The sequence below is a fragment of the Brevibacillus antibioticus genome (assembly GCF_005217615.1).
Lineage (GTDB): Bacteria > Bacillota > Bacilli > Brevibacillales > Brevibacillaceae > Brevibacillus > Brevibacillus antibioticus.
Window position 1 is genome coordinate 2185700 of record NZ_SZNK01000001.1, and the last position, 461373, is coordinate 2647072.

Annotated in this window: 483 protein-coding genes, 4 tRNA genes, 1 other RNA gene, 1 pseudogene, 3 riboswitches and 4 other annotated features (2 of these 496 only partly in view); of the genes and pseudogenes, 111 read left to right on the forward strand and 378 right to left on the reverse strand. The window is 47.2% G+C overall.

Going from position 1 to position 461373, the window contains the following annotated elements; genetic code table 11:
• The 3 genes from E8L90_RS09765 to E8L90_RS09775 form a co-directional block, all read left to right on the forward strand.
• Positions 1-516, forward strand: the end of a protein-coding gene (locus E8L90_RS09765; protein ID WP_137029221.1) for an acyl-CoA thioesterase/bile acid-CoA:amino acid N-acyltransferase family protein. The gene continues 774 nt to the left of window position 1, outside the view; the window shows 516 of its 1290 coding nt (coding positions 775-1290); its start codon lies beyond the left edge, outside the window; the stop codon is at positions 514-516.
• A gap of 73 nt (positions 517-589) precedes the next feature.
• Positions 590-928, forward strand: a complete 339-nt coding sequence (locus tag E8L90_RS09770; RefSeq protein ID WP_007727375.1) for a histidine triad nucleotide-binding protein — start codon at positions 590-592, stop codon at positions 926-928.
• 51 nt (positions 929-979) lie between these two features.
• On the forward strand, positions 980-1561 hold the full coding sequence (locus E8L90_RS09775) for a hypothetical protein (protein ID WP_162309074.1): 582 nt from the start codon (positions 980-982) through the stop codon (positions 1559-1561).
• A gap of 146 nt (positions 1562-1707) precedes the next feature.
• Here E8L90_RS09775 and E8L90_RS09780 read toward each other — a convergent pair whose 3' ends face one another.
• Entirely contained in the window at positions 1708-2685 is a 978-nt protein-coding gene (locus E8L90_RS09780) for a YpdA family putative bacillithiol disulfide reductase (RefSeq protein ID WP_137029223.1), read from the reverse strand.
• A gap of 149 nt (positions 2686-2834) precedes the next feature.
• Between E8L90_RS09780 and E8L90_RS09785 the strand changes: the two genes are divergently transcribed.
• The 3 genes from E8L90_RS09785 (at position 2835) to E8L90_RS09795 (ending at position 5716) form a co-directional block, all read left to right on the forward strand.
• Positions 2835-4436, forward strand: a complete 1602-nt coding sequence (locus E8L90_RS09785; RefSeq protein WP_244297196.1) for an S-layer homology domain-containing protein — start codon at positions 2835-2837, stop codon at positions 4434-4436.
• Between the two features lie 211 nt (positions 4437-4647).
• Positions 4648-5016, forward strand: a complete 369-nt coding sequence (locus E8L90_RS09790) for a hypothetical protein (protein ID WP_137029225.1) — start codon at positions 4648-4650, stop codon at positions 5014-5016.
• Between the two features lie 145 nt (positions 5017-5161).
• Complete coding sequence (locus tag E8L90_RS09795) at positions 5162-5716, forward strand: spore coat protein (RefSeq protein WP_137029226.1); 555 nt, start codon at positions 5162-5164, stop codon at positions 5714-5716.
• A 92-nt stretch (positions 5717-5808) separates the two neighbouring features.
• Here the strand turns inward: E8L90_RS09795 and E8L90_RS30255 are convergent, their stop codons facing one another.
• From E8L90_RS30255 to E8L90_RS09810, 4 genes are all read right to left on the reverse strand, one after another.
• Positions 5809-5967 carry a hypothetical protein gene (locus E8L90_RS30255; RefSeq protein ID WP_167497594.1) on the reverse strand — a complete coding sequence of 53 codons (159 nt, stop codon included), beginning with the start codon at positions 5965-5967 and terminating at the stop codon, positions 5809-5811.
• Positions 5968-6121: 154 nt separating this feature from the next.
• Positions 6122-7084, reverse strand: a complete 963-nt coding sequence (locus tag E8L90_RS09800; RefSeq protein WP_137029227.1) for an L-threonine 3-dehydrogenase — start codon at positions 7082-7084, stop codon at positions 6122-6124.
• A complete protein-coding gene (locus tag E8L90_RS09805) occupies positions 7081-8274 on the reverse strand; it encodes a glycine C-acetyltransferase (RefSeq protein WP_137029228.1) in 1194 nt (397 codons plus the stop codon). Before E8L90_RS09805 ends, E8L90_RS09800 begins: the two co-directional genes overlap by 4 nt.
• A 301-nt stretch (positions 8275-8575) precedes the next feature.
• Positions 8576-8953, reverse strand: coding sequence for a (2Fe-2S) ferredoxin domain-containing protein (locus E8L90_RS09810; RefSeq protein ID WP_137033378.1), 378 nt, complete (start codon positions 8951-8953; stop codon positions 8576-8578).
• 146 nt (positions 8954-9099) lie between these two features.
• On the opposite strand from E8L90_RS09810, the gene xerS reads away from it, so the two are divergent.
• A complete protein-coding gene (xerS, locus tag E8L90_RS09815; RefSeq protein ID WP_137029229.1) occupies positions 9100-10212 on the forward strand; it encodes a tyrosine recombinase XerS in 1113 nt (370 codons plus the stop codon).
• 103 nt (positions 10213-10315) lie between these two features.
• Here the strand turns inward: xerS and E8L90_RS09820 are convergent, their stop codons facing one another.
• From E8L90_RS09820 to E8L90_RS09910, 19 genes are all read right to left on the reverse strand, one after another.
• Positions 10316-11131 (reverse strand): transglycosylase domain-containing protein, encoded by an 816-nt coding sequence (locus E8L90_RS09820; RefSeq protein WP_137029230.1) that lies wholly within the window; start codon positions 11129-11131, stop codon positions 10316-10318.
• A 109-nt stretch (positions 11132-11240) separates the two neighbouring features.
• Positions 11241-12824, reverse strand: coding sequence for an acetate--CoA ligase (locus E8L90_RS09825; RefSeq protein WP_137029231.1), 1584 nt, complete (start codon positions 12822-12824; stop codon positions 11241-11243).
• A gap of 138 nt (positions 12825-12962) precedes the next feature.
• Entirely contained in the window at positions 12963-13919 is a 957-nt protein-coding gene (locus tag E8L90_RS09830; protein WP_167497638.1) for a branched-chain amino acid ABC transporter permease, read from the reverse strand.
• Positions 13920-13968: 49 nt separating this feature from the next.
• Entirely contained in the window at positions 13969-14829 is an 861-nt protein-coding gene (locus E8L90_RS09835) for a branched-chain amino acid ABC transporter permease (protein WP_137029233.1), read from the reverse strand.
• Positions 14830-14856: 27 nt separating this feature from the next.
• On the reverse strand, positions 14857-15558 hold the full coding sequence (locus E8L90_RS09840) for an ABC transporter ATP-binding protein (RefSeq protein WP_137029234.1): 702 nt from the start codon (positions 15556-15558) through the stop codon (positions 14857-14859).
• Positions 15542-16312 carry an ABC transporter ATP-binding protein gene (locus E8L90_RS09845; RefSeq protein WP_137029235.1) on the reverse strand — a complete coding sequence of 257 codons (771 nt, stop codon included), beginning with the start codon at positions 16310-16312 and terminating at the stop codon, positions 15542-15544. Before E8L90_RS09845 ends, E8L90_RS09840 begins: the two co-directional genes overlap by 17 nt.
• Before the next feature lie 12 nt (positions 16313-16324).
• Positions 16325-17494, reverse strand: a complete 1170-nt coding sequence (locus E8L90_RS09850) for a substrate-binding domain-containing protein (protein WP_425267128.1) — start codon at positions 17492-17494, stop codon at positions 16325-16327.
• A 67-nt stretch (positions 17495-17561) separates the two neighbouring features.
• Complete coding sequence (locus tag E8L90_RS09855; protein ID WP_137029236.1) at positions 17562-18608, reverse strand: 3-oxoacyl-ACP synthase; 1047 nt, start codon at positions 18606-18608, stop codon at positions 17562-17564.
• Positions 18605-19021: a MaoC family dehydratase gene (locus E8L90_RS09860; protein ID WP_137029237.1), complete on the reverse strand. Its 417-nt coding sequence runs from the start codon at positions 19019-19021 to the stop codon at positions 18605-18607. Before E8L90_RS09860 ends, E8L90_RS09855 begins: the two co-directional genes overlap by 4 nt.
• A gap of 9 nt (positions 19022-19030) precedes the next feature.
• Positions 19031-20557: an o-succinylbenzoate--CoA ligase gene (locus tag E8L90_RS09865; protein WP_137029238.1), complete on the reverse strand. Its 1527-nt coding sequence runs from the start codon at positions 20555-20557 to the stop codon at positions 19031-19033.
• 33 nt (positions 20558-20590) lie between these two features.
• On the reverse strand, positions 20591-21196 hold the full coding sequence (locus E8L90_RS09870) for a TetR/AcrR family transcriptional regulator (RefSeq protein WP_137029239.1): 606 nt from the start codon (positions 21194-21196) through the stop codon (positions 20591-20593).
• Between the two features lie 201 nt (positions 21197-21397).
• The gene (locus tag E8L90_RS09875) at positions 21398-22300 is read right to left on the reverse strand and encodes a C40 family peptidase (protein ID WP_137029240.1); all 903 of its coding nucleotides are present in this window, start codon (positions 22298-22300) and stop codon (positions 21398-21400) included.
• Between the two features lie 301 nt (positions 22301-22601).
• The gene (locus E8L90_RS09880) at positions 22602-23228 is read right to left on the reverse strand and encodes a fumarylacetoacetate hydrolase family protein (protein WP_137029241.1); all 627 of its coding nucleotides are present in this window, start codon (positions 23226-23228) and stop codon (positions 22602-22604) included.
• 58 nt (positions 23229-23286) lie between these two features.
• Positions 23287-23832 (reverse strand): hypothetical protein, encoded by a 546-nt coding sequence (locus E8L90_RS09885; RefSeq protein WP_137029242.1) that lies wholly within the window; start codon positions 23830-23832, stop codon positions 23287-23289.
• A gap of 133 nt (positions 23833-23965) precedes the next feature.
• Positions 23966-24583: a VanW family protein gene (locus tag E8L90_RS09890; RefSeq protein ID WP_137029243.1), complete on the reverse strand. Its 618-nt coding sequence runs from the start codon at positions 24581-24583 to the stop codon at positions 23966-23968.
• A gap of 158 nt (positions 24584-24741) precedes the next feature.
• A complete protein-coding gene (locus tag E8L90_RS09895) occupies positions 24742-25788 on the reverse strand; it encodes an NAD(P)/FAD-dependent oxidoreductase (RefSeq protein ID WP_137029244.1) in 1047 nt (348 codons plus the stop codon).
• A 180-nt stretch (positions 25789-25968) separates the two neighbouring features.
• Positions 25969-26055, reverse strand: a tRNA-Leu gene (locus tag E8L90_RS09900).
• Between the two features lie 8 nt (positions 26056-26063).
• Positions 26064-26139: transfer RNA gene (locus E8L90_RS09905), tRNA-Thr, on the reverse strand.
• Positions 26140-26182: 43 nt separating this feature from the next.
• Positions 26183-26259 (reverse strand) — tRNA-Asp (locus E8L90_RS09910).
• A gap of 177 nt (positions 26260-26436) precedes the next feature.
• On the opposite strand from E8L90_RS09910, the gene E8L90_RS09915 reads away from it, so the two are divergent.
• A complete protein-coding gene (locus E8L90_RS09915) occupies positions 26437-27345 on the forward strand; it encodes a C40 family peptidase (protein WP_137029245.1) in 909 nt (302 codons plus the stop codon).
• 73 nt (positions 27346-27418) lie between these two features.
• Here the strand turns inward: E8L90_RS09915 and E8L90_RS09920 are convergent, their stop codons facing one another.
• The 15 genes and pseudogenes from E8L90_RS09920 to E8L90_RS09990 form a co-directional block, all read right to left on the reverse strand.
• A complete protein-coding gene (locus E8L90_RS09920) occupies positions 27419-27664 on the reverse strand; it encodes a hypothetical protein (RefSeq protein WP_137029246.1) in 246 nt (81 codons plus the stop codon).
• A gap of 120 nt (positions 27665-27784) precedes the next feature.
• Positions 27785-29572 carry a M3 family oligoendopeptidase gene (locus E8L90_RS09925; RefSeq protein WP_137029247.1) on the reverse strand — a complete coding sequence of 596 codons (1788 nt, stop codon included), beginning with the start codon at positions 29570-29572 and terminating at the stop codon, positions 27785-27787.
• Between the two features lie 97 nt (positions 29573-29669).
• Complete coding sequence (locus E8L90_RS09930) at positions 29670-30887, reverse strand: M20 family metallopeptidase (protein WP_137029248.1); 1218 nt, start codon at positions 30885-30887, stop codon at positions 29670-29672.
• A gap of 35 nt (positions 30888-30922) precedes the next feature.
• On the reverse strand, positions 30923-31885 hold the full coding sequence (locus E8L90_RS09935) for a P1 family peptidase (RefSeq protein WP_137029249.1): 963 nt from the start codon (positions 31883-31885) through the stop codon (positions 30923-30925).
• On the reverse strand, positions 31885-32442 hold the full coding sequence (locus E8L90_RS09940) for an ECF transporter S component (protein WP_137029250.1): 558 nt from the start codon (positions 32440-32442) through the stop codon (positions 31885-31887). The genes E8L90_RS09935 and E8L90_RS09940 overlap by 1 nt, the downstream gene beginning before the upstream one ends.
• Before the next feature lie 65 nt (positions 32443-32507).
• Positions 32508-33344 (reverse strand): energy-coupling factor transporter transmembrane component T family protein, encoded by an 837-nt coding sequence (locus E8L90_RS09945; protein WP_069845258.1) that lies wholly within the window; start codon positions 33342-33344, stop codon positions 32508-32510.
• A gap of 13 nt (positions 33345-33357) precedes the next feature.
• On the reverse strand, positions 33358-34218 hold the full coding sequence (locus E8L90_RS09950; RefSeq protein ID WP_137029251.1) for an energy-coupling factor transporter ATPase: 861 nt from the start codon (positions 34216-34218) through the stop codon (positions 33358-33360).
• Complete coding sequence (locus tag E8L90_RS09955; protein WP_137029252.1) at positions 34215-35084, reverse strand: energy-coupling factor transporter ATPase; 870 nt, start codon at positions 35082-35084, stop codon at positions 34215-34217. Before E8L90_RS09955 ends, E8L90_RS09950 begins: the two co-directional genes overlap by 4 nt.
• A gap of 162 nt (positions 35085-35246) precedes the next feature.
• Positions 35247-35345 carry a helix-turn-helix domain-containing protein gene (locus E8L90_RS31230; RefSeq protein WP_341870807.1) on the reverse strand — a complete coding sequence of 33 codons (99 nt, stop codon included), beginning with the start codon at positions 35343-35345 and terminating at the stop codon, positions 35247-35249.
• 172 nt (positions 35346-35517) lie between these two features.
• Positions 35518-35769: a hypothetical protein gene (locus E8L90_RS09965; RefSeq protein ID WP_244297197.1), complete on the reverse strand. Its 252-nt coding sequence runs from the start codon at positions 35767-35769 to the stop codon at positions 35518-35520.
• A 15-nt stretch (positions 35770-35784) separates the two neighbouring features.
• A complete protein-coding gene (locus E8L90_RS09970) occupies positions 35785-36120 on the reverse strand; it encodes a DUF4406 domain-containing protein (protein ID WP_137029253.1) in 336 nt (111 codons plus the stop codon).
• A gap of 120 nt (positions 36121-36240) precedes the next feature.
• On the reverse strand, positions 36241-36912 hold the full coding sequence (locus tag E8L90_RS09975) for a GNAT family N-acetyltransferase (protein WP_137029254.1): 672 nt from the start codon (positions 36910-36912) through the stop codon (positions 36241-36243).
• A 51-nt stretch (positions 36913-36963) separates the two neighbouring features.
• The gene (locus tag E8L90_RS09980) at positions 36964-37626 is read right to left on the reverse strand and encodes a GNAT family N-acetyltransferase (protein WP_137029255.1); all 663 of its coding nucleotides are present in this window, start codon (positions 37624-37626) and stop codon (positions 36964-36966) included.
• A 36-nt stretch (positions 37627-37662) separates the two neighbouring features.
• On the reverse strand, positions 37663-38520 hold the full coding sequence (locus E8L90_RS09985; RefSeq protein WP_017248204.1) for a carbon-nitrogen hydrolase family protein: 858 nt from the start codon (positions 38518-38520) through the stop codon (positions 37663-37665).
• A gap of 128 nt (positions 38521-38648) precedes the next feature.
• A pseudogene (locus tag E8L90_RS09990) lies at positions 38649-39907 on the reverse strand (M20 family metallo-hydrolase).
• 203 nt (positions 39908-40110) lie between these two features.
• Here E8L90_RS09990 and E8L90_RS09995 point away from each other — a divergent pair.
• Positions 40111-40296, forward strand: a complete 186-nt coding sequence (locus E8L90_RS09995; protein WP_137029256.1) for a hypothetical protein — start codon at positions 40111-40113, stop codon at positions 40294-40296.
• A 66-nt stretch (positions 40297-40362) separates the two neighbouring features.
• Here E8L90_RS09995 and E8L90_RS10000 read toward each other — a convergent pair whose 3' ends face one another.
• The 6 genes from E8L90_RS10000 to E8L90_RS10020 all read right to left on the reverse strand — a co-directional run bounded on the left by E8L90_RS10000 (position 40363) and on the right by E8L90_RS10020 (position 47708).
• Entirely contained in the window at positions 40363-41976 is a 1614-nt protein-coding gene (locus E8L90_RS10000; RefSeq protein WP_137033383.1) for an ABC-F family ATP-binding cassette domain-containing protein, read from the reverse strand.
• Positions 41977-42326: 350 nt separating this feature from the next.
• Complete coding sequence (locus E8L90_RS10005) at positions 42327-43448, reverse strand: sulfate/molybdate ABC transporter ATP-binding protein (protein ID WP_137029257.1); 1122 nt, start codon at positions 43446-43448, stop codon at positions 42327-42329.
• Positions 43445-44311, reverse strand: coding sequence for a sulfate ABC transporter permease subunit CysW (gene cysW, locus E8L90_RS30440; protein WP_208759423.1), 867 nt, complete (start codon positions 44309-44311; stop codon positions 43445-43447). The genes E8L90_RS10005 and cysW overlap by 4 nt, the downstream gene beginning before the upstream one ends.
• 12 nt (positions 44312-44323) lie before the next feature.
• Positions 44324-45160 carry a sulfate ABC transporter permease subunit CysT gene (gene cysT / locus E8L90_RS30445; RefSeq protein ID WP_208759424.1) on the reverse strand — a complete coding sequence of 279 codons (837 nt, stop codon included), beginning with the start codon at positions 45158-45160 and terminating at the stop codon, positions 44324-44326.
• A 30-nt stretch (positions 45161-45190) separates the two neighbouring features.
• Positions 45191-46195: a sulfate ABC transporter substrate-binding protein gene (locus tag E8L90_RS10015; protein ID WP_244297508.1), complete on the reverse strand. Its 1005-nt coding sequence runs from the start codon at positions 46193-46195 to the stop codon at positions 45191-45193.
• A 286-nt stretch (positions 46196-46481) separates the two neighbouring features.
• Positions 46482-47708 (reverse strand): NAD(P)/FAD-dependent oxidoreductase, encoded by a 1227-nt coding sequence (locus tag E8L90_RS10020; RefSeq protein ID WP_137029259.1) that lies wholly within the window; start codon positions 47706-47708, stop codon positions 46482-46484.
• A gap of 149 nt (positions 47709-47857) precedes the next feature.
• Here E8L90_RS10020 and E8L90_RS10025 point away from each other — a divergent pair, with 149 nt between their 5' ends.
• A complete protein-coding gene (locus E8L90_RS10025; RefSeq protein ID WP_137029260.1) occupies positions 47858-48160 on the forward strand; it encodes a DUF3846 domain-containing protein in 303 nt (100 codons plus the stop codon).
• A gap of 91 nt (positions 48161-48251) precedes the next feature.
• On the opposite strand, the gene dut is transcribed toward E8L90_RS10025, so the two are convergent.
• Complete coding sequence (gene dut, locus E8L90_RS10030) at positions 48252-48788, reverse strand: dUTP diphosphatase (RefSeq protein ID WP_137029261.1); 537 nt, start codon at positions 48786-48788, stop codon at positions 48252-48254.
• A gap of 195 nt (positions 48789-48983) precedes the next feature.
• Between dut and trhO the strand changes: the two genes are divergently transcribed.
• From trhO to E8L90_RS10045, 3 genes are all read left to right on the forward strand, one after another.
• Positions 48984-49928, forward strand: coding sequence for an oxygen-dependent tRNA uridine(34) hydroxylase TrhO (gene trhO, locus E8L90_RS10035; RefSeq protein ID WP_137029262.1), 945 nt, complete (start codon positions 48984-48986; stop codon positions 49926-49928).
• A 139-nt stretch (positions 49929-50067) separates the two neighbouring features.
• Positions 50068-51519, forward strand: coding sequence for an amidase family protein (locus E8L90_RS10040; protein WP_137029263.1), 1452 nt, complete (start codon positions 50068-50070; stop codon positions 51517-51519).
• A 12-nt stretch (positions 51520-51531) separates the two neighbouring features.
• Entirely contained in the window at positions 51532-52053 is a 522-nt protein-coding gene (locus E8L90_RS10045) for a hypothetical protein (RefSeq protein ID WP_137029264.1), read from the forward strand.
• 31 nt (positions 52054-52084) lie between these two features.
• On the opposite strand, the gene E8L90_RS10050 is transcribed toward E8L90_RS10045, so the two are convergent.
• Positions 52085-52534, reverse strand: coding sequence for a hypothetical protein (locus E8L90_RS10050; protein ID WP_137029265.1), 450 nt, complete (start codon positions 52532-52534; stop codon positions 52085-52087).
• A gap of 237 nt (positions 52535-52771) precedes the next feature.
• Here E8L90_RS10050 and E8L90_RS10055 point away from each other — a divergent pair, with 237 nt between their 5' ends.
• The 4 genes from E8L90_RS10055 (at position 52772) to E8L90_RS10070 (ending at position 55594) form a co-directional block, all read left to right on the forward strand.
• On the forward strand, positions 52772-53518 hold the full coding sequence (locus E8L90_RS10055) for a class I SAM-dependent methyltransferase (protein WP_137029266.1): 747 nt from the start codon (positions 52772-52774) through the stop codon (positions 53516-53518).
• Between the two features lie 228 nt (positions 53519-53746).
• Positions 53747-54238: an NUDIX hydrolase gene (locus E8L90_RS10060; RefSeq protein ID WP_137029267.1), complete on the forward strand. Its 492-nt coding sequence runs from the start codon at positions 53747-53749 to the stop codon at positions 54236-54238.
• Positions 54239-54256: 18 nt separating this feature from the next.
• On the forward strand, positions 54257-54709 hold the full coding sequence (locus E8L90_RS10065) for a GNAT family N-acetyltransferase (RefSeq protein WP_137029268.1): 453 nt from the start codon (positions 54257-54259) through the stop codon (positions 54707-54709).
• A gap of 84 nt (positions 54710-54793) precedes the next feature.
• Positions 54794-55594, forward strand: a complete 801-nt coding sequence (locus tag E8L90_RS10070) for a VOC family protein (RefSeq protein WP_137029269.1) — start codon at positions 54794-54796, stop codon at positions 55592-55594.
• Between the two features lie 63 nt (positions 55595-55657).
• On the opposite strand, the gene E8L90_RS10075 is transcribed toward E8L90_RS10070, so the two are convergent.
• From E8L90_RS10075 to E8L90_RS10085, 3 genes are read right to left on the reverse strand one after another with little or no spacing between them, the layout of a single operon-like run.
• Positions 55658-56776: a YheC/YheD family endospore coat-associated protein gene (locus tag E8L90_RS10075; RefSeq protein ID WP_137029270.1), complete on the reverse strand. Its 1119-nt coding sequence runs from the start codon at positions 56774-56776 to the stop codon at positions 55658-55660.
• Positions 56777-56835: 59 nt separating this feature from the next.
• Positions 56836-57744, reverse strand: coding sequence for an RluA family pseudouridine synthase (locus E8L90_RS10080; protein ID WP_137029271.1), 909 nt, complete (start codon positions 57742-57744; stop codon positions 56836-56838).
• A 33-nt stretch (positions 57745-57777) separates the two neighbouring features.
• Positions 57778-58125: a thioredoxin family protein gene (locus tag E8L90_RS10085; RefSeq protein ID WP_137029272.1), complete on the reverse strand. Its 348-nt coding sequence runs from the start codon at positions 58123-58125 to the stop codon at positions 57778-57780.
• 149 nt (positions 58126-58274) lie between these two features.
• Between E8L90_RS10085 and E8L90_RS10090 the strand changes: the two genes are divergently transcribed.
• A complete protein-coding gene (locus E8L90_RS10090; RefSeq protein ID WP_137029273.1) occupies positions 58275-58493 on the forward strand; it encodes a hypothetical protein in 219 nt (72 codons plus the stop codon).
• A gap of 31 nt (positions 58494-58524) precedes the next feature.
• Positions 58525-59214, forward strand: coding sequence for a class F sortase (locus E8L90_RS10095; protein WP_137029274.1), 690 nt, complete (start codon positions 58525-58527; stop codon positions 59212-59214).
• A 28-nt stretch (positions 59215-59242) separates the two neighbouring features.
• Here the strand turns inward: E8L90_RS10095 and E8L90_RS10100 are convergent, their stop codons facing one another.
• Positions 59243-60130: a LysR family transcriptional regulator gene (locus E8L90_RS10100; RefSeq protein ID WP_137029275.1), complete on the reverse strand. Its 888-nt coding sequence runs from the start codon at positions 60128-60130 to the stop codon at positions 59243-59245.
• Positions 60131-60243: 113 nt separating this feature from the next.
• Between E8L90_RS10100 and leuC the strand changes: the two genes are divergently transcribed.
• Both leuC and leuD read left to right on the forward strand, forming a co-directional pair.
• The gene (gene leuC / locus E8L90_RS10105) at positions 60244-61674 is read left to right on the forward strand and encodes a 3-isopropylmalate dehydratase large subunit (protein WP_137029276.1); all 1431 of its coding nucleotides are present in this window, start codon (positions 60244-60246) and stop codon (positions 61672-61674) included.
• Complete coding sequence (gene leuD, locus E8L90_RS10110) at positions 61671-62255, forward strand: 3-isopropylmalate dehydratase small subunit (protein WP_137029277.1); 585 nt, start codon at positions 61671-61673, stop codon at positions 62253-62255. The genes leuC and leuD overlap by 4 nt, the downstream gene beginning before the upstream one ends.
• Before the next feature lie 77 nt (positions 62256-62332).
• Here leuD and E8L90_RS10115 read toward each other — a convergent pair whose 3' ends face one another.
• The 22 genes from E8L90_RS10115 to E8L90_RS10220 form a co-directional block, all read right to left on the reverse strand.
• Positions 62333-62839: a GNAT family N-acetyltransferase gene (locus tag E8L90_RS10115; RefSeq protein ID WP_137029278.1), complete on the reverse strand. Its 507-nt coding sequence runs from the start codon at positions 62837-62839 to the stop codon at positions 62333-62335.
• A gap of 118 nt (positions 62840-62957) precedes the next feature.
• Positions 62958-64616 (reverse strand): AMP-binding protein, encoded by a 1659-nt coding sequence (locus tag E8L90_RS10120; protein WP_137029279.1) that lies wholly within the window; start codon positions 64614-64616, stop codon positions 62958-62960.
• A 135-nt stretch (positions 64617-64751) separates the two neighbouring features.
• Positions 64752-65228, reverse strand: a complete 477-nt coding sequence (locus E8L90_RS10125; RefSeq protein WP_137029280.1) for a hypothetical protein — start codon at positions 65226-65228, stop codon at positions 64752-64754.
• 92 nt (positions 65229-65320) lie between these two features.
• Entirely contained in the window at positions 65321-65812 is a 492-nt protein-coding gene (locus E8L90_RS10130) for a YajQ family cyclic di-GMP-binding protein (RefSeq protein ID WP_137029281.1), read from the reverse strand.
• A 20-nt stretch (positions 65813-65832) separates the two neighbouring features.
• Positions 65833-66621 carry an SDR family oxidoreductase gene (locus tag E8L90_RS10135; RefSeq protein WP_137029282.1) on the reverse strand — a complete coding sequence of 263 codons (789 nt, stop codon included), beginning with the start codon at positions 66619-66621 and terminating at the stop codon, positions 65833-65835.
• A gap of 122 nt (positions 66622-66743) precedes the next feature.
• Positions 66744-69827, reverse strand: coding sequence for an efflux RND transporter permease subunit (locus tag E8L90_RS10140; RefSeq protein WP_137029283.1), 3084 nt, complete (start codon positions 69825-69827; stop codon positions 66744-66746).
• Between the two features lie 4 nt (positions 69828-69831).
• Positions 69832-71055 carry an efflux RND transporter periplasmic adaptor subunit gene (locus E8L90_RS10145; protein WP_137029284.1) on the reverse strand — a complete coding sequence of 408 codons (1224 nt, stop codon included), beginning with the start codon at positions 71053-71055 and terminating at the stop codon, positions 69832-69834.
• Between the two features lie 284 nt (positions 71056-71339).
• Entirely contained in the window at positions 71340-73202 is a 1863-nt protein-coding gene (gene pepF / locus E8L90_RS10150; protein ID WP_137029285.1) for an oligoendopeptidase F, read from the reverse strand.
• A gap of 97 nt (positions 73203-73299) precedes the next feature.
• A complete protein-coding gene (locus E8L90_RS10155; RefSeq protein ID WP_137029286.1) occupies positions 73300-74586 on the reverse strand; it encodes a UDP-glucose dehydrogenase family protein in 1287 nt (428 codons plus the stop codon).
• A 12-nt stretch (positions 74587-74598) separates the two neighbouring features.
• Positions 74599-75672, reverse strand: coding sequence for a glycosyltransferase (locus E8L90_RS10160; RefSeq protein WP_137029287.1), 1074 nt, complete (start codon positions 75670-75672; stop codon positions 74599-74601).
• Between the two features lie 26 nt (positions 75673-75698).
• Positions 75699-76649, reverse strand: a complete 951-nt coding sequence (locus E8L90_RS10165; protein WP_137029288.1) for an NAD-dependent epimerase/dehydratase family protein — start codon at positions 76647-76649, stop codon at positions 75699-75701.
• A complete protein-coding gene (locus E8L90_RS10170; RefSeq protein ID WP_137029289.1) occupies positions 76646-77449 on the reverse strand; it encodes a glycosyltransferase family 2 protein in 804 nt (267 codons plus the stop codon). Before E8L90_RS10170 ends, E8L90_RS10165 begins: the two co-directional genes overlap by 4 nt.
• Positions 77446-78492 carry a glucose-1-phosphate thymidylyltransferase gene (locus E8L90_RS10175; protein WP_137029290.1) on the reverse strand — a complete coding sequence of 349 codons (1047 nt, stop codon included), beginning with the start codon at positions 78490-78492 and terminating at the stop codon, positions 77446-77448. The genes E8L90_RS10170 and E8L90_RS10175 overlap by 4 nt, the downstream gene beginning before the upstream one ends.
• A gap of 122 nt (positions 78493-78614) precedes the next feature.
• Positions 78615-79787: a glycosyltransferase family 4 protein gene (locus tag E8L90_RS10180; protein WP_137029291.1), complete on the reverse strand. Its 1173-nt coding sequence runs from the start codon at positions 79785-79787 to the stop codon at positions 78615-78617.
• A complete protein-coding gene (locus tag E8L90_RS10185) occupies positions 79768-80190 on the reverse strand; it encodes a hypothetical protein (RefSeq protein WP_137029292.1) in 423 nt (140 codons plus the stop codon). Before E8L90_RS10185 ends, E8L90_RS10180 begins: the two co-directional genes overlap by 20 nt.
• Before the next feature lie 105 nt (positions 80191-80295).
• Positions 80296-80979 (reverse strand): DnaD domain-containing protein, encoded by a 684-nt coding sequence (locus E8L90_RS10190; protein WP_137029293.1) that lies wholly within the window; start codon positions 80977-80979, stop codon positions 80296-80298.
• 123 nt (positions 80980-81102) lie between these two features.
• The gene (gene asnS, locus E8L90_RS10195; protein ID WP_137029294.1) at positions 81103-82392 is read right to left on the reverse strand and encodes an asparagine--tRNA ligase; all 1290 of its coding nucleotides are present in this window, start codon (positions 82390-82392) and stop codon (positions 81103-81105) included.
• A 216-nt stretch (positions 82393-82608) separates the two neighbouring features.
• Complete coding sequence (locus tag E8L90_RS10200) at positions 82609-85398, reverse strand: WIAG-tail domain (RefSeq protein WP_137029295.1); 2790 nt, start codon at positions 85396-85398, stop codon at positions 82609-82611.
• Between the two features lie 179 nt (positions 85399-85577).
• Positions 85578-87089, reverse strand: a complete 1512-nt coding sequence (locus tag E8L90_RS10205) for an AAA family ATPase (protein ID WP_137029296.1) — start codon at positions 87087-87089, stop codon at positions 85578-85580.
• Positions 87082-87609 carry a hypothetical protein gene (locus E8L90_RS10210; protein WP_137029297.1) on the reverse strand — a complete coding sequence of 176 codons (528 nt, stop codon included), beginning with the start codon at positions 87607-87609 and terminating at the stop codon, positions 87082-87084. The genes E8L90_RS10205 and E8L90_RS10210 overlap by 8 nt, the downstream gene beginning before the upstream one ends.
• A 152-nt stretch (positions 87610-87761) precedes the next feature.
• Positions 87762-88241, reverse strand: coding sequence for a cell wall elongation regulator TseB-like domain-containing protein (locus E8L90_RS10215; protein ID WP_137029298.1), 480 nt, complete (start codon positions 88239-88241; stop codon positions 87762-87764).
• 29 nt (positions 88242-88270) lie between these two features.
• Positions 88271-88975 carry a hypothetical protein gene (locus tag E8L90_RS10220; RefSeq protein ID WP_137029299.1) on the reverse strand — a complete coding sequence of 235 codons (705 nt, stop codon included), beginning with the start codon at positions 88973-88975 and terminating at the stop codon, positions 88271-88273.
• A gap of 133 nt (positions 88976-89108) precedes the next feature.
• Between E8L90_RS10220 and E8L90_RS10225 the strand changes: the two genes are divergently transcribed.
• Entirely contained in the window at positions 89109-89288 is a 180-nt protein-coding gene (locus E8L90_RS10225; protein WP_133257456.1) for a hypothetical protein, read from the forward strand.
• Positions 89289-89351: 63 nt separating this feature from the next.
• Here E8L90_RS10225 and E8L90_RS10230 read toward each other — a convergent pair whose 3' ends face one another.
• The 15 genes from E8L90_RS10230 to E8L90_RS10300 form a co-directional block, all read right to left on the reverse strand.
• The gene (locus E8L90_RS10230; protein ID WP_007723137.1) at positions 89352-90656 is read right to left on the reverse strand and encodes an amidohydrolase; all 1305 of its coding nucleotides are present in this window, start codon (positions 90654-90656) and stop codon (positions 89352-89354) included.
• Positions 90657-90672: 16 nt separating this feature from the next.
• Complete coding sequence (locus tag E8L90_RS10235; protein ID WP_137029300.1) at positions 90673-91296, reverse strand: redox-sensing transcriptional repressor Rex; 624 nt, start codon at positions 91294-91296, stop codon at positions 90673-90675.
• 15 nt (positions 91297-91311) lie between these two features.
• Entirely contained in the window at positions 91312-92217 is a 906-nt protein-coding gene (locus tag E8L90_RS10240; protein WP_137029301.1) for a ComEC/Rec2 family competence protein, read from the reverse strand.
• Positions 92218-92258: 41 nt separating this feature from the next.
• On the reverse strand, positions 92259-95162 hold the full coding sequence (dinG, locus tag E8L90_RS10245) for an ATP-dependent DNA helicase DinG (protein WP_137029302.1): 2904 nt from the start codon (positions 95160-95162) through the stop codon (positions 92259-92261).
• Between the two features lie 91 nt (positions 95163-95253).
• The gene (locus E8L90_RS10250; RefSeq protein ID WP_137029303.1) at positions 95254-96663 is read right to left on the reverse strand and encodes a tetratricopeptide repeat protein; all 1410 of its coding nucleotides are present in this window, start codon (positions 96661-96663) and stop codon (positions 95254-95256) included.
• A gap of 82 nt (positions 96664-96745) precedes the next feature.
• A complete protein-coding gene (gene panD, locus E8L90_RS10255; protein ID WP_007723146.1) occupies positions 96746-97129 on the reverse strand; it encodes an aspartate 1-decarboxylase in 384 nt (127 codons plus the stop codon).
• A gap of 20 nt (positions 97130-97149) precedes the next feature.
• A complete protein-coding gene (panC, locus tag E8L90_RS10260; RefSeq protein WP_137029304.1) occupies positions 97150-98016 on the reverse strand; it encodes a pantoate--beta-alanine ligase in 867 nt (288 codons plus the stop codon).
• Positions 98013-98876 carry a 3-methyl-2-oxobutanoate hydroxymethyltransferase gene (gene panB, locus E8L90_RS10265; protein WP_137029305.1) on the reverse strand — a complete coding sequence of 288 codons (864 nt, stop codon included), beginning with the start codon at positions 98874-98876 and terminating at the stop codon, positions 98013-98015. Before panB ends, panC begins: the two co-directional genes overlap by 4 nt.
• Positions 98877-99137: 261 nt before the next feature.
• Positions 99138-100121, reverse strand: coding sequence for a biotin--[acetyl-CoA-carboxylase] ligase (locus E8L90_RS10270; RefSeq protein WP_137029306.1), 984 nt, complete (start codon positions 100119-100121; stop codon positions 99138-99140).
• Positions 100111-101334 (reverse strand): CCA tRNA nucleotidyltransferase, encoded by a 1224-nt coding sequence (locus tag E8L90_RS10275; RefSeq protein ID WP_137029307.1) that lies wholly within the window; start codon positions 101332-101334, stop codon positions 100111-100113. Before E8L90_RS10275 ends, E8L90_RS10270 begins: the two co-directional genes overlap by 11 nt.
• A 142-nt stretch (positions 101335-101476) precedes the next feature.
• Positions 101477-102604 carry an N-acetyl-alpha-D-glucosaminyl L-malate synthase BshA gene (gene bshA, locus E8L90_RS10280; protein ID WP_137029308.1) on the reverse strand — a complete coding sequence of 376 codons (1128 nt, stop codon included), beginning with the start codon at positions 102602-102604 and terminating at the stop codon, positions 101477-101479.
• A gap of 16 nt (positions 102605-102620) precedes the next feature.
• Positions 102621-103316 carry a bacillithiol biosynthesis deacetylase BshB1 gene (bshB1, locus tag E8L90_RS10285; protein WP_137029309.1) on the reverse strand — a complete coding sequence of 232 codons (696 nt, stop codon included), beginning with the start codon at positions 103314-103316 and terminating at the stop codon, positions 102621-102623.
• On the reverse strand, positions 103313-103723 hold the full coding sequence (locus tag E8L90_RS10290; protein WP_056492842.1) for a methylglyoxal synthase: 411 nt from the start codon (positions 103721-103723) through the stop codon (positions 103313-103315). Before E8L90_RS10290 ends, bshB1 begins: the two co-directional genes overlap by 4 nt.
• A gap of 49 nt (positions 103724-103772) precedes the next feature.
• On the reverse strand, positions 103773-104525 hold the full coding sequence (gene dapB, locus E8L90_RS10295; RefSeq protein ID WP_087348317.1) for a 4-hydroxy-tetrahydrodipicolinate reductase: 753 nt from the start codon (positions 104523-104525) through the stop codon (positions 103773-103775).
• A 1-nt stretch (position 104526) separates the two neighbouring features.
• Positions 104527-104865 carry a nucleotide pyrophosphohydrolase gene (locus tag E8L90_RS10300; protein ID WP_137029310.1) on the reverse strand — a complete coding sequence of 113 codons (339 nt, stop codon included), beginning with the start codon at positions 104863-104865 and terminating at the stop codon, positions 104527-104529.
• A gap of 216 nt (positions 104866-105081) precedes the next feature.
• Here E8L90_RS10300 and E8L90_RS10305 point away from each other — a divergent pair, with 216 nt between their 5' ends.
• A complete protein-coding gene (locus tag E8L90_RS10305; RefSeq protein ID WP_137029311.1) occupies positions 105082-105939 on the forward strand; it encodes a YitT family protein in 858 nt (285 codons plus the stop codon).
• Between the two features lie 58 nt (positions 105940-105997).
• On the opposite strand, the gene E8L90_RS10310 is transcribed toward E8L90_RS10305, so the two are convergent.
• The 44 genes from E8L90_RS10310 to E8L90_RS10520 all read right to left on the reverse strand — a co-directional run bounded on the left by E8L90_RS10310 (position 105998) and on the right by E8L90_RS10520 (position 141725).
• Positions 105998-106813, reverse strand: coding sequence for a sporulation protein YpjB (locus tag E8L90_RS10310; protein WP_137029312.1), 816 nt, complete (start codon positions 106811-106813; stop codon positions 105998-106000).
• Between the two features lie 48 nt (positions 106814-106861).
• The gene (locus E8L90_RS10315) at positions 106862-107461 is read right to left on the reverse strand and encodes a DUF1405 domain-containing protein (RefSeq protein ID WP_137029313.1); all 600 of its coding nucleotides are present in this window, start codon (positions 107459-107461) and stop codon (positions 106862-106864) included.
• A 76-nt stretch (positions 107462-107537) separates the two neighbouring features.
• Entirely contained in the window at positions 107538-108329 is a 792-nt protein-coding gene (locus E8L90_RS10320; RefSeq protein WP_137029314.1) for a menaquinol-cytochrome c reductase cytochrome b/c subunit, read from the reverse strand.
• Between the two features lie 28 nt (positions 108330-108357).
• A complete protein-coding gene (qcrB, locus tag E8L90_RS10325) occupies positions 108358-109029 on the reverse strand; it encodes a menaquinol-cytochrome c reductase cytochrome b subunit (RefSeq protein ID WP_007716591.1) in 672 nt (223 codons plus the stop codon).
• A 1-nt stretch (position 109030) separates the two neighbouring features.
• Positions 109031-109549, reverse strand: a complete 519-nt coding sequence (locus E8L90_RS10330; protein WP_137029315.1) for a Rieske (2Fe-2S) protein — start codon at positions 109547-109549, stop codon at positions 109031-109033.
• Positions 109550-109800: 251 nt separating this feature from the next.
• A complete protein-coding gene (locus E8L90_RS10335) occupies positions 109801-110223 on the reverse strand; it encodes a DUF2487 family protein (protein ID WP_137029316.1) in 423 nt (140 codons plus the stop codon).
• 89 nt (positions 110224-110312) lie between these two features.
• Entirely contained in the window at positions 110313-110528 is a 216-nt protein-coding gene (locus E8L90_RS10340) for an IDEAL domain-containing protein (protein WP_007716588.1), read from the reverse strand.
• A gap of 9 nt (positions 110529-110537) precedes the next feature.
• Positions 110538-111656, reverse strand: coding sequence for a hypothetical protein (locus tag E8L90_RS10345; RefSeq protein WP_137029317.1), 1119 nt, complete (start codon positions 111654-111656; stop codon positions 110538-110540).
• A 104-nt stretch (positions 111657-111760) separates the two neighbouring features.
• Positions 111761-112708 (reverse strand): tetratricopeptide repeat protein, encoded by a 948-nt coding sequence (locus tag E8L90_RS10350; protein ID WP_137029318.1) that lies wholly within the window; start codon positions 112706-112708, stop codon positions 111761-111763.
• A 128-nt stretch (positions 112709-112836) separates the two neighbouring features.
• The gene (locus tag E8L90_RS10355) at positions 112837-113487 is read right to left on the reverse strand and encodes a zf-HC2 domain-containing protein (RefSeq protein ID WP_137029319.1); all 651 of its coding nucleotides are present in this window, start codon (positions 113485-113487) and stop codon (positions 112837-112839) included.
• A complete protein-coding gene (locus E8L90_RS10360) occupies positions 113484-114074 on the reverse strand; it encodes an RNA polymerase sigma factor (RefSeq protein ID WP_007716581.1) in 591 nt (196 codons plus the stop codon). Before E8L90_RS10360 ends, E8L90_RS10355 begins: the two co-directional genes overlap by 4 nt.
• Positions 114075-114221: 147 nt before the next feature.
• Positions 114222-115343 (reverse strand): amidohydrolase family protein, encoded by a 1122-nt coding sequence (locus E8L90_RS10365; protein ID WP_137029320.1) that lies wholly within the window; start codon positions 115341-115343, stop codon positions 114222-114224.
• A 320-nt stretch (positions 115344-115663) separates the two neighbouring features.
• Complete coding sequence (gene aroA / locus E8L90_RS10370; RefSeq protein WP_137029321.1) at positions 115664-116944, reverse strand: 3-phosphoshikimate 1-carboxyvinyltransferase; 1281 nt, start codon at positions 116942-116944, stop codon at positions 115664-115666.
• 91 nt (positions 116945-117035) lie between these two features.
• Positions 117036-118139, reverse strand: coding sequence for a prephenate dehydrogenase (locus E8L90_RS10375; protein WP_137033385.1), 1104 nt, complete (start codon positions 118137-118139; stop codon positions 117036-117038).
• Positions 118140-118210: 71 nt separating this feature from the next.
• Positions 118211-119305, reverse strand: coding sequence for a histidinol-phosphate transaminase (gene hisC / locus E8L90_RS10380; RefSeq protein ID WP_137029322.1), 1095 nt, complete (start codon positions 119303-119305; stop codon positions 118211-118213).
• Between the two features lie 29 nt (positions 119306-119334).
• Positions 119335-120153 (reverse strand): tryptophan synthase subunit alpha, encoded by an 819-nt coding sequence (gene trpA, locus E8L90_RS10385; protein ID WP_137029323.1) that lies wholly within the window; start codon positions 120151-120153, stop codon positions 119335-119337.
• A gap of 2 nt (positions 120154-120155) precedes the next feature.
• Positions 120156-121376 (reverse strand): tryptophan synthase subunit beta, encoded by a 1221-nt coding sequence (gene trpB, locus E8L90_RS10390; protein ID WP_137029324.1) that lies wholly within the window; start codon positions 121374-121376, stop codon positions 120156-120158.
• Positions 121339-122007 (reverse strand): phosphoribosylanthranilate isomerase, encoded by a 669-nt coding sequence (locus E8L90_RS10395; protein ID WP_137029325.1) that lies wholly within the window; start codon positions 122005-122007, stop codon positions 121339-121341. The genes trpB and E8L90_RS10395 overlap by 38 nt, the downstream gene beginning before the upstream one ends.
• The gene (gene trpC / locus E8L90_RS10400) at positions 122004-122804 is read right to left on the reverse strand and encodes an indole-3-glycerol phosphate synthase TrpC (protein WP_137029326.1); all 801 of its coding nucleotides are present in this window, start codon (positions 122802-122804) and stop codon (positions 122004-122006) included. The genes E8L90_RS10395 and trpC overlap by 4 nt, the downstream gene beginning before the upstream one ends.
• Positions 122794-123819, reverse strand: coding sequence for an anthranilate phosphoribosyltransferase (gene trpD / locus E8L90_RS10405; protein WP_137029327.1), 1026 nt, complete (start codon positions 123817-123819; stop codon positions 122794-122796). The genes trpC and trpD overlap by 11 nt, the downstream gene beginning before the upstream one ends.
• Positions 123813-125327, reverse strand: coding sequence for an anthranilate synthase component I (gene trpE, locus E8L90_RS10410; RefSeq protein ID WP_137029328.1), 1515 nt, complete (start codon positions 125325-125327; stop codon positions 123813-123815). Before trpE ends, trpD begins: the two co-directional genes overlap by 7 nt.
• Positions 125328-125616: 289 nt before the next feature.
• Complete coding sequence (gene aroH / locus E8L90_RS10415) at positions 125617-125994, reverse strand: chorismate mutase (protein ID WP_007716569.1); 378 nt, start codon at positions 125992-125994, stop codon at positions 125617-125619.
• Between the two features lie 2 nt (positions 125995-125996).
• Positions 125997-127097 (reverse strand): 3-dehydroquinate synthase, encoded by a 1101-nt coding sequence (aroB, locus tag E8L90_RS10420; protein ID WP_137029329.1) that lies wholly within the window; start codon positions 127095-127097, stop codon positions 125997-125999.
• Entirely contained in the window at positions 127097-128260 is a 1164-nt protein-coding gene (gene aroC, locus E8L90_RS10425; RefSeq protein WP_137029330.1) for a chorismate synthase, read from the reverse strand. Before aroC ends, aroB begins: the two co-directional genes overlap by 1 nt.
• A 337-nt stretch (positions 128261-128597) precedes the next feature.
• Positions 128598-128756 carry a hypothetical protein gene (locus E8L90_RS30260; RefSeq protein ID WP_007716564.1) on the reverse strand — a complete coding sequence of 53 codons (159 nt, stop codon included), beginning with the start codon at positions 128754-128756 and terminating at the stop codon, positions 128598-128600.
• 76 nt (positions 128757-128832) lie between these two features.
• Positions 128833-129606, reverse strand: coding sequence for a CheR family methyltransferase (locus E8L90_RS10430; RefSeq protein WP_137029331.1), 774 nt, complete (start codon positions 129604-129606; stop codon positions 128833-128835).
• A gap of 128 nt (positions 129607-129734) precedes the next feature.
• Positions 129735-130178: a nucleoside-diphosphate kinase gene (gene ndk, locus E8L90_RS10435; RefSeq protein WP_007716560.1), complete on the reverse strand. Its 444-nt coding sequence runs from the start codon at positions 130176-130178 to the stop codon at positions 129735-129737.
• A gap of 104 nt (positions 130179-130282) precedes the next feature.
• A complete protein-coding gene (locus E8L90_RS10440) occupies positions 130283-131248 on the reverse strand; it encodes a polyprenyl synthetase family protein (protein ID WP_137029332.1) in 966 nt (321 codons plus the stop codon).
• 9 nt (positions 131249-131257) lie between these two features.
• Positions 131258-132121: a menaquinone biosynthesis protein gene (locus E8L90_RS10445; RefSeq protein ID WP_137029333.1), complete on the reverse strand. Its 864-nt coding sequence runs from the start codon at positions 132119-132121 to the stop codon at positions 131258-131260.
• 4 nt (positions 132122-132125) lie between these two features.
• Positions 132126-132722: a UbiX family flavin prenyltransferase gene (locus E8L90_RS10450; protein WP_017248115.1), complete on the reverse strand. Its 597-nt coding sequence runs from the start codon at positions 132720-132722 to the stop codon at positions 132126-132128.
• Complete coding sequence (locus tag E8L90_RS10455) at positions 132719-133588, reverse strand: UbiA-like polyprenyltransferase (RefSeq protein ID WP_137029334.1); 870 nt, start codon at positions 133586-133588, stop codon at positions 132719-132721. The genes E8L90_RS10450 and E8L90_RS10455 overlap by 4 nt, the downstream gene beginning before the upstream one ends.
• A 47-nt stretch (positions 133589-133635) precedes the next feature.
• On the reverse strand, positions 133636-134355 hold the full coding sequence (locus tag E8L90_RS10460; RefSeq protein ID WP_137029335.1) for a demethylmenaquinone methyltransferase: 720 nt from the start codon (positions 134353-134355) through the stop codon (positions 133636-133638).
• Between the two features lie 4 nt (positions 134356-134359).
• Positions 134360-135196 carry a heptaprenyl diphosphate synthase component 1 gene (locus E8L90_RS10465; protein ID WP_137029336.1) on the reverse strand — a complete coding sequence of 279 codons (837 nt, stop codon included), beginning with the start codon at positions 135194-135196 and terminating at the stop codon, positions 134360-134362.
• A gap of 125 nt (positions 135197-135321) precedes the next feature.
• Positions 135322-135837 carry a hypothetical protein gene (locus E8L90_RS10470; protein WP_137029337.1) on the reverse strand — a complete coding sequence of 172 codons (516 nt, stop codon included), beginning with the start codon at positions 135835-135837 and terminating at the stop codon, positions 135322-135324.
• Between the two features lie 76 nt (positions 135838-135913).
• Positions 135914-136144 carry a trp RNA-binding attenuation protein MtrB gene (gene mtrB, locus E8L90_RS10475; protein WP_017248110.1) on the reverse strand — a complete coding sequence of 77 codons (231 nt, stop codon included), beginning with the start codon at positions 136142-136144 and terminating at the stop codon, positions 135914-135916.
• A 52-nt stretch (positions 136145-136196) separates the two neighbouring features.
• Positions 136197-136892: a lytic transglycosylase domain-containing protein gene (locus E8L90_RS10480; RefSeq protein ID WP_137029338.1), complete on the reverse strand. Its 696-nt coding sequence runs from the start codon at positions 136890-136892 to the stop codon at positions 136197-136199.
• Positions 136893-137003: 111 nt separating this feature from the next.
• Positions 137004-137080 (reverse strand) — tRNA-Pro (locus E8L90_RS10485).
• Between the two features lie 69 nt (positions 137081-137149).
• On the reverse strand, positions 137150-137713 hold the full coding sequence (gene folE / locus E8L90_RS10490; RefSeq protein ID WP_208759463.1) for a GTP cyclohydrolase I FolE: 564 nt from the start codon (positions 137711-137713) through the stop codon (positions 137150-137152).
• 236 nt (positions 137714-137949) lie between these two features.
• Entirely contained in the window at positions 137950-138222 is a 273-nt protein-coding gene (locus E8L90_RS10495) for an HU family DNA-binding protein (RefSeq protein WP_005831316.1), read from the reverse strand.
• Positions 138223-138459: 237 nt separating this feature from the next.
• Positions 138460-139938, reverse strand: coding sequence for a stage IV sporulation protein A (gene spoIVA, locus E8L90_RS10500; RefSeq protein ID WP_137029340.1), 1479 nt, complete (start codon positions 139936-139938; stop codon positions 138460-138462).
• A gap of 180 nt (positions 139939-140118) precedes the next feature.
• On the reverse strand, positions 140119-140847 hold the full coding sequence (locus E8L90_RS10505; RefSeq protein ID WP_137029341.1) for a hypothetical protein: 729 nt from the start codon (positions 140845-140847) through the stop codon (positions 140119-140121).
• Between the two features lie 16 nt (positions 140848-140863).
• Positions 140864-141211: a 2Fe-2S iron-sulfur cluster-binding protein gene (locus E8L90_RS10510; RefSeq protein WP_137029342.1), complete on the reverse strand. Its 348-nt coding sequence runs from the start codon at positions 141209-141211 to the stop codon at positions 140864-140866.
• A gap of 16 nt (positions 141212-141227) precedes the next feature.
• Entirely contained in the window at positions 141228-141524 is a 297-nt protein-coding gene (locus tag E8L90_RS10515; protein WP_137029343.1) for a 2Fe-2S iron-sulfur cluster-binding protein, read from the reverse strand.
• 12 nt (positions 141525-141536) lie between these two features.
• Positions 141537-141725, reverse strand: a complete 189-nt coding sequence (locus E8L90_RS10520) for a DUF2768 family protein (protein WP_137029344.1) — start codon at positions 141723-141725, stop codon at positions 141537-141539.
• Between the two features lie 134 nt (positions 141726-141859).
• On the opposite strand from E8L90_RS10520, the gene E8L90_RS10525 reads away from it, so the two are divergent.
• Positions 141860-142348: a hypothetical protein gene (locus tag E8L90_RS10525; RefSeq protein ID WP_137029345.1), complete on the forward strand. Its 489-nt coding sequence runs from the start codon at positions 141860-141862 to the stop codon at positions 142346-142348.
• 120 nt (positions 142349-142468) lie between these two features.
• On the opposite strand, the gene E8L90_RS10530 is transcribed toward E8L90_RS10525, so the two are convergent.
• The 17 genes from E8L90_RS10530 to prsW all read right to left on the reverse strand — a co-directional run bounded on the left by E8L90_RS10530 (position 142469) and on the right by prsW (position 155582).
• Entirely contained in the window at positions 142469-142735 is a 267-nt protein-coding gene (locus E8L90_RS10530) for a stage VI sporulation protein F (protein WP_007716506.1), read from the reverse strand.
• A gap of 78 nt (positions 142736-142813) precedes the next feature.
• Positions 142814-143866, reverse strand: coding sequence for an NAD(P)H-dependent glycerol-3-phosphate dehydrogenase (locus tag E8L90_RS10535; protein ID WP_137029346.1), 1053 nt, complete (start codon positions 143864-143866; stop codon positions 142814-142816).
• Between the two features lie 13 nt (positions 143867-143879).
• Positions 143880-144482 carry a glycerol-3-phosphate 1-O-acyltransferase PlsY gene (gene plsY / locus E8L90_RS10540; protein ID WP_137029347.1) on the reverse strand — a complete coding sequence of 201 codons (603 nt, stop codon included), beginning with the start codon at positions 144480-144482 and terminating at the stop codon, positions 143880-143882.
• 15 nt (positions 144483-144497) lie between these two features.
• The gene (der, locus tag E8L90_RS10545; protein ID WP_137033387.1) at positions 144498-145811 is read right to left on the reverse strand and encodes a ribosome biogenesis GTPase Der; all 1314 of its coding nucleotides are present in this window, start codon (positions 145809-145811) and stop codon (positions 144498-144500) included.
• A 54-nt stretch (positions 145812-145865) separates the two neighbouring features.
• Positions 145866-146048, reverse strand: coding sequence for a capping complex subunit for YIEGIA (locus tag E8L90_RS10550; RefSeq protein WP_137029348.1), 183 nt, complete (start codon positions 146046-146048; stop codon positions 145866-145868).
• 3 nt (positions 146049-146051) lie between these two features.
• Positions 146052-146957: a YIEGIA family protein gene (locus E8L90_RS10555; RefSeq protein ID WP_137029349.1), complete on the reverse strand. Its 906-nt coding sequence runs from the start codon at positions 146955-146957 to the stop codon at positions 146052-146054.
• A 7-nt stretch (positions 146958-146964) separates the two neighbouring features.
• Positions 146965-147600: a YphA family membrane protein gene (locus E8L90_RS10560; protein ID WP_137029350.1), complete on the reverse strand. Its 636-nt coding sequence runs from the start codon at positions 147598-147600 to the stop codon at positions 146965-146967.
• Between the two features lie 84 nt (positions 147601-147684).
• The gene (fni, locus tag E8L90_RS10565) at positions 147685-148737 is read right to left on the reverse strand and encodes a type 2 isopentenyl-diphosphate Delta-isomerase (protein ID WP_137029351.1); all 1053 of its coding nucleotides are present in this window, start codon (positions 148735-148737) and stop codon (positions 147685-147687) included.
• A 76-nt stretch (positions 148738-148813) separates the two neighbouring features.
• Positions 148814-149986, reverse strand: coding sequence for a 30S ribosomal protein S1 (gene rpsA, locus E8L90_RS10570; protein WP_137029352.1), 1173 nt, complete (start codon positions 149984-149986; stop codon positions 148814-148816).
• 180 nt (positions 149987-150166) lie between these two features.
• On the reverse strand, positions 150167-150760 hold the full coding sequence (locus E8L90_RS10575; protein ID WP_137029353.1) for a lysophospholipid acyltransferase family protein: 594 nt from the start codon (positions 150758-150760) through the stop codon (positions 150167-150169).
• The gene (cmk, locus tag E8L90_RS10580; protein WP_137029354.1) at positions 150757-151428 is read right to left on the reverse strand and encodes a (d)CMP kinase; all 672 of its coding nucleotides are present in this window, start codon (positions 151426-151428) and stop codon (positions 150757-150759) included. The genes E8L90_RS10575 and cmk overlap by 4 nt, the downstream gene beginning before the upstream one ends.
• A 207-nt stretch (positions 151429-151635) precedes the next feature.
• Positions 151636-151818 (reverse strand): hypothetical protein, encoded by a 183-nt coding sequence (locus E8L90_RS10585; RefSeq protein ID WP_137033389.1) that lies wholly within the window; start codon positions 151816-151818, stop codon positions 151636-151638.
• 25 nt (positions 151819-151843) lie between these two features.
• Complete coding sequence (locus E8L90_RS10590; RefSeq protein ID WP_137029355.1) at positions 151844-152527, reverse strand: flagellar brake protein; 684 nt, start codon at positions 152525-152527, stop codon at positions 151844-151846.
• Between the two features lie 115 nt (positions 152528-152642).
• A complete protein-coding gene (ypeB, locus tag E8L90_RS10595) occupies positions 152643-154010 on the reverse strand; it encodes a germination protein YpeB (RefSeq protein ID WP_137029356.1) in 1368 nt (455 codons plus the stop codon).
• A gap of 32 nt (positions 154011-154042) precedes the next feature.
• Entirely contained in the window at positions 154043-154702 is a 660-nt protein-coding gene (locus E8L90_RS10600; protein WP_137029357.1) for a cell wall hydrolase, read from the reverse strand.
• Between the two features lie 26 nt (positions 154703-154728).
• Positions 154729-154887, reverse strand: a complete 159-nt coding sequence (locus tag E8L90_RS30265) for a hypothetical protein (protein WP_007716480.1) — start codon at positions 154885-154887, stop codon at positions 154729-154731.
• 20 nt (positions 154888-154907) lie between these two features.
• Positions 154908-155582, reverse strand: a complete 675-nt coding sequence (gene prsW, locus E8L90_RS10605; protein WP_137029358.1) for a glutamic-type intramembrane protease PrsW — start codon at positions 155580-155582, stop codon at positions 154908-154910.
• Between the two features lie 82 nt (positions 155583-155664).
• Between prsW and E8L90_RS10610 the strand changes: the two genes are divergently transcribed.
• Together E8L90_RS10610 and E8L90_RS10615 are read left to right on the forward strand one after the other, a co-directional pair.
• Positions 155665-156636, forward strand: coding sequence for an asparaginase (locus E8L90_RS10610; RefSeq protein WP_137029359.1), 972 nt, complete (start codon positions 155665-155667; stop codon positions 156634-156636).
• 174 nt (positions 156637-156810) lie between these two features.
• A protein-coding gene (locus E8L90_RS10615) for an IS1182 family transposase (RefSeq protein ID WP_162309130.1) occupies positions 156811-158141 on the forward strand; the annotation gives its coding sequence in 2 pieces (ribosomal slippage) (positions 156811-157351 and positions 157351-158141; 1332 coding nt in all).
• Between the two features lie 711 nt (positions 158142-158852).
• On the opposite strand, the gene E8L90_RS10625 is transcribed toward E8L90_RS10615, so the two are convergent.
• A complete protein-coding gene (locus E8L90_RS10625) occupies positions 158853-160142 on the reverse strand; it encodes a Glu/Leu/Phe/Val family dehydrogenase (RefSeq protein ID WP_137029361.1) in 1290 nt (429 codons plus the stop codon).
• 310 nt (positions 160143-160452) lie between these two features.
• On the opposite strand from E8L90_RS10625, the gene E8L90_RS10630 reads away from it, so the two are divergent.
• The gene (locus E8L90_RS10630) at positions 160453-161196 is read left to right on the forward strand and encodes a PIG-L deacetylase family protein (RefSeq protein WP_137029362.1); all 744 of its coding nucleotides are present in this window, start codon (positions 160453-160455) and stop codon (positions 161194-161196) included.
• Between the two features lie 73 nt (positions 161197-161269).
• Here E8L90_RS10630 and E8L90_RS10635 read toward each other — a convergent pair whose 3' ends face one another.
• The 6 genes from E8L90_RS10635 to E8L90_RS10660 all read right to left on the reverse strand — a co-directional run bounded on the left by E8L90_RS10635 (position 161270) and on the right by E8L90_RS10660 (position 167116).
• Positions 161270-161869 carry a genetic competence negative regulator gene (locus E8L90_RS10635; protein ID WP_007723994.1) on the reverse strand — a complete coding sequence of 200 codons (600 nt, stop codon included), beginning with the start codon at positions 161867-161869 and terminating at the stop codon, positions 161270-161272.
• Positions 161870-162245: 376 nt separating this feature from the next.
• On the reverse strand, positions 162246-163160 hold the full coding sequence (locus E8L90_RS10640) for an NAD(P)/FAD-dependent oxidoreductase (RefSeq protein ID WP_137029363.1): 915 nt from the start codon (positions 163158-163160) through the stop codon (positions 162246-162248).
• A 50-nt stretch (positions 163161-163210) separates the two neighbouring features.
• Positions 163211-163900 (reverse strand): LysM peptidoglycan-binding domain-containing protein, encoded by a 690-nt coding sequence (locus E8L90_RS10645; protein WP_137029364.1) that lies wholly within the window; start codon positions 163898-163900, stop codon positions 163211-163213.
• Complete coding sequence (locus E8L90_RS10650) at positions 163897-164475, reverse strand: CPBP family intramembrane glutamic endopeptidase (RefSeq protein WP_137029365.1); 579 nt, start codon at positions 164473-164475, stop codon at positions 163897-163899. Before E8L90_RS10650 ends, E8L90_RS10645 begins: the two co-directional genes overlap by 4 nt.
• 17 nt (positions 164476-164492) lie before the next feature.
• The gene (locus E8L90_RS10655; protein WP_137029366.1) at positions 164493-166004 is read right to left on the reverse strand and encodes a RecQ family ATP-dependent DNA helicase; all 1512 of its coding nucleotides are present in this window, start codon (positions 166002-166004) and stop codon (positions 164493-164495) included.
• On the reverse strand, positions 166001-167116 hold the full coding sequence (locus E8L90_RS10660) for a YpbB family protein (RefSeq protein ID WP_137029367.1): 1116 nt from the start codon (positions 167114-167116) through the stop codon (positions 166001-166003). The genes E8L90_RS10655 and E8L90_RS10660 overlap by 4 nt, the downstream gene beginning before the upstream one ends.
• A gap of 80 nt (positions 167117-167196) precedes the next feature.
• Between E8L90_RS10660 and E8L90_RS10665 the strand changes: the two genes are divergently transcribed.
• From E8L90_RS10665 to E8L90_RS10690, 6 genes are all read left to right on the forward strand, one after another.
• Positions 167197-168108: a hypothetical protein gene (locus E8L90_RS10665; protein WP_137029368.1), complete on the forward strand. Its 912-nt coding sequence runs from the start codon at positions 167197-167199 to the stop codon at positions 168106-168108.
• Between the two features lie 103 nt (positions 168109-168211).
• Positions 168212-168418, forward strand: coding sequence for a ferredoxin (locus tag E8L90_RS10670; protein WP_007724004.1), 207 nt, complete (start codon positions 168212-168214; stop codon positions 168416-168418).
• 369 nt (positions 168419-168787) lie between these two features.
• Positions 168788-169035: a binding site (T-box leader), on the forward strand.
• Between the two features lie 70 nt (positions 169036-169105).
• Positions 169106-170260 carry a pyridoxal-phosphate-dependent aminotransferase family protein gene (locus E8L90_RS10675; RefSeq protein ID WP_137029369.1) on the forward strand — a complete coding sequence of 385 codons (1155 nt, stop codon included), beginning with the start codon at positions 169106-169108 and terminating at the stop codon, positions 170258-170260.
• Complete coding sequence (gene serA, locus E8L90_RS10680) at positions 170253-171836, forward strand: phosphoglycerate dehydrogenase (protein ID WP_137029370.1); 1584 nt, start codon at positions 170253-170255, stop codon at positions 171834-171836. The genes E8L90_RS10675 and serA overlap by 8 nt, the downstream gene beginning before the upstream one ends.
• 117 nt (positions 171837-171953) lie before the next feature.
• Positions 171954-173237, forward strand: coding sequence for an ArsB/NhaD family transporter (locus tag E8L90_RS10685; RefSeq protein WP_137029371.1), 1284 nt, complete (start codon positions 171954-171956; stop codon positions 173235-173237).
• 13 nt (positions 173238-173250) lie between these two features.
• The gene (locus tag E8L90_RS10690) at positions 173251-173526 is read left to right on the forward strand and encodes a hypothetical protein (RefSeq protein WP_244297198.1); all 276 of its coding nucleotides are present in this window, start codon (positions 173251-173253) and stop codon (positions 173524-173526) included.
• 39 nt (positions 173527-173565) lie between these two features.
• Here E8L90_RS10690 and E8L90_RS10695 read toward each other — a convergent pair whose 3' ends face one another.
• The 53 genes from E8L90_RS10695 to E8L90_RS10960 form a co-directional block, all read right to left on the reverse strand.
• The gene (locus E8L90_RS10695) at positions 173566-174696 is read right to left on the reverse strand and encodes an HAD family hydrolase (protein ID WP_137029373.1); all 1131 of its coding nucleotides are present in this window, start codon (positions 174694-174696) and stop codon (positions 173566-173568) included.
• A 14-nt stretch (positions 174697-174710) separates the two neighbouring features.
• Entirely contained in the window at positions 174711-176495 is a 1785-nt protein-coding gene (locus E8L90_RS10700) for an ATP-binding protein (protein ID WP_137029374.1), read from the reverse strand.
• 1 nt (position 176496) lies between these two features.
• Positions 176497-177213 carry a response regulator transcription factor gene (locus E8L90_RS10705; protein ID WP_012686105.1) on the reverse strand — a complete coding sequence of 239 codons (717 nt, stop codon included), beginning with the start codon at positions 177211-177213 and terminating at the stop codon, positions 176497-176499.
• Positions 177214-177301: 88 nt separating this feature from the next.
• Entirely contained in the window at positions 177302-178531 is a 1230-nt protein-coding gene (ccsB, locus tag E8L90_RS10710; RefSeq protein ID WP_137029375.1) for a c-type cytochrome biogenesis protein CcsB, read from the reverse strand.
• A 24-nt stretch (positions 178532-178555) separates the two neighbouring features.
• Complete coding sequence (gene resB / locus E8L90_RS10715; RefSeq protein WP_137029376.1) at positions 178556-180190, reverse strand: cytochrome c biogenesis protein ResB; 1635 nt, start codon at positions 180188-180190, stop codon at positions 178556-178558.
• A 13-nt stretch (positions 180191-180203) separates the two neighbouring features.
• Complete coding sequence (gene resA, locus E8L90_RS10720; RefSeq protein WP_137029377.1) at positions 180204-180728, reverse strand: thiol-disulfide oxidoreductase ResA; 525 nt, start codon at positions 180726-180728, stop codon at positions 180204-180206.
• Positions 180729-180836: 108 nt separating this feature from the next.
• Positions 180837-181586, reverse strand: coding sequence for a pseudouridine synthase (locus E8L90_RS10725; protein ID WP_137029378.1), 750 nt, complete (start codon positions 181584-181586; stop codon positions 180837-180839).
• A 115-nt stretch (positions 181587-181701) separates the two neighbouring features.
• Positions 181702-182235 (reverse strand): spore maturation protein, encoded by a 534-nt coding sequence (locus tag E8L90_RS10730; RefSeq protein WP_007724050.1) that lies wholly within the window; start codon positions 182233-182235, stop codon positions 181702-181704.
• An 11-nt stretch (positions 182236-182246) separates the two neighbouring features.
• Positions 182247-182837 (reverse strand): nucleoside recognition domain-containing protein, encoded by a 591-nt coding sequence (locus E8L90_RS10735; protein WP_137029379.1) that lies wholly within the window; start codon positions 182835-182837, stop codon positions 182247-182249.
• Positions 182830-183999 carry a D-alanyl-D-alanine carboxypeptidase family protein gene (locus E8L90_RS10740; protein ID WP_137029380.1) on the reverse strand — a complete coding sequence of 390 codons (1170 nt, stop codon included), beginning with the start codon at positions 183997-183999 and terminating at the stop codon, positions 182830-182832. The genes E8L90_RS10735 and E8L90_RS10740 overlap by 8 nt, the downstream gene beginning before the upstream one ends.
• A 144-nt stretch (positions 184000-184143) precedes the next feature.
• Positions 184144-184728, reverse strand: a complete 585-nt coding sequence (gene scpB / locus E8L90_RS10745) for an SMC-Scp complex subunit ScpB (protein WP_016739982.1) — start codon at positions 184726-184728, stop codon at positions 184144-184146.
• A complete protein-coding gene (locus E8L90_RS10750; protein ID WP_137029381.1) occupies positions 184718-185482 on the reverse strand; it encodes a segregation/condensation protein A in 765 nt (254 codons plus the stop codon). The genes scpB and E8L90_RS10750 overlap by 11 nt, the downstream gene beginning before the upstream one ends.
• Before the next feature lie 19 nt (positions 185483-185501).
• Positions 185502-186170 carry a site-2 protease family protein gene (locus tag E8L90_RS10755; RefSeq protein ID WP_137029382.1) on the reverse strand — a complete coding sequence of 223 codons (669 nt, stop codon included), beginning with the start codon at positions 186168-186170 and terminating at the stop codon, positions 185502-185504.
• Between the two features lie 179 nt (positions 186171-186349).
• Positions 186350-186781, reverse strand: a complete 432-nt coding sequence (locus E8L90_RS10760) for a peptidylprolyl isomerase (protein ID WP_137029383.1) — start codon at positions 186779-186781, stop codon at positions 186350-186352.
• Between the two features lie 67 nt (positions 186782-186848).
• Complete coding sequence (locus E8L90_RS10765) at positions 186849-189122, reverse strand: GGDEF domain-containing protein (RefSeq protein WP_137029384.1); 2274 nt, start codon at positions 189120-189122, stop codon at positions 186849-186851.
• 124 nt (positions 189123-189246) lie between these two features.
• The gene (gene lysA / locus E8L90_RS10770) at positions 189247-190569 is read right to left on the reverse strand and encodes a diaminopimelate decarboxylase (protein ID WP_137029385.1); all 1323 of its coding nucleotides are present in this window, start codon (positions 190567-190569) and stop codon (positions 189247-189249) included.
• 184 nt (positions 190570-190753) lie between these two features.
• The gene (locus tag E8L90_RS10775) at positions 190754-192223 is read right to left on the reverse strand and encodes a spore germination protein (protein ID WP_137029386.1); all 1470 of its coding nucleotides are present in this window, start codon (positions 192221-192223) and stop codon (positions 190754-190756) included.
• On the reverse strand, positions 192177-192791 hold the full coding sequence (gene spoVAEA / locus E8L90_RS10780) for a stage V sporulation protein SpoVABEA (protein WP_137029387.1): 615 nt from the start codon (positions 192789-192791) through the stop codon (positions 192177-192179). Before spoVAEA ends, E8L90_RS10775 begins: the two co-directional genes overlap by 47 nt.
• 29 nt (positions 192792-192820) lie before the next feature.
• Positions 192821-193171 carry a stage V sporulation protein AE gene (gene spoVAE / locus E8L90_RS10785; protein ID WP_137029388.1) on the reverse strand — a complete coding sequence of 117 codons (351 nt, stop codon included), beginning with the start codon at positions 193169-193171 and terminating at the stop codon, positions 192821-192823.
• Positions 193171-194196 carry a stage V sporulation protein AD gene (gene spoVAD, locus E8L90_RS10790; RefSeq protein WP_137029389.1) on the reverse strand — a complete coding sequence of 342 codons (1026 nt, stop codon included), beginning with the start codon at positions 194194-194196 and terminating at the stop codon, positions 193171-193173. The genes spoVAE and spoVAD overlap by 1 nt, the downstream gene beginning before the upstream one ends.
• A 13-nt stretch (positions 194197-194209) precedes the next feature.
• Positions 194210-194695 carry a stage V sporulation protein AC gene (spoVAC, locus tag E8L90_RS10795; RefSeq protein WP_137029390.1) on the reverse strand — a complete coding sequence of 162 codons (486 nt, stop codon included), beginning with the start codon at positions 194693-194695 and terminating at the stop codon, positions 194210-194212.
• Between the two features lie 81 nt (positions 194696-194776).
• Positions 194777-195196, reverse strand: coding sequence for a stage V sporulation protein AB (locus E8L90_RS10800; protein WP_137029391.1), 420 nt, complete (start codon positions 195194-195196; stop codon positions 194777-194779).
• Entirely contained in the window at positions 195193-195807 is a 615-nt protein-coding gene (locus E8L90_RS10805; protein ID WP_137029392.1) for a stage V sporulation protein AA, read from the reverse strand. Before E8L90_RS10805 ends, E8L90_RS10800 begins: the two co-directional genes overlap by 4 nt.
• A gap of 193 nt (positions 195808-196000) precedes the next feature.
• Positions 196001-196756, reverse strand: coding sequence for an RNA polymerase sporulation sigma factor SigF (sigF, locus tag E8L90_RS10810; RefSeq protein WP_137029393.1), 756 nt, complete (start codon positions 196754-196756; stop codon positions 196001-196003).
• An 11-nt stretch (positions 196757-196767) separates the two neighbouring features.
• Complete coding sequence (spoIIAB, locus tag E8L90_RS10815; protein WP_137029394.1) at positions 196768-197217, reverse strand: anti-sigma F factor; 450 nt, start codon at positions 197215-197217, stop codon at positions 196768-196770.
• Complete coding sequence (gene spoIIAA / locus E8L90_RS10820; protein WP_007724108.1) at positions 197217-197567, reverse strand: anti-sigma F factor antagonist; 351 nt, start codon at positions 197565-197567, stop codon at positions 197217-197219. The genes spoIIAB and spoIIAA overlap by 1 nt, the downstream gene beginning before the upstream one ends.
• A gap of 147 nt (positions 197568-197714) precedes the next feature.
• Positions 197715-198899 (reverse strand): D-alanyl-D-alanine carboxypeptidase family protein, encoded by a 1185-nt coding sequence (locus E8L90_RS10825; protein ID WP_137029395.1) that lies wholly within the window; start codon positions 198897-198899, stop codon positions 197715-197717.
• A gap of 144 nt (positions 198900-199043) precedes the next feature.
• Positions 199044-201116, reverse strand: a complete 2073-nt coding sequence (locus tag E8L90_RS10830; protein WP_137029396.1) for a methyl-accepting chemotaxis protein — start codon at positions 201114-201116, stop codon at positions 199044-199046.
• A gap of 180 nt (positions 201117-201296) precedes the next feature.
• Complete coding sequence (locus E8L90_RS10835; RefSeq protein ID WP_137029397.1) at positions 201297-202256, reverse strand: ABC transporter ATP-binding protein; 960 nt, start codon at positions 202254-202256, stop codon at positions 201297-201299.
• A gap of 14 nt (positions 202257-202270) precedes the next feature.
• Positions 202271-203260, reverse strand: coding sequence for an ABC transporter ATP-binding protein (locus E8L90_RS10840; RefSeq protein ID WP_137029398.1), 990 nt, complete (start codon positions 203258-203260; stop codon positions 202271-202273).
• A gap of 14 nt (positions 203261-203274) precedes the next feature.
• Entirely contained in the window at positions 203275-204192 is a 918-nt protein-coding gene (locus E8L90_RS10845) for an ABC transporter permease (protein WP_137029399.1), read from the reverse strand.
• 6 nt (positions 204193-204198) lie between these two features.
• Positions 204199-205131: an ABC transporter permease gene (locus E8L90_RS10850; RefSeq protein WP_137029400.1), complete on the reverse strand. Its 933-nt coding sequence runs from the start codon at positions 205129-205131 to the stop codon at positions 204199-204201.
• Positions 205132-205379: 248 nt separating this feature from the next.
• The gene (locus E8L90_RS10855; protein ID WP_137029401.1) at positions 205380-207032 is read right to left on the reverse strand and encodes a peptide ABC transporter substrate-binding protein; all 1653 of its coding nucleotides are present in this window, start codon (positions 207030-207032) and stop codon (positions 205380-205382) included.
• 114 nt (positions 207033-207146) lie between these two features.
• The gene (locus E8L90_RS10860) at positions 207147-207617 is read right to left on the reverse strand and encodes an Lrp/AsnC family transcriptional regulator (RefSeq protein ID WP_137029402.1); all 471 of its coding nucleotides are present in this window, start codon (positions 207615-207617) and stop codon (positions 207147-207149) included.
• Between the two features lie 332 nt (positions 207618-207949).
• Positions 207950-209257, reverse strand: a complete 1308-nt coding sequence (locus E8L90_RS10865; RefSeq protein WP_137029403.1) for a pyrimidine-nucleoside phosphorylase — start codon at positions 209255-209257, stop codon at positions 207950-207952.
• Positions 209258-209281: 24 nt separating this feature from the next.
• Positions 209282-210091 carry a purine-nucleoside phosphorylase gene (locus E8L90_RS10870; protein ID WP_137029404.1) on the reverse strand — a complete coding sequence of 270 codons (810 nt, stop codon included), beginning with the start codon at positions 210089-210091 and terminating at the stop codon, positions 209282-209284.
• A 61-nt stretch (positions 210092-210152) separates the two neighbouring features.
• Positions 210153-211325, reverse strand: a complete 1173-nt coding sequence (gene deoB, locus E8L90_RS10875) for a phosphopentomutase (RefSeq protein WP_137029405.1) — start codon at positions 211323-211325, stop codon at positions 210153-210155.
• 118 nt (positions 211326-211443) lie between these two features.
• Positions 211444-212331 (reverse strand): site-specific tyrosine recombinase XerD, encoded by an 888-nt coding sequence (xerD, locus tag E8L90_RS10880; protein WP_137029406.1) that lies wholly within the window; start codon positions 212329-212331, stop codon positions 211444-211446.
• Between the two features lie 92 nt (positions 212332-212423).
• Positions 212424-212663 (reverse strand): YqzK family protein, encoded by a 240-nt coding sequence (locus tag E8L90_RS10885; protein WP_007720735.1) that lies wholly within the window; start codon positions 212661-212663, stop codon positions 212424-212426.
• 156 nt (positions 212664-212819) lie between these two features.
• Complete coding sequence (gene fur / locus E8L90_RS10890) at positions 212820-213284, reverse strand: ferric iron uptake transcriptional regulator (RefSeq protein WP_007720739.1); 465 nt, start codon at positions 213282-213284, stop codon at positions 212820-212822.
• Positions 213285-213378: 94 nt separating this feature from the next.
• Positions 213379-214005, reverse strand: coding sequence for a stage II sporulation protein M (spoIIM, locus tag E8L90_RS10895; RefSeq protein WP_137029407.1), 627 nt, complete (start codon positions 214003-214005; stop codon positions 213379-213381).
• Between the two features lie 67 nt (positions 214006-214072).
• Positions 214073-215245: an endonuclease Q family protein gene (locus E8L90_RS10900; RefSeq protein WP_137033390.1), complete on the reverse strand. Its 1173-nt coding sequence runs from the start codon at positions 215243-215245 to the stop codon at positions 214073-214075.
• A gap of 4 nt (positions 215246-215249) precedes the next feature.
• Complete coding sequence (locus tag E8L90_RS10905) at positions 215250-215807, reverse strand: NUDIX domain-containing protein (protein ID WP_137029408.1); 558 nt, start codon at positions 215805-215807, stop codon at positions 215250-215252.
• Between the two features lie 159 nt (positions 215808-215966).
• Complete coding sequence (locus E8L90_RS10915; RefSeq protein WP_137029410.1) at positions 215967-217166, reverse strand: DUF3866 family protein; 1200 nt, start codon at positions 217164-217166, stop codon at positions 215967-215969.
• A 146-nt stretch (positions 217167-217312) separates the two neighbouring features.
• The gene (locus tag E8L90_RS10920; protein ID WP_137029411.1) at positions 217313-218434 is read right to left on the reverse strand and encodes a M20/M25/M40 family metallo-hydrolase; all 1122 of its coding nucleotides are present in this window, start codon (positions 218432-218434) and stop codon (positions 217313-217315) included.
• A gap of 91 nt (positions 218435-218525) precedes the next feature.
• Positions 218526-218942 (reverse strand): methylmalonyl-CoA epimerase, encoded by a 417-nt coding sequence (gene mce / locus E8L90_RS10925; RefSeq protein ID WP_137029412.1) that lies wholly within the window; start codon positions 218940-218942, stop codon positions 218526-218528.
• 330 nt (positions 218943-219272) lie between these two features.
• Entirely contained in the window at positions 219273-221408 is a 2136-nt protein-coding gene (locus tag E8L90_RS10930) for a copper amine oxidase N-terminal domain-containing protein (protein ID WP_137029413.1), read from the reverse strand.
• A gap of 236 nt (positions 221409-221644) precedes the next feature.
• Positions 221645-222982 (reverse strand): dihydrolipoamide acetyltransferase family protein, encoded by a 1338-nt coding sequence (locus E8L90_RS10935; protein ID WP_137029414.1) that lies wholly within the window; start codon positions 222980-222982, stop codon positions 221645-221647.
• A 20-nt stretch (positions 222983-223002) separates the two neighbouring features.
• The gene (locus E8L90_RS10940) at positions 223003-223986 is read right to left on the reverse strand and encodes an alpha-ketoacid dehydrogenase subunit beta (RefSeq protein WP_007720847.1); all 984 of its coding nucleotides are present in this window, start codon (positions 223984-223986) and stop codon (positions 223003-223005) included.
• 13 nt (positions 223987-223999) lie between these two features.
• Positions 224000-224992, reverse strand: a complete 993-nt coding sequence (locus E8L90_RS10945) for a thiamine pyrophosphate-dependent dehydrogenase E1 component subunit alpha (RefSeq protein WP_137029415.1) — start codon at positions 224990-224992, stop codon at positions 224000-224002.
• A gap of 17 nt (positions 224993-225009) precedes the next feature.
• The gene (lpdA, locus tag E8L90_RS10950) at positions 225010-226431 is read right to left on the reverse strand and encodes a dihydrolipoyl dehydrogenase (protein ID WP_137029416.1); all 1422 of its coding nucleotides are present in this window, start codon (positions 226429-226431) and stop codon (positions 225010-225012) included.
• Positions 226432-226571: 140 nt separating this feature from the next.
• The gene (locus E8L90_RS10955) at positions 226572-227663 is read right to left on the reverse strand and encodes a Glu/Leu/Phe/Val dehydrogenase dimerization domain-containing protein (RefSeq protein ID WP_137029417.1); all 1092 of its coding nucleotides are present in this window, start codon (positions 227661-227663) and stop codon (positions 226572-226574) included.
• A gap of 233 nt (positions 227664-227896) precedes the next feature.
• Positions 227897-229966, reverse strand: a complete 2070-nt coding sequence (locus E8L90_RS10960; protein WP_137029418.1) for a sigma 54-interacting transcriptional regulator — start codon at positions 229964-229966, stop codon at positions 227897-227899.
• A gap of 215 nt (positions 229967-230181) precedes the next feature.
• On the opposite strand from E8L90_RS10960, the gene E8L90_RS10965 reads away from it, so the two are divergent.
• Positions 230182-230442 (forward strand): DUF2627 domain-containing protein, encoded by a 261-nt coding sequence (locus E8L90_RS10965; protein ID WP_137029419.1) that lies wholly within the window; start codon positions 230182-230184, stop codon positions 230440-230442.
• Here the strand turns inward: E8L90_RS10965 and E8L90_RS10970 are convergent.
• The 5 genes from E8L90_RS10970 to E8L90_RS10990 all read right to left on the reverse strand — a co-directional run bounded on the left by E8L90_RS10970 (position 230439) and on the right by E8L90_RS10990 (position 234055).
• Positions 230439-231362 carry a UDP-N-acetylmuramyl pentapeptide phosphotransferase gene (locus tag E8L90_RS10970; protein WP_244297199.1) on the reverse strand — a complete coding sequence of 308 codons (924 nt, stop codon included), beginning with the start codon at positions 231360-231362 and terminating at the stop codon, positions 230439-230441. The genes E8L90_RS10965 and E8L90_RS10970 overlap by 4 nt on opposite strands.
• Positions 231344-232036: a glycosyltransferase family 2 protein gene (locus E8L90_RS10975; protein ID WP_137029421.1), complete on the reverse strand. Its 693-nt coding sequence runs from the start codon at positions 232034-232036 to the stop codon at positions 231344-231346. Before E8L90_RS10975 ends, E8L90_RS10970 begins: the two co-directional genes overlap by 19 nt.
• Entirely contained in the window at positions 232023-232577 is a 555-nt protein-coding gene (locus tag E8L90_RS10980; protein WP_137029422.1) for a copper transporter, read from the reverse strand. Before E8L90_RS10980 ends, E8L90_RS10975 begins: the two co-directional genes overlap by 14 nt.
• Before the next feature lie 24 nt (positions 232578-232601).
• On the reverse strand, positions 232602-233768 hold the full coding sequence (gene steA, locus E8L90_RS10985) for a putative cytokinetic ring protein SteA (protein WP_137029423.1): 1167 nt from the start codon (positions 233766-233768) through the stop codon (positions 232602-232604).
• 110 nt (positions 233769-233878) lie between these two features.
• Positions 233879-234055, reverse strand: coding sequence for a DUF2759 family protein (locus E8L90_RS10990; protein WP_088907150.1), 177 nt, complete (start codon positions 234053-234055; stop codon positions 233879-233881).
• Between the two features lie 826 nt (positions 234056-234881).
• Here E8L90_RS10990 and E8L90_RS10995 point away from each other — a divergent pair.
• From E8L90_RS10995 to E8L90_RS11005, 3 genes are read left to right on the forward strand one after another with little or no spacing between them, the layout of a single operon-like run.
• The gene (locus E8L90_RS10995; protein WP_279633709.1) at positions 234882-235265 is read left to right on the forward strand and encodes a sigma-70 family RNA polymerase sigma factor; all 384 of its coding nucleotides are present in this window, start codon (positions 234882-234884) and stop codon (positions 235263-235265) included.
• Complete coding sequence (locus E8L90_RS11000; protein WP_137029425.1) at positions 235249-235590, forward strand: hypothetical protein; 342 nt, start codon at positions 235249-235251, stop codon at positions 235588-235590. The genes E8L90_RS10995 and E8L90_RS11000 overlap by 17 nt, the downstream gene beginning before the upstream one ends.
• 21 nt (positions 235591-235611) lie before the next feature.
• Positions 235612-236211, forward strand: a complete 600-nt coding sequence (locus E8L90_RS11005; protein WP_137029426.1) for a hypothetical protein — start codon at positions 235612-235614, stop codon at positions 236209-236211.
• Between the two features lie 29 nt (positions 236212-236240).
• Here E8L90_RS11005 and E8L90_RS11010 read toward each other — a convergent pair whose 3' ends face one another.
• The 4 genes from E8L90_RS11010 to E8L90_RS11025 all read right to left on the reverse strand — a co-directional run bounded on the left by E8L90_RS11010 (position 236241) and on the right by E8L90_RS11025 (position 238912).
• Positions 236241-236882, reverse strand: a complete 642-nt coding sequence (locus E8L90_RS11010; RefSeq protein WP_137029427.1) for a hypothetical protein — start codon at positions 236880-236882, stop codon at positions 236241-236243.
• 91 nt (positions 236883-236973) lie between these two features.
• A complete protein-coding gene (locus E8L90_RS11015) occupies positions 236974-237168 on the reverse strand; it encodes a helix-turn-helix domain-containing protein (RefSeq protein ID WP_137029428.1) in 195 nt (64 codons plus the stop codon).
• A 367-nt stretch (positions 237169-237535) separates the two neighbouring features.
• On the reverse strand, positions 237536-237685 hold the full coding sequence (locus E8L90_RS31480) for a DNA-processing protein DprA (RefSeq protein ID WP_482758293.1): 150 nt from the start codon (positions 237683-237685) through the stop codon (positions 237536-237538).
• Positions 237686-237739: 54 nt separating this feature from the next.
• Complete coding sequence (locus E8L90_RS11025) at positions 237740-238912, reverse strand: methyltransferase domain-containing protein (RefSeq protein ID WP_341870808.1); 1173 nt, start codon at positions 238910-238912, stop codon at positions 237740-237742.
• A gap of 100 nt (positions 238913-239012) precedes the next feature.
• On the opposite strand from E8L90_RS11025, the gene E8L90_RS11030 reads away from it, so the two are divergent.
• Positions 239013-239879 carry a LysR family transcriptional regulator gene (locus tag E8L90_RS11030; RefSeq protein ID WP_137029429.1) on the forward strand — a complete coding sequence of 289 codons (867 nt, stop codon included), beginning with the start codon at positions 239013-239015 and terminating at the stop codon, positions 239877-239879.
• Between the two features lie 7 nt (positions 239880-239886).
• Here E8L90_RS11030 and E8L90_RS11035 read toward each other — a convergent pair whose 3' ends face one another.
• The 3 genes from E8L90_RS11035 to E8L90_RS11045 all read right to left on the reverse strand — a co-directional run bounded on the left by E8L90_RS11035 (position 239887) and on the right by E8L90_RS11045 (position 241902).
• Positions 239887-240768, reverse strand: coding sequence for a metallophosphoesterase (locus tag E8L90_RS11035; protein ID WP_137029430.1), 882 nt, complete (start codon positions 240766-240768; stop codon positions 239887-239889).
• Complete coding sequence (locus tag E8L90_RS11040; protein ID WP_167497640.1) at positions 240737-241315, reverse strand: beta-class carbonic anhydrase; 579 nt, start codon at positions 241313-241315, stop codon at positions 240737-240739. Before E8L90_RS11040 ends, E8L90_RS11035 begins: the two co-directional genes overlap by 32 nt.
• Positions 241316-241431: 116 nt before the next feature.
• On the reverse strand, positions 241432-241902 hold the full coding sequence (locus tag E8L90_RS11045) for a hypothetical protein (RefSeq protein ID WP_137029432.1): 471 nt from the start codon (positions 241900-241902) through the stop codon (positions 241432-241434).
• Positions 241903-242001: 99 nt separating this feature from the next.
• Between E8L90_RS11045 and E8L90_RS11050 the strand changes: the two genes are divergently transcribed.
• On the forward strand, positions 242002-242439 hold the full coding sequence (locus E8L90_RS11050; protein WP_137029433.1) for a hypothetical protein: 438 nt from the start codon (positions 242002-242004) through the stop codon (positions 242437-242439).
• A 94-nt stretch (positions 242440-242533) separates the two neighbouring features.
• On the opposite strand, the gene E8L90_RS11055 is transcribed toward E8L90_RS11050, so the two are convergent.
• The 15 genes from E8L90_RS11055 to dxs all read right to left on the reverse strand — a co-directional run bounded on the left by E8L90_RS11055 (position 242534) and on the right by dxs (position 256099).
• Entirely contained in the window at positions 242534-243220 is a 687-nt protein-coding gene (locus E8L90_RS11055) for a hypothetical protein (protein ID WP_137029434.1), read from the reverse strand.
• Between the two features lie 280 nt (positions 243221-243500).
• Entirely contained in the window at positions 243501-244169 is a 669-nt protein-coding gene (locus tag E8L90_RS11065; protein WP_137029436.1) for a hypothetical protein, read from the reverse strand.
• A gap of 35 nt (positions 244170-244204) precedes the next feature.
• Complete coding sequence (locus E8L90_RS11070) at positions 244205-244720, reverse strand: DUF3841 domain-containing protein (RefSeq protein WP_137029437.1); 516 nt, start codon at positions 244718-244720, stop codon at positions 244205-244207.
• A gap of 228 nt (positions 244721-244948) precedes the next feature.
• Positions 244949-245458: a hypothetical protein gene (locus tag E8L90_RS11075; RefSeq protein ID WP_137029438.1), complete on the reverse strand. Its 510-nt coding sequence runs from the start codon at positions 245456-245458 to the stop codon at positions 244949-244951.
• A gap of 89 nt (positions 245459-245547) precedes the next feature.
• Positions 245548-246015 (reverse strand): hypothetical protein, encoded by a 468-nt coding sequence (locus E8L90_RS11080; RefSeq protein ID WP_137029439.1) that lies wholly within the window; start codon positions 246013-246015, stop codon positions 245548-245550.
• A gap of 192 nt (positions 246016-246207) precedes the next feature.
• Positions 246208-246408 (reverse strand): hypothetical protein, encoded by a 201-nt coding sequence (locus tag E8L90_RS11085; RefSeq protein WP_137029440.1) that lies wholly within the window; start codon positions 246406-246408, stop codon positions 246208-246210.
• A gap of 77 nt (positions 246409-246485) precedes the next feature.
• On the reverse strand, positions 246486-246749 hold the full coding sequence (locus E8L90_RS11090; protein ID WP_137029441.1) for a hypothetical protein: 264 nt from the start codon (positions 246747-246749) through the stop codon (positions 246486-246488).
• Positions 246750-247116: 367 nt separating this feature from the next.
• A complete protein-coding gene (locus tag E8L90_RS11100) occupies positions 247117-247425 on the reverse strand; it encodes a hypothetical protein (protein WP_137029443.1) in 309 nt (102 codons plus the stop codon).
• Positions 247426-247590: 165 nt separating this feature from the next.
• Complete coding sequence (spo0A, locus tag E8L90_RS11105) at positions 247591-248379, reverse strand: sporulation transcription factor Spo0A (RefSeq protein ID WP_137029444.1); 789 nt, start codon at positions 248377-248379, stop codon at positions 247591-247593.
• Between the two features lie 259 nt (positions 248380-248638).
• A complete protein-coding gene (spoIVB, locus tag E8L90_RS11110; protein ID WP_137029445.1) occupies positions 248639-249973 on the reverse strand; it encodes a SpoIVB peptidase in 1335 nt (444 codons plus the stop codon).
• Positions 249974-250214: 241 nt separating this feature from the next.
• On the reverse strand, positions 250215-251939 hold the full coding sequence (recN, locus tag E8L90_RS11115; RefSeq protein WP_137029446.1) for a DNA repair protein RecN: 1725 nt from the start codon (positions 251937-251939) through the stop codon (positions 250215-250217).
• 16 nt (positions 251940-251955) lie between these two features.
• A complete protein-coding gene (gene ahrC, locus E8L90_RS11120; RefSeq protein ID WP_137029447.1) occupies positions 251956-252405 on the reverse strand; it encodes a transcriptional regulator AhrC/ArgR in 450 nt (149 codons plus the stop codon).
• A 5-nt stretch (positions 252406-252410) separates the two neighbouring features.
• On the reverse strand, positions 252411-253268 hold the full coding sequence (locus tag E8L90_RS11125; RefSeq protein ID WP_137029448.1) for an NAD(+)/NADH kinase: 858 nt from the start codon (positions 253266-253268) through the stop codon (positions 252411-252413).
• A gap of 129 nt (positions 253269-253397) precedes the next feature.
• Entirely contained in the window at positions 253398-254216 is an 819-nt protein-coding gene (locus tag E8L90_RS11130; protein WP_137029449.1) for a TlyA family RNA methyltransferase, read from the reverse strand.
• On the reverse strand, positions 254213-256099 hold the full coding sequence (gene dxs / locus E8L90_RS11135; RefSeq protein ID WP_137029450.1) for a 1-deoxy-D-xylulose-5-phosphate synthase: 1887 nt from the start codon (positions 256097-256099) through the stop codon (positions 254213-254215). The genes E8L90_RS11130 and dxs overlap by 4 nt, the downstream gene beginning before the upstream one ends.
• A 248-nt stretch (positions 256100-256347) precedes the next feature.
• Here dxs and E8L90_RS11140 point away from each other — a divergent pair, with 248 nt between their 5' ends.
• A complete protein-coding gene (locus E8L90_RS11140) occupies positions 256348-258042 on the forward strand; it encodes a M3 family oligoendopeptidase (protein WP_137029451.1) in 1695 nt (564 codons plus the stop codon).
• Positions 258043-258095: 53 nt separating this feature from the next.
• Here E8L90_RS11140 and E8L90_RS11145 read toward each other — a convergent pair whose 3' ends face one another.
• The 21 genes from E8L90_RS11145 to E8L90_RS11245 all read right to left on the reverse strand — a co-directional run bounded on the left by E8L90_RS11145 (position 258096) and on the right by E8L90_RS11245 (position 272955).
• Positions 258096-258998, reverse strand: coding sequence for a polyprenyl synthetase family protein (locus E8L90_RS11145; RefSeq protein ID WP_137029452.1), 903 nt, complete (start codon positions 258996-258998; stop codon positions 258096-258098).
• Positions 258995-259249, reverse strand: coding sequence for an exodeoxyribonuclease VII small subunit (xseB, locus tag E8L90_RS11150; protein WP_048032540.1), 255 nt, complete (start codon positions 259247-259249; stop codon positions 258995-258997). The genes E8L90_RS11145 and xseB overlap by 4 nt, the downstream gene beginning before the upstream one ends.
• Complete coding sequence (gene xseA / locus E8L90_RS11155; RefSeq protein ID WP_137029453.1) at positions 259218-260600, reverse strand: exodeoxyribonuclease VII large subunit; 1383 nt, start codon at positions 260598-260600, stop codon at positions 259218-259220. The genes xseB and xseA overlap by 32 nt, the downstream gene beginning before the upstream one ends.
• A gap of 112 nt (positions 260601-260712) precedes the next feature.
• Positions 260713-261567 (reverse strand): bifunctional methylenetetrahydrofolate dehydrogenase/methenyltetrahydrofolate cyclohydrolase FolD, encoded by an 855-nt coding sequence (folD, locus tag E8L90_RS11160; protein ID WP_137029454.1) that lies wholly within the window; start codon positions 261565-261567, stop codon positions 260713-260715.
• 88 nt (positions 261568-261655) lie between these two features.
• Complete coding sequence (locus E8L90_RS11165) at positions 261656-262618, reverse strand: tRNA (adenosine(37)-N6)-threonylcarbamoyltransferase complex transferase subunit TsaD (RefSeq protein WP_137029455.1); 963 nt, start codon at positions 262616-262618, stop codon at positions 261656-261658.
• 18 nt (positions 262619-262636) lie between these two features.
• Positions 262637-263041 (reverse strand): transcription antitermination factor NusB, encoded by a 405-nt coding sequence (gene nusB, locus E8L90_RS11170; protein WP_167497596.1) that lies wholly within the window; start codon positions 263039-263041, stop codon positions 262637-262639.
• A 47-nt stretch (positions 263042-263088) separates the two neighbouring features.
• Complete coding sequence (locus E8L90_RS11175; RefSeq protein WP_137029457.1) at positions 263089-263301, reverse strand: DUF2273 domain-containing protein; 213 nt, start codon at positions 263299-263301, stop codon at positions 263089-263091.
• A gap of 12 nt (positions 263302-263313) precedes the next feature.
• On the reverse strand, positions 263314-263871 hold the full coding sequence (amaP, locus tag E8L90_RS11180; RefSeq protein ID WP_137029458.1) for an alkaline shock response membrane anchor protein AmaP: 558 nt from the start codon (positions 263869-263871) through the stop codon (positions 263314-263316).
• Positions 263872-264023: 152 nt separating this feature from the next.
• Positions 264024-264440, reverse strand: a complete 417-nt coding sequence (locus tag E8L90_RS11185; RefSeq protein WP_137029459.1) for an Asp23/Gls24 family envelope stress response protein — start codon at positions 264438-264440, stop codon at positions 264024-264026.
• Positions 264441-264509: 69 nt separating this feature from the next.
• Positions 264510-265865: an acetyl-CoA carboxylase biotin carboxylase subunit gene (gene accC, locus E8L90_RS11190; protein WP_137029460.1), complete on the reverse strand. Its 1356-nt coding sequence runs from the start codon at positions 265863-265865 to the stop codon at positions 264510-264512.
• 16 nt (positions 265866-265881) lie between these two features.
• Positions 265882-266382, reverse strand: a complete 501-nt coding sequence (gene accB / locus E8L90_RS11195) for an acetyl-CoA carboxylase biotin carboxyl carrier protein (RefSeq protein ID WP_137029461.1) — start codon at positions 266380-266382, stop codon at positions 265882-265884.
• Between the two features lie 207 nt (positions 266383-266589).
• Positions 266590-267264 carry a SpoIIIAH-like family protein gene (locus tag E8L90_RS11200; protein WP_137029462.1) on the reverse strand — a complete coding sequence of 225 codons (675 nt, stop codon included), beginning with the start codon at positions 267262-267264 and terminating at the stop codon, positions 266590-266592.
• A 13-nt stretch (positions 267265-267277) separates the two neighbouring features.
• Positions 267278-267973 (reverse strand): stage III sporulation protein AG, encoded by a 696-nt coding sequence (gene spoIIIAG, locus E8L90_RS11205; protein WP_137029463.1) that lies wholly within the window; start codon positions 267971-267973, stop codon positions 267278-267280.
• A gap of 31 nt (positions 267974-268004) precedes the next feature.
• The gene (spoIIIAF, locus tag E8L90_RS11210; protein ID WP_137029464.1) at positions 268005-268682 is read right to left on the reverse strand and encodes a stage III sporulation protein AF; all 678 of its coding nucleotides are present in this window, start codon (positions 268680-268682) and stop codon (positions 268005-268007) included.
• An 8-nt stretch (positions 268683-268690) separates the two neighbouring features.
• A complete protein-coding gene (spoIIIAE, locus tag E8L90_RS11215) occupies positions 268691-269887 on the reverse strand; it encodes a stage III sporulation protein AE (RefSeq protein WP_137029465.1) in 1197 nt (398 codons plus the stop codon).
• Between the two features lie 16 nt (positions 269888-269903).
• Positions 269904-270293, reverse strand: a complete 390-nt coding sequence (gene spoIIIAD, locus E8L90_RS11220; protein ID WP_007725724.1) for a stage III sporulation protein AD — start codon at positions 270291-270293, stop codon at positions 269904-269906.
• 13 nt (positions 270294-270306) lie between these two features.
• Positions 270307-270510, reverse strand: coding sequence for a stage III sporulation protein AC (gene spoIIIAC, locus E8L90_RS11225; RefSeq protein WP_007725726.1), 204 nt, complete (start codon positions 270508-270510; stop codon positions 270307-270309).
• A 16-nt stretch (positions 270511-270526) separates the two neighbouring features.
• Positions 270527-271045 carry a stage III sporulation protein SpoIIIAB gene (gene spoIIIAB / locus E8L90_RS11230; RefSeq protein WP_137029466.1) on the reverse strand — a complete coding sequence of 173 codons (519 nt, stop codon included), beginning with the start codon at positions 271043-271045 and terminating at the stop codon, positions 270527-270529.
• On the reverse strand, positions 271033-271995 hold the full coding sequence (gene spoIIIAA / locus E8L90_RS11235) for a stage III sporulation protein AA (protein ID WP_137029467.1): 963 nt from the start codon (positions 271993-271995) through the stop codon (positions 271033-271035). Before spoIIIAA ends, spoIIIAB begins: the two co-directional genes overlap by 13 nt.
• Before the next feature lie 146 nt (positions 271996-272141).
• Complete coding sequence (locus E8L90_RS11240; RefSeq protein ID WP_137029468.1) at positions 272142-272612, reverse strand: CD1247 N-terminal domain-containing protein; 471 nt, start codon at positions 272610-272612, stop codon at positions 272142-272144.
• A gap of 79 nt (positions 272613-272691) precedes the next feature.
• Positions 272692-272955: a DUF2619 domain-containing protein gene (locus E8L90_RS11245; protein ID WP_137029469.1), complete on the reverse strand. Its 264-nt coding sequence runs from the start codon at positions 272953-272955 to the stop codon at positions 272692-272694.
• 148 nt (positions 272956-273103) lie between these two features.
• On the opposite strand from E8L90_RS11245, the gene comA reads away from it, so the two are divergent.
• Genes comA through E8L90_RS11260 form a run of 3 tightly spaced genes read left to right on the forward strand, consistent with a single transcriptional unit; the run spans position 273104 to position 275135 of the window.
• Complete coding sequence (gene comA, locus E8L90_RS11250) at positions 273104-273925, forward strand: phosphosulfolactate synthase (RefSeq protein WP_137029470.1); 822 nt, start codon at positions 273104-273106, stop codon at positions 273923-273925.
• Positions 273916-274632: a 2-phosphosulfolactate phosphatase gene (locus tag E8L90_RS11255; protein ID WP_137029471.1), complete on the forward strand. Its 717-nt coding sequence runs from the start codon at positions 273916-273918 to the stop codon at positions 274630-274632. Before comA ends, E8L90_RS11255 begins: the two co-directional genes overlap by 10 nt.
• A gap of 41 nt (positions 274633-274673) precedes the next feature.
• Positions 274674-275135: a DUF441 domain-containing protein gene (locus E8L90_RS11260; protein WP_137033394.1), complete on the forward strand. Its 462-nt coding sequence runs from the start codon at positions 274674-274676 to the stop codon at positions 275133-275135.
• A 53-nt stretch (positions 275136-275188) separates the two neighbouring features.
• On the opposite strand, the gene E8L90_RS11265 is transcribed toward E8L90_RS11260, so the two are convergent.
• From E8L90_RS11265 to E8L90_RS11300, 7 genes are all read right to left on the reverse strand, one after another.
• Positions 275189-276883, reverse strand: a complete 1695-nt coding sequence (locus E8L90_RS11265) for a DUF4179 domain-containing protein (RefSeq protein ID WP_137029472.1) — start codon at positions 276881-276883, stop codon at positions 275189-275191.
• On the reverse strand, positions 276864-277433 hold the full coding sequence (locus tag E8L90_RS11270; RefSeq protein ID WP_137029473.1) for an RNA polymerase sigma factor: 570 nt from the start codon (positions 277431-277433) through the stop codon (positions 276864-276866). The genes E8L90_RS11265 and E8L90_RS11270 overlap by 20 nt, the downstream gene beginning before the upstream one ends.
• A 422-nt stretch (positions 277434-277855) precedes the next feature.
• Positions 277856-278710, reverse strand: a complete 855-nt coding sequence (ant(6), locus tag E8L90_RS11280) for an aminoglycoside 6-adenylyltransferase (RefSeq protein WP_137033396.1) — start codon at positions 278708-278710, stop codon at positions 277856-277858.
• A gap of 143 nt (positions 278711-278853) precedes the next feature.
• Entirely contained in the window at positions 278854-279411 is a 558-nt protein-coding gene (gene efp / locus E8L90_RS11285; RefSeq protein ID WP_007725738.1) for an elongation factor P, read from the reverse strand.
• Positions 279412-279452: 41 nt separating this feature from the next.
• The gene (locus E8L90_RS11290; protein WP_137029474.1) at positions 279453-280523 is read right to left on the reverse strand and encodes a M24 family metallopeptidase; all 1071 of its coding nucleotides are present in this window, start codon (positions 280521-280523) and stop codon (positions 279453-279455) included.
• Positions 280524-280551: 28 nt separating this feature from the next.
• The gene (gene aroQ, locus E8L90_RS11295; RefSeq protein ID WP_137029475.1) at positions 280552-280992 is read right to left on the reverse strand and encodes a type II 3-dehydroquinate dehydratase; all 441 of its coding nucleotides are present in this window, start codon (positions 280990-280992) and stop codon (positions 280552-280554) included.
• A gap of 140 nt (positions 280993-281132) precedes the next feature.
• The gene (locus E8L90_RS11300) at positions 281133-281645 is read right to left on the reverse strand and encodes a YqhR family membrane protein (RefSeq protein WP_137029476.1); all 513 of its coding nucleotides are present in this window, start codon (positions 281643-281645) and stop codon (positions 281133-281135) included.
• A gap of 124 nt (positions 281646-281769) precedes the next feature.
• Between E8L90_RS11300 and E8L90_RS11305 the strand changes: the two genes are divergently transcribed.
• The gene (locus E8L90_RS11305) at positions 281770-282717 is read left to right on the forward strand and encodes a DUF1385 domain-containing protein (protein WP_137029477.1); all 948 of its coding nucleotides are present in this window, start codon (positions 281770-281772) and stop codon (positions 282715-282717) included.
• 36 nt (positions 282718-282753) lie between these two features.
• Complete coding sequence (locus tag E8L90_RS11310; RefSeq protein WP_137029478.1) at positions 282754-283113, forward strand: ABC transporter C family protein; 360 nt, start codon at positions 282754-282756, stop codon at positions 283111-283113.
• Between the two features lie 36 nt (positions 283114-283149).
• Here the strand turns inward: E8L90_RS11310 and E8L90_RS11315 are convergent, their stop codons facing one another.
• The 3 genes from E8L90_RS11315 to E8L90_RS11325 form a co-directional block, all read right to left on the reverse strand.
• Entirely contained in the window at positions 283150-284079 is a 930-nt protein-coding gene (locus E8L90_RS11315) for a patatin-like phospholipase family protein (protein ID WP_137029479.1), read from the reverse strand.
• A 120-nt stretch (positions 284080-284199) separates the two neighbouring features.
• On the reverse strand, positions 284200-284631 hold the full coding sequence (mntR, locus tag E8L90_RS11320) for a transcriptional regulator MntR (RefSeq protein WP_137029480.1): 432 nt from the start codon (positions 284629-284631) through the stop codon (positions 284200-284202).
• A gap of 99 nt (positions 284632-284730) precedes the next feature.
• Positions 284731-285294, reverse strand: coding sequence for an NADPH-dependent FMN reductase (locus tag E8L90_RS11325; RefSeq protein WP_137029481.1), 564 nt, complete (start codon positions 285292-285294; stop codon positions 284731-284733).
• Positions 285295-285450: 156 nt separating this feature from the next.
• Here E8L90_RS11325 and E8L90_RS11330 point away from each other — a divergent pair, with 156 nt between their 5' ends.
• Entirely contained in the window at positions 285451-286458 is a 1008-nt protein-coding gene (locus E8L90_RS11330) for a hypothetical protein (RefSeq protein ID WP_137029482.1), read from the forward strand.
• A gap of 212 nt (positions 286459-286670) precedes the next feature.
• On the opposite strand, the gene E8L90_RS11335 is transcribed toward E8L90_RS11330, so the two are convergent.
• The gene (locus E8L90_RS11335) at positions 286671-288008 is read right to left on the reverse strand and encodes a PA domain-containing protein (protein ID WP_137029483.1); all 1338 of its coding nucleotides are present in this window, start codon (positions 288006-288008) and stop codon (positions 286671-286673) included.
• Between the two features lie 317 nt (positions 288009-288325).
• Between E8L90_RS11335 and dat the strand changes: the two genes are divergently transcribed.
• Positions 288326-289177, forward strand: coding sequence for a D-amino-acid transaminase (dat, locus tag E8L90_RS11340; protein WP_137029484.1), 852 nt, complete (start codon positions 288326-288328; stop codon positions 289175-289177).
• A 54-nt stretch (positions 289178-289231) separates the two neighbouring features.
• Here the strand turns inward: dat and E8L90_RS11345 are convergent, their stop codons facing one another.
• The 5 genes from E8L90_RS11345 to gcvT form a co-directional block, all read right to left on the reverse strand.
• Complete coding sequence (locus E8L90_RS11345) at positions 289232-290062, reverse strand: lipoate--protein ligase family protein (RefSeq protein ID WP_137029485.1); 831 nt, start codon at positions 290060-290062, stop codon at positions 289232-289234.
• A 71-nt stretch (positions 290063-290133) separates the two neighbouring features.
• Positions 290134-291213, reverse strand: a complete 1080-nt coding sequence (locus E8L90_RS11350; RefSeq protein WP_137029486.1) for an undecaprenyldiphospho-muramoylpentapeptide beta-N-acetylglucosaminyltransferase — start codon at positions 291211-291213, stop codon at positions 290134-290136.
• Positions 291214-291312: 99 nt separating this feature from the next.
• A complete protein-coding gene (gene gcvPB / locus E8L90_RS11355) occupies positions 291313-292782 on the reverse strand; it encodes an aminomethyl-transferring glycine dehydrogenase subunit GcvPB (protein WP_137029487.1) in 1470 nt (489 codons plus the stop codon).
• A complete protein-coding gene (gcvPA, locus tag E8L90_RS11360) occupies positions 292775-294127 on the reverse strand; it encodes an aminomethyl-transferring glycine dehydrogenase subunit GcvPA (protein ID WP_137029488.1) in 1353 nt (450 codons plus the stop codon). Before gcvPA ends, gcvPB begins: the two co-directional genes overlap by 8 nt.
• A 41-nt stretch (positions 294128-294168) precedes the next feature.
• Entirely contained in the window at positions 294169-295272 is a 1104-nt protein-coding gene (gcvT, locus tag E8L90_RS11365; RefSeq protein WP_137029489.1) for a glycine cleavage system aminomethyltransferase GcvT, read from the reverse strand.
• A gap of 149 nt (positions 295273-295421) precedes the next feature.
• Positions 295422-295536: riboswitch (glycine riboswitch) on the reverse strand.
• Positions 295537-295634, reverse strand: a riboswitch (glycine riboswitch).
• Positions 295635-295854: 220 nt separating this feature from the next.
• On the opposite strand from gcvT, the gene E8L90_RS11370 reads away from it, so the two are divergent.
• From E8L90_RS11370 to E8L90_RS11380, 3 genes are all read left to right on the forward strand, one after another.
• On the forward strand, positions 295855-297561 hold the full coding sequence (locus tag E8L90_RS11370) for a DEAD/DEAH box helicase (RefSeq protein ID WP_137029490.1): 1707 nt from the start codon (positions 295855-295857) through the stop codon (positions 297559-297561).
• Positions 297562-297597: 36 nt separating this feature from the next.
• Positions 297598-298722: a YqhG family protein gene (locus E8L90_RS11375; RefSeq protein ID WP_137029491.1), complete on the forward strand. Its 1125-nt coding sequence runs from the start codon at positions 297598-297600 to the stop codon at positions 298720-298722.
• A gap of 110 nt (positions 298723-298832) precedes the next feature.
• Complete coding sequence (locus E8L90_RS11380; protein WP_137029492.1) at positions 298833-299690, forward strand: hypothetical protein; 858 nt, start codon at positions 298833-298835, stop codon at positions 299688-299690.
• A 33-nt stretch (positions 299691-299723) separates the two neighbouring features.
• Here E8L90_RS11380 and E8L90_RS11385 read toward each other — a convergent pair whose 3' ends face one another.
• The 5 genes from E8L90_RS11385 to E8L90_RS11405 form a co-directional block, all read right to left on the reverse strand.
• Positions 299724-299978, reverse strand: a complete 255-nt coding sequence (locus E8L90_RS11385; RefSeq protein ID WP_137029493.1) for a YkuS family protein — start codon at positions 299976-299978, stop codon at positions 299724-299726.
• A 38-nt stretch (positions 299979-300016) separates the two neighbouring features.
• On the reverse strand, positions 300017-300178 hold the full coding sequence (locus E8L90_RS11390) for a YqzE family protein (protein ID WP_137029494.1): 162 nt from the start codon (positions 300176-300178) through the stop codon (positions 300017-300019).
• Positions 300179-300235: 57 nt separating this feature from the next.
• Positions 300236-300757 (reverse strand): shikimate kinase, encoded by a 522-nt coding sequence (locus E8L90_RS11395; RefSeq protein WP_137029495.1) that lies wholly within the window; start codon positions 300755-300757, stop codon positions 300236-300238.
• Positions 300754-302622, reverse strand: a complete 1869-nt coding sequence (locus tag E8L90_RS11400; RefSeq protein WP_137029496.1) for a stalk domain-containing protein — start codon at positions 302620-302622, stop codon at positions 300754-300756. Before E8L90_RS11400 ends, E8L90_RS11395 begins: the two co-directional genes overlap by 4 nt.
• Before the next feature lie 193 nt (positions 302623-302815).
• Positions 302816-303775, reverse strand: a complete 960-nt coding sequence (locus E8L90_RS11405) for a helix-turn-helix transcriptional regulator (protein ID WP_137029497.1) — start codon at positions 303773-303775, stop codon at positions 302816-302818.
• Positions 303776-303916: 141 nt separating this feature from the next.
• Between E8L90_RS11405 and modA the strand changes: the two genes are divergently transcribed.
• The 3 genes from modA to E8L90_RS11420 are packed head-to-tail and all read left to right on the forward strand — an operon-like array spanning position 303917 to position 306117.
• On the forward strand, positions 303917-304714 hold the full coding sequence (modA, locus tag E8L90_RS11410; protein ID WP_137029498.1) for a molybdate ABC transporter substrate-binding protein: 798 nt from the start codon (positions 303917-303919) through the stop codon (positions 304712-304714).
• A 34-nt stretch (positions 304715-304748) separates the two neighbouring features.
• Positions 304749-305435, forward strand: coding sequence for a molybdate ABC transporter permease subunit (gene modB / locus E8L90_RS11415; protein WP_137029499.1), 687 nt, complete (start codon positions 304749-304751; stop codon positions 305433-305435).
• Between the two features lie 16 nt (positions 305436-305451).
• Positions 305452-306117, forward strand: coding sequence for an ABC transporter ATP-binding protein (locus E8L90_RS11420; RefSeq protein ID WP_137029500.1), 666 nt, complete (start codon positions 305452-305454; stop codon positions 306115-306117).
• Between the two features lie 29 nt (positions 306118-306146).
• On the opposite strand, the gene E8L90_RS11425 is transcribed toward E8L90_RS11420, so the two are convergent.
• Both E8L90_RS11425 and E8L90_RS11430 read right to left on the reverse strand, forming a co-directional pair.
• A complete protein-coding gene (locus tag E8L90_RS11425) occupies positions 306147-306911 on the reverse strand; it encodes a LamB/YcsF family protein (protein ID WP_137029501.1) in 765 nt (254 codons plus the stop codon).
• 143 nt (positions 306912-307054) lie between these two features.
• Positions 307055-307399, reverse strand: coding sequence for a YlbG family protein (locus E8L90_RS11430; RefSeq protein WP_007725782.1), 345 nt, complete (start codon positions 307397-307399; stop codon positions 307055-307057).
• Between the two features lie 74 nt (positions 307400-307473).
• Here E8L90_RS11430 and E8L90_RS11435 point away from each other — a divergent pair, with 74 nt between their 5' ends.
• Complete coding sequence (locus E8L90_RS11435; protein ID WP_137029502.1) at positions 307474-307803, forward strand: hypothetical protein; 330 nt, start codon at positions 307474-307476, stop codon at positions 307801-307803.
• Position 307804: 1 nt separating this feature from the next.
• On the opposite strand, the gene E8L90_RS11440 is transcribed toward E8L90_RS11435, so the two are convergent.
• Positions 307805-308260, reverse strand: a complete 456-nt coding sequence (locus E8L90_RS11440; protein ID WP_137029503.1) for a YlbF/YmcA family competence regulator — start codon at positions 308258-308260, stop codon at positions 307805-307807.
• A gap of 72 nt (positions 308261-308332) precedes the next feature.
• Positions 308333-310228 carry a hypothetical protein gene (locus E8L90_RS11445; RefSeq protein ID WP_137029504.1) on the reverse strand — a complete coding sequence of 632 codons (1896 nt, stop codon included), beginning with the start codon at positions 310226-310228 and terminating at the stop codon, positions 308333-308335.
• 61 nt (positions 310229-310289) lie between these two features.
• Between E8L90_RS11445 and E8L90_RS11450 the strand changes: the two genes are divergently transcribed.
• Positions 310290-310730, forward strand: coding sequence for a protease complex subunit PrcB family protein (locus E8L90_RS11450; RefSeq protein WP_137029505.1), 441 nt, complete (start codon positions 310290-310292; stop codon positions 310728-310730).
• A gap of 89 nt (positions 310731-310819) precedes the next feature.
• Here the strand turns inward: E8L90_RS11450 and E8L90_RS11455 are convergent, their stop codons facing one another.
• Positions 310820-311239 (reverse strand): thioredoxin domain-containing protein, encoded by a 420-nt coding sequence (locus E8L90_RS11455; RefSeq protein WP_137029506.1) that lies wholly within the window; start codon positions 311237-311239, stop codon positions 310820-310822.
• A 164-nt stretch (positions 311240-311403) separates the two neighbouring features.
• Here E8L90_RS11455 and E8L90_RS11460 point away from each other — a divergent pair, with 164 nt between their 5' ends.
• Entirely contained in the window at positions 311404-313071 is a 1668-nt protein-coding gene (locus tag E8L90_RS11460) for a ribonuclease J (RefSeq protein WP_137029507.1), read from the forward strand.
• Between the two features lie 199 nt (positions 313072-313270).
• Here the strand turns inward: E8L90_RS11460 and E8L90_RS11465 are convergent, their stop codons facing one another.
• The 10 genes from E8L90_RS11465 to E8L90_RS11510 all read right to left on the reverse strand — a co-directional run bounded on the left by E8L90_RS11465 (position 313271) and on the right by E8L90_RS11510 (position 325083).
• Positions 313271-313840, reverse strand: a complete 570-nt coding sequence (locus tag E8L90_RS11465; protein WP_137029508.1) for a manganese catalase family protein — start codon at positions 313838-313840, stop codon at positions 313271-313273.
• 21 nt (positions 313841-313861) lie between these two features.
• Positions 313862-314134 (reverse strand): spore coat protein CotJB, encoded by a 273-nt coding sequence (locus tag E8L90_RS11470; RefSeq protein WP_137029509.1) that lies wholly within the window; start codon positions 314132-314134, stop codon positions 313862-313864.
• Positions 314131-314358 (reverse strand): spore coat associated protein CotJA, encoded by a 228-nt coding sequence (locus E8L90_RS11475; RefSeq protein WP_137029510.1) that lies wholly within the window; start codon positions 314356-314358, stop codon positions 314131-314133. The genes E8L90_RS11470 and E8L90_RS11475 overlap by 4 nt, the downstream gene beginning before the upstream one ends.
• A gap of 190 nt (positions 314359-314548) precedes the next feature.
• Complete coding sequence (locus E8L90_RS11480; RefSeq protein ID WP_137029511.1) at positions 314549-315430, reverse strand: cupredoxin domain-containing protein; 882 nt, start codon at positions 315428-315430, stop codon at positions 314549-314551.
• A 128-nt stretch (positions 315431-315558) separates the two neighbouring features.
• Positions 315559-318009 (reverse strand): bifunctional diguanylate cyclase/phosphodiesterase, encoded by a 2451-nt coding sequence (locus tag E8L90_RS11485; protein WP_137033397.1) that lies wholly within the window; start codon positions 318007-318009, stop codon positions 315559-315561.
• A 43-nt stretch (positions 318010-318052) separates the two neighbouring features.
• Positions 318053-320500, reverse strand: a complete 2448-nt coding sequence (locus tag E8L90_RS11490; protein ID WP_137029512.1) for a bifunctional diguanylate cyclase/phosphodiesterase — start codon at positions 320498-320500, stop codon at positions 318053-318055.
• Between the two features lie 24 nt (positions 320501-320524).
• Positions 320525-322216 carry a methyl-accepting chemotaxis protein gene (locus E8L90_RS11495; RefSeq protein WP_137029513.1) on the reverse strand — a complete coding sequence of 564 codons (1692 nt, stop codon included), beginning with the start codon at positions 322214-322216 and terminating at the stop codon, positions 320525-320527.
• Between the two features lie 195 nt (positions 322217-322411).
• Positions 322412-323122: a thermonuclease family protein gene (locus tag E8L90_RS11500; protein ID WP_137029514.1), complete on the reverse strand. Its 711-nt coding sequence runs from the start codon at positions 323120-323122 to the stop codon at positions 322412-322414.
• Positions 323123-323489: 367 nt separating this feature from the next.
• Positions 323490-324524, reverse strand: a complete 1035-nt coding sequence (locus E8L90_RS11505; protein WP_137029515.1) for a MerR family transcriptional regulator — start codon at positions 324522-324524, stop codon at positions 323490-323492.
• Positions 324525-324642: 118 nt separating this feature from the next.
• Positions 324643-325083, reverse strand: a complete 441-nt coding sequence (locus E8L90_RS11510) for a CBS domain-containing protein (RefSeq protein WP_137029516.1) — start codon at positions 325081-325083, stop codon at positions 324643-324645.
• Between the two features lie 151 nt (positions 325084-325234).
• Between E8L90_RS11510 and E8L90_RS11515 the strand changes: the two genes are divergently transcribed.
• Positions 325235-325579, forward strand: a complete 345-nt coding sequence (locus E8L90_RS11515) for a YugN family protein (protein WP_137029517.1) — start codon at positions 325235-325237, stop codon at positions 325577-325579.
• Positions 325580-325645: 66 nt separating this feature from the next.
• Positions 325646-326815: a putative lipid II flippase FtsW gene (gene ftsW, locus E8L90_RS11520; RefSeq protein ID WP_137029518.1), complete on the forward strand. Its 1170-nt coding sequence runs from the start codon at positions 325646-325648 to the stop codon at positions 326813-326815.
• A 47-nt stretch (positions 326816-326862) separates the two neighbouring features.
• Here ftsW and E8L90_RS11525 read toward each other — a convergent pair whose 3' ends face one another.
• Together E8L90_RS11525 and E8L90_RS11530 are read right to left on the reverse strand one after the other, a co-directional pair.
• A complete protein-coding gene (locus tag E8L90_RS11525; protein ID WP_137029519.1) occupies positions 326863-327204 on the reverse strand; it encodes an Asp23/Gls24 family envelope stress response protein in 342 nt (113 codons plus the stop codon).
• 75 nt (positions 327205-327279) lie between these two features.
• Positions 327280-328908 carry a thiamine pyrophosphate-binding protein gene (locus tag E8L90_RS11530; protein ID WP_137029520.1) on the reverse strand — a complete coding sequence of 543 codons (1629 nt, stop codon included), beginning with the start codon at positions 328906-328908 and terminating at the stop codon, positions 327280-327282.
• A gap of 150 nt (positions 328909-329058) precedes the next feature.
• Between E8L90_RS11530 and sleB the strand changes: the two genes are divergently transcribed.
• Positions 329059-329826 carry a spore cortex-lytic enzyme gene (sleB, locus tag E8L90_RS11535; protein WP_137029521.1) on the forward strand — a complete coding sequence of 256 codons (768 nt, stop codon included), beginning with the start codon at positions 329059-329061 and terminating at the stop codon, positions 329824-329826.
• A 60-nt stretch (positions 329827-329886) separates the two neighbouring features.
• On the opposite strand, the gene E8L90_RS11540 is transcribed toward sleB, so the two are convergent.
• Positions 329887-330147, reverse strand: coding sequence for a hypothetical protein (locus E8L90_RS11540; protein WP_137029522.1), 261 nt, complete (start codon positions 330145-330147; stop codon positions 329887-329889).
• Positions 330148-330249: 102 nt separating this feature from the next.
• On the opposite strand from E8L90_RS11540, the gene cax reads away from it, so the two are divergent.
• Positions 330250-331293 (forward strand): calcium/proton exchanger, encoded by a 1044-nt coding sequence (gene cax, locus E8L90_RS11545; RefSeq protein WP_137029523.1) that lies wholly within the window; start codon positions 330250-330252, stop codon positions 331291-331293.
• A 56-nt stretch (positions 331294-331349) separates the two neighbouring features.
• Here the strand turns inward: cax and E8L90_RS11550 are convergent, their stop codons facing one another.
• The 5 genes from E8L90_RS11550 to E8L90_RS11570 all read right to left on the reverse strand — a co-directional run bounded on the left by E8L90_RS11550 (position 331350) and on the right by E8L90_RS11570 (position 337598).
• Positions 331350-332684 carry a sodium-dependent transporter gene (locus E8L90_RS11550; RefSeq protein WP_137029524.1) on the reverse strand — a complete coding sequence of 445 codons (1335 nt, stop codon included), beginning with the start codon at positions 332682-332684 and terminating at the stop codon, positions 331350-331352.
• A gap of 63 nt (positions 332685-332747) precedes the next feature.
• Positions 332748-332985: a binding site (T-box leader), on the reverse strand.
• Between the two features lie 50 nt (positions 332986-333035).
• Positions 333036-333276, reverse strand: a binding site (T-box leader).
• A gap of 108 nt (positions 333277-333384) precedes the next feature.
• On the reverse strand, positions 333385-333666 hold the full coding sequence (locus E8L90_RS11555; protein ID WP_007725848.1) for an Fpa/YlaN family protein: 282 nt from the start codon (positions 333664-333666) through the stop codon (positions 333385-333387).
• A 93-nt stretch (positions 333667-333759) separates the two neighbouring features.
• Positions 333760-334692: a glutaminase A gene (glsA, locus tag E8L90_RS11560; RefSeq protein ID WP_137029525.1), complete on the reverse strand. Its 933-nt coding sequence runs from the start codon at positions 334690-334692 to the stop codon at positions 333760-333762.
• 77 nt (positions 334693-334769) lie between these two features.
• The gene (locus E8L90_RS11565; RefSeq protein WP_137029526.1) at positions 334770-335939 is read right to left on the reverse strand and encodes a MalY/PatB family protein; all 1170 of its coding nucleotides are present in this window, start codon (positions 335937-335939) and stop codon (positions 334770-334772) included.
• Between the two features lie 132 nt (positions 335940-336071).
• Positions 336072-337598, reverse strand: a complete 1527-nt coding sequence (locus E8L90_RS11570) for an AbgT family transporter (protein WP_137029527.1) — start codon at positions 337596-337598, stop codon at positions 336072-336074.
• 215 nt (positions 337599-337813) lie between these two features.
• Between E8L90_RS11570 and E8L90_RS11575 the strand changes: the two genes are divergently transcribed.
• Complete coding sequence (locus tag E8L90_RS11575) at positions 337814-338323, forward strand: molybdopterin-binding protein (RefSeq protein ID WP_137029528.1); 510 nt, start codon at positions 337814-337816, stop codon at positions 338321-338323.
• Positions 338324-338397: 74 nt separating this feature from the next.
• Here E8L90_RS11575 and sda read toward each other — a convergent pair whose 3' ends face one another.
• Both sda and E8L90_RS11585 read right to left on the reverse strand, forming a co-directional pair.
• Positions 338398-338535, reverse strand: coding sequence for a sporulation histidine kinase inhibitor Sda (gene sda, locus E8L90_RS11580; RefSeq protein ID WP_137029529.1), 138 nt, complete (start codon positions 338533-338535; stop codon positions 338398-338400).
• Between the two features lie 278 nt (positions 338536-338813).
• Positions 338814-340025 (reverse strand): ornithine--oxo-acid transaminase, encoded by a 1212-nt coding sequence (locus E8L90_RS11585; protein WP_137029530.1) that lies wholly within the window; start codon positions 340023-340025, stop codon positions 338814-338816.
• 196 nt (positions 340026-340221) lie between these two features.
• Between E8L90_RS11585 and E8L90_RS11590 the strand changes: the two genes are divergently transcribed.
• Positions 340222-341640: a sigma-54 interaction domain-containing protein gene (locus tag E8L90_RS11590; protein ID WP_137029531.1), complete on the forward strand. Its 1419-nt coding sequence runs from the start codon at positions 340222-340224 to the stop codon at positions 341638-341640.
• A 546-nt stretch (positions 341641-342186) separates the two neighbouring features.
• The gene (locus tag E8L90_RS11600) at positions 342187-343575 is read left to right on the forward strand and encodes an amino acid permease (RefSeq protein WP_137029532.1); all 1389 of its coding nucleotides are present in this window, start codon (positions 342187-342189) and stop codon (positions 343573-343575) included.
• 280 nt (positions 343576-343855) lie between these two features.
• Here the strand turns inward: E8L90_RS11600 and E8L90_RS11605 are convergent, their stop codons facing one another.
• On the reverse strand, positions 343856-345073 hold the full coding sequence (locus E8L90_RS11605) for an MDR family MFS transporter (RefSeq protein ID WP_208759468.1): 1218 nt from the start codon (positions 345071-345073) through the stop codon (positions 343856-343858).
• A 133-nt stretch (positions 345074-345206) separates the two neighbouring features.
• Between E8L90_RS11605 and E8L90_RS11610 the strand changes: the two genes are divergently transcribed.
• Complete coding sequence (locus tag E8L90_RS11610; RefSeq protein WP_137029534.1) at positions 345207-346088, forward strand: LysR family transcriptional regulator; 882 nt, start codon at positions 345207-345209, stop codon at positions 346086-346088.
• Between the two features lie 8 nt (positions 346089-346096).
• On the opposite strand, the gene E8L90_RS11615 is transcribed toward E8L90_RS11610, so the two are convergent.
• Together E8L90_RS11615 and E8L90_RS11620 are read right to left on the reverse strand one after the other, a co-directional pair.
• The gene (locus tag E8L90_RS11615) at positions 346097-346765 is read right to left on the reverse strand and encodes a phosphatase PAP2 family protein (protein WP_137029535.1); all 669 of its coding nucleotides are present in this window, start codon (positions 346763-346765) and stop codon (positions 346097-346099) included.
• Complete coding sequence (locus tag E8L90_RS11620) at positions 346762-347214, reverse strand: YaiI/YqxD family protein (RefSeq protein ID WP_137029536.1); 453 nt, start codon at positions 347212-347214, stop codon at positions 346762-346764. Before E8L90_RS11620 ends, E8L90_RS11615 begins: the two co-directional genes overlap by 4 nt.
• Positions 347215-347283: 69 nt before the next feature.
• On the opposite strand from E8L90_RS11620, the gene E8L90_RS11625 reads away from it, so the two are divergent.
• Positions 347284-347610: a hypothetical protein gene (locus E8L90_RS11625; protein ID WP_137029537.1), complete on the forward strand. Its 327-nt coding sequence runs from the start codon at positions 347284-347286 to the stop codon at positions 347608-347610.
• A 68-nt stretch (positions 347611-347678) separates the two neighbouring features.
• Here E8L90_RS11625 and E8L90_RS11630 read toward each other — a convergent pair whose 3' ends face one another.
• The gene (locus E8L90_RS11630; protein ID WP_137029538.1) at positions 347679-348599 is read right to left on the reverse strand and encodes a S8 family peptidase; all 921 of its coding nucleotides are present in this window, start codon (positions 348597-348599) and stop codon (positions 347679-347681) included.
• A gap of 187 nt (positions 348600-348786) precedes the next feature.
• Here E8L90_RS11630 and E8L90_RS11635 point away from each other — a divergent pair, with 187 nt between their 5' ends.
• The gene (locus E8L90_RS11635; RefSeq protein WP_137029539.1) at positions 348787-349062 is read left to right on the forward strand and encodes a stage VI sporulation protein F; all 276 of its coding nucleotides are present in this window, start codon (positions 348787-348789) and stop codon (positions 349060-349062) included.
• A 115-nt stretch (positions 349063-349177) separates the two neighbouring features.
• On the opposite strand, the gene E8L90_RS11640 is transcribed toward E8L90_RS11635, so the two are convergent.
• The 4 genes from E8L90_RS11640 to rnz all read right to left on the reverse strand — a co-directional run bounded on the left by E8L90_RS11640 (position 349178) and on the right by rnz (position 351302).
• Positions 349178-349267: a YjcZ family sporulation protein gene (locus E8L90_RS11640; protein ID WP_100169674.1), complete on the reverse strand. Its 90-nt coding sequence runs from the start codon at positions 349265-349267 to the stop codon at positions 349178-349180.
• A gap of 127 nt (positions 349268-349394) precedes the next feature.
• The gene (locus tag E8L90_RS11645; RefSeq protein ID WP_137029540.1) at positions 349395-350051 is read right to left on the reverse strand and encodes a YczE/YyaS/YitT family protein; all 657 of its coding nucleotides are present in this window, start codon (positions 350049-350051) and stop codon (positions 349395-349397) included.
• A gap of 26 nt (positions 350052-350077) precedes the next feature.
• Positions 350078-350302 (reverse strand): hypothetical protein, encoded by a 225-nt coding sequence (locus tag E8L90_RS11650; protein WP_137029541.1) that lies wholly within the window; start codon positions 350300-350302, stop codon positions 350078-350080.
• 43 nt (positions 350303-350345) lie between these two features.
• Positions 350346-351302 carry a ribonuclease Z gene (gene rnz, locus E8L90_RS11655; RefSeq protein ID WP_137029542.1) on the reverse strand — a complete coding sequence of 319 codons (957 nt, stop codon included), beginning with the start codon at positions 351300-351302 and terminating at the stop codon, positions 350346-350348.
• 126 nt (positions 351303-351428) lie between these two features.
• On the opposite strand from rnz, the gene E8L90_RS11660 reads away from it, so the two are divergent.
• Genes E8L90_RS11660 through E8L90_RS11670 form a run of 3 tightly spaced genes read left to right on the forward strand, consistent with a single transcriptional unit; the run spans position 351429 to position 354018 of the window.
• Positions 351429-352421, forward strand: coding sequence for an ABC transporter substrate-binding protein (locus tag E8L90_RS11660; RefSeq protein ID WP_137029543.1), 993 nt, complete (start codon positions 351429-351431; stop codon positions 352419-352421).
• 6 nt (positions 352422-352427) lie between these two features.
• Positions 352428-353231, forward strand: coding sequence for an ABC transporter ATP-binding protein (locus tag E8L90_RS11665; RefSeq protein WP_137029544.1), 804 nt, complete (start codon positions 352428-352430; stop codon positions 353229-353231).
• Positions 353212-354018: an ABC transporter permease gene (locus tag E8L90_RS11670; protein WP_137029545.1), complete on the forward strand. Its 807-nt coding sequence runs from the start codon at positions 353212-353214 to the stop codon at positions 354016-354018. Before E8L90_RS11665 ends, E8L90_RS11670 begins: the two co-directional genes overlap by 20 nt.
• A gap of 80 nt (positions 354019-354098) precedes the next feature.
• On the opposite strand, the gene E8L90_RS11675 is transcribed toward E8L90_RS11670, so the two are convergent.
• From E8L90_RS11675 to E8L90_RS11685, 3 genes are all read right to left on the reverse strand, one after another.
• Positions 354099-354485 carry a VOC family protein gene (locus E8L90_RS11675; protein ID WP_137029546.1) on the reverse strand — a complete coding sequence of 129 codons (387 nt, stop codon included), beginning with the start codon at positions 354483-354485 and terminating at the stop codon, positions 354099-354101.
• Positions 354486-354549: 64 nt separating this feature from the next.
• On the reverse strand, positions 354550-355509 hold the full coding sequence (locus E8L90_RS11680; protein WP_137029547.1) for a tetratricopeptide repeat protein: 960 nt from the start codon (positions 355507-355509) through the stop codon (positions 354550-354552).
• A gap of 71 nt (positions 355510-355580) precedes the next feature.
• The gene (locus E8L90_RS11685) at positions 355581-355955 is read right to left on the reverse strand and encodes an ATPase (protein ID WP_137029548.1); all 375 of its coding nucleotides are present in this window, start codon (positions 355953-355955) and stop codon (positions 355581-355583) included.
• Between the two features lie 168 nt (positions 355956-356123).
• Here E8L90_RS11685 and E8L90_RS11690 point away from each other — a divergent pair, with 168 nt between their 5' ends.
• Both E8L90_RS11690 and E8L90_RS11695 read left to right on the forward strand, forming a co-directional pair.
• Entirely contained in the window at positions 356124-356567 is a 444-nt protein-coding gene (locus E8L90_RS11690; protein ID WP_137029549.1) for a DUF2621 domain-containing protein, read from the forward strand.
• 64 nt (positions 356568-356631) lie between these two features.
• Positions 356632-356874: a hypothetical protein gene (locus E8L90_RS11695; protein ID WP_137029550.1), complete on the forward strand. Its 243-nt coding sequence runs from the start codon at positions 356632-356634 to the stop codon at positions 356872-356874.
• A 161-nt stretch (positions 356875-357035) separates the two neighbouring features.
• Here the strand turns inward: E8L90_RS11695 and E8L90_RS11700 are convergent, their stop codons facing one another.
• Complete coding sequence (locus E8L90_RS11700; RefSeq protein ID WP_137029551.1) at positions 357036-357635, reverse strand: DUF502 domain-containing protein; 600 nt, start codon at positions 357633-357635, stop codon at positions 357036-357038.
• Positions 357636-357734: 99 nt separating this feature from the next.
• Between E8L90_RS11700 and E8L90_RS11705 the strand changes: the two genes are divergently transcribed.
• The 5 genes from E8L90_RS11705 to E8L90_RS11725 all read left to right on the forward strand — a co-directional run bounded on the left by E8L90_RS11705 (position 357735) and on the right by E8L90_RS11725 (position 362580).
• A complete protein-coding gene (locus tag E8L90_RS11705; protein ID WP_137029552.1) occupies positions 357735-358562 on the forward strand; it encodes a sulfurtransferase in 828 nt (275 codons plus the stop codon).
• Positions 358563-358710: 148 nt separating this feature from the next.
• A complete protein-coding gene (locus E8L90_RS11710; RefSeq protein WP_137029553.1) occupies positions 358711-359901 on the forward strand; it encodes a helix-turn-helix domain-containing protein in 1191 nt (396 codons plus the stop codon).
• 46 nt (positions 359902-359947) lie between these two features.
• Positions 359948-360949 carry an ABC transporter substrate-binding protein gene (locus E8L90_RS11715; RefSeq protein WP_137029554.1) on the forward strand — a complete coding sequence of 334 codons (1002 nt, stop codon included), beginning with the start codon at positions 359948-359950 and terminating at the stop codon, positions 360947-360949.
• Positions 360946-361749, forward strand: a complete 804-nt coding sequence (locus E8L90_RS11720; RefSeq protein WP_137029555.1) for an alpha/beta hydrolase — start codon at positions 360946-360948, stop codon at positions 361747-361749. Before E8L90_RS11715 ends, E8L90_RS11720 begins: the two co-directional genes overlap by 4 nt.
• Positions 361750-361788: 39 nt before the next feature.
• A complete protein-coding gene (locus tag E8L90_RS11725) occupies positions 361789-362580 on the forward strand; it encodes a DUF817 domain-containing protein (RefSeq protein ID WP_137029556.1) in 792 nt (263 codons plus the stop codon).
• Positions 362581-362636: 56 nt separating this feature from the next.
• On the opposite strand, the gene E8L90_RS11730 is transcribed toward E8L90_RS11725, so the two are convergent.
• Together E8L90_RS11730 and E8L90_RS11735 are read right to left on the reverse strand one after the other, a co-directional pair.
• A complete protein-coding gene (locus E8L90_RS11730; RefSeq protein WP_137029557.1) occupies positions 362637-363620 on the reverse strand; it encodes an ABC transporter substrate-binding protein in 984 nt (327 codons plus the stop codon).
• Between the two features lie 188 nt (positions 363621-363808).
• The gene (locus E8L90_RS11735) at positions 363809-364957 is read right to left on the reverse strand and encodes an MFS transporter (RefSeq protein WP_137029558.1); all 1149 of its coding nucleotides are present in this window, start codon (positions 364955-364957) and stop codon (positions 363809-363811) included.
• A gap of 171 nt (positions 364958-365128) precedes the next feature.
• Here E8L90_RS11735 and E8L90_RS11740 point away from each other — a divergent pair, with 171 nt between their 5' ends.
• The 3 genes from E8L90_RS11740 to E8L90_RS11750 are packed head-to-tail and all read left to right on the forward strand — an operon-like array spanning position 365129 to position 367357.
• Positions 365129-365680, forward strand: coding sequence for a helix-turn-helix domain-containing protein (locus tag E8L90_RS11740; protein ID WP_137029559.1), 552 nt, complete (start codon positions 365129-365131; stop codon positions 365678-365680).
• Positions 365681-365728: 48 nt separating this feature from the next.
• Entirely contained in the window at positions 365729-366817 is a 1089-nt protein-coding gene (locus tag E8L90_RS11745) for a M24 family metallopeptidase (protein WP_137029560.1), read from the forward strand.
• Positions 366818-367357, forward strand: coding sequence for a GNAT family N-acetyltransferase (locus tag E8L90_RS11750; protein ID WP_137029561.1), 540 nt, complete (start codon positions 366818-366820; stop codon positions 367355-367357).
• Here E8L90_RS11750 and E8L90_RS11755 read toward each other — a convergent pair.
• Both E8L90_RS11755 and E8L90_RS11760 read right to left on the reverse strand, forming a co-directional pair.
• On the reverse strand, positions 367354-367950 hold the full coding sequence (locus E8L90_RS11755; RefSeq protein ID WP_137029562.1) for a histidine phosphatase family protein: 597 nt from the start codon (positions 367948-367950) through the stop codon (positions 367354-367356). The two genes, E8L90_RS11750 and E8L90_RS11755, sit on opposite strands and share 4 nt — an antisense overlap.
• 70 nt (positions 367951-368020) lie before the next feature.
• Positions 368021-369619, reverse strand: coding sequence for a peptide chain release factor 3 (locus tag E8L90_RS11760; RefSeq protein WP_137029563.1), 1599 nt, complete (start codon positions 369617-369619; stop codon positions 368021-368023).
• Between the two features lie 274 nt (positions 369620-369893).
• Here E8L90_RS11760 and E8L90_RS11765 point away from each other — a divergent pair, with 274 nt between their 5' ends.
• The 5 genes from E8L90_RS11765 (at position 369894) to E8L90_RS11780 (ending at position 374430) form a co-directional block, all read left to right on the forward strand.
• Positions 369894-371414: a carboxypeptidase M32 gene (locus tag E8L90_RS11765; RefSeq protein ID WP_137029564.1), complete on the forward strand. Its 1521-nt coding sequence runs from the start codon at positions 369894-369896 to the stop codon at positions 371412-371414.
• Between the two features lie 177 nt (positions 371415-371591).
• Positions 371592-372311, forward strand: a complete 720-nt coding sequence (locus E8L90_RS11770; RefSeq protein ID WP_137029565.1) for a 3-ketoacyl-ACP reductase — start codon at positions 371592-371594, stop codon at positions 372309-372311.
• Positions 372312-372524: 213 nt separating this feature from the next.
• Positions 372525-372674: a hypothetical protein gene (locus E8L90_RS30275; protein WP_167497597.1), complete on the forward strand. Its 150-nt coding sequence runs from the start codon at positions 372525-372527 to the stop codon at positions 372672-372674.
• Between the two features lie 114 nt (positions 372675-372788).
• Complete coding sequence (locus tag E8L90_RS11775) at positions 372789-373367, forward strand: mismatch-specific DNA-glycosylase (protein WP_137029566.1); 579 nt, start codon at positions 372789-372791, stop codon at positions 373365-373367.
• Positions 373368-373440: 73 nt separating this feature from the next.
• Complete coding sequence (locus tag E8L90_RS11780) at positions 373441-374430, forward strand: phosphotransferase (protein WP_137029567.1); 990 nt, start codon at positions 373441-373443, stop codon at positions 374428-374430.
• 59 nt (positions 374431-374489) lie between these two features.
• Here E8L90_RS11780 and E8L90_RS11785 read toward each other — a convergent pair whose 3' ends face one another.
• Positions 374490-376355, reverse strand: coding sequence for a bifunctional homocysteine S-methyltransferase/methylenetetrahydrofolate reductase (locus E8L90_RS11785; protein ID WP_137029568.1), 1866 nt, complete (start codon positions 376353-376355; stop codon positions 374490-374492).
• A gap of 32 nt (positions 376356-376387) precedes the next feature.
• Complete coding sequence (gene metH, locus E8L90_RS11790; protein ID WP_137029569.1) at positions 376388-379834, reverse strand: methionine synthase; 3447 nt, start codon at positions 379832-379834, stop codon at positions 376388-376390.
• Between the two features lie 117 nt (positions 379835-379951).
• A riboswitch (SAM riboswitch) is annotated at positions 379952-380053 on the reverse strand.
• Between the two features lie 213 nt (positions 380054-380266).
• Here metH and E8L90_RS11795 point away from each other — a divergent pair.
• Positions 380267-380374, forward strand: coding sequence for a YjcZ family sporulation protein (locus E8L90_RS11795; RefSeq protein WP_007724452.1), 108 nt, complete (start codon positions 380267-380269; stop codon positions 380372-380374).
• A gap of 68 nt (positions 380375-380442) precedes the next feature.
• Here the strand turns inward: E8L90_RS11795 and E8L90_RS11800 are convergent, their stop codons facing one another.
• Together E8L90_RS11800 and E8L90_RS11805 are read right to left on the reverse strand one after the other, a co-directional pair.
• Positions 380443-382653 carry a YcdB/YcdC domain-containing protein gene (locus E8L90_RS11800; protein WP_137029570.1) on the reverse strand — a complete coding sequence of 737 codons (2211 nt, stop codon included), beginning with the start codon at positions 382651-382653 and terminating at the stop codon, positions 380443-380445.
• Entirely contained in the window at positions 382644-383216 is a 573-nt protein-coding gene (locus E8L90_RS11805) for a sigma-70 family RNA polymerase sigma factor (protein ID WP_137033399.1), read from the reverse strand. The genes E8L90_RS11800 and E8L90_RS11805 overlap by 10 nt, the downstream gene beginning before the upstream one ends.
• A gap of 199 nt (positions 383217-383415) precedes the next feature.
• Between E8L90_RS11805 and E8L90_RS11810 the strand changes: the two genes are divergently transcribed.
• From E8L90_RS11810 to E8L90_RS11825, 3 genes are all read left to right on the forward strand, one after another.
• The gene (locus tag E8L90_RS11810) at positions 383416-383904 is read left to right on the forward strand and encodes a hypothetical protein (RefSeq protein ID WP_137033401.1); all 489 of its coding nucleotides are present in this window, start codon (positions 383416-383418) and stop codon (positions 383902-383904) included.
• Between the two features lie 52 nt (positions 383905-383956).
• Positions 383957-384221, forward strand: a binding site (T-box leader).
• 44 nt (positions 384222-384265) lie between these two features.
• On the forward strand, positions 384266-385981 hold the full coding sequence (argS, locus tag E8L90_RS11820) for an arginine--tRNA ligase (RefSeq protein ID WP_137029571.1): 1716 nt from the start codon (positions 384266-384268) through the stop codon (positions 385979-385981).
• 125 nt (positions 385982-386106) lie between these two features.
• On the forward strand, positions 386107-386478 hold the full coding sequence (locus E8L90_RS11825) for a hypothetical protein (RefSeq protein WP_137029572.1): 372 nt from the start codon (positions 386107-386109) through the stop codon (positions 386476-386478).
• Between the two features lie 75 nt (positions 386479-386553).
• Here E8L90_RS11825 and E8L90_RS11830 read toward each other — a convergent pair whose 3' ends face one another.
• Genes E8L90_RS11830 through E8L90_RS11855 form a run of 6 tightly spaced genes read right to left on the reverse strand, consistent with a single transcriptional unit; the run spans position 386554 to position 391427 of the window.
• Positions 386554-387735 (reverse strand): thiolase family protein, encoded by a 1182-nt coding sequence (locus E8L90_RS11830; RefSeq protein WP_137029573.1) that lies wholly within the window; start codon positions 387733-387735, stop codon positions 386554-386556.
• Positions 387736-387763: 28 nt separating this feature from the next.
• Complete coding sequence (locus E8L90_RS11835; protein ID WP_137029574.1) at positions 387764-388504, reverse strand: amino acid ABC transporter ATP-binding protein; 741 nt, start codon at positions 388502-388504, stop codon at positions 387764-387766.
• A 17-nt stretch (positions 388505-388521) separates the two neighbouring features.
• Positions 388522-389187, reverse strand: a complete 666-nt coding sequence (locus E8L90_RS11840) for an amino acid ABC transporter permease (protein WP_137029575.1) — start codon at positions 389185-389187, stop codon at positions 388522-388524.
• Positions 389188-389236: 49 nt separating this feature from the next.
• The gene (locus E8L90_RS11845) at positions 389237-390055 is read right to left on the reverse strand and encodes an ABC transporter substrate-binding protein (RefSeq protein ID WP_137029576.1); all 819 of its coding nucleotides are present in this window, start codon (positions 390053-390055) and stop codon (positions 389237-389239) included.
• 44 nt (positions 390056-390099) lie between these two features.
• Positions 390100-390762, reverse strand: coding sequence for a 3-oxoacid CoA-transferase subunit B (locus E8L90_RS11850; RefSeq protein WP_137029577.1), 663 nt, complete (start codon positions 390760-390762; stop codon positions 390100-390102).
• Entirely contained in the window at positions 390762-391427 is a 666-nt protein-coding gene (locus E8L90_RS11855; RefSeq protein ID WP_137029578.1) for a CoA transferase subunit A, read from the reverse strand. Before E8L90_RS11855 ends, E8L90_RS11850 begins: the two co-directional genes overlap by 1 nt.
• A gap of 281 nt (positions 391428-391708) precedes the next feature.
• On the opposite strand from E8L90_RS11855, the gene E8L90_RS11860 reads away from it, so the two are divergent.
• Complete coding sequence (locus E8L90_RS11860) at positions 391709-393130, forward strand: sigma-54 interaction domain-containing protein (protein ID WP_137029579.1); 1422 nt, start codon at positions 391709-391711, stop codon at positions 393128-393130.
• A gap of 347 nt (positions 393131-393477) precedes the next feature.
• On the opposite strand, the gene E8L90_RS11865 is transcribed toward E8L90_RS11860, so the two are convergent.
• Entirely contained in the window at positions 393478-393879 is a 402-nt protein-coding gene (locus tag E8L90_RS11865; RefSeq protein ID WP_017247868.1) for a hypothetical protein, read from the reverse strand.
• A 51-nt stretch (positions 393880-393930) separates the two neighbouring features.
• A complete protein-coding gene (locus E8L90_RS11870) occupies positions 393931-394773 on the reverse strand; it encodes a deoxyribonuclease IV (protein WP_137029580.1) in 843 nt (280 codons plus the stop codon).
• 139 nt (positions 394774-394912) lie between these two features.
• On the opposite strand from E8L90_RS11870, the gene E8L90_RS11875 reads away from it, so the two are divergent.
• A complete protein-coding gene (locus tag E8L90_RS11875; protein WP_137029581.1) occupies positions 394913-395506 on the forward strand; it encodes a TetR/AcrR family transcriptional regulator in 594 nt (197 codons plus the stop codon).
• 64 nt (positions 395507-395570) lie between these two features.
• Complete coding sequence (locus E8L90_RS11880; protein WP_137029582.1) at positions 395571-396818, forward strand: MFS transporter; 1248 nt, start codon at positions 395571-395573, stop codon at positions 396816-396818.
• Between the two features lie 59 nt (positions 396819-396877).
• Here the strand turns inward: E8L90_RS11880 and E8L90_RS11885 are convergent, their stop codons facing one another.
• The 9 genes from E8L90_RS11885 to E8L90_RS11925 all read right to left on the reverse strand — a co-directional run bounded on the left by E8L90_RS11885 (position 396878) and on the right by E8L90_RS11925 (position 406559).
• The gene (locus E8L90_RS11885) at positions 396878-397744 is read right to left on the reverse strand and encodes a universal stress protein (RefSeq protein WP_137033403.1); all 867 of its coding nucleotides are present in this window, start codon (positions 397742-397744) and stop codon (positions 396878-396880) included.
• Between the two features lie 163 nt (positions 397745-397907).
• On the reverse strand, positions 397908-398969 hold the full coding sequence (locus tag E8L90_RS11890) for an HD-GYP domain-containing protein (protein WP_137029583.1): 1062 nt from the start codon (positions 398967-398969) through the stop codon (positions 397908-397910).
• 120 nt (positions 398970-399089) lie between these two features.
• Positions 399090-399947, reverse strand: a complete 858-nt coding sequence (locus E8L90_RS11895; RefSeq protein WP_137033405.1) for a patatin-like phospholipase family protein — start codon at positions 399945-399947, stop codon at positions 399090-399092.
• A 110-nt stretch (positions 399948-400057) separates the two neighbouring features.
• Complete coding sequence (locus tag E8L90_RS11900; RefSeq protein WP_137029584.1) at positions 400058-400369, reverse strand: hypothetical protein; 312 nt, start codon at positions 400367-400369, stop codon at positions 400058-400060.
• 45 nt (positions 400370-400414) lie between these two features.
• Positions 400415-401977 (reverse strand): solute symporter family protein, encoded by a 1563-nt coding sequence (locus E8L90_RS11905; RefSeq protein ID WP_425267105.1) that lies wholly within the window; start codon positions 401975-401977, stop codon positions 400415-400417.
• An 89-nt stretch (positions 401978-402066) separates the two neighbouring features.
• Complete coding sequence (locus tag E8L90_RS11910; RefSeq protein WP_137029586.1) at positions 402067-403593, reverse strand: solute symporter family protein; 1527 nt, start codon at positions 403591-403593, stop codon at positions 402067-402069.
• A complete protein-coding gene (locus E8L90_RS11915; RefSeq protein ID WP_137029587.1) occupies positions 403593-403940 on the reverse strand; it encodes a DUF485 domain-containing protein in 348 nt (115 codons plus the stop codon). The genes E8L90_RS11910 and E8L90_RS11915 overlap by 1 nt, the downstream gene beginning before the upstream one ends.
• A gap of 139 nt (positions 403941-404079) precedes the next feature.
• Complete coding sequence (locus E8L90_RS11920) at positions 404080-404808, reverse strand: LytR/AlgR family response regulator transcription factor (protein WP_137029588.1); 729 nt, start codon at positions 404806-404808, stop codon at positions 404080-404082.
• Positions 404808-406559, reverse strand: coding sequence for a LytS/YhcK type 5TM receptor domain-containing protein (locus E8L90_RS11925; protein WP_137029589.1), 1752 nt, complete (start codon positions 406557-406559; stop codon positions 404808-404810). The genes E8L90_RS11920 and E8L90_RS11925 overlap by 1 nt, the downstream gene beginning before the upstream one ends.
• 131 nt (positions 406560-406690) lie before the next feature.
• On the opposite strand from E8L90_RS11925, the gene asnB reads away from it, so the two are divergent.
• A complete protein-coding gene (asnB, locus tag E8L90_RS11930; RefSeq protein WP_137033407.1) occupies positions 406691-408538 on the forward strand; it encodes an asparagine synthase (glutamine-hydrolyzing) in 1848 nt (615 codons plus the stop codon).
• Between the two features lie 52 nt (positions 408539-408590).
• On the opposite strand, the gene E8L90_RS11935 is transcribed toward asnB, so the two are convergent.
• Positions 408591-409127, reverse strand: coding sequence for a hypothetical protein (locus tag E8L90_RS11935; protein ID WP_137033409.1), 537 nt, complete (start codon positions 409125-409127; stop codon positions 408591-408593).
• A 207-nt stretch (positions 409128-409334) separates the two neighbouring features.
• Here E8L90_RS11935 and E8L90_RS11940 point away from each other — a divergent pair, with 207 nt between their 5' ends.
• Positions 409335-410516, forward strand: coding sequence for a NupC/NupG family nucleoside CNT transporter (locus tag E8L90_RS11940; RefSeq protein WP_137029590.1), 1182 nt, complete (start codon positions 409335-409337; stop codon positions 410514-410516).
• A gap of 280 nt (positions 410517-410796) precedes the next feature.
• Here E8L90_RS11940 and E8L90_RS11945 read toward each other — a convergent pair whose 3' ends face one another.
• From E8L90_RS11945 to rnpB, 12 genes are all read right to left on the reverse strand, one after another.
• On the reverse strand, positions 410797-411537 hold the full coding sequence (locus E8L90_RS11945; protein ID WP_137033411.1) for a class I SAM-dependent DNA methyltransferase: 741 nt from the start codon (positions 411535-411537) through the stop codon (positions 410797-410799).
• Between the two features lie 256 nt (positions 411538-411793).
• Positions 411794-412105: a hypothetical protein gene (locus E8L90_RS11950; RefSeq protein ID WP_137029591.1), complete on the reverse strand. Its 312-nt coding sequence runs from the start codon at positions 412103-412105 to the stop codon at positions 411794-411796.
• A gap of 83 nt (positions 412106-412188) precedes the next feature.
• A complete protein-coding gene (locus tag E8L90_RS11955; protein WP_137029592.1) occupies positions 412189-414231 on the reverse strand; it encodes a molybdopterin-containing oxidoreductase family protein in 2043 nt (680 codons plus the stop codon).
• A 91-nt stretch (positions 414232-414322) separates the two neighbouring features.
• The gene (locus tag E8L90_RS11960) at positions 414323-415498 is read right to left on the reverse strand and encodes a DUF418 domain-containing protein (RefSeq protein ID WP_137029593.1); all 1176 of its coding nucleotides are present in this window, start codon (positions 415496-415498) and stop codon (positions 414323-414325) included.
• A gap of 44 nt (positions 415499-415542) precedes the next feature.
• Positions 415543-416136: a TetR/AcrR family transcriptional regulator gene (locus E8L90_RS11965; protein ID WP_137029594.1), complete on the reverse strand. Its 594-nt coding sequence runs from the start codon at positions 416134-416136 to the stop codon at positions 415543-415545.
• Positions 416137-416516: 380 nt separating this feature from the next.
• Positions 416517-416903 carry a hypothetical protein gene (locus E8L90_RS11970; RefSeq protein WP_244297203.1) on the reverse strand — a complete coding sequence of 129 codons (387 nt, stop codon included), beginning with the start codon at positions 416901-416903 and terminating at the stop codon, positions 416517-416519.
• Positions 416904-417034: 131 nt separating this feature from the next.
• A complete protein-coding gene (locus E8L90_RS11975; protein WP_137029596.1) occupies positions 417035-417661 on the reverse strand; it encodes a hypothetical protein in 627 nt (208 codons plus the stop codon).
• A 104-nt stretch (positions 417662-417765) separates the two neighbouring features.
• Positions 417766-417912: an aspartyl-phosphate phosphatase Spo0E family protein gene (locus tag E8L90_RS30755; protein WP_244297204.1), complete on the reverse strand. Its 147-nt coding sequence runs from the start codon at positions 417910-417912 to the stop codon at positions 417766-417768.
• Positions 417913-418693: 781 nt separating this feature from the next.
• Positions 418694-419179, reverse strand: a complete 486-nt coding sequence (locus tag E8L90_RS11985; RefSeq protein ID WP_137029598.1) for a MarR family transcriptional regulator — start codon at positions 419177-419179, stop codon at positions 418694-418696.
• Positions 419180-419267: 88 nt separating this feature from the next.
• A complete protein-coding gene (locus tag E8L90_RS11990) occupies positions 419268-420788 on the reverse strand; it encodes a monooxygenase (protein ID WP_137029599.1) in 1521 nt (506 codons plus the stop codon).
• Between the two features lie 162 nt (positions 420789-420950).
• Positions 420951-423287 (reverse strand): S-layer homology domain-containing protein, encoded by a 2337-nt coding sequence (locus E8L90_RS11995; RefSeq protein ID WP_137029600.1) that lies wholly within the window; start codon positions 423285-423287, stop codon positions 420951-420953.
• Between the two features lie 279 nt (positions 423288-423566).
• Positions 423567-423956, reverse strand: an RNA gene (gene rnpB, locus E8L90_RS12000) — RNase P RNA component class B.
• Between the two features lie 115 nt (positions 423957-424071).
• Here rnpB and E8L90_RS12005 point away from each other — a divergent pair.
• The gene (locus tag E8L90_RS12005; protein ID WP_137029601.1) at positions 424072-424380 is read left to right on the forward strand and encodes an iron-sulfur cluster biosynthesis family protein; all 309 of its coding nucleotides are present in this window, start codon (positions 424072-424074) and stop codon (positions 424378-424380) included.
• A gap of 13 nt (positions 424381-424393) precedes the next feature.
• Positions 424394-424927: a gamma carbonic anhydrase gene (locus E8L90_RS12010; protein WP_137029602.1), complete on the forward strand. Its 534-nt coding sequence runs from the start codon at positions 424394-424396 to the stop codon at positions 424925-424927.
• Positions 424928-425026: 99 nt separating this feature from the next.
• On the opposite strand, the gene E8L90_RS12015 is transcribed toward E8L90_RS12010, so the two are convergent.
• Positions 425027-425710 carry a DUF1385 domain-containing protein gene (locus E8L90_RS12015; RefSeq protein ID WP_137029603.1) on the reverse strand — a complete coding sequence of 228 codons (684 nt, stop codon included), beginning with the start codon at positions 425708-425710 and terminating at the stop codon, positions 425027-425029.
• A 77-nt stretch (positions 425711-425787) separates the two neighbouring features.
• Here E8L90_RS12015 and yfkAB point away from each other — a divergent pair, with 77 nt between their 5' ends.
• Positions 425788-426903 carry a radical SAM/CxCxxxxC motif protein YfkAB gene (yfkAB, locus tag E8L90_RS12020; protein ID WP_137029604.1) on the forward strand — a complete coding sequence of 372 codons (1116 nt, stop codon included), beginning with the start codon at positions 425788-425790 and terminating at the stop codon, positions 426901-426903.
• Positions 426904-426934: 31 nt separating this feature from the next.
• Positions 426935-427189, forward strand: a complete 255-nt coding sequence (locus E8L90_RS12025; RefSeq protein ID WP_137029605.1) for an alpha/beta-type small acid-soluble spore protein — start codon at positions 426935-426937, stop codon at positions 427187-427189.
• Positions 427190-427191: 2 nt separating this feature from the next.
• Here the strand turns inward: E8L90_RS12025 and E8L90_RS12030 are convergent, their stop codons facing one another.
• From E8L90_RS12030 to E8L90_RS12050, 5 genes are all read right to left on the reverse strand, one after another.
• Positions 427192-428601 carry an MDR family MFS transporter gene (locus E8L90_RS12030; RefSeq protein ID WP_137029606.1) on the reverse strand — a complete coding sequence of 470 codons (1410 nt, stop codon included), beginning with the start codon at positions 428599-428601 and terminating at the stop codon, positions 427192-427194.
• 182 nt (positions 428602-428783) lie between these two features.
• Positions 428784-428972 carry a hypothetical protein gene (locus E8L90_RS12035; RefSeq protein ID WP_007724315.1) on the reverse strand — a complete coding sequence of 63 codons (189 nt, stop codon included), beginning with the start codon at positions 428970-428972 and terminating at the stop codon, positions 428784-428786.
• A gap of 100 nt (positions 428973-429072) precedes the next feature.
• The gene (locus E8L90_RS12040) at positions 429073-429414 is read right to left on the reverse strand and encodes a LysM peptidoglycan-binding domain-containing protein (protein ID WP_137029607.1); all 342 of its coding nucleotides are present in this window, start codon (positions 429412-429414) and stop codon (positions 429073-429075) included.
• Positions 429415-429563: 149 nt separating this feature from the next.
• A complete protein-coding gene (locus tag E8L90_RS12045; protein WP_137029608.1) occupies positions 429564-430784 on the reverse strand; it encodes a metal-dependent hydrolase family protein in 1221 nt (406 codons plus the stop codon).
• 169 nt (positions 430785-430953) lie between these two features.
• Positions 430954-432489 (reverse strand): fumarate hydratase, encoded by a 1536-nt coding sequence (locus E8L90_RS12050; protein WP_016739747.1) that lies wholly within the window; start codon positions 432487-432489, stop codon positions 430954-430956.
• A 182-nt stretch (positions 432490-432671) separates the two neighbouring features.
• On the opposite strand from E8L90_RS12050, the gene E8L90_RS12055 reads away from it, so the two are divergent.
• The 3 genes from E8L90_RS12055 (at position 432672) to E8L90_RS12065 (ending at position 436153) form a co-directional block, all read left to right on the forward strand.
• Complete coding sequence (locus E8L90_RS12055; protein WP_137029609.1) at positions 432672-434633, forward strand: beta-propeller domain-containing protein; 1962 nt, start codon at positions 432672-432674, stop codon at positions 434631-434633.
• A gap of 80 nt (positions 434634-434713) precedes the next feature.
• Entirely contained in the window at positions 434714-435400 is a 687-nt protein-coding gene (locus E8L90_RS12060; RefSeq protein WP_137029610.1) for a tetratricopeptide repeat protein, read from the forward strand.
• 108 nt (positions 435401-435508) lie between these two features.
• A complete protein-coding gene (locus E8L90_RS12065; RefSeq protein ID WP_244297205.1) occupies positions 435509-436153 on the forward strand; it encodes a SurA N-terminal domain-containing protein in 645 nt (214 codons plus the stop codon).
• Between the two features lie 53 nt (positions 436154-436206).
• On the opposite strand, the gene E8L90_RS12070 is transcribed toward E8L90_RS12065, so the two are convergent.
• The 7 genes from E8L90_RS12070 to E8L90_RS12100 form a co-directional block, all read right to left on the reverse strand.
• Positions 436207-436896 (reverse strand): MBL fold metallo-hydrolase, encoded by a 690-nt coding sequence (locus tag E8L90_RS12070; protein WP_137029612.1) that lies wholly within the window; start codon positions 436894-436896, stop codon positions 436207-436209.
• 107 nt (positions 436897-437003) lie between these two features.
• Complete coding sequence (locus tag E8L90_RS12075; protein ID WP_137033412.1) at positions 437004-437792, reverse strand: ABC transporter ATP-binding protein; 789 nt, start codon at positions 437790-437792, stop codon at positions 437004-437006.
• 94 nt (positions 437793-437886) lie between these two features.
• Positions 437887-438324: a hypothetical protein gene (locus E8L90_RS12080; RefSeq protein ID WP_137029613.1), complete on the reverse strand. Its 438-nt coding sequence runs from the start codon at positions 438322-438324 to the stop codon at positions 437887-437889.
• Complete coding sequence (locus E8L90_RS12085; RefSeq protein ID WP_137029614.1) at positions 438321-439151, reverse strand: DUF3100 domain-containing protein; 831 nt, start codon at positions 439149-439151, stop codon at positions 438321-438323. Before E8L90_RS12085 ends, E8L90_RS12080 begins: the two co-directional genes overlap by 4 nt.
• A gap of 27 nt (positions 439152-439178) precedes the next feature.
• Positions 439179-440354 (reverse strand): amidohydrolase, encoded by a 1176-nt coding sequence (locus E8L90_RS12090; RefSeq protein ID WP_137029615.1) that lies wholly within the window; start codon positions 440352-440354, stop codon positions 439179-439181.
• Between the two features lie 276 nt (positions 440355-440630).
• Positions 440631-441092 carry a hypothetical protein gene (locus E8L90_RS12095; RefSeq protein ID WP_137029616.1) on the reverse strand — a complete coding sequence of 154 codons (462 nt, stop codon included), beginning with the start codon at positions 441090-441092 and terminating at the stop codon, positions 440631-440633.
• 304 nt (positions 441093-441396) lie between these two features.
• On the reverse strand, positions 441397-443658 hold the full coding sequence (locus E8L90_RS12100; RefSeq protein ID WP_244297206.1) for a bifunctional diguanylate cyclase/phosphodiesterase: 2262 nt from the start codon (positions 443656-443658) through the stop codon (positions 441397-441399).
• A 346-nt stretch (positions 443659-444004) separates the two neighbouring features.
• Here E8L90_RS12100 and uvsE point away from each other — a divergent pair, with 346 nt between their 5' ends.
• From uvsE to E8L90_RS12130, 6 genes are all read left to right on the forward strand, one after another.
• Positions 444005-444931 carry a UV DNA damage repair endonuclease UvsE gene (gene uvsE, locus E8L90_RS12105; protein ID WP_137029618.1) on the forward strand — a complete coding sequence of 309 codons (927 nt, stop codon included), beginning with the start codon at positions 444005-444007 and terminating at the stop codon, positions 444929-444931.
• Between the two features lie 237 nt (positions 444932-445168).
• Entirely contained in the window at positions 445169-445348 is a 180-nt protein-coding gene (locus E8L90_RS29905) for a hypothetical protein (protein WP_162309012.1), read from the forward strand.
• Positions 445349-445358: 10 nt separating this feature from the next.
• Positions 445359-445811, forward strand: coding sequence for a hypothetical protein (locus tag E8L90_RS12115; RefSeq protein ID WP_244297207.1), 453 nt, complete (start codon positions 445359-445361; stop codon positions 445809-445811).
• 6 nt (positions 445812-445817) lie between these two features.
• Positions 445818-446009 carry a hypothetical protein gene (locus E8L90_RS12120; RefSeq protein WP_106836660.1) on the forward strand — a complete coding sequence of 64 codons (192 nt, stop codon included), beginning with the start codon at positions 445818-445820 and terminating at the stop codon, positions 446007-446009.
• Between the two features lie 329 nt (positions 446010-446338).
• Positions 446339-447853, forward strand: a complete 1515-nt coding sequence (hutH, locus tag E8L90_RS12125) for a histidine ammonia-lyase (protein ID WP_137029620.1) — start codon at positions 446339-446341, stop codon at positions 447851-447853.
• 76 nt (positions 447854-447929) lie between these two features.
• Positions 447930-448370: a thiol-disulfide oxidoreductase DCC family protein gene (locus E8L90_RS12130; RefSeq protein WP_137029621.1), complete on the forward strand. Its 441-nt coding sequence runs from the start codon at positions 447930-447932 to the stop codon at positions 448368-448370.
• A 136-nt stretch (positions 448371-448506) separates the two neighbouring features.
• Here the strand turns inward: E8L90_RS12130 and E8L90_RS12135 are convergent, their stop codons facing one another.
• The 10 genes from E8L90_RS12135 to E8L90_RS12180 all read right to left on the reverse strand — a co-directional run bounded on the left by E8L90_RS12135 (position 448507) and on the right by E8L90_RS12180 (position 455509).
• Complete coding sequence (locus tag E8L90_RS12135) at positions 448507-449427, reverse strand: aldo/keto reductase (RefSeq protein WP_137029622.1); 921 nt, start codon at positions 449425-449427, stop codon at positions 448507-448509.
• 76 nt (positions 449428-449503) lie between these two features.
• Positions 449504-450013: an acyl-CoA thioesterase gene (locus E8L90_RS12140; RefSeq protein ID WP_137029623.1), complete on the reverse strand. Its 510-nt coding sequence runs from the start codon at positions 450011-450013 to the stop codon at positions 449504-449506.
• A gap of 56 nt (positions 450014-450069) precedes the next feature.
• A complete protein-coding gene (locus E8L90_RS12145) occupies positions 450070-450834 on the reverse strand; it encodes a DUF3109 family protein (RefSeq protein WP_137029624.1) in 765 nt (254 codons plus the stop codon).
• Positions 450831-451151, reverse strand: a complete 321-nt coding sequence (locus tag E8L90_RS12150; RefSeq protein WP_137029625.1) for a hypothetical protein — start codon at positions 451149-451151, stop codon at positions 450831-450833. Before E8L90_RS12150 ends, E8L90_RS12145 begins: the two co-directional genes overlap by 4 nt.
• Before the next feature lie 111 nt (positions 451152-451262).
• The gene (locus tag E8L90_RS12155) at positions 451263-451547 is read right to left on the reverse strand and encodes a 4a-hydroxytetrahydrobiopterin dehydratase (RefSeq protein ID WP_137029626.1); all 285 of its coding nucleotides are present in this window, start codon (positions 451545-451547) and stop codon (positions 451263-451265) included.
• A 76-nt stretch (positions 451548-451623) separates the two neighbouring features.
• On the reverse strand, positions 451624-452361 hold the full coding sequence (locus E8L90_RS12160) for a class I SAM-dependent methyltransferase (protein WP_137029627.1): 738 nt from the start codon (positions 452359-452361) through the stop codon (positions 451624-451626).
• Between the two features lie 242 nt (positions 452362-452603).
• On the reverse strand, positions 452604-453296 hold the full coding sequence (locus E8L90_RS12165) for a deoxynucleoside kinase (protein WP_137029628.1): 693 nt from the start codon (positions 453294-453296) through the stop codon (positions 452604-452606).
• A gap of 42 nt (positions 453297-453338) precedes the next feature.
• The gene (locus E8L90_RS12170; protein WP_137029629.1) at positions 453339-453980 is read right to left on the reverse strand and encodes a deoxynucleoside kinase; all 642 of its coding nucleotides are present in this window, start codon (positions 453978-453980) and stop codon (positions 453339-453341) included.
• Positions 453981-454134: 154 nt separating this feature from the next.
• A complete protein-coding gene (gene splB / locus E8L90_RS12175; protein ID WP_137029630.1) occupies positions 454135-455208 on the reverse strand; it encodes a spore photoproduct lyase in 1074 nt (357 codons plus the stop codon).
• Between the two features lie 73 nt (positions 455209-455281).
• Positions 455282-455509, reverse strand: a complete 228-nt coding sequence (locus E8L90_RS12180; protein WP_017247807.1) for a hypothetical protein — start codon at positions 455507-455509, stop codon at positions 455282-455284.
• 126 nt (positions 455510-455635) lie between these two features.
• Here E8L90_RS12180 and E8L90_RS12185 point away from each other — a divergent pair, with 126 nt between their 5' ends.
• The gene (locus tag E8L90_RS12185) at positions 455636-456160 is read left to right on the forward strand and encodes a sigma-70 family RNA polymerase sigma factor (protein WP_167497598.1); all 525 of its coding nucleotides are present in this window, start codon (positions 455636-455638) and stop codon (positions 456158-456160) included.
• 5 nt (positions 456161-456165) lie between these two features.
• Positions 456166-457497, forward strand: a complete 1332-nt coding sequence (locus E8L90_RS12190; RefSeq protein ID WP_137029632.1) for a DUF4179 domain-containing protein — start codon at positions 456166-456168, stop codon at positions 457495-457497.
• 66 nt (positions 457498-457563) lie between these two features.
• Here the strand turns inward: E8L90_RS12190 and thiD are convergent, their stop codons facing one another.
• A complete protein-coding gene (gene thiD, locus E8L90_RS12195; protein ID WP_137029633.1) occupies positions 457564-458358 on the reverse strand; it encodes a bifunctional hydroxymethylpyrimidine kinase/phosphomethylpyrimidine kinase in 795 nt (264 codons plus the stop codon).
• A 108-nt stretch (positions 458359-458466) separates the two neighbouring features.
• Between thiD and E8L90_RS12200 the strand changes: the two genes are divergently transcribed.
• The 3 genes from E8L90_RS12200 (at position 458467) to E8L90_RS12210 (ending at position 460403) form a co-directional block, all read left to right on the forward strand.
• Positions 458467-459270 carry a sensor histidine kinase gene (locus E8L90_RS12200; RefSeq protein WP_137029634.1) on the forward strand — a complete coding sequence of 268 codons (804 nt, stop codon included), beginning with the start codon at positions 458467-458469 and terminating at the stop codon, positions 459268-459270.
• The gene (locus E8L90_RS12205; RefSeq protein ID WP_137029635.1) at positions 459270-459917 is read left to right on the forward strand and encodes a response regulator; all 648 of its coding nucleotides are present in this window, start codon (positions 459270-459272) and stop codon (positions 459915-459917) included. Before E8L90_RS12200 ends, E8L90_RS12205 begins: the two co-directional genes overlap by 1 nt.
• Positions 459918-459998: 81 nt before the next feature.
• Complete coding sequence (locus E8L90_RS12210; RefSeq protein ID WP_137029636.1) at positions 459999-460403, forward strand: SET domain-containing protein; 405 nt, start codon at positions 459999-460001, stop codon at positions 460401-460403.
• A gap of 87 nt (positions 460404-460490) precedes the next feature.
• On the opposite strand, the gene E8L90_RS12215 is transcribed toward E8L90_RS12210, so the two are convergent.
• Positions 460491-461373, reverse strand: the 3' portion of a protein-coding gene (locus E8L90_RS12215; RefSeq protein ID WP_244297208.1) for a M1 family metallopeptidase. 572 nt of this gene lie beyond the right edge of the window; the window shows 883 of its 1455 coding nt (coding positions 573-1455); the start codon falls outside the window, past its right edge; its stop codon occupies positions 460491-460493.

The following is a 461373-nucleotide window of genomic DNA, read 5'->3' on the forward strand; positions in this document are numbered from 1 at the left end:
TCGAGTCCCTGCTCTACAGTTACTATCGGTACAGATAAGGCATTCGCTGGATCAGACACGTTCTCCCCGCAGTCCTCTTGGTCGTTTCAAGGAGAGCCTCTTCCATTCGTACCATGGACCGAGGAGCAGACAAAAGTCTCGCAAGAGCGGCTCGAAGCAGGTCAACGGATTGATCACATCCATGCTGAAGCGTGGGCTGCTTGTGAATGGTTAGAAGATGCCGAGATCCCGGTGGAAAAAATCAATGGCCCGATCCTCTTCCTCTCCTCGGATGACGATCACTGGTGGCCAGCAGCCCGGCATTGCGAGCAAATGGTCGAGCGGTTAAAGGATCATCAGTTTGCTCATTCGGTGGTGCATTTGCGTTACGCGGATACAGGACATGGGATCCGCTTTCCTTACATACCAACTACCCGCACACGACTCAATGGTGGCACGCCCAAAAACAACGCCTACGCATCCGAGCACTCTTGGCGTGAGGTTCTTCGGTTTTTAGAGCGGACTTTTCCAGAGTAAAAAACAGGGAAAGCCTACTCGCATGACGAAATAGGCTTTACGATCTATCATTTTGGAAAGGATGTATTGCCCTATGGACTGCCTATTTTGCAAGATTGTAAACGGAGACATTCCATCTAAAAAAGTGTATGAGGACGAGCATGTATTGGCTTTTCACGACATTAATCCTGTTGCCCCTGTTCACGTTCTGATGATTCCGAAAAAGCATATTCAATCCGTTCTGGCTATCGAGCCTGAGGACAAGGAGCTGATCGGTCACCTCCATCTGTCACTGCAAAAAGTCGCAGAAACAATGGGCGTGAACGAGGATGGCTTCCGTATCGTGACCAACATTGGCAAACACGGACAACAAACCGTCTTCCATCTGCACTACCACCTCATCGGAGGCAGACAATTGGAGTGGCAGTTCTAATCGCTAGTAAAGCGATCCTGAAATGAATACCGTCGGGTGGAGCGAGCCCGCATGCTTCTTCACTATGCCGACGGCCTCAGTATACCGAAAATTGCAGAGATACTCAGTACTACCGTCCCAAAGGTGAATCGTTGTGTCGATAAAGCACTGGAACTCGGGTCAGAGGCTGCCTTCATCTCACTTGCCTGTCAGAAACCCAAAGAGTTGGGTTACTCGTATGAAGTTTGGCCCCAACGTCTCCTGGCTCAACATGTACGAAATCATGCAGTATCAGCTGGCCATGAGTGCCTTTCTCGTATGTCGCCCAGCAGTGTCTACCGGTTGCTGAATGCTCATGACTTGCAGCCTCACAAGGTCTGCTATTATTTGGAGCGCCGCGATCCTGAATTTGACACGAAACGTGCTGAAGTGCTGTGCGTGTATCAGCAAGTCGAATACATTTGGGAAAACGAAGAACTAAAGCGGATTGCTGCTGGGGCGACAGTCGTTAATCCAATGGCGGATCAATTCTACGGTGACCGAGCGGGAAGTGTGAAGGATCCGTTCGGACATTATTGGATGATCTCAACCACAATTGAAATTGTAGAACCTGAGGAAATACAGAAGCGATTCCTCGCCTTGTATGTAAATTAAGCACAAAAGGATATCCCGTTAATGCTCATATGAGGCATTTCGGGATATCCTTTTTTTCTACAGTATGCCAATCCTGTTCCTTTCCGTTGGAAGTATGGCTTGGAGAGCTGATCGTGAACGTTATCTCAGGATCGTTCTACTAGTAATCACTGTGCTCTATGAGAGGCAATGTGGCGGGCGATACCCTCACCGTGAAACCTTCCATTTTCAATAAAAATGGCGTTTGCGTGATGGCCCGCCGCAATAACTCCCGCTATATAGAGACCTGGGATGTTCGTCGACATCGTCTCTGGATGATGCGCTGGAATTCCCGTTTCCTCGTCAATCATAACCCCTAACGAATGAAGGAAGGTACGATCCGGACGATATCCAATCAAAGAAAACACGTGGTCATTGGCAAGCGTAATGACTTCCTCGCCCATCCTCACCCTGATAGAACACTCCTCAATGCTCTCAACTGTTGCACCGAACAGCATGTGGATGCGTCCTTTTTTGATCAGACTCTCAAAAACAGGCCTTGTCCATGCCTTGACCTTGTCGGAAAGATCCGTTCGACGGCAAATCACCGTTACTTCTGCTCCTGCCCGCTCCAGCTCCATCGCCGCGTCAACGGCAGAGTTGTTCCCCCCTACTACCGCTACTGCAAGCCCTGTATACGGATGTGCTTCCTTGTAAAAGGACGAAACCTTCGGCAACTCCTCGCCTGGTACATGTAGTCGATTCGGATTGTCAAAGTAACCTGTGGCGATCACCAAGTTTTTCGCTTCGTACGTATGCGTTTTGGCGAATCGGTCTGTCGTCGTAACCTGGAAGCCTTCTGGTGTTTTCTTCGCTTCCGTCACCGTCTCATATACGTTCACGCGCAATTTTTCTCGCGCTGCTACCAGTCGATAGTAATTGAGTGCCTCCTGTCTGGTCGGCTTGTCGTTCGCCGTTGCGAAAGGTACGCCCCCGATTTCCAGTAAATCAGGTGTGCTATGAAAAATCATATAGGTCGGGTAGCGATAAATCGAATGAACAAGCGACCCTTTTTCAATAATGATGGGATCAAGTCCAGCTCGCTTGCAGGCAATTGCCGCTGCCAGTCCACAAGGCCCACCGCCTACAATCAGTACGTCTTCCATTTCTCTCCGCCTCACTTCATTCTCTCTATTCTTATTCCTTCATCATATCATATCGCATTTCCAATAAAAGAGTTCGGGCACCCCTGCAAGGTTTCTACCAAAATCTGACCAATGAAAGCTTGGTTCTCTCTCCTTATACTGGATGTATGATGAAAAAACAAAACATACATATCTGGTTAGTCTCCTTTGCTTTTTTGGTGTACGCCCTCTCTTTTGCCATAGGAGTCCCAGCATCCACAGCCTCGACGAAAAATTTAAAAGATATCGCAAACAGCTATGCGAAAGAGCAAATCCGTTCGCTACAGGCAGCAGGTGTCATCTCCGGCGATGAAAACGGGTACTTTCACCCAACTCGTCCAGTGACGCGTGCTGAGTTTCTCGCGATGCTCACACGAACGCTCGGTATGAAACCGGTGGTCAGCAACGTCGCAGCCTACTCGGATGTTCCGAAAAACTCATGGGCATACGGGTACGTACAAGCTGCTGCTGGACTTCGCATCGCGAATGGCATCGGTCCTACTTCTTTTGCTCCGAACCAGACGATTTCTCGCGAAGAGGCCGCTGCATTTCTCGTACGCGCACTGGAACAAAGCATTTCGTCTTCTTACCAGTTGTCCGTGAAGGATGCCAATGCGATTTCGAGCTGGGCACGCCCCTCAGTCAGCCACGCCATACAAAAAAATTGGTTGGTTGGCTACAATGGCTACTTCCGCCCGACTCAAGCACTATCGAGAGAAGAAACCGCTGTTATTTTGTATCGAATTCAGGAGAATCTGAAGAAGCAAAACGTTACAGCAAAGTCGCTTGTCTCTCTCGGATGGCAATACCAATCCACGACAGAGGAGTTCATCGCACAAGTCAAGAATAGCGGAGTCAATACACTATCTCCACGTTGGTACTTCCTGCAAAAAGACGGAACGATTAGCGACTCTACGGATACTTCCCTTGTCCAATGGGCACATGCAAATGGCAAGCAGGTGTGGCCGCTATTCGGGAATAAATTTGATCCTGATGCTACTCACGCCATGCTGTCCGATCCCAATAAACGAAAAGCAGCCGTGCAAAAGCTTTCTTCGTTCATTGATCAATACCACCTAAATGGGATTAACATCGATTTTGAAGGGTTCTCCCCTGCGGATCGCAACAACTTCACCTTGTTTATTCAGGAGCTCGCGACTGCTCTTCACACAAAAGGTACTGTCCTATCTGTAGATATTCCGCCTGATGGTGATTCAGACTGGAGCGACCCTTTCGATTTTGCCAAATTAGCAAAGTATGCGGATTATTTGGTAGTCATGGCCTATGAAGAGCATTGGGTAGGTGGGTCACAAGCAGGCTCCGTTGCATCCTTGCCTTGGTTTACGAAAGTCATTACCGATCTGCTTGACGAGGTTCCGACCCAAAAGCTCATCGTCGGAATGCCTCTTTACACGCGCGACTGGTACCAATCGAATGGAACATTGAAGTCAACAGATATTAGCATCCCTGAGTCTTACCAGTTGCTCTCACAATACAGAGCAAAAACAGTATGGGACGATAAAGTTGGACAATACCGTTCGACGTATCAAAAGCAAGGCATCACGCACACAATTTGGCTGGAAGAAAGCCGTTCGATTGGGCTCAAGGCACAAGCTAGTCTGCAATGGCAAGTGGGTGGCCTGGCGTACTGGTACGTTGGCTCTGAATCAACGGATATGTGGACAGCCATTGCCAATTCGATCACCCTTAAACATGCACGTGAAAAACTGTAAGAATCATGAAAAGAAGCGCCCGCGTCCGGCTATAGCCGTGGCAGTGGCGCTTCTTTTTGTTGTGCTAGGCAATTCAGTCAATGTGATCCCTCCCGAATGCAAGTTAGCAGTAGTTTGTCTCTTTTTAATGATTATTAGACAATCATTGGTATTCTGCATGGGAATGCCCTCCTTTCTTCATACTGAAAAGGAGCAGAAGGAGGAAAGGTTCTTGCCGGATATTTTAATGAGCCCTGAATTAAAAAGAAAAACAGAAGAAGCTATCCAAGGTCTCACATTCACGAAAAATTTCCGTTCTGCAACAGCCGAGGAATGGTATCTGTTTTTGCCGGGATATCGAGATCCGCAGACAGAAGGGGCTTGCGGGAAAGTATTCATTCATTACGACCTGTTTGGAAATCGGGATGTGTTCATCAACACCACCGTGATTTTCGATGACCCAAAACTGCATGACCCTATTCTGCATCCGCTAGTCTACGCAGTGGTCGATGAGACCGTCAATCGTTTGGTTGGCTATGCAAATACGTTACTTTCGGTACATGCGGGCTTCAATTCGTACTCAGCGGAATACGTGAGTTAGCACCACTTTGCCTAATGTCCATTGGATTATCTGGCAACTTCAGGACGGAACACCCCTTTTTTTCATTTTTTCCTGAATATCCAACGATTCTATACAAACACTATCAAAGGTTGACAGTAACCCAATTCGATTTCAGGAGGCCATTATGCAACGATTTGCCGCTCATGAGTTTTTGGAAACACAAGAAGCACTCCGTTCCAAGCACGCCGCGATTGAAATGCACGGAGTACTTGCCGAGATGGCACAAGACCCTCAATTAACTGGCATCATTAATAGACATCAGCAATTGATCATGAACGCATACCAGCAGGGGATTAGCCTTTTGCAGGGAAAAGGCTTCAACATTGCACCAGCTCCTATTCAATTGCGTGTAGCACAACCTACAGCAGTAGGTCTTAATCACCCGCAGATGGCTGCTCCCAACCCACACCCAACCCGCTTGTCAGATATGACAATTGCTACCCTGATGCTGAATTGGCATAAAGCGGGTTCGGCAATTGGCATGCTCTGGGCGGCTGAGTGCGTAGATCCAGGTATCCGGCAATATCATGTAAATGGCGCAAATGCTTGCCAGCAAATGGCTTATGAAACCTGGCAATACCTGAATGCCAAAGGCTACTACCAAGCTCCGCAGCTTGCCGATCACACAATGAACACGATGATTAACGCCTATCAGCCTCAACAACAAATGCTCCTGTAAGCCTCAATAACCGTCCTTGTTTGGACGGTTTTCCCTTTGTGTGTACGAGAAAAACCTCCCGGATTCCAGAAGGTTTTGTTTGTTACATGGTGTTAGCTCTCTCGAACCGTCTCGGTATTATTCGACCAGCCCCAGCTTTCTATTGGTCGTTCCTCATTACTACTGCCTTTCGTGTCCTGTATATTTGGGATGACTTGTCCTTCTTCGTCGTGCTTCGAATGGTTATCCTGCAAGTTTCTTCGTAAATCCATGATTTTCCCCCTCTCTTTTCATAATGTGCCCGTAGAACAGGAAAGGCATTCAAAAGTCTGATAACGTGCATGTGAACGGACAAACAAAAAAATGGCCACCTCTCTCGCATCACGGCACAAGAAGAAGTGGCACATTTTCCTTTTCCCTATTCGTTTATCCGACTTGCTGAAGCAACTTTCCCCGCAGTTTTGCGAGCATGTCCTCAGTCATTTTGTCCAGGTCGTATTCCGCTTTGAAGCCCCACTCTTGCATGGCAGCCGTAGCATCAATGGAGTTCGGCCAGCTGTCTGCTATTGACTGACGCACAGGGTCGACTTCATAAGAGAGCGTAAACTCAGGAATGTGTTTACGGATTGCTGCTGCTACATCCTCTGGCTCAATGCTCATTGCAGTCACGTTGAACGCGTTGCGGTGGATGAGCTTGGAGGCATCTGCTTCCATCAGGGAAACAATCGCATTCAGCGCATCAGGCATATACATCATATCCATGTAAGTACCTTTGCCGATGTAGGACGTATACGCACCCTGCTGGATCGCCTTGTAGTAAATGTCTACTGCATAGTCAGTCGTACCGCCACCCGGAGGCGCTACATACGAGATCAGACCTGGGAAGCGTACGCCGCGCGTATCTACCCCAAATTTTTGATAATAGTAATCGCAGAGCAACTCACCGGATACTTTATTTACACCATACATGGTCGTAGGGCGTTGAATTGTGTCCTGCGGCGTGTTGTCCTTCGGTGTAGTCGGACCAAATGCACCAATCGAGCTCGGCGTAAAGAACTGGCAGTTCAACTCACGTGCAGCTTCCAGAGCGTTTACCAGCCCGCCCATGTTCAAGTTCCATGCTAAGAGAGGCTTTGCTTCCGCTGTTGCAGACAACAGGGCAGCCAAATGCATGATCGTATCCACGCCATGTTTCTTCGCCAACTCAAACATCCGGTTCCCGTCGGTGACATCAAGAACTTCGAATGGACCCGATTGCACGACAGGATCGTCTTCGTTTTTCCGGATATCTGTAGCGACGACTTGATCCGCTCCGTAAATATCGCGTAATTTCATGATGAGCTCGGAACCAATTTGTCCTAGCGCCCCGGTTACCAGAATTTTTTTCATTTCAGGATCCCCATTTCTTTCCCAACTTTTTCGTAGATGCTAAGGGCACGATCCAGCATTTCCTTGCTATGTGCCGCTGTTGGCATATTCCGTACACGGCCGGTTCCTTTTGGGACAGTAGGGAACACGATCGCTTTCGCGTACACGCCCTCTTCATACAGTCGCTTGCTGAACTCCTGGGTCTGCTGTTCGTCTCCGATAATGCAAGGAGTGATAGGCGTTTCGCTCTCCCCGATATTGAAGCCGAGTTCTTTCAAGCCTTTTTTGAGGTAGTGTCCGTTATCCCACAGCTTGTCGTGCAGTTCGGTGCTTTCCATCAAAATATCAATAGCTGCAATGGAGGCTGCCACATCCGCTGGCGTCAACGAAGTTGAGAACAAGAACGGTCTGCTACGTACTTTGAGCCAGTCGATCAGCTCTTGACGTCCCGCTACATAACCGCCGACTACCCCAATTGCTTTGGAAAGCGTGCCGATTTGGAAGTCGATTTTATCAGACAAGCCAAAGTGCTTAACCGTTCCTGCCCCTTTGCCGAGTACACCAGAGCCGTGGGCATCGTCTACATACGTAATCAAGTCATATTCTTCGGCTACCTCTACGATTTCCGGCAGCTTGGCAACATCGCCATCCATCGAAAATACGCCGTCAGTAATGACCATCAGCTTTTTATATTTACCGGATTCTTTCGCTTCCTTCGCTTTCGCACGCAGGTCATCAATATCAGAGTGGTTCACACGGATGATTTGCGCACGAGACAGGCGGCATCCATCAATAATGGAGGCGTGGTTCAGCTCGTCAGAAAGAATCGCATCGTCCTTGTCCATGACAGCAGAGATCGCCGCCATGTTGCAGTTAAAGCCAGATTGGTAAGCGATTGCAGCTTCCGTGTGCTTGAAGGCAGCTAGCTTTTCTTCCAGCTTCACATGCAGGTCCAAGGTTCCGTTAATGGTGCGTACAGCCCCTGCCCCTACGCCGTATTTGCTAGCTGCTGCAATCGCAGCGTCCACAAGGCGTTGATCAGTAGCCAAGCCCAGATAGTTATTGGAGGAGAGGTTGATCAATTCTTTCCCTGCAATCGTAATAACAGGACCGTTCGCGCTTTGCAAAGGATCAATGACATTGTACAATCCCTTGCCCTTCAAATCTGCCAGATTTTCATGTAAAAAATGTTCAAGTGTTTTGCTCGCCAACGAGAATCCCTCCATTATTCAGCCATCGATTAGTAAGTTCCACAAAAACAACTGTTCACACTGTATGGACATATCATTTTGATAAAATTCGCATAAAATCAACTTAATCTAGAGTCATTTTACCACCATTTACTTAAAACGTCCACATCACAAAGACATATTGTTAGCGCTTTCAATATTTTTCCTCATGTTCCCCATCATATTATCATCTCTCCTACTTTCTCCTTTTGTCACAATGCTTAGACTCCTAATAAAGAAAAAACCACTCTCCTGCTTCATACGAGCGGAGCGTGGCTGATTCTTATTTTTTTGCCTTTTGAGATTTTAAGATACCTGGCTTGGTGTCGATTGTGCGAACAAAGCCGTTCGTTTCGAAGCGATGCGTCATCAAGGACTCTACTGGTCTGCCGTTTTGAAAATGCTCTTCCACTAATAGCTGTGCATCTTCTGGCGTCACGTTTTCATACCAGATTCCCTCGGGGTACACGATCATCACGCAAGCGTCCTCACAGCGCCCGTTGCAACGCGTGCGGGTTGTATGTACAAAGTCATCCAAGCCTGCGTTGGTAATCGCTTCGCGTATCGCAACGGTAACCTCTTCGCCACCCTTGCGCATACAGCTTCCACCGTTACAGATCAGCACATGATGTCTCGTCTGAGATAAATCCCATGTTGCCACTACAAATCCACTCCGTTCTTGTCCAACATCCATCCACACTCCCCATCATGACGGTTTCCTGTTCAATTTGCAATTCCCAGAACGTTTTGTTTTTGATAGAATATATGTTCGTATACAATTTACAAAAAGATGTTGGTGGTGAAAGCATGTCCGTTACGAAACAGCGCGATGCCTTGCAGCTTTTGCAAACAGTGGGCTCCTACCCATGGTATGTCGAAAAGTTTATTGAGCATAAAAAAGCAAAAAAGAATTCACCCTCCACCTTGCTTGGCTACCTTCGCGATTTCTCTTTTTTCTTTCGCTGGATGATGACAGAAGGATTGAGTACCGCGACGGATATGAAGGATATTCCGTTAAGCGATTTGAATGACTTAAAGAAGGAAACGGTAGAGAGCTACATATTATACTTGCAGGAATCGCATCTGTACGAGCGATCTGTATTGCTCTCGAACCCTACCAAAAGCGCGAAGAAAGAGTACAGCGACCGCACCATCAGCAGAAAAATATCGAGCCTGAAATCGCTTTTTCATTATTTGTCTGCCCTCGCTGAGGATGAAAATGGAGAATCGTATTTGACGCGGAATGTACTCGCCAAAATCGAGCTGGAGATTACGGAGCTGACTCCCCTCGCACGTGCCCACGCCATTCGGGCAAAAATCCTGATTGACGACGAAATCTATCAGTTCGTCGATTTTGTCTACAACGGGTATTTGGCCCATTGTGATACGGAAAAAAAGAAGCAATATCACATGCAAAACCGCGACCGAGATACTGCCTTGATCGCGATGATTCTCTCTGGTGGCTTCCGTGTGTCAGAGATCGTCAGTCTCGATCTATCCGACATTATTATGGAAAAAAACCAGTTGAAATTGATCCGCAAAGGAAAGAAAGAGGACGCTCCTTTTTTCAGTGACTGGGGCAAGGAGCACTTAGCCAAATACTTGCAGCTGCGTGATAAATACAAGCCCGAACCACAAGAGGACGCTGTCTTTCTCGCTGTTTCCCCTGCCAATCCGAATGGGCATCGCATCGAAGTGCGGTCTGTCCAAAAGCTGGTCAAAAAGTACGCGAAAGCATTCGGCATCCCCGATTTGTCTGTCCATAAGCTTCGTCACAGCTTTGCTACACAGTTTCTCCGCTTGAATCCAGACCCCCATCAGCTCCAAGCACAACTGGGGCACTCCAAAATCGAAACGACCATGCAGTATGCTCACGTATTAGAAGATGCGCTGGGCAAGGCTGTGAACCGAACAACGTAAGGATGCCTCAACAAGAACAAGTGACCAATCTGCAAACCACTGCGGACTGATCACTTGTTTTGTGTTTTTTCCACTTCCAAATACGGGATTCCATCACAATCGTTTATTTCGCTGCGCGTTTGGCAGTAGGAACAACGGTTATCTGCTCGTTCTTTGCCAATGTACTTTCGCTTTGATCAATCACTGCCAATTCGTTCATCCGATTCAGCACAACCGCCTGCCGTTGTTTGGCTCGGTCCCAGTTCTTTACCGGTGAGTACCGCTCTGGTCCTTTCGGTAAAGAAGCCAGCATGGCCGCTTCTCCCAGTGTTACCGCTCGATCTCCTGTTTCTGTTGCTTTTTTTCCGAAGTAAAAGGGAACAGCCTCGCCAATCCCGTATTTTCCGTGCCCGAAATAAATGACGTTGAGGTACATTTCGAGCAGTTCTTTTTTGCTGTATCGCTGTTCTAATTGCAAAGCGATCGCGATTTCCTTCACTTTTCTGGTCATCGTTTTGTCATTCGTCAGAAACAAGTTTCGCGCCAACTGCATGGTGATTGTACTTCCACCCTGTACGTAGGCACCTTCCTTGATATCCAACCAGATCGCTCGGCTCAATCCAATCGGGTCCACTCCTGGATGCTGCATAAACCGATGATCCTCTATCGCAACGAACGACTTCCACACATAATCAGGCATTTCGTCCAGCTTTGCATAGCTGTTGGATTGCTGTACAGCAGCTAGCTTTTTCTCATCTATCCATATATTCCCTGTCCACGCAAGCACGATCGGCGCCAAGATGGCTACCATCATGATCACGAAAAAACTGATACGCAGTCGTTTTTTCCAACGAACACCGAGTTTTTTAATGCTCTTGGGTATACTCGCCGCTTCATACAAGTCGGTGTTTCTTCCTAATGGGATTGGAAGGTGGTTCATGCTACATTCCCCCTTGCCTTGCTTCTACTCACATTGTAGGGGATGCGCGTATTTCGTCCCATCGAATCCACTTACAGCAAACTTACAAATTCGTAAGACAAACCATTCACTACGAATGCTGATTTTGCTGTGCCTCCTGCTGCCGCAGCTCGATCCGTCTGATTTTACCAGAGGTCGTCTTTGGCAGCTCCTGTACAAATTCGATTTTGCGCGGGTATTTATATGGAGCAGTTAATTGCTTGACATGGTTTTGCAATTCCAAAATCATCTCTTCGGATGGCTCATTCCCTTTTTTCAGGATGACAAAGGCTTTTACCACATGCCCACGCTCTGGATCAGGACTGGCAACCGCTGCACATTCTGCTACTGCCGCATGCTTCACCAACGCATCCTCGACCTCAAACGGACCAATTGTATATCCACCTGAGATAATAATGTCGTCTGAGCGTCCTTCGAACCAGATGTAGCCATCTTCGTCCATGCGACCTTGATCACCCGTCACGTACCAGTCCCCGCGAAACGCTCTGGCAGTTCGCTGGGGATCATCCAGATAGCCTTTGAACAGCGCCACCATATGGCGATCAATGGCAATATCGCCCACCTTGCCTATTGGCAACTCCGATCCTTCTTCGTCAATAATGGCGATCCTCACAACTGGCGATGGCTTGCCCATTGAACCTGGTCTGGGCTCCATGCCGACAAAGGTACCCACTAGCAAAGTATTCTCTGTCTGTCCGTATCCATCTCGCACGGTCAACTGGAATACGCGGCGGAATGTGTCGATCACTTCCCGATTGAGCGGTTCACCGGCCGAACATGCGCTGCGTAAGGCAGACAGCTTGTATTGTCCTAAATCCGTTACTTTTGCCATGATTCTGTATTCGGTTGGCGTCGCACACAAGACAGAAACCGGATAATTTTGCAGAATCGTCAAATAATTTTCCGCAGAAAACTTTCCTTTATAGACAAACGCGGTCGCTCCAAGCCCTAACGTAGAGACGAACGGGCTCCAGATCCACTTCGCCCAACCAGGTCCAGCCGTTGCCCAAACCACGTCGCCTTCGCGAACGTCCAGCCACTGTGTAGCGGCCACAGCCAAATGCGCAAACGGCCAGCCGTGAACGTGCATAACCCCTTTTGGTCCCCCAGTCGTTCCTGATGTATAAGACAGGAAGGCGAGCTCGTCTGACTTCGTGTTTACGACCTCAAACTCTGTGTCCTGCCCCTGGAGCAACCCCTCAAGGGAAATCCACCCTTCTTTCTCTTCGCCCGTCGTGATGTAGTGTTGCAGGGTAGAACAGTTGCCTCTCGTCAGATCAACCTCACTCATTGCTCCCGCAAAGCTGATCACAGCCTTGACTTTTGCATGATTGATTCGGTACTCGATATCTTTGTAGCGCAGCATCTCAGACCCTGGCAAAATCACTGCCCCCAGCTTCAATAGAGCCAAATAGAGTCCATAGGCCAATGTCCCTCGGGAAACCAGGACAAGCACTCGATCCCCATGCTCGATTCCGATGGACCCTAAGCCGCTTGCTATTTTATTTGAATATTTGCGCAAATCCTCGTACGTAAGGATATGTTCCTGGCCTTGTTCATCTATCTCCCAAACTGCTCTTCTCTCTGGATGTTTTTCCGCCCATTCGTCCACCCGGGCAGCGAAGTTGTAATTTTCCGGAAATTTCAGCTGCATAGACACATCTCCACCTTTTCAGATTATGATGAATATTTATTCGACATAAGTATAAATCTAACCTTTTTCTTTCGACAAAAAATGAGACAAAAAAAGGCCAACCTTTTGCGTTAGTTGACCTCCTTTCTTCCATGCCTGTTACTCTACTTGCTCCGTAATCGTTGCAGCTTGCATGGATCGCTGTTTTCTTTTTTCCCTCCACTCTTGAACGCTGCCGACGATTCCGCTCGGGAAGCAGAGCACGACCAAAATATAGAGCAAGCCTAGGAAGATGACCCATCTTTCGAAAATCGGATGAAGCTTCGCCAACTCTGTCAGCCCGTGATGCGCCAGCTCCACGATCCCTGATCCCAAAATGGAGCCAAAAAGCGTTCCCAGCCCACCGATCATACTCATCAGGAGTGCATCCAGTGTCGTTTCAATCGAAAACACTTGAGTGTTCACGAAGCGCAGCATGACCGCGTACAAGCCGCCACTAATCGCAGCAACCACTCCTGCGACGATGCTAACGATCACCTTATAATGAAGAATTTGATAGCCTAACGCTTCCGCACGTTGTTCATTTTGACCGATGGCTTTCAAGACCTTACCGAGTGGAGAGTGCGTAAACGCCCGCAAGATGACGAATAGGATGACCATTAGGATCAGGCATACATAGTAAAAGGACAAACGATCACGAAACAGCTCAGGCACTGGAAAGGTAAAGCCGTCCCCACCCATTGTCATTGAGCGCCATTTTTCTGCCAATACGAATAGCAGCTGGGAAATCGCCAAGGTCAGCATTGCATAAAAATGACTTTTCAATCGCAAGGACAGCATCCCGATCAAATAGCTGAGAATACCAGAGAGCACGATGGCAACGAGTACGCCAAGCAAGAAATAACTGATCGTCGCGTCAAAGTTCTTCAGGAATAAAGACACGGAGTACGCACCTATTCCGAAAAACATACAGTGTCCGAATGAGACGATCCCCGTATACCCGAGCAACAAATCAAAGCTCATCGCAAAAATCGCAAAGATAAAGATTTGGGTGAACATGATGTACATGCTTCGCGAGTCTGAAAGAAACGGCAAAACCGCCAAGGACAAAAACACAAAAAGAATAAATCGATGGTTCAACAATCCGGATATAGTCAACGCATGATCACCCCTTCGCTCCAAACAGGCCGGATGGTTTGATTAGCAGCACTGCTAGCATCAGCAGCATGTTCACTGCCAGTGAAAGCTCTGGAACGAAGTAAGCCATAAACGAGCCAAGCACGCCTACTAAAAGCGCCGCAATCATAGAGCCTTGAACGCTTCCCATCCCACCGACAATGACGACGATGAATGCCAGAATCGCATACTGCATACCCATTTCCGCAAAAATAACCCCTGAATACGGTGCCAGCAGACTTCCTCCGAGCGCGGCCATGCCTGCCCCCAGCAAAAAAACGAAAGTAAACACTTGTTTAATATTGATGCCGAGTGCCTGCACCATTTCCTTATCGATGACGCCCGCTCGGACGATCAAGCCTAGTCTCGTTCGCGTCAACAGCAGGTGCAACCCAACGTACACAACTATTCCCACTGCAATGACAAACAAGCGATAAGTTATCAGGATGATGTCGCCAAGCTCGATGCTCCCTTGCAAATAATCTGGTAATACGGCCCGAATGGGATTGGGACTCCAAAACACCTTGAGCAATTCACTTATCACGAGCATCCCGCCCAATGTCACGAGCAGTTGCTGAATATGATCACCGTACACGGGACGGATCAGCACGCGCTCTAACACAAAACCGAGCAGCATCCCGATGACGACAGCACCTACGATGGCCAGAAAAAAGCTATCCGTCAATCCGAAAAGCCATACACCAGCAAAGGCTCCCCAGGCAAACAATCCACCGTGGGCAAAGTTCAACACACTCATTAAGCCAAAGATCAACGTGAGCCCGGACGCGAGCAAGAAAATGAGTGTGCCTGTCGCCAGTCCATTTACAAGCAAATTAGTTGCGACATCCATTTCATCCTCCCCCTCCCTGTTATACGCTCAGGCAATACCCAAATATTTTTGTCGCGTATCTGCATCATCCTTCAACTCCTGCATCGCGCCACCGCGGACAATTTTCCCTTCATCCATCAAGTAGTACTGCTCGCCAATCATGCTCGCCATCATAAAGTTTTGCTCGACTAAAAGCACGGTCGTTTTCTGCTTCATCGATTCGATGTGAAACATGAGCTTTTCAACCATGATGGGCGCCAGTCCCTTGCTCGGCTCGTCAATTAACAAGAGTCCGTTGCTATTCACATAAGCTCGTGCAATCGCCAGCATTTGCTTTTGACCTCCGCTTAAGTACCCGCTTTTCTTTTTCCAGTAATGACGCAGGTCAGGGAATAGATCCAGCATCCACGCGAGCTTTTCTTTTTGTTCGTCGTCATTTTTTTGCATAGCGAGCCGGAACGTCTCTTCTACCGTAAAATCATGAAAAATCCCTTGATTCTCGGGCACATAGCCAATCCCCTTACGCGCGATGGAATAGGTCGGCAGATGTCCGATTTCTTCTCCTACATAGCGAATTTGACCATGACGGATCGGGGCAAGCCCCATGATGGAACGAAGCGTCGTTGTTTTGCCCGCGCCGTTTCGTCCAAACAGGACAGTAATACTGCCTGCTTGCACGGATAGCGAGACTCCCTGCAAGATGTGAAACTGGTCGAGGTACGTTTCAATCTGATCAAGTTGCAACATCATGCTTATACAACCCTCCCAAGTAGGCAGACTGCACCTGCTCATTTCTCATCATGTCAGTCGGTGTCCCCTCAGCCAATAGCTCTCCATGAAATAGTACGATCATGTGATCGGAGAGTGATTTGACCATGTCCATCTTGTGTTCAATTAGGATAATCGTGCACGAATTGCTTTCCTTAATCGATTCGATCACCTTCAATACAGCTGGGACTTCCTCCAACGAAATCCCCGCCGTCGGTTCGTCGAGTAAAAGAACATCCGGACGCAGTCCAAGGAGCATGGCTAGCTCCAGCTTTCGTTTCTCCCCATGCGCCAGCAGGCTTGCCAGCACATCCGCCTTTTTCTCCAGCAACACCAGATGCAGCAATCGCCCAACTTCCTCAGCCTGTCGCATCTGAGCTGCCTCGGAAATCCATAAACGAAACCGAACTCCCTGTGCGGCTTGCACGGCCAATCGAATATTTTCCCGCACCGTTAGCTTGGGAAATAAGTTTGTCAATTGAAACGATCGTCCAATACCCAATCTCGTTCGTGCTGCTGGGGGCAAGTGTGTAATATCTTGCCCCTTGTACTTGATCGTTCCTTGCGATGGAGTAAGCTGCCCGCTTAACAAGTTAAACAACGTCGTCTTTCCGGCTCCATTGGGTCCGATGATCGAAGTAAATCGCTGCTGTGGTATGCGTAGCGATACCTTGTTTATGACTTTTTGCTCCCCGAATGCTACGCTTACGTCAACCGTTTCTAACAAGTAACTCATCACACACCTCCTCTACTTCTGGTTCCTGACAGGTGGTGCTGTTTCTTCCATCGTCATCTCCCGAATGAGTACAGGGACAGGATGATCGACTCCATCTTTTTTCTCTAGCTTGATCGCGTACAACGTTTGCAGTGCCTGATGATCCTCGACCCGGAACTGCATCGTGCCCTTTGGCGTATCAAAGGTCATCCCTTCCATTGCAGTAATCAACTTCTCCGAATCTGTATCGGCGTTCGTCTTTTTCAGTGCTTCCACAATCGATACAGCTGCCGTCATCCCGCCTGCCGTGAATAAATCTGGAATCTCGCCATGAAAACGCTTTTTGTGCTCATCGAGGAGCCATTCGTTCATTTTCGTTTTCGGGAGCGAATGGTAATATACCGAGAAACCTTCCATTCCGATCATGGCCTCCATCGTTTTCAAGGCAGCGATATCGGGTGCTCCCGTAGACACCTTGATGCCTTTTTGCTGGACCTGCATATCTTGAAGCTGTTTCCACGGGGAGTTCGAGCCTGCCCACGTGATGAACACATATTCTGGTTTGGCGCTAATGATTTTCTGGATGTTGGCTGTAAAATCAGTCGTGTTCGTGTCCACGTATTGTTCTTCGATAATGACAGCCCCTAATTTTTCCGCTGCGGTCTTAAAGGCTTTAATCCCTTCTCGACCGTAGGCGCTGTCTTGGGCCATCGTCGCGATCTTCGTTCCTGTGGAAGCAATCGCCGCAGCGCCAGCAACTGCGTCCTGCGAAGAATTTCGACCTGTGCGGAAAATATATTTGTTCCAGTTTTTCCCGGTGATACTATCTGCTACAGCCGGTTCTACGACCATGATTTTTTTGTACTCTTCTGCCAGGGGAAGGACAGCTAGCGTATCGCCTGAACTCGAGGAGCCTACGAGAAAATCTACCTTGTCGGTCTCCAGGAGCTTCGTCGCTTTTTGGACAGCGACATCCGGCTTCGTCTCCGTATCCTCAACGACAAACTCGATCTTTTTGCCAGCGATCTCTCGCTTGCCCTCTGTTGCATAATCGAGTCCGAGCTCAAAACCTCTTACCGTCTGTTTGCCGTAGCTCTCCAATGGCCCCGTGAGCGAAGCGAGTACGCCTACCTTGATCGTATGACTGCCACTGGATGAAGCGCTTTCATTTTGGCTGCAACCAACAGCAAGCACGACAGACATCGCTAGTGGGAGCAACATTTTCCATCCTCTTTTTTTCACGCCCGTTCCTCCTCGAAAGTCAAAATGTTCATTGCGATTCGGCTAACCATTCCAGTACGGTTGCCGCCCACGTATATCCAGTTCCAGCACTGACAGCAACGACAATATCCCCAGGGGCAAGACGTCCCTCTTGCTGTGCGACATGCAGTCCAATACACGGATCGAGTGCAGACAAATGCCCGTAATGATCGAGATAGACGGCCTGCTCCTCACTAAGTTGCAAACGTTCCAACAGCTCTAAGAACATCGAACGCTTTGTATGCAAAGGAAGCAGCAGCTTCAAATCACGTAGGGAACGATTACTTTTTGCCAATGCCTGCTCTACCACATGAACAAAGTTTGGTATCGAGATGGGATCAAGTCGTTCCTTCATATCGCTCGGATTCGGCACATCGATGTAATGAAGTCTGTTTTCCACCGTTTCACGACTAGGTTGGTGCCTCGAGCCGCCTGCTGGTACCCTTATATCATCATGAAAAGAACCATCGGTGATGACACAGCTGTGGAGAATTCTGCTTTTTGTAGCACCACGCTTTACGAGAGCTGCTGTCCCGCCATCTGCAAAATTAAACATGAAGCGTGAGCGAGGATTGTCGTAATCGACGATTTGTGATTCTTTACAGCCAGCAACCAGCAAGATGTTTTCAATGGATGCGTCTGCCGTCAGCATATCTTTGGCAACCTTCAAGGCGATTGGAAAACAAGAACTGACGTTCATCATCTCGAAACCGTATGCGTTTGTTGCTTTTAGTTCGTATGTAATCTTCGGTGCGCTGGACCATACATAGTAATCTTTGTGCGGACTGCCGAAGTAAATAATCACGTCAATTTCAGACGGATCGATCACTGAGTCGGTCAGCTGTTGGGCAGCAAGCACAGCGAGGTCTGATGCATGAAGGGTGTCATCTGCGACATGCTTTTGATATAGACCGAATTTTTCAATAATGACTTGCGCGGGGATTCCGGTCTTTTCAGCTAATCGCTCAGCTGTTTCTACTCCCTCCGGAAAAAATACGGACGTCGCTTCCACTCCGATAGTCTGCTCGTGGATCGTATTCGCTTCAAGATGATTCATACTTTCGCTCCTTCCCTCGGTACGAGCATCGTCGCTGTTCCAGTTAGGACTACTTTTCCATGCTGATTCGTGCATTCCGTAAGCAATCGGATGATGCCTCGCTCTTCTTGATACTCCAGAACAGTGGCAGTCGCGGTGATCGTGTCTCCGATTAATACCGGAGCCGTAAACGAAATGGTCTGGTCTTTGTAAATGGAACCGATACCAGGCAGCTGCATCCCGAGCAATCTGGACAACATGCTCGCCGTCAACAATCCATGTGAGATACGCTGGCCGAATCGCGTGTCCTTTGCGTACTGTTGGTCAATGTGCACCGGATTATAATCCCCACTCATTCCCGCAAATAGAACGATATCTGTTTCCGTAATCGTTCTGCTAAAATATGCTTGCTCCCCTATTGCAAATCTCGCCATGGGATCACCTCATTGTGTAATGGAATCGCTCTTCAATCTGGTCAATGCTTGTTTGACGATTTTCCCTGTTGCATTGCGTGGCAGCTCGCTCAGAAACACAAATGACTTCGGGATTTTATACTTCGCCAGTCTTTGCTCACAGTGCGCTATAATAGATGCTTCCGTGATGACTGCACCTGATTTGGGCACGATAAACGCCTTTGCGACCTCTCCCCATCTTTCATCGGGTACACCGACGACGGCGGCTTCCTGAACGTCATCCAGCTCGCCAATGACCTGCTCCAGCTCCAGTGGATAAATGTTCTCCCCGCCTGAGATAATCATTTCTTTGCGCCTTCCTACGATATAGGCGAATCCTTCTTCATCAAAACGTGCCAAATCCCCTGTGTACAGCCATCCATCCCGGATGGCCTTGGCTGTTTCTACTGGTTTGTTCCAGTATTCCTTCATCACATTCGGACCTTTGACGAGCAGTTCGCCGATATCGCCATGACCCACGTCTTTTCCGTCATCCGAGATCAAGCGGACTTCACAAAACATGACGGGCTTGCCGATGGAGCCGGCTTTTCTTTTTGCATCTTCCTTCGCAATCATAAACACGGTGGGGGATGTTTCTGTTAGGCCGTATCCTTGTCCAAAAGGGAGGCCTCGCTCCTGAAAATGCTGGATGAGTTCCATGGGGCATGGAGCGCCGCCGTTGTAAAACCAACGGACGGAATCGAATGATGTGGTAGCAAATAAGGGACTTTGGCGAATGGCTTCATGGATGGCGGGTACACCCATCACGATGGTGACTTGGTGTGTTTCGATTAATTGAATCGCTTTATCAGGGTCGAACTTCCCGGCGACAACGACGCGCCCGCCAGCAAGCCATGTAGGGAAGGCAAACAGTCCAATTCCCCCGATATGAAAGAGTGGCAATAAGACAATCGAGCAGTCTTCTGAGGTGAGATCAAGCGCGGCTACATTGTGTACGGAGTTCCAAAACATATTTTCTTGGGTGAGTACTGCTCCTTTAGGCTTTCCTGTCGTTCCTGATGTATAGCAAATGATGTATGGGTCTTCTCCACTGCCGTCATCTGCCTCCGTCCTACTGTGCTGGAAGAACTCACGTGGGCCATCCTGCCTCCAAGGGAGTTCTCCCGGTTCCAGCCATATCATGTGCGCAACACTGGCCTTTGCCTTAATCAACTCAATGGTGGTAGCGAACTGGGGCTGGGCACATAACACGCGGATACCACTATCTTCAAACTGATACTCTAATTCTGCAGGGGTCAAGCGGATATTAAAGGGGACGGCAATCGCACCGATTTTGGCGATGGCAAACAGCAGAAGCACATACTCCAAACTGTTTTGGGACAAAATGCCGATCCTGTCCCCTTTTTTGACCTGTAGCTCATGTCGTAAATAGTTGGCAAGACATTGCATCTGCTCATTCATTTGTTGATACGTAAGGGATTGATCGTTGGCAATCACTGCGATCCGCGTCGGAGTGATTCGGGCTCGCTTTTCAATCCAATAAGCAATTCCGTGCATGAACTCTACTCCTTTGCCTATAAAATGGATCGGTTACGGCTTGGCAGCAATCCCTTTCATAATCATCGACATGGCCGTTTCTAACACCGCTTCCGGTACGTCTTCATTTTCCCAGTAAACCCAACGCATCCCGATAAATTGTCCGATCGACATGAGACAATAAGCCAGCGTCTCATGATCCATCTCTCGAAACGCACCTTCGTTCATGGCGTTCTTCAGACTTCGTACGTACCCCGCTGCCAGTTTGGCGTAATACCAGCGATACAGCTCCTGATCGACGAGCGCAGCCTGTTGAATGATGCTGTACATGTTGCGATGATGCTTGATCCAACGAAAAAAGGCCAGAAATCCTAGGCGCAAATTTTCTTCTTGTGTGGTTGCTCCCATGATCGCTACCTTGATCGCCGAACGAAGCTCTCTGCTCAGCTGCCTGATCAACTCATCGTAAATCGCTTTCTTCGACTCGAAATAGTTGTAAAACGTTCCTTGGGACACCTGTGCATGTTGTGTGATCAAGACAATAGATGCATCATAGTAACCCAGCTCGCCAAACACATGCTCTGCGGCATCCAGTATTTTTTTGCGGGTTTCCTGTCCTTTTTTGGTCAAAACAGGGGTAGGTAGACTATTTTCTGACACCTGAATCACCTCTCAGTTTTTATTATATGTATAATTCAGAATATTACAACATGTATTTTCCAAACTCATTCAAGAGATACTCAGTTGGCAATAATTGACGCGAAACAAACAAAGGGAAGCAGCGTCTTAATATACAAAAGCATATAAAAAAGCTCCCGTACGAATGTACGAGAGCAGAGTAAACACTTTGCAGTTGTATGATTAGATTACACGCTTGATTTGCACTGTGCGCTTCTCCCAGTTGGTTCCATCGTACTTGGAATAAGTCACACCAGGACTACCGTAAGTGTGCAAGATTTTCCCATTCCCTGCGTAAATAGCCACGTGTGTAATCCGATCAGAAGAACTGTTTACCGATGCCTTCATGAAGATCAGATCACCCTTTTGCAGGTTGCTCTTAGAAACGGATTTCCCTACAGTCGATTGCTGACGGGAATCTCGCGGCAATGTAATGCCCGCTTCTTTAAACACACGCTGTGTAAAGGATGAGCAATCGAATGTTTTGGTCGTACTGCTGCTTGACCCGTATTTGTAATTGGTGCCCAAATACTTTTCGCCATTTTTAATGACCTGGTCGGCCGTTTTGTTCACTGGCTGTTCTGGCTTGCTAGGCGTATTCCCTGAAGAATTGCTATCAATAACACGACGAGCCCCTACAAATTTGTCACTGTACTTCGAGTATGTTTTTACAACTACCTCGTCCTCCCCTTTCGAAGAATAGACGAATTGATCACTGCCTATGTATATTCCCATAAAAGTTGGGCTTCCGCTTCCGCTGGAGGCGAAGAACACCAAATCTCCTGGCGCCACGCTTTTTTCGGATACTTTCGTCCCAGTCTTGTACAGGCTAGAGATTGTGCTCCCGATGGAAATCCCTACTTGTTTGTACGCATACGTAGCCAGCTCGGCAGATCCGAATTGCTTCGGTCCCTTTGCTTTGTACTCGTAATCCTTCCCGATCAGAGAAGTAGTAATATTTACAACCTCTGATTGTTTTGAATCTTGTGTCTTAGCGGCCACTTCTCCAACTTGACCACCCATTAACAGGGACGTACTCAGCATGACTGCTACTGTTGACTTCATTACCCAATCTCGTTTCGTCACTTTCTTTTCCTCCTTGTCATGTTGTGGCACCCGTCTTGGGTACATGGACAGAATAGCGCAGGAGGAAACGGTAGGATAAGACCGTAAAATTTTCCAATGATGGAATTGGTAGCATGGGACTAGTCAGAAAACGGTGTGCAAAGTAGGCGGTTGTTACTTCTTAGTTCCATAGAACCATAAAGGTTACAAAACGGTATCAAAGATGATTTTCGTCGCAAAAACCCGCTCTATTGCTGGCCCGAGCGCCAAGCAAAAACCATCTTCTGCTTGTTTCTGTCAGAAGATGGTTCTCCATTTGTCCCTATTTCATTTTCGCCGTAAACTGCCCCCACGTCTCTTCTCCCCACTTGAGAGTGAGGACGTCTCCATCCGTAACAGGTCCTACCCCCGCTGGCGTACCTGTGTAAATGATATCCCCTTGATCCAGACCTAGATGTTCGGAAATATAGGCAATAATGGTTTCCAAATCAAAAATCACATCACGGAGATTGCCGCGTTGCACTTCCTCTCCATTTTTCAACAAGGCGAAATCGGTTTGGTGCAGCTCATGGATACCAGGGAAAGGATGAAACGACGTCAAAATAGCTGAATTTTTAAACCCTTTTGCCAACAACCATGGATGCCCTGCTTTCTTTAGCTCGCTCTGGACATCCCGCAAAGTAAAGTCAATACCGAGTGCTATTTTGTCAATCATTTCGTCAAGTGTAATGCCAGCTTCATACGGTCTCGCGATGTGAATCACAAGCTCCGCCTCATAATGAAGCTCTCCACGAGATGCCGGAAGCTCAATGGCATCGCCATTTGCCATTGCAAGCGCATGTGTTGGCTTATCAAAGATCATCGGCTTGGTTGGCACATCGTTGCCCAACTCCGCAGCATGCAAACGATAGTTGCGACCGATACAGTAAATATTTTTGACTGACTCCATTTTGTCCTCTCCTTTGGTGGCTGTCTCTATTTTCACTATATCATGGCTGTATGGCGTATTACAGTTTGTCTTGTTCGTCCTCTTCCATGCAGTTTCCATAGCCAGGCCAAAGACGAGCATTTCCTCGTGCTTCAACTTCAATCACTGTATCACAAATAGATTCCAACGCACTCTCTAGATCCAGCTCTTGCTCAGAGCTCCAAGAAAATTCGTAATGGAAAATCACCTGCTGCTCTGTCGCTTCGGAGAGGACAAAGGCAAACTGCTGCTGTTGTTCCACGACCTGCTTTCTGGCTTCAACCGTCGCTTCTACCGAGAACAAACCGTCCCATTCAGCAACCCTATATGTAGAAGTAACATCAATCCACAGGGAGGGAGTATCACTCGTCCGCCGAAAAATAACAGAATCTTCCCGATAAAACCCGTAGCCAGAGGGCAGCGCACCTGAGAGCTTGAATGGGATTCCTACCGGCAAATCATGTGGCTTCAATGCGTGGACAAGTCTCCCAGGTAAAAGATAACAACCTTCCTGCTGGCGATCTAACCGTTCCCCCATGACGAGAACCTCTTGATTGTCTGAATCACCTGTCACCTGAACGAACATCACGGCACCTCCCTCTAAAAACAGTATGGTCAGGAACGCATGCTCAAAACCAAATCACTATCCATTTTTTTCCTTATAAAATACCGAAAAAAACAGGGTTCATCCATAGGATGCCCCCTTTATTCCTTCTAAGCTACGCACGTATAATCGCAATCACAACATGTTCGTCATCGTATGATTTTGCTTTGATTTTCACAGGGAAATCGTACAAGTTGGTAAATTTAAAATCCATATGGCCATACGCGACTGTGGCATCTTGACCCTGTGGCACGTATCTCACTGATTTGCTGTGGTTATGCCGTTCCACTATGATCATCCCCGCTTCAGCAGCTGCATTGTAAAGCGTGCTAGAAACCTGACAAATCCCGCCTCCATAATCATCAGCGAGCTGGCCATTCTGAATAACCCCAGCCTTTTGCCAACCATCCTCTGGCAAATTCGAATTTCCCACTATTTCGTTGAAAGAAAACACCTGTTGCGGCTTGATTTTTTCATTATGAAGCTTGCTCAATGCTTGCTTGATGTTATGTTTACGTGCATCTGTGCTGTTTTTCATTGATGAGTAATAAAAGCCGAGGACCTCCTCTTCCTTGAGATCCATCTTCTTCATATACTTTTCCTGCAACTCGATCACAGGAGATAATGGGTCTACTTGTAACGCCATTGCATGCTCAGGCGCGTAGTTCATACCAAGCGAGAACACAAGGGCCATTGTCGCCATGGTGATCAGCCAATGCCGAACTTTCTTCATTTCTACTTCCTCTCCCACATTTGTTGATCGATTTACTGACGCGAAGTTCCCGATTTATATCGTCTGACCTTGTTTTTATACCTTGCCTCTTACAATGTAACGTATGGGAAAAGCGACAATCAACCTGCAAATGTTGGGCTTATTGTCCTACATCAGCTCTACTCGTCGTCCTCATCGATAACCCCAAGGGCTTTGTTCTTTTCTTTAAAGCGCTGGTTATGAGAAGAAACGTATGCCATCCGATCTGCTACCGGGTCAATGTGCAATTTGGCACTGTTTACGGCTACAGCCGCATCGGTGAATGCTCCCGCGATCAGCGTAATCTTGCTGTCAAAGCTCGCAAAATCGCCCGCCGCAAAAATCCCTGGTAGATTCGTTGCCAGACGAGGGCTGACAAATACGTTCCATTCATCCATGTCCAAGCCCCACTCTTTAATCCCGGTGAAATCGGCCTTCAATCCGTGATTGACGATGATGGCATCGACATCCATTTGCTCTGTCTCTTCTGTGTCCAGATGACGTATCGTCACTTTATCAATCGTTTCTTTGTCCGAGCTTTGCAATTGCGTGACCGCATATGGCGTGCGAACGACCACAGTTGACTCTTTCATGCGCTTTACATTCCGTTCATGTCCACCAAATACATCACGGCGATGCACGACCGTTACGGACGCAGCAATCTGCACCAGTTCGTTTGCCCAATCGACCGCGGAGTCCCCACCACCTGAGATAAGGACATGCTTGCCACGGAATGGCTCCAGTTCCTGCACGGTATAATGAAGATTTGTCACCTCGTAGCGCTCTGCGCCTTCGATCTCCAGCTTTGCCATTTTCAAAATACCTCGGCCTAAAGCCAATATGATCGTGCGGGTCCAATGCCGTCTCCCTGATTTTGCAACGAGTATGTACGTGCCATCTTCTTGTGGCTCCAGGCCAATGATCGCCTCACCTAGGACGATGGTGGGATCAAATGTCTTGGCTTGCTCCACCAGATTGGCAACCAGCTTTTCGCATAGTTGTGGTGGTACACCCCCTACATCCCAGATCATTTTTTCTGGATAGATCAACATTCGTCCACCGAGCTCTTCTTTCGCTTCAATGAGTTTCGTCTTCATATCGCGCATTCCACTATAAAAGGCAGCGTACATCCCCGCAGGGCCTCCGCCGATAATGGTTACATCAAACAGCTCCAACTGTTCTCCCACAACTACCCCTCCACTGTCTTTCTTGTTTGTCTATGAATCATCAAGAGCCATACTGAAAATGAGATTCATTATCATAATGTGATTGTAATGGAAAATGGAGGAGGATTCAACATTCCAGAAAAAATAAAAAGGCTCGTAATTAGCTTCATCAGCTAATTTACGAACCTGTTGTTTGCCATATGGTGCGGTCGAGAGGACTTGAACCTCCACGGTGTTGCCACCACTAAAACCTGAATCTAGCGCGTCTGCCAATTCCGCCACGACCGCATAAAAAATGGTGCCGGCAATAGGACTTGAACCCACAACCCCCTGATTACAAGTCAGGTGCTCTACCAATTGAGCTATACCGGCACATTACGAGAAACTATGAAATTCGCACATTCTAGTAAAAGAATGGCGGAGCTGACGGGACTCGAACCCGCGACCTCCGGTGTGACAGACCGGCGTGAACTCCAACTTCACCACAGCTCCATGTGATTTTTGTCTCTGTCTTGCAGCGACTTCTGTAATATAGCACGATTCTATCTCCAAATGCAATAGTTTTTAAAAAAATATTGAGAGATTCATTTTTTCATAGATTTACCAAGCAAAATCCGATAAAATTTTAGCTAGATACGTAGATTTTAGTAGATTGGTGGAGACGATGACATGAAAAAGACTTCGAGGCTACTCACCCTCCTCGCCCTCTTCACTCTGCTGCCTACTGCTGCCCATGCTTCCTCATCGGCATATGTGGTATCAGCAGGTGATACGCTGAGCAAAATCGCTCGTGAGCATCAAGTAACAGTGGATCAACTCATTCAATGGAACCAACTGAATGATGATAGATTGTCCATTGGACAAACTTTGTCCATTCATGGTGCAAACTTTTCTGGCTCCATTGCAAATGACGTGCCTTCCGATGTAGCTATCAAACAGAATGATAACGCTACCACCGAGTCTAAAGAACTAACCGCTGGTGAAAAAGCCCGCGTCACTGGCGACGTGCTGAATGTGCGTAAAAAGCCATCGACTGACGCAAAAGTGTTAGGCAAGCTGAGATCTGGTTCCATTGTAGAAGTCGTAGAAACAGGCAGTGAATGGACAAAAATCGAATTCGAAGATCGTGAAGCATACGTTGCTACAGAGTTCCTAAGTCCAAACCTCACTTCTACCGTTCCGCTTCCTACCGAGGTAAATGCAGAAGATCTAGGCCGATTGAAGGAGATTTTCGAGCCATTGCTCAATACACCATACGTCCTAGGCGGAACTACACCGAATGGCTTTGATTGTAGTGGCTTTACTTCCTACGTTTTTGAACAGCTTGGGGTTACACTTCCGCGCACTTCTGAAGATCAATTCCGTGGCGGTCAAGAAGTATCACTGGATCAAGCACAGCCTGGTGACCTCTTGTTTTACGATTCGCTTGGAAAAGGACGCGTGTCTCACGTAGCGATTTATTTGGGCAATGGAGCAATCGTGCATGCGAATGGCGAAGATGTTCGCTATGGCAAAGTCGAATACATGCACAAGCTCTACCCGTTTTACGGAGTGAAGCGTTACGCTAATTTCCAGTAAGCATACCTGCACGTAAAAGCAAACAGCCCTATCTGCCTTTGCAGAAGTTCGAGGGCTGTTTGTTTTTTTGTGCTTAATGTATTTCGTTATTATGTCCCTGCTGCTGTTGTTGTTGTTGTTGCCCTCCGATTTCGATTTTGCCCAACGCTTGCTTCATTTTGTCGAGCTGAAGTTGATAATCACGAACGACTACAGTAAGAACACTGACAGACTCCTTGAAATCCGGCTCGCTGCTTACCCTGTCGATGGCTCTATGTAAATGCAGCATCTTGTTCTCCGTTTCCCGTAATAGGTCGAGTAACTGCAATCCATTTACCACGTAATCACCTCATCTGTTTTTTCTTACTTTCTCCTTCCCCTCTGTTCCCTATGCGCACAAAAACGCTTAGCAGCATAAATAAAAAACGCCCGCTAGTGGCACAGCGGACGTTCTTCCTATTTAGTTCAGACGAGCAGACGCGAGCTCAACGAATTTGTCGATATCTTTTGCAACCAAAGAGAGTGAATTCCGCCAGAAATCGACGGAGCGCACATCAACATCCATGATGGCTGCTACATCCGCAACGCTCATTTTGCCCGTTACAGACAAGAGCTTGTCGTACTGCTCAACAAAAGCTTCCCCACGCTTGAGATACTCTGCGTACAAGCCTTTCGCGAACAGAAGCCCAAAAGCATACGGGAAGTTGTAGAAATTGTAATCCGCGCTATAATAGTGCGGTTTGCATACCCACATGTACGGGTGTAGAGCTGCCGGATCCAAACCATCTCCGTACGCGTCCTTTTGGGCTTGCAGCATCAGCTCGTTCAAAGTGGAAACAGACAAGGCACCTTCTGTTCTGCGCTCAAATAGAGCAGTCTCGAATAAGTAACGGCTATAAATATCGACGATCACCTGACTAGCTCCGCTGATATCATTTTCCAAAATCGCAAATGCTTCCTCGGAGGTCGCTTGTTCAAGCGCTGCATTGGCAATAATGGTTTCGCACAAAATGGAAGCCGTTTCGGCGATTGGCATCGGGTATTCGCTATTCAAGAATGCTTCGTCTACGAGACATTCTCCGTGATAGCCATGTCCTAATTCATGTGCCATTGTGCTCACATCGTTGTAGCTGCCTGTGTAGTTGGACATAATTCTGCTCTCCCCTACGATGTGCAGGTTATAGCAGAATGCCCCTCCACGCTTGCCTTCGCGAATCTCTGCATCTATCCACTGATTGTCATAAGCTCTTGCTGCATAGTTGGCGAGCTTTTCGCTAAAGCTACCAAAATGCTTCACGATGAAATCGCGGGATTCCTCATAAGAGAACCGCATGTCTGCCTCGCCCACTGGCGCAAACAAATCATAAAACGGCAACTGAGCGCTCTCATGACCGAGCAGCTTCGCCTTTGTACGGAAATATTGATGGAAGGATGGCAGGCTCTCACGCATCGCCTGAAGCATTGCTTCGAGCGTCTCGCGATCCATGCGGGAGTCTTGCAACGTCTTATCCAGCGGCGATTCATAGCCTCTGAGCTTCGCAACCGTAATAACCTCGCCTTTAATTCCATTCAAGCTGGCAGCAGCAGCTCCATCGATTTTTTTGTAAGCGGCAAGTTCCGCCTCGTAGGCTGTTTTGCGAAGCTGCGGATCTTTTTCGTTCGCCATGTTCCGCACCACTGGCAATGGAAGTTGTTTGTGCTCCCCATTGACTGTAATGTCTACCAGTAAAGTGGAAGTCAGCATTTCATGGAGTTTTGTCCATGCATTTGACCCTGTATTTTTCATTTTTGCCAGAACAATTTCTTCTTTTTCGCTCAGCATATATTTGCTATTGTCTGACATTTCTGTCAACATAAAGCGATGTATCTCTAACAGCTCCGATCGGCTAATCAATTCGTCCAAGTTGTTCAATGATCCTAGCCATTTTTGGAATTGTACACCTGGTTCAACCAATTCAACAGCCTGATTCTGTACTTTTTCAATCGCGAGCAGTGCTGTTTCATTCTTGGCATCGACGCTGGCAGTCAGCTCTCCGTAGGCGTACAAACGGAATTGCGTTTGCAGGACGGAGGTCATCATCGTGATGTAATTCTCCATCTTCGCTACTGCATCTTCTGAAGATTGCAAGTTTTGCGCTGCCCAGCTTTTGATCTCTTCTGTTTCACGTACGAACTTCTCCCAATCTTGTTTCCATTCTGGTGCATCAAACGAGGAATACAAGACATCCAAATTCCAGCGCATATTCATGGGCACGCGTCTCCTTTTCGCTTATGTAACAAGCCTATTGTAAAAAAAATTAGATGGATTCTGCAAGTTTTTACTAAGAAAACTTCTTTTATAATGATCAAGCTCGCACTGGCTGCGTCAAAAACGTCAATGCGGACAAGGCAAAAAGCTGGGTGGATTCCACCAATTGGTCAATGGCTACATACTCGTCTGCATGGTGAGGAATATGGCGATCGCCTGCGCCTGTCGTCAAAATCGGAATGCCGGCCTTGTGCAGGAAGGTTCCATCTGTCGCACCTGGGACGCCATTATATACGGGTTCTTTTTTGGTGATTTCCCGATAGGCGCTCGCTACAGCTGTCACGACTGCTTCATTCATGCCAGTCAACGTCCAAGGACGCTCTTCGATTACTTCCAGAGTGGCTTTGAACTTGTCATCTTCTTTGCTTAATGCTTCTAATATGGCACTGATTTCTTTGTACAGCTCTTGGTGGTCCTGCCCGGGAACCGTGCGAATATCGAGAGTCGTCATGCATTGATCAGGAACGACGTTGATTTGGGGGTCTCCTTTGACTGGTGCCTGCAAAATCGTCGGCGTGATACTCGGCCACCCCAACATCGGATGCTCTTTCAGACGAGCCATTTCCTTGCGCTCCAGCTCCTCTAATGCTACGATGGCCCGTGCCATCCTTGTGTTTGGATTGATTCCTGTCAATGGCATGGCACCATGCGCCATCTTGCCAAACGTACGAAGAATCGCTCTCATGGCTCCTTTTTGCGTGATGCATAGTTGATTTTCTTCCGGTTCGCAGATGATCGCCGCATCAACGTTGTTGGCCCAACCGCGACGGATGAAATCTTTGACCCCGATCATCATGCTCTCCTCATCGCAAGGGATGCACAGGAGGATTTTGCCTGTAAAAGACTGTTTGGATCGTTGGATAGCTTTGACGGCACATATCGCGGCAGCCAGATTTCCTTTTGTGTCACAGGAGCCACGCCCGTAGATTCGCCCACCAGATATTGTTCCGCCAAAAGGGTCGTAGCTCCAAGCATCCCGATCCCCTTCTGTTACGACATCTGTATGGGCTTCGAACAAAAGCGTTTTGCCAGGCCTGCCCGAATCGTAAAAAGCGATGACATTCGGTCTGCCTGGGACAACCTCTTCATAGAAGACCTGCAAACCCATATTGCGAAGATAATCGGCGACAAACAGCGCGACCCGCTCTTCATTCGCTCCTGCTTGATCGTGACGAAACACACTTGGAATTCTAACCAACTCCTGCGTTAGGCGCACAACTTCCTGCTCGTCAACAAAGGATATCACCTGATTCATCCCAATCCTCTCCTCTGCATCCCATTATGTTACACCTATTCCTGGAAGTAACTACGATAAGATGGCAGTCCCCCTGCTTCCTCTGCGTGCTTAACTGCTTGGATGACGGCTTCTGCGAGAACATCTGCGGACAACGTGCCCACCAAGTCTACACTCGCCTCTACTTCACTTGTTGCTACAGCAAAGATCGTATCGCCATCGTACATGGTGTGAATCGGACGGATCGTACGGGCAAGCCCGTCGTGAGCCATTTGTGCTACTTTGTTTGCTTCTGCTTTGGACAAGCGGGCATTGCTCGCGACTACGGCAATCGTCGTGTTCGTACCTGGAGGGATCGGGGCAAAAGCTTGCTGGCGCAGTATCTCCACGCTATCCCGAATGATTCCCTGTTCATCTCTCGGTCCGGCTATGATCGTCCCTACCTGCGGATCTACGACATGACCGACCGCATTTACAGCGACGATTGCGCCTATGACGAGTCCATTGGGTATAATCACGGAAGCTGTGCCCAACCCGCTCTTCATCGAATTCCCAAATCCATTCAGCTTGCCTACTGTCGCACCTGTACCCGCACCGACGTTTCCTTGTGGTACTGTCTCACGGCTTGCTGCCTGTACTGCCTCATAGCCCATTTGACGATCCGGACGAACCCGATAGTCGCCTACTGCCAGGTCAAACAAGACTGCTGCTGGAACGATCGGAACGACGCCATAGCCAACATCCAGTCCGATGCCTTGTTCCTCCAAATACTGCATGACACCTGTAGCAGCATCCAACCCGTATGCACTGCCACCCGAAAGGCAAATCGCATGGACGACACTAACTAGATTGACAGGGTCCAAGAGGTCCGTCTCGCGAGTGCCCGGGGCTGAACCCCGGACATCCACGCCGCAAACAGACGGCTTTTCCAGCAGAATCACACTGCATCCCGTTAAGGTTTCTTCGTTTTGTGCATGCCCGACGAGAACGCCTGGTACGTCAACAATCGTTCCGGTCATTAAAAGTCACCTGAAATTTTTGATTTTTGCCTACCTGATGATCCTAATTTCTTCCAAGCTGCAACGACAGCCAATGTCACAATGACTGAAACAATTGCTTCTGGCAAACCGTTCGTGATGGCGACTGTGGTCGCTACACCGAGCGTCATATATCCTCGAATGACGGCCATGCCCAGTACTAGGATCGTATTTGTCATTGCCCCAATAAAGCCAGCGGCACCAATCGCCAAATACTGATTGACGTTTTTCAAACCGACATAGGTCAAGTAAGCAGTCACACCGAGAAACAAACGTGGAAGGATGGCTACAAGAGGGTCTTTAAAAAGCGGAACCGTGGCATTTAAGAAAGAAGAGACTCCAAATATAAGGCCAATGATCATACCAACGCCCCAGCCCTCCATTATGCCCCCGATAATAGCCGGGATGTGCATAATAGTGGCATTGCCCGCTGCTGTTGGAACCGGAATGTAGCCGAGACGTGTCACCCCGAGCAAAATTGCTATCGCGCCCAAAACGCCTGCAATGACAATCTTGCGAACGGTCAAGCCTTTTTCCATGCATACTCCTCCTTTTACGAGTTTTATCTGGAATGCCCTATTCGGGCGAATTCCCGCTCACTCCCTTACCAAGGTATGGCGAGCATGACGGCTGAAATGACAATGCTCACGATCAGCGCGACGTAATCTTTGCCTACTGCCTTGTATTGGGTGTATCTGGTCCGTGCCGCACCTGGTGTGTAACATCTGGCTTCCATTGCCAAAATCAAATCCTCTGCTCTGGAGAGCGCCACATTAAACAGTGGGATGATGATGGGAAACATGTCTTTTGTTCTCTGGATGATGCGCCACCATTCTCCTGTACCGAAGTCTGCACCTCGGGATGCTTGTGCTTTCATCATTTTTTCCATTTCCATCGCGAAGGTAGGTACAAAGCGCACAGCAATCGTGATGATCAATGCAAAGGCATGAACCGGAAACTTTACTTTTTCCAACGGGCCTAGCAGTCGCTCCATTCCGTGCGTGAGTTCCGTCGTAGATGTGCTGAGCGTGAGAACACTCGATAAGAAGATCACTTCTACAAAACGTATGGCAGACACAATGACGAGGCGTACACTCTCACTCGTGATCGTGATGAAGCCATATTTCAAATAAACCGTTCCGCCATTGACAACCTCCCCGTAAAAAAGCAACTGCATGATCGCCAAAATAATGATAAAGGGAATAGCGGGCTTGATCCCGGATATGCCGTAATGCAGGGGGATTTTCGAGATTTGAAACATCCAGATACAAATAGCTAAAGCAAACAGGTTACCCACATATGTATCGCAGATGGCAATCGCTAAGATCAGGATGACGAAAGCACCAAGCTTGAAACGAGGATCGAGACGATGAACGACCGAAGCAGTGGGTAAATATTGACCGATGGTAATATTGCGCGTCAATTCAAATTCTGCTGACATGTAGACCCCCTCCTCAGCGGTTCATTAGTTTTAAAATTTCCATCGCTGTCTCTTCGGGTAAAAAAGCACTAGGATCGATGCTGTAGCCCTGCTCACGGAGTCTGTATAAAATATCAACCGATTCCGGTGTACCGATATGATGCTGCCGCAGCAATTCCTGATTGCCAAAAATTTGTCGTGGTGTCCCTTCGCAGACTGATTGGCCGTTTGCCATGACGTAGACTCGATCAGCAAGCCTGGCGACCTCTTCCATATTGTGTGAGACGAAAATAACCGTTAGCTTTTCTTCCCGATTGAGACGACGGATGCGATCCAATAGCTCGTGACGAGATCGCGGGTCCAACCCTGCTGTTGGCTCGTCAAGTACAAGAACCTTGGGTTGCAAGGAAAGGACGCCAGCCAATGCCACCTTGCGCTTCTGTCCGCCACTTAAGGCAAAAGTCGGCCGGTCTTTCATCTCCTGAAACGAGAGGCCCACCAAGTCCATCGCCCACTGTACGCGTCGCCGCACTTCCTCTAAAGGCAGCCCCATCCGAAAAGGACCGAAGGCTACGTCATCACCGACCAGTTTTTCAAACAGTTGATCCTCCGGATTTTGAAAAACGAGCCCAACTTGTCTGCGCAACGTACGAATATCGATCTTCGGTGAAGATACGTCCATACCATTGATGATGACCGTACCGGATTGCGGGCGAATCAGGCCGTTAAAATGCTGGATCAACGTCGATTTTCCCGACCCGGTATGACCGATAATCGCCAAGCATTCGCCCTCTGCCACCTGAATGCTTACTTGGTCGAGAGCCCGATGTTCGAGAGGCGTTCCCTGCATGTAGACATGAGAAAGATTTTCTACGTTTACGATCGGTTGCGTCATGAACCACTCGCCTCCGCTTGTCTGACGTATAGACGATTAACCTCCGCAACAACTTCCTCATTGTGGATGAGATCGGGTGTAAATTCGCTATATTCGGAGTGAACGAGATGAGCAATCCGGCTCGCGTCCGGAACATCCAGATGCAGCTTGCGAAGTCTTTCCTGATGGGAAAATACTTCTCGCGGAGTGCCCTGCAATACGATCTTGCCTCCCTCCATCACGATGACGCGATCCGCTTCTGCTACTTCTGACATGTGATGGGTCACGGTGACAATCGTCATTCCTTCGCGATGCAGCTTGCGAACGACTGCCAAAATATCCTGTCTACCATAGCTGTCTAACATACTCGTCGCTTCGTCCATGACGAGGCATTGTGGCTTCATCGCCAATATCCCCGCAATGGCGATCCGCTGCTTTTGTCCGCCAGACAAATGATGGGGAGGTCGATGGCGAAATGCAGTCATCCCTACTGCCTCTAAGGCAAAATCAACTCGTGTTTTCATTTCTTCCGCAGATGTCCCGATGTTCTCCAATCCGAAAGCCACATCGTCCTCTACAATCGTCGCGACAATTTGATTGTCCGGATGCTGAAAAACCATCCCGACACGGCTCCTCACTTCATGAACTCGCTGTTTTTCACGCGTGTTGATTCCGTTAACGATAACATCGCCTTCCTTTGGAGTCAGAATCCCATTGAGATGCTTAGACAGCGTTGACTTACCGGACCCATTATGACCGATGATGGCGACATACTCTCCTGGAAACACTTCTAGAGAGACATTTTGCAGGACAGGAATATGTTGATCTTGGTTAACCTGATAGGCAAACGAGACATTTTCTACACGTATAATCGGTTGTAATGTCATGCTCTCCCCTCGCCTCTTCGTAAAAGTCGTATGTGTTGCGTCTCCCATATATAAGCAACTACTATGCCAAATAAATATGTTTTTAATTTTCTGCAAATTAAGCAAATAACGGTATCACTCTGTTGCAAATATGCATCGCTGATGTTGCAATTGCATCAATTTTTACGACCTTTCGTAGCGCTTCATTTTTCTCCATAGGGTGGAACGATCCATTCCCAAAATTTTCGCCGCCGCTCCCTTTTTTCCCTTTGTCTCCGCCAAAGCCTTTCGGATGACTTCTTCTTCTCTCTCTTCTTGAGCTCGGTAGGACTGTCACTGATACAGCTTCTTGGAAAAAAAGCCGCGTCCCCCTTGCCAAGCAGCACCATTCGTTCGAACGCGATGATGGCGTCATGGGAAACGTCCAGAATCGACTGCATGTGGAAGTCATGAATCATTTGCCTGGCTCTCCTTCCTCGGCTTGCTCAAGCATGACTGCTACTTCTGGTGCTGGCCTTCTTGCCCGACGCTTTTTTCGTTTCTTTTTCCGTAAAATGAAAATGGAAATGAGCATCAGCGCGAGGATGGCGAGCTGGATTGGTTGTGCCAGCTTGGTAGAAGTCCAGCCACTCATGTCCAGCAAGTGAAAGATGACGGCTATGTAAAGGAAGATCGATGCTAGATTTTGAGCATTCACCTGTTTCACCTCTGTATTTTCCCCTTAGTGAAAAAATGCGGCAATCACTTTATCGTTGATCCCACTCTTGGAGTAATAATGAACCGACTTTCCTTGTTCTTTTGCATACGCAATTTCCTTGCTTGTACTGCTTCCGATATAGCCTTCTACATCGATGACAAAAATCTCGTCGGACAAATCGATTTTTCGAAAGTGAATGTCCGTGAGTAGATCTGCTTGCTCCTGTGATATCGTTAAGCCCTCACTCTGTTCGAAAAAGGCAACACTCATCACGATGTTTCCTTGGAGCGTCAAATACGTATTCGCCTGCTCAAATTCCTTTTTGAATTTGGTAGACCCGCATAGGGTGATGATTTTCATTTTGAATCCCCCTTCCTATGGCTTGTCCTTTTCGTAATAATCTGACTAGACTACTACGAAAAACTCCCATGGAGCCGAGAACATAGCTCCACAGGAGAATTGGTTCTTGTTGTCTTGCGATTAGATAGGAAGTAGCTCCACCGTTTCTTTGCTCTCCAGGTCTTCCACCATGTCGAGCCATGCTTGTGGCTTTTGTGGAAGAACAGCGTAATAACGTTTTAAGAACGTGACGATCAGATCCGCTTCGAGGGTTGTTTGCTCTTCGTTTGTCGGCATGAAGCCCAAATCGAGTCCGGATACCGCTTCTCCGTCATTTTGCCAGGACGGATGTACATAAGTAAAGTTCGTACGTTTGTATCCCAGATGAGAGAGCACTTCACGACGTACAAATGGGTCCATTGGCTTGATGCCGCCAAAGCTGTGTTCTTCTACACGGTACGGGTCGTAGATTTCTGCAAACATCCCGTACAGCTCCTTGCCGTTTTCAGCAGCCAGAGCGAGCAGGTCCTTTTGACGCTCTCTGGCGAGGAATCGTCCCACTCCGAGACCTTCTCGACCAATGATCGTGAAGTCTGTCATGGCTATGTTCATGTCTGTGTAATAACGGTATTCGGTAGCGCCCACAACGTCTCCTTCGTGTACAGCTACAAATACACGAATGCCCGGATCTTCCAGCGGTTCTTTCCACAGATCGTACTCCAATACTTCCTCAGGCGGGAAAACCTCTTGCATCAAACGGTGCATTTTCGCGAAAAGCGGGTTATCAATATGTTGAATGCGTACAAATTCCATCAGTCAAATCCCCTCTCGATCGATTATGTCAGAAAAACGCCCTTACAGTTGCTACTGAAATGGATTTTTCCATTCCATGAGTGTCGCGTAGTTGCGAGATTCCACATCTTCCAAATAGTTCGCCACGATCTGAACAGGTGTGCGACCGCAGCGCATGAGAAATGTAATCACCGGGTCTCTTACTTCCCCTGTCAGAACACGCTCCACATACTGCTCAGGTGTCCATTGGTCTGCATAACGTCCATAGCCTGGCATGCGACCTCCGCCGAGCAATCTGCGCAGTCCTTTTTGTACCACCAGCTCATACATCGCTTGCATCATCTGTTGACCCAGTCCTAGCTTGCGGAAGCTCGGACGAATGCAAATGTCTACGATGTACAGCGTATCCCCTTGCGGATCGTGCGTACGGATATAACCGCTATCCGTGACATCCTCCCACTTATGTTCGGGATGGGCCGGATCAAACTTCACGAGCAGTCCTGTCATCGAACCTGCCAAAACGCCGTCTACTTCCACACAAATGGCACCTTCCGGGAACAGCGTAATATGGTTCGTCAGCTGCTCCTGGTTCCACCATAGCTCAGACGGGAACGGCGGTGGAAAGCTCTCCGCCTGTATTTGGATCAATTCGAAAAAGTCTGCATGATTGTAGTTGCGTATGATGGCTTTGCGTGGCTTGTTCCCTTCAAATACATACAGCTCTTTTCTGTACATATGCGTCCTCCTGCTGTCCTGATCACGATGGAATACTTACTTCCAGTCTGTATACAAATCGGTGCGGCGGTCGCGCCACGTTGTGACGGAGCCTTTTTCCCGCACGTCGTATAGCAATTGGATATCCAGGTCAGCGGTTACCATCATGTCGTGGTTGATTTCCCCTTCAGCAAGAATGCCTCGCGGCGGGAACGGAACATCGTTTGGTGTCAAGATCGCCGCTTGTCCAAAGTTCGCTCGCATGAAATCAACTGTTGGTAGCGAGCCTACGGTTCCAGTCAGCACGACATACACCTGGTTTTCAATCGTCCGGGCATGACTGGTATAACGTACGCGGTGGAAAGCGTGGCGATCATCCGTGCAGGATGGGCAGAAAATAACGTCTGCGCCCCGTGCTTTGGCGATGCGCACCCACTCAGGGAACTCGATGTCGTAGCAAATAATCATCGCGACCTTCCCTTTGTCGGTCTCAAAGATTTGCAACGAGTCGCCAGCCCCCATGTTCCAGCCTTTTACTTCCCATGGCGTGATATGAATTTTTTTCTGCTGCCCTACACGTCCATCCGGGTAAAACAGAAAAGCTGTATTATAAAGCTTGCCGTTTTCCTCGATGATGTGCGTTCCGCCAATCAGATACATCTCGTATTTGGCAGCGAGGGAACGAAACAGCTCGACATATCGGTCCGTGAATGATGGCAATGCGGTAATCGGCAGCGCATTGCCCTGCTCGTCTCCGATTGACATGAGTTGAGTCGTAAACAGCTCCGGGAAAAGGAGAAATTCTGTGTCGTACTCTTGGGCGTTTTTCACGTAGTGCTCAACTTGATTGGCGAAGTCTTCAAAGCTATGTATGGTATGCAGATGATACTGCACAGCGGAAACACGCATTTTCATGCCATTCTTCCTTCCTCAGACGTGATAAGAACCTCTCAGACTAAAATATACCAAAAACAGTCTGTAAAGTCTCGTCATTGGCTGTATGAAAAAAGTCGCCTATCCGTTTAGACGGGCGACTCTCTTTATTATTGGTTGGTGCTCATCCGCAATACGGTTTTGTAGAGCAGCTCTGTTCCCAGTGCCACGTCTTCATAGGCTGCGTATTCTTGCGGATTATGACTGATACCGTCCTTGCAGCGGACAAAAATCATCCCGTAATCACAAACGTAGGAGAGTGCCAAAGCGTCATGGAAAGGACCACTCATCAGCTCGCGCACAGAGGCACCGAGCTTGTTGCTCTCCTCATGCATGATTGCCTTAATCCAGTCAGTACAGTAACGCGGGTCACTATTCGTATCTTCCGTAATGGTATAGTGCAATCCACCTTCTACAGCGGCTAGCTCAATCGCCTCGCGCAACGCTTGTTCGCACTCATCGCGACGCTTCAAATCGATATCCCGCAAATCAATCGAAAAACGCACCCGCTCGGGAATGATGTTGCGCGAATCCGGGAAAACCTCCAAGTGACCGACTGTACCCACTGTTGGCGCTTGTGGATCGAGCTTTGCCAGCTCGTTCACTGCCAAAATTACTTTTGATCTCCGACGAGTGCATCCTTTCTCATCGGCATCGGTACAGAACCAGCGTGCCCGGCAAAGCCAGTGAGCTCGACCGTCCACCACAATGGTCCTGATATCGCAGACACGATCCCAATCGCTTCTTTTGCATCATCGAGAATCGGCCCCTGCTCAATATGCAGCTCCAGATAAGCACCGATACTGCCTTTTGGATAAATAGACGCTTCCAGGCGATCAGGGTCGCATCCAAAATCAATCAGTGCTTGCCTGCGTGTGATCCCGTTTTTATCTGTCCGCTCCAAGTCCGTCGGGTCCAGCATGCCGAGAATGCCTTTGGAACCAAACAGTCCTTTTTGAAACCGACATCCTTCTTCATCACAAAACGCAACGACTTCAATTGGCTTTGCAGGCATGAGGCCTTGTTCATTCAACGTCTGGGCGACTTCTAGTCCACCCAATACCCCGATCACACCATCGTACTGACCGCCGTACGGCTGCGAATCGATATGCGAGCCAATCATCAAGATCGGGGCTTGATCATCCTTCCCCGCCATCCGACCAATCAAATTGCCGAAGTCATCAATCCGCGTCTGAAGACCGGCTTCTTCCATCCAGCTACGCACCAGCTCTACGCCTGCACGATCTTCAGCGGACAAAGCGAGTCGACATACACCCGTTTCGCCTCTTTTCCCGATTTGCGCCAATTGCTCGATTCGTTTTTGCAGTCGTTCTTCGTTGATCGCAAGCTTTCTCGCTTTTACGTTCACGCTCGTTAAACCTCCTCATCTTGGCGATGGTAGACGAAAACTCATCCTTACCTTATGCATGTGCCTCTCCCCAAATGGTATTCAACTCGTCCTGTTCCTAGTAGAAATTTCCTCAAATGAAGCGATTCTGTGTAGATTGGGTCAGGAAAATCGTCTTTAATCTTGGTATAATGAATCGGAAAGTCAGGTAGGAGGAACAACAGATGACCGAGTGGTTGAATAAACCCGTGAAGACGATACAAAGACCAAAGAAACGAGGCACGGTAGAATACATCGATGACCAATATATCGTGGTGTTCTTTACTTCCCCGCGAAAAGAGCGCGTTATTTTCTCGAGCAAAGAAGCCTTCCTTAACAAAATCGAGTTCGTGGAAGACCCCGTAACATGAGAAAAAGCCCCTGACTTCAGCACGATTTGTGCGAAGCCAAGGGCTTTTTATATGTGCGTAGGTAGCTTACGCGTAATGCTCGTCACGCAGGCGTTTGATTTCATCGCTCTCCAGGTATTCGTCATACGTCATCATTTTATCAATGACACCCTTCGGCGTGAACTCGATGACTCGGTTCGCAATGGTTTGAACGAACTGGTGGTCATGAGATACGAACAGAAGTGTACCGTCGAACTCAATCAAGCCGTTGTTCAATGCAGTAATGGATTCCAAATCCAAGTGGTTCGTCGGTTCGTCCATGATCAATACGTTGGCACTCGCCAGCATCATTTTGGACAGCATGCAACGAACTTTTTCTCCCCCGGACAATACGTTTGACTTTTTCAGCGCTTCATCACCAGAGAACAGCATGCGACCGAGGAATCCACGAATGAATGTCTCGTCTTGATCTTTGGAGTATTGGCGCAGCCAGTCAACCAGGCTCAAATCGGAGCTAAAGTACTCCGCATTGTCTTTTGGGAAGTACGCTTGGGAAGTCGTAACGCCCCATTCAAAAGAACCGCTATCAGGCTGAACTTCGCCCATCAAGATTTGGAAGAAGGTTGTTTTCGCCAGCTCATTTGGTCCGACAAATGCAACTTTGTCCCCTTTGTTGATGGTGAGGTGAAGGTTTTCAAACAGTTTTTCCCCTTCAATCGTCTTGCTCAAACCTTCGATGGCTACGAGGTTTTTACCCGCTTCACGCTCTGGCTTGAAGTTGATGAACGGATACTTACGGCTGGAAGGACGAATGTCTTCCAACGTAATTTTCTCCAACAGCTTTTTACGCGATGTCGCCTGCTTGGACTTGGAAGCATTCGCAGAGAAACGCGCAATAAACTCTTGCAGTTCCTTCATTTTTTCTTCTTTCTTCTTATTCTGATCACGAACCATTTTCAGCGCCAATTGGCTGGATTCGTACCAGAAGTCGTAGTTACCTACGTACATTTGGATTTTGCCAAAGTCAATATCCGCAATGTGCGTACACACCTTGTTCAGGAAGTGACGGTCATGGGATACAACGATGACGGTGTTTTCATAATCCGCCAGGAAGTTTTCCAACCAACGAATCGACTCGATGTCCAAATGGTTCGTCGGCTCATCCAAAAGCAGGATGTGTGGATTACCAAACAACGCTTGCGCCAACAGAACACGTACCTTCTCCGTACTAGCGAGATCCTTCATCTGCTTGTCGTGCAGGTCAGTCGGGATACCGAGACCGATCAGCAAGCTAGCTGCATCTGCTTCAGCCATCCAGCCGTTTAGCTCTTCGAATTCTCCCTCCAATTGGGACGCACGATTGCCGTCTTCCTCAGAGAAATCTTCTTTCATGTAAAGAGCGGTCTTCTCTTCCATGATCTCGAATAGGCGCTTGTGGCCCATAATTACCGTTTTTAACACTTCGTACTCGTCGAATTCAAAGTGGTTCTGCTTTAATACAGCGATACGCTCGCCCGGTGTCACCGAAACGTGACCGCTCGTCGGATCGATCTCTCCGGAGAGGATCTTCACGAAGGTAGACTTCCCTGCACCGTTCGCACCGATGAGGCCGTAACAGTTACCTGGGGTAAACTTAATGGATACATCTTCAAACAGTGCGCGCTTCCCGTAGCGCAGCGTCACGTTCTGAGTGCTTATCATCGTCGCAATACCTGCCTTTTTTGAATCGTTCAAACACTTATCTTACCAGAGATGACCTCATTTTGCAAAAGGTAAACGATTTCGCGCACAGCAAAAAATACTGGATTCATGAAATGGACTTTGGCAGGGAAAACTACCATGGCAATCCAGTGGGAAGGAGGCTTACGATATGTCCAAGCAAAATGGTGTCAAAAATGAGATGGGAAAGAAAGAAAACCCTTCGCAAACCCGTAGATCGAACACACTTAGCAAAGAACAGACACGCTCCAAGCAACATGGCGAGTAGCGAGTGCCTCCATCAAAAACCGGCCTGCGATAAATGCAGACCGGTTTATTTGCATTCTATCGTATCAAACACTGGCCTGCAACGGAACGAGGGCAGGGCGATGTGTCTGTACAGGCTGTGAATCCACATAGATCGATACATTGTGCAACGTCACGTACACAACGCTCTCCTCTTCTACGTTCAACTCTATAAAACGCTGCCTGCTCATTTCTGCCTCAAACACTTCATCCGTGTCCAAACGCTTCAGGTCCAAGCGAACAATCGGACCCAAGAGCGAAATATGGTTAATCTCAGCCTGAACAGATTTGGTAGCCTTCCCCTCTGGCGGACGCAACGAAATCTCTACATCATGTGGTCGCATGTATCCGACAGCGGGAGCCTCCACCGCTTTATCCTTCCAATCTGTCTCGAATTCTGCCTCACCGAGCTTGATTTTGCCATTTTGGATTCGTCCGTGAAACAGATTGACCCGCCCGAGAAAGCTGTACACAAACGGATTCGCCGGATGGTGATAAATTTCTTCGGGCGATCCTACCTGCTCCACTCGCCCTTCATTCATGACAACTACCTGATCCGCCAATTCCATCGCTTCCTCCTGATCGTGCGTGACGAACAGGATCGTCAGCCCGAGCTTCCCGTGCAGATGACGGAGCCAGCGACGCAGCTCCTGTCTCACTTTCGTATCCAAAGCGCCAAACGGCTCATCCAGCAGCAAAAATTTTGGTTCCACTGCCAACGCCCTCGCCAATGCGACACGCTGGCGCTGACCACCGGATAGCTGTGAGGGAAAGCGATGTGCGAGACCTTCTAATTGAACGAGCTTTAACAGTGAATGAACCTTTTCACTGATTTCCTCCTTGCTCGGTCGTGTTTTGCGGGAACGAACAGACAAACCAAACGCAATGTTGTCAAAAATGTTCATATGCCGAAACAGAGCGTAATGCTGAAAAACAAACCCAACCTGCCGCTCACGCACGTCGCGGTTTGTATTATCCTCTCCGTGAAAGAGAATGCTTCCCTCCTGCGGTTGCTCGAGCCCCGCGATGAGACGCAAAAGCGTCGTCTTTCCCGATCCGGAAGGCCCGAGAAGCGCTACGAGTTCGCCTTCCGGGATATGCAGATTCACATTTTTCAGCGCAGTAAAGCTTTTATATGACTTCGTAATGTTCACTACCTCGATACTCATCCGGCTTTCTCTCCTGTCACGTCGTAGTGTTGTTCCTCATCCAGCTTTGCCTGCCGCTCGGTTTTCCACTCGATCAAGCTTTTCAGAATAAGCGTCACCAAGGCTAAGACAGCAAGCAAGGTGGCTACCGCAAAGGCAGCAGCGAATTGATATTCGTTGTAGAGAATTTCCACATGCAACGGGAGCGTATTGGTCATGCCGCTGATATGCCCGGAAACGACGGATACTGCCCCGAATTCACCCATGGCGCGGGCATTACACAAAATGACCCCGTACAGGAGCCCCCATTTTACGTTTGGCAGCGTGACGCGTAAAAATGTTTTCCAGCCGCTTGCTCCGAGTGAGACTGCTGCTTCCTCTTCGTCTCTTCCCTGTGCTTCCATGACCGGGATCAGTTCACGAGCGACGAACGGAAAGGTAACAAAGGTCGTCGCAAGTAAGATACCGGGAACCGCGAAAATAATTTTTACGTCCCACGCCGCAAGCAAGGGCGCCGCCACACCTTGACTCCCAAACAAGAGGACAAAGATAAAGCCTGCAATGACTGGAGATACGGCAAATGGCAAGTCTATCAACGTAAGCAACACATTTTTACCCGGGAACGAAAACTTGGCGATTGCCCATGCCGCAGCGATCCCGAACGTCACATTTAGCGGAACGCTAATGGTTGCGACTAGCAAGGTGAGCTTGACAGCGGATAACGTTTCCGCCTCTGTAATGGCCGCAACGAACACCTCCGCCCCTTGCCGAAACGCTTCGGTAAAAACAGCTACTAGCGGTAGGATCAAAAACAAGCCAAGGAAGAGCAAGGCCACGATAATCAGTGTCCATCGGATATAGGCTGGCTCCGTCAAATGATTCATACGTGATACCTCCTAACGGGCCGCATCGAATTTATTGATTTTCCATTGCAAATAGTTGATGAACAAAAGCATGACAAAGGAAATGACAAGCATGACTGTTGCAATTGCCGTAGCGCCTGCATAGTCAAACTGCTCCAGCTTGGTCATAATCAAGAGCGGCACAATCTCTGTTTTCAACGGCATGTTCCCGGAGATGAACACGACGGAGCCATACTCACCCAGTGCTCTGGCAAAGGCTAGCGCAAACCCCGTAATGATCGCCGGTAACAGATGCGGCAAAATTACCCGCCAAAATGTATTCCATCGGGTAGCGCCCAGCGTAGCCGCCGCTTCCTCCATTTGCAAATCCCAATCCTGTAACACAGGCTGGACGGTTCTGACGACAAAAGGAAGACCGATGAATGTTAATGCAACCCATATTCCGATGGGAGTGTACGCTACCTTGATCCCCCACTCCGCCAGGTACTGCCCGATCCAGCCATTTTCAGCGTAAATCGAAGTCAGGGCAATCCCGCCTACAGCGGTAGGTAAAGCAAATGGCAGATCAACTATGCCGTCAATGATTCGCTTCCCCGCAAACTGATAGCGTACCAACACCCATGCTACCAAGACACCGAACACCGCATTGAGACAAGCCGCGAAAAAGGAAGTCATAATACTCACACGAATGGAAGCAAGAACCCTTGTATCCATAATCGTCCCAATGAATTGCTCCCAACTCATCGTTGAAGCTTTTAAAAACAAGACAGACAGAGGGATCAGTACCAGAAGACTCAGGTAGATGATGGTATAGCCCATGGTCATGCCAAACCCTGGCAGAAGCCCTCTGTTGCTGAGTGATTTTCTCATGAAGGTAACTCCTCTGAGGAAAGTGTAGTTCTATGGTTTATAAAGTTGATCGAAGACGCCTTGATCTCCAAAATGAGTCTTTTGTGCTTTCGTCCAGCCACCAAACAACTCATCGATGGTAAACAATTGGATGTCAGGGAATGCGGGTGTATGTGCTTGGAGCACTTCCTGCGAACGAGGGCGGTAGTAATGCTTGGCTGCGAGCTCTTGGCCTTTTTTGGTATACAGGAACTGGAGGTATGCTTCTGCTACTTCTCTTGTCTTGTGCTTGTCAGCGTATTTGTCAACAATGGTAACAGGTGGTTCAGCCAAAATGCTCAGGGATGGATTCACGATCTCAAACTTGTCTTTTCCCAATTCATTTACTGCGAGGTAGGCTTCGTTTTCCCATGCAATCAGCACATCCCCAATGCCACGCTCAACAAACGTAGTGGTCGAACCACGTGCCCCAGAATCGAGGACGGGTACATTTTTAAACAATTGTGCTACGAATTCTTGTGCCTTCGCTTCATCCCCGCCATTTGTCTTCAAGGCATACCCCCAGGCAGCCAAGTAATTCCATCTGGCTCCTCCAGACGTTTTCGGGTTCGGAGTGATCACGGAGATCCCAGGCTTGATCAAATCATCCCAATCTTTGATTTGCTTCGGATTGCCTTTGCGCACGAGAAACACTATCGTGGAGGTGTAAGGCGAGCTGTTGTCCGAGAGCTTCTTTTGCCAATCGGCAGGAATCAGACCGCGTCCGGCAATCGCGTCAATATCATAGGCGAGGGCAAGGGTGACTACATCTGCTTCCAAGCCATCGATGACGGAGCGGGATTGCTTGCCTGAACCGCCATGTGATTGCTTGATCGTTACGGTTTGACCTGTCTTTTGTTGCCACTCTGAGGCAAACTCCTTGTTAATATCTTGGTAAAACTCTCGCGTCGGATCGTAGGAAACATTGAGCAGCTCTACAGTAGAAGTAGTGCCCCCCGCTCCCTTACCTGTTTCTGCTGGTACAGCAGCCGAGCATCCTGCCATAGCAGCCGCCATAGCAACGAATCCTACGCGTTGGAGGATCTTCTGGACCTTGCCTTTCGTGGTTTTCATACAGCTCACCTTCACTCCTCTTTTAATCTATAGTAATTTACTCGGAATACTCTGTTATTGAAGATTATACCTGCCTTTTTATTCCTGTCAACGCTATTTCCATCTACCCTATGCTAGGCAGGTAGGCCATGTTCAAATGTTATTCGCCTACCCAGAAAATTTGGGCCCGCTCGTTCTGACATTTTCAAAAAAATAAGCCTTCCCGCTCAAATGGGAAAGCTTGTTTCGATCAGACTGTAGCACTGGCATATTTCCTCCGGTCAAAAGCAAAAAGATCGGCGTCCGCGTGACTTCCTTTTGTAATCAAATCACTGATGATTTGGGCGCCGATGGTCGAATAGACGGTTCCGTTCCCTCCGTAGCCTAATGTGAACAAGCAGTGCGGATAACCTTCCTGCTCCCCAAATAACGGGAGTCCGTCATGGGTATCAACAAAAGTCGCTCCCCAATAATATTCGGCTCGCATTGGAATCTGTGGAAATAACTCTTGAATTTTTGCGAGCAAATGATCACGCTTCTTCAGACTGGAAGCAGCCTTCTTTTGTAAGTCGTTCAACGGCTCATCCAGTCCTCCGACGATGATTCTCCCTTCTGGACAAGTACGGATGTACAAATAGGGACGGGCTGTTTCCCAGATTAAACATGCATGTGGCCAACCCGTTAGCGCTTCGACTTGATTGGTCACGATAGAAAACGAGCTGGAAATCACAGCGTTGGCATTGCGCTTCATCGATTGTGCTTCGTATCCAGTAGCAAACACGGCACGCCTGCACTTGATTGTGTGACCACTTTTGGTATAGACCAAAAGCCCTCCATCGTGCACTTTTTGATGCACGACTTCCGTATTTTCGTATACGCGCATCCCTTTTTTCACAGAGTGGGTGATCACACCATTGGCAAATTTGTACGGATTGAGCTCCGCATCTCCCTTGGAGTAAATCGCCCCTGCCTTCGAAAAAGAGAATCGCTTCTCTATATCCGGTCGCTCCAAATACGTGACTGGAAAGCCAAACCTCTTCAATAACTGGTACTCTGTCCGCAAGCTCTTCGCATCAGCAGGTTCGCTGGCATAATACAAGCTGTCACGCCTTATGTAATCTGGAGATTGGTCTAGCTGCTCAGAGATTTTTTCCAATTCATCAACAGCCTGCCGCGTCAGCTCGTAAAAACGAACTCCATTTTTCTCACCGAACGAATGGATACAGGCTGTTAACGTTTTATCGTTGCATATTTGCAGCAAACCTGTGTTAGCGCTGCTACTGCCCCCACTCACCCGACGTTTATCCACGAGGATGACATCCACATCATGCTGCTTCAAATAATAGGAAACGAGTGCTCCTGCCTCTCCGCCACCAATGATCAGGACATCACACTTCACGTCCTCGGTCAGCGAGGGATATAGGGGTGGCGCTGGCAATGTTTCAGGCCAATACAGTTTTCCGGTCACGAATATCATCAGCATGTCCCCTCAGGCTGAAAGTATCACTACGGACGTTACTTCAATTCTCAACCATAGGATAACCAACACGCCAACAGGCATCCGCTCCCCTATCGCACAATTCATTAGTGATACGTTATGATGGATATCAGAAGGAGTGATTGCGCTTGACTACGGTATACATAAAGCTTCCGCATGAACATGCATTTGTTCGAGAAATCGCTGGGACAGATGAACTACAAGAACTGGTTGGTGGCGACTATGAGGTAGTGGAAGATGATCATCTGGAAGGAATTTCCCTCGTTGTGAATGAAGATGCTCGCGGAGTAGAAGCAAATAATTTCCCCATCACGTCAGATGGGTTTTTAGACTGGGTCTATGGACCTTGCGTATTCGTCAAAGCAAATGGACATTCGCTGACGGCTGACGACCTTTCGAGAATTGACCAGTTTTTAACCACCAAAGGATGAGAATTTGATCAAAACAATGACCCCTGACGTATCAGCTCATGTCCATTTACACGGCTGATGATCAGGGGTCATGTATGTTTACTCGATTGAACTAGCTCTTGATGCCGCTGCTGCCGAAACCGCCCGCTCCTCTTTCCGTCTCATCCAGCTCATCGACTACTTCGAACTGCGCGACTGGAACGATTGCAATCACGCCCTGTGCAATCCGGTCCCCTTTTTTGATCAAGTAGCTATGTGCATCGACATCTTGTTCAACGGTTACTTCGTTTTCGCCAGCGCCCAGACATACCTTGCCACTTTTTCCGGATGCGATCCGAATGTTATCGATCAGGACGCATACTTCACCGCGATAGCCTGCATCAACTGTCCCTGGTGCATTGGACAAGCGCAGCTTTGTTTTTGCACTGATCCCGGAGCGAGGGCGCACTTGCAATTCAAATCCTTCTGGAAGCGCGAACGCCAAGCCAGTTGGAACTTTTGCCGATTGGCCAGGGGCAATCAATGTATCCTCTACCGCGACCAAATCAAAGCCCGCGTCCATTGCTCTCGCATACGCTGGAATCACGGCGTCTTGGTGGAGCTTTTTAATTTTCACCTGTGTAGCCAGGCGCTCATTTGTCATGTTCATGTAATGTCTCTCCTCTATAGCCTGTCAGCAGATTACCATTCATAGTGTACAGGAAGCGACCACATCCAGCAAGAAGCACCGATTTTCATAAAAACCTCACAAATCCCTTTCTTTTTCAGCGCTTTTAACAATGGAATGTGATATAATCACCGTTGCATCTAAAATCACAATTGAAAAGAAAGGTGGAATTGTACCTTGCAAGTACAAAAACCATATCGCATTTTGTTGTATTACAAGTATACTCCTATTGAAAATTATGAGGAGTACGCAGCCGAGCACTTGCAATTTTGCAAGGATAACGGGCTGAAAGGGCGGATTATCGTAGCTCCGGAGGGCATTAATGGAACCGTATCCGGCACGATTGAACAAACCGACGCCTACATGGAATATGTGCGAAAAGATCCACGTTTTAGTGATATGTGGTTTAAAATAGATGAGTCGGAAGAGCATGCATTCAAAAAAATGTTTGTACGTCCGAAAAAGGAGCTCGTAACCTGGCGTTTGGAGGAAGATGTGAATCCGAATGAACTAGTCGGAACCTACCTGAACCCAAAAGAATGGTACGAAATGATGCAGGAAGAAGACGTCGTGATCCTTGACGGTCGCAACTACTACGAATACGATTTGGGACATTTCCGTGGTGCGATTCGCCCAGAAGTGGATTCATCCCGTGAGTTCCCTGAGTGGATTCGTGAAAACATGAGCCAATTCAAGGATAAAAAAGTCCTCACCTATTGCACTGGCGGTATTCGTTGCGAAAAGCTGACAGGGGTATTCCTGCAACAAGGTTTTAAAAATGTTTACCATCTTGAGGGCGGAATTGTCACGTATGGTAAAGATCCGGAAGTCCAAGGACGTCTGTGGGATGGAAAATGCTACGTGTTTGACGAGCGCATCTCTGTGCCGATCAATCATACAGAAGAAGACGTCGTAATTGGCCGTTGCCATTACTGCGGTACTGTAGAAGACCGTTATCTCAACTGCGCCAACCCATTCTGCAACAAGCAGCACTTCTGCTGCCCAGAATGTGAGACAAAATTCAAGCGTTCTTGCTCCGATGAATGCCGCGAACACCCTCGCAACCGTTATGTAGAAGCGGAAGAAAAAGCGAAGCTGGAAGCCGCTGGATCAAACGCATAATACGAACACAAACAAGCTGATTCTCTCGTAGAGTCAGCTTGTTTTTTATAGGAAGAGGCTCACACTCCTCCTTTCTTTCCTTTTACCTGAATTTGGTACTATAATGAAATTCAAATCAATTCGAAAAAGGGGATAAATTATGTCATTGATTCATGAAACGAGCATTCTCGAATGGCAAGCTGCAATGACAGCTGGAACCACGACTTCGCGGGAACTGACCCTCGCCTTTTTACAGCGGATTGCCACCTACAACAAACAAGGCATCCGAATCAATGCCATTTGTGAGCTAAACCCAGATGCACTGGCGATCGCAGAGTCACTCGATCGGGAACGAACGTTGTCGGGCAGTCGTGGGCCGCTACACGGAATCCCTGTACTGATCAAGGATAACATTGCGACATCTGACAAGATGCATACGACGGCTGGAGCTCTGGCTTTAGCTGATTCATTTGCCTCTGCGGATGCATTCGTTGTGTCCAAGCTCCGACAGGCAGGCGCCGTCCTTTTAGGGAAAACCAATCTGACGGAATGGGCTAACTTTATCTCCAATGACATGCCAGATGGCTACAGCTCGCGCGGTGGACAAGTATTGAACCCATACGGACCTGGTGTTCTTGATGTCGGCGGGTCTAGCTCGGGTTCGGCTGCTGCTATTGCCGCAGGTTTTGCCGTTGTGGCAGTCGGTACGGAGACTTCCGGGTCTATTCTCCACCCAGCAGAACAAAATTCGCTCGTGGGAATCAAACCTACTGTTGGCTTAATCAGCCGTTCAGGTATCATTCCGATTTCCCATAGCCAAGACACAGCCGGACCGTTGGCGAGAACCGTGACAGATGCAGCTATTTTGCTTAGTGCCTTAACGGGTATAGATGAAAATGATCCGGTGACTGGAAAAAGCGAAGGTCTAGCACATACCGATTACCTCCCCTTCCTCGATGCAGATGGATTGCGGGGTGCACGCATCGGTGTTGTACGATCCAGATTTTTGGCTGAGTGTGAATCCGAAGAAATCGCCTTGTATGAAGCAGCTATTGAAAAGCTCAAGGAGGCTGGCGCAACTGTCATAGATGCGGTCACCATTCCATCAGAAAATGCCGAATGGGACATACATGTTCTCCTGCATGAATTCAAGGTTGGTGTAAATGCGTACTTAAAAACGTTACCAGCCTCCTACCCGATCCGCTCCTTACAGGATGTCATTGCTTTTAATCGGGCACATGGGGAACAAGCCCTGCTTTACGGGCAAGAGCTGCTGGAAGAATCCGAGCAAACAAGTGGTACACTGACAGAGCCGGAGTATCTGGCTAATCGCCTGTTCGATTTGGAAATGTCACAGAAACAAGGCCTTGATGCTGTTATGAAGGAGCATGAACTCGATGCCCTCTTGTACCCCGGCAGTACGGGTTATGCAATCCCTGCCAAAGCTGGTTACCCTTCGATTACGGTTCCAGCTGGCTATACTTCCTCGGGTAAGCCATTTGGCATCACGCTGACCGGATTGGCATTTCAGGAACCTACTCTCCTTCGCCTAGCCTACGCTTATGAGCAAGCAACTCGACTGCGTGTAGCGCCGAATATGACCAAAGCGTAAAGGAAGCACAGAATGAACCGATATTACGGACTTTTTATTGGCACAGCAATCCCTTTCAAGCACCTGAAGAAAATCATTCGCAAATTCAACTATGCTTACTATGACAAAGCCAGTCCTGAACGACAGCAGGACTTTATCACAATTATTCCAGAATTCCACATCAGTCACTCTCGTGATCCACACCATAGGCTAGAGTGTATCTTGGTGGAACCAGCGTTTTTGAACAGATTTTTAGAAATCGTAAACAACCTAAATTTCACTTTCATCCTTTGCCACTATCGGCACGGTCATTTTCAAACGACCATGAATGGAATCGAGTATAGCGTTACATGCTATCGCTCCTTGGAAGATGTCGTATATCTTCAATTCGAAGATGAAGATGATATCGATGGGAAATTCGCTAAAAAACTGCTCACGCTCCCACTCGAAAAACAATTTGCCTCAGCCCCCGGAATTAAAACGAGTGATGAATACCAGCATCTACTAGATACATGGGTAAAGGAAGTACTCGCCTATCCAGCAAAAAACGCATGAGACCTTTTGGGGCCCATGCGTTTTTCCCTTTCTACATCGTCTTGCTTTCTTGCTCCGCTTTACCGAGTCGATCTTGGAACAGCTTGCTCAATTGCCCGATATTTACTTCCCATTCCTCATCCTTGTAATAAACAGTCGCTTTGGATTCGCCTTTTTTACCTACGATACGAATATTCGTTGTCTTCACTTCATAGGTACCATCTTCCTTGAAGGAAATATCGGCATCTTTTAGCTCTTTATCCAATACCGGGGTAATCGTCTTATCGACGACTTCCTGCGTCGCAACCGCTGCTTGACGTCCCATTTGGATCACTTCTTCAGGACTGAAATGGAAAAACAACACGAGCACAACACCAATAATAGCTGCAAGCGAAATAATTCGAATGATACTTCGCACCACCCATTGGGCAGCCATGATGATGATTATGATACATAGCGCAATCGGCCAGTAATCTTTGATCAGTTGAAGTATTTGGTCCACGTCTATCCCTCCTTCGATTTCAGTCTCGCCAAAAAATATCGAAACCAAATCTTCTTACAGAAAAAAACCGTCACAACAAAGCGGACGGAATCGCAAAAATGGGTTGTCTCTCACTTATTCTCGTAAAAAAAGCAAACTCCTGCTCTCATTTCCAATCGTTTTAAACGAATAATTGACATCATCTTCATCTTTTATCCATAATAGGATTCTGAAAAAAATGAAAACGGGTGATATGGGATGAAACAAAATCTGTATGATCAACTGGATTTTTATCAGGACTACCAAAAGCTACGTCTGTCCGGTGAATCAGAGAATGATATGATCGAACAACCTGCTATTCGTGGCTGTCTCCCCTCCCTAAAAGGATTGCGTGTACTCGACCTCGGATGTGGCGGGGGACAGTTCGCCAAGTACTGCATAGAACAAGGAGCAAGTGAAGTGATCGGTGTTGATCTCTCTCACAACATGCTGGAGTATGCCCGGACGAATAACAGTCATGAGAACATTCAATATCTACATGGCTCCCTGGAGGACATTGAGCTTGCCGATCATGGGTATGATCTCATTACGAGCTCTCTCGTCATGGACTATGTTCGTGACTATGAGCACGTGATCAACAAAGTAAGCCGCGCCTTGCGCAACGGCGGACATTTCGTTTACTCTACACTCCATCCGCATATTACCGCTCGCAAAAAAGCCGAGGGCTGGGTGCGCGACGAAGAAGGACAGAAGCATTTCTGGCCCTTGGACAACTACCTCGAAGACGGAGAACGTGAAATGTACATGATGAACGGCAGAAAGGCCCTTTTTTACCACCGCTCCATGTCCACTGCTGTCAATACGTTAATCCAAGCGGGGCTTACCTTGCAAGAGATCATCGAGCCAATCTGCACGCCAGAAGGACTCCGCTTGCAGCCGCATCAGATTTCCGAAGTAAGAAGACCGACGTTTATTATTTTCAAGACACAAAAGACTTTGAAATGAATGAACAAAACCCCGGAGGAGTAATCCGGGCTTTCATCATTGTTAGCCCTTTCCACCTTTTCAATGTTTGAACGAACCCCCTATTCTTCCTTCCACGCTTCTTTGTTATGATAACGAAATATTACGAAACTTCTTTTCAAAACCAAATAAAAATTACTGATGATTCCTCTCATTTGATACAATGGTCGTGTTAAAGAAGTCGACTGTAACAAAAAGGAAAGTGATAACATGTACCGCTATACCATATGCTTTCTCAAACATAGAAATGGAATACTGATGCTCAATCGGAAGAAATCACCGTTGATGGGGCTATGGAATGGCGTAGGCGGTAAGCTAGAGCGCGGAGAGACTCCACTGGAAAGTGTCCTTCGCGAGGTTCGGGAAGAGACGGGCATTTTGCTAGAAAACGCATGCTACAAAGGAATTGTCTCTTGGCTAGTCGATGGAGTTGAAACGGGCGGTATGTATGCATTTCTCGCTCACCTTCCAGAAAACTACGAGCGCTCTCAAACCCCACAGGTAGTGGAAGAAGGCATACTTGACTGGAAAGAGCTAGCGTGGCTCTTGGACCCCGACAATGCTGGCGTCCCCGAAAACCTTCCCATGTTTTTACCATACATGTTGGAAGAAGCTGATCCGTGTCAGCATATTTTTACGTACGAAAATAACCTGGTTGTCAACTACGAAACTGCACCATTGCCAAAGCCGGTAACAACTTGAATCGGAGGAGAAACACAGATGGAAATTCGCAAGCTTGCCGTACAGGAACAACCACCAATGGATTTACTCTTTTTGGCTGACCCCTCTGTCAGATTGGTAAAAGATTATTTACAAAGAGGTCAATGCTATGTCGCTGTTCTCGAGGATAGCATCGTAGGTGTCTACGTCTTGATACCAACCAGACCGGATACAATTGAACTCGTAAATGTTGCCGTCGATGAGGCCCATCATGGCAAGGGCATTGGCAAAAAACTCGTCCTTCATTCCATTGAAGTAGCCAAATCTCTCGGTTATAAGACGATCGAGGTCGGAACTGGGAATTCTAGCGTGGGTCAGCTCGCTCTTTATCAAAAGTGTGGTTTTCGGATGAATTGGATCGATCGGGACTTTTTCTTGCGGCATTATGAGGAAGAAATTTACGAAAACGGGATTCAGGTGGTAGATATGGTTCGCCTCTCACAAGATATTTAAGAAGACTGTCTAGAAACAGTGTGAACCAAATGAGTATACATAATTTATATTATGTTATCTTTTTATAGGAAAAGGGGATGCCAGATGATCACGCACTTTTCTAAATTAACCTTACAAACGGTGTCTATCCAAGGGGTACACCAGGTTTACGCAGACCGTCTCGGCTTTCCGATTTCATCTCAATCAGACAAACAGATTACGTTTCAAGTCACACCCGATTTTCGTTTAACCTTTGAAGAAGCGTATGAACCGATCTCCCCCGCCCATATTGCTTTTCAAGTGCCTTATTCCTTGTTTTATGAATCAGCGAAAAAGATCAAAGAATCTGGTCTTTTACTTGTTCGATGGGAGGATGGGCATGACATTGACCAGGAAAAACAGCGAATGAATCTGTATTTCCGCGATGGAGACGGGAATCTTCTCGAGATTATTGCCCATCAGTATGTGTCAGAAGAGGTCGTTCTGCCATCCACTCCCCTGCACATTTTGTATTTACGGGAAGTGGGCTGTCCCGTGGAAAGTGTGCCTGTTTTTACGCAATGGCTAAAATCGAATCTGAGCATGAAAACATTCGAGGACGGCGAAATTTTCAACTTCGTCGTTAGCGGAACGGCGCATATCGTGGCGACATGGAAAAACAGACCTTGGATTCCCATCGCGATGAAAGCGCTACCACCAAAAATGCACGTCACCTTTGGAACACCTGACCAAGCGTTCCTGCAAAAAGTGCGGAGACGCTTTGAAAAAAGTAATGTCCTCTTCCATTCGGATGCTCATGAGCTTACGTTCGTCCGGGAAGGATACTCTTTTTCTGTTATCCATACACCCGATTACGCCCCTGACATCCCGTGCAAATTGCAATTACCGCTTTCGATCTCCACCTAGCATATACAGCGGCTGTCGAGGACTTCAAATGTTGTCCCTGACCGCCGCTGTACTTCTTTCACGCTATCCTCTGGAGACCTTTCTCTTCAAAAGTGGCTCGCGACCTTCGCGTCCTTGTGTTTTTGCTAAGTAGATGGCGTATTCAAGTGGGCGAGTAATGGCATTCTTGTACTGGTCCTTTGCCCCCATCTCCCGGAAAATTTCCCTGGCTGGTTTAGGATTCACTTCGATCAGCCACGCATGACCATCTACATCGACGCCAATATCCAGCCCAAATTCAACCATCCGTCCAAAATGCTCCTCGAGTGTTTCCGCTGTTTGAAAAGCGAGCTGCTCGCAATCATGCACGATCTGTGCAGTTCGTTCCTCCCCGAACCTCGGTCGGAGAAATGCCGGAACAGGGACAGCTTTTCCGCCGCCATGGAGATTAGAGGTAGCACTGCGTTCTGGGCCCACGCGAATCCCATGACCTGTAATGCTCCATTCACCCTGCCCATTCTTTTGAATCAAGAGGCGCATATCTACTGCCCGCGAAGGAACCAGTTGCAGTCGAAGCCCTTGCTGAACGATGTATTTCTCCTGTCTCGTCCAACGATCTACCCATCTCTGGGCAGCGACCTTGTCTTTTACGACTGTGGATACTTTCGCCCTCTGCTTGTTCCTTCCGAGCAATCGAAGTTCGTCTCCACGCTTTTCAATGGACAAGATGTTGCGTCCCCCTGTTCCATTGAGTGGCTTTACATAAAGCAATGGATGCTTGCCTAGCATGTTGACCAGGCTTTGTCGGTTGTAGAGGTGTGTCTCCGGGAGCCACCGATGCATTCTAGGGTCCCGATGCAGCACCTCATGTACACGCCATTTGTTTGCCAAGCGGTTGTTTGCATACAAAAAATTACTCGTCCGCCGAAAGGCCACATAGTTCTTAAACGCTTGTGTCGGTGTGTAACGGTATCGGTCGAAAACAGCGTCTGGACGGTCAAATATCCTTGATTGCCAACCGCCATTGCTCCCCACGACATACCCTCTCACCTGCTTGCCGACTCCAAGTACATCGTTAGGTGAAAATAGGAAAAGGGTACAGCCCAGTTCTTGTCCAGCCTTGAGCAGTCGCCGAAAATAGGTTGGCTCCGCAAAACGCTTGCCTTCCCGCCAAGTCAAGATGCCGATTATGGGTCGTTTCAAAAGACCACCCTCTCTCGTTTCCTCCTTGGCAGTTTATTCAATCCGTAGTCAAATGGCGATTATCTCAGCTTCTTTTCCAAGTGAAACAGGTCGAGTGGCAACGGAGCCGTGACTTCGATGATTTCTCCCCCGAATGGATGCACAAATGTGAGCACGGCTGCGTGCAGCGCTTGTCGCTTAATGAGCTCGCGCTTGCCACCATACAGTTCATCCCCTAAAAGCGGGTGCCCAATGTGACTGAAGTGAACGCGAATTTGATGGGTTCTCCCCGTCTCCAATTGACATTCTACTTTCGTAGCTGTTTGAAGACGTTCCTTCACCTGGTAATGGGTAATCGCTGGATCGCCGTTAGGTGTGACCCTTCTGCGCGTCCCATGATTCCGGTCTTTTCCAATGGGCTCATTAATTTTCCCACGCTCTTTGGACATTTGTCCCGAAACATACGCGACATAGGTACGCTTGATTGTGCGCTCACGCAGCATTTCATCTAACAGGGCAGAGGCCCACGCATGCTTCGCGTACAGAACGACACCTGATGTATCCTGATCCAGCCGATGGACATGACGTACCTTTGCTTCCAAACCTGTACGAAAAAAGTGCCCCGACACGAGATGATCCAACGTCACATGATGGTGTCGTTCGGTCGGATGTAATAGAAGACCAACCGGCTTATTCACGATGAGCAAATGATCATCCTCGTACAGGATCTCCGGAGCCTCACTAGCCGGATCAAGCCCCAACGGCTCAGGCTTGCACATCCGCAGGCGAATTTCCTGCCCTGCTTTTCCTGCAACATGCTGAGCAACAGGTGCGCCATCCAGCAGTATTTCTTTGTGTTGGAATAAAAGATGGACCTGCTTGCGAGGCAGCTTCCACTCTTCGCGCAGCAGGTTCCCAATCGGGATAGCATCGTCTTTTTCTCGTAAATGGGCAACGAGCCATTCCCCTTCTTTTTTCATGAATAACATTTCTGTCTATCTCCCTGTTCTATGTTCATGCAATTACGCTTGCTCGAGTCCTTTACTGACTTGAATAGCCCGGTCCAGAAAATGCTCGATCTCCTCACGACTTTTTCCGAGCTTGCTTACGAAGCGAACCAGTTCTTTTCCATTATGGAACGCAATAAAACTCGGAATCCCGAAGACATCATGCTTTTGGGACAAGTCCGGGAGAGTGTCACGGTTGACTTCAATCATGTCCAGCTGTTCTTTGTATTTTTCCTCCACGGCAGGCATGAATGGATCAATGCGATGGCAATCTGGGCACCAATCCGTGAAGAATTTGACAATGACTGGCTTGTTTGCTGCGATCACTTGCTCGAACTCAGCTTCTGTCTTAATTTCTCTCATGTTATCTTCCTCCCAGAATGATTTGGAAATAGTGTACCACAGGCACGGGCTGTTTGGGACGTTTAGGAGAAACAATTGCCATCACTAACAAAACAACAAACGGAAATCCTATCTGTTGTACCCCAAAATCTTTAAGGTAGGTGCTACTCATGAAAAAATTCGCTGCTTTGTTGATGGTTGCATGCTTGGTAACTACTGCAATTCCTGTATCTGCTGCAACACATGACGGTCACAAAAAACACCACAAAGTACAAACAAAAGCGCATCACATGAAGACCAAAGCTCACCATATGAAAACCAAAGCACATAAAGGCAAAGCGCATATCAAGGCTATGCCGAAAACGGGTATGGGTGGGGCAAGCAATTAAAGGGGGATCTTCCCCCTTTTCTTTGCGATCTATGAAAAAACTACTGGGTTTCCTTCTATTCATTAGTTTGGTTACAATTGGTTGCGGTCATACAGCTAAACAACCTGTCGAAGCGCCAAAAATCACGAATACCATGCTAAAACCAGCAGGGCCCATCCTTATCAAACAAACAGTTACCGTTTATGGTCCGCCACTGCCACCACAACCGACGTTCGTTCCTGCCCCTCCTCTTCCAGACGGAATCATGCCGACACTTCTACATATTCCAAAATTGAAACTGCAAGCTCGTGTAGAACCGGTCGGCGTTTTACCGAATGGGCAAATGGACGTCCCAAAGGCTTTTGATCGCGTGGGTATTTTGGCTCCGTGGACGAAGCCCGGGATGAAGGGAAATGCAGTGATCGCCGGTCATTTTGATCATTATACGGGGCCAGCTGTTTTTTACCATCTGAAAAAACTAAAGCCCGGCGACAAAATCACGGTGCGTGAAGCAAAAGGAAGGATGCTTACCTTTCAGGTTCGAAAAGTAGAAAGCTTCCAGACTGCCGAAGCACCCATCGATCAGATTTTTGGGAATGCAGAAAGATCACATCTGAATTTGATTACCTGCTCCGGCAAATTTAACAAGAAAACACAGGAACATGCTCAAAGGCTAGTCGTCTTTTCGGAACTTGTTCAGGATTCGACGCCACAAGATGAGAAACCCAGTGATCGCAAATGATTGCGGCGACTGGGTTTCTTGTTTGGCTTTATATTTTTCCACCCTGTTCGAGGAGACATTGCACAAATGCCTCTGCCGGACGAGACAAGGGCTTGTCTTTTCGATACGCCACGACGAGTGTACGAGAAGGTTTTGTTTTTATCCGCACATAAGTTGGCGGCTCAATCGTTCCGGGTGCGAGTGTAATCATTTTCGGCGCAAACGATAACCCCATGCCTGCTGCAACAAGTGACTGAGCCGTCTGGATGTTCGAGCTCTCAAACACGATTCGCGGACGGAATCCCGCCTGCTCACAGAGCCGAAGCGAAATCGTACGGAAGCCTTGTCCTTCTTTTAACAGGATAAAAGGCTGATCGGCTACCTCCGCGAGATCGACTTCTTTTCGTTTCGCGAGCGGATGATTGGCTGGTACCGCCAAAAAAATTTCTTCGTTGATCGCGGGGATGATTTCCAGAGACGGATCACTGATCGGCATGGTTAGTAGGCTTACATCAATTTTCCCCCGCACAAGTAGCTGCTCCAAATGACTCGACGTTTCCTCCATCAATTGCAGCTCGACACCGGGAAATTGCTGTGTAAACGTAGGCAACACCCTTGGCAGCACGTATGCCCCTGTAATGGGTAAACTTCCGACTAGCAATTTGCCGCTTTCTCCTATGGCATACGCTCGCATTTCCCTCTCTAGCCCCTCTGACATGTCGACGAGCGTTTGCGCCACCTGTATGAAGCGCTGGCCCGCATCAGTCAGTTCTACGTGCTGCGGCAAGCGATGGAACAAGCTGACACCGAGTATTTTCTCCAGCTTCGCAATTTGCTGGCTCAACGAAGGTTGGGCCAAATGTAATCGATTGGCTGCCCGAGAAAAACTGCGTTCTTCCGCAACAGCGAGTACATAACGAATTTGTCGTAACTCCATATAAACCTCCCGATAGGCAAAAACTATCCTTCTTATAATTATTATATCTTTGAACTATTCTCTTTGCCATGTTACAACCTTGTTAAGAGTTTTTGAACGAAGGAGGAAACATAATGACAGCCCGTACGATGTTTGAAAAGATTTGGGACAATCACGTTATTCACGAAGAGGCAGGCAAGCCGAGCCTTTTGTATATCGATCTGCACCTGGTTCACGAGGTGACTTCACCGCAAGCTTTCGAAGGACTCCGCTTGGCTGACCGAAAAGTCCGCCGTCCAGAGCTTACCTTCGCAACCATGGACCACAACGTACCGACTGCTGACCGTTTTAATGTCAAAGACCCGATTTCTCGTCAACAAATGGAAACCTTGACGGCGAACTGTAAGGAATTCGGGATTACACTCGCGGATCTAAACAGCCCAGATCAAGGGATCGTCCACGTCATTGGTCCTGAGCTCGGGCTCACACATCCAGGCAAAACAATCGTCTGCGGTGACAGCCACACCTCCACCCACGGAGCATTCGGTGCCCTTGCCTTCGGTATTGGTACCAGTGAAGTGGAGCATGTACTCGCAACGCAGTGCTTGCAGCAATCCAAACCAAAAACGATGGAAGTACGCGTAAACGGCGACCTGCCATTTGGCGTCAGTGCAAAAGATTTAATTTTGGCGATTATCGCAAAATACGGAACTGATTTTGCAACTGGCTACGTCGTAGAATACACAGGCGCTGCGATCCGCAACCTGACCATGGAAGAACGCATGACGGTGTGCAACATGACGATCGAAGGTGGCGCTCGTGCCGGCTTAATCGCACCTGACCAGACTACGTTTGACTACTTAAAAGGCAAGCGCTTTGTTCCGCAAGGGGAAGATTTCCTTGCCGCTGTCGAGGCGTGGAAAGAGCTGTGCACGGACGAAGGCGCTGCATTTGATGTCTGTGTAGAAATCGAGGCAGCCGAGATCGCACCGCAAGTAACGTGGGGAACGAGCCCTGGTATGGGTACGAACATTACGAGCACCGTTCCAAGCCCTGAGTCATTCGATACAGCCGCACAGCGCAAAGCAGCACAAGATGCTCTGGCGTACATGGACCTTGCACCAGGCACTCCTATGAGCGAAATCAAAATCGATCGCGTTTTTATTGGTTCCTGTACAAACGGTCGGATCGAGGACCTACGCAAAGCAGCCGAAGTGGCTAAAGGACGCAAGGTCTCCCCTTCCGTACACGCGATGGTCGTTCCCGGTTCTCAATCAGTTAAGCAGCTCGCTGAGCAAGAAGGCTTGCACCTCATTTTCCAAGAAGCTGGCTTTGACTGGCGCGAATCTGGTTGCTCCATGTGTCTGGCGATGAATCCAGATATCCTGTCCGAGGGTGAGCGTTGTGCTTCTACCTCTAACCGGAACTTCGAAGGACGTCAAGGACGTGGCGGAAGGACGCATCTGGTCAGCCCGGAAATGGCAGCAGCAGCAGCTATCGCAGGTCACTTTGTCGATGTTCGTGAATGGAAAAGCGAGAACGCTAGCAAGGAGGTATTCCAATGAATCCATTTGTCATCCACACCGGAGTGGTAGCCCCACTCGATCGTGTAAACGTAGATACGGACGCTATTATCCCTAAGCAGTTCTTGAAGCGCATTGAGCGCAGCGGTTTTGGTCAATTCCTGTTCTACGAATGGCGCTTTACTGTCGATGGTGCGCCAATCGATTCGTTCATTCTGAATACGCCTGCGTACAAGGAGTCTACTGTCCTTCTTGCCCGCAACAATTTTGGCTGCGGCTCCTCTCGTGAGCATGCGCCATGGGCACTCTTTGATTATGGCTTCCGCTGTGTGATCGCTCCATCCTTTGCGGATATCTTTTATAACAACTGCTTCAAAAACGGCATCCTGCCGATCAAGTTGAGTGAAGAGCAAGTCGACGAGCTGTTCAATCGTGCCGAAAACAAACCGAACTACCAGCTGACCATCGATCTGCAAGAACAAGTCGTTCGTGACAGTGAAGGTCTCTCCTACCCGTTCGAGGTAGACGCCTACCGTCGTTACTGCCTACTGAATGGTCTCGACGATATTGGAATTACGTTGCAGTACGAAGATAAAATTGCTGCATACGAAGCAAGTCGTTAATTTTTCATTCATAACGTAGCCCATAGAAAAAGCGAAGGCATCCACTATTGTGTGCCTTCGCTTTTTTCATGCTTGTCCTATAGAAGAATATACATGTGGCTCTCATCAAAGTATTGATCACCATTTTTCAGTGCACGCTTTTCCAACCCATATGGAATAAATCCCAATTTCTCATAGAGACGAATGGCAGTCGGATTGGTCGTGACGACAGCGAGCTGTACCGTATCGATATCTCCCCGCTCCTTTAAATACGCGAGCTCTGCCTGCATGAGCGCTTGTGCGACACCCGTCCCGCGATACGCTTCACGAACGTACATAGAGACGATAGAAGCTTTGTGTTTTGATTTCAGCCCTTTGTGGCGGAAAAAACCGATGATGCCAGCCAGCTGTCCTTCCACAAATGCACCAAAATAGCCGCTATCCCCCGCCTCCCCTTGCGAAAGTCTTCTCAGCCACTCTTCCCCAGGCATTTGGATTTCCTCTTCATAGGTCGAGCCGAATGCATCTGGATCAGTTTGCAGCCCTTCCAGTCTAATTTTAATAAGCTCATCAGCATCGTCTGGTCCCAAAAAGCGAACTTCCATTCTAAGCTGCACCTCTCCCATTTTTAATTTCCACTTATCTTAGTCAAGAGTTGCTAGAAAGTAAAGAACTATCTAAAAAAAATAGCCAGGAGCATCTCCCTGGCCAATGAACCTCTTCCTATGCCGTTCCCGTCTGATTGGGGTTGCATTGCCCAAACAGCTCCAGTGCTTGCTCCCGCAGCTTGAACTTTTGTATTTTTCCGGAAGCGGTCATCGGATATTCGTCTACAAACTGTATGTACCGAGGGATTTTGTAATGAGCGATCTTCCCTTCGCAATAGTCCCGTATCTCATCCTCCGTCAACGTTTCGTGAGGCTTTACCCGAATGCACGCCAATACTTGCTCGCCGTATTTGGCATCAGGTACACCTACTATCTGGACGTCCAACACTTTTGGATGTGTATAGAGGAATTCTTCCACTTCACGAGGATAAATATTTTCCCCTCCGCGAATGATCATGTCTTTGAGCCGGCCCGTAATTCGATAGTAGCCTTCTTCATCGACGGTTGCCAAGTCTCCGGTATGTAGCCAGCCTTCGTGATCGATCGCTTTCACTGTCTCCTCCGGCATGTTGTAATAGCCTTTCATGACCAAATATCCTCGCGTGCACAGCTCGCCTTGCACACCTGGCGGCAAAATGTCACCTGTCGCCGGATTGATGATTTTTGCTTCTACCTCTGCATGCAGACGACCGACAGTGGATACTTTTCGTTCAAGAGAATCCTCTGGTACGGTCTGTGTGATGACGGGTGATGCTTCCGTTTGTCCGTACGCTATCGTAATATCACGGATTCCCATTTGATCGACGACCTTCTTCATAACCTCAATCGGGCATAAAGAACCGGCCATGATGCCTGTTCGCAACGAGCTCAGGTCACGCTCGGCAAACGTCGGATGGTTCAATTCGGCGATAAACATTGTGGGTACACCGTACAGTGCTGTGCAGCGTTCGGCCTCCACAACCGCAAGTACCACGCCTGGATCAAAGGCGATGACAGGAACCATCGTCGCACCTGTTGCCACACATGCCAAGGTTCCCATCACACAGCCAAAGCAGTGGAAAAAAGGAACCGGAATACACACCTTATCCGCTAACCCGAGACGCTGACATTCCGCTACCTTGATCGCATTGTTGACAATATTGACATGTGACAGCATGACTCCCTTTGGAAAACCAGTCGTGCCGGATGTGTACTGCATATTGATAACATCATCAGGTGAGAGCGTCGCCTGACGCGCCTGACGCTCTTCTTCCGTGACCCGTGCAGCACGTTCGAGCAAATCGCTCCACAAAAACATTCCAGGTTGTCGCTCATTCCCCAGGTAGATCACATTTTTCAAATGGGGAAGCCTTTTGGATTGTAGCGCTCCAGGTTCACAAGTATGTAACTCCGGGCAAATCTCTTGAATCATGGATAGATAATTGGCATCGCGATAGGAATCCATTAAGAGAAGCGTCGTCGACTCGGATTGACGCAGCAAATATTCCAGTTCATGTACCCGGTAGCTCGTATTGACCGTTACCAGTACACCGCCCATTTTCGCCGTGGCAAATTGGGAAATCACCCATTCTGGCACATTGGTTGCCCAAATCGCGATATTGTCCCCTTTTTGAATGCCAAGAGACATAAATCCCCGCGCTGCCTGATTGCATATCGCTTGAAATTCACCAAACGTATAACGGAGCCCTCGTTCGTGATAAACCAGCGCTTCCTTTTCCTGATGCTTACTAGTTGTGTCGTCTAACATGTTGCCGATTGTGGTCATATGAATCATACAAGCACCCCCAAAACATTCAGACTATTCTGTATGATTCTTCTTTTTTGCCGCAATCCCTTCTTTTTCCATCATCGTCTTTCTTTCCCTTCCTCCCAAAAAGAAAAGCGTCCCTTTTGTGGAACGCGATCTGGTTTACTTCACAACGATTTTTTTCGTAGTCTCTATCTTGTATGGCAGATGGTTGCTGTAGTTGAGCTCTACGCGAATTTCATGCTCTCCCTTGGGCAACTTTTTCAGCAAAAACTCTGGTTGATAAATCATCCCTTTTGGTTCGCCATTCAGGTATAAATGTGCGTGTCCCTCTCCAAATACTGGGGTCTCGGCCAATTCGCCACTATCCTGGACAAACGTGAAGTTCTCTGTTAGCAAGGATACCTCTGCCGTTGTCCCATCCACCTTGACCGCCATATTCAGCCCTGGCTTTTCTGAACCTGTTGGCTGGTTCATAGGAGCGGTAGCTGTAACAGCGGTAGTTGGACCCGACGGTCGATAAGAGTCCGAGACGCTCAGAGGGTCTTTGACCAGAAGTACGATGCCCGCCACCAGTACTACAAGGAAAACAATTCCGCCCAAAATGAGATTGCGCATACTGATAATAAAGACCTTCATGTCTCTACTCTCCCTTTCGCAAGTGCTTGTCACTTATTTGTACATGCATATGCGAGAATGAAGAGAGTTAGAAGCAAAAACTTTTCTAGTAGTTATCGGTAGTTAATAAATTGTACTTCCAACGGCAGATCAGCCTTGCGAATCGCGTTGATGATTTGCTGCAGTTCGTCTTTGCTTTTTCCCGTCACGCGGATTTGATCGTCTTGAATCTGTGTTTTCACTTTAAGTCCTGTATCTTTGATGATGCTGTTGATCTTTTTCGCATTGTCTTTATCGATCCCCTGCACCAGCTTGGCACGCTGACGGACAGTGCCGCCTGCTGCCGATTCCATTTTGCCGTAGTCGAGGTTTTTGATCGGGACATCGCGTTTGACAAGCTTGCCTAGCAAAATGTCTTTTACTTGACTGAGCTTGAAGTTGTCATCGGAGACGAGGACGAGCTCTTCCTTTTCCAAGGAGATGCTGCTCTTGCTCCCTTTGAAGTCAAAGCGATTTTCTATTTCTTTTAATGCGGTCTGAATCGCATTGTTCACTTCGGACAACTCTACTTTGGAGACGATATCAAATGAGCTCTCTTTACTCAAAGGAATTCCCCTCTCTTTTATTAGATCGAGCGAATCAAGCCACCGTCGACGAGGAAAGATTGACCTGTCACGTAGCTGTTTGCTGGCGAAGCCAAGAACGTCACCATGCGAGCAAACTCGTCAGGCTGACCGTATCTACCCAATGGGATTTGCTTCTCCCAATTTTCCCTAACTTCATCAGCACTGATGCTCTTCACCTCTGCGGTAAGCCCATCCAGTTGTGCCACCCGATCCGTCGCAATTCTGCCAGGCCCAATGGTGTTAATCAGAATCCCATCTGGTCCGAGTTCTGACGAAAGCGTCTTGGAAAGGCCCAATATCCCTGTGCGAAACGTATTGGACAGGATCAAATTCTCAATCGGCTGTTTAAAGGACGAGGAGGCGAAGTTGATAATTCTGCCAAACTGGTTCGCTCGCATATGCGGCAAAACAGCCCGAATGGCACGTACATAGCTAAGCAAATTTAGCTGGAAGGCCTGCATCCACTGCTCGTCGGTGAGCTGATCGAATCTGCCAGTTGCAGGCCCACCTGAATTGTTGATTAAAATATCCACGCTGCCAAAATGCTTGACCGTTTCTTCGACAACTCGCTTGATATCTTCTTCCTTTGTCACATCCACTGTTAAGGCAAGAGGTGATTTTCCAGTAGCTTGTTCGATCTTTGCACGAACGATTTCCAGAGCAGCTGCATCTCTACCGCATATCGTGACATTCGCTCCTTCTTGGGCGAGGCACTCCGCTGTTGCCTTCCCCAATCCTTTTGATGAGGCGAGTACCAGAGCCGTTTTTCCTTGCAAAAATAGATCCATATGCATGCTCCTTTCATGGTTCACTCATGTATGTATCTTGATCTCTTTATTCTACAGAACTTTCAGACGAAGGAAAAGTAAAAGAGAAGGGGTACAGCACATGCCCCTTCTCTTGCGAATCACTATACCTCTGTCGGAGGTACGTTCTTATTTTTGTTTTGTTTTGCTTCTCGCTTCGCCTGGCGAGCAGCTTTGCGCGCCAGTCTTCTTGCCTTTGCCCCTTCAAACAAGGAGTACAGGACTGGTACGAGCACCAATGTCACGATCGTGTGGAAAATCAAGCCGGAGATAACGGCTGTTGCGAGTGGTGCTTCCAAATCAGAGCCTTCTGCCATTGCAAGACCCATCGGTAGCATCCCGAGAATCGCCGTAAGCTTCGTCATGATAACGGGACGAATACGTTCCTTCGTTCCTTGGATAATCGCCTCTGCGGTTTCTATTCCACGTTTGCGCAGCAGATTGATCCTGTCGATCAAGAGGATCGCATTGGATACGACGATACCAACAAGCATGATAATCCCGATCATCGCCATCTCACCGAATGTCCGCTGCGTAAGGACGAATCCAAGCACAACACCTACCAAGGCCATTGGAATCGTCAGCATGATGATAAACGGTTGGGACATCCGTCCGAACTGGGCAACCATGATGACGTAAATCAGGGCCAGAACACCTAAAAATACGAAGATCCCTTGGCTTATGTTCGTGCTTTGCTCTTTCAACTTACCGGCGATTTCCACTTTATAACCTGCTGGTACAGGCACGTTTGGCAATTTCTCATTAATCTCACGGCCTATTGCCCCTAATTCACTTCCCAGCATCTCGGCAGAAACCGTCACGATGCGTTCGCCTTCTTTACGCTCAATCGTGATCGGAGACTTACTGTACTCCATATCCACCAGATCTGCCAAAGGCACTGCTGCCCCGTCTTTTGATGTTACCGTAATCGTTTTGAGCTGATCCGGATGCTTCAGCCAGTTTTCCGGCATCTTAGCAACGACATCTACTTCAATTCCATCTTGTGTGATAGACGTAATTTGTTGACTGCCGATTAACACACTCAGTTGTTGCAAAAGTGAGCGGTGATCTACATTCAGTCTGGTAAGCGCATCTTGTTTTGGCAACAACGTAACTTTTTCTTTTCCTTCTTTAAAATCGTTGCGAATGTTGGTGAGCCCGTCGATTGTTCCAAGCATCGCTTCCATATCGGTTGCGATCTTCCGCATGACTTCCATGTCATCCCCGTAAACATCCAGTTGGATCGGGCCGCTTCCGCCTTGTTGTCCGAATGACATGGAGACGGAGTCGATTCCTGGGGTCGCATTCAGGCGCTTGTTAATATCTTCGTTCAAAGCGTCCTTATCTCGTGTTCTGTCCCCCTTCGGAATTAAGGAAATGAACAATGTTGCTTCTTCCTTGGAAGTAAAGAAGAATACATCCCTAATTTCCGGGATCTCCCGCAGCGATGTTTCCGCGGTGACGGCTGCTTTTTGAGCTCCTTCCAACGTACTACCGATTGGCATTTTCATATTGACAAAGACGATATTTTCATTGGCGTTAATTCCTTGACCCATTTTCATAAAAGGTGTGAGGAAAGCGGAACAAACCAGCAATGCTACTGCGAGTAAAACCGTTTTTATCCGATGTCTAATCGCTACTTGTAAAATGCCGCTGAATACACGAATGATAAAGTGTTCCTTGCCTTCTCCTTCAAGCGAAACATGCTTATCCTTCTGCAAGAAGCGATTGGAAAACACGGGAACGAAGAAGTAAGCAGCGATCGTCGATGAAATAATGGCAGCAGATACCGTAAAGGCGATTGTGGCCAAAACCGGTTTCAGCCAATCTTCAAAATCCGCAAAGACAAGTGGCAAAAACACGATGATAATCGTGAGCTGCGAGGTGAAGACAGGTGTCAAAACTTCTCTCGTTCCTTTAATAATCGCCTGCTTCAGCTCTTCGCCCTTTTCCCGGTAGTGATAGATACTTTCCAATACAACGATGGCGGCATCGACGATTAAGCCGACTGACAAGCTAAGTGACAGTAAGCTGATCATGTCAATGTTGTAGCCTGCGAGTTTCATCGCGATGAACGTCATGAACGCAGAGAGCGGCAGCGTCGTAGCAATGACGAGCGTGACCCTCCAGTTGCGAAGGAAGACGAACAAGATGATGATCGCTAGCCCTCCACCAATCATCACATCCCGGCTGAGGTTGCTCACGGCATGTTCGACAAAGGAAGCTCCTTCGAACATGACTTTGATGTTGTATTTGCCGTTTGCTTCTGTGTTCAATTTGCGAACGACTTCTTCTACATTCTTTTGTGTCGTGATCAAGTCATAGCCGTCTGCCCGCGTCACACTGAGTTGAATAAACACGGAACCGTTTGTCAGGGCGACGAAGTCTTTCACTTTTCCACGCAAATCTTCAATTTGTGCCAGTTGATTCAGAGAAACGGTTCCTCTCGGTGTATCAATTGGCAGTGCCTCTATTTCCTGTGGGGTCTGATAAGTATTGTCAATCATGACAACCGTATCAAATCCCGTGTTCTCCAGTGTACCAATCCCTTGCTTCCAGTTTGTATCCTGAAGCTGTGAAATGATAGCCGCTGGCGTTGTTTGATAGGCATTCAATCGATGTGGCAAAAGGGATATGGTAATTTTATTCTCGAAGCTTTTCTCATCTACGATGACTTCCTTGACGCCCTCGACTTCTTCAATACGATCCTTGATTGAGGTTTTTGCCAAATTCAGCATGGTCTTCGGTTCTGCTCCCACGACGGCAAAATCAATCATTTGATCGCTACCCATATTGCTCTGAAAGATATCTACCGTGTTAACGGCTTTCGGAAAACCGTTTCGGAGACGGTTAACGGCATTTTGAACATCTTGCTTAACCTGCTCGCCTTTGCCTTCATTTGCAGAAACATTGATTCTAACATGACCTGAACTTGTGGAAGAAGAGTATTTTTTAATATCATTAATCGACTTTAGTTCTTGCTCTATTTTCTTCGTTACTTTTTCTTCCATCTCTTCTGGTGGCAGTGCACCACCGGAAATTCTTACGTTAATATCAGGGAAGTTCGTCTTTGGAACGAGTTCGACATTAAAGCTGAATAAGGACCCTAAACCTGCAATGACGAGCAAAAATGTAAATAAGTAGACGATTAGCTGTCTTTTCAGCAAAAAGAGAATCATCTTGTTCATGCAACTATTCTCCCTTCGCCTCTACTTTTTGCCCTTCGACGTAGAATGTAATTCCGCTGCGCAACAGCTGGTCTCCTTCTTTCACGCCAGAAACGATTTCGATGGTGTCTCCAACCATTTGACCAGTTTTCACTGGTTTTCTTACAGTCAGGCCATTTTCTACTGCCATCACGTAATGGTCGTTTTGACTCACGCCGACACTTTCCAACGGAACGAGGAAGCCATTCACTTGGCGCGGTACCTCAATCGTAGCTGCCATTCCCCCACGCCAGTAACCATCTGCATTCGGAATCGTGATCTCGACGCGGTACTTCCCTGTATCCTTGTTCACAACTGGAGAAATAAATGCAATGGTTCCTTCACTTTTCTTACCATCGTCCGCCAAAGCCTGCACCTTTGTTTTCTCTCGGAATTGACCGATCAAGTCATTGGAAACATCCAAGGTTACCTTCATTTCAGACAGGTCAACGAGGCGAATGATTTCCTGACCAGGAGACACCTGCTCACCAATTTGCCATTTCACATCCACGACTGTTCCTGCGAATGGTGCCTGAATTTTCGAATCATCCAAGCTCTTCTTCGCACGGTCTACACCGCCGGCAGCAGCTTTAATCGATGCGTTGGCGACCATGACATCTTCTGGTTCCGCTCCTTTTTGCAGCTCATTCAGAGACAGCTGAGCATCACGCAGTGTTATCTCTGCTTGCGTGACGGCCCGTTTACTCGCATTTATTTCGGTTTGCGAAATGGCTCCGCCAGCAAACAGCTTCTCACTTGTTGCGAGATCCTGCTTTGCTTTATCCAGACTGTCTTGCGCGCTTTTTACCTGCAAACGCTTCTGCTCGAGCGCTTCTGCTGTCGCTCCCTTTAACGCCTTGATTTTACGGGCTGCTGCTTCATCCACCTGCCCCTGTGCCGCTGCAATTTCCCTTTGCTGGTAACGCGTATCCAGTGTGGCCAATAACTGACCTTGCGCGATTTTTGCTCCTTTGTTCGCGGAGATCGCTGAGATTGTTCCGCCTGTACCAAACGACAGTACCGCGTCCCGCTTGGCTTCCACCATCCCTGTGACTGCGAGCATCACTGGCTTTGCTGCCTTTTGTACCTTTACAACCTCTACTACCTTCGCTTTTGCCTCTGTCTGCTGCGGTGCCTCTGGTGCTGGTGCTGAACAACCAGCAGCGACCAACATTACCGAAGCCAGAATAATGGATGCCCGTTTTTTCACAAGAATTCCTCCAAATTTTCACAATCATTCCTCATGGCGTAATTGTGCCAGTTTTTACCTCTGCTGCAAAACAGTCAGCGGGTGGAAATTCATCTCCGACCCGAGACGGAGTCCCGCACCTCCTAGCGCATAAATAGATACGTAATGAAAATGGGAAAGTTTCCGTATTTTGGACAACTTTAAGAAAAATTTTACAAAGTGGGTATGAAAGACTACGTTTTCCACAAAACTGCAAAAAAAAGCAGCCAAGTCTTGGACTTGATCTGCCTTTCGGATGCCTTACCTTATTTTTGTTCGACCAGCTGTTCCAGTTCTTCGAGCAATTCCTTAAAGACACTCAATGCTTCCGCAATCGGTGTTGGCGACGTCATGTCTACACCTGCGCCCTTGAGCAGATTGAGCGGATAATCTGAGCTGCCGCCCTTGAGGAACTGCAAGTAACGATCCACGGCCGGCTGACCTTCCTCCAAAATCTGCTTGGACAGAGACGTCGCGGCCGAGAAACCCGTCGCGTACTTATACACATAGAAGCCACGATAGAAATGAGGTATCCGCGCCCATTCCAAATCAACTTCGCTGTCTACGACGATATCTGGACCGTGATAAGCAACGTTGAGCTCACGGTAAATCGTACTGAGAGAATCGGCTGTCAACGGCTCTCCCTGCTCTTCTTTTGCGTGCACGATTTTCTCAAACTCGGCAAACATCGTTTGACGGAATATCGTTCCACGGAACTGTTCCAGATAATGATTAATCAAGTACATGCGCTGTTTTTTGTCTGTCGTCGTCTCGAGCAAATGATTCATCAGAAGTGCTTCGTTCAGTGTGGAAGCTACTTCTGCCACGAAAATCTTGTAATCGGCATACGTGTAAGGCTGTGCGTGATTGGAATAGTAGCTATGCAAGGCATGCCCCATCTCATGCGCCAGCGTAAACATGTTGTTGACGTTGTCCTGATAGTTCATGAGAACAAACGGGTGTGATGTATAGGCGCCCCATGAGTAGGCTCCGCTTGTCTTTCCTTCGTTTTCATGCACATCGATCCAACCGTTGGAAAAGCCCTCATCCAAAATGCGACCGTACTCCTCACCCAGTGGATGAAGTGCTTCTTTGATCGTTGAGACAGCTTGGTCATAAGGAATTTTCATGTCCGTCTCAGGAACAATCGGCACATACAAATCGTACATGTGTAATTCATCTACACCCAATAATTTTTTGCGCAAGGCAATGTAGCGGTGCATGAGCGGAAGATGCTCGTGGATCGTTGCAATCAGGTTGTCGTACACAGGGAGCTCCACATTGTCGGCAAACAAGGCTGCGTACAGGGCAGATGGATATTTTCTCGTCCGCGCGTCGAAAACATCCCCTTTGATGGCAGATGTCAGCGATGCCGCGAGCGTATTGCGGAACTTGCCATACGTATTGTACAATGCTTCGAATGCTTCTTTGCGCACGCGTCGGTCTTTGCTTTCCATAAACTGCGTATAGCGTCCCTTGGTCAGCTCGACTTCCTCGCCGTTTTCATCCGTGATCATCGGAAATTTCATGTCAGCGTTGTTGAGCATCCCAAAAATTTTGGAAGGAGAGGACACAAGCTCGCTCATGTTTGCCAGCAATGCTTCTTCCTCGGCGGATAGCGTATACGGCTTAAAGCGTGTAATCTCTTCCAACAAAATACGGTAGTGCTCAAGACCTTCTACTTGTTTGATCCACGTTTGCAAGTCTTCCGTGGGAATCGCCAAAATCTCTGGCTGTATGTACGAAACGGAACCGTATGCTTGCGTGCTCAGGCTGGTCGCTCTGTCAGTCAGCCCTTGATACTTGCTGTTTGCATTGTCTTCGTCTCGACGCATACGTGCATAGACGTACACTTGGTCAAGCGTCTTCAACAATTCATCTTGCAGAGTCAACACGGCCAGCAACTGTTTACCAGAAGTAGCCAGAGAGCCTTTCAATGCTGCGATTTTTTCTGTGAGCTGTTTTACTTTTTGTACGTCCGCTTCCCAATCATTATCCGTGGGATACATGTCCTCAAGACGCCATTTGTATTCAGCGGGGACGTCACTGCGTTTCGGCAGTGTTTTGCTTTTATTCACCGTGATCACTCCCTCGTTATTCATGTAAGATGCAATGGTCAAATCATCCATATGTGTATCCTAGCGCATTATGCCCACAGGTTCAAATCAATCAGGCACTTTCCCATTTTCCACAGAAAAAAAGCCGAGCTTTCCCGAGATGGAAAAGTCAGCTTCTCCCTATTCCGATATAGTGAAAGCCTGCTTCCTTTACCTCCTGGTTCGGCCAGGCATTTCGTCCGTCTACCAAAAGAGGCTGAGCCATGCTTTGATGAACCCGCTTCCAATCCAGTTGAACACACTGTTCCCATTCTGTGACTAATAATGCGGCGTGTGCTCCCTCGCATGCTTCTGCTGCGGATTGCGTATACGTGATCTGTGGAAACTGCTTGCTGACACCAGATGCTCCAATCGGATCGAATGCCTTCACGAAAGCACCTTTTTGCAGGAGTGCCTCTATCAATTTGAGCGATGGCGCTTCGCGAATGTCATCTGTATCCGGTTTAAACGTCAACCCCAGAACGGCAATTTGTTTGCCTTTCAGATCAGGGAGTTGCAAGCACAACTGCTCCAAAAACCAGCCAGGTTGTGTAGCATTCACCTCTCGCACTTTATCCAAAATGCTTAAGTGAATATTGTGCTCTGCTGCGAGTCGCAATAACGCAATCGTATCCTTCGGAAAACAGGAGCCGCCATAACCTACTCCTGCCCGTAAAAATTGCGGACCGATTCGGCTATCCAGTCCCATTCCTCGTGAGATCGTCACGATATCCGTCCCGAGTGCAGTACTTAACCGTGCTAGCTCGTTCATGAAGGAGATTCGGGTGGCCAAAAATGCATTCGAAGCGTATTTGATCAGCTCCGCGTTTACTCTGGTCGTGATTACTCGCGGTGCCTTCACGCCGTTGTACAGCTCCTCCATGCTCGCCGCTGCCTGAGAATTATCTACGCCAATAACGATTCGTGAAGGCTCCAAGGCGTCCAATAATGCGCTTCCTTCCCGTAAAAACTCCGGGTTGGATGCAACAGATACTCCTTGGCAGCCAGCAAGCATCCCCGCTACTTTTTCGCCAGTTCCGACTGGTACGGTACTCTTGATTACTACGATTCGTTCTTGCGGTGCGAGCGAATGGACCTTTTCTATGTCAGAAACAGCCCCGAGTAAATAGGTTAAATCGGCTGTGCCGTCTGCTGCTTCAGGTGTGCCCACACAAATGAAAAAAATCTCTGCGTCCTTCGCCTCCGTCAGATCCGTAAAAAAAGCAAGCGTGCCATCATCCAATACTTTTTTCAATGCCTCTTCTAAGCCTGGCTCGTAAATCGGCGAGATCCCCTGGCGCAATTTTTCTACTTTGGATGCAACGAGGTCAATACCAGTCACCTGATGACCGTTCATGGCAAGGGAAACAGCGGTCGTCAAACCTACGTAACCGGTCCCAATAACGGCAACTTTCATTCCTTCACCTCATCATTTTTTCGACACACGCAAATAGAGTTCTTCTAGCCTCATCCGTTGCTTATGGATATCGTGGTTTTTTTCTACTTTCAGTCGAGCCTCCGTCGTGATCTGTGCCCACTCGTGACTTTCTGTTAGTACACGGTTTATCATTTTCCCGAGCGTAGTCGGTGATTTCTCCGGAACCAGATATCCGGTTACTTTGTTTTCCACCAGCTCCGGAATCCCCGCGTGATAAGTGGAAATGACAGGGCGTCCGCTGGCCATCGCTTCCATGATCACATTGGGAATCCCCTCTTGGTTGCCATTTCTCGCTGTCTTGCATGCGATGATGAACAAATGGCACTTGGCCAGTTCGCGCTGGACTTCACGATGTGGCAAAGCTCCTTTGAGCACGACTTGTGTGCCTAGCCTGTTTTTCTTAATCAGTCGTTTGAGCTTCTTTTTTTCTTCTCCATCACCGACGATGATTAGCTTCGCCTTGGGATATTTTTTATGCACGTGGGTAAACGCCTTAATTAGCGTATCCATCCCCTTTTTTTCAGTCAGTCTCCCTACGCTTAGCAATCGGTACTCCCCATTTACTACGGGCTGTGGCGGCAGCATGGGAAATTTGCGCAAATCAATTCCTGAGCGGATAAGCGTAATTTTGGATGGGGGGCAGCCGAGATGAATCAATCGCTTTCTCATGTGATTGCTGACGACTGTAAACGCATGGCCCTTTCGAAAGAGACGCGTAAGGGACCGTCTGTACACTGGATTTTCTTTGACGCGCTTGGTCGCATCAAAGCCGTGAAAGGAAGTGATTAGGGGGAGCTTGCTTTTTTGTGCATAAGGAAGTAATTCTAATCCGGCAGGACCAAAACGGGCATGCAGGCATTTCATTTTTTTTCGTCGCAGCCAAGTGGAGAGGCCGGCCATATGCTTGCGCACATAGACCGGCGAGTAAGGAAATTGTTTTCTGTTAAAGGCTCGCTGGCGGGTCAACACCACGGGTTTGACCACTTGATGTCCAAGCAATTGCTCGTAAATAAATGTTTCACTCTTAGGAAGAAACTTTCTGCGATAAACGAGGACCCGATGCATGCAACTGGCCTCCTTTATAACGGGTGTTACCCCTTCGATTGCGAACGAATCTCTGCTAATTGATGGCGAAGACCCTCTTCTAGCGTCACTTTTGGTTTGTATCCCAAGCGTTGTTGGGCAAATTGGATATCCGCACAGGTTCGTAAGGAGTCACCTGCCGGGCCATTTTGATACGTAATGCGAGGGGTCTGATTCAGTAACGTGCCCATGATGGACAGCACATCGATGAGCTTGATTTCCCGATCTCCACCCACATTAAAAATGTCACCAGGAACAGCATGCTGTGCAGCGAGCAGATTCGCCTCTACCGCGTCTGTCACATACGTAAAGTCTCGTGATTGCTGGCCATCTCCATAGATGATGACCTGCTCTCCTTTCATCATTTGACGAAAGAATCGATGAAAAGCCATATCGGGACGCTGTCTGGGACCGTATACCGTAAAGTAGCGCAGCATGGAAACAGGGAGTCCATAAGCTTTTACATACACCGAGCAGATTTGCTCCATCGCTTCCTTGGTCACACCATAAGGGGAAACTGGGTGAAGAGGCGCATTTTCATTGGTTACTGTCCCTTGCATCGTTCCGTAAACCGAGGAAGAGGACGAGACCACGATGACAGGTGGCTTCGGTCTTTGCAAGCAAGCCTCCAGCAATTCTTGTGTAGCCAAAATATTATGGCTAACATAGTCAGCAAAGGACTTTCCCCAGCTGTTTCTCACGCCCGGCAAGGCAGCGAGATGGAAAACAACATCGACGTTCTCGAGCCAAATGTCCCAACGCCCCGTCTGAAGCGTTGTTGAGTGGAAGGTGAAGGCAGGGTGCTTTCCTATTTCGGCCAGATTACGCAGTTTCGCAGCAACATCGTAGTTATCGATAAACCCGTCTATCCCGATGACTGTCACGCCATCGTTTAACAAGCGCTGCGTCAAATGAGACCCAATAAAACCTGCACAGCCGGTGACAAGAGCTTTCTTCATCGCCTCCGACGCCTCACTTTCTTGAGCCTTCTAATGACTAAATAACCGTTCTTGTAACCATAGATGGCCTTGTACTTCTTGCCCCACCTATTCAGATAATATTTGAATGTTTTTTTTCTTAAATAATTTCGGCGGAACTTCATCTTGCAATCCGTGAGCTGGCCTTTATGCTTCGTCCGGTTGTAAAGGATTTGGTTGATGTATCTCACCCGATACTTCTCAATTAATCGCAAAATGATTCGCCGATCCTCCATAATCCTTCCCTCGTATCGATCCGAGGTATCCCAACCACCCACTTGATGCAGGGCTTCTACGCGATAGCAACGTGGAGAAACCATCCAGCGATTGTACTTTAGAAACTGGTATTTGTTATGAAATGTCTTGTGCTTCACCTTTATCGACTTGATATACTTTCCGCGCCTAACTTTCCAAATGTTCATGTTGCCATAGAACAGAGCTGTGCTTTTCTTGCTTTTGTGAATGTACTTTTTGAGTACGGCCAGCGTTCGTTTCGGTAACCAGTCATCGGAGTCGAGTTGTACAAGATAAGGGGTATCCACCATGGACAATGCCTGATTCATGACTTTTCCGATTCCAGAATTTTGTTCCATTCGATGATACATAATGTTTGGGTGGTACAAATATTTTTCAATTTTACTTTTGGAGTGATCGGTGGACGCATCGTCAATGATCAACAGCTTCCAATCTTTTGAGGTTTGATTCAAGACACTATTGATGGCTCTGCGAATAAACTTGGCGCGATTGTATGTCGGAATAACTACAGTAAAGGTCGGATTCATACGTCCTCCCTCTTGACAGCCGGAATGCAAATGGACGATTTGTCGCTAACAATGAAGACTCCCGTACTGTTAGAAGATTGACCTGTCATCATCGAAGAGCGGCCGAAAACGCTGTTTGTAATCTTCCAAGCAATGTCTTGCAGTGAGCTGTTTTCCAACAAAATACTATTTTCGAGATACGAGCAATTTCTCAAGCTTACGCCATTTTGGATCGAGACGTACGGTCCGATTTGGCAATTTTCAATCACACAATCATCACCGATTCGTACGGGACCCGTAATCTTCGAATTTTTCACAACCGTTCCCTTGCCAATTTGATGTTGATTGCCTAGCTCCCTCGTAAGCATCCACTGGTTGGCCTCCAGCCAGCGATCGATGGTTCCCACATCCGAATATTTCCCGGTGGTGACGGAGTGAGCCAATTTGAATCCGTGATTAATCATCGATTGAATCGCATCCGTTATTTCTAGTTCGCCTCGGGGAGATGGCTCCAGGGTAGCAATCGCCTCAAAAATAGGTGACGTAAACAGGTATGCGCCAATCACTGCCAGGTTGCTCTTTGGCTGACGTGGCTTCTCCTCTACAGAGATTAGTCGTCCTTTTTGTACTTCTGCGATCCCATAATCCTGTGGTCTCTCCACTTTACTTAGCATCACGACACCGTCAGATTTTCCCTTCGTAAACGCTTTTGTAAGCCCGTGAAGCGAATCCATCAATAAATTATCACCTAGTAGCAAGATAAACGGTTCGTCTTGCAAAAACGGACGCGCTAGCTGGACAGCATGGGCAATTCCCAGTCGAACCTCCTGCCTGATAAATGTAATGGTAGCCCCGAATTGACTACCATCGCCCACCATGGGAGGAATCTGTGATTGAGAAGGATGTATCACGATGCCAATGTCCTGAATGCCCACTTCACGCAGTTTGCGAATGCAATAGTGTAAGACCGGATGATTGGCCACAGGGAGGAGGGTTTTCGGTTGCGAATAGGAAAAGGGGTGCAGTCGCGACCCACGTCCAGCACACAAGATTAACCCTTTCACAAGTATCACTCCCCAGTTGTGCTCTGCGATACTTATAAGGTATGCGTATCTGGATAGCTGGACAGGGCAGACGTCCACATTGGCGCAAGAAAAGGCAACCACCTACATCAATTTCACTCGAATTAACCTGTTTTTAAAAGCTGTTGTTTCTCTTCCCTTCGTGTTGGAACTGCTGTTTCAAATACGTTCAGATAGCCTTGCGCAGTTGCATACCAAGAAAAAAACTTTGCTCGTTGCAGAGCCTGTTTGCCCATTTCATTCCGAACGGCTGGTGAACTCCACAACAGTTCCCAGACAGCAGGCAATCCTTTTTCCCAATCTTTTGGCGGGATGATAAAGCCACTTTTCTCGTGGGCAACGACTTCACGAATGCCGCCACGGGGAGTGGAAATGACAGGCTTTCCGGAAGCCATTGCTTCTAAATTGACACGGCAAAACGCTTCTTTCCAAACGGACGGTGTCGCTACGACATCCCCGATTTGGTAGTAAAGCGGCATTTTTGCGGATGGTACGAAATTGACGAAACGCACCTTTTCCCCCAAGGGCTTCGCAAGACGCTTGAGCTCGCGAACATACGGATTCAGGCGATTGCTGCCGTATCCGGTACCGCCCACAATGACGAGTCTGGCTTTTGGATCTTGTTTGCTCACCTGGCGAAAGGCTTTGATCAGCACATGCACCCCTTTTCCGCGCATGAGTCTACCGGCATAAAACAAGACGCGATCATCTTGCTTCAACCCGAGGTCTTGACGCATTTTTTTAATCGCTATCTTTGCAACCTGATAAGGCGTGACATCGACTCCGAGGTGAACCGCATGAATTTTATTTGCCGGAATCTTGCACGTCCGAATAAAATGTTGGCGCAAAAATTCACTATTGGTAATAAAGCCTGCTGCCAGTCGAACGGCACGACGCATATTTTCCTTGCTGATGATCGGCTGTGACCCGTACACGTGAGAGTGCATATTCACAAAGACTGGGAGCTTGGGAAAATGGCGTTTTAATGTGAGAACATAGATCGGTCTGTTTTCCACAAGAATGACATCTGGCTTGTTCTTCTTGATATGGTTAATAATCCGGCGCAAATATGGCTTTGGCCCTTGATACGGTACACGAATGAACTGCCGGTTTTCTTCCACGGATGAGGTTGGATAGGTCGCACATTGACGAGTGTAGATCGTTACGTTATGCATGGGCTCGATCATCTTTGTGACCTCGTCAATATCGTGTTCGACCGAGCTTCCTTTGACCGGTGGCACTGAAAAGGGGCCCGGACTAATAATTGCGATGTTCATTTCGCTCGATCTCCCACTCCTTTTTCAGTGAAAGAACTACTTGATACAAGTACTGCAATTGTTTTGTATGGTTTTCTTCAAGCTTCTCCCATCTTTCTTCCCACGAAGCTAGTGCCTCTTTCAGTTCCATCACTTCTTGCTCAAGCTTGTGAACCTGTTCCACGACTGCTTCGTCTGTCTCTCTCATAATAATTTCAAAGGTAGGCTCTAAGACCAGTTCCTTTGGTTGCTCTGCTGTTGTATTTACGACCAACTCCTGGACGTTTTCCGTTGCTTCCTCTTCCTGTTTTTCATTGGCTTTAACGATTGAAATACGCTGAACTGCCTCATCTACGACATAACTTCCTGAAAACACACCCGGTGTCACCCAATGAGACAGATCCCATTTTTTCCGTTTTTCCACAAGTCATCGCCTCCTGAAGCTTACATCTACGTAATATGTTATGACAGACAAGGAAAATAGGTACGTGTACGGTGACATAGAAAAAACCGCTTGATTTGGATGAAATCAAAGCGGTTGCCCGTGGTCTTTCATATTTGCTTGTCTGCGGAAGTTCAAGCTGTAAAGACGCGCTTGTTCTACAGTTGTTATCTGTTGCTTTTGCCATTCGAGCAAGATCCTGTCGATATAGCGGATGTGGAGCTTGCCGACGGTTGCAGCCTCACGCAAAGCGGTCAAAATCAACTCTTCCTGATAGCCGTCCTGTTCCGTCCACATATGGATGTTCTCCAATTCAAACGGCGCTAGCGGTCGGCCAAATGCCTGCTCAAAACGAGCATAAATGGCAACAGGTTCGGCATCCAGAGAAACGGCCACTTCCATAAAAGGGTCCATGCTTCTCGGGTCTACTTGCTGCTCCCGCCAGGTCTGGTACAGCTTTTTGTACAGCGGGGTCAAGTTGTATTGCTCATGACGCATGCCAGTTTGTGGATCAATAAACTCATCTATCGTAATCCAATCTTCTTTTAATAGCTTTTGAAGAGATTGAATTAATTTCCTGCTCGTCATGGACATGCGTTCCTCAAGCTCAGTTAAGGTCGGGAATCGATTTCCTTCCTGCTGAAAGGATAATAGATGAATCAGTAGCATCATCTCGTCATCAGTCAATGACATACGCTTATACATTTTTAAAAGAAGGTTGGAGACGGATGTTGCACCTTCTTGCAACAATTGCAATATATGGGAGTCCATAACGCATATTCACCTCTGGGTTGGAATAACAAGGGAGTGCGTAAAACGCGCTGTCTAACAATAGGAACACCCTGCTGCCCTCTCGCAACAGGGTGTAGATCGTTCATCGATAAAGGAACTCTCTTATGGATATAGACGATTCAGCATGCGTGGGAATGGAATGGTTTCACGCACGTGATCCAGACCGCAAATCCATGCAATGGTGCGCTCCAGACCCAAACCGAAGCCGGAGTGAGGAACCGTACCATATTTGCGCAGGTCCATATACCAGCGATAAGCCTCTTCCGAAAGCTCATGCTCAGCAAAACGTTTCTCCAAGAGTTCTGGATCATCAATCCGCTGGCTACCCCCGATGATTTCACCGTAGCCCTCCGGCGCGATCATATCCGCGCACAGAACTACTTCCGGACGTTCAGGGTGTGGCTTCATGTAGAAAGCCTTGATTTCAGTAGGATAATGGGTGATGAAAACAGGCTTGTCGAAGTGGTCCGCAATCATCGTCTCATCCGGTGCTCCGAAGTCGTCTCCCCATTTGATCTCGCTACCTTTTTCCTGCAAGAGTTTGATCGCATCATCATAAGAAATGCGAGGGAACGATCCCGTAACATTTTGCAGTTTTGTTGTATCACGCTCCAACGTTTTCAGTTCGCGCACACAGTTTTTCAATACGGATTGTACCACATGAGAAACAAACGCTTCTTGAATACGCAGATTTTCTTCGTGATCCACGAAAGTCATCTCCGGCTCGATCATCCAGAACTCAATCAAGTGACGACGTGTCTTGGATTTCTCGGCGCGGAAAGTTGGACCGAAAGAGTAAACGCGACCTAACGCCATAGCGGCTGCTTCCATATAAAGCTGGCCGGACTGCGAGAGATACGCATCCTCATCAAAATATTTGGTATGGAACAGATTGGTGGTACCTTCCGCAGAGGTCGGTGTCAAAATTGGTGGATCTACTTTTACGAACCCGTTCTCGTGGAAGAACTCATACATGGCGCGAATCACCTCGGAACGTACAGCCATGACTGCACGCTGACGTGGAGAACGCAGCCACAGGTGGCGATGGTCCATAAGGAAGTCAACACCGTGTTCCTTCAAGGAAATCGGATATTCCTGGGCAATCTGAATAATTTCCACACCGGTTACTGTCAGTTCGTAACCGCTTGGAGCACGGTCATCCGCACGAACTACACCAGTTATGTAAAGTGAGCTTTCCTGTGTGAGCTGCAATGCATTCTCCCACACTTCTTCCGCTACTTCTGCTTTTACTACTACACCTTGGATGAAGCCGGATCCGTCGCGGAGCTGCAAAAATTGAATCTTGCCGCTGCTGCGTTTGTTGTATAACCAGCATCCTAGGCGTACTTCTTGTCCAACATGCTGCCCGATTCGGGCAATCGTCGTCAACATTGAATGATTCCCTCCATTTACCATGCCACGCAAATACAGACTAAGTATACCAAACAATTATACTATTGGGGGCCTGCAAATTCAATGAAAGTCTCCCTGTATAATGTTAACCATAAAATAATTATGTAAACAAATTTGCATTTGGGAGACCTGATCTCAACATCGGCCTCCCTGCTTCTGAATCATCCACTCGCCCCATTGCTGTTTCCTACCGAATTATTTATCGATCTCGATATCGCTATCGTATTCTTCACTACTTTCATAATCTTGTTCGAAATCACTTTCATCCGTGTCTTGATCCTCCATGTCATCCTCGTCCGTGTACTCATCTTCCATGTCTTCATCTTCCACGTATTCATCACCCGAATCTTCGTCTTCCTCTTCCTCATCTTCCACGTCTTCATCATCCGTATCCTCGTCTTCCATGTCCTCATCTTCCACGTATTCATCATCCGTATCCTCATCATCATTTATGTCTTCCTCTTCAAAGTCGTGCTCTTCCTCGACTTCTTCTGCCTCCGGTTGTTCCCTCTCTGTTGACCATTCCAACATTTCGTGTGGGACATCCACTCCTTTTACTCCAATCCCGATCCAGTGAATGACACCAGTTGCTTCCTGCCCCTCTTGATTGCGAAATACCGTGATGATTGCGGAAGTCCTTTTCGTGTATTTGAGCGCCGTATAAATCCCCGGTTGATTTGTCATCGCCACCATACAATAATGTGTATCCGCATAAGGCTGTGGCAATCGAACGGTCACATCTGTAGACTTGCTTGAAGCAGAAAGTCGGAAGGGGACGAAACCGAATTGTTGCAAGGTTACTCCTATATGATTATGCGTCTCAATGACCGGAAAGGATAATTTCTCAGCATCAATGGACTGATTCGCAATGTGATGCGTAGTGACCGCTTTGGACGCAATTTTAGAACCGGTCACGGAATCCTCTGCCAGTTTTTCCTGCGTAATGATCCGGTTTTGCAGATGCTGTTCGGTTATGCTCTTGCTAACAAGATGATTTCCTTTGAGCGTCCCTTCCTTAATATGAGTTCCATCCAAGCTGCCTTTTATGACATGAGCACCATGAACGGAATGGCTATCCAGCTTGCTCGCATCAATGCTTTGATCCGCTATTTTCTCTCGAGTGACACTGCCGTCCTGTATTTTATCCTTGGAAATGGAGTTACCCTGGAGATGGTCCGCTTGAATGATGTGACTGTTGAGATGTGTAGATGAAATTGCTTTTTCCGCTATCTTTTCCCCCGTGACGGCTGATCTGCCCAGATGACGTGTCTTGATCGCATCTTTGGCTATTTTGGGCGCTGTGATGACAGCATCTCCAAGCTTGCTTGTCGTAATGCTTAGATCTGAAATTTTATCTGTGGAAACAGATTCCGGAGCCAATTTTGAGGTGGTCACCAAATGGTCATGCAGATGCTGGGTCTGGATGATGTACTCGCGTAGATGATTGCCCCCAATGATTCTGTCAGTCAAATGCTGTTCTTCTACAGATCTTCTTGCCAGCTTTTCTGAGCGAATGGTCCCGTCAATCAGATGTCGTGAACTTACGCTCTCATCGAGCAAGTGTTGCTCTCCTACACTCCTGTTCGCCAATTTGTCGGTAGTGATAGCCTTATCAGCTATCTTGGCTGAAGTAATTTGTTGGTCCCCAATTTTTTTAGCCGTCAGCAATCCGTCTTGCAAGTGACTTGACAGGACACTGCCAGCTTGTAAATGTGTACTGCCGATTGATTCTTTGGCGAGCTTTTCTGCCGTGACACTGTTGTTGTCCAAATGCTCAGTCAATATCGCATATGGCCCCACTTTATCACTGGTCACCGCTTCTGGATGTATATGCTGGCTATAAATGGCCTGAAATGCAATGTGATGATCCGTGATGCAGCCAGCACTAATGTTACTGCCATCGATTAGCTCTTCCGTGAGATGATGATGGTAAATAGAGCCTTCACGAATATGTTGAGACTCAATTGCATCTTCATCTATCTTCGTCGAAGTTACTGCTCCGTCGCGTACTTTATCACCTGTGACAGCTCCATCCTCAAGCTTCACTGTGTTGATCACATAATTGGCGAGATTACTTGTTTGAATGGTCCCCATCTTTATTTTTTCTGAGGTAATCGATTGATCCTGGATCAACTCATTCGTGATAGCTTGCTCCTGAATATGCTTGCTCTGGATCGAGTGGTCGGCAAATTTCATCGAGTCGATGGTTTTATCGGCTAACTTCTCGGAAGTAATGCTATGATTGATCAATTTTTGCGCGGAAATCGAATAATCCTGCAAATGCTCGCCGCTTACGATTCCCTGCCCCAGATGATCCCTCTGTACCGCATGCGGTGCGAGTTTGGTGGTCGTTACGCTCTTGTCCGCGAGTTTACTGCTGTCCACGGCATAATCCTTTAAAATCGAATTATCCACGGCGCCTTGCTTAATCTTGGACGCGTCAATGGCACGGTTCGCAATTTTTTCTGTTGTCACCGATTGGTCTGTCAAGTCGTCTGTATAGACAAAAGATTGGACACGATCATCATTTCGGTCTTTGATGACCTTCGAATAAAAGTTCGGATTGGTAGGTGAGCTTTGTTTGGGGGATGCATTTTGTTTGGAAGATACGTTCTGTTTCGAAGATACGTTTTGTTTGGAAGATGTATCCTGCTTGGAAGTTGTATCCTGTTTGGAAGTTGTATCTTGTCTGGAAGTTGAATCCTGTCTGGAAGTTAAATCCTGTCTTGAAAACGAGTCCTGCTTGGAGGATAGGTCCTGCTTGGGTACTTTGGGAATCGGTTGTTGTTGCTCTTTCGATGTGGCAGCAGGGATGGGCGGTATTCTGTGACTGCTCTCCAAATGACTTTCAAGCAGATTTAATTCGAGGTCTTCCATCCACTCCCGATCGGGTGATGATGTATATGAGAGCGGTAACTCGTGCATGGTCTGCCTAAAGGTTTTGCTCAGACCTTTGTTTGCTTTTCGCCGGTTCACATTGGCCATAGGGTCTCCTTGCCTCCTGATTTCATTCCCGTATCACTTTTGTAGGATATTCATCCATTTCCCTATTTGGCACCGTGTCTACAAAATTGTTTCATCCTTATTGGCCTAAGCTGCCAGCAAACGCAAGAAGAACCTGCTTCGCCAACTCTTTCATTGGCTAGCAGGTTCTTTTTCTTCATCTATACGGCAACTTCTTCTTTCGTTTGTAACAAAAGCGTCCTGAACTCATCACCTTGCAGAACTTCCGCTTCCAACAATGTATACAAGCCCGTTTGGAATACAGAGTCATACTGTCTCAAAAGATTGCGAGTTTCTACGAGCAATCCTTCCAGCAGACGCTCAACCTCGTCATGAATCCGATTCTTATCCACGTACTGCAAATGTACAATCCCCAACTCGGACATACCGCTTTGTACAATTTCCTGTGCCATTCCCAACGCTTGCTCGAAGTCATTCTTCGATCCAGTACTACGCCCACCGTAGTAGATTTCCTCCGCTACAGCTCCCCCTAGGCTAACCATGATTTGCTTCTCCATCGCTTCCTTGGTATACAGATAGCGGTCTTCCATTGGATTTTGTCGTACGTATCCTAATGCTTTGCCACGTGGACTCAGCGTGACCTGCGAAACAGAGCCTGGTCGCACGCTCTCACTGACAATGGCATGTCCCAATTCATGGAGAGCAACGCGCTTCTTCTCTTCCTCTGATGCTTGACGGTCTACCTTTTCTCCGAGCATGACCTTGTCTACGGCATAGCCAAAATGCTTCGCAGTGATCTTATCCTGACGGTCGCGCATGGCGTAAATAGCTGCTTCATTCGCTACACTTTCCAGCTGCGCGCCAGAGAATCCGAATGTCTCCTGTGCCACTTTATCCAGTGTGACGTCCTCGCCTAGCGGTTTATTGGCCGTATGAATGGTCAAAATCTGCTCGCGCGCTGGCTTGTCTGGAAGATCAACGCTAATATGACGGTCAAAACGACCAGGACGCAATAGCGCTGCGTCGAGCATGTCCTTCCGGTTCGTAGCTGCCATGACTAAAATCCTCGGCTTGTCGGTCGTAGCTACACCATCCATCTCCGTCAACAGTTGATTCAGGGTTTGATCGTATTCACGCTGCTGTTGACCGTCCCTTTTTCCACCGACGACATCGATCTCATCGATAAAAATAATCGCGCTGTCTTGCCCATTTTTCTCTGCTAATGCCTTGGCTTCTTGAAACAATTCACGGACGCGTTGTGCACCAACACCGACGTACATCTCGACAAACTGCGAACCTGACGCCGCAACAAAGGCAGAATTTGTATAGTTCGCTGCCGCTTTCGCCATCAGTGTCTTACCCGTACCAGGAGGACCTGTCAATAGAACACCTTTTATCGGGCGAATTCCGTACTGCTCAATTTTGTCCTTATACACGAGAAAATCAAGCGATTCCTTCAGTTCTTTTTTGGCGCGTTCCTGTCCACCGATATCGGCAAACTGCACGTCCGATTTCGGCAACTCATGCTTGTTTGCTTTTCTTTTCCCACCGAGGGCGACATTCCCGCCTTGTCCATTTTGCTGACGGATGACCAGAAAGTAAATCGCTCCCAGTACGGCTCCGAACACCACGAATGGCGTAATGTTTACGCCTAGAAAAACAAGAAAAACCAACAGGGCAGGTACGATGCCGATCAGTACTTCCTTACGCACGTGCCGTCACCTCTTTTTCAATCGAACGGGGGATGATGGTGTAAAAATCCTCCGTTCCTTTTTTCAAGTAAACATAAATGTTCTTGTCATCCATCAATGCAGATGCTTTGTCCAGCTGATTCCCCTTCTTCCATTGCTCCACGAGAGCTGGAATGCGGCTATATTCATGCAACTCCACAGCTTCTGTAAACACAAATTGACCACTCTGCCAAATATCGTTCATCGCTGTCGACTGATTGTCGATATCAATGACCACTTCTTTTTCGCCTGCGATCTTTTGTGTTTCCGTTAGCAGATTGCGATATTCTGCTGGAAATGCGTCTGGTTTTGTAACAGTTACATCTATTTGAATTTTATCTTTGCTGATATCCAAATTACCCAATGTGGCGGACTGCATTTGTCCAATTTCTGCACGGATCGGCTCCTCGATCTCCATCTTTTGATACAAGAACCATCCTCCGAACAGGAGTGCCAAGGTTGCCACCAAAGATAATCCAATCGCGCTCTTTTTCAACTGCACGGCTACTCCCCCCATAAATATCGTTCTCGTTTTCTCTCTCTGCAACATCCACAGTATATCACATGAGTATATCAATTTCTTATACAGATGTTGGATGCAATGCCAAACAGGCCTTCTCCCATCAGGAAAAGGCCTGTCGTTATGCTAGCGTCTTAGGTTGGTGCGAGCACGTATGAGGTTAACAGAGCGCCAGTGAATAGATCATAATGAATGTAGTGAAAACGACCGTCTTTGTCTTTGACAGTGACTTCCCAAAATTTCTTATCGTTTTCGAGACCAGGGACTAAATGAGTGATCTCCGATTGCGGGAAGGACTTGTAAACCGCCTCTTCTACATTCTTTTTCGGAACAGCAAGATCCATTCGATCGAAGCTAACCTTCTGATCGCTCATCCAAGCTACAACTTGTGTCCCGGCCTTGTTTTTCCCAATGACGACAGCGTAGCTCTCCTTGCCTCGATATTCATCAATGGATTCAATCTCCGTGATCGTCGTTCGACCCTGGACCCACTGACGAACGGTCTCCTCAAATTGATTACGCGCTCCTGCTACAGAAGCCGTCAGGTGATAGGCGAACCCAGCTCCCGTAAGTAAAATGACGGCAACGATTGATAGGATAATTCGTACTAACACAGCAAAGTAACTCCTTTACGTGGCTGACATTACAATCGGAATCGAAGCTGGTCTCTCTTCACTCCAACTGCCGTTTGTATTTGCAAATCCAGCTCCAGTTGACGAAGCTGCCCCGTAGTTGACTCGTACCATAGTTGGTAATTGACTTTCATTCCGTTCGTTACGTTCGAAGTCAAATCGTGAAGAGGGAAGGATGGACCTAGCCACATCGATAGTAGCGAAGAGACTTGCTCAGGTGGGACCACTATCCGATATCCACTCCATCCTTGCCCTGTAGTATCTTCGAGGCGTTGTGGACTAACCGATTGCAAAACTCCCTTGAGTAATACTGCGTGCTCATACGGGGTGAACATCGCATACGGCAGTGCAGCATGATCCTGTATCTGACCATCCATTCGCAGCGATACTGGCTGCCCATCTTTTCTGGCTATTTCGAGCTGGTGGCCACCGATTTCTCCTACGAGCTGAAATTGCTCATTTTGATATCGCCCATGCAAGGTCTGATTCTGCATGTATACCAGAAATGAACGTGCCTCGTCCTTCGTGATCTGCTCCAAAAGCTCCGCTACCATCGTCGCCGTCTTCTCTGTCCCTGCTGTTTGTTTGACCGCAGAAGCTGTATCTATGCTGCCTGTATTGGCAGATCGACTTACTGTCCCCAATACAATCCCGAGAAGAAATAGACCGAGTAGGATAGGAATGAGCCACCACAGCATTCTAGGCCGGATGTACATGTCGTCCCCCCTGTCCCGTTTTTGTCTTTAGCCTATGCTATACGGGAAGGTTTTAGAACGACACGGAAAACTTGCTAATCATAGCTTAAGGTTGGGCGGTCATACTACACATACACCCCGAGGAGGTGAGCGCGTGACATCTTCGCAACAAACCACATCTCCTGACATACTTGGGTTTCTGTTACAGGAATACCGCGTCTCCTGGGCAGGATTGTCGTCTCCCTTGCGTCAATGGTCGCACACACCCACTCTTCATTTTCGCCATCATCTCCTGACAAAAGCTGTGGCAAAAATGAACAACGGAACGTCGTAGTATCCAATTCCCCTACCTACACCTACACTGCCTTACTCCTGTCCCCCACCTGACAGGAGCCTTTTACCGTTTTAACGTTTGGAATACGCGGTTCGCTTCGTAAATCGCGCGCTCCTCATCGATGGTTAACAACTTATGATTACGCATCAAGAATTTACCCGCTACAATCGTATCTTTCACATCTCGTCCATTTGCAGCGTACACCACGTGTGAAATCGGTTGGTGTGCTGGGTGGAAATGGGCTTGATGGCTATCCAGTACGATCAAGTCAGCTTGCTTGCCTACTTCAATGCTTCCGAGTGTTTCCTCTTGGAATACCCCTTCTGCACCATAACGAGTAGCCATGCGAAGGGCTTCCTCTGCTGGAACCGCTACTGGATCGTTGTTTACACCTTTGTGCAGAATCGCAGCGAGTTTCAATTCCTCAAACAAATTCAAATTGTTGTTGCTTGCCGAGCTGTCAGTACCCAATGATACGCTTACGCCTTTTGCCAACATTTTCGGAACTGGCGCAACACCACTAGCCAGCTTCAGGTTGCTCACTACATTATGAGAAACTCTCACGTTGTATTTTGCCAAAATGTCGATTTCTTCATCCGTTAGGTGAACAGCGTGCGCGACGAGTGTTGGGCGATTGAACATGCCCAGCTTTTCCAAATGAGCGACTGGGCGCAGTCCGTAGTCCTTCTCGTTTTGACCGACTTCCCAAGCGGTTTCAGACATATGGATATGAAGCGGCAAGGACAACTCATCGGCTTTTTCGATAATTTGGGTAATAAATTCTGGCGAGCAGGTGTACGGCGCATGCGGTGCCATCATGACGGTAATACGCCCGTCTGCCTGATTGTGCCATTCTTTTGCAAAAAGAGTCGCGTCTTTCAGCTTTGTTTGACGTTCTTCTTCGGAACACAAACCGATCATCCCTCGGCAAAGGCGGGCACGCATTCCAGCTGCATCGACTTCCTTCGCCACAACATCCATATGATCATACATATCCACAAATGTTGTGGTTCCCGTACGAATCATTTCAATAAGCGACAGTTGAGTACCCCATTTTACGGTATCTCCCGTGAATTGCGCCTCTAATGGCCACATTTTGTCTTCCAGCCATTGTTGCAGCGGCAAATCATCTGCATAACCGCGTAGGAGGGACATACCAGCATGTCCATGCGTGTTGATTAAACCTGGCAGTATGTAATCACCTTTTTGATCGATGACTTCATCGTATCCCGCTTCCGACAGGTCCTCAGGAGTTGGGCCCACATACGTAATCTTGTTGCCTTCGAATGCTACGGCACCATCGTAAATAACTTCATTCGTATCGTTAACGGTAATGACTGTTGCGTGAATGAGGATCGTCTTTTTCATAGTATACACTCCATTCTTACGTCAAATAGTAGGCCAAGCTTTGCAGGTTGGACGTCACATCGGCATAGTGAATGCGAACATCTTTTCCTGCGCGAATCGTCGTAGGGGCAAAATTCAAGATCCCCCTGATACCCGCTTGAGTCAACTGATCACATACGGATTGCGCTGCAGGTGCCGGTACCGTGATAATCGCCAACTTGATTTGCTTGTTTACGATCGTTTCCTCCAGCTCTGATAAAGGCTGAATCGGTATACCTGCGACTTTTTTGCCCTGCTTCTCTTGATTATTGTCAAAGATGGCCGCAATCCGCATGTTATCTTTCAAATAAGCGTTGTAGTTACTAATGGCATGGCCCAAATGCCCAGCTCCGACCAAAGCGACACGGATTTCGTCCGTTAGCTTTAGAATTTCACGTATTTTTTCCACCAGATAATCGACATCATAGCCGATTCCCTTTTTTCCAAAATCACCAAAAGCTGCAAGGTCTTTTCTGATTTGGGCAGGATTCACATCGAGATTCTTGCCCATCTGTTGGGAGGAAACGGTAGTCACCTCAACTTGCTGCAAATAACTGAGGTAACGCAGATAAATCGGCAAACGACGGACGACCGCTTCGGAAATCTTTTCGTGTTTTGCCACGTTCGGTCTTCCCCCCTAATTCTTTTGCTTCAAAATCCGATATTCTTTTCCATTCGATAAAATAGTAATGGAACCGTCGTGGCTGGTAACGTATGTCTCGGCCCATGACTCACCCAGGCGCTCCATGACTTCCGTCTGCCCCTCTTTCATTTGATCCCGCGATCGGCCTGTCTGAATGATGGCGACCTGTGGATCAACCTGCGTCAGAAACGGTTGCGAAGAGCCTTGATTGCTCCCTTGACCGGCTACCTTTAGCACTTCCGCCTTCAATCTGTCATTTTGCCGTTCCAACAGTCGCTCTTCTGCTTTTTCATTCACGGCACTCATAAATAAATATCGCAGTTGACCATGCGTCAATCGAAAGACGAGAGAATTATTTTGGGGCGATAAAAATAACGGTTCATCCGGAAGCAAAACTTCCATGGAGATTTCTTGGTCAAGAGTGAGTACTTGTCCTTTCTCTGCTTCCATCTGCTTTTGGTTGGAGCGAAGCAGCACGCCATGGCGAATGGATGGTGCGATCAGCTTGGGCAAAATGACGGCATCTACAAGCACTTGCTGGCTCAATGAAGCGTATCCTCCCATATGCTCAGGCTGGTCGTTCGTCAACACCACATAATCGAGCCGTGTGATTTTGAGCTCTGCCAAGCGCGCTGAAAGAACGGGCCAGTCTTCTGCCGTACCCGTATCAATCAGCATCGTTTTGCCACCTGGCATTCTCAAAAGCGTACTCTCGCCTTGTGGAAGTGCCAGGTAGGTGATAATGAGACCCGAAAATTCCTGTTCTGTCTCCGTTTCAAACGGGTCATCTATCTTCACTGCTGCTTCTCGCAAATACAAATGGCTATCAATCGAGCATGCGCAAAGGAAAATCGTACTAAGAACTACCATCCACCAACGCCACGCTTTTTTCCATAACATTTATTTTATCACCTTAATCCCTATGAGACTATTGCTTCATTTTATGAATCTGACAGGGATTGCATACTAAGGAATGGCTCTATGCGCTCTCGAAGCGTTGGCCATGGATCGCTCTCGATTTGAAATGGCGGCAAAGATTGAAGGAATGAGCGTCCATATCTCGCCTCAACCACACGCGTGTCGAGAACGATCACGACCCCTCGATCCAAGTGATGACGAATTAACCGCCCCACCCCTTGCTTAAATTGCAGAACGGCTTGTGGAAGAGACAACGACATAAAGGCGTTTTTTCCTTCTGCCTTTAAAAGCTCTGCCCTTCCTTGATACACAGGGTGATTCGGCGGAGCAAACGGTAGGCGAACAATGACTAAACTGCTCAGCCATTCCCCCTGGATATCGACACCTTCCCAGAAGCTGCTCGTCCCAAGCAGAACACTTCTCTCCATGCTTCGGAACAGTCGCACTAGCTTGCTCCGATTGTTGCTATCAATCCCGTGGCCGAATAACGTATATGGTTCTGGAGCCTCCGCCAGTCGTTCCTTCATCGCTTGGTAAACAAGTCGAAGCATCGAATGGGAGGTAAACAGAATCAGCGTCCTTCCTTTCGAAGCCAGTACAACATCCACGCATCCTTGGATGACCGCCTCCAAATAAGTGTGGTCACTCTCTTTGCCTGGCGCGGGGAAATCTGATGGAATCAACAGCAGCCCCTGCTCTTCATAATGAAACGGCGATGGCAGTGACAAGGTCCGCACTCGTTCCTCGGGCAGTTGGTCAAGACCAAACTGGCTTTTGATATAGGAGAAGCTGTTTTTGACCGTCAGAGTGGCTGATGTCAAAATCAGACTCCGCTTTTGCGCGAAAAGCGGTTCTGCTAGTGAGTCGGCAACCTTCAAGAGTGCTGCTGACAAATGAACCTGCTTCCGAGCTGTACGGGACTCCACTTCCATCCAATACACATACTCGACATCCTGCTCAAGTAAAAAGAAGTGAAGCAGCTCTACGGCGTTTTGCCAGTCTTTGATGAGACCGAATAAATCTGTCAGTAGACTGCGTAACGAAAAAGGAGGCTTTTCCGCTTCCGGAGTCGTTCGCAATAGCTGCTCGATGCCCGCTGCGTATGCGGTCATCCCTTCAATCAGCTTTTTAGTTACTTTGCGTATCTTCTCGTGTTTGCCTACAAACGATTCGATCCGATAACGTACCGTCTCACGTCCAGCGTCCGTCGTCTCCTCCGCACGATCTGATGCCCATGCATACAAGAGCTGTGTCCATTGCTGCGCTTTCTCTCGCAAGGCAGCGGACTGTTTTCTCAGCTCCAAAAGCTTTGCAGCTACATCTTCTTGTACCGTAGGCATCCAACTTTGCAGCTCTTCTGCAAAGCGAGCAATAGCCCCACTCTCTTCAACCGATGCACGATCGAACAAGAAAAGAAGCTGCGTGGTTGAAAACTGCTTGCCTAAATGCTGTGTCGCCGCGTCCTCCAAATGATGGGCCTCATCGACGATGGCAACTTCATAAGAAGGAAGAATTCTGTTTTCCGATTGCAAGTCGCTGATGAAAAGGGCGTGATTGACGATGAGTACATCGACATCGCGAGCCCGTTCCTTCGCCTGAAAATAGTAGCAGCGACTAAACCACGGACAAGCTCGATTCAAGCAAGAGCTCGTATCACTTTTTACTTGTTGCCACAGCAGTTGACCACTTGGAGGCATGCTCAGTTCTTCCACGTCACCGGTAACGGTTTGCGTGAGCCACGTCAGCATCTGTCCTTTGACCAAGCGCATTTCTTGGCTGCTTCCTTCTACAGGCTCGTCCACGGCTTGTTCAAATTTACGCAAGCATAAGTAGTTTCCTCTGCCTTTTAGTGTCGAAGCTGTAAAGGAAAACGGCAGAGACTCCTGCAAGGTAGCAATTTCCTTATGGAATAACTGTTCCTGCAATTGAATGGTATTGGTACTGACCACCAGCTGCTGCTGATTGTGATGGGCCCAAATGATCCCCGGCAAGAGATAGGCTAATGATTTTCCCGTACCTGTTCCTGCCTCTACCAATAAATGGGCACCATCCTCCATTGCCTCATAGACGGCATGCATCATCGCTTCCTGAGCATCCCGACGTTGATACCCTGACATTTTCGCCTGCATGTGCCCGTTGTCGCCCAAAACATCCTCGAGCTGGTCGGCAAACGCTTTGGTCATTGTCGCGTCGATATGAGGACGCTTCAGCGACGCTGTTAATTTTTCTTCGCGCTTCCGTAGAGCCAACTGGCGATAAATATCCCACATGTCTGAGGAATCCGTTTCTGTTGGCGTTCCATCCAGCTCTGGCAGCTCTATGAGCTTTTCCATCTCAATCTGACGTAAAAGAACCTCGATATCAGAGCGAAACGAAGAGACGAGCATCTGCAGGCGCTGGATTGTCACGAGCGGCAATCTCTTTAAAATATCCAGCAAGTGGAGAAATAGCTGCGCCGTGGCAAGTGCATCGCTATCTGCTTGATGGGGATTATCGTGCTCGATTTCCAGCTCAGACGCCAGTTCTCCGAGCCTGTAGCTATTTTGCATCGGCAAAAGAACGCGGGATAGCTCCACTGTATCCAACACGTAGCCGTCAAACGCATAATAGCCCTGGCTCAGCAGGGCTTCTTGTAAAAATTGGAGATCAAAGCTCGCATTATGTGCAACAAAAGCTCGTCCGTCCAATAAACGCAAGAAATCTGGAAACACTTCTTCCAGGGAAGGAGCATCTGCAACCATCTCATTGGTAATCCCTGTTAATTGGGTAATAAACGGTGGAATATCCTGGCCTGGATGAATCAGGGTGGAAAAACTCTCGGTAATCTGCCCGTCATCGATTGCGACAGCACCAATCTGAATGATACTGTCACCTTGGCGTGGATGGCTTCCTGTCGTCTCAAAATCTACAACTAGTAATCGATTCAAACGTTGTCACCTCGTAACCTGGGCGGAAACATTTCATCCGCACCCATTCACATTCGGCAACGATGGGAAATATTCCTGCTCTCCTATACATTTAAGGCTGCACGAGCTCAGTTTTCATTTCTGATTGACCGAGCTTGCTTGCACACAATTGCAGATAGATGGGGATTTCCCAAAACTGTTCTGCGAATGGCAATGCCCGTTGTAAATATTGTTCAGCTAGGCGCCAATTTTCTTCCACGACCGCGATTCTTCCCAGATGAAAATATCCTAACGAACGTACATATGGCTCAGTGTCTTCCAGGAAATACTTTGCCAACCGTTTTGCTTCTTGTGTATCCCCCAGCTTTTCGTATGCGGAAATCATTCCTGATTGTCCGAGGCGATTGTCTCGGTTTTTCTCCAGCATGATCCGAAACGCTTTGATCGCTTCTTCTACTCTTCCGTCAAACAACAGCATCCAGCCATAACTAAAAAGAAAGTCGTCATTTTCAGGTGCAAGACTGATCGCTTTTTTGACAAGCGTCAATGCGCGCTTCGTACCAGCAATGAGCCAGGTATTCCAGGCTAAGCCATGCCACGTCCACCCTTCTTTTGGGGAACGCTCCGTCAGAAAGTGATAGCAAATCTGTGCCCGGTGGTAATTGCCCACTGTTTCGTATAAAGAGGCCATTTCCTGAAGAGTATCGCTGTCCAAATCACGTGTCGGTAGCTGCAAGCCTTTCGGCGGGCTCCATTCCACCGTCTCATCCATCGTATGCAGTAATTTGGCAGCACGCAGCCATAGCATCTGCGCTTCCCAATCGTGCTCGTTTTTTTCTAGATACGGTTCCAATTCGTCCAATGCTTCCTGAGCATCACCATCTCTTAAATAACATAAGGCGAGATTGTACTTGGCTTCTTCCTGTTCTGGCTTGATCTCGAGAGATGTCTTAAAAGCTTGCGCCGCCTCTAGCCATTGCTCCTCTTCAGCCAGAATGCAACCGATGGCATTGAAGCTGATGGCCACAACAGTAGGTGAGCTTGCTGTCCTGCCGAGAAGACGGAATTCCCGAAAGGCTAAATCATTCTCCTCACACAAAAGGAGACTGTAGGCGTAGTACAGACGTCCACTTTCCCAGTCTGGCGATTTTTGTACTAATTCTGCAAAACACTTTTTCGCGTCTTGGAACATGCGCAAATGATAAAAGCCTTCCCCACGACGAAAAATCGGCTCGTATGGATTTGTTTCAATGGCCTTTGGTGATTTTTTATTCACCTTCGACGGATCCGTCTTTTTCTCTTCCGCTGGAAGCTGTCCTTCCATTTCTTTGATGTTACGAATCGCATTCGATAATTTTTCTTCGAATTGCAGCCACAGGTCAACCACTGTATCACTTACTTGGCGCAATTGAAACAATTGTTCCGCGAGCTGAAGACGTTCTTGTTCAGAAGCCCCCTGCCACTTCTCTTCAATTTTTTGCGCTTTGTTACGAAGCGTATGAAACCAGTCCTCGATTTTCACAAGAAAAGCCACCCCCTATGAGGCATGAGTACTTTCATTGTCTCACAAGGCAGGTGGCTCTATGCAGGAACAGGCAGATCGCTTACAGAATCGTCGCGTGTACTTCTTCAGCAATCAATTCTTTGATCTGATTTTTTTCATCCATAATGGCGACACGTGGCTTGTAGGTTCTTGCCTCTTCATCCGTCATCATCGCATAGGCAATAATAATGACGATATCGCCCTCTTGTACGAGACGTGCTGCTGCTCCGTTCAAGCAAATGACGCCACTGCCTGGAGCACCTTCGATGACGTATGTTTCCAAACGTGCTCCGTTGTTGTTGTTGACGATTTGTACTTTTTCATTTGGCAAAATATCCAGTGCATCCAACAAATTTTTGTCGATGGTAATACTGCCAACATAGTTCAAGTTTGCTTCAGTTACCGTTGCACGATGGATTTTTGCTTTCATCATAGTGCGAAACACGAAAAATTCCTCCCTTATCTCTACTTGATGGATGTAATCGTATTGTCGATCAGACGTGTTTTTCCAAAACGAGCAGCGAGTGCGATAATGATCGTCTGCCCTGCCTTTTCCTGCTCGACGGGTGTGAGCGCTGGATAGCTCAAAATTTCCACATAATCAATATCAGCCAGCGGCTTTTCTGAAATCATTTGCGTTATGCGATCTTTGATTTCAGATAGAGCCATGCCCTGTCCCAACCATTCTTCTGCTTGCTTGAGGCTCTGTGATAGCATGAGTGCTTGTGCTCGCTCATCCGCTGACAAGTAGACATTCCGAGAGCTCAGAGCAAGCCCATCTGCTTCGCGGACAATCGGGCATGGAACGATCTGTACTGGCATCGACAAGTCGTGAACCATTTGCGTCACAACAGCTACCTGCTGGGCATCCTTTTGTCCAAAAAAAGCGTAATCGGGCTGGACAATTTGAAACAATTTATTGACGACGGTCGACACGCCATCAAAATGACCCGGACGAGAAGCTCCGCACAATGGAGTCGTCACATTTGCCACTGAAATGTTGGTCAGAATTGGCTTCGGATACATCTCGCTGACTTCCGGGGTAAACAGGAGGTCCACACCCGCTTCTTCCGCCATTTTACTATCCCGTTCGATATCACGCGGATAGCGCTCAAAGTCCTCATTCGGGCCAAATTGCAGCGGGTTTACGAAAATGCTCATTACGACCAAATCGCATACTTCACGGGCAGCTTTTACCAAGCTGAGATGACCTTCATGCAAAAACCCCATGGTCGGTACCATTCCGATCGTTTTGCCTTGCCGACGTGCTTCTTTTATATGAACGCGCATCTCTTCGATGGTGGAGACTTGCTGCATCATTGTTTGTATCATGACTGCTTCACTCCTTCCCCGTACAATTCCTTAATGGTTTCTTCAGAGGCATGGAAGACATGCTCTGGTCCTGGGAAGCTTCTTGCTTCGACTTCTTTGTTATAGATCTCAACTGCTTCACGGATGGTTTCACCGATGTTTGCGTAACGCTTTACGAATTTCGGTGTGATGTCCGATGCGTAGCCGACCATATCATGGAACACCAGCACTTGCCCATCACAAGTCGCACCCGCTCCGATTCCGATCACAGCGATGTCCAGCTTGTCTGCAATCATGCCTGCGACCTCTTCCGGAACACATTCCAAAACAATAGCGAATGCACCCGCTTCTTGAATCGCAAGGGCTTCGTCCAACAATTTTTTGGCTGCCTCCAGATCTCTTCCTTGTACTTTGTAACCGCCTAATTGATGTACCGATTGCGGAGTAAGCCCAATATGTCCAACGACAGGGATGCCTGCTTGTACACAGCGTGTAATGATTGGAGCCAGTTCACGGCCCCCTTCCATTTTGACCGCCTTGGCCAGCCCTTCTTGCATTAGTCTGCCCGCGTTTTTCACTGCTTCCTCAACTGTTCCGTGATAGCTGAGAAAAGGCAGATCTGCCACGACAAATGCACGCTTGGCCCCTCTCGTTACTGCTTTCGTATGGTGTAGCATATCCTCCATCGTAACTGGGATGGTGGAGTCATAACCGAGTACGACCATTCCTAATGAATCACCGACCAGAATCATATCAACGCCTGCTTCATCCACTAATTTGGCTGACGGATAGTCATAGGCGGTCACCATGGTAATCGGGGTTCGCGTTTCTTTTTTCTTGCGGATACTTGAAGTCGTAATAGGTCTGTCGGTTTGTGCCATTGTTCATTTCTCCTCTTTCGCATCAAGCCCGTGGATCGTGTGAGGAATAAAAAAACCTTCTCGCGTCAATCGGGAGAAGGTTGTCCATGTCAAAAAGACATTTTGCGTCCAACGGATTCCTTCTGTCTCGGTCCACACAGGCTCTGAGCAGATTTTTGTCCTTACACGTATTGCTTTAAGATTACACGATAGATACAAAAATACTCCAGGAGTACCGTTCACGAGGTGATACAGCCTCCAAATTGGAGTATAGCAAATGATTTAATCATTTGCACGATAATTGACATCAGCCGAATAAACTTTGTGAATCTGTCCCGTCTGATCCTCGACCTTGAGTACGCCTTCCTCATCCAAGCCAACGGCACGACCTTCCAGCTGCTGTGAAATCGTCTGGAGGGTCACCCATTTGCCAATGGTGTACGAATGATTCTCCCACTCTTGTTTTATGCGCGCGAAGCCAGCCTGCAAATAATGGTCGTACTCTTCTTCAAAAATTTGGCAGAGTCGCTGAATAAACGAAACTCGCTTGAGTGGCTCACCAGATTCAATTCGAAGCGAAGTCACAATCTGTGCCAGTTCAGATGGGAAATCAGACTCGAGGCTGTTGGCATTGAGCCCTATTCCGATGACTAAATAATTGACGCGATCAGATTCAGCATTGAGTTCTGTCAAAATGCCGCATACTTTTTTGTCACCGATAAAAATATCGTTCGGCCATTTGATTTTGACAGGCAACCCAGTCTCTTCCCGGATTGTTTTCGCTACAGCAACCGCCGTTAGCAACGTCATTTGAGGTGTCTTCGGTAACGGAATCGCAGGACGGATGATCAAGCTCATCCAGATCCCCGTTCCTTTCGGAGAATGCCAGGGGCGACCTAGTCTGCCTTTTCCACCTGTTTGCAGCTCTGCCAGCACGATCGTACCTTCTACTGCCCCTTTTGCAGCAGCCTCGTGTGCGAGGGGTTGTGTAGATACTACCTCATCGTAAGCGATAACATTTTGTCCGATCCGATCCGTTTCCAGACCAGCCATAATTTCTGCTGCTGACAAGCGATCAGGGGCAGCCAGCAGACGATACCCCGATTTTCGCACCGCCTCCACCTCGTAACCATCTCGGCGAAGCTCTTCGATATGTTTCCAAACCGCCGTCCTAGAGCAACCGCATGTTTGGCTTAATTCTTCACCAGAGATGAAACTATCGGGCTGGTCACGGAATGCTTGAAGGATGACTTGCTTAATGTTCATCTTGTGCAACCTCTTTCTTTGCAACTTCGACGAGTGCTTCTGGTGTATTTGGTAAACCGTGCAGAGCCGTTTGTCTAAGCAATGTTTCCAAGACGCGGACAATCCACTCGCCTGGCTTTTTCTGAACGGCTACTTGCAGGTCAAGCCCCGTAATTGCCAAATCCTTGATGGTTTTGACAGGCATATTTTCGTATTGATCGAGGAGATCTTGCAACGAAAACGATTGCCTCTCCTCCCACCAGCACGCTTGCAATAATAGAAAGAACTCGTTGCACGTGTCCCAGCCGACTTCAAGCAGCAGTGGTCCCCACTCAATCGCTTGAGGAACGTCCCATTGTGGCTGCAATCGCGTCAGAAGTTCAACCAACCCAAAAATTGCTTCTGTTTCACGTTTGGACATTTTGAGGAATTGGCATACTTCTCGCGATTGTGCAGGTGAATAATTCGCCGCAAACAGTAGCAACGACCATTTTTTCGTCACGGTTTGCAAATGACGGAGCCGCCAAGCATGCTCATGTGAGAGGATAAACAGTTTTTCTATCTCAGGGGCATACGCCATGAGCCCCGTTTCATTCAACAACTGACACCCTACCTCTGGGGCTTTGCTGTCGAGCGTTTTATTCAGCTCTTCCCGGATGCGTTCCACAGCAATATGAGCTAACAAAGGTGCAGTCTGTTTCATAGCAAGCATGGTCTGGTCTTCTATAGCAAAACCTAACTGGGAAGCAAATCGCACACCTCGTAAAAGCCGAAGGGCATCCTCCTGAAATCTCTCTAGTGGGATGCCTACAGCCCGAACCAGGCGATACTCCATATCCTCTCGTCCACCGAATGGGTCGTGCAAAACTTGATGACGATCCATCGCCATTGCGTTCATCGTAAAATCACGTCGCTCCAGATCGAGCCGAAGTTCTGAAACGAATTGAACCTCAGCGGGTCGACGGTAATCTTCATATTTTCCTTCCGTCCGAAACGTGGTTACTTCAAACATCTGCCCCTCGATTTTTACAGATACAGTACCGTGTTTCAGACCAGTCGGGACATGATCGGGAAACAATCGGATGACGTCGCCGGGATGGGCATTCGTACATATATCTATATCATGAACAGGTCGTTGTAAAAGCCAATCGCGGACGCAACCACCCACGTAGTAAGCTTCAAAGCCGTGTTCCTCCAATCTGTCGAGAACACGCTTTGCCAATTCTATCGCCAATCCAATCCCCCCTTTCTGGTTTGCTCCGCCTGATCTACACAAGGAAGCGTTTTTTTATGAGAGTTTTGTATGGATTGTTCATTTTTATATCCAAGGTGCATCAATTAGCCAAAAGCTCCATCTTACGTTCAAAAGCTTAATTTCACACCGGATTGCATGTCAGCAAGTTAGCGTAAAGAGCTTCATATTGAGAGGCAATCGTTTCGTGACAAAACGTTTTGCAGGATCGCTCGATGCTGTTCGCGGAGAATTCGCGGTATAGGTCTTCGTTTTGCAAGAGACGTATCGTTTCTTTCGCCATGCCTTCCACGTCCCCAATTGGACGCAAGAAGCCATTCACACCATCCAGCACAACTTCGGGCAAACCTCCTGCCACTGTAGCGACAACAGGCACACCGCAAGCCATTGCTTCTAATGCGACGAGACCGAAGCTTTCCTTTTCTGATGGAAGCAGCATGATGTCTGCCATCGACAATACCTCTGCGACGTCTTCCTGCTTACCGAGGAAGCATACATCGTCGTTCAGACCAAGCTCAGCGATCATCTTGCGGACCAGCCCCATTTCGGGACCTTCACCAATTAGGATCAGTCTGGAAGGCACTTCTTCACGTACGCGCGAAAATATTTCAATCACATCCGGCACTCGTTTGACCGGACGGAAATTAGAAATGTGCATAAGAATTTTTTCACCATTCGGTGCAAAAACCTTTTTCAACTTCGTGACCTCTTTCGGGAAATAACGCCGCTTGTCTACGAAGTTGTACACTGGGATAATTTCTTTTTCAGTATGCAGCAGCTCTTTCGTCTGCCTGATCAAATCATTGGACACCGCTGTTACCAAATCGCTTCGCTCAATGCCGAAGCGGATCATATCACTCAAATTCGAGTCATAACCCAGAACAGTAATATCCGTCCCGTGCAGGGTGGTCACAATTTTCAAATGATCCCCTACCATTTGCTTGGCAAGGAACGCACACAACGCATGTGGCACAGCATAATGCACATGTAATAAGTCCAAGTTTTCATTTTTCGCCACTTGCGCCATTCGGTTCGCCAAGGTCAAATCATAGGGTGGATATTTAAAAACATCATAGTTGTTCACTTCTACTTCATGATAGAAAATGTTCGGGTGAAACGCACCTAAGCGAAATGGCATTCCACCTGTAATGAAATGGACTTGATGTCCTCGCTCAGCCAATAGCTTGCCAAGCTCCGTAGCTACTACGCCCGATCCGCCCAATGACGGATAGCAAGTAATCCCGATCTTCATACAGTGTCACTCCTTCTCACAAGCTCTTTAATACATACGGAGCTGCACTGACAAATCCTTCTGCGTAGGCTACACCAGCCTGCTGGCCAAACAGTCGCTCTCGATACTCGACAGACTCCAGATACCCGTTGGTTAGCGGTGTATGAACGCTGCCTTCTTCTAGCTCAAACTGACTGCAGTAACAACGTAGCGCCTCCATTTTTTGCGGATAAACAGCGGTGATATCCACAACAACCTGAGGCGTGACAGTGGAATTAATAAAATAGTAAAGGAATTGCGAAGGTCGATAGGCAGACAAAGAAGGCTCCGGCAAATACTTGCGGATGCCCGCATTAAACACCGCCTCGCGAACGATTCTACTTATGCTTTCATGATCTGGATGACGATCCGCGAAATAAGGCGCTAGCACAATGGCTGGGCGAGTTTCGCGAATGAGCTTAACGACACGTTCAATTGCACTTTCCCTAACTGCCTCCAAGCCACGATCAGGCAGACCAAAATTATAGCGAGCAGCCACTCCCATCACATGGTCAGCTGCAGCCGCTTCTTGTTGCCTTCTCTCCACCGTTCCATTCGAAGACAATTCCGCATAGGTCAAGTCGAGAATCCCCACGCGCTTTCCCTCTTTAGCTGCCAAAATCAGACTGCCTGCCGCGCCGATCTCGACATCGTCAGGATGAGCGCCGATTGCCAAAATATCGAGTGAACTCATGCTTCATTCTCCTCATGCACCACTTCGCGCCAATCCAGTTGTCCCAGCTCCAAAGCCTTCAGCATGATTTCTGCCGAACCGAGATTGGTGGCAAACGGTATCTTGTGCACATCACACAGTCGAAGCAGTGCGATAATATCAGGTTCATGTGGTTGAGAGGTAAGCGGATCACGCAAAAAGATAATCAAATCCATCTCATTGCGGGCGATCATCGCACCGATTTGTTGATCGCCTCCTAATGGCCCTGACAGAAATCGGGTTAGGGACAGCGACGTAGCTTCCATGATTCGCGACCCAGTTGTTCCTGTGGCATACAGGTCATGCTTTGCCAAAATGGATTCATAGGCCATCGCTAGTTGCACAATCTGTTCTTTCATTCGATCATGGGCAATCAATGCAATTTTCAAGAAAACCTCTCCCTTTATAGCTGGGTAAATGTGTATGTTAAACAAACGTTTAATCGATCAGATGTTCCAATCCGTAAATCAATCCGTTCATATTCATTACAGCTTTAATGGCCATATTCACGCCTGGCATGAAAGATTCCCGGTTAATCGAATCATGTCGGATGGACAGCGTTTGACCTGTTGCCCCAAACAAAACCTCTTGGTGAGCAACCATACCTGGTAGACGGACACTGTGAATCCGGAAGCCTTCGTAATCTGCTCCGCGAGCGCCTGGAATCGTTTCAACCTCTTCAGGATGCCCTTGCTTGAGCTCTTCCCGAACGGCTGCAATCATTTCCGCGGTCTTCAAAGCAGTTCCGCTTGGCGCATCCAGCTTTCGGTCATGATGCAGCTCGATAATTTCCACATGTGGCATATATTTTGCTGCCATTGCGGAAAACTTCATACATAGAATCGCCCCGATTGCAAAATTGGGAGCAATGATGGCACCCAGTCCCGCTTCTTTATAGCGCTCAGTCATCTCTTGCAGCTGCTCTGTTGTCAGCCCCGTTGTTCCAACAACCGGTCTCACACCACGAGCCAGACAGAGCTCCATATGACGATACACCGTATGCGGTGTCGTAAAGTCTACCAGAACATCCGGCTTCATTTCGTCCAATTGTTGATTGATTTCCTCTTCGCTCACACGTGTATCCAGATTGCCTGTAAAAACAAGCGCGGTATCCTGCGCTAGCATTTTCACTACTTCTTGCCCCATTCGACCATTTGCGCCAGCAACTGCTACACGGATTTGTTTAGTCATGCTACTCGTTCTCCTCTATTCTCGTCCAGCGATCTTTATCGCGGGTATTAAACTTGTGCATAATACGATCAAACGCTTCCTGCAAATCGATTCCGAGCGAGTTTGCGAAACAAATCACGATGAAGAGTACGTCACCCAACTCTTCTTCTACTGTTTTTTCGCCTTCGTCCTTTTTCTTCGGTTTTTCTCCATAAAAATGGTTAATCTCTCTGGCTAATTCACCTACTTCTTCGGTCATTCTAGCCAGCATGGAAAGCGGAGAAAAGTATCCTTCTTTAAATTGCGATATGTATTGATCAACTTCTTGCTGCATCTCTTGCATAGTCTTTTGCCGTTCCATCCGCCCACTCCTTTTTCACATTCTTCTCTCTTTCACCTATCGTACTAAAAAAGGCTTCGTTTGCCAAATCTCAATACTCCGTCTTTCCAGCATATGGACAACCAAACGAGCGTTCATTTATAATGGCTTTCGGATAGCCCTCAGGTAACACAAGTATTACCTGCACATCAAGTCCGGGGGGAAGCCTGTTTCCTGATCCGGCGAACAGGAGGATATATGAAAATTCGTCTTGACAGTATCTTTGCCATTATCATCGGTTCTGCCATTATGGGATTCGGTATTAACGCATTCAACATTCCCAATCATCTAGCTGAGGGCGGCATCACTGGTATCAGTATTTTGATCAAGCTGTTAGTTCCTGTTGTAGATCAGGGAATCGTCTTCTTTGTTCTGAACGTACCGCTATTTTTCTTGGGCTGGAAAATTCTTGGACGAACTTCTTTTTTCTACACGATTTTGGGAACGGTTTCTCTTTCCGTCTTTTTATCCTTATTTGATGGAGTGCTTCCATTGCCGATGAAAGATCGCCTGCTTGCTTCCCTGTATGCCGGGGTAGCTGTTGGTGTCGGGTTAGGGATTATTTTCCGTTACGGCGGGACGACCGGCGGTGTGGACATCATTGCCAGACTGCTTCAGAAATACATGGGTATCAGTATGGGAAGGACGTTGTTTTTCGGAGACATCTTGGTTATTGGGGCGTCCCTCGTCTATTTGAATCTAGAAAGCGCCATGTATACCCTTGTTGTCGTCTTTATCGCAGCACGTGTCATCGACTTTTTCCAAGATGGCGCTTATGCAGGAAAAGCATTGACGATCATCTCCAACGAAGCAGATAGCATCGCCAAGCATATTCTCGATGTAGGACGTGGTGTGACACTCTTAGCCGGTAAAGGCGCCTACTCTGGCGAGGAAAAGAAAGTCATCTATGTCGTTGTCAGCCGAAATGAAGTCATGCGTTTTAAAACCATTGTGCAAGAAATTGATCCGCATGCCTTTGTCATCGTAAACGACGTGCATGAAGTTCTCGGGGAAGGCTTCACCCTTGATGAAAACAAGAAACCGCTTCACGATTAGCACGAAGCTGCACAGAAAAACCCTTGCCTTTTCGTACAGGCAAGGGTTTTTGCACCTTTTAGGTCGAACGGATTTCTCCGTCATATTTCTTCCATGCCACGTAAGACAAGGCCATGATCAAAGCTATCGAGATAGAAGCGAGAATAAGTATAGGAGAATCTGGCCGCATCATTAAACGAGCAAACGTACTCTTCTCTTCTCCCACAAACGCCACTTGAAAAGAGCTGTTCAATTCTCGCAACGCCTCTCGAACAAGCTGCCAATCGACTTGGCTGTTTCGCATCTCTTTGGATATGATATCGTACGCAACCGTAATCGAGGACATTTGCCCCTCTGGAAGCTGAATACTCATCCCCGGCCTAATAGCCAGAAATAATCGGTAGTTCTCATCAAACTGTTCGCGAAACTGACCGAAATTCCGCTCAACAGCCGATAGCTGCAGATTTTGGACCTGTGTGACAAGAGAAGGATAGTAGCTACGCCACATCGGCTGGTGATCATGGGTAAGTGCGTCTATGGCGATACGGACCTGCGTGGCATGCCACAGCAATTGTTGTTCACTTGCATTTGCAGAAGCAAAGCTTTGCTTGGCTGCCAGTATGGACTGGGTCACTGCATTCAGACTCTCAATTCGTATTGGATTGGGCAAATGCTGGTTCGGGAATCGGTCTGCTAGTTGGACGATGCGCTGCTCTGCCCCTTCAAGATCTCCCTTTTTTGCATACATCAGTAACTCATGCGCAATTTGATCCAAGGCGGCCAACTGCTTTTCTTCTATCGGTTGATTCAGCTTCGAGTACAAATTATGAATGGGCCACGACAAGAACAACCCGATCATGAGAAAGAATAATAAAAACCGGATGTTTTTCTTCAACGCAAATAACCTCCTTCCCTAGTACAGCCTATGGAAAGGAGGACAAGATTAGACCTTATTTGTCGTATACTTCATATTTACCCACCAGATCACCGAGATCGAGATCAGACTGAGAAGAACCGTACACAAACCAACGAAGCCCTCATACGGATCCAGCACACTCGGCAGCCATGGATGGATGTCCATGACGTAATCGAGAAAATCATTATTCAGTGTCCACAGTGCAGCGATTCCCACCGGCAGAAGACTTAGCTTGTAAAAACGCGCGTACAAAACAGATTCCACAGCCATGCCCGTATGGGAAATAATCAGCATCACGTCTGTCCAACGCACTTCATTGCCCATCATCCAACCAGCCACGATAATGCAGACGGCCCAGACACCATACTTAAAATTGGTGATGCCAGCCAAAGCTTCCAGTACAGGAATGTGTCGACCCAACAAATAGGTAAGGAGTACAAGCGAAAAAAGTCCGCTACCTGTCGGGCTGTCCGGGACAAAAGGAATCAAATATGCTGGTGTCTCAGCCAATTGGTTACCATACCAGATGAATCCATATATGGTTCCTAAAAAGTTGACGACGAACAGCGTCCAAAGAAACCACCTTTTGCCCAAAGATTGCCGAAACCACTCCCATATCCAGATCATCTATAATCGTCTCCCGCTGTGTACGCCGCTAACGAAAAAGCTGACCGCATTACCAGCCAGCTTTTCCCCTATTAGCTTATTTCAAGCCAGCCATGTATTCAGCTAGCTTTGCGATTTCTGCATCATCTTTGATCATACCGCCCGGCATTGCGCCTTTACCGCTCTTGATGATATCAGTAATCTTGGCTGCATCCAAAGTTGCGCCGATTTTTTGGAGGTTTGGACCCATGCCACCCTCCATGTTTTTACCATGGCACCCCATACAGCTTGTTTGCGCTTTCCAAAGCGCATCTGCTTTAAAGCTGGTGTCAGCAGGTGCAGGTGCAGCTGCACTCGATCCCTCTTTGCCACCAGTTCCTTTTCCTTTATCTGGGTGAGCCAGATGATATTCATGGTTTGCCGCCCAAGTCAGGTAGAAAACACCAACGAGTGCAGTCAGCATCAAGCCTGTAGCAACTGGACGCTTGCTAGGACGACGCTCTTTGCTGGTATCCAGCCAAGGCGCCAACATCAGTGCACCAAATGCGATACCTGGAATGACAACGATACCGAGTACGACCCAATCCCCAGCAGCCCAAGGATATTTCAGCATTTGATACAGGAACAAGAAGTACCAGTCTGGCAACGGAATGAATGAAGTATCATTCGGGTTTGCTTTGTCAGTTAACGGCGACGGGTGTGAAACCGTTAACACAAGGAAACCAACCAAGCAAACAGCTGCCACCATCCACTCTTTCAACAGGAAGTTTGGCCAGAACGGCTCGTTTTTACCTGGAAAGTCGGAGTAGGCTGGAGAAATGTTTGGAATACGCTTCGCCGATACTCGGGAATCTCCGACGAAGGTAGCATCTTTATCTTGTTTTGCCATGCTATTTCCTCCTTTTTTCGAAGACCGATTATAGTGGACCCGAGATACCTTGCGAACGGATCATAACAAAGTGAGCTCCCAACAGACCAAGTAGCGCGCCTGGGAGGAAGAACACGTGAATCGCGAAGAAACGGGTAAGGGTTTGCGCCCCTAGAATGTCTCCACCTGTGAGCAATGTTTTTACGTATGGACCAATCAAAGGTACAGAGTCAGCGATCTGCACACCTACTTTGGTCGCAAAGTATGCGGTGTTATCCCAAGGCAAGAGGTAACCTGTGAAACCGAGACCAAGCATAACGAAGAAAATCAGTACGCCCACTACCCAGTTCAATTCACGAGGCTTTTTGTATGCACCTGTAAAGAATACACGCAGAGTATGTAGGAACATCATCACGATTACCAAGCTGGCACCCCAGTGATGCATACCGCGTACGATTACCCCGAACGCTACTTCGTTCTGGAGGTATTTAACGGATTCGTAAGCATTGATAACGTCTGGTACATAGTACATTGTCAAGAACATACCAGACAAGATTTGAATAACGGTAATAAAGAACGTAAGTCCACCAAAGCAGTAAACAAAAGCGGAAAAATGATGTGCCGGGTTCACGTGCTCAGGTACTTCGTGGTCAGCCAAGTCACGCCACATCGGAGTGATGTTTAAGCGTTCGTCGACCCAATCATACATTTTTTGCATCATTTTAGCCGTTCACCCCCGGACGAGGATTTGCTTTTACTTTACCTAAATACAATTTCCCATCTTTGACTTCTGTCTCATACTCATCAAGAGAGGCCGTGGGTGGCGTTCCCAAAATGTGCTCGCCATTGATCGTATAACGACCCATGTGGCAAGGACAGAAGTACTCATTCGGTTGTCCTGCGCCAGTTCCCCAGCTAACCGTACACCCTAAGTGCTTACAGATCGGGGACAGAGCAAGAATCTCACCCTTTTCGTTCTTGGTAACCCATGCAGTAAGTGTTGATTCTGATTCATACCAACCGTCCTTGGTATGGACTTTGAATTCAACGCGTTTTGGCACGGCATTAAACTCATCCGGACTGCCGACAGCCACTTTATCTCCACCTGCATGTCCTTGCAGAAGGGGGTCTACCGCAAAACGAATCATTGGGGTGATCATTCCCGCAGCAAGGAATCCGCCAGTTCCCATCAGGGCGTAGTTCAAAAATGTACGCCTGGAAATTTCGCGTTTGTCTCCCATATCTTTTTCCCTCCTTATCCTGTAAAATAGCGCTACGATGGCATTTTTATACATATACACTAGGTCAATCCCAATCATAGCTAACGCCTATAAAGATGTCAAGAATGTCCAGTGGACATGTCTTTGCCCAAACGATGTGTGACAGGATATTGTTGCCAGATTGTCAAATTTATGACCTTGCCCCACCCATTTTTCTGTAGTATTACCGGAAAACGCTTTCTCTATTGCGGCTCTTTTTTAAGTTAAATCGATTATCTCTGCCCGGTTTGCCACAACTTGATGACCTCTTTGTACAGCACTTCCACGGTCACTTCGAAACGCAAGGAAGATTCCAAGTCTTCATCCCCTACTACTAACGTCATCACGCTTTCCTCTGTCCGTTCCTTTACTTGAATCTGTTCTCCACGAAAATGAAGCAGGACTTTATAGGGGAATTCCGCCGGTGTTCTTTGTTCCAGCTGTCCTTCTCCTATTTGATAGCTTAACGGAAAGAGCAGCACCCGTCCCTTCAGCCGCTGTTCAATCCCCGCAGCTACATTTAATAAGTAGTTCATGCGCACAACATGCTCTTCTACTTTTCGATCCGAACTGTACAAATAAAGAGGGAGCAGCGCGGTATCCACAAAGGACCGCAACTCCTCCCAGTTTTCAAAATCGTTCAAGTTCCACTGCATAGAGCCGTCTCCTCATTTCCTTGTTCATTTCTGGAAACAAGCGTACCATGAATGGTTAGAGACTCGCAATAACGCATACGATTATGTATTTAGGCTTGCTCGTAAGCCATGATTTCTTTTAATTCGTCTGTTAAGCGCAAAAACAACTCTTTGTTCTTCGATGCAAGTGCCTCATCAATCTCCTGGATAAGCGTGCGTTTGCGATATTGACGCATTTGCTCGTCGATCACCATTTCAGATAGCAAACCGGAAACCATTTGATTGTTCGTTCCGTACGCGTTGGAATAGAAATTCGGCCACTCCATACCCATCCCTCACTTCAATAAAATAGTCGTTTCGGTAAAACCATTGTATTTTCGAAGCCAAGTCTGGCTCGCATACGTTGCGGTGTATAACCACTGCTCCTGTTCGTCTTGGCCGACGCGCAACAATCCAAGATGCACCATCATTTTGCATACCCGATTCACCAAGATATCTGTAGGTGAATCGTAGTAAAACTCTTTCATCCAATGGAGCAGCGTGTCCATCAGAGATTGCTGACTTACCCATCCTGCCGACGCGATCAACGGAATGAGCTGAACCAGCATCGGCAAGTTCGGGACAGCCCGCTTGTACAACCTCATCCAGAAGCGAATAACATCATGGTACAATTGATCGTTATACGGTTGCTCCAGTCGCTCCCTCCCTGCTTCCGTTACCGCTACCTTGCCGTCCACCTCTTCAATCCAACGGTGATAGTAGCAGAAATCGTAGAGCAAGGAAAAGCGGTCAGGGTATAAATCAAAATGCAGCCCGTACCCAAAACGCCATTTTTGCGGCAATAGCGGCTCTTCTTTTACGTGCAAAAATTGAAAAAGCTGCTGCTGATGGCGCTTGTACATGCCACCTTCTGCGGTTAGCGGTACTGGCTCCTGCTGGAGAAATTGTAAAAATTGCATGATATCGTCGCATAGTGCTGTTCCTTCATCCCTGTATGCTTGCGGACCTGAATGAAAGAATGCGTTTGACTCACGCCACTTTGTTAGCCATGCTTGCAAGTACGGTTCACGGATGTCCAGCGGAATTTGGTACTGCCCTACTGTCTTACTTTTCGCCGGAAAAATCCATCCTCGCTTCATTGCAGCCGCGACAAACTTCCGTCCTTCCTCCTGCTTTTTTTCCTTTTCACATTCCAGTGCCACTCCAGCCTTTGCCAACAAATCCTCAAGCGACATGACCGTACGCTTGTCCAGGAACAATTGGAGCAAAAAATGGATTTCTGCACTGCTCAGGTGCTCAACTTCTTGAGAGATTGTCAACCTGTGCCGCAAGCTAGACAACAGTGACGTAATCAATTCGTTTTTGGAATGAGGGTTGCATTCGCATCCATAATGGTTGGCAATCTGATGGAGCTGCCGGATATCGGTGTACACCAAGATCTCAGCCAAGTTCATCTTTGCATCCCTTCTTTACGATGACTTACTTGTCTCTCATTCTTGCCAAAATGCGGAAAAATAAACAGGAAGCCACCGAAAGTGACTTCCTGTTTGTCTATTTTTTATTGCTCCTCGTCGGATTCATGATCCCACAGGTCGTGAAGTTGTTGGTATTCTTTCGCTTCCTCATAGCGCCCGGCTTGAGTCAAAAGGGCAATTAGCCTGCGTATCTGATCTAAATCGAAACCTGACAACGATACATATTGCTTTAACGCCTCAATCGCTGCTTCTGTTTTCCCCATCGAAAGATTCACATCTGCAGCTAATGGGTAAGCTGCCACATACTCCTCGTCAACCGCTTGCAAACTGCTGACCAATTCAGCTGCTTCATCCAGTCGTCCTACGTGGAATGCCATCAGTGCACAGCCGTAGAGAACTTCTGAAGAACGATCCATGACCAGCGCCTGGCGGAATACTTGGTAAGCCTGTTCGAATTGACCGCTTTGTGCGTAAGAGCGCCCCTTCGTCAAAAGCATAGACAGACTTTCATCCCCGGCTTGTTCCAGCAGCTTCATTGCTTTCTCGTCTTCTCCAATGCGGAAATATAGGTTACCCAGCGCTGCCATAAGATCTTGGTTGTCTGGCTCCTTCAGTCTCGCTTGCTCCAAATACTTGACCGCTACCTCATCTAAATCTTGGAGGGAATACAGATCCGCTAGCAACAAGTCCAGCTGGATGCTTTCAAAGCCAGATTCTTTGCATTCATAAAGAAGGTGTTGCGCCGTCTCAAAATCACTGGAATCCAAAGCAATCTCCGCTAGCAGTAGCTGGCATTCTCTACGCAACGAGGAATCCATTTGCGGATTTTTGGCCATGACATCTGTCAGCAATTGACCCGCCTCTTCCAAATGACCGAGTCGATACCAGACCTCTGCCAAATACATCATGACATCCGGCAAATCTTTTCCATGCTCCTGAACCTTTTGCAGAGCGGTCAAGCCCAACTCCACTTCATCGTTTTCGATCCGCTTGATCGCTTCGTCTATGACATACAGCCACTTTTTCGGCATTTCTTTCACCTCATATGTATTTTGCGTGGCCTTGTTGCTCTACGCGCATGTGGAACAACCACTCTAATACAATAGCCACAAAAGACCGTCCGAAGACGGTCTTTTCTTTTACTCTTGATCATATACCATTATGCTCGTGTTAGCCAGCTCATTGTAAGAACAGTAATAAGGATTCCAAAAATACTAAGCACAATGCTGTAATTAGGCTTGGCTAAATCAGTAGAAGTCGGTTTCCCATCGAGCGGTACGATCGAAGCAGTAGCATTTTCCAGTGAATCTCCTTGCGACGTATATGGCTGGACTTCTACCACATATGTACCGTCGTCTGTTTGCAAGGAAGAAGAAATGACTTGAGCCTTTGGCGTGTTAATCTCCATAACTTCTCCGTTAATAACAAGCGAATTCGCATGCTCTGTGGTACTTGTATTCACATATAAAGTGAACGAAAAGACCATGAGCAACAAAACAGCTACACTCGCAGCCATGCGACGCATTCTCGCTGTCACGCTGAAAATTTTTCTGCCAATTGGAATCGCCCACTGCTCTTCCGATAAAATACGGGCCATCACCGCGTCTACAATGGAACGTGTTGGAGTTACAGAATGGTATTCTTCTTTATCCATTTCCATCCACTCACCACTATCCGACCAAATCTCATAGTCGGAACGACAGGCATAGCATGCCGCCATATGGTGATCAACCCGGCGTTGAGTCACCTCAGGCAACAGATTTTCGGCGTATTCAGGCAGAATTTCCTGAACTTCTTCACATCTCATCATCGATTCATCCCTTCAGCTTCATCCAAATGAGGGTCCAGGATGTAGTTTTCCAACTGTCCACGAATACTTTGCCGCGCTCGAAACAGTAGAGACTTCACAGAGCTCACTGTTAAATCCAGAATCGTAGCGATTTCTGTGTAATCCATTTGCTCGTACTCGCGTAATATCAGTGCTGAGCGTTGCTTCTCTGGCAAGCTGTTGATTGCCAGTCTTACCATGCTCTCCCGTTCATTCCGGAGCAAAACTTGCTCAGGCAGTGTCTTCGGAGATGCCATAGGCACTTGCAACGTATCATCCAGATACACGTCAGAATTGCGGCTCTTGCGCAATTCACTGAGTACGGAGTTGCGTGCAATCGTATAGAGCCAGGTGGAGAATGTAGCTTCTACATCTCGGAAAGAATGAATGCTCTTATACGCCTTGTAAAACGTCTCCTGACATATATCCTCCGCTATATGCTCTAAATGTGCCTGACGCAAAAGATGAGTGACAAATGAGAGGATCTTTTTTTCATATCGACGAATCAGTTCAGCATAGCATTCCAGATTACCTTCTTTAATCTCTCGGATAAGCTGGGAATCGGTCATGATCAGGATTACCTCCTTGCGATTCCGATCCCTCAGCGGCCTTTTGCATAATTAGACTGCTGGGGATGTAAAAAGTTGCGCGACCTTACGATTCTTTTTCTCGTCTGTCTTCTGAAAACCATTCACGAAAAAACCCCCAAACTGGGGTTATATAACATAAGCGTAGGGCTTCGTGTCGAATAAACACTTACCCATACCAATCAAAGGGGTAAATCGCATATTTCGATAAATCCATTTACCGTTCGACATAACAGATGTTGGAAGATGCTTTTCACTAAAATTGAGAATAGTGGAAAGATCATACTTTGTCAACCAGTTTTCCTTTTTCAGGAAAACGATATCAGCGTCTGCGCCAGTTGTCAAGCTTCCTTTTCGCGGATACAGTCCAATTGCTTTTGCAACATTTGTCGAAGTGAGCCTGACTAGCAAGCAAAGCAATTCTTCAGGCGTACACCAGCTCTTTCGTGTATCAATCCGAACATCGTGAATTGGAGACGCTACTTGCCAGCTCGTAAACCATTGACGATGTAATTGACGGAGACCTTGTTCCGTCACTTCAGTGGGCAAACGAAAGATATGCAGGTACGGGTCATTTTCTTCAAAATGAAAGGCCGCTTGAGAATCTGATATGACAGTACGCAACCGCCAATAACGAGTAGCCTCCAGCCAAATGTGACGAATGAGTTCCCGTTGTTCTTTTTTCAAAAACGGGTCATTTTGTACCTGCATGTGCAGGATCGTATGTTTAGACGAATGAAGTTGCAAAAGCGTTTCCCATTTTATTGTGGAAATTTCTTCTGGATTTCGAATCGTGACATGAAACGAAGAATAGCCATCGGTAATCCACTCGGCTAGGCGGTCACCGTGAAGATCCGCGATATCAATTTCCACATGCCAAACATAATCCAACAAACTGTTGAAATGCCGGGTTTGTTGATAGTGAATTTGCGGTCTGCTCATCCACCGCTCTGGCCGGAAGACGTCCACCAGGCTTGTACATCCTGAGCTGATGAGATTTCTCATGGCTTCTATATAAATATCTACATCTTTGATTTTATACAAGGAATGTGTCGGGAGTGCGACAAAACCGGGTAAAAGATACATACCGGTAGCATCTATTTCTTCATACAACTCGTTGAAGGGGTTTTTCGTCAAGGTATCTTTTGCAATTCGTACAATTTTCCCATGACGGATCCAAATATCTGCTTCTTTCATTCCTCGTGCTGTGACAATTGTTCCCCCGCGTATGACCATCCCTCTCTCCAACATAGCTCGTCCCCCTCCCACTTCTCTTGCACACACTACCCTTGTACGAGCATATGCACAGAAAGGAGGAAAAGTACTACTTAGTGCTAAACCGCTTTTTAAACAAAAAAAGACCGCCGTTGATGTAAGCGCATTCAAACGACGGTAGCACACACGTGCTTTCTTATATTGGATAGGAGTGGAGAGAAACCATACTGTAGTTTTATAATAAACGGAATGTAAGCGCTTGTCAAAGCATTTTTGCTAAAATTCGGAACGCTTTGTCTTCGCACAAAAAAGAAGCCTGCTACCCTCTACAGGCACAGACTTCATTCATTGTTTCATTAATGGCTGATCTTCACAAGCAGGTCATGGAAGCCAGGGAACGATACATCAATCGCATCATCATTCTCGATTGTCGTCTCACCCTCGGCAACGAGGCCTGCGATTGCCATGGCCATGCCGATTCGGTGATCCCCCATGCTATCAATGACAGCCCCTGTTAATTCTGTTTTTCCTTCAATGATCATGCCATCCTCTGTAGGTGTCACCTGAGCACCGAATTTGGACAGTTGACTAACCACCGTGGCAATACGGTCCGTCTCCTTGACTTTCAGCTCTTCAGCATCACGAATCACGGTTTGTCCTTTGGCCTGCGTTGCCATGACCGCAATTACCGGAATTTCGTCAATCAGACGTGGAATGATATCTCCGGCAATTTCAATACCGTGCAGCTCCGAATGCGTCACGAGGAGGTCTGCAACCGGCTCTTCATTTACGACTCGCTCATTCAAAAGCTCCAGGCTTCCCCCCATCGCCTTGACAACATCAATGATGCCCGTACGGCTTGGGTTGATTCCGACATTTTCAATGAGAAGAGAGCTGCCTGGTACGACCATTACAGCTGCAATCAAAAAGGCAGCGGAAGAAATGTCACCAGGAACAGAAATGGCACGTCCCTGCAGCTTTTGTCCGCCCTCTACTGAAACGGTCAAGCCATCACGCACGACTTGTACACCAAATGCTTGCAGCATACGCTCCGTATGATCGCGGGATAAATGCGGCTCTGTTACACTCGTCACGCCTTTTGCCTGCAAACCTGCCAGCATAATCGCTGACTTCACCTGTGCACTTGCAACTGGGGATTGATACGCGATCCCTTGAAGCCCCCCGCCTCGAATAGATAGCGGTGTGTATTCACCGTCTTTTCTCCCATCGATTTTGGCGCCCATTTCACGGAGTGGTCCGATCACACGACGCATTGGTCTTTTGGCAATGGATTCATCGCCTTCCATCACCACATGGAAAGGCTGTGTCGCCATGATCCCTGCCATTAAGCGAATGGTCGTACCGGAGTTCCCTACATCCAAATGTTGAGATGGTTCCTGCAAGCCGTACCAACCTTTTCCTTGTACGGTTACGGCATCTTCTTTTTGTTCAATCTGGATCCCCATCCGACGAAAGCAACTAATCGTGCTCAAGCAATCGGCACCCGGCAAAAAGCCTTCAATGGTTGTGGTTCCTTCTGCTAGAGCACCAAACATAACTGCACGGTGGGAAATGGATTTATCTCCTGGCACACGAACGGTACCTTTGATTTGTTTGGCTTGTTGTACGCGTAGCATTTTTTCCACTCCTTTTCTCTCTCACGCTCTCCCAGATCACCAGTCGCACTGTGAAGCGTCTGCGTTGTAAAGTGTGTTTGCATAAAAAAACTTATGTGCGCTTGTATACATTGTAATCGAAAAAGCGAAGAACTTCCTCTCCCTTTTCCAACTCTTGTTGCGAATGGAACGTAATGCGTAGCACCCCATAAATGTCTTCTCGTGTCTCTCTGATTTGGAGATTCGTGATGTTTATTTGTCGTGCTCCCAATAGTGTCGTAATTCGTCCGATTTCGCCAGGGTTGTCCGGGATATCGATATACAAATCGTTCAAAGGAGGCAATGCACCCGTTTTGCGCTCAGGCAAGCTGTCGCGGAATTCTCGTGCCGTTTTGAAGAAATGCTCGATTCCTTCTGGATCTCCCTGTTCTACAAGGTGAACGACATCTTCCAATGCGTTTGCCCAATCTTTTGCGATTTTGAGGATCGGATCACGGTTTTGCAGTAAAATGTCACGCCACATCTGAGGGTTGCTCGATGCAATGCGCGTAATATCACGGAAGCCACCAGCAGCAAGCGTTGCATGCCAAGCATTTTCCTCGTCGTACCCTGCCACCAGATTGACCAGAGCAGAAGCGAGGATGTGCGGGAAATGACTAACCGCACCCACGACCTGATCATGCGAAGCCGCGTCCATTTGCACGACTTTTGCACGAGTGAGTGTAAGTAGTTCAGACAATTGCTTTACTTTTTCTAGAGATGTTCCCGGCGCTGGTGTCAAAACATAGTAGGCGTTTTCCATCAGACGGTCAGAAGCAGCTTCCACGCCGGATTTGTGCGAGCCCGCCATCGGATGTCCACCAATAAACGTAACATGATCGGGAATGACATCCACCGCTTGTCTGACAATGCCTGCTTTTGTACTGCCAACATCCGTAATGATCACACCGGGCTGCAGCTCCATTTCCACTAACGAGCGAATAGTTGTAACGATTTGCTCTACAGGTGATGCGAGGAAAATGACATTCGCTTCTCGAACTGCTGTCTGCAAATCAGTTGTGCCAGCATGAATGACACCTAGAGTCAGTGCTTTATCCAAACAATCCTGACGTAAATCGTAACCGACTACCCGAATATTTGGATCGCGTCGCATTGACAGCGCGATTGAGCCGCCAATCAACCCGACGCCGATTACAGTAATGGTGGTTTTTTTCATCTCCACTCGCTATCCTTCCTTATATCTCTCTTAGACAAAGATGCCGAGGTATGCCCGGCATCTTCGTCCTTTTATTTCAATGCTCCAGTCACGATTTCTTTTAAGACAGAAAGAATCTTGTCATTTTGCTCTTTGGTCCCGATGGTAATACGTTGAAAACCCGGGAAGCCTAGCGCATTACCAGAGCGAACGATGATGCCTTGAGAAAGCAGCTTTTTGAATACCTCATCGGAATCCTTTTTCAAATCAACCAAGATAAAGTTGGTCTGAGATGGATAGTAGGAAAGCCCCCACTCGTCAAAGGAATCGGTAAACTGCTTCATGCCTTCACGGTTACGATCGCGGCATGTTTTCACAAAATCCTGGTCTTTTAATGCCGCACGTGCTGCTACTTGGCCAAGTGTACCTGTATTGAACGGCTCACGCACGTGCTCCAAAGAGGAAATCAGCTCCTCTGTCGCGACCCCGTAGCCGATACGAAGAGCAGCCAGGCCATAGATTTTGGAGAACGTACGCAAAATAATCAGGTTCGGATACTCAGCGAGCATCGGTACTGTTTGTGGATATTCTGGATCCACCACATACTCATAGTAAGCCTCATCCAAAACGACGAGCACATTTTTTGGAACCTTTTTCATAAAAGCTTCCAACTCGGATGTTGTTACAATCGTGCCGGACGGATTGTTCGGGTTACATACCCATACGACCTTTGTTTGTTCGTTGATGGCAGCTGCCATCGCTTCGAGATCGTGAACGCCATCTTTCAACGGCACCTCAATCAAGCCTGCTCCTTCAATAATCCCATTTGAACGATATTGCGAGAACGTTTGCGTCGCCATGACTGCGTTTGTTCCTTCGCCCAAAAAAGCACGAGAGATCATCAACAAAATTTCATCAGACCCGTTGCCGAAAAACAATTGGCCTGGTTTGACTCCGAGGAAGTCTGCAAGATCCCAACGTAAATTAAGGCTTGCACCGTCTGGATAAAGGGCCAAATTGTCCAACTGTTCCACAATGGCAGCTTTCGCCTTCGGTGAGGAACCAAAAGGATTTTCGTTGGACGCCAGCTTGATGACTTCAGTCAAACCAAATTCACGTTTCACGTCATCAATCGGCTTGCCAGGTTGATATACCGGGGCATTGAGTATGCGTTGTTTCGGTTGCATCCACGTTCACTCCAGTCACATTTTTCCCATTATTGTAGCGCACTGGCTAACTGATGTACAAACGTTTTTATTTTTTCTACAGCTTCTGGCATCTGTTTGGGGTCTTTCAATTGTTCAGCATGCTCCTCGATTTGCTGTACAATGGCACTTCCCACAATGACACCATCCGTATGGGGTGCAACTGCTCGTACCTGTTCCGGCGTGGATATTCCGAAGCCTACCGCAGTAGGAACCGATGTGCTGGCCTTTACTCGTTCCAGAAAATCTGCCAAATCCTCTCGCAGGTCCACGCGGGCACCCGTCACACCGAGCGACGATACACAATAAAGAAATCCGGTTGCTTGGGCGCCGATCGTATTGATTCTGGAACTGGAAGTTGGTGCCACCAGCGAAATGACATGAATGCCATTCTGTTTTGCTGCGGTTACTGCTCGACCGTTTTCCTCAATCGGCAAATCAGGAATGACAACTCCGTCTGCACCATAGGCAGCGAGATCGGCAAAAAAGCGCTCGATGCCATATTGCAAAACCGGATTGAAGTAGGAGAACAGGACGACGGAAGCCTCCATACCTGATTCGCGTAGCCTTTTGACCAATTGTAAAGCATCCCCGATCGTCACGCCATTTTTCAGTGCGCGCTCTGAAGCCCGTTGAATCGTTGGGCCATCTGCCAAAGGATCGGAGTAAGGGATGCCGAGCTCGATGAGATCAGCGCCCGCTTCAACCATCGCTTTTACGAGATGAAAAGTCGCTTCTATCGAAGGATCGCCTACCGTTAGAAACGGGATGAATCGTTTGCGATCACGATCAGCGAATAATTGATCGATTCGATTAAGAGCTGTCGTCATGATTACTCTCCCCCTTCTGCTGTCAGCGCTTCTTGAATAGTCAGTACGTCCTTGTCGCCTCGACCGGACAAACAAATTACTAATATTTTGTCAGAGGACATCTCTTTCGCACGTTTGATCGCTTCAGCTATGGCATGTGCGCTCTCCAACGCTGGAATGATGCCTTCCGTTTGGCAAAGCACTTGTACTGCGTCGAGTGCTTCCGCATCCGTTACTGATGTATAGGTCACTCGTCCGCTGTCTTTAAGATAAGCGTGCTCAGGTCCAACTCCTGGATAATCCAGGCCAGCCGAAATCGAATGCGCTTCTTGCACCTGTCCGCATTCATCCTGCAACAAGTAGGTCAAGGAACCGTGGATGACTCCCGGGCGTCCAAGTGTGAGTGTTGCCGCATGCTTTTCGGTATCGATTCCTTTTCCTGCGGCTTCTACCCCTCTCAGCGCGACAGATTCATCCTGAATGAACGGATAAAACATACCAATCGCATTACTGCCTCCACCGACGCAAGCAACGACCTCGTCTGGAAGTCTTCTGAGCATTTGCAGGACTTGACTACGAGTCTCTTCTCCAATAATTTTTTGGAATTCGCGTACCATGTAGGGGTACGGGTGTGGGCCAACGACAGATCCGATGACATAAAACGTTTCATCGACATGGGAAACCCAATGGCGAATGGCTTCGTTTGTCGCATCCTTAAGTGTACGTGAGCCGGATACCGCAGGGATGACTTCTGCTCCAAGCAGCTTCATCCGAAAAACATTCAACGACTGACGACGAATATCTTCTTCCCCCATGAACACCGTGCAAGAGAGCCCGAGCTTTGCCGCAACGGTTGCACTTGCCACTCCGTGCTGACCAGCGCCCGTTTCGGCAATAATTGATTTTTTTCCCATGCGCTTGGCAAGCAATGCTTGGCCCAAAGCATTGTTCAATTTATGTGCGCCTGTATGGTTGAGATCTTCTCGTTTCAAATAGATTTGAGCACCGCCGACCGCTTTCGTCAAACGCTCTGCATAGGTGAGTGGGGTTGGGCGTCCAGCATACTCGCTGAGCAGTCCATTCAATTCTTGAACAAATGCCGGGTCACGACGCGCTTCTTCAAAAGCCATCTCGAGCTCTGTCACCGCATTCATCAAGGTTTCTGGAATAAACTTGCCTCCGAAGGCACCAAATCGTCCGTTTTCGTCAGGCACGACTCGCGTAGTTGTTTGAATGTTTTTCATGCGCCTTCACCCTCTCCACCAATGTTTTTATTTTTTCAGCGTCTTTTTCGCCATTTGTCTCTACTCCACTGGACACATCAACAATCCCTGCTTGATACTGTCCCATTAATTCTCCGACATTCTCCGCATGAATCCCTCCAGCGATGATGCAATCTGCTTCCTCGCATGCTGCTTTCAAAGTAGGGATTTGCTCCCACGAAAACTTTTTCCCCGTGCCACCTGCTTGGCTAGGGTCATACGTATCAAACAAAAAGGCACTGACAATGCCTCGATAGGATTGAATTGCTTGAGCAGCATCCGCTTCTCCACCCACGGCCAACGCCTTCCATACAGGAATAGCGAATCGCTCCCGAACTTGCTGGCAAAATTGTGGCGTTTCCTGTCCATGCAATTGGATCACAGATAACGGTGCTTCACTTAGCGCTTCCTCCAGCTCTTCTATCGTCGGATTAACGAACACACCAACAGCAGGAGGATGGCCCGGAACGGCTGCAAGCAATTGTCCAGCAGTTTGGGCATCAACTTGTCGCTTGCTTGGGGCAAAAACAAGGCCTACGTAATCGACTTCCAGCTCTTTTAACAGCGCAAGTGTTTCCGCTCGCTTGATCCCACATATTTTCAAACGAGTCATACACTCACCCCCGGTGCTGCTTCTCCCACGAGATCTATAACTGCGCGCTCTACGTCTGTTTGACGCATGAAATGCTCTCCAACAAGTACAGCCCGGGCACCTGCACCTCGTACATTCTCAATATCCGCTGGTGTCGAAATCCCACTTTCGCTCACGATCGTCAATGACGTAGGCAGTTCTGCAATCAACTCATGTGTAACGGCTAGGTCAGTTTGAAACGTATTTAAGTTTCGATTGTTGATCCCGAGCAATTTCGGTTCCATTGCTTGAAAAACAAGCTCGCATTCGCGTTTGTCATGGACCTCAACCAGTACATCCATGCCCAGCTCCTCGGCAGTTTGATTCAGGTGGCGAAGCGTTTCCCGATCGAGAATGGCAGCAATGAGCAACACACAATCAGCGCCTGCTGCTCTCGCTTCCACGACTTGAATTTCATCCAGAAGAAAGTCTTTTCTAAGTAACGGGCGATCAATTGCCTCGTGAATTTGCCGTAGATAGCTCAAGCTCCCTTGGAAAAAGGACTCGTCTGTCAAAACAGACAAACATTCTGCGCGAGCGGCCTGATATGCCTTCGCAATGGTCACTGCTTGGAAATCAGGTCGGATTAACCCTTTGGACGGGGATGCTTTTTTCACTTCGGCAATCACGCTTACAGGCCGTACGCTCGTCTCCAATGCGTGACGAAATCCGCGTGGACGGTGGACTTCCTTTGTTGCAAAAAGCAATGCTGCAACTGTTGTATCTGTATAGAGACGTGCGATCTCTTCGCGTTTCTTTTCTACGATTTTACGAAGCATGAATCATACCTCCTGCAATGTGACGAACGTGCTCGAGCTTGCGCATGACCAGTCCGCCGTCGATCAGTTCCGCTGCGCGTATTACCCCAGTTTCAATCGAGCTCACCCGATCTGCGAGGTAGAGGATCGCGCCCGCATTCAGCAAAACGATGTCGCGTGCCGCCCCACGTACTCCGGAAAACACATCGTGAATGATCTTGGCATTCTCATTGGCATCACCGCCGCGCAAAGCATCCTTCTCATATCTGCGCAGACCGAACTGCTCTGGCTCGATTTCATATGTCAAAATACGCCCATCCCGCAACTCAGCGATATGGCTCGTTCCCGTGACAGTCAATTCATCCAGTCCATCCGAGCCTGCTACAACGAGCGCTCTTTTCACATCGAGCTCGTGTAAGACTGCGGCTACATTCGGAAGCAGCTTGGCATCATACACGCCCATCAACTGATGGCTGGCTCCTGCTGGATTCGTCAATGGTCCCAGTAAATTAAACACCGTACGAATCGCTAATTCTTTTCGCGGTCCAGCCGCATGCTTCATCGCTTGGTGGTACAAGGGAGCGAACAGGAAGCAGAGATTGGTTACACGCAGGCAATCTGCAGCGTCATTTGGAGATAAATTAACGGGCACTCCCAACGCTTCCAACACATCAGCACTGCCGCTTTTGCTGGAAACTGCACGATTCCCGTGCTTGGCGATGTGTACACCGTCAGCTGCTGCGACAACTGCACTCGCCGTCGAAATGTTAAAGGTATGACTTCCGTCTCCGCCTGTTCCACAAGTGTCTACCAGACCTGGAAGTTCGATAGGAAAACTCATCGCTCGCGCTCTCATGGCTTTGGCAAAACCGATAATCTCTTCCACCTGCTCGCCTTTCAAACGAAGGCTTGCTAAAAATGCACCAATCTGAGCCGGAGTTGCCTTTCCGTCCATAATCTCGCCCATGGCCTCCTCTGCAACCGTCCGTGTTAAGTGCTTCCCAAGCAGAATTTGTTCCAGCGCGTATGTTAGCATGACAACTCCACCTTTCTAACAAACATCCGTTCCGCTTTTTCTAACGCGGAGAGCATCGCTGCTGCTTTATTCACCGTCTCTTGATACTCACTCGCAGGAACCGAGTCCGCTACGATGCCTGCTCCCGCCTGTACATGTGCGTAACCATCCTGAAAGAACAACGTTCGAATCGTGATGCAGCTATCGAGTGAACCATCAAATGAAATGTAGCCGATTGCTCCTGCATACAGATGGCGTGCGTCAGGCTCGAGCTCCGCAATAATTTCCATCGCCCGTAGCTTGGGAGAACCAGATACCGTACCAGCCGGAAAAGCACTCAGCAAAGCATCGAAAGCGTGCAATCCCTCACGAAGCTTGCCGGTCACATGCGAAACCATATGCATCACATGGGAATAATTTTCAATTACCAATGCTTCTTCCACTTTCACACTTCCGTAAGCAGAGACCTTTCCTACATCGTTGCGCCCTAAATCCAGCAGCATGTAGTGCTCGGCTCTCTCCTTTTTATCTGCCAAAAGATCAGCCGCCAAATCAGCATCTTCTTGTGGGGTCGCCCCTCTTTTTCGCGTTCCTGCAATCGGTCGCATCTCTACTTTTTCATCTTCGACACGCACGAGTAGCTCTGGTGATGTCCCGACGACTGTCTCGCCCTCGTATTCGAGATAGTACATATACGGGGAAGGATTCAACGTACGCAGCAATCGGTACACCGCAAAAGGATCGACATCCGTCTTTACGGAAAAACGTTGGGACAACACGACTTGAAAAATATCGCCGGCTGCGATGTATTCTTTCGCCTGCACGACTAGCTGCTCGTATTGCTCACGCGTCATATTTGGCTGTACTGTCAATGGCTCTGGTGTATCTACTGCTACTTGAATGCGTTGATCCATTTCAAGCGGAGCCATGACTTTTGCAGCCAGCTCCTCGATTCGTTCGCAGACTTGCCTGTATTTTTTGCCAATAGTGACTTCGGTGTCGCCTTGCTCCACATGGAGGTTCACAATCAATTGAATTTCCTGCTTCAAATGATCAAAGGCGATCATCTCATCGACGAACAAAAAGCGCATATCCGGCACTCGTACAGCTTCCTTGCGATGCGCTGGCAAATCTTCAAAATAGCGCAGCGTATTGTAGCCAAAAAAGCCTACCGCACCACCACTGAGACGAGGTAACCCGGGTAGCTTCGGGCTTTTGTAGTGATCGGTTTCTTCACGCAAAAAGGAGACGGGATTTCCTGTCTGGACAAGTTTTTCACCAGTACGATAGGAAACGGTGATTTCTTCCCCTTTTGCTTCTACGATTTGAAAAGGATTCATGCCAATGAACGAAAAACGAGCCCAACGCGCACCACCTTCTACGCTCTCCAGCAAAAAGGAATCACTCGTTCGAATCTTCTGATACAAGCGAATCGGTGTCTCTTGATCCGCCAACACTTTCATGCTTACAGGGATAAGGGAATACGACGCCGAGAGGGTCTTAACCTCGGCAAGGGAAGGGAAATACATGGACTCTCATCTCCTCAATTAGTGGGAGAGAAAAGGGAATCAGACATCCAGCTTTTCTACACCCGCTTCCTAGAGCGAGAGGTAGGGGGGAGAATTTTTTGTATACAAAAAAATCCAGATAAAGAGACCTGGATTGGGTGTCAATATGTACCCAGCCTTCTCTTCTCTCCTCGACCTAACTCATCTCAACTCTGCTCAACTCATTCTCAGCTCTCAGCCGGCTTTTGCTTATTACCGGAAAAACGAGGCGCTCTCGTTTCACTCATGGTAAAAGAGAGCGCCCTAATTGTCAACCGCGATTTGTCAAATCCGGGCGCAGCTTGACTGCATCACGCAAAAAGACGTGATGAATGTCTTTTGCTGTCTTGTCCGTATTCACATGCATCATGACACGAATACAAAGCGGCAAGCCACCCGGTACCGGGATTTCTCTTGCGCACATGAGTGGCACATATTGCCAAGCTTCTCCTTCAAGCAGGCGAGCTGCTTGAGCAGGAAAGGTCGCACAGAGGTCCTCTGTCGTCGTGATAATAATGCTGCCAATGTCTTCGGGGTTTACTTCATTGCGGCTTACCATTTCCTCCAACAACCATTTTGTAGAGGAGACAATCTCTTCGCGGGTATCGGCTTCTACCGTGACAGCACCTCTGATTCCTCTCATTCCCATCCCTATCCCTCCACTTCTTCTCTCATGATGCCCAGTATGAGTTCTTCTTCTATATTTTTGACGACTTCAACCTGCCCGATTGCCCTAGGCAACACCAATGCCAACTTTCCGCCTACCGTCTTTTTGTCTCTTTTCATGGCTTCCAGCACAGCTTCTGGCGAGAGTTTACCCGGCCACGCCGTTGGCAAGTGGAACAATTCCAGCATCCGTTTCGTGCGATTGTATACCCCTGTCTCGGCAAAACCAATGCGTTCCGCTACCTTGGCAGCCAAACACATCCCAATTGAGATGGCTTCCCCATGATTCAGGGTGGAGTAAGCAGACAGCGCTTCAAACGCATGTCCAAACGTATGACCCAAATTAAGCAATGCACGCTGTCCTTGCTCTGTCTCGTCTTGCGAAACAATAGCCGCCTTGACTGCGCAGCCTTTTTCAATGGCTTTCCCTAATAATTCTGAATCGAGCTGCCATAGCCTATCCGCGTTGTCTTCCAGCCAATCCACAAAGGCAGCGTCGGCGATAAGTCCATGCTTAACAACTTCTGCAAAACCTGCTGCGACTTCACGCTTCGGTAAGCTATGCAAGGCTTTCGTGTCGTAAATGACAACTTTGGGCTGATGGAAAGCCCCAATGAGATTTTTTCCGAGTGGATGATTGATGGCTACTTTTCCGCCAACCGAGCTATCATGTGCGAGCAAAGTAGTCGGCATTTGAACGAAATCAATGCCGCGCATGTACGTAGCCGCCACAAATCCAGCCAAGTCTCCGACGACTCCACCACCGAGAGCCAATACAGCAGACTTCCTGTCCAGTCCTGCATCAATTGCCTCAGTTATCAATCGTTCATAGACAGCCAGGCTCTTCGATTGTTCGCCAGCAGCGATGACAGCTGAGTGGGCCTGATACCCATTCTGCCGCAGAACATCGAGCAAAGGCTCCAAGTAATGAACGGCCACATTCTCATCTGTGACAATCATCAGCTTGCTAGTAGAAGCAATTCCTGCCTCTACTAGCAACGCTGCTGCCTGGTGCAAAAGACCATCGCCTATCACAATCTCGTAGGAACGCTCCCCCAGCTCAACAGTCAGCTTCTCCACGCTCATTAGAATTTCTCCGTGTACGCACGGTATTGACGTACGTTTTCTTCCATGTCGTCAAGAGAATCAGAAGGGAATTTTTCGCACATGGCGCTCGCGATCTCCCATGCTACCACTGCCTCCGCAACGACACTTGCCGCTGGAACAGCACAACTATCGGAACGCTCAATGCTCGCTGAGAATGGCTCTCTCGAGTCAATATCCACACTCATCAGCGGCTTGTACAAGGTAGGGATCGGCTTCATGACACCGCGAACAACTACAGGCATTCCTGTCGTCATTCCGCCTTCGAGTCCACCTGCACGATTCGTTTTACGGCTATAGCCAGTTTCTTCGTTCCAAGTAATTTCGTCATGAACTTGCGAGCCTTTCAGACCGGCTGCCTCGAATCCGATACCGATTTCAACACCTTTGAAAGCCTGAATGCTCATGATTGCTTGTGCAAGACGTCCATCCAGCTTGCGGTCCCACTGCACATGGCTACCCAAACCAATTGGCACGCCTTCAACGATAACTTCTACAGTACCACCGAGGGAATCCCCGTCTTCTTTTGCTTTGTCAATCGCCGTCATCATCAGTGGCTCTGCTTCTTTATCCAAGCAGCGTACTGGCGATTCTTCGGTCCGCGCAATCAGCTCGTCCAGACTTACTTCTTGACGCTGCGCCACGATCTCGTTGATCTGGAGTACCTGTCCGCCAATACGGATACCAAATTGAGCCAGCAATTGGCGAGCTACTGCACCAACAGCTACGCGGACAGTAGTCTCACGCGCGCTGGAACGTTCCAGAATATTGCGCATATCGCGTTGATGATACTTAATAGCCCCGTTTAAATCAGCATGTCCAGGGCGTGGACGGGAAACACGACGCTTTTCTTCAGTGCCTTCCTCTACAGGTTCAGCACTCATGATTCCTTGCCAATGCGTCCAATCATTATTTTCAACGACCAGTGTGATAGGAGCTCCGGTTGTATATCCATGACGGACACCAGAAAGAATTTTCACCTGATCTTTTTCAATCTGCATTCTTCTGCCGCGACCATGGCCTTTCTGACGACGTGCCAACTGCTCATTAATTTCCTCAATGGAAATCGGCAAGTTGCTCGGTACGCCCTCGATGATAGCTGTTAATTGCGGCCCGTGGGATTCCCCCGCTGTCAAGTAACGCATCTCTATCCTTCCTCCATCCTCCAGGCAGCCTGTATGCCCTTAAGGTTCTCTTTTCGGGGCGCTGTCCTTTATCACTTTTAAGCGCTATAATATCATACCTAGTACGCCGTGGAAATACAAAAGTGCCAAACGTTTGCGAAAAACCTTTTCTTCTTACAGGAAAACGCCCCTCCGTATTGGGAGAAGCGCTCTCTTTACGCTAACGCGAATGAACCAAGATTGACATACCTACGCGTTAAGAAAACCATTATCGTTGACAGCTCACGGAGGAGCGACCGCGTTTTAGCGGAAAGTTTCCATGCGTTCCGAAATTCAAAAACGAACCGTTTATGATTTCCTACACGTTGAAAAAAGGATTGGGGCTCAGCGGTTTGCGGGTGTGATCCACGCGTATCAAATCATCTAGTTGTGTCCTCTCCGCCCCTAATATCTGACCACATTCCTGCAGCGTGATCAATCCTCGACGGTATGCTTCGATGACCTTGTGTTTATCCATCTGCTGCCTCCTCTTGCAAAGTAGGTATTCCTAGTCTTGGGAAAAAACAGCAGAGATATACCAAGGCCGTCATGAATCAAACCATTTTTCGATAGAAGAACGTATCCTCTGTCTCCAGTTGGTATTGTTGCGGCTGAAAAATTTGTTCCGTGCTGCCTACAAAGAGGACCCCGCCAGGCTTTAGTGCCCGGCTAAACTTATGATACAGCTCATGCTTTGCTTCCTCGGTAAAGTAAATCATCACGTTCCGGCAAATGATCAAATCAAATTGAGAATCAAATGATTCCGCCAATAAATTATGTTTTTTGAACGTCACTTTTCTCTTCACTTCGTCCGATATGCGATAGCTGAGTGTATCTTTTTCAAAATACTTCGTTACGAGGTCTTTCGGACAATCTTGCAGGGAGCGGTCCGTGTATACCCCTTGCTTTGCTTTTGCCAGTGCTCCCTCATCAATATCGGAAGCCAGCACAGTCGCATCCATTTTCTTGCGTAGCAAAATCAGCGATAGGGTGTACGGCTCCTCCCCTGTCGAGCATGCCGCACTCCAGCATTTCACCCGCGGCGATTGCTTTGCCAAGCGTGGCAAAATTTTATTCTCGAGAACTTCCCACCGGCCTGGATTTCGGAAAAATTCCGATACGTTGATGGTCATCCTATCGAGAAACTCATAGAAAAACTCCTTGTCTTTCGCGATGGCATCGAAATACTGGGCAAATGTGTTGTACCCCCGCTTTTCTCTCAACGAGGTTAGACGGCGCTTCATCTGCGCTTCCTTGTAGAGGGCAAGATCAATTCCAGTCATTTTTTTCACACTAGCTATAAATTGGAGAAAGTCCTTATCTTCCATGCTGAATGGTACCCCCTTTGAAAACTCCCTAACTTCATTCGCTATATTTCGTCATTATCCTATCTGTTTTGACAAAGATTTTGACAAAAAAAAGAAAACCCCAACAAATGGGGCTTTCTCGAACGGTCTTAGATCCAGCGTTGGATGGTTTTCTCGAAGGAGAGAACTTCTTCAGCGGAGAACCACAGGCCGATTTCACGCTCAGCGCTCTCAGGAGAGTCAGAACCGTGGATGATGTTCATGCCAACGGAAGTAGCGAAATCGCCACGGATCGTACCGGAAGCAGCGTCTACTGGGTTTGTTTTGCCCATCATAGCGCGAGCCGTTGTGATTACGTTGTTACCTTGCCATACCATAGCGAATACTGGTCCGGAAGTGATGAAGTCTACCAGTTCACCGAAGAATGGGCGCTCTTTGTGCTCTGCATAGTGTTCTTCAGCCAGTTCGCGGCTTACTGTCATCAGCTTAGCACCTACGAGTTGGTAGCCTTTTTTCTCAAAACGGGATACGATTTCCCCGATCAGGTTGCGTTGTACACCATCTGGTTTTACCATAAGGAATGTTTTTTCCATTGTAAGTATGCCTCCATTAGAGCTATGTATTGGTGCATAGGACACCAACGAAAATTTTATCAAAACTAGCGTGGTCAAGCAACAGGTAGACCGTCAAAATATCATTAAAATTTGCGATCGATAATATAATTGGCGATACCTGTCAAGGATGTCTTAGCTTGGTTGTTAGGTAAATCTGCGAGAATGGCATGCGCACGGGCGATATATCGTTCAGCGAGGCGCTGTGAGAAGGCAATGCCCTCATCTTCTCGCACCATACGAACAGCTTCATCCGTATGATCCCAGAACGTATTTTGTGCGATCCATTCCTGGAATTGCACACGTGCCTTTCCATGATGAGCCGAATAAAGCGCAGGCAACGTAATGTTTCCATGCACCAAGTCGCTTCCAGCAGGCTTCCCTAACTGCTTCTCAGTCCCTGTAAAGTCCAAAATGTCGTCCGTAATTTGAAAAGCCATCCCCACATTGTAGCCGTACCAGTACATTTTCCGAATCATGTCAGCTGACGCTCCGCTTGCCACTGCTCCTAATTGACAGCTAATCGCAATTAATAGCGCCGTTTTTCGTTTGATTCTGCGCAAATACGTACGGAAATTTTGGTCCCAATTATTCAAATCCTTTACTTGCTCGATCTCTCCCTTACAAACCTCGACGATTGCATTCGAGAGAATTTGGTGCAATTGCGGAATCGGGAGCTGGGAGGCAATGGCCAATGCCCGCGCAAAAATATAGTCGCCGGCGTACATGGCTACTTTGTTATCCCACTTCATCCGAACAGTATCTTTTCCGCGACGCTTATCCGCATCATCAATCACATCATCATGCACCAGGGAAGCCATGTGGATCAGTTCGAGAGGTACCGCCACATGCTTTAGCTTTTTAACATCGTAATTGCCCCACTTACCGCCAAGCAAAACAAAAACGGGACGAATCCGCTTTCCCCCTGCCTTGAGTAAGTGAGTCGAAGATAGATACAGCTCTCGAACCGGCGTATCAATTGCTTTTTCCAGTTCATCTTCTATGTATTGGACATCCTTTTTCATCTTGAAGTAAATATCGACTAGATTCATCCGTTCCACCTATCTCGTCAACGTAGTATTGGTCTGTCGGCCGCCAGCTTGCCACAGATCGACGGTTGCAGGTGCCGATAGAAGTCCCAGCTCCGCTGCGCATCGGTAATAGTACTCCAGTCCAATCCGCTGAACGTCACCGAAATCGTGCTGTAATCCTTGGAAATAGTGGATCCATTGCTCTTTCTCTCCACCGAAATGTGTGTGAACGTAGTCAATCAATGGGGCTGTATTCGCTCTTGTCTGCCTTTTGCTCTTTAAAAAAGAGGCATGGACTTCCGCGATCAAGTCATGATGATCGGCAATAACCGCTCGACGAAGAGCCCAAATGGCAAAGGTCATGGAATAGCCCGTAAATTGATGCCACAGCTCTCCTAAGTCATAGACATGCAGGTCTTTGGCCGTTCGCTCAGCGGAAATGGCGTCATCCCCGATCAAGAGCGCTGCATCAGCATCCTCCAGCATTTCATGCAAAATAGGTTCTTGTGTAACGTAGGAAATCTCATAATCGTAAAACTTATGGAGAATGATCTTTAAAAGGTTCACTGTGGTAGCCGATGTGTTGGTCAAGGCAATTTTTGCACCGTTTACTTGTTCAATCGGCTTTTTGCTGAACAAGAAAAGGGAGCCTACTCTCCCCTTGGCACTGACAGACAGATCTGCCAATGCTACGTATTCGGAAGCATGCTCTGCATAGCTAAACGAAGAAATCGGTCCCAAGTCAATCTCGCCATTCGCCATTGCAGCGTTTAACTGGGCAGGAACTTGGCGGATGAATTCGATTCGGTCTTCGAATTTTGCCTGATCGAAATTGAAGTAAACCGGCAATACATTGGTATACAAAATTTGTCCAACACGCAAAGACTTTTGCATGCATTTATTCCCCCCAACGCCGGAACAGCGAATGTGGTACATCAATTGCATCCAAAGTTTTCCCCACCACAAAATTGATCAGATCATCCATGGTTTGCGGTTTCTGATAGTAGCCTGGCATGGCAGGCAGAATCTTGACGCCCAGACGGCTTAATTTGAGCATGTTCTCGAGCTGAATCGCATTGAGTGGCGTCTCTCTCGGAACGATGACTAAGCGCCGACCTTCCTTAATCATGACATCAGCAACGCGCTCTAGCAAATTACCTGATGCGCCATGTGCGATGCCAGAGACAGTCCCCATCGAGCACGGTACTACGATCATACCGTCACAGCGATAGGAACCACTGGCTGCGGGACAATTGAAATCTCGCAGTCCCCAATAATGTAGCTCACCCGAAAAGTCTTGTTGCAGCTTCTCCTGCAACAGAGCTTCTCTGTCATCCGTGTGCCAATCCAGTTCGTCACGAAATACTTGCCAGCCTGCTTCTGTAATCATCAAGTGAACGATATGTCCAGCACGCAAAAGCTCCTGGACGACTCGAACACCATAGATAGCACCACTTGCACCCGTTATCCCGACAGCCCACTTTTGCTTGTTCATGCAATCACCAAATCAATCATCGTAAAGGTAAACATCACGACACTTAAGATGCCATTCATATTGAAGAAGGCCATATCCACCTTGGACAGGTCTGTTGGCTTCACCAGCGTGTGTTCATAGATCAAAATCGCACCAGAAATGAGCACACCTACTAAGAACCAAATAGACAAGTCTGCGACTACATACAACGAAATCAGACCAACGAAAGTAAGAACGTGGCATACGCGGGCAATCAGAAGTGCGTTGGCAATTCCGAAGCGGCTCGGCATGGAATAAAGTCCTTCTTTACGGTCAAAATCGGCGTCCTGACATGCATAAATGATATCAAATCCTGCTGTCCAGAACATAACGGATGCAAACAATAGAAGGCCGATGCCATCTACTTGACCCGTTGTCGCTACCCAGCCACCCAACGGACCAAAACCGATGGCCACGCCTAAAACAAAGTGGCAAAGCCAAGTAAAGCGTTTCGTATAGGAATAAAGCACAAGAACAAACACTGCGAGCGGCAACAATTTCACAGCCAAATCATTTAACTGGAATGCAGCAATGAACAACACCGCAAAGGACACCACGATAAACAAAATGACTTCCACAATCGAAATAAGACCAGCAGGAATCGCTCGTGTGACCGTCCGAGGATTCTTCGCATCAATCACCCGATCGATGACACGGTTTAAAGACATCGCTGCACTGCGAGCGCCCACCATGGCTACCGTCACCCAGAAAATTTCCGACCAGGTAGGCCATGCATTCTCTACCACAATACTTCCCAAAACAGCTCCCATAAAAGCAAAAGGCAAGGCAAAAAGGGAGTGCTCGAATTTAATCATTTCCAAGATGACTTTCAATTTACGTAGACCCATCTATGACACTTCCTATCTAGTGAAGAAATACCGGTTTACTCCCCATATTATGGCTTTGTGCCAATATGCAAGGCTGATACGCCACCCATAAACAATTTGACCTGAACCGGGTCCAAGCCTGCTTTCTGAAACATGCTTGCCAGCTCGCGACTGTCCGGGAAATTGGTCAGGGATTGTGGCAGCCATGCATACTCTTCGTACTTGTTGACTGTCAGCTTCGCGATCAATGGTAAGATTTTGTAGAAATATAAGTAAAATAGCTTCCGGTACGGAATGAACGGGGGCTTGGACACTTCCAGGGAAACGACTTTACCGCCCGGCTTCACAACACGCGCCATTTCATTCAAGACCTGCTGGACATCCGGTACATTGCGCAGGGCAAACCCGATTGTCACGAAATCGAATGTATCATCCTCGTAGGGCAGATTCATCGCATCTGCGTTCACTAGCTTTACGTTGTTGCCAACACCTGCATTCGCTACTTTATATGCCCCTACATCCAGCATATTCTGGCTGAAATCAAGGCCAACAACACTGCCTTCTTTTCCAACAGTCTTGGCCAATGCAATCGTCCAGTCTGCTGTACCACAAGCAACATCCAACGCTGTATGCCCTGGCTGGATATTCATCTGCTTCATCGTGTAATTACGCCAAGCAATATGACTGCCAAAGCTGATTACATTATTCATTTTGTCGTAATCGTTTGCAATGCTCTCGAAAACGGAGTGAACGTACTCTGCTTTCTCATTCATCTGTGTCTGGTTCACTTGGCTACATCTCCTCAATTACCTTCTTCAAGCGACTGATCCGATGGGAGTACCGTGCCGTAATGGATGCAAGCATGTTCCGCGTCTCTGCAGGATGCAGCGTACGCACCATTTGCTCACATAAACCGATTAATTCGAGGGCTTTCCCCTCAACGCCAGACAAAACTTGCGCGAGTGTAGCTCCAGGTTTTTGCAGCAAAAAACGGGCAAAACCAAAAGGGACTTGTTCTTGCCATTTGAGCTGCTCCCACTCTCCGATCACACTCTCTACCTTGGCTGTTTCCTTCATCAGATCGGTCCAGAAACGACGGCGATCAGCTGAATCGGCATACTCCTCTACAACAGCCACGTATAAGCCTGTATCAATCGTATTTCGCAGTTCCCAGTACTCTTCATCTGATAAAGTCTTGCTATCTCGCCCAGCGATGTAGAATCTCATTTTCGCTTCGTTCACTCGCTGAATGGCTGCCGATAACACTTGAATGGCTTGGATTTCACCCGCTGAAGCCAGGAGGTGATAATAGCGACTGCTGTAATAATCACCCGCAAGTACAGTCAACTGTCGGTTTCGCTCCGCACTCTGTGAGGAGTCGTACTCATTTTTCACGAGCTCATGCGTGTCCAGACCCAACTGGACAAGCCCTGTTGCTGTACATAAAACCGAAGCCTTTTCCTTCGGCATGTCTTGTTCCAGCAAAAAAAGGTACAACAGCTCAAGACGATTTTCCGCCATGGAAGGAACGTCAACGTAATGTTCTACATAGGAATGGGTGATTCTCTTGTAGATTTGTTCGATAATGGACCGAACTTCTTCTACATTCGGGGAAAATTCTTTGCTCATGCGTCCTCCTCCACAAGCTGCACAACCTATAGATGTCTGCCTGTTCCGTACTGTTCCTTACTCTTCGGTCTTCCTCTGCCGTCCGGTCAAAAGGCCGTCTCTACTATCATACCATACTTCTTCCATCAGGGACTAATTCGCTCATAAAAATACGACTCGATTCGAATAGGAAATGTACTGCTTACAAAGGACTGAATATCCGAAGGGTCGGTCAAAGGTTTGTCATGTCCTGCGAGCTTTCCCGTTGTTGATTGTATGGCAATCAATAATCTCGATTCTTTTGGTGGATCCGTCTCCTCCAGCAAGCGATAGTACACGGGCCCGACATTGTCTGTATAGGTACGTAAGTCGTATGTCAAACGGTAAAAATCTTGATAGACGGTGTTTAGCTCTACTTTTTCGGCAGGTTTCACCACAAAATCGACATAGATTGATGGGTTTTCCCATTTTATACGCTTAATATTATAATGTGTCGACATCCTTGTAAACAAATCAAAGGCATTTTGCTCGCTTAAGTGAATGGCATGCGCTGACTGAAATGTCGGTATATCCGCTTGCATCCACTGATTTGTGGGAACGAGCGACAACATCAGAGCCAAGAGTGTGGAAACAGCAATCGCCATCAACAATTGGCGCGGCATAGACATCCCTCCTCTCCTCCATTGTACAAACAAAAAAAGCAGGCTATGCCTGCTTCTTAGCAAAACGACTTGCTCTTTATTCGGTCGTATCTACTACGCCATGTTGCGAGTAAATCACTGCTTTTCCTCGCACCTTAATCGCAGAGGTGTGCTCCGTAAATTGAAAAATCATGACTTCGTCTTTATCGAGCTTCTCTGTATGATGAAAACGCGTATCAGTGCCTCTTGTTAAACCAATCACATGAACGCCATTTTCCTTCGCTTTCACTACGAAATAATCCTGATTAAATCCCGATGGTTGTGCCAATCCGTTTCCTCCTGACCAATACGATATACGCGTACGACTAGTATGATGCCCCTTATGACTCCAGTCGGCTCATGATCTTGTCCACATAGCGCTGTGTCTCTTGCGGCAATTGGTCAAACTTCGCTTCTAGCTCGTCATCACTGCTAATTCCCAGACGACGCATCCGACCTGGACCAGCATTGTAAGCAGCAAGCGCTACTTTCACATCTCCATCATAACGATCCAAAAGCGACTTCAAATATTTTGTTCCACCTTCAAGGTTTTCATCAGGGTCGTATACATTGCGGACTTGCATGGCTTTTGCGGTATTATCCATCAGCTGCATCAAGCCCTTCGCTCCTGCGTGAGATTCTACATTCGGATTGAAATTGGATTCGGCCCTGACGACCTCTCTCACCAGATCAACGTCTACTCCGATCGCTTTCGCTTTCTGATCAATCTTATCCAAGATTTCTGGAGTAGGAACAGATGGCCCTTTTGCAAAAGACAGGGACTGCCCATTTTGAATATGAGTAGGAATCTTCCAGTTCCTGGAGCCATCTAGTTTGGCCAAAATCTCCTGCGAACTTATTACCCGCTGGCCGGTTGTTGCTAACTGGGACTGCAAGATGTCCGAGAAGAGCTCCTCGTCTCCATTTGAAAGCGAAGAGGCATCATAGGTTTGCGGCAATGTTTGCAAATATGGTTGAAGTGATACAGGCACCTTCATAGTTTTGAACAACCCTTCCCTAGCTTGTCTACCTATCATTATAAAAAAGAAAGATCAGGAAGCCAATAGCTAAATGGCACTACTTGGGAAAGTAGCAATTTTACATAAAAAAGAAGCCTCTATTCAAGGCTTCTGATCGTTACATGCAGATGGTCGGAATGCAGGGATTCGAACCCTGGACCTCACCCACCCCAAGGGTGCGCGCTACCGGGCTGCGCCACATCCCGACTGTACATCCGTACTATACAATATTTTACTTATAGAGTCAATATAATTTCCTTATTTTTGCATTCTGATTAGCGCATCAAACTAATGACTTCTGCACGCGCAGCCGCATCTTTCTCAAACATCCCACGAACAGCAGAGGTGATCGTTTTCGAGCCTGGCTTTTTCACACCACGCATTGTCATGCACATATGCTCTGCCTCTACTACCACAACCACGCCGTGCGGATCGAGCTTACGCATAATCGAGTCAGCTACTGTCGCTGTAATTCTTTCCTGCAACTGCGGACGTTTCGCTACGGTATCGACCGCACGCGCGAGCTTGCTCAGTCCAACCACGCGGCCCCCACGCGGTACGTAAGCGACATGCGCTTTTCCGAAAAAGGGAACCAAGTGATGCTCACACATAGAGTAAAACGGAATGTCCTTTACTAACACCATTTCCTCATGATCTTCGCTAAAGATAGTCTCGAAATATTGCTCTTCGTTTATATGCATGCCCTCAAATACTTCAGCGTACATTTTCGCAACTCGCTTAGGGGTATCCAGCACTCCTTCACGATCGGGATCATCCCCCACTGCCTCTAGGATCATGCGAACAGCTTGCTGTATTTTATCTAAGTCGACGTTCATTATTGTACCTCCTACGTAACGGCATACGCCTTGTTTCTCATCACTAAGGTCTGTCTGCTCCAAATCAGTGCCAGACTTAGTGCCTGCTCGCGATCAAAGCCAATCTTACCATAACGTTTAAAAAAAGACAAAAAGATATATCAGAATTTTCATAGGCAAACTGTATGTACATAGAAAAAAATCCACATTTTATCAATGTGGATTTTTTTATGTAAGTGCTTCGTTCTCAAAAGAAACAACTACTTGATGGAGTCTTTGAGTTGTTTACCTGGTTTAAACGCAGGTACTTTGCTGGAAGCGATTTCGATCTCTTCACCAGTTTGTGGGTTACGACCTTTACGAGCCGCGCGTTCACGAACTTCGAAGTTACCAAAGCCGATCAGTTGGACTTTATCACCCGTTTTCAATGCATCTGCAATTGCGTCAAGAACTGCATCAACTGCTTTTGTTGCATCTTTCTTGGTGAGTTCTGTGGTTTCAGCCACTTTTGCAATCAGTTCTGTTTTGTTCATTTTATTCACCTCCCCTCAAAGAACACCAAGTCCTAGCTATTATTTTTCTTAACCGAAACGAAGCGTTTTATACACGAATGGTTGTTTTTACCGATCTGACAAGCTTATAGTAATACACCGATTTCTTAAATTCAAGCCCCTCCTGTCGAAATTGAACGAAATACAAGAAAAAAAGGCATCTCGTCATGTGAGATGCCTTCCCTCTATTTGTTGTTTGTAGGACTTTAGAACTAATTATTAGAGTATGATCGCTATCAGGCCACCAGATCCCTCGTTGATGATTCGCCCCAATGTCTCCTGTAATTTGTATCTGGCGTTGTCTGGCATCATGGTAATTTTTGCCTGAATACCCTCTCTTACGATGGAATGAAGCGAGCGTCCAAAAATATCGGAGTTCCAGATGGAAAGCGGGTCTTTGTCAAAATCTTGCATCAGATAACGGACAAGTTCCTCACTCTGCTTCTCTGTTCCGATAATCGGAGCAAATTCAGACTCGACATCCACCCGAATCATGTGAATCGACGGTGCTGTTGCTTTGAGTCTGACTCCAAAGCGCGGTCCCTGGCGGATCAGTTCAGGTTCGTCCAAGGTCATTTCATGCAACGACGGGGCTGCTATACCGTAGCCCGTACTTCGGACCATGTGCAATGCATCTGCTACCTGATCAAACTCGCGCTTGGCATGTGCGAATTCCTGCATGATTTTCAGCAAGTGATCTTTGCCATTTATCTCAACACCGACAATTTCCATCAAGATGCGGTCATACAGTTCATCTGGCGCGTAGAGGTCAATCTCTGCGATCCCTTGCCCCATATGCATACCAGCAAGGGAGGCTCTCTCTACGAAGTCATAGTCATTGAAGAAGCCGACGACACGGTCCACATCGCGTAACCGGCGAATGTCCTGCACGGTCTCACGCACAGCTTCCTCGTAGTTCTGACGCAGCCAGTGCCCGTTTTCCAGCACCATTACCCAGCTTGGAAGATTTACATTTACTTCATGAACTGGGAATTCAAACAAGACTTCTCTCATGAGGAGCAAGATTTCCTGCTCAGTCATATGATCAACCGACAAAGCAACGACTGGTACATCGTATTTTTCCTGGAGCTGTACACGAAGGTTTTGTGCTTCGTCCGAGCGCGGACGCGTCGAGTTCACAACGATCACGAACGGTTTTCCGACTTCCTTCAGCTCGTTTACAACCCGCTCCTCTGCATCGATGTATCCTACACGCGGTATTTCCGCGATGCTGCCATCCGTTGTCACAACGATCCCGATGGTTGAGTGTTCCTGGATAACCTTGCGTGTTCCGACTTCGGCCGCTTCCTCAAATGGTACAGGTTCTTCATACCAAGGTGTATTTACCATTCTTGGTCCATTGTCGTCTTCAAAGCCCTTTGCCCCTTGTACCGTATAGCCAACGCAGTCAACGAGGCGGACATTGATGCTGAGTCCTTCTGTCACATGTACGTTAACGGCCTGATTCGGAACAAATTTGGGTTCTGTTGTCATGATTGTTCGTCCTGAAGCGCTCTGCGGCAATTCGTCTGTCGCACGTATCCGCTCCGCTTCAGAGTTGATATTCGGGATGACAACTTGCTCCATAAACCGCTTGATAAAGGTCGACTTTCCCGTACGAACAGGGCCTACCACTCCGAGGTAGATGTCTCCGCCCGTCCGCTCGGCAATGTCTTTAAAGATGTCGACTCGTTCCACCATCGATGACCTCCTTCTATTTGTCTATTTTTACACTATGACCGATTTTCCGAATTATCCCTGACCGCCAGTATTTTCGTAGGGAATCTCGTACTAGTTTTGTGGACAGTACAAATATATGTATTTTTGCGTGAAATAGAACAAAAAAAACGACCCTGATTAGAGTCGTTTTACACGAAGTTAATTTAGTTTGAGAAGCTTAGGTTCACCATTGACCATTTCATATGGAAACGATTTCGCGGGCACGAACATGGAATTGCGCGCCAACACGTACCTCGGGTCTGTTTTTTCCGGTACGGTTACTTTTGTATCCCGAAGCAATTGCGCGATATCTGTAGCATAATCAATCCCGACTACTCCTTCAGCGTTCATGACCAGTGGCAATAAGTAAGTCCCCATTGTGGACGGTACCTGCCACGCTTTTAACCCGAGCCGGTCATGATCGATGGAATAGTATCCATTCCCCAAATCAGCGAGTACAGGCAGCTTTTCGAAATGTCCCTTGTAACGGTCTACTTCGCTCTGGACATCCGCTACTGTACTGACAGCGCTCAAATGAATGAGCTTCACTGTTGGCTTTGTTTCCACATCAATCAGTACGTACTTGTATACGCCGCCTTTTTCAAATGCGTTTCCAGGTACATCCGGCATGTATTTAGGGATCATCCTGCGGAAATCAATCTCGTATTTTTCAAAAATAGGAGTATCGATGGATTTCGTTTCGATTGGCAACACTGCTGTGTCTTTTTGGAATTGCTCAATCGCTTTTTGTGTTGCTTCTACAAAAAAGGTACTAGGAATTTGATTCTCTGCTCTGCGCTCATTCGGATACAAGCATCCAGATAAAAGGGAAGACAGAATCGTCAAACTGATCACAAACTTGAACGATTTTCGCCACGATTGCCACATCTTATGTACACACCTCTTACATTCCATCTTCATTTTCTTTTCGTTGTCGCTCGAGTGCAGCCGCTACCACTGATTTCAGCTTGCTTTCTGGAATCCTGACTGTACAATCCTTTTCCGTCGTTTTTGCCTGACAGGCCAAACGAATTCCATTCGCCAGATCCTTTTCAGGCAGCTTTCGCTTTTCCAGCGCCGTTGGCGGGCACAGCAGGCCATCCTCAACGACCACGCGGCACATCAGACAAGATGCGTGTCCACCGCATCTCTGCGGGATGACGACGCGAGCTGACGAAGCTACACCGACCAAGGTTTGCCCTGTCCGCGCCTTCACACTTTTCTTGCTCGGGAGAAAGGTTACTTTCCCCATTCCGTCACTTCCTTTACTAGTACGGCCGATGAGCTACCTTGACTGTTCCTGATGAAACAATCTTCGTCTGGCAGCCTAATCTGTAGCCTTCTGTGCGTTCAGCCTTGCGCAACCGCAGCTTTTCTTCTGGTGTCACTTCGTTTAGGTACTCTGCCCCTTCCAAAACATGCGTACGGCATTGTGCACATACCCCTCTTTGGCATGCATGGCCCCAAACGACGTTGTTCTTTTTCGCAAGAGCAACAATGGATTGATTCAACTCGATCGAGACTTCATGACTGCCTGCACGAGTAAGTAATGTGATCGTCGACATCGATAATCCTCCCTAGACAAAAATCACAATCAAAATCATGACCAGCACGACGAGTAAAAGTAAGAATGCGAAGGCCTTCACAAGGAACCGCAAAAACCCATTCGCTATTTTTCTGGCAAAGATCATAACTAAATTGCAGACGAACATGAGCCCAATGGCGATTAAGGAAATGTTCATCTTTGTCATAGGATCAATATACATCTGGACTGCAGCATCCTTTGCATTTTTTGCTTAATTATACCATAATTCCCCCTCTTCGTCTGACGCTTGTGAACCTAATACTAGACATTCGCATAGACTATCGTGATGAATTCGCCCATTGGAGGGATGAAACGTTGAGTAATAAAGTAAGTAATCGAAAATGGCGGAATCCATACGCGCCTATACCTAGCAAAAAATTAAGCGACCAAGTCGAAAATGTCTCTCTTTCCATATCCCCGAAAAGGATCCTGCCTGCGGTTGATTTGCGCACCTCTGTTTCAAAAATGCGCCATAACATCAAAGGGATCGGCAGCACGATTCGGCAGGTAGAAGACACGATGGATTCGCTGTACGGGGCGATGGAGATGATTGAGAACCTGGGAAAACGCACGCCTGAGCCTGAGGTCGTTGCCGAAAAGCCTGCAGGCAAACGCAAAGCTGCTCCAGAGCCACAAAAAGCAGCAGAAACAACAACAACAACAACACAGCAGGAATCAGGCTTAGGCAACCTTTTGGCCAATATAGATATCGGGCAATTACTGGGTCTCCTGCAATCCCCTTTGGTCCAGAACCTGATTACACAGGTAAGCAGCAGCTCCAAGGAACGAAAAAAAGAGGGATAAGATCCCTCTTTTTTTCTTGCAATCTGTAGGTCAGCCATGTCCCTGTAGAGCCATGATTGTTCCTAGTCTTACTGTATGACGGTTTTTGATGCAGGTAACGGGCATAATCGCCCATTTCTCTTATTTGAGCAGCTTGGTCAAAGTGGACATGTCACCCAGATTGATTTCCTGATTGCGAAACATTTCAATGACCTTATCCTCTTTTTCAGGAGTTAATTGCTTACCGCTAAGGGTAGCGAGCGTGCGAATGATTTGACGCAGCTTGGTCTCGTCTTCAAAGTCACTGCGCTTGACCTGACCAGCTAGTGAGCGAAGCTTTTCTTCATCGACATTTTCCGTTGCTTTCCCTTGTAAACGCTCAAAAAGTCGTTTCGACATATTATTCATGTGAAATCTCCTCCTGCACATGGGCTTTCACCCTATTGTATGTGCAGAAGCCTAAATCGGTGATAATTCATTCATGACTTATTCCACATCGGGATTGAGGTACGCCATTTCAAAGGTTTTTCCGCGCCCCATCAGTTCTTCCACACCTTGACGAGCTTCTTTTCCTTCGAACAGCATGCCATACAGAACAGAAGTGATTGGCATTTCAACCTGCTCGCGTTGCGATAAGGAAAAAGCTGCATTTGTCGTGCGAACACCTTCGACGACCATCCCCATCTGTGCCAGTACGTCATCGAGTTTTTTTCCTTGTCCGAGCAGATAACCTGCACGCCAGTTTCGGCTGTGTTTACTCGTACATGTGGCAATCAAATCACCTACGCCAGCCAGACCCGCAAAAGTAAGTGGTTTTGCGCCGAGCTTAATGCCCATACGGCTAATTTCAGCCAAGCCACGGGTCAACAAGGCTGCTTTCGCGTTATCTCCATACCCTAACCCATCAGACATCCCTGCACCAAGTGCAATGATGTTCTTCAACGCTCCAGCGATCTCAGCACCAATCAAATCCGGGTTGGTATACACACGAAAATTCGTATTCATCAGCAAATCCTGAGAGCGCAGCATACTTTCTTCCGACTCAGACGCCATCACAACGGTCGTTGGTTGCCTTTTGACTACTTCCTCGGCATGGCTTGGTCCTGACAACACAGCCAATCTGGACGCAATCTCTTTTGGCACCTCTTCCGCAATGACTTCTGACATTCGCTTCAGGCTTTCCAATTCAAAGCCTTTTGTCGCATGAATCAAAAGGACATCTGGTTCTAGGTGCGGAGCCACTTGCTGACAAATTTGACGCATGGCATGAGAAGGAACAACGAGAAGAACGATGCGCTTGCCTACTACAGCCTCTTGAATGTTGGTCGTCGCCACTATGTTTGCTGAAAGCTTTTCTTGCGGCAGGTATTTTTCATTCACATGCTTGCTGTTTATTTCTTCTGCCAGCTTGGTATCCCGTACCCAAAGCGTAACCTGATGACCGTTGTCCGCCAAGACTGTAGCAAGTGCCGTTCCCCAGCTTCCGGCACCAATCACCGTAACATTTTGAATCAATACGTCCCCCTCCACTTTTCTCATATCCGTGCGCACATTATCCCAGCTTCCGGTTGGACTTATCTCCTAGTTTCCGTTCGTTTCCTGCAAGAAGATTGCGGATATTATTATAATGACGAATGTAAGCAAAGATTGCGATCGCCAAACTCGCCCAAAAAAAGGAGATAGGTTTGTCCAACAAGTAAAGGGCAGGTGGGATAACCGTTACGATAACCAATGATCCTAATGAAACAAAGCGAGTGATCGCAATGACTAAGACAGCCAACACGGCAGCGATTAAAAATGCCAAGGGAGAAAACCCTAACACGACACCTAGCGTGGTCGCAATGCCTTTTCCCCCGCGGAATCCAAAAAAGATCGGCCAATTGTGACCCGCGATAACAAACAAGCCTGCCACTGCGTACGCTGCTGCGTCCCCCGTCATCAGGTGAGTCAGTCCCATCGCAGCTAATCCTTTTAGTGCATCAAGAAGGAGAACGGCAATGCCGGGGCCTTTTCCTAACACCCTGAGGGTATTGGTTGCACCGGCATTTCCGCTGCCATGAGAACGAATGTCAATTCCTGCGACTTTTTTGGCGATCAGATAGCTAAAGCTAATAGAACCGATTAAATAGCTTAGCACCCAGGATAATAACACCATGGCGTTTTTCTCTCCCTACGTTTTTTTCCGCGTCCAGATTCGTACTGGCGTGCCTTCAAACACAAATGCTTCGCGAATTTTGTTCTCTATGTAACGTTCATAGGAGAAGTGCATCAGTTCTGGATCGTTCACAAACAGAATGAACGTCGGTGGTTTCACCGTCGCTTGTGTCACATAGTTGATCTTCAAGCGTTTGCCGCGGTCAGATGGTGGTGGGGTACGAATTGTCGCATCCGTTACCAAATCATTAAGGACAGAGGTAGGAACTCGCATCGCATGTGCTTGAGAAACCTCATTGACCTTCGGCAGAATCGTATGGACACGTTGCTTCGATTTTGCAGACACATACATGATCGGAGCGTAATCCAGGTATTTAAATTCTTCGCGGATCAATTCTGTGAAGCGTTGCATCGTTTTGTCGTCTTTTTCAATAGCATCCCATTTGTTGACGATAATAATGACACCACGGCCAGCCTCATGTGCATAACCCGCGATCTTCTTGTCCTGCTCGATAATGCCCTCTTCCCCGTTAATGACAACAAGAACGACATCGGAATCTTCAATGGAACGCATCGCACGCATCACACTGTATTTTTCCGTTGTTTCATACACCTTCCCGCGCTTGCGCATACCTGCTGTATCTACGAGGATGTAGCTTTGTCCATCGCGCTCAAATGGCGTATCGATCGCATCACGGGTCGTTCCGGCAACCTCACTGACAATGACTCGCTCTTCACCGAGAATCGCATTCGTCAAGGAAGACTTCCCGACGTTTGGACGACCGATGATGGATACACGAATGATATCGTCTCTTTTCTCTTCGTCATCCTCTGCTGGGAAATGCTGAACCACGTCTTCCAGCATATCGCCCAAGCCAAGACCATGGCTACCCGAGACAGGGAATGGCTCGCCCAAGCCCAAGGAGTAAAAGTCGTAAATATCCGCACGCATTTCCGGATTATCCGCTTTGTTCACCGCGAGTACGACAGGTTTTCCTGTCCGATTCAGCATCCGTGACAGTTCAACATCCGCATCCGTCACACCTGTGCGGCTATCTGCAATCATAATGATGACATCTGCTTCGTCAATCGCAAGCTCTGCCTGGTAACGCATTTGTGTAAGAATCGCGTCGGTCTCGCCAAACTCGATTCCACCGGTATCAATCACATGGAAAGTATGAGTTAACCATTCACCTTTCCCGTACAGGCGGTCACGGGTTACTCCCGGCATATCCTCCACGATCGCGACGCGTTCGCCAATCAATCTGTTAAAAATCGTGGACTTCCCCACGTTGGGTCTCCCCACAATGGCTACCACTGGTAATCCCATAATCAACAACACTCTCTCTCATTTTACGTTTTGACTAACTAATCATACCATACACTACTTATGCCGAACAATGATAAGGGTATCGGCGCTCACTTCATGCACCATCCCGTCTAGTATCTTTTCCAGCGTGAAAGCTGTTTGCTGCATAACCTCCGTAGTAGACTCGATAAAAATCGGCACGCCACCCGCTATCCTGTCTTTGTTCGTCGTAATCGCCGCCAAGATTACTCCTGTCATGGCCTACAGCTCCTTTTTCACCATTCTAGTCTTCGTTGGCATTCGGAAGACGCTTTCGAGAATCGGGACTGCACGAATGACGGATGTTGCCCGGTCCACATCTTTTTCTTGCGGCAATAAAAATACCCCGAGTCTCCCTGACTGTATATCACGTTTTACCAATGGTGTTAGCGACGGCTCTCCCGTATCTGTATATACGCCGAGTTGCGTCGCGACATCGTGCAGAATCGCTTGCCGCTGTCCTGGGTGGGCAATCGTGACCTTGGCATTGGCATCCCTCGGTGTCACAATAAAACCCACGCCTTGCTCACGTATGATCTCTTGAGCATCTGCCAATCCGACGTTCATGATGTAAATGTCGTTCACATACAGGTCTCTTCCTTCCACTCTTACTTCGCCCGGCTCGATCTCCGCAATCAGCGACAGTGTTTTTCCAGAACGTAGCTTGCGAGAGATTATCAAGGCAATGACACCTGCAATGACACCCCCCCACCAATGAAAAAGGATGGTAGCCGTCGTTGTCACCAAAGAGGTAAACATGACCATGTAATTGCGTCCTTCAAACACCATTGCGATTCCTTCGATGTAGGGACCACCACGGGGTACCAGCTCCTGCTTGTCAATTGCCGTGAGCGTAGTCCGTTCCATGTTCCTGACATCGCGGAATTGTTGAGCTGCCACCGTCAAAAAAGTGACTGCCGTGTAATTCTCCTTAAGCAGAGCAGGAATCGCTAACGCTCCGAGTGCGGATGCAATCACTCCAAGTGAAACGTGAATAATTTTCCCGTGAGGATAGGTTGGATATTGTCGATAATCTGTTCGCAAAAGATGAATCCGGCACAAAATGCCGAACAGGAAGCCCAGAACTAAAGGAAAAACATATTCATAAGCTAACAATTGCTTCAACACCCTAGCATCACCTACCCGTATCGGAATGGGAAGACTCTGGTTCTGTTCTACCAAGGATACGACGAATCGCAGACCAGACTATGCTGACGAAAGCCCATAGGGATAGGCTACTCCATAGCAAATCTTGCGCATACTCCGATCCCCAATGACAGGAACCGGACAATTTCCAAAAAAATAGCGAATGGATCGCATCTGCCAGTGGCATGGAGAGCATAAGCTGAAACATCTGTCCCAGCTTTGTCCTGCTCATCAAAAAAATCGTACTGACTCCAACAGCGGGTACGATGATCCTCTCATCCCAAAACAGCAAGATCGGATCGGTAAAAAACAGCCAGCGGAGCCAAAAAAGCAAAAGGGCCGTTGCCAACGCACTCAGCAAGTACAATCTGCGTATTTTGGACATGAGCTTGGTGTAAAGGACAATGCATGCGATCAGTGGCAATATCGTTCCACTTAGACTAACTTGAATGGGGGCAAAATAGATTTCCCAGCTAACAAACGTACAAAATAAAAATGCGCTGATGACTGCGAGCACTCGTCTGCGTTCCATCTTCATGTTTCGTAGCTGTAAGTCAAAGCTTCCCATCCAGACAAGACACAGCAAAGACCACTGGATAAGGATCGCAACGGTTCCCTCGTTCATGTTCATCTCCTCAAATGATGGTTGTCTCCCCCAAAAGTATGCCTCAACCAAGGAAATTTCATGAATCGAATACTCGTCCACTAACTAACGTTGCGCCAATCTCTCCAATTGCATGTGACGAAGCCTAGCTCTCTCTGCTGTTTTTCCCGTGATCATAACAGGAGTACAAACGGCGTCAGCCAAACCTTTCATTCCTAGTGCCGTCATCGCCACACGAATTTGATGATGCCATCTGTCGACAGTAGACAAGCATTCTTCCAAAGATTCGCGTTGAACCAGACGCAGCATTGCCCCTGCCATCCCGACAGCGGACGCACCTAACGAAGCGGCTTTGACTACATCTAGTCCATGACGAACACCGCCTGTTGCGATGTACGATATTCCTGAATGACCGACAGTATTCGCTTCCAGCAAGCTCTCCACCGTCGTGAATCCCCAATCCTCGAACATGATGTGAGGATGATCACTTCGCATATTTTCGACTTGAGCAAAATTTGTTCCGCCTCTTCCACCCACATCGATTGCTCTGATCCCGATTTCTATGAGCTTTTCGATTGATTCCTTCGCCATGCCAAAACCGACTTCTTTGACTATAACCGGCACATCCAGACTCTCTCTGATCGCTTGAATCCGCTCGAGATAGCCACGAAAATCCCGATCTCCCTCAGGCATCAGTAGTTCTTGCATGGCATTCAGATGGATTTGCAGTCCATTCGCTTCTATCATCTCGACTGCTGCTATTGCCTGCTCTACTGTCGCCTCCGCCCCAACATTTGCAAACAAGATCCCCTGTGGATGTTCCCTTCTGACAATCCGATAGCTATCCGTAACATCTGGATCACGCAGAGCGGCCATTTGTGAGCCAACAGCCATAGCCAGATTGCGTTCTCTCGCAATGATCGCCAGTCTTTGATTGATCTGCGTAGTCCCACCAGCTCCCCCCGTCATCGCATTAATCATAATCGGTGAGGAAAGTCGCAAGGATGCGATTTCGGTGTCCAGTGAGGTTTCTTCAAACGCTGCATTCGGCAAGCTGTTCGGAACAAAGCTAACTTCATCAAAACTATTTGCACCATTTTCCCCAGTGATAAGAGCATTTCGGATATGGTCCAGCTTTCTAATCGAACGACGATCCATTGTACCCCTCCTAGACTTTCGCTCCCAGAAAAAAGGGATACGCCAGAGCGTATCCCCATGAGTCCTACTTTTTATCTTACTTGAACTTGTCTTTCAGATCACCGAACAACTCGCCCAATGTCACGCCCATTGGTTGGTTGTTTTCTTGGGTGAATTGCTGCTGTTCACGCTTGCTCGCGCGTTCTGCCTGTTCAACACGGTCTTCTTCTACTGCACGGATACTGAGGCTAATGCGCTGTTCTTGTGGAACAACATCCAAAACCTTCACCTGTACCTCTTGGCCCTCTTTCAGCACCTCACTCGGTGTATTTACCCGGCGATTTGCAATCTGTGAGATGTGTACGAGGCCTTCGATTCCAGGAGCCAGCTCAATAAATGCACCGAAGGACACCAACCGTTTTACAGAGCCATTCAAAATAGAGCCCGCTTTGAAATCTTCTGCAACACTCGCCCATGGACCCGCTTGCGTTTCCTTGATACTGAGGCCAATGCGCTCGTTTTCACGGTCAATTTTGAGGACCTTCACTTGTACCTTGTCGCCTTCTTTCACGACATCGGACGGCTTATCTACACGGTTCCAAGCAAGCTCGGATACGTGAACCAATCCATCAACACCACCGATATCCACGAATACGCCGAAATCGGTCATACGCTGAACCGTTCCTTCTAATACTTGACCCACTTGGATTTTATCCATAATGGATTGCTTTTGCACTTTTACTTCGTCTTCCAAAACCGCTTTATGGGACAGGATGACTTTATTCTTTTCCTTATCCATTTCTACCACTTTCAAAGCCAATGTTTTGCCTTTGTAATCGGAGAAGTCTTCAACGAAATGACGCTCTACCATAGACGCCGGAATGAAGCCGCGAACGCCTACATCAACAACCAGGCCGCCCTTCACTACTTCTTTCACGGTCGCTTCGATGATTTCACCCGCTTGCATTTTTTGCTCAAGATCAGACCAAGAGGATTCCATCGCTACTGCTTTTTTAGAAACAACGAGCTCTTCTTTCTCGTCGTTTAGCTTGATGACTTTCACTTCGAAAGTATCACCAACCGCTACTACATCAGTTACCTTTTCAACATGCAGTGGAGACAGTTCGCTGATAGGAATCAGACCATCGTACTTGTAGCCTAGATCTACAAGCGCTTGTTTGTCCTCAACTTTTGTTACGGTTGCTTTTACAACATCTCCTACGGAAATGGTTGTTGCATCCGTCAAGCTTACGTTCGTTTCTTCCATCATTCAAAAGACCTCCTTAATACCATCCAGTCCCAAACGTCTATGTACAGGTTGTGTACAACCTCACTACGCGGGAGCATGTATATTTTTAACTGTCGCCTGATGGCTGGCAGTTAGTACTGATGAAGCCAGTAAGTTCCAGCAGTTTTAGTATTCGTCCCTTTAGCAATTCTATACCGTTTGCTAAGAGAGATGCTGGTTCCGTAATTGCTTGATATGCTCCATAATCAGATCGCTCGCTTCCTTCAACGTATCAGCGCTTGATTTGGCCTCGCGCAGTTGAGTCAGATCGATCGGTTTACCGTAAACGATCTTAATGGAACGAAACGGTCGATATGGCCCGATAATGGCTACCGGAATGACCGCAGCTTCAGACTTGAGGGCGAACATCGCCACACCCGGCATCGCTTCCCCTGGTTCCCCCGTTTTGCTGCGGGTTCCCTCAGGAAAGATTCCAAAGATTTTTCCATCTTCCAGCAATTTGAGAGTTGTGCGAATGGCCGCACGATCTCCTGCACCCCGTTTGACTGGAAATGCACCGAATTTGGTAATGAGAAAGGATACGACCGGAATTTTGAACAGCTCTTCTTTGGCCATGAAATGAACCTGACGCTCGATACCACTCCCAAGAAGAGGTGGATCCCACAAAGAAATATGGTTGGCACAAAGGATCACTGGGCCTTCCTTAGGTATATGTTCACGCCCGATCACTTGCCAACGAAAGACAAGCGAAAAAATGATGCGAAAAAAGCCTCTGAATAAACGATAGTAACTCAATGGGTTGACTCTCCCGTTCGCTCGCAGATTTGCAAGATGCGATCGACCACCTGATCAATGGTCATTCCTGTTGTGTCTACCAAAACGGCATCTTCCGCCTGGCGCAACGGTGCGACTTCTCTTTGCATGTCCCGTCGATCTCGCTCTTCAATTTCTTTTTCCAGCTCAGCCAAGTCTGTCTGGGTACCTTTTGCGAGTAGCTCCTTCCAGCGGCGTTCTGCACGCTCTTGGATGGAGGCCGTCAGAAATATCTTCACATCAGCATCAGGCAAAACATGAGTACCGATATCTCTGCCGTCCATGACGACATTGCCTTGAGTCGCCAATCGTCGCTGGAGCACAAGCATTTGTTCACGTACGGAACCGTAACTCGCTACAATAGAGGCGTACTGGCTCACTTCTGTGGAACGTATCCAGCTCGTGACATCGATTTCATTCCAGTATACATGTTGCTGTCCATTTTCCCGAATCAGTTGAACCTTGTTTTTTTGCAAAAGTTCGGAAACTGCAGACTCATCGTTGATAGGGAGCTGATGATGGTGGACTGCCCAAGCGAGGGCACGATACATGGCACCCGTGTCAATGTACACGTATTCCATTTGTCCCGCTACTTTTTGGGCAACAGTACTTTTGCCTGCTCCCGCTGGTCCATCAATGGCAATGTTCATTACTTCTCACCTGCTATGTACGTTAGTTCGGATGGGAATAAAACAAGAAAAGCTTCTGTCGAAGCCCTTTCCCATTCTTTGTGTGATGAAAAACGATATTGCGTTTTTCGAATTTGCTGAGACCACTAGCGGTCTACAAAAAACGATACAAGACCGTTTTCTATGTTATCTATAATAGTACCATAGTATGGAAGCATGCGCAAACCTTTAGGGCTCTCTGGATACGCCTTCCAAGCGCTCTGTCTCAATTAATACTAGTCTTGCGGGTACGTACTGAATGAGGACTTCGCCTATGGTCAGTACAATCGCACATACGACAATTCCAATCATGATGCCTTTTTCTACCCGTTTGGAAAAGCTGCGAAAACGATCGTTGTACGGACTGGTCAAAAGGGTCACTTCCTCTGATAAGGCGTCAATCCACAACGCCTTTTTTGCGAATCTCTAGCTGTCTCTCGTAACACGCTCTAACCACTTTTGCCCGGTCTTGCTCACTGATTTGGGTGAACTTACCCGAAATCCATTGGTGCAAACCTTTTTCTTCCGCCGGTTTTTGTCTGACGATTTCCATCTCAACAAAAGCATGTTGAACCTGTCCATTTTTACTTGGAAGGGAAATCCAGACGTGCAAGTTGTCTTTTTCCTTCAAATGATAGCTTTCCTCACAGCTAAAAGACAGCCCACCACCACTGATATCTAACGTTCGTGCTAGAAAATGATAACGACGAATCGGATCATCCAGTTTAACTGCTATATCTACCGTGGTGTCAATTCTCAAGTAGTTACGTCTTTGTGTCCGCACAATATCCTCTTTAGCCGGCAGTGGCAGAAGCAGTACAGGAATGTGATTGTTTTGCCTGCCGACAATCGCAGAGCGGAATTCATAGCGTGAGCCATCCTCACCAACATACCAAACCAAGCATTCTGTCCCTGGTTGAAATACCCCAGTCCGGCCAGTGTTTTCGCTGGTTGGCAACTCAATGGAAGCTACATCATCCTTCAAATCAGCCACACGACTTTTGAAAGTTTGCAGCTCCATTTCTTCAGAGGAACTCGTGAAGTTTAGTCTTATTGTTTGTCCTATTCGTGGAAGCATCATAAAGTAACTGTTCCTCCCCTTCCCTATCACCCTTTCCATTATATACCCTTTTGTTTCGAATCAGCAAACAGGGAAAGCCGCCACAAAACTAGCTTTCCCCATGCTTTTTTAACCACTATTGTCCTTCGTTCTGTCCCGATCCCGTTTCCATTTTCACAACTTCTTCTTCTTCTCCATTTATGGCGTTGATGTAGACCATGTACGAGTTCCCTTCAAAGCTGCCTGTCATTTCCCACGCCAGTACTTCTTTTCCATCGTTTTTCCCTTCGATAAGGGCAAGTCGCTGCTCCGTCACTTTTACACTCGGATTGACTTTTTTCCTTGCTTCTTCTTTCGAGAGACGGGGCTCGGAGAGAATTCTCTTTTTGTGATTAAACAGATACTCCGTCGAGTTAAAGGCAGTAACCTCTCCATTGTCCAGCGCAATTTCGACGACCACCCCGTCCGGATAAATTCTGACACCATCCTGAACAGGCACAAACGTAAAGAGTGCGTTGCGGTCGTAGCTGTCAATCTCGGAGACCTGCATATTGTCAAATCCGTGGTTATTCAAGAACACTCGACCTTTTTCTTCTGCCTGCTTCATGTCCAGCTTTTCCTCGCCAACTCCACGCTCGTTCATCATCCAAACCACTTTACCGCCGCGTTTGGTGACATCGAGGTTAATGCCTGTCTTGTGTCCTTTTGGCGTGACACGTACACTATACGCCGAGTATTCCTGCCCCTTGCCGTTCTCATTCACTTCTACTTTCGCATCCCCTGGCTTCAACCCGAGAAACGCCAGTGCATTCTTCTCTGCTTCCTCTTTGGTGGCTGCTTTGCCATCGATCCCTTTGATTCGCTGCTGCTTTTTCTTATCGAGACTCTGGATCCCGACGCCCCAGTCTAGATCAGGGTATTCCTGCACTTTTTTCTCAATGGTTTGGAAGCCATCGATGATGGAATTGTCCTCTTTGCTTTTATTGGAGGCCAATGCCGTCTCGACATCCATCCACCTCAATTGTTTGTCCATCGCGAGGGTTTGTACCTTGCGCAGCTCATCCTGAATATCCTTTGCTTGGGTGTGTAGGCTCTTCAATGTCTTGTATTCACTCTGACTCAACGGCTGCTTGTCTAGGTCACGTACAGCAACACGATAGGAAAAATCTGCGACCCTCGACAACATTTCTTCGGTTTTGCTAAACGCCATCAAAGTCAGTGGGAGTTGTCCAACATCCGCTTGTGCCGCATAGGAAAGGCGCCAGACACTCGTCAAAATTGGTGTCATTTGTCTTCGCGAGTTAACCACCAGCGATTTGCCAAGCTCATCGTGCAGCTTGTCCACATGGTAAGTGAGATCGTGAAAAGCCCGTTGGTATGAGTTTTCCGCTTTGATGAGGACCGAGTTCTTCTCATTGTGCTCCTGATATCCCCACACGCCAGCGCCTATTAAGGCGACTAGGGCAATGGGAAATAACACGCGCGCTGTTGCTCCATATACCATCCCTTGCCACTCCTCCTTTGATTACGCATCCATTATCTGCAAAAGATGTGTTTCCCGATCTTTTTGACCTGCGGCCTGGTCCAAATCCAACCGGATGTTGCTGTATTCGGATTAAAATAGTACGTGCAACCTCCCGTCGGATCCCAGCCGTTTAGAGCATTCTTCACTGCTTTTGTCGCACTTTCATTCGGAGTAAGCCATATTTGACCATCAGCAACTGCTGTAAAAGCGCGTGGTTCGAATATCACAGCCGAGGGCGTGTCAGGAAACGTAGCGCTTTTGACGCGGTTCAAAATGACGGCTGCGACAGCTACTTGCCCTTCAAACGGCTCTCCTCTTGCCTCCCCGTAAACAGCATTTGCCATGATTTTCAAATCATTGTCAGAGACCCGTGAAGGATGAAAGCTGGCTTTGGTTTTTGCCGTCTGTTTCTTTGCCGCAGGTGCAGCTATCTGCTTTTCTTGTACAGCGGCTACATGCTTTTCCTTCCAGACAATCTTATATCCACTCAAGCCTACTGCTACTAACATCACCAACACACCTGCGATCCAGATTGTACGCACGGCTGAATCCTCCTTGGCATGTATTGAAATCTTTGCATAGTGTTGGTGGAGGAAGAATGGTTTATGCATGTAAATCTGGATATAGAAAAAGACCGATGCTATTTGCATCGGCCCACATAGATTAGTCACACTTTTTCAATTGGGAATGGAAAAGATCAGGACTCGTCAATCCGAAAATGCTTGTCGTTATCACACAGGCACTGCTTGAACCCTGTTTCTATTTGCCCTCCAGGTTCACGATGGCCACGCAGTGTAAACTTTTCGCCACATACATTGCATTGAATTGTCACTTTTGCTCGTTCGGTTTTTAACACGCACGTCTCCTCCTTACCGTCTATTGTGGACGTGAAGAGAGAATTTTAGAACCGAAATCGTGTGCTCTTTGTACCTTTTTTAAGCCCTGCCACCACAAAACGAGCATGAATGGCACAATCACTATCAACCAGTTTTGCACGGCCAAAAAAATCAAGTTATACAGGGCATGCAAGCCGATCGGCAAGGTAATCGACATCCATAAAAAAAGCCGCTCATGTTTGGTGTCCCTGGAAAACTTGGCCCGTCCGAGATAATAGCCCATCCACACTGCAAACAACGCATGGCTGGATACCGGCAGAAAGGCACGCCAAATGGCGATATTCGTCCCGTTGATAATGAGATAGAACAAATTCTCCAACGTAGCAAAACCAAGTGACACCGCAACCGCATAAACAATTCCATCGTATGGCTCATCAAATTCCAAATGTTTATAAACCGTAAAATAGATGACCATCCATTTAAAAAATTCTTCCACGACAGCGGATTGGAAAACTTCCGCGACAATGCCATCCCGCCAGTTCCATTCATTCTGCATGATGTACTGGAGCACCATAATCGGTACGACCAGCAGCATCCCAAAGATAAACGACCGGATCACCATCGAAATCGGCTCCGGTTCGAGACTGTCACGCAGGTAAAAGTAACTTAAGATGGCGATACCGGGGGCAACTGCCGCGCCGATCAAAGCAATCATCTTTTATTACTCCTTTACACAAGACTATCATTCATCGTACCATGAATACTGGTTGATGAAAACCCGCTACAGGAGAGAGATCATGTCAAAAAAAATTTTGGTAGTGAACACAGGTGGTACGATTGCCATGTCTGTCGATGACTCAGAAGGCGTAAAGCCCTTGGATGATCAAGCTGTCAACAAAATCCTTCCTTTTTTAGAAAAACACGCGGATGTCACCATGAAAAATGTACTGAACCTACCTAGCCCTCATATGACTCCTGCGATCATGAATCAGCTGCGACTCGATATTGAAGAGGCCTTTCAACAAAATCACTATGATGGCATTGTCATTACCCATGGGACTGATACGTTGGAAGAGACTGCATACTTCCTGGATCTGACTTTGTCGGTTAACGTCCCGATTGTCGTGACTGGCGCCATGCGAAGCAGTAATGAGCTCGGTGCTGACGGTCCCGTCAATCTCATTTCTTCTGTTCGTGCAGCCGCAGACTCCTACAGTTTGAACAAAGGCGTTATCGTTGTTTTTAATGACGAAATTCACGCAGCACGTCACGTAACCAAAACACACACGAGCAATGTCGCTACCTTCCAGTCACCACAATACGGACCGATTGGAACCATTGCGAAAAAAAGTGTGCAATACCACCATGCTCCATTGGATCGCGAGCATTATGCCATTACCCATGCTGATGCGAATGTGCCGCTGATCAAAGCAGTTGCTGGCATGGAGCCCGCTTGGCTGCAATTTTTATTGGAGCAGCACATTGATGGACTCGTCGTAGAGGCCTTCGGATTAGGAAATCTTCCACCCGCTATCATCCCTACCCTGCAACAACTACTGGACAAAGGCGTACCAATCGTGCTCGTCTCGCGCTGCTACAATGGCCAGGTGCAGGATATCTATGACTATGAAGGTGGAGGCCGCAAACTAAAAGAAATGGGCATCATCTTCTCCAATGGCTTGAACGGGCAAAAGGCTCGTCTCAAATTAATTGTAACGCTGCAAAAAACACGGACTTTCAAAGAGCTACAGCAGTTGTTCGACCACTAATACAATGACAAAAACCTCCTGGCTTATCAGGAGGTTCAGGCTGTCGAGAAAGTCGACAGCCATTTTTATTTTACTTAATTTTAAGGCGACACCGCGTTAATTTGTTATAATTCTTATAATTACATTTTATAGTAGGTGATAATTGTGCTTACCTCGAATGATAAAAATCCGCAAATGCATTACGAATTTGTGTGCCTTGATGAATTGGTCCCAGAGGACCATTTATTAAGGGTCATCCAGAAACATATAGATTTCTCCTTCATCCGAGAAAAAGTACGTCAATATTATTGCGAGGATAACGGTAGACCTTCGATTGATCCTATTGTTTTATTTAAAATGATTTTCATTGGATACCTTTACGGTATCCGCTCAGAGAGGCAGCTCGAAAAAGAAATCCAGACTAACATCGCCTATCGTTGGTTTCTTGGCCTTTCTTTAACAGATCGAGTTCCAGATCACACAACAATCAGTTGGAATCGTCGAACCCGTTTTAAAAATACAAATGTTTTTCAGGAGATTTTTGATGAAATTGTGCGCTTGGCGATTCAGCATCGAATGGTCGCTGGACGTGTATTGATAAGTGATTCCACGCATCTTAAAGCAAATGCGAATAAACGAAAATTTAAGAAGCATGTCATCGAGAAATCGAGTCGTGCCTATCTCAAAGATTTAGAGGTAGCAATTAATGAAGACCGTGAGGTACATGGAAAAAAGGATTGAAGCCTAGAGAGGGTGTGAAGGAAGAAAAGGAAATCAAGGTGAGTACCACTGATCCGGAAAGTGGCTACATGGTTCGAGACAGCAAGCCCGAAGGCTTTTTCTATCTCGATCACCGGACTGTCGATCATAAGTACAATATTATTACCGATGTCCATGTCACTGCTGGCAATGTCCATGATTCCGTTCCTTACATAGATAGGCTGAATCTCCAAATCGAGAAGTTTGGGTTTAAGGATACAATTGAAGCTATTGCATTAGATGCTGGTTATTTAACTACTCCAATCTGCAAGGCACTTCACGATATAAATGTATTTGCTGTCATCGGTCATCGTGCCTTTACACCTGTTAAAGGTCTTTTTGCTAAATGGCGCTTTAAATATGATCTGGAGTGCGATGTGTACACATGTCCTCAAAAACATACGCTTACTTATTCGACTACCGATCGAAACGGATACAGGATGTATAAGTCCAATAAAGAAATATGTAAAACTTGTCCAAGGCTTTCTGAGTGTACCCGATCTAAAAATCACCAAAAGGTGATAAGTAGGCACGTTTGGGAAGAGAGTAAGGAATGGGTTCGACAGAACCGTTTAAGTAAATCGGGGAAATATTTATATAGATTAAGATACCAAACCATAGAGCGAAGCTTTGCAGATGCTAAAGAACTGCATGGGCTTCGCTATTGTAGGTTACGCGGACGTGAAAATGTCCAAGAGCAGGTATTGATGACAGCAACAGTACAAAACATTAAAAGGATAGCACTACACCTAGCGAAAGCAAGTTAGGTGAAGGCTATCCTTTTTTCAGCACTTCGTGCTGGAACAATACCAAAAAGAAATCCCCAAAAGGGGGTTTCTCTTCAGTCTGAACCTCCTGGCTTATCAGGAGGTTTTTCGTTTACTGATAATGAATTGTGCGATGCTGTTGTGGTGGGGAGGAAACAGGAGAAAACGCTCAGCTTCTAGGGCCACCCCCTGTGAGATTGACTGCCCGCCTCCATGCAAAAAGCGAAACCGCGGCCAAAGTGGTCCTCTCAGGATGTGTCTCAGAGGTGGCCGCTTAAGGGCGTGTTTCGCTTTTTGCATTCCGTCTCGGTCGGTGTCCCTAAGATCTTCGCTTATTTCTCCTGTTTCCTCTACCAGCTTTCATTAGTCACCGTGTTTTAAAATCCTTAAAAGATTGAAGAATGTGATCAGTAACGACAGAGAAGAATATTTCCAGACGTAGCGACTTGTGGAGTCCTACCGAGCGGAGAAGGGATTAGCGGGCAAAAGAAACGCAACCGTGCCCACGCGACGTAGCGGCTACCACTTTTGCGTTTCCCCGCTAATCACTTCGGAGCGTGCAGTCCATGCTTCCCCGAGGGACGGAGCACTGAGCCTAGACTGGAAATATTCTTCTCTACACTACAGCTACATTAAACGTCCTCAATAAAAAAGGCCCCGCCATAACGGCGGAGCCATGTTTTCTCAATATATGGAGGGTTGTTTGAAAAATTATACCCAACCGCGGAAGCGAGAAGCTTCTGCCATTTTGCGGGCACCAACCATGTAAGCAGACAGACGCATATCAATACGACGAGTTTGCGACATGTTGTAAACATTTTCAAACGAACGAACCATTACTTTTTCCAACTTCTCTTCTACTTCTTCTTCAGACCAGTAGTAGCCTTGGTTGTTTTGTACCCACTCGAAGTAGGAAACAGTTACACCACCGGCACTTGCCAGTACGTCTGGAACCAGAAGAATTCCACGCTCAGTCAAAATCTTGGTCGCTTCGAGAGTAGTTGGACCATTTGCCGCTTCTACAACGATGGACGCCTTGATATTGTGAGCGTTTGCAGCTGTGATTTGGTTTTCGATCGCTGCTGGAACCAAAATGTCGCATTCCAGTTCAAGAAGCTCTTTGTTGGTGATCGTGTTGTTGAACAGTTTTGTAACTGTACCAAAGGAATCACGACGATCCAACAAGTAGTCGATATCCAAACCGTTTGGATCATGCAGTGCGCCGTAAGCATCAGAGATACCTACAACTTTAGCACCTGCATCATGCATGAATTTTGCCAAGTAACTACCAGCGTTACCAAAGCCTTGTACAACTACGCGCGCACCTTTTACGTCGATGTTGCGACGTTTCGCTGCTTCACGGATGCAAATGGTTACACCTTTTGCAGTAGCTGTTTCGCGGCCATGGGAACCACCCAGCGCAATTGGTTTACCCGTAATGAAACCAGGCGAGTCAAATTCACGGATACGGCTATATTCGTCCATCATCCATGCCATGATCTGTGAGTTCGTAAAGACGTCCGGAGCCGGAATATCTTTAGTAGGGCCCACAAGCTGGCTGATTGCGCGAACGTAACCGCGGCTCAGTCTTTCCAATTCGCGGAAGGACATTTCACGCGGGTCGCAAATGATACCGCCTTTACCACCGCCATAAGGCAGATCGACGATACCTGCTTTGAGGCTCATCCAGATAGAAAGTGCTTTAACTTCATCCTCAGTAACTTCCGGGTGGAAACGAATGCCCCCCTTGGTCGGACCTACTGCATCGTTGTGCTGTGCACGGTAGCCCGTAAACACCTTTACTTCGCCATTATCCATGCGAACCGGAATACGTACAGTCAAAACGCGTAGCGGTTCCTTCAAGAGTTCAAACATCGATTCTTGGTAACCTAGTTTCTCCAGTGCTTCCTTGATCACCGTTTGAGTTGAATGGAGCAAGTTCAATGATTCTTGCTTTTCTTTCCCTTCGGTGCTTTCGGTTACCACGTCTTGATTACCCATTACTTACCACCTCAAAAATGTTTTCGGTCAATGCCGCCTTTAGTATACACGCTTGTATCATTTATGAGAAGCTTAAAAATGTTTTTTTTCCATTTCGAAAACGTTTTCGTGCCTTGTTTTGCATAATCATTCAATTATTTACCATCTGTTTTGAAATCGCTTTTACAGACTGCATTTTGTACAAACAGCTTCAAATGCACTTCCAGCCATGCTTGTATTGTCCCCAAACTTGTTTCTTTCATTACAGGATTAGTGAATTTATGCCATAATGGAAAAAGTAATGTGGAAGTTTATTCATGGAGGTGTTTTTATGAAAAAAAAGTCTGTTTTGTTTATTTTTGCCCATCCCGATGACGAAACGTTTGCTTGTGGGATTTCCATTTCCAAATATAGTGAGACCAAAAAGGCCAGCACTCATCTATTGTGTGCAACAAAAGGGCAAGCAGGAAAAGCTGGCGAACCACCGTTATGCACTCCGGAAGAACTCCCCCGCTTTCGCGAGCATGAGCTTCGCGATGCTTGTGCCATACTTGGGTTGGATCAGGTAGACGTCTGGGAATATCAGGATAAGTTCCTAAACACAGTGCCCGTAGATGAGCTCGTTACTCGTATCCACCACGCTATTCACCAGATTCAACCGGAAATCGTCGTCACGTTTGCACCACATGGCATTTCCGGACATCCTGACCATTTGGCGATTAGTCATGCTACCACCCAGGCTGTCCTTTCTTTGGACCCAGATACGAGTGTGAGAAAGCTTTATTATGCGACTCGCTCATCCGAGGAAGGATTTGGTACCATAAAGCCTCCCTTTACGGATCCAATCGAGAGCATTACGACGATCATTCACGCACCTGAATATAGGCAGAAAGTAGCAGATGCCTTGCGGGCACACAAAACACAGCACCTTTCAGTAGAGCGCGTTTTCCCAGGTGTAACAAAGGGCGAGCACCATTCTGTTCCGTCAAACAATCATTACATCTTGGCTTGGCACAGCCTTCCGAACTACACCATTCAAGGTAAAGAGGCTGATTTTTTTGAAGGCCTAGCATAATCTGAACAGACAGCAACAGCACCTAGTTGGTTGACTAGGTGCTGTTTTATATTCCCAGACATTTCGTTTTCGATTACGTGAAATGCCTGCATATTTCTTTTACAGCATCGTCGGCAACGATCACTTTCCCGTATTCTTCCAACACATAAATCGTTATCGGCGTCGCTTCTCCGTACTCAGAGAGGATCGCAATTAGCTTGTGATAACGCTCCTGATCCAAATCGACTTCCTCCAGCACCAGATGATATTTCCCCTGGTAGAAGTAGGCAGCTCCGCCATTGGTCAAAAGGGCGTTAATGCGATGGGCAGCTTCAACCATATGCTCAAAGTCCCGGAAGGCATACATGATCAAATCGCTTTCTTCCAATGTAACCTCTAGCTCGTATACATCCTCGTCTTCGAATTCTTCCTCTTTTCCGTCCTTTGAGCCCGTCTTGCCACGCGTAACAATTACGACCATTCCCTGAGCTGGCAAGGCGAACACTTCAACTGCAACAGGCCCTGATACCTCAAACCCTAATTCGTGATAAGCCTGTTCCATCATGTCGTTGAACAGTTCATGAACTTTAGGAATGTCACGCCACATGTCTTCTTTTTCTATCCCGCGCTCTGAGAGGTCGTCAAAAGTTAAAAAGATTCGTATTTTATCTTGACCAAGGCGTTCAACACGCATGACTGTCCCTCCTCGCCATCCAGTCGTACTACAAAATATGATGGTAAGCCTGTAAGAGTTCTCCACATTCTCCGGCGAATACCTGTTGGCATTCATCCATTTTTTGATGGACTGGAAAATAAGGGGTAGTCCTATCATATCACATTTAGTTACTGGAACAAAGCTACCATGACACCTACGCAGCATTCGCCTATCGATGTCGAATCCACTCACAGAAAAAGAAACTTTGTTGTTGCCTGTCATTTCCTGCGCTTTCCCAGGAAAAGTTTTCCCCTCATTTTTCTTCTTCTGTATTTATATTTGGCTCTGCTAGTTCGGGTTCCTTCTCGTTCATGCAGGTTTGTACATAAAAAAACGCCCAGAATCAGGCGTTTTTCTACGTCTCATATTCACGCAGCCGTTTTTGAATCCAAATAGCCGCCTGCGTTCCATCTCCCATGGCAACTGACACTTGTTGAGAATGCTCATTGATATCGCCAACAGCCCAGATGTTGGGATGATCCGTTTCTTTTGTTCGCGGATTCGTATGGATGTGACCCTTTTCATGAATTTGCACGGAAAAACCACGTAAAAGCTCTGTCAATGCATGCGCACCAGGAAAGGCAAGAAATGCTCTTTCTACAGACAACCGTTCACCTGAAGAAAGCTCGATTTCTTGCAATTGCCCCGCCGTATGATGAAGGGCATATACTTTTTCCTCCCGATACTTAATCCCTCGCTGGCTCATTCCAGAGACAGCCTGTGAATCCACCTGCACTTCTGCATGGTTAATGACTGTTAACCTGTTTGTATAATAAATAAGTTCGTCTGCCATCGAAACAGCGTGTTGGCCCACTCCTATGATTGCCGTGTCTTTCTCCACTGTTTCATAGCCGTCACAGTCAGGACATAAGAAAATCGATATCCCTACACAATCCGAGAAACCAGGGATCGCTGGGAACGGATCACGAATGCCGGTTGCCAAAACCAGCGTTCGCGAAGTAAACGTATGTATGCTTCCTTTCGTACCTATCGAAAATAAGCCGCTTGGGTCAGTAGAAAGCTTGATTACCTCATCTGTTATCAAGTTTGCACCGTATTTTTGTGCCTGCTGCCTGCCCGCTTGACGCAAAAAATCGCCACTAACCCCCTCCGAAAACCCGAGAATGTTTCGGTAGGCTTTGGCGATTGTTGATCGACCACCTGGCATGTCAATAACTGCAACGCGTCGAAGGCATCTTGCAAGTTGAATGGCGGTTTGAAGCCCTGCAATCCCGCCTCCGACAATGACCGTATCATACTCCACTTGCATCCACCTGCTTATCCTTTTCCCGATAGCATTGCCAGTGGAGCACGATCTCATTACTGAACGAGGGGAACCAAAACAACTTTTCCTTCGACGAGCCCTGCTTGGGAATGAAGTCCGTTATATCTTGCGATTCGTACTACGTTCGAATTATTTCCATAGTACTTTCGTGACAGCAAAAACAACGTTTCCCCCTTCTTCACCACATGCTTGACGACCTTCGATTTTGTTGTAGGAGGTGTTGAAGCTTGTTTTCCCGGTGTAGCTACTTTGCTAGTAGAAGTACTCGTGATCTGTTTTGCCTTGCTTACAGATGTAACAGGCGGAGTTTGGGGTTTGACTGGGCTCACAGCAGGTTTCTGTATGCCTGTGGTAGCCTTTACTACAGGCTCAACTGGTTTATCAACTGGTTTTGATTCGGTCGTTTTCGCTTTGGCAGGTGGGTTGGTCACACTTGCATTGGGATCAGGCGTAGCATCAAGAACGACGGATACCGGCTCCTTTTCTCCTGCCTTGCTTCCTTGTAATGTGGTAGTTGCTTTACTAACATCTTTTACTTCAACACTACCAGAAGCTGCTATCTCGTGTGGGACATTGGCCCGGTACAACTCAAGACCAATCAACCCGAAAAAGACGAATCCAAACAAGTATAATCCCGGTTGAATCCACTTTTTAAACGAGAACGACGCTTTAGGGCGAGTATGACGGGAGCGTCGGGGTGGTAATGGATTATGCTCGAGATTCACTCTTCCTCCCCCTTTTTCTTGATCGTTTTTTGTAAATAAAAGGCTAACATGACGTCAATAAGGATATGAGCCACAATCGAGGGCCAAAGGGACTGATAGTGGGAAAACAAAAGTCCCAAGATCCAGCTTGTACCAAATACACTTATGATCATGAGTGGTTTTTTCAAATAACGTACGTGGATCAGTGTAAAAATAAGACTGCTCCAAAAATTCCCGGTAAGCGATTGAATGACTCCCCGGAATAGCCATTCCTCCCCCACCCCTACTACCATACAGACGAGAATCGTGGTGGATGGTAACATGGCACCAAAAACTTTTTCATTGATACTACCATCATCCTGCCATCGCTTAGGCAAGTAACGATCCATCATCATACTCGCGATGATAATACATGCGGCTACAAACACAGCCCACAGGACGGCATTCCAGCCTGGCAGAGTAAACAAGGACAGAGTAGCATCCCAGCCCAGCACCAATAAGCTACCGGCAGCAGCCACTCCCATCACGATTCCTTGTGTCAACCATAGATTCAGCCGAAGAGTGGCTTCATCCACCTCTAGCCGATCTTCCCTCACTCGAAGTTTCTCTCCTTCTATTTGTTCGGCAAAAGAGTGTCTAACGCCTGCCGCAAATTCCATTTGATTTGTTCATTCTTTGCAATTGCATTGTCATTCGTTTGGTAATACACATCCGTAGTTAGACCGCATTTCTTACAGCAGTACAGATCAAATTGATGATCATTTTCTTTGAAATACGTATTGATGCTCGCACGCAAACAGTTTTCTCCTCTTACGTAAGACACCATTTCTGCCAGCTTTTTTTGTTTAAAGCTTTTCCTCTTTTCTATTTCCTGCCAAATGATTTGAGCCTTCGGATACGACTCCCCCGCAGCGGCAGCTTCGTATGAGGCTAGCACTTTTTCCGCATAAAAGGCAAGAAGTGCGCCCATTTCTTCGGATATATCCATCATCGCCAAGGCCTCGTTCGTCAAGGGGACTCCAGTACTGCACAGCTGCTCGTATTTTTGAATTTGCGCTTGTGTCGGGTACTCCTTCTCCAGCATGTGCTGATGAATCTGCCAATCATCCCACGAAAATAAAAGCAGCGCATACCCAGGCTTGCCGTCACGGCCGATCCGTCCGATTTCTTGTGCGTATGCCTCCAAACTGGCTGGCAGTTGGTAATGGATGACGTAGCGAATATCTGACTTGTCGATTCCCATACCAAACGCATTGGTTGCAATAATAACATCCAGCTCGCCCGCGAGAAATTGGGATTGGATCAGCATTCTCTCCATGCTGTTCATCCCCCCGTGGTAACCGTGCACGCGTTTTTTTCCATCGAGTTGATAAGAGGCTGCCAACACATCCACCGCTTGTCGCGTGCTGCAGTAAACGATCCCAGGGCCCTGCAAACGATCTATCTGATCAAATACATATGAACGCCTGTCAGTTTCCTCCGCAACTTCAACCAGATCATAGGCGATATTCGCCCGATTAAGGGATTGCAACACGACGTCTTCTTTTTCAATGGAAAACAAGCTGCAAATTTCTTCCCGAACAGTCGCCGTCGCGGTTGCCGTCACAGCCAGAACAGGAGGTGCTCCCAATTGTTTCACGACTTGTGGCAATCGCAAGTAATCTGTGCGAAAGTCATGTCCCCATTGCGAGATGCAATGTGCTTCATCAATGGCGATTAGAGACACCCTCGCCCGCTTTAACACCTGCTGAACATAGGGCTGTTGAAGCTTTTCCGGAGAAATATACAACAGCTTGTACGCTCCTTCTGAGAGCCCTTTTAAGATTTCGCGGGACTCTGTCGGATCCTGCATGCTGTTCAAATAGGTGGCTGGAATTTTTTTACGTGCTCGAAGCTGTTGCACCTGATCGACCATCAAGGAGATCAACGGGGAAACCACGACGGTCAGACCCGGCAAAAGCATGGCTGGTAGCTGATACGTCACTGATTTCCCGCCACCGGTTGCTAATAGCCCGAGAACACTTCGTCCATGCAATAGACGTTCAATAATGGACTCTTGACCGGGGCGAAATGAGTCGTATCCAAAATGCAGCTTTAATCTATCGTTTAAGAGCTGTTTATTCATTTTGCCCCCCTTGTCGCTCGTGCCAGTGCCAATCGGATTTGCAAATAGGTTACTGTTGCTTCCAATTGATCCTTGATGAGCCGGAGTCTGCTTGTATCGAGACGCTCACTCGTCTCCACGATCTCTTTTGCCAGCTCATTCGGCAAATACGTTGTCATATCCCATTCGGGACAACGCAGGGCAATCTCTACCAAATGATCTTCTATTGTACTTTCTTTCATTTGTCGTTTCTTTGCTATTTCTTTTTTGTCACAGCCAGTCTGAAGCAGTGCGTACGTTCGAGCAGCACTTTCAGTGAGACGTGGATCAAGCTTGTGGGATTCTGTAACCAGTTTTGATAAAAGAGGATAATGATTGCTCTCTGCAAGCAGCGTCTGAATCGACGCGGCAAGTCCGTATCGAAATTGCAGCATGAGATAGCTACGACTCGTTTGGCGAATCTCTGCTACTTGCCCCATGGTCTTGCCGACTTGTCCTGCTCCGGACAGTTGACAAAACAAAAGCTCCTGCACACCTTTATCCAAAGGCTCCCACAGTCGATATAGCTCGTCAGACAATTGCTGTTTCCAAGCATTTCGCATTACCCGATCAGCCAATTGGTTTTTTACCCAACGCTGTGCGGTCTTGTCCGAAACGACCGGAATGAAACCGAGATCACCATGATGCATTTGCGAGATTGTCTGCACCATAAGATGAAGCCTACTCCAAAATGGTTCGATTCGCTCCGCCAAATCGGACTGGGTAAAAGGTGCAAACCATACATCGAAACGATATTTTTGGTACGTATGTTTGGCATGCTGCAATCCTGTATCAGAAAAGCGAAATGTCGGCTTCGAGTTCGTTCCAACTGCCTCCACAGGTAAAATCCAGCCTGACTGAAATAAAGTTGAGACTATTTTCTCCCAATCCTCTCTTGGAAAACGAGAAAACATCCGATAATACGGATAAAGGGTATACAAATGCACATCTTGCAGTGTCTGATTGGCTTTTCTGCCACGCAGTATGTAGTAGGCTGACTGCAGCGTTCGTTCATTGGCCAGAGGTAACATGGCATTCAAGGCGACCGCACATAAAAGGTCCTGCTCCTCTGCCTCACTGTTCCGACTGTTCATTGGTACTCCTTACATCATTCTATATTTTTCAAAGCTCAAAGTAAGCGAAGTAAACTGCATCATTGGATTTGGAGGATTGTATGACAAAACGATTGAAAAGAACTGAATTTATGATGGCGTACATGATCATCATAACACTTGCATGCACAGTTGGTGGATTTTTTTTCGGGGCCCATTATATGAAGACGCAATTGGAGTCGGAACAAGCCGCCGTACTCGCAGCCGAGAAAAAGGAAGCCGAAAAAGAAAAACTGCTGCGTGAGCAAAAGCTGTACAACGAACAGGACTTTATCCGATTTTACTATGCCGTTTATGCACCGCTGCTTGATCTGAAGCAAGCACATTTTGATACGATGGATAAATGGAATCAAATGAGCGAAAGTGAACGGACCGATGGCTTGAAGCAGCTCAGCAAATTAGCTGAACAGACAAAAAAAGAGCTGGAGAAAAACGTTCCCTTGCCGACATCACCCATGCTGAGACAAGCTCACGCCACTTTTACAAACAGTGTACGGGCGTATTTGGATAGTATGGAGCAGATTCGTTCCGATCAAAATAAAGCTACGCCTGCTTTCATTGGAGCTAGCCTGACGCTTTTCCAAAATAACTGGCTAACCGCACAGGAAATGGTGTATCACTCCATCGCGTCTTGGGAATCGGCTTATGTAGTGAAGCAAGCCATGCCGAAGGATGTACCTGGAGCCGTTAATACCGCACAGTGGAAGCAGTATCCGTTCCATTACCGCACCTATCTCGCAGCTATGGCCATGTCAGCAAGCAATCAATGGAGCAGCTATAATCCTGAGGACCTGACGGCGAGACTTGATTTGCTCATCGCATCTAACGAAGTTCAAGCACTGGGAATCAAGGATTTAGCCGCTGCCGTGAAGATTTTGAACGCGACAGATGCAGTATCTGCGGGAGATTTTAAACGCTTGAATACACAGCTCTACTCCGTGTTGAAGGCACCTGAAATCCCTCTTTATAAGTAGTCGTACATTTTTAGACTGATTCAATCTTGAAATCTTGTCACCAAGAGCATACAATGATCTATGATAGTGGACGTACCACTTCGGTATGGGAGGTGAAACCACGATGACTACATGGGTAGATAAAGATACTTGTATTGCTTGCGGTGCTTGTGGCGCCACGGCTCCTGACGTCTTTGATTACGACGATGAGGGCCTTGCGTTCAACAAGTTGGATGACAATGCTAACAGCGTTGAAATCCCGGATATCCTGCATGACGATGTTCGTGATGCTGCTGAAGGATGCCCGACCGACTCTATTAAAGTGGAATAGTATTCCATCTACTAATGGAAGAGACCTCTTACGTACTTCGGTATGTAAGAGGTTTTTCATTATGCTCTCCTCTCCTCCACTGAACGAATGATCGACAACTTCCTGTTCTTTCTTTTGAGATTTTTCGGTAAGAAAAAGACAACCGCAAAAACCGAACATTAAAGTGCGTTTTTTCCATTTTTTGTGATGTCAATATCTTAATGTTCGTGTTTTGGTCGTTTACAAGGAGTTTCCCTCATTGAATTGAGTATTATTCACGAACGATAACCGTTTTAAAATAAATAATGTTCATTTTTTCTTGTTTTTCTTCTTGACGGTGTTATTTTGACGTGATATCGTAAGTACAAATCTTACGAAACACCTTATAAAACAACGGCGTTGACGAAGAAACGCTGTGATCGAGAAATCCCCAGAGAGCCGATGCTTGCTGCGAATCGGCGATTTCTCCCACGGTTAAGCACTTCTGAGCTGCTGCGTTGAAAATAGGGTTACCACCCCAGTAGACGCAAACGGTAGATCCGTTATCTCTTTTAGGTCATGTACCTACCAAGGCTCTTTTTTGAGAAAAAAAGAGCGAATGAGGGTGGCACCGCGAAGCAAAGCCTCTCGTCCCTCACTGTTCTGTAATAGGAGCAGTGTGAGAACGGGAGGTTTTTTTGATATGCACATATACAGGAGGAGAAAACCATGTTTGCAGACAAAATGATTTTGAGAATCCCTGGTCCTACCCCCATTCCACCACGTGTCCAAACAGCGATGAACCAACCGATGATTGGACACCGCAGTGGCAAATTTTCCGCTCTTTTCGCCCGTACTGCTGAAAGACTGAAGCCTTACTTTGGCACCAAGCAGGACGTATACATCTTGGCAGGTAGCGGAACGAGTGCACTTGAGATGGGCGTCGTAAACACGCTTCAACCAGGAGACGAAGCTGCCGTCCTCGTTAGCGGTGCATTTGGTGAGCGCTTTGCAAAAATTTGCGAGCGGTACGGTATCATCGCCCATCGCGTGGAAGTGCCTTGGGGAAAAGCTGTTACACCAGAGCTGGTTGAAGCCTTCTTGAAAGAAAAGCCGCAAGTAAAAGCCGTATTCGCCACCTACTGTGAAACATCCACGGGGGTAGAAAATCCAATTGCTGACTTGGCGAAAACAATCCGCACACATTCAGACGCCCTCTTCATTGTGGATGCGGTAAGCAACCTCGGTGCCGTTCCATGCGAGATGGACGCTTGGGGTGTCGATATCGTGGTAACCGGCTCGCAAAAAGCGTTCATGCTGCCAACAGGCCTTGCCTTCCTCGCTGCGAGTGAACGCGCATGGCATGTGATTGAGCAAAACAAATCGCTCGCCTTCTATTTGGACCTGAAAGCATACCGCAAGAGCTTGGCAGAGCAAACAACTCCGTACACACCTGCTGTATCCCTCATTTTCGGTCTCGCCGAGGTATTGGATATGATGGAGGAAGAAGGCTTGCCAGCTATCGTAAAGCGCCATGAACTAATGAGAGACATGACTCGCGCAGCGATGAGGGCATTAAACATAAAATTGATGGCAGAAGATCAATACGCATCGACGACCGTTACTTCTTGCGATCCTGAGGGTGTCTTTCATGCAGAAGCTCTCCGCAAAATGTTAACGCAGCAATTCAACATCACGATTGCTGGCGGCCAGCAGCACCTGAAAGGCAAGATCTTCCGCATCGGGCACATGGGCTATTGTGAGCCATTGGATGTCCTGCAAGTCATTTCTGCTATCGAATTGTCGCTTCACCAAATCGGTGCTCCAGTTGAACTGGGTGCTGGTGTAAAAGCTGCTCAGGAGGTGCTCATTGCACATGTATAAAGTACTCATTACCGATCCACTTAGTGAATTTGGAATCCAACAACTTTTGGACGCTTCTGATGTAGAAGTGGTTCGTCAAACAAACCTCTCGCCTGCCGAACTGATCGATGTGATTGGCGACTACGATGCACTCCTTGTACGCAGCCAAACCCAAGTAACAGCAGAAGTACTGGCTGCCGGCAAAAAGCTAAAGGCGGTCGGTCGCGCGGGTGTTGGGGTCGATAACATTGATATCAACGCTGCCACCCAAGCAGGTATTCCAGTCATCAATGCTCCGGACGGCAACACCATCTCTACTGCTGAGCATTCGTTTGCCATGCTGATGGCTGTCGCTCGTAATATCCCTCAAGCTCACAAGAAGCTGGTAGACGGTACATGGGATCGCAAAAGCTTCCAAGGGGTTGAGTTGAACAACAAAGTACTGGGAGTCCTCGGGATGGGTCGTATTGGTTCAGAGGTTGCGAAGCGTGCGAAAGCATTTGGCATGACCGTCATGGGCTTCGATCCCTTCCTGACCGAGGAACGTGCGCAAAAGATGGGTGTCACCAACGCAACTGTGGATGAAATTTGCCGCACAGCAGATTTCATTACCGTCCATACCCCACTGACAAAAGAAACCCGCCATATCATCAGTACGCGTGAATTCGCGAAAATGAAAGATGGCGTTCGCTTGATCAACTGCGCTCGCGGGGGAATCATTGACGAGAAGGCTCTCTTTGAGGCGATTACCGCAGGAAAAGTCGCGGGGGCAGCGTTGGACGTTTTCGAAGAGGAACCACCTGTAGACAACCCTCTCGTCGGTCTGCCACAAGTGGTAACGACACCGCATCTGGGAGCTTCGACCATTGAAGCGCAGGAAAACGTGGCCGTAGACGTATCGGAAGAAATCCTGAAGGTTCTTCGTAACGAGCCATTCAAAAACGCCGTGAATTTGCCTTCGATCCCTGCACACGTTATGGAAAAAGTCCAACCGTACTTTACGTTGGGTGAAAAGCTCGGCCATTTCCTTGCCCAAGTGACAGTAGGTTCTATTTCGGAGATTTCGATTAAATACAGCGGTGAGTTGACGGATGTAGACACCTCCCCGCTGACTCGCACAGTCTTAAAAGGTGTACTCTCCTTCCGTCTGGGGGAGGTAGTCAACTATGTGAACGCCCCGATTCTCGCAAAAGTGCGCGATATCACCGTAACCGAGCAAAAGGCAGCACAAAACAAGGGCTTTACGAACTTATTGACCGTTAGCTTAAAAACGACGCAAGAGACACGTACAGTGGCTGGAACGCGACTCAATGGTTACGGTGCGCGTATTGTGAAAATTGACGACTTTGCGATTGACGTAGCGCCTGAGGGCTATCTGCTCTACATTCACCATAATGACCGTCCAGGTGTGATTGGACGTGTCGGTTCCATCCTGGGTGAAAACAGCGTGAACATCGCAACGATGCAGGTAGGACGCCGTGATATCGGTGGAGATGCGATCATGATGCTCTCTGTCGACAAACCATTGACGCCAGAGCTTCTCGATACAATGGGCGAGCTGGCGGAAGTGAAAAGCGTGACACAAATCGAGCTATAGGTTCTGCCTTCTACAGAGAAAAGACCTGGCCATATGCCGGGTCTTTTTCTTTACCCTTATTTTGCTTAGAGCTATAATGGGACAAGATAATTCTATACACCTTGGAAGGAGCTTCTTATGACGAACCAGGCATTATTCGCTATTGCTATCTTTTTAGTTACCTATGCATTTATTATTAGCGAAAAGTTACATCGAACCATCGTCGCCATGTCTGGCGGAATTCTCATGGTATTGTTCGGGATCGTTACACAAGAACAAGCAATTCACCATATCGACTTTAACACGCTCGGCCTACTTATTGGGATGATGATCTTGGTTGCCATTACGGCGCAGACTGGTGTATTCAAGTATGTAGCCATCCGTGCAGCAAAGGTCGCAAAAGGCAAACCGATTCGCATTCTTGTCTACCTGAGCTTGATCACGGCCGTTGCCTCTGCCTTTTTGGACAACGTTACCACTGTACTTCTCATCGTACCTGTGACGTTTAGCATCGCCCGCCAGCTCGAGCTTAATCCGATTCCTTTTTTAATCAGTGAAATTATCGCCTCCAATGCTGGAGGAACAGCTACTTTGATCGGTGACCCACCGAATATCATGATTGGCAGTTCTGTTCCTGAGCTCGATTTTATGAAGTTTCTCGTGAATTTGAGCCCGATTATCATCGTGATTCTAGCAGTAACCGTTGTTTGCTTGGTGTTGATCTATCGGAAGCAGCTAGTCACTTCCCCTAAGTTGAGTGCAAAAATCATGCAGTTAAATGAACGCGATGAAATTACTGACACCCGTTTACTGAAAAAATCCTTAACTGTCATGGCGCTGACGATTCTTGGCTTCATGCTGCACGGAGCGCTTCATTTAGAATCTGCCACGATCGCACTGACAGGTGCTTTTCTCTTACTTCTGTTAACAGGTGAACACTATCTAGAAGATGCGATAAGTAAAGTGGAATGGAATACGATCTTTTTCTTCATTGGTCTGTTTGTCCTTGTCTCCGGATTAGTTGAAACTGGTGTCATTGCAAAACTCGCCAATGAAGCGATGAAACTGACAGGTGGAGATTCAATGAAGACCTCCCTGTTGATCCTCTGGTTGAGTGCAATCGCCTCTGCCTTTGTTGACAACATCCCATTCGTTGCCACCATGATTCCAATGATCAAGGAAATGGGAGCCCTTGGGATCACCAATTTGGAGCCGCTTTGGTGGAGCCTTGCACTCGGAGCGTGTTTAGGAGGTAACGGTACTTTGATTGGGGCTAGTGCCAATGTGATTGTTGCTGGCTTAGCTGCAAAGGAAGGCCATCATATCGGATTTTTCAGCTTTATGAAGGTCGCCTTCCCGTTAATGATCCTCTCTATTTTGATTGCTCACGTCTACGTTTACCTGCGTTATTTTATTTGGTGAGGAGGAATCCCTATTGTTCCATTACACCTTTAATGAAGAAGAAATTGAGATCAAGGAACAAATTTCACAGCAAGATGCTACCTACCACATTATCGTGAAATCCGAATCCATGCGAGCGCGTGTCAAAGAGGTACGGCGTTATTTTGAGGGGAACAAAGACTACACGGATGTCCTGTTTTTTTCACGAGAGGATGGTTCTTTCGAAGTAATCGTACGTCTCAACATGATAGAATCCTTTTTGATTCACGCCTTTCGTTACAAATGCTTACAATCAATTTGCTGGGAATAAAAAAACTCCGCCGTATGTAAAAACGGCGGAGTTTTTTATCTACAGAATGGAAAGGATATCGCGCACATCATCGAGAATAAAATCTGCTTTTTCCTCTTCAAACTTGCTACGCGCTTCTTGACCAGACAATCCAGTCAATGTCGCAGCAAACTTGCAACCGATGGAGCGAGCCGCTAGAAAATCTGCGAGTGAATCGCCGACGATTAGCACCTCTTCTCCATTTTCGATTGGCAATGAAAAATGGACCGCATCGCTAATCGGTGAATCAAGTCCGAGCAACCCTTTCACATAGGAATAAGGGTGAGGCTTGGACATCGGCGCAAAGCTAGGAAATGCTTCTTCCGCATCGAGTACGTGAGAGGCAGTTACGACACGGTTTGGGTCGAACCATTCCAGTATGTTCAGCTCACTGAGGGGAACATGCGTCTCGATGGTAGGGCGCCCTGTTCCAATCCCCAATGTGTATCCTTTTTCTTTTAACGTGCGGAACAACTCGACCATTTCTTGTGGCGGTACAATCGGAATCTCGTCCGACAAGAAGCCCTTCTTGCCTGGCTGCATGGTTTCACGACCAATCGATGCCGCCACACGCTCATCACCGAGATACCATTCTTGAAACGTCTTTTGAACTAACTCCCATAGATCACTATTGCGCGAGAACATTTCTGTTGAAATGCCGCAACGCTCTTTTGCAATCTGATTCAGGTAGAGCAGCATTTCTGCTTTTTGAGCGGAACCTTTGGCAAAATCAGCGGTGAACGCTGCGTAGTCTACTTGGAAATCAGGAGCATAGGTGGCAGCCCATTCTTTCACTTTTACCAGTTGTGGTCGATCAATTTGTTCGACAAGAAGGCTCGTTGCTTCTGGAACTTGCGTTTTAACTACTTCAATCAAACGAATCAACTGATAAGAAAACGCAAGGAAAACCATGTCCCAGTTGGAGTTGATTCCACGTGATTTGATAAAGTTCAGCGCTTCATCATGAGCGAAAACTTGCTCGCGCACTCGTCTGATTTGCGCTTCTTCTGGAGCAGGCGTGAATTCCTCGCCTGCAAGCCCTACATACTGCGGGCTGTACAAAAATTCCCACACTGTCAATGCAGAAGCATCAAAGTAACGCTCTTCACTCAACATAACCCCGTCAACATCAAATAAGATCGTTTTGATCATTTCTCTGTACACTCCTATTTGTTTTTATGCAGCATCAAGGCGATTGTAAAAGTCGTTCCCTCACCCAGTTTACTTTGCACACTGATGGTGCCCCCGTGTGCCTCGATAAGGTTTTTCGCGATGGCTAGTCCAAGACCAGTTCCGCCTAGTCGCCCACGTGTGCGAGCCTTGTCAGCTTTATAGAATCGCTCAAAAACAAACGGCAAATCTTCTTGGGGAATGCCACTGCCTGTATCGCTTACCTCAACCAGCAACGTTTTATCTCCGCGAGCCCGAATGGTGACACTGCCCCCACTTGGCGTATGTCGCAGCGCATTATCGATCAAGTTCGTTAGCACTTGCTCCATGCGATCAGGATCCATGAGCACATGGGTATGCGTCGTTGATACCTCCAGGCAGAGTTGGATTTCGCGCTCTCTCGCCAAATTCGTAAATTTACGTTGAATGCGCTCCAAATACGGACGCAGTTCCATCGTCTCCTGGAACAATTCAACATGCCCCGCTTCCATCCGTGCCAAGCTGAGTAATTCATTCACCAGCTTGGTCATACGCGCTGACTCGTCATAAATAATCTGCGCCAATTCTTTATGCTCTTCCGGTGTAGCCACAATATCGTCCACAATCGCTTCACTGTACCCTTGCAACATGGATAGAGGTGTTCGCAGCTCATGGGATACGTTAGCCACGAAATCATTACGCATCTTATCCAACTTACGCTCCTGCGTGATGTCTCGAAGAACTGCAACAGCTCCACGGATTTGATCCCGATCGTTCAAAGGTACCATGACAACGGACCATATCCGCCCTTGAACAGGGATATCCTCTGTCACTTCCTGTCCGGTTCGCAAAACCTCCTGATAGAATGGGAACAGCGGCACAGGCTCATCCGAATGCTCAAAATCCCAATCTCGCAAAAATCGTTCCGCTGGCGGATTCGTTACGGCCAGCTTACCGTTCGCATCTATCATCACAACACCATCTACCATGCTTCTAAGAACGCTCGCCAGCTGCTCCTTCTCTTTGGACAGTGCATCGACTAACTGATTAAGCTTGCTTGCCATCGTGTTAAACGAAGCCGCCAGTTCACCAGTCTCGTCTTGGGTCCTGATCGGGATTTCAGCATGAAAGTCCCCTTCCGCAATGCGATGCGCCGTTTCTTTCATCTGACGTAATGGAATCGCAATACGCGATGAGAGGAAGAAGGCGAATACAGTGGTAGAGACAAATCCAATGACGCCAACCACAAAAATTAAAAATCTGACTTCACTAACCGTATCATCAAAATCTTCAATCGCCTGATACATGACCACTGCGCCTGTTTTCCCTGCTGCCATTTCTAAAGGAACAGCGACCGCAAGAAGTTCATGCTTGTTACTTGTACGGTCAGCAGATTTATTCACATCAATATATATCGTTTTGGTTGCAGGATGCTTGCCTGCCAGCGCATCAGGCAAATGCAATGCAGGATTTTGGAGCAATAGCTCAACTGGAATACGAGGGAGCCCAGCCCCCTCGCTCATACCGACTTGTTTGCCCTTTTCATCAAGAATGACCATGCCCGTATGATGGACCAAGCCAAACCTGGAAGCCATCTCCATAGCGGCTGTCATATCTGGACTCTGCGCCAATCCAACTGCGATACCGTCTGCCAGATCGTGCAAATTCTTGGACTGCCGATTGCTATAAAAGCTGTCAAAGGATTGAACGAGCAACAAACTGAAGATCGTCAAGACGAGAGCAAATAAAGCAATAATCGTCATCCATAGCTTTCCGACTACACTACGAAAAATAACGTCCACTTTACTTAGGCACCTCTAGCTTGTATCCGACGCCCCAAACCGTGGCGATCATATTGGCAGCTTGCGGAGAAACACGGTTCAATTTTTCGCGAAGACGTTTGATATGTGTGTCCACCGTACGCAAATCGCCAAAGAACTCGTAGTGCCACACATCTTTCAACAGTTCTTCACGCGTAAACACTTTATCCGGCGACAATGCCAGGTAGTGCAATAGCTCATACTCCTTTGGAGTCAGGCTTACCTCTTGGCCGCTTGCGATCACTTTGTGTGCATCGTGGTCAATGGTCAATTCCGGGAAAACAAGGACAGAATGACTATTGAATGTCTCTGTCTTCAAATAAGCTGTCGCGGAAGAACGACGAAGAATCGCTTTTACCCGGTACATGACCTCACGTGGGCTGAACGGCTTCACGACATAATCGTCTACCCCTGCCTCAAACCCGTGAACACGGTTTGTTTCTTCCCCTTTTGCCGTCAGCATAATAATAGGGGTTGCCTTGAATTCACGAACACGCTGGCATACCTCGATCCCGTCCATTCCTGGCAGCATCAAGTCGAGCAAAATGATATCATAGTCACTTCCCACAGCCATTTCGACTGCTTGCTCTCCATTATCTGCCTCATCAATCAGGAAGTTTTCTCTTTCCAAGTACATTTTCAGAAGTCGGCGAATGCGCTCTTCATCATCCACTACGAGAATACGTGCCATTTTTTCCATCTGGAACACCTCTTGCTCTCATAATATCGTAAAACCGTTAGAAGATAGTCCAAAAAGCTGGTGGTAAAACCAGCTTTTCGAGGAAATTCTACACCCCAGCGTAAGAGTGCAAACCAGCAATGACCAAGTTGACCACGACCAGTGTAATCAAGATAATGACAAACCCGATAACGGACATCCATGCTGATTTTGCTCCGATCCATCCTCTGGATAGACGCAAGTGCAAGTATGCACTGTAGAAGAGCCAGACAACTAATGCCCATACTTCCTTCGGGTCCCATCCCCAGAATCGTCCCCATGCCTCTTCTGCCCAAATCATTGCAAAGATAAGGGCCCCGAGAGTAAACACCGGATATCCGATACTGATTGCTCGATAACTGATCTCGTCTAGAAGCTCAGGATCGACGCTCTCAACCGAAGGCTTGATAGCAGCCCCTAATCGTTTTCGGAAAATCAAACGCAATCCGCCATACAGAAATACCCCAGTAAGGACTGACCACAGCATCGTGTTCAATTTGCGTGCGGCGTCTTTTCCTTCCATCCAGGTAGGTGCCTCAAAGAGTGGTGACATTGGCCCTTCCTTGATGATGGTTGAATCAACAGGTGCAACAATTGCAGGCAGGATGTACTCGACTTTTGGTTTTACCATCTGTCCAGCTGCACTCATTTCTTCTTTCTTCATCTCAAATACCGTCTTTTGATCCATACGAGCAAACGTAGAATCCATCAAAATGAATCCAACGAGCATCAGGACCACAGCCAGCACGGTTTCCAGCCATTTCGTACTTTTCGTCGATATATGTTGCGGAACGGTACGGATCAAATACATGAGACCCGCTGCAAAACCAACTGCTAAAATCCCTTCACCCAGTGCAGCGGTTGTCACGTGAATGTGCAGCCAGTAGCTCTGCAAAGACGGAATCAATGGGGTGATTTGCTTTGGAAACACGTACGAATACGCGAGCATGATCACCCCAAGCGGAAGAACGAATGCCCCAATCGAGGTCAGCTTGTAGATCCGGTAAATAATTAAGTATGCCAGGATAATACAGTAATCCAAGAATGCCATGAACTCAAACATGTTACTCGTCGGACTATGACCGCCGGCAATCCAGCGAGCAGCCACATACCCTGTTTGCGCCACAAAACCGATAACGGCTAACCCATACGCAATCCGTCCATAGCGCCCTTCATGTTGCTTGGGATCACGCCCTGCCCAGTTTTTACCCGTCACGGCTATAGCAAAGACGATAGACGAGATCACGTAGAGCAGGAACGCGATATCCAATAACCAGTCACTCAGTTGAATGAGCTGCACGTTGTTAGTCCCCCCTTTGAAGCTTTAGGCTTTGGCCTTCGTTTTATCTTCTATCGTGACAGGGAGCTCCGCTTGTTTAACCAGTCCGTCAACTTCCCTGCGAAGACCGAACCAGTTTTTATTCGTATGGGCCGCTACCAAGATACTTCCCTCTTGCGTCTGTACCCAAACCCGTCGATGTTGCCAGAACATACCGATTGCAACGCCCGCAAGGAAGATGAAGGAACCGAAATAAATCAGTGGCAATGCTTTGTCCACCCGTACATTCAGCCCTGCAATATCGATTAAATCAGGCATTTTGATGTCGAGTCCGTATTGCGGATCATTTTTCTGTGTAAGAAAGGTACCTTCTAGATAAACCAATTTTTCGTTGTACTTGCCATTCTCTCCAATGAGTTCCAAAGCCACCATCGGATTTTTTGGCAAATTGGTTTTCGTCGCAGGCTTCCCGTCTTTTCCCATTATAAAATCGGGGAAGTAATCCAAAATCCGTACCGTGAACCCATCTGCAATGGTTTGCTCGGACTGTGGATTGTACAGATCAATTTTGATAAGGCCGATCTCTTTTTTATTGTTTTTCAAATCGACTACTGTAAAATTGAGCGCTCCAAGCTGCATTTCTTGCACGCCACTCTGATAAATATAGAGGCTGCCCTGCTCCATCGGATGATTCACGACGATTGGCCCCTTCTGCACTTCTACCAAATCCGGCTTTTTCCCTGGAACGTCAGCGTTTTTATTTTCATACAAAATGGCCTCTGTTTGGTAGCTCTTCACTATGGCTCCGCCCTTAAGCTCCAGTGCCTCTGGCATTTCTTCTTTCGACCAATACTCTGTCGTGTAATTCTCGTTTTTTATGTAGTAAGGGGTATTCGGAATCGCCATTGTTTGTCCCTCACGCACCCAGACGTACTCGTCCAAGTAAAAACCAGGCAGGCTTCGCATCAGGGTACCAACCAAAAACAAGATCAATCCAATGTGATTAATGTAAGGACCCCAACGGCTAAAACGGCCTTTTTCAGCCATAATCGCTCGGTCCGTGCGGAAAATGCGATATCCTTTTTCTTTCAATGCCAGAGCGGAAGCGTCCAGTATCGCAGTCTGATTGGCTTCTGGGGCAAGCTCCCCCTCTGCAAACAGCTTTTGCCCTTTCAAAAAGGACTTGTGCTGGTTCAATCTCGGTTTCTTTAACGCTTTATACAGCGGTACTACACGGTCCAGACTACAGATAACCAAAGAAGTACCGAGCATAACCAGAAGCGTCACAAACCACCAGGAAGAGTACATATTGTGAAATCCAAGGCCGTAAAAAATCGTTCCTATCGTTCCATATGTTTCTGTATAAAAGCGGGCAACATCTGCTTCTGTCGGTACAGGTACCGGTATGTACATTTGCTGCGGAAAGATGGTTCCGACTGCGGAGGCCACCAAAATGACAATAATGATACCGATTGCAATTTTGACCGAAGAAAAAAAGTTCCAGACTAGATCGATTACCTTCGTGTTATTCGTTTGAGAACGTCTTGCCATTCCTTCATAACGCATGTCAGGAAACAATGTCTGCTCGTGAACTTCCACATTCAAAGGCTTCCCGCAAGACTCACAGAGCAGCGTTCCAACCGGGTTGGTATGACCGCATTCGCATTTTCGCTGATCCATCATTGCTCCTCACTTACGGCAAGATTTTTGTTACTTTTGACTCAATCATCGCTTCATTTAACTGCCCGATAAAAATCTCCTGCACTTCTCCATCTGGGTCTATGAAAAAGGTCGTCGGAATCGGACCGATTCGATACAGCTTTGTAATTTGCGATTGGCGATCGAGCAAAATAGGGAAGTCAATCCCGAACTGCTTCACGAATGGTTCTACGGCAACTGGCGATTCTCCGATATTGACGCCGACTACAACCAGTCCCTTGTCTTTAAACTTCGTGTATTGCTGTTGCAAGGCGGGCATTTCTTTCTTACAGGGTTCACACCACGTGCCCCAGAAATTGAGGATAACGCCCTTTCCTTTCAAACTTTCCAGAGCCAGCTCTGGTCCATTCAATTGTTCCAAACTGAAATTCGGAGCATCGCTTCCTGCTTTCACAGCACCGGGGTCCTTCACAAAGCTGGAATAGAGTGCAAAGACCAGCGCTACAAGCAAAACACCCAATACCGCGATCCTGACATATGTACGATTGCTTTTGTTCATGACGCCTTACTCCCATCTACTGCTAATAAATTGCATCCTTTTCCCATTCTATTATAGCGTTCCTAGTTTTTCCTCCAGCGCACAACTTATGAACAGATTTTGAACGAATCAATCTTTCGACCGCGGACTCCGTTTCTTTTGAACCAACCCCCGTTTCAAGCTCTCCACTTCCTCATGAGTGAGCTTGCGAAATTCGCCCGGCTTTAGTCCATCTAATGTGAGAAACCCTAAACGGATTCGCTCCAATGTCAACACCGGATGACCGATCGCCTCACACATTCTGCGCACTTGGCGGTTTCGTCCTTCATGTATGGTCAGTTCTACCAATGCCCTCTGGCTGCTAGGCTCTGTCTTCAACAATTTGGACTGACCCGAAGAAGTCATGCCGTCTTCCAAACGAATGCCGGTTGCTAGCTTGCGTACTTTTTCCTGACTAGGGATTCCCTTGACCCATGCCCGATACACTTTATCGATTTCATAGCTTGGATGTGCCAGCCTGTTGGCGAGCTCCCCGTCGTTCGTCAAGAGCAGCAAGCCGGAAGTATCGTAATCCAAGCGACCTACTGGATATACCCGTTCGTTAATTCCCTTCAACAGATCGATCACTACCCGTCTGCCGCGCGGGTCTGTGACGCTCGTAATGACACCAGTAGGCTTGTACAGCAAGAGATAGACATGTTGCTCCAGCTTAACCTGCTGTCCATTCACCACAATTTTGTCCTTGCGTGGATCGACTTTTATTCCCTGCTCTCGTACGACTTGGCCATTTACCTGCACCTTACCTTGCGCAATCAATTCTTCACAATGGCGACGAGAGGCGACTCCAGCATGCGCCAATACTTTCTGTAAACGTTCCATCGTTGGTTCACCTCTACAACATCATACCCATTCTTACTAGTGTGGACAAGAAAAAGGGAAAAACTTCCCCATATCCATGAGGAAGTTTCCAAAGCCTACTCTATTTGAGCTCTTTTTAAGCGAAAATGTAGGAGACAATGAGCAGCGAGAATATGACACCTGCCAGGTCCGACCACAAGCCTACTTTTAACGCATAAGCAGAATTGCGAATGCCAACTGCGCCAAAATAAACGGTTAGGACATACAGTGTCGTATCTGTACTCCCTTGCATAGTAGCTGCCAGTCTGCCCAAAAAAGAATCGGGACCGTACTGCGCGATCAGATCTGTTGCAATCGCAAGCGAGCCTGTTCCTGTCAATGGACGAAGCAACGCCAACGGGACCAGTTCCTCTGGAAAATGCAGCAGGTCAAGAAGCGGTTTGAGTGCGCGAAGCAGTAGATCCAATGCTCCTGACTCCCGAAACATACTCACCGCGACCATCATAGCGATCAGGTGCGGGAGTATGCGAATCGTAGTGGTTAAGCCACCTTTTGCTCCATCTACGAACGTCTCGTAGACGGGGACTTGTTTCCGCCACCCATACAACAAGACAAAGGCAATCGTAACGGGAATGGCCCAAAGAGAGAGCAGGGATACCCATTGGTACATAAGGACTCCCCCTATCTGTGTCTTCGTATATGCCGATAACGATACATGCGATCAATCAACAGGGCGACAATGGTGGCAGCAAAGGAAGATAACAGCGTAGTACCTACGATTTCTACGGGATTCACGGAGCCATACTGCATGCGGATTGCGATCATTGTCGTAGGAATAATCGTAATGCTCGCCGTATTGATCGCCAGCAGCGTACACATGGCAGGCGAAGCGTTTTGCTTGTCTGGATTTAGCTTTTGGAGCTCCTCCATGGCTTTCAGCCCCATTGGGGTTGCTGCATTGCCAAGCCCGAGTAGGTTTGCACTCATATTTGAGAGGATGTATCCCATAGCAGGATGCCCTTTTGGTACATCGGGAAAAAGGACTTGGATGATCGGTGACAATACCCGCGCCAATAGCTCAAGGAGTCCTGACTTTTCTGCAATCCGCATCATTCCCATCCAAAAGGCGAGAACACTGAGAAGTCCGAGACAAACCGTTACCCCTGTCTTGGCTCCCTCAAACGCTGCTGCATTGATCGCTTCCATCCTCCCTGTCATGGCTGCAACGACAATGCTAATGATAATCAACCCGAGCCAGATGACATTAAGCACTCCACAGCCCCCCTGACACTATCTCCCAAAACTGCTGCCACATTGAGCGTGAAGCTTGCGGAGCTGCTAAAGTTGGCGCATCCACACTCACTAAAAGCGGAACCTGCCCAATCCTCTTCTCCTTTAAATAGAGCTGAAGAAACCCTGCCAGTTGACCATTCATCTTCGCTGTAACCGTCGATTCTCCCATAACGACTCGCTTGTGAATCCCCTCTGCCTCTGCTGATTGCAGTGGATATTGAAAAGTGTTTGTTGTGACAAGATGAGTTCCTGCTTCAAGTGTGACTGGCGTGTCAGGCTTTACCTCCTGCCCTTTCTTGACCAGTTCTTGTAGCGGATAATTCGCATAGCCCCAGTCCATCAGCTTGGCGGAGTCGTTCCAGTCATCAGAAGCATTTAGAGTAATTGTCGCCAACTGCCTTCCATTCCGTGTGGCAGAGGAAGCTAGGCAACGCTTCGCGAGTTTGGTGTATCCCGTTTTCACACCATCAGCACCGTTGTATAGGTGAAGCATCTTGTTTTTGTTGAGTAGACGCCGGTCCCACTGTTCGCCTTCCCATGAAATATCCTTGACTTTCGTTGAGACGATTTGACGAAACGCCGGATTATGTAGGGCGTAGGCGGACAGCTTTGCCATATCTTCCGCGGTGGAGTAATGCTGGTTACTGTCATCTAATCCATGCGGATTGGTGAAATTCGTATGCTCCATTCCAATCATCGCAGCTTTTTCATTCATCAAGTAAGTGAATCCAGGCACTGATCCTCCGATGTGCGTGGCGATGGTGACGGCTGCGTCATTGCCAGATCGCAGCATCAAACCGTACAGCAGTTCTTCGAGCGTGAGCTTTTCTCCATTTTTCAAGTAGATCGATGAGCCTTCTACGCCTACTGCTTGTGGGGGTACTGTTACCTGTGCATCCAGTTTGCCCATCTCGATCGCTACGATGGCTGTCATCGTTTTGGTCAGGCTCGCAATTCTCATTTTTTTCGTACCGTTTTTGGAATAAAGAATCCGTCCACTCTCTACATCGATGAGCGCTGCACCTTCAGCTGACAAGCTAGGTGGAGCTACAGCAGCTTTTACCATCGCTACTGGCGAAAGAGCCATCTGTATAAAAAGAAAAACGACGAGTACGCCGGACAGATATTTTCGTATGTTCATAAACGTCCTCCCCATTTGAAAACTTGGGCTCAACCTCGCCTATAAAGCAAGAGAAAAGCCGTCGTTATACCACGATACACAGGTTTGTACCATAGTATATGGGGACGAGTCGTATGATAGTACGAAAAACTGTCCGGGCTGTAACTAGTCGTTTGTCGCTTCTTCTGCTTTTCCAAATAGCGCTGATGCTTCAAGACGCGCTTCTTCAATATCAAGATTGACAGGCGGTTCTGGCAAATCCCCCAGTTCCCGTAGACCAAAATGCTCCAAAAATTCTTTGGTGGTCGCGTACAAAATGGGGCGTCCGATCCCCTCTGCTCTCCCCGCTTCTCGGATGAGTTGTTTGGATAGGAGGGTATTCAGTGCTTTTTCGCATTTAACGCCACGGATTTCTTCAATTTCCGAGCGGGTCAAGGGCTGCTTGTACGCAACAATGGCGAGAGTCTCCAATGCTGCTTGGGATAACGTTGACTGACCTGGCGATGTTGCTAGCCGTTCAAAATAGGGCACATGCTCGGGCAGAGTGGTCAGCTGATACGCTTTTGCCACTTCCACGATTTGAATACCGCGTCCTGCCCGGCGGAAGTCAGCTTTCATGTCTTCGATCAAGTCGATGACCTCTTCCTCCGATACCTCAGTGATTTCACTGATTTCTTTGGCATCGATTCCTTCATCACCCGAGATGAACAGCAAGCCCTCGATTACGCCTTTCAGCTTGTCATAGTCCATCGGTATGGGCTCCTTCCGTTCCGTTTTCACATATGATGATGTCTTGGAACAATTGATTTTGTACACACGTAATATGCTTAGCCTTCATGAGCTCAAGCAAGGCGAGAAAGGTAGTTACAATCTCTGTGCGCGTCGCACCTTGGGAAAACAACTCAGAAAAACGAACCATCCCACCCCCGCGTACCGCTTGGCGTATCTCCGTCATCCGATCCTTGATGGAGATTTCGTCACGCGACACCTTGGTCATCGGTTCTTTTTCTTTCGTTTTCTTCACCAGCTTTTCCAGCGCGTTGATCAAATCGTAAAGGGACACATTCGTTACGGTATGATCCTCTTCACGCGCATAAGGAGACAAATTCTCTGCGGGACGCGTAAACACTTGATTACGACCGATCTCCATTTCTCGCAAGTTCTCGGCAAGCATCTTGTAGCGCTTGTACTCCAACAGACGCGCAACCAGCTCTTCACGCGGGTCTATCTCGTCTACATCCATATCGAGGAACTGTTGAAAGACATGCTCCTCCTTTTTGGGTAACAGCATCTTGCTTTTAATAGAGAGGAGCGTAGCCGCCATGACTACGAACTCACTGGCCACATCCAGTTGGAGCTCTTGCATCTTGTCAATCGTCGCGAGGTATTGCTCCGTAATTTCCGCTATCGGTATGTCATAGATGTCCACCTCAGCCTTGTCGATCAGATGGAGCAACAGATCGAGTGGTCCCTCAAAGGAATCAAGTTTGATGCTGTAAGCCAAAAGACGTCCCTCGTTTCCGTTAGATGAACACGTTCAAGATATTATTCGCAATCTGTTCTACCCATGAAAGAGCAATCCGATGGGGAATTCCGAAGATCATTGAGCTGACCCCCGGGATAAAAATCAGTAATAGGAGAATCCAAGGTCCATAGACTTCATAATGATAGAACTTTCCATCCCAACTGCGAGGAGATAAGAATCTCAGTATCTTGTATCCGTCCAATGGTGGAATCGGCAAAAGGTTGAAAATGAAAAGAGCTGTATTGATTAAAACAGAAAATACTAATGTCGATTCAATTGCATACGCTACTTTTTCATGCATTCCCACCAGTACACCGGAACTATCCACAAGGAAATACACAACACAAAACAATACTGCGAGTATCAGGTTGATTAATGGACCCGCAAATGAAACATACACGATACCTAAACGCTTGTTCCCGCGAAAATGAAGAGGATTGATCGGCACCGGCTTCGCCCACCCAAATGGACCAAACAAAATGAGAATCAAACCAAACGGATCGATATGCGGGATTGGATTTAATGTTAAGCGACCCTCCGATTTCGCCGTATTGTCACCCAGCTTCCAAGCGACAAAGGCATGCGCCCATTCATGCAAAGTGAAAGCGATAACGAACGCAATTAAGCGAAACGGTACTGTTTTCCAATCAAAGTGAAAAAGATCCATTGCTTCCTCCAATCATGCGCGTTCAAAAAGTCATCTTTTTGAACAACCCCATATAAAAATCGTCTATCTTCTAGCATACCAGCAGATAGATAGGCTTACAACCCCATTGCAGCTTGACCCAGCATACATCCTAACGAAAAACACCGACAAGGTTTCCCTCATCGGTGTTCATGAAACTTTTATTCGCCTACTTTTACTGTACCCATTTTATCGCCTTGTTTGATTGCATCAACATGTTCCAGACCGGAAGTGACACGACCAAATACTGTATGTACGCCATCGAGGTGAGGGAAAGAATCGTAGCAGATGAAAAATTGGCTTCCGCCTGTGTCTTTACCAGCGTGTGCCATGGACAGGTAACCGCGCAGATGCTTGTGTGGGTTTCCTTTTGTTTCACATTTGATGGTGTAGCCAGGACCGCCTGTACCTGTTCCGTAAGGGCATCCGCCTTGTGCTACGAAGCCAGGGATAACGCGGTGGAAGGACAGACCGTTGTAGAAGCCTTCGTTCGCCAATTTTTCAAAGTTTGCTACTGTACCCGGAGCTTCCTGATCGAACAGCTCCAACTCGATTGGGTTACCATTTTCCATGGTGATGAGCGCCTTTTTCATATGTTGACCTCCATACCTTGTAAAGTTAACGTACCCATTCTACCATGGAGATCGATTGACGTCCAATTTATCCCTCGATGCGGATCTGCTCGTCGCCAGGCAACTCACAGTCGATAATAAAAACAGTACCCGCCTTCGCCTTTGCCACCATTTTCACGTACGCTGCCTTCTCTGCAACTTGTTCCGCACTGGAGTACTTCCCTGCGTAAAGGACGACACCTGCCATCGACATCGCGAGCTCCTGACCGTCCCCCATTCTGCGCTTTTCATAAATATCCGAAAAGTACGGCGTAAAAGCATCCATGATAAACAAAATAACATCATTCGCACACTGCGCCGTTGTAATCAGGATAAAATCATCTCCGCCAATATGACCGACGAAATCAGACCCGCTACCGTACCATTTCGAGGCTTCCCGTAACAAGTTCGCGGTTCGAACAATAATCTGGTCACCCACTTCAAACCCGTAGCGGTCGTTAAACCATTTGAAACGGTCGAGATCACAGTAGATGACCACCTGATGATCATTCCGTTTCAGCCGTTGGTTCAACTCCCTTTCAATCTGCACGTTCCCCGGCAATCCTGTCAGCGGATTGGCAGAGCTCGCCATCTCGAGTTTGATGGAAGCCATTTTGTCCAATAGCTTCTGCACGGTAACGATACCGATGTACTCCCCATCCTCATCAATAATAATAACCACATCATACAAATGATAAGCATCTCTGGCCATCGCCCGCTTCGCTACCTCATCCAATTTGTCGTCTTTGGTAGCTTTGAGCGGGTTGGTATTCATGATTTGAGAAACAGGCCTTTCATAATACAGCGCGATTCCGTATTGACCACCGAGAATTTGATACAGAGAAAACCGCATGACAAGTCCAACCGGTATGCCTTTCTCCAGCACAACCACGCTTTCAATTCGCTGATTTTGTTCGAAAATATCATGGATGTGTCTTACTTTCACGTGCTTTTCAACACTGATTGTCTTCGCCAAGATTTCCGTCATGGCCGGAGTGAGCAGCATTGGTTCTGCTTCTTGCTCTATCCGCTTTTCCATCGTAAACCGCAAAAAGTTCATAGCCGTTCCACATAGCTGCGCCATCCCTTTGTCCGGCTTGCCTAAATAGTAACCCTGTCCGTAAATGACACCGACGTCCATGAGCGTTTCCAGCTCACGCTCTGTTTCGATCCCTTCTGCTATGATTTTGCAGTTCACTTTGTCAGCAAAGGATACAAATGTCTCCAACAACGCCTGCTTGATCGGATCGACATCGATATTGCGGATCAATGACATATCGAGCTTAATAAAGTCTGGATAGATTTCTGTAATCGATTCCAAGCTGGAATACCCTGCACCCGCATCGTCAACGGCAATCATATAGCCCTGCTTGCGGTACTCCTCGATGATTTTTCGAAAGACAGCGTAATTCGTGATCGCGTGGCGCTCTGTAATTTCAAAAACAATGTTTTGTGGCGTCAGCTCATACTCTGCCAAAAGCATCTGCACTTTGCCACGCAACAAAAACGGATCGTCAATCGCCCGTGGGTCCAAATTGATGAATAGTTTTTCATGCGGCTTCAGGTAGCGTATATGCTCCAATGCCCGCTTGCGGCATATATGCTCCAAACGAAACACAGTATCCGTCTCTTGTGCATAATGGAACAAGGAAGCGGGAGTTTCAAAGAGACTGTTGACCGGTCCTCGTGCCAGTGCCTCCCATCCCAAAGCTTCGCCATTTGGCAAATGAATGATCGGCATGAAGTGCATCTGAACGTTTTCTTCTGCAAGCAGCTTGTGAAATTGTCTGATGTTCGTATATTTTTCGGAGGTAATCCCATATTTGGCCATATGAGCAGCATGTTTGACAGAGGTATACATCTCTTTCACGATATCTTCTCCGATGATTTCCGCATACCCGATATGGACACGAAGCTCCTCACGATTGACGAAGCTCACTTGCCGATTTAACTGTCGTTCAGCCAACTCCTGAAAATGAATCGAGAGCATTTGACAGTCTTCCTCACTCATCATTTTCGAAAAGGAAGTGTAGATCGCAAAATCATCGCCCCACAGCTTTTGAATCGCGATGATTCTCCCTTTGATTTCAAATGCTTGACGAGCTACAGCTGGCAAAATGCTTTCGAATATATGAAGAACTCTCTTGGCACTCGTATCACCATAGCGATGCTCTACCTCTGTCAGCTTTACAATATCTATATAAAACATGACGACTTTCTTCTCTCTCTCCACTTCTTGCCGAATCATCGCCTTCATCCATTGGCGTTTGTCCAATGAAATGTAGGGTATTCGTCGAAACCGCTTCATAAGAGTCGACAACATGATGAATCGCTCCCCCTCACCCTTTCATTATGCAGAGAAAACATTAAGCAATTATGAATGGGAGATGAAGGAAATAAAAAACCTTCCCAAACAATCAGGAAGGCTTGTGCATTTTTTATGAAGTTTAGCGCATTAGCTGTGCGCGTTTTGGCATAACATCATGACCGACTACTTCTGCGTACGTTTCACGTCGTACAACCACTTCTGCTTCTCCGTCCTTTACAAATACAACTGCCGGACGTGCGATCCGATTGTAGTTGTTCGCCATCGAATAACCATATGCTCCTGTACTTGGGACTGCGAGAATATCGCCCGCTTGCGCTTCTGGCAGCTTCACATCCCAGATGAGCATATCACCAGACTCACAGCACTTCCCTGCAATGGATACAACTTCAGTGGCAGGTGCTTTCATTTTGTTCGCAATCGCTGCTTCGTATTCTGCATCGTACAAAGCTGGTCGCAGATTGTCTGTCATCCCACCATCGACCGCAATATATTTCCGGACATTTGGGATGTTCTTATGTGACCCAATTCGGTACAAGGTTGTCCCTGCATCGCCTATAATACTGCGACCTGGCTCGATCCAAATCTCAGGTAGAGGAATCGCAAGCGCCGTGAGTTCTTGGCGAACGATATCTGTAATAGCTTTGATATACGTTTCCGCTGGCTGCGGTGTATCGCCTTCTACATACCGAATACCGAAGCCGCCTCCTACATTCAGTACTTCTGGGAGGAATCCAAGCTTTTCTTTTGCTTCGCCCAACAGCTCTGTCAACCGTTTGACAGCGACGAGGAAGCCTTCTGTTTCAAATATTTGTGAACCAATATGGCTATGAACTCCCAATAAATGGAGATGATTGCTTTCATGAGAGAATTGAATCGCCTCAAGAGCCTGGCCGTTTTGCACATCAAAGCCAAACTTGGAATCAATTTGCCCTGTAGAAATGTATTCATGGGTATGAGCTTCTACACCCGGCGTGACACGCAAGAGAATGGCGACTTTTTCGTTTCGCTCTTCGGCCAATTGTGCCAGGATATGCAGCTCATAAAAGTTGTCCACAACGAAACAGCCAATTTTGGCATCAAGCGCCATGATTAACTCTTCTGGAGATTTATTGTTGCCATGAAAATGGATGCGCTCTACAGGGAATCCAGCTTGCAGGGCCGTATACAATTCGCCGCCAGATACTACATCGAGTGACAAGCCTTCCTCTTCAACCAACTTGCACATCGCCATCGTGCAAAAAGCTTTGCTCGCGTAAGCAACCTGGAAGGAAAAACCCGTATTGTGAAAGGCATTGACAAATTCCCGGCATTTGGTGCGAATTTGTTGTTCGTCATACACATATAAAGGTGTTCCGTAAGTAGCAGCTAGCTGTGTCGTATCACAGCCTCCGATTTCCAAGTTTCCTTGTTCATTCACTCGACTTGTCCCGTGTAAGTACATGTTCCGTTTCCTCCCCAATGCATTCGCACCGATGATGTATATAGACAACCTTTTATAGAGAAAGGCAACCAACGAGGAGCGTCAGTTGCCATACAGAAACTTTTGTTCGTAAGGCTTCCCTACAATTTACTACAAGGTTGTGCGTTTGACAATGGGTGATGCCCTCCGTTTTCAGAATATTATTTTATTGCCGAGAGGAATTTTGTGAGCGAACGATACTCGGCCTATTGTTTTTGCTTGGCACAGCCAGCCGTACCACAATATCTTTCATCCCTTTGTAGTTGAATGGAATGAAAGGCCATAAGTAAGGTGTATTGAGCGAACGGGTGGAAGCCAAGAAAATCAGGATGACCGTAAGTCCGATCATCAGTCCAGGTGTGGAGAAAAAGCCCACCATCAGTATCAAAAACAAGCGAATAAGTCGATTTGCCAAGCTCATCTCATAGCTAGGAGTCGAGTACATCCCGATTGCCGCGACTGCCAAATACAAAATAACCTCGGGTGCAAGAAGTCCTACCTTGATCGCCACGTCCCCGACCAGAATCGCGGCCAATAAACCTACGGCAATCGAGAGCGGCGCAGGCGTATGAATGGCGGCCATCCGCATCAAGTCCAGACCGAGCTCAGCGATCACGAATTGTGCCAAAATAGGAATGCTGCCCATCTTTTTGATCCCTAAGAAATGAAGCGGCTCCGGTATCATGGAAGGGTGCATGACCAATAGCAGCCAGATCGGTAAAATAAAAACCGATGCAAAGATTCCCAGAAAACGAACCCAGCGCAGATAAGCACCGATTACCGGCGTTTGTCGATACTCCTCCGCATGCTGTACATGATGAAAATATGTGGCGGGTGTGATCATGACACTCGGCGAAGTATCCACATAAATCAGGACGTGACCTTCTAATAGATGTACAGCAGCCACATCGGGTCGTTCTGTATATCGTACTAACGGGAAAGGGTTCAACGTTTTTCCGATGATAAATTCTTCGACGGTTTTTTCTGCCATCGGTATACCGTCAATCTGGATGTTTTGTAGCCGCTCCTTCAACGTATGGACCAACTCTTCATTCGCTACATCGTGCAAGTAGGCAACCGCAACATCTGTTTTGGTACGCTCCCCAATCTGCATGATTTCAAATCGGAGCCGCTCATCACGTATTCTTCGGCGGGTAAGAGACGTATTAGTTACGAGTACTTCTGTAAAACCGTCATGCGCGCCGCGGACGATTCGCTCTGTATCTGGCTCCTGTGGTGTGCGATTCGGCAGGATTTTGGCATCGATGATAATGGCATGGGAAGATCGGTCAATGATCAGTCCTACTTGACCGACAAGCAATTTATCCATAAACTCGTCGGTCGTTTCCACCTTGCTCAGTTGGTAGAAAGGGATAAATTTGTGAAACAAATGGTCGAAAGCGTTGTCAGCCATATCCCTCTCACGTACATCGTTCAGCTCACGCATGATCTGCGAGATCAATAGGCTTTCCGCGAAGCCGTTTATGTAATACAACAACATACGTGTATGACCCACATAAAAATCATGGACCCCAATATCAAAACTCTTGCCGACACCAAGTCTGTCGTTCAAATACTTCTGATTCTCTTCAAGATAAGTTGAAATGGGATGACGTTTTTCCGTGACCTGTGCCATGAGCGCCGCTCCTTTCCATTATCCATTGCACCGCTCTCGTTGTGATGGGACAACCGTTTTGCAAACTATCCCTCCCTTCCATTTTGCCTATATCTCCAATGCCGATGACATTGGGTACATGCAGGTAATTCAAAATGTCTACAGTATCTCCATAAATATGATGCTGCAGTTGCTCGTCTGCGTACCCGTCCTTGTCCACCGCTTCGTTCACAATTTGTCCTTGGTTGTTTACGGAATAGGCGACCTTCGCACCCTTGACCCAGTGTGTATTCGAGGCTACTGCAATCGCACCGATTACTTCGATATCAGGATGCTTCACCACGTATTCGAGTGCTCGCTCCCCTCTACCCTTGCCGTAATCTCCGTTGTCATCGAACATGACGATGACAGGATCATAAGGTGTCATTTTAATCAGTTCGACCATCTGATTCCCTCGCAGTGGAGTCGGATTCCCCGCAGACAGCGATATGCATCGACCACCAAATTGCTTGGCGACATTCTCGATAACTTTTTGGGCAATATGATCTCCGTCTGTCACCAATATGACTTTCCGGCGTGCTGTGTCCATGCTGGGTCACCGCCTTTTGCTGCCTGGACTTACCCTTTGGGTTTAAAAATGAGAGAGGCAAAAAATCCGAATGCGATCGCAGCCGATATACCCGCACTCGTAACCTCGAAAATCCCCGTTGCCACACCGATCAACCCATGTTGTTCGGCCTCACCGATGGCTCCATGGTACAAAGAATGCCCGAAGCTCGTAATCGGTACTGTCGCACCTGCGCCCGCGAAATCGATAAATTTGTCATACACGCCGATAAAATCGAGAAAGACTCCTGCCACGACCAGCGTACTCATGACATGAGCAGGTGTTAGCTTGCCAACATCCAGAAGGAGCTGACCTACTACACAGACCAATCCCCCTACGACAAAAGCAATTAGGTACTCCATCATTTTCCTCCTTCAAGTGCAACCGCATGGGCAATGCACGGTATCGAATTACCCTGCTGATAGCTCACTGGGCTTAAGAGTGCTCCCGTGGCACAGACCAACACGTTTTTCAGTAACCCACGGTTGAGCTGATCCAAAATGTAGCTATACGTGACCACGGCACTGCTTGCGCAACCGCTCCCACCTGAAAATACATCCTGATCAGGGGAATAAATCATCAACCCACAATCATTGTAGACTCGATCCATGTCGTATCCTTCCGTCAACATGAGCTCTTTTAGAATCGGGTACCCGACAGCTGCCAAGTCGCCAGTCACGATCAAATCATAGGATTGTGGGGAGCGCCCTGTATCTTGAAAATGCGTCTGGATCGTCGATGCAGCTGCTGGAGCCATAGCCGTCCCCATGTCAAACGGGTCTTTAATCCCCATGTCTACTACTTTTCCCATCGTCGCATATGTAATGCGCGGGCCAGTTCCCCCGATTCCAACTAATCCCGCACCGGCTCCTGTCACCGTCCACTGGGCACTTGGGGGCTTTTGCCCACCGTATTCCGTGGGATATCGATACTGCCTCTCCGCTGTGGCATTGTGGCTACTGCAAGCAGCGATCGCCTTGTTTGCATAGCCTGCGTTTACCAGGGCCGCCGCATTTGCCAGTGTGAGCATCGAGGTTGAGCACGCTCCGTACATGCCGAGCAGTGGCATCGCCAGCTTTTCTGCTGTAAAGTTGGTCGTGATATTCTGATTCAACAGGTCGCCAGCGAGAATGAGATCCACATCCTTGCCTGTGATGCCCGCCTTTTGCAACAAGGTATTGACTGCATCCTCCATCATCTGGCGTTCGGCGTCTTCCCACGTCTGTTGGCCTGCATACATATCCTCGTGGACTTTATCAAACAAGTGCGCCAGTGGTCCTTCGCCTTCTTTTGGTCCCACAGCAACTGCCGAGCTTTGCAGACGAACATTTTGATCGAAGTGCCAGGTTTGCCGATTGATTCGTTTCACTGGTTGATTGTTTGACACCGACAGCCCTCCCTTAGAAAAGCATGTTGATCAGGCTCTTTATGATTCCCGCAATAAAAGCAGCAACAACCCCAAATACAATGACCGAACCAGCGAGCTTAAACATATTTCCTCCAACGCCGAGCACCACCCCTTCGCTCCGATGTTCGATGGCAGCAGAAGCAATCGAGTTGGCAAAACCTGTAACAGGCACGGCTGATCCTGCTCCGGCATACTGTCCGATATTGTCATACACACCTAACCCTGTCAGCAAAACGGATAGAAAGATGAGCGTCGCAACGGTCGGATTGCTCGCTGTTTTCTCCGTAAATCCGAAGAAGGTAATATACATATTTTGAATGGCTTGACCCAACAAGCATATGGTCCCTCCTACCCAGAAAGCACGAAACGAGTTGAGCAGAACGTTTCGTTTGGGCTGGAACTTCGAAGCCTGCTGTTGATACAGTTGTTTGGTCATCTGCATCGATCCGGGGTTTTTGGATTTTATTTTGGTTGCCATGCCCTTTCACTCCCTTTGTAAGCTTTCTTCCTATATCCTTCCTTTTTCTAAAGATGCCTATGAATAGTGGTATTTACCATTTCACAGATGGAGCAGCCATTGCAGTAAGGAACCCGTCACTTTTCCCAAAACGACTGCCATCAACAGAAAGAGAAGACTACCATCCATGTGGACACGCTTCGCTAATATCGGGAAGACATTCAATACCTCAGTTAGTCCTGCGGCGAGTGTCCCCACAAATATCCCTGCAAATATCCCGTAAATGGAAGATACGATAATGGGTAAATGAGCACCCCAGTGAAAGAAATCAATAAACGTAAAAAAAAGCGCTCCTGCCACCAAGGCCCATTCCAGCGAGCGGATATATCGATGAGCATTCGTTAATTGTGTCAACCTTGGAATGATGTCCAGAACGGTAATAAACGCGACCAGCCCGCTCCCTACTGCAAGTCCTCCACCCAGCCCGATCAAAATAAGCAACAAGTACTTGATGACGCTCATTTCTTCGTCCGTTGGTTTTCCTTGTTTTCATTTTGTATGTAGTATTGATCCAGGCTTTGCTGATACATAAACAATTCCACTTCGAGCGGACTAGGTTCTTCGTTGATTTTTTTCTGGAAGATATGATTGAAAAACAGAACCATCCCCAAACCAATTCCAATGGAGTAAGGAATTTGCATCCATAAGGGCTGATGGCTTTTTTCACCGGTAATCAAATAGTAGATTCGTTCGTGAACCTGCATCATGCTGACATCGGTATGGAAATTCATGATCGCCAATCCTGAGCCAATGAACAGGAGAAGCCACACCATCGCTACCAAAATCGGGTTCGATTTCTTTCGTGGATTAAGCACCTCCACAATAATTTGGGGAGCACCCTGAACGTCCAGTTCCACGTCGGGATAGACTGAACGCAGCCTTTTAATCACCTGCATAATATCGATAATGATCAAATTGCCATCCGTTGGCTTTGTCTGGTAAATGGGCATCCGCTTTAACGCTTCCTCGCGCTCTCCATCCCAGTAAAGCTGGCAAATGTCTCCAAGCGTAATCATGGCTTGTGGCTGTACGGCCAATCGCTTTCTCAGGCGCAGAAACAACGCGTCTTTCATGATACCTTCCCCTTCCATCACAACCCTGATTATTCGCTAGTATGTGCCGAGTCACAAAACCCATGCAAATAAACGGAAAGGATTGCTTATTTGCTGATCGCACGCGGTCACATTCTGTTTAATGAAAAACATCGAGTCGTTTTTCACAAAACAAAACACCCCAGCCACGTAGTGACCAGAGTGTTTAGATCTGTTAGTGTTCAATTTGGTCTTTGATCGTTTGCAAAATGCGCTTCTCGAGGCGCGATACCTGTACTTGCGAGATTCCCAGCCTCTCCGCTACTTCCGACTGCGTCTGATCCTTGTAGTAGCGAAGGTAGACAATGAGTTGTTCCCGCTCGCTCAATCGACTGATCGCATCCTTGAGTGCAATTTTTTCAAACCATTTGTTAACCCCTTCATCTGCAATCTGATCGATCAACGTAATGGGGTCCCCATCATTTTCAAAAACCGTTTCATGGATGGAAGAAGGTGCCCGATTTGCTTCTTGCGCAAACACGACTTCTTCTGGCGTAATCCCCACCGCGTCCGCAACCTCAGCAATCGTGGGTGCGCGACCGAATTGCTTGTACAGCTCATCCTTTGTTCGTCGTACCTTATTGGCTGTTTCTTTGAGTGATCGACTTACCTTGACTGTACCGTCATCACGTAAGAAGCGTTGAATTTCCCCAATAATCATCGGCACAGCATAAGTTGAGAATCGAACATCATAGGAGAGATCAAACTTGTCTACGGCTTTCAAAAGGCCAATACAACCGATCTGAAACAAATCATCCGCTTCATATCCACGGTTGATAAAGCGCTGGACGACGGACCAGACCAGTCGAATATTGCTGTTGACGAGAAGCTCTCGTGCCTCAGTGTCGCCAGATTGGCTTTTGGCGATTAGCTCTTTCACTTGGTCATTGGTCAGAAATGGTTGACTCGCGTTTTTGATATCGGCACCCATCGGCACTACCCCTAATTTTGCAAGGCTTTGGCAAACGCCAGGCGTTTTGTGAGGCGCACAGTTGTTCCTTTACCCACAACCGTTGCCACTTCCAAAGAATCCATGAAATTCTCCATAATTGTAAAGCCCATCCCAGAGCGCTCCAGCTCTGGTTTCGTCGTATAGAGTGGCTGCATGGCCTGCTCCACATTCTCAATTCCACGTCCATTGTCTTCCACGATCAAATCAATGCTGTCCTCTTGAATTCGCACAGAGATCTGCACCACACCCTCTGGATTTTCGTCATATCCATGAATAATGGCATTCGTAACAGCCTCGGATATAACGGTTTTGATTTCTTCCAGCTCGTCCATCGTAATTTCGAGTTGGGAAATGAAGGCTGCGACTGCTACACGTGCGAATGCTTCATTTTGGCTCAATGCTGCAAATGACACCGACATAAAGTTACGCTGTACCATCATTACGCCACCCCCAGAACATGCAAAGCATCCGCTTCGTTTTCGCGAAACTTGATCACCTTGAATAACCCAGACATCTCAAATATTCGATAGATCGTAGGATTGATCGAGCAGACGTACATTTCTCCAGATCGGGCGGAAATCTGCTTATATCTTCCTAAAATAACCCCGATACCAGAGCTGTCCATAAACGTCAAATCAGCCAGACTCAGCACAATATGACGTATAGTAGAGGTACGCAAAAGATCATCCGCCTTCTTGCGCAACTCCTCTGCCGTATGATGATCCAGCTCACCCTGCAAACGGATCACCAGCACATCCTGCCGTGTCTCCATCGCAACACGTAAACTCATAGCTGCCACACTCCTTCTCCCTTGATAGAAACTCTCTTTCTTCCTCGGCGAAACCAATTCCTGCCAGCCGACAAAAGAACAAAAAAATCGAGCAGCCGCGCCATTCCATTCGGGGCAACTCGATTCTTTTCGCGCTCATGATGTCTGTCAGTAGCTAATCAAAACGCTCTTGGTGGCTCGCTTGAGAATCTCCCACATGTTGGCTTTATCTACCTGATCTTCTGGGAACAGATCGATTCGATTTACTTCCTTGCCATCTTTCGTGCGGATGAAAATGTGGCCGATTACTTGGTTCTTTGCTATAGGTGCTGAAACGGTCTCATTAATGACAATTTCCTTCTGGAACGTATCGGCCGATTCTCCTTTTTTCATCAACAAACTAACTGCATGTGGTGTCACCGCATTGATTTGCGGTTTCTGACCTTTATCCACAACGATTGCGCGCACAGATTCGCCCTTTTTGTACATCGGCAACACCTGAAAGTGCGTAAATGCGTAATTGAACAGAGTCGATACTTCATTATTGCGCGTTTTTACATCAGGCTCACCCATAACGACTGCAATGACCCGCATGTTGTTGCGTTTGGCAGTCGCGGTTAAACAGTATTTCGCTTCTCCTGTGTACCCTGTTTTCAAACCGTCCACCCCTTCATAAAAACGTACGAGCTTGTTCGTATTCACAAGCCAGAAAGGGCTTTCTGAATCTTTTCGTAAGTAGTCTTGGTACGTACCGGTGAACTTCGTGATGCCTTCGTGCTTCAAGAGTTCACGTGACACAATCGCAATGTCTGCCGCCGAAGAGTAGTGATTCGCGGCAGGAAGTCCATTAGAGTTGACAAAATGCGAATTTTTCATGCCGAGCTGCTGTGCGCGTTCATTCATTCGCGCGACAAAACTCTCTTCTGTACCAGCCAAGTGCTCAGCCATCGCTACAGAGGCATCATTCCCTGAAGCAATCGCAATCCCTTTCAACATGTCCTCTACTGTCATTTCTTCACCGGGCTGTAGAAAAATTTGTGACCCGCCCATCGATGCTGCTCTTTCACTTGTTCGAACCTTATCGGTAAACTTAAGCTCTCCCCGCTCCACCGCTTCCATGATCAAAAGCATGGTCATTACTTTGGTGATACTGGCGGGTGGCATTTTTTCATTGGCATTCTTTTCATACAAGACTGTTCCCGTATCCGCTTCAATCATCACAGCGGATGAAGCTAATGGGGCAAAATGATTGTCACCCTTTTGCTGTCCAGCCTTTTCTTTGGCAATAGCCAGCGGAGAAAAGATGGTAAAACACATAACGAAGCATAGAGCGAGGTATCCATTCCGTTTCATAGCAGTCTCTTCCCTCCATTCATGGTTTTATTCTCACCATCATGAAAGGAAAATATTCACACAAAAACGGCAAGATTGTCTTCCCGAAAGCACATCCAGTTACACAAAAAAATCCCTTCAGCAATTAGCAGAAGGGACACTTTCTTAAATCACGAAGCGGCTCACATTTTGCGTTAACTCGTCCGCCATTTTTTTCAATTGCTCCACGTTTTCATTAATACGTGCAATCGAATTCAATTGTTCATCCACTGTCTCTACCACACCTGAGATGGAATCACTAATTTCATCCGACATGGTGGCAAGACGCTGCATCGAGTTCGTCACAACCTGATTACCTGCCGCCATCTCTTCCGAGGTTGCCGTCATCGATTCGCTTTGCTCTGCAGCTGATTGAATCTCTGCCACGATATTTTGGAAAGCAGTACCCACAGACTCTACAGACTGCAAGCCTCCACTCACCATGGTAACGATCTCGTCCATATGCTTGCTCATATCCATTGCTTCATCATTGATCGAATGGGCAATGGCAGCGATACGCTCAGAGAAGGAGCTGCTTTCCTCTGCGAGCTTGCGAACCTCGCTGGCAACAACCGAGAAGCCTCGTCCAGCATCTCCAGCACGCGCAGCCTCAATAGCTGCATTCAGCGCCAACAAATTCGTCTGCGATGCAATACTCGTAATCATTTCGACGATGCTCGTAATTTCACGAGCCCGCTCACGAAGACTGTGCATTTGTCCTGCGGTACGTTCTACCTCACTAGTGGCACGTCGTACCGTATTGATTACGTTCTCGACTAACTCCATTCCGCCTTGCGCTCTCTCAAACGTACGGGTCGTGGCAACTGATGTCGATTCGGCAGCGACAGCCACCTGTTCGACACCTTCCGAGATGTCCGAGACGGTATTGGCCGTCGCTTGCACTTCATTCGTCTGCGTAGAAACGCGTTGGGCAATCGTTGAAATATTATCCGTAATGACGTTGATGGCTCCTTTGTTTTCTTGCGCAAATAGGGTCAGCTCATCTGTCGCTACGTTCAGTTGTGTCGCTTGTCCCTGTACAAGGGCAATCAGCTTGCGAAGTTCAGCCGCCATGTCATTCATTTTGCGGCCAACCATAGCTAGCTCGTCATTGCCGTTTACTTTTACGTTGATATTAAAATGTCCGGCGCCGATTTGATCCATATCCCGGGCTATCGCGAACAGAGACAGTCGAATCCGCTTCGCAAACCACCAGATCGACCAAACCGAGAGTCCGATGATCGGCAAGCTGAAGAGCACGAAGTACAACCACATTCCGTCTACTTCACCATACACCTCGTCAGTTCCCGTGGACAAAACGACATTCCAGTTCAACATCGGAATGGGTGCAAAAGCTGCAAATGAATCAATACCATGATCCGAGTACAACAAGCTGTTGCTTGTCTCATGCTTCATCAGGGCAAGCATCTCTGCATAATCTTTGTCACCAGCCAGCACGAGCTTGTTGTTGTTGTTCGGATTTTGATGGGCTACCACCAAACCATCTTGTCGAACGACAAATGCGTAGCCATTCTCCATGAAAGAGATCTCAGGAATCTTTTGAATCATTTGGTCAATCGTAAAGCCAACAACGAACAATCTGCTCGTATCATCGGCCTTTTCCCCTATGGGTGTCGCAATATAAAGAAAACTCTTTTTGCTGTCTTCAACGATTTCTTCATCTGAAATGACCAAGGATTTCGTAGTTAGTGCTCTCTGGAAGTATTGCTTTTGCTTGAAGTCAATCTCATTTGTCCCCGTCAAGGAATAAAGGGATTTCCCGGTAGCCGTGTCGATCAAATAGATTCTAGAAACTTCTTTATGCGCCTGGCGCAATAGAGTAAACTGCTCCATGATAAGCGGCTGCAGCTCTGTCATCATCACACGTTTGGTTGCCGCCGATTTGGTGGAGTTCACAATCGCTTTTAAGTCATCTTCCATGCTATTCGCATGCTGGTCAGCCAGCATTTTTGCCTGATTAGAGGTAATGCTAAACAACGTTGATTTCGAGAAGGAAAGGGCTATGTATTGCAAAGAACCAATAATAATAAGGACAAGAATTAGACCAAACACAATCATCTTTGTAGCAAGAGAGCCTCTTAGTTTTTCCGTTGCTGCTTGGCTAGTCAGATTTACTTTTTTTAAAAGATTCGAAATTCCCTCCTTCTTTTTCCATCGTGGCGACAAAAATTTGCTCATGCTACTTGCCCCCTTTATCACTGCTACAATTTTCCAGTGGAAGAACTCCGAAAAAATACCCCTGAAAAAACTTGCCTCTGGGTATAATACCCATTTTTTTCAGAGGTAAAACCTCCCTTATGAAGGGAAACGAGTTCCGGGCTGCACGAGAAGCCTCGGAACTCGCTATTTGAAATTGATTTAGTTATACAAGTGACAAGCTGCGAAATGTCCTGGCTCTACTTCTTTCCACACCGGTGCAGATGCAGCGCATTCCGGCATTGCTTTCGGGCAACGAGTACGGAAATGGCAACCGCTTGGTGGGTTCATTGGGCTAGGTACGTCGCCTTGCAATACAATGCGCTCACGGTTACGCTCAACTTCTGGGTCTGGAATCGGAATCGCAGACAACAGCGCTTGCGTATACGGATGAAGAGGCTTTTCATACAAAGCATCACTTTCTGCCAGCTCAACCATTTTCCCCAGATACATAACCGCTACACGGTCGGAAATGTATTTTACCATGGACAAGTCATGGGCAATGAACATGTAGGTCAAGCCCATTTTTTCTTGCAGCTGTTCGAGCAAGTTTACAACCTGTGCTTGTACGGATACGTCCAAAGCAGAGATTGGCTCGTCACACACGATGAATTTTGGCTCTACTGCCAATGCACGGGCAATTCCGATACGTTGGCGCTGACCGCCTGAAAACTCATGTGGGAAGCGGTTCATATGCTCAGGATTCAAGCTCACCAAGGAAAGGAGCTCCTGGATGCGCTCTTTGCGCTTCTGACCAGTCGCCAGGCCATGAATATCCAGCGCCTCGCCAATGATATCCCCGACTGTCATACGCGGGTTCAACGATGCGTAAGGGTCTTGGAAAATCATTTGCATGTTGCGGCGCATTGCCTTCATTTCCTGCTGGTTCAAATTCATGATGCTCTTGCCTTCAAACAGGACGTCCCCTTCAGTCGCATCATACAGTCTCAAGATGGTACGACCGGCAGTGGACTTCCCACAGCCTGACTCTCCTACTATGCCCAATGTTTCTCCACGTTTGATCTCAAACGAGATATCATTTACAGCTTTCAGAGTATTATCGCCAATGGAAAAGAATTTTTTAAGATTACGTACTTCAATTAAATTTTCACGTTTATCCACTGATATCCCTCCTTCTACGCACGGTTCTGAGCAAGCGGATGTTGAAGCCAACAAGCTGCTCGCTGAGTCGTGCTGACGTCGTTCAGCTCAGGATCGATCTCTTGGCACACACGCATCGCTGAGTCGCAACGCGCAGTGAATCCACAGCCAACTGGCGGACGCAGAAGGTCTGGCGGCGTACCAAAAATCGGTGTCAGTGGCTCGTCACGGTTCAAGTCAAGACGTGGTACCGAGCGAAGCAAGCCTTTGGTGTAAGGATGTTGCGGATTGTAGAAAATATCATCAACTGTTCCTGTCTCGATCACTTTTCCTGCGTACATAACGATTACGCGGTCACACATCTCAGCAACAACACCAAGGTCATGCGTGATCAAGATAATGGACGTGCCTGTTTTCTTTTGCAATTCTTTCATCAGGTCCAAAATTTGCGCCTGAATCGTTACGTCCAAAGCTGTAGTCGGTTCATCTGCGATCAACAGCTTCGGCGAACAGGCGAGAGAGATCGCGATCATTGCACGTTGACGCATACCGCCAGAGAACTCGTGTGGATATTGCTCCACACGTTTCTCAGGTTGCGGAATACCAACCATTGTCAACAGCTCAATGGCACGATCACGTGCTGCAGCTTTCGACATGTTTTGGTGTTTGATCAAGCCCTCGGTAATTTGGCTACCGATGGTCATTGTTGGGTTCAAGGAAGTCATTGGATCTTGGAAGATCATCCCGATATCTTTACCGCGGATCGATTCCATCTCTTTTTTCGACTTCTTAACGATATCCTCTCCATTGAAGAGAATTTGCCCTTGTTTAATTTCACCTGGAGGCATAGGAATCAGCTTCATGAGGGTTTGAGCGGTTACGGATTTACCGCAACCGGACTCCCCTACAATCGCTACAGCCTCTCCGCGGTTGACGTGAAAATTCACACCGCGAACTGCTTTTACTTCACCTGCATACGTATGGAAGGATACATGCAGGTCTTTTACATCAAGAATGCGTTCCATAACGACGATCCCTCCTATTTACGCAGGCGCGGGTCTACTGCATCGCGCAGACCGTCACCGAACAAGTTAAATGCCAAGATGGTCACGGAAATAAAGATTGCCGGGAATGTCAATCGCCATGGATAGTACTTCATGGCCGGCAAGCCCTCATTAGACATCGTTCCCCACGACGCAATCGGTGCGGAAACCCCTAACCCGATAAAGGACAAGAAGGATTCTGCGAAAATCGCGGAAGGTACAGTCAAGCTCAATGTTACGATGATTGGACCCAAAGCATTAGGAATCAAGTGTTTGAAGATCAGACGGTTGGCGTCAGCACCAAGGGAGCGCGCTGCCAGTACAAACTCTTGGTTTTTCAATTGAAGGATCTGACCACGTACAATCCGGGCCATACCGATCCATCCCGTTATCGTCAAGGCAAGAATAATTGTTCCAACACCAGGCTCTAACACTACCATCAACAAAATAACAACCAGCAGGTAAGGAATCGCAAACAAGATATCTGCGAAACGCATCATCATTTCATCTACTCTACCGCCATAGAAACCTGCGAGACCACCCCAGATCACACCAATGATCAGGTCAATGAACGCTGCGGCAAGACCTACTTGCAGAGAGATACGTGCCCCGTACCAAATACGCTCAAATACGTCACGACCTAAGTCATCTGTACCAAACCAGTGATCAGCAGACGGCTTTTTATTCTTGCCAACCAGATCCGTCGTATAATAATCTTGGGGAGTTAGCCATGGGACCACTATGGCAGAGACGATCAAAACAGCAATGAAGATCATAGAAATCATTGCGACTTTATTCATTTTCAAACGACGCCAAACGTCAGACCAAAAAGAGAGACTTGGGCGCTTGATTGCTTCCGCTTGACGAAGGTCTACGGAAATTGGCTCAAAATGTTCTTTAGTCAAGTTTTGCACGTGTCATTACTCCTTTCCTGCGTCCGAAAGTTTGATCCGTGGGTCTACCAAGGTGTATGCGATGTCAACAATCAGAATCATCACAACTAGGATCATGGAGTAGAACACGGTCGTACCCATGATTACCGTATAGTCGCGGTTTGTAATGGACAAAACGAATTCGCGACCAAGACCAGGAACACCGAAAATACGTTCAATAACGAATGCACCTGTCAAAATACCGGCAATCAGTGGACCCAGGTAAGTAACAACTGGCAAGAGCGCATTACGGATTGCGTGTTTTATTGTAATGGTAACAGTGTGCAACCCTTTTGCTTTTGCTGTTTTGATGTAATCTTGACCCATAACTTCAATCATATTAGAACGCGTCAAACGCGCGATAAATGCCATCGGTGATGCGGCGAGTGCCAATGATGGAAGGATGGTGTATTCGAATCCTTCCCATTTCGCGATTGGAAACCAGCCCAAATTAATAGCGAAAATGTATTGGTAAAAGGACGCCAAAATAAAGCTTGGTACCGATAATCCCAAAACGGCGATGACCATCGCGGAATAGTCTTGCCATTTATTATGGTTTAGCGCTGCGATAACACCTAGCGTAATACCACCAAAGATAGCGAGCAATAAAGCTTGTGCTCCCAAATGAGCAGAAACTGGGAAACCACGATTAATCATGTCGTTAACATTCGAAGATTTCTCCGTAAACGACGGACCGAGATCCCATGTTACTACACCTTTCAAATATTCAAAGTATTGTTCGTGCAACGGCAGGTTCAGCTTGTACTTTGCCTCTAGTGCTGCCTTAATTTCCGGCGGGACCTGCTTCTCGGATGTAAATGGACCACCTGGTACTGCTTTCATGATGAAGAAGGTGGCCGTTACAATTAAGAAGAGCGAGATGAGCATAAAAATGATGCGCTTACCGAGATAACGGATCAACTAACTTACCCCCTTGGTAGATTTTTGATTGCTTTCACGTCCCATGTTTACACTGCGGAACGCTGCCGACACAGTGTAAAAATCGGCTGTGTAAATAACCCTTAGATCTCTTGCAGTAAAGCTTCTCTCTCTATTTTCTCTTTGCTGGCAATCATGCCAGCGGTATTTATGGGAAGGGCTTGCATAGCAGAGGGTATATGTGCAACCAGATACCCTCTGCTGCAAATCCCGTTTCCTTCGTTATGTGATTACTCGATATAAGCGCCTTTCCAATCCACGTCACCCAGGCCAGTTTGGTGAACCCCTTTAACCTCTGGCTTCTGTATCCAAGATTGTGTGTACCAGTAAATTGGCATGATTGGCATTTCATCCATCAGGATCTGCTCCGCATCTGCCAAAATTTTCTTGCGTTTCTCGAGGTCTGATTCCTTAGCGGATTGGTTCAACAACTCTTTATATTTTGCATTCTCCCAACGTGTATCGTTGTTTCCACCCATTTTATCCTTGAAGAGTTCCAAGAAGTTGATTGGGTCATTGAAGTCACCCAGCCAGCCCATCCGTCCAATCTGGAAGTTACCCTCATGCATGTCTTCCAGGTAAACTTTCCATTCTTTGTTCTCGAGTTTCACATCTACGCCGAGATTTTTCTTCCATTGGTCTTGGATGGCCTCTGCAATCTTCTTGTGAGCCTCAGATGTATTGTAGGACAAGGTAATGGATGGCAGCTTGCTCATGCCAACCTCTTTTAGTCCCTCTTCCAAAAGCTTTTTCGCATTTTCTAAATCATTGTCTTTGAAATAGCCATTTGGATTCAGCACCATGGATGGAGGTATAGCGCCTGTTGCCGGGATTTGACCCGTTTGGAGAATGTTGTCGATCAAGGCTTGGCGATTGATCGAGTAGGCAAATGCTTTTCTCACTTTTATGTTATTAAATGGCGGCTTTTCGGTATTGAACTTGTACCAGTACGTACCCGCGATTGGATTGGTTTGCACTTTGCCTTGCCCTTTCAATGCAGGAATCGCATCTGTTGGCAAAGCACTCATTGGTGCACCAGCCCAGTCGATTTCACCATTTTCGAACATGGAAAGCTCTGTATTTTCGTCTTCTACCATGGAGAATTCGATTTTTTCGAGCTTTACATTGTCTTTATCCCAGTAATTTTCGTTCTTCACGAGCACCATCTTGCTCTTGTGCTCCCAAGATTCGATTTTGAAAGGTCCGTTACCGACGTGCGATTTTGCATCGCCTGCCCACTTCGGATTTGCATCAATTACTTTTTTGTTAACTGGGAAGTAGGTACGGAATGCGAGCAATTCCAGGAAGTATGGAGTCGGATTCTCCAGTTTAACTTCCAACGTCTTATCGTCAAGTGCCTTCACACCTACTTCATCAAGCTTTGCTTCGCCCTTATTTGCTTTTTCGCCATTCTTCACGTAGTACAGCTGATATGCGTAGTTGGAAGCTGTTTTTGGATCGAGAGCACGCTTCCAAGCATATTCAAAGTCATGCGCTGTCACAGGATCACCATTGCTCCATTTCGCTTCTCTGATTTTAAATGTGTACGTTAGCTTATCATCAGAGACCTTATAGCTCTCAGCAGCAGCTTCATGCGGCTTATCGTCGGTACCAATGCGGGTCAATCCATCAAAGGTTGCCAAGATAATCGCGCCTGAAGTCGTGTCCTCTGCGAGCCCTGGATCAGCTGTTGGTGGCTCCGAGTGAAGGTTCATCTTTAAAACTTGTGGCTTCTTCTCGGCAGCTGGTGTTGCTGGCTGTGAAGGTGCTGCAGGTGTACCTCCTGCCGGTGGAGCGGCAGCTTGTTGTCCTCCTCCGCACCCTGTCAGAGCGGTTCCTAATACAGCAATCGAGCTCACAAGTGCAAACACATTCTTTTTCAACGCAATAACCCCCAGTACGTTTTTCTTTTTTGTCTTTTTTCTGAAAATAAAGGACGAAAAAAAATGAAAACTACACGAAGCTGCTTGACTTCGGCTGGAAGGCATCAACCCCTTTCATTGCAGGGTCACCTCGTCGTCTTGAACGAAAGAGAAGGTGTCTTTGTACTGCTTCAGTTCCAGTGAAACGTCCGCAGCTGCAATTCCTTCAACTTGAGAGAGTCGTTCGTTGACAAAGGTGATCAGCTCATCATTACTATGGAAACACGCTTGTATGATCAAGTCGTGCTTACCGCTATAAGCGCCTACAAAGCGTACTGCAGAAAATTTGCTTAACTTTTCTGCCACTTCTTTCTGTAAACCTAGCTTTGTGGTTAACCCGATGATAGCCTGCACATGTAATCCCAATTTCTCTGGATCGGGTTGTATTACGAATTGGAAGACTCCGTCCTGCAAAAGACGAGTGATGCGCGATCGAATCGTTCCTTCGCTCACGCCTAGCTGCTGGGCGATTTCTGTATATGGGATGCGCCCATCTTCATGGAGGATTTGCAGAATCTGTCTGTCGACATGGTCCAGCTTTTTCATAAATACGATTTTCCGGGAACCTCCATCATTTTTTTACGATTTTCGCAATATTCTTTTACAAACAGTCTAATACAATAAAAGTAATCGGAAATGATAGCGGTGTCAACGAAATTTGACAAGTAGAAATATAAAACTTTATAAAGTCAATCCGAACAGTAAAATATATTTTACATTATAAAAAAAACGACTTATATCTTACTATTGAATATGAAAAGCTAGATTTAATCAACAATATTTTTTCGAAAAACTGTATTTTTACTCAAAAAACAAGACGTGCTCATGTGCTGTGCACGCCCTGTTTTATTTGATTGATCAACTAATATCCGGAGATTCTATGCTTCGATAATTTTGTAAATCAACGGTTGGTCTCCGTCGATTGCCGTCGAAATTTTGAAGGCACCTTCCATTTCTTTCAACGCATTTTGCAGAAGATGTTCTTCGTTAGCATGGATGGTGACCAAAACTTCTCCAGCCTTCACCTGATCCCCGCGTTTTTTATGCAGGACAAGACCTACTGCCAAGTCAATTGGCATTTCTTTTGTCAATCTGCCAGCACCCAAGACAACAGAAGCATGACCGATCGCTTCTGCGTCAATCGCGCTTAGAAAGCCTTCCTGTTCGGCTGTAACGGCATGAATGATCTTTGCTTGCGGCAGACGAGACAACTCATAGACGTCCTGCTTATTGCCGCCTTGAGCCTCTACCATTTCCGCCAGTTTATCCACTGCTTTTCCGGAAGCCATCAGTTCTTCGAGCTTCTTACGGCCTTCTTCCACATCAGTTACAAGCCCACCCATAACAAGCATGCGGGAGCCAATAGCCAATACCAGCTCGGTCAAATCGCGAGGACCTCTACCTGCAAGTGTCTCCACCGCTTCTTTTACTTCCAGTGCATTGCCCACAGCAAAGCCAAGCGGCTGATTCATATCACTGATGACCGCCACCGTTTTGCGTCCTACTTGGTTGCCAATTGCAACCATCGCATTTGCTAACGTTTCTGCCTCTTCAATGCTTTTCATGAAAGCGCCCTTCCCTACTTTTACATCAAGCAGGATGGCATCTGCTCCAGCAGCAATCTTCTTGGACATAATGGAGCTTGCAATCAACGGCACAGCCTCTACAGTAGCTGTCACGTCACGCAGAGCATACAGCTTCTTATCGGCAGGTGTCAGGTTGCCAGACTGTCCGATTACGGACACGCCAATATCACGCACCTGCTGCAAAAATTGCTCGCGTGTGCGTTCTACTTCAAAACCTGCGAAGGACTCCAGCTTGTCTATGGTGCCTCCTGAGTATCCAAGGCCTCTTCCAGACATTTTTGCCACAGGTATACCCGCTGCGGCTACCAAAGGCGCAACAACAAGAGTAGTCTTGTCCCCTACTCCGCCTGTACTGTGCTTGTCTACTTTAATTCCTTGCAGAGAAGACAGATCAAGCTGTTCGCCTGACCCTGCCATTGCCAAGGTTAGATCTCCCGTCTCTCTCGCAGTCATGCCACGGAAAAAGACTGCCATTGCCCATGCGGACATTTGGTAGTCAGGAATACTTCCATCTGTATAGCCTGTCACCAGAAATTGAATCTCTTCTGTTGTCAGTTCTCCGCCATCACGTTTTTTGGCGATCATATCGACCATACGCATTGTTAATCCCTCCGAGTCCGTTACTTACATGTTAGCTACGATACCGTTGACCAGAGCCAGGAATTGCGTTTTTACTTTCTCTGTTGTTTCCATTACTTCATCATGGGACAGAGGTTGTTCCAAAATACCTGCTGCCATGTTGCTAATGCAGGAAATACCGAGTACCTTCACACCCATGTGTCGTGCCACGATTACTTCTGGTACTGTTGACATCCCTACAGCATCCCCACCTAAAAGACGAAGCATGCGAATTTCCGCAGGAGTTTCGTAGGTAGGGCCTAGCAAACCTGCGTATACACCTTCACGGAGCTGGATTCCTTGTTCAGAAGCAACTTCATGAGCCAGCTTGCGGAGTTGTTTGGAATAAGCCTCAGACATATCAGGGAAGCGTGCTCCCAATTGTTCATCGTTTGCACCGATCAACGGATTGCGGAATGTCATGTTGATGTGATCGGAAATCAGCATGAGATCGCCTGGATTGTAGCCTTCGTTAATTCCGCCAGCCGCATTGGTCACAATAATGGTTTCTACGCCGAGCAACTTCATGACACGGATTGGGAAAACAACGGCATCCAGACCATGTCCTTCATAAGAATGGAACCGACCTTGCATCGCTACGACTTGCTTGCCTTGAAGCTTACCAATCACGAGTTGTCCTTTGTGGCCGACAACGGTGGACACAGTGAAGCCAGGAATTTCATGATAAGGGATGATCACTGGATTTTCGATTTCATCTGCCAAAACACCCAGCCCTGACCCGAGGACGAGACCAACGGTTGGTTTTTCTGTCAATTTCGGTTCGATATATGCTACTGCGTCATGGAAATTTGCCAATTCAACTCTCTCCTTTTTTTGTGTTTCTTCTATTATATAAATATTTATTTTTACTTAAGCTTTATAAATGATTAAGGAAGCTCTTCCCAATCACTGGAGCAGTTACTCCAAAATTGTCTGCGATGGTCGCACCCAAGTCCGCAAACGTTTCACGGATGCCCAAATGTTGTCCAGCTTGAATACCTTTGTGATAGACAAGCAACGGAACGTATTCTCTCGTATGATCGCTACCATGATGTACGGGATCGTTTCCATGGTCTGCCGTGATTACCAGCAAATCATTTTCTTGTAGCGCTTCCAAAAGCTCTGGTATACGAGCGTCGAATTCCATCAATGCCTGACCATACCCTTCTGGATCACGGCGATGACCGAACTTCGCATCGAAGTCCACAAGATTGACAAAGGAAAGGCCCGTAAACGATTGTTTCATCGTGCCCAGAATTTGATCGACACCGTCCATGTTATCTTTGGTACGGATAGATTGAGTAACGCCCTCTTCTGCATAAATGTCGCTGATTTTACCAATCGCAATAGAAGCGAGGTTAGCATCTTGCAAACGATTCATGACTGTGGGAGAAAATGGCTTCACGGAATAATCGTGACGATTTGCTGTTCGGCTAAAATTGCCCGGCTGTCCAACAAATGGACGCGCAATGACACGAGTAACGGCGAACTCATCACGAAGTGTCAACTCACGTGCTACTTCGCAAATATGGTACAGCTCTTCAAGCGGAACAACCTCTTCGTGGGCTGCCACTTGGAATACACTGTCCGCAGATGTATAGACAATCACTGCACCCGTATTCATATGCTCTTCGCCAAGCTCGTCGAGAATGTCTGTCCCAGAAGCGACTTTGTTACCGAGCACCTTGCGACCGATACGTTGCTCAAATTCCGAGATCAGCTCTTGTGGAAATCCGTCTGGATACGTATTAAATGGAGTAGACACATGCAGACCCATGATTTCCCAATGACCAGTCGTTGTATCTTTCCCCATGGAGATTTCTTGCATTTTTCCATAGTGGGCCATAGGAGTTGTTGCTGGCGTAACGTTTTGGAGTGGTGCTATATTTCCCAAACCTAATTTTTGCAAGTTAGGCAATGAAAATCCTGCCACGCGTTCTGCAATATGACCTAAGGTGTTCGCTCCTGCATCATTGAACTTAGGCGCATCAGGTTGTTCGCCAATCCCTACGCTGTCCATGACGATCAAAAAAACTCGTGAATACTGCATATTAACGCCTCCTGTTTACCAGTCATTCATTTCGACCATCAAGTCGTCAGACGTCTGACCTGATTCAGAAAATTTTTCTCCGCCCAACAATCAGGCGGAGTCCATCGTTTTTTCATACTCATGCTCGCGGATGCGTCTTGGCATAGATGTCCTTAATCCGCGTTCTGGTCACATGTGTGTAAATCTGGGTGGTTGAAATATCAGCATGCCCAAGCATCTCTTGAACAGAGCGCAAATCAGCCCCATTTTCCAGTAAATGAGTGGCAAAAGAGTGGCGAAGCGTATGGGGTGTAATCTCAGCACGGATGTTTGATTTTTGGGCATATCGTTTAATAATTTTCCAAAAACCTTGCCGTGTAATTTGTTTGCCCAAGTGATTTAGAAATAATGCAGTATCGCCAGTTCCTTTTACCAGCTTGGGGCGCCCTGCCTGCAAATAGTGGCGAACCATTTGAATGGCAACCGAGCCTAACGGAATGATTCGCTCTTTTGATCCTTTTCCCAAGCATTTGACAAAGCCCATATCCAGATTCACATCAGCAATATCCAGATTGACTAACTCCGAGACACGAATGCCTGTCGCATATAAAAGCTCAAGCATCGCCTTGTCCCGCAGTCCGGCAGGATGATTGACAGGAGGACTTTCCAAAAGACGTTCCACTTCCTCAACAGAGAGCACTTTCGGCAAGCGTTTCTCGATCTTCGGTGTTTCTAGATGAATGGATGGATCTTTATCTATGTATTTGTCCCGAATGAGAAACTGATAAAACGCTCGTATCGATGCCATATTGCGAGAAAGCGTTGCTGTAGCACGTCCTTTTTCCCGTAAAACAAGCAAGTACCCGATGATATGCGTCCGAGTAGAATCCTCTATTCGAGCGACGCCTTGCTCTTGTAAATACGAGGTAAAGGCCACCATATCCCGTTGATAGGATTCCAGGGTATTTCTCGCTAGCCCTTTCTCCACAGTCAGGAAATGAATAAACTGATCAATCAGACTGTCCATGAAGCTGTCCCCTTCAGCTGATAAGTTCTTGTATTGCTTTCCACAAAGAAAAAGAAACTCCTGCTTCTCCAGATAAAAAACTCAAACTTGCACTACTCTCCCGTTAAAAAAAAGAGCTGTAGTCGTGCGACATAACCGTCAAAATCCTGTGCCTGAGAGGTATTGATGACTTTTACTACCTTCACCGCATTCCCATGTGGTTCATGATAAGGGTTTGCCGGGAGAAATTTATCCGCCAGCAAGGTAATGATGCCGTAGGAGAGCAAGGTGCAGGTAATGAAAAGAAGCAAGAAACGAAGACCCTCCATCAAGCGGCGATAAGAGACCTTCATCCGTAAGCCTCCTTACAGACTTTCTTTCATTTATATGCACTTGTCCCTTGCTCCATTCGAATCGATCCTTTCTTAGGATTCCACAGGAATAGGGCTGCCATTACAAAAGCTCCCAAGGAAAAAAGAAAAACTTCTCCGTTCCCAGAGAAGTCGACTTTATTTGAAGTCCTCCACGTTCACTTTATCTACACAACGATTGCAGATCCCGTAGAAGGTCAATCGGTGGTCGGTAATATAAAAGTTGTAAACATTCTTGACTTTTTCTTCTGCTGTGACAAGTAGATCTTCAAAAATTTCATCCACCGTACCACAATTGAGGCAAATGAGGTGATGATGGTGATAAGCAGCATTATCATCACGAAGATCGTAACGAGCTACGCCATCGCCAAAATTCATTTTATGAAGGATCTTCAGTTCGCTCAAAAGCTCTAATGTCCTGTATACGGTAGCAAGCCCGATTTCCGGTGCTTTATCCTTCACTAACAAGTAAACATCTTCCGCGCTCAAGTGATCTTCTTCATTCTCCAACAACACGCGAACAGTGGCTTCACGCTGTGGTGTCAGCTTGTAGTTTTGTGAATGCAACTGCTGCTTAATTTTCTCTAATTTTTCTTCCAACATTAATGCCCCTCCCCGCTCGCATGAAACCTGTTCCTATTATAGTAGAGGGGCATCGAATAAGTCAAATGCATAAGTTATTACCTGAGAATTATTCTTAATTAAGTACGAGCTGCATCAGCCTAGGGGAAATGAAGGTTTCAAACAAGGACGCAATCGCCAATACCGCAAGCATACTAAGAACAAGGACGGTATAGCCCATAAAGTGCGGCATGATAACATCTCTTTTACTCAGCACTCTCGTTCGTATGAGTCGGAGCGAAAATGAAATTCCGCTGACACCTACAATAAAAAGGGCAGGTACGACTAATAAATTTTGTGGGAGAACACCCACCATGGCAAATGTTACACCTTGCCATTGGAGTTGACTCACCAAAAAACCGACGGTGAAACCAACCACGACTCCTTTTAAGAAGAGCATCAACAAAATCATAGGCAACCCAATAATGGATAATCCTAGCACCCACATAATCGCAATGGTCTTGGCATAATGACCAAACGCCTGCTGAAAATGGGCACTTGTCTCAGGGATTCCATCACTGCCAAGACTGTTGAAAAAATATTGCAGAAAACCATACAGCTCCTGCCTCTGTGATAATGGCAGTGAATTGACGAGAACGGCTCCGAAAATAATGCCCATCGTAAACAGGACGATCGTGAACCAGTAGAGTGACTGATGTTCTTTCGCATAGGATTGGATAGTTTGTCCGACTCGTGAACGCACGCTTCGTCGCCTCCCGCTTGGCTGATTACTGTACAGCTTATGCGGACGAGTTCTCCCCTATGACTACCTACATCGGGACGATCTTTCCGTAGGTACCGGCGCCTCCCTTTTGGACAGAGAGCTTTCCCTCTCGTGCTTGCACAATAAGCGAAGCGATTCTCTCTCCGACAACATGGGTGAGCTCTTCTTCTTTCACGCGATGCAACACGTTCATCTGTGTACCAAACGACCGATACAGCTTGTCCAATAATTTCGGACCAATTCCCGGAATGAATTCCAACGGGATTTGCTCTATATAAGGAGGACGGAACCCTGGATGCTGGCCAGCCTCTATATCTGCCAGCTGATCAATGCGTGCTGCAACCCCTCGCACAATTCGTTGGAAGCCGCATTCCGGACATTTGCCTGAAGCATCCGCCGCGAGTAAAGACTGGCAACCTTGGCACGCCGTCTGATGATACTTACCCAGCTCGGGGTGCAGACCGTAGTTCATATGAACCCCTCTGCCACCGATGCGCTTAATTGCTTTCACCCACTCAGCGAAGGAACGCTCTTGCATATACATCGCTTGATATTCTCGGCCAATCTTTGCCAGAGAATGGGCATCTGAGTTTGTGAGAAAGGTTTTGTCATGTAGCTCGGAAATGCGGTCCGCCATAACGGTATTCGCACTCAATCCCAGCTCAACGGCATAGATGAGTGAAGGATCAAGCACTTCGGCCATCGAATCCGTACAGCTCCCATACAATCCTTTATGTGGTGTAAAAATATGTGCCGGGATCAAAAGGCCCTGCAATTGCTGGACACAAGCTTGCAATTCCTTAAGCGATGTGTAGATACGCTGAGAGCTTAATTGCACATTTTTGCAGCGTTCAGACAGCCATGCGGTAAATTGCTTCATTTCTTGGAGCTTCGAGAGATAAACGAGAAAATGAGCTGCACCACGTCCTGGCTCTTTGATTTCTACTTCGCACCCCAAGATTAGCAATGTATCTTTGTAGGAAATTCCTCCATCATCCTGTTCAGTCGCTAATCCCTTTTCCAAGAGATCTACCAGCTCATCCTGAACCTCCGGCGAATGTGCATCGATAATCCCGATGACATCCATCCCCTTTTTATCTGAGGCCTCCTCCAAAATTTTGGTGAGAGTCATTTTGCGTGAAGCCGTTATTTTCACAGGTTTACCCGTCCACGTACCGCCGATGTGAATATGCATGTCGCAAAAACAGGAAGGAAGCATGGTTCTATCCACGCTCACGCAGCATTTTGTTTTCCCACGCAAACAATGCCACTACTGTCTTGGCATCTCGAATTTCTCCACTTTGATGCAGGGCATGCGCTTCTTCCAGTGTCACTTCCAGCACATCAACGAACTCATCCTCGTCCGGCTTGCTTTCTCCTTTTTTCAAACCAGTAGCCACATACACATGTAAAATTTCATCTGCGAAGCCTGGCGATGTGTAAAAAGAGCTGAGCGGTGTGTACTGACTCGCAACGTAGCCGGTCTCTTCCTGTAACTCGCGCATTGCACATGCAAGCGGCTCTTCCCCTGGCTCCAGCTTTCCTGCTGGGATTTCCACGATCGTACGCTCCAATGGCTTGCGGAACTGTCGAACGACAACCATTTTGTTATCATCTGTGATCGGCAAGACCGCAACCGCTCCTTGATGATTCACGATTTCCCGCTTGGCTGTGTTGCCATTAGGCAGAAGCACCTCATCTACCTTGACCTTAATAATTCTTCCGTCAAAAATCGGTTGACTGGAAATGGTTTTTTCATATAAGTGATCATATTTACTCACTGTCGTCATCATCCTTTTTCGTGAAATCGTTCTAAATCGTCGATTCCCTCCATAAGTTGGGAGCATAGAGCTTGTCCACCTTATTGTATCGGAGGAGATCATGAATGAAAACATATGTTAGCGAAAAGCAATTGCGTATGGTCGGGAAAGCATGGGAGATCAAGGCTGCGCTTCGTTCCTGGTCAAATAAAGACCTAACCCTTCAAGAGTACTTGATAAGGCGGGCGAATGCAGGGCGTCGTTAACGGTTTGGACGATATAGCCAAGGCTGTTTCCTACAAAATCGGCTGCCACCCATGCCGTTTGAAAAGGAGCAGGGTCCTCTTGCCAATTTCGCCCCATTGTAGAAAAGGACAAGCCATACCCCTTTTCTAGTGCTGCCAGCTCTGACAGGTCTGGGACTTTTCCCTTTATGAAAATATGCTTCCCCGCAACTTCTATTGTTTTCATTTGCCGTGAAAGGACATCATCTCTTTTATCCCCGAAAATCGGGATTGTGACCAGAGCAGGACAGAGAGCAAATCTGTTTAATATCGATATGGTATGGTGACTGACACCGTAATGTCTGGCACGTGGGTCCCCAAAGCTGATTCTGGGAATAAAAAAGGGTGTTCCTCCAAGATTGGATACGGCATGAATGACCTCAGCTAACTGAATTCCCGAGAAGCCATAAGATGTACCCGTACCTGCTACCCCAGGTCCCAGCATACAAATAATGATATCGGCACACTCTACATGGCGTGCTGCCAATAAGCCACTATGAATCGTCAACGATTCGCGATCTCCTCCCCACGCATGACCTGACGTCACGGTCGCATCCAAGCCCCCGATTGCTTTTAATTGATGGACGTGCTCGCTCAAGGCAATCGGCAAGGATGCGCCGTCCGGCATGACATATACGATACGGGCATCTGGATTTTTTTTACGCAAAGCAAGGACAGCAACAGGTAGAAGACTGTGCAGCTCGCCGATCAAAACAGGGGTACCTTCTAAGGATAAGTCTTCTTGCACAAACAAATGGTGGTACGGACTGGCCTGTTCTTCTACTGAATCAACCGCGAGCTGCCATGGCGAATAGCGCATTTTCATGACATGCCCCCACTCATTCGGAAGGACATCGGTTTCCTCTGGTTGACTAACCTTTCCTACGACAAAATGATACCCACCTGTCCCCAATTCAAGCCGAACAGCGGTTGTATTGATCAGAAGTAAATCGCCACTTTTATAATCCTCTTGCAAAAAAGACAACACTCTCTCCAGTTTGTATCCAGCAACCGATTCTGTCCGGACTTCGAGCATCTGCATCCCTATTTGCTTTTCCAGAACTTTTTGGACCGTCCCCACCGCCAAACGGAGCACTCAGCCTCCCCCTTTCCTTCCTGCCTCTTCCCCGAGCTTTCCATTCAGTCTATGATGAACAGTGGTTGTCTCAATCATGCAAACAAGTAAGCAAACGAATAAAAAGGCCGGAACCCCCCTCGCAAGGAGATTCCGACCTTTTTTGGTTACTCTTGTACTTCTGCAATAACAGCAAGCACCAGCTCAGCCGCTTTGTTCAGTTCAGCTATTGGCATACGCTCGCTTTTTGTATGGATTTCTTCATAGCCGATGGCAAAGTTTACGCTTGGCACGTTGTAGCCGTTAAATACGTTACCGTCGCTTCCGCCGCCGCTTGCAACCAGCTCAGGATTGCGCTCTACACGTTTAACCGCTGCAATCGCTTTTTGTACAACTGGCGTTTCTTCGTTGAATTTATAACCGTGATACATAAAAATAACCTCATTTTCGCAAGTCGCACCCATCTCGGCTGCCACTTCTTCAAATGCTGTCGTCATTTTCTTCACTTGCGCTTCCAGCTTGTCCATTACCAAGCTGCGAGCCTCGGACCAAATTTCCACGTAATCCGTTACGATATTGTACGCTTTACCACCTTCAAAGCGACCGATGTTTGCAGTTGTGTCTGCATCGATACGGCCCAGTGGCATACGGGAAATTGCTTTACTAGCAACCGATATAGCACTGATGCCATCCTCTGGATTCACACCTGCATGCGCTGCTTTACCGTGGATTTTGGTTACGATACGGTATTGGCCAGCACCAGCTACTGTAATTTTTCCAACTGGACCTTCCGAATCGAGGATGAAGCCCATTTCTGCTTTCAGCAGGCTGGAATCCATCGCGCGGGACCCTACAAGTCCTGACTCTTCTCCTACAGTCAATACGACTTGGATCGTTGGATGTGGCAGGTTTTGTTCTTTCATGCTGCGGATACCTTCAAAGATCGCCGCGATTCCTGCTTTGTCATCTGCACCGAGGATCGTCGTACCATCAGAATAAATGTAGCCATCGCGAATTTGAGGCTTGATTCCGTTTCCTGGTACAACCGTATCCATATGGCTGCTAAACAGGATGGTTGGACCTTTTCCAGTTCCCTCCAAGGTTGCAATCAAATTGTTGGCACCATGCCCGGTTTTCGCTGCTGCGTCATCCTCTTCTACGGTAAATCCCATCGCAACCAGTTTTTCTTTGAGCACCTTGTTGATCTCTGCTTCGTTCTTCGTTTCACTGTCAATCTGGACGAGCTCTAAAAATTCATTTAACAAACGCTCTTGGTTGATCGTACTCACACTCGTTACCTCCTGATCGTACTGCCCGATTTTGGTACATATTCACAAGTTCCAGTATACCGCAAAAAATTTTTTTCTACTACGTAAACGCCTATGATTCTTTCGGATATTGGCACAGCTCATACAAAACGCCATTCGCGGCCTTCGGATGCAAAAATCCAATCAACGCATCGTGAGCACCCGCTTTGGGGACCTCGTGAATAAGAGGTACACCTTGCTCTTTTAAAGTGGCTAGACGACCCGTAACGTCATCTACATCAAAAGCAATGTGGTGGATGCCTTCTCCGCGTTTTTCCATAAATTTTGCTATCGGACTCTCATCACTCAACGGCTCTAATAATTCAATATGACTTTCCCCGATCTTTAAAAATGCGACTTGTACTTGTTCGCTCTCGACGATTTCGGTTCCAACCAACTCCAATCCCAATTGCTCAGTATAAAAGGAAAGCGTCTTTTCCAAGCTTTTTACCGCAATGCCGATATGGGCAATTTTTTTCGGTGCGCTCATGAATCATCATCCTTTTGTAAGTGGTTGTCTCATTGGCTACAATTCGGTACAATTTCAGCATGAGCAAAAAAAAGAAAGCCAATGATATCCTCTTCTTCATTCTAGCACAGCCACTTACAGAATCACCTGATAATTCGCCCACCTTGAAAGGAGGTTTGATTAGAATGAGATACCAATCGCTCTTTGCCAAAATCCTGATCGGCATTCTAATACTCTCACTACTCGTTCCTACGTTTTTCTACTTTCAATAAAACGAGTAATGATAAACAATTAAAAACCCCTTTCCGACCGAAAAGCGGAAAGGGGTTTTTCGTTTATCCCAGCTTGTTTTTATTTGTATACGTATACGCTTGGAGCAGCCCAGCCGACTTTGTAACCAAGATTATCCGTAACGGTACGGATTGGAATCATTGGCATACCGTTTTTGAGGACAACAGGTGTTGGCAGTTGAATTTCCGTACTGCCTACTTTTGCTGTTTTCGACCCAACTGTAAACTTCACGACTTTGGTTCCACTGATAACAGCAACGCTTGAATTGTTCCATTGCGTAGTCAGTGCCAGAGCTTCTTTAAAGAATTGAGCTGGAACCATGGTCGTATTTCCTTCAATGTAAGGGGCTACAGAGAGAGGATACGTTTTGCCATGCAGGGTGAAGTTTGCTGTATTCACTTTAAAGGAAGCCGAGTTTGCTGGAATAGCAGTCGATGGTTGTTGTGGTGTTGGCGTTGCAGGCTTTGGTTGAGCCGGGGAAGGCATCCCTACGCCGACAGCACGCGCAAACAACAAACCTCTTTCTTCGGAAGTAAATACGCTAATGCTATATGTGTTTTTCACAGCAGGGTTTACGATGTTCGCTGCTGGATTGATCGCAATATTAGCGACAGTTGCCGCAGGAATATCCTGAGACGGATAAATCAGAACGTTTTGTCCACGAACTGCGACGAAATTCGCACCTACACCATTCACAGAGATGTTAGCTGGCGCGATATAAGCCGGCACTTTGTAGCCTACTGGGAATACGATCTCGACGAAATCACGCTGCTTTTGCAGACCAACACCCAATCCTTTGATTGCAACATTCACACCCGTCTGCTTGCCAAGTGCATTTTGTGTCAATGCAATAGTTGCGGTGCTATTGTTAGTACCTGTATTTGGTACAGGCACTGGAGTTGTTGGGTTAGTTGGCGTCGGATTCACCGAAGAGCCACCGATGCTGAAGGATTTGGATTCCAAAGTTCTTCCGGAAACAGTAGCCTTCAACGTGTAGCTGCCAGTTGATTTTGGATTCGAAACCCACGCACCGTAAGTAACTTCAACCTTCACATTGCTAGTCGCTTTGAAGCCAGTTGGTGCAACCAAGGCGATTCTGTTCCCTATTGCAGCTGCTTTCTTCGCTGGTTTCCCATTGAGCAAAAAGTCTGATGCTGTCAAAATGCCCGGTACCATATCGGAGGACGGGAATTCAAGAATCAGTTCTCCATCTTCTTTCAACTCTTTGTTGCCGAAGTCAGCATCAAACGTGTAGCTAGAACGAGCTCCCGCACCTGGATCAGATAGATTAACTGTAAAGCTGTCGGAAGCGCTGCTTGAGCTGGAGCCGTTTTTCGTAATTTCGAATTCGTCTGACTCATATGTCGAACCATCGTATTTCACTTTGATAACATATTTGTCACCGGAACTAGGATTCTCAATGCCAGCATCTTTGTCAAATTCCAGTGTCATGTAATCATCTCCGTCTGCTCCACTCGGAATCTTGATATCTACCGAGCTACCGCTAACACTGACGGATTTCGCTTTCTTTCCGTTTACTGTTACATCGTCTTCGTCAATGCTCGAAGGCAACATGCCTTTCTCTGGGAAAGTGACGGTAATTGTGGAGTTCGTCTCCAACTCATCGCTACTTTTCAGAGAAATTTTTCCAAGTTTGAGGCTTACTTTTTCGCCTGCTGCTTTGCTGCTCAGCGTTACGCTGTAATCGTTTTTGGACTTGCTATTCTTGCTGCTGGAGCTAGAGCTGCTTTTTTTGATATCAACTTTGTCTTCGTCAGAGCTCTCATTTTCTGTTTTTACACTTACCTCATATGTACCCTTGTCATCAGGATTTGTGATTCCTTTTTTAATGGTAAACGAGACTTTTTTTCCGGAATCAAAATCCTCATCCACCGTGATGATTACTTCATTGTCATCCACTTCAACTTTTTTGACATCTATACCGGAAATATCTTTCTTGCTGATTTTTTTATTCACATCGAAATCACTGTCGAATTCAACTGTGATAGTATCTCCGCTCTCCAGGTCTTCTTCAAGCGTGAATTTAATACCATACTCACTTTCTTTTCCGGCACCATCATTGTCAGCTGATACATCCAATTTTTCAACAGCATATGCTTGCGGTACAGCAACAAAAGGTGTAGCGGCCAGCGCTGATGCTAACACTATTGGTAGTGCTTTTTTACTTTTCTCCATGTTTTTCCTCCCGTATTTACCGTTAATCTGGAAAACTCTCTAGCAGGACGCTACCAGTCTACCACAAATGCTATCAGGTGGGAATCATTTCTATATCATTTGAGACTTTCTGGCTACAATTGCTAAGACGAAGTAGTCGATGAAAAAGTTACATACGTAATGATCAATTTGGAAATTTTTTTGCGCTTTTTTTATTTAAAAAACCAGGTCTTTACTTGACCTGGTTTTTCGACATTCTAATACAGCTTGGTACCCGCTCCTACATTCTCAAGCTTTTGTTTCACACTCTGCAGGAATCGCCCACAAATGAGACCATCCAGCACGCGATGATCCAAGGACATGCACAGATTGACCATAGAACGAACTGCGATCATGTCGTTAATGACGACAGGGCGTTTCACGATGGACTCGACACTAAGAATTGCCGCCTGCGGAGCATTGATAATTGGCTGAGACAAAACAGAGCCAAAGGAGCCTGTGTTGTTAACCGTAAAGGTCCCGCCTGTCATGTCATCCATCGTCAATTTCCCTGCACGGGTGCGTGCTGCCAGGTCATCGACTGCCTTAGCTATGCCAAGAATGGATTTTTGGTCAGCATGCTTGATGACAGGAACATAGAGAGCATCTTCCGTGGCCACTGCGATGGAGATGTTGATGTCCTTTTTCACAATGATTTTGTCATGTGCCCATGTGGAATTGATCATTGGGTACTCTTTCAACGCTTCTACAACCGCTTTGATAAAGAACGGCAGGAACGTGAGGTTGAGCCCTTCTTTTTTCGCAAATTCGCCCTTTGCCTGATGGCGGAAGTTAACCAAATTGGTCACATCTACTTCGACCATCGTCCAAGCATGTGGAGCCTCATGCTTGCTCTGTACCATTCGGTTTGCAATCGTACGACGAATAGACGTTACAGGTACAACTTGATCACCGCTTGCAACCGGAATATCTACGGAAACAGCCGAAGTCGTAGCTGGTGCTACCGGTGCAGGTGTTGAAACGACAGTAGCTTGTTCAACCGCTGCTACAGGAGCCTGCGCGACTGTTTCTTTTACTGTCTCAGCTGGCTTTTGGCCGCCCGCGTCGATAATCGCTTGGACATCTTTGCGGGTAATGCGACCGCCTGCTCCAGTCCCTACAACGTGGGACAAATCAATGCCATGTTGCTGTGAGAGCATCACAACCGCAGGTGAATAGCGTTGCTTTGGCCCATCGGAGACTGGTGCTTGGTGGATGGATACAGCCGGAGTAGCTACCTTTGGCTGCTCGGTTGCAGGTGCTTGTGGAGCCGTAATTTCCGTCACGCTAGCAGACGCTGCAACTCCACCTTCCGCACCACTTTCTTCTATATAGAGGATCAATGTGCCGACAGCGACTGTCTCACCTTCAGGCACGACGATCTCAGTAACGCGTCCTGAAACGGTAGAAGGAACCTCTGCGTTTACTTTATCCGTCGTCACTTCAGCCAGCGAATCGTATTTCTTGACCGTGTCGCCTACATTGACCAACCATTTGCTGATGGTGCCCTCTGTCACGCTCTCTCCGAGCTGGGGCATTAGTACTTTCGTTGCCATGATCCTTGGTCCTCCTCGCCTTAAAAGTTGGCCAGCTCGCGCATTGCTTCCAATACTTTTTCCGGGTTCAGCATAAAGTATTTTTCCATCGGCGGGCTATATGGCATAGCTGGTACATCTGGACCACAAAGACGTTTAATCGGTGCATCCAAATCGAACAGGCAATGCTCCGCTACAATAGCAGCAACCTCGCCGCCTACGCCGCCTTCTTTGTTATCCTCGTGTACGATCAATACTTTGCCTGTCTTGGAAGCCGCTTCTACAATCGCTTCTTTGTCCAACGGATACAGTGTGCGCAAGTCGAGAACATGCGCGCTGATGCCTTCTTGTGCGAGCTTTTCCGCAGCTTGCAGGGCGAAGTGCAGAGTCAAGCCGTAGGAAATGACTGTGATGTCTGTACCCTCTCGCTTGACGTCCGCTTTACCAATCGGCAGCACATAGTCGTCCTCAGGCACTTCTCCCTTGATCAAACGATAGCAGCGCTTGTGCTCAAAAAAGAGCACCGGATCTTCATCGCGAATGGCTGCTTTCAGAAGACCTTTTGCATCATATGGTGTCGAAGGTGCCACTACTTTTAAACCAGGGGTGTTCGTGAACATCGCTTCCACAGATTGCGAGTGGTATAGTGCACCGTGAACCCCACCGCCGAACGGGGCACGAATCGTGATCGGGCAATGCCAGTCGTTGTTCGAACGATAGCGCATTTTCGCCGCCTCACTGACAATTTGGTTCACAGCTGGCATGATAAAGTCCGCAAACTGAATCTCCGCGATTGGACGCATACCGTAAGCTGCTGCACCAATCCCTACACCGACAATAGCGGACTCAGCCAGTGGCGTATCAATCACGCGCTCCTCGCCAAACTCTTCAATCAATCCGTTTGTCGCACGGAAAACCCCACCGCGTACGCCAACGTCTTCTCCGAGGATAAATACATTGGAATCGCGACGCATTTCTTCACGCATCGCCATTGTAATTGCATCAATAAAAGAAATGACTGCCATAAAAGATCCCCCCTTATTCCCCGTATACGTATGTCATTGTCGATTCTGGTGTTGGATATGGCGCGTTTTCTGCATATTCAGTGGCTTCATCCACTTCCAGCTGTACACGGGCAAGCATATCTGCTTCCTTATGTTCGTCCAAGAGCCCGATCTCTCTCAAATAGGCAGCGAAAACAATTAACGGGTCTTTTTTCTTTGCTTCTTCCACTTCTTCTCTCGTACGATACACACGATCGTCATCGTCACTGGAGTGCGGAACAAGACGATACATAACGGCTTCAATCAGCGTTGGCCCTTGACCACTGCGCGCACGTTCAACCGCTTCTTTCATGACACGATAGACTTCAATCGGATCGTTTCCGTCCACACTGATTCCAGGGAAGCCGTAACCGATCGCACGGTCTGCTACACTTTCACAAGCCAACTGCTTATTCAGTGGTACAGAGATTGCGTATTTGTTGTTTTCGCAGAAAAAGATAACGGGTAGCTTGTGGACACCCGCAAAGTTCGCACCTTCGTGGAAGTCCCCCTGATTGCTGGAACCTTCTCCAAACGATGCATACACAACAAAATCTTTTTGCTTCATTCTACCTGCCAATGCCATACCAACTGCGTGTGGCACTTGGGTAGTCACAGGGCTTGAGCCCGTCAAAATATTGTACTTTTTGCCACCGAAGTGACCTGGCATCTGTCTTCCACCACTATTCGGATCTTCTGCCTTCGCAAAAGCGGACAGCATGCAATCACGCGCTGTTTGGCCAAACACCAGAACCAAACCAAGATCGCGATAGTACGGGCACAAGAAATCTCTGTCTTTTTCCATCGCAAAAGCTGCTCCCACCTGAGCTGCTTCCTGACCTTGGCAGGAAATCACGAACGGTACTTTGCCCGCACGATTCAACAGCCATTGGCGCTCGTCAATTTTTCTGGCCAATAGCATGTAATAATACATGTCAAGGACTTGTGCATCGGTCAATCCCACTTGCTCATGTCGCTTGGTTGTCATCGTTCATACCCTCCTTGCTAATTGTGTATCGCTTTTCCGTCGACAGCCTGCGCTGCCTCCATGATTGCTTCGGATAAGGATGGATGCGGGTGAATCGTCTGACCGATCTCCCACGGAGTCGCATCCAGTACACGGGCCAAGCCCGCTTCGGAAATCATATCTGTCACATGTGTACCAATCATGTGAACCCCTAACAAATCATTGGTCTTGGCATCAACGACCAACTTCACAAAGCCGTCATTCTCACCGTGGATCAGCGCTTTGCCCAGCGGCTTAAAGCTGAACTTGCCGATTTTTACATCGAAGCCTTGTTCTTTTGCTTCTTTTTCAGTGAGTCCGACATTTGCGACTTCTGGTCGGCTATACGTACATTTCGGGACCTTGGTGTAATCCATCGGGTGCGGGTTTTGTCCAGCCATGTGCTCTACTGCAAGTATTCCTTCATGCGAAGCCACATGTGCCAATTGCAAACCGCCAATCACGTCACCAATCGCATAAATATGAGGCTCTGCAGTCTGGAAAAATTCATTAACCACGACTACGCCACGCTCGACTTTGATTTCTGTTGCTTCCAAACCAATGTTTTCTACATTGGCTTGGCGCCCTACAGATACGAGTACCTTTTCGGCTTCGAAGGTTTGGACTCCATCCTTGACTTCCGCCTGAATAGAGACTTTGCCTTCCCCTTTTTCCAACGATTCAGGCAACACCTTTGCTCCCGTCACGATGTTGACTTTCCGCTTTTTCAACAGGCGAGCCAATTCCTTGCTCACTTCTTCATCCTCAAACGGCAAAATACGGTCGGCGTACTCCACTACAGTTACTTCTACACCGAAATCATTGAGCATAGAAGCCCACTCAATCCCGATGACACCGCCACCAACGATGACAACAGAAGCAGGCAACTGCTCCCACTGCAACGCTTCATCGCTTGTTACCACATAAGATCCGTCGATGACCAAACCGGGAAGTGTGCGCGGACGTGAACCTGTTGCCAGCAAAAGGAATCGAGGAACGATCATTTCTTGGTCCCCGTTTTCCTTTTCAATGCGCACAGCACCTGCCTGCGGAGAAAAAATGGAAGGCCCCATGACTCTTCCAAAGCCTTCAAAGACAGTAATGCTGCCTTTTTTCATCAAGTACTGAATCCCTTTGTGAAGTTGGTCGATAATGCCTTGCTTACGCTCTTGTATTTTTGTGAAGTCATAGCCTACAGTACCTGCCGAGACTCCGTATTTGTCAGCTTCCTTCAGGGTGGAGAATACTTCTGCACTGCGCAATAACGCTTTGGATGGGATGCAACCACGGTGCAAGCAAGTACCACCGAGCTTTTCTTTTTCCACGATTGCTACCTTCATTCCCAATTGGGAAGCGCGGATTGCCGCTACATAACCGCCGGTACCTCCCCCGAGGACGACTAAATCAAACTCTTGAGACACCACGATCTCTCCTTTCATTCAGAAAGCTAACCTGCGTATTTACGAGAATATGAATATTCAAAGAAAACGTTTTATGTATCCCTGACCGCCCTCCTAGAAGAGCGGCGGTCAGGAGTATGAACTTTATGGAAGAAAAGAGATTAGCGCTTGTAAACAGTCTTGCCGTTTTGCAGGAAAGTATTACGTGATCTAGCAACACTTGCAATGCGCTCTTCCGCCATGCGGTCAGCAGCTTTGTAGGAAGCCATGCCATCACGTTCAGCGATTTCATAAATTTTCAGGATGCTGTCATAGATTGTTTCTACTTTTTTCAGTGCACGCTCGCGGTTGTAGCCTTGCAGCTCATCTGCCACATTGATTACACCACCAGCATTGATCACGTAGTCAGGTGCGTAGATCAGACCCATTTCGTGAATTTGGTCGCCGTGTCTCTCTTCTTTCAGCTGGTTATTAGCTGCCCCTGCAATCACTTTTGCTTTGAAGAGTGGAATGGTGTCATCGTTGATGATCGCACCCAATGCGCAAGGAGAGAAGATATCGCACTCTACGCCAAAGATCTCGTTAACGCCTACGGCTTTAGCACCGAAATCGTTCACTGCGCGATCTACGTTTTCTTGATTGATATCCGTTACGATCAAATGCGCACCTTCTTCATGCAGATGGCGGCACAGATTGTACGCTACGTTTCCTACACCTTGTACAGCAATCACTCGTCCGGAGAGAGAGTCGGAACCAAACGCCAATTTAGCAGCAGCTTTCATTCCACGGTAGACACCGTAAGCTGTGACAGGGGATGGATTGCCGCTGGAACCAAATGCAGGAGAAACTCCTGTGACGAATTCTGTTTCCAAGTGGATCGTATCCATGTCTGCTACCGTTGTTCCTACATCCTCAGCTGTGATGTAACGTCCATTCAGTCCTTGAATATAGCGGCCGAAAGCACGGAACAGCTCTTCGCTCTTATGCTCGCGTGGATCACCGATGATAACTGCTTTACCACCACCGATGTTCAGTCCTGCTGCTGCGTTTTTGTAAGTCATCCCACGACCGAGACGCAGTACGTCCACAATCGCCTCTTCTTCTGTTTTATACGGCCACATGCGCGTACCGCCGAGTGCTGGTCCTAATGTCGTATCGTGAATGCAAATGATTGCTTTCAAACCGGAATTTTCGTCTTGGCAAAATACCAATTGCTCGTAATCGTACTTTTGCATGTAGTCAAAGATGTTCACTGAAGAAACCTCCCTAGTATCTTTCGTTTTCCGCTTAAGTAAGCTGGCGTAACAGTGGGCTCCATTTGGAGAATTTCCCGCCAAGAGGTATATGCAAAAGTCATGCCAATAAAAACAAACTCATGAAAGCGCTTTATTTACAAGAACGCGGAATGGGTGTCCCTACGTCAAGTCTGCATTTTTTTGCATATACGCGCAAAGTTTTGCGTGCAATTATTTGCACGGTCACTTTTTTACTCTTCCTGCACATCCATGATGCCCAATTTTTCCATCTTGTAGTACAAACTGCGTATCGCGATTCCGAGGCGTTTGGCTGCAAGGGTGCGATTGCCTTTGGCTGCTGCCAGTTCCCGCAATATGTGCTGACGTTCTGCCTTTTCCACAGCTTCTTTTAACGTGGTACCAGTGGAACTCTCGTGCTGGGTCTCTTCCTTTTTGGTCGAAACGATTCGTCTTTCCAGTGGGGGTAAATGCTCCGGCATAATGATTCGCTCGTTGATCCGCATATGAATCATCGCTCTGCCCAATACATTCTCTAGCTCGCGCACATTGCCTGGCCAGTGATAGGACAGAAGCATCTGCAATGTTTCTTCCTGCAGCTCTTCTACATTTCTACCGTACTCCAGATTGGCTTTTCGTAGCAGGTGCATAGCAATCGGCTTAATATCTTCCAAGCGCTGTCTGAGTGGGGGGATATGAATCGGTACGACGTGGAGACGATAGAACAGGTCTTCACGGAAACGTCCCGCTCCAATCGCAGCCTCCAGATTCACATGGGTAGCCGCAATGACGCGAACATCGATGTTGATCGGCTTCGTTCCACCCACTCGTACAACCTCTCGCTCCTGCAGGACGCGCAAAAGCATGACCTGCATGCTCATGGACAGCTCGCCGATCTCGTCCAAAAAGATTGTTCCTCCGCTCGCTTCCTCAAACAGCCCCCGCTTTCCTCCTCGACGCGCACCCGTAAACGCGCCTTCCTCATAACCGAAAAGCTCACTCTCCAAGAGGCTCTCTGAGATCGCTGCACAATTGACCCGGATGAATTGGTTGTATTTTCGTTCACTTGCATTATGTATGGCGTGGGCAAACAGTTCTTTCCCCGTTCCCGATTCCCCACGAAGAAGAACCGTTGCGGGTGTTGACGCCGCTTTTTTGGCCTGCTCGATCGCTTGCTGCATGGGCTCGCTATAGCCGATGATGTCTGCAAAGCTATATTTTGCCTCCAGATTGCGGATAATGCGACGAGCTTTCTCCAGCTCTTCTGACAGGCGCTTGAATTCGGAGACATCGTGAATGACGCCAACGCTTCCTTTCAGCTCCCCATCGACCACAACAGGTGCAACATTGACCACCACGTCCTTGCGCTTTGGTCCCAATTTCATGGGGACGCCTCTCACTGCCTTCTTCGTTTTCAGGACTTGCATGTGCATACTATCGCCTTCGGAAATGTCTACCGTCGCTGGTTTTCCGATAATGTCGTCTTGCGAATAGCCCGTAAGCCTTGTGTAGGCCTTATTGATCAAAAGTCCATTCCCGTATTGGTCAACGACTGATATCGCTTCGTCCGATGATTGAATAATCGCTTGCAGCATGCTCTGCAAATCTTTCAAGTTCGTCACTTCTTCTGCCAACGCCATGATTTCTGTAATATCACGGAAAATGGCAACAGCTCCGACAACTTCTCCTCGATCATTGCGAACAGGCACACGGTTTGTAATAATCCGGGTCTGATTCGGCAAAACTTGCTCCTGATTCAATTCGGGAGAGCCTGTCTTTAGTACAATATGTAACCGAGTGTTCGGTATACGCTCCGAAACTTTTGTATCCAGCACTTCACTCGCCTCGATGCCCATCAATCGCTCTGCGGCTTTGTTGAACAACGTAATAATTCCTTGGCGATTGACTCCGATAATCGCGTCATGCGTGGAGTTCAGCATCGTTTCCCGCTCCCGCTGATTTTGCATCAAGACTGCAATCAGCTTATCGCGTTCCCGAATCAATTTCATGACGATTCTTGTAAACGTTCCTGGGATGAGCACTGTCTTATCTTTCTTTAATTGCCTGAGGTGCTCATACTCCCCCAGGTCCCCAGTAGCTTCTAAAATGACATCCAGATCCTCATCCAAATAAGGACGATAATCCTCATCGACGGGAATCCCCAATGATTGGGCAAGCAGTATGCCTGGGGCGTCCGGCCGTTGATCGACGACAGCAACGACTTGTAATCGGTCCATTTGGTTTAGCATCCGCAGGAGTGCTGTTCCACCACGTCCCGCACCAACGATGAGCAGCTTGTGCATGCGAGAGACCCCTCACTTTTTGAACAACCTCTTTACGTTCTTACTCGTAACCATTGTACTCCAACAAACCGTTGATGGACAGGCGTTCTTCCCTAACGTGCGCTCGTTCGTGTGCAATAGGTACGGTGGACAAGGCTGTTCGCATCCGATATGATGAAAAGACCGTACTGTAGTTGTTGTAGTCGTTTACGCATTCGAGAAAGGGGTGAAAACCCTTGGTTTTTCAGAAAATCATTGCACTCTTAATTATGGTAATCCCGGCGGCAATCGCCATGTACGGAATCAAACTAATCCGTGACGCATTCTTCTATTCGGCCTCTTTGGAGGTTGGATTTTTGTGGGGAAAACTCATTTTAGGTATACTGGCTTTCGCCATCCCTGTATGGTTTATTGCAGGCTTTATTCTCCATCACGAGCGCAAAAAAAATCGCGTACAACCCCGTTTCATGGTTCCTGAACCTGATGACGAGGACTAGACCAAACCGGACGAGCCAGTCTGGTTTTTTTTATTTTCAGCTTCTGTAGCCCTCCCCCATTGATCGAGTCGACGAAGCCAACCGACCTGTTCGATGACGCGGGAAAACGAACAAAATTCTGCCGCAACCTGAAGACACAGGAAAAGCACGAGCATACTCACCTGTATATAAATCGGTGTCCCGATGACAAAGGAAAAGCCTGCTGCAAAACCCAAGGCATTCGCCCCTGTATCTCCGAGCATAATTTTGCCGCCAACGTCATGGGGAAACATGAACATGCTTGCCATGAAGACAGGGATCAAAAAAATCCAGTTTGCCATCGCTGCACTGGCTCCTATTGTCCATAGGCCAAAAGCTCCAGCCAGTGCTGTCAGGCACCAAAATACTTTAATCGCTCGTCCAGGCCGCAAATCAAACAAGTTAATGATATTAGGGCAGAGCGCAAGCAAACCAAAGGCAACAAACCCTGCCCACAACGTGTTCGAAAGTGATAGGGTGAGACAAAATGCCGTGCTTGTCCCTCCAATTAACTTCCACATCCCACTGGTCATTCGCCTCTCTCGCCATAACACGCCGAAATGTCCACGAAAGCCTTTTGCATCCCGATCTGATGCGCGATCATCATGCCATCCCCAAAAGGCCATCGTGATCATACCTGTTAGAAATAAGAAACCGTGCAGGAGAAGCTCGCTATTGACCCCTCTGAGCAAAAGTAGTCCGATCAGTACAATCCCAGTTATAGCGCTTGAACATACGAGGATGAGCCCCCCTGCTGTCAGAACTGGCTCTCCATCGTAATTGAATCGATTCATTCCCAAGGCTTTGAGCTTTTGTGCGCCAATTTTATGCAGTGGGCGGTTAAGCACCAGAGGAAAAACGACCGCGAAAATCACCATGAGCATTAGGATTTTCGTTTCCACTCTTTCCCCTCCCACCATTTCCGGCATAGCGTACGGCTAATCGCGACAAACTCTTTCCCGCGATGACAGAAGCCTGCCCAATCGTTTTTCGTTTCACGATGCGAAAAAAAGACAGGGACCTCTGCTACACGATACCCTGCCCGCAAAGCATCGACAGTGAGCCCCACCTCTATGCCAAATCCCTTATCCTGGCTCCCCAATCGGTCAAGAAGCTCGCGACGTATTGCCCGTTGTCCCGATAAAGGGGCTTTTGCTTCAAAGCCTGTCAACATCCGGATGCCATGATGGGCCAAGCCTCTTGCTAATCCGAAACCTGCTTTCTCTGTTGGAGGTGGCAGAACAGCTACCGCCATATCACAGACATCTTGTAGTACCGGCGCAAGCAAATATACGGCTTCTTCTGCGCTGTCTCGCAAATCACCGTCGAGAAGCATGATCACATCCCCACCGGCGCACTTCCAGCCCAATTGAACAGCTGCACCTTTCCCTTGATTGCGCGGCGCTCGAATCACCCTATCCGCCCACTTGCTTGCGATGTGTGCCGTCTCATCTTGACTGCCATCATCAACGACGATCAGTTCATCACAAAAAAAGCGTTCACGAATGGCACGGAGTGTATCACCAATGGAAGCCTGTTCGTTGAACGCTGGGATGACGACGCTAACTTTTTTCACGCGAGCCCTTCCTCTCCGCCAACCTATTTTGCATTTGCTCCAAAAGTGCCCATTGTTTTGCAGGAGAGTCAGGCACATCTACGACCTGTATCCAGGAATTCACCTGTTTTTCCCGTAGCCAAACCGGTGCTTGTCTTGCTACCACTAAAAGCACCCCGTCTTCGCACTTATTTCCCTCGCGATACGAAACCACTTCCATACCTACTGAATGCATCAGGTGCATAATCTGTTCAGCAACGTTTCCATCCTCTTGCCAAACATACACCTTACTTCCTGCGAGTTCATCCACATAGCGTATGCTCATGAGTTGGACGACTTCTTGGTTGCTGCGCGCCACTTCCTTGAGTAATCGACTCATTTGCTGCCTTAATTCATGGTTGCTTTTGAGAGCGCGATCGTACTTTGCTTCCATATTGGAAAGAATGCCTTTTGTTCCTTGTGTTATCCATGAATGGCCTGCCGTCCCTCCTAACAAGATACCTACCCCAAGTGCGACAAATATGGCAGCCAGTGAAATCAAATGATAGCGGAATGGTATCATGTCTACCTCCATGAAGTGCGTTGTTCATAAAGTCCAAGTCCGCCAACTGGTCCAAATCATCTGTACAGCATGACGGGTGATCGGATTGATGACGAGCGCGGCTGAAACAGGCAGGAGCATCGCAACTATACACCACCCCCACAGCTTCCATGACTCGCTCGGCCGATAGAGATGACTGACTCCTTTGGCATCAATTAGCTTTGTCCCGATCTTCGTGCGGACCAATAACGTGCTCGCCATACCTTTGCGGCCTTTTTCCAGAAAATCAATCATATTTGTATGGGCACCGATCGTGACGATCAGTTCAGCCTCCTTTTCGTACGCTAACAGCATCGCCACATCTTCGCTTGTACCAGGCGCTGCCAAAATATGACAAGGTAAACCGAGGGCTTTTACGCGAGTCGTTCCAGGTGCTGTCCCATCCATGAAAGCATGGACGACGATCTCCGCTCCGCTTTGGAGTGCTTTGTCCGAGACGCTATCCATATCTCCCACAATCAGGTCTGGACGATACCCTGCTTCCATGAGGGCATCTGCACCGCCATCGACCCCGATCAAAACAGGACGATATTCCCGAATATAGGAAGATAGCGTCAGTAAGTCCTCTCTATAATGTTTCCCGCGAACGACGACTACGACATGTCGCTGTTCCATTTTCGTATGTAATTGCACATGGCAAAGTGGCTTTAAAAATAGGTCTTTTTCCTTGCTGGCGTACAAAAGTGTGTTGTCGATAAACGAAGAGAGTGTGTCATCCAACTTATCTTGCGCTTCATGCCATCGGTTCAAAATAGAGGGAACCGTCACCTGCTGCAACCTACATACATGTACCCACTTCTCTTCCAATAGGATGTACAGATTTCCTTCACGTATCGTTGCATACTTACCCTCGATCCATTCCATGAACGAATCCGACACATCTACATCCAGTACCTCATAGAGTGTGACACCGTTTGTTAAAAGTTGGCGAGCCCCTTCAGCTGGGTATTGCCCCGTCATGAATGGCGAAAGGTTGAGGACGACTTTTACCCCTCTTTCCAGCAAGGACTGTGCTGCTATCTCATCAACGTCTGGATGATCAATGATGGCGATATGATGGGAGTGGAGACGTTTGCACAACTGCTTCGTCTTGAGATCAGCTGCTACGACAGCCGTGTATGAATGTGCTCCAGAACCTTTTCGTTTGCCCACGTATTCCACCTCCGCCTTTAGTATGCTAAATATTTCCTACCCACATGCAAAAAAAAGAAGCTGTGCATCAAATGCACAACCTCTTTTAAGCGAAGCGTTTTCAGTTTAATCTACGCACCCTTGGCCAGGTAGTAAATGATCAAACCATCTGCGAACAGAAAAACCACCAAAGATACAAAGCCAAATAAGATTGCAAATGTGTTTTTCGCTTTGATGGAGTTCAAACAGCCCCAAGCGATAAAGAATGTGAAGATAAACATCAGGATGTCAAATAAAACGATTTTCATAAACGACAACTCCTTCACCATGATGACGCAACAGGAATACAATGGCAATTCCATTATATAGCTTCCGGTATTATGAGACAAGCATATCCAAATTTGTGAACAAAAAGTTTCACAATTTTTCCCCTTTTATTGTGCCACAAGTTGCGCTGCCTATCCATTTATAAATTTTATTCTCTAATGAAATCCTTCTTTAATGGGATTTGCAAACGCTATCAACCAGTTCCCTCTAATCTCTTTCAGTATTGATACATGAACAGGACAAACAACTTTTCAGCATTAACTGCGCCCTTTCACAGGCTATTGTTGAGACTGTAGATAGATAAAGCATTCTGCTTCTGCAAAATAATTAGGGGAAACATGTTTTACATCTTCAATCACCCATAAGGTCTTATGTAGTTCATTTCTTAATGACATACTTCACCACCCTAATTCAAATCGAATCATTCAATTTCATTTCCCCCTCCATTAATTTATTCATGCTTCTTCTTTAGTTCCTCTAGCAGCTTCCTATCTGCCCTCTTTCCACTTTTTCTTTTTATATCCTTCCCTTGATTTTACTATCCCCATTGAATAATCTTCCCTTCACTTTTACCAAGTCATGTATTGAATAATGGATCTCCAGTTCATTTCGACATTTTCTACGGAATAGGCTTTATTTCGACCGTTTTTTTATTCTCTATGATGTAACTTGGGATAATCTCCTTTTTTTCTAAAACAGGTTATATATTCTCTGCCATTTTTCTCTATACATGGTGTCGGCAGGAAAAGGAGATGATACAAATTTCACACTAGTATTAAAGAAGAAGCTTTTATAGAAAATGCAAGAATAGCATCATGGTTTTTAAAGGGTCTGCAACACGAAATGTATAGGCTATCTAAGAAACAATGTAAGATTAGACGCCATGAGGAATTAATCCTTAATGCCCCATTGAGCGATGATGCCTCTGTAGAATTGGTAGAATTACTACCTTTACAAGAGCCGCTTGAAAATGATCTATCCATTTCTCTACGGGATGCATTATCAAGGTTATCCCCTAAACAGTTTTATGTAATTCGAACTATTGTTTTAAATGGCTATACCGAACATGAAGTCAGTGAGCAATTAAAAATTTCTCAGCCTGCCGTAAATAAGATCAAAAAAGCAGCATTAAAAAGATTGCAAAATGACAAATGTCTAAGAGAGTGGAAAAATTATGAGTCAAGTCGTTGAAGTATTTACTGACGAGTTCTCAACTATTGCTTTTCAAGTTTTGTGTCTATTCAAACATTACAAAGTGCCTCATGTGGAGAGAAACATAATTAGAAACCCAGAAGCATTAAAAGATTTTAGAAGACTCAAATTAACTTTGATTCCATCATTCTTCATAGGAGGATACCGACATGATGGATACCAAGCCGAAGTATGGGTCAAGTTACTCAAGCACCATTATGATATCCATGTTTCTCTCCCTGAAATGCAAGTTCTTCTTCCTGTTCAACGTTTTTGGGACGAAGAAATCTCAGAAATAACTAAGCCAATTGTTTTTAACTACTAAAATTAGAGAGGATTGATTGTAATGGAACAAAAACTTAACACAAAGCTTACTGCGTCTAACTACGTTTGCCCAAGTAGTTCTAAATACCCAAGTAAACCGGATTATGATACATTCGCTCGAAAATATAGGGAATATGCAAGTTCTGCTGCTGAACAAATTGGTATTTCTACTGCTGTAGTATTAACTCATTGGTATCAAGAATGGGGCATTCCAATTAACAACCCCGGATTCCAAGGTGGAGAAATTGGTAAACCTATTGGAAAATGCGGCAACTTCCCTGTTTATGCAACTTTGGATGATGGTGTTGAAGCATTCTGCATACAAATCAATAAGCGATATGTTGGTGGCAAAAATGCTTTCGATGATATTTTTGGTAATAAAACTGACATTAGGGCAGCATATGAAGACGGCTTCAAAGGTGGCTTGAAGGCATCCAATATTCAAACCGATGACAACAAGAAAATAAATGTAGTTAGCGAAAGATTTGTTGGTGGGAACTATGCTTGCAATGAAGCACTAGGTGCGTCACCATGGAATGCAGGTCATTACATGAGAGCCAGCAAAGGTGATACCTATCCGGGACGTCGGCTTAACGCTGTTCTTAACGATGCTGACTGGTAATTTTGAGAGGGGGGAATTCCCCTCTCCTTTTAAGGTTGTTCTTCTTTATTGCTTAGTTCAATACTAGTTACCTTGTCTCCTTTTAATAACACTCCTAACGATGGATAAAAGGTATTATCAGATGAACTAGAACCTGTAATCACGACATATTGTGTATCTGTATCCTTCCGTTTCTCATAAGCATAGGCACTTTGAAAACTTTGCATAACTTCTTTTAGACTGCTTCCAATACCAAAACCACGATCTGTTTTGATGTCTGATGGCTCGTTAACAGTTATGCTTACTACCCCGCCTTTCGGATTTTCTATTTGCGGATTGGCTCCTCCTTTATAATAGAATGCAACACTAAGATTAAGTTTTTCATAAGTCCACAATGGGAAAGGTGTAGCATTTAATACTCCCTTACTCGTTGGCTCTCCTAGCAATTTCCTTACGGTTTCTGCACTTTCCCCGATGTGAATACCGCCTAATGCTATATTCTCCTTAGTAAGCTCACCAGAACCAATTTCACTATCACTTTTTATAATCTTAATTTTGTTAAGATAGTCTTCTAAAGCTGCAACATTTTCACTCTGATTAGTTTGCTTTTCAACATTTGGAATTGTTGAAGGGAAGCCACATCCTGAAAGCGCAGATAGCACCAATATGCTGCTTAAAATGGCTTTTTTCATAATAAATCCTCCTTAGCTGTAGTCCGCTTTTATTTGAGAATCGCCTACACACAATTACTAAAAGAGTGCAGGCGATCATGGGCTTACTTAATTAATTTCCCATTGAGCGAATCTTGTAGTTCATAATCGATCTACATGCCCAAGCTTTGAGATCAGCTTCAGCATCCTCATAACCAAGATTTCTAGCATGTTTCTTGATAGCAGGGGTAAATTGATTTATGATAATCATCAGCGCCTCACCATCACCCCGTTGTGCCTTCAATACTAATTCCTTTAACTGAAGCATAATGTTCTCACCTCCTAAATACCATATAGCGTTAAGTACCGGAGTTTTATTACAAAATTACAAAATTATTCCATTTTCCTGAATTTAATACGATCCAACACTCTAAAAAGTTTCTCTATAGGCCTAGTTAAATTTTGGAGTGCGTCAATCAATACTCTTAAAAGTCACTATTTTTTAATATGACTCCCCTAAATCAATTCAAATAAAAGAATTACTTTATTGAAGCTGTTGAAATCTAATTCCTATTTCCCACCACATACCATTCTTTACAGCATATCTGGACCACCAGTAATTCGTTCAGCATCTTTAACTGCAACAATAACGGGACACAATCATGCTAATAATCTATCTCTTTCTAAAAAGCCTCTTAGTAAAATGTGAATCCTGATTGAACGCCCCCTCTATGTGCATATGTATCAATTCCTTTAGCTTGACCAGACACTACTATATATCCCTTATCTGTACATATTTTGGCAAGGTTGTATAAGTGATAGGATGGTCTGACTCCACGTATCATCAGCGGTTCTCCCCGTATAGCTCAACTGGTTTTTCTCCGAGTGAAAATCAATTGTCATTCCTGTTTCGCCTCCATAAACTCCAATCGGTTCCCAAATGGGTCCTCTGTGAAAAAGCGGATAAGGTGAGGAATTTCTTCGTCAATCCGAAACGATATCCCATTTGCTTGCAGATGCTCCATCAGCGAACCAATGTTTTGCACAAGGAACGCCGGATGTGCTTTTTTCGCGGGAATGAATCCTTCCTCTACACCAATATGAATCATTTGAGCGCCACATTGAAACCATATACCACCTCGAACGAGAAGCTTCGCTGGCTTTGGAACCTCTGGCATTCCCAAAAGCTCACCAAAAAACTTGCGCGCTACGTCCTCTGTTCCTGCTGGTGCTGCTAATTGTACATGGTCGAGCCCAATCCATTCATGCTTTGTTGTCATCGTCTTCTTGTCCTCCTCTTTTTTGCACAGAACCATCCATTCGTCAATCTGATGGGTCATTACTCTGCCTTCCTTTGTGGTAAGTCCTAGATATTCTTTTTGTTCATCTGTAGCGTGCAGCAGCAGCTTTTCGACGTCCTCCTCCTGCTGAGATGATTCGGAAGTACGCTGAACCCACGGTAAAAATTCAAACCTTTTTTTGCGTTCCCGTTGCTTTTGCACAGGTAAGCCATTCGCTTCAAACAAAGCCCCCCATTCACTTACGGAAAGACAGCGAACATGACTGGGATCGCGTGTTTTCTCTACTTCATTTATGAACCCCGAGAGTGACAACTCCTCAGGCGAAACGTTGTCAATGAAGAGAAACAACCCACCAGGAGAGAGCACGCGACTCACCTCACGGACAAAAGCCGCCGGATCTGGAAAATGATGAGCCGCGATTCGGCATGTGACGATCTCAAATGATTCATCGAGAAACGGGAGAGATTCTGCATCAGCCTGAACATACATCACATTATGGACAAGTGCTTTATCATTAGCCTCAGCGGCTGCCATGAGCATCGGGCGAGTCAAATCCGTGGCGACGACCAAGCTCACATGAGGAGCCAATGTCCTCGCTACGTGCCCACCTCCTGTGGCGATATCCAGTGCCCGCCACTTCTCTCTTGGCTGTATCCACTCCACCATCAGATCCAGGTCGCTGCCCTTTGCATGCGTCTTGCTTTGCACGTATTGCTCTGCATTTTTTCCAAATTGGGCTTGAACAGCTTGTTTGATCTCCTCATTCTTCATCAGGAACACCTCCTGCCTACATCATATTCCAATGTTTGTCATCTTTGTTATAGAATGCAGATAACTAGTTATCGACAATTTGAATAGGAGGCAACTCACAATGGATCGAGAAAGTCTTGAAGTATTTTTAACGATTGCTCGGCATGGATCGATTAATCGCGCTGCACAGGCGTTATTTTTGGCGCAATCAACATTGACACACCGATTGAAGCAGTTAGAGCGCCAAGTTGGGAGTGCGCTTTTTGTTCGCACCGCTTCAGGAGTGAGTCTTACAGGCGAAGGACGTCGGTTACTACCGGTTGCGACCAATATCGTGGAGCAAATGCGATCCTTTATCCAAGAGACAGAACAGCGCCAATCGATGAACATCGTCGCCGGAAAAGCTTTTGTCGCCTATGAGCTGCCGAGACTGATTGGGGAGTACCGGGTTGCTCATCCGGGCTTTACTTGCTACGTCCGCTCTACATTGTACGAGGAGTCCCTTAGCGCTCTGCTAACCGGAACGGCTGATATTGCCTTTCTCGGAAGTGAAATGTATCACCCGCACATCCATCAAGAATTCCTTCCCAGCGATCGACTCCTCCTCGTCATGGCGCCCAGCCATCCTTGGGCAAGTGGCTTTCCAGGGTTTCAGGCATGGGGAACCGAGGAAATGATTGTGTTCGGGAATCACACCGCTCCCTATCGCCAACGGATTGACCGCTATCTGGCGCAGCAAGGCGTTTTTCCTAATATGATTATGGAACTGGACAGTTTCAATGCTGTTAAAAAAATGGTCGAACGTCAGCTAGGGATCACCATCCTTCCGGAAAGAACTATTCAACAAGAGCTAGCGACCGGAAGATTGGTTGCCTACGATATTGCAAACGGAGAATTAGTGCGCCCCACACTCATCGCCTACCTGCATCCAAAAAAAGAGGACGATGCTTTCCAGCAATTCGTCCAATGGGTCAAGGAGCATTATTAACAAACGTTCACTGTAGTGTTAGTACCGTAAGCTCAGGGCGGCAAAATAAACGAACAGGTAAGATCGTCGTACCCAACCCTCTGTTGGTGTACACAGCCATGCCACCTACCTGATACAGTCCTTTTACGTATTTACGCCCGTATTGCGGCGCCAAGAGATGACCAATGAAGGGCAAGCGTACTTGTCCGCCATGGCTGTGGCCGGACAGTTGGAGATGCACGGGATACTCTGACGCAATATCAGCAAAATCAGGCTCATGCGCCAACAAGATAACGCTGCCCTCCGGCGGGATATTTTCCAGCGCCCTTGAAAGATCAGGTACGCCATGGAAAACATCATCGACCCCCGCCATGTATAGCTGCTGGCCATCTTTGTGCACGACAACGTGCCGATTATCCAACACTTCAAATCCAGACGCGACTAAGCCATCTCGAACCTTTTGCTGTTCACCAGCTCGATAATCGTGATTGCCCAAAACGGCGAATTTGCCTAATGGGGCAAGGAGCTGATTGAAAAGGGGAACGGCGGCGAATAGCGGTCGCGTCACTTCATCTACGATATCCCCTGTGAAGCAAATCAAATCCGGTTTTTCGCTCTGGATCACGGCAATAACCGACTCTAACTCTTTCGGTTCAAAATAATGACCGAGATGGACATCACTGAAATGAATGAGCTTTGTCCCCTTAAAGCTTTCTGGCAATCCTGGTATCGTGATGGACAATCGTACGATATCAAGTGCTTTTCTTTCCCATACATGACCGTACACGCCAGTCGCTATACCAAGACCAATCAATCCACCTACCCATTTCGAGACTTTGTGGAGAAATGTTTTCCTTGAAATGGGCGCAAGGTTAGGATCATTCACTGTTTTTCGTTCGCTCATATCCATTCACGACAACGTCCAATCTTCCTGTCACCGGGTCAATGAGTAAGCCATGTACCTCCACATTCGGTGGGAGGAGCGGGTGATTTTTAATCGTTTCTACGCTATTTTTCACACTTTCTTCTACACGATCGAATCCGTGCAGCCATTTATGTAAGTTAATTCCCGCATGTTGGAGCGTGGAAAACGTTTGAGCCGAGACTCCTCGCTCCAGCATCTTCTCCATTGTGCGCTTGCTGTCGATCGCACTCATCCCGCAGTCATAATGCCCGACGACCATCACTTCTTCGGCATTCAATTCGTAGATCGCAATAAGAATACTGCGCATGATACTTCCAAAAGGATGGGACACAATTGCCCCGGCGCTTTTTACGTGCTTGATATCCCCATTGCGCATGTTCATGGCTTTCGGTAGAAGTTCAACCAAACGGGTATCCATACAAGACAACACGACCAATCGTTTATCAGGGAACTTGGTGGTTTGGTACTTTTCATATTCTTGGTTGGCCACAAATTCACGGTTAAATGAGAGAATTTCATCCAAATTGCGCACTTTCACAGCACCTGCCTCGCTTTTAGTAGTATGTAATTGGTTATCGTATACTTCTCTATTTTACCTAGGAGGAACAAAATCTCGCAAGGGACTGTGGCAGTTTCTTATCAATTGGTTCATTTTGTCAGGATGTAATGCTGCTCGTCTAAACGAAATTTTTTTGGTGAAAAGAGGTCCTCGATCGTAGAGTAAATGGGTTCCCTTTTTGTGAATTTGTCACCTATCCATAAACCATACAGTTCAACCTGCGTCTTGTCGTGATCAAGTAGCTCCTCACACCAAGCACGTAGATGCATCATTCTGTCCATGCTTTTTTGATAGTCTTCTACGTATTCTTGATAATAGCGAGGCCTCTCCTCTACTGGGTACATCCCGAGTTTTACTTTATCAGGATGCTTGGGAATGCTAAAACTGCAAGCGCAGCCCTCTTCGGTTTTCACCAGCCATGCCTGTTTTTTCGGAAAATGCTTGAAAAAATGAGGACTTTTTTCACGTGATAACTTGCCTGTCTTAACATAAGGAGAGACTAGTGGACTAGGCTCAATTCCTGGTGTTTCACTTATCATGACGAATAATTCTAGGCACATGGGTTCAGCTCCTCCGGAAAGAGTGCGTTTTTAGTTATAGTAAAAACCACCTAACTTTGGTAAAATCATCAAAAAAAACATAATTAGGAGAGTTGCAGATTGAAATTTAGACTAGCCTTAATACTTGCACTAGCACTAATCCTTCCAGCTTGTAGTGAAACAGCAAGCACACCAGAAGTACCGTTACCCGCTTATGTATTAGCCATTGATCGATTTGACGAAAGCACCGGAATGTGGATGGTTGCTTTAGCGACAGAATCAAATGATGAAAAGGAATTGCGCGCGTTAGTGGAAAATACTCGGACCTTAGCGAAAGACAAGAAAGAAGAAGTTAACTCCGTTTCTGTGACCATTATCAAACCAGATGGAAGGATTCCTTCCACTGTTACGGCATTTGGCAGAATTGCCTTGACGAGTAAAGGCATGGAACAAACTGGATTGAGTAGTACCACCGAAATGGTCTTTGAATATAGAAACGCACCCGCTGCAAGCCCCGAAAAACCACCTACTACACCAGCTAAAGAAACTACTAAGTGACCTTAATTCTATTTAGTAAAATGGTATATTGATGATCAAAGCCAGGGTTAAAATACCTTGGCTTATTTCTTGCCCCGACACAATAGCCAATTTATCAGGTTAAAACTTGGAAAAGCTTTTCTACTTGTTCCTTATTTGCGAATGACTCATCTATCGATAAAAAGGATAATAAGGTAATTCCTTTTTGGGCTTTATTTGCCGCAAACATTTTGTGATGACCATCCAATAAATAATGACTATAAACCCATATCTCATCAAAATGATTTAACGGATATTTTATATCTAGGAAAGAAATGCTCAACGCTGTTGGTGATTCTTTTAAATCGACTCTGTCCATGTAATCATTTATTGCTATAGGATTTAATGATTCACTGGATTGAATGGGTACTATATATTCTTCAATTTTCCTCATACTGCTAATATTCCTTAGCCCAGCCTTATAGTACTCAGTCCCATGTGCCTCTCTTTTCAGCCTAGGATACACCTTGAGCAAAGTTGTAATGTAATGACCTTTGGGAATGAGACAGGATAAATCAGACAGGAAATCTTGGTCCAGTGTATTTATCCCTTGATTTAATTTATTAGATATTTTTGTTGCGTTTTTTATATCCATTCCTGAAGCGTTGGCATAAAAAAGACAGGTTTCACAATCTATACCTGTATTGGCGATCTCTTTTCCCTCAATGGTTAGAAACCTTTGACGATAACCAGCCTGCTTATACGCAATTGGTGATGTTGAAGAACAAATATGAATTTCTTTATAGGACAGTAGTTTACTCAATTTTTTTCTCTCCGACTGAAATAGTTCTAAATCAATAAAACATACGTGATCAGTATTAACCTTTAAATTTAGATGGGTTTTCAACATAACTCTCGATCACATACCCACAATTTGTACAAATTCTATGAATGATGACAGAACTAATCGGAATAATCTTGCCTAATGGAAACACTCCCGCCTGCGGAGCTTGTCTCCCTTTTCCAATCTCACTGCAACCACATTTTGGACATTGCTCTATTGGATTTTCCATTTTACACCTCACTATTATTTTGAAATTTCATTAATCTTTTAAATGTTTATTCCACAATGCTATGTCATAGTAATCGACACAAAGATCTTGATTGTCTCGCGTAAATAGTCCTAAATGATAGTGATCATGACCGAAACTCCTAAGAAATGACCCTGCTCCCGTTCTTGAAAGTGGCTCAAAAAAACCAGAGACGTATTCAAATACAATCTTGCTCCCTATTATAAAAACAGTGTCATAATCTCGCTTCATCAATATTTTATCTCTATTTTCCTTATAATGGAACATTAAACAATCATCATAATCTAAATCAGAAAATTTTCTTGGGTTCAATTCAAAACTCCTAACGCTCCCCTTTTGCTGATGTACTTTCTGTCTTAGATCTTTCCACTGATGTGTATTAAGTTGTAGTGAATGATGAAGGAAGACAAGTTCATTATTCTTTTTCGTATGTGAAAATCTATGTAAGTGTATTGGTAAGTCTTTTTCCATATTTGTTATGTAAATGATCTTATCTCTGTGATCTGCACCTATAAGTAGAACACAAGCTAAGTACTGCAACGATTGTTGATTGCCAAAAATCATAAACATGTCTTTATCGAATTCACAAGCAAATATACCCTTTGTATGAAATGTAGGAGTTAGAACCACATACTTTCTATTCTGTAACCAGATTTCTTTTTGAAGGAATTGGATTTTCAAAACTGCCTCCGATAAACTTGATTTTTCGCAAATGGCTATCTCGTTACAAAATGTTCCACTATTTTCACGTGGTGAATTTCGATTCGTCCAGTAGTCCCTTGAAGAATTCTTTCCCCATCGCCATGCCACTTAGGATCTCGAACCCTATTCAGCTCAAATATTCTTTCCCAACTGACTTCTTTTGAAATTTTCAATAGTCCTTTTTCAAAAGCACTGTCTTCCTGTTCATTATCGGAACAAAACCAATTATTCAATACAAAGTGCCAATCATCAAAATCTGAAACCAGAACATCTCCCTTATTTAACTCTATTGTTAACCTCACACACCTTGTTCCTTCTTGAAAGTGACCAGTGTGTCGCATATCAGGCTTCTTCATCCAAAGCCAGATTGGATGTTCTCCCCTGTAATTAGACAATCGCTTCTTCATTTGTTTCATCATCCATTGATATTCATCTGGATACATTGCATGTGCTGGCGAACCTTCAAGATAGCCTTGCTCCTTAAAATGTTTCCATGCTATTTCGGTTTGTAGCGTCCAGTATGTAGCCAATTACTCACTCCCACCTTTTAACTATGCTTTGCATTTTACAATTTTAGGGTAAGGGAAATTTCCTAAGCATATAGAATCCTACCAATACAAAAAGACACTAGCAAGCAAATGCTAATGTCCTTTTGTATTGATTAAAGATCTTGTAAATGAGTATCTACATCCTTGCTAATCTTCGCCTCAATCCGCAGCTTGTCCATATGTCAAAACCATCAAAAACAAATGTCTCTTTTATAGGGTTTTGCTCCAATAACCTTCCACTGCTACTGCTACAGTTCTGAAATACTGATCTCTTAAATAGGTTTCCTGCTCTTCTGCATTATGCGCTAAAAACCACTCTTGCTGCATATCCTCATCTGTAAAAACATTTGGACGCCAAAAAGCAAGCCCGAGGTCATGAAACGTGTACATATAGCCTAGCTCCCAATCATCTCTGTCATATGGAGATATTTTATCGATCTGTTCAGCAAGAACTTCTGCTTTAGTCTCAAACACGTTTATATCAAATAGCAAACAAGTAATATCTTTATCGCCTTTATAAGAGGACAGTTCTATGAAAATTACCTTATCTTCCGAATCGTACTCTACTTTAAAATATCCAAAAGACTCTGCTGAAGATGTGCGACTTCGAGTGCGCAATTGGATATTGTTTACTTCAGCGTACTTTCTTATATCGTCTCTGCTCATCCCAAGTATTATTGACCCTATTCCTTTTTTTGGCTCAACTATGATCTTGTTCATAATATCCCTCCAGAAAACACTCTCCCACATATTGTAGAGATTCCCAGAACGTTATGTCAAATATTAACACATCAAATGAAGTAACGATTTTACTTAAATCCATTTTTCCATCGCGAACACAAAATTCTAATACTCCCAATACTAGCTATCCCAGTAGAAATTATTACGATGCTATTTTCAATCACGATTGCCTCATTATATTCTTTAGGTAATTGCTGACTATACACTTGTGACAATAGATACAAGGAAATAAACATTCCAAATCCAATGAAAAATTTCCAAGTTCCTGAAATGTTTTGTGATCCTAATAATGTAAATAAACCTATCATAATTCCTAAAACACCTACTAACCTAGAATCAATCAATCTAATCTCAAACACAAAAGCTTCTCGTATTAGTAGAAAGATACCGAGTAATAGAAGAAAACCCACAAATAGAATCAAAATTTTGTCAATTAACAGTTTGTGCTTGCTTCTTTCCTTAAATTTAGTCAAATACAGACATGCCAAATACACAATAAAAACAACAACCAAAATAGCAACCACTTTATAAGCCATTAAATCCCCTCCTTGATTTAGTATATTGGATTATACCAGCATATTGAAAAAACAAAAGGGATTTGATGTCTTAGCTTGCTTGAATAAAATCACCGTTTAATTCACTTCTTTACTGCCCCTCTTAGTCACCTTTGAAGATAAACCAACTTTCAAACATTCTCACCACATCATTGGCTAACTCAAGGTCAAACTCTAAAAATCTATTGAAGAGAGGCCCTCTTGCAAATTCCATAAGTCCGATTCAACCATTTCTAGCTTTGCAATAAACTCCACATAATCAAAATCAATATAGTACAGTTCATTCTCGTCTAAATCTTCTTCATTAGAATCATCCGACCAGACACGCACTATATTATCAGCGAATTCCATTCTTGGTGTTGGATTATGACCCATCCAAGGGCTTTTCCTGTTACTAACACTATCTAGCACATCTCTCCAAGCTTCTAGACCAGAACAACAACTCGGAGGAATTATCTATCATTACTTTCGAAATAGATCCCTCCTCCAATTACTACATCTGATTCATCAAATAATCGCTTTAACACTTCATGTGGTGTGCCCTTAATGTCTATATTGTTGTATCCCAAAAGCATCGCAATAAACAAATCAACTTCATCACTTGTAGTTTGACCTGTTAACTTGACATATTCAGTATAAGCCACATCTGTATTCAACCAATCAGGTATCTGATAATAAGGCTCTTTTATAACTGCAATAACTAAAGGGTAATGCATACAACACTCTCCCTAATTAAAATCTTTCATTTTATCCGTTTGCGACTCTCTTATATGCTTTTTTATACCCTCTAAGGTCATTTCTATTTTTCCATTCGTCATAACAAGTATCGCATTGCCAATGATAATCTGATCTCGGGTTATTGTTTGCATATGCAGAGAGCCATATTTTCTGTTCTGTTTCTGCAAAAAGTTCTTCGTATGAAAAATAGACCTACTTCTTAGGATTCGTAATTAATATGCTCTTGTGCTGAAAGTCGATATGTTCAGGAAATAAAGCCAAACACTCACCGATACGCATTCCCGAGTCCAACAGAAGCTTTGTTATAACGTAATTTCAATAACCATGAAAGGTTGAAGTATCGAACTACTTAAAGACCTTCTTGATTTCATCAGGAATAAGGGTCTTCTTTACCTTGCGTTCGGGCTTTAGTTTTCCAATTATCCCCACTGTTTTTTTCGGGATTTCTCTTTCTGCAAGGTACAGATAATTGAAAAACACTTTGATGTTGCGAACGTAATTGGCAATGGTTGTCGTCTCAATGTCCTTTTTGTAGTCACTTCTGTTGTCAGGATGATTAACCTTCTTGCTATCTTCCTTATTGACCACTGTGTATTTGCCCCGCTCACGCAAATATAGCTTGCTAAAGTATTGCGAGATAAGTATGTCGGTCATAAAAAATACCACTTGTTTATCGGCTTCTGGGAAGACCAATAAACAAGTGGAATTTGTTGGCTTGTCACTTCGATATTTATCGGCTCAAAATGGCTCATTTCCTAATATTATAGCCATCTTTGCAAATAGCCCTTGACACCCTAAAACGCTTGTTCTGCCTACATCCTAGCTAATCTTCGCCTCAATGCGCAGCTTGTCCGCCACCATCGCAATAAATTCACTGTTGGTTGGCTTCGCCTTGGTGTTGGAAATCGTATAACCAAACAAGCTGGAGATGGAGTCCAAATTACCACGGGACCATGCTACTTCTATCGCATGACGGATGGCACGTTCTACACGACTAGCGGTTGTATTGAACTTCTTGGCAATGTCCGGGTACAGGACTTTGGTAATCGAACCCAGCAGCTCGACATCGTTGTATACCATTGTAATCGCTTCCCGCAAATACAAATAACCTTTGATGTGCGCAGGAACTCCAATCTCATGAATGATGCTGGTGATGCTCGCGTCCAAATTGCGACCGCGGATTTGCAAGGTAGCTTGTGGTTTCACAGAGGAAACAAAAGAAGAGGCAGGCTTGCTTGTAATAATTTGACGGATGCGCTGAGCCAGCACCTCCATATCAAACGGTTTCAAAATGTAGTAAGCTGCTCCCAGCTCCACTGCTTTCTTCGTAATCTCTTCCTGCCCGAAAGCAGTCAACATGATAATTTTAGGTTGAGGACTTAAGCGCATGGCCTGAACTTGCTCCAAAACTGCCAAGCCATCCAGATGTGGCATGATGATATCCAAAATTAATACATCGGGTACACGTTCCTGCAGCAGTCGAACTACCTCATTGCCGTTGTAAGCGACACCCACAACATTCATGTCATACTGGCTACTGATGTACTCTTCTAACAGATTCACAAATTCTCGGTTATCATCTGCCAACAACACTTCAATCTTGCTCAAGGTCGTTCCTCCTAACAATGGACGGTCTTTTGGAAAGAAGGTGGCGTTCTAGAAGTTAACAAATCTAAAAGGATTGTCCATACCATCTTTTTCTCTACAAAAATTATTCGACAAAGCAAATTCCATTCCTGCCAATGACGAAAGATTGAATGATTTAAGTGATATTTCGACAAAGAAATCTTTCATTTATAACGGATTCGTCAAAGGACTGCAAAAATCGGAAAAGCCGCCTCGCTTCGTACGCGTGACGGCACTTCATTTAGGCAGCCTTGGCTGTATTGGTTCGGGATTCGGCAGTATCTCGGACATTCACGCCAGCATCCCGAAGCATCCATTCAATGTAGCAGCCGTATCCCGAAGTAGGATCATTGACAAACACATGCGTAACGGCACCGACGATCTTGCCTTTTTGAATGATGGGACTGCCGCTCATCCCTTGTACGATGCCACCTGTCTTTTCCAAAAGGCGTTTGTCCGTGACTTTAATAATCATCCCTTTGGTTGCAGGAAAATGCTGCTTGACCACATTTGCGATCTCAATATCGAACTCTTCTACCTTCTGGCCTTCCACGACAGTAAGAATTTTGGCTGGCCCTTCCTCTACCTGTTCAGCAAGAGCGATTGGTAAAGGCTCCTGATAATAGCTGCGTTTGGGCTCGTCCTTCATTTTGCCGAAAATGCCAAAAGGGGTGTTTTTCGTTATATTCCCAAGAACTTCACTTTCATTGTAGAAACGCGCAAATTTCTCCCCTGGGTTGCCACTTTGTCCTTTTTCAATCGATGTGACACTTGCTTGCACGATCTGGCCATCTCCTACGACAATGGCTTGACCAGTATCAACGTCGGATATTACGTGCCCTAATGCCCCGTACGCCTTGGAATTTGGATCATAAAAGGTCAGTGTCCCTACTCCTGCCGCTGAATCCCGAATATAGAGACCCATACGGTATTCACTGTCTTTTTTATCTTTTGCCGGGTGCAATGTGAGCGAAAGCTTTTCCTTGCCACGAACGACAAGCAATTGAACGGAATGATTCTTTTTCCCCGTTTCGTTAATCAATTTCTTTACGTCGTTCATGTCATTGATGTACATGTCGTTCATTTTGATAATCATGTCACCGACGTGTATACCTGCCTGTTCACCTGGAGAAAACTTGTTTTTACCATCGTCTACTAAATGATGACCGACAACCAAAACACCCGCTGTTTGCAGCTTCACCCCGATTGACTGTCCACCAGGGTACAACCGCAGATCTGGCAATACATTTACTTTTACAGCAGTCAGCGGAATGTTATGCCACTTCACCTGCAATTGGGCTTCCCCTGCCCTACGCGGTTCTACAGACATGGGCCTGCTCAAATCAACGGATACCTCACGCGCCTCTGTCCCGTTAACGTGCAAAATATCAGGATTGCTATTGATTAGTGTGCCCATTACCGGCACAGAGACCCGTAGTTGCTCGAGGGACCCTTCCATCAAACGCAATTCACGGGGAAAGGAGGACAGATCGCGGAACGGGGTGGAACTCACGACAAGCGCCGTGATGAGGAGAAGGAGACTTCCCATCCATTTTCTTTTGTTTTGTCGGATCACCAGTAATCACTCCTACCGTTCCCTACCTACACCTACAAAACAAAACGGTCAAGTTCGTTTTGTTTGACCGAAATCGGTCATGAGGGACACCTCCACCTTGTGTACCTTTAATGTTGCCACCAGCCAAGCGGATTATGTCAGGAAAATAACCCACTCGAAACATTAGAAAGCCAGGCTTCGCCTAGACCTTAGCGAGGCCATTACTGCACTCTTAACAACGAAAAAAGACTGCCAACTTAAATTAGCTGACAGTCTTTCGTTCACGTCCGAGAAGGATCATCTCGCGTGCATGTTCTTCTGTTTTTGCAGTTACCTCTGCCCCACTTAGCATACGAGCCAGCTCTGATACCCGTTCATCATCAGACAACCGATTCACCCGCGTCTCTGTTTCATTCTCGCTCATTTCCTTTTTGATCAGAAAATGCGCGTCTGCCATGGATGCGACTTGTGGCAAGTGCGTAATACACAGGACTTGGCGCTGCCCAGCGACTCGAGCGAGCTTTTCTGCTATCGCTTGAGCCGCTCTTCCGCTTACACCCGTGTCCACTTCATCAAAAATAAGGGTCTCCACTTGATCCGTGCCCGCCAAAATCGTTTTAATGGCCAGCATGACGCGAGACAGCTCCCCGCCGGAAGCAATCTTCGCCAAGGGACGCAATGGTTCACCCGGATTAGGTGAGATCAAAAACTCGATCTGATCCATTCCGTTCGCGTCTACGAAGCGCTTGATTCCATCGATTTCTACCCCGTCATCATCTGGCGTCTGTCTGACGTCGATGGCAAAACGAGCACGCTCCATGTGTAGTTCTTTTAGCTGCTGCTCGATTTCTTGTGCGAGTTTTCCTGCACATTCGGAACGAATGACCGACAATTCCAACGCCTCTACTGCCAAATCGGCTGCAAGCTCCTGCAATTGCTTTTCCACCTGCTGGAGGCGATCTTCGTAGTGATGCATGTCATCCAATTCATCCTGAATCGTGGCCGCGTACTCCAAAATATCGTCTACACTTTTGCCATACTTGCGTTTTAACGACTGGATTTGATCAAGGCGGCGTTCTACTTCTGCCAGCTGCTCCGGTTCAAAATCCATTTGGTACGACAATTGACGAAGGTTATGTACCACATCTTCTATCTGATAGTAGGCCGATTGGACCATCTCCAAAATCGGAACGAGCTGTTCTTCGTAGTTCACACCACGCTCAAGCTCGCCCATCGCATGTCCTAACCAGTCCATACCCTTCTGGTCACCGTGCAATGCACGGTATGCATCTTGAATTGTTGAATAAACTTTTTCAATGTTCATCCACTTTTTCCGCTGCTGCATAAGCTTCTCGTCTTCACCAGGCGTGAGGGTTGCCGACTCAATTTCATCGAGCTGATATTGCAATAGATCGATACGCTGTACCAGCTCCCGATCATTACGTGCCATACGCTCCAGATCTTGCTTTGTTTTGCGGTAAGCAGTATACAGCGTGCCGTACTCTTGCTTCGCAGCCCCCAACTCAGTTTCCCCATAGGCATCGAGCCATTTGATATGCTTGTCTGACTGCATCAGCATATGCGTATCATGTTGTCCATGCACCGTAACCAGCCATGGCCCTAACTCACGCAGCATAGCAAGAGTCACGAGCTGGCCATTAATTCGAATGATACTCTTCCCTTGATTGGATATATCTCGGCGTACCACAAGCATACCGTCCTGCTCAATCTGCACGCCGACATTCTTACACACGTCAAGTCCAGGATGACCAGGCGGCAATTCAAACAGCCCTTCCACTTCTGCACGGGGCTCACCGTAACGGACAAAATCAGCCGAAGCCCGGCCTCCTAACAACAGTCCAAGCGCATCGATAATGATGGATTTACCGGCACCAGTCTCCCCTGTCAGGATGTTTAAGCCCTTTTGGAAAGAGACTGTCACTGATTTGATAATGGCAAAATTTCGGATCGAGAGTTCCACTAGCATCGCAAGCGACCACCTTCTACAACATTTCCATTAAGCGTTTCGTCACTTCATTGGTATTTTCTTTGGAACGGCAAATAATCAGGATGGTGTTGTCGCCACTGATAGTCCCCATGATTTCCTCCCAGGGAAGGTTGTCAATCAGTTCAGCTACCGCATTCGCATGTCCCGAAAGTGTCTTCAGTACAATAAAATGATCGGCTTGGTCAATGCTAATAAAGGAATCCACAAGCATGCGTTTCAGCTTTTGCAGTGGATTGAATTTTTGTTCAGCAGGCATTGAATACTTATATCGCCCATCAGGGAGCGGCACTTTTACCAAGTGTAGTTCCTTGATGTCTCGGGATACAGTCGCTTGCGTTACGTTAAAGCCAGCCGTCCGCAAGCGGTCCACCAGATCATCCTGTGTTTCCACCTCTTGTTTGCTGATGATCTCCCGAATACGAATATGTCGTTGCCCTTTGTTCATATGGATTACTCCCATTCCCCTTGTAATTTCGTTCGTATTGCTTCGAAAAAGCCACCTTTTTTCCACTTAATCAGCGGGGTAACACACGGTGACTTTTTAATATAAATCTGATCGCCGCCCTCGAGTCGATAACCAAACTGCCCGTCAATAGACAGTCCCATCTCTTGATGTATGGCATCTACTTCGACCCGAATCGTTTGATTGCCTGACAATACCATTGGCCGAGCCGTCAAGGAATGAGGGGCCACTGGTGTCAGTAATAGCATGTCCACATTGGGCGCCACTATTGGACCGCCTGCTGAAAGTGAATATGCCGTTGATCCTGTCGGTGTGGAGACAATGACACCATCTCCACTGAACGTCGCGACGTACTCATCATCGAGAAAGACGGCACATTGAATGATCCGACAAAATGACCCTTTGGCAATCCCTATATCATTCATGGCCGTGTATGTCCCCAGTGTGATTCCTTTTCGCACCAAACAAGCTTCCAGCATGGCTCTTTTTTCAACGTCGTACTTTCCCGAAAGGAGATTATCTACAGCCTGGGGCAGATGCTCCGGTTCCGCTTCCGACAAAAAGCCCAACGTGCCTAAATTAATCCCAAAGATCGGGATCGAGTGACCGGCAAGATGGCGAGCAATTCTGAGTAGCGTGCCATCGCCCCCTAATACACAAACCAAGTCCGCCTGCTTCCCCATCTCTTCTACAGATGTGCCCAGTTCTGGATGCCCTACATCTGATGCCACATGTTCATCCAGAAATACTTGTGCCCCTCTGTCCTCCAGTAAATACAGCAGTTCCCGTGCAACAATACGTGCTTCGGGTTTCCCTTTGTTCGCTATGATTCCAATTTTCTTCACGTGGTCCACCCCAAAACTGGTTGGTTGGAAATCCTTCTTGAACAACCTCATATACAAGTATACAACTTCACATGCATAAATAAAAAGCCTCGATTGTGAATAAAACTCCCGAGGCTTTGGTTTTTTATCCTATTTCAAATTCGCATGAGCAGACGCAACTACCTCTGTTACGCATTGCAACCAAGTTTCCGAATCCATGCCGCCCTCACTTTTCTGGACATGCATAACAAATTCAATATTTCCTTCTCCCCCTGTAATGGGAGAGTAGTCCAAGCCCTTTAGCGCGAAACCCAATCCACTGGCAAATTGACCGATGTCAGTTAATACGCTCTCATGTACGTCTGGATCACGAACGATTCCATTCTTTCCGACTCTATCCTTGCCAGCTTCAAATTGAGGCTTGATCAGCGCGACGACATCACCGCCATCCGTCAGAAAACGGTACAGCACTGGCAAGATCAATCGCAGCGAAATAAACGATACGTCAATCGATGCCGCGTTTGGACGTTCATGTTCAAAAGCTTCCGGGTCCATATGACGAAAATTCGTCCGTTCCATGACGACCACTCGTTCATCCTGTCGCAAGGTCCATGCGAGCTGTCCGTACCCGACATCAATAGCGTATACAAGTCGCGCACCGTTTTGCAGCGCACAGTCCGTAAAACCGCCAGTGGAGGCTCCGATGTCCATCATGACACGATCCTTCATGTCGATTGCAAAGACACGCAATGCCTTTTCTAACTTGAGGCCACCCCGACTCACATACGGATGTACCTCACCTTTCACCGTAATCGCAACATCCTCAGCAAATTTGGTTCCCGGCTTGTCACAGCGCTCGCCAGCTACTTGCACAAGTCCTGCCATTACGGCTGCTTTTGCTTTTTCTCTGGTCTCATAATGGCCTCTTTCAACCAAGAGAACATCAACCCGTTCTTTTCTTACACTCATGCTTCCACTACGCCCTTCGAAATTGGCATCAAGGATCGGACGCGAGCAGCGATATTATGAGCTGTGAGCCCTACCTCTTGCCGCTGTTCTTTCACACTTCCATGCTCAACAAAATAATCAGGTACCGCGACAACCTGTACATTCTTGCCGTGATAGCCTGCACGATTGTAGCATTCAATGACAGCGCTGCCGAATCCGCCCATTTCACAGCCCTCTTCGACCGTAATGATATCGTAGCCTTCCTTTGCCAGACGGAACAAAAGCTCTTCGTCCAACGGCTTACAAAAACGTGCATTGACCAGCATCGGCTTGATTCCTTCTTCTTGAAGCTGATTGACAGCCGCCTCAGCAATTTCGAATACGTGACCAAATGAGAGGATCGCAACGTGATTGCCTTCACGTACAATCTCCGCTTTTCCGATAGGTAGCACTTGCAGATCGTCATCCATTTTGACTCCGCGAACCGGCAATCGCGGATAGCGATAAGAGATCGGACCCTCTTTATATTCCACAGCCGTCTTCATCATGTGACGCAGCTCATTTTCATCCTTTGGTGCCATAATGACCATATTCGGAATGATGCGCATGAATGCCACATCATACATACCCTGGTGTGTCTCTCCATCTGCTCCAACGAGCCCAGCACGGTCAACGGCGAAAATCACATTGAGTTTTTGGCGTGCGACATCGTGGATCAATTGATCGTAGGCTCTTTGCAAAAAGGTCGAATAAATTGCAAAGACCGGCTTCAACCCTTGTGTCGCTAATCCTGCCGCAAATGTACATGCGTGCTGCTCTGCAATTCCGACGTCAAACAGTCTATCAGGGTACTTCTGCCCAAATTGGATCAAGCCTGAACCCGCTGGCATCGCAGGGGTAACAGCTACGATCGATTTGTCTTCATCTGCGAGCTTCATCATCGTATCCGCAAAAACAGACGTATACGTTGGTGCAGATTTCGGTGTATCACCTGACTCGATTTTATATGTGCCGATACCATGCCACTTGACCGAGTCAGCTTCAGCTGGTGCATAGCCCAGTCCTTTTTTCGTGATGGCATGGATCAATACAGGTCCTTTTGTATGCTTGGCTGTCTTTAATGTATCGAGCAACAATTCCATGTTATGTCCGTCAATGGGACCAATATAAGTAAAGCCCAGCTCTTCGAAAAGAACGCCAGATACGAGCAGGTACTTCATGCTGTCCTTGAAACGTTCAGCCATGTGAGCTAATTTGCCCCCTACAGCCGGTATCGATTTCAACAAGCCTTCGACTTCATCCTTCGCCCACTGATAGTTCTCCGTCGAGCGAATTTTTCCCAAGTAATTGTGCAAGGCACCAACGTTTGGCGCAATAGACATCTCGTTATCATTTAACACAACGATGACATTCTTGCGCTCATGACCGATGTGATTCAATGCCTCTAAAGCCATACCGCCTGTCAGCGCACCGTCACCGATCACAGCAACGACATGGTTCTTTTCTTTTTTCAAATCCCGCGCAGTCGCCATCCCCATTGCGGCAGACAACGACGTACTGCTATGCCCGGTTTCCCAGACGTCATGCGGGCTTTCCACCATTTTTGGAAACCCACACAGACCTTTGTACTGACGCAAGGTAGGAAACATCTCCCGGCGTCCGGTCAGCATTTTATGTACGTATGCTTGATGTCCGACATCCCAGATGAGCTTGTCCTTGGGACTGTCAAAAACATAGTGCAGCGCTAGGGTCAGCTCGACGACTCCCAGATTCGGCGCGAGATGACCACCTGTTTTCGATAACGTCTCGATCAAAAACTGACGGATCTCGGATGCCAATGTATGTAGCTGCGGTTGCGTGCACTTTTTCAAGTCTTGAGGATCATTTATAGTAGTAAGCAGCATTGGTATTCCTCACTTTCCACTGTTCGTTCTCCGGCGATTGTGCATGCTGCATATCAATCAAGCCACTAGAAAACCCGGCTTTCCTTATTGCTATAGCCGATTCCGCTTATTTTCAGCTTGATTCATTATAACGGTTTCTTAATAAAAACACCACTTTTCATCAACATATACGAATATGAAAGCGATATCTCGCATTTTCTGGTAAGATGATTTTGAATACATACTCCGAACAAAAGAGGTGGACGTCCGTGAAGTTCTCACAAATTCAATATGAGCGCATGGATATGGACAAAGTTGAAGGACAATTCACGCAATTATTGGAAGCGTTTCATCATGCAGCAAGCTTCACTGAGCAAGATACGCTCATGGCTCAATTGAACAAACTGCGACAAGAAGTGGAATCAGCGCGGAATATCGCACAAATTCGCCACACGATCAATACAGAAGATCCTTTCTACAAAGCGGAGCAGGACTATTGGGATGAAGCAACTCCTTTGTATACCGGAATCGTTTCCCGCTACTATCAGGCGATCGTCGATTCTCCCTTCCGTGCCGACTTGGAAGAAAAATGGGGTGCACAGCTGTTTCGCATCGCGGAGAGCACACTCCGTACATTTTCGCCAGAAGTCATTTCAGATTTGCAGGAAGAAAACCGTTTGGCTAGTCAATATGTCGCCCTGAAAGCTTCTGCCAAAATCATGTTTGAAGGAGAAGAGCGAAACCTTTCAGAGATCGTTCCTTTTACAATCGCGAAGGATAGAGACCTGCGCAAACGTGCTAATGAAGCGAAGTATGATTTTATGCGGCAACATACGGACGAATTTGATCGCATTTACGATACTCTCGTCAAGGTACGCACACGCATCGCCAAAAAACTCGGCTTCAATAGCTTTGTGGAGCTAGGCTATGCACGTATGAACCGTTCCGATTACAACGCAGAAATGGTAGCTAGTTTCCGCCAGCAAGTGCTTGAGCACATCGTTCCAGTAGCATCAAAGCTCGTTGAACGTCAGCGCCAGCGCATTGGTGTCGATACACTTGAGTATTACGATCTTTCCTTTGATTTTGCTACAGGGAATCCAAGCCCGAAAGGCCCGCCGGAATGGATTGTGGAAAACGGGAAAAAGATGTATGCCGAGTTGTCACCTGAAACCGACGAATTTTACAACTTCATGCTGGACAATGAATGTTTAGATCTATTGAGCAAAAAAGGAAAGGCTACAGGCGGCTACTGTGAATACATTAGCCAATACAGGCTCCCCTTTATTTTCGCCAATTTTAATGGTACATCCGGTGATATTGACGTACTTACCCACGAGGCAGGACATGCGTTTCAGGTATATGTAAGCCGAGATTTTGAAGTGCCTGAATATCATTTCCCAACCTATGAGGCATGTGAAATTCATTCGATGAGCATGGAATTTTTGACGTGGCCATGGATGGATCATTTTTTCAAAGAGGATACCGACAAATACAAATTCTCTCATCTGAGTAGTGGACTCCAGTTCATTCCGTACGGCGTGTCTGTCGATGAATTCCAGCATGTTGTCTACGAGAACCCAGATATGACCCCGGCAGAGCGCAAACGGGCTTGGCGTGAAATTGAGCGCAAGTACCTCCCACATCGCAATTATGCACAGAACGAGTATCTTGAGGAGGGCGGGTTCTGGCAGCAGCAAACGCATATTTTTCAAAGCCCCTTCTATTACATCGACTACACACTGGCCCAGATTTGTGCGTTCCAATTTTGGAAAAGGTCACAATCTGAGCCAAAACAAGCTTGGGAGGATTATTTGACGCTTTGCCGCGAGGGCGGAAGCAAATCGTTCCTCGAGCTGGTGCAAGTGGCAAAGCTTTATTCTCCATTTGAGGAAGACTGCATACCATCGGTGATTGGCGAGATTGAACAGTTTTTAAACAGCATTGACGATAAAAGTTTGTGATAGGCAGGTAAACAAAAAAGCTGGCATTACCCTTATGGGTTGCCAGCTTTCCCTTATTTATTGCGATCACGCACATAGTCCGCCAACGGGCTGAGTGCAGAGTTCTCGATTCCCGCATCTGCAAGCGCTGCTTTTGCCTCAGCAATCAATTCGTCAAGACGCGCCTTCGATTCGGCTAGACCAAGAAGTGATGGATACGTCGCCTTTTCCCGATCCGCATCGCTGCCAACTGCTTTCCCCAGCTCTTGGGCATCCCCTTCGACATTCAAGATGTCATCCTGAATTTGAAAAGCAAGACCAATGCAAAGACCATAGCGTGTCAATGCTTCCATTTGACCTTCGGATGCTTCTGCGAGGTAGCCTCCCCCGCGCAGGGCTGAGATCAAGAGATCACCTGTTTTGTGACGATGGATATATTCGAGCTGATCCAGATTAAGGCGCTTGCTCTCCCCTTCAATATCAGCCATCTGTCCGCCGACCATGCCAGTTGCTCCTGCACGTTTTCCCAGCTCCGCAATCAGGTTCACGGTAGTAGCCGCTGAAACATCGGTGCGATCCATGTAAGCTTCTGCAATGTATGCAAACGCACGCGTCAGCAAGGCATCTCCTGCGAGAATGGCTGTTGCTTCACCGAATACTTTGTGATTAGTCGGTTTTCCGCGACGAAGATCATCGTCGTCCATCGCAGGGAGGTCATCGTGAATTAAGGAGTACGTATGTATCATTTCCAAGGCAACCGCAAATGCCACGCCCCGTTCAATTGGCTTGTCCAATGCTTCGAGGACCGCCAACACCAGCATGGGACGGAGCCTCTTTCCGCCTGCCATGAGCGAATACTTCATGGATTCGTACAAGTTTTCCGGAACTCCTTGCTGCTCAAGAGCTGGCAGGAGTCTTTGTTCTATATAGGCGGTCTTTTCTACTAAATAACTCTCGAATGTATGCACGCCGATCATGATTCTCCTTCCACGCGAAAAGCCTTCTGCTTTACCTGTCCGTCTTCTTCCACCAACTGGGTAATCTTCGCTTCGATCGCGTCCAGCTTTTGACCACAAATTCTGGAAAGGGTTACTCCTTCCTGATATAAAGTAATCGCTTCTTCGAGAGGAATATCTCCTTCCTCGAGTCGATTGACGACTTCTTCCAGGCGCTTCATCGCGTCCTCGAACTGCATATCAGTCTCTTGTTCTGTTTTCTTGCGAGCCACTCTGCTTCTCCTCCTCCCGGTTCACTTTTTCCACACGCGCAGTCGCACTGCCATCACTTAATCGTACCATGATCGCGTCACCAGGGGCAAACTGTTCCACCGATTTCACGAGTCTGTCATTGGTGTATACGAGTGAGAATCCACGCTGCATGACCTTCAGTGGACTCAGCGCTTCCAATGTAGCTATGCGAGCTGCGAATGCCATTCTTTTTTGATTGAGACGCCCCAGCATCCGCTCGTCCAGAGTCGCGCGGAGTGTAGACAGATTTTTTCTTTTATCCCCAATTTGATCAGCGAGGCGATAGCGCTTGATCTGTTCGTCCAATCGCGTATAGCGTTCGCGTCTTCTGTCCAGCAAATGCTTCATCGATTGACGCATCCGCAAATGTGCCCGATCCAATCGTTCAGAGGCTTCCTCAAGTCTCCGCTCCGGTTGGCGCATCGCATACGAATTACTCAAGCGTGTCAAACGGTTTCTCTGCTCTGTCATGGTACCACGCACTGCTCGATGCATCCGTATTTCGAGCTGCCGCACTCTCTCGACCCATTCCAAATAATGCGGTACAGCCAACTCAGCCGCTGCTGTCGGCGTAGCTGCCCGGACATCTGCTACGAAATCGGCGATCGTCACATCCGTCTCATGTCCTACAGCGGAGATGACGGGGATGAGTGATGCAGCAATTGCCCTCGCTACGTTTTCATCATTAAACGCCCACAGCTCCTCGATGGAACCGCCACCGCGCCCTACGATGAGAACATCAACGTCAGGCTGAGCGTTCATGATCCGAATAGCGGAGACAATCGATGCGGGTGCATCCGCACCTTGGACAACGGCTGGTGAAAGTACGATCTCTGCCTGCGGATACCGTCTACGAATCGTTGTGCAAATATCCCGGATGGCAGCACCTGTCGGAGAAGTGACGACACCGACACGTTTTGGAAAACGCGGGAGCATCCGCTTCCTCTCCGCTGCAAACAACCCTTCTAGCGCCAATTTTTCTTTCAGCTGTTCAAATGCTAAATAGAGCGAGCCGAGACCATCTGGTTGCATCTCTTTGGCGTACAGCTGATACGCCCCGTCCCGTTCGTATGCAGAAATAGAACCGCGTACAATCGCTTTTGCTCCATCTTTGGGCAAGAATCGCAGGAAGCGGTTATGACTCGCAAACATGACGACTTTGATGCGTGACTGCTTGTCCTTTAGCGTGAAATACATATGACCGCTGGAGTGGTGGGTAAAATTGGAGATTTCTCCTCTCACCCATATATCTTGCAGGTAGGGTTCCTTTTCCAGAACCAGCTTAATATAACGATTGAGATCACTGACGGATAAGATATCTTGTAATGCCATGCGGCCCCTCCTTTACAAAAACTTGGCTTTGCCGTGGATGTAACAAGGACTATGCAAAAGAATGGATAAAGCTTATGCCTCATCCATTCTATAATAAGTTACCGATATTCTTCTATTGTTTTGCTTGCTTTTTCGCCGCTGTAACGGTATTTTTCAGCAGCATCGTAATCGTCATCGGGCCAACACCGCCCGGGACTGGGGTGATAAAGCTAGCCACTTCTTTGACTTCGTCGAACTTGACATCTCCAACGAGCTTACCCGTTTCGATGCGATTCACACCAACATCAATGACGACAGCACCCGGTTTAACATGCTCCTTGCCGATCATATGAGCCCTACCAGTTGCAACGACGAGGATATCTGCCTTTTGGGTGTATTCCTCGAGATGTTGCGTACGAGAATGACACATGGTTACCGTAGCATTTTCCTGTTGCAACAGCAATGAGACCGGCTTACCAACGATGTTGCTGCGTCCGATCACCACTGCATGTTTGCCTGCCATCTGGGTGCCTGTGCGCTTGATCAATTCAATAATTCCGTGCGGTGTGCAAGGAAGCATCGTATCATTTCCCAATACCATGTTTCCTATGCTAATCGGGTGGAAACCGTCCACATCTTTTTCAGGAGCAATGGCTTCAATTACCGCATGCTCTGAAATATGAGCAGGAAGAGGAAGCTGAACCAAAATCCCATTAACGTTCGGATTTTCGTTCAACTGTTGAATGATAACCAACAACTCTTCCTCAGTGATGTCAGCGTCCTTCATCATGATCTCGGATGTAATACCGACTTCCTCGCAGCCTTTTGCTTTACCACGCACATAGGAGTGAGAAGCTGGGTCGTCTCCTACAATGACAACGGTCAAACCCGGTACGATCCCTTGTTTTTTCAATTCAGCTACTTCGTTCGCCAATTCGGCCCGAATACTCTGTGCTACTTCTTTTCCCTGGAGAATGGTTGCAGCCATGGAGAAAATGCCTCCTTTATCAACGTCGATACGTTAAGTGTACCGATTTCCCCCTCAGCTGTAAAGCCGAATTATAAAAAGTTTTCATTTATTTAATGTTCGTCTTTTGCTTCTTCCACCCCAACATAGCGACTCCATAGGCATTATCACCGGAGTAAACAGGGTCACAGAAGTACAGCTTCGCCTTCACAGCAGGGTGTTCCAGACGTTTGATCAGCCGTTCACGTATGTAATAATTAGCAGCTACTCCTCCAACAATCAAGATGTCCTTCGGGTAGCCTTGCTCGACTGCATGGCGTAATGACTTCTCTAGTGTATTGGCAATACATTGCTCTGTCGCCCGCGCAATCTCAGCAGGGCTCGTACTTCCCTTCTCCACTTCCCGCAAAAGCGATGCTTCTGGACCAGAAAAACTAAAGGAAAGTCCGTCAACCGCCGAAGAAGTCCGAAACTCACCTGTTGCTCCAATTGCTAACTGCTCCAACGCGGGACCTGCAGGAAAGGACAGACCGAGTGCCACACCAATCCGATCGACCAGTTGACCTGCGTGCAGATCAATCGTCCCACCGATTTTCTCAATGGTATAACCGGCTGCATGACGCTCGCACAATAGCAACTCGCTGGTACCTCCAGACAAATGCACAGCCAAAAAGCGGTCCTCTGCCGGACGCACCTCAGCGGTGTATTCCCCCGCCGCGATATGTCCCTCTTGATGAGTCGTCAAGTGCAGGGGAACGCGCAAATAAGTCGCCAACGATTTCGCCAAGCCCTCTCCTACCTTAAATACAGGCATATACGATCCGTCTTGCGGACGCGGCTTCTCGCTCACGCAAATCGCTGCAATCTCGTAGTCCTGCCACTTCATCTCTTCACTTAACTCCGGCAGGTTCATCACATGCTGAAAGACGGCTTCAGATTGTTGCAGTCCGCGCTTGCCCTCCTTTACTTTCAGAAGGCGTTTTGCTTCTGCGACAATTCGGCCGTCTTCCTCAGCCAAGCACAGTGATGTCCGGTAATTGCTCGTGTCGATGCCCAACATTACCTTACTCATGCTTGTATCTCCTACCTATTACGCCTGCTTGGTTTCACGCGATTGCAAGAAGCTAGACAACACACCGTTAATGTATCGGTGGGACTGCTCGTCGCTAAAGAGCTTCGCGATCTCGATCGCTTCGTTCATCACGACTTTGTCAGGTGTGTCTTGCTCAAACATGATCTCGTAAAAAGCCAGACGAAGAATAGCGCGATCTACATTGGCGATGCGTTCCAATTGCCATCCACGCAGATACTTCTTGATTTCTGAATCAATCTCAGTCAAGTTATTCATTACACCGTCGAGGAGATAACGCAAGTACTGCGCATTTTCCTCGGATTCTTCCATGACGAGGGCAACCGCATCCGTTAGCGGAACCTCTGCCATATCGATTTGGAAAAGACATTGAACTGCTTTTTCTCGTGCTGTTCTTCGTTTCATACCATTCATTCACCTACTAATTAGATTGAGCTCCGACCTTCTTTATGTCACCGAAACTTGCCTGGCAAAATCCTGTCAAGTATCTCACGCAAGTCTTCTTTATGATCGAGCTTGCGACCAATATAATAACCGGTCCCGACAAACACAACAAAAACCAGTGTATCCCAAAATCCCACGAGAAGGTAGATGATGCCGAAAAAAAGTCCGGCCAAAATCCCCATTAGCTTCCCCTTGTGTTCCCACATTAACTCCCGCATCATTTACTTCACCTTCTATTCCACCCGTTTACGAGCCGCGTAGTTTTCCTGCTGAGCTACTTCCGTCACGACAATGGCCACCTCAGAAATGTCAACACCAGCAATCCCCTCGACTTGCTCCTTCACATCAGCCTGTAGCTTCTGTGTCAGTTCAGGTAATGGCGTTTCTCCATCTACCGAAACACGCAGGGTGATAATATTGCCGCTCTCGAGTGCTTTGACTGTCGTCTTCATATCGCGCACTCCTTTCACTCGGCGGGCTGCACGCTCTGCAATGGTCTGGATGGTCTGAATCGTAATGTTGACCTCGCCCAAATCACTGCGCTGACGGATTCCCCGTTCTACTTTAGGCTTGTTAGAGCGGAAAGAACTGAAAAAGAAGCGAAGGCTGACTACGAGGAAAATAATCGCGACAACGAGATAGGTGATGTTCGTACCCGCCAGCATCTGATCCACGTACGGACGGAAAAAATCTGGATGGATCAATCCGCTGGTCGCTGCTATCGCGATGCAGGACAAAACAATGAGCGCAAAGCTATAAATCGTCAAGATAAAGCGGTCAAACAAGTTCACAAGCACCTCTCCTTTCAGCCATGTTTGAAAAAGGAGACAAACACGGCACGCTCAGAAAAACTCCATGAATTTACGCTGAAAGCCTAAATAAAATCACGTTTTCAAATGAGGAAAATGCCCCCTGTTCGTAGGGGGCATCCATCCGCTGCTTGTTAGCGCACGCGCTGGTGTTCTTCAACCGGTACTGGTGCCGGTGCTTTTTCTTCAGCTTTCAACTCAACATCAACGATATGTACGTTTACTTCCACTACGGAAAGACCTGTCATGCTCTCAATCCCATTGCGTACACTATCTTGAATATTTCGAGCGACTTCCGGGATGCGATGTCCGTATTTGACAATGATCGAAACATCCACCGCTGCTTCGCGGGAGCCAACCTCTACACGCACACCACGTGCTATATTTTTACGGCCTAAACGTTCAGCTATTTCTCCTACGAAACCGCCGCTCATTTGCGCCACACCTTCTACTTCGGACGCAGCCATGCCGGCGATCACTTCCAACACTTCGGGAGCGATCTGGACCTTACCAAGTTCTGTTCTATCTAAGTCTGGAGTAAACTCTTCCATGCTTCGCACCTCCCTCTCATTTGTAATTCATTATAACAAGCACACCGTATTTTTACAAATCAGCCCTACTTATTCTTCGTCCAGGTTCAAGTCGTAGGTTTCCAAGAATTTCGTATCGAAATGCCCGCTGACAAATACTTCGTGCTCCAATACTTTCAAATGGAATGGAATTGTTGTCGTAATACCCTCGACGACGAATTCGCCCAAGGCACGCTTCATACGGTCAATCGCTTCATTACGATCCTTGCCCCATACAATCAGCTTGGCGATCATAGAGTCATAGTATGGTGGAATGGAATATCCCGCATACGCTGCACTGTCCACGCGCACACCAAAGCCGCCTGGCGCCAAATATTCCGTGATACGACCTGGCGAAGGCATGAAGTTTTTCGCAGGATTCTCAGCATTAATGCGGCATTCAATAGCCCAGCCATCCATTTTGATATCCTCTTGCGTAAAGGACAATGGTTGGCCCGCCGCTACGGTCAGCTGCTCCTTGATCAGGTCAAAGCCAGTCACCAGCTCGGTTACAGGATGCTCTACCTGAATACGCGTATTCATTTCCATGAAGTAGAACTGTCCGTGTTTGTCCAGCAAAAACTCAACAGTGCCCGCACCATGATAGGAAACGGCTGTTGCCGCCGCAACAGCAGCTTCACCCATTTGTCGGCGCAGCTCTTCACTCAATGCCGGAGATGGCGCTTCCTCGATCAGCTTTTGGTGACGACGTTGGATGGAGCAGTCGCGCTCACCCAGGTATACGGCATTGCCATGCTTGTCTGCCATGATTTGAATTTCCACATGGCGTGGGCCTTCCACGAACTTCTCCAAATAAACCCCTGGATTGCCAAAAGCCGTTTTCGCCTCGTTTTGCGCCTGACGGATCGCTTTTTCCAGATCCTCGTCGTCAACGGCTACTCGCATTCCGCGTCCGCCGCCGCCTGCCGTCGCTTTGACCATGACAGGATAGCCAATCTCGTTTGCGGTGACGACAGCGTCAGCCACATCTTCGATCAGCCCTTCCGTACCTGGTACAGTAGGTACACCTGCTGTTTTCATCGTATCCTTCGCTGTGGACTTGTCCCCCATCTTCACAATTGCTTCTGGATCTGGACCGATAAAGGTAATGTTACATGCGGCACAAATCTCGGCAAAATCAGCGTTTTCTGCCAAGAAGCCATAGCCAGGATGGATGGCATCTGCCCCTACCTTGGTCGCTACACTCATGATGTTTGCTATATTCAAATAGCTTTCCTTGGATGCCTTTGGACCAATACAGTAGGCTTCGTCGGCCAGCTTCACATGAAGCGCTTCACGATCCGCTTCGGAGTAGACGGCGACCGTACGAATGCCCAGCTCGCGGCATGCCCGGATAATACGCACGGCAATCTCCCCGCGATTGGCAATCAATACTTTTTGAAACATTCCGCTCTCCCCCACCTTATTCTGGCTTCACCAAAAACAATGCTTGGCCATACTCAACCAATTGACCGTCTTCTACGAGCACTTTCACGATCTCGCCGCTTACTTCTGCTTCGATTTCGTTAAAGAGTTTCATCGCTTCCACGATGCAAACAACTTTGCTCGCATTTACTTTGTCACCAGCTTGTACATAAGCCGGCTTGCCTGGTTCTGGTGCGCTATAGAAAGTCCCTACCATTGGAGATACAATCTTATGGAGATTTGCGTCATCCGATGCTTGTACAGCTGCTGCTTTCGGAGCTTCTGTTACGACTGGCGCTGCCGCAACAACTGGCTCGGCCGGGATATGTGCTACTGGTGCTGCAACAGGAGCTTGAACCGCTGGTTGCGTGACGAAAATCGTTTCCGTGCCAGTGGATTTTTTCAGAGACACCTTGGCACCTTCTGTTTCCAAGTTAAATTCTTGAATGGATGATTGATCAATTAACTTAATAATTTCGCGGATTTCATGCATTTTCATTACGAACAAGCACTCCTTCTTTTCTTTCAATAAGGTTCGTGGAGTCCATTATGTATCCTTGTGGCAAACCATAAATCCATGGTAAGCCTGTTTCCTATACCACGTCAAGAAAGGATTTCCCCGCTTCTTTTCCAACAGAAGCGAGAAAATCCTTACCATCATGCCCGTTTCTCCAATCCATTATAACGAGAAAGTACCGTAGCTTTATTAGGATGACTTGTATTGTACGTTTATGTTTGTCGCCGGAATATTCAAGTGTTGCTTCACGTTTGCAATGATTTCCACGACCTCGTTTGCGTTCAATTTATCTTTTTGTACGAGGACTGTCGCCTTGTCATTTTGGACAGTAACGACCGCATCCTGATAGCCACTCGCCTTGAGCATTTCTTCTGCAGTCATCGTAGCACTTTCCATATTGGATAGTTCTTCAAACTTAGCCATCGCTTCTGCTACTGCCTGCGGAGAAGAATCCGTGCTGTTTACGATTGCAAGCTGTTCGTCTTTTTGTTGCGCCAGCATGGCTTCGCGTTTCATTTTGTAGCCTTGGAAGATTTCACTCGCTGTTTCTGCTACTGGGACGACCGTGTGTGTTGCGGCTGGTTTCGCTTCTGGGGCAGCGGGAGTTTTGGCTTCCTTCGTGCCACTTTTTCCGTCTACCGGATTTGCCTTTGGAGCTTGATCGACAGGCGTTGCTTGTGGGGCGTGATCTACTTGCTTGGATTCAACAACCACACCGGAAATTTGCTCTTGCTTCTGGACGGCTTGCTCTTGTCCTGATGTTGGGACCTGTTCTTGCGGCCCCTTCACCAAGTAGTATCCGGAGAGCACAACCATGACAGCAAGCATTGTCAACAACCATACCGTTTGCTTTCGCAGAATCATTCGCCATTACCTCCTACCCTTTTTTGGGCAAAATGGATATTTTATAAGCGGGAACATCCAAAACCTTTTGAACGGCTTCAGTGATCCACGCTTTAACCTGGATGTTATCGGCCCCTTTAGCTACTACCAGGACCCCGCGGACTTTCGGCTTCAGCGTCTTCACAATAACAGGGGCATCTTGCTTGCCGCCTTGCACGATGACGACCTGCTCATCTCGTGACTGGTCATTTTGATTGCGGGTTGCCTTTTCTTTGTCCATTTCCTGATTGGTTGAGGAACGGATGTTGCGGTTTTTTTCTACAACCAGCTCTGGTGTTGATTCCAGATTGACCATGACCTCTACTTCGCCAACGCCGACAACAGAAGCGAGGATATCGCGAAGCTGTGTCTCGTAAATGTTTTCATACTCTGCAATGACATCGGTAGTCGTTGATCCCCCCAACACTTGGGAACTTGCATTGCCTTCAGGAGGACCTGGCGCCTCACTCCCTATATCTCCAAATCCGAGTGGCTGGTCTTTTTCCACTCTGAGGAAGTCTGTCAGAATCATGATGGCTACGCCAATGCCCAATATGACGATGAAATAATGCAGCGGCTTCAGTTTTTGGTTTTTTCCTTTACTCCCTACTACCATTTTCTTTTCTTCCTGCATCGTCTCGCCTTGTTGCTTCATAAACAAACTTTTCAGCTTTTCCCATAATTGGTTCATTGTTTTCACCTCGCTTCACTGACAGTATCCGCTACTGTTTCTCTCTTTCTCTCGATTCGTCTTTGATGACGACCTGACTCTTCGAAAGCCCCCACTCTTTGGCGACATCGTTTGTGATTTGCGCGTAAAGTGGATTGTCATGATGAGCTGTTGCTGCCATTTCTGATTTCGAATCAGGTTTTATTTCAATGGGTTTGCCAATCGTAATTTCAACAGGCTGGACAGGTTTAATCGGTTCAATCGTGCTCTGCCCTTTTTGCTCTTCCTTGTTCGCGTCACCGACTAGTAGCTCGATTCGCTCAAGAGTTGGCTGCTCCGGATTTTGCTTATTGAGGGTAATCGTGACATCTTCAACAGTTACGCCGTACTGTTCTTTAACACTGGCTTTTACTGAGGACGCTACCTGTGACTGGACGTAAGCAGTTATCTGCTGATTTTGTTGACCGAGCAGCTTGTCAGTGATACGTTTCCACTCTGCCGAAGCAGGCTTGTTCAGCTCTTGTTGGTATCGATCCAAACGAAAGGCCAAATCTTCCTGCGAGAGGCTGAACAGACTAAACACAGGAGAAATGATTGTCAGCAAAAGAATCAAGCCCATCACCATTTTTACGTAGCGTTGCAGTGTCGTATTGGGCAGGATCAGATCGAGGAAGGCAGCCAAAAGGACGAGCAGGATAATTTTTTTCAACCACAGTGTTAACCACGTCATCTCATCACCTACCGAACCATCATGGAGATGTTGCCCGCCGCAATCATGATCGTAATCGCCAGAAAGAACATCAAGCCGACCGTTGCCAAAGCAGCGAAGACGAACAAAAGACTTTTCCCAATCGTACCTAAAGCACTGATGATTGGACTGTTTCCAAGCGGTTGGAGTACGGCAGATGACAGATTGTAGATCAGAGCCAGTACCAGTATCTTCAAAGCTGGAAACGCGCATAGCATGATCAGGATCAAAACTCCCGCCAAGCCCACGGCATTTTTGACGAGTAGCGAGGCATTGAGTACGGTATCTGCCGCATCGGAGAACACACGACCTACTATCGGGATGAAATTGCCCGTGATGTATTTCGCTGTTCGGAGAGTGACCCCGTCCGCAACGGCTGAAGTCGCTCCTTGTATGGAAATGATGGCGAGAAAGATCGTCAGAAATGAACCAAGGACACCCATTGCAATATTGCGTAGCAAGGTCGCTAACTGCGTGACTTTGTACCTCTCTGAAAACAGGCTGACGATCGAGAGCATCGCAGAGAGGAACAGAAGCGGGAATACGACATAAGAGATCATCATGCCGCTTGTGTTGATCATGAAGATAATCAGCGGGTGAAACATTGTGGCGGATGCCAGATTGCCTACCGAAGCAAGCAGTGCGATGACGAGTGGAATCATGGCCAGCATGAAATCAGACATGTTCGCGATTGCGTCTTTGGCATAGGTAATAGCGACATGAAAGCTGTTGATCGCAAGTACCATCAAGACGAGATAAGTAATCGAATACGCCACTGTCGATACCGCATTGCGTTCAAAGGCATTCTGCATCGTTTCAAGAATCATCGCGAAGACTGTAATGATAATGATGGAGCTGAGCAGCTTGCCATTCATCAAAATCTCATGAAAGATGAACTTGCCTATTCCTTGCAGGACTCCTGAAATACTGAAGTCACCTTGCTGCATGAGGATTTGGATAAAGCCATCCGATTTCAAGTCTGGCAAGTACCCTTTATAGTCGCGCTGCAACTGATGCCAATACTGTTCGACTCGGTCTAGCTGCAGTTGATCGACCTGTTGTTGCACGATTTGATTGATCGGACCGGCTACAGGTGCCACAGCAGGTGTCACAGCAGCAGACACGGCAACTGGAAACAAGGCAAGGAGCAGGAACCCGAACAGGATCAGCTTGCAAGTGTGTGCCATGGACATCCCACCTCCCTTATGCCGGCAACAAGTCGATCACTGTTTCGATAATGATTTGGATGATCGGTACAGCCATAACCAGTATGAGGACTTTTCCAGCGAGCTCGATTTTCGAAGCAATCGCACCTTGTCCAGCATCTCGGGTCATCTGTGCACCGAATTCAGCAATATAGGCAATTCCGATGATTTTTAGAATCGTTTCCAGAAACACAAGGTTCAAATCTGCTTGAACCGCCAATCTTTCCAAAACCCGAATGACATCTGCTATTTTTCCGACGAGAAAGTAAAAGATGATGACTCCGCTCGCGATCGCCAGCAAAAAGGCGAACATCGGCTTCTGTTCCTTAATGACTAGCGCGAGAATCGTAGCTACCAGTCCTAGCCCGACAATTTGTACAATCTCCATCTGGAGCCCCTCCTCAGTTGAACAGGAAGACGCGTTTTACCTCGGAGAACAAGTCACCGATGTAATGGGACACCATGTACAGGACAATGATGAATCCGACCAGAGTTGCCCAATGCGCAATATCTTCCTTGCCCGCCTGCTTCAGGACCGTATGCAGGATGGCTGTAATGAAACCTACTGCTCCTATCTGGAAAACAGGTGTCAAATCAAAATCCACTGTGAACACCTCGCCTTTAGAACATCAGGATGACGACCAAGAGTCCACCTAAAAAGCCCAAACTCTTGTACATTTTTTCGTACTTTTCCTGTTCTGCACGAGCCTCCTCTTCCAGCCCTCGCAGGTGAGTGACAGCTAGGCGCAAATGCTTTTGCTGGTCTTCCCGATCGGATGATCCGAGTACCTGACCTAGACTCTCAAGCACCTCTCGCTCTTGTCTTCGCAAGGCGGTTTGGGTCCAGAGTCTATTCATAGCCTGTTGCAAGGCTTCCTCAGCCGAATGCACCTTTTCTGTCTGCAGGAATTCTGCGGCCAGCAGAAATACTTTCCCTACCTCTTCGGAAACGCGATGACCGACCTTCACAAACGCCCGCTGTAATGGAGTCATCCCGAACACGATTTCCGTTTCGAGCATTTGTAGAGCTACGAGCAGAGCCCGAAGCTGAACGGGACGATTCGCGTAATACTTGCCGATCTGCCACCCAACCATCGACGCCGAAAACAGGATGAGTACGGCTCCCATCAGCTTGACCATGCAACCTTCTCCCTTTCAACCAGGTTCATGCTTTGATCGTAGATAGCCTGGATCGTTCCGACACCTTTTGCGCGGCTGAGTACAATATAGCGAAAAAAGGCTCCATACCGAATCAGCTTGCCCAGCATGGGGCGTTCGGCTACTTCCTTGACGCTCGCTCCATGTGCCGAGCAAATGACGGCTACCCCTGCATGAATCGCTTCCCATACTGCGTCGCCATCCTCCGCTCTTCCCACCTCGTCCACAATCAAAACATCAGGAGACATGGAGCGAATCAGCATCATCATCCCGACAGCTTTTGGGCAAGCATCCAGCACATCCGTTCGCGGACCGACATCTCGTTGTGGAACCCCCTGCAAGCATCCCGCCAACTCAGAACGCTCGTCCACAATTCCTACCTTGCGACTGGAAGACCACTCGCTCCCGTAGCTGATGGTTCGCGCCATATCACGCAACAAGGTTGTCTTCCCGCACTGGGGTGGGGAGATGAGTAGCGTGTTCAGCAATTTCCCATCCTCAAACAAATACGGCATGACCTTCCTAGCCGCGCCTTTTTTCTCGCGGGCAATTCGGATGTTGAAGCTGGTCACATCTCTGATTCCCTTCACTTCGCCTTTATCCAGCACCACTTTCCCCGCAATGCCAATGCGATGACCGCCAACTACCGTGATGTAACCCCTTTTCAACTCTTCTTCCAAGGCATAGAGAGAATGCTGGCTGACCTGGTTTAAGAGCTTTGCAGCCTCTTCTGCTGAAAACAGCCATCCTTGGGCAGGTATCGGGGTGATTTGTCCCGACGGTGTCACATAGCTAGATTGTTGGCCAAACCGGACTTCTAGCGGTTGGTTTTGCCGAAGCCGAATCTCTTCCATATTTTCTCTTACCGCGATAGGAAGGGCCGTCAAAATCGTGCGTAAAGTTGCTGGCAAAATCGCCAAAATCTCATTCATCCGGTACCCTCCTTTTGCAGCATTCTGCCTTTGTACACGTTGTCTTACCTCCATCCTATGCTGAGGTGGACGAGATTTATGCAAAAAAAATAGCTTGCTCTCGTGCTAGAACGCGAGTAGCAAGCTTTTCCTATGTAGCTCATCGATTATCTGTTTTTCTTGTTATCCACTGGCTCTATTACATAGTGTCGGTAGCCTTCCTCATCTTTGCCCTCGTGCAGATAGATTTCTTTCTGGCAGCTAGGGCATGCGAACTCGTAGGTCGTATCGAGATGGGGATCTACTTGTCCTTCATACAGTTGTGCATCTTCATCATCATCCAAATCGTAGAAAGTCGCGTACTCGTCGTCTTCATCCTCACAATCGACAACGGTCTCGTACAAGTCATCATCTTCAAAAAGGTAGAGCTCAATGTCCTCCAAGTCGTCATCCAAGGCCTCTACATAATCCTCTGCCTCTTCTACTCGCGCGTGAAGCTCTCGTAGCTCCCCCTGCACCTCACCTAGAATCTCAATCATCTCTACCATAATTTTTCCTTCGGGGCTCTTCTCCCCCACTTCCAACCCATCTGCCAAACCTTGCAAGTATGCGATTCGATTCGCCAATGATTCTGGCATCCACATTCCCTCCCATCCAATCTCTCCCACTTATCGTTCCCCAACGTGATGTCATTTACGAATGGAAGGAAATGGGTAATTATTTGCGGACGCCAATCAAGATGCACGAGATCCCCACCAGAATCCAAGCAATTTTGGCGAAGCTAATCCGATCCGACATGCCTAATAAACCGATTGTCGTGGTAGTGATCAAGATAATTGGCCCGACTATCGCAAGACCTGAATTAATGAGCAGAGCTTTTTCGACCTGGTTTACTTTCAAAATGAGCAAAGCTGCAATGATCTCGATACTACCTGAGAAGATCCTAAGAGCTGCCATCCCCATAATCGCTTTTTCCAACATACCGTCTCGTCCTCCCCTCCTTTCACTCTATGCCTGTACCACATCATTTCAGCACTTTTTGCATTTCCACTATAGGCTTTTGCCCTCACTCCTCCCCTCCACTGGGCATACACTGAACCATACGCCTAGAGAAATGAGGAACTTGCCGATGATAGAGTGTGATCAGTCGTTTTTGCCTGAAAGCTGGGCAAATCCGTCCGGGCAATTTCGAGAAAAGCCCCGTACGAAGGGCTTAACCATGGTCATTGACAAAGGCCTTGGGCTTACCGCTTATTCCGACTTATTAGCGCTGGCTGCTCCTTATATTGATCTATACAAACTCGGCTTTGGCACCATCGCTTTGTACCCCCTCGAAATTCTCAACCAAAAATTGACCCTCGCAAAACAAAATGGCGTACACATCATGCCAGGAGGAACTTTTTTTGAAATCGCCATTCGCCACAATACAATTGCAGATTATATGAAGCTGATTCGCTCCCTCGGTTTTTCTGCTGTAGAAATATCCGATGGAACGTTCCCTTTATCCTTCGCACAGCGTCAGGAAGCCATCAATTACGCGTTAGACAATGATCTGGTGGTGTACACAGAGGTCGGAAAAAAAACGGCCGAGTATCGCGCATGTCGAGAGGAATTACTGGAGACCCTCAGCTTTGACCTGCACAATGGTGCCAGTCACGTTATTGTGGAAGCCAGAGAAAGTGGTACTGTCGGCGTGTGTGACGGGGATGGCAAGATTGACGATTCCTTCGTTTTGGACATTGTATCCGGGGCCAAAGAAAAAGCCTCCCGCCTGATTTGGGAGGCACCACAAAAAGATCAGCAGGTCTGCTTTATCAAGACTATTGGCAGCGACGTTAATCTCGGAAATATTGCCTCTACGGATGTATTCTCTTTGGAGACGCTACGGCGAGGATTGCGCGGCGATACAGCCCTAATCATGGATAGAGGGAGATGTTATCCGTGCGAATAGAAGTGGTGCCGACTGTGGAAGAAATTCGTTTTGAACAAATCAGCAATCATGTAGTCATCGTCATTGATGTGCTTCGTGCATCCAGTACGATTGTCACCGCATTAGGTAATGGATTTTCCTGCGTCATCCCGGTCGAAACGATTGGGCAAGCGAACTCGCTCCGCACGGGCGACTGCATTTTGGCCGGTGAACGCCACTGTAAAAAAATCCCCGAATTCGACTGCAACAACTCACCAACCGAAATCGCAGCACTCGGAAAAACGGGGAGCCAGCTTATTCTCACCACGACGAACGGGACTCGCGCGATCCAAAAAGCAGAACGTGCCACTGCTCTGTTGATTGGCTGCTTTTTGAATGCCACCGCATGCATTCAGCACGCTCTTTCTTATCATCTCGACATTACTCTGTACTGTGCTGGGACTCGTTCGGAATTCGCTCTGGAAGACGGTCTGGCGGCCGGCTTGATGATTGTGCAGGCACAACAATCATTACCGAGTATCCAAATTTGTGATCTGGGTGAAGTTCTAAAAGCGAGCTACCTTTACTACGATGGAAAACTGAGCGAGCTGTTACCCCACACAACAACTGGAAAAAGGCTCATCCAGCACCATCTTGCAAGCGATATACGGTACTGCGCTCAAGTCGATCAGTATCAAATCGTTCCTTATATCAAGGAGAAACGCATACTCCCACACCTTGTCTCATAATGTGAAAGGAGAACAGGGACAGGGGTTTTGATGCCATGCCAATGATGTCTGGAGAAGTGATGCTCGTCATCCTAATCGTTATCGGTCTTATTGGGCGCTCACCGATTATTGCGACTGCCGCAAGTATATTGTTGGTGTTGAAGCTAACGGCACTGGAGCGTTTTTTCCCGACGGTGGAACGCCGGGGGCTTGAGCTAGGCCTGCTTTTCTTGACGATTTCCGTACTGGTTCCATTCGCCAGCGAAAAAATATCGTGGAAGGACGTCACCCCACTATTCACGACGGTAGTCGGACTGACAGCACTAGCTGGTGGAGCGATTGCCACCTGGATGAATGGGAAAGGACTTGACCTCTTGAGGTCTGAACCGCAAATGGTTGTCGGGCTGGTGATTGGGTCGATCATCGGTATTGTGTTTTTCCGAGGCATTCCCGTCGGACCTTTGATGGCTGCCGGGATTACAGCGTTTGTGTTGAAGCTGTGGGAGTGGTTTGGGAGTAAATAAAAACAGGAAATCCCCCTCTTTTATCGGAGGGGGATTTATCTTTTCTGATTGGCTTACCGTTTGCTAGACGTTTTAAATGGGACTTCCCAATTCATCCCTTGGTATTGACGCCATTGCATCAAATGCTTCAGGCTCAGCTCTTTCGGTTGCTTTTCTAGATCACGGATAAAAAAGGTCCCACTGACATGTACACGCCCATCCTTGTCTCTCTTGAATGTTTCTTCCATGAGCAATCGGTAGTCTTGCTTGGCGTCATCTTGCGCGCTCCATACCTCATTCCCGATGATACCTTCAGGCAGAACAGCCGTGAACGGGATGATGGCACCTTTACCGCTGTAGGTATGGTCCCCGATTTTTTCCTCGCCCTCCGTCGTTTTTAAGGTAAAGCCCGTAAAGGTGTACACACTGTCGTTATTCGTTACGGTCACCTTTTCTTTCATCAGCTTATCAACCGGAATGGTCGCTTGAAACTTCGCCGGCTCACCCAGGTACAGGGAGTGCAGCTTGAAAGTATACGTTTGGTCGTCAGCCAAAGGCGAGATGCCATTAAACTTCGTATACCGTTTCCCCTCGTCATGCAGTTGTCCTCGGTAGGGAGCTACCGTGTTTTTGCGAATTTGATTGAGTTTGTTCCCGTAAATAGAATCATCCCATCCTGCTACTACTTTTCCTTTTTCATCCACGATTTCATAGGCCAATCCGATGTCTATGAAATATCTCTCCACGAGCTTTGCATCTGTCCACACTCCTGGTACATCTTCCACATCTTCCTTTACGACCCAACCATTTTCTTCTTTTATTTTTTGAACCTGCTTCGCTCGCTCTTCCGTCCACGTTGTCTCCAATTCAATCAAACTAACACTAGGCACAGTCTTAATGTTTTGCAACGCTACCTTAATGCCATGCGGGGTCATGAAATCTTTCCCGATCGTAGTTTCATTTGCTGCCGCTCTCGCCTTTTTCAAATCCACTGGAAACTCCATCTTCCAGTTGCCTTCTTTTCCATCCAGCATCGTTGCGTCGACGCCAACAACCATTTCATCCAGTTGCGTCTTACTTTCTTTTAGGAATTGGAAGATATCATGACTAATGACAAGATATTCGCCTTCCTCCCCGTAGCTAAAGCCCCCTCCATCTGGATTGAGCTCTTCACCTGACTTCGTTTTATACGTAAGGTTCACTTCGATTTTACTTGGTTCAAACGGGATCCGCTTGCCATTTTGATCGACTACTTGAGCGAAGATAGCCATTCGCACCGGATCAGCAACCACTTCTTTCACATTCAATGTAATTCCTTGATCGGTCTCGCTCTTATTGATGGCTTGGGCATAGCCTTTTTCGGCTGCCTGCTTCATTCCGGTGTCTATGCCTTGGATGGACTGAATGACACTGTTTACATAGCTCGCAAAAGTTGGTGACACCATGGACCCAAACGTAATAATCGCTGTAACACTCGCTACGGCTAACGCGGTTTTTTTCAAAATAGTTACACTCCTCTTTTTCCAATTTGATTTTGGTGTAGGAGTACGCACAGTCTCTAATGCCATCATTACCTGAGCAGTAAAGTCGATTGGCAACGTACTGGGGACTCGCAGGCTCGAATAGTCCTCGCCGCTCTTATCTTCGTCCACCATCTGCCGCTGACAGCACAGGCACGCTTCTACGTGTTGTTCCATCAGCCTGGCTTCGTCAGAAGATAATTCTCCAACCAAATACTTGCGCAATTGTTCAGTTTTGGAGCAGTTCATATATAGCACCCCTTCCTGACCTTTCTTGCGCCATACTTGCCCGGAGCTTTTTCTTGGCGTGATGAATGCGCATTTGCACGGTTGTAATCGGGATATGCAGAATTTCGCTAATCTCCTTGTAACTCAACTGCTCCATGTATTTCAGCAGAAACACAATGCGGTATTCCTCACCCAGCGCCATGATTTGTTGTTGCAAGGCGCCTTTCTTTTCCTTTTCCAAATAAGCTTTTTCGGGTGTATCTGTTTCAATCAGTCTGGTTTCTTCCAATGGCGTTTTAAGGTAGCGCTTGTTCTTGCGCCACGCATCGACGCACAAATTGGACGCAATCCGATAGAGCCAAGCCAAAAAAGCATCCGTCGGCCTATATTTGTCCAACTGACAGTACGCCTTGATGAAAGCCTCCTGCGTCAGGTCCTGGGCATCCTGCTGCTGTCCTGTCATGCGATATAGATAGCTGTATAATCGATCCTTGTACTTGTCGACCAGGTACGAGTAGGCATCGCGATTACCTCCTTGCACCTGTTGTATGAACAACCAATCATCCTGCAAAAGGAAATCCTCCTATTTCAAAAAAGTTCGCTGCGCAGCGTTCGTTTTGGCAGGCTCATATGGATTAACGGATCAGTTTGTATTTTCTTTCCATAAATGATTACATTTTTTTAAAAAAGTTTGAGTCAACATAGTGGAGGAGAAGAAAAAGCACAGTTCTCTTCGACTCTGACACGCCAGCATGGGGGGATTGACTGGCCGTCTCCACTTCAAAAAGGGGACCGTCGAGCCAAAGCCACCCTACGGGCGGAAGTTTCTCAAAGAAGAAGTGTTCGACAAGCGGGTCCCCTTTTTGAAGTTCCGACTGGGTAGGCGATGTCAAGGTCTACGAGCCCTGTGCTTTTTCTTCTCGCCAGCTTTGGTGGTCGAGCGATCTACACAACATAAGAAAACCGCCCTTAATAAAGGCGGTCGAATGGCCATCACTTCCATGAATGGTAGATATTTTCCGCGTACTTGGTTATGGCTTCATCGTAGTCTGGATACGGATATCCGAGACTATCTGCCACCGCTTTGGAGTACTTTCGAAATAGCCCGTAGCAAGCGAATAACGATTCCCACATCTGCGGGTAGCCGTTTTCGTTATAGCTGGATAGTAACGCTTCCCAATCTTCTTTTGGAAGATAGTGATCGATAAATTTGTAATTTTTCCCGACGCTAAAGGTGAACCCTTTCTCACATCCGATTTGCCAAGCCATCATTCGGAGCAAATTTGGTCGGGCAATTTCGTTGAGATGGTCAATCGCAAACAGGATTTCTTTTCTCGCCAGACCTTTTACAACGTAAGTAGAGACCATCCAAAATTCATTGCAGCAGTCATCAAACTCTCTTACCGTTGGCTTCCGGGTCCAATATTGGCGATCCGAAGGGAGCACCTCGTGTTTGATAAGCCCGTCCTTATCCAGCAAAACCTCAACCAGGCCATCGTTGTCTGCAAAATACTGTTCCGTCTCGTCTGTCGGAATCAGCGTCAGATCTACTTTATTTCCATCTTCAAATAGCATGAGATAGGAAAACCAATTCCCTAACTCGGAAGGAAAAAGCTCCATATCCTCCGGCTTTTGCATCATGATCCGATTCCCAAAGATATCGAGCCATTGATCATTTTTCTTGAAAGAATCCATCTCTGTCACAAAATACGAAATATCATAATCTTGGAATGGATCAGCGGGTATATTTTTGTTCGTGCCTGACCCTTCCAAGGTTACCAAACGGATTCGATCATCCTTCCTGGCGAAATCGATCAGCATGCTCATCATCTCTTGTTCCGTTCTCAAAGCCATACCCCTCCACCCTACTATTTCTCCGTACCACTTAATGTAGTGCAATTTCAAAATTTTTACAATCCCACATCAACAGGAGAAGCAAATGAAAAAAGCTGCACCCATATGGGCACAGCTTTTTCTTGCAATCCGTACTTTTACGCGCGGGAAACGTATGCTTCCGTACGAGTATCGATGATCAGACGCTCTCCTTCTTCTACGAAGAGAGGAACGTTTACTACGAAACCAGTTTCCAAGGTTGCTTTCTTTGTTACATTAGAAGCAGTGTCACCTTTTACGCCTGGCTCACATTCTGTTACAACGAGTTCAACCGTATTCGGCAATTGAATACCGATTGTTTCGCCGTTGTACTGCATGATTTGCACGTTCATGTTTTCCTTGAGGAAACGCAGTTCACGCTCGATTTGCTTTTGAGTGAACGTCATTTGCTCGTAAGTTTCCGTATTCATGAAAGTGTATTCATCGCCACTAGCATACAGGTACTGCATCGTGCTGGATTCAATCCGAGCAGGGTTTACTTTTTCGCCGCCACGGAAGGTCATTTCTGTCGTGTTGCCGCTACGCAGATTGCGCAGTTTGGAGCGAACGAATGCCGCACCTTTACCTGGTTTTACGTGTTGGAATTCTAGCACGGTAAAAATATTGCCGTCCACTTCGATTGTCAAACCGGTACGAAAATCGTTTACAGAGATCATGGTAGTCCTCCCAAATCAATCAATAACAGAATAAGTATAAATTACACAGGCAAAATGAGCAACTCTTTCGTGGACTTGTTCAGGTTCTCATGACCATCTGCTGTAATCCACACATCGTCTTCGATCCGAACGCCACCAAGTCCTGTTACGTAAATACCTGGCTCCATCGTTACGAGCATACCTGGCTCCAATATGAAGGTACTTACAGTCGACAGCCCTGGCAGCTCGTGAACTTCCAGTCCGAGACCGTGACCTGCGCTATGTCCATAGGCATCGCCATAGCCTGCTGCTGTGATAAGATCTCTCGTGGCTGCGTCAGCGTCTTTTGCGGATACACCTGGCTTCAGCGCTTCCAAACCTGCGAGTTGTGCACGCAGTACGATTTCGTAGATTTCACGCATTTTCGGGTCTGGCTCTCCCACAGACAACGTGCGTGTGATATCAGAATTGTAGCCCTGATAAGCTGCACCAAAGTCGAGGGTAACCATTTCCCCTGCCTGAATCACTTTCTCGGAAGCTCGTCCATGTGGCAGAGCACCGCGCACACCTGACGCTACGATCATATCAAAGGCAGAGCCTGTCGCTCCTTGCTTGCGCATGAAGTATTCCAATTCCAAAGCAACATCGGATTCACGCACACCTGGCTTGATGTATCCTTGAATATGTGTAAAAGCTGCTTCCGCGATACGAACCGCTTCACGAATAATAACCATCTCGGATTCGTCTTTAAACATGCGGATTTTTTCAAGCAGACCGCTTGTTGGCACCAGCTCTACTCCGTCAAATCCTTTGTTCCATTCCTGATAGGTGCTAAAGGCCACGCTGCTCTCGAATGCCAAGCGCTTAATCCCTTTTTCTTGCAGGAGCTTTGCCATCGCTTCAACAGCTTTTCTCTCGTTATTTACCACGGTAAAATCAGGTGCTTGTTCTTGCGCTTGTTCCACATAGCGGAAGTCAGTGACGAGAAACGCCTCTGTTTCGGTGACAATTACCCAGCCCGTTGATCCAGTGAAACCACTCAAGTAGAAGCGATTTTCTGTTTTTTCGGTAATAAACGCCTCTGCTCCAACTTGTGTAAGTGCCTCGCGCAATTTATGCAGACGTTGTTTCATAGCAACCTTTTCCCCTTTTTGAATACTTTTATTTTTTTTCGATTTTACGGACGAGCGATCTTAACGCCCATTCATATCCATCGATCCCCAACCCGACAACTTGTCCAATCGCGATAGGTGCGATGACCGAGTGATGGCGAAATGGCTCCCGTGCATGAATATTGGAAATATGTACTTCAATCGTTGGCAGAGCCACACTAGCTAATGCGTCTCGGATCGCATAGCTGTAATGGGTGAATGCCCCTGGATTGATCAAGATGCCGTCATGGACACCTCTTGCCTGATGAATTGCATCGATGAGGACACCTTCGTGATTCGATTGGAGATGCTCAAGCGATCCACCCAACTCATCCATGACACCAGTCAGGATTGTCACCACATCCTCCAGCGTTTCCCTTCCATAAACATCCGGCTCCCTTGTTCCCAATAAATTCAGGTTGGGGCCGTTCAGTAACAAGACGGAAGTCATCGACCATCCCTCTTCCCATAAAAGTTTTTTTATTAATGAAACATTTTACCATAAGCTGCTCTGATTCCATAGTAGGCGATCACCTGGCTAACATTTCGAACATTGTTACATCCATTTTGACAAGGAACGGAGAAATCCTCCTACCTTGTAGACTCATTCCATGCATGATTCTCGTCTGATTGTTCGAGCATGATTGTCATCCCAATGAATAAGCCAAACGTCAAATACCAAGCGCCTTCCGTACTTAAAGTGGCAATCTCCCAATTTCCGATATGAAAAAAGAAACCCGCTATCACCAACATAACCGCCCCGTAGACGAGTCCCAACCACCATACACGAATCCGGCTAAAAAGCAAGGTGAACACAAAGGAAGCAACGACTGTTTCAACAAACAGCACGATACCACCAAGGCACACGCTCGCAAACGTGTTTTCGTCCTCGATGCTGATAAAGGGACGTGCAAACGCTCCGACTCCGTACGGGGTCATGTTCAAAAAGTGAGCCATCAATCGAACGAGCCCCCAAATGATTGTTCCCCAGAATGCGACCTCCAATATCTTCGAACTAGAGATTCTTTTACTCCCTTGCCTGCCTTCTTCTGCAGGGGATACGCGAGCTTGCTTGTGCTTCCGTCCTGTTTTGCTTATGTCCATTTCCATCACCTCTGTTCTCTAGTATGCTCTTCCTCTAAGCTTTTCACTTTTACTTTACATTTGTTGGAAAAGTACGAACTCCTTGTAGCTTCAAGTCGCCATTTCCGTTAATATAGTGATAAGGATGGTGATTGTATTGGCGCAACAAAACGTACCTAGCTACGGCGGTCAGGCCGTCATCGAAGGTGTTATGTTCGGTGGCAAAACCACGACTGTTACGGCTGTTCGCAAAAAAAATCATGAAATTGAGTATTTTGAATCCCCAAGGTCCGAATATAAATGGATTACTACGCTGAAAAAGATTCCGTTTTTGCGTGGGATTGTTGGTTTGGTCGAAGCCAGCGCCAATGGGGCCAAACATCTCAACTTCGCCTCTGAACAATACAGTATGGAGTCTGGAGAAGAAGTTTCTGAAAAACCATCGAAGCTCACCATGATTTTAGGTGTTGCTGTCGTCGGGGTACTTTCCTTCCTGTTCGGGAAATTCGTATTTACACTCGTTCCTGTTTTCCTGGCAGACTTTTTACTCGGAAAATGGGTACCGGATGGCGTTCCTCAAACGTTGGCTGAAGGCGGATTTAAAATTTTGCTCCTCCTCGGCTACATTACAGCGATTGCACAAACTCCGTTGATAAAAAGGCTTTTTCAATACCATGGAGCCGAGCATAAAGTGATTAACGCATTCGAATCCGGGGTAGAATTAACAGTAGCCAATGTACAAAAATTTTCCGCTCTGCATTATCGTTGCGGGAGCAGTTTTCTCATTTTCTCAGTGTTCGTCGGTGTCGTGATTTACTCCCTGTTCAGTTATGACTCCCTGACGGAGAGGGTCGTACAACGCATTGTTCTTTTGCCACTGGTAATCGGCGTCTCTTATGAGGTTTTGCAGTGGACAAACAAGCTCCGTGATGTACCAGTCCTACGTTACCTTGGTTATCCAGGATTGTGGCTGCAAAAGATCACAACTCGTGAACCAGATGACAGCCAAGTCGAGGTAGCCATCGCTTCCTTCCAAAAAATGCGGGAGCTTGATCAAAAGCACGTGCAGGAAAGAATGGTTACGACCGGATAACGTGAGGCATTTTTATTCCCATAGAGGTGAAGCCCTATGTTACGCCGTATTCCACCAGTGATTCTGATAGTGATCGTATTGGCGATTTACGGATTTTTGATAACACTCATCAATGATCCCGTCAGTACGATTGTCATCCTGGGATTATCCGTTGTACTTTTCTTGGTCGTGCGCAACTATTTACAAACCGGCTCCTTCTTTTCACAAGGCGCAGGAGCAGGCAAACCTAAACAGCCAAAGGTCAAGGTGAAGCCAAAGCCCTCCATCGCTCGGCAAGCAGTGAAAAAGCAGTCGACTCCCCCGCGAAAGGATCACCCGTTTCGAGTGATCGAAGGCAGCAAAGGGAAACAAAAAGAGAAGCAAGACGAAAAGTCGCAAAATAATATCTCCCACTAAAAAACAGGTTGCCTGAATCGGCGACCTGTTTTTTTATTAGACCAGTATTTTCGGAGAACGATTGCGAAACACTTTGACGTAATCTTCAAAATCCCATTGCGCCAAAAATTTGTGAGCCGCTACCTCCCCTGACTCAAACAATTTTTGCCTGATTTCTTTTGACAACTGAAATTGGGTGGTTCTCACCCCTAATGTATGGATAAAAATCGTCCGAACGGCTTTTGCCTTTTCTACATACAGGCGGTCATGGGCATCGAGCATGGTCGTCAGCAATCCTCGGGAGAAGGAAAAAAGACCGTTGATCCGGGTCGCTTCTCTCTTGGCTTGATCATCCCTCAGACGAAAACCAATCGTCGGCCACCGCGGAATCCCTGGTACATCAAACAACCACACGGGGTAGTTGCTCAATAATGCGCCATCGACAATATAATGGACATGGCCAGCCCTTTGCAGCTTTACAGGTTGAAAAAAGAACGGGATAGACGAGGACATGCGAACCGCTCGTGCCACTGGAAAATCATCTGGTTCTACACCATACCGTGCCAAATCGTCGGGAATGATAAGCATTTTTCCGTCAGTGACATCAGATGCGACAACTTTCAGCTTACCAGGCGGTAGATCTCCGAATGTTCGTACTCCTTTTCGTCGTAACAGCTCCTCTATGAACAACTCGATTCGATCGGCTCGATAAATCCCTTCCCGCCCGACTAGTCCATAGATTGGTCCGATGAGAGGGAGCCTCCCTAGCCCTGAGCGCTTGAGAAAGTGAAGGTAATCTAGCTCTTCAAAGATCGGTTTCAACTCATGGCTGGAGTAGCCTGCGCCGAGCAACGCTGCAACAATGGAGCCTGCCGAGGTACCAGCGAGCCTTTCCCATGTGTATCCATTCTCCTCCATGACTCGCAAGGCACCGATAAAAGCGATTCCCTTTACGCCGCCACCTTCAAAGACTGCATCTGCTTTCACCTTGTTTCCCCTCCCTAAAATTCCTCCCCATTTTCCATGTATAAGACGACAGCTTTTCCGTTACCACAAAGAAAAACGCAAGCCTGGTCGGCTTGCGCTATAATACGATAACGATATGGACTATTCCTCTTTTTGCTCATCTAACAAACGAATGTTACGAAGCTCTTCTATACGCTTTGGATCTGCCTCGAAGTACTTAACTAGATACTCTAGGCATGTAATCGATTCCCAGCTCAGGTGGTGCTCAATTCCTTCCACATCCTGATAAATGTGCTCTTCATCCAAGCCAATGATCCGCATAAATTCTTCCAGAAGACTGTGACGGTCCACTAGGCGTTTTCCAATTTTCTTCCCCTTTGGTGTCAAGACAAGTCCACGGTATTTTTCATAAACGAGATAATTGTCTTTGTCCAGCTTCTGGACCATTTTCGTGACCGAAGAGGGATGTACTTCCAACGCTTCAGCAATATCGGAGACACGAGCATAGCCCTTTTCTTCAATTAAGTTGTAAATGCGTTCCAAATAGTCTTCCATACTCGGCGTCGGCGGCATTGTGAACCCCTCATTTCCAAACCGTTATTTCATCTACCCAAAAAAGGCACGTAGAAATATCATACCGTGTATTGAGAAGCATTTGCAAGAGAAAAGTACCTATCGCAGCTGTTTTTCTGCTGCTGGGTTCATCATTTGGACATATTGAACGAGTTGTTGACCCAACTGCTCCATGCGTGCCTGTAAACGCTCATCCTTTAGCTTGCCTTCTGGTGTAAAAGCATTGTAAGCACTTGGGATGGAAGGGCTAGATGGCAACGGCCATGCATGCAAGTTGCGCATGATTAACTGCAAAGTGTTGACCGTATTCGTAGCGCCCATGCTTCCCCCAGCGACGCCAATAATGGCAACCTGCTTATCACGCAAAATGCGCCCTTCTAGGAAGTCAATGGCATTTTTCAAAGCACCTGTCATTGTGCCATGGTATTCAGGTGAACCGATCACAAGTCCATCCGCTTCAGAAATCGCTTTGACAAATCGATGGACAATGTCAGGGTACGTACTGGTATCATCACGATCGTCATACAGCGGCAGCTTCCAGTCCGCGAGATGAATCATTTCAACGTCAGCACCTGCATCCTTCGCGGCTTCGAGTACAATATGAATCGCTTGTTTTGTCGTAGAATTGGCATTCATGCTTCCGGCTATTCCTACAATTTTCATGGTTTCACCCCATCGATAATCTAAATACTGGTATAGTCATCATTATATTCCATTAAGTATAATTTGTAAACATTTATGTTTATTTAATATCATCTGTTCTGAACAGGCCTGTTTGTCTCATACACTTGTACCAAGTTGCAAGTGAGGATGATGCCTATGGACAAAGTCGCTTGGCCTATCGCCGTGCTTTTTGCAGGGTCTGCTTTAGGTGGATTCTATTTGGGTGGATATGAGTGGTTACGCTTTTTTACTTATTTCGGTTCCTGGGGGACAATCGGCATTGCGCTTGCGGCTCTTGGCCTCGGATGGTTCGGCGTCCAGCTGTTGACCTTTTGCCATCGCAAGCAAATTCGCTCCCTGTACGAGCTGTACTACGTATTGTGTGGCGAAGCGTTCGCTTCTAGCCTATCTGTCATCACCCACATTCTGCTCTTGGGGTATACAGGAGTCATGCTTGGTCAACAGGCAGATTACCTCTTGGAAGAGCTCTCTCCTCTATGGTTCATCCTTCTGACCATTGCAGCCATCTTCTTTATCATAAATCGTTGGAGATGGATTGTCACTGCAACAGCCATATCTCTATCCATCGGTTTATTATTATTCGGATTGATTTTCAGTGCACAATCCCATGTGCCAATACCGAGCTTGGGTTATCAAATGAATGTCAACTGGCTGATTCACGCCGTATTTTTCCTGGCCTTGCATTTTCTCATCGGCTTTGCCACGACTCTACCACTGGCAGCACGTGCGTCCCATGAGGGAGCTGTTCGGATGGGGGCAATTATCGGAGCTGGAATCTTCCTTTTGTTCACGATGTTAGGTCAAGCTATCCTTCTTGCCCACTGGCATGATGCCCATGCCTCTGTACTGCCCATCAAACAAATTTTGGTTCAAATGATGCCGGGTGGCGATTGGCTTCTCGCTATTCTCTCATTTGTGCATGGTGGAGTCATCGTCGCCGCCCTACTCTATTCGTTGTCCCATCCAATAGCGACACGTCAACATCTGCAAATGCTTCCGCTGATTGTCGCCATGCTGCTTACCGTTTTTGTATTCTCTCTCCTCACACTCGTTGTACCATGGAGTATGTCTGCAATCGCCAGTGCAGCAACCTATTGCGGCATGTTCTTAATGGGCTGGTACGTTTGGAAGCAACCGAATTGACCTGATCGGTTACTCGTAGCTCCTGTGGTCAAGACAGAGTCTTGGCCACTTTTTTTCGCACTATAGGAGCCAATTCACTATTCCGACCACGACCAAGAACACAAGGATAAACACCAAAATATTCAACGGACCCATCGTCACGTAGGCCTCCTCTAGCCATGGTTTCTCTCCCTCATTTTACCACAAATAAAAACGTCCCCCGAAGGAGACGTTTACTGCAGGGCCTCACTCTCCGCTCTTAGCTGTCCCCCATTTGGAGATCCTATCGGATAAGCTGGCGTTGTTTGTTCTGTCACTTTGTGAATCGCTGAAAGGACCGCCTTCGTCGCCTTTGCAATTTGTTCCCAATCCACTTGTGCGATAGAGTCCACTGTTACTTGTCCCGTCCCTGCACTTGTCACAAGTGCCGTAGGAATACCTGCGGCGCCTAAAGAGCTTGCGGCGCCGATTCCTTCACGCGTTCCAGCCTTATCGCTAGGAGACACCCCCGCTGCTCTTAGGAGTTGGATTGGCAGATTTTCGTTACCCAGCGGATTGGTTGCAACGAGCTCTGTCTTTTGGCTGCCCACCCCCTCGACATAGAAGGCTGCTATCATGGCTTGTCGCTCTTTGGCTGATAAGGCATTCGCATAAGCAATTGGGCCTCTGCTTCCCGACGTAACCGCGCCAAAGCTGACGAACCTCACTTCGGTATCAATCGGCTTGTCAGCCATATTACGCGCTATCTCAAGCAAGGCCGCTACACCGGAGCCATTGTAATTTGCACCAGCTGATAACCCGGCGGAATCATGGTGAGCGGATATCATGACGACCTGCCCGGTGTCATTTTGATTGGGCTTTCGACTTGCCACGATATTATACGAGGTTTGCTTGGTCGTTACGGCTCCGTTTACCTTGACGGTTCCCTTCACGGGCCGCTTGTCCATTATGCGTTTTTGGAGCCTCGTGCCATCCGACTTGGACAAAGCGATTACAGGAACAGCGATATCCAAGGGTTCGCCCAGTGAAGCATTCCAGCCTTCCTCTCGATCATTCCAGATGATCAGAGCAACGGCTCCGGCAGCCGCTGCTTGGCGTACTTTTTCTCCGAAAGGAATCTCCCCTCGCTTGACCAAGGCAATCTTTCCCCGAGAGGCATCATTCGCAAAATCAACCGCTCTTCCCAAGCCTGCATCCACCACTTCTGCTGTCGCGGTTCCATTGATTCCAAAAGCAAATCCACTCACTGTCCATTTTTGACCCGGCCATTCTTCCATCGTCAGTGATAGAGTGGTAGGCTTTTTGTACGTATAATAAGAAAAAGGATCGAGCTTGGTCTTGTACCCGTAAGATCGAAGTGTATTTTCCACATAGACAGCTGCCGCAAATTCCGTTTCAGTAGCAGGTGGACGGGCTGTTCTCGCCAATTGCTCGACATGGCTGTACAAGCGTTCACTATCGATCCAATCTTGAGCTTCCTCTGCTTGAACACGATGGGAAAGGAAAGGTATCGGCAATATCGTTCCACAGGCAAGCAAGGCACATAGCGCATAATGTTGGACAGATCGCATGGCATTCTCCCTTTTCTTTGCTCTTTGCATTTATTATGGGCGGTTACGACAAACTGAGTATAGTCAGAATAGTTAGTCAAATAACATCATCCTGCGCCATCCCTGGACAGCTTTCGTTTTCTTCTGCCCAAAACGTCGATTTTTCGAGTGACTTCCTTCCATATGAATTCTTAATAGAAAGGGGCTTTACTCCGTAAAATTATTGATAAAGAAAAGGCGACTTTCAAATTGACCGATGTCCTTTGCTTTTGCTAAGGTGGAATCAACAAAAAAACGTTTGAAAGAAACAGATTGGAATCTATTGAGGGGGAAGTACCATGCTGTATGTCGATGGCAAATGGGTAGAAGAAGGGCAAGTCGCAGTTCATCCAGAAGACCGCGGTTATAACTTTGGCGATGGCATATACGAGGTAGTACGTATTTATAAGGGACGCATGTATCAATGGGATGGACATCTTACCCGTTTGTTTCGAAGTGCCAACGAAATAAAAATGGAGCTTCCATGGAGCGCAGAAGAGCTGACAGACTTAGCGCATCAGCTGATCGCTAAAAACAACATCACGGAGAATGACGACGCCAGCCTTTACCTGCAAGTTTCTCGTGGCATCTCTCCGCGTGTTCACGATATTCCGTCTGATATCAAGCCTGTGATCATGGGCTTTGTCCGTCGCAAGGACCGCCCTGTCACCGATATGAAAAAAGGCTGGACAGCACAGCTCGTCGAAGATATCCGCTGGCTGCGTTGCGATATTAAAACGCTCAATCTGCTAGGAGCTGTTCTTGTCAAACAATACGCAAAGGATGCAGGTGCCCAGGAATCCATTTTGCACCGCAACGGCGTCATCACAGAGTGCAGCTCTTCCAATTTGTTCGTCGTAAAAAATGGCGAGCTGTATACGCATCAGGCTGACAATTTGATCCTGCACGGAATTACCCGCCAAGTGGTCATTGATTTGGCTCGGGACAATGGCATCACTGTCCATGAAGAAGCATTCGATATGGCTTTCTTGAAGCAAGCCGATGAAGTATTCCTCACCAGCACGACCGCGGAAATCATGCCGCTCATCTCGGTTGATGGCGTCGCTGTCGGAAACGGACAGCCAGGACCTGTCGTGGTTACGCTACAAGACTTGTTTGAACAGCATATCAACACAAGTGTACTCGTGTAATGAAAAAAGCTCTCCCGGTATGCCTATACATCCGAGAGAGCTTTTCTATATTGTTTAACGGCGCAGATTCCATTCATCTGTGGCATAGCGCGTTCTCACAAGTTCTTCTGCCAAAGCGAGTTCTTCGTCGGTAAGCGTTGAAGGGATCAGCTCCACATCCAGTCCGGATGCAAAGCCTTTCGAGAACGCCTCGATGGATTCTTGGAGACTGATTGGCCGTGGGCTTACTTCGTTGATCGTTACTGCTTTTTGTCGGAAACTATCGATCATCCGTTGTTTTACCCGGTCCGATGGGAAATGCAAGAGCGAGAATAGCAAATCTACGTCCATATCAAGCAGAATAGAGCCGTGCTGAAGAATAACGCCCTTTTGTCGGGTCTGAGCGCTTCCCGCTACTTTTTTCCCCTCTACCACGAGCTCATACCAAGAAGGCGAATCGAAGCAAGCGGATGACCCTGGCGAATTGTACTTTTCCTTCTCCACTTCACTCGCCAAAGAGACCATTTCCGCCGAGAGTCCCAGGTTTTGGAATCCGTGCAGCAGTCCCAAGCTAATGATTTTGTAGGCTTCCGTCACACTCGAAGGCATTTTCGGATGGTCTTCGGATACGATGACACTGTATGTCAGCTCCTGATCGTGGAGAACAGCACGCCCTCCTGTCGCTCTGCGAACAAAGCCCAATCCTCTCTTTTGAACTTCCTCTAGGTTGATTTCCTTGATGGCCTTCTGGAAATAACCAATGGACAATGTCGCCGGGTCCCACGTGTAAAATCGAACGGTCGGGGGGACCTTGCCCTCACTATGTAACTGCAAAATTGCTTCATCTACTGCCATATTCATCGCGGGTGACATGGCTTCTGTCACGATATAGCGCCACTGTTCCATCTATGTACCTCCTCATTCACAACGCCTTCATTGTACGCTTCTGGCATGAAGGACTTCAAGCCTCTGATGGGCTAATTTACTCGAGCTGTTTCCTGTAAAATAGCCAAGACCTGCATCAATGCATCTGTTTTTTTCTCATTCTCTTCGCGCATTCGCTGCAAGATGGACTCCCTGTTCTTTTGCAAGTCATTCACCGCTTGAATAAAGCGATCATCCGTTAGCTCTTCTTCCAGCAGAACATGACACAAGCCCTGCCTTTCAAAGGACTGGGCATTTAATATCTGATCACCCCGACTTGCTTCACGGGACAACGGTATCAAGAGCATCGGCTTTTGCAGGGCTAGAAACTCATAAATCGCATTGGAGCCTGCACGTGACACGACAAAATCAGCCATCGCCAGCAAATCGGGTAATTCCTTCTGGACATACTCGAATTGTTTGTAGCCTGCTATCCGAATCGTTTCATCCACTTGGTTTTTGCCGCAAATATGTACAATTGAAAATTGCTCGAGCAAAGCAGTAAGCGAATGGCGTACCGCCTCGTTAATTCTCCGCGCTCCCAAGCTTCCCCCCATGACAAGTAGGACAGGCTTTTTTGCGGTAAAAGAGCAGTACGCCAAGCCCGCTTCTTTTCGGCCCTGCTTCAACTCTTCACGCACAACTGCGCCTACGTGAATCCCTTTGTTTTTGGGTACTTTCGAAAGCGTATCTGGAAATGTGACGCACACCTTGCTGGAAAAAGGGACTGCCAGCTTGTTTGCGAGACCGGGTGTCAGATCAGATTCATGGATGACAACGGGAAGACGGTTTAGCCACCCTCCAAATACGACCGGCACGGAAACGAAGCCTCCTTTGGAAAAAATCACATCCGGCTTCCACTTGCCGAGAAAGCGAGAAGCTTGCCAAATGCCTTTGAGGACCCGCAGCGGGTCACTCACGTTTCTCCAATCAAAGTAACGGCGCAGTTTTCCTGAAGAAATGCCAATATAGCGAACATGTGGATGGTTGGCGACTAGCTCACGTTCGATTCCTGTCGCAGATCCAATGTAGGCGACCTCCCAGCCCAGCTTGATAAAGTGAGGGATGAGCGCTAGATTCACAGTAACATGGCCTGCCGAACCACCACCGGTAAACACAATCCTTCTCTTCATTCGGTTCGAACCCTCCCCTGCTACTTCTTCCCCCATGATAGCATCAATCAGAAAGAAAAGCCGCCCGTAACAACAGGCGACTTTTCCTGAAATCTAGAATTATGCTTGTGGTTGATAACGCAGGATCGGCTTCCTTGCCGCTGTCGCTTCATCCAAACGTTTGACTACAGTGGTATGAGGAGCTTCCTGAACGATTTCTGGCGTTTCCTCGCATTCGCGGGCAATTTGCAGCATGACCTCGATGAACTCATCAAGCGTTTCTTTTGTCTCGGTTTCGGTCGGTTCGATCATGAGGCACTCGTCCACGATCAACGGGAAGTAGATCGTTGGCGGGTGATAACCGAAGTCGAGCAAGCGTTTTGCGATATCGAGCGTGCGTACGCCCAGCTTCTTCTGGATCACACCAGACAGGACGAACTCGTGCATGCAGACTCGATCAAATGGCAGATGATAAGCAGTTGCCAGTCGACGCATCATGTAGTTGGCGGAGAGCACCGCATTTTGGGAAACTTGCAGCAAGCCTTCTGGACCCATCGTACGAATGTAGCTGTACGCACGAACGAGAATACCGAAGTTTCCGTTGTAGCCTTTTACGCGACCGATGGAAGCTGGACGATTGCTGTCCCAGTAGAAACTGCCGTCTTCCTTCTTCGCTACGATTGGAGTAGGCAGGAATGGCTCGAGAACTTTTTTCACGCCGACCGGACCTGCACCTGGACCACCACCGCCGTGAGGCCCTGTAAATGTTTTGTGCAAGTTCAGATGCACCACGTCGAAGCCCATGTCTCCCGGACGAGCAATTCCCAAAATCGCGTTCGCATTCGCACCATCATAGTACAAGAGGCCGCCAGCTTCATGGACAATTTTCGCCATTTCCACGATATCTTCTTCAAACAATCCTAGTGTGTTCGGATTCGTCAGCATTAAAGCAGCCGTGTCAGGACCAACCGCATCACGCAGCGCTTGAATGTCAACCAATCCACGCTCGTCAGATGCAATGGTTACGGTATCCAAGCCAGCTACCGCAGCAGATGCCGGGTTCGTACCGTGTGCGGAGTTCGGCACGATGACTTTGGTACGATGCCCTTCCCCACGGCTCTCGTGATACGCACGGATCATCATCAGACCTGTCCACTCACCCGCAGCACCAGCAGCTGGTTGCAGGGTAACCGCGTCCATCCCTGTAATTTCACCCAGCTCTTCTTGCAGGTTGTACAACAGCTCCAAAGCTCCCTGTACGGTTTCTTCCGGTTGGTACGGATGTGTCTGCGCAAAGCCTGCGTAACGAGCAACATCTTCGTTAATTTTCGGGTTGTATTTCATCGTGCAAGAACCAAGTGGATAGAAGCCATTGTCTACCCCGTGGTTGCGACGAGACAGTTCTGTATAGTGACGAACCAATTGCAGCTCAGATACCTCTGGCAGCTCAGCCGGCGTTTCGCGAATGAGGTGCTTTGGCAAAAGGCTTGCTACTTCTACTTCTGGAACATCCAATGCCGGCAAATTGTAACCCACACGGCCTGGTTTGCTCATTTCAAAGATCAGTGCTTTCTCTTGGTCGTTACGCACGTGTGATCGCCTCCAATTCAGCCGCCAATGTGTCGATTTCTTCTTTAGTACGCAGCTCAGTTACTGCAAGCAAGGTATGATTGGCAAACTCTGGATAGTCGAGACCAAGATCATAGCCCCCGATGATTCCAGCAGCCAGCAGGCCTTTGTTCACTTCTGCAACTGGTTTGTTCAACTTCACCACGAACTCGTTGAAGAACGGTGAGGTGAATACGATCTCCAAGCCTTTTGCTTGCAGGGCATCCTTCGCGTAATGAGCTTTTTGTAGATTCATCATTGCCATTTCTTGTACACCCTGCTTGCCGAGTGCTGTCATGGCAATAGAAGCAGCCAAAGCGAGCAGCGCTTGGTTCGAGCAGATATTGGAAGTCGCTTTTTCACGACGAATATGTTGTTCACGCGCTTGCAGCGTCAATACGAAGCCGCGTTTGCCATTTTCGTCCTTCGTTTGACCGACGATACGACCTGGCATTTTGCGCATCAGTTTGGATGTTGTAGCAAAATATCCGCAATGCGGTCCACCAAAGGATGCTGGAATACCGAATGGCTGCATGTCGCCCACTACGATATCTGCGCCCAATTTGCCCGGCGCCTCCAGTACACCCAGAGCAAGCGGATTGGAGGATGTAATCAACAATGCGCCTTTTCCGTGCACAATTGGTTCAATCACTCCCAAGTCTTCTACGTTTCCGAAGAAGTTCGGATACTGCACGATGACCGCTGCTGTATTTTCATCGACAAGCGCTTCCAGAGCCGCTGTATCCGTAACGCCATCGCTGTTGATACCTACTTCAACCAGCTCAACGTTTTGTCCATACGCATATGTTTTCAACACACCACGCGCTTCTGGATGTACAGCCCGGGAAACGATTACGCGTTTTTTGCCAGTGTGACCTGCAGCCATCATCGCTGCCTCTGCCAAAGATGTCGCGCCGTCATACATCGAGGAGTTCGCTACCTCCATGCCAGTCAACTCACATACCATCGTTTGGAACTCAAAAATAGCTTGCAGTTCACCTTGGCTGATTTCTGGCTGGTAAGGTGTGTAAGCGGTAAAGAATTCACCGCGGAGCAGCATGTGATTGACTGTGCTCGGCGTGTAATGTTGATAAACACCCGCACCTAGAAAGTTAACATGTGTGCTGAAGTTTACGTTTTTATTTGCGAGGCGTGTAAAATACTTCACCAAATCTGGCTCGGATAGTGCTTCTGGAATATTCAAAGCACCTTTGAAGCGTACTTCTTCCGGAATATCAGCAAACAGTTCTTCTATACTCGAAATGCCGAGGGTTTCCAGCATTTCGCGCTTGTCCTGATCAGTTTGGGGCAGGTAGCGGTATTTCACGGATGTTGTCCTCCTCTAAAAGGATGTATGTGGTGTATCGTTTAGTTTTTTGGGCGTTTATAAAATGGAGCGGCAACGATTTCTGCTTTCAGACGTTTTCCGCGAATTTCTACTTCTACTTGTGTACCTAACGCAGCATGCTCGGTTTTTACGAGAGCGAGACCGACGTTTTTCTTCAAGGTTGGAGATTGTGTTCCCGTCGTCACTTCGCCAATGAGCTCTTCCCCCACATAGACAGGGTAATGCGTACGCGGAATCCCACGGTCGATCATTTCGATCCCTACCAGCTTGCGTGGGGCACCGTTTTCTTTTTGTGCCTTCAGCACTTCTTGACCAATGAACGGCACTTCTTTGTCTACCTTGACAGCAAAGCCAATGCCCGCTTCGATCGGCGTAATGTCTTTGCTGAGCTCTTGACCGTACAGTGGCAGCTTGGCTTCAAAACGAAGCGTATCGCGCGCACCGAGACCGCACGGCAACAGACCTTCTTCTTTTCCGGCATCTAGCAAGATGTCCCACAGCTCTGCTGCACGATCGGCATCCAAATAAATCTCGAAGCCATCTTCGCCAGTATAGCCAGTGCGGGAGATCAAACCCGGAATACCGCTCACTTGCACATCACGCTCAAAACGGAAAAAGCCGATTTGAGACAAGTCTGTCGTCGTCAGCTTTTGCAGAATAGTTTCTGCCAAAGGACCTTGAATCGCGATTTGTGCTGTTTGTGGCGAAATATTCTCAATCGTTACGCCTGGAATCAGATGTTCTTCTAGCCACGCATAGTCTTTGTCGATATTCCCGGCGTTGATGACGAGCAAGTAATGATCATCTGCATACTTGTAAACAAGCAGATCGTCTACCGTTCCCCCATCAGGGTAACAAAGCACACTGTACTGCGCCTGCCCGACTGCCAGCTTTGACACGTCATTCGTAGTCACACGCTGGAGATAAGAAAGCGCGTTTTCCCCTTTTACGTCCACCTCTCCCATATGGGAAACATCAAATAGACCAGCTTTTGTCCGAACGGCTTCATGCTCTTGACCAATGCTTGTAAACTGCACCGGCAGATCCCAACCACCGAAGTCGATGGTTTTCGCGCCATACTTTGCATAAGAATCAAATAGTGGCGTACGTTTCAAATTGGACATGTGGCACCCCCTGTGAACAATAAGATCTTAGAAAACTTGGCTTCGCTGAGCCTTTAGCGAGGTCTTAGTTGCACTTATGTCGATAGGGTCTTATCGACCAAAACAAAACAGAGGGGGAAAAACGGGTACACCAAAATAATGGCGCCCATTTCTCCTCCTCTGTCCTTGGTACCTGAGAGTTACCTTGCGAATCTGGTGAGGCTACATCGTTCCCCACTTGCAAGTTTCCCCTTTGGTGGCTCATGTGAGCTCTCTCCAGAGTTGCGTCCGGTAGAGGTACTTTTGCCTGAGAGATTCACCGTTACCGGCTTGCTCCTTCGGCGCTGCCAAACATTCAAGCAGTCTCTCCCTACTACCATCATTCGCGGTTGTTTCATGGTCATACATAAGTTTTAGCTGTCATTTCCATACTAATGGATGTACTACCTCTTTATCCTACCATGAGAGTCCAAAGTTGAAAATATACAAATTAACAGTCAGATTCAGAAAAACTTAACAAAACACATTGACAATAGATAAACGTTCAGTTTTTATACATTAACCATGAAAGTTATGGCAGAGCTATGTAAAGGAGTATCTTATATGCCGAATGTTCCTATTTCATTTGATGAGAGTTGGATCAATCCGCTTACAGAACGCATGCAAGAAGATGGCCCCTGGGATAAGTGGGAGCTGTTCAAGCTCTCATTGGAAGCTGAGGAAGCGATGGCTGTTCACGAATTTGACCAGCTGCAATGTCTAAAATACCTTCCACTCTTGTCACCTTTTCCACACCAGTTGGAAACGGCGAAACGTGTCCTATTAGAGATGCGCGGCCGAGCCATTCTCGCTGATGAGGTTGGTCTGGGAAAGACGATCGAAGCAGGGTTGATCATGAAGGAGTATATGGTTCGCGGCCTGGCTAAAAAAATTCTCGTTCTGGTCCCAGCCTCTCTCGTGATTCAATGGACAAAAGAGCTTCATCAAAAATTCGGCATTGCAGCAGTCGCGCAAAAAAAAGAATATATGTGGCGGCAGCACGAGGTCGTTGTCGCATCGATAGACACAGCAAAACGAGATCCGCACAGGCGTCACGTACTCGACATCGATTACGATATGCTCATCATCGACGAAGCCCATAAACTCAAAAATAAACGGACACGCAACTATCAGTTCGTCAAAGAAATCCGTAAAAAATATTGCCTGCTCCTTACTGCCACTCCCATTCAAAACGAGATGGACGAGCTGTACAACCTCATCAATTTGTTGAAGCCAGGTCACCTCGGCCATACTTCCACCTTCTCTACCAATTACGTAGAGGGCAAACGCCAATCCAAAAACAGCGAGAAATTGCGGGAAGAAATTGAAAAGGTCATGATTCGCAACAAACGAAGTGATGGTGGTATCCAATTCACCAGCCGCCGCGTTCAGTCTATACCGATTGACCTTTCTCCTGAGGAGTTGACCTTGTACGAGGGTGTGACCAGCTTTGTCCGCGAGCAATACCAAACAGGATTGGGGGTTGGGGGCTTCAACTCTCTCGCTCTCATTACCTTGCAGCGTGAGGTCTGCTCAAGTAAGGAAGCTGCGTTCATGACGCTGTATAACATGCACCAGCGCACCGGCGAGGACTCTCCCTTGCGGACGCAAATTCTTGAGCTGGTCGAGATGATTAAACAAATAGAGACACATTCCAAGGCTGCTAAAACAGTTGAGCTCATTCAACAAATCAACGACAAAGTAATCATTTTTACAGAGTATCGAGCAACACAAAACTATCTGCAAAAGTATTTACACGACCACGGTATTACTTCTGTCCCCTTCCGTGGCGGCTTTAAACGCAGTAAAAAAGACTGGATGACTGATCTTTTCCAAAATCGTGCACAAGTCTTGATCGCGACGGAAGCTGGCGGGGAAGGCATTAATTTGCAGTTCTGCAATCAAGTCATCAATTACGACATGCCTTGGAATCCCATGCGAGTGGAACAACGAATCGGTCGCGTCCATCGGTTGGGCCAAAAAAGAGATGTGCACATTTACAATTTATCGACAACAGGAACGATCGAGGAGCATATTCTCAAGCTGCTGTATGAAAAAATTGATCTGTTTGAAATGGTCATCGGTGAACTCGATGATATTGTGGAACGCCTGAATCTCAATCACTCCTTGGAAGATAATCTGATTCAAATCATTATGGATTCCCGATCCTCCAAAGAAATAGCGCTAAAGCTCGATAACATTGGACACGCGATTCGGGCAAGCAAAATAACAAAAGATGACGTCCCGCTTTCTGAGGCGTCTGACCAATAACTCTTGTTGGAAACGAAAAAGAAATGAGGTCTCCTGATGCAGCAACAACAGGTCAGACAATTTGTCGAGCGCTATTTGGCGACTTTTTCTGCCCATATCGTCGAATCTCACCCGGATTACTTCACAGTCAAACTCCCTGTCGAGGTGGACAAAGATATTGGCAATCGCCCTTTTTACTGGAGCTGGGTGGATAAGATGAATTTGGCTTATCAGCCATTGCTGCTCACCTTTACTTTTCATCCGGATTGCACGCCTGAGGGTTTGCGATCCGAGCATCTGCATCTAGGAGCTGCCCGCATGCAACAAATTTTCACTTCAGCCAAAAAGCATGGCAGCTTCGTCTGTATGTATGAGCAACAAGGGGGGCTTTTAGGCAATGCTGGCAAGCGTCGGTCAACCCCTCTCGTGCCCTGGCTCGGGATGAACCTGAAGGTTTCTCTGCTTTGTGACAAGCGGCGTGACATTTTATTGTATCTGGGGATTAATTTGCATCAGCCACGGGTGGTGACGGATTTCACTTCATTTTTATTTTCACTTTCCTTGACCCCTGCGATCCCCGACTACTATTACACGTTGGATCGAAAGGTAACCATACAGGAAGCCCTCCAAATGGCACAACAGGAAGTCGAACATACATTGGAACAAGAAGATCAGCAATGGGCAGAGGAAGCGCGCACACGTTTGAGCGAAGAAATAGCCATTTTGGAAGCGTACTATGAAGAATTGGCACGGCGCGAGTCACAAGATGAGCAGACAAACGCAGACCAGACCAAAGAAGTAACAGAGCAACCAGAAGCTCGGTCGTCACTCGAGCAAGAAGCCCAGCTCCCCGAGCCAGATCCAGATGGACTAACTTCTGTCGAACAGCCACTATCTTTTGACGAATACCGGGCTTCTGGTGGACGAATCCTCGACTTTTTACGTACAAATGGAATCCAAACCACCCCACGCGAAGAGATTCAGCAAGCAGAATGGAAAAAAAGCACGCCAGATGAGGAAAGACAACGCCGAAAAGACGAGCTGGCTTGGCAATACGAGCCGCGGATCGAGGTTTCGTTCATCAATGGTGGCTTGTTCTATTTGTCTTCCGTTCCTTCGCTCACGCGGTCATCGAAAGCAAAAAGCATGCGACATCTCCCCGCATCAGGGCGAATCATGTAAAAGTTCAACGAGAAAATGTGAAACAGAAAAGACACGTTGCAACAAATCTTTTTGTCATAGCTGGTTACAATAGGAATAGGTTAAGCCTTCACAAAAGGTGGTGCATAGTTGTGACCAGACGATTTCTTCCTTTTATCGCTGCTCTTTTGTCTCTGATGCTGCTTTCCTCGCCAGCTTTTGCGCAAGACGAAGCAAGCTGGGACAAGCAGTTCCAAGCACAAATTCGAGAATGGATGGATGCAATCGCAAGTCGAGACCCTCAATTCAAGCAATGGCAAGATGCAAAGACCGACGTGCAAACACTTGGTACAGGGCAGCATCAATGGCTGGTAAGTATAAAAAAGGCGGACAAGCAAGTAGGGTATTTGGTGATAGGAGAAGCACCTGATTCCACTTCCCATGAGAAATTTGTTCTGCTGGAATACGGTGTCGGGGAATACATCTTGTTCGATGATGCTTTTGCTCCGAAAGAAATCGCGGCAGAGCCAGTTTATGACGGGTTCGCTTCCTACTGGCTGATCACCCAGAAGTCAGATACACAAATGGTCAATGCCAAAACGGGAGAAATGTATCCCCCTTCCTTTCAAATTAGTGAGCCCGCTGTCGATGCTTTTGCAGGCGAGCAGCTCATACACACTGGCCAACGTCTGACTCAAACGAGAATTTTAAGCGCAGCCGAGGCGGATCCTTTTGATCATATCGGGTGGGTCAGCCAAATGAGTACAACAGACACAGACGTGTCCTGGAAGCAATTGTGGCAGCAAGATTATACCTCTCCGGTAACATTAGCCGTCCCGATTCATCAGTCACAAGTGTTGGCTCCCTTTGTCGTGGGGTCTCTGCATTTATGGAATGACCAAAATGCTTATGTGGGCGTATGGGATGAGGGCCTGCGCTTTGTCCCGTATTCGTATGCACATCGCATTGGACGATTTTTCGTAAACGAAACAAGCTCTCCTGCCGAATAACCGGTTGGAGAGCTTGCTTTTTCCATTTTCTATTCACCGATGTTGCGTAGGAGAGAGGCGTTCATGAACGGCATGAAAAACTTCATTGACCGTCATTCCCTCTGCATTAATGACGGGAGCTCCTGTAATCGTTTTGTTTTGATCACCCAGTACGTTGATATCCTGGCCTGTAATGACAATCGCATCTACCACCTGCTGCCAATTGCCTAAATCAACAACTTCGTAACCATTTTGACGCAGCATCTTGCACACTTCAGACAGGGAATTTTCTACCGCTACTCTCGCCATATGCACCCTCCGTCTCGTTCATGATAGGTTTACGAATTTTATTTGCGCCACATCAGTCGGATGGACATGGGAATGGCACCAAACCAGCGTGACGACCAGGACTCGCGTGGAGTCTTACGCAAACGGCGTTCATCTTTTGGGGTGTCCATGTACTGGACAAACAGTTTCGTCAGGTACTTTAAATATTCCTGAAAGGACATCACACTTGACCTCCTTCTTACTCGCGGGTTCCCACCACGGCGCAAGCGCTGTCCCCTCTATTGTTCCCCGTCCTGTGTTCTTTCAACCACTTGGCTCGTAATTTCCATCACAATATCGGAAAGGCTCTTTCCTGTCGTATCTACCTGAATCGGCGCGAAGTCGTACACACCAGCACGCTCCGCCATTAAGGTTTTTACCCTTGTCACTACTCCCCCTGCCAACAAGGGCCGACCTGTATCATTTTCCAAACGCTTGATGAGCTCCTCTTCGGTGGCATGTAGCGCGATTACGATACCATGCTCCATCATCATCTCTACGTTTTGCTTCCGTAATACAGCTCCTCCCCCAGTTGTTACTACCTGTGATCCTACTGCCAGTAATTGAGCCAAACGTTTCGTCTCGACGTCTCGGAAATACGCTTCGCCTTGATCGGTGAAGATTTCTGGAATGCTGCGACCTTCACACTCCACAATCGCATCATCCAAGTCCGTATGCAGCATTCCTAAAGAGGCAGCGAGTGCGGCACCAACCGTGGTTTTTCCTGTCCCCATAAATCCGACCAACACCAGGTTCATCATTTTGTTTCTGCCGCCTTTCCAAACGTTTGGTATGTATTGATCTTCACCGTTTTTTGTTGTGGATTGTACGCTATCTCATATCCCAATGCTTTTTCAAAAAAGGACAGTGGAACCATCGTACGCTCTTTGATTTCGATTAACGGGCTGCCTAAATCCAACCGCTTCCCATTTACGTCGGCAAAGCGCTCCCGTTCCTTTATAAATACTTCGCGTCCATTTCCTTTTACACGGATCATTTGTTTCTTGTCGTCCCAGCTAATCGCTACTCCCATTTTCTCACCGAGCTCACGCAACGGAATATACACCGTATTATGGGTGACTCGAGCAGGAATCGATGGATAAAAGCTCATGTTATTGATGATCGTGGTGATATAGGGCTCCAATTGCACTGCACCAAAGCCATTCTTATTTGCACTGTTAGTATACAGGGTGAAATATTTCGCTTCCCCTTGCAAAGTTTGCCCAAGTGCTTGATCGAGATGCTCTGCACCAATGACACTACCATGATAATTTTGTTGGACACGCTGTAAGAATCGCTTATAGGCATCGTCACCGATTTTGCGGCGCAGGTGGTCAAACAGGAGTGCTCCCCGGGAATACCAGGTCAGTTTAAACTCTTCTTCGGTGACAAACTTCTGCAACGGCTTGTCGAGCTTTCCATTTGGATATCGCTCTTGCAAACGTTTGACATCCCGGTTGTACGTATCCAACAGAGTCGTTGCTGATTGGGCACCATAACGCTTCTGCAAGTAATGAGACACGCCAAGCTCCACCAGCCCTTCATCAAGCCATCCATGCGAGGACTCCAATGTAGCCACACTGTTGTACCACCAAAGATGCCCTACCTCATGCGGCAGCCAATGATCGATCAGGTTGTTGTGATGCATATCTCTTTTGAATACGGCGAGATTCGCGTATTCCATGGCGTAGGTCGTTCCTGTACTTGTTTCCGCAATCGCCACGTGCGGATATGGTAACGGACCATACATATCGATGAAAGTAGGAAAGACCGATTGGGCAATCGTCTTGATTCTTTCAATGTTTCCTTTATCCACGGAAGCAATGTCAACCGTTAAATTCGGAGCGAATTGAATCGTTTCAATGTGATAAAGCGGACTTCCCACCAGTCCAAAGTTCAACAGATTTTTTGCTTGATAATGGACCTGCTGCTTACTGCCACCGATTGACTTTGATTGTCCTCTGCCCCATGAACTAACCCATTTGTAGCCTTGTGGAGAGGTAAATGACACATCGTAATCTCCATAGTGATAAACGAATGGATCACCAAAATCAACGCGTTGCGGCGGGTCATACCAAACGCCTTTTTGATTTTGGGCACCGAGCATCGGGTACCAAGTCGTCAACGTCCATATATCGTCTTTCACCCCAAAACGTGTGCCTCTACGTGGAACCGGGTTCTCAAATTCAATGATTAGGGCGCCACGAAGCTCCTTTCCAAGAGGATTGGCCAGCTTCACCAGCGATTGACCACGTTCAAAAGAAAGCGGCTTGTCCTTGTAGCGAATCGACTTCACCGTCATTTTGTTCCAAAGGTAGTCGTAAATATACAGGCGTACATCTGGCGTTTTCGGATTGTCGAACTCCACGGTCATGTTTCCGGTTATTTTTGCTTCGGACGTATGTAATTCAGCTTGAATCTTATAGACAGGGTTCAAATCCTTTACATAAGACGGCAGAGGCGGATCATATGAAAATGGATCAACGAACTTTTGCTCCTCCTCAGGTGATTGATTCATAGCAATGATTTGAGAAATGGCTGGCCAATATGCGACGACTCCAACTGAGCCAAAAAAGACGAGGATCGTCACACATACTAGTAAGCTCGTTTTATGTAGTGATTTCATGACAGCCCCCAAATAATAAACCGCCCGGCGGCAGGCGCTAAATGTTTTTGTTTCATTGTAGCAAATATATGTCAAACTGAGTAGAAATTCAGGAGATTCTGTAGAGAAAACGACTTATTTGACAATGGTACTTCCTGAGTAAAAAAAAGCCGCCACTCATTGTATCGTAATGATTGGCAGCTTTCTTTAGCTTTTACCTAGTTTCGTACATAATTTTTCCGGTCTGGCTAAGATCATAGCCCCCAACGGCTTCCAATTCCTTTTGAAATGGACGTGAATCGAGAACATCAAGAACGGCCTGAATGAGCGGTTCATTGTCCTTATTTTTCAACAAGACGAGGTCATATCGCTCACGTATAGTGGGGACAAACTCCACTCCGACAAGTGAAGCGGCTTTTTCAATGCCCACCCCTACGTCTGCTTCGCGCCGTGCTACTACCCCTGCGACTGCCAGGTGATTGGACTCTTCCCGTCCATAGCCAATCACGTCACTCCCTACTATGTTTGCCAGTCGAAACTGCTCTTCAATCAACGTGCGTGCACCGGACCCTTTTTCCCGATTGACCATTCGAATACCCGGCTTCGTAAAATCACTCCATGCTTTCATCTGTTTCGGATTGCCTGCCTGAACGTAGAATCCGGCCCAACGTGACAACATATTGATGACAACAAAACGATGCCCACATAAAATGCGACGAATATACGGGACATTGTATTCATTCGTATCCCCGTCGTACAAGTGCGTGCTGACGATATCAGCCTTGCCTGTATACATCGCCACGAGGCTATTCAGAGAGCCCACGTACGAGCGAAGCGGTCGGTATGCCTCATCCTTTTTCTCCAAATGCCCCGCCAGCAGGTCCAAGCTCACATCTTGCCCGCTAATAATAATATTGCGGCCTATACCAGTCTGCTCATACCGTGAAGATTGTTGAGCTTGTCCTGTCTGAGGGATGTTGACGGCTGAGGCTTGTCTGTACTCTCCCTTTGCCTTCGCCTTGTACGCTTCCAGATCGCTTTCGTCTACGCGCATTTGTCGACCCACGCGATAAGCGGGCAGCTCTCCTTTTTTAATCAGATCGTAGACCGTCAGCTTGGAAATACGTAAAATTTTTGCTATTTCTTCGGTGGTGTAAGAATTTTGTTGACTCATGTCCCGCCTCCGTTATCTCCTTTGCTCTATTTTCAAACAACTGTCGTAAAATCGCAATTGATTATTCATTACGAATCCATATAATCTAGTTATGTCCAGTTATAATTAGTTATAACTAAATATAATTACGGAGGTTTTTTCATGAAGAAGCACTGGTTTGCCTTATTCACGGTATTTTGCTTGATGCTTACTGCTTGCTCGACAACACAAACAGCACCACCAGCAAGTGAGCCGGCCAAAACCGATGTAGCAAAGGTAGAGCTGATGATTTCTGCTGCTGCTAGCTTGACCGATGCCTTAAATGAGTTGAAAACCCAATATGAAACGGAACACCCAGGAACGACCCTCACCTTTAACTTCGGAGGTTCGGGCAAACTCGCCACACAAATTACCCAAGGCGCTCCGTCTGACGTATTTTTGTCGGCTAGCAAAAAAGACATGGACGGTCTAGAGGAACAGCAACTGATCACCAAAGACACACGCCAAGACTTCACGAAAAACTCGCTTGTTCTCATTGCAGGAAACACAAGTGCTTTCGCTATTTCTTCTTTTGAAGAGCTGAACAACGCAGCGATCAAGCATATTGCCGTCGGTGAGCCTGAAACAGTCCCGGCAGGGCGATATGCGAAAGAAACATTGGATACGCTGAAAATGTGGGATTCTCTATCGGCACAAATGGTATTTGGCAGCGATGTTCGCCAAGTTTTGACCTTCGTAGAATCCGGTAACGCCGAAGTCGGTATTGTCTATTCCAGTGATGCTGCAGCTTCAAAAAGTGTAAAGGTATTAGCGACGGCCAAGCCTGAATGGCACAAGCCAATCGTTTATCCATGTGCGGTCGTCAGCGCGTCAAAGAACCCAGATGCAGCAAAAGCTTTTCTTGCCTACTTGACAAGCGACAAAGGAAAAGCGATCTTACAGAAGTACGGGTTTCAATAAATAAAACAATGGAATTGAATGGGAGGTGGCAAGCGTGATCGAAACAAATCTTACTCCTTTGATGCTTTCCCTTCAAGTAGCTGCGCTCTCCACCTCCTTTGTATTTGTCCTTGGGATGGTTTCTGCTAGGTGGATGACACAAAAGGATTTTTGGGGGAAGAATGTGCTGGAGTCGTTCTTTTTACTTCCGCTTGTTCTCCCTCCCACTGTTGTTGGCTTCGGCCTATTACTGCTTTTCGGAAAAAACGGCTTTCTCGGCCAGCTACTGCATGAATGGTTCAATATTACCGTCGTCTTTACGCTGACAGGGGCCGTTATTGCCTCGATTGTCGTTTCCTTTCCGTTGATGTATCAGAGTGCAGTCGCTGCCTTCACAGGAGTGGATCGTCGTTTGGAGAATGCGGCACGCACGATGGGCGCTTCTGAATGGCGATTATTTTGGACCGTTACCTTTCCGTTGGCTTGGCCTGGCCTGTTGGCTGGGTTTGTTCTTTCTTTTGCCCGTGGTTTAGGGGAGTTTGGTGCTACGCTGATGCTCGCAGGCTACATCCCTGGGAAAACTGATACGATTCCCGTCGCCATTTATTTTGCTGTTGAGGCTGGTCAAATGGATAAGGCATTGTTTTGGGTCATCATTATTGTTTCCTTGGGTATGGGTACGACTCTCTGGCTGAATTGGTGGAGTCGTCGCAATGTGCGCAGGTACGCCAATCAAAAGTAAGGCAGGTGAATGGTAATTGCTCTTTGTCCACATACAGAAGCGTTTGCCTGATTTTATCCTGGATGTCTCCTTTTCGGTGAAAAAGGAAATTGTCGTGCTATTCGGACCATCCGGCTCTGGTAAAACAACGATATTGAACAGTATTGCAGGTCTGGATCATCCTGATTCTGGCGTGATCCAATTAAATGAAAACGTCTTTTATCGCGAAGGACAGAAGCCGCTTCCTGTACAAAAACGCAACATCGGGTATTTATTTCAAGATTATGCGTTGTTCCCTCACTTGACCGTGGAGCAAAATGTTCGATACGGCTTGAAAAAGGGACATGAGCTAAAACTGGCTCCATTATTGTCCACGGTAGGAATCGATCATCTGCTGCAAAAATATCCTCACCAGTTATCCGGGGGACAAAAACAACGGGTGGCACTCGTACGTGCACTTGCGACTGAACCAGACATCCTGCTCCTTGATGAGCCTTTATCAGCGCTGGATGCGGATACGCGCAAACAATGTCAGGATGAGTTGCTTCGCCTTCACGCCATGTGGAACATCCCGTTTCTGTTGGTCACCCATGATCGTGAAGAAGCCGAGAAGCTCGCAGATGTTATTTTCCTGATCGATAATGGCACAATCATAGAACGGAAAAATGAAAAAAGCCATTCAGCAACGTCCATTTCCCGATAATGGGATGGCATTGCTGGATGGCTTTTTACCTATCGAGCAGTGATTGGTTCAATTTTCACATCGTTTTGCTTTGCCCATTTATGTACTTCGCCAAGGAATTGCAGTACATCATGGCTCTCGTGATGGACACAAAGGGTATCGGCCGCCAAGTCAATGTGCTCGCCATTGACCGTCATTACTCTTTGTTTTAAAACGAGCTGACGTGTCTGCTCCATGCGTTCTTCCTTGCTGATCAGCACGCTTCCTTCCAACTCACGCGGGGCCAATCGACCATTCGGCAAATATGCCCGCTCTGCAAATACTTCCTCTGCCACCTGAAGCCCGTGTTCCAAACCTGCTTCTACAAGCTTGCTACCAGACAATGCATAGAGGATCAGTTCTTCATCAATATCCGCAATGGCTTGAACAACCGCTTCGGCGAGCTCCGGGCGTTCAGCCGCTTCGTTATACAACGCGCCATGTAATTTCACATGGTGAAGCTCCCCGCCAAGTGCTTTTGTAGTCCCTGCCAAGGCTGAAATTTGATACAGCACCAGCTCATACACTTCATTGACAGACAAGTTCATCGAGCGACGTCCGAAGCCTTGAATATCTGCATAACCGGGATGTGCCCCGATTTTCACATCATGCTTGAGTGCAGCTTCGATTGTTCTGCAAATAATATGGGGATCACCTGCATGCAATCCGCAAGCAATATTAACGGAGGTGATCCATTTCATAATCCCCAAATCCTCTGATTGTCGACCTCTGCTGAAGCCCTCTGCCATATCGCAGTTAATATCCAGATGAATCATGTATGCTCACCTTTCTTTCGCTAATCTATCCCTTGAAAACGCATTCATACGCGTGGCTTCTCGTTTTCTTCCACTTTAGCATACCATGTACGCCAGTTTAACAAAAGCAAAAAAGCTGCCGAAAAATGGCAGCTTATGAACAACTATGTCGAACCAACGGTTGCTTGGCTGCTTTCTTCTGTCTGTAAGGTCTCTGCTAGTGCCATTACCTGGTTCTTTTCTTGTTTATAATCGTATTCCTTTGCCTTATCCGGTCTGGCATTGTTGTATTCTACCGGGATCTCATGGCGATGGGAACGCTCAATTTTCGTTACAAAGTGCAGCTTTTCCATTATGCGAATCGTTTCGTCCAACAAATTGGCATCCACATACATTGAAACGTAATTTAAGCGCTTGGAGATGTAATGAATGGTGCCAAATTTGCGTAAATTTTTGGCGGCACGCGTGTTTTTCACCCACACGGCGACCCCCAGACGTCGCTCTCTCATGTTTTGCCGTCGGTCTCCTTCCCAATCGTGGTATACTTACTGGTGACAGCTATTATAGAAAGGAATCGTGGTCTATGCTGGCTACGTTTTATCATCAATTCGAAGAAGCGCTTCACCGCGAAAAAATCGTGACCCATAGCAGTTGGCAAACATATGCAGGCCAGCTCTTTTTCTATGTATACAGTACGCTCCCTGCTCCGCTCTTAACAAAGCAGCTCATGGAAACAGGAGAGCGTCTGACCACTGATACCAAATTACAGCCAGAATGCATTTACGTGCGTTCTGATGATGTGCAGCATGTGTATCGCTTCCGCTTTCGCGTACCTGACGAAAAGCAATTTTGCTGTGGCAATCTTTGTGAAGACTGCTTTCTGCTGCGCCAAAATGAATCGGGAACAGCGTAAATTACGATGGCTTTTTCACGCTGCAGCCACAGCTCCCGCCTGTCCCACAACCACTGCCCTGCGCCTCTAAAAATGGATTGTTGCTCGGTACTTTGATCGTTTCCGAGACGGAATGAGCAATGGTTCTACTCACCTGATACAAGAGCTCATCCAGAGCATCCTCTGCTCGCTTGAATGCCTGTACGGAATCCCTCAATTCAATGTTGCGCTTCAGTTCCCGTACTTCTTTGGATATATGATTGTAATCCGGGTGATACTTCCCGAACCGTTGCACATCTTCGTACTGTTCCTTCTTAGCCTCGAACACGACGAGCAGACGTTGCACTTCCTCATCTGCTTCCATTTGGCGTTTGGCCTCCAGATACTCCGAGACCTCGCGCGATTGGTTAATCATCGTGGACAGCTCATGAGACTCCATGATCAAATGCGTCATATCCACTGCTTCCAATGTTTCCATAAAGCGAGACCTCCTTTCGCCGCAAAGCTTGATAACTTTACGTCATTCCTGATTGTATCACGATGCACACCCTTAGTACAGATATTCGGGCACGACAATGCGCACTCGCTCGATATTCTCGAGACGGTAACACTGTTTGCCACCCTGTCCTGCAATCGTAACCATCCAGTACCCCATTTCCAGGCGTACTTCTGTCGGTAGCCCTCGCAGCTTTTCTTTTCCACTTTGCTGGATCTCGACCTCCAGCTTCAGTTCTATTGCACGCTTAAACAAATCCCGCATGGATTGTGGATGATACGATTGGAAATGCTTCGTCCACATTTTGGGTAGCGCTGCGATTTGCTCATTTTGCTCAGGGAATGTGTTTTCTATAGCATAACCGTCCCAAGGTCGTTCGATGAGTAGCAAGCCCTTATTCCCCTCTTGACTGTTTTGGAGTGGCTGAAGCTCCTTGCTCACACTAGCAACATGCGAAAGCACCTGCGGCTCATAACCGAAGTGTCGTAGTAAAAGAACCAGTTCTTTTTCCTGCGCGACCGGAATCAAAAACGAAGTTGGCGATATCACTTGGGTAAGAAATGGACGAAAGTCAGGAATTTCGCGCCATTCCTCCAGAAATCCAGCATGTGCTGTCCGGACGAGGAAGTACGGCTCCATTTGTATCTGCCTTGCTGTTCTCGCCCATTGGCTCACAACCTCAATCAAGCTCTCGGGCAACGGATGAACACAGGAGGCGCGAAGCTTTTCGATGACTCGCTCCTCCGTTCCTCCTTGAGCCAAATACGATTGCAACAGTCTTGCTTGCAATTCACCCCGAATCAACTGCCCTTCAAATTGGAGCTGGCAAAATCGGCTGATCTCCCATACATCCAGCAACGGAACAAGGGGAGGAATGGTAATGGCACCTGTGGGATCTACAAACCAGCCTTCCTCCGCCGACAATCGCGGCAAGCTGCTCCAACGCCAAAAAATCCCTCCCTCCTCGTCCATTCCGAGCTGAATCCATCCCAAGCCCAACAACAAGTGCATCCATTGCTCCACAATGAGCTCCTCTGCATTGTCGGGCAAAGCGAATCCTGCTTTTTTTAACATGCGCAATTGCTCCTGGATGGAGCACCACTGCTCGATAGGAACCTGTCTCATCAATTGAATGAAAAATTCCCACCAGTCGCCATGCGGCAAAAATTGTTCCATCACGAGTTGGTTCATCTCTTCCCAACGTACGAGTGGCGGTTGATGCAGCCATTGCTTCGTTTGATTTAGATCGAGTACGAGTTCTCGCTCTTCCCTATGCACCAAGCCCAGTCTGAGCGCAATATCAAGGACAACGGTCAAGGATAAGCCCTCTCTTTGTTCCTGATCGAGAGGCGGAATGACGATTCCTTTTACATGCTCATCTGTAAACGAGAGCAGCGGTAACATTTTTTGCGACATCCTGCGATGAATGCTCCCTTTTTGCGTAATGGGAATATGGTTGTCTCGAATAAACAACAAAAGCCCAAAAAGATCCAGCTGTATCCCTCTGCCTGCTGATATATAATAAGGGAGCGTTTTTGAAAGAGAAACAAAAGCCGCAGAGGCTTCCGGCAGCATTTGATTCGTTAATTGTTCTCGAACCTCTTGTGGCATCAAATAGCCGATTTCACTCCACATTTTCCGTACAGTCAAGATCAGTCCAAGCCGTCGCAATTTCGTCAAGCCGACTGACAGATGTCTGTGCTCTTTTGCCGTTTCACGTTCCCACGTTCGTTTGCTAAAAAATCCTCTCGTCGCTTTGGTTACGAAAAGCCGGATAACGGCTCGTTCCAGCTCATCAGCCTGTTCCCATACTTGCCCAATAAATACGGGGTCCAATAATCTCGCTGTTAAATCTTGCTCTTCGGCAATCTGATATCGTTTGGTCTGTTCATGTAGAATCGCTTGTCGCGTTGATTCGGACAGGTATTCCAGCGAATCCTTCACACGCACGCCTGTCACCTCAGTCTATATGATGTTCGATTCATTACTTTTACCAATCGGAGGGATCTTGATGTTGCATGTATTTCCTAGTTTACTCTTAACAGCAACCTTGGCCATAACGGGTACACAAATCTTGTCACCTCAACATCCTATCGTATCTGAGCCTGTGGCGAAAGAGGCTGTACAAGCAGATGTTGCTTATGAGGCCGTTGCTGCTCCATATCCTCCTGCTGTGCAGGAAGCTTTGAAGAAAGTTCGAAAAGATGGCGGACACACCATTGTTCGTGCTAATGGAAAATCCTATGTAGTCGTAGGTGCAGGACAGCGCCCTACAGGAGGATATCGTTTAGTGGCGGACCAAGTCAAGCGGACTGGCCCTCATGGCTATGCCGTACACGTTCGGGTACAAGCGCCCGCTCCAGGTTCGATGAAAACACAAGTCATCAGCTATCCGACTTTGGTGATTTCCCTGCCAGATCAGCAAGCAAAAGTCAGTGTGCATATGCGCTAGTCTATCCATGAAAAAAGCCGACAGTTCGAATGCCACAAGGCGTATCGAAGTCGGCTTTTTTCCTTTTCCCAATAGTTACCCTTTCCTTATCAGGGCTTTACCTCAATGGAAAAGCTCTCTGCAACACCATACGACTCGTGGTTATTATGGGCCAATTCTACCTTGACCTCATGCTTCCCAGCAGGGATATCCTTCATGACATAGCTCGGCTCAAATACTTTGGCGATCTTTTTGCCGTCGAGGTACAAATGAACATGACCTTCCCCGTGCTTGTTTTCTTTCCCCATGTTTTCGAGGGAAAAAGAGAAGTTCGTAACGGTCAATTTGAGTTGCAAATCATCTTTCTCAAGGGTATGCGTCACAGCGAGTGTCGGCGCTGCATGATGAGCGTGCGACTCGTCTGCTACCACTTCGGTTTGCGCTTGTTGGTTTGCGTACACAAACCATTCCACACCACCTGCAATGGCAATCAAGAGAAACAAACGGAAAAGAAATCGTTTGATTTTCACCGGGGCTGCTCCCTTCCAAATGAGTCTTACCCCAGTGTGCCCGACTCCTGATTGGTTCATTCATCCATTTTTGCATCATGATTCTCCCCTGCTCTCCATACATACTCAGCTTTCCAATAGGCAAAAGTAACCACAAGATACTTTAGGGAGGTCATGGACTGCGTATGAATACATGGAATGAAACTCTTTCTATTTTTGCTTTAGGAGGAGTATATGAAATTGGCAAAAACATGTACGGGATTCAATGCGGGGATGAAATTGTCCTCATCGATTGTGGCTCGAAGTTTCCGGATGAGAGTTATTTAGGAATTGATCTGATCATACCGGACATTAGTTATCTGCTAGAAAATCAAGAAAAAGTCCGAGCCTTGATTGTGACGCATGGTCATGAGGATCACATCGGGGGGATTCCCTATTTTTTGCGACAATTAAACGTCCCTGTTTACGGTACCCGCTTAACATTAGGTCTTATCGAATTAAAGCTGAAGGAGCATAATTTGCTTCATAAGTCCACCCTCATCTCCATCGATCGTGACTCTACCATTTCATTTGGCTCGCTCACAATCAGCTTTTTTCAGACGAACCATAGCATTCCAGATTGCTTGGGTGTTGTATTTGAAACAAAAGCAGGCGCTATTGTGCATACGGGTGATTTTAAATTTGATTTAACGCCGGTGCACAAGCAATCCCCCGATTTGCACAGAATGGCTGAAATCGGACAGAAAGGTGTATTGGCCTTGTTGTCGGAGAGTACCAATGCGGAGCGCCCAGGCTTTACTCCATCAGAAAAAAACGTAGGCGATCGTCTGTTAGAAGCATTCAGTAAGGCTCCGCAGAAAATATTTGTCTCGACGTTCGCTTCCAATGTATACCGCCTGCAACAAGTCATTGATGCCGTAGAAGCGACGAATCGAAGGCTAGCATTACTGGGCCGAAGTATGGTCAATGTGGTCAAAATCGCATCGGAACAAGGCTATTTGCATATCCCAGAAGACATGCTGGTTGAAATCGAGGAAGTGAGCGAGCTCGATCCAGCCCGTGTCGCTATTCTATGTACCGGAAGTCAAGGTGAACCAATGGCAGCCTTATCTCGGTTGTCGACCTCCGGATATCGGCACGTGAAAGTAGAACGCGGCGATACCGTCATCCTCTCTTCTTCCCCCATTCCTGGGAACGAACGAAATGTAGCGCGCATCGTCGACAACTTGTTTATCATGGGTGCCAACGTTATATATGGCTCTGGGACAGGCATGCATGTATCCGGTCATGGCTTCCAGGAAGAGTTGAAGCTCATGCTCACTCTCATGAAACCACAATACTTTATCCCCATTCACGGTGAGTATCGGATGCTCCATCAACATCGTCTGTTGGCTGAATCCGTCGGTGTTGATTTCGAGTCCATTTTCATTGTAAATAACGGGGATGTCGTGGATATTCAGGATGGTGTGGCTGTGCAGGAAAGAAAAATCCCTGCCGGAAATACTTTGGTGGATGGTTTAGGAATTGGTGATGTAGGAAATGGAATATTACGGGATCGCAAACATCTTTCGGAAGATGGCATTCTCGTGATCGTTGTGACACGCAGTAAAACCGACGGCAAGATTTTGTCAGGTCCTGATCTTATTTCTCGTGGATTCATTCATGCCCCGGAATCAGAGGGCCTGTTGGAAGAAGCGACTCGCATTGCATCAGAGGTGGTCACCAATATGCAGGAAGCGAATGTGAGTCAGTGGAACCGCCTGAAGCAAGGCATCCGGGAGTCGATTGGGAAATTCGTATATGCCAAAACAAAGCGCAGACCCATGATCCTGCCGATTATTATGGATGTGTGAGGGAAAGCCCTTCTTTTTGGAGGGCTTTTCTAGCATGATGATGACAATCTTGGGGTGATTGGAAATGGTGAAAATGTTTCGTTTTGCCTAACATATAGAAGAAACGAAACGATAAGGTGATACGTACGTTAAAAGGGTTATTTTCCCACGCCCCGTTTACAGAGCGTGGATATTTAACCCCCGAAATTTTCTTTCCCTCTTAAAATATCTTCTTCGCATCCTGCTCTTCCTTCAAAATCTCTACAGCCTCGCGAAAACGCATAGAGTGAACGACTTCACGCTCCCGCAAAAACTTCAAGCTATCCTGCAAATCAACATCATCGGTCATGTCAATTAGCCATTGATACGTCGCGCGGGCTTTTTCTTCTGCTGCAATATCCTCGTAAAGGTCGGCGATTGGATCGCCCTTGGCAGCAATATAGGCTGCCGTCCAGGGCACACCACTGGCATTGTTGTAAAAGAGCGCCCGATCATGATTGGCGTAATGCTCACCCAGTCCCGCTTCCTTCAACTCTTCGACAGTCGCGTCTTTGGTCAGCTTATACACCATTGTGGCAATCATTTCGAGATGCGCAAACTCTTCGGTAGCGATATCCGTTAATAAACCTACGACTTTATTTGGGATCGTATACCGCTGGTTCATATAGCGCAGGGCGGCTGCCAGCTCTCCATCCGCCCCTCCATATTGCTCAATCAAATATTTCGCCATTCTCACATCGCACTTACTGACTCGAACCGGATACTGTAGTTTTTTTTCATAGATCCACATCGGTTTCGTTATCCCTCTCTTCTAAACTTGCCAAGGCCATGGATCATCATTCCACTGCCACGGATAGCCTGAATAGCTGCGGCCAAGATTTTGCAAAGGCCCGTACAATTTCTCATATTCGTTCGCCAAAACCCAGCGCTGCTCCGTTAAATCATTAAACTGGTGAAGCGCATTCTGATCGGTGGGATGCGTATCTAAATAAAGACTGAGCTCTACCAGTACAAAGTCAATCGCTTGCAGCTGTTCAAGCAATGCGTAATATTGTTCATCGCCAAATCTATTTTCAGCTGTCATAAGTGCCCCCTCCCTAAATGACTCAGTCTGGGATCATAGGGGCTAAAAAGTGCCGGCCATAACGTACCTAATTTCAACGCTTCCATCGGACTGTATTGCGGCAAGTTCTCCGGCTGAAACGTCATGAACAGCTGAGGGGGCACCTGGTAGGTCTTTACCCGAATCGGCGGACAAGGATCAAAGGGACCAACGTATGGAAAGTAGTCGCGTGTTTGCGAATGCAATGCTAATATCCTCCTCCAAATTGCAATGTCTGTTCCTTCATGACTACACTATGCAGCCCACCCAGTAGGCGTGATTCCTACTCCCAAAAGAAAAACCGCTCTCCTCCATATTGATACAAGTACGAGAAGGGTGTGAGGAAACCATAAAGAAAGAAAGCAAAAAAGAAAGGCATTCGCCTCCCCCTCTGCTTCATCCCGTCACTTGCAAGCGCCCCATCATGCCGCTTTCTTTGTGTCCCGGGATCGTACAATAAAATTCATAGGTTCCTTCCTCCAATGCCTTCCACACGCTTTCAACAGCTTCTCCTGGTTTGGCGTGCAAATGAACTACGCCCTCACCCATTGCTCCATGATGATGTTCGTTGCTTGATTCTGAAATCGTTACGATTTTTCCTTGCGACACAAGCTCGATATCGTGCTCTACATTGCCATCATTTTGAAAGACGACTTTGATCTCCGTATCTTTTTTCACGATAAAGTGGTTCGGTTTATACGAAAAGTCGACGGCTGTAAGATTGATTTCTGTCGTGCGATCGCCTGCAAAAAGAGCCGGGGATGGAAACGATAATGATTGAAACCAGAAGAAGACGGCAAGCAGTAAGACAACTGGAGTAGCTGGATGATGAAAAAAGGAGGACCACTTCGTTTCTTTGTTATTGAAATCAATCAGCTTGGCTACAAGCAGCATACATACGGTAAAGAGCATGACGAAAACAAACAGGAGAGGCTCTACTTTTTCACCGGGAACCATCTCTCCCAGCATGGCGCCCATCATCCCGCCCATGACGCCCGATAATATTCCTTCAACAATACTCAGGATCGACAACGGAACTCCTAGTAAAAAACCAGCCAGCCCACCTGCCAGCATTCCCCACATGGTGGATACATAAAGGTCCCCCCGGTAAACATCGCCGAGGATCAACCCTCCGATTAAACCAATCATCATACTGACTGACATCGTGCTCATCATGCCTTGCATATGATCGATTCCCTGCTTTCGTCGCCATATAAACCCTGTGAAGCAAACATAAGCGACACCGACATAGATCAGGACCTGATATACCGCGTTCAAGATACCACCCCCGAGTATATTCCCCTCATTGTAAAGTATGTCCTCCACCAACAAAGTAGGACACAACGAACGTGAAAACCCTCTGACTGCTGTCGAGAGGGCTCACACATTTACTATTTCGTTTTTGCTTACGCTTCTTGGCTGAGATGCGTTCTTATGGGAACAAAAAACACTCGCTCCACCTCATTCGCTGATAATGGGCGACTGTAATAGTACCCTTGAATTTCCTTGCAATGATTTTCTGTCAAAATATCCAACTGATCCTTCGTTTCAATTCCTTCTGCAATTACCTCCAATTTCAGATGCTTCGCCATCGAAATAATGGTGGCCACAATAGCTTTATCGTTATCATTTCGAGACAGGTCTGTGATGAAGGAGCGGTCGATCTTTAACTTGTGGATCGGGAACTTTTTCAAATAGCTCAATGAGCTGTAACCGGTTCCAAAATCATCCAAGCTAATTCTCGTTCCGATTTTGTTTAACTCTTGCAGGATACTGATCGATACTGCCGAGTCCATCATCATGCCCTCCGTGATTTCCAGTTCCAAAAAGTGTGGGGCCAGCTTGGTTTCCTCGAGGATATTTTTGATGTACGGGACCAGGTTCTGTTGGTGGAATTGATGGGAGGACAAGTTGACGGAGATGGGTATCAACGGTCCCCCTCCATCATGCCACTGCTTCATTTGCCTGCATGCTTCGCGAAGCACCCATGTACCGATCTCATAGATCAACCCTGTCTCTTCAGCAATAGGGATAAACACTCCTGGCGAAAGCATCCCTTTGATCGGATGATTCCACCTGACGAGCGCCTCCACTCCAATCATGCGATTACTTTCCGAATGAAATTGAGGTTGATAGTACACCACCAGCTCTTTTCGTTCAATTGCTTTTCTGAGATCACGTTCTATTTCAATATTCTCCAGCAATTGGACATCGAAATCTGGCGTGTAGAACAGATGACCATTTTTTCCCTGTTTTTTCACCTCGTACATGGCCGTATCCGCTTTTTTGAGTAGCGCGACAGCATCCGTTCCGTGGTCTGGGAATATCGCCGTTCCAATACTTGCTGATATGTAAAATTCACTGTCTTTTAGCGAGAAGGGCTGTTTCAACGCTTCAATGATCTTGTCCGCTAAACTCGCCGCTTCCCTGCGGTCCGCTCCTGTTTCGCAGAGGACGGTAAATTCATCTCCACCCATGCGGGCAATTGTTGCGTGGTACCCTTTCGCACTTTTTGCAATTCTGTCGCTGACCCCCTGCAAAAAGATATCGCCGTAGGAGTGACCCAAGGAATCATTGATCATTTTGAAACGATCGATGTCGATAACCATGACGGCAAAGCTCAATGAATCTTGGCTGCCTTTTTCAATGGATTGATGAAGAACTTGGTTAAACTTTCTTCGGTTCGGTAAGTCGGTCAGCTCATCGTGATAAGCTAAATACCTGATTTTTTCTTTCACGCGATTCTCTTCGGTAATATCCTTTACAATGATGTGATTCCCCACCACCTCTCCCTCAACCTCAACCGGGACATTGAGTACACTCAGCTCTACGCGATTTCCGTTCGGATGAAAGATGGTCGTCTCAAAATTATTACGATTGGGCTGAAAAGACCGGGCAAAAGAATCTTTGGTGATGTCCCTTTTCTCCTCAACAATATGCATGCCAATTTTCGATACATGTTGATTGATGAACTCTTCCTCCCGCAGTCCACCAATCTTCGTGACAGCTGGGTTCATTTTGATAATACATCCACCTGTATCTAAGGAAATAATGCCGCACTCATTATTTTTATAAAGGGAACGATACCAGCTTTCACTTTCCTGAATGACCGTATCTTTTTGCGAGAGTCGTTTGTTAATAAACAAGCCGAACAATGTAATACCGATCAGCAAAAAAGTGACCCATACAATGATATAGGCCAAGGTCTCCGGCTCAATTTGCGTTTCCACTTCTGTTGTCGGCAGCTCTCTTTCGTGGAAATGCGCTGCAACCATCCCGGTGTAATGCATACCCACGATTGCGGCTCCCATAATAAGTGAGCTGCCCAATTTGTATACATACGCGTATTTCGATTGTTCACGGCGAAAGTAAAACAAGAGCCAAAGTGCCGCTACTGAAGCAGTCGCTGCGATGATAATAGATAAAATGACGATCCACATATTGTATATAGTTTTGATAATCATCGCGGCCATTCCAAGGTAGTGCATCCCAGATATTCCAGCAGCCATAAGAATTCCCGCGATTCCTAGCTGTCTCGCATGTAAGTTGCTTTTCGTGACGGTAAACAGGGCAATGCTTGAGACATAAATGGCAAGAATGACAGATAGGATGACATACTCCATGTCATACAGAACCTTAATGAGGAGGGTAAGTGCCAGCATTCCAACAAAATGCATGGACCATATTCCGACCCCCATCGTTGTGGCAGCCAAAATCAACCAGCGTAGCTGATGCCCCCCCTTACTTGTACTCACTCTGGCTGCCAAGTTGAGAGCAGAAAAAGAAGCTGCAACCGCGATTAAATAAGATAGTATCACAAGGAAACTGTCGTAGGTCCCATGTATCTGGTGATCCAACTCCTTCACCGCTTTCCTATTGTTAATCTGGATGGTCTCACACCTAGACCATGCTGCCTGATTCACCATAACAATTTCTCTGTAGGTAGGAATCGATTTCTTTCGTGGGCAGTGGTTTACTGTAGTAGTACCCTTGGACTTCATTACACATTTGTTCCTTTAGAAAACCAACATGTTCTTGTGTTTCTACACCCTCTGCAATAACAGCAATTTTCATGTTGTGTGCCATATGGATGATCGTTTTAATAATCGCTTGATTTCGTGGATTCAAATTCCGGACAAAGGATTGGTCGATTTTTAGCCGATCGATCGGAAATTGACTTAGATAGCTCAAAGAACTGTAGCCCGTCCCGAAATCATCGATACTGATGCTAATCCCGAGACCTTTCAAGCGATTCAAAATCCGAATCGTATAGTCAACATTTAGCGCCATGCTTTCCGTGATTTCCAGCTCCAAGTATTGCGGAGATAAGCCCGTTTCTTCAAGGATCGAGGTAATCATCTCAATAAGATTGTTTTGCATAAATTGGCGTAAGGATATATTCACCGCAACCGCCAGCTCGGTAAAGCCTGCTTCCTGCCACTCTTTTGTCTGTTGGCATGCCGTTCGCACTACCCATTCTCCAAGTGGTACGATTAAGCCGGTTTCTTCTGCGATCGGGATAAATTGAATAGGTGGGATGAGACCAAGGTCTGGATGTTCCCAACGAATCAACGCCTCCATGCCAATAATCTGACCCGTGCGCAACTGAATCTTCGGTTGGTAGTGTAGCGTAAATTGTTTCTCATCCAAAGCTTTTCGCAGCTCTCTTTCAAGCTGTAGCTTTTTGGCTAAAATCTGATGTAGTTCCTCCGAGAAAAATTGATAATTGTTTTTCCCTTGCTCTTTTGCCAAATACATGGCAGCGTCCGCATGCTTCAATAGCGCTTCAATATCATCTCCATCTTCTGGATACATGCTGATGCCGATACTTGGTGTGATAAAGATTTCGATATGGTCTAACGTAATCGATTCGGACATGCTGGTGATGATTCGCTGCGCAATTTCACCAACTTCTTCGTGTGTGACACCTGTGAGAAAGATGGCAAACTCATCTCCGCCTAGTCGAGAAACAGAATCTTCTTTCCGCAAACAACCGATGAGACGATTTGCTACCGCTTGTAAAAGAACATCCCCTATGGAGTGGCCAAGCGTGTCATTGATGTTTTTAAATCGATCCAAATCGATGAACATGACGCCGATTTTCTCATCTTTGTGTTTTGCCTTGAGCATTGCCTCTGCCAATTTTTCATGAAAAAGCGTTCGATTAGGCAGGTTGGTTAAGGAGTCGTAATGGGCCATGTAGCGAATCGTTTCTTCCGCCTTTTTTCTCTCGGTTATGTCAATCATGGAGCCTACCATCTCCACGATTTCTCCGTTTTCCTCAATAGGTGACAACGTAATGTAATAATCATTTCCAGATAGTTTCAGTTCGAAGGTAACGGGCTCGCCAGCGAAAGCTCTACGAAAACAGCTTTCCATTTGCTCCGCTACCTCATAAGGAAAGATTTCATACGACGTTTTTCTCAACATCCTCTCAGACGTTAGCCCGAGCTCTTCCGCAATTTTCCCTTCACACAAGGTATAAGTGATGTTCCCTTTCGGATCTGTCACGATCTTGAACACACAGTTTTGCAAGTTTTGGACCGTCCTGCGAAAATCGTTCTGCAATGCTTCTGCCAAAGCTGCCTCTGCTTCAATGCGGTCGGTAATATCCGTACGGATCGAAACATATTGATACGGAACTCCCCGGTCGTCTAGAAAGGGCACGATGGTCGTATTCATCCAGTATTCATTGCCGTTTTTGTCGCGATTTTTCACTTCACCCTTCCAGACTCGTCCTTGCTTAATCGTTTCCCACATCAGTTTAAAGAACGACTTGGAATGATAGCGAGAGTTAATGACCCGATGTGTATTCCCAACCAATTCATCCATTTCGTATCTGGAGATTTCACAAAACTTGTCGTTTACATAGGTAATGACGCCTTTGTCGTCGGTAATCGCTACAATCGAAGATTCATCCAATGCATTTTTGATATCGTGCAAGTCTTTCATCGTCTTGGAAAGAGACTCTTCCATCTGCTTTCGTTTCGTGATATCCGTCCCGATTGCCACGTACTGATAAAGGAATCCACTGTCGTTCATGAACGGAACTAACGTCATGCTCAGCCAATATTCCGAACCGTCCTTTCCTCGATTTTTCATCTCGCCTTTCCATACTTTTCCTCGGCTGATGGTATCCCATAGTGATTTAAAATAGTTTCGTGGATGGAAGCCGGAATCGACAATGTTATGGTTCTTTCCGACTAGTTCCTCTCTACTAAACTTGGATATTTGACAGAAGTTGTGATTGACGTAGGTGATGATTCCTTTTTCATCTGTGATCGAAATAACAGAAGACTCTTCCAATGCAGACAATGCATACTTTACATCTCTGATTTGTTTAAACACATGGCACCCCCGCCTGTTCTCGCATTACAATTGAAACTTACGAATGGAATGCTGCAGCTCTTCTGCCATTTCGGCGAGTGTACGGGAAGCGGTTGTAATCTGTTCCATAGAAGCTGTTTGTTCTTGTACAGAAGCAACTACGCTTTGCGTGTTTTCCGCTGCCATTCTTGAAACATGCGCAATTCCCTCTATAAATTCCACTACGGAAACCGTTCCGTTATTGGCTTCATTGATTTGTCCTGACATTTCTTGTGTTCTTTTCGAGACTTCGTCTACTACTCCCAAAATTTTATGGAAGGCAACCCCAGCTTGTTCGATCATGATGACTCCTTCTTGAACAGCTACGTCCCCCTGACTCATGACGTGAATCGCCTTTTCCGTATCTCTTTGAATGTCCCCGATGATGGAAGCGATCTGCGAAGCGGCTTGCGCGGATTGCTCTGCTAATTTGCGAACCTCATCTGCTACGACCGCAAATCCTCTTCCCTGTTCTCCCGCTCTCGCCGCTTCAATCGCTGCGTTTAACGCCAATAAATTCGTTTGACTCGCGATTTCCGTAATAATCGAAACGATTGAGCCGACTTCTTTTGATTTTTCGCCGAGCATATTGACCACTTCGCTAGAAGAGCTCACTCTTTGATTAATCTCATTCATTTGTTCGATTGATTTGGCAACCACTTCATTGCCTTCGGTTGCTGTTTTGTTCGCTTCAACGGATGAGCTGATCGCATGCTCCATGCTCGTTGATACTTGCTGCATAACTTGCGAGATACTTACGGCAATCTGTGTGGCATTCTCTGCATCATTTACTTGCCTCTCAGCACCTGCTGCAATACCTTGGATTGATTGGGATACGTGCTCTGCTGTCTGACTTGTTAATTCGGAGCTGGCTGTCAATTCCTCGGAGGATGCGGCTACTTGTTGTGAATGGAAGGAGACTCTTTCTAATAAATCTTGCAAATTGTGCTTCATTTGGGAAAAATGGCGGGCAAGTTCACCGATTTCGTCTCGATTCTTGATATGAATATCTGCTTGTGCCAAGTTCCCTGCGGCAATTTGTTCTGCGGCTTGCGTGATCAGTAAAACGGGACGAGAAATGGCACGTCCAATCATGAAGGCGATACCTACTCCTGTGAGAAGAGCAAGCAAGCTAAGCGAGACAACCAGGAGCTTTGTAGATTGAATACCGCTATCCAGCTCGGCTATATCTTGTTCCAATAGCTTCTGTTCGAGAGCAACAAATTCTTGGGCTTTTTGAATAAACATTTCGCCGACTGGCGTACATTCATCTCTGACCAAGCGCGTGTACTCTTCTACCTTGTTTTGTTGTTTTAACGCGACAACCCGATCAATAATCTTCTCGTGTTGGGCATGCAGCTCGTTCATCTCTGTTACAAGTTTTTGCCCTTCCGAATTCATACCCATTTTGGATAGTTCGGAAGTAAGCTCTTTATAGCTGTCATTTGCCTTCGTATACCCCGCCAGGTAGCTGTCATCGCCTACAATGACGTATCCTCGTGCATACTTTTGTCGTTCACTGACACTTGCAATAATGTCCTTGGACAGCATCTCCTTGTTAATTCGGTTTTCAATCATTGTCCGATAACGGGAATCGATGGATGAAATCTGAGAATAACCAATGCCTGCTACTGCCACTAAAAGTAATAACACTGCCAAAAATCCTAAAAAAAGCTTTTTCCTTACCGTCAACTTCATAATAGTTGTTTCCTCCATCGTAATATAATCCCTTTATCTTATGTAACGGCATTTTCTATAGGTCTTTTGACCTTTTTATCAAATAACATTATTCTGTAACATTTCTGGAGTTCTTTTCGACAAGGAAAAAGCCCCGACTGCCAAGGCAGACGAGGCTTACATTTCCATATATCCGGCTCAAGCTTCTTACATGTCTTATCGTTTTGGCGCCCGAAAACCTGCTTGCTGCGCTTCTTCCTCCGTCGCAAACCACATCTCCGCATTTGTTTGCTCATAGCTAGCGGAGCCAGGAACGTGATAGATTTTCTCGCCTTTGCTATTGATATTGCCCTTGATGGTCTTGCCTTCTGGTGGTGCGGTGTCGGCTGTGGTATTGTTCTTGGACTGTTTTTTTGGTTTGGCTTTTTCCTTAGGAGCCCCTGCCTCCTGCCCTTCCAAAGCCCACAGTCCGCGATTCTGCTCCCGCGCCTCCCGCTCCGCAGCCAAGAACAGCTCTGCTTGGGCTACATTCGGTGGGATCGTCATAATTCGGGCGTAGCCGTCACGAACGAGCTTTTCATTGACAAAGGTGCCGTCTTCCAAATATACGTAAGCAAGCAAACGCTTGTATTTGTCATAGGGCTCGACATCGAACCTCAGCTTAACCTTCTTGCCCGTTAAAAGCTCTTTGGAGTAATTGCTCGCTTCCTTCCCGTACGGTTCGACTGGATGGTTCGGTTTCACTGTTTCTGGGGTATCTACGCCAATCATCCGGACTTTTTCCCCGCTATCCAACTCGAATGTATCGCCATCGACCACTCGTTTGATCACAGCATCCATCTCGCCGTTAGCTTCTGGTTGGCCGGACGCTCCACATGCAGATAGCAAAAGAGTCAGTGCGAGCAAATACATAGTAAATCGTTTCATAAACTTCCTTCTCCTCTTCTATGTTGCATTGTTTTCCAGCGTAGTGGATTTGCTAACATAGGTCAATAGGAGCGTTCCTAACGAAAAAAACGACCTTCTCGCAAGGTCGTTTTGTCTATACGTCCAGACTTTAGTCACGATCGGCGCTAAACAAGAACAACAGGACGACCACGACAATAATAATCCATATAAATTCCTCGTTTTCGCGATCAAAAAAACCGTCGAACAGACCCATGGTGGAGTCCTCCTTTCCTTCTCGCTACAGCCTATGCAAAAGGCTAGACGCGTGCCAGTAGTTGGAAGAGCCCAAAAGTGAAATGCGTGTTCAAAAGACGACTGTTTTGAAAAACCTGTACGGATATTCTATTTACAAAGAAGACAAGATCAAATGTGTATAGCTACCTAGTTGTCTTACCTCATTCGTAAAACCAAGATTGGCAAGCTCCTGTAGCAATCGAGAACGATCTGCATAACAGCGGTCCTGAATATCTGCTATCACTCTCGTATGACCTGCCTCCTCTAGGGTATCCAGATGTTCTTGTCTATGCATTTCGTCTACAAACATCAAATCGGCAATGACCAACCGTCCCCCCGGTTTTAAAACGCGGCGACATTCCGCCAAGGCAAGCTGCTTTTGATCATCCGTCAAATGGTGCAAGGCGTAACTCGTAGCCACAAAGTCAAACCGATTTTCTAAAAACGGAAATGCGAAAAAGGTTCCCAGCTTTGTCTCGACCTCTGGGTGTTTCGCTCTGCATTGCTTCAGCATTTGCGGAGATTGGTCGAACCCACTCATCCTGGCTCCTTTTTTCACGAGACGCCCTGCGAGGTTTCCGGTACCTGTTCCGGCATCTAGGCCGTACTCTCCCGGTTTGGCCGCAACTGTCGCGACGACCTCATCCAGAACGTTTTCGTACGATTCATGACCATTCCCGCCATGTACCCATTCGTCATAGCAGTCCGCCCATTCATTAAAATTCCATCGATCCACCCAGTTATCCCGTGTCTGCTTCAATCGTTTGTTCGCCTCTGCCAATGTAAACAGCTCTGCTGGATCAATCGATTCCCTACCCTTTATCCGTTCAATCATCGCTTCTGTCGTTTGGATGACCTTGCTCATTTCTACCCACCTTGTATACATAAACGAACGCTGTAGCTCTAAATAATGGAGAAGACTGCCTTCTTGATCTTTCATTTGAATCAGCAGCTCCCGAATGTCTTCTACCGCCATCCCGACCTCACGCAGTGTCATGATGGTTTGCAGCCTCCAGACATCTTCCTCTGTGAACTGGCGATACCCGGACGCATCTGCTTTCGATGGCTTGATCAGCCCTTTTTCTTCATAATATCGAATCGCACGCGGGGTGATTTGCAAGCGATGGGCCATGTCTTTGATTTGCATGGAACTCTCTCCCTGTATCATTCTTTTTCTATCATAAACCTTGACGCAGCGTGAATGTACAGAACGAATGAAAAAAAGCTGCCGGATTCTTTCCGACAGCTCGTTTCTATCTTATTTATTAATGTGTCGCTGGCTCAGAAATTTGTTGGAGAGCGTCACTCGCCTCATCTTGGTGGAATTGACGAACAGCCATATCTGCTAACGCCACAATTCCGACCAGCTTGCCTTTCTCGACAACAGGCAATCGACGAATTTGATGCTGAGCCATCACCTTTGCCGCTTCATCAACTGTCATCCCCGGTTGACCGAGAATAATGTCCCGTGTCATGACCACCTCGGTGGCTGTCGAGCCTTCATGCTTTTCAGCCAAACCGCGAATCACAATATCACGGTCTGTAATCACGCCGATCACATCATCTTTTTCATCCACAACCGGAATGACCCCTACATTCCAATCGCGCATTTTGCAAGCCACTTCATACACATTATCCTTAAGCGTCACAGTAGCGACATCTTTTGTCATAATTTCGCGCAGTGTGCGATTTTCCAGCTTCGCCATTTCATTCTCCTCCTTTTGCTAATCAACGATTCTAGTTTGTCCGCTCACCTATCGTTTCATGCGCAAGAAAGAGTATGATATATTGCGCTTCTTCCAAAAACAGACTATGATTAATAAGCGAATATCTCACCCATTTTTAGGAGGAAAAAGAATGGTCATTAAGGATACGGGAATTGGCACAAAAGAAGTCTTTTTCGCCGATCTGGAGCACTACATGAGCGAACTCGGCTTTGATCGCGGCGCTTGGGATTACAAGCATGCTACATACGATTATAAAATCCAAGATAAAGGCAATGTCTTCTACCTGCGTATCGAAGCGAACGTGACAGAAGGCAAACTGGAGGATACGCACTCCGTCCTGAAGCTCGAAGATCCTTATATGGGCAAACATCTTTTCCCACACGGTCTGGATTACGATTACCCAATGCCAGACTCCGTTGTAAAAACAGCGAAATTGAAGCTGCAAATGCTGGGCGAAAAGCTGTCCTCACACTAAAAAATGAAATGGTACGGTGTACAGAGAGGAACCCCCTCTCTGTTTCACGTAAAGGGGGGTATTTTTATGAAGACGAGGGGCGTTCCTGACTTCTTGCTCCTGTTTTTGACCGCCCTACTTGTTGGGTTTGGCATAACCATGGTGCTCAGCTCCAGCTCTATTTTCGCGTTGACGAGCTTTACTAGCGGCGGCTGTGATTATTGCGGCGGAGATGAGCTTTATTTCGTGAAGCGTCAATCGGTTTTCTTGCTGCTCGGTGTCGTTGGGATGCTGGTGGCCATGAACATTCCCTTCTCTTTTTATAAGAGGAACTTCTTATTGATTGCACTCTTCAGCTTCTTTTCTTTGCTCCTGGTTCTTATTCCAGGTATTGGTAAGCAAGTTAACGGAGCTCGATCGTGGTTTGAAATCGGTTCTGCAACCATACAACCTGCGGAGTTTGCCAAGCTTGGCCTTATTTTATACTTGGCAGCGATCATCTCCAAAAAAGGTAACGGGATACAAAAGCTGAAATCTGGTTTGATGCCCCCACTGATGGTAACGGGGATGTTTTTTATGCTGATTATCGTCCAACCCGACCTTGGTTCTGCCGCCATCTTGCTCGGGTGCGCTTTGATTGTCATGATCTGCGGTGGGGCCAAAATCCGTCAACTGATCGGTCTCGGTGTTCCATCTGTGACTGTTGCCCTATTGGTATATATCACTGCAAAGCCCCATGCCTTGAATCGGATTAACTCCTTCCTCAATCCATGGAGTGATATGGGTGGTACTGGGTACCACATTATTCAATCCTGGATTGCGATTGCACATGGCGGTCTAGCTGGGACAGGCTTTGGGAAAAGCATTCAAAAATATTTGTATTTGCCCGAGATGCATACCGATTTTATTTTCTCGATTATGACAGAAGAGCTTGGTTTTATCGGTGCCTCTGTGTTCCTCTTGATCTACTTGCTTTTCCTGCTGCGCGGCATCCATATTTGTCTGCGTGTAAAAGACACCTTTGCCAGTTTGGCAGGAATCGGTGTTGTCAGCATGTTCGCCATTCAGGCGCTCTTAAACATTGGTGGAGTAACGGGTTTGATTCCTTTGACAGGTGTACCATTGCCGTTTATCAGTTATGGTGGTTCCTCCTTACTCGTATGTCTGCTCGCCACTGGCTTTTTGCTCAGTATATCGCGGGAAGTCAGTCGCCAGAAGGTAGAAGAGCAATTACAAAAACAGCCATATTCCATGTAAAAAACATATATAGGGGATACCGGATGCGTCCAGTATCCCTTTTTTTCTTATTCACTTCGTAGGAGTTCGATTGTTTCCACACGTACATTCACGGCTTCCACATAAAGACCTGTCAATGTTTCCACCGCTTCTTTTACTTTTTCCTGTAGGATGTGACAGACATGATGGATCTGCGCCCCGTAACGAACGGACACACGCATGTCAATCGTGACTCTGTCGTCTATGACAGATACGGTAATGCCTTTCGCGCCGCCATTCAGCTTTTTCGCCAAATCTTGATAGATTCCGCCTGAACGGACTGTGACTTCCAAGACTTCTTCTACAGCAACACCAGCAATGATCGCGATCACCTGATCTGCTACTCTGATTTCGCCAAGACTGTCAGCCATCAGGTCGCCCTCCTCTTCGCCCGTTTCGTTCTTCCCCCACTGGTTTCATTTGCCTTTTCTTTCATTATAAACAAATCATGCTTGGGCTTGGAAGGAAATTTGTTTTTTTCTCTCGGTTAGTGTCGGCGATGTGCAATGAATGTCAACGAGTGTCAACTGACCTGCAGCAAGTGCCTCCCGCAATACAGGCTCCAGAGCTTGTACCTCTTTGACAACCTTGCCACTGATCCCGCAAGCTTTCGCTAATTGTTGAAAATCTGGATTATGCAATTTCACTCCAAAAGGGATCAAGCCCGCCTGACTCATTTTGACCTCTTCCAATCCTAATGTCCCATTGTTCACCACGAGAATTACAATCGGAAGCTGAAGTTGGGCCGCTGTCATCAATTCCGCCAGATTCATTTGCAATCCCCCATCCCCAGCGACGCAGACGACCTGCTTCTCAGGATAGGTTAGCTTTGCAGCCACAGCCGCAGGCAACCCGAATCCCATTGTTCGCCACTTTCCGGAAAAGAGTGGGGTCTGTTTTTTCCCACGGAACGCACGATTAAACCAGATCGTGTGCTCACCCGTATCCAGGACGATAATCGCATCTTCATTGACCACTCCCCCAAGCGTATGCATCAAGGTTTGTGGCTTTACTTGTTCACTCGCTTGTTGAATGACAGCTTGCTCTGTCTCCTCGCCAAACTCGCCATGCCAACGCTTGATTTGTTCCTGCCACGCATCGTCCTGTCTGCGCGATTCCAAACGTCTCATCCAGATCGGCAGGACATCGTCCAATTCAGCTGTGACAGACTGAAGGTAGGGATGTGCATGTATCGATCCGGGCTGATGATCTACTTGAATGACGGACAGTTTCTTTGGCAAAAAAGCACGCGGGAACCAGCTCGCTCCCAAAATCAGCAACAAATCTGCTTCCGCTAAGGCATGTAAAGTCGTTTCGCTGCCCCCCTCTCCCCATCCGCCGATCACAAGAGGATGAGATTCATCTACCGTCCCTTTTGCTCCGAGCGACAGCAACACGCCTGCCCCTAGCTGTTCCGCTAGCTTTACACACGAATCAGCCAATTTGCGGGCACCGATACCAAGCAGAATGAGAGGTTTTTGCGCCTTCGCAACCTGCTCACAAGCAAGCTCGATCTCCATCCGATCAGGATAAATGGCATGTGGAATGCGTGGAAGTGCTGCAAGGACAGCTTCTGAAGTCGTTTGCGTAAAGACGTCCTTGCAGATGGCGAGATGTGTCACTCCTTTTTGCTGCATAGCTGTGACAAATGCTTTGTGCAAAACACTTTGGATGGCATCTGGATGCGTAATCGTCGTCGAATAAAAACTGATGGGACGTATCATGTCTTCTTGAGAGATAAACTGCTTGTACGCTCCACCCAGCTTGTATGTCTCCACTTGACCCGTAATCGCAATGACGGGTACACGATCCGTATGCGCATCTGCAAGTCCATTCAGCAGATTGACAAAACCCGGCCCCATCGTCGCGGTACAAACAGCAGGAATCCCCGTCAGTTTTGCTTCCGCACTTGCCATCATGGCCGCAGCAGATTCATGCTTGCAAGCAATGTATTGAATGTCGGATTGCTTCGCGAGCTGATCCAGCCAGGCAAATATTCCGTCACCAGCCACCCCGTATATTCGTTTGACTCCCCATCTAATCAATTGTTCCGTCAAATATTGCGCGACCTGCATCAAAATCTTCCCCTTCCAGAACAAAGTGCAAATACATTTACTGGTAGTCTACGCATTCTCCAATATTTTACTAAGGCAAAAATGACGGAAGTTGGAGAACCTAACAATAATCAACTGATATACAAATCCATACCCGAAGGAGGGTAAGAAATGAAACAGCCTGTTAAATGGCTGCTAGCTGTAGTAGTATTCGCACTTCTGGTTACGACTGCGGTTATGGTATCTCCGTTGCGCTCAGATGCATTCAGTAAGCAGATTGTCAAAGTAGGGGCAGAAGGCTCAGACGTGCGTGAAATGCAGTATCGTTTGAAGCATCTTGGATTTTATACGGGAAAAGTAGACGGCGTATTCGGGTGGCGTTCTTATTGGGCGCTGCGTAACTTTCAGTATGAGTTTGGCTTACCCATAGACGGTGTACTTGGAGCGCAAACGAAAGTAAAGCTGTACAACGCCACAAAAAATTATAAACCCACTGCTTCTGATCTCGGGGTGCCACAAACCGCAACCCCTGCACCATCGACGCCTTCTGCGCCTTCTAAACCTACGTATCACGTAGCCGGAATATCGGAGAACGACCTGCGTCTGATGGCGAATGCCGTGTACGGAGAATCGCGTGGAGAGCCCTACATTGGCCAAGTAGCAGTTGCTGCTGTTATCTTGAACCGGACAAAGAACGCATCCTTTCCCAATACACCTGCTGGCGTTATCTTTGAACCGCGTGCTTTTACTGCTGTGGCGGACGGTCAGATTTGGCTGTCACCGAACGAACAGGCAAAAAAAGCAGTGAATGATGCACTCAAGGGTTGGGACCCAACAGACGGAGCCATTTATTATTTCAACCCGGATACTGCAACATCTGGGTGGATTTGGAGCCGTCCTCAAATCAAAAAGATCGGCAGACACATTTTTTGCCGCTAGCATTCCATAAAAAACAGGCACGACAGTCGTAAACTGCGTGCCTGTTTTCCTTTCCGAGTCTCATTTCGAACGCTGTGTTTGCATATGCTGGGCCATTTTGACGAATCGTTCTTCCGGTTCTGTGGTCCCGCAAATTCCACATTGTATCATGTAGTGCTCACCTTTGTACGGCTGGTGAAACATATCAAGCTGGTCTTGATGGAATTCTGCTACGACTTCGCCTGACTGTGGGTCCAGTCTTATATAGCGAGGGGTCTGCTCGATAACAGTGAACCTCATCCGATTTGATTTACATGTCGGGCACAACAACGGCTGGGTCATAAAAAAACACCTCACTTTTCTAGTTCATGGTTAGTTTTGTCCAGAACAGGAACTCTATACCTATGAGGTCTAGGGATGAGTAAAAATTGCTGAGGTGATGAAATGAACTTGAAACTCTTTTTCTCATTAGTAGGCGGGAGCATGATAGTAGCTCTATACGCCCACTATTTTTCTGGAAATGAAATGCTCCAATTCGCCACATCTTCACTTGCCATCATTTTTTTGGCAGCTTGGCTCGGAAAATCGACAGAGAGCGTCGCCCATTATGCTGGGGACCGAATCGGGGGCTTTCTTAACGCTACCTTCGGAAATGCCGCAGAACTCATTATTGCTTTTTTTCTGGTGAAAGAAGGCTTGTTCGATATGGTCAAAGCCTCTATTACGGGTGCGATCATCGGAAATATGCTGTTGGTTCTTGGCTTGAGTACGTTTCTTGGCGGTCTCAAGTACAAGGAACAAACCTTCAATAGCAGGCTGGCAAGTCACAATGCTTCCCTGATGACACTCGCGATCGTCGCTTTATTCATACCGGCAGTCTTCATGTTTGATCTGCCTATGATCAAGGTGGAGATCATCAGCATCGTCATCGCCAGCCTGCTCATCATTGCTTACATTTTGTGGCTCATCTTTTCCATGATTACCCACAGCGATTTTTTATCGGATATCGAGCCACAAGAAAGTGATGCGGTATGGTCAAAGGGTGTCTCTCTCTTGATGCTTGCTGTCTCCACCTTTTTCGTAGCCGTTGTCTCGGAATGGCTGGTAGAGGGAGTACAGCATGTCTCCGAATCGTTAGGATGGTCGGAGTTATTCGTCGGTGCTTTTGTGATTGCGATCATCGGGAATGCCGCAGAGCACAGCGCTGCCTTGCTTTTGGCACTAAAAGGACGCATCGGTGCAGCAGTCGAGATCGCGATCGGCTCCAGCTTGCAGATCGCCTTGTTCGTAGCCCCTACTCTCGTCATCATCAGTCTCTTGCTAGGCAATCCAATGGACATCGTGTTCACTACCTTTGAACTGGCTGCGATCGGAGTTGCTACCTTTATTACGATTTCTATCACACGAGATGGCGCCACGAACTGGTTTGAAGGCATACTTCTCTTGACGGTGTATATTATTCTAGGTACAGTCTTTTTCTTCGCGTAGGGCGCAGGAACAAAACAAAGGCTCCGCCATCCTCTGTGGCGAAGCCTTTCATTGTTTTACCAGAAACCCAGCATTTGCAGGAAAACGGCGAGAATCGCCATAGGTGCTACGTATTTAATCAGGAGAAGCCAAATGATAAACATGCGTTTGCCCAAAGAAGTATGCGCCCCCAGCTCGTTTATCAAGGTCTCACGCTTCATTTTCAACGGAACGAAGATTGCAATGAGCAGCGCTCCCGTCGGCATCAAGATATTGCTGACCAAAAAGTCCATCGCATCAAAGATAGATTTGCCGAACAGCGTAACCTCACTCCATACGCCGAATGACAAAGCCGATGGAACTCCAACGATAAAAATCAACAGACCAACCACCCAAGCGAGACGCTTACGCTTCGTTTCGTCCCCTTTTGCAAGAGAAGCAACGATAATTTCCAGCATCGAAAAAGCGGAGGTCAATGTAGCAAAAAGGAAAAGAGCCAAAAAGATTAACAGAAAAATGCTACCGAAGGCAATTTGTTCAAACACAGAAGGAAGTACGATAAACAGTAATCCCGGCCCTGCTTTTGGCTCTACTCCAAGGGAGAAGACCGCCGGGAAAATCGCCAAACCAGCAAACAGCGATACGAGCAGATTCAAACTGACAATCGAACCAGCAGAACGAACCAGACTTTCGTTTTTGGCAAGGTACGAGCTGAAAGTAACCATGACGGATACCCCGACACTCAGCGCGAAAAAGGATTGACCCAATGCGTACAGGATCGATTGCGCACTCAGCTTGGAAAAATCAGGACTCAGAAAGAAGGAAACGCCCTCCATTGCCCCATCCAACGTCAAGGAACGAACCATCAATACCATGAATAACAGGAACAAACCAGGCATCATGTACTTGTTAGCGGACTCAATTCCACCCTGTACGCCTCTCGCGACTACCCATGCAGTAATAAGCATGAAAACCAACTGAGCAATTACTGCACCAACAGGATCACCGATAACGTCACCAAACACTTTGTCATAAGCTGGCCCTTGCAATTGACCAGTAAACCCGCGGAGAAGATAACTAAGAATCCAACCTCCCACCACACTGTAAAAGGACAAGAGCAAGAAGCAAGTGATCACCCCAAGGCGACCGATCCAATGCCAGGGGGACCCTGGCGCAATTGTTTTATACGCACTGATCGCCTCTTTTTGGGTACTGCGTCCGATTGTGAATTCTCCTAACAGCAACGGAAGACCAATTGCTAGCGTAAAGATGATGAATAGCAGAAAGAACGCTCCACCACCGCTCGTTCCAACCATATAAGGAAATTTCCAAATGGCCCCTAGTCCAATCGCCGAGCCTGCTGCTGCCAAGATGAAGCCGAGCCTGCTCGTCCATTGTTCGGCTTGTTTCATAGTTTTCACCCTCCAAAGATATTCTTTTCCTGCCCAAAAATGGGTACAAAAAAACCCGCCCCAAAAAGGGACGAGTTATTCATTTCTCGCGGTACCACCCTACTTAGACATCCCCTATTGGCGATGTCTCGCTTCGTCATTGATAACGGGAATGACCCGGACTCTCTTACTGGCGGCGCCTGCGTTCAGAGGTCAGCTCAAGAGTGAATTCAACGGGGCTTACATCAGGCTGCTCTCAGTCTATGGCAGCCATCCCTGTCATGCAGCAGGTCCGTTTACTAGTCTCTTTCCTTGCTTGTTTCTATGATTTGGTTGTTGGGCGTCTTGCGAAAATAAAAAAAACCCGTCCAAATAAGGGACGAGTTATTCGCGGTACCACCCTGATTAAGTGCACGGGATACAGATTCCCTACGCACTTCTCTCCATCATTGATAACGGGAATGACCCGATGCCTCCTACTAGGCAAAAAGCCATTAAGAGGGCTGCTCAGGAGGGAATTCTACGGTGCGCGCTTCAAAGCTGCTTTCAGTCTAAGGCAGCTTCTCCCTGACAAGCGGTGATTCCGCATACTAGTCTCCGTCATTGCATTTCAAAATTAATAAAAAATTATAGATTTTAATTTAATATAAATACGCGAAATAGGCAAGTGTTTTTTCTTTCAACAAAATGAAAAGCGAGGATAATCGCCGCTCTCCTCGCCTTACTTTTGATTAAACAGTTCATGAAGATGGGCCAATTTACGTTCCAATGAACCCATGATTTCTCGACCAATGTCCTCACTAATCAGTCCCAAGCGGACTGCATACTCTACTTCACGAGAAAGCCCGAACATTTGGGTATCCAGCACTTCTTCATACAGTGGGCACTGCGGCATGGTCAGGTTTTCCATCTGTACGTCGATCAGCTTGTAAATTTTGTCGGCGTCTGCTTGAAGCAACGCTAGCGCTTTTTGTTCCAGATCGGGAACCTTAATTTCTGTCAAAACCTATCCCTCCGTTTGCCTCCATCCTTATCATACATAGTACGCGATTCTGGGCCATTTGAAAAGGGGAGAAGACAGATCAACTGCAAGAAGCTAAAAGATACCGAGCTTCCACTCTCTTGAAAGCTGCTCCAACAGCTTGACACCGGCTACCGAATTTCCTTTCTCATCCAAAGATGGACCGAACACACCAATCCCCATACGATGTGGCACTGTTGCCATAATACCGCCGGCAACCCCACTTTTCGCGGGGATTCCTACGTCTATCGCAAACTCTCCAGAGGCATTGTACATCCCACAAGTCACCATGAAGGTCTTGCAGATTCGAGCTACTTCTTCTGGAATCACCCGCTCACCTGTATTCACGAGAATTCCGTCTGCTGCAAGTACCATCCCTAGTGTAGCTACTTCCTTCGCTGTCACCTCTATCGAGCAATGGCGAAAATACAGATCAAGTGTCTCTTCTACATCCGTTTCCAGTATGCCGCTGTCCTTTAGAAACCAAGCGAGGGCACGATTGCGATCAGCCGTTTTCTTTTCAGAACAATAAACAGCTTGATTGATAGAAAGATGAGGATTCCCTGTCATTTTCCGCATCAAAGCCAGCACAGCATCTAGCCGCTCGTCCACGTTGGCACCACGAATCATGCCCGCAACCGCAATGGCTCCTGCATTGATCATCGGGTTCAGTGGTTTATGAGATTCGGTCGTCTCCAGTTTAATAATCGAATTAAACGGGTCTCCAGTTGGTTCTTTCCCTACATGCCGAAACACGTATTCCTTCCCGTTCTGGCATACGGCGACGATCAGTGAGAAAATCTTGGAGATGCTTTGCATCGAGAATGGCACATCTGCATCACCAGCAGAAAGGATCGTCCCATCGGGCAAGCATACAGCCACTCCCAATTGATGTGGTTCGACTTTTGCCAATTCAGGAATGTAGGACGCTACACTCCCCTTGTATGTATACTCAAGTGATTGGTTGCGTACTTGCTCCAATTGTTCGGACGCTAGTTTCAAATCCATCGAAAAACCTCTCAGTCTATTACGTCGATGTATACAGATTCGATTGTAGATTTCCACATGGCCCATGTCAAATTTCCCTACTTCTGAACAGCGTGCTCCAATCGTTCCATCGCTTCGACTAGAATTGATCTTGGGCAAGCAAAGTTGATTCGCATGAACCCTGCACCATCCCGTCCAAACGTCGTGCCATCGTGCAAACCGAGCTTTGCATCCTCGCGAATGAGCTTGTTTAACTCCGCCTGACTACGTCCTAGCTGTCTGAAATCCATCCACCCCAAGTATGTCGCTTCCGGAATCGCCATGGATACCCCAGGAATACGAGTCGATAAAAACTCATGCACATAGGCTGCATTCCTACGTAAATAGATCAACAGTTCTTCTAGCCATGCTTCTCCATGTTGGTAGGCAGCAATCGTTGCTTCCATCCCAAACAGATTCAGGTTCTCATAGCCCATTTTGGATGCTGTGACCTGGAAGTCCCGCAATAACTGCTGATTTTCTGTCATCAAATAGGAAGTATACAAACCAGCCAAATTGAATGTTTTGGCGGCCGATAGGAAGGTCACACTCTGGTTGGCTAATTCGGGTGCCAGCGAATAATAAGGCGTATGAACATTTGGTTCATAGACCAAATCCGAATGAATCTCATCGGCAACCACAAGCACGCCATTTTCTACACACAATCTTCCCAAGCGCACCAACTCTTCTCTGGTCCATACTCGTCCGATCGGGTTATGCGGTGTGCAGAGCAGCATCAGCTTCACCCGTGGGTCGCTCAGCTTTTGTGCGAGATCATCCCAATTCATTTCATAACGGCCGTCACGCTCCAAGAGTGGGCTGGTAACGACATGACGTCCGCGATTTTCGACTGCATGATAAAAAGGATGGTACACAGGCGTCTGGATCAAGACACCGTCTCCTGGGGCTGTGTAAGCCTCTACCGCTACGTGAATGCCGGGAACGACTCCAGGTATCCCTGTCATCCAGCTCACTTCTACCTCTACACCAAATCGCTTGTGTATCCACTCTTTCAAGCCCTGATAAAGGGCATTCGACTTCAATGTATATCCGTATATCGGATGGCTCGCCCGTTTGATCAGTGCCTCTGTGATTTCAGGAGCACAAGCAAAATCCATATCCGCCACCCATAGCGGAAGCATCCCTTCTCCGTTCACTTTCGGATTCTGAATCTCCCATTTGACACTATCTGTCCCTCTGCGTTCGATGCGCTGATCAAAATCGTACACGCTCGTTCCCTCCCCGTAATCCCTTTCCATACATACAAACAGCATAAACCGTCTTTTTCCAATTGTCCAAGCTTCCAGTGTACAAAAAAAGAGCCGCCCTGTTGAGCGACTCCTTTCTTATGAAAAAATAGATTAGCGAGCGTATACGCCAGGACCAAATGGAAGATCCAAGTAGTACCATAATGTCAATTGTAAGATCCAAACGACTAGGAAAACGATTGCAAATGGAGTCATGGTAGAGAAAATCGTTCCCATCCCTGCATTCTTATTATACTTCTGATAGAAAGCCAAGATGAGCGGGATGTACGGATTCACAGGTGAGATCGTATTGGTTGCAGAGTCCGCAATCCGATAAGCGGCCTGGATAAATGCCGGGTTGTAATCCAACAGCATCAGCATTGGCATAAATACAGGTGCGAGGATCGCCCACAGCGCTGAACCACTCGTGATAAACAAGCTACAGACACCTGTGAAGAGTGTAAAGGCAATAATGATCGGCAAGCCAGTCAAGCCCATGTGTGTCATGAATTCTGCGCCATTGACAGCCATCAAAATACCAATGTTGCTCCAGTTAAAGAACGCGATGAACTGTGCTGCTGTAAACGCTAACACAATAAAGCCGGACATATCCTTGATTGCTTCGGACATGTATTGCGGAATGTCCTTCGATGTTTTAATTAGTCCCATTGCTCTACCGTATACAAACGATACGGTCACGAAGAACAACAGGATGATGGGGATGATCCCTTTCAAAAACGGTGATGTCAAGAAGTCACCTGTCTTTGGATCACGCAACAGTGAACCTTCTGGAACGACCAGTACCCCTACAATGACTACGAAAATCAGCGCTGCGATACCCGCTTTGCGCAGTGCTTTGTTTTCTTGCGGAGTTACTTCTTCGAATTGTACGTTTCGATCGCCGTGATACGTGCCAAGACGTGGTTCGATCATTTTATCGGTAATCCATCCTCCAAAGAAAGCGAGGATGACAACGGAAGCTGACATGAAGAACCAGTTATCTACTGGTGTAACCATAGCATTTGGATCAATCGTTTTCGCTACTTCGGTACTGATCCCTGCCAAGAGAGCATCTGTACCGGCAATGAAAAAGTTCGCTGTAAAACCGGAGGATACACCAGCCATACCAGCTGCAAAGCCTGCAATCGGGTGACGCCCCATTGCCAAGAACACGAGACCGCCAAGCGGAGGAATAATAACCATGGCTGCATCAGAAGCTAGATTTCCCAAGATTCCGACAAATACAACGACATAACTGACAACCGATGCCGGAATGCCTGCCATCATTTTGCGTAGGACTGTTGTTAAAAGACCGATTTTTTCTGCTAGTCCAATTCCAAGCGTCATCGCCAGAACGAGACCAAGTGCTGGAAATTCAATAAAGTTTTTTAGCATACTTGTTAAAATCCAGTGAATCCCTTCGACGCTAAGCAAACTCTTAACGGCAACCTCTTCGCCTTTTGCAGGATGAATAACCGAAAAGTCCATGGCTGCGAGGATTGCGGAGACTACCATCAATACACCACACAAAATAATGAACAAGACAAATGGATGCGGGAGCTTATTCCCTACCGTTTCAATCCATTTTAGGATACCTTTTTGCTTCATCAAATCTGCTTGCACATTCGTGCCTTTCGCCATAGGTTCGCCCCCTAACTATTTAGTAGGAATTCAACTATCACAGGAAAAGTTCATTCTCACATAACAACTTTCTAATATGATTATATAATCTATAAAATGCATGTCAATAATTTCAAGAATATTATATGAAATTTTCGCTTTTCGGATAATTGCTGTCATTTACGGGTCTATAGTAATATAGAGATTGATTACGAATGATCACGGAGGAATGACGTATGTCTGATGTTATCGTGTTCAAAGGGGCCATCGCTTTCCCTATTACATTGGATCCAACCGTTTGGGTTTTTGATGAACGCAAATTCGATCTGAAAACATACGCGGGCGAAGATGATAGCTCGCTGGCTACACAAGCAAAGTATTTGGCTGGAACGGGGACCCAGTGGGATAAGGAATTGCGCGAAGGGGCTACGCTTCCTTCCGAACGAAAAAGCTTAGCCGAAGAACGTAAAGTGCTCGAAGGCGATTACGGAATGCGTCTTGATCCCTTCATTACAAACGCTGAGCCCTTACCAGAGGTGACCCATGTCCGTCTTCACCGCGAGGATCTGGAAGCGATCGTTCTTCCACTTGCAGAGGCAAGAAGAGCCATCCTGCAATTCTCCAAAGACGGCAGGCCTATTAAAGAGGACGGCCCTGTGTACTTCTATTTGCCAGAAGTGTTGCTTGCGAATGAAGAACCGATTAAAGGAATTACTGCTTTTGAGTTTATTATGGAGCAAGCGTAGATAGCAAAAGCCATCCTCCTTCGAAAAAAGAGGATGGCTTTTGCCATATGTTACGTATGTGTGATGATTTTGCTCTAGGCGCTGAACTGCGTGATACGGATTTTCCGATGCTGTAGTTCTTCGCGAAGCAATTCGATAAATGCTGCATCTAGTTGAAGGTCGACAGCTCGATGATATACTTCTATCAACATTTGGTCACTCAAGTATTTCACCTTTGCTCACCTCCATCTCTAATATGAGCCCATTGTAACAGAAGCATTTGTATCGAACAACCGTTCGGATATCCACAAGCAATGTGGACATCTTGTTGGTAACATGTGGGCAAACTGTGTGTAACTTATAAGCATCCAAGCATTTCCTTTGTGGATGTTTTTTTCCTTTTATCCACAGCCAGTCGGAATTTGTCGAACGAATGATGTGATTATTCTGTCATCATAAGCCCTCAAGAAAAAAAGCCACCCTCGTACAGGATGGCTTTTGTCGTTGCTATTTATGCGTTTGCAGCTTCTGTCACGTGCAGAACTTGTTTAATGCGATCAATTGCCCAATCTAGATCTTCTTTGCTGATGACGAGTGGCGGTGCAAAACGAATGGTTGTCTCATGTGTTTCTTTGCACAGGAGTCCCAGTTCTTTTAGTTTTTCGCAATATGGACGAGCCGCTGTAGTCAGCTCCAAACCAATGAACAGACCACGACCGCGAATTTCCTTGATGATCGGGTTGTTGATTTCTTTCAATTTCTCCATGAAATATGCGCCCATTTCCAGGGAGCGTTGTACAAGACCTTCGTCAGCCAATACATCCATAGCTGCGATGGCAACTGCACATCCGAGTGGATTTCCACCAAAGGTAGAACCGTGGGAACCTGGCTCAAATACGCTCAAGATTTCTTTATCTGCTGCTACTGCAGAAATCGGGAACACGCCACCACCAAGAGCTTTTCCCATGATGTACATATCTGGCACTACCTCTTCCCAATCGCTGGCAAACATTTTACCTGTGCGACCGAAGCCTGTTTGGATCTCGTCGCTGACCAAAAGTACATTGTTTGCTTTACATACCTCTTGTGCTTGCTTCAAGAAGCCCTCTTGTGGAATGATGATCCCTGCTTCGCCTTGGATCGGCTCCAGCATGAATGCTGCTGTATTCGGTGTAATCGCTTGCTTAAGCGCTTCGATATCGCCATAAGGAATGATTTTGAAACCAGGTGTGAATGGTCCGAAGCCACGTCTGTACTCTTCTGCAGAAGAGAAGGAAGTAATTGTGACAGTACGACCATGGAAGTTGCCTTCACATACGATGATTTCTGCTTGGTTCTCTGGTACTTTTTTCACGTCATAAGCCCAGCGACGAACTGCTTTGAGTGCTGTCTCTACTGCTTCTGCACCAGTGTTCATCGGCAGGATCATTTCTTTTCCTGTCACCGCAGAAAGCTTTTCGTAGAATTCACCCAGTTGGTCATTGTAAAAAGCACGGGAAGTGAGCGTTACTTTATCTGCTTGATCTTTCAGAGCTTGGATGATACGTGGATGACGATGTCCTTGGTTCAGCGCAGAATATGCACTCAGCATATCCAGATATTTATTGCCTTCCGGATCGTGTACCCATACGCCTTCTGCTTTGGAAATAACGATCGGTAGCGGATGATAGTTGTGCGCACCGAATTTTTCTGTTTGATCAATAACCACGTTTGTTTTACTCATGTCGTTAGCCTCCTTCAAGATCACTTGCTAAATTTATCAAGCAAGAACGATGCCAAACAAGAAAACAACATAAAGTCGATCCCTTCCGATCAAATAAGCAAAAAATTTTTGCATCTTACCTTCATATTCTTTTGCAGTGCATAATGTTTTTGCACTCATTCCCTTTATGCTATGATACCTTCATAAGGAAAGGCTGGTGACCACAGTGTCGTCTTCTACGCATAATTCTTCTGCTGACACTCTCTTGCGCATTTATGAACATATTTTGGACAGAATGAATGAAGGTGTACATGTCATCGATTCGGACGGGACAACGATTGTCTACAATTCTAAAATGACCGAGCTGGAATTGATGACCAGACAAGACGTGTTACACAAACCTTTGGCAGAGGTTTTTCAGTTCCCTTCTGGACAGGAAAGTACCTTGCTCACATGCTTGCGTACCGGAAATAGCATTCGCAATACACGCCAAACGTATTTCAATGACAAGCAAAAAGAAATTTCAACCATCAACAATACGTACCCCATCATTGAAAATGGCAAGATCATCGGCGCGATGGAAATCGCAAATGATGTTACCAAAATGGAGCGATTGATCAGAGAAAACCTGCTGCAAAAAAACGGGTCACGCTACACGTTCGCGCACATTATCGGGAGAAGCGGTCCTATTCTCGATGTCATAGAGAATGCCAAACGCGCAGCACGCACCTCCTCATCCGTATTAGTAGTCGGTGAAACGGGTGCCGGGAAAGAGCTGTTCGTGCAAAGCATTCATAATGCCAGTCTGCGTGCAGCTGGTCCCCTTATTTCACAAAACTGCGCTGCCCTTCCGGATAGCCTGATCGAAGGGCTTTTGTTTGGGACTGCTCGCGGGGCATTTACCGGTGCAGTAGAGCGACCTGGATTGTTTGAGCAAGCGGAAGGCGGAACACTTTTTCTCGACGAAATCAACTCGCTTAGTATGCCACTACAGGCAAAATTGTTACGTGCTCTGCAAGAGAAGTCGATTAGACGTATTGGTGACACAAAGGATCGAACGATTGATGTACGAATCATTGCGGCTATCAATGAAGATCCTGTTGAGGCAATCGCCCATTCGCATTTGCGAAAAGACCTGTACTACCGCCTTGGGGTCGTCACGTTATTTCTCCCCCCGCTTCGGGAACGCAAGGAAGATATTCCGATGCTGGTCAGTCATTTTATTGAAAAATACAATGCGCTGTTCCAAATGGAGGTAAGAAGCATCAGTGATGAGGTTTTGCAATTTTTTATCCAGCATGACTGGCCTGGCAATGTGCGTGAACTTCAGCACTTGATTGAGGGAGCCATGAATCTGATGATTGACGAATCAACTATCCGCTATGAACACTTGCCCTTACACTTTTTGCGTCGTACGCCAGCCGCTTCGGTAACGATCGAGCAACCCTCCCCTCACACGTTGCCATTTGTGGACGAAGGAAAGCCGTTGAAGGAAACCATGCAAGAATTTGAAACAGCATATATTCACCATGTTGTGGAACGCTATAACGGAAATATTTCACGAGCAGCCAAGGAATTGCAAATCAGTCGTCAGAGCTTGCAATATCGCTTGCGTAAGTTGGGGATTAAAGGATAAAGCATATGAGTCAACATAGTGGAGAGAAGAAAAAGCACAGTTCTCTTCGACTCTGACACGCCTGCATGGGTGACTCACTGCTCGTCTCCATTTCAAAAAGGGGACCGTCGAGCCAAAGCCACCCTACGGGCGGACGTTTCTCGAAGAAGAAGTGTTCGACAAGCGTGGTCCCCTTTTTGAAATTCCGACTGGGTCGGCGTTGTCAAGGTCTACGAGCCCTGCGCTTTTTCTTCTTACCAGCTTGGTTGGTTCATCGTTACTTTCTAAAAAACGTGCACTAAAAAACTTGCAAGTTCATCTCTTTAGATGTTTCTTTCAGTCCAATTTTTTCCTTATCATTTTTAATAAACGCCAAGAGATTTGGCGTTTTTTTAATTATTTTGCATCTACATGCCGAATCTTTTTGCGCTTTTTGACAGCAAATACCTTAAAAATAATATTTTCATAAAGTATTTGTTTTGGTATCATTCTTGCAGAGCATATATCGCTATCGCGCCTGAAAACGCATACATCCATTGAACATACTCGCGTGAAGGAGAGGGTTATATGTCCACAAGCAACATGGAGCAGCACAATCAATTGAAACGCACGATGAACAGCAGACACCTCTTTATGATTTCTCTAGGCGGCGTAATCGGAACCGGGTTATTCCTCGGATCAGGTTATACAATTAGTCAGGCAGGACCAGTTGGTGCCATTCTCTCCTATTTAGTCGGAGGCTTTATCATGTACCTGACTATGCTATGTCTGGGTGAGCTGACAGTTGCCATGCCAGTGGCCGGTTCGTTCCAAACATATATGACCCGCTTTGTTAGCCCAGCCCTTGGGTTTGGTGTAGGCTGGTTGTATTGGCTTGGTTGGGCCGTGACCGTTGCTTTAGAGTTGTTGTCATCAGGATTACTGATGCAGCGTTGGTTCCCTGACTCACCTGTTTGGATGTGGTGCGCGATCTTCGGTGTAGTGCTCTTCTTATTAAATGCTTTATCTGCTCGAGCGTTCGCTGAATCTGAGTTCTGGTTTTCTAGCATTAAAGTAAGCGCTATCATCTTGTTCATCATCTTGGGTGGAGCGGCGATGTTTGGCCTCATTGACCTGAAAAACAGTCAACCTGCACCAATGCTCTCCAACTTTACAGAAAGCCCGCTTCTCCCCTTTGGAATTACAGGCTTGCTGATGACGATGATCACCGTGAACTTCTCGTTCCAAGGCACCGAGCTAATCGGGATTGCCGCTGGAGAAAGTGAGAATCCAGAGAGGACGATTCCGAAGGCCATTCGTACGACGGTTTGGCGTACACTCGTTTTCTTCATTCTGGCGATTGCCATTGTGGCAGGGATGATTCCACACCAACAGGCGGGTGTGATTGAAAGTCCGTTTGTCGTCGTATTTGACAGCATCGGGATTCCTTATGCAGCTGACATTATGAACTTCGTTGTCCTGACAGCACTTCTGTCTGTGGCCAACTCTGGTTTGTACGCAGCAACTCGTATGCTTTACTCCCTGTCCAGAGAAGGAATGGCTTCGAAAAAGCTTGGGGCCGTAAATGGAAAAGGGATTCCGATGAACGCTTTGTTGATTACGTTTGCCATTGCGCTCTTGTCTCTTCTGTCCGGTTTTTTTGCAGAAGATACGGTCTTCATGGTACTGTTGTCTATCGCTGGTCTCGGTGCACAGATCGGATGGATCTCCATCTCCGCTTCGCAGCTTGCATTCCGTCGTCATTACCTGAAAAATGGAGGCAAGCTGGAGGATCTGAAGTTCCGTACACCTTTGTACCCTATACTGCCTTTGATTTCCTTGATCTTGAACTTGCTCGTTCTCGTGAGTCTGGCATTCGATCCAGAACAACGCATCGCCTTGTACTGCGGAGTTCCGTTCATGATCATTGCAATGTGCGTGTATCAATTCCATTTTAAAAAGAAAATCGAAGCGTAATCACAAAAAGAAAAGCTTGCAGCCTCTTTCAAGAAGGGACTGCAAGCTTTTCATGCTTTATATGCGATTTGTTAGGCTTGGCAATGCTACAATGAGATTCGGACAATTTCCGTAACGACTACCATGGCAAAAACTGCAAATCCAAGGGAACTCGTTACCAGTAACATGCGCTTTAGCTTTTTCATATCTTCCATAAAATTCCCTCACTTTCTTGCGCCAATCATCTCTATCGTTATATACGTAAGAACGATGGAAAATGTTTCATTTCGCCCAAAAATATTTACGAGCGAGCTATTTTCTTTAGATTATTCCCGATTTGTCCGGTTTGTTGTTCCATGCGATATAGCATCCAGGCCACCCCAAACCCGATGACCAAACAAATGGTCCACGGCAGCCACGGCGTTTGCAAGCGCAGCCCTACATCGTACACCCATCCTCCCGCTACCTGTCCAAATGAACCCCCGATGGCAATCGAATACCCGTTGAAGCCGTAATAGGCGCCCACCAAGTCCTTGGGAGCAAAACGGGGAACGACATCCACCAGATTCGGAACAGCAATCATGGTTCCCAGTGCAAAAAGGAACACATCCAAGAGAATAAGCCACAATGAATCGGCAAACGTGAACAAAAATAGTCCCACACTCATAAACAACGTCCCGATGCCAATCAAGGTAAGCCTTTGCGGATAACCCTCCAGCAATTGTGTTACTTTCATTTGAAATAAGATTACAAACAGCGAAAGCGCAGAAAGCACGATTCCTACATTCACCTTGTTATGTGTAACATTCTCAACAAACAGCGGAATCGTTAAAAACACCTGCATATTCAAGTAATAATACCCCATCAAGATAAAGGTATAGCGTACAAACAGCTTGTCCTTTACTACCGTGGACATACTTTCCCATATACTATGCCGCGTATTCGTGGCGCGAATCGGTGGAAATAAAAAGAAGATCACGATGGCATTCACTCCGAAAACGGCCCCTGCAAACAACGAAATGTACGTAAAATCAATAGCCGAGAGTGCTGTCCCCACGATTTGGGAACCGACAACCGCAATATTGCCAAGTACATTGCGTAGCGAGAATACTTCTTTTCGGATGGCCTCAGGTGTAATAATCGCATAGGCAGCAGAGCAAGCAGGCTCAAACAACGCCCCACCCAATCCGGAAAGAATCGCGGCAACAAAAAAGTGCCACGTCTCGGTACAAAAGGCGAACATCGCAAACCCAACGGCACGTACGCCCAATCCGAGGAACATCGCCCCTTTGTATCCGAAGGCATCCGCGATCACACCGCCTAAAAAGGCAAGACCTTGCTGAGAGAACTGTCTGACACTCAGGACAATCCCTGCCATCGCCAGTGTCCAGCCGATGCTGCCCGTCAAATACAAAGTGAGATACGGGATTAATGCATAAAAACCCATATTCATCATAAAAGATGTGCTTAACAAGAGCTTCACTGAAAAGGGCGTTTCTCGCCACCATTCCCACTTCATCCCCATACCCCTCGCTCTCCCGATACCCCACATGAAAAAGGATATCCCCAGCTTAGCGAACAGGGTATAATTTGGGAAACGAACAATTTTGTATATGGTAATCAAATATTTAGATAAGAGGGATTCCAACTGTATGGACTTCGAACAATTACGTGCTTTCTACACATTGGCCCAGACGAAAAATTTCACCAAGGCTGCGGAAATGCTCCACTTAGTTCAGTCTACGGTGACAATGCGAATCAAGCAACTGGAAGAAAAAGTTGGCAAACCTCTTTTCATTCGTGATAAAAGAAGTGTTGAGATTACCCAAGCGGGCTTAACCCTTTTACCGTATGCAGAGAGAATCCTCAAACTGTCCCATGAAGCCCTAAATGAAGTCGCTTCCCTCCAGCCTTATGAAGATTATTTATCGATCGGTAGCTTAAACGCGATCTGGACATCCACCCTCGAGCCGATCTTGAAAGAGTACCACTTTCGATATCCACAAATTGCGATTAGCACAAAGACAGGCCATTCGTCCGATGTCATCCAGTATTTGCTGGACAACGTGATTCAAATCGGAATCGTTTACGTTCCCCCATCCTTGCCCAACTTTGACGTCATTCCAACGTGGGATGATGAAATTGTCTTGGTTTGCTGTCCAGAGAGCCCCATTGCCGCATCTACACACGTCGATTCGCGCGAGCTGCGTAATCTGCCGCTGCTGTACATGAATTGGGGCCCTCCTTTTAACGAGTGGATTAGGCAGACACTGCCGCGTAATTACGTACCCAAGTTGACAGTAGACAAAGCGGAGCTCGCCATCGATCTGATTAAAGAAGGTCTCGGCGTGAGTTTGTTGACGCGCTCTACCGTCAAAGCCGAGCTAGCGGCTGGTACTTTGAAGGAACTGATCATAACAGGCAATAAGCCTCCCAAACGCTCTGCATACATCGTCTTGCCTAAGGACAAAAAAAATAAACCCAGCGTAGAAAAATGGCTGAGTTTAATGAGTGAATTAGGGTATTCCACCTAGCTTCATGATTATCTGGAATGCGGTATGGGGTCGACGACCGTACTTCGTCTCCCCATCCATTCTTCATAGCCGAGACAAAGGAGAAAGTACCAGCACATCGACAGGAAAAAGCCGGTAAGCACATCACTCAAATAATGAACGCCCAAGTACACACGGCTGAAAGACAGCAATGCCACGAAAATAAAAACGGCAGGCTGCACGAGCGTCGACCATCTTTTCTCCGCAAACCATTGGGAAATCCAAAATGCGACCATGCAATAAAAGGCGGGTCCAATCATCGCATGACCACTCGGAAACGAAAAGGAATCGGGCAGTTCAATCAGATTAACCCCACTTGGTCTAGGCCTGGCAAAGAACCACTTTAAGAGCTCATTTGCGACTTCACTGACAACGAGGGAGATGAGAACAAACATTGCCTCCACACGATATTTCTTTATGTATAGGACAACGATCATCATGACCGCTACTGGTACAAGGAATATACCTCCGCCCAGATTGGTTACCAATCGAAAAAAAGCAGTCCCAACATCAGAGCGAATCGACTCCGCAAATGCGATGGCAGCTTGATCCATACCTGCCACTTTTCCTGCGACGTAGAGGGCAAACATGATTAGGGCAAGTACAGCAAACGAAAGTGCTCTGCGTACATATCCATTTTTTCTCGTTGTCGGATTCATTGTTGATTTCCTCTTTCCATCAAAAAGCGCAAGGACTCAGCAAATCGCTGATCGTCTTCACGCGTGCGAGCAGCAGGCCCTTTCGTACGACCTCCCCCGCGTCGATATCTCGCTTTTTCATTTCGTTCTTCCAAATGAAACGCAATTCGTTCTGGGTCAAAAACCATCCCGTGCGGTGTCAGAGCATGGGCTTTCTTCCCGAGAATGAGCGCTGCCAGACCAATATCCTGCGTCACCACGACATCCCCTGAACTCGTTTCGTTCGCCAGCTTCATATCTACCGCTTGTGGGCCGGCATCTACCGTTACATGATTGGCATTACCGATTTGATGATTATAACTGGCAAAGGTCAAACAGATCCAGTCGAGCTCCTTGCACAATGCTTGGGCAGTTAAAAGTGCCTGGCGCGGACAAGCATCCGCATCGATAAGAACACGTCCTTTTGACATGGTTGCTCCTTTCGTGTGTATTTCTCTCCCCGTACCGATTCATTTTTGGTATGATGGAGGTGGAGAGGAGTGAGTTCACCTTTGCGCTATCAATTTATCCATGATGAACGGCTAGGTATACGGCTTCCCGTACTGCATCTGGAATGGGAAGATTATTCAACTGTAGAAAGAGCGGACATGTTGCTGGAATGGGAAGAAATCCGCGCGACCATTCCGGATAAAATACACCGGGTAGAAACGGTCATTATCGAGAAAACCAGACAAATGTCCGAAGAAGAAAATTTCGTAAGGTCTTGCGAATTGAACAGCGAGATCCACGAATTGGCCAGTGTTATTAACGATCTTAATATATGGTTCCGTGTCCAGCAAGACCATGACACCAAAATCCATCAATAATTCGTTTATAAAAAGCAACAGCTCCTTGGCTTCATTTTTAGCCTCGGAGCTGTTTTTTTGTAGAGACGCTATGCTTTTTTTCGCTTGCGACCAATTTCTAATGCCTTCAGTCCTGCCACATGCGGGGCAGCCATCGAAGTACCATTTAGCTTTTTAAATTGATTTCCCGGCCATGTAGACAAGATATCAACCCCGGGTGCCTTCATATTTGCGCCCTTGCCTCTCGCACTGAACGATGCCAATTTTCCCGTTTGATCAATCGCGCTAACCCCTAAAACACCATCGTACCGCGCTGGATACTCCACTTCTGCCCCTCCGTTACCTGCAGAAGCTACCAATACGATTCCTTGTTGATGGGCCCGATTTACTGCTCTCGCCATTGCTTCGCTATACTGGGGCATGCCAAAGCTCATGTTGATTACATCCATCTTATTGGCTATCGACCATTGCAGGGCCTGCAAAATGGTCGACAAAGATGATTGACCTTCATGATCAAAAGCACGGACGTCATACAAATGGGCCTCTGGAGAAACACCGACAATTCCTCTTTGGTTCATCTCAGCTACGATGATCCCTGCAACATGCGTCCCGTGTCCATTTTGTTTGCCGCGCACTAGCTGGACGCCACCTTTAATTTGATCCTTCAAATCAAAATGATCGCGGGAGATTCCCGTATCGATGACAGCGACCTTGACGCCTGCTCCACGCCCCTTTCGCCACAATCTCTGTGCCCCCACATATCGCACGCCCCACGGGATTTCATCCTCCCCTTGCGCATGAACGCTTACGGTAATGTTCTCTTCCACCATCGCTTTATACCTTCGAAAAAGCTCCTCATGCTGCTCAAAAATCTTTTGTTTGACACACAAGCAAGAAAGGTCATCATAGCATCGCCATGGAAGTCTCTCGGTTTTGGTCAGAACCTTGGTTTTCAAATCTGACAGTATCTCGGTAAACGGCGTATCCCGATGAAAGCTGACAATTTTCAACCTACTAGCCTCCTGTCATGCGTCGTTCTGACTCATCCTATGTCAGGCCTCCCCCTATGGGTTTGGGCCATTGCACAACGTTAAGCAAAATAGGCGAATAGCGGCGTGAATCTGTCCAAGCGAACTCCCTTGCTTTTCCATATAACTGCATAGGGCAGACGTATTCCTTTGAAAGGAGCGAAGCATCGTGGCAAACGCAAAAGGAAAAGCAAGAGCAAAAGTCAAGCTCAAAGCGAAGAAGGGCAGTCCACGTGATTTATTGAAATCCATCAACAAGAAAAGCAAGAAAAAATGGACGATGGGCGATGTGCGATCGTTGGCAAGAGACTTCTCCATGAAAGATTTGAGGGACGACAAAAAATTAAGCGAGCTGATTAAAAAAGTTAGCAAGGCGGTCGGTGTCAAATTGTCCGACCAGCAAATGTCCAGTGTAAAAAAGCAAGTGCATGATCGCCTCGGATAAGATATGTCTCCCCTTGGCTTCGCCCCTCTTTGATTGGCGAAGCTTTTTTTTGCAAAAACAAAAGAGAGAGCGAAAAAATCGCTCTCCCTCTTGGCGAAGCTACCCAGTGTTTTCGTTAGTCGCAAGAGCAAGCCACGATAACGAGCAATACGAACAACACCAGTATTAAAGCAAAGTCGTCAAATCCTCCGTTGAACAGACTCATTCGCTTTCCCTCCTTTGCCAGCAACTAGTCATACTGTATGTGCGAATGCTTAAGGATGATTGGACCCTCGCCTATACAAGACCGTTTTTCCTGTATTTTTCACAGTGACTGGCAAATGGAATGGAGATTAGCTCGCTTGTCTTTCTGCTGGATGTGGCAGACCATACTGCTTTTTCATAACTTGACGCCAAAATGGAATCGTCCGTTGAATCAGCGGTCCCGTTAACAGCGCTATCAGTATCGTGCCGATTGACACAGGTCCACCCAAAGCAGTCCCCGCAAGCAGGACGGTTACTTCTATGATGAGGCGGACTCGCTGGATACTCCAGCCAAGACGCTCGTTCATCGCCAGCATGAAGCTGTCGCGCGGACCCGCTCCTAGAGAAGGAGATAAATACATCCCGATTCCGACAGCCAAAACAACAACACCTGCGAGAAACATCACGACTCTCGCCCAGATTGATTGCACCTCAGGAATAAAATCCAACCATAAGATAAGATCAAGAAAAACGCCAAAGCAAACCATATTTAAGAACATTCCAAAATTAGGTTTGATTTTTGCCACCAAATACGTGGCGAAAATGACAACGACTCCTACGATCTGAGACCATAGGCCAATCGTTAATCCAAATGTTTTTTGCAGGCCGATGTGAAAGGTTTCCCAAGGTGCTACACCGAGGTTTGCTTTAATGGCCAGTACCGTACCGAAAGCACCAACGAACAAGCCTAGTACAAACATCAAGTAGCGAACTGCGATCGATCGGTTGAACCCTTTGCCAGACACGTCTGCTCATCTCCTGACGATGTGTTTTACTTCCAGTCTGCAATGACTTCGTAAAAAAGTCCGTCCTTCCGGTAATACGCTTCGGATTTGGAGAAGTTCAGGTAGGTCTGTGCCTCTGCAAGCTGCTCTCCCGTCAAAATGACTTGGCGTTGCTTGTTCCCTTCGTCTCGATATTCGACAACGAGGCTGACTTCTTCCGACTGGCAATGTTGAATAAGTTCTTCTGGTGTAGCAAAAGTAATCCGCTTCATGCTCCCCCACCTCCTCCATCGTGATCATTCATTATAGCAAGGATTATGGCTTTCTCCCATCGTTTCTCTCTCGCTTTACAGAAATGCTACCGAGATCATCAGCCAATTGAGTCGCCGGAAAAATTTGCTGTGCCTCCGCTAACAGATCCTCCATCGAAAAATCTCCGTCTTCATCTTCATAACGTGGACTGAAGTGAGTCAGACACAGTTCTTTCACGCCCGCTTCTTTAGCAATTTGAGCCGCCTCAAGTGCTGTAGAATGCCCGCTTCTTGTCGCCAGCTCCTTGTCGTGATGAGCGTAGGTCGCTTCGTGGACGAGCAAATCCGCCCCTTTTGCCAGCTCCAATACCGCCTGGCTCGGCTCCGTATCTCCACTAAAGACGATTTTGCGTCCTGGCTGCGGCTCTCCGACGAAGTCCTTTCCGTCCAGAACACGACCATCCTCAAGTGTGACCTGTTCTCCTCTCTTCAAGGCTCCAAATAACGGCCCTGACGGCACCCCTGCCTGCTTTGCCAATTCTACTTGAAAGGCTCCTGTCTTCTCCTTTTCCATCACAGCATAAGCAAACGAAGGCACGCGATGCTTCGCCATTCGACAGCTCACCACGAGCTCTTCGTCCTCGTAGATTACGCCCTCACTGACGATTTTTATTTCCAACGGATATTGCAAATGAACCGGACTTGCCTCCATGATCGCTCGAAAATATCTGTCGAGCCCTGGTGGTCCGTACAGCTCTAACGGAGTCGGTTCGGTATTGCGCAAAGACCTGCTCGCAAGCAGTCCGATCAGTCCGTACAGATGATCCCCATGCAGATGGGTGATAAAAATTTTATCCAATTGACTAATTTTCATCGGTGCTCGCAGTAGCTGGTGTTGAGTCCCCTCTCCGCAGTCAAACAACCACCACTTTCCTGCCTGTAAAAATCGCAAGCCGATCCCACTCACGTTTCTTCGCGTAGTGGGTGCACCTGATCCGGTGCCTAAAAATGTAACGATCACGCTATGTCCATCTCCTTTGTGGCCTTCCCTCATCATGTGCCTGTCTCTATCTCTAGGCATTCACCCTTTTTTATCTGGGCGCATAGCCTACAACATACAAAGCCTAGCAAGGAGGGACTCCTAATCATGAAACGATTTTTGGCGCTGGGGCTGGCCGCTTTTTTCGCTATGACGGCCGTCTTGACTGGCTGCTCCAGCACTCCCGAAAAAATAAGAATTGGTGAAGTGACTCGTTCTTTGTTTTACGCCCCGCAATATGTCGCACTTGAAAAAGGATTTTTCAAGGAAGAAGGTCTGGAAGTGGAGCTCTCAACCATACCTGGCGGAGATAAAGTGATGTCGGCACTGTTATCTGGCGGCATCGAGGTCGCGCTCGTCGGCTCCGAGACCAGCATCTACGTCTCTTTGCAAGGAGCTGTCGATCCAGTTGTCAATTTTGCGCAGCTCACACAGACAGACGGTACCTTCCTCGTCTCCCGCAACAAAATGGATGACTTTACTTTCGACAAGCTAAAGGGCAGTGTCTTCCTGGGGCAACGTAAAGGCGGCATGCCGCAAATGGTCGGAGAGTATGTACTCAAAAAGCACAAAATCAATCCGCAAGGCGACCTGGAACTCATTCAGAATATCGAATTCAAAAATATTGCGTCTTCCTTTGCATCTGGTACCGGAGCGTATGTACAGCTGTTTGAACCGGAAGCCTCCCGCTTTGAACAGGAAGGAATCGGCCATGTCGTAGCCTCTTTTGGCACAGAGAGCGGAACCGTTCCTTATACCGTCTTCATGACAAAACAAAGCTATCTCGACAGCAACGCAACAGCTATCCAAAAGTTTACCAATGCGGTCTACAAAGGGCAACAGTGGGTTGCCAGCCACAGTGCAAAAGAAACGGCAAATGTGATTGGCAAGTACTTCGAGCAAATCGATCCAACGATTTTGGAAACCGCCGTACAGCGTTACCTGGGGCAGGGCTCTTATGCAACAGATCCCATTCTGGACGAAAAGGAATGGAACCAGCTACAAGATATTATGGATTCCGCTGGTGAATTAAAGCAACGCGCTGATTACACCAAGCTGGTAAACACCACATTTGCTATCCAATCCAAGGAAGGGAAATAGGCCGTCATGAAGCAGATTTCTTCTACGCCGGCAAAAATAGAACTCGGCCACGTGACCCATCTTTATTTATCCACGACCAGGGCGTTCATGGCGGTCCAAGACATTAACCTGCGCGTGGAGGAAGGCGAATTCATTTGTCTGGTTGGTCCCAGCGGTTGTGGAAAGACGACGCTGCTCTCACTCATTGCAGGGCTTGAGAAGCCGACAGCAGGCAAGGTGTGGATCGACGGAAGTAAAGTCACCGGAACGTCTAGGCAAGTTGGCTACATGCTTCAGCAAGATTATTTGTTCAATTGGCGTTCCATCGAAGACAACGTGTTTCTCGGACTCGATATCCAAGGCATCCGCTCCAAGGAAACAGAGGAGTACGCCCTGCATCTGCTCGATGAAATGGAACTGTCTGATGTGCGCAAATCCTCTCCCCTGCAACTGTCAGGCGGCATGCGGCAACGGGTTGCACTCGTCCGAACACTCGCCTGTCAACCTGATGTGCTGTTGCTCGACGAACCATTTTCGGCATTGGACTACCAGACCAAACTCAAGCTCGAAGACTTGATCTTTTCAACACTGCGTCGGCATAAAAAAACGGCAGTCCTTGTGACACATGATCTCTCCGAATCGATCGCGATGGGCGATCGCGTCTATATCTTTTCACGCAACCCGGGACGTATCAATAGCGAGATTGTCGTACCTAGCCCGATCCGGGATGCTCTGCCATTCGACGCTAGAAATCATGATGGATTCCAAGACTTGTTCCATCGCGTGTGGAAAGAGATGGAGGTAGTGTCTGATGCAGCCAAAGGAAATTGAATCCGTCCACCGCCGCTACTTGCAGCTAGAAAAGCGAATGAGCTTTTCCGTCTTTGCCACACAACTGTTCCTCTTTCTCGTTTTTCTCGGCTTATGGGAGCTATTGGCTCGAACCAATACCATTAATGCGCTCATCTTCAGCTATCCCACCAAAATTTGGGCTCAATTTTGGTTGCAGCTGCAAGATGGCAGTCTTCTCCCGCATGTCGGCTTAACCGTATGGGAAACGATTATCGGCTTTCTCTTAGGAACGATTCTGGGAACCGTCATGGCCACGATCATATGGTGGTCCCCTTTTCTCTCCCGCGTACTAGAGCCTTACCTGGTTATTGCCAACAGTATGCCAAAGGTAGCCCTCGGTCCGGTTTTCATCGTCGGCTTTGGTCCAGGTTTGCTCTCCGTCATAGCTATGGGGTGCGCGATCTCGATCATCATCACCACGATCAACGTCTACACCAGCTTCAAGGAAGTCAATCAAAATTACGTCAAAGTCGTGCAAACACTCGGAGGGAGCAAACGGCAAATCTTCACGCTCGTCATTTTGCCAGCTACCATCCCAACCCTTCTCGCCACGCTGAAGGTGAATGTCGGACTTTCGTGGGTGGGCGTCATCGTTGGAGAATTTCTTGTATCCCAGCAAGGCTTGGGGTATTTGATCATATACGGCTTCCAAGTGTTTAATTTCACCCTGGTCATGATGAGCTTAGCCATTATCGCAGTCATCGCCACCCTGATGTATCAAGGCGTAGCCTATGTAGAGCGGCTGCTCACCAGCCAGTTTAAATAGATGGCTTCTAAAAAACGGTGCTAACCATCTACCGGGGATGATTGCACCGTTTTTTCATGGACCAATAGGTTCTGACGAGGTCAGGGGGCCACGATCTCGACCTTTATTCTATCTGGGTCCTCGAAAAACAAAGCATAATGTCCCTCGCCTCCAGCATGCGGATGCCGATCCTGATAGAGTAAAGAGATACCCCGACGAGCAACCTCCTCCCGCAGCTTTTCCACATGTTCTCGATCCCTTGCATAAAATGCTAGATGATTCAAACCGACTCGACACCGATGATACGGAATGTCGAGGAATCGCTCTTCTGCCTGGACAAAAACCAGATAAGTACCGTTTTGTTTCCAACTTACCCCACTGGCCCATTCTTGATATCGCGTATAGCCCAGTTCCCCCTCCAGTAACCAGCCCCAAAAATCATTGGAGCGTGCCAGGTTGGAGACATACACTTCCACATGATGCAGCATCGCACAGTCCCCTTCTTACAGAAAAACGCCCGACAGCGAAATGCCGGGCGCTCTAGCTATCGATTTACTTCCAAAACTTCCACTTGCTCTTCTTCGCCGTCGGATCATCCATTTGGCTCTCGACGTCTTTCTGTTGGGCGGCTGCTTCCATTTCTATCGCTCCAGGTACTCGATTCAGGAAGTGATCGACCATTGGCTTGTAATTATCTGGCAAATGCTCTTGCATGTTTCGCAGGATGGCAATTGCCTTTTCCATTTGATCGGTCGCCAACAGAGCGTTGGCATAGTTAAAGCCTGCATACGGATACGGGAAATCTGGCGTCCAGAACTTTTCACAAATCTGAATCAATTGATAGACATAACCTGCTTGTCCCAATTCACCAGTCACAGTCATCACGACCTCAAAGCGGTCCTTCGCTCCTTCAATCGCTACCATGTACCATTTCATCGCATTCAGGAGGTCCTCCTCCGTCAAAGCAAGACGAGCCAGCTGTAGCTGTGGTCTCCAAGCGCCTTCTTTACTTGCCAGCGCCTCCAGCTGCCCTTTCAGCTCATCCTTTATCCCTCTTTGCACAAAGCTCTCGACAAACATGTTCAAGCCATTTTCTTGATTCGGGTCTTTGTGTAATCCTGTATGTAGGGTCTCGATCGCTTTTGGCTCATCTCCCTCAAACGCGAAGATTTTTGCCAAATTGGTGCAAGCCGTACCCGATGACGGGAATCGTTCCAGACAATCTGTCAGGATTTTTTTAGCACTTTCAAACTCTCTCGCCTGCATATGAACGACTGCACGGAAAATAAGAGCAGACTCAATTGGCCCGTATAATTCGAGAAGCCTGTCGGCAGCGACAGCGGCTTGCTCATGAAATTGACCCTTCACCAACTCCATCGCAAAATCGCGAAGCTTTTCTTTTTCATCCCAGTACTTATCCAGATTTTGCGGAATTATTTTTTTCTGGTAATCCTCGCGGGACATATCGATGGTTTGACCAAGCTCATTGGTAAACGTCACAAATTCAGACATGAAACAGCCTCGCTTTCATTTCCTCACAAAAGTTTCAAAAGAACGATTCTCCACATAAGGAAAACCGCCAATTAGATCCATGCTTTGATATTTACTTTACGGATAAATTCCTCCATTGATTCCTTCGCGGGTTCGTCATTTGCCTCTTCTGCATCTTCCATGCCCATCAGTTGTCGAAACAGTGCTTCGTTCCTTGTTGCCAATGCAAAATCAAGTAAAGCCTCATGCGAGATGCGATTTGCTTCTTCCGCAAGCAATTGCTCCTCCAAGACGATATCCTCTTCTACAACGGCGATATGCTTATCAATTTTCGGAATGCGTAAAACCCAGGAAAATGCGCTGTCCGGATTGCGGTCACGAGCAATCAGGTAACCGTATTCACCTAAAGGCAAACCTTGCTCGAAGGAGTCGGCAACAATGACGACGCGTTGTCCAAGCTTGAACATGAGCGTCAACTCCTAATAAAGATTAATTCTAATCATACTAAATTGTATGTGTTCTTGGGAAGAGAAAACCCCTAAGGATTGGCAAATGCACAAAAAGTTTGTTGCCTGAATCAAAATAAGGTACAATTTTTACTAGTGAATGGAAATTGGTAATGAGGTGTACAAGGTATGGGTGAAATGTCTACAGGGTTTTCCCTGTTTATCGTTGGCTGGACCATTGTTCTCGTAAGTCTGATGGCGATTGGCGGGTATTTCATGTTCCGCAAATTTCTCAAGTCCATGCCCAAGCAAGACGGAAAATCTGACTTGGATTGGCAGGATCATTACATTGATCAGACACGCGCGCTCTGGACAGATGAGGGTCTGACCTTGCTCAATGAATTGGTTGATCCTGTGCCACAGTTGTTTCGCGATGTTGCCAGACGTTCCATCGCAGCGAAAATCGGCCAGATCGCGCTGGAAGAGAAAGCAGCCACCATTACAACAGATTTGATTGTAAAGGGGTACATCGTAGCAACTCCCAAACGTGACCACAAATGGCTGATTGCCCACCTGAAATCCAAAGAAATCGACTACACGCCCTATGAGAAATATTTGAATGCCGAGGGATAATTGAAACTTCCTGTGGAGTCGTCCGTAAAAAAGGTAAGACCTTTTTGGCAAGGAGACGATGTGGATGTCAGTCATACTCACGATTTTGGGGATCGGTTTCGTTATATTGATCGTTGCGATTGTCATTGTGGCGGTTCTCTTTAAGAAAGGCGCCCGGTTCTTATGGAAAATGACCGGACGTGGCTATCACAAGTACAGCAGCAGTGATTACCGATATCGGCCTTCATGGAAGATGGGGCATCGAAAATACGGTCATCGTCACTACCGTCGCAAATATTCCAGCCATAGTGGATTTTTTAGCAGCTAACGTTATTAAAATGAAAAGGCACTCAAATTCGTTTGGGTGTCTTTTTTGTGTAGAAAGGTCGAAATTCGTTTTTTAACACAACGGTTTGCGCGTTACCTTTTGGTTCGCAAACAACAAACCTCCAAAACCACAAGATTAGTGGAATTGGAGGTTTGTATGATTTAAGCATGGTTGCTTTTTTTGGTTACGTTTTGCTGCCCTCCGGATACCCCACCTGATACCAGGAATGCCATGACTTCTGAGCTTTCCGTATCAAGCAGCTGTACCTGATCGCTCGGAAACAACAGGAGATTTCCTGCAAAATTGTACGACTGCGGCAGATAGACCGCTACGTGGTCTGTGAGACCGAAAGAATCGAGGCTTTCCTTTGTAACGAACCCAATGGCCTTTGCATTTCCATCCTTGGATAGCGTCACGAGCACTGGCTTGTCAAAGCTCTTCTTCTCCCCTACAAACGCTCCGATCAAATCCTTGATGGACGTATAAATGAGTTTGATAAACGGCACTTTCTCGAAGATGGTGGACACGAGCGAAAGCACTCCGCGTGTCAGGACATTGGATGCAAGGAAACCTATAATCGTAATGCCGAGTATAGTCAAGAGGACACCAAGTCCGGGAATTTGGAGATTAAACCACTTATGGACCAGTCGATAGAACCAGTTATCCACGGTCGTGAAAATCCAGTACAAAATATAAATCGTCACTGCCAAAGGACTGACAAACAATAACCCCTCTAAAAAATAGCGAATGAAACGCTTCATCTCTCTCCTCCTCTCTTCTAACCACTTAACCGTAATTATTGTACCTGATTGGATTGCCATCTGCTATGATGAAGAAAAAAAGAGAAAGTAGGGAGATTCATGCAAGCACTTGTCACACCTCAATGGCTCAAGGATCATCTGAACGATGAAAATTTGGTGATCGTCGATTGTCGTTTTGCTTTAAGTGCTTCTGAAGCAGGTGCAGAGGAATACACGAAGGATCATATCCCGCAAGCCCTCTACTTTCATTTGAACCGTGACCTTTCTGGCTCCAAAAGCGAGCATGGTGGACGTCATCCTCTACCAGATACGGATCTGCTGGCTGCCCATTTTTCAAATGCGGGAATCGATGCTAATACGACTGTCATCGCCTACGATGATCAGGAAATGGCAATGGCAGGACGGCTATGGTGGCTGCTGCGATACCTGGGTCACGATCAGGTAGCTGTACTCGACGGCGGATACGCTGCTTGGAAAAAGGCTGGCTATGAGGTAACAGCAGAAGTACCTGCTGTACAAGCTCGAGAGTTCGTCCCACATGTCCGCCACGACATGCTTGTTGACATTGAGGGAGTGAAGAGTCGAAGTGAGCAAACAGTATTGCTTGATTCTCGCGCACCAGAACGCTACCGTGGCGAGAACGAGCCAATCGATGCAAAAGCTGGTCACATACCCGGGGCGCACAATTTCTTTTACAAGGACAACCTCACAGCTGATCAGACGATGCTTCCGACAGATGAGCTGCAAAAGCGTCTCGCCCCTTATGCTGATAAAGAATTGATCGTCTATTGTGGCTCAGGCGTGACAGCTTGCTCCAATTTGCTCGCTTTCCATGCTGCTGGTCGAACCGATGTGAAATTGTATTTGGGCAGTTGGAGTGATTGGAGCTCGTATCCTAATAATCCGGTAGCTACCGGCGAAGAGTAATTCCATAATTGGCCTGGCGGCGATCGCTTCCCTACGATACGGGGAGCGGTCGTCTTTTTTTCTTCCTCTATCATTTTCGCTAACATTCATAGATAATAATTATCATTATCACAAACTTGTGCACTTGCCTGAAAAGGTGGATGGATTCATGAAGCATAACGAAGAATACGAGCTTAGTCGCCAAATGTCCCTCAACGAGGTTCGAGCCTATATGATCTGTAACTTCGATCGCTCGTTAAACGTAACTACGTTGGCAGCGATGGCGAACTTAAGTCCGAGCTATTTTGGTGATTCGTTCAAGAAGGCATACGGACAAAGTGTCATGGACTATGTAACGAGTCTGCGTATCAATCACGCCAAGCGATTGTTACGCGAGACAGATATGAAGCTGCGGGATATTGCGAAAACAATCGGGTATAGCGATGAGTTTTACTTCAGTCGGAAGTTTAAAAAGAAAGTGGGAGTATCCCCCTCCGCGTATGAAAAAGTTTCCGAGCGCAAAGTTGCCGTCTACTCCCCTTCCCTACTGGGACATCTAGTCGTACTGGGGATTATACCAGTCGCTGCTCCTTTGGATGCGAAATGGACCCCCTATTACTATCAGCAGTATCAGCAACAGATCGCGGTTCATCTAAAAGCGGTCGAAACACCGTGGAACGATGACGATCAGGAAATCATGCTTTTGGCTGCCAAGCCGGATATTGTCATTAGCCACATAGAGCTTCCCGAGACTACCAAGCAATGCTTGTCCACACATGGCATAGACGTCTTGACCCTCCAATCTTCTAGCTGGAGAGAGCAATTACGTGAAGTTGCCAACTACACGGGCAAAGAAGCTGCTTGTGACTCCTGGATCGCTTTTTATGAAGCGAAGGCTGCTGCTATTCGCGCAGACCTGCAATCCATGCTCAAGCAAGATAAATTTGCGATCATTCGACTCTATCGGGATAGCATCCATCTCTACAACAACAAGGGGATGAAGGAGCTTCTATGCGACGATTTGCAGCTTTCTCTTGTGGAAGAGGAAACGGAACCTTGCAATCGGCCAATCACGCTTGAGCAGCTTGCGAGCTTAGACCCGGAGCGAATCCTGTTGTTCGTTTGTCTGGATGAGTCGACACGCCTAAGCTGGCTGACGCTACAGCATCATTCGCTTTGGAGAGGACTTCGCGCTGTTCAAAATGGATACCTCTATCCCTTGCCTTCTAATCCGTGGTACGAGTATTCACCTGTTGCCATGAACCGGATGCTGGATGAGATGCTGCTGATGGTAACGGGGAAAAGTCCAAATGAGATTCAAGGTGTTGTCCATGGAGCCCCTTTCTTGGGTGAATTATAATGTTTTCCAGTGAGAAACATTATCATCGAGAGGGGATTCCACTAGTATGACAAAGAAAACAAGCCTTGCGCTGATGCTAACCACGACGATGCTCGCTGCTGGACTGGCAGCAGGTTGCGGGAACAATGCAAGCAGTGAGGCAGTGACGCAAAAGGTCGATTCGTCCGCGACCGGGAGTACCGAAGGATCAGCAAAGAGCTCTTCTGACCAGCTTGCCTACCCACGGGTACTAAAAGATGAAATGGGTAACGAGGTGACATTGCCTGCCGCACCTACCAAAATATTCGCTCCCAATCTGGAAGATACTTTGGTCGCACTGGGCGTTGCTCCGATCGTGCAATGGTCATCTGGCTCAAGACCGAAAATGTATTTGCAAGATAAGCTAAAAGATGTGCCGTCCATTGCCTTCACTGGTGGATTGCCTCCAGAGCCAGAAGCGGTTATGGCCCATGAGCCAGACCTCATCCTCTTGCACAATGCCAACCATATCGAAAGCGGCGTGTACGATAAATATAAGATGATCGCTCCGACATATGTGTTCAAGCAAGCAAATAATGATCTTGAATCTTCCGTACGCGTGGTTGGCGATCTGTTGGGCAAATCGGCGGAAGCTGAAAAAGCTTTGCAGACATATAAGGAGCATGTCGAGGCAGCCAAAAAGGAGCTGGCCCCTCATATCCAAGGCAAAAAAGCCGCAATCATTCGCTTCAATGGTAGAGGGATGTTCTTCATCAAGTACGATTTCTTCAGTGGATACGTACTTACTAATGAGCTAGGCTTTTTGCCGAGCCAGGTTGTATCCGGCGGCGACATCAATTTATCACTAGAGAGCTTACCTGATCTGGATGCGGACTATATTTTCCTCATCAATGACGCTGGTACGGGGGATGCGTTCGAAAAAGATTTGACAGAGAGTCCTGTTTGGAAAAGCATGGAGGCTGTGAAGAACGGTCGTACGTTTAAAGTAGAGGGAGATCACTGGTTAAGTGGCGGCCTGATCGCACATAGGAAAGTCATTGACGATGTGAAAGGATTGATTGCAAAATGAGAATCATAGAGAAAAACGGCTACTCCCCTCTTCATTGTGTAGAGTGGACTTTGCAATCAAGCCAAGGTCGTGACTATCGGATTATGATTGCGATTCCAGAAGCTGAGGCCCCACCCGAGGGCTATGCCGTTATTTATGCCGTGGATGGCGATGCGATGTTCGGAACAATTGCGGAGACAGTGAAGCTGCAAACCCGCAAGCCCAAGGGCTTCAACCCAGCCATTGTTGTAGGAATCGGCTATCCATCGCGTCTGCCATTTGACATGGACCGCCGTTGTTACGATCTGACCATGCCTGTGGATTCGGCTACACTTCCTGACCGACCGAATGGGGAGCCTTGGCCAGAGCATGGCGGAGCTGATTTGTTCCTCGATTTCCTTGAACAGCAGCTGATGCCAGCTATTTCTTCCGAATGGCAGGTAAATCCAAATAAACAGGCGATTTTCGGCCATTCCTTGGGTGGTCATTTCACACTGTATACGATGTTCTCGCGTCCGAAGCTTTTCTCTCACGTCGTATCAGGTAGCCCTTCCGTCTGGTGGGGCAATGACGAGGTATTGAGGGAGCAGGAACGCTTCATCGCCGAATGGAAAGGCGATCATGAAGGAAAGCTGCTTGTCATGGTAGGCGGTGATGAGCTCTCTTTCATGGTCGAGGGAGCACAACGGGTCGTCCGGCGTATGGAACTACTCGCTACTAAAGGTGTTCAAGTGAGCTACATCAAATTCGAAGATGAGGGCCACGTAAGCGTGTTGCCTTCCGCTATTAATAGACTTGTGCGGTTTGTGCTTACGGATTAGCCCTCTGAGACTACTTTCGTAAATGTAAAGGACAGACAAATGATACGATATATGCGTCTATTGCTTCATTTCGGCTATCAAGAAGCCATGTCTTGCTTGTTTCCGGTCTTTATTTTTGGTTCGCTCGCCTTATCCAAATTCGTCACCATTCCTGGTTTGCCGAGGTATGACCTCCTACTTCTGCTCTGCCTGCTCTTCCAGATTTTCATGGTGAAAAGCGGCTTGGAGTCTCGGGACGAATTGAAGGTCATCACGGTCTTTCACGTGATTGGGCTGTGCTTGGAAATTTTCAAGGTACATATGGGATCTTGGAGCTATCCAGAGGATGCGTACAGCAAGGTGTTGGGCGTTCCTCTTTACAGTGGGTTCATGTACGCCAGTGTCGCGAGCTACTTATGTCAAGCTTGGCGGAGATTACATGTCACGATCGAGGGGTGGCCGCATCCGATGATCTCTACGATCTTGGGGGCGATGATCTACCTCAACTTTTTTACGCACCATTATATTTGGGATTTGCGTTGGGGCCTGATGGCGGCTATCTTCATCGTCTTTTGGAAAACACGTGTTTATTTTCAGGTTGCTAATGAGAGGCTATTCATGCCCATCCCTCTTGGTTACTTTTTGATCGGTTTTTTCATTTGGATTGCGGAAAATATAGCGACGTTCCTCGGGGCTTGGAATTATCCGAATCAAAGAGCAGGCTGGGAGCTCGTGCATCTCAGTAAAATCAGCTCGTGGTTTTTACTTGTCATCGTGAGCTTTATTATCGTGGCGGAATTGAAGCATGTAAAATCCAGAAGATCCCAATCCCAAGACAAGAAACACATGTAAAAAGCCCATCCACTCTTTCGTACGAAACGTCAAGGGGTGGATAGGCTTTCTCTTTTTTATTTTATAACGTTGCTGATTACATTCTCAATCATTTGACGATTGGCAATGACCCCAGTGTATAGCCAGCTGGAATCTTTCGCAAACGTATACGCATTGCCATTCTTCACAGCAGGGATATTCGTCCATACTGGATCCTTTTGAAGCTGTTCCACAGCAGTCGGATTACTGTTTACGATAAACAAATACTCGGCATCGAGTTCAGCCAATTTCTCCATGGAAATCGAGTTCCAATTTGCATCTCCTGACTTGGAGATTTCCTGAACAATGGCAGGAACCTTAAACCCGAGGTCCTTGTAAAGCACATCGCCGCTAGACAAGTCTTGACGTGCTACGTACACATTTTTCCCCGTCATCCACAGTGCTGCCGCTGATTTTTCCCCAATCGCTTTCTGCAGCTTTTGCTTGGACTCAGCTGCAAATGTCTCGTAATCCGCCAGCACCTTCTTCGCTTCTTCCCCCTTGTTGAGGACTTCTCCTACAGTCAGGAGCTCTTTACGCCAATCGCTGTTCTTTTCTTTTCCAATGGTGTACGTAGGAGCGATTTTCGAGTACTGGCTATACTTGTCCCCTTGGACCAGGGATGCGCTATCCAAAATAATCAGGTCAGGGCTGTGGCTCATCACGACCTCTGGCGGCAGATCATAAGGAATCGCTGGAATACCCCCCAGCTCTTTTTGCAGGTAGCCTTGTACCTGGCTGTTCCCTACTGACCATTGAGCAACTGGCTTCACTCCCAACGCTACTAAATGATCCTCCAGATAAGAAGCGATCACTCGCTGCGGTTGGGCTGGGACTGTTACTTCATTTCCCATCGCATCCTTCAGTACCCGTGGGGCTTCAGTCGCTGATGTCGCGGTCTGGCTGTTGCTCGCTTGTGTTTCTGGACTCGCAGCGTTTTGCTGGCCAGAGCAAGCACTCACGATTGTAACGAGGCTTGCCAATACGACACTGGCTATCGAAAGTTTGGCTGTTTTTTTCATTGGTTCGTTCCTCCATCTGCTTCATGCCTTCAAGCAGCGAAATATTGCCAACTTGAACGCATTTTAATTGAGAATAATTATCATAATCACAAAGGGTATTATAGCCGATTATGGTAAGATGCTCAACTTTTTGTTTTATGGAAACAAAAAAAGACCCTCTGCTCCCTAAGCAGAAAGTCCTTATCCTCTTAGCGTGGAACCCCGCTTAACAAGAATCGATGCAGTCCCCCGATCAGGCAGACACCCGCGGTTACAAAAAACGCAATGAAGTAGGAATGGTGCCAATTCCCCAGCAAGCCTGCCAATACTGGGCTCAATACCGCTCCGATCGACAATATCGCTGAGTAAATACTAAACACGCTACCGTATTGCTCTCTCGGTGAATGTACCGTCAAAATGGTCGCAAAAGCTGGGAACAGCATCCCAAAGGACGCACCGAAGAAAAACATCATGACGTGAATCGGAATCGCCAGCCCGATTGCCAGGGCGTACAGAAGAAGGCTGAGCACACCCAATCCGGCAAAAGTTCTCGTCTCAACAGGGACGCGATGCAGCCAAAACTGGCACAAAATCGCGAGTGCCCCTAACCCTTTCAAGCTAAATAATATGCCAGTAACGGCCGGGGACAACCCTTGCTTTTGGATGAGCAAAGGCACCTCATAGATGATCGTTCCCTGAGCGTAAATGATCGCAAATCCCCCAAGAAACGCAGGATATAGCATTCGATTTTCCAGGATGGAGGTTAGGCTCTGCTTGCCCCCACCTTTCATCCGTGGCGTTGATGGCGTGCTTTCCTCTACTCTATCCGGCAACATCATCCAAGCGAAAACGCCAGCAATGATCATCATGTAGCCGAGTATCACGAATGATTGACCATAGCCGAACTGCACCGCCAAAAAGCTACCGACTGCCGGGGAAACGATACCCGCCGAGGTAAGAACCAATCCCTTTTTGCCCATGATCTCGCCCTGCTCAAGTGCCGTCTTCCCTGTTTCACCGAGCAAGGCAGAACAAGCAGGAGATACAAACGCCATCAAAAAACCGAGCATCAGCCGAAAGGTAAAGAAACCAGCAGTATTTTGCACGATGCCTTGACCAATCAGCATCACGCCAGCCAAGATCAATCCACCTGCAATAAACCATTTTTTCGGATAGCGATCGAGAAAAGGGCCAGCGAGCAGGTTGCCTGTCAAATTACTGATCGCATACCCGCCGAGCACGAAACCGATCATCGCAGCGGATACACCCAATACGTTTAAATACGGCGCAAGAAGAGGCGTCTGCGCGTGCATGTCAAAGGCAACAAGAAACAAAACCACTAACAGGAGAGCCCTCAAAGTATTCCCTTCCTCTCTTACGGCCTGTCTTTGTCCCAGTATATGAAGGGAATGGTACAAGTAGGATACAAAAAGAAGAAGGAAGATTCAGAATAAATGTAGCAATTATTTTTGTATTACCGTAATATTTACTGTAATACCGTAATTTCTTTTTGAGCAGGAGGTGACTTTTTGGAGCACGTTTACAAAAAAATACGAGCACTTCGTATCCATCAGGAGCTTACCTTAAAAGATTTAAGTGAGAAATCAGGATTCTCCGTCAGCTTCTTATCACAAGTAGAGCGCGGCAACAGCTCGCTCGCGATTACTTCCCTGCAAAAAATTGCGGAATGTCTGGGTGTCCCCATTACGTACTTCTTTGAAGTAGAAAAAGATATCTCGTACCACACGCCCATTGCAAAGCGTAAAACGTTGCAGATTGAAGGGTCACCGGTAAAGTACGTTCGAATCGGTGGGAATTTCCCCGACAGGGCACTTGAGCCCCTCCTCAACGTGTTGCCACCCGGACAGACGAAGCATGTCGCCTTTCAGCATCCCGGTGAAGAGTTTTACTACGTCGTAAAAGGATGTGTCACCATCGTCGTCGACGAAACCGAATACCATCTCGAGCAAGGAGACACGATCCACTTCCCTTCCTCTCTCCTACATACGTGGTACAATCCTTCCATTGTTGAAGAAGCCGAGATCCTGTCCGTTTTGACGCCTGTCATTTTTAGAACCTAACGCAACGTGTCTCATCCGCATGTCTACCAATAAAAAAGGGTGATCTGGATGCAAGAAAGACTGGAAAAGCTACACGCGTATATGGAAAGCAGGAAACTGGACGCATTGCTGATTACGCATCCCAAAAACGTGTACTATTTTACCGGATTTTTGACAGAGCCACATGAACGTTTTATGGGCCTCGTCTTGGTGAGAGGCGAGTCCCCCTTCCTCTTCGTTCCACTGCTGGACGCTGACAAAGCACGGGAGGCTTGTCCCGCCATTATGATTTACACGCATGACGATTCGCAGGATGCGCTAACCGTGCTGGGGCATTTGCTTCCGTCTTCCCTCTCTCAAATTGGTGTAGAGAAGAACCATTTGACAGCAAAAACATACGAGGCACTCGTATCGACCGTGCACGCTACAGAAGCAATGGATGTCGGTGACTTGCTATGCAGTATACGTGTGGCCAAGGATGCGTCTGAAATCGCTACGATCAAGCGAGCTATTTGGGTTATGGAGGAATCCCTACGCCGTACGCTCCCTCTGATATCCGTAGGGATGACGGAACTGGACGTCGTAGCAGAGCTGGAATACCAGATGAAGAAGCTAAAAGCCCAAGGTCCTTCCTTTTCAACGATTGTACTGGCTGGAGAAAAAGCAGCACTGCCCCATGGTGATCCAGGGGAACGTGCGATTCAGGCAGGAGAAGTTTTGTTGATTGACGCTGGCGTGTATGTCGATGGGTACGTATCGGACCTGACTCGTACTTTTGCTGTCGGTCAACTGGGTGCAGAATTGCTGGACATGTACGATACGGTCTTACAAGCGAATCTGGCGGGGATACAGGCCGTTCGACCAGGTGCTCCGATCGCAGATGTCGATCTAGCTGCACGGGCTGTCATTGGGGACCGGGGCTATGGAGAATTTTTTATCAATCGTGTCGGGCACGGGATCGGACTGGAGCTCCATGAAGCGCCTTACGTTCACAGCCAAGCAGTAGGAGAGCTCATCCCAGACATGGTTTTCACGATTGAACCGGGCATTTATAACACGAGGATCGGTGGCATCCGCATTGAAGACAATGTGCTCGTCACGAAGGAAGGCGTAGAAGTATTGACATCCTTTCCCAAAGAGCTGCAAATTATCGGATAAATGATAAAAGCAAAGGCTGGTGTCGTTTCTTTGAAAGTACTGGAAACAGATCGTCTCATCCTCCGCTGGCAAACTGCCGAAGACGCTGATTTTGTCTTGAAACTGATGAATGAACCTTCTTGGATTCGTTTTATTGGCGATCGTGGTCTTCATTCGACGGAAGACGCCCGCAACTATATTTTGAATGGCGCTGTCGCAATGTACGAGAGTCTTGGCTTTGGTCTGTATTTGACAGAACGAAAGGAAGGAAATATTCCCATCGGTTTATGTGGATTGATCAAGAGAGATTCGTTGGAGGATGTCGATATCGGCTTTGCCTTTCTGCCCGCATACTGGGGGAAAGGCTACGCCTATGAGGCAGCTTCTGCCGTTCTTGCCCACGGAAAAGAAGTTTTCGGCTTAAAGCGCATCGTAGCAATTACCAACCCCGATAATGCATCTTCTGCCAAGCTTCTAAAGAAAATCGGTCTGCAAGAAAAAGGGATGATCACCCTTCCCAATGATGCGAAGGAGGTCATGTTTTTTGCCATTGAATTCTAGGCTATGCTGTCCAAGTGAGTCGTAGAATTGGTGAAATGGATCAGACGTCCGTATTCGTTATACTCCAACAAGTGGATACCAGTGTCGCCTGTGGCAAAGTAAATGTCGTGCAAGACAGGCAGCTGCAAGAAGCTTTCGATGATTCTGGAGATCATGCCGCCGTGGGAAACAATCGCAATTCTTTTATAGGAAGTGCTGAGATGTCTGATTGCGGAATAGATTTGCTCCCCGCGTGCGCGGAATTCGATCTTGCTCTCGCCATCTCCGCCCAACTTTTCGTGCGGCAAGATTCCCCAAGGAAACGCGACTTCCTCTAAGGGCTTGCCTGCCAGGTCTCCATTATTGTGCTCTTGCAGCTCGGGTATGTACTGAACGGGACAACCTACTGTGTCAGCCAAAATAGAAGCGGTCTCACTGGCTCGCTTGAGTGTGCTCGCCCAAATAAAATCTGGAGGAAACTGCTCCAAAACGCGCGCTGCCATGCGCCGTGCCTGTTCACGCCCTTCTTCTGTCAAAGGAAAATCTGCCTTGCCTTCATGCACATTCAAAATATCTGCTTCGGATTGTCCATGGCGAATCAACAAAATTTGCATCGGATTGCCTCCTCATTAGGGATAAAGAGGGCCTCACCGTGATCGGGAGGCCCTGTCATTCCTTTTTCAATTAAGACTGAACGGATTTCAAACCAAGAGAACTCTCGTGGAACTTGATATTCGAGTACTTATCCATCGCGACACGCAGCTGGTATTCGCTCTCAAACAGCATAACCGGACGGCCATAACGGTCGGAAACGGTTCGGTTCTTTACAGCATCGAGGTCTGCTTTCTCCCCTTCGAGCCAGCGAGCGATTTGGTAAGGCATACGCGTCAGCATGATATCTACCCCGTACTCGGCTTTCAAGCGGTATTCCAGTACCTCGAACTGCAGAACACCTACCACGCCAAGAATCAGCTCTTCCATCGGATGGGTACGGAATAACTGCACCGTTCCTTCCTCGGTCAACTGCATGATCCCTTTTTGGAATTGCTTGTGCTTCATCGCGTCCTTCACCATCACCTTAGAGAAAAACTCCGGCGAGAAGTGCGGCATTTCTTCGTACTCAAACGATTTTCCGACGCAGAGTGTATCGCCGATCTGGAAAATGCCCGGGTCAAAAAGACCGATGACATCTCCCGCGAACGATTCATCGACTATTTCGCGGTCCTGTGCCATAAACTGTACCGGCTGCGCCAATTTGACGTCTTTGCCAAGACGGACGTGCTTAACTGACATCCCCCGCTCAAACTTGCCGGAGCAAATACGCAAGAAAGCGATGCGATCTCGGTGAGCTGGGTTCATATTGGCTTGGATTTTAAAGATGAAGCCGGAGAACGCGTTCGTATACGGATCAATCAAGCCTTCTGTACTCTTCTTCGCAGAAGGTGCTGGCGCCATTTGCAGGAAGTTGTCCAGAAATGTTTGTACACCGAAGTTATTGATGGCACTACCGAAGAAAACAGGTGTCAGTTGCCCTTTGTTGATCAGTTCCGGATCGTATTCATCTCCCGCAACATCTAGGAGGGAGATTTCGTCCTGCAATTGCTGCCACAGCTCTTGACCAACACGATCACCGATTAGTGGATCTTCTGCTCCCTCTACAGGGAAAAAGGAAATATCCTCGTGCTGTGTATTGCTTTGATACAGCTCGACACGAGACTTCATGCGGTCAAATACACCGCTGAAATAGCTGCCCATCCCAATCGGCCAGTTCATCGGATAAGAACGAATACCCAGTACGCGCTCAATTTCTTCCAAGAGCTCGAATGGATCTTTACCGTGACGGTCCAGCTTGTTCACGAACGTAAAGATTGGAATACCCCGCATCCGACAGACCTTGAACAGCTTGATCGTCTGTGCCTCTACCCCTTTTGCTACGTCGATAATCATCACAGCAGCGTCAGCAGCCGTCAGTGTACGGTACGTATCTTCACTGAAGTCTTGGTGACCAGGTGTATCCAAAATGTTGATGTGGTGTCCGTTGTATTCGAAATCCATCGCACTGGACGTAACGGAGATTCCACGCTTTTTCTCGATCTCCATCCAGTCGGAGGTGGCATGCTTGGAATTTTTGCGCCCTTTGACCATCCCTGCTTCACGGATCGCTCCGCCGTAGTAGAGCAGCTTTTCCGTCATTGTTGTTTTACCCGCATCCGGGTGGGAGATGATGGCGAAGGTACGGCGTTTTGCTATCTCATTTTCCCATTGGGGATTGGATTGACTCATCTTCATTCTCCTGTCATCGCAAATAAGTAACACATTCGTTTCCTCTACGATTATACCGACAAATGCTTGCCGCATCCACCTAGTAATTTTTCTTGTACTATCGGTAAAATTAATTCATTCAAGGATGATCGTATAAGCGCAACTAAGGCCTCGCAAAAGGCTTTGCGTAGCCAAGTTTCCTAAGAAACGTTATAATATTCAGTAGTAAAAATTTTTTGACTGCATGACTTACATACTGATTACCAGAATATAACAAACCTACAGGAGGAACCCTATGTCAACGACTGTGGAAACACGTGCGGCCGAATTCCGTGACTATGTGAAGAAAATAACCAGCTACACGCAAGCCCTGAACGTTCTTTATTGGGACAAAGCTACACAAGCGCCTCGCAATGGAATGGATGCCCGTTCTGAAATCATCGGGACTTTGGCTGGCGAGCAATTCAAGCTGTCGACGTCTAAAGAAATGGAAGCGCTTTTGACGGAGCTGAGTGAGCCATCTGTCCTCGAAGCATTGGATGAAGTTACCCGTCACAGTGTGCTGGAATGCAAAAAGGAATTTGACCGCAACAAGAAAATTCCTGCTGACAGGCATCAAGAGTACGTTGTACTGACCGCCAAGGCAGAAACGGTGTGGGAAGAAGCTCGTGCCAACAACGACTTTTCCATGTTCCAGCCGTACCTCGAGAAAATCGTGAACTTCCAGCTCGAGTTCATTGAATATTGGGGTCATGACGGCAAAAACAAATACAACACTCTCTTGGACATGTATGAGCCTGGCATGACTGTTGACCAGCTCGATCCAATCTTCGCCACCTTGCGCGAGAAAACCGTCAAGCTGGTAAAAGCAATCGCCGACTCTCCGTACAAGCCAGACACATCCTTTTTGACGAAAAACTTCCCTGTGGCAGACCAGGAAGCTTTCAGCCGTTATATCCTCGAGAAAATCGGGTACGACTTCAAGTCTGGCCGCATGGATCGCAGTGCGCATCCGTTCTGCACCACCTTCAACCCTGGAGATGTCCGCATTACGACGCGCTACGCTGAAAATGATTTCAATTCTGCGCTCTTCAGTTGCATTCACGAGGCTGGCCACGCGATGTACGAGCAGAACATCAATCCTGACCTGTTGTTCACTCCTCTGTGCGATGGTACCTCCATGGGGATTCACGAGTCTCAATCCCGCTACTGGGAAAACATGGTTGGACGCAGTCTGCCTTTCTGGAATCACTTTTTCGCTGACTTGCAAAAAGCATTCCCTACCCAATTCGAAGGTGTGTCTGTAGAAGACCTGCATCGTGCGGTTAACGCTGTTACTCCTTCCTTTATCCGTACGGAAGCAGATGAGTTGACGTACAACCTGCATGTCATGATCCGCTACGAAATCGAGAAAGGCTTGATCAATCAAACCATCGAAGTAGCTGATCTGCCAAAAATCTGGAACGAAAAAATGAAAGAATACCTGGGTGTCGAGCCACCGACAGATGCACTGGGTGTGCTTCAAGATGTACACTGGTCTGGCGGAATGATCGGTTACTTCCCTACTTACTCGCTGGGTAATGTGTATGCGGCACAATTCGTCCACGTTATGGAGAGTGAGATCAACGGTTACGAAGATCTGATCGCAAAAGGCGCTTTCGCTCCAATCCGTGAGTGGCTCAAGGAAAAAATCCATCAGTACGGTAAAATGAAAAGCCCTCGTGAACTCGTTCAAGCGATTACAGGCGAAGGTACAAATGCAACTTACTTGATGAATTACCTCGAGAAAAAATACACAGACGTATACAAGCTGTAAGCAGTTCTCCCCTTACTATCCAATGTTCTCCCTGCTCAGGGAGGACATTTTCATTTCCCACAGTTACCTTTTGTAACCTACGTACATAAAAGTGCATCCTTCCCCTCGCGGATAAATGCTAGTACACTGCACAATATACATGAGATTCCTATTGTCTCAAAAAAGGAGTGTTATCGATTGGCTATCGATCTAAAAGGAAAAACCGCAATCATTACAGGAGCAGGTAAAGGAATTGGTCGGGCTACTGCCATTGCTTTGGCAAAAGAAGGCGTAAATCTCGGCCTCTTGGCTCGTTCTGAGGAAAATTTGAAGCAAGTAGCCAAGGAAGTAGAAGCATACGGCGTGAAGGTCGCGATTGCGACAGCAGACGTTTCCAACTATGATGATGTCACGACTGCTGTTACCTCTATCAAAAATGAACTGGGGCAAATTGATATCCTGCTCAACAATGCAGGCGTCGCTAAATTCGGTAAATTCCTGGAGCTTGAAACGAGCGAATGGGAACAAATCATCCAAGTCAACCTGATGGGCGTGTACTACGTGACTCGCGCTGTACTTCCTGGCATGATTGACCAAAACTCCGGTGACATTATCAACATCTCGTCCACTGCTGGACAAAAAGGAGCTCCTGTCACCAGCGCCTATAGTGCATCCAAGTTTGGTGTTCTTGGCCTGACTGAATCGTTAGCTCTCGAAGTGCGCAAACACAACATTCGCGTAACGGCGCTTACGCCTAGCACAGTAGCAACCGATATGGCCATTGAATTGGGTCTGACCGACGGAAATCCTGAAAAGACCATGCAGCCTGAGGATATTGCTGAGTTCGTGGTTAGCCAGCTGAAGCTGAACAAACGCATCTTTGTGAAATCCGCTGGACTGTGGTCCACCAATCCATAGAAATGACATGGCAAAAAAGCGAAAAGGGTCCGTTCGTACAGGCGGATTTCTTTTCGCTTTTTCTTTTCCGAAGCCCGGTGAAATCGCTTCAATTTTGTTCACGTTCTATCCACGATTTCTTCACGCCTTATTCACACCTGCCCAACCAAAAATACCCTCAACAGGAGTATGATGAACATGTAAAACATTTTCCACAAAGTGGAGGGTATCCTTATGATACAAGTGCTGTCGAATTGGTTGTGGGGGAATGAAGAACAAGAAGTCGTTCCATTCGAGACGAAAAGATACGTCCGAAATGAAATGGAGCAATTCACGTTCAATGATCCACAGCAAATGCTGCCGTATCCGCATCCCCAGCTCTAAGTTCCGTTACTTGATCCAATATAGCCTGAAGCTGCCGAATCTGGCAGCTTTTTTTGCTCCTTTCTGAAAGCGTTCACTGATGTGCTACAATGTGGTAAACAGGAGGGGTTCGCTTTGGTCGAGTTCACAGATAAATGGTTGCCCACGTACATTCGCCGCGATTTGGCAGTCTTATTTTGCGGTATCAATCCAGGACGTATTTCGGCTACGACGGGTTTCCACTACGCCAATCCAGCCAACCTGTTTTGGCGTGGATTGTACGAAGGTGGCCTGACTCCTCACAAGCTATTGCCCGAGGAAACCGCTACCCTCTTAGACTACCACTATGGTATTACCGATCTGGTATCACGCCCTACCCGCTCCGCAACAGACCTGCGCAACGAGGATTACGCCACTGGGGCAGAGCTGTTCGTCCAAATGATCCAGACTTACCGACCTCGTGTTATTTGTTTTAACGGCATTACTGCTTTTCGTCACGCGACTGGCCAAAAGAAAGAGGCAATTTCACTGGGACTGCAACCAATCAGGTACTTTGGAACAGAAGAATGGTCTGGCAGCTATGTGTTTGTCGTCCCGTCTACCAGTGGGGCAAACGCATCTTTTACACGTGAGGAACGCATCGCCAAGTTTACAGAGCTGAGTCATTTTTTACGCAAGATGAATTGGCACCCTCTACCCTCGCCTGCTAAGTAGGGCCTTTCGTGTCAACCACATCTCTTCTTCCGTACAATACTTGTAGCTCTATACGCAGGGAGGGGCATCAGCAGTGGACGACCTCATCAAAAAAATCCAGAACAAATACGACATGACTGTTTTGCAACACAAAACCATTCGAGATACACCCAAGTCACTCGTCATTTACTTGGAAACAACCAATGGCAAATTCATCGCAAAAGCTTTGCCTCTGGAAAAGGAACGTTTACATTTCATCCTGCATGCAGAAGCGCATTTGCGTAAAAACGGCGTACACATCCCTGACATTCAACGCACCAAAAATAATAAGCGCTACATCACACATAAAGAAAAGCCTTTCGTTCTCCACCAACGGCTATCCTGGCCAAATATTGCGTATACTTCCCCTCTTCGAATGGAACGCATCGGCACGGTATTAGGCAAAATTCATGCGAGATCGCTCGGTTTTTCCTCCAAGTACGGCAAACTTTACAATGGCGCAGAGAAATGGTCCGTGGAGTACAAAACAGATTTAGCCGCCCTTGAGAAGTGGGAGCTTCGACACACCGGGAAAAATGATCGTAAATACGCCACTATCGCGGAATACCTTCCTTTTTTTAAACAAGCAGGAGTGAGTGCCAAGGAACATTTACTCTCCTCTTCATACTTCTCGACATGGAAAAGGGAACCATTGACCAAACACTTCCTCTGTCACGGAGATTTTAACAATGGGAATTTGCTCGTCAGTAATCAAAGAATTGCGATCATTGACTGGGAGGACGTTCGCTACGATTTCCCGTCCAAAGACATTGCGCGTGTTCTCTCCCTTGCTATGCGAAAAAATGAGCATTGGAACGAGGAATTGTTCTCTCATTTATTGCGTGGCTATCTCCGAGAAAATCCCCTCTCGATTAGGCAACTGCATCTACTCTTTGTCGATCTCGCTTTCCCGCATATCATTGAACGTTTTTTACGCAAAAAGCAGTATGACCAGATGAACCTTGCTGAGATTCAACAGTTTTGCAATCGAGAAGCTCTCAAAACCGCGTTTATGCTAGACGAAATGAAGGCCCATGTGTATTAGACGCAAGGCTATAGCCTGTCTATACACATAGGCCTTCCCTATTTAACTGGCGCAAACCGTTACGTCTGAGCCATCCTCACCAAAGAGCTTTGTTGGCGGGTATATTGAATGAGCTCTGCCGCCATCTCGTAATAATTGAAGGGTGTAATCAGATAGATGCCATTGAAGTAACGCACAGCCGTGTCGACCAATTCCTTCGCGATTGCGATTCCTTCCTGTCGAGCTGCCTCTCCCTGTACCTTTTTCATCCGTTCCAGAGCTTCTGTCGACAGCTTGATTCCCGGCACTTCATTATGCAGGAACTCCGCATTGCGCGAGCTGGTCAGCGGCATGATCCCGATAAAGACAGGAATGCCGATATGCTTCGTCGCCTCGTATACATTCCGAATGGACTCTGCATCGTACACAGGTTGCGTCATAATGTAATCAGCGCCTGCCTCGACCTTCTTTTCCAAGCGGGCAACCGCAGCATCCATATTTCGGACATTCGGATTAAAGGCTGCACCCACAATGAACTGGGCTTTCTGCTTTAACGGACGTCCTGAAAACGAAACACCTTCGTTCAACTGCTTCACCATACGAATCAAATCAAACGAGGTCACATCAAATACAGAGCTGGCACCTGGCAAGTCACCAAAGCGCGATGGATCGCCCGTAATCACCAATATTTGATCGATTCCCAAAGCGTGCAGCCCCATTAAGTGCGATTGCTGCCCAATCAGATTGCGGTCTCGGCAAGCAATGTGCAAGAGCGGATCGATTCCATGTCTGCTCTTCATAAGTGCCCCGAGAGCCATGTTGCTCATCCGCACTGTCGCCAACGAGTTATCCGCCAACGTAATAGCGTCTGCTCCTGCTTTGTGCAACTCACAGCATCCGTGGAGAAACTGGTCTGCATCCAGATCACGTGGCGGATCAAACTCGACAATGATCGTCGTTGCTGTTTTTACGCGCTCGACAATGCTTGGCTTCTCCCTCTCCCTCGTGTTCTGCACAGTAATCGAAGGTCGATCTCCAGCAACGATGGTCGGGTTCACACGCGCTTGCGGCTCAAGCGACTCAAGTGCATCCGCAATCGCCTTCACATGTGCAGGTGTAGTTCCGCAGCATCCGCCAATCAACCGAACCCCCTGCTCACGCAACCGAAGCGCACTCTGTCCAAAATATTCAGGTGATGATTTAAAAGCGTATTCTCCGTCAGTCATTCCCAGACGCCCTGCATTCGGGAATACGGATAAAAGTGCATCTTCTGGAATCATTGTATTTTCAAACGAGCGTAAGAGTTCAGCGGGACCAAGGCGACAGTTTAGTCCGATCACGTCAGCGCCTGCGGCTTTCAGCTCGGAAAAAGCATCTGTCAAAGCGTACCCATCACGTGTGCGTCCTACTTCCAAAGTGGCTAACTGCGCGATTACAGGTACATCTGTGAGCGGGCGAATTACCTCGATTGCCAGAAGCAGCTCCTCCAGGTCCACGAACGTCTCCAGAATCAGTCCATCTACGCCAGCATGCAACAGAGCAATCGCTTGCTCCTCATACTGATCACGGTATTCGTCCAAAACCTTTTTCTTCACCCGTCCAGCCAAAATCGATCCGATGCTCCCAGCCACATAAGCATCATCCTGTGCGGCTTCCCGTGCTATGGCGACTGCAAGCCGGTTAATCCGCGCTACCTTATGCTCCAGACCGTAACGGCTTAATGCATCTCGGTTGGCAGAATACGTATTTGTCTCCAGGAAACGTGCACCAGCCTGATAGTAAGACGTATGAACTTCATGCACCAAACGTGGGTTGGACAAACACAGCTCCTCAAAGCTGACGCCAACGGGGACGCCCACCCCGTGCAGCTGGGTCGCCATCGCACCGTCTCCGACTAGCAAGTGGTCTTTCAAATAGGCTCGTAAATCTTTCTTTCTCGTCGTCAACTCAATCCCTTCTCTCCCATTTTCATTTATTTTTAAACTTCAAAAATGGATGGACCTGCGTTGAAATAACGTGCTTCAGGGTGAGCAAATACCATTGCTGATACGGAAGCTTCTGGCTCCATCATGAAGCCCTCTGTCAGCTGAACGCCGATATCCTCTGGACGCAGTAGACGGAACAACTGTGCCTGATCCTCTAAGTTCGGGCAAGCAGGATAACCGAAGGAGACACGAATACCCTGATATCTAGCACCGAAGCGCTCCAGCATCGTCATCTCAACTGGGTCCGGGATGCCCCACACGTCGCGCATGACGTGGTGAATTCGCTCAGCAAATGCCTCTGCCAGCTCCAATGCCAAGGCTTGGAGGACATGAGAGCGCAAGTAGTCGCCACGCTCTTTTAGCTCTGTAGATTTTTCGCGAATCCCTCCCCCAGCCGTTACCGTCAGGAATCCGACATAATCCATTTCCTTGCTCTCCACTGGTCGCAAAAAGTCGGACAGGCAAAGATGAGGTTCTTCCGGCTGACGCGGGAACGTAAAGCGCTCTAGTAGCTTGCTGTGGTCTTTTGGATCATAGACCAAAATATCATTGCCATCTGACTGTGCCGGGAAGAACTGATACACACCGTGTGTCGTAATGGTTCCTTTTTGCTTCGCTTCATTTAATAGCTCTTCCACAATGCCGTACAGTTCCAGTACCTTCTCGTCGCCTTCCTCTATCAATCTATCTACATTTCCGCGAACACCGAGGTGTTTTCCGAGAAGCATCCGCAGGTTCAAATACGGTTGCAGATGGCTGAGCGGGTATTGTCGCAGGACATGCCGTTCACAATCTGGCGGCAGATGGATCGGAACGATTCTGCTGATCGCTGAGCGAGCTGGCAAAGTTGCTTTTTTCTCCTCGACAACAGGCTGAGCCGTTGCGACTGCTTCCAGTAGATGCTGCTGTTCCTCTACCAAACGATCACGTTCATCCGGATTTTGCAGACGATTCACGAGATCCAGACCATCCATGGCATCTTTTGCATATAAAACAATTCCGCGGTATTCCGGTGCGATCCGGTTCGATGTGAACTTGCGCGTCAACGCCGCGCCGCCAACCATCATCGGAATATCAATGCCTGCATCACGCAGGTCTTGTGCAGTAATGACCATTTGCTGCGCGGATTTGACCAAGAGTCCAGACAGACCGATGGCATCCGGCTTTTCTTCTCTGCATGCGACAATCAGTTGCTCTGGCGGTACCTTGATCCCCAGATTCACGACATTGTAGCCGTTGTTTGACAAAATAATTTCCACGAGGTTTTTTCCGATGTCGTGTACATCGCCCTTGACTGTCGCCAACAAGATTTTCCCCTTGGCAGCGGCATCGCTTTTTTCCATGAACGGCTCTAAAAACGATACGGATGCCTTCATGACTTCCGCACTTTGCAATACTTCTGCCACGATAAGCTGGTTGCCGTTGAACAGGCGACCGACCTCTTCCATCCCAGCCATCAACGGACCGTTGATGATCTCGAGCGGTGTGTATTTATCCAGAGCCAGCTTCAAGTCTTCCACCAGACCATCCTTAGAGCCTTCGACTACATAACGGGCCAAGCGTTCTTCGAGTGTTAACGAGGAGACCTCCACACTGACTTCCTTTTTCTTTTGGCGATAAAATTCGGTGAAGGCTGCCAATGTCTCATCATTCGTCTCGAACAGCAGGGCTTCTGCCAGCTTTCTCTCGTCTTCTGGTATCGAAGCGTAGCGCTCCAGCTTTTCCGTGTTGACGATGGCGTAATCAAGCCCTGCGAGAGTGGTGTGGTATAAGAAGACCGCATTCAGCACTTCCCTGCCCGCAGGAGGCAAGCCGAAGGAAACGTTACTGACACCCAGGATCGTCTTGCAAGCAGGCATTGCCTGTTTGATCAAACGAATTCCTTCTACGGTTTCCTTTGCAGAGCCGATGTATTGTTCATCTCCTGTCCCTACTGGAAAGACGAGTGGATCGAAAATAATATCCTGTGGCTTTATTCCGTACTGGTTGACAAGAATGTCGTACGAGCGTTGCGCGACCTCCAGCTTCTTTTCGCGAGTGATCGCCATACCCGCTTCTTCAATCGTTCCAACGACAACGGAGGCACCGAACTTGTGAATAAGTGGAACCACTTCCTCAAATCGCTCCAAGCCGTCTTCTAAGTTAATCGAGTTGAGAATGGCCTTCCCTTGCGAATAGCGAAGTCCCAGCTCCATGACCTTGGCATCTGTCGAGTCGATCATGAGGGGGGCTTTTACTTTTTTTGCGATGAACTGTAGGAATTTTCCCATATCTTCGTATTCATCACGGTCGGGGTCAGCCAAGCATATATCGATGACGTGTGCGCCGCGTTTTACTTGGGCTCGGGCAATATCAGATGCTTCTTCATAGTGACCGGCTGCAATCATTTCACGAAATTTTTTGGAACCGATGACATTGGTCCTCTCCCCTACTAGCAAGGGACGATTGTCATCTTCGACGTAAACAACCTCGATCCCGGAGACCGCGCTCAGCGGTTCTACAGCTGCACTGCGTGGCTTGCAGTCTTGCAATGCTTCTGCCATCGCTTGAATATGGTCAGGCGTTGTTCCGCAGCAACCACCCGCGACATTTATCCAGCCCTGTTCAGCGAACGCCCGCATTTTCGAAGCAAGTCCCTGTGGCGTTTCATGGTAATGACCGTTCTCGTCTGGCAAGCCTGCGTTCGGATAACAGCTGACCGCACATTGGGCAATTCCTGATAGTGTCCGCAGATGATCACGCATGAACTCGGGTCCAGTCGCACAGTTCAGACCAATGGAGACTGGCTTTATATGTTCCAAGGAGATGTAAAACGCCTCGATGTTTTGGCCCGCCAGCGTTGTGCCCATCGGCTCAATCGTACCTGACAGCATCACGGGGAGTTCCTGTCCAAGCTCTTCAAAAGCTTTGCGAATCCCGATTCCGCCAGCCTTCACGTTCAACGTATCTTGCGAGGTTTCCAAAAGAAGAACATCGGAGCCGCCGAGAATCAAACCTTTTGCCTGACGATAATACGCCTCGATCAGTTCTTCGAAAGTGACACCGCCTGTCAACGAAAGGGTTTTGGTCGTAGGTCCCATTGCACCTGCTACAAAACGCGGCCACTCCTTTGTGGAATAGGCATCCACCGCTTCTCTGGCCAAGCGAGCTGCCGCTATATTGATCTCAAGGTCTTTTTCTGGCACATCGTACTCAGCCAAAACGATGGAAGCAGCACCAAACGTATTTGTCTCGACGATGTCTGCGCCCGCCTCTAAATATTTCTCGTGAATGGAACGGATCACATCTGGTCTGGTCAGGTTCAGGAGTTCATTACAGCCATCATAGGCTTCACCGCCGAAATCATCAGCAGTCAGGTTCGCTTGTTGAAGCATGGTGCCCATTGCACCGTCCAGAATCAGAATTTTCCGGGAAAGCTGTTCGCGAAAGGTTGGTTTCATTGACGTGCCCCTTTTCTCCCTTACATCGGCTTATTCTCCCTAATTGGGTGTAAAAAAAAATCCTCTTCTTTTGAAAGAAGAGGATTTGTCAGCAGATAAGAAAACGCCTGAGACATCCTCTTATCTTTCAAAGCACGTAGCTTTGCTGGAATTGGCACCGGATTTTTACCGGTTGCCGAGGCTTCATCAGGCCAGTCCCTCTGCCTCTCTGGATAAGAGTCGTACACTTGTCATTTAGTTGTTTTGCGAAATGTCTTGAATGTTTGCAAGTATCTTAACACCCCCTTTGTCTCCCCGTCAATTGTGAATTGTCTATTTTTTACGGAGCCTCTCCTCTTACGCGCCCATTTTTGCCTAAGCTGGGCATCCGCCCAGTCCAATATCGGCATTCGTGTATAGACTGGAGTATAACGGAAAGGAGGGGAAACAAAGATGAGTACATCATTCTGCGGAAACGGATTCTTCGGTGACTGCTTCGCAATCGTGCTCGTGCTGTTTATCCTGTTGGTAATTATTGGGTGCTCGTGTGACGACTGTTAGATAAGTGTTTAAAAAAAGGCTATCCCAAAAGCCATCAAGAATGGCTGCGGGATAGCCTTTTTTTCGTTTTAGTCGGCGATAAACTTGCCTGTCACGGCATCAAGGGTCATAAATTTAATCGCCCGCTCTTCGTCACTCCACGGCACATACGCCAGCTTTGGTTGAGCTAATTTTTGCCCATCCACATCTTTCATCAAATAAACCAGCTTTAGAGGCATGACGCGTAAATACTCTTCAACAGCCTTGTCTTTCGAAACGATCCTGTCGGATGCTGGAAGCTCCACCAACTCGTGCGTCATTCTGAAGTTATGAAACTTTGTCACTTTGCCAGAAGACGGATCAACTGTTACCGAATAAGCCGCTTTTTGCTCGCGATCCTGTACAGGAATGCCATCCTTGCTCATAAAATATCTGAATTCCCATTCGCCCGATGACACAGGATTCGCTTCGGCTGGCTGTATGACTTGTGCTAATTGCACCTCTTTTACGCCAGGATCGACGTATTTATGCAGAAAGGCGAGTGCAGCCTCTTCCGCTTGCTCGCGTTTGACTGTCACCGCTGTATCAGAACGCGGTGATCCCAGCCCGACGACACTGCCTGTTTCTGCAATGACTTCTACGCCGATATACTTGTCATTTTTATCATTCCAGACGTATTCCTTGCGCCCCTCGCGGATACTCTCACTCTCTCTATAGGTCGATTCATCTACCTGTATGCCAAATTCCGCTTGCAGCAGTGCTTTTGCCTCATCCTTGGAGCGAACCTTGACGTATTCCTTTAGAGATTCGATCGGATGTGCTTCCGTCGTATTCAACTGATCATAGGCAAGCCCATTATCTCCCGTTCCATACATAATCTTGCCACTGGTCGCGTCGATATGCCACTCCGTACCATCTTCACGTCCTCTTTGCATGAAGGAAACAGCTGGCGTGTATTCCAGAATAGGTTGCCACCTCTTCCCTTGCTTTGATTCTGGCCATATTCTCGGATTCTGCACGTATCGAAGCTTCATATGCTCACTCAGCTCTTTGATGGCTACCTCTTCTGACACAGCACTCGATACATCCGGGTACTGCGACGGCTCGAATGTTTCGGGCTCCTTGCTGAGATATCGGACGTGACCAGAGTCAGTTGTTGTTATGCTAATTTCATCAGACAACACTGGCAGTCCGTTGTAATATCGCAGGTACACCCCTGGATCGTTGGCATCCACTAACCGATAGTTTTCACTATCCGCCCCGAGCAGTTTGTTCAGGAACTGTCGCTCTTGCTGCAAGGCTTTTGCTCCCTCTGCCTCTTTCCCGCTCGCTGCTTCCTTTTCATCCCTATACAAAAGCCTGTACGATTCCAGTGCTTGACCATTTCCATAGATCACAAGAGAAACCTTATGCCCCTCGTTGTTCGTTTTCCCCAAGATGAATGACATGCCATCGTGGTTCTTTTCTTTATCCAAAAGAAGAAGGGACGGGTTCAAATCAGGCATGGCATCTGTAAGCTTGGTGAAAAAGGCTTGTTCATGCTTGTTCAATCGCCCGAAAAACGCGACTTGCTCCTGTTGGTCAATTCCAACTGACAATACGTCGAACGGAACGGGCTGGCCGTTTTCCATCCGTTGATAATTCACGCTCATCCATGGGCCTTTTACCATATACTCGTCAGTATATCTCTGAGTCTCGACGAGTTCATAGATCTTGCTTCCCTCTCCCAAGAAAGCTTGTAGAAATGCGTTTGCTACATTCTCCGCGGTCTTGGCTGATGGCAATTTCTCTTCCTTCTGTTCTCCTCGATCACCATCGATTGTAAAGCTCTCAATTTGTCCAGTCTGTATATCATAAGCAACCTTGGCACGAGCATTATCGCCTTCCAATAACGTTAGATCACTGATTCCATGGCTTGTACGATCCACTCTTATTGTCATCTTGCTCAAGGCTGAAATCGACTTTTTCAAGGGCAAAATTGCCTCTTCTGCCGATACCTTTACGTTGTTCTGCTTTGCCTCTGTATTCTTTTTATCCGTTGCAGTCGTTGCGACCGCACTCGCTAAATTTTTTCCACTCGGCATCTGTGGAAACCAACCTTGCTGGTGCATGCCCACAGCAGTTACCGCCAAGCAAGCAGCAAGTGATCCAGCCATAAATAATCGGTTTCGACTTTTGTGTTTATTCTGTGCAATTGCACCTCTGATCCGCAATTCCATCTCTTTTGTAAACCTCACTTCTTCTATCGATTTTTGACTCCCATTCCGTACTGCTTCGCGCATTTGCTTATCTACATCCATTCCAATCCCTCCTTTTCACACAATGCCTTAAAATGTTTTCGGGCCCGGGACAATTGGGTTCGTACAGCATCTTCTGAAACTTCCAACACATGCGCAATCTCTTTGATTGACAAATCTTCATAGTAATGAAGTACCATGACTTTTCGGTACAGTGGCGAGAGCTTCATCACCTGCTCCGCTACCTGTACCTTGCTCATTCGTCCGATGACAGCCGATTCAACATTTGCGGTGTCGACCTTTTCCGGGGGTGCTTCCTCTTTGGAGAGGTATGTAGAAAAAATCTGGCGAAAAGACCACGAACGCAAATATTTACGGGACTCGTTGATCGCGATTCGGTAAAGCCACGTTTTCACGCTACTCTGATGGCGGAACTGATCCAGACCCCGATACGCCTTCAGAAACACTTCCTGGGTAATGTCTTCCGCGATCCCCCGATCCTTGACGATCAAGTAGGCGAGCTGCACGATGTTGTCTCCGTACTCGCTCATAAGTCTCGTCAGCTTCTCCTCGTTGGTCAGTTGCAGCGTCCAGTCCACTTCGCTACTTTTGGCACTTGCATTCACGCGCTGTTCACCTCCTTGTTCCGTGTTGATATGTATTTGATCCAGCTGGCTTATTTTTGTGACAAGATTATCCAATGATTTTATCAATAAATCAGTTTGCCTTCTTCCACTACTGCACTCCGTTGCGTTGCTTTCATTGTCAGCGCACATTGCTTTTGCTATCATGAGGCTTATTGTAGAGCGAAAGGAACGAGATGACATGGCTGACTTACAAGCACGTGAAAAAGACAAATTTCTGTCCTGTTTGGAGACCATAAAAGAACTATCCAAATCAGAGTTTGAAACCTATTCCATCGTTAAGAATACCGAAACCGGGGAACATTATCTCCACTATTTTTTGTCCCATATTAACTTATCCGAGGGAGGTAGAAGAGACGATTACGATCACTTCCTGCCGATTGAATCCGACGATATTTTAGCGCTTATGTTTGGCGAACAGCCTTACCAGTTTCCGGAGAACTGGCGCTCCGCTTATTTGCGCAGTGGAAATGACAATCGATTGATCCCGTTCGATCCATCGGAAAATTACGATCTGGACGATGCCGCTGCTGCCGAGCTGGCCATGCTCGAAAAGCTGGAACAGTACAAAGAGCAAATGATGAACGCGGATAACCTCAGCGCGGAAGAAAGGGAGGAGCTGACCAAACAATATTTCGCGGAATTAGATAAGATTTTAAAAAAACCTTGATCGAGGCACCTTGCATCATGATGGTATAAACAGCTATAATTCTAGAGAAACAAATGAATCGTTGATGAGGATAGTACTCCTTGTGTGAGGACGAAAGCGAGTCGGGGACGGTGTGAGCCCGATGCCAAACCATGTGAGGAAGCGCCCCTCGGAGATGCCGCCTGAACATCCTACGCCAGCCATTATGGGCAACGGATCGTGTAGGGCTTTGCCGGGACTGCCCGTTACAGCAGGTTAAGCGGTTTTTTCCTTCCTATGTGATGGAAGGGAAAAACAACAAGAGTGGCACCGCGGGAGTATAACCTCTCGTCTCTTTTTCACAGGAGACGTAGAGGTTTTTTATTTGAAAGGGGAATTTTAGATGAGCTACAAACACCAAGTCGCTGAAAAGATTGCCGCTACGCTCGCCTCGATGGGCGTAGACACACTGACAAAAGAAGCCGTATACGGCATGCTGGAAACACCACCAAACCCTGCGATGGGTGATGTTGCCTTCCCATGCTTCCAATTGGCAAAAGCATTGCGCAAAGCTCCACCGATGATCGCTGCAGAGCTGGCTGGACAGCTCTCCGGTGCACCATTGCGCGAATCACAAGCAGTTGGTCCGTACGTGAACCTGTTCCTGGATCAAGAAAATGTGGCCGAGCAAGTTATCGGAACCATCCTTACTCAAGGCAGCACATACGGAAACAGCCATGTCGGTCAAGGACGCAAAGTACCAATCGACCTCTCCTCCCCGAATATCGCCAAGCCGTTTTCCATGGGTCACCTGCGCTCTACCGTTATCGGGAACGCGATTGCCAACATCATGGAAAAGCAAGGCTACGAGCCAGTGCGCATCAATCACTTGGGTGACTGGGGTACACAGTTCGGTAAACTGATCGTTGCGTATCGCCTCTGGGGTGACGAAACAAAGGTAAAAGCAGAACCGATCAAGGAGCTGCTCAGCCTCTATGTTCGTTTCCACGAAGAAGTCGAGAACGATTCTACCTTGGAAGATCAAGGCCGTGAGTGGTTCAAAAAACTCGAGGATGGCGACGAAGAAGCACAGCATTTGTGGAAATGGTTCCGTGATGAGTCCCTCAAGGAATTCATGAAGATCTACGACCTGATGAACGTAGCCTTCGACTCCACACACGGGGAAGCATTCTACAATGACAAAATGGATCGCGTTGTTACCTTGCTCGAGGAAAAAGGTCTCTTGACTGAATCCGATGGTGCAATGGTCGTGAACCTCGACGAATACAACATGCCACCATGCCTGATCAAAAAGTCAGACGGCGCTACCCTGTACGCAACGCGTGATTTGGCTGCTGCCCTCTTCCGCCACGAATCGTACGATTTTGCAAAAGCACTCTATGTCGTAGGAAACGAGCAACGTCTCCACTTTCAACAGCTCTATAAAGTGTTGGAAAAAATGGGCTATGCGTGGTCCGCAAATATGCACCACATCCCATTCGGCATGATGCTCAAGGACGGCAAGAAAATGTCCACGCGTAAAGGGAAAGTTGTTCTCTTGGAGGAAGTGTTGGCACAAGCTATTTCCGATGTCCAAAAAGTCATCGAAGAGAAAAACCCTACGCTGTCCAATAAAGAAGAAGTGGCTCGTCAAGTCGGGGTAGGCGCAGTTATTTTCCATGACTTGAAAAACTTCCGCTTAAATGATGTCAACTTCTCCTGGGAAGAGATGCTGACCTTCGAAGGGGAAACAGGACCATACGTGCAATACGCACACGCGCGTGCATGCTCGCTCTTGCGCAGAGGTGGCTACCAGCCAGCAACGACAGTGAACCTGGCTTCCGGCGCACTCGACAGCAAAGAGGCTTGGGCAGTGATAACCCTCTTGAACGCGTTCCCAGAGGTAATCGAACGTGCTGCTGATAACTTCGATCCGTCGCAAATCGGCAAGTATGTAATCGACCTGGCGCAAACGTTCAACAAATTCTATGCGAATGTACGCATCCTCGCTGAGGAAGAAGATGTGAAAGCATCCCGTCTCCAGCTCGTAGCAGCAGTCGTTGCTGTGTTGAAGGAAGGTCTGCGTCTCCTCGGTCTGGCTGCTCCAGAAGAAATGTAAGATAGAAGACGAAAAGCCAGTTGGCTTCCTCTTTTGGGGAAGCGCCGGCTTTTTTGATTGTCCTGTGTCATCATCATTCTTCTGTGAGATAATGGGACGATGGCAGATGAAAGAGGTGAGCAACGATGGGAAGAAGTGTACATTTCGGCAAAACGGATTTTACCTTGCGTCTCACTGGCTTGCATACGCTCTTAGCCTTGAAGAATACGATCACGCTCCCTTATCAATCGATCAAGCATGTCGAGGTAGGTACTTTTGTTCCGCCAAAATGGATGTGGCGCTTGCCAGGGACGTCGATTGGACCTTTGAACATTTATGAAGGAAGCTTTCAGTATCAAAATGAATGGTACTTCCTTTCTTTTGCCCAGACGGATTCGTTGCTGATCCTAGAAGTAGAGGGTCATGCCAAATATCAGCACGTCATTGTACAGCTGGAAAACCCAACAGAAGTAGCGGCTACCTTGCGAAAATACTTACGCGAACAAAAAGCCACCTAATAAGTGCTCAAGCTTCCATGGCAAAAAGCCCCGACATTTCAACGTTCGGGGCTTTTTCATTTGCACTTAAGAAGTTTACATCGTCAAATTTTCATAGATCACTGACATTCCCATACCACCTGCCATGCACAGCGTTACCATGCCATACTTCTCGCGTCTGCGCATCATTTCGTTCATCAACGTCACTGTCAGTTTGGCTCCAGTTGCTCCGACAGGGTGACCCAAGGCAATCGCGCCTCCATTGACATTCACCTTGCTCGTGTCCAGCTCCAAGCATTTGATCACAGACAAAGCCTGGGCGGCAAATGCCTCATTTAATTCGATGAGCCCAATGTCATCAAGAGACAAGCCTGCTTTCTCCAGTACTTTTTGCGTGGCGGGAACTGGTCCGATTCCCATCACGTCAGGTTCGACACCTGCGCTGGCAAAAGCCTTAATTTTCACGAGTGGAGTCAAACCCGCTTCCTCCGCCTTTTCACGGGACATCATCAATACAGCCGCTGCGCCGTCATTCATCGGACACGCATTTCCGGCAGTAATGGTTCCCTCTTTTTGAAAAACACTTTTCAGCTTGGCGAGCTCATCTAGCTTGATATCATGGCGAACGGATTCATCCTGCGCAAAAACACGGGTGCCTTTGCGAACCTTGATTTCAATCGGTACGATCTCATTGGCGAATAGGCCAGCTTCAATTGCTGCTGCTGCTCTTACGTGGCTCTCGTAGGCAAAACGATCCTGCTCCTCACGGGAAATACCGTACTGTACAGCCAGCCGTTCTGCGGTCATGCCCATATGCTCACCGGTCAGCGAGCAGATCAAGCCATCGGACAAGAGAGCGTCCTCCATGGACAAATGGCCAAATTTGCTGCCCCAGCGGTTCTTCACGAGGTAGGGAACACTGCTCATGGACTCCACTCCCCCCGCAATCACCACGTCCTCTTGACCTGCTGCTATGGCTAGCGCACCGTTGCCAATCGCTTTCAAGCCTGAACCACACGCTTTGATGACGATGTGACCATAGACATTGCGTGGAAATCCCGCCAGCTGCGAGCTGATACGTGCAGCATTGAGTCCTCCCCCATGTACGTACCCATTCCCAAAAATCACTTCATTGACTTGTTCCTTCGGCAAATCAACCTTATTCATCAAGCCTTCCAATACTTGCCGTCCCAGCTCTGTTGCTGGTACGTCACGCAGGCTTTTTCCGAATGCACCCACAGCACTGCGCACACCCGCGACAATGACTACGTCTCTCATACCCCAGCTCCCCTTCGTTTTTACGCTATTACAGTACACGGTTCAAAAATTCTCTCGTGCGCTCTTCTTTCGGGTTGTTGAAAATGTCTTGGGGTCTAGCCATTTCGATGATCTTGCCTTGATTCATAAACGCCACCCAATCGGCCACTTCCTTGGCAAACCCCATTTCGTGCGTCACGATAATCATCGTCATCCCTTCTTGTGCGAGCTGCTTCATGGTCTCCAGCACTTCCCCTACCAGCTCTGGGTCAAGCGCTGAGGTTGGCTCGTCGAAGAGCATGATCTCCGGTTTCATCGCCAGCGAACGAGCGATGGCCACGCGTTGCTTTTGTCCACCGGAGAGGCTGGACGGGTAGGCGTCTGCTTTTTCAGAAAGACCTACCTTTTGCAGCAATCGGAGTGCTTCCTGCTTCGTTTCTTCCTTGTCCGCTTTCTTAGCAATCAGCGGTGCCTCCATGACGTTTTCCAGAACCGTTTTATGTGGAAACAGATTGAAGTGCTGGAACACCATGCCTACCTTCTGTCGTACTTTGGTCAAGTCATCCTTCTTTGGGTCAATGCTTTTTCCTTCGATATAAATCTCTCCGCCGTCCTTGATCTCCAGAAAATTAATGCATCGAATCAATGTGCTTTTCCCCGATCCACTGGCACCGATCAAGACGACGACCTCACCCTTTCCGACTTGCAGGGTAACATCCTTGAGAACTTCCACTTTTCCGAAGCTTTTCTTCAAATTTTGCACGCGTATCATTTCTCTTTGCTTTTCCATCGTCTTTCCCCTCCGCTTTACGCCTCTCCTTTGGCCAGACGCTTCTCCATGATGTGGACCACATACGTAAACGCCATGACTACAACCAAGTAATAGAGCGCCACAATCAAAAAGTATGTCATTTCATCAAAGGTTTCCGCAGACAAGCGGCGGGCCAGTGAGAACAACTCATCCATGGCAATGAAAGCGGCCAGAGACGATTCCTTCAAAGACAATATAAACTGGTTGCCAAGCGGCGGGATCGATCGTTTCATCGCTTGCGGCAAAATGATCCGTCGCATGGTCTGACGAGCAGACATGCCCAAAGACAGCCCTGCCTCCATTTGTCCTTTATCAATCGACTGAATAGCGCCCCGGAAAATCTCTGCGATATAGGCTCCGCTGTGAATCGCCAGAGCGAGCGCTGCCGACCAAAATTGACCCAGGTCAATGATTTTGTAAAAGCCGAAATACAAGACGAAAATTTGCACGACCAGTGGCGTACCGCGAATAATCATGATATACGCATTGGCTACGAAACGCGCAACAGGAAGCTTGGATACCTTTAACAAAGCAACAAACAATCCGATAATCGAGCCTACGATAACAGAAGCGATCGTCAGCTGAAACGTCAACAACAATGGCTTCCAAAAAAACGGCAATGTTCGGAAAAACTCTTCTGTCAGATGGGCGAAACTGGGCACTTGATGCCACCCCTCACTCGTAATGGAATTTATCTGTCATACCAACTCACTATTCTGCTTTGCTGATGTCGCGATTAAAATACTTTTCGCTCAATTTGCCGTAGGTGCCATCTTCCATCATTTGCTTGAGCACTTCGTTGATCTTATTCAGCAATTCCGTATTTCCTTTGCGCACTGCGATTCCATGTTTCACTTCCGAGAGTGGCGACCCGCTTTTCTTGAGCTTCAAGCCTTGCCCCATGGCAATCTCCCCTACGACGCTATCAGTAATCACGACATCATGTTTTCCCTGCTCCAAGGCACGCAGAGCCGTTACATCGCTGTCATACGTTTTGATATTATCCGTATACTCCCTTGCCATCTTTTCGTGTGTAGTGCCGAGTGCAACTGCCACCTCTTTGCCTTTTAATCCTTCCAGCGTGCTAATCGTCCCATCCGGGCGAACGAACAATTGACCACCGGACAAGTAGTACGGGTCTGCGAAATCAACCTGCTGCTTCCGCTCTTCTGTAATCGCATGACTGGCAATCGCTGCATCGTAGCGCCCTTCCTTTACCCCTGCAATAATACCGGAAAAAGGCGACGTGACTGGCTTTGGCTCAAGCCCCAAGCGCTTGGCGATCTCATTGCCGATCTCGACATCAAATCCGGTCAATTGACCATCCTTGAAGTAGCTGAATGGCTGATATTCACCTGATGCCGCGTAAACAAATACGCCTGCCTCTTTTGTCATGGACGATGCATTTCCAGCAGTAGCCCCACCTGCTTGACCTCCCGCGCTATTAGTGGATGCGCCTTGGCTACATCCGCTTACCAGTAGTGACAACGAAAATACGACTCCTACGATCGTTTTGATTGTTTTTTTCATGTGTTTCATCCCCCTGCTTTTTATGTTCACGCTTACATTTCTCATTACTCTACCATTTGTAAATTTTCTGAAATCATTAAAGGTGCCCCGGTATTCGTGATGACATTTTCCAAGGTGAACGGGTACATGACCTCTGTCAAAAGCAAGCCTCTTTGCGTAACCTCGATTACGGCCCTCTCGGTGATGATGAGATCGACGCAGCCCTTCGCCGTCAGCGGCAATGTGCACTCCCTGCGAATTTTGGGCTCGCCTGCCTGATTGACATGGCTCATGAGCACGATCACTTTCTTGGCGTAATAGGCCAGCTCCGCTCCTCCACCAATACCATGAACACGTGAGCCAGGAACAATCCAGTTTGCCAGGTCTCCTCGGCGATTCACCTGCAAAGCCCCGATAAACGCTGCATCCAGCTTTCTTCTTCGGATCATGCCATATGCTATGGTACTGTCGAAATACGAAGCCCCCGGTACAACGGTAACAGGTGCTCCACCTGCGTTGGAAATATGCTGATCCTCTTCTCCCTTTAACGGCGTAGGTCCGACTCCCAAGATCCCATTCACCGAGTGAAACATGACTTGCCATTCATGCGGGATAAAATCAGCGACGAGCTCAGGTATCCCGATCCCCAAGTTCACTGCCATTCCGGGAGCGACCTCTTTGGCCGCACGCCACGCAACCATATTTCGCTGATCCATTTCCAACCCCATTAGCTGTTCCCTCCGCCACGAACCACGATATAATCCACAAAAATGCCAGGCGTCACGATTTTATCCGGGTCCAGCTCTCCTGCCGGAACGATCTCCTCCACCTCAGCGATCGTGATATCTGCGGCCATCGCTACTAGCGGATTCAGATTTCTTGCCGCCTTGTCATAAATGAGATTTCCGTAAGTATCCGCCTGTTTCGCATAGACGATTCCTACCTCCGCGGTAAGGGCGGCTTCAATCTGACAAGTTCTTTCGGCAAAAATAAAAGGCTCTGCTCCTTCCATTCGCTCTCCTCTCACATGCGCGTCTACAACGATTCCCGGAATGCCAACACCTCCTGCCCGAATTTTTTCTGCGAAAATTCCTTGTGGATAAAATGTCACTTCCAGCATTCCGTCCATCATTTGTTGACCTGCTTCGGGATTGGAGCCAATGTGTGTGGTTATCAGCCGCCTCACCCGTCCATGACTGATCAGCTTTCCGATTCCGATTTCCGGATACCCCGCATCAATTCCGATGAGTGTCAAGCTTTGCACGCCTTTGTGCAAGATCGCATCAATCAAGTGTGCCGGGGAGCCAATCGTGCCGAATCCGCCATACATCAGCCGGGTGCCATCTAGAACATGCTCCACTGCTTGTTCGTGCGTCACCAGTTTTGATAACATCGCATGCATTTCCTTATCTCTTATTCTTGGGTAAATCGCTTACGTCCAATTATGTATTAGCAACTTTTGTGCCAAGCCTTAAAACGGCAAGAAAACACAACCAAGCTAAAAGCCTTCCTTTCTCGATGAGTCGAAATAGACTCACTTTCGAATCAAAAAGCAGGAAAAGTCTAACTTTTCTATCGAATCGATATCGACTCAATTATTTTTAATTTCGATTCACTATACAACGATCAATTTGATCTTGTACAATCAGTTGAAAAACCGGGGAGCTACTCAACATGGAAAAAGCTGCGGAGATACTAGCATTGTCTTCTGTTGATCGTTTTATTGACATCCTGAACACGCTGGCAGATGGCATATTCATTGCTGATGCACAGGGAACGACTTTATGGTTAAACAACGCCAGTGAAAACCTGTGTGGTCTTCCAAAAGCCGAACTCATCGGGCAAAACGTATCCGCCCTTGAAGAAATGGGGATTTTTAGCCCTTCAGTCACCCGCTTGGTTTTGGAAACGGGAAAACCGACCACAACCATTCAACTCGTCAATAATAAGGGGAAATTTCTGGTGACTGGACATATTATCCCAGATGAGGATGGGAGACCAGAGCTGATCGTTTCCCACTCTCGCGATATCACGGAGGCAGCCCGTGCCAGTTCACAACTGGAAGAAACGGTCTCTTTGCTAAAGCGGTATAGCGAAGAGATTCAGCTCATGAAATGGGAGGCGAGCCAGAGCTCCTCCCAAACCTTGATTGGCAACAGCCGCTCCTATCTCGCTCTGCTAGAATTAATGAAAAAAGCAGCCCCTGTCGACACGACCGTGTTTATTACAGGAGAAACTGGTGTAGGAAAAAGCTATCTTGCGGAACAAATCCACCAGTTGAGCGAACGAAGAAGCGGGCCTTTCGTCCACGTCAACTGTAGCGCTATTCCTGAAACCTTGATCGAGTCAGAGCTGTTCGGCTACCACAAAGGGGCATTTACGGGGGCGAGTCACTCGGGGAAAATCGGATTAGTGAAAATGGCGGACAAAGGGACGCTTTTCTTGGATGAAATCAGCGAGCTTCCCTACCACTTGCAATCGAAATTATTGCTGCTTTTGCAAAACAAAACGTTTATGCCGATCGGCGGCACTAAAACATACACAGCTGACATCCGCATCATAACGGCAACGAATGCCAATCTTCAGGAGCTCGTGCGGTTGGGCAAATTCAGACACGACCTATACTATCGCCTTAATATTTTGCCAATCAATGTTCCGCCATTACGGGAGAGAAAGGATGATATTTTCCCTTTACTCCACCACAATTTGCAGCGATTCAATAGCAAGCATAACCAGAAACGGCGTTTTTCCCCGGAAGCGCTGGATGTTTTACATCAATACGAATGGCCTGGGAATGTGCGGGAGTTGGAAAATTTAGTAGAGCGGATCGTTATTACGTCCAAGCTGGATGAAATCCAAGTCAGTGATTTGCCAGAGGAACTGCGGAGTATTCGTGAGCTGGAGGAAGGGATTCTTTCACTCGGTTCTCTTTCTCTTACAGAGCGGATGGAGAAAATTGAGATGGAATTTATTCTGCAAGCATTGCGCACGCATAAAACGACTCGCAAAACAGCAGCAGCCCTCGGTATAACTCAATCGCTACTTATGCGGCGGATTAAAAAGTATGGGATACAGCTGGAATCTGAGGACGAGTGATTGAAAAAAGCTGAGTCAACATGGTGGAGGAGAAGAAAAAGCGCAGTTCTCTTCGACTCTGACACACCAGCAAGGGGATTGACTGTCCGTCTCCCCTTAAAAAAGGGGACCGTCGAGCCAAAGCCACCCTACGGGCGGATGTTTCTCAAAGAAGAAGTGTTCGACAAGCGTGGTCCCCTTTTTTAAGTTCCGACTGGGTAGGCGTTGTCAAGGTCTGCGAGTCCTGCGCTTTTTCTTCTCACCAGCTGTGTTTGTTCATCGATACCTATTTAAGAGAGAGAACAGTTCCGGACATTTTTGACATAAAAAGGAGCGCTACTACCTCGCAGCGCTCCTTTTTTCTTCTATTACTCCTCAATCTTCTTTGCTTTTTTGCCAAACCACGTATTGGCAACCAGCTCGACTACTTGCTTCGGCAAGGATTGTGGTGCTTGTATTTCGGTTCCAGCCTTGTCCACTGTGCGGTAAAGCAAAGCTTTGTCATCTGCTGGGTCAGACATAGTTTGGAGTGTCCATTCGCCGATTTGTCCGGCGTTTGTCCACTCCTCGATCATTAGCTGATACTCTCCTGGCGCCAGTTCGATGTAATCCTCGTCAGTTACATCCACAATCGCATATCCATCGTGCTCGATTTCAGCATCGTATGTATTTCCGTTCGCCGCTTCGTACAGAGCGAGCTCTTCTGGGTTATTCAAGTTTTCTGTAAGATGAGTAAAATCCGCAATCGTGACCTTGATACGCTTTTTCATAGGTACCCCTCCCGTGTTCAACACATCATTTCACACTCTACCACAACATGGTCAGGCCTGCCAATTGTCTATGAGCAGACGAACATGTTTGATTTCTTCGCTATGGCCCCCTTCTGAGCCTCTCGCCGTTTCCAGGACGATAGGAAGTCCTTGCAATTCGGGTGTTTGCAAAAAAGCGGCAATGGCTGCATCACCGATCATTCCTTTTCCGATGGAGGCATGCCGGTCTCGAAAGGAACCACTCGGATAAACGGAATCGTTCAGATGAACGGCACGCAAGCTCGTAAAATAATCGAGCGCTCGCATCCGATCGGCTACTTCCCCCCAATCATTCCCTTTCCACAATCCGCTGGCAAATGCATGACACGTATCGAGGCAAAAGCCTACCTTCTGTGGCTCAGCAAACAATTGTCGAACCTGCGTAAGCTCTTCGAGTGTCGTGCCCATGCGGTTGCCTTGTCCGGCATTGTTTTCGATTAACAACTGGGCTTTTCCATTCCAGCCATCCAGTATTTGATTGACCATCTGAATCATGATTTTGTAACCGGTAAGTACATCCTCGCTTTTATACTGGCCAAAGTGAACGACCACGCCCAACGCTCCACAAGCTTCGGCAATTTCAAGGTCATTTCGTACCGAGCCCACTGTGACTGCGAATAGTTCCTGCTCCTCGACGCAAAGGTTCACCGGGTATGGCGTATGAGCAATCGACAGCATGCCGTTTTGCTGACAAAAAGCGCGACACCGCTCTGCATCCCGGGCATCGAATTGCTTAACACCTAGGCTTCGCGGGTTTTTCGGAAAAAATTGAAAGGATAACGCTCCTTCTCTGAATGCAGTCCTTGCCGCCTCCTCGTACCCATGACGAATACTGACATGACAGCCGATTTGCAAGGTAATCCCTCCCCTCACTCATTTCCTACCATTTTTCCCTCTGTCCCCTCTTCTCAATCGAGTGCTTGCGCTTTCCTGTCAGATCGAATACAATAAAACCAAACCGAACGTTCAGTCTAGAATAAGGAGCTTTTAAAAAATGTCAAAGCGTCGTCTCGATGGGGAGAAAACCAAACAACATATCGTAGAGAAAGCCACCGAGTTATTTTCTCAGAAAGGCTATTCAGCCACTTCCATTGAGGACATTTGCCAAGCAACTGGAGCGAGTAAGGGCAGCCTCTATTACCACTTCAAAAACAAGGAGCAGTTGTTCCTGTATTTGCTTGAAAAGCAGTACAGCGAATGGGTAGATCTGTGGCAGGAAAAAGAAAAAGAATTCGAGACATCCATCGATAAACTGTACGGCTTAGCTACTTTTTTCTTGGAGGATTTTTTGTCCCACCCTCTAAAAAAAGCAGGTGAAGAGTTCTCCGGTAGCCAGCTCGCTGATCCAGTCATTTTAGAACAAGTGCTGGAAATGCTCGGCTCCACATATACCCTCTATACCTCACTTTTCCAAGAAGGAATCGACCGAGGCGAGTTCGCCCCATGCGATCCTGAGGAGATGGCGATGATACTAGAAGGGCTCATGAACGGAATCATTAACGTAGGCTATCAAATGGAAGACGAGCGTCTTCATGCTCTGCTGAAGAGGAGCATTGACGTTTTGCTGCATGGCATTATTGCCAAGTAGCATTTTTTTCAACCTTTATTAGACCGGACGTTCGGTATAACTTTTTTCGGGAGTGATATGACCTATGAAAGGTCTTTGGGGAAACAAAGTTTTTCTCACCGTCTTTATCACGGATACATTAGAAAATATCGGGATATGGATTCGTAACATGGCCTTGCTCTACTATGTGATGGAGACGAGCGGCAACAATCCGACTGCCGTATCGCTCTTGACCGCTATCGAACTGGCGCCGATCTTGGTTTTTTCGATTATTGGTGGGGCATTGGCTGATCGCTGGAATCCGAAGCGAACGATGATAGCCGGGAACCTGTTAAGCGCCCTCTCTGTTTTGGTCATCGTGTATTTGCTCTGGCAAGGGATGTGGATCGCTGTATTCTTTGCGACATTTATCTCAGCTATCTTGTCGCAGTTCTCCCAGCCTTCTTCTGCCAAGATGATGAAACGCCATATTCCTGATGAGCAAGTTGCAGCTGCTGTGTCTATTTCACAAAGTACGGGTTCTATTTTTCTACTGGTTGGTCCGATCGTTGGTACCTTCTTCTTTGAACATTGGGGCATCTACCCTTCCCTGTTAACGATGGCTGGTCTCTTCTTCGTCTCGGCACTGATCCTATTGACACTCCCTGCCTCAACTGCCAGTGCAACAGAGGGAGACGGAACTCTCCTTTCTGAGATTAAAGCAGGCTTTGCCTATGTAAAAGAGCGACCAGCCTTACGTGGGCTTGCCGTTACCTTTTCGTGTCTGGGACTATCCTCGGGTCTTATCAATTCCCTGGAGGTATTTGTTATCACGGATCGTCTATTACTCTCCAAGGAAGCCATTCAATGGTTTACCGCGTTAGACGGATTGGGTATGCTATTGGGCGGTATTTTGGCTTCCATTTATCTGGATCGCCTGAATGGTCGTTGGGTCATTACAGGTGGATTGATATTCTTCGCTCTTTCCGTCGCCGTAGAAGTTCTCTCTGTTTGGGTATACGTCACCGCAGCGATGCGCTTTTTCACCGGAATTGGGATGGCATTTTTACAGATCGTGATCGGTATGTTCATGATCAAGCTCGTGGATGAAGCGTATATCGGACGAGTGAATGGAACGATTTCACCGCTCATGGTCGGACTCATGATGATCGGTTCCTTTACAGCAGGTCCGCTCATGCAGATGACTTCGTTGATTACGGTATTTCTGATCGCATCTGTCATCCTTCTACTCGCTGCATGGGGATGTACACGAATCAAGTGGGATTCGGTAGAAGCCACACAAGATGGAGCTAACCATCTTCTCGAACACAAGCAAGCGCAAACTCTATCGTAAGAGAATGCGCCCAAGCAAAAAAGCTGTCCACCAAGCGGACAGCTTTTTCTAGCAAAATGCTATGTTTTCACAATGAGGAGTGGTGTTTTCGTACGATGAATCGTTTTAAATGTAACACTGCCAAGCAATGTACCTGCAACTGCACCTTGTCCATGATGACCGAGCACAACCAGTCCAGCGCCGATTTCTTCAGCCGTCTGGCGGATCACTGTAGCTGGATCTCCAACCACGACCATGCTTTCAAAAGGAATCGATGCATCTTCAAGCATCTCCTCGCAAGGTTTTAGTGTTTCACGTCCCCAACCTTCGAGTGTATTCATGTTATCCCAGCCTACGCCATATACACCTGCGTATGTGACTGGCGGGATGACAACGGACAGAAGTGTATACGATACATCCGGTAGGTGTTGCCCCATCTCGATGGCTTTTTTCGTAGCTTCCATCGAATGATCGGAACCATCTACGGCAATGAGTACTTTATTCCAAGGGAAGCGGCTCTCGTCTGTCTCCTCTGCAATAAGGAAGACCGGAACTTTGACCTCGTGGAGTGTCGGATAGCTGACGCTCTGCAACAGGAAGCCTGTAATGCGGCCGTAGCCATGGGTTCCCATTACGATGGCAGCATAGTCATTCGCAGCGTGCTTCGCAATGACTTCATGCGGCTCTCCGAACTCAATTTCCAATTCATACGTGATACCGGCTTCTTCTACGATCGACAGGAATTTCTTCAGATCTTCTCTTGCTTCATCCAATTGATAATCTTCTACGACATCTCTTCCCAACCTTCTGACAACGTTGCGTGAAGGGAAAGGCGAGATGGCATGAAGCAATGTGATATCATGCTTATTTTTGGCGTAGGCCAGCGCGAAGCGGACCGCCTGAATGGACTGCGCTGAGAAATCGACAGGGACTAGAATACGGGACATAATGACACGTCCTTCCTCTTTTTCATCTGGCAAATGCGGTGTTGCTCTATGTATCCATCTGCCTTGTGTCCATTGTAGCCCTCTGGCTCCTACGTGTATGTAGGGGGTTTCCCTGATCTTGGTAGGGATATTCCCTGATAGGGAGTCCTAACCTTTCCATGCCCTAGTCCATGACAGCTGTGATAAAAATAGTTGGCTTTTCACTCAAGTCAATGTCCATAATTTCATGATCATCCACCATCCGCCGATTCGCCTGTTGGTCTCTTCGAATGACCCGAATGACTGGACGCGAAGGCAAGCCTCTATTTTGGTCAATGATCACACCGATCTCTCCTGTCGACAGCTTCAGCGAGGTTCCTGTGGGGTACATGGCAATCGAGCGCAAAAAGTGAATGACCATTTTATGATCAAAGCGTTTCTCCGCGAGCCCCATGACTTTTTCGCAAGCCTCATACGCTGGCAACGTCTCTTCTTCCGCTGAAAAAGGCGAGATGAGATTATCATAGTAGTTACAAATCGCAACAATCTTGGCGAAATCATGAATCTCATCGCCAGTCAGTCCTCTTGGCTCCCCACTACCATCCACCCATTCATGATGCTGCAAAGGAACGTGTGCGGACACAATGCTCATCTCATGTTTTTTTCGCAACAGATCAAAGCCCAGCCAGGTATGATGATTGGTCTTGCTGTTCTTTTTGTAGGCTGGGGCTTCCTTGTCAACTGACAGCTTTCCAATGTCATGCAAGAGGGCTCCGATAGCCAGCTCTTTTAATTGAGCCGCATTATAACCTAATCCTACGCCCATTACTGTTGCCATCATGCACACATTCAAGGAATGAATGTACATAGCGTTGTCGGTCGTGCGAATCTCTCCCAAATTCAACAGCACGCGACGATTTCTCAAGGTTTCGTCGATAATACTTCCCACTGATTTTTGAATACCGCGAACATCAAAATTTTTTCCAGACTGCACACACGAAATCGCTTGCGACAGATTGCGGATGGCGTCCTTCCGAGTGGTCTCCGTGACGACCTCCTGCTCTTTCACTTCATCGAGGAACGGGTCTTTGATGCTTAACATCGTGACGCCGAACCGACGCAATTTATTAATCATTCCGACAGTCAGCTGGACACCTGCATGCAAGAGCGTCAAGCCCTCACTTGTATAAATGCTTCGAGCCAAAACGTCTCCTGGCTCTACTAGGTCTACGTTCACATATTTCATGGGGTCTTTCCTCCTGATTCCATCCTCCCCTGATGCTTCTTCCCTATCTTTACTTTGGAAAAACCTGTTTTGCATGATTTTGCCGAAAAAACATCCGCTGGACAGACGTTTTCTCATTTTTCAGCTGTTCCTGCCAAGAGCAAGCCATGTACAAAGCCTAGAAAATTGAGTACGAGCATCCTCGTAGCCTTGTTTGTAATAATGCTCCAGCTTTTCCTCTTGACGTTCAAAACCTCGTAGAAAGGTCCCTACTGGTGGTGCGATGACAAACGCTCTGCCTTCCTTCTGCATCTCTTTGACATGCTCCATAGCCTCGTAATAGATGCGAAAATGACGAATGAATGCTTGGCACAAACGTGTACTTCTGGAAAAAAGACGCTCGGCACGCGAAAGCTGCCGCATCCATTCCCTTGGCGGACAAGAAGAAGTAAGCACAATAATATGCTTTTGATTGCCATCCAGCATGGACTTCATGAAAGGAACCGGATGCACGATGCCCCCATCCCATAGCTTACGTCCGTTAAACGTAACCTTGGGTGATAGAAACGGAAGACTACACGACGCCCGAATCACATGGAAAATATCCTCACAGTCGTCTTTCGTATAGTAAACGGCTTCCCCTGTCGCGCAATCCGTTGTGACGACGACAAACTGTTCCTTCGCTTCGCGAAACCGATTAAAGGCGAACGGCTCCAGCTTGTTAGGCATCTCATTGAAAATAAAATCCATGCCAAACAGCGACCGCTTCGTGATCAAATTTTTGTAGTGAAAGTATCGGGGATCGCGAATGTATTTCGTATGATAAATCTTGCCCAATCCGCGCTGCCTTGCCAAGTATGCCGCTCCATTACACGCACCCGCTGACACAGCAACCACATACGGGATGTATAGCTCCTGCTCCATGAAGTAATCCAAAACGCCTGCGGTGTAAATCCCACGGCTACCCCCTCCCTGCAAAACGAGCCCGACCTTATCCATACCAATCACCCATTTTGATGTCATTTACCCGTAGTATGAATGATTGCATTATGAAACATGCAGGGCCGAATCGTGCCAATCAAAAAACGACCCTCAAACGGGGTCGCCACTCAAACGTCTTTTTTCATCATGCTGTACTCATCACGGACCATCGTTACGTTTTCCCCTTGCTGTGTCAACTCCAGCTTATAGAGGATATCGGCAAGCACCGCTGCATAGATCAAGGTTAACTCCCCGGTATTAACCGGCTCACGAAAGTAGCTTCCGATCATTTCATAGCCTTTTCGCTTATAGGATTCGGTATCTTCCTCTTCCAGTGCTTCACATAGCTCTCCAATCAGATCATCCAATGCCAGCCTTGCACGCTCATAGACATCTGGCTGGCCATGTGATAAAGCGTCTGACTCTTTCGTTGTACCCACTGCCCCTCCTCCTTCTACTCCTAGAGTGGGGCACGCAGAGAGGCTTTATGCAGATTCTTGTTCCGTTTTCTTCGCAGGTGGAACTCGGATTCCCGTCAACGCCTGAAACAGTACGCGCTGATACTTCATCTCGGCATCCGGATCAGGCCGATCCAGTAGTGTCCCAAGGACTGCGCCTAAAAAGCCGAGTGGTATAGAGACCAATCCAGGATTCGTCAGTGGAAATAGTGGCTCCGCCCGAATAAGTCCGGTGAGGGGATGCATAACAGTCGGTCCTAAAATGACAAGGACTACTGATGCCGCTAACCCTGTCAGGACGCCACAAATCGCTCCTCGCACGGTAAACTGCTTCCAATACAACGTAAATAACAGCAGAGGCAAATTGGATGATGCTGCTACCGCAAACGTCAGCGCAACGAGAATCGCCACGTTCATTTTTTCTGCACCGATAGCCAGCCAAATGGAGATCACGCCCACCGCTACTGACGCAAGCTTTGCCATGGTGACCTGTTCTTTTTCCGAAGCTACCCCTCGTCTGATCAGATGACTGTAGACATCATGTGCGAACGCAGAAGAGGCAGAGAGCACGAGTCCTGTCACGACAGCCAATATCGTCGCGAAAGCAACGGCAGCGATATACGCCATCAAAAACTCTCCACCGAGAGCATCCGCCAAGAGTGTGACAGTCAGATTCCCCCCGAAGCCCACATTTTTCAATGCCTCGTAGCCTACAAACGTGCTCGCACCGAATCCGAGAAAGATCGTCATCAAATAAAAGGCACCGATGACCCACGTAGCGGTGTAAATCGAATTACGAGTCGTCTTTGCGTCCTTGACTGTAAACAACCGGGAGATAATATGGGGGAGTCCAGCAGTACCGAGAATCAAAGCCAAATGCAGGGAGATCGTTTCCAGCGGATCATGAAGTTGATTACCCGGTTGCAAGAACTGTTCCTGAAGAGGTGTAATCGTACTCACATGTGAAAACATTTCGGAGAAGCTCCAATCAAAACGGGCGAACACGATCAGACTTAGGATCAATGTCCCTGTCAGGAGCAAAATCGCTTTAATTATCTGAACCCACGAGGTCGCCACCATCCCGCCGAACACGACGTAAAATGTCATCAGGCTCCCGACAATCAGGACAGCCGTATCGTAACGAATTCCCAATAAATAATGAATGAGGGCACCTGCGCCAACTAATTGCGCCAGCATGTAAAAAATCGTAATTAAGAGAGTCGTACAGGCAACAACGCCACGCAGCCAAAGACTGTCAAACCTGACGGCAATCGCGTCTGCCAGCGTATAGCGCCCCAAATTATGCAACGGCTCCGCAACTAAAAACAAAATAATCAGATAAGAAACAAAAAAGCCTATCGCATACACGAACCCGTCAAAGCCGTACATCGCAATCGTTCCCGCAATCCCCAAAAACGAGGCAGCACTCATGTAGTCGCCTGCAATGGCAATGCCATTTTGTAACCCGTTCAAGCGATTTCCTGCTGCATAGAAGTCTTTCGTCGTCCCCGTCTGTTTGGCAGCCGAATAAGTAATGGCCATTGTTCCGATAATGACGGCAAGGAAAAAGATGATCGTCGTCACGGACAAGACTTCTCCCTTCTTGCAAAAAATGAAAAAAAGACCGGGGTTAATCCCAGCCTTGTCTTCGTGGCATGAGCTTCCTACGCTTACTGTTTCTACGCTGAATCTTTCATTCCTGTATTCGCTTTCACCAAAATTTCATTGTACTTCTTATCATCACGGGCGCTGGACAACAAGGTTCCGATCCATGCGGCCAAAAACCCTAACGGGATCGAGACAATGCCCGGATTCGGCAACGGGAACAGCGCTTCGCCGACCAAAATGGCTTTTCCAGCCACAGGATTCCAAACGTTCGGACTCAACGCAACCAGAATGAGAGAGCTGAACAGACCCACGACCATCCCACTGATTGCTCCTGCTGTATTGAATCTTTTCCAGAAGATCGTGAACAAAATCACCGGTAGATTTGCACTCGCTGCTACTGCGAAAGCCAGCGCAACAAGGAAAGCCACGTTCAAATTTTGTGCAAACAAGGCAAGCAGGATAGAGACAACCGCGACTCCGACTGACGCCCATTTGGCCATCTTCATTTGTTCCTTTTCTGTTGCTTTTCCTTGGCGTAATACGTGTCCGTAAAAGTCGTGCGCAAACGCAGAAGCTGCTGTCAGCACCAGTCCTGCCACTACCGCAAGAATGGTAGCGAAGGCAACCGCCGATACGAAGGCGAATAAGAAATTACCTCCTAGTGCTTGCGCAAGCAATGGAGCTCCCATGTTACCTGCGGGGTCCATCTTCCCCGCTCCTACAAACGCTGCCGCACCGAAGCCGAGGAAGATCGTCATGACATAGAAGGCACCAATGATCCACGTCGCATACACAACCGATTTGCGAGCTGTCGTAGCATCTTTTACAGTGAAGAAACGAATCAAAATATGCGGCAACCCTGCTGTTCCGAGCACAAGCGCGAGATTTAGTGAAAGGGTATCGAGCCCCACTTTAAACTTGTTGCCAGGATTGAGGAATTGCTCTCCCAAGGGTGTCACTGTCTTCATTTGCTCGAACATTTTCAAGAGATTAAAATCGAATTTGGCAAAAACCATCATAGAGATGATGAACGTACCGATCATCAACAAAACTGCTTTGACGATCTGCACCCACGAGGTTGCCGTCATCCCGCCGAAGACGACGTAGACCGTCATCAATGCCCCTACGATCAAAACAGAGGTCGTGTAATCCAGCCCCAAGAGCAGCTTGATCAAGGCGCCTGCTCCGACCAATTGCGCGATCATGTAAAAAATCGAAATGGCAATCGAATTGAGAGCGGCGACACCACGAACCTTTTTATTGTCAAAACGCGCAGCTATCATATCAGCCATCGTGTATTTTCCTAAATTACGCAAAGGCTCTGCTACCAAGTAGAGCACAACGAGATACGCGACAAGAAAGCCGATACTATAGAAGAAACCATCAAATCCACTCAACGCAATCATCCCGGCAATCCCTAGAAAGGAAGCAGCGGACATGTAATCTCCCGCAATTGCGAGGCCGTTTTGCCAACCCGTCAAGCCCCCTCCGGCGGTATAAAACTCACTCGTGGTGTTCGTCTTTTTCGATGCGTAAAAGGTGATGACAAGCGTCAAAAGAACAATGACGAGAAAGAGTAAAAATGCAGTAACGTTCATTAGCCCCTTCCACCTGCCTCTTGTTTGATTTTCTCAACGAGTTGATCAAACTGCTTTGCCCGTCTGGTGTACAGAATACAGAGACCCCATGTCATGACGAACTGAGCAAAGGCAAATACCCATGCCCACGAAATGGCTCCAAACGCTGGTTGATTCAATACGGTGAAGTAGGAGGTTAAAATCGGAAGGGTAAAGTAAAACACGAAGAAAAAAATAGAAGATGGCAAAATAAACGCTCTTTTTCTTCTCAAGAGCTCCTTGAAAGTGGCTGACTGAATCACTGCTGCATAATCAACTTCGTCCTTCTTCTGATCCTCGGCTTTTTTTGCCGAAGCGGATTTGCCCATGGGAACCTCCCCCTTATCTACAGAAATGTAAGCGCTTCCTATATTGTAGAGAAACCTTTTCTAACCGTGTATTTTTCTGCGTAAGATGTCGGGTATAGTGTGTCAGTGGCAGATTTTTAGCCACGATCTGCAAACAGACTTACTCCTCGAGACGTTTGAGCAAATCCTTGGCGGAGGTCCGAGATACCGGAATACGCGGTCTTCCTTCTCCCTTCAAAATCAGATTGTAAGCACCGTTGAACCATGGTTCGAGCTCGCTTACATATTGAAGATTGACCAAATAGCTCTTGTGGGTACGGAAAAAGTCGTATGCGAGAAGCTTTTCCGCCAGTTGTGTCAGGGTCATCCGCGTCGAGTAGGTTGTCGTTTGGGTGACGATTTGCACATATCGCTCCTCCCGCACTGCATATACAATCGTCGCTGGATCAATAACCACTAATCTGCTATTGTCTTCTACCAACAGCTTCGTTCGTTTTGTCTGGACAGGCTCTGCTTTTGGCTTGACCAGACGCTCGCGTATCCGTTGCATCGTTTCTACCAACCGCTTTGGCTCCGTAGGCTTCAACAAATAATCGACGGCGTACAGCTTAAACGCATCGATGGCAAATTCCTCATACGCGGTACAAAAAACGATGAGGGGATGTTGCTTGCGTGAAGCGAGCATTCTTGCTGCCTGCGCTCCTTCCAGCTCAGGCATTTTCATATCGAGGAAGACGACATCCGGATCGTGCACATCGACCATTTCCAACAGCTCCCGCCCGTTAGTAGCATAGGGCAGCAGTTCTACGTCTCCTTCTTGTAGCAATAAATAGCTCAGTTCTTCGCGTGCGAGTCGCTCGTCTTCTGCAATCATGACGCGTATTGGCATCAGGCACTCACCTCTGTTGTCATTGGAATGGTAAAGGTAATCGTACTGCCGCCTTCTTGTTTATTGGCAAAATGAAGTTGGGCATCTTGTCCGCACAAGCTGATCAGACGTTGGTTGACATTATGGATGCCAATCCCGTTGCCCTCCTTACTCTCCATTGGCACCTTTCCCAGAACGGGCAGTAAGTTGTCGGGAAAGCCTTGGCCATTATCTTCGATTTGAAAAACAACATGCACATCCTGCTGTTTCACATGGAGGATGATCTCACCGCCGTTCGTGATGTCTCGAACACCATGCTGAATGCAATTCTCAAATAACGGCTGCAACGTACCAGGAGGAATAAGGGCTTCCTCTACCCCCGCATCAATGATGGTGCGAACGGCGAATTGCTCGGAAAATCTGATTTTGATAATTTCCAAATAAGCATGCAGGTGATCCAACTCCTGTCTCACAGTGACAAGCGGACTCGCTGTGAGCTTCAGGTTGAATCGCATGAACACGCCAAGCTGAATGGTCATATGCCGGGCTAGCTGCGGATCAATTCGTATCAAGGTCACAATGGAATTCAATGTGTTGAACAAAAAGTGAGGATGAATTTGTGCCTGTAGCATCCGCAGCTCTGCATCCTTCATTAACCCTTTCATTTGTTCCGTGAGAGATAGGGTCAATTGATTGGAGATCAGGTTGCCAAGCCCTTTTGCTAGTGCTTCTTGGACTCTTCCTATTTGTTGCGGCCTCCGATAATAGAGTTTGATCAGACCGACGACGCTGTCCCCCTCTTTAATCGGCACAAGAATCGCTGCATGCAGGTTGCAATTTTGGCGCTTGCACCCGACGCTCTCTCGCGTAAATCCCTTATCGATTCCGCCGCTATGCAGCACCCGCTTATCGAGCTCACTATTGAGGGCTTCTCCCGGATGATGATGATCTGCCCCCACTCCAACGTGCGCAAGAAGCCGTTCTCGATCGGTTACCGCAACGGCTGCTGCTTTCGTTTCTTTTTGTAAGACGAGGGCTGCTGACTGAGCCGTTTGCGGGGTAAGCCCCCTTTTCAGGTGTGGCAAAATTCTTTCCGCTATCGTAAAGGAACGCTCTGCCTCAATGGCAGCGGAACGTTCTGCCTCTTGCAAGGCAACCCGTATCATTGTCGTAAAAATCGCAATCGAAACACTGTTCGTCAGCACCATCGGAATTCCAATCACGTTGACCATCGTTCGCGCCAGCTCGGGCGGGGCTGCCATGATCAATAAAAGCGACATCTGAATAATCGGTGCGAACATGCCGATGAACATGGCTTTGGACGGAGAAATAACCCTCTCCTGTGAGAAAAAACGCGCTACGTATCCTGCCAGCAACCCCGTGATCGGGATCGACAAGCCCATCGGTGCTGCGGCGAATCCTCCCAATTGAAAGACATGAAGTCCAGCAATGACACCTGCCCCCAGGCCAACGAGAGGCCCTCCGAGCAAACCTCCAATGACGACCCCTACCAAAGTAGAATTGGCGATAATTTCGTCATCCGACAAACGAAATATCCAAAACGCGGGGAGATAGCTCTCTCCTTGCACAACCACTCCTGCATATGTACCTGCAATCCCAAACAATCCGAACATGACGGAAAATGCGATTGACGTCCCTACGTGCAACTCGCGGTCTAAAAGCTGGCGAAACAACGATGTCCTTGTCAAAATAAATGCCAGCGTCAAAAGAATGCCCATTCTTTCAATGAGCAATAACGTGAGATTGTCCACCGTAGCCTCCATTCGTTTAAATCTTCTATAAATTCCGCACATTACCCTCAATTCCCTGCTGGACAGACAACCTCGCTAGGCTGATTGCATACGCTGTGTGTGCAATGCTTCAGGAGAAGGGTGATCATACCATGTGTGGAATTGTTGGATGGATTGATTGGGAAAAGGACTTATCTGGTGAACGTAATGTGCTGCAAAAAATGACCCAATGCCTCAAGGATCGAGGCCCTGATGCAGAAGGCTTTTGGCTGACTCCTCGTGCGGCCCTCGGTCATCGTCGACTTGTGGTCGTAGACCCTGCTGGCGGACAGCAGCCTATGTCGGCGCTCAAAAACGAACATGCCTGCACCATGATTTACAATGGTGAATTGTATAATACCGAGGATTTGCGAGCAGAACTGCTTGCTTGCGGACATACTTTTCAATCTCATTCGGATACAGAGGTGCTTTTGCACACGTATTTGGAGTGGGGCCCAGATTGTCTGCCAAAGCTAAACGGCATCTTTGCTTTTGCGATCTGGGACGAACGCGAACAAAGATTGTTTGTTGGCCGTGACCGCATGGGGGTTAAGCCACTGTTTTATGCGCAAAGAGGCAGTTCCTTTCTGCTCGCCTCCGAGCTAAAAGCCTTGCTTGCTCACCCCCAAGTCAAGCCAGAGCTCTCTCGTGAAGGCTTGGCGGAGGTGTTCGGAATCAGTCCCGCTCGTACGCCCGGCCATGGAGTTTTTCACAACGTACACGAGGTTCGGCCCGGTTCCTATCTGTTGGTGACGCGTGATAGCATCAAGCAAAAGCGCTATTGGCAGCTCGAAAGCCACCCACATACCGATGACCTGGAGACGACTGCGGAACGTGTGAGGGAGTTAGTCACGGATTCGATTGAACGCCAATTGGTAGCGGATGTGCCAGTTTCGACTCTCTTGTCAGGGGGGTTAGACTCGAGCATTATTACAGCTATCGCAGCAGATCATTTTCAAAAAACTGGCCGTGGAACCCTGCACAGTTACTCCATCGATTACGTGGACAACCGAAAACATTTCAAGGCGAGTGCTTTTCAACCGAATGAGGATGAACCTTATGTGCAACTCGTTACAAAGTTTCTCGGAACCCAGCACCACACAATTGAATTCGACACGGACGATTTGATCGAATCCTTGAAAACAGCGACTCTCGCCCGCGACTTGCCGGGGATGGCTGATGTAGATGCGTCCCTTTACCTGTTTTGCCGTGAAATAAAAAAAGAGACGACGGTCGTCCTCTCTGGAGAATGTGCAGATGAAGTATTTGGGGGGTATCCGTGGTTTCATCGCGAGGAACTGCTAAATGCCGGAACATTCCCTTGGTCAAGAGCAACGAAAGAACGTGCCTCCTGGCTTTCACCTGATCTTCGTGATTGGGTCAAACCCGAGGAATATGTAGCCATGCGATATGAGGAATCTCTCGATGAAGTCCCACATCTTCCAGGCGAAGATCCGATTGAAGCTCGCCGACGGGAAATGTTTTATTTGAATATAACGTGGTTCATGAACACGCTGTTGGATCGCAAAGACCGAATGAGTATGGCGGCCAGTCTAGAAGCCCGCGTCCCGTTCTGTGACCACCGGATCGTGGAATACGTCTGGAACATCCCATGGGATATGAAGACGTACGGGAATCGGGAAAAAGGAATTTTGCGAAAAGCCATGGAAGGAATATTGCCTGATGAAGTTCTGTATCGCAAGAAAAGCCCGTACCCGAAAACACATAATCCCGCCTATACGGAAGCCGTTCGCTCTTGGCTGCTGGATATCGTAAACGACTCCTCCTCTCCACTGCTTCAACTGGTAGATGTTCCCTCGATTCGAAAAATTGCGGAGTCTGATGCCCAGGCTTCGAGTATTCCGTTTTTCGGTCAGCTCATGAGTACCCCCCAGTTGTTCGCCTATCTCGGCCAGCTCGATTATTGGCTGCGGGAGTACCGTGTTTCTATTCGCGCCTAAATACCAAAAGCTCCTCGCCCCTTATGCTTCGGGGGAATAGAGGAGCTTTTCGTTACTTTTTGGTTCTTCCCCGTTGTTTGGTTCTACGCACGGGTTGTGCCTTCGGGTTGAGGGGAAAGGTAGCCAGAGATTGGTATCTCAGATCAAACTGCTCGCCTGAGCGTTTCATGATCGTGAACGTTTTGGTTGCGCCGATTCGGATCAAACGGTAGTCCACTTGTGTTTTCTTCCCTCCCCCGCCCAATATCGCAGCCACGGTTCGATGATTCGGCAGATTCACTTTTATTTGCAACGACAGCACGGTTGCAGGAAAGGGTGGGATATCACGATAAGGAATACAGAGCTTTCCTTTCAGTATCCGCAAATGGAGATTCCGAATCATCACTTCCGTCAATTGCTTTCCCCAATACCGGCGGAAAATACGGGAGATTTTTCGTTTCGTGTTGTATTTTTCGGGCAATGGCGTGTAATCCACACCGTTTACGGTATAAACAGGCTTTCCTCTAGGCGAATTCGCGATCTGAGTCCAGACATGCTCTGCTGAAGTAATAAACTGCTTGAGCCTCTGCAACTCATCCAAGGATTTCACCTCCTCCATAAACCGTATGGTGGTGGGCTTATGCTAGTACGCCCGATTTCAGTGTTCCAAACGCAACGGGCGATAATTCTGAACATACATATAAATTGCAATCATATTATCGAGATGATAGAATATAAACCGCTTTCACTTCTCTTGTCGGGAAGTGCGTTTTTATGCCTTTTACGTTTAGCACTATTTAATTTCTTGGAGGTTGTAATGAATTTTATCATTCCCATCGCTGGCATACTCATCGTGATCGGGTTAGCATTGTTAGGAAGCAATGGACGTAAACAGGTCAAATACAGACCGATCATCGTCATGATTGCTCTGCAATTTTTGCTCGCCTTTCTTCTTCTGCAAACCAAGTTTGGGGTTATATTCGTTTCAGCCATTTCCAAATCGTTTGAAAAGCTTCTTGCTTTTGCTGGGGAAGGAATCAATTTCGTATTTGGTAATCTGGCAAACGACGGACAAATGTCCTTTTTCCTTGGTGTATTGCTCCCAATCGTCTTCATTTCCGTTCTCATCGGTATTTTGCGTCACTTCAAGATTTTGCCAATTATCATGAAGGCAATTGGCTTTGTTCTAAGCAAAATTAACGGCATGGGTAAGCTAGAGTCTTACAACGCTGTTGCTTCTGCTATCGTTGGCCAAAATGAAGTATTCATCACCGTGAAGAAACAGCTCGGTTCCTTGCCGGAGCACCGTCTGTATACGCTGTGCGCGTCAGCCATGTCCACTGTTTCAATGTCGATTGTCGGTGCGTACATGACGATGATTGAGCCGAAATACGTTGTCACCGCCCTGTTCTTGAATCTGTTTGGCGGCTTTATTATCGCTTCGATCATCAACCCTTATACCGTGAAAGAAGAAGACGATTTGCTCGAGATTCAAAGCAATGAGAAGCAATCCTTTTTCGAAATGCTTGTCGAGTACATCATGGACGGCTTCAAGGTAGCGGTAGTCGTTGGCGCAATGCTGCTCGGTTTTGTTGCTTTGATCGCAGCTGTGAATAGCTTGTTCGGCATGATTTTCGGCTGGACGTTCCAAGAAATGCTCGGATTCGTCTTCGCTCCTTTTGCCGTCCTGATGGGCATTCCTTTTGGGGAAGCGATGAAGGCTGGTAGTATCATGGCGACGAAGCTCGTAACGAACGAGTTCGTAGCGATGATCGAGCTGGGCAAAGTCGTATCTGAACTCTCCCCACGTACAGTAGGAATTCTTTCTGTCTTCCTCGTTTCGTTCGCGAACTTCTCCTCCATCGGCATTATCGCTGGTGCGGTGAAAGGGCTAAATGAGAAACAATCCAATGTGGTCGCTCGCTTCGGGTTGAAGCTGTTGTTCGGTGCCACACTGGTTAGTCTTTTGTCTGGTGCCGTCGTCAGTTTTGTTTTGTAATCAAAAAGAAGAAGTGTCCCTCTGCCATGTGCGGTAGGGACACTTTTTTTATGGTTGGATTGGCGCTTCTCGTTTTTATACAACACCCCATCCCTTCTTAATAGATGAATGGTATCACCGTTACATTCAACGCTTTCATTTGTCCAGAGAAAATAAAGTAGTAGACTGATGTTGGCGTAACGTGAATACTTTTATCTTCTCGGTGTATCGTACGGATAATCCATCTAAAAATCCCCTCGACCTGAGGGGATTATTTCTATTGCAATGCGTTACGTCTCTCCTAACATTTCCTACAAACACTAATGATAGATGAAGATGACGGAGAGAACGGCGTTTTATCCCAGTCAGCATATTGATGTTCGACGTGAAAGCCGTGACGGGTTAATAAAGAATGCAGCGTATCCTGATACGTGAACCGACAAGCAATTCGGGAAGTCGTTCGCGTATACCCCCAATCACGCATCGTGACCCAATGCATGATATGCTGGCTAGCATCGTAACATTGTGTGCCTGATACCTTGACGTTATTCCCATCCTTATCAATAAATGATCCCCATTCTGTCTCCTCTTGATCGGATAAATCCGTTCCCTCCGGATTACGGGTCTCGAATGAAAAAATTCCATGCGGTTGTAAATGTTTGTGAACGGTCGTGAGCAAATCGATTTGATCTTGATCACTTAAGAATGCCTGAAATGCATTACCAGTCAAATAAATCATCGAAAATCGCTTGTCCGATTCGAAGGTACGGGCATCGCCTTCCATAAAAGTAACAGTCAACCCTTCCGCCTTCAACCGCGCATATGCGAGCATCGCTGAAGAGATATCTACACCGGTAATCGTTATGCCGGCTTTCGACAGGGGTATCGTTGTTAAGCCTGTACCACAAGCAAGTTCTAATACTTCCCCAGGACTCGATCTAGCAAGCTCAAGATAGAACTGATATTTGTCCATTTCACCGCCAAATTCAAGATCGTAATTTACCGGATCTTGATATTCTTCAAGATTGCTATGTTCAATCAACGTCATTCCCCTTTTCATAACATTTCGAATTACCAAAAATGAATCTATTGAATAAAACAAACACCATGTTCCATTGAGAAAAAATAATTTCCATAAGAAAATGTGTTAATTGAAAGGAAAGCCCCAGCTATCCTGCCCGTTCGTTGAACCTAAGAGCTTGCTCGGGTGGACCTGCCATTTTTCTATTTCGTAAAAAAACAATACTCAGCTTCTTCGAAATGTTCCTCTAATACGGGTAAGGGAGTATACTCACTCATCATGTTTGGTCCATAAACTCCTCCGCTACTTTAATATCTTTTGAAAGCAGTAATTCTGGATATTTTCTGTCTACCCGATTTAAACATTCGATAAAATCTCGACTATTCACTCTTGCAGAGATATCCTCAAAAATTTCACTAAGCCAATAAGCTTCTTGCTCTGTGCAAGCCTCGAAGAACTCGATGGTTTCTAGCGTGTTGGCACTCAGCAGCTCCGTTAGCCTTTCCCAGAAATCATATACCTTTGGATCATTCAGGTGAAGTTCTGACCGTTCTTTTATGAGTTGCTTTATTAGTTTGGAATCAAGCATAAGACGCTTCCTCCCCTTTTTGCGTCACATTCACGAAAAAATGGAACAGCGAGTGCCATTGCAGTTAGGGCACTCGCTGTTTGTTATCGAATGATCTTTTCCACATCAACACGTCCAGAGAAAAACGTCGCTCCTCCACCCATATCCGCGATTCGATCGGGTGTGAGGGCATTTACATAATGCTTTGGACCTTCATTGTCTGCCCATAAGCCTTGACTCACTACGACGCCCGAGAGAACATTTTCGCCAACTGCTGCCACGAGCTCGCACTCTCCCCGCTCATTCCATATGCGGACTGTATCTCCATCACAAATGTCTAGAGCACTAGCATCCGCCACATGCATGTGTAAACGAGGTATTTTTTCCATCTTCTTATGTTTTTCATTATTCGAGAACGTGGAGTTCAAATAATTGTGATTGGGCCCCGGGACAAATAAATATGGGAAATCCCCATCATTCACCAAAGGCGTATACGTCGGTAACGGAGGCAGCCCTCGTTTGGCCATTGCTTGCGAGTAAAGCTCAATTTTACCACTTGGCGTGGGAAGGTGTTCCAAAAAGAAAGGTTCCATATTGGCTTTTGCATATTGTTTTTCGACCAACGTTTCATACGTGATTCCTTCCAAATGGGGATTACCATGCCCCTGTAACGCCTGTCTGACCATTTCTGCATCACTGTCTTGAAAAGCAGGTTCGTCATATCCCATGGCAGCAGCCAGCAAGCGGAAAACATCCGTATTGGACTTGCTCTCCCCAAATGGGGCAATCACCGGTTGCTGAAGTTGAATGTAATGATGCCAATACGACGTGTAAAAATCCGTATTTTCATAGGAAGACGTCGCTGGTAAAACGATATCGGCATAAAGAGCCGTCTCCGTCAAAAATAAGTCGTGTACGACCGTGAACAAGTCCTCTCTCGCCAAGCCTTGCCGCACTTTGTTTCCTTCTGGTGCGACAATGGCTGGATTGCTCGTATAGACAAAGAGCGATTTCACCGGCGGCTCTGTATCGAGCAACGCTTTTCCTAGTTCATTCATGTTGATGACTCTCGTCTGTTTATCAGCCAGCAAATCTGGTCGCTGCACGGCAAGCTTGTTGTGCTCCAGGAAACCTTTATTCCCTTTATTGGCCCCACCGCCTTTGACAAGCCACTGCCCTGTCAGGGCCGGAAGACAAGCAATGGTTCTTACACACATTCCACCATTGTCGTGATGCTGAATGCCATTTCCAATGCGAATAAAAGAGGGGGATGTCATGCCATACATTCTCGCCAATTTGTAAATATCGTCGACAGGGACACCCGTTATGGCGGATACGGTAGTAGGATCGTAGGTACGTACATGCTCCCGCAGCTCTTCATGTCCTACCGTATACTTCTCCATAAAGGCTGAATCTACCAAGTTTTCAGCAAAAAGTACATGCATGATGCCCAAAGCCAAAGCCGTGTCAGTTCCAGGCAAAATTGGGATAAACCAATCAGCCCATCGACCCGTCTGATTTTTATGGACATCAATCACGACGATTTTCGCCCCATTTTTTCGAGCCTGTTCCGCAAACACCACTTGATGCATGTTGGTGCTAACCGTATTGATCCCCCACATGATGAACAACTTGGTAGTAACGGTGTCTTCCGGATCGGTTCCAAAAGCTCCACCCATCGTGTAGCTGTACCCTACCGCCCCTGCACTATTGCATATCGTACGGTCAAGCTGACTGGCCCCCATTCGATAGAAAAAACGGCGATCCATTCCTTCCACACTAATCCGCCCCATGTTTCCGTAAAAGCTGTAAGGCAAAATGCTCTCGGGACCGTCTGCGTCGATTAAGGTACGCCAGCGTTCGGTTATGGTAGTGATGGCTTCCTCCCAACTGATTCGAACAAACTCCCCGCTCCCTTTTTTGCCAATACGCTTTAACGGATACGTGAGTCTCTTGGGATCGTAAATGCGCTCTGTCATGTTGCGGACTTTGTTGCAAATATTCCCCTTCGTCACCGGATGGTTCGGGTCCCCTTCGATTTTGACGATTTTCCCCTCTTTTTTATGAAGGAGCAATCCACATTGGTCCGGGCAATCAAGTGAACAGACTGCTGGAAAAACACCGTTTTCCTGGGTCGTATAAGTCATGGAGGTTCCCTCTTTCTCATAACGGTAACTAGCTTTTTACGCTATTATAATCGATTGAAAAAAGAAGGTACTACCCCTGCTGAATGAGAAGTTAATGATTTTTATTTTTATATACCAATCGTCTCATTGCGAATTCTAATGGGCCGTTCAGCTTCTGTCTTTCTAAAATCGTGGCCAATAGCAGAGACAGACTCCAAATACCCACGGCAACCAAAGCAGCCATTCCGTTACTAACACGTCCCCCTAAATCAAGTGCTACTGGTGACAAGAATAAAACCAGCATCGCCTCATTCCATACATAGAATGTTAAGGAACGCTTCCCTAAAGCCATAAGTGACCGGAGGAAAGGCCCTACTTTTTTTACCTTTGCCCCCATGATTCCAAAGAGCGCCGCATAGGCTAATCCTCCAGCAATTCCGGTTAGAATGTGGAATCCATAAACGAAGCCAGCGAGAAAAAAAGGAGGGTTCCATATGTTCCCAATAAGGCTTAAAGGCACTGCTCCTAGTAAAGAAACAGCTAAGCCAATCGTTGTTAGGAAAGAAAGTGTTCGTAACTGTTGCTCTGGCTTGGTTAATAATTGATAGTTGGCAATCCACATTCCGAGCAAAACGGAAGGAAGAATCGGGAACATGCTATGAATCAAAATCGGGATAAATGGAAAAGAAATCAAACTATACATCATTGTGCTAAGATAGGTGTCTGTAGCTAAAACCTCCGGCGGAAACCCATAATCTCCGATGGATTGCATCATGAAGCCCCATACTATCGGATTCACGATGATGTAGAATAACGTGATAATTATAAAGGTTCGGATCAGCGTCTTGATTTCACGTGTTAACAGCCAACTAACGAGAAGTCCAGCTATCCCGTAGGCCATTAAAATATCTTGACCGCCAATGATCACCGCTAAAACTGCTCCAAATACGATCAAATACCAGGAACGCCTCCGGACCACCTGTAAGGCATCTTTTTCTCTTTTTCCTTTCGTAATTTGACTATGAAAAGCCAGTACCAAACCATATCCGAATAAAACGGCAAACATCGGTCTCGCTCTGTTATCAATGATGAACATACCAAAAAGATTCACAACTTGATCAAAGAAATTCTGACTTTCCACTCTGTGAATGATCCCAGGTTCCAAAGCGTACAGATACAGCGGGGCATGCGCGAGTGCAATAAGTAGTAACATAGCGCCTCTGGCTAGATCTAATGAAACGGCACGTTTTTTTGTCTCCGCCGTTTTCATAGGAGGTAAAACGGACATATGATCCTCTCCTTGTGTTCGTTGAAAAAAGTTCAGCGGTCTCGTTAGACAATGAGCTTCTTCACCATTTTTACGAGCTCAACCGCATATTGCTCCATGGGTATAGATGAATTCGGTTTAAGCATTCTTTCCTCGATCGCCCCGATAATAAAGGATGCGACTATTTCCGTTTGAAAGGAGGAAGTAAACTCCCCATTCTGTTGGCCTTCCTCGAGAATATCTATTACCATCTTTCTAAGTCCGTCCTCCTCCTGTTCGTCTTCCATTCTGTAATAAGGCACCCCATTTTCATTCCGAGCAGTAAAGACAATCTCAATCAAGGCAATCGTATGTTTGTAATGGGTTTCTTGATAAGCCAGATGTGCCTCTATAAAAGCTTCCAGTTTTTTCGTTGCAGAATGTGATAACCCAACGTTCCTACGAATAAAATCAAGTTGCTTCGCTACCAGAAACAGTAAGGTATGATTCATTAGATCAAGCTTGTCATGAAAGTGATAAGAAATAAGCCCAGTGCTTATCCTGGCTTTTTTTGCTACTTTCGTTAGGCTTAAGTTGTGATAACCAACCTCTTCCAATGTATCAATACAAGCAAGTACAATCTGCTCTCTTCTAGCCTCGGCAATAAAAGAATCAGTCATTGCTATTCAACTCCTGATGAATCACTTTGATCGATTAATCAAAAAAATGATTGGTCGTTCAATCAAATTGTATGTAGGACGATTTCATTTGTCAAGAAGACACCGAGGCAATGAAAAGGACCCCATCAGTTCCTATCGATTAGATGTTCGTTTAACTCAAGATGATATGCCTCGTTCTTCCTTTCATCATTCATAAAAAGGCTATTTGAAAGATAATGAGCAGAAAACGAAGTTGTTGAATTTTATCTCACATCATTTTTATATTTTGTGCAATAGGAAGAGTAAAGCGACAGGGAGATAGCAATAGCTACCTCCCTATTTGTACTTTGCTCCCACTTTCCGTTTTTTAAAACAAACTCTAATTCGTAACAAGCGATTTGCTACTTCTTATTATCTTCAGGAAGTAGCGAATATTCTAAACCCATAAAACTAGCTACAGAGAGCTTTTCTTCGTTTATGACCTGGAATCGGTAATTAGCAGGAGACAATAGCGCCTGGTTATCAGCTTCCGACAAATTTTCTTTTAGCTTTAGCTGTTGCGAAATCGTATACCGACTCTCTTTACTGTTTAACTCAATTTGAACGAGTGAAGGAGTCTCAGCAAGCAAATTTTTAATTGTCTCGTTACCCGGCATATCTGCAAACGAAAAGTAAATGGGCTTTTCCGTATGCATCATTTTTTCTCTCAAATCGTCCGAAATTAAGATTCGTAACGTGAGTTCTGCCGAATTTCCATTTTTTGTTACTACAAGAACAGATGTTTTCAAATTCTCCCCTGTAATTTCTTCGAAATAATCGTAGACGCTTACATATGACTTCTCTTTAGGGACTGTTACTACCTCTCTACAACCACTAAGAAGGATTATGACCAGAAGGAGAAGTATCTGGAGAGGTCGGATCATAGATCTTTTGATTTTTTACTAGAATACTCTTTGTACGAGTATTTGACGTTAACGTAGTTAGAATCTACTACTCTGCCTTGAAAATATTCGACTAAGCTTCCAGTTGTTTTTACAGCTTTTGATCCGTATTCAACAGTTGTAATCGTACGCTTTGGTATGACCCAACTGTGAGTTGTTTCTATAACGTCTTCTTCTCCAAATGAAACTTCTGCATTAATCCCCACTTTCCCCTCTATTATCCTCCAGTTGACTTTCGTCTCGGCTTCCAAACCTATTTTTCCGGTCAGAAAGGTTTTTCTTGTAACCTTTCTTGAAAAAGAATCGTTTTCGTTACTATCATTTTCAATATCAGCTTCATAAGATTTTGATTTGTATAGGTCCTTCTTAGACATTTCATACACTTTGCCAGTCATATCATTGCCTAAGGGACCAATCTTAGATGAATCACTCTTTGTAAGGGCATCTGTAAAATCATACTCTACTGGGTTCTCATATACACGTTCAACGATTTTTAGGTTACCTATTTTAATAGTCTCACCTTGAGTTGCGAAGGCAGAACCAGCTCCAGATACAACTAAACTGCTAAGTAAGAGAGTTGCAAAAGAAATTTTCTTAATATTCATCTTTAGCCTCCTGTATATTATCAGAAATTTTAAACACAGAACAACTGTTACATATATTTACAATTCGGTTTGTGATTACCTCAATTCAAATAAAACCTTATTTCTTATTTTTGCATCATTCTTGATTGAATGACCAGAATGTACTGATCTAATTGCTGACTTAATTTCACAACTTCATCATCCAACAAATCATTCTTCTCCAAAAACAATTGCACCAGTTGTTCCCGTAATTGTTCCACAATGTTTTTCAAATGATCTACATCGCGATATGTTCCTCCTTCCCGATCTAACGGTAGCGTGGTACATTTACTTATAGGAGCTGTATCTGCTCCTCCTGCGGGCGTTCCATTAACCTGACGAATGGGTGGAACGCCCTTTCTATATGCAATTGCTCCTATGTTTATCACCTCCCTTTATTTTACAATAGATACATTTATAACTATACTGCAAACTCCCAAATTCACTGTTCTTAGAAAAATGGGAAAATAACAAAAGCATCCCTTTTTTGTTTGGGATGCTTTTTCGAACCCTTTATCAAACTCTATTTATAGAAGCCTGGCCAACGTTGGAAAATAGCCCAAAACTCAAAGCCATGGTTAACAAAACAAAAAATCTCTCCCTTCTAAAATGGCTTGATAGTGATTTTTTTGCTCATTTGTTACGTGTGGCAAGTGTTTCCAAAACTTTGTGACACAACGTTTAAATCCTTGGTGATAGGTCATTTTGTCAGATAAATCTAGGCACAGGAGTAACTGATCTATCGCTTGAGACGTGTTTCCTTTTCTAAATTCATATTCAGTATAAGGTTCAGATGGCCACGCTTTAGCTCTCCCCTCTATATAACGAATCGCTACGTCCAGTCATTACCCCCGTTTCGTGCTATGTCTATTGCTATAATAATTCTAGGTGATAATTATGTTTCTTGAACCCATGTTACTAGATCAACGATACAAACCGTTTCATTTGTCAAGCGGACCCCGCAGCAACAAAAAGGGCCCCATCAGTGTGATGGCGCCCCTTTGTTTTTCGATTTTAGAAATCCCAATCCAGCAAGTCCTCCAGCAGTTCGCGGGAAAATGCTAATTGCTCCGGTGTGTATTTATCCAGAAAGCTCATAAATCGCTGTTCAATGTCCTGATGCATCCGGTGATGAATTTTATACAGCTTTTGTCCCTTTGCGGTTAGCCGATAGTACACTTCTTTCTTATTATCAACCAGCTGTTGCCTTTTAATTAAATCAAGCTTCCATAACTTTTTGCTAATCCGCGTTATGGACCCTTTCGTTAAATTGACTTTTTCCGAAATCGTAGTGACGTTGATGGGACCATGATCGCCGATACACGCAATGAAATGAATTTCGGATAGCGTAAGGTTTAGTTTGATTCCCATCTCGGATTCCAGCTTCAGCATCTCTTCTGCCATACGCGCAGTCAATTTGCTTTCTCGCAGCTCTTGCTGTGTGACTAGCTGAATGTAAAGCTGTATGATCCGCTGCTTGGAAAGGTCTGTGTTTTGCATATCATGTCTCCTAGATAACCATCTCCTCTCCATTATATACTGATTGTTTCGAGAAAAACAATTTCATTTTGTTTCGCACAAAACAATACTATTGTAATGAATCACGCCCGCACCAGTGGGCGATTCCTTTCCGAATAGCTTCCATTGGATTAGACTCCGACTGGGAAACCGCCCAAGCGACATATCCATCCGGTCGAATTAACGCTGTATGTACGTCATGCCAATCAGCAGTTTCCTTAGCAAGTGAAGCGCGAACGACAAGGACATGCTTGTATTTCGACCAATCGAGACCATCGTACAATTGTTCATCCCAGCCGAAATGGAGCAAGAGGAAGGAACCTGAATGAAAAAGTTCGTATGCATGCTGGCACACACCGTTTTCCAGACGGAGATTCAACTCTGTAAAACGTCGACCATTCAATACATGCGGCTGCCTCTCCCCGTCCGGTTCATACTGGACATTGAACGCAGAGATTTGGGTAGCGAGCTGATAATTAGCCTCGGGTATTTGTAGCAGGTTGGACACCATATTCCTCAATGCGTTGATGGTTGGTGAGAATTCTGAACCACCGAACAGCAACGACTGCACCTGTGTATTTGTCAGCAATGCGGTATTGATGGGGAAACGCTCCGTATGATAGCTGTCCAACAACCAATCCGGTGCCCAGCCTTTTACCTGGGCCGCCAGCTTCCAACCCAAGTTGATTGCCTCTTGCAAGCCAACGTTCATCCCCTGTCCGCCGGCTGGAAAATGAATGTGCGCCGCATCTCCCGCCAGGAAAATCCGTCCGTCCCGATAACGCTGGGCTTGCAAGGTAGCATTGCCAAAACGAGTCATCCAAAACGGGTCGGAAATCCCCAAATCGTCACCAAGAATACGCTGTAAACTAGATCGCAACTCCTCCAATGAAACGGGTTCTTCCTTTGGTACTGTCATTCGCTCCGGATCGATCAGCACGACTCGATGCATCCCTGCTGGCAAGGGTACAATCATGACCATACCTTTCTCATTAAAGTACGAAGGAACTCCTGATTCCGGGGGATTTTTCAAAACAACATCGCCTTGAATAGCCGTAAAAGTCGCATTCTTACCGATAAACGGAATACCCGCATGCTTGCGGACAATGCTGGCAGCGCCGTCAGCACCGACTACGTAGAGTGCCTTCAGTACAGCCTTTCCATTTGGCCCGACAGCTTCAACCTCAACCCCGTGCTGATCTTGGTGTACTGCCACTACCTCTTCTTCCCTGCGTATTTCCACCCCGAGACTTTTCGCCCACTCCTCTAGTACCTTCTCCGTGTCATGTTGGGGAAGAATCAGTGTGTAGTTGGAGGAAGAATCCAAAACTGAAAAATCTAAGCGGGTATCAAGTGCTGCAAAATGCCCCGTCGCAATCGGCTTTCCTCTCTCAAGTAGTTTCGCTTTCAATCCGCGCATATCCAGGATTTCCAGTGTGCGCGGATGTACAGTGAGTGCCCGTGAATAAGGGGTTGTTTCCCTTAAGCGCTCAAGCACGCACACCTTCACTTTGGCCAACGCCAGCTCTGCAGCCAGCAACATTCCAACTGGTCCACCGCCAACAATAATCACTTCATAATCGAATTGCATGAAACCCACTCCTTTTTTGTTTTGTGCGAAACAATCACAATATAACACATCCTCTTTTCATTGAAAATCTTTTTCAATGAAATACTTAGTAAAAACGATGTGGACAAATGAAAAGGCGACCCCCTTCTCGAATCAAGCAAGAGATCGCCTTTTTCTATTTTCTTATCGTTTTGCTACGACAATGACATAGACATGACCTTGATCATTTGTCCACAAATCTACCTTGTCCTTGGAGGAAAGGTCGCTTTCTTCCAAGTCCTTGCCATTGTAGTATTTGATCTTCGCGTCTTCCGCCATCTTCAAGCTCGTCGATACGTCATCAAAGAATACGTATTTGTCTTTGTTCACACGGGATTCAATTCCGACGAAACGCACGTTTTCCTTCGCCAGTTTTCCACTGATGGAAGCAGCAATGACATCGCCGTCACGATCAAGGGTCAATGTCACGTACTCGAATTGATCGACATCTTCAATCGCATCCTCATCCGTTACATCGTACGTCTTGCCATTAACCTCTACCTTCGCGGAAGTCACCTTGCCGTCATCGTTACGAACCTCAACAGAGTCAACCACACCGCTTACTTTCCTAGGCGCACCTGTAATGGACTTTACTTTGCCAGTGTTGTTGAGTGTCAGCGTGTACTCTTTGTCGTTAGATGCTGCATCGCTGTCAATCGTGACGCCGGACAAGAGCTCATACACTTTCCCGTTCACGGTAATTTTGGAACCGGATTTTTTCGTCACGTATCCTTTTACGGTTTGCTTTTCCAAAGTCAGCTCCACAATGTCATTCGTGCCGACGTTGTATTTCCACGTAAGAATCCGGTGGTCATTAAATTGATCGGTTTTAATCGTTGTTGGTGATACGGAGCTGCCATCGACAGTCAGCTTCGCGTTGGTCAAGATATCGTAGATTTTCCCGTCGATTTTCACAGTTGCCAGTTTTCCTGATGCATACGCGGTTGTATCTGAGACCAGCTTGTTCGTAGCTGCTCCGACACCCTGCTCGACTTTCACCAGATTTCCATTTTTGTCAAACGTAAGCACGGCAATTTGGCCGCTCGTCAACTCATCCAGCTCATCTACTTCGTCTTCGTCTACGAACAACTCGGTATCTTCATGCACCTCGTAATTGACGTTGCCAACGCGAATCAGGTTCTTGTTTGTATCAACGGTGATCGTATCTGTGAAGCTCAGCTTCGTGTAAACCAGGTCAGATACTTTGCCGTCCACATTGAGTGTCAGCTCGACCAAGTCATCCTTTTCGATGTCAGAGAACGAAGCACTTGTTGCTTTCGCCTCTGGATGCGCCTTGCCTTTAATCGTTGCTTTGGAATCCAGCGTATAGGTCGTGCCGTCTACTCTCAGCTCTTTCTTCGAGTTGGAACCGCTCACGGAAGATACTTTTTCCACAATTCCTTTTGTCGTGTTGTCGCTAATCGTGATGGACTTGATTTTGCCATTGTCGCCTACGACTGCCACAAACTTTTGGCCGATGTGAGAACGGCTTACATTTACGCCATCTTCTACTTCCAAAACGACTTCTCGACCATTTACGATTGCCTTGAATTTCTTTTCATCGCCTACAGCCGTTGTAAAATTAAGGCCAGTCTTCACGATTCCTTCGACGATTTCGGAGTCAGAAGTAACAACGGTGAGGAAAGCCACTCGTCCGTTTTTCGTGATGTATTCTACCTGCGCACCTACGATCAGATTGCCGTAAACTTGCGCGGAATCAGCCATTTCGATTTCTTTGTTTTGTCCGACTAGTTTCAGTTTTTTACCAGACTTGTCATAGGAAGCGACTGCGCCCTTCACTACTGGCAGCTTCTGAATGGTTCCTTTTGCATTGCCATCTTTGTCGTAGTATGCGCCGTTTGGGTATACAGGCGTTTCCATAAAACGATCGGTATACTTCGCAACGATATCACGCGGAGCTGCTGCTGTCGGTGTTTCTTTTGCATCGTAAATACCTGCTCTGTCCGCTTCCAGCAAGTACGGGATGTACCACTCGCTTGAGGCTGATGGACGAACGTCAATCTTCAAGCCTTGAACGTAAACAGTCAACGCTTCCGCAATTTTTACAGTGTGATTCGGTTTGAAGGTTCCATCTGGATAGCCCTTGATAATGCCTTGTGATACGGCAAGATTGATATAGCCTGACGCCCAGTGATCTGCAGGCAGGTCTTTAAAAACGGTCTTTCCTTGCAAGAGCTTTGCTTGCGCATCTGTGTACCCGAGTGCCAATACCGCAACTTTCGCGAACTCTGCTCTCGTCACTTCTTTATTCGGCTTGAACGTACCATCGGTATATCCTTTTAACACACTGGCATAATTCAATTTCAGAATCGCGTCTTTATTTACGTTTCCTCCTACGTCGGAGAATGGTAGTGCCGTCGCAGCCCATCCGGTGCCCGGCAACGCAAGCGAACCTGCCAGAACAGCTGTCGCCAATAATTTTTTGAAATCCTTGCTTGCTCGATTCTTCTCTTTTTGCAAAATAAACCCCTCCATCAATGTAACCGTTTTATCAGTTCATTCTCTCCAGCAGACACTCCCATTTGAAGAAATGATCGAATAGTCCACAGTAGAACTGTTTTCTTCGGCCGAATGCTCTTTTTAGACGACAAGGTTTCCGAAAAAGTTTCAATGCTTGTTTGCGGTAAATCATTCCACTGTTCATCAAACATGGATAGGGAGCGGGTTCACGGTATTTCGCAGAACGTAAAAAAACCACCTGAGATCTCAGGTGGTTTTACGTTTCATTCCAGCAGGAAATGCTATAAGCCAGGTTCTGTCTCTCCCGTGCTTCAAGCGGGGCAATCCCTCGCACCAAGAGCGGTAGCCATCTATCTATGGCATCCGAAGATACCATCCGTCCCTTCCGTTTGATTCCTTCAGGACGGTTCCCCTACCTAATTTGGGTTTCTCGCTCGCAGGGTTTACCGCGTTCCATCTTTTCTGTCGCCAGAAAAGCTACGTTTCTGTGGCACTTTCAGCGTACTCGGGCCTCAGAGAGAGCCCTTTCCACGCCGTCAGCAAGGCTCAACGCCTCACTGCCCTGGCTTGCACCAGGTACGAACACTCCAGGCATCTCAGCCTGGGCGAGCCTGGACTTTCCTCTACCGCCAATCGTCGAAACGATTGCGGCAGCGACTACCCACATTTCCTGCACATCAGAATCAGTAACATTTACTCTATCATATGCTTCCTGCATGGTCAACAAGCAGGATTTGGAAGGTCTATTTGTAGTACAATAGAATGGCTACGAGGAGGTATGACGATGATCACCATTACTCCAACTGCGGCAGTACGTCTTGCACAAATGATCGCGGAAGAATCGGATGCTGAACAGCTCGGAATCAGACTCGTCCCGACTACGACGGGTTGTGGCAGCTATACATATAGCATCGCCATTACAGAAGCGGACAAACTCGATATTGTCCAAACAATAAGTGGGATTTCTTTCTTTTATCAAACGCATGAGATAGACAAGCTCTCCGGGACAGTCATCGACTGCGACCCTGCAACTGGCCGCTTCTCCATTTTCCATCCGCACCCGATGCAAACAGATTGCTCGCTTACTCATTGATTAGGAGGTAACTATGCTGCTCTTATCATTTGAAAACATCAAACCGAAGATTCACCCTACTGTTTTCCTGGCAAAAGGCTCCGTCATTTCTGGCGATGTCGAAATCGGCGAGGATTCTTCTATTTGGTACAACACCGTGATCCGCGGGGACATTGCTCCAACTGTCATTGGTAAACGCGTCAGTGTACAAGACAACAGCACCCTGCATCAAAGCCCGAACAACCCGTTGATCCTTGAAGACGAGGTGACCGTTGGACATAACGCTGTTTTACATAGCTGCGTGGTACGTCGAGGCGCATTAATTGGAATGGGCGCGATTGTTTTGGATCGTGCGGAAATCGGGGAAGAAGCAATGGTTGCTGCGGGTGCACTTGTTCCTCCAGGTATGAAAGTGCCACCTCGCTCGCTTGTTGTTGGCAATCCAGCGAAAGTAAAGCGCGAACTCAACGAGGCAGACTTGAAAGAATTCGTACGCATTCGCCAATCGTACGTAGATAAAGGGAAAATATATCGCCAACTGGAAGAAAGCCCGCTAGAACGGGAGTAGGAAAAAGAAAAGGGAGGTCGAGGGCGCATTTGCACCTTCTATCCTCCCTGTTTTTTATAATTTTCGAATTTCCAAATAATGCGAGATACCGCTTTTTCCTTACGAAGCATTCTGCAATCGGTCCACTTCGCGAATGTGCTCAAAAAGCATATACGAGCGGATCGCTGTTTCTAAATGAAGCCGTTCCGGTTCTTTCGTCGTGCTGTATTTTTGAAAGAAAGCTGATAGCTTGTAAAGAAAACCAAAATATTTACGCACGTAGCGATCCCCGAGCATACCAACAAGCATTCCTGCTACCCCGCATGCGACACTCCATTCTAAGAGTAAAAAGAATACGGACAAGATGAACCCCGTAAAAAACCACACGACCAGATTCGTCGAGCAACCGTCATTCACAATATCTGCCCGTTGAATCTCTTTCAGTGCGGCTAGTGACTTCTTCCCTCCATAGCTAAACACTTTATGTTCCGCACCGTGAAATTTTTTCATCTTTTTCGGAAAAACGAAGTGAAAGCCTGCGATGTATACAGCTACCCACATAGGATCGATGATGGCCCAGTCAGGCTTCACGATCGCTGCCAGTACATAACCAGCAAGCAGGAGATGAAACAATTGATAGTACCACGGAAAGGAGAAAAATATTCGATACCAGAGCTTCCCTATCGTTTTCAATGTGATTTTTTCCGCCCACATATGAATCACGCCGTCTTTTACTTCCGCGCAAGCCAGCACATTTCGATCATGAAAAAGCACACCGCGTCCAAAAGACATCCCCATAATCATCTCGTTAGCTATTCTCCTTCCGCCCTAATGTCGTTATAATAGGTTGAGTTGTACGCAGAATGAAGGAGGTTTCACAATTGATCCGCATGGTTCCAACTACACCATTAACACCTTTACACGATCCATGGGAGCCGTTGTTCAATGCGACACCCCCCGCCTATAAACTTACCAGCGTCGAGTTTACTGTAACGAATCTGTGCAATCTCCGCTGTGAGCATTGCGCGGTTGGTGATACATTGCGATACAAAGACGATCCAGCTCTCCCTGTCGATCTCATACTCCGTCGTCTTGATGAAGCAAAAGATCTGCTTACCATCAGTATAACAGGCGGAGAACCGATGTACAGCGAGCGCACCGTGAAAACTGTGATCGCGCCTATTCTACAATATGCAGCAGATCGTGGGCTGCGGACGCAAATTAACTCCAACATGTCTATGCCGTTTTCCCGGTATGAGTTGATCCTGCCTTACATCGATGTCATGCATATTTCATGGAACTGGTCTACTCCCGAAGAATTCCATGATATTGTTTACGCAAAAGCACGGCAGTCGGTTTCAATCAAAAGAGCGGAAGCACAATTTCATGAGATGATGGAGAATACACGTAAACTCTCTGAAGCAGGTGTATTTGTCTCAGCCGAAACGATGCTGAATCATCGCACATGGACAAAGCTCGATACCCTCCACCGGCAGATTCAAGAGATGGGCAGCAAGCGACATGAGGTACACCCGATGTACGCGAGTGATTTTGCTCGTGATCTGGATGTCCTTTCACTCATTGAGCTTCGTCAAGCCATTCATCGGATGCTTGATATACGTAATGAAGATTTGTGGATGCTTTTCGGGACGCTTCCATTTTTTGCCTGTAGTCCTGAATCAGCAGACAGGGAATTGATCACCAGACTGCGCTCTGCGAAAAATGTGACGACTCGCAATGATCCAGATGGTCGCAATCGTCTTAACATCAACATTTTCACCGGCGATGTCATCGTGACTGATTTCGGGGATGTAGAGCCATTGGGCAATATTCAAACCGATCAGCTCCAGTCGATGTTTGCAAAATGGCAAGAACACACGCTGAATCAGAAGATCAATTGCTTCTGCCCTGCTGCTGGATGTGCAGGACCGAACCTGCTCGTTGCTAATACTTACTATCAGGAGACTGATTTCACTCTGCGCAAAGCACTCGTCTAATTGGACACACTAGGGCGTGAGGTGATCTACCATGAGCAGACGCAAACGCCCTCTTGTCCCCGAGGCGAGAAAAGGACTGGATGCCCTAAAAGCGCAGGTAGCACACGTTGCTGATCCCGCGCAGGCCAAATTCGAGGTCGCAGAAGAAATTCATGTTCCATTGCAACCCGGCTACAATGGACAGTTAACCTCTCACGATGCCGGTCGAATCGGAGGACGCTTGGGCGGCAGTATGGTCAAAGAGATGGTTCGGATGGCAATGGAAGGCATGAATAAAAAACTGTGATCCTATTGTTTGGGAACCCCGCTATTTGCTGGATGCGAATGGCGGGGTTCTTTGTCGAGCAACCGAGTATTGCCGAGTCGGACACTGGCTATCAAACTGATTCCAATCAGTATCAATCCAGTGACAAAGACGTCGTGCAAAGCTTCACTAAACACCAATCCTGCCCGCATCCGCCATTCTACGATGCTCCCAAACACACTGATTCCAATCGTCCCCCCAATGGAACGAAATAATTGCGATGTCGACATGGCAACACCACGCTCTTGCGGTTTTACAGCGCTGTGTGCAGCTGTACCGAGTGCCGGATAGATTGCCCCCATGCCCAGACCTGTGACAATCATGTAAATGACGAGTTGTGTGTTGGTTGTCCCGACATCAATCGTGCTCAGAAGGTAAAAGCCTGCCGCCATGATGAGTAAGCTAGGAATTAGAATCGCCCGAAAGGAAGCTTTTGCCATCCATCTTCCCCCAAGCGTCGAAGAAATCGCTGCGGATAGCATGAGTGGCACTAAAAGGAAGCCAGCTTCTGAGGGGCTCGCACCATATACTCTTTGGACGAACAAAGGGATATAAGCGATTGCACCGAACAAAGCGGCACTCACAAAGAATCCTGCGAGATTGCCATATCCAATGGCCGGAATGCGAAATAGGGACAAGGGCATCAGTGGCTCTTTTGCTTTGGTTTCAATCTTGATGAACAAGCCGAGAAATAGGATACCCGCTCCCCCTAACCCGATCTTGTATTCCCTGCCCTCCATGACAAGGGACAGCAGGATAAGAATGATGGCGGCACTCAAGCTAATCGCCCCATACCAATCAATCGCAGGCTTCTTATCGTAGTGCCGTTGATCACGAAAGGCTAGCGCAATGATCAAAAAGGCAACGATACCGATAGGAAGGTTGATAAAGAAAATCCATCCCCAAGGCAGATTCTCCACGAGAATTCCTCCCAACGAGGGACCGAGTATACTCGTCATGGCAAAGACAGCCCCGAAAAGGCCTTGAAATTTACCTCTCTTTTCGGGTGGATACAGTTCGCCCACAATGATGAATGCAACCGGCATTAATGCCCCAGCGCCCAAACCTTGGATTCCTCTCGCTGCAATAAGACCCGTCATGGAATTCGCCATGCCGCACAGGAGAGATCCTAGGAGAAACAGAAACAACCCCATCAAATACATTTTTCTCGGTCCAAACAAGTCCGCCATTTTCCCATAGATGGGCATGCTCGTGGTCGCTGTGAGCATATAAATGGCGAACACCCAGCTATATAGTGATAGACCTCCCAGCTCTTTCGTAATTGTCGGCATGGCTGTTGAGACAATCGTCTGATCCAACGATGACAAGACTAACCCCATCAGCACTCCACCCGTAACGAATCCTATGCGGCGCTTTTCCTTTTCCATCTCCATTTCACTCCCCTTTTTGAAGTCAGTTGATAACTGCTCCAAAAATATAAGGGAATTTTTAGGAAAATAGTAGACTTTTTCTTTCCGATGAGTTATTCTGATGATAGAGTCTGCCCCTAAGAAATACGAATGAATCATAAATAAAAACCGCCTCCATTATGGACGCGGTTTTTTTGTTTTGCCATTCATCTCAGCTTGTCGAGCTTTTTGGCACTTGCCTTACGAGGTCCAAGCATCGCCTTTCCTATGTCGCCCACTTTGTTTACAGAGTCAAAAACTTGGTCGATCACATCCACCAGTTCGCGAATCTGCACCACTTTTCCATAGACGCCCATGAAATGGTGTCGGACGTTTTTTCCATTTAACCCTAGCATGGCCGCACCTCCTCTTAATCCTCTCGTATCACTTTATGCAGGATCAGGCGAAGAGGAAATTGCGAAATGTGGAAAATTATTCGGCCCTCTATCCAGCAGCTTATCGTGGACGAGGCGTGCCGGTGGGACGTGGGCGCGGAGGTGGTGTCGGCGTAATGGCACGCTCCAGACGAGTGACACGGTTCTCTATTCGATCAACACGGTTATCCAGTCTGCGGAAGTCTTCCCGAAGGGCATCCACCCGCCTTTCCAGACGATCCAAGCGACGTTCGACATCCCCACCTGGAGCTGGTGTCGGGGTAATCGGAATGTACAAATTTTGACCAACGTAAATGAAGTAAGGAGGTGCGATATTATTCACGCGGATCAACTCCTGAACAGATACACCAAAACGAGCCGCAATGCTGTTCAGCGTATCTCCCGAACGGACTACATAGTTCACGAATCTCACTCCTTTTTCTGTGATCATTCGTTATTAACCTATGCCCGCCCTGATACACGCGCAATAAACCAATACCCATTTTGGCAAGAAATAGTCAAACACCCAGTACAAACGCCGTTACAAACCTGACAGGGCAAGGCTTAGCCCCATCAACAATTTGAATAGACAGTCACCCCCTCAAGAAACACCTCTTTTACTTGCTTCAACACCTCTATCTCTTGTAATGGATCACCTTTTACCACAAGCAGATCAGCAAAATACCCCGGCGCTAACGTACCGATCTTACTCCCTTGGTCCAGCACCTCAGCAGCGTTTTGGGTAGCAGCCTGGATCGCCCGAATTGGCTCCATCCCCAGCTCCACCAGCAGCTTGATCTCCTCTGCCACAGGTGTAATCGGATAGCCCTCTAATACGATATCCGTACCCGTAGCGATCTTTACGCCTGTATTCATCAATTGTACAAAGTTCTCGCGGTACGCCTTTTCCGATTCGATGAAAAAGGATCCCTGCTCCATAAGCCCTTCGCTCAATATGCCTTGATTCGCCTGTTGCTGCTCATTCCAAATATGCTTGTAATAATCAGCAATCTGAAAAAAGGTGACCATGGTCGGTACCCATACCAGTCCTTTTTCCTTCATCTGCTCCGCCTGTTCGACGGTCATAAACGTCGCATGCTCGATCGTATCAAATCCCGCATCAATCGCCATTTGGATCGCAGGCTGGGTCGAGGCATGCACACAGCATTTCCGTCCCAAGCGATGAGATTCATCAACCGCCGCATCTAGCTCCTCTTGTGTGAATTCTGGCGTTGATGTACGATGACTCGTCATGAGCTTGATCCAATCTGCTCCTGCTCTTACTTGTTCACGCACGGCTGTCCGCACTTCCCATGGACCATTTGCTTCACGCAGGGCATCCTCTAATTGCCAGCCGTGCCCCCCAGTCATAATAATCCCTTGGTTTACTTGAAAAAGACGAGGGGAAACAATGAACTTGTTCTTGGCTGCCAGCTTCAGCGTACTACACAATCCATCTGGTGCTGCTACATCGCGGATCGTCGTGACCCCCAAGGAAAGTGTCTCTTTCAAGTTCGCCGTTGCAAGTAAAGCCACCAGTCCAGCGTTATTGCGATACTCAGCGGAGTCTGGTTTGCTCCACCAATACCCGATATGAACATGTAAATCGATCAAGCCTGGCAAAATGGAGCATCCGCTGTACCGCTTAACCTCTCCTTGTGAAATGGAATCCGTAAGCTCCGATTCTTTCCCTACTGCTACAATTTTTCCTCGTTCATCAATCCCAACAGCGCCTTGTTCGATTACACGCTCTCCATCTCCGATAATGACGCGATCAGCAATCAACCATTTCATCTCTGTCCCCCCTGTCAAAAATGAAAATCCATCTGTACTCAATCGTGGTTAGTTCCTCGAAAGTTCATCATCTATCCGACTATTTCCTTCTCCTCTCCCACCTAGTTTGAAAAAAAAAAAAGCCTCCGGCAGCACGTGAAGTGCGCCAGAGGCTTTCGTGTTACATTCCTTATTTAAATACAGGTGCTGCAAACTGAGCCAATTTTTCTGCGGAAGACTTTTCCACATCCGCATGCAAGCTGTTGCCATGAGAATCCATGGTGACGATTGCTGCGAAGCCTTTTACGCGCAGATGCCACATCGCTTCTGGAATACCGAATTCCATGAAGTCGACACCTTCAACTTTTTCCAAGCATTCTGCATAATACTGAGCAGCTCCACCAATCGCATTTAAGTACACAGCGCCATGCTCGTTCAATGCTTTCAGGGTTTTCGCACCCATTCCGCCTTTTCCGATAACAGCACGGATTCCAAATTTCTTGATGATTTCGCCTTGGTACGGCTCCTCGCGAATGGAGGTAGTCGGGCCAGCCGCTTTTACATGCCACTCGCCTGCTTCGTCCTTCAGCATGACTGGACCGCAGTGGTAGATGATGCCACCGTTCAAGTCCACTGGACAGTCATGATCCATCAGGTAGCTATGCAGGGCATCGCGTCCTGTGTGCATTTCACCATTGATAATGACCACATCGCCCACTCGCAGGCTGCGGATTTGTTCTTCGGAGATTGGCGCTTGCAGAACAACCTCTCTGCGCTTTTCGCCCGCATCGTCCGTAGCTGCTACAGGGGACAAGTCCATCGCCACTTCTTCGTCTTTATAGAGGTAACGGAGGATTTCGCCAGTCTCCGGATTCAGGCGAACACCTTGACGGCGGAATGCCCAGCAGTTGTACGCAACGGATACGAAGAAGCTCGCTGGCAGGCGGTTTTCCACGCCGATTTTACAGCCCAAGAGAGTCGAATTACCACCAAAGCCCATGGTCCCGATTCCGAGTTGGTTCGCTGTTTCCATGATGTAGTCTTCCAAAGCAGCCAGATCAGCAATTGGATTCACATCGTCCACTTTGCGGAACAATTGATGCTTCGCCAGTGCATAACCGGAGGTGCGATCGCCACCGATTCCTACGCCGATGAAGCCGGCACTACAGCCTTGTCCTTGCGCTTGATATACCGCATGCAGAATGCACTTGCGAATACCATCCAGGTTGCGGCCCACTTTGCCCAGACCTTCAAGCTCACAAGGCAGGGAGTACTGGATGTTCTTGTTCTCACAGCCGCCGCCTTTGAGAATCAGCTTGATTTCGATTTCATTCTCTTCCCATTGCTCAAAGTGAATGACAGGAGTACCTGGTCCGAGGTTGTCCCCTGTGTTTGTACCCGTCAAGGAATCTACGGAGTTGGAACGCAACTTACCTGTTTTGGTTGCCTCCGCAATCATTTCTTTGATGGCTTGTTTAATGATCAGCTGGTTGACTCCAACCGGAGTTTTCACTTCGAATGTAGGCATCCCCGTATCTTGACAGATCGGAGAAACATTTTCTTCTGCCATGACGACGTTTTGCGCAATCGTAGACAAAGACAGCGCTGCACGTGTGCCAAGATCCTCTTTCACTTTAGCTGCATTGACGGCACGACGCACGTCTGGTGGTAGATTCGTAGAAGTATCCGTGATGAGTTCCAGAATGCTTTGCTTCAAGTTTTCCATCTATGACGCCCCTTTTGACGTAGTGGTGTAAATGGTAGCATAAACCGCCTATTATTATAGCACACGCTCCCCCACCTGTCCGTAGATTGCTGCCCAAAGAGTGTGTGAAACATTCCGTAAATATGCATCGTCTTACTACCGACGACAAATTTTGGCAAGAAGCAGATATGAGGGGGATCAAAATGAAAAGAACATTTGCCGGGCTTCTCGCCTCCGTGATGGTGGTGACCGCCATACCGTTCCTGTTCACGACGGGTACAATCGCAGAGCGAACCGTTCAAGCCGCAGCATCTACAGAAGAGTTGCCAGTAGTCGGTTCCTATGCGGAGCTAAAAAAGCTCATCCAATCATCAAACCTGGACAGCTACCATTATGCCACCATGGAAATGGGTACCGCTATGCCAGTAGCAGCACCTCCCACAGCCAGCAAAGTAGCGGACACTTCTGGCGGCGCTGTTCGTGGTGACTTTTCCACAACGAACACACAAGTGCAGGGCGTCGATGAAGCAGATATCGTAAAATCGGACGGAACTTATCTTTATCAATCCACGCAAAATGAAGTGCGCATCATCAAAGCGTATCCAGCCACCGAGATGAAGATCGCAAGCCGTATCAGCTATGACAATGGAAAATTCGTACCGCAAGAAATGTACGTAGACGATCGTAGCCTCATCGTAATCGGGCAAGCGGATGAGACCATCTCCTATCCTCCTGGTCCTGTTTCCAAAAGAGGCATCCCCCGTTTCCAAGGCATGCAGTCAGTGAAAACCTTGATCTACGATATTACGGACAAAAAACAGCCTCGGCTCATTCGTCAACTGGAGCTGGAAGGCCAGTACATGTCGTCCCGCAAAATCGGCCCGAGCTTGTACGTGACAGCCAACCATTACATGGATACGTATCGTATTCTGCAAGAGAAAGCAGAAGTGCCAGGTCCAACGTATAAAGACAGCGCCCATCATAATCAATACCAAACCATTCCCTACAGCGAGATTCGTTACTTTCCGGATCACTTTCGTCCAGAGTATTTGATCGTCGCTGGCGTGAATGTGGATGATTCGAAACAGAAGATGACACTGCATACGTATCTTGGTGCTGGCGAGAACATCTATGCATCCACCAAAAATCTGTATGTAGCCGTCACCCAGGACAATGCCCAGCCAGTAGCCGTTAAACAAAAAGGAGCGACAACTCCTTTGCTTGCACCTCCCATTGAGTCAGATACAACCATTTATCGTTTTTCCATGAACAAGGGAGACATACGGTATATGGGAAAAGGATCGGTGCCCGGGCGCATACTGAACCAGTTTTCCATGGATGAAGACGACGGTTATTTCCGAATTGCCACCACCAGTGGGAACATGTGGCGAGACGATGAGCACACGTCAAAAAACAACTTGTATGTACTGGACAACAAACTCGAGGTATTCGGCAAGCTCGAAGGCATCGCTCCAGGAGAACGCATTTACTCTGTCCGTTTCATGGGAGATCGTGCCTACATGGTCACCTTCAAAAAAGTCGACCCGCTGTTCGTCCTCGATCTGAAGAAGCCTTCTGCGCCAAGCGTACTAGGTTCCCTTAAAATTCCAGGTTACAGCGACTATTTACACCCGTATGATGAAAACCATATCATCGGTTTTGGCAAAGAAGCCGAAGCAGATAAAGACTGGGCGTATTACCAAGGGATGAAAATTGCCCTCTTTGATGTCAGTGATGTAACGAAACCGAAGGAAAAGTTCATGACCGTTATCGGGGACAGAGGAACGGACTCCGAGCTATTGCGCAATCACAAGGCTCTGCTGTTCTCCAAAGAAAAAAATCTGTTAGCCTTTCCTGTATCCCTTCACGAACGGACGGCTGAACAAAAAGCTAAAAATGATATGCGCGAGTACGGTCACTTTACTTTCCAAGGTGCCTATGTATATCAGCTCGATCTGCAAAAAGGTTTTCAACTGACAGATCAAATCACCCATCTGTCGAAAGAAGACGTCGCGAAAGCAGGTGAAGGCTGGTACGACAGCTCCAGTAACATTAAACGGATACTCACGATTGGCGACACACTCTATACCGTTTCAGACGATTACGTCAAAACACAACAGCTCTCTCCCCCGAAAAAGGAGAATATCTTGCCATTGACGAAATAGCGGTAATGCTCTGTCATGTGGACAGGTTCTGTGCTAAGATGGGGTAATAGATGCAGCGTAAATAGAGAGGGTGTCACTACGTGGAGTATTTGAGTTTTAATTTGACATCAACGCTGGCAGGGATTGCGGCTGTGCTGTTGGTTATGTTTATTCGCCTGCACTGGCCCTTCCGCTTTCAGTATATGGCCAATCTATTCAAACGCCGTTTGAATATTCGATTGCGCTGGCTGGAGGCTTCCTATCGGAAGAACCGTTCTCGTGCTGTTGCTATGTTGGATAAATCAACCCATGAGATCATGCTTGGCAATTATGAAATGGCCGAAAAATATATCGTTCAAGGAATCAACGTCTGCAAAGAACGACCAACGTTGTTCAATCAAGCGATGATTCACTACTTGTTTTACAACCTGGCGATCGTTTACTATTCCTCCGAACGATACAACGAATCATTGGAAGTGGCATTTCGTATTTACCAGCGTGATCAGGGAATGACTGATTCCTTAGCTCTTATTGCCTGTTCGCACGCCCGTCTGGGTGAAGTAGAGAGCGCGATAGAAGCTTACCAGCTGATCGCAAGCAAACGATCGGCAAAAGACTGGAAGCTCTTCTGCTTGGCAGAGATTGAAGCTGCCAAAGGAAATTACGAGCGGGCCCTTTCCCATCTGAAGCAATTGATGGACAAATCAGCCAGTTTTTTGCATCTGAATCACACCGTACTGGAAAAACGCTTGGAAGAGTGGAAAAAAGCCTCTACACAAGCCAGCTAATCGATTAACGACCGCACATTGATTTATGTGTGCGGTTTTTATTTTCCGGTCCCCGTAACGATACTCTATGCACAGTCGTATAACTATCAAGAAAGTGAGGTATTTTTCATGAAAAAATTCAATGTATCTATACTTGCTGCCTCAGCACTTGTACTCGGTCTCGCTGTAGCGGGCTGTACACCTGGAAAAGATTCTGCTTTCTCTGCGGATAACCCTGTTGCCAAAATTGGTAATGTGACGATCACCCAAGAGCAAATGTACGACAAATTGAAAAAAGATGCTGGCAAGCGTGTCATGGCTGATATCATCACCTTGGAGCTGTATAAACAGGAAGGGGCTGCACGAGGAGTTACTGTAACCGATCAAGAACTCGATGCGCGTGTGAACCCAGTCAAAGAAAAAATGGGATCACCAGAAAAATTCCAACAGTATTTGAAAGAGAAGCAAATGACTGAGCAAGAGCTCCGTGAAGGCGTGCGCGCTGTCATGCTGCGGGACAAGCTGTTCGAGATGGATAACCCGATCACCGAAGAACAAATCAAAGAATACTATGAGGAAAACCAAGATCAGTTCGAGGGAAAATTTGATGAAGCTCGCCCGAAAGTGATCGAAAAAGTAAAAAGCAAACAAAAACGAAAAAATATGGATAAATGGATCGATGAATTGTATAAAAAACATAACGTCCAAATCATGGATAAAGATTTAGAGAAAGAAAAAGAAGTAGAAGAAGAACCAACAACTTCCGACAAGTAATGCAAAAAGACTTGTGTAAGCCGGCAGTACGCGGCACACAAGTCTTTTTTACGTTACGGACGGGCAATCGCAATCAATTCTTGCAAAAACCCCTTAATTTCGCCATGGAGAATGGGACCATGACCAGTGGCTAAATACTCAATGGGCCAATCCTGCAAAATCTCCAAGCCCTCCGTAAACTCCGCTGCTCGTTCTGGTTCACGTGCTACCCATTGCTTCAAGTGTTCTTGATAAGCTGCCCGACAGCCCACTTCTCCGCCAACAATTTGACCGAGTTCTGTGTTTTCAAAGCACAAATGATCGCCAACAAAGCATATTTTCGACTGGGGATCAAAGAAGGCAACAGAGCCTTCTGTATGAAAAGAAAGCTGCCGGAAACGCAGGGAAGGCAGATCTCCCCCACTACCTGTAAACGTATGGCCGAATAGCGTCTGTGAAAAATCGTCCAGTCCGTAATAATCTTCGAGGTGAATCCAATTGTTTCGAGAAGGGAACATATCGGCATTTCCAATATGATCAGCATGTCGATGAGTGAAATAGACATATTCCGTTCGCTCTGGCTTGACCCCGATCTCTTCCAACGCCTGTTGAAAATAAGAGCGTTGCTTGCGCTGGTGAGAATCAATCAATACAAAGGCATTCCCTTGTTTGATCACATAGCTGTTCACGTAGCTATTCCACGCTTCCTCATAGGTGATGATCGCCCAGGTGGAGTCTGTGATTGGTGCAATCACATTGTTCATGCCTCCATCTCTCCTCTCCTCCCAGATACCATTTCTTATTGCTATTATACACAATCATGCACAACCGTGCTGACTCGTGCCCAAACTTATCATACAGGCTACACAATTCAAACGGTCGCCTCTTCCCCTAAGCTTACCCAAGATCTTCCTTGCGAGCGTTGAATGTGAACAGGTACGCCGAAAAAGCTTGTTAGACGTTCAGCCGTTAGGACCTCCTCTGTTTTTCCAGCCTGGTCAACTTCCCCCGCTTTAAGCAGCAAGGTATGCGTGAAGCAAGGCAAAATTTCTTCGATGTGGTGGGTGACATAAATGAGAGTGGGCCGGTTAGGCTGCTTGGCGATTTGTTCAATCATGGCCAATAGCTGTTCTCTTGATAGCAGGTCCAGTCCAGTGCAAGGCTCGTCTAGAATGAGTAAGCGAGGGGAAGCCATCAATGCTCGAGCAATCAGTACTTTTTGTCTCTCCCCTTGCGATAAAGCAGCAAAAGGTCTGTTTTTTAATGCACGGCATCCAAATGTATCGAGTAAATCCGACGCTTTCTCTACGTCCGCCTCTTCTGGAACGGAATACAAGCCGATGGTTGCCTCCCGTCCACTCAAGACGACACGGAGTGCAGTTTCATGCTCGTGAAGCTGAGCCATCAACGCTGTGCTTACCCAGCCGATTGATTTACGCACCTCGCGCAAGTCAACAGTTCCGTAAAGGTTGCCTAATACACTGACCTCCCCCTTTGTCGGCCACACATAGCCACAAATGATTTTTAACAGACTGGTTTTACCAGAGCCGTTTAGCCCGACTAAACACCAATGCTCCTTGTCTTGCACTTGCCAGGCAATGTCTCGCAAAATGGTTGTTTCATCTCTTTGCCAGGTAACCTTTCTCACATCAATGATCATATTTCTTTCCACTCCCGACTCTCTTCGTTGTATGTGCAAAGAACCTCCATGGCATATGGAAGCACACGGAGGCCCTAACTCAAAAACAGTTTCGTTAAAAATCGCCTTGAATCTTGAACACTATCTCCGCAAACAGCGTAGCGAATAGGAACGTGCCGGTAAAGACAACGAGAGACACGACTACGATACGCCAGCTAAGCTGCTTGAATAGATGAACGTCTTTTCCAAGTGACAAACCTGCATACGCAAGAATCGGTGTAGCCAATGCGAGTAGATTGATCTTGGCAATCGCAGCAGCCGTATATTCATTCCCTGGAAAAAACGGGGATGTCGCAAGCATCGCAAACAAAGAAATCCATACAATGACGGGAGATTTGAAGGGAAGAATGCGAGTGAAGCCCATTCCGATCAACGTAATGACCGCCAAGAGTAAAATACCTGGCAAGGATTCCATGATTGGTACTTTATAACCAATCCAGTTACCGATGAGAGCAATGAAGCCGATGATAAAAATCGTCAAGATTTGATTCATGCGCTTTTTCTCCCCCCTTCTGCTGTAGAAGAAGCGCTTTTGCGTCCAATGATAGGCTCAAGCCATGCGTACAGCTTTTGTGTGACCGGCAAGGAGAAGAAGATACACACGTACGTTCCGACGATACTCATCATCAAGTTTGCCGCCCCGGAATAAAAGAGTATGTCTTTTTCCGCTTCTGGGAAAATAACAGCCAAGGAGCCTGTTGCTGCTGCCATCATACTACCGGAACCAACAGCGGCTCCCATCGCCAGAGAAATCGGGTGAAACAACCCGCTGCTTCCTAAAATACTTGCAAGAATCGACATATAAATGGCACCAAACAAGGTTCCACAAATATATACCCCCAACGCGCCGCGAGCTTCGGCAGAGTTTGCTCCAAACTTGTCTACAATGATCGCCAAGTTTGGCTCACGGTCGAGAGAATACGTCGCCCCAATTGCTTCACGCTTAAGACCCAGCCACAATGCAAATGGCAGACCAAGTGCGATTGTCCCTACAATGTGTCCCATCTCTTGAACAATCAAAGATGCGCCAGAGCCGAGAAGCTTAGGCAGCTCAGGACCGATATTGGCTCCCAGCTTCGCAATAAAGAGCAAAAACGAAACACCCAAAATATTGGCTGCGACGTTCATTTCTTTTTCACTCAAAAATTTAAACTTAGGCCAGCTGATTGCCCCGCCTAAAACGAGCGCGTAGAGCATCGGAAACAGAGCAATTACCCCGATGCCAATACTAATTTTTTTTGTCCCGATAAATTCTGTCAATGCGACGAGAATAAGTACGAGAAAATGCAGCTTGTACTCATTGACGCGTGCCTCTGCCATACAACATCCCCCTCATTCTATCTCGCTCTACTCCATGACGACTTTTTGAGCTGCCCGAACAAACAATTCCACGCCGCGTACCATTGCGTCCTCATCAAAATCAAAGCGTGGATGATGGTGCGGATACGTAAAGCCTTTGTCCGGGTTGCCAGCACCTAATTGAATAAAACAGCCTGGAGCTTTTTTCAAATACTCCGAGAAATCTTCACCCGGCATCAAAGGATCAATGTAAATAATCTCTTCTTCTCCCCAACGCTCGCGTATCGTATCCTCCATCAGTTTCGTCACCTGCTTGTCGTTAACAACCGATGTGTAGCCATGGGAGAACGTCAATTCATAACTCGCGCCATGCGCTTCCGTAATTCCTTTGACAATTCGTTCAATCCACATCGGAATATTTTTGCGAATCTCCGCATCGAAGCAACGTGTGGAGCCCGTCAGTGTCATCGAATCCGGAATAATGTTATAAGCTGTCCCTGCATTCAGCATCGTCACCGAAATAACGACCTTGTCCAACGCACTGACGTTGCGGGATACAATTTGTTGTAGACCCGTAATAACCTGTGCCCCAATGACGATCGGGTCAACAGATGCCTCCGGTTGCGAGGAGTGCCCACCTTTTCCTTGAATCTTGATATCGAAGCGATCTGTCGATGAAGTAAGTGCCCCGTAAAGTACACCGAATTTCCCGACAGGCATGTATGATGCCAAATGAATGCCGATGATCGAATCCAGTCCGTCGGCTGCACCAGCTCTTACAATTTCAGCAGCCCCACCCGGCGGTAGCTCCTCAGCATGCTGGAAGAAGAAACGAACCTCGCCTTTGATTTGATCCTTGTACTGGGACAAAATTTTTGCGGCTCCCAACAGCATTGCTGTATGACCGTCATGTCCGCACGCGTGCATCACACCAGCTTTTCCTGATGCATAAGGCACATCATTTTCTTCATGGATGGGGAGAGCATCAATGTCAGCGCGAATACCAAGAACTTTTCCTGCCTGTGATCCGATCAGTCGAGCGACCACACTCGTTTTAGTTGGCCGCGAAAGCTCTAAATTCCCGAAAGATTCCAACGTTTCGTAAATATATTGAGACGTCTTCTCCTCTTCAAACGACAATTCTGGATGCTGATGGAGATATCGTCGCCATGAAATTACCTGCTCAGCTACTTCATCCGCCCATTTCTTCGTTTCCAAACTCACACAATCACTCCTTTTTTTGCTTTCTTCCTCAACTTTTTCCGATTCAGTTAAGTTTAGCTAAAAAAATTATCGTTTTGTGAATTCTATCACGGAACGACGAAAATAACAAATGTCCATTCCACAAGGACAAACCTGTCGATTCTACATCCGTAGCTGTCTATTTATTTGTTATTTTAGAATTTTCCATCGATAATGTCCATGTAAAATATACTATTTGAAACAATAAAAACATTTGCGCTGCTTGATTGGGAGCTTTTCTAGAGAAAAGCCCTTGTTCTATTCTACATTTACTGCAAAAACGACAAAGCCATTCGAAAATTGTCCCAGCCACATTTCTCCATTCCCTACCATCACACCTTGATCATTGACAAACGTATCTGTTACCTTTTGCTGTGAAAACGTTTCCTTTACCTTCTCTGTCATGATTCGATCATACTCATCCAGAAATTGCTGTTCATCTCGGATGAAATGACTTTTCCCGTTTTTGTTCACACGCAGTGGATACCTGATGTGCTTGGCTACTTCTGTCTTGTCATTTTTTTTGACCGCTTCTTGAAGTTTTTCAAAAAAGGCTTCGAATGCACCTGCATTTGTAATACCCGCGACTTCGTACCGATTCGTAGAATTTCCTTCTCGCGCATCTCCGTCATACCCACTCACCTGTGAAACCAAACTCGTCGTTGCTTGAGCCATCAGCGCGATTCCCATCGCAAGCAGCAGCCATCTCATTCTTTTCATCGCGTTCCTCCCATATGGTATTTCTATTTCCTTCCTACGGATAGCTTTTCGTCCTCTGCCATCCGTTATGCAAAACTCCTTACATGAAATGGAACTACTTTTCATTAGCTCAACACATTAATGGGTTTACTCCAGTTCCCCAGATGACAAAGACTGTAATGCTTCCGACAACGGAATCCCGTAAGCGACATATAACCCAACGATACTTACCAAGCGGAGAAGTCGTTTAACCGGGCAACGAGTCGAAACCATGCCCATCTAAGGGCAAAACAAAAGAGCAACTCATGAGAGCTACTCCTCTTGTTTAACTAGCGCCTTTTTGGGCTTGCAAATAAAAAGCTACGTCTTCACTCGGTAACGGTCTGCTGAATAAGTAGCCTTGCACTTCTTCGCATAGATGCTCCTGCAAAAACGCAAGCTCCTCCTCTGTCTCGACGCCTTCTGCAATCACTTGCAATTGCAAATGATGGGCCATGGAAATAATCGTGGACACGATGGCCTGATTGGTCGGCTGTTCAATCATATCGCACACAAACGAGCGATCTATTTTCAAACGATTCAACGGGAATTCTTTCAGATAGAAGAGAGAACTGTAGCCCGTTCCAAAATCATCAATCGCAACGTGCACCCCTAATTGCTTCAGGTCCTTCAACCCCTGCGTGGCGCGGTGAACGTCGATCATGCTGCTTTCTGTGATTTCCAGCTCCAAGTATTTCGGTGCTAACCCTGTTTGGTGCAGAATCTCTGCGACCATCTGGGTAAAGTCTTGTTTAAGGAATTGACGCGCAGAGAGATTAACGGCTACCCGAAGCGGCATGAGCCCCTGTTCTTGCCATTGCTTGTTCTGTTTGCAGGCCGTTCGCAGCACCCATTCTCCAATCGGTACGATCAAGCCGCTTTCCTCTGCTACCGAGATAAACTGGTCTGGCAGAAGTAAGCCTCGTTCCGGATGATTCCAACGAATTAACGCTTCTACGCCAACGATTGCGCCCGATTTGGCACTTACTTGTGGCTGGTAATGCAATAAAAATTCTTTTCTGGCCAAAGCGCGATTCAATTCATTTTGAATATTCATCTTGTCATTCACTGCTTGTTCCAAATTCGGTACGTACAGGTGGAAACTGTTCTTCCCTTTGTCCTTAGCTGCATACATTGCCGCATCTGCGTTACGCATCAAGACACATCTATCTTGCCCATCCTCTGGATATCGAGAAATTCCGATACTCGTTGTGATGTACAGCTCGTGCCCATGGATACAAAATGCCTGTTCAATCCTTTGGTTGATTTCATTCGCCATGGAAGATGCTTCTTTTTCCGTGACAGCTGTAAGAATCACCATGAATTCGTCTCCACCAAGCCTGCTCACCATTCCTTTTTCTCCCACACAATCCTGCAAACGCAAGGAGGCTTCCTGAAGTAACAGGTCACCAAAATCATGCCCTAAGGAATCGTTTACCAGCTTGAAATGATCGAGATCCAGAAACAGCACGTAAACTTGCTGATCCGCTTTTTTTGCCTCCATGATCACCTGATCCAGTTGCCGTTCGACAAAACGGCGATTCGGCAAGCCAGTCAACGAATCGTGAAAAGCGAGATAATTGATTTTTGCCTCGTATTCTTTCTTATTGGTAATGTCTCTCGCAATCATAAAAACGCCCGTCATCTGCTGTTTGACAAATACGGGGGTATGAGTCATGTTCAGATAAAGCTGACGACCCTCGCTCGTGGTTAAGGTAATCTCGTAGTTGCGCGCTTCACCTCGCACTGCATTTGTAAAATGTGTCGTTATGAGCTCGGCATCTGTAGAAGCACACATCGTCATTAATTTTTCGAGAGGCAAGCTCTGCTCCTTTGTCAATCGCATCGCCGCAGGATTCATGACATTTTGTCTACCATCGATCGAGTAAAAGATCACGCCGTCGTAATTGTGCTCAAATAGTGATTTATAGCGTTGATCACTTTCTAGCACGCGCAAGGTCTTCCAAGCGAATTGCTTGTCTAGGTATAAAGAAGACCAGGTCACGACCAGAATCAACACGCTGACAATGCCAATCATGGTAGCGATTAGCTCCGAATGATCATGCGAGGTCACTGCGTTTGTCATGTGCTCGTGAGCGATAAATGTGGTGGCATACATACCAGTGTAGTGCATACCAGCATTAGCTGCCCCCATCAACAGCCCTGCAAAAATTTTTCGCCAGAGACCTTTTGCTGGGTCCACCGAGCGCAATTGAAACGTAAGAATCAGCGCAACCATCGAAACCAGGATGGACACGAAAATGGACACGGTAAACCATAACCAATCGTACAGAATAATGGCGTTCATCATCATCGCTGCCATTCCTGTATAATGCATTCCGGCGATACCAGCCCCAATGACAACCGATCCTATTTCTACCCTCTTTTTGGACATGGACTGCTCGCTCACGATCCATAATGTAAGCGCTGATGATAAAACGGCCAAAACAATCGAAAAAAATAAAATCAGGTTATCATACTGGACGGCAATCGGCAGATGCATGGCAAGCATGGAAACAAAATGCATGGCCCAAATACCAAGCCCCATGGAGACAGCTCCAGCACATAACCAAAACACACGTCCCCTGCCTTTAGCATACTGGAGACGTGCGCCTAGATCTAATACTGTGTATGACGCCATTGCTGAAATAAAATAGGAGAGAAAAACCAGAGTCATACTATAGGATTGGTCAAGACTATTCATTGTATTCTCCTTCAAAAACCTATACCCAAGTCTACTCACAAGGAACGTCCGCGCTTTTGCGGAAAGGTTGTAGGCGTACCTGTGACATTCTCCCATCTTATCCGTTTTATAATTCCCTGGCAAGAAGCCGACAACGTTCCCGTTTTGGAGATACTACGAAGGAATGCTGCTGCAAAGGAGGGAGATTTCCTTGATCCGTATGGGCTATGCTTGCATCAGTGTAAAGACCAAAAACAATCCAAACAAAAAAACGACGGTTGCCCAAGTAAATAAATTAGATCCCCAGGCTCGGTTAAAAAAGCTACGGCAAGTTATGCAGGTAAACTTTTTTAATTTAATGGATTTGCTTGCTTATAATGTAGAAAATCATATCTTTTTGTATCGGCTTCCGTCTGAATTTGTTCCACTGGCTACTCATTCAGTAGCAGCGGAATGGGATTGGGCAAAAGAATTCGCATGGGATTTCCAAAAGGCAGGGAATTATATCCGCAAACACGGCATTCGTTTGACTGCTCATCCCGGACATTACAGCATATTGAACAGCGACAAGCCTTCTGTGCTGGAATCGACGATTGCCGATTTTTCCTATCATGCAAAAGTGTTTGATTTACTCGGGCTCGACGATAATTCCGTCCTGGTGACTCACGTGGGAGGGGTATACGAAGATAAAGCCTCTTCTCTCGATCGTTTTGCCTCCCACTTCGAACTGCTTCCTGAAAATGTAAAACGTCGTTTGGTCGTGGAAAACGATGACATATCTTTTACCATGCGCGAGGTACTGGAGCTGTGCGAACGGATCGGTGTGCCGATGGTGCTCGATATTCACCACCACAACTGCCATTCTGATGGCGAAGATTGGACGGAATATCTGCCACGGATTATTCAAACCTGGGGAGAGCGCACACCGAAGATGCACATGTCCTCGCCTAAGTCAGCAAATGACATTCGCGCTCATGCCGACAATATTGACCCAGAGGCGTTCCTTACCTTTGTCAGTGCGCTAGCAGATTACAATGTGGACATCATATTGGAATGTAAAAACAAAGATGATGCCCTCCTTACGTTAAGACGCGAGTTAAAGAAAAAAGGAGTCGCTGTTGAAGCATTTACGAATTGAGCATGAAAAGGACGCCGCTTAATTAGCTGGCGTCCTTCCTCGTGCGCTTTAAAATGAACATCCGCAGTCACACCCATGCCCTCTTCTATGACCCCGTCTATGTCGATAATTGTATCCGGATGAGGAAGAGCCACTATCACCCGAAGATGATGAGCCTCGACCAAAGGAACTGCTACCGTCATTCCATAATTGGCAACGGTCATGATAATGATGCATTCTTCGTTCATGATGCTTGTAATGTCTACGGTATTCCGTGTATTTGCGGCGATTTTCACGATGCTCCTCGCATTTGTGGCGGAAATACTCCATCCGATCCATATGGAACTGGAATTTGAACAGGTAGAGCTCCAGTTCCCTTCCTATGTTCTCATTCGGTCGCGCATTCGGCCTGACATTTGGTCTGATATTTGGTCGTAGATTTGGCATCATGTTTGGACTTTCATTCGGCCGCACATTCGGTCTAATATTTGGTCTGATATTTGGTCGTAGATTTGGCATCATATTTGGACTTTCATTCGGCCGCACATTCGGTCTGACATTCGGCCTTACATTTGGCCTCATGTTTGGACTTTCATTTGGCCTTACGTTCGGTCCGACATTCGGCCTCATGTTTGGACTCTCATTTGGTCGCACATTGGGTCTGACATTTGGCCTCATGTTCGGGCTCTCATTTGGTCTTACATTCGGTGAAGTGTTAGGCATTGGGTTTGGCGGTATCCGGTTCGGCGGCATTGGCATTGGATTTGACGGTTTGAGGTTTGGGGGCATTGGATTCGCTGGCATCCGATTGGGCGGCATTACGTTTGGCACGTTCGGGTTCGCCAGATTGGGAGCAGGCATGATCGGCTTTTGCGGCATTGGGCGCGCCGGAATAGAATGATTCGGATTGATTGGACTTTCCGACTTGGGCTTTTCAGGAGAAGGCTTCATAGGTGACGGCATCGATGGAGACGGCAATGGCATCGCTGAAGAAGGCGGTTTCGGCATTTCTTTAGGACGCCTTGGGAGTGCGGTAGGCATAGGCGGCATCTTACGTCGCTTTTCCACGGAATTCTACACGTCCTTTCGGATGAAATAACACAGTACATGGTATGACATTTAACCAGCTCGAGAGACGACTCTCGCCCAGTTTAAAAAAATGGACTAAGCCCGTTTTTTGCTCTCTAGGGAAGCCGCCGTGACAAGATCATCTTGACTGCACGTAGACATTTGATACAATGATAGCAATAGCTAAAATAATCAGACAGTTGCACATGAACGAAAGTGAGGAAGAACGTATGCCGCGACGAATGCAGGCTTACACGTTTTCATCCAATCACATACATGCTCTCGAGCGAGGGGTTAGGAGATAGTATCCTAACCCCTCGCTCTTTTCGTTCTCTGCTCTGCTAAAGGAGGAAATTACAGATGAATCAGCAAGCAAACGTTGTAAAAGTAGATGGGGATCAATTGCGTATCGAAGATGTTGTTTCCATTGCAAGAAGCGCCATCCATATCCAATTGACCGAAGAAGCTCTTCATCGTGTTCGTGCTTCACGTGCCATGGTGGAGAGAATGGTATCCCAGCAGGAAGTCGTATACGGAATCACCACTGGCTTCGGAAAATTCTCCGATGTCATGATTCATGGTGAGGACGTTAGCAAGCTACAAGAAAATTTGATTATGAGTCATGCCTGCGGGATGGGAGACCCTTATGCCGTTGAAGTTGTCCGTGCGATGATGGCTTTGCGCATCAATGCATTAGCAAAGGGTTATTCGGGAATTCGGGAAGAAACATTGCTTCAGCTAGTAGAACTATGCAATCGCGGGGTTCATCCGATTATTCCTCAACAAGGTTCCCTTGGTGCAAGCGGCGACTTGGCACCTCTCGCTCATATGGTACTGGTCATGCTCGGCAAAGGTGAAGCGCTCGTCAATGGCAAGCGGCTATCCGGTAAAGAAGCACTGAGCGAAGTGGGCCTATCCCCTATTCGACTCGAGGCAAAAGAAGGTCTGGCTCTGATTAACGGTACACAGGCAATGACCGCACAGCTTTGCCTTGCCTTGTATGATTCCCGAGTGCTGCTTGAAAGCGCGGAATTGATTGCGGCGATGACGATTGAAGCCCTGCGTGGAATTCCAAAAGCCTTTGATCCACAGCTCCATCTCGTCCGCCCGCATCCAGGACAGCAGGAATCGGCGAAGCGCTTGCTCCAGCACTTATCCGGCAGCAAACGAACTACTGGACAGGGTGAGCTACGCGTCCAGGATCCTTACAGCCTTCGTTGCCTTCCGCAAGTACATGGTGCCACTCGTGATACGCTGGAGTACGTATGGACCACAGTTACACGCGAATGCAATAGCGTTACCGATAACCCTATTCTTTTCACAGAAACAGGCGACGTTATCTCTGGCGGGAATTTCCATGGTCAGCCAATGGCATTCGCAGCTGATTTTCTTGCCATTGCCATAGCTGAGCTTGCAAATATTTCCGAAAGACGCACAGAACGTCTTGTCAATCCACAGCTAAGTGGTCTTCCCGGATTTTTAACCGAAAATGGCGGACTCCATTCTGGATTTATGATTACGCAATATGTAGCCGCTTCCATTGTTTCTGAAAACAAAGTGCTCTGCCATCCCGCATCAGTCGATTCGATCCCGTCATCTGCCAATCAGGAGGACCATGTGAGCATGGGAACGACTTCTGCTCGCAAGCTTCGCACGATCGTATCGAATGTCACCAAAGTGCTTGCCATTGAATATTTGGCAGCAGCCCAAGCTATCGAATTTGGTTCAGGAGATCTTGGAACAGGTACAGCGAGAGCCTATGAGCAGTTGCGACGGGTGATTCCCCGCCTGCATGAAGACCGCGAAATGCATCCTGATCTCGTAAAAGCAGAAGAGTTGATCCAGCAAGGGACACTCGCGTTTGTGATGGAATAATCGTTCATGTATAGGAACCATTGTCTTTCTCTGCTAAGATGGAGCTAAGGTTAGTGTAGATCAAACCACTTAAAGTATGGAGGGCTGTCTCATGAAAGCAGGCAGAGAACTGGACCATCCTGCGTACCTGTTGCTGTTTGATGGGGTTTGTCATCTGTGCCACGGTGCTGTGCAGTTTATTTTGAAGCGTGATCCGCATGGACACATTCATTTTGCTTCCTTGCAGTCACAAAGAGCGCAGGAAATTTTGTCTCAGTACAACTATCAGGAGACAGACATGTCATCCGTGGTCTTTATCGCCAACGGACAGCTATATACAAAATCGGATGCGATCTTGCACGTTGGCCGCAAGCTTCAAGGTGGATGGCCTCTGCTGTCAAACATAGCTCGCCTCATCCCTAGACCTGTCCGCAATCCGATTTATGATTGGGTCGCGAGAAATCGTTATCGGTGGATGGGTAAAGCAGAGCAATGCATGCTTCCTACCCCGCAGATCAGATCCCGCTTTTTGGAATAAATGAAAAGGAGAAGTCGCTTTCCTATCGCGGCTTCTCCTTTTTTATTCGCTGTGCCCAATCATTCGTTCTTGCTGGTGCCGAGAGCAGAGCAAGGAATCCAGTGTCCGGTTTGCGTTCTTGCACACACTATCCTTTTTATTTCGACATCGCTTGTGGATGCTCATCGCTCACATAGTCAGCCGCTTTGGCATTTGCCTCTACCTGCGCTGGGCTTTTGCTTCCTGGGATCACAGTCGTGACAGCCGGATGCTTGAGGCACCACGCCAATGCCCACTGTGCCATATCCATTCCTTCTGGAACTTCATTTTTCTTGATTTCTTCTACCTGGAGCAACAGCTTGTTGACATGCTCCTGATCATGTCGGTGTCGCACATCGTTTCCACCGAATACAGAACCCGGCTTATACTTTCCGCTCAAATAACCACTCGCCAACGGAACGCGAGCCAACACACCCAGATCTTGCTGCTGGCAAGAAGCAAAAACACCTTCTTCCGGCTTTTGATCCAAACGATTGTACACTACTTGGATCGCTTTAGCCTTCACCGAAGTAGCCGCAGATGTTTGATGCATGTTGTCATTTTTCGCAATCGAGAGGCCGAGATGACGGATCGTTCCTGCCTGCACCTGTTTGTCGAGGTACGTCCACAAGTCATCATTGTCAAAAGCCTCGTCAGGTCCCGAGTGGAATTGGTACAAGTCAATATAGTCGGTCTGCAAGGCTTGCAGTGATTTTTCCAATTGCTGCTGAACTTCAGCTGCCCCGTAATGATTGGTTCGAGAAAATTTGTCATGAAAATGATGCCCGAACTTCGTCGCCACAATCCAGTCTTCCCGGCGGTTTTTTTTCAAATATCCCCCGATAAGCTGTTCGGACAGATGATCGCCGTAGCATTCCGCTGTATCAATCAAGTTGATGCCGAGATCTTTTGCTTTGTCGAGAATCTGGTCAACAGCTTCTTGCGAGAAATCCATTCCCCATTCCCCGCCAAATTGCCAGGTACCTACACCGATTACGGAGACGTTCAGATCTGTTTTTCCTAATCTGCGGTACTTCATTGCCCGATTCCTCCTCATCATAGATAAACGAGAATCCCCTGAACGAATGTTCGCTCAGGGTGTAATCCAAAAAAAATTATATGCTTTTCTCGATGTTCAATTGGCTCACAAAATCTTGCAGATTCCCTTTTCGTTCCTTGCGCATTTTCTTACGCTCATCCGCAGTCGCCATCAATCGCTCTTCTTCCTCTGTTTCAGGGGAAATGGCTGGCACATCAGTCGGATTCCCTTTCTCATCTAAGGCAACAAAGGTGAGAAAAGATGTCGCGGTCAAAATGCGCTCGCCGGTCTGGAGATTTTCCGAGACGACTTTGACGAAAATCTCCATGGACGTTTTGCCCGTTGACGAAACAAATGCTTCGAGGCAAATGGAATGTCCCATTTTGACGGGAGCAAGAAAATCAATCGAATCAATCGATGCTGTCACAACAGGGCGACGCGAATGTCGCATCGCAGCGATTGCAGCTACCTCATCTATATAAGCCATCATCGTACCACCAAAAATAGTCCCATGGTAATTCGTATCAGATGGCTGAACCAGTGATGCCTGAATTGTACGAGATTCTTGAGTTGTCTTGACGTTCATCGCTGTTGCTCCTTTATCAATCTACTTGATGCATACATCATCATATCACAAGGCATTCAACGTTCCAATTGATAGCTATTCGCAAGTATACCTTCTATTCTCTCTGCATCATCCTGCAAGATGTAACGTAACAAAGGTAGATTCCACTCATAGGCTGGGCGATAGCCGTCTAAAGCAAACAGCTTGTCATCTATGTGCGTGGCAAGCTTTCGGCGGGCCGGACTGGCACAGTAAAACTGCTCCAAATAATCCGTACCCCATCTGGAAAAGGAGGACGTTTCATTGGTAACTGCCGTTAACAGAATCCCATCCCTTATATCAATCAAATCAATTGGATACAGTTGACAGCTAAATGGCTTAAGAGGCTCTACATCACGACCAGCCTGCTCAGCATAAGCATGGATCGCACAGCCGTACCGCCCATTGTTTTCTTGATAAAAAAGACAATTGCCATGTCGCATGCGAATCGTTCCCTGAGGTTCATTGCGATCCCAAACCCCATGAAGAAGCCAATGATTGCGTTCAGCCTCATCCTGAAGTCCAGCAGAGATAGAGGGGATTTCCCCCTCCACGATTGGAATCTGCCACTCTTCTATGGCGTAAGGCTGCCCACCCTCACAACAGGTCTCACGATGAACCGTCCTGCAATTCCAACAGTCCAAGTGAAACAAGGCCTGAAGGGCTGTTACATCAACCAAATATTGTCCTGCTCTCACCAAGGAATGCCTGTTTTTCTTTATATATTTTTCGCAATGGTACGCCTCTTTATCAGACATGGGATCAGGCGTGCCTACATAACGAAAAGCTCGCTTCGTTTTCATTTTTGCAAAACAATCTCCGCTTCTGTTCCAAAAATACGCAAATGGCCTTCCTCATAGCTAGCCAAATCTACTTCATCACCTGGAATCTCCATCAGGATTTCCATTTCTTCGCCCTCTTCTGTCGTAAACACGAGCAGGAGATCTTTTTCTTCAAATTCATTGTCAGTTAGCTTGGATTCGAGGAGCTCGGCTTGAAATTGTGTTACCTCTTCCTCTTCTTCCCTATCGGTATCCCATTGGGTAAAAGTCACAGAAGCCTTTTGATTTTTATACTCCGCCAACAGTTGAATCAATTGCTCATGTTGTTGAATGTCCATCTTGTAATCCCTCCGAAATGGTTCATACTGCCCATCATAACAAAGTAGCTCTTAAAAAGCCAAAAAGAAACACCGCTTCGCTGTGGGAAGCGGCTATTTCTCTTTTGCCTGTCAGCTTACTTTGCTAATTGTTTGGGCTAATGCAAAATCTTTGCCGGTTAAACCTTTTGCCTCGCGGGTGGCTAACGTAAACGTGACCATTCCACCTGCCAGATGAATTTCCACGTGCTGATTGTCGTGCTCAAGCATTTCTGCCACACGGTTGACGAAACTGACTGCGGTGGCAAAGTCACGACAGTGGTACGTGCGTGATAGTGCCATTCGGTCTTCTACCAACTTCCAGCCAGGTACCTTGCTCAGATACAATTTGACCTGTTCCAAAGACAGCTTGCTCATTGTAGCAGTGCCCCCTTTTACCCGATAAATGATTGTTACACCATCATATTCACGAGACGTACAGGTTATCCGCACCCTATTGCTTCACAGCATAAAAAATCATACGAGGTGACTCATGTTCCACATATTCTTCAAACAGATAATTTCCAAACACTTGGATTTTTTCGAATCCCGCCTCTGTCAGCATCGTAATCATTTGCTGGGCAGAAAACAAGCGAACCTGCTCCATATACTCACGCGGTTCATGCGACGACTCGTCGGAAATCAGTATCCGCTTTTTCACAAATCCATCCTGGATCCAACGTTCTTCTTTAATCAACATCCCACTGACTTCCTTGGTAGAGTGCGGCACGAGGTTATCCATGACGTACGCTGCATTTAAGAAATCGATGACCACTTCACCTTTTGTTTTGAGTGCTTGTGCCATGTTACGAATAACGTTAGCATTTTCCTCATCTGTGGAGAAATAACCAAAGCTGGTAAACAAATTCACGACGATATCAAATTCTTCGTGAAACGGAATGTCGCGCATGTCACAGCGGGCAAAACTTAGCTGTGGATAGGCGTTTTGTTCCTCGGCCAACTGTAAAAGAACAGGCGACAAATCCACACCAACTACTTCATACCCCCGGCGAGCCAGCGCACGCGAATGACGCCCGCTCCCGCAGCAAAGATCAAGTACGCGTCCTGTGTCCTTTACCGGCAATCTTTCCAACAGATTAGCGATCTCTCCATCTGCTGCCGACTCGTCCCTATGACGATACACAAGCACATAATCTTCGCGAAAGCTGCGTTCAAACCATTCTTCTGCCATGTCTGAGCCCCTTTAATTCCAAGATGCTCTTATTATACCACAGCGGGGTTTATCCGTAGCCGATTTGCATGCGGCAAAGTGTAGGAAAGCTTTGTTGAAAAATATTGAAACCACTTTTGGTACATACTGTGCAGCGATGACCCTTCTCTTGGAAGGATATCGCACCAAATAAAAGCAAAGCACCCCTGCTTCCGCCTCTTTACCGGCAAAATGTAAGGGTGCTTTGTTATTGTAAAGGGTTTTTATGATGAAAAGCGGGTAGCTCGTCCAAGCCGAATTTTTTCAGCAGCCCGCGCAATAACGCTTTCTACCGAAGATGGGTCATCCACAACATCGTATTCGTTGATATTGACCCGCAAAATCGGACAGGAAGTAAAGGAGGCAATCCAGCTATCATAGCGACCAAACAAATCCTGCCAGTAATCCACCGGCGTTTGTTGCTCCATTGGGCGCCCACGCTCTTTTACGCGGCCAATAATATCATCGAAGCTTCCCTCTAAATAGATCAAAATATCCGGATGCGGGAAGTAAGGTGTCATGACCATCGCTTCAAAAAGTTCTGTATAAGTGCGGTAATCTTCTTCTGTCATGTTGCCCTGCTCGTACAGCATGCGGGCAAAAATCCCGGTATCCTCATAGATGGAGCGGTCTTGGACAAAGCCTCCGCCATAATCAAACATCCGTTTTTGTTCCTTGAAGCGTTCTGCCAAAAAGAAAATTTGCAAATGGAAGCCCCAACGCGATAAATCATTATAGTAACGGCCCAAATACGGGTTATTGTCAACCTTTTCTACAGATACGCGAAATCCGAGCTGATCTGCCAGGGCATGTGTAAAGGTGGATTTTCCTACTCCTACTGTCCCGCCGATCGTAATCACTGCGTTGTTCGGTATCCCGTATTTTTCACGAAGCGTGCTGTTTTGAAACCTCGACATGTACGCAACTCCTTATCCCCATGCTTACTTTTCCTTTGTTCCCTATCCCTCTTGTCCCATCAACTCTTGAATCCGTGGTGCAATTCGATCCAATACAACCTTCAAATCTTCTGGTCTATGCACAAAATCCAAATCGTCACAATCAAATTTGATGACAGGCGTATCCGGATGATGCTTTTCAAACGCTTCCATAAACTCGTTGTAATCAGCAATCAGGTTTTCCATATAAGTGACATCCATACTGCGCTCCATTTCACGATCTCGCATCGCAATCCGCTTCATCACGGTCTCAATCGAAGCTGTCATGTAGATCACCAAATGGGCCTGAGGAAGATCCTCTGTTAGGATATCATAAATTTTGAGGTACTTTGGCAGGTTATCTCCTTGTAACGTCCGTTTGGCAAAAATCGTATTTTTGAAAATATTGTAATCAGAAACAACTGAAATACCTTGATTCAGGAACTTTGTATGAATATCCTGCAACTGCTTGTAACGATTGCAGAGGAAAAACATCTCAAGCTGAAAGCTCCATTCGGCAATATTTTCATAAAATTTACCCAGAAACGGGTTCTCGTAGACAATCTCTTCCAGTAACTGCAAGTTGCATGCGCGGCTTAGTTCCCGCGATAAAGAGGTTTTCCCAATACCAATAGGTCCCTCAACGGTAATCAATATGGACTTCATGTATGCTTCGATTCCTTTCAAGAAAATGAGAGCACCCCATATTCTAGCATGTATGTAAGCGTTTGTCGAAAACATTCGCATCGTGTCGTTTGGTATCATCTGGTGCTCTTTTTTAAAAAAGAAAAACTGCTCTTCATCAAGAGCAGTCTGGGACTTACGTAAAATATTCAACGCGTGCTTGCGGAAACAGTCGGGTTATTTCACTTTCCAAATGGGCCTGTAACGCCTTTGCTTGGATGTCGGGATAGACGTACTTCCCTTTCCCGTATTTCCCCCATTTGTACTTACGCTCTTCTTCCTTCATCACAAGCTTCGTTTTCGGATAGCGCTGGAGAATCAAGCTTTTAGCAATCTTGGTAAAACGATGCTGGATCAGCTCAAACGTCAAATCCTCCATCGCTTCAGGAACCAACTGCGAACGCAGTCTTTCCAGCAAATCGGTATACCCTGCTTCCCATCCGTCAAACCAATACAAAGGCGCTAAAATAAAGCCGAGCGGATAACCGGCCTTTGCTACCTTCCCTGCTGCCTCCAATCGCTGATGAAAGCTGGAGGTGCCTGGCTCAAAATTTTTGATGACATAGTCAGCGTTCATGCTGAAGCGAAACCGGGTATGCTTGTTGTGCTTGGCATCCAGCAAAGAATCCACGTGGTGAAACTTGGTCACGAAGCGTAAACGCCCAAACTCCTGCTCGCCCATAAACTCAATTGCTCGTTTCAAATTGCCCGTAAGATGCTCAATGCTAACCGGATCGGAGGTACAGGCTGCCTCAAAACGAGTAATCTCACCCGGGCGTTCCTGGATATACTTCTCAGCCTGCGCCAGAATTTCATCTGTATTGACGTACACTCGAACATACGGCTTTGTCCCGATATTGGTGTTCAAATAGCAATAGTGACAGTGGGCAGCACATCCCGTTGCCAGTGGAATGGCATATTCGGCGGAAGGCTTGGAAGTCTCGAACTTCAATGTTTTGCGTACCCCGATGACCAAGGTCCGCTTCGCATTGCGATATTTCTCCACTTCTGTATCCCCAGGGATGCCACGGACCTGATTATGGCTGGTCGTCATCTGCATCGGAATCCCTTCTGCTTGAAAACGGCGATACAGCTCTTGACCGAGTGGATAGTTCAGTGCGTTTGGCTCGACGAAAATATAATCCGGAACAAACAGCTTGCTGCCCTTCTGCTCCGTCTTTTCAGGTCTTTCCATAAGGATCGTTCCCATAGTCATCATCCCCCCTTCACCTAGTATGCCCGTGCCATTCGCATGGACGTAAGGGGAAGTATGGCTGTGCCCGTTATTTCAGGGTATTCTTAAAATCGCGTAGCAGCGCCTTTGCTTGCTCCTGTTGAGCTAGCGGTACTTGCAGTGTATAGACATGTCCTGCTTTTTTAGTCTGTCTGGACAAAAGCCTGACCCGAATTCCTTTCATTTCTAGATAACGCCGACATTCCTGAGCAATCCGCGGGAGACCATACGATTCATGAATCGTAACCCATTTGATCCACATGCACCTGCACCCCATCCTTACACACTTCTTTCTCTTACAGTAAGCAGTGGACAGACGAATGGTTCAAAAAAACAGCTTGGCTGACAATTTATGAAAACCGTTTTGGCACCTGCGCCGTCTAATGCTAGAGGAGGGGAAAAAGTGAATCTGGAACAGCTCGTTTTGCACGCAAAAGATGGGGATGATGATGCCTTTTTTCAGCTCGTCAGCCTTCATAAAGAACAACTGTATAAAATCGCCTACGCCTTTCTTCGTAACGAGACAGATGCATTGGAGGCCATTCAGGAAGCGACGTGCCGTTCCTATCTCAAGCTGGCACGCTTGAAACAGCCTGCGTATTTTCGCACATGGCTGACTCGCATCCTTATTCATATTTGTCTGGATGAACAAAAGCGCCGAAAACGTATCATCTTGGATCCCATGGCAGATGACGTCGAAAGTCGTGCAAGTATTCCTATGGACGATCAAAATGTCGAACGTATTCAAATCGAGGAGGCTCTCGCTCGTCTCAGTCCGAATTATCGCCACATTATTATTTTGAAATATTTTGAAGATCGGACGATACGCGATATTGCAGAGGTACTCGGTCATCCGGAAGGAACCATAAAAACTTGGCTGCACAAAGCTCTAGGTGCACTTCGCAAAGATCTCGGGAAAGGCTGGTAAGCGTCATGCGTGAAAATGATAAAAAAAATGCGGGTCCATTCATGATTCCCACTGAAATTGATCATTACATTCGAAAAGGGATGGAACAAGCAAAAGAGCTGCGTCAAAATCGGAGCCGCCATCGGTGGATACGCGTTGGTTCTAGTCTAGTAGCTTGTCTGTTCATTTTCGTGTTTATTTTTTCCGTTCGCCTTTCACCTGCTGTTGCCGCTTATGTCAGCTCGATTCCTGGGATGGAAAAGATCGTGGAGTTTCTTCGGGATGATAAAGGCTTACAATTGGCTGCGGAACACAACCTCGTTCAACATATTGGAGCCAGTGGTTCACTTGAGGGTGTCACTTTTACGATTGATCACGTATTGGCAGATGAAAAACGGATGCTCCTCTTCTATACACTGAAGAATGACCTCTCCGGTAAAGAAGTAGCACTTCACAAAATCGAGTTGTTCGATCAATCTGGAAAGCAATGGGAGTACGGTGTTTCCTGGTCCAGCATGGGCAGCGAAGACCCTGTGATCCGAAATCGTATTGATATTCACATCGAAGGGGCCACTGAAATACCCGATTCGATGACTGCAAAAGTCACGCTAGCAATAGATAATCTCGAACAAAAGCCCCCTCTCAAGATCGACTTTGCTGTGGATAAAAACAAATTTAAGACCTTTGAGAAAAAAATGTATCCAGTGATGAAGGAAGTCACGGTTGACGGACAGCGGTTTACAATAGAACAAATCGCAGTTTTTCCTACTCAGACTGAAGTGAGCATTCGCTTTGATCCAGCTAACATAAAGCACGTATTTGATTTTGATAAGCTGAGGCTCGAAGATGAAAAAGGAGAAACATTCGCTTTTTGGGGAAATGGCGTTCCTGTTCGGGACAACGGTGAGAATGGGAGGATATACAATCTGGAGAGTATTTATTTTGTAGAGCCCGAAAAGCTTATTCTCAAAGCCAATGGTATTCGTGCCGTAGACAAAGATAAATTGCAAATCGTAATCGATGCGAAGGCAGGCACATTAACAAACGTGCCAAATGATCGCTTAAAATTAACGGCACTACGTCAAGTTGATGATGTGGTGGGTATGGACTTTTCTTTGAAGGTTCCACCCCAAGATAAAGACTCTCATATCTCCTTAGGGTATGACCTGACTGACGACGTGGGAAATGAATATGATTATGTGCAAGGAAGCACCCACTCGACAGATGATGAATCCATTCAATACTATTCCATGCTATTCAAGCGAAAAACAAACAAAGGTACGCCTACTTCTTATTCCTTTCCTCTGTCTAGCTATCCTGAACGACTTCAAGGTACTTTTTCTATTGAAGTCAAATAAAAAATGCCCCTTCAGCGATTGTTTGTACGACATCGCTGTGGGGCATTCATTTTTTGATTGGTCAAATCAATCTACAACCGCCCAGTGATTGGTCGGCCCATGCCCGCCACCCAATTGCGGAGCTGTCTTAATTGCTTCGAAGATAAAGCGATTTGCTTTTTCAACCGCAGTGATGAGCGGTGTATTTTTTGCTAACTCTGCTGTAAGGGCCGCTGAGAATGTACAACCTGTGCCATGCGTATGACGTGTATGGATACGCTCATGGGACCACTCATGGAATGCCGTACCGTCGAACAAAATGTCCACAACAACGTCTCCTTGCAGATGTCCACCCTTCATTAGGACATTGCGGGCGCCTAACGCATGTATCGCTTTTGCTCCTTCGCGCATCTCGTCTGTCGTCTCGATCTTCATACCCGTCAAGCATTCTGCTTCCGGCAAGTTAGGTGTGACGACTTCTGCCAACGGCAACAACTCTTTTTTCAAGGCAACGATTGCCTCATCCAGGAGTAGTTTTGACCCTCCCTTGGCAATCATCACCGGGTCTACCACCAGCTTTTTCAGGCGAAATGCTTTGACCTCTTGCGCAACAGCGCGAATGATATCCGCATTAAACAGCATTCCGGTTTTCGCCGCGTCAGCACCTAGATCACGAAGCACCTCATGCATTTGCTGTGCAACTGCCTCTGTCGGCAACGGATAAACGCCTGCTACGCCCAATGTATTTTGTGCGGTGATTGCTGTGATCGCACTCATTCCGTACACACCGAGTTGATGGAAGGTTTTCAGGTCTGCCTGAATACCAGCTCCTCCACCGCTATCTGAACCCGCTATCGTCAATGCTTTCGCAATCGTGCTCATGATTTTCCCTCCTGCTTTCCACCTTTTCTCACCTGAGTATACCATCCGCTCGTCCCATTCGGTATACTAAAGGAATGTTTGCCAACTGTATTAAAAGGGGACAATTTCATGTCATATCGTATCTTTTATTGGTTGACCTTTCTCATTCCAACCATTATCATCGGGGGCTTCGAGTTCATCCGTCACGACTTTTTGCTGCCCTATATGTCTATGGAAGTCGGAAATGTGTACATTACCCTCTTGACGCTCTTACTCTCTTTTTTATTCGCTACCTGGATGTTTCACACCCTGAAACAAATGAATGCACGAATCATCGAGGAACAAGCTCGTCGCGCTGTTTATGAAGAACGGGAACGCCTTGCCCGCGAATTACACGACGGGATTGCGCAGTCTCTGTTCTTCCTCAACGTAAAACTGAAGCAGGGACACTTGGACGATGCACGGGTCGCTGTTTCTGCCATCGACAACCATGTACGGCAAGCCATTTTCAACCTGCGCTCATTGCCAGAAGAAGGCAGTCTGGATCAACGCCTTGAGAAATGGCTGGCGCAATGGAGCGCTTTATCTGGAATCGACGTTGCTAGCGAATTGCATGTCAAAGACGGCTTTTTTACTCCCACCGCAGAAGTACAACTGTTCGGGATCATCCAGGAGGCTTTTGCCAACATTCGCAAACATTCTCAGGCCAAGCATTCGTGGATTCACCTCACGACAGATGAAGCAACTGGCTGGGTTCTTGCGGTTGAGGACGATGGCATTGGGATTTTTAACTCTTCTCCCGATACGAAAAAATACGGTCTGTCCATGATGCGCGAGCGAGCACGCCAATTGAACGCATCTCTCGACATTCAGTTACGACCGGCAGGCGGTACGATCATCCGCTTATCTTCTCATTCAGGAGGAAAAATATAATGAACGCTTACCGTGTATTGATCGCCGACGACCACCCGATGGCTCGTATGGCCATTCGTAGCCTGCTTGATCCCGATCCCTCTTTTGAAGTCATTGGAGAAGCGCAAAATGGCGAGGAAGCCTTTCTCTTATGCGGACAAATACAACCGGACCTTGTGCTCATGGACATCAACATGCCGAAATGGAGCGGACTCGAAGCGACCCGTGAGGTCAAGAAAGCATACCCGCACATCAAGGTCGTCATTCTCAGCGTCTCCGATGATGTTGCTGACCTGATCACGGCCATTCAGTTCGGTGCCCAAGGTTACTTGCTGAAAAATTTAGAGCCTGACGACTGGATTAACTACTTGCATGCCTTGCTCGGCGAGGATAGTGAGTTGACGCGCGAAATGGCAACCCGGCTCATGTACCGCTTCCGTCAAGAAGAGGCGACGGATGAAATGGTACCAGATGTTCTGACTCCGCGAGAGCGAGAGATTGTCATGTATGTGGGAGCCGGAAAAACGAATCGGGAAATAAGCGAGGCGCTGATCATCGCAGAAAACACTGTGAAAAACCACCTGAAGAACATTCTCGAGAAGCTGCAATTGGCTAATCGCGTCCAGCTTGCTGCTTATGCAGTTCGCCATCATTTGCTCATCAAATAAAAAACATTGCTTTCTGCTCGATCAACTGTCATCCTTAGAAAGATACGTTTTCTACAGACATAAGAAATGCAGGTGATCCCTATGATCGAAGTCAAGACCTCCAAACTAAGCAATGGAGAATTAAATAGAGGTGTATTTGCTACGCAAGATATCCGAAAAGGCGAACTGATTCATGAAGCGCCCGTGCTGCCCTATTTAAACGAAGAGCATGAGCATATCGAGAAAACCTTGCTCGCGGATTATGCATTTGAGTACGGTGCTAATCACACAGCTTTCTTGTTAGGGTATGGCATGCTATTTAATCACTCCTACACGCCAAATGCCACGTATGAGATTAATTTCGATAACCACACGTTTGATTTTTATGCGTATACGGACATTCAAGCGGGTGAAGAAATCTTAATCAACTACAATGGTGATGAGGATTGCGATGATCCTCTCTGGTTCTATGAAGACCAACAAAAAGAAACAGATGATACCAAATAAGCGTACGCCTTAAAAAGAAGGAAAACCCGGAAACAGACACTTGAAAAAAGTGCCCGTTATCCGGGTTGTTCTTTGTAGAGGGTCGTACTATAAACGCAGCCATTTAGCGAAGTACTGTTCATTCACTGGAAAATACGCTGTGGCAAATCGAACAAACTCAGGTGTATCCACCTGTTTGTAGGCGTACGTCTGATAATACTCTTGCAAAAACTCCCAGCCATCCTTCGCATCACCGTAAGTTGTAATCAGTTCCCATAGCTCTTTCACAGGTTGACCGTACACCGGACCCGTGATGGGTCCCTTGCCAAACGCATCCAACGGCAGATTGGATACCGAGTTGGTCGCATCAGCTTGTTCAGCAAAATAAAAGCTGGCGTCCCCTTTTTTCTCTACATCGTAAAAATAGAGCGTCGTGGCCAGCTCTGTAATTCCTTCGTCCAACCAGGCGTGATGGTACGGATCATTCGAGACCACTCCATAAAACCATTGATGGGCAATCTCGTGTACCACGGTGTGACTTAAATCGGGGTCCACACTCCCCATGTGTCCGACCGTCACCACGCCAGGATATTCCATACTTGCGGTTTCATCCAACAAAATATCGAGTTGTTTATGGGGATACGGACCCAATTTTTCCGTGAATTGTTCAAAAGATTTTTCCGCAGCTTGCAGGGCGACGGTCATCGCTTCCTTGTCTGCTTCCTTTCCCCATACCCGAAGCTCGACACCTTTGACCGTTTTGCTTATACTACGCATTCCTTTTACAACTGCGATGAATACTTCCTTCGTATTTTTCACTTTTATTTCACCGGTCTGGTTGTTCGACGCCTTATCTTGATCAGATGAGCTGATGACCGTATACCCTTTCGGCAAGCGATACGAAATAGAAAAATCCGCATGGCTCGTGTGATACGATTCGCCTCGAAGCGAGTACGGCTTCTTATTCCATCCGTCTTTCCCCTGGTAGGTA

Excerpts from the sequence above, each read along its gene's own strand:
- E8L90_RS09770 (WP_007727375.1), top strand. The coding sequence starts at position 590 with ATGGACTGCCTATTTTGCAAGATTGTAAACGGAGACATTCCATCTAAA.
- E8L90_RS09775 (WP_162309074.1), top strand. The coding sequence starts at position 980 with ATGCTTCTTCACTATGCCGACGGCCTCAGTATACCGAAAATTGCAGAG.
- E8L90_RS09780 (WP_137029223.1), bottom strand. The coding sequence starts at position 2,685 with ATGGAAGACGTACTGATTGTAGGCGGTGGGCCTTGTGGACTGGCAGCG.
- E8L90_RS09785 (WP_244297196.1), top strand. The coding sequence starts at position 2,835 with ATGAAAAAACAAAACATACATATCTGGTTAGTCTCCTTTGCTTTTTTG.
- E8L90_RS09795 (WP_137029226.1), top strand. The coding sequence starts at position 5,162 with ATGCAACGATTTGCCGCTCATGAGTTTTTGGAAACACAAGAAGCACTC.
- E8L90_RS30255 (WP_167497594.1), bottom strand. The coding sequence starts at position 5,967 with ATGGATTTACGAAGAAACTTGCAGGATAACCATTCGAAGCACGACGAA.
- E8L90_RS09800 (WP_137029227.1), bottom strand. The coding sequence starts at position 7,084 with ATGAAAAAAATTCTGGTAACCGGGGCGCTAGGACAAATTGGTTCCGAG.
- xerS (WP_137029229.1), top strand. The coding sequence starts at position 9,100 with ATGTCCGTTACGAAACAGCGCGATGCCTTGCAGCTTTTGCAAACAGTG.
- E8L90_RS09820 (WP_137029230.1), bottom strand. The coding sequence starts at position 11,131 with ATGAACCACCTTCCAATCCCATTAGGAAGAAACACCGACTTGTATGAA.
- E8L90_RS09825 (WP_137029231.1), bottom strand. The coding sequence starts at position 12,824 with ATGCAGCTGAAATTTCCGGAAAATTACAACTTCGCTGCCCGGGTGGAC.
- E8L90_RS09835 (WP_137029233.1), bottom strand. The coding sequence starts at position 14,829 with ATGGATGTCGCAACTAATTTGCTTGTAAATGGACTGGCGACAGGCACA.
- E8L90_RS09840 (WP_137029234.1), bottom strand. The coding sequence starts at position 15,558 with ATGATGTTGCAACTTGATCAGATTGAAACGTACCTCGACCAGTTTCAC.
- E8L90_RS09845 (WP_137029235.1), bottom strand. The coding sequence starts at position 16,312 with ATGAGTTACTTGTTAGAAACGGTTGACGTAAGCGTAGCATTCGGGGAG.
- E8L90_RS09850 (WP_425267128.1), bottom strand. The coding sequence starts at position 17,494 with ATGTCTGTCGTGCTTGCTGTTGGTTGCAGCCAAAATGAAAGCGCTTCA.
- E8L90_RS09855 (WP_137029236.1), bottom strand. The coding sequence starts at position 18,608 with ATGAATCATCTTGAAGCGAATACGATCCACGAGCAGACTATCGGAGTG.
- E8L90_RS09860 (WP_137029237.1), bottom strand. The coding sequence starts at position 19,021 with ATGGCGAGATTTGCAATAGGGGAGCAAGCATATTTTAGCAGAACGATT.
- E8L90_RS09865 (WP_137029238.1), bottom strand. The coding sequence starts at position 20,557 with ATGCACGGAATTGCTTATTGGATTGAAAAGCGAGCCCGAATCACTCCG.
- E8L90_RS09880 (WP_137029241.1), bottom strand. The coding sequence starts at position 23,228 with ATGGAGTCAGTCAAAAATATTTACTGTATCGGTCGCAACTATCGTTTG.
- E8L90_RS09885 (WP_137029242.1), bottom strand. The coding sequence starts at position 23,832 with ATGTTCGTTCAGGTGACAGGTGATTCAGACAATCAAGAGGTTCTCGTC.
- E8L90_RS09890 (WP_137029243.1), bottom strand. The coding sequence starts at position 24,583 with ATGAAGAAAGTTCGGCATTGGCTGATCACCATGGCGACAATGGCCCTT.
- E8L90_RS09915 (WP_137029245.1), top strand. The coding sequence starts at position 26,437 with ATGAAAAAGACTTCGAGGCTACTCACCCTCCTCGCCCTCTTCACTCTG.
- E8L90_RS09925 (WP_137029247.1), bottom strand. The coding sequence starts at position 29,572 with ATGAATATGCGCTGGAATTTGGATGTCTTGTATTCCTCGTTTGATGCA.
- E8L90_RS09930 (WP_137029248.1), bottom strand. The coding sequence starts at position 30,887 with ATGAATCAGGTGATATCCTTTGTTGACGAGCAGGAAGTTGTGCGCCTA.
- E8L90_RS09935 (WP_137029249.1), bottom strand. The coding sequence starts at position 31,885 with ATGACCGGAACGATTGTTGACGTACCAGGCGTTCTCGTCGGGCATGCA.
- E8L90_RS09940 (WP_137029250.1), bottom strand. The coding sequence starts at position 32,442 with ATGGAAAAAGGCTTGACCGTTCGCAAGATTGTCATTGCAGGCGTTTTG.
- E8L90_RS09945 (WP_069845258.1), bottom strand. The coding sequence starts at position 33,344 with ATGTCAGCAGAATTTGAATTGACGCGCAATATTACCATCGGTCAATAT.
- E8L90_RS09950 (WP_137029251.1), bottom strand. The coding sequence starts at position 34,218 with ATGACGCAACCGATCGTAAACGTAGAAAATCTTTCTCATGTCTACATG.
- E8L90_RS09955 (WP_137029252.1), bottom strand. The coding sequence starts at position 35,084 with ATGACATTACAACCGATTATACGTGTAGAAAATGTCTCGTTTGCCTAT.
- E8L90_RS09970 (WP_137029253.1), bottom strand. The coding sequence starts at position 36,120 with ATGAAAATCATCACCCTATGCGGGTCTACCAAATTCAAAAAGGAATTT.
- E8L90_RS09975 (WP_137029254.1), bottom strand. The coding sequence starts at position 36,912 with ATGGAATTTGTACGCATTCAACATATTGATAACCCGCTTTTCGCGAAA.
- E8L90_RS09980 (WP_137029255.1), bottom strand. The coding sequence starts at position 37,626 with ATGTACAGAAAAGAGCTGTATGTATTTGAAGGGAACAAGCCACGCAAA.
- E8L90_RS09985 (WP_017248204.1), bottom strand. The coding sequence starts at position 38,520 with ATGAAAATGCGTGTTTCCGCTGTGCAGTATCATCTGCATACCATACAT.
- E8L90_RS09995 (WP_137029256.1), top strand. The coding sequence starts at position 40,111 with ATGACCGAGTGGTTGAATAAACCCGTGAAGACGATACAAAGACCAAAG.
- E8L90_RS10000 (WP_137033383.1), bottom strand. The coding sequence starts at position 41,976 with ATGATAAGCACTCAGAACGTGACGCTGCGCTACGGGAAGCGCGCACTG.
- E8L90_RS10005 (WP_137029257.1), bottom strand. The coding sequence starts at position 43,448 with ATGAGTATCGAGGTAGTGAACATTACGAAGTCATATAAAAGCTTTACT.
- cysW (WP_208759423.1), bottom strand. The coding sequence starts at position 44,311 with ATGAATCATTTGACGGAGCCAGCCTATATCCGATGGACACTGATTATC.
- cysT (WP_208759424.1), bottom strand. The coding sequence starts at position 45,160 with ATGAGAAAATCACTCAGCAACAGAGGGCTTCTGCCAGGGTTTGGCATG.
- E8L90_RS10015 (WP_244297508.1), bottom strand. The coding sequence starts at position 46,195 with ATGGCGGCTGCTATGGCAGGATGCTCGGCTGCTGTACCAGCAGAAACA.
- E8L90_RS10020 (WP_137029259.1), bottom strand. The coding sequence starts at position 47,708 with ATGATATTCGTGACCGGAAAACTGTATTGGCCTGAAACATTGCCAGCG.
- dut (WP_137029261.1), bottom strand. The coding sequence starts at position 48,788 with ATGAACATGACAAATGAGCGCCTGGCTACACAGGTGAAAATTAAAAAG.
- E8L90_RS10040 (WP_137029263.1), top strand. The coding sequence starts at position 50,068 with ATGTCATTGATTCATGAAACGAGCATTCTCGAATGGCAAGCTGCAATG.
- E8L90_RS10045 (WP_137029264.1), top strand. The coding sequence starts at position 51,532 with ATGAACCGATATTACGGACTTTTTATTGGCACAGCAATCCCTTTCAAG.
- E8L90_RS10055 (WP_137029266.1), top strand. The coding sequence starts at position 52,772 with ATGAAACAAAATCTGTATGATCAACTGGATTTTTATCAGGACTACCAA.
- E8L90_RS10060 (WP_137029267.1), top strand. The coding sequence starts at position 53,747 with ATGTACCGCTATACCATATGCTTTCTCAAACATAGAAATGGAATACTG.
- E8L90_RS10065 (WP_137029268.1), top strand. The coding sequence starts at position 54,257 with ATGGAAATTCGCAAGCTTGCCGTACAGGAACAACCACCAATGGATTTA.
- E8L90_RS10070 (WP_137029269.1), top strand. The coding sequence starts at position 54,794 with ATGATCACGCACTTTTCTAAATTAACCTTACAAACGGTGTCTATCCAA.
- E8L90_RS10080 (WP_137029271.1), bottom strand. The coding sequence starts at position 57,744 with ATGTTATTCATGAAAAAAGAAGGGGAATGGCTCGTTGCCCATTTACGA.
- E8L90_RS10085 (WP_137029272.1), bottom strand. The coding sequence starts at position 58,125 with ATGAGAGAAATTAAGACAGAAGCTGAGTTCGAGCAAGTGATCGCAGCA.
- E8L90_RS10090 (WP_137029273.1), top strand. The coding sequence starts at position 58,275 with ATGAAAAAATTCGCTGCTTTGTTGATGGTTGCATGCTTGGTAACTACT.
- E8L90_RS10095 (WP_137029274.1), top strand. The coding sequence starts at position 58,525 with ATGAAAAAACTACTGGGTTTCCTTCTATTCATTAGTTTGGTTACAATT.
- E8L90_RS10100 (WP_137029275.1), bottom strand. The coding sequence starts at position 60,130 with ATGGAGTTACGACAAATTCGTTATGTACTCGCTGTTGCGGAAGAACGC.
- leuC (WP_137029276.1), top strand. The coding sequence starts at position 60,244 with ATGACAGCCCGTACGATGTTTGAAAAGATTTGGGACAATCACGTTATT.
- leuD (WP_137029277.1), top strand. The coding sequence starts at position 61,671 with ATGAATCCATTTGTCATCCACACCGGAGTGGTAGCCCCACTCGATCGT.
- E8L90_RS10115 (WP_137029278.1), bottom strand. The coding sequence starts at position 62,839 with ATGGAAGTTCGCTTTTTGGGACCAGACGATGCTGATGAGCTTATTAAA.
- E8L90_RS10120 (WP_137029279.1), bottom strand. The coding sequence starts at position 64,616 with ATGATTCATATGACCACAATCGGCAACATGTTAGACGACACAACTAGT.
- E8L90_RS10125 (WP_137029280.1), bottom strand. The coding sequence starts at position 65,228 with ATGAAGGTCTTTATTATCAGTATGCGCAATCTCATTTTGGGCGGAATT.
- E8L90_RS10135 (WP_137029282.1), bottom strand. The coding sequence starts at position 66,621 with ATGGATCTATTTTTGCAAGGAAAAACGGCTCTGGTACTCGCCTCATCA.
- E8L90_RS10140 (WP_137029283.1), bottom strand. The coding sequence starts at position 69,827 with ATGAACAAGATGATTCTCTTTTTGCTGAAAAGACAGCTAATCGTCTAC.
- pepF (WP_137029285.1), bottom strand. The coding sequence starts at position 73,202 with ATGGATGATTTGACCATTGCATCTTACATGAATAACGAGGGAGTGATC.
- E8L90_RS10155 (WP_137029286.1), bottom strand. The coding sequence starts at position 74,586 with ATGAAAGTTGCCGTTATTGGGACCGGTTACGTAGGTTTGACGACCGCT.
- E8L90_RS10160 (WP_137029287.1), bottom strand. The coding sequence starts at position 75,672 with ATGCATCGGGTCCTCGTTTATCGCAGAAAGTTTCTTCCTAAGAGTGAA.
- E8L90_RS10165 (WP_137029288.1), bottom strand. The coding sequence starts at position 76,649 with ATGAAGAAAGCTCTTGTCACCGGCTGTGCAGGTTTTATTGGGTCTCAT.
- E8L90_RS10170 (WP_137029289.1), bottom strand. The coding sequence starts at position 77,449 with ATGAATCCGACCTTTACTGTAGTTATTCCGACATACAATCGCGCCAAG.
- E8L90_RS10180 (WP_137029291.1), bottom strand. The coding sequence starts at position 79,787 with ATGAACATCGCAATTATTAGTCCGGGCCCCTTTTCAGTGCCACCGGTC.
- E8L90_RS10190 (WP_137029293.1), bottom strand. The coding sequence starts at position 80,979 with ATGGACTCCCATATATTGCAATTGTTGCAAGAAGGTGCAACATCCGTC.
- asnS (WP_137029294.1), bottom strand. The coding sequence starts at position 82,392 with ATGTTGACGACGATTGCCCGAATCGGGCAGCATGTTGGACAAGAAGTA.
- E8L90_RS10200 (WP_137029295.1), bottom strand. The coding sequence starts at position 85,398 with ATGGCCAATGTGAACCGGCGAAAAGCAAACAAAGGTCTGAGCAAAACC.
- E8L90_RS10220 (WP_137029299.1), bottom strand. The coding sequence starts at position 88,975 with ATGTACATCCGGCCTAGAATGCTGTGGTGGCTCATTCCTATCCTACTC.
- E8L90_RS10230 (WP_007723137.1), bottom strand. The coding sequence starts at position 90,656 with ATGAAAAAGACGATCCTCATTCACGCAACAGTCATTACCGTTAACGAT.
- E8L90_RS10240 (WP_137029301.1), bottom strand. The coding sequence starts at position 92,217 with ATGTTATGGAAAAAAGCGTGGCGTTGGTGGATGGTAGTTCTTAGTACG.
- panC (WP_137029304.1), bottom strand. The coding sequence starts at position 98,016 with ATGATACAAACAATGATGCAGCAAGTCTCCACCATCGAAGAGATGCGC.
- panB (WP_137029305.1), bottom strand. The coding sequence starts at position 98,876 with ATGGCACAAACCGACAGACCTATTACGACTTCAAGTATCCGCAAGAAA.
- E8L90_RS10270 (WP_137029306.1), bottom strand. The coding sequence starts at position 100,121 with ATGAACATTAAGCAAGTCATCCTTCAAGCATTCCGTGACCAGCCCGAT.
- bshA (WP_137029308.1), bottom strand. The coding sequence starts at position 102,604 with ATGAAGATCGGGATTACTTGCTATCCGTCATTGGGCGGATCGGGCGTA.
- bshB1 (WP_137029309.1), bottom strand. The coding sequence starts at position 103,316 with ATGAGTTCACTCGATATTTTGGCAATCGGCGCTCATCCTGACGATGTC.
- dapB (WP_087348317.1), bottom strand. The coding sequence starts at position 104,525 with ATGACTAAACAAATCCGTGTAGCAGTTGCTGGCGCAAATGGTCGAATG.
- E8L90_RS10300 (WP_137029310.1), bottom strand. The coding sequence starts at position 104,865 with ATGGAACGGCAAAAGACTATGCAAGAGATGCAGCAAGAAGTTGATCAA.
- E8L90_RS10305 (WP_137029311.1), top strand. The coding sequence starts at position 105,082 with ATGAAAATTCGTCTTGACAGTATCTTTGCCATTATCATCGGTTCTGCC.
- E8L90_RS10315 (WP_137029313.1), bottom strand. The coding sequence starts at position 107,461 with ATGATCTGGATATGGGAGTGGTTTCGGCAATCTTTGGGCAAAAGGTGG.
- E8L90_RS10320 (WP_137029314.1), bottom strand. The coding sequence starts at position 108,329 with ATGGCAAAACAAGATAAAGATGCTACCTTCGTCGGAGATTCCCGAGTA.
- qcrB (WP_007716591.1), bottom strand. The coding sequence starts at position 109,029 with ATGATGCAAAAAATGTATGATTGGGTCGACGAACGCTTAAACATCACT.
- E8L90_RS10330 (WP_137029315.1), bottom strand. The coding sequence starts at position 109,549 with ATGGGAGACAAACGCGAAATTTCCAGGCGTACATTTTTGAACTACGCC.
- E8L90_RS10335 (WP_137029316.1), bottom strand. The coding sequence starts at position 110,223 with ATGCAGTGGAACTTGAACGATTTTGAAAACTGGGAGGAGTTGCGGTCC.
- E8L90_RS10340 (WP_007716588.1), bottom strand. The coding sequence starts at position 110,528 with ATGGAGTGGCCGAATTTCTATTCCAACGCGTACGGAACGAACAATCAA.
- E8L90_RS10345 (WP_137029317.1), bottom strand. The coding sequence starts at position 111,656 with ATGAACTTGGCTGAGATCTTGGTGTACACCGATATCCGGCAGCTCCAT.
- E8L90_RS10350 (WP_137029318.1), bottom strand. The coding sequence starts at position 112,708 with ATGCCGAAAAAGTGGCTGTATGTCATAGACGAAGCGATCAAGCGGATC.
- E8L90_RS10355 (WP_137029319.1), bottom strand. The coding sequence starts at position 113,487 with ATGATGAGATGTGAAGAAGTTCAGGAAATTCTGCCTGAATACGCCGAA.
- E8L90_RS10360 (WP_007716581.1), bottom strand. The coding sequence starts at position 114,074 with ATGACCGATTCCCAGCTTATCCGAGAGATTAAAGAAGGTAATCTGGAA.
- E8L90_RS10365 (WP_137029320.1), bottom strand. The coding sequence starts at position 115,343 with ATGTTGGAGAGAGGGATGGTCATACGCGGGGGAACAATTGTCACAGCA.
- aroA (WP_137029321.1), bottom strand. The coding sequence starts at position 116,944 with ATGCTACGCGTACAACAAGCCAAACAAATCAAAGGTACCGTTCGTGTG.
- E8L90_RS10375 (WP_137033385.1), bottom strand. The coding sequence starts at position 118,139 with ATGAAAAAAACCACCATTACTGTAATCGGCGTCGGGTTGATTGGCGGC.
- hisC (WP_137029322.1), bottom strand. The coding sequence starts at position 119,305 with ATGCAACCGAAACAACGCATACTCAATGCCCCGGTATATCAACCTGGC.
- trpA (WP_137029323.1), bottom strand. The coding sequence starts at position 120,153 with ATGACGACAGCTCTTAATCGAATCGATCAATTATTCGCTGATCGTGAT.
- trpB (WP_137029324.1), bottom strand. The coding sequence starts at position 121,376 with ATGAAAAACATTCAAACAACTACGCGAGTCGTGCCTGACGAAAACGGA.
- E8L90_RS10395 (WP_137029325.1), bottom strand. The coding sequence starts at position 122,007 with ATGACTCGTTTGAAAATATGTGGGATCAAGCGAGCGGAAACACTTGCG.
- trpC (WP_137029326.1), bottom strand. The coding sequence starts at position 122,804 with ATGCTTCGTAAAATCGTAGAAAAGAAACGCGAAGAGATCGCACGTCTC.
- trpD (WP_137029327.1), bottom strand. The coding sequence starts at position 123,819 with ATGCTAACATACGCGCTGGAACAAATTCTGCTTGGGAAGCACTTAACA.
- trpE (WP_137029328.1), bottom strand. The coding sequence starts at position 125,327 with ATGTATTTCCCTTCCCTTGCCGAGGTTAAGACCCTCTCGGCGTCGTAT.
- aroH (WP_007716569.1), bottom strand. The coding sequence starts at position 125,994 with ATGGGAATGAGAGGAATCAGAGGTGCTGTCACGGTAGAAGCCGATACC.
- aroB (WP_137029329.1), bottom strand. The coding sequence starts at position 127,097 with ATGAGCGTGGAGAAGCTGACTGTTGAGCTGGGGGAGCGTTCCTACGAG.
- aroC (WP_137029330.1), bottom strand. The coding sequence starts at position 128,260 with ATGCGTTACTTGACAGCGGGGGAATCCCACGGGCCGCAATTAACAGCT.
- E8L90_RS30260 (WP_007716564.1), bottom strand. The coding sequence starts at position 128,756 with ATGGATAAACACAAGGTCATCGAAGCATACCGTCGAGGATTGATCACG.
- E8L90_RS10430 (WP_137029331.1), bottom strand. The coding sequence starts at position 129,606 with ATGGAAGATAAGGACTTTCTCCAATTTATAGCTAGTGTGAAAAAAATG.
- ndk (WP_007716560.1), bottom strand. The coding sequence starts at position 130,178 with ATGGAAAAAACATTCCTTATGGTAAAACCAGATGGTGTACAACGCAAC.
- E8L90_RS10440 (WP_137029332.1), bottom strand. The coding sequence starts at position 131,248 with ATGAATCTAGTCGATATTTACTTCAAGATGAAAAAGGATGTCCAATAC.
- E8L90_RS10445 (WP_137029333.1), bottom strand. The coding sequence starts at position 132,121 with ATGCAAAAGTCTTTGCGTGTTGGACAAATTTTGTATACCAATGTATTG.
- E8L90_RS10450 (WP_017248115.1), bottom strand. The coding sequence starts at position 132,722 with ATGAACAAGCAAAAGTGGGCTGTCGGGATAACGGGTGCAAGTGGTGCT.
- E8L90_RS10455 (WP_137029334.1), bottom strand. The coding sequence starts at position 133,588 with ATGGGTCTACGTAAATTGAAAGTCATCTTGGAAATGATTAAATTCGAG.
- E8L90_RS10465 (WP_137029336.1), bottom strand. The coding sequence starts at position 135,196 with ATGAGCAAAGAATTTTCCCCGAATGTAGAAGAAGTTCGGTCCATTATC.
- E8L90_RS10470 (WP_137029337.1), bottom strand. The coding sequence starts at position 135,837 with ATGCCGCGCCAATTGTTGATGGCGATTGCTGTTTCCACACTCTTGGCT.
- E8L90_RS10480 (WP_137029338.1), bottom strand. The coding sequence starts at position 136,892 with ATGATAGGTAGACAAGCTAGGGAAGGGTTGTTCAAAACTATGAAGGTG.
- E8L90_RS10495 (WP_005831316.1), bottom strand. The coding sequence starts at position 138,222 with ATGAACAAAACAGAACTGATTGCAAAAGTGGCTGAAACCACAGAACTC.
- E8L90_RS10505 (WP_137029341.1), bottom strand. The coding sequence starts at position 140,847 with ATGTGGCAATCGTGGCGAAAATCGTTCAAGTTTGTGATCAGTTTGACG.
- E8L90_RS10510 (WP_137029342.1), bottom strand. The coding sequence starts at position 141,211 with ATGGGGAAAGTAACCTTTCTCCCGAGCAAGAAAAGTGTGAAGGCGCGG.
- E8L90_RS10515 (WP_137029343.1), bottom strand. The coding sequence starts at position 141,524 with ATGTCGACGATCACATTACTTACTCGTGCAGGCAGTCATGAAGTCTCG.
- E8L90_RS10520 (WP_137029344.1), bottom strand. The coding sequence starts at position 141,725 with ATGTATATTGATCCTATGACAAAGATGAACATTTCCTTAATCGCCATT.
- E8L90_RS10530 (WP_007716506.1), bottom strand. The coding sequence starts at position 142,735 with ATGAATAATATGTCGAAACGACTTTTTGAGCGTTTACAAGGGAAAGCA.
- E8L90_RS10535 (WP_137029346.1), bottom strand. The coding sequence starts at position 143,866 with ATGAGAAAAGTGGAGGGGGACGTATTGATTCAAAATGTTACGGTGATT.
- plsY (WP_137029347.1), bottom strand. The coding sequence starts at position 144,482 with ATGGTGTTATTATCCTGGGTGCTAAGCTATTTAATCGGTTCTATTAGC.
- der (WP_137033387.1), bottom strand. The coding sequence starts at position 145,811 with ATGGGATTACCAGTGGTAGCCATTGTGGGGAGACCCAACGTGGGGAAG.
- E8L90_RS10550 (WP_137029348.1), bottom strand. The coding sequence starts at position 146,048 with ATGACAGGAGTAATCTTGGCGGCGATTACGACGAACAAAGACAGGATA.
- E8L90_RS10560 (WP_137029350.1), bottom strand. The coding sequence starts at position 147,600 with ATGAACGAGGGAACCGTTGCGATCCTTATCCAGTGGTCTTTGCTGTGT.
- fni (WP_137029351.1), bottom strand. The coding sequence starts at position 148,737 with ATGGATCGTCGTTCGATTAGAAAGCTGGACCATATCCGAAATGCTCTT.
- rpsA (WP_137029352.1), bottom strand. The coding sequence starts at position 149,986 with ATGATGGAAGAAACGAACGTAAGCTTGACGGATGCAACAACCATTTCC.
- cmk (WP_137029354.1), bottom strand. The coding sequence starts at position 151,428 with ATGAACATTGCCATTGATGGACCAGCGGGAGCAGGCAAAAGTACTGTT.
- E8L90_RS10590 (WP_137029355.1), bottom strand. The coding sequence starts at position 152,527 with ATGATGCTTCCACGAATAGGACAAACAATAAGACTAAACTTCACGAGT.
- ypeB (WP_137029356.1), bottom strand. The coding sequence starts at position 154,010 with ATGGTATATGGAGCAACAGCGCGCGTGTTATTTCCCATTGCCCTAGTC.
- prsW (WP_137029358.1), bottom strand. The coding sequence starts at position 155,582 with ATGATTGCTTTGATCGGCGCGGCAGTTGCCCCCGGTATCGCCATCTTA.
- E8L90_RS10610 (WP_137029359.1), top strand. The coding sequence starts at position 155,665 with ATGTCAAAAAAAATTTTGGTAGTGAACACAGGTGGTACGATTGCCATG.
- E8L90_RS10625 (WP_137029361.1), bottom strand. The coding sequence starts at position 160,142 with ATGGGTAATCAAGACGTGGTAACCGAAAGCACCGAAGGGAAAGAAAAG.
- E8L90_RS10630 (WP_137029362.1), top strand. The coding sequence starts at position 160,453 with ATGAAAAAAAAGTCTGTTTTGTTTATTTTTGCCCATCCCGATGACGAA.
- E8L90_RS10635 (WP_007723994.1), bottom strand. The coding sequence starts at position 161,869 with ATGCGTGTTGAACGCCTTGGTCAAGATAAAATACGAATCTTTTTAACT.
- E8L90_RS10640 (WP_137029363.1), bottom strand. The coding sequence starts at position 163,160 with ATGCAAGTGGAGTATGATACGGTCATTGTCGGAGGCGGGATTGCAGGG.
- E8L90_RS10655 (WP_137029366.1), bottom strand. The coding sequence starts at position 166,004 with ATGAATAAACAGCTCTTAAACGATAGATTAAAGCTGCATTTTGGATAC.
- E8L90_RS10660 (WP_137029367.1), bottom strand. The coding sequence starts at position 167,116 with ATGAACAGTCGGAACAGTGAGGCAGAGGAGCAGGACCTTTTATGTGCG.
- E8L90_RS10665 (WP_137029368.1), top strand. The coding sequence starts at position 167,197 with ATGACAAAACGATTGAAAAGAACTGAATTTATGATGGCGTACATGATC.
- E8L90_RS10670 (WP_007724004.1), top strand. The coding sequence starts at position 168,212 with ATGACTACATGGGTAGATAAAGATACTTGTATTGCTTGCGGTGCTTGT.
- E8L90_RS10675 (WP_137029369.1), top strand. The coding sequence starts at position 169,106 with ATGTTTGCAGACAAAATGATTTTGAGAATCCCTGGTCCTACCCCCATT.
- serA (WP_137029370.1), top strand. The coding sequence starts at position 170,253 with ATGTATAAAGTACTCATTACCGATCCACTTAGTGAATTTGGAATCCAA.
- E8L90_RS10685 (WP_137029371.1), top strand. The coding sequence starts at position 171,954 with ATGACGAACCAGGCATTATTCGCTATTGCTATCTTTTTAGTTACCTAT.
- E8L90_RS10695 (WP_137029373.1), bottom strand. The coding sequence starts at position 174,696 with ATGATCAAAACGATCTTATTTGATGTTGACGGGGTTATGTTGAGTGAA.
- E8L90_RS10705 (WP_012686105.1), bottom strand. The coding sequence starts at position 177,213 with ATGGAAAAAATGGCACGTATTCTCGTAGTGGATGATGAAGAGCGCATT.
- resB (WP_137029376.1), bottom strand. The coding sequence starts at position 180,190 with ATGGATCAGCGAAAATGCGAATGCGGTCATACCAACCCGGTTGGAACG.
- resA (WP_137029377.1), bottom strand. The coding sequence starts at position 180,728 with ATGAACAAAAGCAATCGTACATATGTCAGGATCGCGGTATTGGGTGTT.
- E8L90_RS10725 (WP_137029378.1), bottom strand. The coding sequence starts at position 181,586 with ATGGAACGTTTACAGAAAGTATTGGCGCATGCTGGAGTCGCCTCTCGT.
- E8L90_RS10730 (WP_007724050.1), bottom strand. The coding sequence starts at position 182,235 with ATGTACCAATGGGTATCCCTGCTCTCTCTTTGGGCCATTCCCGTTACG.
- E8L90_RS10740 (WP_137029380.1), bottom strand. The coding sequence starts at position 183,999 with ATGAACATACGAAAATATCTGTCCGGCGTACTCGTCGTTTTTCTTTTT.
- scpB (WP_016739982.1), bottom strand. The coding sequence starts at position 184,728 with ATGGACTATGACAAGCTGAAAGGCGTAATCGAGGGCTTGCTGTTCATC.
- E8L90_RS10755 (WP_137029382.1), bottom strand. The coding sequence starts at position 186,170 with ATGGATCTTTTTCACTTTGATTGGAAAACAGTACCGTTTCGCTTAATT.
- E8L90_RS10760 (WP_137029383.1), bottom strand. The coding sequence starts at position 186,781 with ATGAAAAAGGCGCTCATCACCATGGAAAATGGTAACCCAATCGAGTTG.
- E8L90_RS10765 (WP_137029384.1), bottom strand. The coding sequence starts at position 189,122 with ATGTTGTCGACTCTTATGAAGCGGTTTCGACGAATACCCTACATTTCA.
- lysA (WP_137029385.1), bottom strand. The coding sequence starts at position 190,569 with ATGTACTTACACGGGACAAGTCGAGTGAATGAACAAGGAAACTTGGAA.
- E8L90_RS10775 (WP_137029386.1), bottom strand. The coding sequence starts at position 192,223 with ATGGCACAGGTCACGGAAAAACGTCATCCCATTTCAACTTATCTTGAA.
- spoVAEA (WP_137029387.1), bottom strand. The coding sequence starts at position 192,791 with ATGGACACAGCACGCCGGAAAGTCATATTGGTGACAGACGGAGATCAT.
- spoVAE (WP_137029388.1), bottom strand. The coding sequence starts at position 193,171 with ATGGAGTACCTAATTGCTTTTGTCGTAGGGGGATTGGTCTGTGTAGTA.
- spoVAC (WP_137029390.1), bottom strand. The coding sequence starts at position 194,695 with ATGGCAACCAAAATAAAATCCAAAAACCCCGGATCGATGCAGATGACC.
- E8L90_RS10800 (WP_137029391.1), bottom strand. The coding sequence starts at position 195,196 with ATGAGCGTCATCAAGTACTTGTTGCTTATTTTGATCGGGCTGGGTGGA.
- E8L90_RS10805 (WP_137029392.1), bottom strand. The coding sequence starts at position 195,807 with ATGAAAGACGCGTTGTTTCTGCGCCTGAGAAAGCGATTGGCCGTACAG.
- sigF (WP_137029393.1), bottom strand. The coding sequence starts at position 196,756 with ATGGGTGCCGATATCAAAAACGCGAGTCAACCATTTCTGACCAATGAC.
- spoIIAB (WP_137029394.1), bottom strand. The coding sequence starts at position 197,217 with ATGATGGTACAGCGTAACTTTATGTCGGTGTCATTTGCAGCATTGAGC.
- spoIIAA (WP_007724108.1), bottom strand. The coding sequence starts at position 197,567 with ATGAGTTTACGTGTTGCGATGGAGACACGGCAGGATGTGCTGGTGATC.
- E8L90_RS10825 (WP_137029395.1), bottom strand. The coding sequence starts at position 198,899 with ATGAAACGGAATGGATACCTCGCTCTATGCTTCGTTATGTGTTTTACC.
- E8L90_RS10830 (WP_137029396.1), bottom strand. The coding sequence starts at position 201,116 with ATGAGCAAATTTTTGTCGCCACGATGGAAAAAGAAGGAGGGAATTTCG.
- E8L90_RS10840 (WP_137029398.1), bottom strand. The coding sequence starts at position 203,260 with ATGGAACGCATTCTTGATGTAAAAGACCTGCATGTATCCTTCCATACG.
- E8L90_RS10860 (WP_137029402.1), bottom strand. The coding sequence starts at position 207,617 with ATGAAAAAGCTGGACCATGTCGACAGACAGATTCTGCAAATCCTCCAT.
- E8L90_RS10865 (WP_137029403.1), bottom strand. The coding sequence starts at position 209,257 with ATGCGTATGGTCGATATGATCGCCAAAAAACGTGATGGCGGAGAACTG.
- deoB (WP_137029405.1), bottom strand. The coding sequence starts at position 211,325 with ATGCAGTATTCACGAGTTTTTTTGATCGTCATGGACAGCGTAGGGATT.
- xerD (WP_137029406.1), bottom strand. The coding sequence starts at position 212,331 with ATGGACAGTCTGATTGATCAGTTTATTCATTTCCTGACTGTGGAGAAA.
- E8L90_RS10885 (WP_007720735.1), bottom strand. The coding sequence starts at position 212,663 with ATGAAGGTCTCTTATCGCCGCTTGATGGAGGGTCTTCGTTTCTTGCTT.
- fur (WP_007720739.1), bottom strand. The coding sequence starts at position 213,284 with ATGTTGGAAGAAAAATTAGAGAAAATTAAGCAGCAGTTGCATTCACAA.
- E8L90_RS10900 (WP_137033390.1), bottom strand. The coding sequence starts at position 215,245 with ATGCTTCCTTCCTGTTTTTGCGACATGCATATTCACATCGGCGGTACG.
- mce (WP_137029412.1), bottom strand. The coding sequence starts at position 218,942 with ATGAGCGCACCGAAAAAAATTGCCCATATCGGCATTGCGGTAAAAAGC.
- E8L90_RS10930 (WP_137029413.1), bottom strand. The coding sequence starts at position 221,408 with ATGGAGAAAAGTAAAAAAGCACTACCAATAGTGTTAGCATCAGCGCTG.
- E8L90_RS10935 (WP_137029414.1), bottom strand. The coding sequence starts at position 222,982 with ATGGCAACGAAAGTACTAATGCCCCAGCTCGGAGAGAGCGTGACAGAG.
- E8L90_RS10940 (WP_007720847.1), bottom strand. The coding sequence starts at position 223,986 with ATGGCAGTCATTTCTTTTATTGATGCAATTACAATGGCGATGCGTGAA.
- E8L90_RS10945 (WP_137029415.1), bottom strand. The coding sequence starts at position 224,992 with ATGACAACCAAGCGACATGAGCAAGTGGGATTGACCGATGCACAAGTC.
- E8L90_RS10960 (WP_137029418.1), bottom strand. The coding sequence starts at position 229,966 with ATGCACAAGCTGCTCATCGTTGGTGCGGGACGTGGTGGAACAGCACTC.
- E8L90_RS10980 (WP_137029422.1), bottom strand. The coding sequence starts at position 232,577 with ATGATACCATTCCGCTATCATTTGATTTCACTGGCTGCCATATTTGTC.
- E8L90_RS10990 (WP_088907150.1), bottom strand. The coding sequence starts at position 234,055 with ATGAAAATCGTTTTATTTGACATCCTGATGTTTATCTTCACATTCTTT.
- E8L90_RS11000 (WP_137029425.1), top strand. The coding sequence starts at position 235,249 with ATGAGTCAAGTCGTTGAAGTATTTACTGACGAGTTCTCAACTATTGCT.
- E8L90_RS11005 (WP_137029426.1), top strand. The coding sequence starts at position 235,612 with ATGGAACAAAAACTTAACACAAAGCTTACTGCGTCTAACTACGTTTGC.
- E8L90_RS11010 (WP_137029427.1), bottom strand. The coding sequence starts at position 236,882 with ATGAAAAAAGCCATTTTAAGCAGCATATTGGTGCTATCTGCGCTTTCA.
- E8L90_RS11015 (WP_137029428.1), bottom strand. The coding sequence starts at position 237,168 with ATGCTTCAGTTAAAGGAATTAGTATTGAAGGCACAACGGGGTGATGGT.
- E8L90_RS31480 (WP_482758293.1), bottom strand. The coding sequence starts at position 237,685 with ATGATACGTGGAGTCAGACCATCCTATCACTTATACAACCTTGCCAAA.
- E8L90_RS11025 (WP_341870808.1), bottom strand. The coding sequence starts at position 238,912 with ATGAAGAATGAGGAGATCAAACAAGCTGTTCAAGCCCAATTTGGAAAA.
- E8L90_RS11030 (WP_137029429.1), top strand. The coding sequence starts at position 239,013 with ATGGATCGAGAAAGTCTTGAAGTATTTTTAACGATTGCTCGGCATGGA.
- E8L90_RS11035 (WP_137029430.1), bottom strand. The coding sequence starts at position 240,768 with ATGGATATGAGCGAACGAAAAACAGTGAATGATCCTAACCTTGCGCCC.
- E8L90_RS11045 (WP_137029432.1), bottom strand. The coding sequence starts at position 241,902 with ATGTGCCTAGAATTATTCGTCATGATAAGTGAAACACCAGGAATTGAG.
- E8L90_RS11075 (WP_137029438.1), bottom strand. The coding sequence starts at position 245,458 with ATGAACAAGATCATAGTTGAGCCAAAAAAAGGAATAGGGTCAATAATA.
- E8L90_RS11080 (WP_137029439.1), bottom strand. The coding sequence starts at position 246,015 with ATGGCTTATAAAGTGGTTGCTATTTTGGTTGTTGTTTTTATTGTGTAT.
- E8L90_RS11085 (WP_137029440.1), bottom strand. The coding sequence starts at position 246,408 with ATGGGTCATAATCCAACACCAAGAATGGAATTCGCTGATAATATAGTG.
- E8L90_RS11090 (WP_137029441.1), bottom strand. The coding sequence starts at position 246,749 with ATGCATTACCCTTTAGTTATTGCAGTTATAAAAGAGCCTTATTATCAG.
- E8L90_RS11100 (WP_137029443.1), bottom strand. The coding sequence starts at position 247,425 with ATGACCGACATACTTATCTCGCAATACTTTAGCAAGCTATATTTGCGT.
- recN (WP_137029446.1), bottom strand. The coding sequence starts at position 251,939 with ATGCTAGTGGAACTCTCGATCCGAAATTTTGCCATTATCAAATCAGTG.
- ahrC (WP_137029447.1), bottom strand. The coding sequence starts at position 252,405 with ATGAACAAAGGGCAACGACATATTCGTATTCGGGAGATCATCAGCAAA.
- E8L90_RS11130 (WP_137029449.1), bottom strand. The coding sequence starts at position 254,216 with ATGAGTGTAAGAAAAGAACGGGTTGATGTTCTCTTGGTTGAAAGAGGC.
- dxs (WP_137029450.1), bottom strand. The coding sequence starts at position 256,099 with ATGCTGCTTACTACTATAAATGATCCTCAAGACTTGAAAAAGTGCACG.
- E8L90_RS11145 (WP_137029452.1), bottom strand. The coding sequence starts at position 258,998 with ATGATCGGCGTGCATACATTCGAGAGTTATTTAGTAGAAAAGACCGCC.
- xseA (WP_137029453.1), bottom strand. The coding sequence starts at position 260,600 with ATGGCATTACAAGATATCTTATCCGTCAGTGATCTCAATCGTTATATT.
- folD (WP_137029454.1), bottom strand. The coding sequence starts at position 261,567 with ATGGCTGCAACCATTCTCCAGGGAAAAGAAGTAGCACAGAGTATTCGG.
- E8L90_RS11165 (WP_137029455.1), bottom strand. The coding sequence starts at position 262,618 with ATGAGTAAGGTAATGTTGGGCATCGACACGAGCAATTACCGGACATCA.
- nusB (WP_167497596.1), bottom strand. The coding sequence starts at position 263,041 with ATGAAACGAAGAACAGCACGAGAAAAAGCAGTTCAATGTCTTTTCCAA.
- E8L90_RS11175 (WP_137029457.1), bottom strand. The coding sequence starts at position 263,301 with ATGATGCGGGAGTTAATGTGGGAACACAAGGGGAAGCTAATGGGGATT.
- E8L90_RS11185 (WP_137029459.1), bottom strand. The coding sequence starts at position 264,440 with ATGGAAGAGTTTACTCCAGACTTAGATAGAACAGAACTTGGTAAGGTC.
- accC (WP_137029460.1), bottom strand. The coding sequence starts at position 265,865 with ATGTTTCAAAAAGTATTGATTGCCAATCGCGGGGAGATTGCCGTGCGT.
- accB (WP_137029461.1), bottom strand. The coding sequence starts at position 266,382 with ATGAAAATGCATGAAATCCGCGAAATTATTAAGTTAATTGATCAATCA.
- E8L90_RS11200 (WP_137029462.1), bottom strand. The coding sequence starts at position 267,264 with ATGATTCTGCGAAAGCAAACGGTATGGTTGTTGACAATGCTTGCTGTC.
- spoIIIAG (WP_137029463.1), bottom strand. The coding sequence starts at position 267,973 with ATGAACCAATTATGGGAAAAGCTGAAAAGTTTGTTTATGAAGCAACAA.
- spoIIIAF (WP_137029464.1), bottom strand. The coding sequence starts at position 268,682 with ATGACGTGGTTAACACTGTGGTTGAAAAAAATTATCCTGCTCGTCCTT.
- spoIIIAE (WP_137029465.1), bottom strand. The coding sequence starts at position 269,887 with ATGGCACACACTTGCAAGCTGATCCTGTTCGGGTTCCTGCTCCTTGCC.
- spoIIIAD (WP_007725724.1), bottom strand. The coding sequence starts at position 270,293 with ATGGAGATTGTACAAATTGTCGGGCTAGGACTGGTAGCTACGATTCTC.
- spoIIIAB (WP_137029466.1), bottom strand. The coding sequence starts at position 271,045 with ATGGTCAAGCTGATGGGAGCCGTACTCATCCTGTTTTCGGCGTCGATG.
- spoIIIAA (WP_137029467.1), bottom strand. The coding sequence starts at position 271,995 with ATGAATGAGATTTTGGCGATTTTGCCAGCAACTTTACGCACGATTTTG.
- E8L90_RS11240 (WP_137029468.1), bottom strand. The coding sequence starts at position 272,612 with ATGCCAGAATCATTGGCGAATCGAATCGCATACTTGCAAGGTTTGGCA.
- E8L90_RS11245 (WP_137029469.1), bottom strand. The coding sequence starts at position 272,955 with ATGTTGGAAAAAGCGATTATGGGGATGGCAGCTCTTAGGATCTTCTCA.
- comA (WP_137029470.1), top strand. The coding sequence starts at position 273,104 with ATGATAGAGTGTGATCAGTCGTTTTTGCCTGAAAGCTGGGCAAATCCG.
- E8L90_RS11260 (WP_137033394.1), top strand. The coding sequence starts at position 274,674 with ATGATGTCTGGAGAAGTGATGCTCGTCATCCTAATCGTTATCGGTCTT.
- E8L90_RS11265 (WP_137029472.1), bottom strand. The coding sequence starts at position 276,883 with ATGAACTGCTCCAAAACTGAACAATTGCGCAAGTATTTGGTTGGAGAA.
- efp (WP_007725738.1), bottom strand. The coding sequence starts at position 279,411 with ATGATCTCTGTAAACGATTTTCGTACCGGTTTGACAATCGAAGTGGAC.
- E8L90_RS11290 (WP_137029474.1), bottom strand. The coding sequence starts at position 280,523 with ATGAAACAACGTCTGCATAAATTGCGCGAGGCACTTACACAAGTTGGA.
- aroQ (WP_137029475.1), bottom strand. The coding sequence starts at position 280,992 with ATGACTTCCGTCTTGTTACTGAACGGCCCCAACCTGAATTTATTGGGA.
- E8L90_RS11300 (WP_137029476.1), bottom strand. The coding sequence starts at position 281,645 with ATGGACATAAGCAAAACAGGACGGAAGCACAAGCAAGCTCGCGTATCC.
- E8L90_RS11305 (WP_137029477.1), top strand. The coding sequence starts at position 281,770 with ATGGTGATTGTATTGGCGCAACAAAACGTACCTAGCTACGGCGGTCAG.
- E8L90_RS11310 (WP_137029478.1), top strand. The coding sequence starts at position 282,754 with ATGTTACGCCGTATTCCACCAGTGATTCTGATAGTGATCGTATTGGCG.
- mntR (WP_137029480.1), bottom strand. The coding sequence starts at position 284,631 with ATGCCGCCGACGCCGAGTATGGAAGACTATTTGGAACGCATTTACAAC.
- E8L90_RS11325 (WP_137029481.1), bottom strand. The coding sequence starts at position 285,294 with ATGAAAATTGTAGGAATAGCCGGAAGCATGAATGCCAATTCTACGACA.
- E8L90_RS11330 (WP_137029482.1), top strand. The coding sequence starts at position 285,451 with ATGGACAAAGTCGCTTGGCCTATCGCCGTGCTTTTTGCAGGGTCTGCT.
- E8L90_RS11335 (WP_137029483.1), bottom strand. The coding sequence starts at position 288,008 with ATGCGATCTGTCCAACATTATGCGCTATGTGCCTTGCTTGCCTGTGGA.
- dat (WP_137029484.1), top strand. The coding sequence starts at position 288,326 with ATGCTGTATGTCGATGGCAAATGGGTAGAAGAAGGGCAAGTCGCAGTT.
- E8L90_RS11345 (WP_137029485.1), bottom strand. The coding sequence starts at position 290,062 with ATGGAACAGTGGCGCTATATCGTGACAGAAGCCATGTCACCCGCGATG.
- E8L90_RS11350 (WP_137029486.1), bottom strand. The coding sequence starts at position 291,213 with ATGAAGAGAAGGATTGTGTTTACCGGTGGTGGTTCGGCAGGCCATGTT.
- gcvT (WP_137029489.1), bottom strand. The coding sequence starts at position 295,272 with ATGTCCAATTTGAAACGTACGCCACTATTTGATTCTTATGCAAAGTAT.
- E8L90_RS11370 (WP_137029490.1), top strand. The coding sequence starts at position 295,855 with ATGCCGAATGTTCCTATTTCATTTGATGAGAGTTGGATCAATCCGCTT.
- E8L90_RS11375 (WP_137029491.1), top strand. The coding sequence starts at position 297,598 with ATGCAGCAACAACAGGTCAGACAATTTGTCGAGCGCTATTTGGCGACT.
- E8L90_RS11385 (WP_137029493.1), bottom strand. The coding sequence starts at position 299,978 with ATGGCGAGAGTAGCGGTAGAAAATTCCCTGTCTGAAGTGTGCAAGATG.
- E8L90_RS11390 (WP_137029494.1), bottom strand. The coding sequence starts at position 300,178 with ATGTCCTTTCAGGAATATTTAAAGTACCTGACGAAACTGTTTGTCCAG.
- E8L90_RS11395 (WP_137029495.1), bottom strand. The coding sequence starts at position 300,757 with ATGATGAACCTGGTGTTGGTCGGATTTATGGGGACAGGAAAAACCACG.
- E8L90_RS11400 (WP_137029496.1), bottom strand. The coding sequence starts at position 302,622 with ATGAAATCACTACATAAAACGAGCTTACTAGTATGTGTGACGATCCTC.
- E8L90_RS11405 (WP_137029497.1), bottom strand. The coding sequence starts at position 303,775 with ATGAGTCAACAAAATTCTTACACCACCGAAGAAATAGCAAAAATTTTA.
- modA (WP_137029498.1), top strand. The coding sequence starts at position 303,917 with ATGAAGAAGCACTGGTTTGCCTTATTCACGGTATTTTGCTTGATGCTT.
- E8L90_RS11425 (WP_137029501.1), bottom strand. The coding sequence starts at position 306,911 with ATGATTCATCTGGATATTAACTGCGATATGGCAGAGGGCTTCAGCAGA.
- E8L90_RS11430 (WP_007725782.1), bottom strand. The coding sequence starts at position 307,399 with ATGAGAGAGCGACGTCTGGGGGTCGCCGTGTGGGTGAAAAACACGCGT.
- E8L90_RS11435 (WP_137029502.1), top strand. The coding sequence starts at position 307,474 with ATGCTGGCTACGTTTTATCATCAATTCGAAGAAGCGCTTCACCGCGAA.
- E8L90_RS11440 (WP_137029503.1), bottom strand. The coding sequence starts at position 308,260 with ATGGAAACATTGGAAGCAGTGGATATGACGCATTTGATCATGGAGTCT.
- E8L90_RS11450 (WP_137029505.1), top strand. The coding sequence starts at position 310,290 with ATGTTGCATGTATTTCCTAGTTTACTCTTAACAGCAACCTTGGCCATA.
- E8L90_RS11460 (WP_137029507.1), top strand. The coding sequence starts at position 311,404 with ATGAATACATGGAATGAAACTCTTTCTATTTTTGCTTTAGGAGGAGTA.
- E8L90_RS11465 (WP_137029508.1), bottom strand. The coding sequence starts at position 313,840 with ATGTGGATCTATGAAAAAAAACTACAGTATCCGGTTCGAGTCAGTAAG.
- E8L90_RS11470 (WP_137029509.1), bottom strand. The coding sequence starts at position 314,134 with ATGACAGCTGAAAATAGATTTGGCGATGAACAATATTACGCATTGCTT.
- E8L90_RS11495 (WP_137029513.1), bottom strand. The coding sequence starts at position 322,216 with ATGAAGTTGACGGTAAGGAAAAAGCTTTTTTTAGGATTTTTGGCAGTG.
- E8L90_RS11500 (WP_137029514.1), bottom strand. The coding sequence starts at position 323,122 with ATGAAACGATTTACTATGTATTTGCTCGCACTGACTCTTTTGCTATCT.
- E8L90_RS11505 (WP_137029515.1), bottom strand. The coding sequence starts at position 324,524 with ATGCAAATCAAAGACATGGCCCATCGCTTGCAAATCACCCCGCGTGCG.
- E8L90_RS11510 (WP_137029516.1), bottom strand. The coding sequence starts at position 325,083 with ATGGCGAAGCTGGAAAATCGCACACTGCGCGAAATTATGACAAAAGAT.
- E8L90_RS11515 (WP_137029517.1), top strand. The coding sequence starts at position 325,235 with ATGGTCATTAAGGATACGGGAATTGGCACAAAAGAAGTCTTTTTCGCC.
- ftsW (WP_137029518.1), top strand. The coding sequence starts at position 325,646 with ATGAAGACGAGGGGCGTTCCTGACTTCTTGCTCCTGTTTTTGACCGCC.
- E8L90_RS11525 (WP_137029519.1), bottom strand. The coding sequence starts at position 327,204 with ATGGCTGACAGTCTTGGCGAAATCAGAGTAGCAGATCAGGTGATCGCG.
- E8L90_RS11530 (WP_137029520.1), bottom strand. The coding sequence starts at position 328,908 with ATGCAGGTCGCGCAATATTTGACGGAACAATTGATTAGATGGGGAGTC.
- sleB (WP_137029521.1), top strand. The coding sequence starts at position 329,059 with ATGAAACAGCCTGTTAAATGGCTGCTAGCTGTAGTAGTATTCGCACTT.
- E8L90_RS11540 (WP_137029522.1), bottom strand. The coding sequence starts at position 330,147 with ATGACCCAGCCGTTGTTGTGCCCGACATGTAAATCAAATCGGATGAGG.
- cax (WP_137029523.1), top strand. The coding sequence starts at position 330,250 with ATGAACTTGAAACTCTTTTTCTCATTAGTAGGCGGGAGCATGATAGTA.
- E8L90_RS11550 (WP_137029524.1), bottom strand. The coding sequence starts at position 332,684 with ATGAAACAAGCCGAACAATGGACGAGCAGGCTCGGCTTCATCTTGGCA.
- glsA (WP_137029525.1), bottom strand. The coding sequence starts at position 334,692 with ATGGATTTGAAACTAGCGTCCGAACAATTGGAGCAAGTACGCAACCAA.
- E8L90_RS11570 (WP_137029527.1), bottom strand. The coding sequence starts at position 337,598 with ATGGCGAAAGGCACGAATGTGCAAGCAGATTTGATGAAGCAAAAAGGT.
- E8L90_RS11575 (WP_137029528.1), top strand. The coding sequence starts at position 337,814 with ATGTCTGATGTTATCGTGTTCAAAGGGGCCATCGCTTTCCCTATTACA.
- E8L90_RS11585 (WP_137029530.1), bottom strand. The coding sequence starts at position 340,025 with ATGAGTAAAACAAACGTGGTTATTGATCAAACAGAAAAATTCGGTGCG.
- E8L90_RS11600 (WP_137029532.1), top strand. The coding sequence starts at position 342,187 with ATGTCCACAAGCAACATGGAGCAGCACAATCAATTGAAACGCACGATG.
- E8L90_RS11605 (WP_208759468.1), bottom strand. The coding sequence starts at position 345,073 with ATGAAGTGGGAATGGTGGCGAGAAACGCCCTTTTCAGTGAAGCTCTTG.
- E8L90_RS11610 (WP_137029534.1), top strand. The coding sequence starts at position 345,207 with ATGGACTTCGAACAATTACGTGCTTTCTACACATTGGCCCAGACGAAA.
- E8L90_RS11615 (WP_137029535.1), bottom strand. The coding sequence starts at position 346,765 with ATGAATCCGACAACGAGAAAAAATGGATATGTACGCAGAGCACTTTCG.
- E8L90_RS11620 (WP_137029536.1), bottom strand. The coding sequence starts at position 347,214 with ATGTCAAAAGGACGTGTTCTTATCGATGCGGATGCTTGTCCGCGCCAG.
- E8L90_RS11640 (WP_100169674.1), bottom strand. The coding sequence starts at position 349,267 with ATGAGTCTGTTCAACGGAGGATTTGACGACTTTGCTTTAATACTGGTG.
- E8L90_RS11650 (WP_137029541.1), bottom strand. The coding sequence starts at position 350,302 with ATGAAGCGGATTACTTTTGCTACACCAGAAGAACTTATTCAACATTGC.
- E8L90_RS11660 (WP_137029543.1), top strand. The coding sequence starts at position 351,429 with ATGAAACGATTTTTGGCGCTGGGGCTGGCCGCTTTTTTCGCTATGACG.
- E8L90_RS11665 (WP_137029544.1), top strand. The coding sequence starts at position 352,428 with ATGAAGCAGATTTCTTCTACGCCGGCAAAAATAGAACTCGGCCACGTG.
- E8L90_RS11670 (WP_137029545.1), top strand. The coding sequence starts at position 353,212 with ATGCAGCCAAAGGAAATTGAATCCGTCCACCGCCGCTACTTGCAGCTA.
- E8L90_RS11675 (WP_137029546.1), bottom strand. The coding sequence starts at position 354,485 with ATGCTGCATCATGTGGAAGTGTATGTCTCCAACCTGGCACGCTCCAAT.
- E8L90_RS11680 (WP_137029547.1), bottom strand. The coding sequence starts at position 355,509 with ATGTCTGAATTTGTGACGTTTACCAATGAGCTTGGTCAAACCATCGAT.
- E8L90_RS11685 (WP_137029548.1), bottom strand. The coding sequence starts at position 355,955 with ATGTTCAAGCTTGGACAACGCGTCGTCATTGTTGCCGACTCCTTCGAG.
- E8L90_RS11690 (WP_137029549.1), top strand. The coding sequence starts at position 356,124 with ATGGGTGAAATGTCTACAGGGTTTTCCCTGTTTATCGTTGGCTGGACC.
- E8L90_RS11695 (WP_137029550.1), top strand. The coding sequence starts at position 356,632 with ATGTCAGTCATACTCACGATTTTGGGGATCGGTTTCGTTATATTGATC.
- E8L90_RS11700 (WP_137029551.1), bottom strand. The coding sequence starts at position 357,635 with ATGAAGCGTTTCATTCGCTATTTTTTAGAGGGGTTATTGTTTGTCAGT.
- E8L90_RS11705 (WP_137029552.1), top strand. The coding sequence starts at position 357,735 with ATGCAAGCACTTGTCACACCTCAATGGCTCAAGGATCATCTGAACGAT.
- E8L90_RS11710 (WP_137029553.1), top strand. The coding sequence starts at position 358,711 with ATGAAGCATAACGAAGAATACGAGCTTAGTCGCCAAATGTCCCTCAAC.
- E8L90_RS11715 (WP_137029554.1), top strand. The coding sequence starts at position 359,948 with ATGACAAAGAAAACAAGCCTTGCGCTGATGCTAACCACGACGATGCTC.
- E8L90_RS11720 (WP_137029555.1), top strand. The coding sequence starts at position 360,946 with ATGAGAATCATAGAGAAAAACGGCTACTCCCCTCTTCATTGTGTAGAG.
- E8L90_RS11725 (WP_137029556.1), top strand. The coding sequence starts at position 361,789 with ATGATACGATATATGCGTCTATTGCTTCATTTCGGCTATCAAGAAGCC.
- E8L90_RS11730 (WP_137029557.1), bottom strand. The coding sequence starts at position 363,620 with ATGAAAAAAACAGCCAAACTTTCGATAGCCAGTGTCGTATTGGCAAGC.
- E8L90_RS11745 (WP_137029560.1), top strand. The coding sequence starts at position 365,729 with ATGCAAGAAAGACTGGAAAAGCTACACGCGTATATGGAAAGCAGGAAA.
- E8L90_RS11750 (WP_137029561.1), top strand. The coding sequence starts at position 366,818 with ATGATAAAAGCAAAGGCTGGTGTCGTTTCTTTGAAAGTACTGGAAACA.
- E8L90_RS11755 (WP_137029562.1), bottom strand. The coding sequence starts at position 367,950 with ATGCAAATTTTGTTGATTCGCCATGGACAATCCGAAGCAGATATTTTG.
- E8L90_RS11760 (WP_137029563.1), bottom strand. The coding sequence starts at position 369,619 with ATGAGTCAATCCAATCCCCAATGGGAAAATGAGATAGCAAAACGCCGT.
- E8L90_RS11765 (WP_137029564.1), top strand. The coding sequence starts at position 369,894 with ATGTCAACGACTGTGGAAACACGTGCGGCCGAATTCCGTGACTATGTG.
- E8L90_RS30275 (WP_167497597.1), top strand. The coding sequence starts at position 372,525 with ATGATACAAGTGCTGTCGAATTGGTTGTGGGGGAATGAAGAACAAGAA.
- metH (WP_137029569.1), bottom strand. The coding sequence starts at position 379,834 with ATGAAACCAACCTTTCGCGAACAGCTTTCCCGGAAAATTCTGATTCTG.
- E8L90_RS11795 (WP_007724452.1), top strand. The coding sequence starts at position 380,267 with ATGAGTACATCATTCTGCGGAAACGGATTCTTCGGTGACTGCTTCGCA.
- E8L90_RS11800 (WP_137029570.1), bottom strand. The coding sequence starts at position 382,653 with ATGGATGTAGATAAGCAAATGCGCGAAGCAGTACGGAATGGGAGTCAA.
- E8L90_RS11810 (WP_137033401.1), top strand. The coding sequence starts at position 383,416 with ATGGCTGACTTACAAGCACGTGAAAAAGACAAATTTCTGTCCTGTTTG.
- argS (WP_137029571.1), top strand. The coding sequence starts at position 384,266 with ATGAGCTACAAACACCAAGTCGCTGAAAAGATTGCCGCTACGCTCGCC.
- E8L90_RS11825 (WP_137029572.1), top strand. The coding sequence starts at position 386,107 with ATGGGAAGAAGTGTACATTTCGGCAAAACGGATTTTACCTTGCGTCTC.
- E8L90_RS11830 (WP_137029573.1), bottom strand. The coding sequence starts at position 387,735 with ATGAGAGACGTAGTCATTGTCGCGGGTGTGCGCAGTGCTGTGGGTGCA.
- E8L90_RS11835 (WP_137029574.1), bottom strand. The coding sequence starts at position 388,504 with ATGGAAAAGCAAAGAGAAATGATACGCGTGCAAAATTTGAAGAAAAGC.
- E8L90_RS11845 (WP_137029576.1), bottom strand. The coding sequence starts at position 390,055 with ATGAAAAAAACAATCAAAACGATCGTAGGAGTCGTATTTTCGTTGTCA.
- E8L90_RS11850 (WP_137029577.1), bottom strand. The coding sequence starts at position 390,762 with ATGGGGTTGGAAATGGATCAGCGAAATATGGTTGCGTGGCGTGCGGCC.
- E8L90_RS11855 (WP_137029578.1), bottom strand. The coding sequence starts at position 391,427 with ATGTTATCAAAACTGGTGACGCACGAACAAGCAGTGGAGCATGTTCTA.
- E8L90_RS11860 (WP_137029579.1), top strand. The coding sequence starts at position 391,709 with ATGGAAAAAGCTGCGGAGATACTAGCATTGTCTTCTGTTGATCGTTTT.
- E8L90_RS11865 (WP_017247868.1), bottom strand. The coding sequence starts at position 393,879 with ATGAAAAAGCGTATCAAGGTCACGATTGCGGATTTTACTCATCTTACA.
- E8L90_RS11875 (WP_137029581.1), top strand. The coding sequence starts at position 394,913 with ATGTCAAAGCGTCGTCTCGATGGGGAGAAAACCAAACAACATATCGTA.
- E8L90_RS11880 (WP_137029582.1), top strand. The coding sequence starts at position 395,571 with ATGAAAGGTCTTTGGGGAAACAAAGTTTTTCTCACCGTCTTTATCACG.
- E8L90_RS11885 (WP_137033403.1), bottom strand. The coding sequence starts at position 397,744 with ATGTCCCGTATTCTAGTCCCTGTCGATTTCTCAGCGCAGTCCATTCAG.
- E8L90_RS11890 (WP_137029583.1), bottom strand. The coding sequence starts at position 398,969 with ATGAAATATGTGAACGTAGACCTAGTAGAGCCAGGAGACGTTTTGGCT.
- E8L90_RS11895 (WP_137033405.1), bottom strand. The coding sequence starts at position 399,947 with ATGGATAAGGTCGGGCTCGTTTTGCAGGGAGGGGGTAGCCGTGGGATT.
- E8L90_RS11910 (WP_137029586.1), bottom strand. The coding sequence starts at position 403,593 with ATGAACGTTACTGCATTTTTACTCTTTCTCGTCATTGTTCTTTTGACG.
- E8L90_RS11915 (WP_137029587.1), bottom strand. The coding sequence starts at position 403,940 with ATGGGCAAATCCGCTTCGGCAAAAAAAGCCGAGGATCAGAAGAAGGAC.
- E8L90_RS11920 (WP_137029588.1), bottom strand. The coding sequence starts at position 404,808 with ATGCCAATACGCGTCATGATTGCAGAAGACGAGCGACTCGCACGCGAA.
- asnB (WP_137033407.1), top strand. The coding sequence starts at position 406,691 with ATGTGTGGAATTGTTGGATGGATTGATTGGGAAAAGGACTTATCTGGT.
- E8L90_RS11940 (WP_137029590.1), top strand. The coding sequence starts at position 409,335 with ATGAATTTTATCATTCCCATCGCTGGCATACTCATCGTGATCGGGTTA.
- E8L90_RS11950 (WP_137029591.1), bottom strand. The coding sequence starts at position 412,105 with ATGCTTGATTCCAAACTAATAAAGCAACTCATAAAAGAACGGTCAGAA.
- E8L90_RS11955 (WP_137029592.1), bottom strand. The coding sequence starts at position 414,231 with ATGACTTATACGACCCAGGAAAACGGTGTTTTTCCAGCAGTCTGTTCA.
- E8L90_RS11960 (WP_137029593.1), bottom strand. The coding sequence starts at position 415,498 with ATGTCCGTTTTACCTCCTATGAAAACGGCGGAGACAAAAAAACGTGCC.
- E8L90_RS11965 (WP_137029594.1), bottom strand. The coding sequence starts at position 416,136 with ATGACTGATTCTTTTATTGCCGAGGCTAGAAGAGAGCAGATTGTACTT.
- E8L90_RS11975 (WP_137029596.1), bottom strand. The coding sequence starts at position 417,661 with ATGAATATTAAGAAAATTTCTTTTGCAACTCTCTTACTTAGCAGTTTA.
- E8L90_RS11985 (WP_137029598.1), bottom strand. The coding sequence starts at position 419,179 with ATGCAAAACACAGACCTTTCCAAGCAGCGGATCATACAGCTTTACATT.
- E8L90_RS11990 (WP_137029599.1), bottom strand. The coding sequence starts at position 420,788 with ATGCAATTCGATTATGAAGTGATTATTGTTGGCGGTGGACCAGTTGGA.
- E8L90_RS12005 (WP_137029601.1), top strand. The coding sequence starts at position 424,072 with ATGATCACCATTACTCCAACTGCGGCAGTACGTCTTGCACAAATGATC.
- E8L90_RS12010 (WP_137029602.1), top strand. The coding sequence starts at position 424,394 with ATGCTGCTCTTATCATTTGAAAACATCAAACCGAAGATTCACCCTACT.
- E8L90_RS12015 (WP_137029603.1), bottom strand. The coding sequence starts at position 425,710 with ATGATTATGGGGATGTCTTTTGGACGCGGTGTGCTTTTTCATGATCGA.
- E8L90_RS12025 (WP_137029605.1), top strand. The coding sequence starts at position 426,935 with ATGAGCAGACGCAAACGCCCTCTTGTCCCCGAGGCGAGAAAAGGACTG.
- E8L90_RS12030 (WP_137029606.1), bottom strand. The coding sequence starts at position 428,601 with ATGGAGATGGAAAAGGAAAAGCGCCGCATAGGATTCGTTACGGGTGGA.
- E8L90_RS12035 (WP_007724315.1), bottom strand. The coding sequence starts at position 428,972 with ATGCTAGGGTTAAATGGAAAAAACGTCCGACACCATTTCATGGGCGTC.
- E8L90_RS12045 (WP_137029608.1), bottom strand. The coding sequence starts at position 430,784 with ATGAAATGGTTGATTGCTGATCGCGTCATTATCGGAGATGGAGAGCGT.
- E8L90_RS12050 (WP_016739747.1), bottom strand. The coding sequence starts at position 432,489 with ATGGAAAACTTGAAGCAAAGCATTCTGGAACTCATCACGGATACTTCT.
- E8L90_RS12055 (WP_137029609.1), top strand. The coding sequence starts at position 432,672 with ATGAAAAGAACATTTGCCGGGCTTCTCGCCTCCGTGATGGTGGTGACC.
- E8L90_RS12065 (WP_244297205.1), top strand. The coding sequence starts at position 435,509 with ATGAAAAAATTCAATGTATCTATACTTGCTGCCTCAGCACTTGTACTC.
- E8L90_RS12070 (WP_137029612.1), bottom strand. The coding sequence starts at position 436,896 with ATGAACAATGTGATTGCACCAATCACAGACTCCACCTGGGCGATCATC.
- E8L90_RS12075 (WP_137033412.1), bottom strand. The coding sequence starts at position 437,792 with ATGATCATTGATGTGAGAAAGGTTACCTGGCAAAGAGATGAAACAACC.
- E8L90_RS12080 (WP_137029613.1), bottom strand. The coding sequence starts at position 438,324 with ATGAATCAAATCTTGACGATTTTTATCATCGGCTTCATTGCTCTCATC.
- E8L90_RS12085 (WP_137029614.1), bottom strand. The coding sequence starts at position 439,151 with ATGGCAGAGGCACGCGTCAATGAGTACAAGCTGCATTTTCTCGTACTT.
- E8L90_RS12095 (WP_137029616.1), bottom strand. The coding sequence starts at position 441,092 with ATGAAAAGAATGAGATGGCTGCTGCTTGCGATGGGAATCGCGCTGATG.
- E8L90_RS12100 (WP_244297206.1), bottom strand. The coding sequence starts at position 443,658 with ATGGGGCTTGGTATTTGGGCCATGCATTTTGTTTCCATGCTTGCCATG.
- E8L90_RS29905 (WP_162309012.1), top strand. The coding sequence starts at position 445,169 with ATGTCTACGGTATTCCGTGTATTTGCGGCGATTTTCACGATGCTCCTC.
- E8L90_RS12115 (WP_244297207.1), top strand. The coding sequence starts at position 445,359 with ATGTTTGGACTTTCATTCGGCCGCACATTCGGTCTAATATTTGGTCTG.
- hutH (WP_137029620.1), top strand. The coding sequence starts at position 446,339 with ATGAATCAGCAAGCAAACGTTGTAAAAGTAGATGGGGATCAATTGCGT.
- E8L90_RS12130 (WP_137029621.1), top strand. The coding sequence starts at position 447,930 with ATGGAGGGCTGTCTCATGAAAGCAGGCAGAGAACTGGACCATCCTGCG.
- E8L90_RS12135 (WP_137029622.1), bottom strand. The coding sequence starts at position 449,427 with ATGAAGTACCGCAGATTAGGAAAAACAGATCTGAACGTCTCCGTAATC.
- E8L90_RS12140 (WP_137029623.1), bottom strand. The coding sequence starts at position 450,013 with ATGAACGTCAAGACAACTCAAGAATCTCGTACAATTCAGGCATCACTG.
- E8L90_RS12145 (WP_137029624.1), bottom strand. The coding sequence starts at position 450,834 with ATGAAAACGAAGCGAGCTTTTCGTTATGTAGGCACGCCTGATCCCATG.
- E8L90_RS12150 (WP_137029625.1), bottom strand. The coding sequence starts at position 451,151 with ATGGACATTCAACAACATGAGCAATTGATTCAACTGTTGGCGGAGTAT.
- E8L90_RS12155 (WP_137029626.1), bottom strand. The coding sequence starts at position 451,547 with ATGAGCAAGCTGTCTTTGGAACAGGTCAAATTGTATCTGAGCAAGGTA.
- E8L90_RS12160 (WP_137029627.1), bottom strand. The coding sequence starts at position 452,361 with ATGGCAGAAGAATGGTTTGAACGCAGCTTTCGCGAAGATTATGTGCTT.
- E8L90_RS12165 (WP_137029628.1), bottom strand. The coding sequence starts at position 453,296 with ATGTCGAGGTTTCAAAACAGCACGCTTCGTGAAAAATACGGGATACCG.
- E8L90_RS12170 (WP_137029629.1), bottom strand. The coding sequence starts at position 453,980 with ATGAAGTCCATATTGATTACCGTTGAGGGACCTATTGGTATTGGGAAA.
- splB (WP_137029630.1), bottom strand. The coding sequence starts at position 455,208 with ATGGGAACGATCCTTATGGAAAGACCTGAAAAGACGGAGCAGAAGGGC.
- E8L90_RS12180 (WP_017247807.1), bottom strand. The coding sequence starts at position 455,509 with ATGGGGTGCAGGTGCATGTGGATCAAATGGGTTACGATTCATGAATCG.
- E8L90_RS12190 (WP_137029632.1), top strand. The coding sequence starts at position 456,166 with ATGCGTGAAAATGATAAAAAAAATGCGGGTCCATTCATGATTCCCACT.
- thiD (WP_137029633.1), bottom strand. The coding sequence starts at position 458,358 with ATGAGCACGATTGCGAAAGCATTGACGATAGCGGGTTCAGATAGCGGT.
- E8L90_RS12200 (WP_137029634.1), top strand. The coding sequence starts at position 458,467 with ATGTCATATCGTATCTTTTATTGGTTGACCTTTCTCATTCCAACCATT.
- E8L90_RS12205 (WP_137029635.1), top strand. The coding sequence starts at position 459,270 with ATGAACGCTTACCGTGTATTGATCGCCGACGACCACCCGATGGCTCGT.
- E8L90_RS12210 (WP_137029636.1), top strand. The coding sequence starts at position 459,999 with ATGATCGAAGTCAAGACCTCCAAACTAAGCAATGGAGAATTAAATAGA.